We start from the raw sequence: 461373 nt of genomic DNA, 5'->3' as shown, positions 1-461373 counted from the left end.
ACGTGTACCTGGAGGATTTTCCGCACGGCGGCAACGAACGCACCATTCGCAAGACGGATGATTTCCGATCGGGTCCGCAGCCGGTCGTTCGCGATTTCATCAAGATTGATGCCCGGGTGGGAGGGGTTCCGTTGTGGCCCTGGATTTTCAATATCGCGGATGCGCTGCTTGTCGTCGGTGTGATCGTCCTGCTGCTCAATTTCTGGTTCGATCGCAAGGAGCCGCAATCGTCGGCCGTCGCCTGATCGCGGGTGAATCCGGGTTCCACGCTGCCGTGCGCCGTTTGTCGGGCAAATCCTCGGATCATGTACGATTTTCGTGCAGGGTGCGCAGATCACATTTGCTTGCGACGCGCGAATCGGATGGCTTGGCGCACCCATTCGAGGCAGGGCGTCGGCGTCGTGCCATAGTCGAGGAATTCGATGGCGTCGTGGCGTTGCCGCGTGGCGTCATACACGGATGCGACCAGGGAGGGGCTGTCGTTCCACGCAGGTGGGCAGGTGTGCATCTCCAGTCGTGCGGGTAAAGGCAGTCTATCGTTGGAGTGTTCTGGCGCCAGCACGAAACCATCGCAATGTTCGGCGAGCGCGTGCGGATTGGCAGCGGACATGATCGCGGGCGATGTCGTCCGTACGAAGAGCGGACGGCTTGCTCGCTTCCGGATTGATCGGAGAAGCGATGACACGATCTCTTCCCGGATGGCGGCGAATGCTCTGAGCCGGGGATTGCCCGATACGATCGCGGCGAAATCTGATTCAGGGCAGGGCATCAGAGAGGGAAGCGAGTCGAGAAGCGTCTTCAACTCGTTCGATATGGCGTCGGGATCGAGATTGGCGTCCATCGCCCGTTGGCGACAGGCAGAGCAGAAGCACCAGCCGATGAGTGCCGAAGTCGAGGCCTCATTCGGCAAGCCGATGATAGGGCGTTGGATTTGATAGAGTCCCGGGCCGAAGTCCGCGCCCGCCAGTTCGATCGAGTCAATTTGAAAGTTCGTGGTGAGGTCCTCGACCATGGCGGCGACGAACTCCCTTGCATCGGGATTGGCCGGACAGAGTCGAGCATCGTGTGGTCGGCCGAAAAGATCAACGCAGGCCGTTCCGGGATGTCGTGCCGCGAGCGTGGCATTCTCGAATGGGCCGACCCTGATGGCGACGGTCAGGTCGGTCTCAGCGGCCGCGGTGATGATCTTTTCCAACTCGTTGCGCGACTTGATAGCGGGGGCGGTATTGGGGCGGAGCCGGGTGCTTGTGTAGTGCCGGGCTGTCGGCTGAAACCAGGCGGCCGCACCATGGGAAACGATCTTCGACGAATCGGCGATTCGTGGTCTGAAGGCCATGCGTTCCGGCCCGACTGCGTCGACCACGAGCCCATTGACGCCGATTTCACCGTGCAGCCGGTCGATCGCGGCCTCGATTCCTTCGTCGAGCATGTCGGGAACGCTGCAATGGAAGAGGAATCGAGTCATGAGACGTGTCATCGCCCGCGCAATCTGGCAGCGGCGTTCGCCCGTGAACCGTCGCTGGACAAAGCCGCCGTGCACAGGCATGTGCAGTTTATACGTGTTCGTCCGGTCCGAGTGGCGGCAACGTGAGGACTTTGTAGTAGCAGTAGCTCGCCAGCGACACAACGAATGTGATCGAGACGAGCATGATGATCCAGCCGAGTGTCGTCATCGGTTGTTCCTCTCCATCTCAGCCGTGGGAAATCCGCCCGGAAGCGGGATGTTCGTTGGTTCGGGGCCCCGCGATTTCCAGTGCTTTCCGGCGAAGTAGATCATGATGAGTAAAGTGACGAAGCAGACTGCAATCATATATACCGACTTCAATTCCGTGCTGCCCGCGGTGAGGGTTTTGATCCGGCCCGGCAGATTCTGAGTGCACCAGCCGATGAAGATCACGAGCAGGTAGGTCGGCGATACATACTTGATGATGAAGTAGAAGATTCGAGGGATTCGGATGTGAGCGCCTTCGTGGGCCTCATTGAGACCCTTTTCCACGCCGTAAATCCAACCGAACATAATGACCTGAATCATGGCGAGCACGAAAATCGCCAGGGTGCCGACCCAGAAATCGATGGCGTCGACAGCAGCGAGTCCCTTGCTGTAGTAGATCACAAACAAACCGCCGGCGCCGGTGATCGCGCCGAGCACGATGATCGACTGTTTTCGAGACCACCTGAACGCCTCTTCGAGGAAAGCGGCGACCGGTTGCAACATCGAAAGTGAGCTGGTAATGGCTGCAAGGAACAGCATGAAGAACCAGAGGAAGCCGATTAGCCGGCCGAACGGCATATAGGCGAATACAACCGGCAAGGTGTGGAAGCCGAGCGAAAAGCTGGAGTTGATGCTGCCGGCGATTCCACTGGCACCCAGAAACACGAATGCGGCCGGAATGGTGATAAGTCCACCGAGGCAGACTTCGAAGAACTCGTTGGTTGAGGTGGCTGTCAGGCCGGACAGCACGACATCATCTTTTCGGTTGAGATAGCTTGCGTAGTTGACAATGACTCCGAAGCCGACCGAGAGGCTGAAAAATATCTGACCGGCGGCGGCGAGCCATGTGTTGAAGTCTTTGAGTTTTTCGAGATTGGGATTCCACATGAAGCCCAGGCCGCTGATCACGTTCTGATCCGGCCGGCTTTCGTCGGGGGTGCCGAGAGTCAGGACGCGAACAAGCACGACGATCGCGCACACGGCCATCGCAGGCATGGCATACTTGCAGAAAGACTCGATTCCCTTGGTCAAACCGCGGTAGATCAGGAAGAAATTCACGCAAAAGACAATGATCCAGAAAATCACGCTGATGTGGAGGCCGCCCTCCATCATCAGACCATCGGAGTCCTGGCCGACGAAGGACTTGAAGTAGGCTGAGAACTTTTCGGGATCTTTCCCGCAGGCGAGAAATTCCTGGGGCATCGTGAGGTACAAGTAGCAATACCCAAGGCACCAGCCTTCGACGTAGATGTAGTACATGTAAATGATGAGCGGAATGAGCAGGCCGAATGAGCCGAGATATTTGCTGATCGGGTTTCGCCAAATTACGCTGAAAACGCCGGGACATGAGTTGTAACCGGCCAGACCGCCACGACGCCCCATGCTCCATTCAACCCAGCAGATCGGAATGCCCAGCACAAGGAGGGCGACGAAGTACGGAATCATGAAGGCGCCGCCGCCATTCTGTGCGGCATTGCCGGGAAAGCGGAGAAAGTTACCCAGTCCCACCGCCGAACCGGCGACAGCGAGAACGACGCCGAGGCGCGAACCCCATTGTTCCTTTGCCAACGCGGTACTCCTTTGCACTCTATCAGACGGCGAGAAGGGCCCGGACAAACTCTGGTTCCGGTTGGGATGTAGAACGTAGCGAGGCCCGGCCGGAATTGCAAGGAACCGAGCGTGCGTAATATGGACGGGTGTTAATGAGGCGCGGTTGGAGCGGGGAGGATTCGCGGGTGGCGGCCCGTCAGTACTTCTCCGCGCCGGCGCCGGACTTTGCCGGTGCGGCGTCGCTTCCGGAGACGGTGAGTCCTTTCGCCGCTTGCACAATCGCCACGCCCGCGCTCGCGCCGATGCGTGACGCGCCTGCGGCGATCATTGCCTTGAGGTCTTCGAAATTGCGTATGCCGCCGGCCGCCTTGACGCTCATGCGAGTGCCGCGAACGACTTCGGCCATGAGGGCAACATCGCGTGCCGTTGCGCCGCCGGTTGCAAAGCCGGTGCTCGTTTTGACGAACTCAGCGCGCGCCCGTTTCGCTGCGAGACAGGCTCGCACTTTTTCGTTGTCGGTGAGTAGCGCACATTCGATGATGACCTTGCAGATGGCGCGACCGTCGATGCAAGCGTCGGTGACAGCCTTGATGTCCTGGAAGACCAGCTCATCGTCGCCGCTCTTGAGTGCGCCGATGTTGATGACCATGTCGATCTCTCGGGCTCCGTCGCGAATGGCCCGGCGGGTTTCGAGCGATTTGATGTCAGCGACGTGGGTTCCGAGCGGAAAGCCGATGACCGTGCAGACCTTGACGCTTGTTCCCTTGAGCAGACTGGCACACTGCTTCACATAGGTGGGATTCACGCAGACCGACGCAAAGCCATACTCAGCCGCTTCTCTGCAAAGCTGGTCGATCTGCTGGCGCGTGGCCTCGGGCTTGAGCAGCGTGTGATCGATGAATTTTGCGACTTCCTTATCGACACGGCCGCCGCCCAGGCCGTGACCGATGCGGGATGCGCCGTGGGCGATCAATTCTCGGACAGCCGCCGGGTCTTTGACGGCGCAGTGTTCGCAGCATGTTGGTCCGCAGCTCGCGCAGCGGCATGTGGCTCGAAGCGTGCCGCCCATAATCTGTACAATGCGCTCGGCGATGCGTTCGAAATCGGCATTGGAAAGTTCGGCAGGGAGTAGCGAATCGCCCGATGCTTTGTTCATTGTATTCTCGATTGGGGCGGCGCGTGGTTTGGCGTCCGCACGACCGGAGTCATGTTCGTGCTGCGTCTGCGCGGAATCCGCCGGATGGGCGGCGGCCTTTGAGGGGACGGGACGATCGCCGCCGAGCACGCGACGCTCGATCTCATCGATGATCGCGACCCGCTTGAGGTGGCGATCGACCGTGCAGTCTTTGGCCAGCCAGAGTTCGACAATCTGCTCTGCCAGGGAGGCGCCGATCAACCCCGCGCCGAGTGTCAGCACGTTGGCATTGTTGTGTTCGCGGCTGTTGGCGGCCGACGACAGATCATAACACATCGCCGCGCGCACACGGGGAAACTTGTTGGCGGTCATGCAGGATCCGATGCCGGCTCCATCGATGACGATGCCGCGCCATGCGGAGCCTTCCGATACGCGGGAGGCGACGGCTCCGGCGAATGTCGGGTAGTCGCAGGCGGCGGCGTCATATGTGCCGCAGTCGTCGATCACGTAGCCCCGATCGACAAGAAATCTCTTGAGCTTCTCCTTCAGCGGAAATCCGCCGTGATCGGCTCCGATGGCGATTCGTTTTTCAGCGGTCGATTGGGTCATTCACTGCGATGGTAACAGTTTTTGCAGGTCGGCGAGCCCGCTCCATTGGCGAAACTCTGTGGGTCATTCTACCGCAGGGTGGCGGACCGGCAAATTACGCCACCCGGCGTGTCCCGCGCGGGTCAGTGACCACATGCCTGGCCGCGGCTAGTTCGGGAATCGGCTCTTCAGGGTCGCATCGCTGCGTCGCCGGCCACTCATCCGAGTGACGCGACGCTGACATTTTTGGGCTGTCGGAGCTTCGGGTCGGCCAGCATCCGTTTCAGTATGCTCTCCAACTCGTTCACCGATTTGCAGTCGACGATGACCTCGCCGTTTCGGCGATGGTCGATGGCCTGCCCGGCCAGCTTTTTTGCCCAGCCGCCGGACTCCGACAGCGCGATCACGGGCCGATTGTACATCCAGGCATAGGCGATCTCGCTGAGTGTGCCGCAGGCGCCGCCGATGATCACGATGATGTCGCCGCTAATGGCGGTGATGACGTTGCGCGCCCAGCCCAGCCCTGTGGGAATGACGTAGTGGGCAAATCGATTGGCCTCATTCATGTCTGTGCCGGGTGTCACCGCGAGAACAAGTCCACCGGCTTCCGCGCAGCCTTTGGACGCGGCCTCCATAATGCCGCCGCGTCCGCCGGTGACAATTGCCGCGCCAAGCCTCGCGACGGCTGCACCGGCCTGTTCTGCAATCCGCAGCATGTGCTCGTCGGCCTCGCTGCTACCCATGATGGCGATCTGTGGTTTTCGGAGTGTGCCTTGTTGCATCATGTCGTTCCCCTCATCGCGGAGTTTATGGTTTGCTCGCGTTGTGCCTCAATCGGCCTTGATCGCTTGCGTCGACGTCGTTCAGCCGACGTCGGTGGATCCGTCTCGAAGAGGTTGGGCCGAACGGAACATCAGGGGGATGGTACCGGAATTGAATGTTGTCCGCGCGGTAGGGCCTGAGGTCCGGGCGATGTCGTGCATGCCGAGCACCGACGAATGACGGGAGATCGGGCCGATTGGCCGCGAAGCCTACCGGGCCTTCATGGGAGGACGCTTGGCCGCCGCGACCGCGATGGCGGGTTTACCCTTCGGACGATCAATGGGCGCCGACTTGCTCGCGATGGGGGTACCGTTGTCCTTGGTGGCCGGCCTGGCGTCGGACTTTGCCGGGGCGTCCTCGTCGGTTCGGACGGCATTCGTCTCGGAGCCGCCGTTTCCTCCGATGGCGTTGGGACCGAAGCCGGCCATATCAAGAATCTTGAGGCGGATTTCGTTGAAGAGATCGAGATTGTCCTCGAGGAATCGCTTTCCGTTTTCGCGGCCCTGTCCGATCTGAACGTTCCCGTACCGGAACCAGGCCCCCTGCTTTTCAATTACGTTGTACTTTACGCCGAGATCGAGCAGATCGCCTGACCGGCTGATTCCGCTATCGAACATGATGTCGAACTGGGCATCTCGGAAGGGTGGGGCGACCTTGTTCTTGACGACCTTGGCCCTGACTTGATTGCCGATGACGCTATCGCCCTCCTTGATTGACGCGATGCGCCGGACATCCAGGCGGATGGAGCTGTAGAATTTCAGGGCGCGACCGCCGGGCGTCGTCTCCGGATTACCGAACATCACGCCGATCTTCTCGCGAATCTGATTGATGAAGATGACAATGCATCGGCTTTTGGCGATGGCGGCTGTCAGCTTTCGCAAGGCCTGACTCATCAGGCGTGCCTGAGCGCCGACCTGGGCCTGGCCCATTTCGCCCTCCAATTCCGCCTTGGGAATCAGGGCGGCGACGGAATCCACGACGATGACATCCACGGCATTGGACCGGACGAGCATGTCGCAGATTTCAAGCGCCTGCTCACCGCCGTCCGGCTGTGAGACGAGGAGCGTCTCCGGATTGACACCATTGCGCTTCATCCATGCCGGGTCCAGCGCATGCTCCGCGTCGATGAAGGCGCAGACGCCGTCGGCCCGCTGGGCGGAGGCGATGACATTCAGCGCCAGTGTCGTCTTTCCGCTGGACTCAGGCCCGAAGCATTCGACCACGCGGCCTCGCGGAATGCCGAACCCGCCCAGTGCCAGATCGAGCGACAACGCCCCGGTGCTGATGGCATCTCTTGTGATGGCCACGTTGCCGTCCATCGCCATGATGGAACCTTTGCCGTAGGCCCGCTCAATCTGCTGAAGGGCGCGGTCGAGGGCCTGATGGCGCTTGTCGTCCACCTTGATCTTGTCCATCGGCGATGCGGCGGATGATGGGTTCGCGGGCTTGGCCATGATGATGATGCTCCTTCGATTTCAGGCTGATTCGAACGTTCAGCCTCGGTCCGCCCGAGCAGCGGCGCGAAATGACGTTCGGTGATTCTTCGGGTATCTTGCCAGTAAGATCGGACGGAGGCAAGTGGAAATTTTAGGAAATTGTTAGGAATTGCCGAGGGCGTCGAACCGGCCTGTTTTCGGCCGTGAATCGGCCTAGTCAGGCCGGCGCTTTGATCACGAAACACTGGCCGTTCCGAAGAGAGATCGGCTTTTCGGGCTTGTCGGCGAAAAATTCGTCCACCGCCTTCTTTGCCGCTTCGGTATAGGCCGGCGCGCCGTAGTCGTCACACAGCATGATGCCGCCCGGACTCATGCGCGGATAGAAAAACTCGAACGCATCGCGCGTCGACTGATACAGGTCCACGTCGATATGCGCCATCGCAAATGTCCGATCCTTCACCGCTTCCAGCGTCTGCGGAATGAAGCCCGGGTTGAACGTCACGAACGGATAATCGCGCAACAGGCCTTTCACATGGTCAAGGCTCGTGTCACCGAAGTCGCCTTTCCTGTGGCTGCTCGGATCGCTGTCGGCCGTCGTCGGCATGCCGGCGAACGTGTCGAACAAGTGCAGTTGCTTGCCATGGATGCCGCTTTCAACGAGCGTCCCCGCCGTCAGTGCCGCGGTCCCGCCGCGATATACACCGCATTCCGCGAAATCGCCGGGCAGACGCGCGCACGTCTGCGCGAAGCGATAAATCATGTAACAGCGGTCTTCCTTGACGCACGTATGATCCTTGATGCGGTTGTACTTCTCCTGAAACCACGGCTCGAACCAGGGCGAATACGTGAAGTATCCGTAAGGTGGGCACTCCGTATAGGTCTCGGCTTTCCCGCGACGCGAAATTTCATAGCCCAGCGATCGGGCACAACGCTGTAAAATGCTCTTCCACATGCAGGTCGATGGCTCCTGATGGACGCCAAGCCACTCACGGCCAAGCATCACCCCTCCGAAATCGGATCGTAACGGCCACAATTGGCGGTGTCCAGATTCAGCACCTCGCACGACCTGCGGCGACGAGGCGGCAGAACGCATTGTTCCTGACCTGCCGGGCTTGAGGCGAAGTGACACCAATCGTTGGCAACTGGCAGCGTGGATGATCAATCCTGGAATGTGGCCTGTCTTGCAGCGCATGCGACACGTTGCATGCCGAGTGCGAAATGCGACGGCGACCATGTCGATTTGGTGATTCCCGTGGCTGTAGGTGAGGCACGGTTTGAAGGGTACGAAGCTCGATGACATGACTGTGGTTCGAGTTCGGCTTCGATGCCGGTCACTGACTTGCCAGTGATAAGCAGATTTCAGGCGTTCTCAACCACATTGTCCCGTGTGAGTTGCGAATGTCGGGTTTGTATCTGATTGCACCCCGATGACAGTTGCGAGACTGTCACCTGAGGTTTCTTCGATCTCGTAAATTTGTTTTTTTCTCTTTTCTTTCTGAGGGGGGGGGGGGGGTAGAATTAACCTATGGGCGTGTAAAGCAGGCAGAGATCAATCCCAATGTGAAAGGAGGTAGCCGTGCGATTAGAACCACGAGCAGCCACTCTGCGGGAATTCATGAGTTCGCTGTTGATTTTCATTGTGGCAGTCGGACTGGTCATGGTGGATGTCTGTGGCGTGGCACGAGGTGAGTTGATTGCAGGTAAATGCGGCAAGACTGTCTATTGGGGATGCGATGCCACATTTATCTGCGTCGAATCGATTGGCTATGAGTGTGTGAAAGGGGGAGTGTCGGGTTGTAAAGAAGGGCATAATTTCCCGTTTAAACTGTGCATCTCCTACCCAACCACCTGCTTTCGGCAGAATATGATGTGCTATCGAGACTATTATGTCACCGATTTCTTCTGCGGGACATGTGAGGACTATTGCAACGAATATCAGGTGTATGTGCAGGGATGTTGGTGATGTCCAGGGTGCCGCCGCGCGGCATACCCCGCTTGAAGGAGAGAACCAATGTTAACGCGAACTCACACAAGCATAATAGTTGGTGTATCGCTGTGCGCTGTGGCACCGATCGCTATCGGACAAGAGGGCAATCGAATGGATGGCCCGAATGCTCAAAACCCCGAAGTCATGGCGATTGCGGCTGACGAACTTGAAGCCATTCTCGATCAGGCGACCGCAACGCAGAGTCAGTTCGATGCACTGAGTGCCGAATTCTCACTGACTTTCCACGAGAATCTCGAACGGTTCTCGATGGAATCGATTCAGTCCGTCCCGCACCTCGCCTACAACAACGGCCACATGACCGGCACGATGCGATGGTGGCGAGACGGACAGCGCGAGCGACTGGATGCCGCCTTCGACATTCCAGAGGAGTTGATGCGGCACGAATACGAGGACTTCGTCATCGTGAAGGACGCTGAAAGACAGATCGATTTCCTGTGTCGCACCCGTCAGGCCGCCATCTTACGTCCCGGCCTGCTTCGTTCGAAGAGTCCGGCAGATTGGCTCATCCCTGGTTCAAAGAAGGGCCTTGGGACATTCCGGGGAGATGATCGTTTTCAGATTCGGGGTTTCTGGGATGGAAATGATGGCGATTGCCTGATCAGGATTGCCGCAGACGGGATAAGTGTCATAAATATGACATTGTCAGCGGCGTTCGATTTTTCCATCACGAACTGGAGATCAGGCGATAATCGGGCAAGCGGGTCCATTTATTACGGAAGGGACGCTGCGGGTCGCGTCGTTCCGCGTCTGGCCGAAATCGAATTACGCGATAATAACGGCTCATTGATTCGGCGAAGCGAACTTCGAACCGAATCTTTCGTGTACGGCGTCCCGTCCCCCGAGGCAATGCAGTTTCAGTTTCCGCCGAATTCACTCGTCCTGGATAATCGAACGGAGTTGCACGGCGGACGTCAGATCGCCTTTGAAGCGGACTCCGCCGGTCAGTTGCATGAAGTGCCGGCTTATGCAATGTCCCAGCCCTCGACACCACCGCCAGGCCGACAGAAGCCGGGAATGGCCGCTACATATATCGGTGTCTTTATTGTCGCCGTGGTTCTTGGATTCCGCGCCTGTTCAGTATGGGTAGCGCAGCGTGGGCGACGGCGATGAGCCCGTCTCCGACATGGTCGATCGGCGCCAGTGCCGTGAAAACGGCATCAAGATACGCCTTGTTGGGCAAATTCTTCCCGGCCGCATTTCTCATCGGACAGTCCGCAGTGGCCCTCATTTTTGTTGTCGCGGGAACTCAGAAACTCTATTACGGCCCGGGTCAGATTATGGCGGCGTTTGGCGCGCTGGGGTGGGACGCGTCCCCGGTCGTTGCCTATTCAATCGCAATTTTTGAAGTCATTCTTGGCTGCTGGCTTGCAACTGGCAGGTTCCCGCGTGTGGCTTCCTGGTTCACGCTAATCTGCCTGATCCTGTTCTCTGCCATGCTGGTTCAACTCGGCCAATCAGTCGGATGGAGCGAGAAATGCGGGTGTATGGGCCCATTCTCCAGATTGACCATTCAGGAGTCGCTTGTTCGCAACGGAGCGCTCATCATATTGATAGTCGCTCTACTCATTAGCTACCGCCTTCACAGGCCCAGTTCGTGATCTCAACGCACACCGTAATCCAGCCCCGACCGCCCGCGATCCGGCGCTTACGCCAGAATTGCCTGAAACGCCCGCTGCCGGTAGAGATGTTCGAACAGGTTTCCCTCGTGAGGCTGATCCCAGCTCAACTGGTAGGTCGGAATTGGCCCGAGGTTCAGCCGGTCAATATGCGGTGTCGAACGCATGGCACGAAGAAATGCCGGGTCCCGCGAAATCACTGTCCCCACCAGCGTATCCCCGATCGCCTCGGGAATGACCTGAGCAGGGCATTCAACCACCGCTGCGAACGGGAAGAGAAACTCTTTGTTGGCGAGCGGATGTTTCCATGATGGTTCATCCTGGAGATCGACCGCGGCGCTTGACGATGCACCCGACGCCGGCGTCCCCGGCTCAATCCACACGATCGTCGGCAGCAGCCATGCAAGACGCCCCTTCTGAACGAGTCGCGGCCCGCCGCGTTTTGCGGCCGTCACGTCGATCGCGCCGTTCTTAAGCTGCGAATCAATGGAGAGCGAGATCATCTCCGCCATGCGCGGATTGGCGAATGCCGCAATTTCGGCGCGGGGGTCCTCGGCCGGCAGCGCTTCCGCCTTCGCCAGTCGATCGGAAAGTGCCTCGGCGATGACACGTCCATTTCTTGGCGTCCACACTCCCGACGCATTGATGCACGATCGACCGCCGTTCGCGGCGATCGACTGGGCCATGATGTCGATGTACTTCTCCCAGTCGTCCGCGGCATCGGGGCCGAGGATGATCTTGCTGTATCCGGGCCCGTGCAATTCGACGCGCGGGTCGTTTTCGTAGGGCCGGGTTGTGTCGCTGCCGCCGAAGAGCATTGAGCGTTCGCAACACCGCAGCAGTTCCGCCGCTCCGGCATGGTCCGTCGGGTAAAACCCGAAGGCGTCTTCAGGAATCCCCGCGGCGATGAATGCCTGGATGATCCGGTAAGGCGACCAGGGCTCCTCTCGGCCCGGCTTGAGGACGACGGGCGTTTTCAATGCAATCGCCGGAATCCAGAGTGAATGAACACCGGGAGAGTTGCTCGGCAGCACCGCCCCGAGACAGTTCGCAACCCGGAAGAAGCTGAGCGTATGGCCTGCGACCTGTCCGTGACCGGTGTCCAGAATCTCCAGCGGAAAGCCGCGCGTGAGCCCTTTCACGACTGTATCGATTTCCGCAAACATGCGATGAATCTTGCCCGCGTTGGAGCGGCAATAGCTGATCGGCATGCCAGTGGTGGCGGACAATTGCGTGATGTAGTCGTCGAACGATTGTTTTCCATCGCCCAGAGGCAGATCGGCGGTCATGAAAAGGTCGCCGGCGCGTCGGGTCATGTCCATCAATGCTGTGACGCTGAAGGCATCGAGCACGCCGTGGTCCATGCAGGCGATGTCCCGGCTGAGCATGCCGCTATTGGCCTGCGACACGCGGGCGACCGGCTCACCAGTGGCATGATGGACGATCTCGACAGAATCGACGGAGCTGTATGGTCTTCCGTTGCGTAGTATCGGAATGTGTAGCATGACGAGCGATTCAGTTTGGGTGATGCGGCACGGCGCGCCGCGCGCGATGTCCGGGCCGCCGGGCCTCATTATAGTCCGATGCCCGCGCGATCGCATGTCACGATGGCCCCGCGACGGGTGTTGATCCCGGCCGGGGCACGCGGCGGGTTACTCCACGGTCACGCTCTTGGCGAGGTTTCGCGGCTTGTCCACGTCGCACCCGCGCAGGACGGCGGCATGATAGGCCAGCAGTTGGAGCGGAATGATGCTGACGATCGGCTGGAGCGGTTCCGGCACCTCGGGGACGTAGAACACGTGTTCCGCCAGACCGGCGATTTCCGTGTCTCCCTCAGTCGCCACGGCAATGACGCGTCCTTTGCGGGCGCGGACTTCTTCGATGTTACTGACGACCTTGTCGTACTGGCTGTTCTTCGTGGCGATGAAAACGACGGGCATGTCCTTGGTGATCAGTGCGATGGGCCCGTGCTTCATTTCGGCGGCCGGCATGCCTTCGGCGTGAATGTAGGAGATTTCCTTCAGCTTCAAAGCGCCTTCGAGAGCCGTCGGGTAGTTGTAACCGCGTCCGAGGTAGAGCCAGTTTTCGGCATCCTTGTAGCGGTCGGCGACTTCCCGGATCTCATCGGACTGCGCCGTGATGGAACGCACTTTTTCGGGAATGGATGCGAGTGCTTCGAGATAGAACTGCAGCGCGTTTTGTGAAAGGTTGCGCCGTCGTCCGAGATACAGAGCCATCATCGTAAGGACAAGCACCTGGCCGATGTAGGCCTTGGTGCTTGCGACGCCGATTTCCGGGCCGACGTGCAGATAGACGCCGGCGTCGGTTTCGCGCGCGATGGTGGAACCGACGGCATTGACGATGCCGAGAACGGTGGCGCCTTTTTCCTTGGCCTCCCTGAGTGCCGCGAGTGTGTCAGCAGTTTCGCCGGACTGGCTCATTGCGATGAGCACGGTGCCCTGGTCGATGATCGGATTGCGATATCGGAATTCACTGGCATATTCGACTTCCGTCGGGATGCGGGCCAGGTCCTCGAAGAGGTACTCGCCCACGAGGCCGGCGTGCCAGGCCGTGCCACAACCGGTGATCACCACGCGCTGCGTGCGCACCAGCTCCCGCGCGAAGCTGGCGATGCCGCCCAGGTGAACTCGGCCTTCGGCCAGATTGACGCGGCCGCGCATGCAGTCCGCGATCGCGTCCGGCTGTTCGAGGATTTCCTTGAGCATGAAGTGCTCATGTCCGCCGAGCTCGATGTCCTCGAGCGTCATTTCCAGTTCCTGGACTTCCTTCGTGACCGGCAGGGCATCAAGCGTCGTGGTGCGGAATCCGTCTTCCCAGACGACGGCCATTTCTCCGTCGGAAAGGTAGATGACCTGGGTCGTGTGCTGAATGATGGCGGCGGCGTCGGACGCGACAACGTATTCGTTATCGCCCACGCCGATGATCAGCGGGCTGCCTTTTCGGGCGGCGATGATTTTGCCCGGTTCATCCGCGGCGATCACTGCAATGCCATATGTGCCGCGAACATCGCGCAACGCCGTGCGGACCGCGGTCTCGATGTCTCCGCTATAGAAATGCCCGATGAGTTGAACGAGCACCTCAGTATCGGTTTCGCTTCTGAATTCGACGCCGCGATGCTCAAGGTACGTGCGAAGTGACTGGTAGTTTTCGATGATGCCGTTGTGGACCAGCGCGATGCGACCAGTGGCGTCGAGGTGCGGGTGCGCATTGAGGTCGCTGGGTGAACCGTGGGTGGCCCAGCGGGTGTGCGCCATGCCGCAAACGCCTTTGAGTTCAGCGCCGACAAGCCTCTTTTCAAGGTTGGCAATGCGCCCGACGGCCTTTTCGACAACGATCTTTCCATTGCGCTGCATGGCGATGCCTGCGGAGTCATACCCGCGGTATTCGAGGCGCTTGATCCCCTCGATCAGAAGCGCCTGGGCTTCGCGAAAACCGGTGTATGCGACGATTCCGCACATAACGTTTGGCTCCTGAAGAAGTTGTCGCGCTTTGAGACTCCGGAAGCGCGGTGTATCCGCATTTCATCGGACGCCCAAAGCCGTCGATCGAGCATCGGCATCGAGGCCGGCCGCCAACCGAATCAAACCAGCAGGGATACAACCCCCTGACGAGGCAGCCCACGACATCGGATTCTCACCGCGAGCGCCGCGGAAGAGCGGATTCGGCAACGCCTGGACGTATATTATGCGCCGAATCGACTTGAAATGGTACGTCGACACCCCGGGTGACAGTTCGCCATGGGGATTACCGTTTTTTCGCCATTTCGGACGCTGCGAGATCGGAAATTGATGAGTAATCGCTAACCGCGCCGCAACGTGGCTGGAACTCCGTCGGGTTTGGCCGGTGGAATTGGCCACGGCCTCGCGTTGGCTCAGGCGGCGACATTCGGGGGCCCGACCGGATAGAATGGTCTGACGATGATAAAAAAGACGCGACAACCACGCCGATTTGCAGCCGGGCGTCTGATCTGGCTCACGGTGCTCATGGGTTTGCCGGCGTGCGATGGCCTTTCGTTTTTCGCGCCGCTTGTGTTGCCGGACAGTTACTCGCGCGTGAGCGGTGGCATTGCCGACGGGCGACCTTTCTTTGGAAAGACCTACGACGCCCTGAACATTGAACGTGGGGATTTTCTGCTCGCGACCTGCGGTTGCGGCGATTGGCGCGTGCTGATCCGGGATGACGACGGCCGAGAGCAGCAATTTGCCGTCAGTTTCTATGACACGGGCGAGTATGATCCGGCGGGCGAGGTTGTGCTTTTCGGTCGGGAAGAAGAAAAGCAACTCGCGGCGTTGGGGGCCGTGGAGCAATCGAACGGCACGGCGACCGGCTCGCTGGATTTGTCAATCTTCCGTCGGAGCTTTGCGGCCGACCGGCGTGAGACGCATACCAACGACATCGAAGCGTGCATTATCTGTCACATCGGGGAGGATCCGATTTACCCTCAACCGGAAGGCCACACGGTCTATCAGCCGGGTGTGACCAACTGCCTGGACTGTCATGAAGTGGTGATCAATTAGGTCTGCCGGACACCGAAATTCGAGATGGACTGCTACTGGCCGCTGGGCGCAGGGGGGGCGGCGACATTCGTCCCTGAGGTGATCGCCTTGAGCAATTCGACGGCCTCGCGACGATCCGTCTCGGTCGCGCCGGCGGCGTAGCCGGGCCAATCCTTCGCAATTTTGCGGGCCAGATCGATCAGTCGTGCCTCATCGTCCGGTGCCGGCCGCGATGCACCCTCGCGCGACAGCCGCGCCGCAATTTCCGGAAGCACACTGTCGCGGCCGAAGGCCAGAAGCCGCACTTCGGCATCGGCATCTGTCGAGAGTGTGTCGAGGAGGCGATTGACCGTGCCGCGTCGAGCCTCATCGGCGCCTGCACGAATTTCCGCGAGCCGTGCGGCCGCATCCGGCAGGGTCTGTTGCAGGGGTGACTCGGCCAGCCGAAGCAGGTCATACAGGCGGACAAATTCGGGGGCGGAGTCGGCCGCGTCGAGCCTCGCGCGGGCCTCGCGGAGAATGGCGTCGGCAAGCCGGGAGTGAAACGGTCCGTCGGCAGCGTCTTGCGCAAACTCACCGAATCGTGCCAAGGCATTGTCATCCTGACCCGCATGCAGCAGGGCTTCGATGAGGCGCACGTGCAGATCGACACGGACCGCCGCATCGAGATCCGCCGTCAGCGGCAGCGCTTCGGTCAGTGATTTGGCTTCGCCGGCGTAGTCGCGGATGCCCGACTGAGCCGATGCAAGTCGATCGAGGAGGGTTAGCCGCATCGCCGCGGGCAGCGGCTCGGTCCGGTCGTTCGCGTTCTTGATTGCGAGCAGAATCTCCGATCGCCGCCGCTGCGAGGCGATATCGTTCGGTCGATTGAACCGCTCGGCAAGGTCGAGTTGCTCGCGGATCGGCAGCCGGCGAAGAACGACAAGGTAGCTCTCCCACGCCTTCTCGCGGACCGCCGCGATTGGCTCCTGTGCCGCGTCGATGCAGTAACCGAGCGCGTCGAGATCCTCACGGCTGCGACCGCACCGCCCGAGGGACTGTACGACGGCCAGTCGCACTTCCGGGTCCTTGGCTGTCGCGATACTTCGAATCTGCTCTGCGCTGCCGGGATAGGAAGTGTATGCCGTGATCGCGGCACTACGCACTCGGGCCGACCGCGACTCATCCATCTGCGCGATGAAGATGGGGCGAAACTCCTCCGCGCCAATGCGGCCCATCGATTCGATGAATCGCTCAGCCATTTCGTCATCGCCCGGCGTGACGCGCTCAAATCGCTTCAGCAGTGTCTCAATGACGCTCCCAGCCGCTCCCCCAGCTGATCCGCCGCGCCGCGCGATCTGACCGAGTGCCGTCGCGGCTTCGGCAACGACCACTCGCGACGGATCATCCAGGCGGGCAATGAGCGCGGGAATCACCGCCGCGTCGTCAAGGCGACCCAGCGCCGTCACCTGGGCTGAACGCACGACCGGGTCCAGTTCGACGGCCAGCGCATTTGAAAGCCGCTCGCCGCTGGTGGGCGGACGAAGGTCGCCGACCAGTGCGGCCGCTCGACGGCGAATAACCGGACTGGTGTCGCCGACCATCTTGAGCACTTGCGACCTGATGTCGGAACTGATCTCGCGACGGTCGGTAATCAGGCCGTTGATAATGTCGAGACCCAGCCCGCGAACGGCGGCCGAGTCATCGCGAAGGAATCCGAGCAACTTCTGCGGTTGGGAGGCGTCCGGCGTCAGGGTGTATGTCTCGCGCAGCGCCGAAACCAGCCGTCCAAGCACCGCCTCACGATCCATTCGCATGCGCTGGATTTCATCGCGGCGACGCTGGTTCACATCGCGAAGCCAGTCAAGCGGTTTTTTCTCACGATGGGTGTCCCACCAGGTTCGGGCAGACACCGCGTCGATAAACCGCACCCCGGCCGCGTCGGACAAGGCATCGAGCGCGATGACGGGAACGAACTCGCCGGAGGCGGAGAGCAAGTCAATCAACGCTGCGACGGCCTGCAAGTCTTCCCCGAGCAAGCCCAGCGTGCGAATCGCCGCCTCGCGAGATTCGATCGGCTGCTTTTCATCACCGCCCAGAACCCGAAGCCGAGGAATCACAGCGCTTGAGTCGAATCGGCGAAGCGTCGGCGGGATCAATTGCGCAACTTCCGGCGGACTCCGCCCAAGCAAATTCAGAAGCGGATCGAGCAGTGCGGAGGGCGTCTGCTCCGTGTTGATAATCGCGCGGCAAACGGCCTGCTTCGCAAGCGTGTCATTCGGACCTTTCAACACATCGATCAATCGGCGTGCCGCTTCGTCGGAGGCGTTGCGAAGCAGGCTGCGCGCCCCCAGTTCACGCGCTTCCGGCGTGTTGTTGCCCGTGACCAGCAGAAGGAATTCGTCCAATTCCTGCGCCGAGGATTTGTTCGCACTTGCCGGCGTGCCTTCCGCGGGCTGAGTCGTTGGATTTGGCTGCGTGGTGGCTCCGAGATGTACGGCGATCGAACCGAGGGTCGAATCAAGCGTCGGCGATGGCGAGACCGTATCGGCAGTTTCCAAGTCCGCGAGGGATGGGGAGCCTGCCGTGGGTCCGGTATCCGTTTGCGGCGTCTCGGCGCGTACCACTGCACCGAGAAGGAGTAACGCGATCAGGAATGGTGCAGCGAAGCGCATGAAGAGAACACCGCACGCCGGTTGCCCGACAGGCAAGCCGTCCCCGCGCCGACCGACTTCGGCAGCCTGTCCGATCATTATCAAGTGGCGAGGAAACTCCTTCTATCATAGTAAACGGCCGTCGTCAATTCCGCAGAGAATCGGACGTGCGCACGGATTTGAATTCGGATTGTCCGACGTCATGTCGCCCGCATGCATCGGCGGATCGAGAGTTCCCGACGGTTGCTGAGCCAGGCGATCCGAGGCTGGATCCTGGCAGGATCGCGGACACTCCGCGGGAAGCGGATGCCGCGAACCCGGTGACGCGGCCGGCGTGGGCGTCAAATTACAGGCGGACGATCTCGCCGTAGGACTCCGGCCGGCGATCGCGGAAAAACTGCCATGTATTTCGCACGTCGCGGATCATGTCCAGATTCAGGTCTGCCACGACGATGTCATCGGAATCGCGCTTGCCTTCAGCGATAATCTGGCCTCGGGGGTCGCAGAAATAGCTTTGGCCGTAGAACTCGCCGATGCGCCACGGTTCCTCGATGCCGGGCCGGTTGATCGCTCCGACGAAGTACTGATTGGCGACGGCGTGGGCCGGCTGCTCCAGTTTCCACAGATATTCGCTGAGTCCCGCGACCGTGGCTGACGGGTTGAAGACGATCTCGGCGCCATTTAGACCCAGGCAGCGGGCCCCATCGGGAAAGTGGCGGTCGTAGCAGATGTAGACCCCAACCTTGCCGACAGCCGTGTCAAACACGGGATATCCGAGATTGCCCGGCCGGAAGAAGAACTTTTCCCAGAAGCCGGGGGCGACATGGGGGATGTGCATCTTGCGATATTTGCCGAGGTATGAGCCGTCCGCGTTGATGACGGCGGCGGCGTTGTAATAGACACCGGGCATGTCCTCTTCGTACATGGGCACGACCAGGACCATCTTGTGCTTGCGCGCCAGTTCGGACATCAGCTTGACGGTCGGGCCATCGGGAATTTTTTCCACGAGGCTGTACCACTTCGTATCCTGATCGCAGCAGAAATATGGGCCGTAGAAAAGCTCCTGCATGCAGACCACTTGCGCGCCTTTGGCGGCAGTCTGCTCGATGAGGGCGACATGCTTTTCGATCATGCTTTTCTTGATTTTCTCGATGGGTGTGGTCCCGGGTTCGGACAGCGTGGCCTGGATGAGGGCGCCTCGGACGATGCGTGGCATGATTGGCTCCTTCGAAAGCTGGATTGCACGCATTATTGAGCAGGAATCGGTATGTGGCCAGTGTCGTCGCGACGAGGTGACGCCGTCGATGGCGTTGGAGCCGAATCGAGCACTGCCTGCTCTTGCGCACGGCGTGTCAGGTTTCGCCTAATTCCACCGGGCGGGTTATGATTCACGAGAGTGATTAACGGAGAAAACCCATGCATACGACTGCCGGTTCCAGCATCGAAACGGTCCCGCTGTTTTTGAACAATCGACCAACGCCTTCGGCCTCCACGCGGTTCGGGCCGGTGTTCAATCCGTCCACGGGCGAGCAGATCGCTCAAACGCCGTTTTGCGAGCCGGATGAGGTCGACCGGGTGGTCCGCGCGGCACAGGATGCGTTTCCGGCATGGCGGGAAACGCCGGTGGTGGAGCGGGCGCGGGTTATGTTTCGGCTGGTTGCGCTCCTGGAGAAGAACGCCGAGCAGATTGCTCGGATTGTCTCGCTCGAACATGGCAAGACTCATGCGGAGTCGGTCGCCAGCATCCGGCGTGGCATCGAGATGGTGGAATTCGCCTGCGGCATCCCAACGCTGAGCATGGGCGACACGGTCCACAATCTCGCGCAGGATGTGGACTGCGAGACCTATTGGCATCCGCTCGGCGTGGTCGCGGGCATCACGCCCTTCAATTTCCCCTTCATGGTGCCACTGTGGATGGTGCCGGTCGCGCTGACCTGCGGCAACACGTTTGTGCTCAAGCCCAGCGAGAAAGTTCCGCTCTCGGCGATGAAGCTCGGCGAATTGCTATGCGAGGCTGGTTTGCCATCGGGCGTGTTCAACATCGTCCATGGCGACAAAGCCTGTGTCGATGCGCTGCTGACGCATCCGCTCATCAAGGCCGTGAGCTTTGTCGGTTCGACGCCGATTGCTCGTCATGTGTGGGAAGTCGGCACGAAACACGGAAAGCGCGTCCAGGCCAACGGCGGCGCGAAGAATCACATTATCGTCATGCCCGACGCCGATCTCGATCGGACAGTGGGAGCCCTTCAATCCAGCGCGTTTGGATGTTCGGGGCAACGCTGCATGGCGGGAAGTCATGCCGTGGCCGTCGGAAAAGTGGGGGATGCCCTGGTGTCGGCGCTGGCGGCGAGCGCGGACAGGATGAAGGTCGGTCCCACCGATCGCGACAGCGGGGCGGACATGGGGCCGGTGATTACGCGCGAGCATCTGAATAGCCTTATTTCGCATATCGACCAGGGCGCAAAGGAGGGCGCGAAGCTGGCGCGGGACGGACGCGGGCTGAAGGTGGCGGAGGCGCCGAGCGGGTTCTACCTTGGCCCCACCATATTGGATCATCTCACGCCCGAGATGCACGTCTCAAAGACCGAACTGTTTGGCCCTGTGCTGGGTGTCACAAGGGTGGCCTCGCTGAATGAGGCGATCGAACTGACGAACAGGAGCCCGTACGGCAACGGCGCGGTTCTCTACACGCGAAGCGGTCATGCCGCCCGCGAATTCAAGCATCGGGCTGGCGCGGGAATGATCGGTATCAATGTCGGCGTTCCCGCCCCGATGGCCATGTTTCCCTTCACCGGACATGATGCCAGCTTTTTTGGCGATCTGCATATGCAGGGTCGCGAAGGGATCATGTTCTACTCGCAGCAGAAGATGATCATGTCGCGCTGGTATGGCGACGGCGGCGCAAGCGCCGGAGGCGCCGGGGAGTTTGTCACCACGCGCGGCTGACCAGACCGCGGGGAGCGTCGCTTCGGCGGCGTCGGATTCATGAAGCCGCGTGAGCTCATCAATCTCGGATTCTCGGAGGGTCCGGCGATCGGGGAGATCGTCCGGGCCGCGGAGCGCGCGCTGGCCGGTGGGGTCGCCTCGGATGAAATTCTCGAGCGATTGAGATTGCTTCGGGAAGATCCTTCGGCGCTGTCGAACGACACTTACTTCGGGGTTGCCGCGGACATGATACTGCAGGACACCCGCCTCGAACGATACATCTTTCGTGAGGCCGGCCAGGCCCGATCGATGTTCGATATCTGGGGTGAGGAGCGGATCGACGCCGGCGCCATCGACCAGATGGTCAATGCGATGCGACTTCCTGTTGCGGTGGCCGGGGCGCTCATGCCGGACGCCCATGTCGGCTACGGCCTGCCGATCGGCGGTGTGCTCGCCACCGAGGGTGCGGTCATCCCCTATGCCGTCGGCGTGGATATCGCCTGTCGCATGATGCTCTCCGTGTTGCCGATCAATGCTTCGACGACGGAGCCTGACCCGATCAAGAAGCTCGAAAGCGAATTCGTCCGTGTCATCGAACGCAATACGCGATTCGGCGCAGGCGCGAAGTTCACCGGGCGTGATCGTCGCGAAGCGCCGGTTCTCGATGAAGACTGGAACATCACGGACATCACGAAAAAAATGAAGCCGACGGCATGCGAGCAGCTCGGCACCAGCGGCGGCGGCAATCATTTCGTCGATGTCGGCGAGCTTGAGTTTGCCGAGGACTACAAGGGCGTCCCGGCCGGCCGATATGTGGCGATTCTTACTCATTCAGGCTCGCGCGGGCCGGGTGCGCGAACCTGCGATTTCTATTCGCGGCTCGCTCAATCGCTCCACCCCCGGCTGCCGAAGGAATATCGGCACCTTGCCTGGCTGCTTCTCGACAGGCCCGAGGGTCTGGAATATTGGGCCGCGATGGAACTCATGGGGCGATTCGCATCAGCCAATCATCACTGCATCCACGAGACGATTCTTCGTGACATGAATATGTCACCTATTTTGCAGGTGGAGAATCACCATAATTTTGCGTGGAAGGAAGTGCACGGCGGCCGGGAAGTGATCGTACATCGCAAGGGAGCGACGCCCGCCGGCGCAGGGGTGCTGGGCGTGATTCCCGGTTCGATGGCGGCGCCCGGATTCCTGGTGGAGGGCATGGGGCGTCACAGCAGTCTCGACTCCGCTGCCCACGGTGCGGGGCGGCAGTTTTCGCGAAAGAAGGCCAAAGAGACTTTCAGTTGGGACCCCGTCCGGAAGCTGCTTGGCGAGCGGCGTGTCAGGCTCATGTCAGCGGGGCTGGACGAAGTGCCCGGTGCTTACAAGCCGATCGAGGATGTGATGGCCGCACAGCGAGATCTGGTACGGGTCGTCGCCCGATTCGAACCGCGCATCGTGAAAATGGCGGACGACGGATTCGCCGAGGATTGACGCCGCCGCATGGCGGCCCTCGAGCGAGCGCAATAGCATGCGTCGCCGGGCTGGCGCAGAATCAGCCGCTTTCTCAGGAATGGAAGTCACTTCTGGGACGCTTCGGCGACAGCCTCATGAAGGCTGACGAGTTCATCCAGCACGTCGTCCGCGACGGGGACGAATTGTCCGCCGGTTGCGTCTGAGATGCGGGCCAGCTCGGTATCAGCGGCCGCGTCGCCCAATGCGATGACATGCGTGACGGCGCCGGACTGCTCGGCCAACTGGGAGAGGAATTCGATTTCCTGCGTCGAAAGTTGCTTTGAAAGGACGAGGAAAATCTCGTTCGCATACCAGCTTTCCGTCACAGAAAAGGCTCGTGGGAGATCCGTCATGCCGGACGGAATTCGGCCGTGCAGAATCGCCGAAGCGCCGGCCAGATCAGTCGAGGGTTCGAACACCTCGTACAGACGAAGGCCATCGGGATTTTCGACCGCCTGGACGATTCCGAATCGAGTGCTTTCCGATCCGAGCGACTGATTGACGCCATTGGTGACCAGTGCCAGCCTGTCGGCATAGGGCGACATCGTCGCGTCCCAATCCACGACATAGCCGATAGTTCCGCCCTCGACCGGAATGCCGAAGTAGCTGTGCAGCGGGTCGGAGTTGCGAATCGCCAGTCTCGGATTGTCTGCCGCCCGGGGCGCCGGCCGATCCGAACCGTCGTTATCGACGGAGGTGTCATAAGTCAGAAGCGTCGCACGGGGCGGCCGTCCGTTTCCATCGCTAGAAACCGTCCAGACGACGAATCCCAGAATCGCGGCGGCGACCAACGAGAAAGACGCAATGATGCGGTATGCGGTGATGCGCCCGCCGAGCAGAGGCTGCCTGGATCCGGCGGGCTGAGCCGCGACGCCGGGCCGCCGAGTCGGAAGTGCTTCGACATAGTGGCCGGAGGAGTGCGACTCGATTGCAGTGAGTGTGTCGGCAAGGGACGCCGGCGAATCTGGGCGAGCGCCGCTTCGTGCCGGGGGGACCGCGGAGGCTCGCGGCACATCGACGATCTGACGGCAGTATTTGCAACGGCAGCGTGCGCCCTGGAAGGCCTCTTCCAGAACGAGCATTCGCCCGCAAGAACTGCATTTCAGATTCAGCGGCACTTGTACCGCTCCTTGAGCAACCAGAAGCCGCCTGGAAATCAAGCGGAAGAACCCACTCCTCGGGTCGCCCAAATTACTACGGTTCAGCCGATCAGACTGATCGCTGAAGACACCGGACAATTCGCCGGATTTCCGCCCAGAGCACACGCCGAGTTGTCCGTTACTGACTACTCCAAATATACAAGAATCTGGGGCGAATTGTCCAGTCTAAGGAATTTTGAATGCTAAGCAGGTTAATTGTGGTGCCCCCTGCTGACGGGCCGCCTTCTGGTGCCTGTGCGTATATGTTGGGTGCCCAACCCAGCGGCCTGTGATATATGATAGCATGAGCGGATTTGATCCCGGCCCGGCGTTTTGCCGCTTCAAGCGCGTCGTGCAGGGTACCAATGCCGTCCACCAGCCCCACTTCCAACGCCTGTTTTGCGAGATAAACCCTGCCGTCAGCGGCTTTTAGCACTTGTTCGCGGTCCATGTTCGGTCGTCCGGCGACTACCACATCCACGAATTGCGCGTAGAGTCCATCCACCATCGTCTGGAAGAGTTCCCGCTCCTCTTTGCGCATTTTTCGCAGGGGAGTGCCCGAATCCTTGTGTGGACCGGAGGTGATCGCATCCGCCGTGATTCCCAGTCTCCCGAGACCGTCGGACAGGTCCATCATCTGCATGATAACGCCGATCGAGCCGGTGATCGTCGAACGCTGGGCGATGATCTCGTCAGACGCGCAGGCCAGATAGTACGCTCCGCTCGCCGCGACATCCTGGAAGAACGCCACAACGGGCTTGCCGGTCTTCTGCTTGAACGCCTGAATTTCGCTGTAAAGGATGTCGCTAGCAGTGACTGTGCCGCCTGGGGAGTTGATTCGAAGCACGACAGCCTTCACGCGGGAGTCGTTTGCCGCCTTGTCCAGCTTCTCGACCGTGGCCGACACCATGTGTTCGCCTTCGGAGAACAAGCCCGGTTGGTGAGCGTTCATCAACAGGCCGCTGATGTCGATGATGGCAATTCGATCACTGACCCAGCCGGGATCCTTGTGGACAATCCGCTCTTTCAGCGATTGGTCGTTCGGCATCGAGGTGATTTTGAAGCTGCCGGTGGGCATGCATCCGGCGAAAACGATGACCACGAAGCCGGCGATCCCGCTTGCCACCAGGCGAGTTCTCACAAAGCGAAACATGAAATTCTCCTCCGTTCTCTGAGTTGAACTCCGTCGCGAAGCGTGCCAATCGAGGCAATTCACATCGTGCCCCGTTGTCTGAGCGCTTCATAGAAAAAGAGCGCGGCCGTCACTGACACGTTGAGACTGTCTGCCCGACCGCACATCGGCACACGAGCCCCGATCGCACGATCGCCCCATCGCTGCGTCAGTCCCCTCGCCTCGGAGCCGAGTACGACCGCTGTGGGGTGTCCATAGTCCAGTTCATGGTAACTGCGTGAGGCATGGGGTGTCGCGGCCACGATCTGAAGCCCTTGTTCCGCACACCAGTCGCGGGTCGAATCGAATGTGGCTTCGACGAGCCTCGTGCTGAAAATCGTTCCGGTGCTGGCCCGAATGGCGTTTGGACCGTACGGATCAGCAGCCGCCTCGGTGACGATTACCGCGCGGACCCCCGCACCGTCTGCGCTCCGCACGATCGCGCCGATGTTGCCGGGTTTCTCCAATCCCTCGATGACCGCGACCAGCGCGGAATTCCCCAGGTCGATTTGCTCAAGACTATGCGACGGCCTCCGGGCGACGACCACCAGGCCGTCTCCGCGCTCGCCATAGGCGATTTTTTCCAGTACACGATCGGAGATCGTGACGAGCCTTGCTCCGATCTCGCGGAGTCGGTGCAAAACGGCCTGTCCGGCGGGGGTCTGGAGTTTCGGCTGGTGGACGAAGGCTTCTTCGATCACGACGCCGGAGTCGATGGCGCGCTGAATTTCGCGGAGGCCGTCGATGAGAATCAGGCCGGTCTCGCGCCGGGTCCGCGCATCGCGCAGATCGGTCACTTCCTTGATGCGCGGGTTTCTCGTGCTGGTGATGGCGTCGGTCATTGCATCGATTGTCGCCGTGCGCGATCTCGGCGCGGGTGAATACTGACAATCCGTTCAAATCCGGTAGGCCTCATCCGTCGGCCGCAGCGGTCGATTGAACCAGAGCGGACGTCGCAGATTTCCCGGTCCGACCGGCCATCGCGTCTTATTCATCCATGCCTCGAATATCTGCATCGACTTTTTGGTGTCGACAACGACATCGCCGCATTGATCGCCCGGCCCGGCCCGCTCAATCCGCACGCGCTGATGCCAACAGTGCATGCCGCTGATCGGGTCGGGATGGACGGGGAAGGTCAGATTCTGCGGCACGCCGCCTTCGCGCCACCACAGCCGTTTGCTGTCGGGGTCCTTGCTTTCAAATGGAACGGGGCCTTCAAGGGTCCGCATCCGCCAAACCCCTTCGCCCGCCTCCTCGACTGCCACAGTATTGGCACTCCACCGGCTGTTCGGCGGGTCCACCCGTCGACGCCATCGCCCGAGATGGTGCGAACAGGCGATCACCCCCGGTCGAATCGCTTCGGTCACCCAGCAGCGATCGACGAAATGGCCGATGTCCGTGACGACGCGGACCAGGTCGCCGGTGGACAGGCCGAACTGCGCGGCATCGGAGGTGTGTATCCAGACCGGGTTGCGCTGCGAGATCTCGTTCAGCCATTTGGCGGCGCCGCTGCGTGTGTGAATCAGCGTCGGCAGGCGGAAGGTGTTAAGCAGAACAAACGCCTCCCGTGGCGGCGCGTTCGCGGCCTGGGGCGTTTCTTCAACATACACATGACTCGGGATGTAGCCGGGGAACGACTGGTCCGCCCAGCCCCATTCAGCCATCGTCGGGCTGAAAAACTCCAGCAGCCGCGAGGGTGTCGCGAATCCCTCGACGACTGTCGCCGTGAAGGCGTCGTCAACCGCCGGCACATCGCCGGCCTCTTCCGCCGTAACCGACCGGGACAGTTCGAACCTGCTCGCCCGGAAGGCCACCGGCGATTTCGGATTTTCCAGGGCGGAGATGGCGGAGGTCGCTCCTGCCGCGGCACGATTCTGCCGGTCTCGATGTGCCACGTCGAGGCAGACGCCGATCGCGTGGCCATTCCTGCTGACGACGCCCGACGCGGGATCGATCGTTGCGCCGGACAGTTCGTCATCGCTCAGGACGCGCTCGTGCCGTCTGTACGACTTCTTCTTCACCTCATACGCGCCGACCTTTCGCATGTAATCGAGCGGCGAGAGTCCCTGCTCCCGGGCTTTCTCCGTCAGTCCCGGAACGCGGTCGAAGATGTGTTCGTAGTATTCATCGACGCCGAGAATCTCGCCCGGACGCTTGAGACTCTCGAAGTACCTGCGAATGCCCAGCGATCCGTCCGGATCGATCGCCCAGGTCAGGGCGATCCAGAATTCGTCCTCTTCCCAGACCTTGCCGGGATTCGTTTCTCGCGTGTCGCGGATGACCCGGCCCTCGGATTGCGCGACCGCCCGCAGCACCGGCTGACGGAATGCAATCCATGTGGCACTGTGCGTTTCGTATGTGTTCAGATCGTGACGCTCGGGTCCGTGTCCCATCGGCAGCACATAATCGGCGTACAGCGCCGTTTCATTCCATGTCGGCGTCAGGGCGACATGGCAGCCGATCCTTGATTCATCCCGGAGGGCTTCGATCCAGACAAAGCCGTCGGGATAGGTCCAGACCGGATTGAAGACGCGCGTGAAGTAGGTGTCGATCCGTCCCCGTCCGCTCTTGAGAAAGTGCGGCAGCAAGAAGCTCATCTCGTAGTGCGCAAGCGGAAACTCCCGGGGCCAGTGCAGTTCGTTCCAGTGATTCTGCGGCGGCGGGACGTTGATCAGATTGGCCTTGTACTTGTTCCAGGCCGACGGAAGGCAGCCGCCTTCCGTGCCGACGCTCCCGGTCAGCACATGCAGGAGAAACAGGCAGCGCGAGACCTGCCAGCCGCCCTCGTGCGCGCTGGCCGCGCCGCGCCACGTGTGCGAACAGAATCGCGATCCGGCCTCGCCGATCTGTCGTGCGACGGTCACGATCCTGTCACGCGGCACGCCGCATTCCGCCTCGGCATATTCGGGCGTGAAGGACGCATAGCGTTTTCGAAGCGCGCGGATGAAGTCGTCGATTGCGTGCGGCGCCGCCGGTGCGTCGGCCGAGTCGCGGGAGCCGGGGCGGTTCGACATCGCCTGCATCGATTCGCGCCAGTTGGTCCAGCGCTCGATGAATCCGCGGTCGTACAGTCCCTCCTCGAGTATCACGCGGGCCATGGCGAGCAGCAGCGCCGCCTCGCTCCCCGGCCGCGTCGGCAGCCAGTACGTGGCCATCGACGCCGTGTTCGACAACCGGGGATCGACGACCGCCATCGTCGCGCCGCGCTTCAGTCCCTCGCTGATGCGCTGGGCGTGCGGGTTGAAATAGTGGCCGGACTCCAGGTGGGCGTTGAGCGCCAGGATGAACCGGGCGTGGGCATAATCGGGTGATGGCCGGTCATAGCCGGACCAGAGCGCATAGCCGAGCCGCGCGCCGGACGAGCAGATGTTCGTATGGCTGTTGTGTCCATCGACGCCCCAGGCGCGCAGCACGCGGTCGATGAAGCCTTCGGCGCCCGGCCGGCCGACGTGGTAGACGACCTCGTCGCGGCGGTCTTCCCGGATCGCGCGTCGAATGCGTCCGCCGATGTCGGCGAGCGCCTCGTCCCATCCGACCTCCCGCCACTGACCGCCGCCGCGCGGACCGACCCGCTTCATCGGCGTGAGAATGCGATCGGGGTCCGTGACCTGATTGATCGTTGCCGGACCCTTGGCACAGTTTTTTCCCCGGCTGCCGGGGTGGACGGGGTTGCCCTCGAACTTGCGGATCTCGCGGGTGTTCTTATCGACGTACGCCAGCAGTCCGCACGCCGACTCGCAGTTGAAGCAGGTGGTCGGCACGAGCTGATAGTGCCTGGCGACAGCGCGGCGCGGCCAGTGCCCCGGGTCGAATTCGACCACGTCGTTCCAGTCGGCCTGCGATGGATAGCGAGACAGCTTTCCGGTGGCGGTCACGGTGGATGTCGCGTCGGGTCCATCCAGGTCGGGCAGCAGGCCGATCCGGACGGCCAGCTTTTCGATCAGGCTGCGTGGCGGTTTGTAGGGCATGGCGGCTTGAGGCCTTGTGGGGCGCGGGGGCGCCGGGGTCCAGCGTTCATGTCGGGCGATGCCCGGCCGGGCGGAACGTCCGCGGGGGCGGGGCGGGCCCGGGCCGTGCCGCGACGCCGGCCAGTCCGCCGTCTCGATCCGGCATCGACCGAACCGCGGATCAGTGTACCCGAACGGCGGTCCTACGGAATATGGGCCGACATCGGTCGCGGGGAGGTCCTGGCGGCCGGCGCGAAGGCTGGCGGGCGGGGGGCGACAACGGGGCGTCCGTCCGGTCCGGCGCGGGGCGGGTCGGGTTGGCGGGCGGCATTCGCCGCGCGGGCCGCCGCGTGGCGCAGCGCGTCGGCCGGCGTCGTCGCCGGCGTCCGTCCGATCTGCACGGTGAGAATGGGGCTGGCCGCCCCCCGGCGATCGGCCCGCTGGCCCTGGACGGTGTACTCGACGCATTCGACGCCGGCGGGCAGGGTGTCATCGACAAACGTCTTTTTCCCGGCGATGCCGAGAATCGTGAATCCGGTTTCACCGGGCAGGCGGCGGCGGACGGCGTAGTTCGTGCCGCTGGTCCCCGCCGGGTTCGAGCATTTCCACGTGAGTGTCAGGCTGCCGGCACTGGCGTCGAGCGTGGCCGCGAGGCGCGCGGGCTGGGCCGGCGGCGGGGCGGGCGAGCGCTTCCGCGGCGGGGCGATCTGGGCGAGGTTGTAGACGTGCAGCGGATTTTTCGCCGCGCCGCCATGGGCGCGGATCAGTTGCACCGCCTCGGAGGCCTCGCGGGTTGCGGCGCGACAGGCGCCCTGCGCCTTGGCGGCGGCGGCAAGATAGGCCTGCCGCGCCTCCTCCAGCGCCCGTTCCGCATCGGCCAGCTTGACGACGGCGATGCCGAAGGCCGCGGCCCGGGCGGGCGTCAGGCCGATGTCACCGGCATGGGCCTCCCACACGGGGGCATGGGCCTGGGCCCAGAGCAGAAAGTCGGAACGTTTGCCGGTCGGAAAGGTGCTCATCGCTGAAAACGCCGAAACGCCGAAAAGTCGAAACGCCGAAACCAAACGCTTCGACGCTCGTGCGAGAATCCCTTCTCGCACATCCCGCCCCAGTGATCGGCCGCCGCAGGGCCCGACTTTCGCTACGGATGAACCGATTTCGCGAAATGATCAACTGATTTTGCGAATCAAGACATGCAATCCGCGCCGCGAAAGACCGTTTTGACGCCGGGATGAATCGGATCGCGCAAAAAAGGCACCCGCTCGACAAATCGATCCATCAAATTCCGGATTTGATGGATGCAATACCCGGCCGGAAGGACGGGAGGGAGGTTCCGAGAGACGGATGCGAAGGCTTGGGCAATCGATCCCAACGCTGGATGTAGGTGAACTATATCCGCACTTGATGACATTCTTGATACGGATCGCTATCGGGTAACCTGGTATTCCCCATATTAGTGGGACACGTTGTTTTTGTTCAGTACACCCCCTCCACCACCGCCTGCTGCATCCCCGAACAGGGCCGCACATTCGCACACCCGTCCCACGGGACCTTCGGGCACGGCGGCGTTCGCTGGCACGCGCCACGACACACGCGATGGATCTGCCGCTCTCGCCCCGCGTGGATCACCGGCCCGCCTTCGAGCGGCGCTTCTTCGGCGCGGCCGGTCGGGCGCGCCGGGCCTTGGCCGGCTTCCGCGCCTTGGCGGCGGGCCTGGACCGGTCCACCACGGGCGTGCCCGCCTTCTTCTGCCGCGACTGGACGTCGCGGACGATGGCCTCCAGGTCGTAATTGAACCGCCGCGCGTAGTCGTCGCGCATCCGCCGCACTTCCTCGACAATCGGGTCCCGCCACATGGTCAGACCTCCATCAGCTCCAACGGCGTGCAGATGACCGGCGGTCGAAAGCCGCGGGCCACGCACACGGATTCTATGCCCTGCCGCATGGATGCGTTGGCGATGTGCGTGCAATTCCACGTCAGCAGGTAAGTCATCTGGTGAACGGCCGCGATGGCGACATGGAGCGCGTCGGTCGCCGCGCGGGCCGGCATCTTCGCCCCGCGCAGGATGGCGCGGCCGAGAGTCAGGCACGGCTCGGTGACATCAAGGCGTCCGGGGCCCTCCAGCAACTCCAAACGTCTCCCGGCTGCCTGAACATCGCCCCCGGCTGCCTCATCCAGCACGATCTGCGACACAAACAGGTCGAACCGATGGCTTCGGTCCGTCCACCATTCGCGAGTGAGCGCCTGATTGGCCGCGACGACCAGATCGCGGCTGGGACGGGCCGACAAGTAGCTGGCGATTGTTGTTTCAAGATAAACGGATGGCTTCACGCGCTGAATTCTAATCGAATGCCAGGCTGGAATTAAGGGTCAGCAGTCGATTGTTGGTGGACGACGCCGGATCAGTACACCATCAGGCGACAGATGAGCGCATCCTCGTCTGTCGATTGTTGGTGGACGACGCCGGATCAGTACACCCCCTCCACCACCGCCTGCTGCATCCCCGAACAGGGCCGCACATTCGCACACCCGTCCCACGGGACCTTCGGGCACGGCGGCGTTCGCTGGCACGCGCCACGACACACGCGATGGATCTGCCGCTCTCGCCCCGCGTGGATCACCGGCCCGCCTTCGAGCGGCGCTTCTTCGGCGCGGCCGGCCTACGGCCGATTGCCGGGATTGCCGTTCGCACCGCCAGGATTTCCGGTGCCGCCCGCGCCGCCTTGACCCGGAGTGCCGCTGTGCGATCCACTGTTGCCGCCATTACCACCGGCGCCACCCGAACCGCTGCCGGAATTGCCTCCGATTCCACCAGCCCCACCATTCCCAATCGTTCCGCTGGCGTTCCCGCCAGTCCCGCCGGCACCACCGGTTCCTGAGCCCGAGGTGTTCCCTCCCCCTCCGCCGCTTCCGCCATCGCGCCCAGTCCCGCCATTTCCGCCAGCGCCACCGTTGCCACTCGATGCGGAACCTCCGTTGCCTCCATTCCCACCCGTGCTGCCGGTCCCACCACCGACTCCTCCGTTACCGCCAGCGCCTCCGTTTCCCGTGCCGGTACCCGAACCGCCATTCCCGCCTGCGCCACCATTGCCATGCGCGGCGCTCCCGCCGTTTCCACCGGCGCCACCCGAACCGTTCGGTGCGGCTCCAGCACCGCCATGGCCACCGTTTCCAGCGCTACCTTCTGTCGTGCCCCCGTTCCCGCCCGCGCCTCCATTGCCCCCGCCGCTTCCTCCGTTGCCCCCCTTGCCTCCATTTCCGCTTGTTTCGGCGTTTCCACCGTTGCCGCCGTTGCCGCCACCGCTTCCACCAGCACCGCCGGCGCCGCCGGCACCATTTCCAGCGCCGTTTCCTCCCGCACCGCCGTTACCGCCGTTGCTGCCACCGCTTCCGCCGCTTCCGCCCTTTCCGTTGGATCCGGCATCCCCTCCAGCCCCGCCATTTCCGCCATTGTTTCCGCCGCTTCCGCCAGTGCCGCCACTTCCGGATTCGCCGGCATTACCCCCATCACCGCCATTTCCGGTGCCCGAACCGTTTCCGCCATTTCCGCCACTTCCCGTCCCTGAACCATTTCCGCCGGGCCCACCGTTGCCGTTTCCGACGCCGTCGCCACCGGGTCCGCCGACTCCGTTGGGGCCAGTGCCGTTGCCGCCGGGACCGCCGTTTGGCTTGTACGGGTTGTCCGGATGATTGCCTGGATACCCAGGGTTGCCTCGTCCGGTGTTGGGATTGGTCCCGCCCCAGCCACCGCACGGTTCAGGCGGAATTGACTTCTGCATCAGCGCGATGTTCACGTTGTCGGGACTGCTCTTCACCGTCGCCTCAGGCGCGAGCTTCGATTTGTCGTGGGTGATGGCGATGTGAAGGGGACTGATGGACGGATCAAGATTCCAGAATGTCACGTGCGTGACATTATCGCAATCATCGTAGACGATCGCGCCAGTCCATTCGGGAGCGATGTACTTGAGCTGGCCCATCTCTGGTTCACGCGTGAATTGGACATCCTGGAGCGGCTCGCCATCGTATTTGAGTTCGATCGTGGTGATTTCGCCTTCGACTTTTTCCGCGATGTCAATCGTGTGGTCGCGTGTCCTGTGGCAGTCGACCCAGACCACTTCCGCGCGAGCTTGAAACCCGCAGAACAACGCGCCAAATAACGCGGCAAGGACGGCAGTTCTTGCTTTCATGTGATCTCTCCGTTGTCAATTGCCGCGAGCCCGATCCACGGCACCGATGCGCGGAAGTGTACAGTTTCCTTCTTTTTGAGTCGAGACTTCGCTTGTCTTTATGTTTTTCCCTTATTCTTAAAGGGCCTGCGGTGGCGAACCGTCCGCAGTGCGGGGCAGTGCCAAAGGTTGGACGAGTGCCGTAGCGTTGTCAGCCTTGACCGCTCACCTGCCCGCGAACACGCTTTAGGGTCAAAAGGCTGACATATCCTGCGCATTCCATGCCACTCTTCCGTACCCGCAACTTCAGCAGGTTCCGCGCCAGGTCGGCATCGTCTTCGGCGATCCAGCTTTTCATCTGATCGGCCGTGAACCGGCGCGGCGGCGGAAGGTCGCCCGGCACGCCCACCGCTACCTCAAGGGCGCGGCGCTGTTCAGTACACCCCCTCCACCACCGCCTGCTGCATCCCCGAATAGGGCCGCACGTTGGCGCAGCCGTCCCAGGGGTACTTCGGGCAGGGGGGCGTTCGCTTGCACTCGTCCCGCTCGAGGAAGCGGGGCATGAAGAACTCCTTCGTGAGTGTCGTCAGCCGGGCACGGCCCCACTCGCCGTAGCCGACGATCCGCGACTGGGTCTCGAAATCGACCACCTCCACGGCGGCCCGCGGCTGCGGCGGGTGGTAGATGATGTCGTAGTGGTCGGCGATGTCGAAGGGCTTGTGGGTGGCCAGGCCCATGAGCGTGTTGCCGTAGGTGGGGACGAAATCGATCTTGCCCTCGAGCAATTCCTCGCGGGCGAACCTGTGGAACTGGGGTGTCATGCTCGTGCCGCCGCAGAAGACGCCTCTAATGCCGGCCTTCACCAGCGAGATTTTCTCGCAGAGGGCCTCGAGCAGCTTGGGCGTCGTAAAGAGGCAGCGGACGTTTTCGTGGGCGCGGAGGATCGTCAACCCCTGCTCGACGACGTGGTCCTTGTATTCGTGCATGTCGCCCGGCCGGCCTCTTTTAATGAGCTTGACCACCCAGCGCGGGTCCATGTCGACGCAGAAGCAGATGCCGCCGCGATGCTGGGCGAGGTGCTCGACCGCGAGGCGCAACCGCCGCGGGCCGGACGGGCCGAGCATGAGCCAGTCGCTGCCCTTGGGGAAGCTGGCGTCGTCCAGCGTTTCGCTGAACATTTCGTAGTCGATGCGGAAGTCGTCCATGTTGATGCGGCTCTTGGGCACGCCGGTGGAGCCGCCGGTCTCGAAGACGTAGACCGGCTTGCCCGCCAGCCCCTTCGGCACCCAGCGGCGGACGGGGCCGCCACGCAGCCATTCGTCCTGGAAGTTGCCGAAGCGGTCGAGGTCTTCGTACGTTTGAATTTCTTTCCGCGGGTCGAAGCCGAGGGTCTTGGCGCGTTCGAGCCAGAAGGGGCAGCCGGTGGCGGGATCGAAGTGCCAGGCGACGATCTCTCGCGTGTGTGCGTCAAGACGGGATTTGGCGGCGGCGGCGCGGGCAGTCAGGTCGTTGTCGGACATGGTGGTTTCCTGATTCGTCCGGGGTCAGTGTGTCCTCGCCCGTCGCAATGCCCAAGGGCTTTCGTCCGGGCCGGATGCGGCGGGTCGGACGCGTCAGGATAAGGCAGAACATCGCGGGTCTCAACGCTCCGAGCGGCTGCGCGCTGAGGTTTCGTCCGTCGGCGCGAGGTACGGATACAGGTTCCGCCGGTTCGGGTCGCAGAGTCCGGCCGAATTGTAGGCTGCCGCGCGGTCGCGAATCTCGCACAGCAGCGACGAATCCCCGGCCGGCGTCGCTGCGTCACGATCGATGCATATCCGATGATGAAAGCCGGCAACCATGTCCTGAAAGGCGGCGTCTCCCGCCAGGAGGAAGCCGACGTCGTCCACGGGTTCCCCCCGGCGCAGGCGGGCTTCGCAGGTTGTCGCCGCGAGGAAATAGAGCATCGCGAAGGCGCTCAGCCGGCCCATGTCGCCGAAACAGCGGAAGCAGCCGTGCACCAGCCGGTCGATCGCACGGATTTCCTGGCGGATCATCCGATCATACGCGACGAGTCGCTCCGCGCGGTCGTCGCCGGGCGTGGTCCTCGTCACAATCTCTGCCAGGCGCATGACGCCCAGGAGCGTATGTGCATTGCCGGTTGAGAAGAAGGGGTCGACGAACCCCGCGGTCGCCGGCAACATCGCCCAGTCGTTCCCGGCCGCATGCGACCGGAAACGCTGAATGCGGCCGCTTCGTATCATCGGCGTGATGGGGCGTGCCCGGGCGAACTGCCGTTGAATGGAAGGAAACATCGCGACCAGCCCTCCGAATTCCTGTTCGGGCGGCGTGGCCGGGTTGCTCGGGAAGCGCGTCGTATCGAGGGAAAAACCGGCGCTCGTCACACCGTTGTCAAAGCGGATGATCCACATCCAGCCACCGTCGAAGACGTGGTGCAGGGTCGCCTCATCCGCCGAAAACGGATGCTCGTCCGCGCCGTGAGTCGCGTGGAGTTCGTTCCACCGTGCGATGTCGCGAAAGTGGGCATAGATTGTTCGTGAGTTCGTGCGAATCCCCCTGAGCGCGTCCGGCACATCAAGTGCCGTCGGTATGACGCCGCTGCCGGTCGCGTCGATGACGAAATCCGCATCAATCGTGTGGTGTGCGCCGGCCCGTTCGAAGCAAGCTTGCCAGGTTGCGTTGCGGCGTTTTCTGCCAGCGCGGTGCAGCGCAACAGGCTCGGCATCCTCGAAGCAGGCAACGCCGGCGCGGCACGCCTCGCCAAAGAGATACGCGTCGAACTCCGATCGAAGCCACTGGCAATCAGAGCGCTCGATGTCCGGATTCGACGCGACGAATAGTTCGTTGGCGTGGTCGGCCCGCCGCAAAAACGGACGGTTCGGAATATGATGAATATAGGCAAAGCCGCGCTTGGGGCCGCATGGAATGGTCGGGTGTGCTTGTCGCCAGTCGCCGTAACGGGCAAACGATTGCAACTGAGGAAGGCCCTGCTCGACTGCGATGCGTTCGATCAGCAGGTTCGCGATCGGCGTGGACGATTCACCGATTGCGAACCTCGGGTGGTGCGACCGATCGACCAGGGCGACGCGCATGCCGTGGCGCTGCATCATTTGCGCAATCATCGAGCCGCCGAAACCGGAGCCGATGACGAGCAATTCTGCGCGCATGTGACTCATGCTCGCGCCGCTCGGCCCTTCGCCTTGGTGCCCGCGCCGGATGGGCGGCACTGTGTCGCGTTCATCTGGGCGATTCGATCGATCCGCGCTGCATCTTCGGCCTCGACGATAAAGCGGTGAGCGTCCCACAGATCCGCAAAAACCCGGCCGCGTCCGAGCGACAGCCCGTATTCCACGGCGGTTTCCAGCGAAGCCAGCTGGGGCGGCGAGAACTGACCCATTCCCTGGAGGGCATCCAATGCCCCATTGCCCGGGCGCGTCGGAATCACCACGCAGCACTCGACGCCGATGGAGAAAGCCCAGTCGAGTGAGCGCATCGCCCAGTGCAGACCGTCGGCCTCGGATTGAAACGGGGCCCGCAGGAGGATGAACGCTCGCACGCCGATGCCGCGTGCCAAGAGAAATTCCGCCGCCTTCCGGTAATCATCGAGCGTCATTCGCTTGTTCAGCAACGGAAGTACGCCCAGGTCCACGGTCTCCAGGCCCATCGCGACCTCCAGCCGGCCGTCAATCAGGTCGGCAAACGCCGTGCACCGATCGTTGACCAGCCGCGGATGGCATTCAATAATGACAGTTCGATGGCACTTCACGAGTCGCGCGATGTCCGGGAGGTCCGTCGGCGGAACAGCCTGCGCATCGAAGAAGTTGCCGGCGTTGTAGAGCTTGACATGCGGGGCCGGGGCAAGCTCCGACAAGGCGTGGCGAATCTGCTCGATGACCATCCCCGGCCGGGACCGCGTCCTCGTGGTGTGCGTCCACAGGTCGCACATCAGGCAGCGGAACGGACACTCCTTGTTCGTGATGAAGATCGTCGCGACGTCTTCAAGCCGTCCATCGCGCTGATACTCGGGCTCGACCAGACATGCGTAGGCCCGCTGCGGGTCCACCGTCGCGCGTGGACCGCGCCGAGACAGAATCCACTCATCATCCATTCGCGGCAGCGCGCCGGCTGTTTCAGGCTTCATACATCGCATGATACCGCCGACGATAAGCGGCCTCCCGCAACACGAATCGGGCGTCAATGGTCTCTCGCGGCGCGACGCCATGCTGGAATCGCCGCTTCGGAAAGACGGGCATCTCCAGCCCCGTCACCGCGCGAATGCCTTCGGCCGTGATGCGGCCCTTCAGTTCGTACAGGCGCTCGTGCGACCAGTCAGTCAACTCGATGAATGGAATGCCCTCCGCGATTTCGATCAGGCGCGGAAGTGTGAACGGGCTGAATCCGACGAATCCCTGCGACACATGCACGGCAAAGTTTCGGACGTAGGCACGGCTCAGACCCCCGCTGTAGGTGTGCGAATGTTTGAACGATCCGACGCCCCAGCCCTCGTGATAGAGCAGGGGATTGTTCAGCACGCTGCGGATGGTCAATTCCGGATTTTCCTCGATGGGATAGTCTTTCAGATTCTCGTCGCCGCCGTCACCGTCAAAGAGATACCGCCAGTCCGGGTAGCGCTTGCGGATGCCGCGCGTCAGCGCCAGGAGCATCGTTGCCGCCTCGATGTCGAGCGGTTTGTAATCTTCGATGACACGCAGGGTTTCATTCGGGTCCAGTGCGTCGGCCGTGGTGTCGATCGGTTCGAGCAGGTAGCCCAGTTTCAGAGGTTCAAGAAACCGCCGCGCCTGGCGCAGGTCGTCGCCGTCACCATTGACACTGAGCGTGAATGCCTTCAGACGCCCCGGATGCGAGCCGGTCTCCAGCAAAGCGCAATAGGTCGTGAGCAGCACCGCACCGCTGTCGATGCCGCCGGAGAAGCATACACCGATCGGCGAATCCGCCGGCAACCTGCGGATATGCTTGATGATTTCGTCCTTGAGGGCCGTGATATATCGCTCGCCGATCCGCGATGGCTCGGCCGGCAGGGCGGCGCGCGCGGGATCGAAGAATCGCCGATGGACCGGGCTTGGATCGGGGCAGCCGACCAGCTCCAGCTCCGTGATGTAATGGGCCGGCACCATCCGCGTGTATGTGGGATGAAACTGATCCGATAGACCGTTCGCCAGGAGGTGAGCGTGGATTTCGTCGATCCGATGCGCGACGATGAGCACCGGCCCATCGTGATGCTTTGCGAGGAAGTAGCGCATCGGCACGCCCAGCGATCTCGCCATTCGTACCGTCCTTCCGACGATCGCGACCAGTGCGAAATGTCCGTCGATCGATCGCACACCCTCGGCGTCGCCGCGGGCGATGCGGGAACGCGCCTCGTCAATCGACAGATTGTGGATGCAACAATGATGTTGAGATGTCAGATCGACGACACGGTGTATATATTGCGATGATTGCATAGGTCGGCCTCAGTTCCGCATCCGGATCGGATAACCCGTGGAGTTTACCGGTTTCATTCGTGATTAGAAATACAGCGATCCATCCGTCGGCCGATCTGCGACGTGGTCCTTTCGTGGTTTTGGCCGCACGGCGGCGCGATGGGGGGAGGCGGCGTTCCTCGGAGTCGACGCTTCATCGAACTGGCTGGTTCAGGCGGGGCGATCGGCCGTCCGCTCATTATCTGAGTACTCGCCCGGACTGGCGGAGATGAACTGATTCTCGCTGACGCACCTGTGATTCGCGGAATTCGGTGCGATTCCGGATGAGCCCCGATTCGTTGCGTCGCAGGGCCGGGGCCGGTGATGTTAATGCGAGCCCATCAGATCAAGCAGCAGAAATGTCAGCGGAGCCAGCGCGATCTTTGCGAGTAGTGCCAATGGATAGACACTTGCGAATCCAACCGCGGGTGCATCGGTATCCGTCATGTCCGACGCGGCGGACAGACCGGGCGGGCTTGTCATGACAGCGCTGAGCCCGCCGCCCGCAAAGAGTGGATTCCATCGGAAGTATCTCCACATGAGCAGAAGCGCCGTCGTCGTGGTGACGAGAGTGATGATCGCTCCGGCCAGGAGCAGCTTCACGCCGGCTTCCCGAAGTACCGGCACAAGCTGCTGGCCGGCGGATGTGCCCGCTCCGGCGAGAAAGATCACCAATCCGAGTTCGCGGGCGAAATGCTTGGCGGCATTGGGTACATAGATGCGAAGCTTTCCGACGTGCCCCACATAGCCCATGATCAGCGCGACGATGAACGCGCCGCCGCCAATCCCAAGCCGAAAGCTCAAGCCGCCCGGCAGCGAAATCGGAATGAATCCGACGGCCGCACCCAGCGTGATGCCAGCAGCGAACGGTATCATGCTGGTCTCATCAAGGCGTCGCTCTTCCAGACCGACGACGGATGTCACCATCCTGACATCGGCCCGGCCTCCCACAAGCCTGAGCACATCACCAGGCTCCAGCGCCGTTTCGCCCCGAGGCGTAATCTCCACAACGCCGCGCCGAAGCCGCGTCGCAGTCACGCCATACTTTTCCCAGATGCGCAGCTCGCGCAGCCGTTTGCCGAAGACATCGGCCCGAGACACAACAACCAGTTCGCTGGCATAATCGGCTGCCCCGTCGGGCTTCGGCTCCGGTGTGATCGTTCCCAGAATCGCCTCCAGCTTGGCAAGTTCCTCCGGCGGGCCAACCGCCAGCACCACATCACCCATGTGCAGAATCGTGCCCGGACGAGCCGGCTGAACGTGACCTTCATGCTCGACGCGGCACAGCACGGCTCCGCTCAGGTGGAGCGCCTGCCATTCATCAATTGTGATTCCGGCGCAATTGGGATTTGTGATTCGAAAGGCACAGCGTTCGAGCGGCGTCACCCGAGCCGCCTGCTCCCGCTGAAACGCTTCGCCTGCCGCTTGGGCCGTCGTGCCCATGATGCGCGGGAGCAACTGCACGAAGATCACCACGGAGATGACGCTGAATGGATAGCCAATTGCGTAGCCCACTGCCGCGAAATCGGTGTTCGCCGGTTGAATTCGCCGCACCGCCTCAAGCACAGCGGCTAGGCCCGGCGTACAGGTCGTGCTTCCGGCGTAGAGACCGCCCGCAAGATGCGGGGCGATATTCAGCAGGCGTGCAAGTCCGATCGTGGTCAGTGCGCCGACGAGCGTCGCGCCGAGACCCACGACAAGGAATGACAGACCGTGCGACTTCAGCACGCGGAAAAAACGCGAACCTGACTGAAGTCCGACGGCATAGACGAACAGGACGAGGCCCAACTCCGTGAGTTCGTATGGCACGATGAACTGGAAATGCCCGGCGATCAGCGCCAGGAAGAATACGCCGGCCGAACTGAGCGACAGCCCGCGATACTTGAATGCTCCGATCGAAATGCCCGCAGCGATCAGGCCAAAGAGCAGGAAAAAGGGGGAGGAATGGAGTAACTGGACCACGATGATAGCGTCGGTCGTACGGCGTTCGCGGAAGCGCGAATTCGGTCAATCGCCGGCGCCTCCTGACACGAAATTCCGGCGCGGATCGTAATCCCGGGGAAGCCTTTGCGAAAGTCGGCGTCCGCGGGGCGGGGAATTTCTTCCGGTCCGTCAATTCCAGGTGCCAGACCTCGATTACCGGTTTCGGTCGCGATTTTCCACCCGATCACGCTCTCGTGGGGGCGGTCGATGGACAGGTAATTCGGACCCAGCCGCCTGTGGCTACGCCGCTCGGCCTTTTTTCTGATCGCTACATTTTTTTTGCAGTCCGCGCGGAGGGCTCGTTCGTGTCAGAGTTCGGACTCAGGCCTTCCTCGCAAAGGGAGAATCAAGATATGCTGCGTTTCATTATTGCCTCGGAATCTCGTGACGATCGTCGCAACCGGTCGCTCCTGTGTTCTGGCGGTGTTGCCGCCGCGCTTGCACTTTTTTGTGCCGTCGGCGTTGTCGCCGAGCAGAACACCGGATCCGGACCGCGCCCGCCGCTTGGTGGTGGGGGAGTGGTCATCGATCCCTTGCCTCCCGGGATTCCTTGCAATCCACCTCAGTTGCCGCCCGGCCCCATGCTGCCTTCGTACGCCCGCGGACAGATTCGTGAAACCTGCGGCGGAATCCTTCGGCCCGTCGCTGACAAGGCCGTCAAAGTCAAGCTGCTTGTGACGACGCAGGTCTTCTCATGCGATCCCAATTACAACCCGCCGGCAAGTTTTTTTGAGAGCGAAATCGCCACCGGCCAGACGGATTCCAATGGCGAGTTCGATATCGAGTTCTATACAGGCGTGGCGCCGAACAGCCCGCTGACGACAACCCAGGTGCGCATCGTCGTCATTGACGACAACGGCACCGTCCCAATCTGGCAGACCGCATTCTACGGCCAGAATCAGAATCAGGAGTATTTCGTCTATGAAGACGTGAACTACTGCGTCACCGAAGGCACTCGAATTCGCATCCTGAGTCCCAACGGTGGCGGCGTCCTGAATGCCGAACTCTATGTAAACGGAGTGCTCTATCCCGAGAGATCCAACGCGAACGGGTTCATCACGGTCAATCCGCCGCTTGCCGCCGGGTCCAAGCTTGTTGCTCGGGCACTGGTCCATGAAAGCGCGAGCGAACGCGACGGTCACAGCCGCGGCGGCACGCAAAACTGGAAATATCGTGCGTATATCACGAGCCTTCCGCTGATTCACGACGCCAACGGCGACAACCCGCGCTTTACTCCAACCCTTGTCACCGACCCCAACGGCGCTTATTCGCTTCAGTTGCAGCGCGACGCGGCGCACATCGGTCTGCACCTCGTGGCATCGGTCGAGTGGGACGCATCACCGAGCGAACTGAGCGGCCTCGCCAATGATCTTCGAGACGCTTCTGAATATCTGTACAACGCGACCGACGGTCAGATGCTCATTGAGCGCGTGGATATCTTCGATGACATGGCGCGCTGGGATGAGGCGGATTTCCGAATTTACGCCAATGCATCCCTCCGCGCCCATGTGGACTGGCCCGCCGACGGATTCTGGAGAAGCGACGATCTGTGCTGCTGGCGAAGCAGCCATATTCACATGTCGCGCAGCAACGACTCCCCGGTCTATGTACACGAGTTCGGACACTACGGCTTGCTCCTGAAGGATGAATACGAAGACGACAACGACACGCACTGCGCGCACGGTGTCGGTGGGGCGGATCCGAAATTCGCGAGCAACGGCGGAAAGGCATCCTGCATGATGTTCAATCAATGGAGCTATACGAAAATCTGTTCCATTCATCCGGACAATCCGCATCTCACCGGCACTCGACAGGGTAATCAGGACTGCTGGAGCGAGATCAAGGAGCACTTCACAGCGGAGGCCCCGGGACCGAATGGCGCACCGCGATGGCGAATCAGAACGCCGGTCGATCGCGGCGTCATCGTCGGGCGCCTTGCTGGAATTCCCGTTGACGACTGGCGGGCATTCGTCGGAATCGATGACGCCAATAATGTGCAACTATGTCAGCCGGTTCAGTTCAAGTGGTCCAGCCACAACGGGATGGCGCTCGGCGCGCGGGTATTCTCGAAAGACACCCGAGGCCGCATGATCGTTCAGGGATTCACCGATGCGACAGGCGTCATCAAGCCGTTTCAGAACAACGTGCGAACCGTTGCGGGAGTCCACATCGGTGATACGGTCGGTGCCCAGTGGACTGCGTATGTCGGCAACTCCTATCAGGTTCTTACAAAGAAAAGAAAATTCACACAGGATGATTGCACGAGTGCGCTTGTCGTACTGAAACCCGCTCCCGGACAGGTGCTGCCCTCGCAGCAGGTGCATCAACTCGTGGCTGAGGCGGCACCGTTTGATCTGGCGGTGCAGCTCGAGCCGATTGGTGTCGACGAAATCCTGGTTCGTGTTCGACCCGGCGCGGAACTGGCGTCCGCTCCGATTGTTCGGCTTTCCGTTGAGACCCAGTTAGCACCGCGAGACGTCCCAATGAGCCTCGAACCCGCGACCGGCGACTGGATCGGTCGAATGTCCGGATTTCCGGAGCAGTTCACCGTCATTGCCGAGGTAAGTGCCGTCAACGCGACCGGAGAGAGTGCCGAAGTCGTGACACAATCGACCATCGCCGGGGCCGCGCATGACGACGCGAGCGAGTTGGCGTCCGCCGACGGGCTCGTCGAGATCGAAGTGCAGGCCGGAGCATTCATGGAACCGACGCGAATCGCGATTGGAGGCTCCACCGCGCCGTTGCCGCATGACTTTCCCGGTCGCATGGTGGCTGGACCGATCGCCCTTTCAACAGACGGTGCGGTTTTGTCGGCTCCCGTCGTTCTGCGGTTCCTCCTTCCGTTCGACAGCCAGGAGTCCATGCTGAACGAGATCGATCCTCAGCTGCTTATTGTCCTGGCATTTGATGAGCAAACCGGCTTCTGGAATGAGATTGACTCGCGATTCCTGAACGGAAAACTCGCCGTGGAAACTCAGATTGCAAAACTCGGTGCGTTCGCGCTCATCGAGCGCGGTGCTGTCGGCCCCGCTGAAGTTCCGGTTGAGCAGGATGAATCCGGTGTCGACAGCGGCGAGGTGGATACGGCCGGAGGTCAAACCGTCGACAATGCCGATACGGAAACCGGTGGCGATCAATCAAGCGACAGTGCGGGTACGCCGGTTGATTTCGGCTCGGGCGCGTGCGGCGGCGGCGCGGCCATGGCCTCGTCGCTCATGCTTGCCATGATCGGCACGGGGCGTCGCATGCGGTCGAACCGGCGGCAGCGGCGCGTACGGCGTTGACTTGAAGTTTGACTTTGCAGGGGGCGAATGAACCGGCGTGCCGGAGCCTCCTGAGGCGGATAATCATCGACGGCTGCTTCTGATGAATCGGTTGAGTGTGTGCGAGTCATTCGCCGATTCATCAGGGCGCCGTCGGTGCGAGCTGCGTCACATCGACTCCGTGGTCCATGAAACCGGACGCGATCATCGAGCGGTAGTAGTCGGCTGAGGCCTTCGGTGTCAGTTGATTGATGTCGTCGCCGAGGCGGAACAGGCCGAAGTCGTAATCATATCCGAACAGCCATTCGAAGCTGTCCACCAGGGTCCAGTGGAAATAGCCGCGCACGTCGTAATTCGCTTCGAGGGTGCGGCGCACCGCCAGAAGATGCGTGTAGATGTAGTTCTGCCGCTTGCGGTCCGTGCGATCTGCCACGCCGTTCTCCGTGATGATGATCGGCTTGTGGTATCGACGGCTGAATTCCACGATCTGCACCTCAAGCCCCTCCGCATCGATCACCCAGCCGATGTCCGACACATTCTCGCCTTGGTTGTTCAGGATCGAGAGGAAGAACAGTGGCGACGCCACGGCGCGCTGATAGTAGTTGATTCCCACATAATCGACGGCTGACACGACTCCGTCCAGATGCGAGTAGTTGTGGTCAATACCCAGTTTGTACAGCGTTCCGAACGGGTCAAATGAGTCGCGCCGCCAGGCGGTGATCGACTGAATGCTCACAATCTTCGCATCAGACCGCGCGTCGCGGATGATTCCCGCCGCCTGCATGAAGACATCAATCAGCTTTTGATTAAGGCGGTCGTGATAGGGCCCGTCAAGCACCCGACCACCTTTGAAGAACCCGACCATCATGCCGAAGGCATAGGCATTCGGCTCGTTGATCGGTGCGTAGAGCTCAACATAGGGTGCCAACCGCTTCGTGATGACCTTGAGATAGGCGCCCCAGGCGTCGGCGGCGTGAGGATGCAGCCACCCGTGTTGGTCCGGATTGTTCACATCGCCGAGCCAGCTTGGAAACGTGAAATGCCAGAGACAGACCAGCGGCTCGATGCCCTCTTCCTTCAATCGCCGGACGATTCGGACATAGTGCTCAATGGCTGATTCATTGAATTCCCCCTGCGTCGGCTCAATGCGGGCCCACTCGATGCCGACGCGATAGTGCGTCACACCGAGATATTTCAGGGCGGCCAGGTCGCGCTCGAAATGGCTGAAGCTGCCGATACGGTCGTCTGGCTCTCGCACGAGGCCCAGAGTGCCAAATGCATCCCAGTCCGTAAGAAAGCTAAGTTCACCTGAAGGCAGTCGGCGGTCTTCTGTCTGAAAAGATGACGTCGATACACCCCACCAGAACGGCGGCGGATTCGCCGGCCGCGTCGCTGCGCCGACTTCCTCCGCGGGCAGCAGAACAAACGGCGCGGTCTGCTCCTCCGGCCCGCAGGCCGAAAAAAACAGGGGTATTATGAACAACGGCAAGTGAAATTGTCGTGACACGCAACACCCGTGAAATCGCGAGGCGGATCGGCCAGGATTCAAACGATTCAACCACCACTCGGCGATTTGCATTGTACAACTCGGCCGACGTTGCACAATCGGTTGAACGATGAATCAGGATGGAGTGAACCGGACCCGCGCGGTCGCAAACCACTGGATCGCCGCCGAATCAGGCGGGCTTTCGCCGCTCCGTCGTGGGATTCGCGATTGGATGTCCGGCGGCGCGCGAATTCATCTCGAACACATGCCGCCCGTCAGACACTCTACTTCACTGCCGCTTTTTCCTCGGATTTCTTTTCATCTTTGCCTTCGATGGCAAAGAGGGTGTTCCTGTTCGTGATGTAAAGCACGCCGTTGGCCGCGACGGGGGTCGTGTAAACGGAGTTGCCCATGTCGTTCGTCGCCAGGAGTTTCTTCTCTTTTCCGTGCTCAAAGACGAGCACCTCGCCGTCCTCCGTGCCGAGCATCACTTTGCCATCGACGTAATAGGGCGATCCCCAGATTGCCGAGAATGTGTCATGTCGCCAGTTCACTTTGCCCGTTTCGACATCCATGCAATAGAGAAATCCGCTCAGGTCCGCGGCATAGAGCAGGCCGTCGCGAATCGCACAGGTGCTGATGGAGCGGTTGAACTTGTCGTTGCCGATGTGCCAGATGCGACCGGACGTGGTGATGTCACCGCGCTTCGTGGCGTCGATCGAGTAGAAATGACCGATGCCCTCGCCGTGTTCCGGATCCTGACCCACGCAGAGATAGACCCTGTCATGGTGGATCACCGGTGTGGCGATGATTTCATTGGCTGTGCCGCGCCCGCCGAGTACATACTTTGCGTCTGGCGGATTCAAATGAAACTTCCACAGAAGCTCGCCAGACTTCGGCTCATAGGCATAGCAGGTGCCGTCGCCCCCGCCGAAAATGACCTGGGGTTTGCCCGCTACCATGCCATAGGCCGGGCTGGACCACTGACCGTGGAAGATTTTCTTGCCGACGTCATTCTTCTCCCAGACCAACTCACCGGTGTTCTTGTTGATCGCGAGAAAGTCCGGCGCATCGGGACTCGGGATATTAAGGTGGCCTTCGTCGACGCCGTTTGATGTGAGGACGAAAACAAGATCGCCGCCGATCACGGGAGATGCGGTCGCGAGGTTGTGCGGAAAAACGCCCAACTCCTCGATCATGTCATAGACCCAGATGAAGTCGGCGTCCTCTTTCTCGTTGTACTTTTCATCCTTGAACGGACCATCATTCTCACCATCGAGAAAGCCCTCGACATCCGCACAGATTACTTCGCAGCGATTGCTGACGTAATAGACGCGGTTGCCCTCAACCGCCGCGGTTGAGCAAATGCCCTGCTCAGGCCAGTCGTTGACGCGGCCAGCGGGCAGCTTGTCGTGCGTCGCCTGCCAGAGGAACTTGCCGGTCTTCTCATCGAAACAGAGCACGATTCCCTTGTCGCCTTTGATCTTGGGACGATATTCATGTTCATTGTTCGTGCCCACGAAGATGCGACCCCCGGCAACCACCGGATTGCCGTACGTCTGCGATCCGAGCGGAGCGGTCCACTTAATGTTGACGCCTTTCTTGGCATCCCATTTCGTGGGAATGCCCGTCTCGTCCGACACCATGTTGCGATCCGTCGAGCCGCCCCACATCGGCCAATCGCCTTTCTTCGGTTTCGTCGGTTCGCTGGCGAGTCCGGTTGGCGCTGCCAGAAGGATCGCCGCAATACAGAGCGAAAATACGATTGAACTCGCGGCCCACCGTGAAAGGTTGCGATGGCCCGCCGCGGCGCCGTCGGGCACGCGGACCTCGGCCGACACATTCAGGCTGATCTTGACATCGTCGTGCACGATCTTTTTCCTCCGTTCATCTATGCGCGGCGCGATCGTCGCGCGTTGGCAGTCGTTTTTTTTCATCCGCGAAATTCAGTTTCGCGTGACCTTGAGGTTGTCGAAAAACACTTCGGGACCGTTGCTCTTGTCCGTCGTGCCGTTGGAATACACAAACAAGCCGGGACAGCCCTCCAGGTTCGGACACTCGTCGTCGAAGCGAATCGTCCAGTCCTTCGGCTCGGCGTCTTCGCGCGGCCAGACCTTGCCCTGCACCGCCGATTTGCCGTTTGTCACATCGACGCGGAGCTTCATCCGATACCAGACATCGGGCTTGAACTCGAACGGAATGCGAAGGCGCTTTCCGTGGGTCGGTTCATCTCGCCAGCGAGAAAGCTCCAGTTCCTTCTGGGCGCCGAGCAGAATCAACTCGTAGCGGTCGTTGATAATGCCCATGTCCGGCTTGAACCGCTTTCGTGCCAACGAACCCAGAACGTCGGCCTCCACGGTGTAGCCCGCCTCCAGCGGCTGCCCGATGTATGCCCGCATTTTCCAGACCGGCGATGGCTTGCCTTTTTCCGCGAGCTTCTGAAGAACCTTGGATCCGTCCCGCTCGACGATCGATGTTTTGCCCATTGCACCGATCCAACCGGCCGGCGTCGAACCCAGCGCCAGCGTCTCGAAGTCTTCCTCGATCGGCAGCACTGGAGCGATTCGAACTCGCGCCGAGGCGGTCAGCCCGGCGACGTGGGCGTTGATCAGACCGGTTGAATATTGCACGCCCGTCGCGGCCGTAAAGGCGCCGCTCGGTGTCATCTCGCCCTGTATTCCCGCGATCGTCCATTCAACCTTCGTGGACGCGCCGTCAATTGCGGCGCCGTGGTCCGTGAAGAGCTTGACCATGAACTGAATGGTACCGCCCGGCCCGATGGTCACATCGCCGGGTTCGATGAGCACGGTCGCCGGTTTGGCATCTGCCCGGACGCTCATTTCTTGTGCCGGATCGGCGGCGGATACGCGCTGTACCTTCGCATCCTTTATCGCCAGGCAATAGCTGCCGTAGCGCGTCATGAAGTAAACTCGCCCATCCACGACGGCCGGCGAGCCATAGAGTTCGTCGATGGTGTGATTCGGGCCTTCGAAGGCCTGCTCGCTCAGTTTCTCGCAGTGGTCACCGGCGTCTTTCAGGATCCAGAACACGCCGTTCTGTTCGCCGACGTAGATCACCCCGTCCGCCGTGACCGTGGCAGAGCCCTTGCCAACGCGACCGAGTTTGAATTTCCAGAGCGGCTTGCCGGTCTCGGCATCGACGCAGTGCAGATTGGCGGAGTTGTCCACGATGTAAACTCGTCCATTCGCAAGGGCGGGTGACGCATACCCGGCATCGACGCCCTCGCTTCGCCACACTTCGCCCGTTGCGGTGATATCGCCGGTGCCCGTCGCGTCGATGCAGACGAGACGCCCCATGACCGTCGAGTCAATGTTCTCTTCGCTGTGCGACACGATAACATGATTGCCGCTCACCACCGGCGACGAATTCAGCCCCATCTTACTCAGCAGAAAACTCCAGATGATCTTCCCCGTGCGGCTCTCCAGTCCATAAACAGCGCCGTCGGCCGCCGGACAGATCAACTGTCGTCGCCCCGCGATTGTTGCGACGACCGGGCACGCGTAGGTCGTGTCCTTGCCGATGCCGGGAATCTCGCTCCACCACTTCACAGCCCCCGTATGCTTGTCAAACGCCACGTACCGATGCGCCGGTCGCGCGTGTCCGCCCCAGTTCGTATTCAAGAAACTGATGACGACGCGATCTTCGTCGACAACAGGCGTGTGCAGTCGGCCGCCGTATCCCGCGATACGGTTGAACTCCTCCGTCATGGAGTGTTTCCACAGCACCTTGCCGTCGCGGCTGAAGCAGATGAATTCACCGCCGGTTCCGTGGGCGTACACATTGCCCGTTTCCGCGTCGCCCGCCAGCGCCGTCCATCCGACGCGCTGCGCGACGATATCCGAGAAAAAGACGTTGAAATGAAAGTCCCAGATCGTCTTGCCCGTGCTGCCGTCGAGGCAGATCACGCGCTCCTGAAGGCAGTCGCCGTCTCCGACCGGAGCGATGAAAAACACACGGCCGCCCATCACCAGCGGTGTTGTTCGCCCCCCCTCGTTGCTTTTCCAGAGCAGGTTCTCTCCGCTCGGCGACCAGTTCTTCACAACGGCATTCTCGCGAACCAGCCCGCACTGATCCGGTCCGCGCCAGGAGGTCCAGTCCGCTCCGAGCGCGCTCGTTGAAATCGCCGCGACGACTGCCGCTCCGAATCCAGCAAGCCCGCGACGAAAACGCATGTTGTTCATCTTCTTTTCTCCCTTGTGTTCGGCGGCCGAATTCAAGTGGGTGGAACCGGCCTCCCGCGAATCCAGCGCTTCGATTTCATCTCAAATCGCGGCAGAGTGCCGGTAGGTACCATTGTGACGACGGGGCGAAAGTTCAATCGGTCGCGAATCGCCTCGGAGATCCGGCGAGCCAGAGCCGCCGGGGCGTCGCACGCGCCCGACGCTTCGATCTCAATCCGCAAATCCTGCTTTACCGCCAACTCGTCGACGCTGACTCGGTACTCCACGACGTCCCCGAATCGTCGAAGTATAGCCTCAATGGCAGTCGGAAATACATTGTTGCCGCGAACGGTGACCATGTCATCAATTCGCCCGAGGATGCCGCCGTTGAGGCGCACATACCAGCGTGTGCACGCGCAACGACCTCGTAACAAGCGGACTAGATCACCCGTGCGGTATCGAATCAGCGGCATGCCGAACCGCCCGAGGTTGGTCAGCACGAGTTCCCCTTCGTGGCCGTCGGGCACCGGCTCGGTCGTGCGCGGGTCAATTACTTCGGCGATGAACTCCGATTCGTTGATGTGCAGACCACCCGGACATTCAACGCATTCGAACGCGTAGGCGCCCATCTCCGTCATGCCGGCATGATCGAACACCCGCGCGCCCCACGCCGATTCAATCCGCTCGCGCGTCGCCGGGATGCTGCCGCCCGGCTCGCCTGCCACGAATAGCGACCGAATTGATGAACGGTCGAGTCGAATGCCCGCTTCAGCCGCGACCTCCGCCATGCGCAGCGCATACGTCGGCGTGCAGCACACAATTGTCGCTTCATTGTCGAGCATAAATCCAAGCCGCGCCTTCGTGGTCATGCCACCGGCCGGCAGGCAGAGATTGCCCAGTGCCGCGGCACTGTCAAAGGCCGCCCAGAATCCGATGAAAGGACCAAATGAAAACGGAAAGAAAAATCGATCCGTTGCGCGGACATCGCCTGCACGATAAATCACCGCCCAGAGCTTCATCCACCAGCCCCAGTCTTTGCCCCGGTCGAGCCACCGCATTGGCACTCCGCCGCTGCCGGATGTCTGGTGCATCCTCGAAAAATCGTCGATCGCGAAGGTCAGGTTTGTCCCATAGGGTGGATTCGACGCCTGATCCGCTTCAAGCTCCGCGCGCGTCGTGAACGGAAGTTGCTCAAGCGTCAGCTCATCGAGAAATGAATCGGGCCGGCTGATCGCCGATCCGAATTCCGCCTCCAGCTTCGCACGCTGAAATCGATTTGTCTGGATAACCGCTCGAATCAACCGGCGCAATTTCTCTCGTTGCGCCGATGCAATCTGTTCCGGCGTGCGCGTTTCCTCAGTCTGTTGGAAGAAAGGCATGGCTTGTCGATTCGCCGATCACCTTGCGCCGTATGCGCGGCTCCACCGTCGCCCACGATTGCGATCGCGCCGGTGACATTGCCAAGTGTAATCGCTCGGCCCGAATTGTTCATGTTCGGTCGCAATCAAACACACGCTAAACGAAGAGCCGCAGCCGCGCTCACGCGCTAAATCGACGAATCGACAGAAAATCGATCGGTTCGTTCGTGCCCCCGTTGATTGCCATGTCCGCAAGGGCCGATCCCACGATCGGCGCGAATTTGAACCCATGCCCTGAAAAGCCGCCCGCGATCAACACCTGCTCATGCCGCGGATGCCGGTCAATTATGAAATGATCATCAGGCGTGTTCGTGTATAGGCACACTTTTCCGTCTACCAGCGGCCCATTCGCGGCCGGAAGGTAACGCGAGGAGTAGCTCCGCACGTCCGCCACATCGGCCTGAGTGACAAGACGATTGACGGCATCCGGCGATGTCGTCTCGCCGGCGTGATGCCGCGCAACTTTGACGCCCTCACGCTCGCGCATCGGAATGCCGTAATAAGCCGATGTTCCGACAAAATGAATGAATGACGGCATTCGCGCGGCGGTGAACGGCGCTGCTTCATCCGGGAGGAACCAGAGCTGCACCTGCCGCTCCACCCGCAGTGGCAGGTTCAACTCGGCCGCAAGCTTCGGAAGCCAGGGACCTGCCGTAATCACCAGGCTGCCCGCGTGAAATTCCGACGATTCGGTTCGGACTGAAAGGCCGTGCTTGCGCGGTGACCAGCCGACGACCCGCTCACCGGTCCTCACAACGGCGCCATGACGTCGTGCCTGTTCAGCATGAGTCCGGATGCAACGTTCCGGCGAAACAAATCCGCCCTCCGGCTCGAAGATGCCGACATCACTTTCAGGCAGGCTGAAAACAGCCCATCGCCGTTGCAGTTCCTCGGCAGTGAGAAGCTCGTGCGGCAGGCCGTGCATTCGAACGCTTTCAAGCACGCCCTCAATCGCGACGTGTCCGCGCGGACCAATATTCAGGCATCCCACCAGGTGCAGTAGCGTCTCTCCCGACTTGCGCTCCAGCGCTCGCCAAAGTTCGTACGAGCGATGCAGCAGCGGCACATACCGAGGATCCTCAAAATATGCCTTCCGGATCACTCGGCTTCGGCCGTGGGAACTGCCGAATTCGTGACCGATGTCATATTGTTCAAGCACGAGGGTCTTCGCGCCGCGACGTGCAAGATGAAACGCCGAGGCGCTGCCCATCGCGCCGCAGCCGATTACAATCACGTCATAGGTTTCGCTCATCGACTCCTCGGCATTCCTTACATCAAGGAGCGCAGCACGCGCTCGGCTGCATCCGCAAGGCGTGGCGTCGTCTCCTCGATCGGGCCGCCGATCACCTCATAGTCGTCCAGCACCGACAAACATGACGCAACGCCGTCGCCCGTCGTTCCGACAACCGCCACGCACGGAACATTCGCGCAGTGGGCCATGCGCGCCACGGAACCGACGACCTTTCCCATCAGCGATTGCCGATCAAGGCGTCCCTCTCCGGTGATGACCAGGTCCGCCTCCACGATCTTCTCGCGCAGGCCGATTGCGTCCGCGATCAGATCTACACCCGGTACAATGTGGGCATTCAGCAACGCCAGCAGCGGAAGTGCCACGCCCCCGGCGGACCCCGTGCCCGGCTCGTCTCGCAACGGCCGGCCGCTCATCCGCTCCAGCACGCCGGCCCAATTCGAAAGACCCGCATCCAGCTTCGCGACGGCCGAATCGTCCGCACCCTTCTGCGGACCGAAAACGACGGCCGCGCCATTCGGACCGCAGGCCGGGTTCAGTACGTCGCAGGCAATCGTGAACTCAACCTGCTCCAGATGTTCCGGTGGTCGATCCCATGCGAGCCGATCGATTCGAATCAGATCACCGCCGCCGGCTGGCGACGCGATCGGGCGGCGGTCGATATCCAGTGGGATAATGCCCAGTGCCTGAAGCATGCCCGCGCCGCCGTCTACGGTCGCACTCCCACCGAGCGCCAGAATAATCTGCTCGATGCCCGTCTCCATTGCTACGCGAATTGCCTGTCCCACTCCAAACGTCGTCGCGCGCAGTGGATCGCGCGGACGAGTCGTTGCCATCGAATAGCCGGCAATCGATGCAATCTCAATGACTGCCGTCGTGGCGTCTCGAATGAGGCCGATCGGTGCATCAATCGTGTCACCCATGGCGCCTGAAACCCGAGCCCGACGCATTTGCCCCCCGAGCGCCTGAACGAGAATTTCCAGCGTTCCTTCTCCGCCGTCAGCCATCGGCGCCTCGATGATCGTTGCCGACGGCTGCGCGCGGCGGACGCCTTCCGCGATCGCCGATGCCGCGGCGGTCGCGCTGATCGATCCCTTGAAGCTGTCCGGGGCAATGACGACTTTGGGCATTCCGGAATCATAAACCGCAACAACCGCACGGGAAGGCCCGGAAGCACACAGGCAATCGTGTCCGATTCACCGCGCCTGCAATGCGGTCTCAAATCGAACGATCGCATCACCGCGAATTCGGAGAACCTGGAATGGAATGCGGTCGCCCGGGTTCACCTGTTTCATTAGATGAGCCATCGGTGCAAGCTCTGCAACTGAAATGCCGCCGAACTTCGTTATGATATCTCCCGGCTGCAATTGACCGCGTGTCGCTTCGTTACCGGGCCCGGCCGATGTCACCACAAGCCCGATCGGCCGTGATACCCCGATTCGCGCCAGGTCGTCCGCGTTCATTTCGCGAAGCCCGAGCGAGAAGAACTGCTTCAGGAGGCGCGAGGCGTCCTGCGGTTTCAATGCGGCCAGCGGAACCTCGATGGTTCGTCGCTTGCCGTCCTTCTTGACGATGTCCAGCTTGAGCATCTGGCCGACCGGCGTCCGCTCCAGCAGGCTGAACGCTTCGATGAAATCGCGTGTTTGCTGATTGTCGATCGCGACGACCACGTCGCCCGCCTGAACATCCGCCGCGGCTGCCGGCGTATCAGGGTCCACCCGGCCGATCCGAACCCCGATCGGATGGTCTGCCGATCCTCCCCGCGTGCCGGCGGCGTCAAAGTGAATGCCAAAAACAACCTGCCTCAGGCGCTCGATATCGAGCATCTCCGGCAGGAGTTCGCTCAGACGATCCACGGGAATCGCAAACCCGATGTTCTGCGCGTCGCCGCGAATTGCCGTGTTGATGCCGATCAACTCGCCAAGCACATTCAACAGCGGTCCGCCAGAGTTGCCGGGGTTGATCGAGGCATCGGTCTGAATCAGCCCCCTGTAGGTATGCTGATTCCCGAATTCCAGTGTTCGATCCAGCGCGCTGATGACGCCCGTCGTCACGGTATGTTGCAGTCCGAGCGGGTTACCGATCGCGATGACCGTCTCACCCGGCATGAGATCATCGCTCCGGCCCAGCCGCAGATGCGGCAGTGTTCGCCGGGCGTTCACCTTCAGAACCGCCAGGTCGTGTTCGCGATCGATGGCGACCTCCTGTGCGTCGAGAATGTTGCCGTCGGCGAAGGTAACTTTGCACTCCGCCGCGCGATCGACGACATGCGCGTTCGTAACGAGGTAGCCGTCCGCATGAATCAGGAATCCGGAGCCCACGCTCTGCGTCTTGTACTTGCGGGGCCCGCGCATTGGAAAATCGAAAATGTCATCGAATAACCCGCCCATGCCCAGCGGACTTTGAACCGTGACGATCTTGGTCGTTGAGAGGTTGACCACCGCGGGGCTGCATTCCCGAAACACGCGAACCGCCGGCGTGATTCTCGCGGCCGGATCGAATCCCGGCGAATCATCGCCTTTCGCGGCCATTCCGCGCGCTGCAAGAAGGATCATGATGCAGATTGCGCCAGATCGCGCACACAAGGGCCGTATCGGCCGGGTTCGACGATCAGACATCGAGCACCTCATAACGCTTCTCCGTGTACGTCGATCCGATGCTCATGCAGTTCAGGTTGCGCTTCTTCAGGCGTTTCTCCCGATGGATGTGTCCCGAAAAAACATGAGTCACTGTTGGATAGTTCAGGATCACCTCGCCGAAAATCTCCGCGCCGTGAAAGGCCGTGGCAAATTCCCAGTCCGGCAGCACACTGTGTGGTATCATCTCCGAAAATGGCAGATGGTGGATCGCCGCGACAACCTGACGCGACCGACCGCTTACCGCATCCAGATGAGAACGGAGCCGCTCCGCCAGCCTTTGTGTAAAGGCTGCGTCACTCATCGGCAGCTTCACGCGGACCCCGTCCATCCAGCGGGCTGTCACCTGCATCGCGCCCTCGCTCAGATCGTCCCGGCGTTCCAGGAGCGATTGGTGTTCCTCCAGCCGTGCGGCGGCGCCGGGACCTACCTTGCTTTGAAAAAAGCGAAGCGGAATCTTCATGATCGAAGGCCGAAACGAAAAATCGTACCAGCCCACGTTTCCAACAAATGCGACATCGTCGAGAACGATCGGCCGCTGATCCAGAAAATGAAACCCATTGCGTGAAAAAACCTCGCCCAGCTCGTTCTCATAGCGATGTAGTGATGATGCCGCGCCAACCGTCCACAATTCGTGGTTACCCGCGACCGCCAGCTTCGCGCCGCGAAAACCATCGAACAATGCCAGCGATTCGTCCAGCACGCGAAGATCGCTCGATGCGCAGTCGCCGACGATCAGCAGCACATCCCCGCCGCGCTCGACGATTTCCCGCGCGATGGCTCGTGTCGGCTCCCGGCTCCGGCCCACGTCATAATGAAGATCGGCGGTGACGATCACTCGCATGGTGGCATTCAGAAACAACCGCCGAGATTCCCACCCGTCGATTTTGCGTGAACGCGTTCAGCGCGTTGCATCGGGCGCGCTTTGGGATGATGATCTCGCGGGGACTCGAAAGCAATTCTAGTTGGCAGGATGGATGGAAACAACGACGGACGCTCCCGTCCTACAGGTCAATGATCTGCACAAACGCTACCACCTCGGTGAAGAGGTCATCGACGCCCTTGCCGGCGTCAGCCTCCATGCCGAACGCGGCAGTTTCATCGCCATCATGGGCGCCAGCGGCTCAGGAAAAACCACGCTCCTGCATCTCATCGGTGGGCTCGACCTGCCGGATCGCGGCTCAGTCGGCGTCGACGGCCGTCGGGTCAATGAGTTGACCGATTCTGAAAGGACGCTATTTCGCCGCCGCCGACTGGGGATCATCTTCCAGTCGTTCAACCTCATGCCGACGCTCACGGCGCTTGAAAACGTCATGCTACCCTTGCTTGTTGATGGTATCGCCGCGGACCACGCTGAAAAACGCGCCAGGGATCTGCTTGATCAGGTTCGTCTCGGGCATCGGCTCAGACATCGGCCGGCCTTGATGTCCGGCGGCGAACAGCAGCGCGTCGCCATCGCCAGAGCGCTCATGGTCGATCCGGTGCTGGTCCTCGCCGACGAGCCCACGGGAAATCTCGACCCCACCTCGTCGCTCGAAGTCTGGCGGCTCTTGCGCCATCTCGCCACCGAGAGGAATACCGCCGTGCTCATGGTCACTCACGAATCCGCAGCCGCGGCGCAGGCGGACGTCGTTCATTTCATCAAGGCTGGCAGATTCACCGGATCAGCCGAGCCGAAGGGATGTGCAGATGCGGCACTGGTTGCAGCTCGCTACGCGGAACTGGCGGACTAGAGCGGGTCGATCGGCCCTCGCCGTCACCGCAGTCGCGCTCGGTGTCGGCGTCGTGGTCTGGGTCACTTGCTGCTACGAGTCCGTCCGCCGGGGCGTCACCAGTGTGGTGCTCGACTGGATCGGACGCTCGCATGTCGTCGTCGAGTCCACCGCCGGCGTTTGGGGGCACTTCGATGCCGAAGTCGCCAACTGGGTACGCGACATCAACGGCATTTCACGCTCTACCACCCGCACGCGCGAATACCTCGAGATCGCCGCTCGCCTCTCACCGGATTCACCGGCCGCAAGCCGGCCCGGCACCACATTTGCTGGCGAACCCGCTACTCCTCCCGACGACGCGTTCATCCGCGTCGAGGTCACGGGCATCGAGCCGGCCGCCGAAATCGACTTTCGGAGATATGTCATGGCGTCGGGGCGGATGCTCGCTCCGTCGGATCACCAGGCAATCATGCTCGAAGTCATGCTCGCGCGACAGTTGGGCGTCAACGTCGGTGACGCGGTTTGTCTTCGCCACCCGAACAGCGATGCCGCTGTTCGCGCGTGGACCGTGGTTGGAATCGTCGAGCGCCGACGTGCCAGCTTGAATCAGGCGCTCATGGCGTGGATGCCCTTGTCGGATGTGCAGACGCTCAGCCAGATGGCCGGGCGAATCAAGTCCGTCGAGCTGATCGCCGCAGATCCGAACTACGACAGTATCCGAAAGATCGCCGACACCGTCCGAAAGACGATCGAAACGAATGTCGCTCGGATGGAGGCTGCCGGCGAATCGCCGCCTCGGCTGGAGGTGCGAACGACCGAAGCCCAACTCCGAAAACTTGGCGCGGCGCAGGGACTCCTGCAATTCATCATGATGCTGCTTGCCTGCGTCGTCATGCTGACGGCCTTCTTCATCATCATCGCAACCATGAGTATGGGGGTGACCGAGCGGATCGCCGAATTGGGGCTGCTGCGCTGCATCGGCGTGACGCGACGACAGCTCTGCACGCTCATTTTTGTGCAGGCCCTGCCCTTCGGTGCCTTTGGCGTCATACTTGGCGTGCCTCTGGGGTTGGGTCTGCAATGGCTCACCCTCCAGTTCGTTCCCGAATACCTCGGTCATTTCGCGATCAGTCAGACCGGAATCGCCTTGGCCGTTTGCGGTGGCTTCGCCACGACCCTCGTTGGAGCGGCGTTTCCAGCCGTGCGTGCCTTTGAAGTGTCACCGGTCGAGGCAGCCCGATCCCCGGCGGATCCTGAGTATCTCAGGTGGGTCTGGATTGCCGCCGGTCTTGCGATTGTTATGCTCGTGGCACACGAACTCCTGAACCGCTCGCTTGACACCGGATCAGCCGTATTCGATGCTCAGTCAGTCGGGAGCGTCCTCCTGCTCTACACCGGCGCCGCGCTCCTCATGCCACTTTTGGTGATCGTACTCGGAAAGTCCGCCGTATTCCTCGCCGGCCGGTGCCTCGGCCTGCGACACGAACTGCTCGGCGAGGAAGTGCAAAAGGCCCCATTCCGATCCGCCGCCATCTGCTGCGGCCTCATGGTGGGCCTGTCACTGATCGTCGGACTCGTCGTCTGGGGCAAATCCGTCAAACAGGGCTGGCAATTCCCCAGGGAGTTTCCCGATGCGCTTATCTACTTCTACGAGGGCCGGCCGCTCGACAAGGTGCGAGAACTTCGAAATCTCCCCGGCATCAAGGATTTCGCCGTCACCGACGATTTCGGCTACTCACTCCGGCCGCCCGGAAAACGCAGCCTCTTTGGCACGTTATCCGTCATGGAGAATCTTCAGCGATTTCTCGCCATCGACCCCGACGAGGCCTTCCGAATCATCCGTCTGACCTTCCTCGAAGGCGATCAGGACGATGCTCGGCTTAAACTCAAGCAGGGGGGGCACATCCTTGTCACCCGCGAGTTTGCCTCCGCGCACGGGAAGAAACTCGGCGACAAAGTGCGAATCTACGCAAACTCCAAACGCGCTGACTTCATCATCGCCGGTATCATTGCTTCCCCCGGTCTCGACATCGCGATCAGCTTCTTCAACGCGGAGTCTTATTTCCAGTCCTATTCGGTCGGCGCGATCGTCGGAACGCTGGAGGACGCCAAAATGTTCTTCGGCATCGCATTCGGAAAGCTTCTTCTCATCAATTTCGATTTCGAGGAAAAGGCCGAACCCCTCACCTCGCCCGATGCCGTTCCCGGATTCATCCCCGGCGCGAACAGCGCGCCCGATGGTCGGCCCACATTTGCGCTCACCGGCAATTCGCCTTTGCCCGGAACTGGGCCTGAAATCGATCTTGTCAACGAGATACTCAGGAAGATGAACTATCCGGTTCGAGCCTTTGTGACCGCACGCGAACTCAAAAAGCAGATCGACAGCAACATCGATCGGGTGACACTGCTCCTGTCGGCCGTTCCGTTCGTCGGTCTGCTGATCTCCGCGATCGGATTGGCGAATCTCATGGCTGCCAGCGTGACAAGCCGCGCCCGGGAATTCGCCGTGCTCCGCGCCATTGGGATCACGCGAAGTCAGTTGATTCGCATGGTCGTGGGGGAGTCACTCGTGCTCGCGATCATCGGCTCCGCGGCGGGACTTTCGCTCGGACTGATCCTCGGGCGAACGAGCAATCTGATGACCGAAATGCTCTCCGGTTTTCATCCCGAATTCGCCGTGCCCTGGGCGTTGGTGGCGGCCGGCGCCGCCTTGGCGACATTGCTTTGCGTCTTTGCCGCGCTCGGCCCCGCGCGCTACGCCGGAAGAACAAACATCGTCGCGGCACTGCAGGATTAACCCCGATCCAGGCGATCCGGTTCTCTCAATGGAACAAACCGGCTGCTCACACGAGCATCAACCCGGTCGGAGTCCGACACGAATCGTCCGCTCGCGAGCGTCCACGTCGATCAGGGTGAATCGATACCATCGGCCCGACCGCCCACGAAACAGCTTCGACTGCCCCTGACCCATTCCGCGAATTTTCTGAATTCGATCGTTGCCGTCGTCCAGATCGATATCGACCGATCGATCATCGTCCACATCACGCAGCCTCAGGAAAATGCCGTCCGCAATCCGCTGTCGTTCCGGATTCGAATCGCGCCGGCGGCTCAGCGTGTAAACCGCGACGAATTCGCCTGTCTCCGCCGACGATCCGCGCGGCCGCTCCGCCGCATCGCGCTGATCATCCCGCGCCGACGTACGCCGATCCTCATGCGACTGATCGCGTCTTCCTTGCCTGGCTCCTCGACGTTCCGGTTCGCTTCGACTGCGCTCGAATTTTCCACCCCCAGCCTCATCACTGTCCGGCACAGGCTCCTCCGGCGGCGTCGACTCGCGAACCGCCGGACTCTCAATCGCCGTTGCCGCTGCCACGCGAACCTGTCCGCTCCGTATCCAGGCCTGTCGCGCCGGCTCCACGTCGTTCGGATAGGTTTGTTCCAATTGCCGTACGAAATCTGCCAGACCTGGCTGGTCCGGCCGAATGTCCAGCGCTTTCATTCCGCGCCGCCATGCCTCGGCGTGATCGCCTTTCGATTCGGAGATTCGTGCTTGCGACTCCCAGTAGGTCGCGGCCGTCGGGGCAAGTCGCTGAATGGCTGATGCCGATCGCCTGTCACCCGGATCCTGTCGAAGCGCCTGACAATAGGCATCATAGGCAACGTGTGCCTCGCCGCGGTCTTCTGCGGCATTGGCCGCCCGGATCGTCCGATTGCCGGTGGTCGAGCAGTTCAACGAAAGAGGCAGAATCCAGCCGGCGCCGCACGCAACGACGATGCGCAGCGCCGCCCTGCGACGTCGCAGTAATCGCGTCGGACCTGTGCCGAGCAGGAGGCGGGAGATAGGCATGTTCAATCTTTCGTCGCCGAAGCGACCATCGGCCGGTCCAATGGGAAAGCATCCTTCGATTTCAGCCGCGGCGCGATCACCGATCGAATGAATTTCGAACTCGTCACGCGCGTGTGGCCGCCGTCCCAATCATACGCCAGATACGCCGGCTTCCAGGGAAGGTTGACCACCCGACGATACGCCTGATCGCTCCCCGGACGCTTCGTCCCGCGCGGCCGCCGGAATCCCACCGCACCGGCAGGCCTCCCTTCGCCGCCGTCCGCATTCACTGTCAACGTGCTGAGGATCGAGTCACGCCGGCTCACCGTGTTGTAAATGCATCCCGAAACCCGCTGCATGATTTTCGTCAGATCGCGCTGCGATGACGCCGATGATGACAAGAGTACGACATTCGATACTTTGACATCAGCCGGCAGTTGCTCAATCGCATTCAACACAACCGCCGTCCCTGCCGACAGCCCGATGAGATGAACGTCCGCTTCGGGATGTTCGCGCAGGTGCTTCTCGATTCTTCGCGTCAGCCCCATTGCGACAGCCGTGCTCCGCGCCGCAATCAGATGGTCCGTGCCCGGGCCCAGCAGCGTACTCCAGCCATACCGCTCAAACCGGCCCGGAAATTTTGCCTGTTTCAGCCCGGATTGAACCTTTCCGCTTCCCGCGTACCAACCGGCACCGTCGCAGTAATACACGATGCTGTTCGACGTGGACTCCGCCGTACAGCCGAACGAAGCGAAAAACGCCATCAACAGGACGATCGGCAGCGCGCGCGGCAGCCGCCGGTCACGAAGTCCGGTTGCCATTGCAGCGCACGACGTCCCGTCGCGTGCGGAGTCGTCAAACACCGCCAGGTTCGGGCACATCCCAGCCCTGATCCTTCTCTTTTTGTTGAATTTCCTCGAGTGAGAGGGCGCCGGGCAGAGCATCCTTCTTTTCCGTGATGTTCTTGCCCGACTTGAAGAGTTCGGCATTCTTCTTCGTCCACTCGGCGTACGGGGCAGGAACCTCGTCCTCGGTGTAGATCGCGTGGATCGGACACTCCGGGACGCACAAGCCGCAATCGATGCATGTATCCGGATCGATTACCAGCATCGCTGGATTCTCGGTCTCCCAGAAGCACTCCACCGGGCAAACGGTGGCGCAGTCTGTATAGCGACAATTCACACAACGTCCGGTGACGACGTGAGTCATGGCCTGATCCTCGTCAAAAGGTTCCTGTGCCGCCTCGCGAAATGGAATGACTGAGCGGTTTGCTCCCCATCTCCCGGGGCGGTCTGCGTTTTATGACACATGCCGCACATTCCGTCAACATGCCCCGGACACCTTTCCCTGCGACGAATCCAGCCGCCATTCCGACTCGCTCAAACGCCGACGGCGCCTTCGTTTTCCATTTTCACTCCGCTGACATAGTATTTCCCCTCGAACAGGCGGCGGAAGCGCCGCTGACCTTTCCTGCTGGAGCGACTGACCGCATGTCACAGATGCCCGACAATTTTCTCGCCATCCCCGCGCCGTACAGCGAGTACAAACGCGCGAAGTACGCCGTGCTCCCGATCCCCTACGACAGTACGGTCAGCTTCCAGGTCGGCACGCGAAACGGACCGAGGGCGATCATCACCTCCAGCCAGCAGGTCGAGCTGTTCGACGAAGAGTACGGACGCGAATTCCTCGATGCCGGAATCGCCACACTCGATCCGATCTTCCCGAACATGGCCGGCCCGGAGCAAATGCACGCCGACATCTATGATGTCGCCAGGAAAATCGTCCGCGACGGCAAAACCCTCATCAGCCTCGGCGGCGAACACTCCATCACCAGCGCGCTCGTTCGCGCCGTGGCATCAAAGCACCGCAAGCTCAGCGTGCTTCAGATCGACGCCCATGCTGATTTGCGCGATGAATACGAAGGCACCCGCTACAGCCATGCAGCCGTCATGCGGCGCGTCCTCGATTTGAAAATCCCGGTCATTCCCGTCGGTATCCGCAACTACAGCCTCGAAGAACATCGTTTCATGCAAAGCCACGACTTCAAGCCCATCTCCGCCCGGGAAACCCGAAACAATCCCGACTGGATCATGCAGGCCGTCGATTCGCTCAGCGAAAGTGTCTACGTCACCATCGACATCGACGGCTTTGATCCCGCCTACGCCCCCGGAACCGGAACACCCGAACCCGGAGGACTCGACTGGTTTCAGGTCAGCGACCTCCTCCGCGCAACGGCCATGGCCAGAAAAATTGTCGCCTGCGACGTTGTCGAGGTGCTGCCCCTGCCGGGAACCGCCCAGACCGAGTTTCTCGCGGCCAAGCTGATCTATAAGCTGATGGCACACATCGAGGGCAATCGCTGACGCCGCTGCGAGCCCGTCACCATTTCTTGAATACAAAGAATCCAGCGGCCGCGATGAGTACGAAACCCACGATGTAGTTCCACTTCATCTCTTCCTTCAGCACAATTACCGAAAAGCCGCAGAAAATGACCAGGGTGATGATCTCCTGAATCGTCTTCAGTTGCGCGGCGTCGAATTGGCCCGGCCCATCGCCGTGCCCCCAGCGATTCGCCGGGACCTGAAGGCAGTATTCAAAAAAAGCGATGCCCCAGCTGATCAAAATCACCTTAATCAGGCCGACATGCTTGAATTTCAGGTGGCCATACCATGCAAAAGTCATGAACAGATTCGACGCGACCAGTAGCAAGATAGACCGCATGCACAGGCCTCCTCCACCCAACCGCATCGACGCGACGCCGACGGACCTGGGACGCGGCGATTAGTTCGCCAAAACGCCCGAGCTTGGCTCCGCGGCAGGAGCTGAGTCTGATGTCTGCTCCTTCCCGGATCGAGGTTCGGTCTCTGCCTCGCTGGAACCCTTACTGGATTTCAGCTTCGAAATCGTCGCCGACATCAGTTTGTACTCTTGGGTCAGTTGTTCCAATTTCTCGCGCAACTCCGCCAATTGCTTATCCGGCTTTTGCTCGCCGCGGATGCGCTTCAGCGTCTCTTCGCCCATGCGACGCAGTCGGCGAGGACCGCCTTTCATCGCCTCTTCGATCGTCGCGGCCAGTCCCGCCGCGCGCGGACCCAGCGTGCCGCAGGCCGCGTAACCGGCTCGCCGCAATTCCATCGGCGTCGACTTGATCGCTTTCTCGACAAGGGACACGACCTCATCCACCGCGTGCTCATCCAGCACATCCCGCGATGCAAGTTGGGCCAGTGCCCGAATCGCCGCGGCCCGGCACGTCATCGGCTTTTCGGGCAGGGACCACGCTTTCAAAGCACCGAATGCGTCCGTGCCCCCGTTTGAACCCATCGCCTCCAGCGCTGCCGCGCGGATCACGTCACGGTCCGAGTCCCGATCCATCGCCACACGAATGATGGCTGCCGAGTCTCCGTCGTGTACCGCCGCATATCCGCGGATGGCAGCCGTCTCGACGCGGTAACTCGGATCGCCGCGTTCAACGAGCGCCGCCAGGGCCGCCGCGACTTTCTCGTCACCCGCGAATTGCCCCAGTGCTTCGACCACCGCGGCCCGAACGCGCGGATGGTCCGTCCCGATGTTCGCAAGAAGTGCGTCACGCGACGACTCACTGCCTTCTTTCCCAAGTCGCTCCGCGATGTCAGCCCGAACCGCCCAGAATGAATCCACCGAAAGCCGCCGAATGAGCAACTTCATGTTCGCACGCCCTCCGGCGTCCGCGAAATGCTCCACTGCGTCCAGTCGCGCCGATGGATTGGCATCCTCCAGTTGCGAAATCCAGATGTTCCGAGGCTGCTCGCGCGCCAGCGTCATCAACACGGCCTGCTCCGGGTCGATGCGAACCTGCTTCGGTTGCCGCTTCAGCGGAACATAAAACGTGGATTGCCGCTCGGTCACCTCGTGCGTCATGCGGTAGGGCGTCTCATCCCCACCGAAACCGAACTCAAACACCAGCGGAAAATGAAATGGATCCTCCTTCTGCGTCTGCTCCACCGTCAGTTTGGCCATCCGGTCCTGTTCCAGCCACCGATACGCGACCTTCACCTCCGGGCTGCCGGCTCGCCCCGTCCAGTCAAGGAAGAATCGCTCGAAACTGCGCCCGGTGACCTCTTCAATTGTCTTCCGCAGGTCCTCGGTGTCGACGGAGCGGTGCGAGAAACGCTCGACGTATGTCTTGATCACCTGCCAGAACAGCCCGTCTCCAAGGCGTCGTCGGATCATGTGGACGACCCACGCGCCTTTCGGATAGGCCCGTGAATCAAACTGTTCATCCGGACTGGTGTAACCTCGCCAGACCACCGGATGCTCGCGGCCTCCGTTGATCGCGCCGCGCGCCTTGTTCCGCATGTTGTAGGAGAATTCCTCTGGCCCGCTGTGATGCTCATCCCACAACGCCTCGAAATAGGATGCGAACCCTTCGTTCAGCCAGATGTGCGCCCAGTCTCGACAGGTCAGCAAATCGCCGAACCACTGGTGCGCGAGTTCGTGGGAGATCAGACCGTCCGGATCGTCGTCCAATATTCGCCGGTCGTCATAAAGGGCCCGTTCGCCAAGCGTCGTAGCGCTGGTGTTCTCCATGCCGCCGCCGAATCCATGACAGCAAACCTGATCGTATTTCGCCCAGGGGAATTTCACGCCGATCTGGTTGCTGAAAAACTCCAGCATCGCCGGCGTGTTACGGAACGATCGTTCGAGCTTCTCCTCGTGCTTCGGGTTCGCATGATACGCGACCGGGATATCGCGCCACGTGTCCGTCCGCGTCGCGAACTCGCCCGCAACCAGCGTAATCAGGTACGAGACATGCGGCTTCGTCTGCGACCAGTGAAAGGTGCGCGTGCCGTCGCTGTTCTCCGTGACGCGCTCCAGTTTTCCGTTGCTGATAACCTGGTAAGGCTCTGCGACTGTGCAAACAACTTCCGAGGTCTGCATCTCGTTCGGATGGTCAAAGCACGGAATCCAGTGCCGATTATCGATCGACTGTCCTTGCGACCAGACCAGGTAAGGCGTCTCCGGCTCTTCCTCCGACGGCGCAAAAAAGTGCAGACCCGACTTCGGATCATCCAGTGTATAGTCAATGAACAGGTCGAGTGACTCGCCGGCCTCCAGCGATCTCTTGAGTTCAACGGTGATCCGCTCGCCGTCGTTTTCAAATACGGCCGGCGCGGACGATTCCCCGCTGAAACGTGCTGCCACCGAGACATCATTGAAGCCGACGGCGTCCAGCGTGATTCGCTCCAGCGGCCGCAACGCATGTCCCTTGATGGTCGCACGTGACCGAACAAACTTTTGCGGAAGTTCCAAGTAGAGATCCAGCTTGATGTGCTCGATGTCGAACGGACGTTCCTTTGCGAATTTCAGTTGTTCGTCGCTCGTATCGGCAAATCCCGGCCGCGCGCCGATCAAGAGAGAGAGAGCCGTTGTGAGAATGAAAACGGTCGATCGCCCGCGAAGACCACGAGACGCAGCGCCCCTTGGCCGGCCGGCGCGGTTCGCTTCGCCTCGATTCACGGAAGCGCCGCAAGCCACGACGCGCAGATGATCCGCATCCAGGCGGATATCAGGTTCAGTTCGCATACCCTTCTCCAGTTTCACTCCGGGAATGAGGCCGCAGTCTCGACACCGGGGTCGTAACCGTTTATCCGGTTCGCGCTGCAAGCCCGATTTCCAACTCGACGCATCGCATCGCCGTGATGCAGTTCGAAATGTGCTCCTCAAGCGGCAGCTCCAGTAGCGCCGCGCCGTTTCGGATGTCTTCACGATTCACCGCCGCCGCGAATTGCGGCGTCTTCAGCTTCTTTTTCACCGACGACGGCTCCATCCCATCAAGCCTCGTCGGCCGAACCAGTGCGACCGCATAAATGAAGCCGCATAGCTCATCCACTGCGCTCAGCGCCTTCCGAATCGGCCGATCGAGCGGATACGAATCATGATTCCACTCCGCATGCGATAGGATCGCCCCGACAATCTCATCGTCCACGTTCATCTCGCGGAGAATCCGCGCGCCCTCTCGCGTGTGAGACGGTGGATCGGGCCATCGCTCATAATCGAAGTCGTGCAGCAGTCCGGTCACACCCCATTGCTCGACATCGCCGCCGAGCCGGCGCGCGTAGTGCCGCATGGCGGCCTCAACCGAAAGCATGTGCTGCCGAAGCGCAACGGATCCGACATACTCGCAGACTAGTTCCCATGCCGCCTCGCGTTTCAAGCTCGATTCTCCTCGCGCCTTTCGGACACCGCCGCCGAATTGGAATTCAACTCGGCCGGCTGCATCGCACTGGTGTCGTTCATTGAGGGTGTGTCATTCGCGTGGCACAATAACCCTCGTCGCGACGGGGCGGGCTCTGCGCCGCCGCTTCACCCCCGATTCGCCGACTTCGTGTTTTCTTGCGTTGATTCGATGCCTCCGCTCGGGAATCGCTTGGCGGCGTGGATCAAGTCCGCCGATTATAGCGTCGGGCGGCGGGATTCCCGTTTGTTGGTGTGGATTTTAACGTTCGGCGGCATAAACGGTTGCGTATTTTGCCGGCTTCGGCGTTGAACCTCTTCTCGTGCCTCACTAATTAGTTTAAAAAAATCGGCCAAGGCCGCTTGACACCTACAATCCTGACGGTACATTACGCTGCTCGCCTGTGAGGGATGGAAACATCGTTGCGGGCGGCTTCGGGTGGCCTGACGGCCGCTTGAAGAGTGTTCTTTGACAAGTGAACAGAGATCGCCACGGGAATGTGAGGCACCGGTCGAGTCTGCTATTCGACCGGTTGTCGATCCAGAAGTCGACCGATTCATTCGGTCGCAAATGGGTGAGTCGGCAGTCGTTATAGGCGGCCGACGCTCAAACATTCTCGTAGCAGACGAGCGTTTGAGCCAATAGGCGTGCTCGGCTTCGGCCGGGTCACGCTGTCAATTCGCAGGACATCTGTCTCGCTTCGGCGAGGCGGGTTCAACGAATAATAATTAAAGAGTTTGATCCTGGCTCAGAACGAACGCTGGAGGCGTGGTTAAGACATGCAAGTCGCACGGTACGTTGTAGCAATATGGCGTATAGTGGCGGACGGGTGAGTAATAAATAGCTAACGTACCTCGGTCTTGGGGATACCGCCGGGAGCAATCCCTTTGCGAAAGTGGTGTTAATACCCAATGACGTCCTCGGGAGGCATCTCCTGGGAATCAAAGGTGGGGACCTTCGGGCCTACCGGACTGAGAGCGGGCTATTTCCTATCAGCTAGTTGGTGAGGTAATGGCTCACCAAGGCTTTGACGGGTAGCCGGACTGAGAGGTTGTACGGCCACATCGGGACTGAGACACTGCCCGGACATCTACGGATGGCTGCAGTAACGAATATTCCGCAATGGGCGCAAGCCTGACGGAGCGACGCCTCGTGGAGGATGAATTCCCTCGGGATGTAAACTCCTTTTAGGTTTAGGAAAGCAAGGGTGGCTAATACCCATCTGCGTTGATCCAGACCAGAAAAAGCCTCGGCTAACTCTGTGCCAGCAGCCGCGGTAATACAGAGGAGGCAAGCGTTGTTCGGAATCACTGGGCTTAAAGCGCGTGTAGGCGGTCTGGCAAGTACTTTGTGAAATGCCTGGGCTTAACCTGGGAAATGCTTGGTATACTGTCGGACTTGAGGCGGATAGGGGTGCTTGGAACTCTAGGTGGAGCGGTGAAATGTGTAGATATCTAGGGGAACGCCAGAGGCGAAAGCGGAGCACTGGGTCCGGCCTGACGCTGAGACGCGAAAGCGTAGGGAGCAAACGGGATTAGATACCCCGGTAGTCTACGCCGTAAACGATGCGCACTAGACTTCTATACCTCTGACGGTCTGGGAGTCGAAAGAAAACCGATAAGTGCGCCGCCTGGGGAGTACGGCCGCAAGGCTAAAACTCAAAGGAATTGACGGGGGCTCACACAAGCGGTGGAGGATGTGGCTTAATTCGAAGCAACGCGAAGAACCTTACCCGGGTTTGACATGCTAGGATTAGCTCTATGAAAGTAGAGTAACGCGGCTTGCCGTGGAACTAGCACAGGTGCTGCATGGCTGTCGTCAGCTCGTGTCGTGAGATGTTAGGTTAAGTCCTTGAACGAGCGAAACCCTTATCGTTAGTTGCCAGCGGGTCATGCCGGGCACTTTAGCGAGACTGCCGGTGTTAAACCGGAGGAAGGTGGGGACGACGTCAAGTCATCATGGCCTTTATGTCCGGGGTTGCACACGTCCTACAATGGGATGGTACAGAGCGATGCAAGACCGCGAGGTGGAGCAAATCGCACAAAACATCCCTCAGTTCGGATTGCAGGCTGCAACTCGCCTGCATGAAGCTGGAATCGCTAGTAATCGCGCATCAGCAATGGCGCGGTGAATATGTTCCTGAGCCTTGTACACACCGCCCGTCAAGTCATGGAAGCTGGTAGTACCCGAAGTCCGCTTAGCTAACCGCAAGGAGGCGGCGGCCGACGGTAAGACCGGTGACTGGGACTAAGTCGTAACAAGGTAGCCGTAGGGGAACCTGCGGCTGGATCACCTCCTTTCTAGGGGATACCTAGACGAGCTTCCGCCGACACTCTTCGGAGTGACGGCCCCGGCTCGATTATGGTCAGCACAATCTCGAATCGTCGGCTTCGGCCGGCAGTTGGAGGTGCCGGAAACGGTCCTCCTGGCGATCTCTGTTTCTTGATATAGGAAAGCCCGTCGTGCGCGCTAGCGCTCGACGGGCTTTTTCTTTTTCCTTCCTCAGCGCATCCCCGCTCGCCACAGGGATCACGCCGCCAGAAAATCCTTCTGCAGTCGTTCCCGAAGTTTCGACAAGGCGCGATTCTGAATCTGCCTGACGCGCTCTTTTGTCACGCCGATCAGCATGCCGACTTCCTCCAGCGTTTGCGGCCCGTCCCCGGGCGCGCCTTCCACGCGGGCCAGTGCGAACCGGGCTTGAAGAACCTTTACCTCGACCTCGTTCAGCGAGGCCGAGTTGTCCGCGAGAATCCCGCGCAGTTCATCCAGGCATCCCGATTCGACGTTATCGTGCTGCTGCTCCGCGAAGTCGCTGCGCTCCAGCGTAGGATCGAATTCAACTGGAAATCGCCCGCGATATCGACCGATCTTCATCGCCACTCGGCTGAAGCTCTTCAGAATCGCCCGGCAACCATAGGTACTGAACTTGAAGCCCCGCCCGCAGTCGAATTTGTCCACGCTCCGCAGCAGTGCCATGTTCCCTTCGCTCACCAACTCTGCGTAATCGAGATTGCCTAGGCGCGTTCGCTTGGCCATCGCCAGCACCAGCGGCATGTTGGCCTTGACGATCTCGCCGCGGATGGCCTCGACCTTCGTCTGCCACCAGATGAGTTCCTGCGCGGCCTGTTCGCTCAATCGCTTGCCGGCAAACCGGCTGAGAATCTTGCCCATCCGAAATCGGGCATAGTTCAACTGAAGAAACAGCTTCTTCTCTTCTTTGGCAGTCAGCGTAATCGGGGCGGCCAGCGACGTGTCAAACGACGGGGCGGTCGGATCGACCGCGTTGCACCACGGTCGGGCCGAAACTTCGCCGGCAAACTCGTCACTAAAGAGCTCCTTGCCGGCGCCGGCCTTCTCAAAGCTCGGGTGATGGATGTACTCGAACGGCCGCGTGAGCAGCCGGTGAAGTCGCGCTCGAGCAGTCGCGTCGAGCGTCTTCTGCACCGATTCCACCGGCGCAAGGGCCGTCGGAATCCTCGGGTCAACACTACCCTCAACACGGGTCGCGCCACCTTCGTTCATCATGTCGCTAACTCCTTGCAGCCTCCAGGGGCCGCATGGCTTGGCAACAACTTATCAGGGCTGGGAGAGCAGACCGCGCGGCGCACGAAGCACCGAACACGCGATCAACCGCGTCCGTCCTGTTGCCGATGGACGATGAAGTCGAGTTTTCTACTTGGCCGACGAGGGGGCAGCCGCTCTGTTGCCCTTTGCCGACCGGCTGGACTCCCTTCCGGGAGCCGAGTGCGGGGGGGAGTGGGTCTTTTTCACTACTACCACGCTAAACATACCCCAGAAATTGGGGCAGGCAAATCCTAGATGAAAAAAACAATCGATGAAGAAGGGTTTTTGGGGATGATCATCCCGTAAACGCATTAATGGAAACAGGTTAGGGGTCAAGCGTTTCGTGTAGAATTTCTTCAGCGACAAAAACGCCCGATAGTGGATTTGGCCGTATCTGTGCCATATCACACCATTTTTCGGATGTTGCGCTCTATTCCCCGGATTACCCAGTCTGCCCGAGACCCTGACAATCAGTTTTTGCGACTCCCTCAGACTGCGGCACCGCTTTTTCGAGGATTCAGGTACCGGCTCAACAGCTCGCACGTCGATTCGGCGAAAATGGAGTCCTTGCCGAATCCCGGCACGCCGCCGGCGGCGACCGCCCGGGCCTGGGCCTCAGCGAAATTGCTGATCATCATCATCGGCGTGGCGGCCAGCGAAGGTTCGACCTTGGCTCGCCGCAGCAGCTCAATCCCCTCACTGCCGTCATCAAAAATCAGCCGGTTGAACATCACAAGGTCGTAGGAACGCTTGCGCAACTTCTCAATCGCCTCGTCGACAAACATCACGCGATCAATTTCCACGTCGAAGTGTTTCAAAAGCATCTTTCGTATCATGCCGTGGTCGGGGTCGCAGTTTCCGACATCCAGCACAGACGAGTTTGCATTTCCCATTTTCTGCTCCCCATCGTCCGCCGCCACTTCCGTGCGCGGTCGAATTGCCTCGATCTGTGGGTCGCGATAGAGTCCGCCGAGTCCGAGGTTTCGCCATTATAGCGATCTGCCCGATTCGCCGAGCGGTACATCCATGCGACTCTCAACACGCTCTCAACAACTGACGCCTTCCGCCACGCTCGCAGTCGCCAACAAGGCGGCTGAACTGCGCCGCGCCGGCAAGGACATCATCGGTTTTGGCGCGGGTGAGCCCGATTTTCCAACGCCGCAGCATATCAAGGACGCGTGCAAAATCGCCCTCGACGCCGGCCACACCACCTACGCGAAGCCGACGCACGGAATACCCGAGGCACGCGCGGCCGTGTGCCACAAGTTCAAGGTTGACAACGCCCTGTCCTACGACCCCGATCAGGTCATTGTGACCGTCGGCGGCAAGGAAGCGCTCTACCTCGCCTGCCTTGCACTGATCGAGCCCGGCGACGAGGTGATTCTGCCGGTGCCTTACTGGGTTTCGTTTCCGGAGCAGATCAAGCTCTGCGGCGGAAAAGTCGTCGCCTTGCGGGGTGACGAGTCAAACGACATGCGCCTCACACCCGACGCCATCGCGGCGGCGGTCACGCCCAGGACGCGGGTGCTGATTTTCAACAGCCCCTCCAATCCCGGCGGATTCGCCTATTCCCCCGAGGAGACGCGTGCGATCGCAAGCGCCCTTTCAGGACGCGACATCATCGTTTTCAGCGATGAAATGTACGACAAGCTGCGATTCGGCGATCGACGCGAGCATCTCAGCTTCGCGGCGATCAACGAAGAGTGGTATCAGAAGACGATCACTTTCAACGCGGCCAGCAAGACCCACAGCATGACCGGCTGGCGCGTTGGCTATGCCGCGGGGCCTCGGCCGATTATCAAGGCCATGTGCAATCTGCAGAGCCATACCACCAGCGGCACCCCGACATTCGTGCAGCGCGCCCTCGTCGAAGCACTGACCGGCGACCAGTCTCACGTGGAGACCATGCGGCAGGCCTTTGACGAACGGGGCCAGCACATGTGGCGACGGCTCAACGCGCTGCGCGGCGTCTCATGCGTGCGGCCCAGCGGCGCCTTCTACTGCTTTCCCAACGTCTCCGGCGCGTACGCCGCGCTCGGCGTCGCGAACTCGGGCGAGTTCTGCGATGCCATGCTCGACAAGGCCAATGTCGCGCTGGTGCCGGGCGACGCCTTCGGAAGCGAAATGCACGTCCGTCTGTCATTTGCAAACGGCATGGATCACATCAACAACGGCCTTGACCGACTCGAGGCGGTGCTCGGGACCAGGTGACACCGTCATCCGCGCCGCCCGACCGATCTCGTCCGGCGTCGAATCCCCTGCAGGCCGAATTCCTGGCGATGCTCGAATGCGAATGCTTGAATTTGGAGCCCGATCGCCTCGGACGGATTCCTGGTGAATTTCGACGAGCGTCCGGGAAATCGCCGATCCTGCCCGGTATGATCTGATAAATTCGACGTCGAAACGAACACCTGGGTTGAAAGTGAGGGCCGGAATGTCGACCGGATTCGATCAACATCGGGCGGCGCCATGTCGATCGTGCGCGTGGTACATCCGAATGCCTGCGAAGTTCGGTGTCTTCCTCGTTGTACTTTTTTTCGTGCTCTTTCCCGATCCGCGCCTGTTCATTCGCCAGATCGAGCGAGTCCGGAATCTTGAACAGATGGTCACGCCGGATGCGCCCGAATTGATGCCGCTCGAGGCGGCCGTGCGGGCGACTCTGTACGAGCGCCACGAATATGAAAGTGCATTAAAGAATGATAAGTCGACCGGCCAAACGCCGCGCACTTTCAGCCAGAAGTCCGTCCTGGCTGCTTTCGATGGAAAGATTCCTGCGGATTTTTCAAACGACGTGGTGCAGAACTCGACAGCCCGGCCGGTTCGGTTCCTGCACGACCTTTCGGCTTTCGCGCCCAGGGTGGTTCAGCAGGTGGTGGAAAACCTCGTATATCGCGAAGTGCGATATCAATGGGACTGGGAGGTCTGGGGAGTCGCGGACTACATGCCGACCGTTGCCGAAATGTTCGAGCAGGCGCGAAAGGCGCCGGACGGCGTGCTGCGGGAAGACTGTGATGGCCGTGCCGTCATGGCGGCATCCCTGATGCGCCGCCTGGGGTACAAGTCTGAACTGGTGACGGACCTGAAGCATGTATGGGTGATGACACCGCAGGGCGAGTTCATGGGGCCGGGCGGAAGAAAGGCGGTGAGATCGACTCCGGAAGGAAATCGGACCGATCTGGGAACAGCCTTGTTGAATATTCCCATCGCGATGAGTTTTGGCGTCATGGTGTTTCCGCTGTCGCGCGAGCTGATCCTGGTGGCAACGGCGCTGCTGTTGCTGCTTCACCGGCGGATGAGTTGGCGTGCCGCTGCGATCGGCGGATTGCTCCTGTTTCAGGGGCTGTTTTTCATGCGATTTCGTTACATTATTCCCAGTGAATCAGCTGAGGCGGAAAGCAGTCTCCCCTCGTGGATCGGGTTCGGCCATATACTGGGAGGGCTGATCTTTCTACTCCGCGCATCCTGCATCGCTCGCCGCCGGGCAACAGCGGCGCAATGAAAAGGCCCGACGCTCGATGCATCGGGCCGTGTAGCCTGTCCCAGCGGCTGTAAATAGACTTCTGTCTAAGTGTCAGCCTGCCGTCTCTTCGGCCTTCTGCGCCGGGGGCTTGTTTCGGCCGCGAAGCTCGTCCATTTCCTTCTTCGCTTCGGCCCACATCTTGTAGGCTTCCGGGCGATTTCCTCGGCGATACTCCTGGCCGGCGAGCTTTCGCTTTCGTTTGATGTCCTTGCTCTTTCTCATGAATTCGCTGCTCCTAATCAGGCCGATCGATGCATGGATTCGACCGCAATATGGGTGAATTTCCGATCAACGCGGCGGTTTCTCGCCGCCGCAAGATGCGAAAGTATAACGGAAATTGCGATGATGCGGCGTACCCGAAAGAGAAAGTTCCCGTCGAGTCGGCATGCAGTGGTGGGGCGGTCCGGCGGGCTCGCCTGTAATTCGTTACAGGCCCGAATGTTGCGAAATGCTAAAATCACGCAAAGATTCTTGAAAAATGGCTGTTGACACGGACCGGTGGCTTGCTAAATTACCTTGCTCTGACGAGTTGATCCAACGTCAGTCGTTTAGCGACTGGCGTGAGACATGCGGAGGTATCTGCTGACTCGAAGGATTGGCAATTCGGCGAGATTAACGGCATAGCCGCGAATCGGAGGCATTCGATCGAATCGAATAGCCACCGGCGGTTGCCGGTGGTTTTTTTGTCGCCGCGTCGGATGCGATTGGTCGCACGGCGGAGTCGATTGGCCGGCTGAGGATGAATCCGCTCGCCGTCGGAAACGACAGGTTGGCACGGCTGGCGAAATGGTCAGTGGTGCGGCGAGATTGGGCTCGTAGCTCAGTTGGTTAGAGCGCGTCGCTGATAACGACGAGGTCGTAGGTTCGACTCCTACCGGGCCCATTGGTGGCGATCAGGTCGCCGCGAGTGCTCGATGTCGAATTGGGGCGTACTGGCTCTGGCTGGCGCTCTCGTCGTCTTGTTGCTTATCAGGCTGCGGGGCGGTGGGTGAGGTCCCAGGTGTGGCGGCTGAGCGTGGCTCGGCTGAGATCACGGCAGGTAGGCTCGAAAGAGCTCGGGGCCGTAGCTCAATTGGGAGAGCACTAGCTTTGCAAGCTAGGGGTTGCCGGTTCGATCCCGGTCGGCTCCATCGGGAGTGGGTTGGCAGTAGTCGGTTGACAGCTTTGCGATGTGTAGAGCTGTCAACCGAATGCTGAGGACTCCGGTCCCGGGATTCTGCTGCTCTTTGACAACCGAATAGATGTGGGATGTGATTCAGATCACAAGAACCGATTAAATTGTTCAGTTTGCCGAGATCGGGTTGCGAGAAGTTTTCGTGACCCGTCGAAGTGAATTGAGCGCCGATAAACGGCGTTTGGTTGCGTTGAGAGTGTTGCCGTCCTGGTGTGGTTCAGCTACTGGCCGAAAGGTGAGGAGTTGTTCCGTGCTGGTGCCGGCAGTGATTCATCAATGTGATCAAGCTCGTAAGAGTGCATGGTGGATGCCTTGGCGTCCAGAGGCGATGAAAGACGTGACAGCCTGCGAAAAGCTCCGGGGAGCTGGCAAATAAGCGTTAATCCGGAGATCTCTGAATGGGGAAACCCCATGTCGCTTAACAGGCGGCATGACCGGCGTATGAATGTATAGTACGTCGGAGCTAACTCAGGGAACTGAAACATCTAAGTACCTGAAGGAAGAGAAATCAACCGAGACTCCGTCAGTAGCGGCGAGCGAACGCGGATCTAGCCCAAACCGGTCTTCGGGCCGGGGTTGCGGGCGCCTCGAGGAGTTACAAAAGCGCAATCAGCGGAACGGTCTGGAAAGGCCGGCGACACAGGGTGACAGCCCCGTACGCGACGATTGATGCTCTCCTTTGAGAGGCGTTCCAGAGTAGCACGAGTGCCGTGAAACCTCGTGTGAACCCGGGGGGCCCACCCTCCAAGGCTAAGTACTACTGGACGACCGATAGTGAACAAGTATGGCGACTGAAAGGTGAAAAGAACCGCAATAAGCGGAGCTAATAGAACCTGAAACCATGCATTTACAAGCAGTGGAAGACCTATGGCCTCTGGCCCAGGTCGACCGCGTACCTTTTGCATAATGGACCGGCGAGTTAGTCCTACGTGGCAAGGCTAAGCCGCTTGAGCGGTGGAGCCGTAGCGAAAGCGAGTCTGATAAGGGCGATAAGTCGCGTGGGCTAGACCCGAAACTGAGTGATCTACCCATGGGCAGAATGAAGCATCCGTAACAGGATGCGGAGGTTCGAAGCCGTGAACGTTGAAAAGTTCTGGCATGACCTGTGGGGAGGAGTAAAAGTCTAATCAAACTCAGAGATATCTGGTTCTCCCCGAAAATGCTCTAGGGCATGCCTCAGGCCATTGCGTCATGGGGGTAGAGCTACTGAATGGATCGCGGGGTCTACCCGACTACCGCCTCCAATCAAACTCCGAATACCATGTCGTGTACCCTGGGAGAAAGTCCACCGGTGATAACGTCTGTGGACAAAAGGGAAACAACCCGGACCGCCAGCTAAGGCCCCCAATGACATCTAAGTGCATAAGGAAGTTGGGTTTCCGAGACAGCGGGGATGTTGGCTTAGAAGCAGCCACCATTTAAAAAGTGCGTAATAGCTTACCCGTCGAGAAATCCGGCACCGATAATGAACGGGACTAAGATGTCAGCCGAAGCTGCGGCTGTATCGAGACGCGAGTCTTTATACGGGGTAGGGGAGCGCTGTTAGTGCAGACACAAGGCGTACCGCAAGGAGCGCTGTAGGGCCTAACAGGTGAGTATGCCGGTTTAAGTAACGAGAAAGAGGGTGAAAATCCCTCTCGCCGTAAGCCTAAGGTTTCCTGGGGAAGGGAGATCCACCCAGGGTTAGTCGGCCCCTAAGGCGAGGCCGAAAGGCGTAGCTGATGGACAGCAGGTTAATATTCCTGCACTCCGCGTGGAGATCTCATATTCGTGCGTTTCTTCAAGATACAGCCCATTACTAGATTAGGGCTCCCGAAAGGGCGAGGCCGATTTGTTGCTGAAGTGTGTGGAGAAGGAACCGAGAAAAGCGAGTATGTGCAATACGCGGAACCGTACTAAAACTGACACAGGTAGGCGAGGAGAGTATCCTCAGGCGCTCGAGAGAACGGTCCTTAAGGAACTAGGCAAATTAACCCCGTAACTCCGGGAAAAGGGGTCCCTCCATTTTAGCAATATCATGGAGGGCGCAGAGAATCGGGAGCGGCGACTGTTTATCAAAAACACAGGTCTCTGCTAACTCGCAAGAGGATGTATAGAGACTGACGCCTGCTCGGTGCGGGAATGTTAAGGAAGGCGGTCAAGGGGTTCGCCCCTGAAGCTGGCGACCGAAGCACCCGTAAACGGCGGCCCTAACTATGAGGGTCCTAAGGTAGCGAAATTCCTTGTCGGGTAAGTTCCGACGCGCATGAATGGCGAAACGACTGCTCCACTGTCTCGAGGACCGACTCGGTGAAATAGGACTTGTGGTGAAGATACCACATACCCGCGGCAAGACGGAAAGACCCCGTGAACCTTTACTGTATCCTGATATTGGAGCCGGTTAACACATGCGTAGGATAGGTGGGAGGCTTTGATCCGCCGGTTTCGGCCGGCGGGGAGCCGTCGTTGAAATACCACCCTTGTATTATTCGTCTCCTCACTCTGACCCGTGAATCCGGGCAGAGGACAGTGTTAGGTGGGCAGTTTGACTGGGGCGGTCTCCTCCTAAAAAGTACCGGAGGAGCACAAAGGTCGGCTCAGCACGGTTGGCAATCGTGCGCAGAGTGTAAGGGTATAAGCCGGCTTAACTGTGAGTTATACAAAACGAACAGATGCGAAAGCAGGTCCTAGTGATCCGGTAGTCCCGTGTGGAAGGGCTATCGCTCAACGGATAAAAGGTACTCCGGGGATAACAGGCTGATGACCACCGAGCGTCCATAGCGGCGTGGTCGTTTGGCACCTCGATGTCGGCCCATCGCATCCTGGGGCTGAAGGCGGTCCCAAGGGTTTGGCTGTTCGCCAATTAAAGCGGTACGCGAGCTGGGTTCAGACCGGCGTGAGCCAGGTCGGTCCCTATCTGCCGTGGGCGTACGAAACGTGACAGGAGACAACCTTAGTACGAGAGGATTGGGTTGTAGGCACCTCTAGTGCACCTGTTGTCCCGCTAGGGGCAGCGCAGGGTAGCCACGTGCCGAAAGGATAAACGCTGAATGCATCTAAGCGTGAAGCCCCCCTGAAGATAGCGTTTCGAGCTTCGCAAGAACGAGAGACCCCTTGTAGACGACAAGGTTGATAGGCCAGATGTGTAAGGTCCGTGAAGGCCTTAGCTGACTGGTACTAACGGTCGAATGCTTGATCGCATTGATGAATTGCTGATCAACACCCCGCGCTCGCCCATCCGGGCGGCGCGGTCAACAACGTCCAAACTTCGTTTGTCGGGTCGGTGACTTGCCGATTTGATCCTCCCACATCTATTCTTAATATTTTGCGCCTGCGAGGGCGATCTGGCTTTGCTGGTACCCACCATGGTGTGTGCCTCACCGCCCGAGGGCGGTGCCCAAGTAGTGTCACGCTCTCGCAGTCGCGTACAGGTTTGTTGCGGCGGGTCGAAGGATCCGTCGCAGCTGTGCCGGTGCCCATACTAGAGGGGTAACACCTGATCCCTTTCCGAACTCAGTAGTGAAGACCTCTGGGCCGATGGTAGTCCTAAAGGGCGAGAGTAGGTTAGTGCCGGCTTTTTCGAGGCCCGGCGATCGCGAGATTGCCGGGCCTCGCCTTTTTCTAGCGCCCTAACTTTCGTGAACTTCCGGCTCCAATTGTAGGCCTCGACTCCCTCCCCCCGAATCCGGAATTCAGCCGTCAGGCGTGCGCCATCTCCCGGTCATCTACGTTCTGTTCGCGGCGGTTGCCGTTACGCTGATTGTTGGTCCCACCGCTCGTATTCGATTGACCTTGGCCGACCTGGGCCCGGTTGCCTAGAGCGTTTTTGGGTCGGCCGTCGCGGTCCGCGCGTCTGCTGGCATAGGGTTTAAGGCTTGCGATCAGGCCTCGACAGACTTCGAACGCTTCCTCGTCGCTCAGATAGAAGAACTCCTCGAACAATTCCGAATCACCGCAGCCGGTGTTGGCGCTGTAGTCGCCGACGCTGAGCCTGAACAGCTTTCGCGGCGTGCGCTCGCCAAACGTTTCGTTGACCAGTGCTTCGAGCTGCTCGCGCGGATTCGGCGTGTTGCGATCGTTGTTCGCTGGCATGATGATTCTCCAGGTTGGGTGATTGAAATTGGGAGCGACCGGCCGCGCATGCGGTTGCGGTCATGATCCAGACCTCGCTAGCCGTGGACTTCGGATTAAGAGGTAAGATAGATTTCCCCGCGAAGCAAGCAGCGAGTGATAATCAGGCCGAAACGTCGGCAAAGCGGAGTGTCCTGAAATGATCTCCATGCGACATGAGCGATTGAGCCAGGCGATGGTCCAAGCCGGGCTGGATGCGTTGTTCATCAGCAATCCGAAGAATGTCCTCTATCTGTCAGGCTTTCATGCGACGATGCCGGGCGAAGTACAGTCCGTCGGCGATCCGGAAGCATTCGTGCTGGCCTATCGTGGCGAAATTCACCTGCTTTGCGATGGCCGATACATCGCCGGTGCGGGCGAACTGAACGGCATCACTCCGCATCGAATCGAATCGCCGACCACCCCGAAGATCATCGCGGACGAATTGCTGAGAATTCTCGGTCCCGCGACGAAGGTGCTGGGTTATGAGCCGGACGCATTGATTCATAGTGATGCCGTCGCCCTTCTGGCGTGCCTCGGGACGCTCGAGTGTCGACCGGCCGGCGACATCATGACGGGCCTGCGAATGATCAAGACGGCACAGGAAATCGCCGAACTTCGCCAGGCACAGGCAATCACAGGTGCCTGTTTCGAGCATGTTGCCGGGCGGATTCGCGTGGGGATGTCGGAACGCGACGTCGCGTTCGAAATTGATACCTATCTACGAAAGCACAGCGAGGGCAACAGCTTCAGTCCGATCGTGGCATTCGGCGAGACCAGCGCTCGACCGCATTATTCGCCGAATTCGAATCGCAAGCTGGAATCGGGTCACCTGGTGCTGCTCGATTTCGGCGCAGTGCACCACGGCTATTGCGGCGATTTGACGCGAATGTTGGTCATGGGCAAGGCCTCCTCCCGGCATCGCGAGGTATATGACCTTGTCTTAAAAGCACAATTGCGCTGCCTGGCTGGCATTAAGCCCGGCATGTCATGGCAGGACATTGATGCACTGTGTCGGGACTATTTCCGCGACCACGGCTGCGCGGATGCGTTCATGCACGGCACCGGACACGGCGTCGGGCTGGCAATTCATGAGCCGCCGCGCTTGAAACAGACGTTCCAGGAAAAGATCGCGCCGGGAATGGTTTTCACGATCGAGCCGGGTTTGTACTTCGTGGGCTGGGGCGGTGTGCGGATCGAGGATATGGTGGTTGCCACACAAACCGGAATCGAAAATCTGACCACGACATCCAAGGAACTGCTTGAAGTGGTTTGAAGTGGAGGGAGCAACTCGTTTCGCGTGTGCGAGCGGGTTGCAGGTGGTACTTTCAAGAATTTTCCGGAGACAGATCCGATGACGAGTTGTAATCGCGGAATCGGCCGAATTTGGAGTCGCCGAAGCCTGCTCTGCATTGTTTGGACGATATCGGTCGGCGCGGGCTGCGCGAACCAGGGCGGCGCCGGCATTCAGGTCGGGCGGATTGACTCCGCGGCGGAACTGAAAGCGAAGATGGACGCGGGAAATCTTCTGGTAATCCATGCGTTGAATGCCGAGCATTTCGCCAAGGGACACATCCCGGGCGCGAAGAACATCGACATTCAGGACATGACCGTGAGCAGCTTGCCGGCGGACAAGGCGCAGCCGATGGTGTTCTACTGCGGCAGCGTCCATTGTCCGGTCGGGCACGATGCAGCTCAGAAGGCGGCATCGTGGGGATATTCACATGTTTGGTACTACGCCGGAGGGATCGCGGATTGGCGCGCTTCCGGAATGCAGGTCGCGACCGGAACCGAGTGACGCGCAATGCGTCCTCGAAACTGACTCACCGCCGGGGGGGCGCTTTGCGCTCGGACTCGCGAAGAGATTGCCCCTCATCCATTCCGAGAATCCGATCGAGTCGGTTGCGGTTCTCCGGACTGGTCATGCACCAGATCACCCGCCCGATTGGCGAAAATGCGGCCAGAGGCCGCCCTTCATCATCAAGGGCATTGAGCACACCGGCATCCAGGGCAGTTCGGCCCGGGTTCTTTTCTCTCACTTCGCGGTAGGTGGCGATCGCGCTGAAAACGAAATCAGCGTAATCGTCCTCGCGGGATTTGAGGCATGAGAATGTCAGAATAGCGGCACTCTCGAAGCGATCGTCGCGATGGTAGGCCGCGCCGAAACAGCGGGCCGCTTCGCGCGTCTGGCCCGCCCGAAGTCGAACCGCCCCCAGCAGGTACCAGGCTGTTGCATTATTGGGTTCCGCCTCGACGATGGCTTTCAGCCGGTTCATCCGTTCGGGCGGCGGCGTTTCGCGCCATGCTGTCAGTGCATCGGTCGACTTGGATTGGGTTCGGATGGGCATCGACTTGCGAGTTTCTTATCGGGTTGACGCAAACAGATCAGACGACTGTGAAATTTATCAAATATCGGGCGTTGTAGGGCAACCGTTTCACGGCGTCAATTTTCTCGGCGTCGCGATGAACTCTGGATGCACGTGCAATTTCGCCCGATCACCCCGCGGGCGCTGTCAGAAATTCGTTCACGATTTCCGCGCTCAACTAAGCGGGCATTGCTATTCTGTCGATGAATTGTCGGATTAATCAGGCTCGGCTGAATTAGTCGAGCGGCCTTCGCAGGATGACGGCGGCTCCATGTCGTCGGACTGCGGACGTCGGCGTCCATCGACTCGATTGATGCCGGAAAGGTGGTTACCGGACAACTGCGATGAAGACTTTCGACGATTTAGGAACAGGCGAGAAGTCGGCGTTGGTAAGCGAACTTTCGAACGACGCCGACATGATCGAACTAGTTGAGTTTTTTATCGCCGAACTTCCCAAGAGGGTCGGCGCGATGTCCGAGGCGCTTGCGGCGCGCGATTGGGCGACGCTGGCCCGAGTCGCACATCAACTCAAGGGTGCGGCCGGCGGATACGGATTTCCCGCCATTACAGATGCGGCGGGAGCGCTCGAGGAATCGATCAAGGCGTCGGAGTCGATTGATCGGTTGGCAGGGCATCTGCGGCAGGTCGCTGATTTGTGTGAGCGGGCTCGGGCAAGGAATTGACGGGGTCAGGGGGCGAAGATGAGCGCGCCGTTGGAAAACAAGGACCGTCCTCGCGCGAAGAAGCTGCTGATCGTCGACGACGATCCGCTGCAGCTTGCGCTGATGACGAAATACCTGGGTGATACCGAGTTTCAGATTCTCACCGCGGCCGACGGCTCCGAAGCGCTTCGCATTGTCTTGAGCGAAGAGCCCCGAATCATTATCACCGATTGGTTCATGCCGGAAATGAACGGCCTCGATCTCTGTCGCGCGTTGCGCCAGCATGAAGGTGTTCGTTTTGCTTATATTGTGGTGACGACCAGTCAGGGGGGCGATGACAAGGTGGTCGAGGCGTTGAACTCGGGCGCCGACGATTTCGTTCGAAAGCCGATCAAGCCGACGGAACTGATCGCCAGGCTCAGAGCCGCCGATCGCATCGTCTCTGCGGAATCCGATCTGGCAAAACGCACGCGAGAGGTTCACCGGATCAACGCGGAGATGGCGCTGACCCATCAGAAGCTGAAGCACGCGAACGATCAGCTTCGGCGGATGGCGACGACGGATGAATTGACGGGGCTTCTGAATCGCCGAGAGGCCATCAGCCGGCTTGAGCAGCTCTGGGCGGCTTACGAACGTTACGATCAGGAGTTTGCCTGTATCACGCTGGATATCGATTTCTTCAAGCGATTCAACGACAGTCACGGCCACGCAGCGGGCGACCTGGTGCTGCGCGCGGTCGCACAGGTCCTGCGAAAGTGCTGCCGAAAGTCCGATCTGGTTTGTCGCGTCGGTGGCGAGGAATTTTTGATTCTCTGCCCGGGCGTCGGAGCCAAGGGCGCGATGGTCTGCGCTGAACACCTTCGCAAAGCGGTCGAATCAGCGGCCGTGGAATACGAAGGCACGCCTTTGATGGTCACGATCAGCATCGGCGTCTCCGCGGCGAGTCATCGATACGGCAGCCCCGATGAACTGATGAAGGCGGCCGACGGGGCGTTGTATCAATCGAAAGCTGCCGGAAGAAATCGCGTGACTCTCGCGCCGGACCCGGACGGTGTTTCGGTTCAGGCGGCGTCGCCCGAAACGGATGCAATGGCCCCGGTGCAAACGGCGCCGCAGACGCCTCTCGTCACCCCGAATGACACGCGAGGGGACGGCCGCAATCCGGATCCCCGGAAGGTCACTCCGGCCCTGACCAAGCCGGTTTAATCAGCAACGAAATAGCATCCTTCCGATGGCGGTTTGACTTGGCGCGGCCCTCGTCCGCGCGCATATTCAGCAGTGTGCTTCGCGACTACACATCCTGCCTGAAACGGATTGCACCGGCCGCAAATCGTGCGGAGTCGATGCAGACTTTCGTCGATGTCGTCTGGGATGAATTGCGCTCCACTCACATTTCGTGGATCGGTTTCTACCTGCCGGGCGATGCTCATTCCTTGGTGCTCGGTCCGCGCCGCGACAAGCCGGCCTGTTCGCCGATTGGTCTGCACGGCGCCTGCGGCCAGGCATTTCTCAATCGGCGGATCATGGTGGTCAAGGATGTCGCCGAACTGGGCGAGGGCTATATCGCCTGCGATCCGCGTGACCGCAGCGAAATCGTCATTCCGCTGTTTGAGGCCGATGGAAGCGTCTGGGGCGTGCTGGACGTTGACAGCCACGAGTTGTCCGCATTCTCCGAGGAGGACTCGGCCGGTTTCACCCAGTTGTTGTTGAAGGCTGGTCTGACGAGCGAAATCGAGTGATCTGCTAGCGGTCGTGCATGACGAGATAGCCCGCATCATGCCAGGCGCGATAGCCGCCGTCCATTGATTGCACTGCGGTATAGCCCATCTTCTTCAGATTGTCGGCCACGAGCGCCGATCGATATCCTCCGCCGCAATAAAGCACGATGGGCGCGCCCAGGTCCGGGATCGTCTGTTCGATATCTCGTTCGATCGTGCCCTTGCTGAGATGGATCGCGCCGGGAAGATGGCCCGCTTCGAATTCGTAAGCCTCTCTCACGTCAATGAGGTGAAAAATCTCTCTCGCATCAATTCGAGCCTTCACTGCGTCGATGTGGGTTTCGTCGATACGCGAGCGGGCTTCGTCGACAAGCTTCAGGAATAACGGAGCGTGTTTGCCCATGTTCAGATTCCCGGTGATCGGCGCAGAGCAAACGCGCTCGCGGACTGAATGAAGTCTGAATTGAAGAAGGGTGAACGACGGGATTCGAACCCGCGACCCCTAGGATCACAACCTAGTGCTCTAACCAACTGAGCTACGCTCACCATGATGTTTGCCGGCGCCGGCAAAACGGACTTGGCCGCTTCCGCATCCCCGGTTCGGGACGTCGCAGTTGCCAACGCACGCCGGATTGCAACCGAACGCCGAAGAAAAATCATTCTACGCGATGATTCGCGGACCTGCAAGCGCCGTGAATCGCGAAACAGATGGGAACTGTCTGTCAATGAATGAGTTACGGCGTCCCCTTTCCGGAACTTGTCGCGATAAGTTCTCCAGCGACCGCGACCTCTGGACGATGATTTATCCGGTCGAGTCGTCCGATCGTTCTGCGGTGCGGAGTCCGCGCCACGGAATGGGGGAGGTTGTCGGTTCATTCTGCTGAGTGGGAGTGAGCGTGCGAACTATCGCCGGGAGATTGAAGCATAGCTTGTCGGGTCTCCAGTTTCGGACGACCCTTCTGCTCACATTTGTGGTATTCGCCGCGGCCGGTGTGACCGCTGCGTCATCGCTCCGAGTTTCGACGCGCATCACCTTGGAACAGACCAAACGGCATGCTCGAGAGATCGCCAGGGCGCTGGCGACGACGACGCAGCGCCCGATCGCGGAAAATGATCGGGAGGATCTGCTCGAGATCGCGGCGAATTGCGTGAGCGGCGGTGAAGTGACCTACGTCATCTTTGCGGATGTCGCAGGAGAGATGTTGGCTGGATTTCAACGGGAGGCCGGTAACATCACGCGCTACCTCCTCGAAGACGTTAAGAAGGTGTCCGTCGAGCCGATTGACCACCCGCAACTGACGCAGGTGGATGGAAACGGGTCGCGAATCGACGTCGTGTATCCGGTCTATGGAAGCACGGATTCGGCTCGGCCCTCTGACGCCCGCCCGACGCTCGGCTATGTGCGAATCGGTGTGAGTCTCGACCACGCGGAGGCCCGCATCAGCGGACTCATCCGCGATACCGTCGGCTTGGCCATTGTGATCACGCTCCTGATGATTCCAATCGGTTACGAGGTTGTGCGAAGCCTCGTGTCGCCGCTTAACAAGATGAGAGACGCGGCCAGGGAACTGGCGGCCGGCCACCTCAATACGCGAGTCACGATTCGGCGCGACGATGAAATCGGCCATCTCGGATCGGCTTTCAACAGCATGGCCGACGCACTTGAGGAAACGCATGGCAACCTGATCCGGCTGAACTCCGAACTGGAAGAGCGAGTGAAGAAGCGCACCGCAGCGCTCGAACGTGCGAACCATCGATTCAAGGAACTGGCGGCGCTGGATTCGCTCACCGGCCTGTACAATCGGCGACACTTCAATGATCTGCTCAGCAAATTCTTCGCCGAATCGACGCGCTATCACACGGATCTGACCTGCGTGATGATCGATCTCGACAACTTCAAACGCGTCAACGATTCCCTCGGCCATCAACTCGGCGACGATCTGCTGAAGATGACCTCGCGGATCATCAAGCAATGCATCCGCGAATCCGATGTGGCCGTGCGCTACGGCGGAGACGAATTCATCGTGTTGATGCCGCAAACCGCGTCGGATGACGCAAGAACCTCCGCTGAGCGAATCATCGAAATGTTCCGCCGCGATCTGGTTCGGGAACTGCCCGAGGCCAGCATCGCATCGCTCAGCATCGGGCTGGCGAGTCGGGCATCGGATCAACCCGGAGAGCCCGAACAACTCGTGCAACTAGCCGATGAGGCGCTCTATCTCGCCAAGGCCGGCGGCAAGAACCGCATCACGGTGCTTCGCCCGGTTGTTAATTCCAAACGCTCAACCGTTTGACCCAACACGAGGTCGCAGAAGCGCCGATTTCGGCGGATCGGCAGACGATATCAGACGGCGTCGAATAATCCACACCGACGTCCGCTCCAACTGACTCTCGCCCGCCGACCTCTTCGTGTACACTGCCCAGTTTCGCTGCAAGCGCGTTTTCGCGATTGCGATCAATTGGGTGCATATTCAAATGGGTTGGCAGATCGTCGCGGTTTGTATGGGTTCATACCTGATCGGCGCTATACCGATCGGTTTATTGGTCGCGAAATCGCGCGGTGTTGACATCCGCCGGCATGGCAGCGGCAACTATGGCGCGACAAACGTCGGCCGTGTGCTCGGACGAAAATGGGGCATGCTGGTCCTGCTGCTCGATGCGATGAAAGGCGCGGCAACGTCGGTGTTCGCTGCCCCGTGCCTCGCGCTGTTTGGCGTGGAAATCTCGGAGGCCGTTCGCGATTGGCTCTGGCTCGGGACCGGCGTTTGTTGTGTCGTCGGGAACACCGCACCGATCTATCTACGCTTCAAAGGCGGCAAGGGTGTTGCGACGTCGCTCGGCGTCATTATCGGCATCTATCCCTACCTCACTTATTCGGCGCTCGTGGCGTTGATCGTCTGGATAGCCACCGTGCTGCTCACCCGCTACGTCTCGCTCGCGTCGATTCTGGCCGCGCTGGCGGTTCCGACGGCCCTCGCGGCGCTGTCGGGTCCGATGGAGTGGACCTTGTCGGACCATTATCCATTGCTGGGACTCACGCTCGTCGCAGCCGCAGTGGTGATTTTTCGGCATCGCAGCAATATCGGGCGTTTGCTCGCGGGCACGGAGTCGAAGGTCGGACAGTCCGGGTCGAATGCGATATCCCCGGGCGGAGCCGAACGGCCTTAGTTCCGACGACGACGCACGCTTCCCGATGATCCTGATCATCCGGTTCTCAGCGTCCCAAATTGGGGCGGCCCGGCCCGCACCGTTGGCGTGATTGCTTGAACCGCCGCATCCCCCGACGTAGACTGATCTGTACTCGATCCTCGCGCCGCAGCCGCCGCACAGCCTGCGCCGCGGCGGTACACGCTCGCGTAAGACCTCGCTGATTATGTCACCAAAGCCTGCCGGCCTGACAACGCCGTGGCTTCGCATTTTACACGATGCAGTGGAGCATGAAGAAAAGTGGTCCGAGCCGATTCGAGGCTCGTGACGGGGAGATTTGCCGTGAGAGTTCTGACAAACCGCTTCACGTCTGCCGTGTTCATGTTCACCGCCGCGACAGCCGCTTTTGCGCCGCTCTCCGGTTGCGATGGACTCGGCGGCAGTCCGATCATCCTGCCGCTGGGCAAGGTGACATCAGTTCAGCTCTTTGAGCAACCGAACTATACGGTCGCGCTGTCGGTCGAGACTGCGGTATTGAATCCCAATGCAGTCGCGCGCGTGAACTGGGTTTTCGGCGATGGCACCGGCTTCGTCGAGGGTCCGAGCGATCGCGCCACGATGACCCACCGCTACACCGCACCCGGAACCTATCCGGTGACGGCCTACATCTTCGGTGCGTCGGGTTTCGTCGATCAGATTGAAACCGACATCATCGTCGTCGACAACGACAACGGCAACGGCCCGGGCCCCAATCCCTCTCCGGAAGATCTTCCCGGAAACATCACAGCGCCGGTTCCGGTGAACAATGCCGATGGAGTGGCACTCGATGTCGAATTGCGGTGGAAGTCCGGAATTCTTACGGTCAGCCACGATGTGTATTTCGGAACGGACAAGGCGGCCGTTCAGGCGGCGAACAAGGCGGCGCCGGAGTTTCAGGGAAATCAACTCGCATCGAAGTTCCAGCCGCCCGCGACGCTGGATCCCGATACGTCGTATTTCTGGCGAATTGACGGCGTAAACGAACTGGGAACCACCACCGGAGATGTCCTGACGTTCAAGACTGCGCGGTCGCCTCAGAAGGCGCGAAATCCGTCACCCTCGAATGGCTCGAATTCGGCGCGCGTCAACGGCTCGCTGAAGTGGAGCGCCGGCAATCGCGCGACGAACCATGACGTTTACTTCGGCGATAATCAGACTGCCGTCGCTGGCGCGACAACCGACGACGACGTGTTCCAGGGAAATCAATCGGAAACCTCCTTCGACCCCGAGGATGAGTCTGCGGACGTACCCGGCGAATTGTTGCCCGACAAGGAGTATTTCTGGCGAATTGACGAAGTCGGCCCGGGCGGCACGACAAAAGGGGACGTCTGGAGCTTCCGCACGGCCGCCATGCCATTGAAGGTTTCCATGCCCGCGCCCATGGATGGTGAGACCGGCGTCGACATTCAGCAGGTCCTGACCTGGGTGGCGACGACGGACATCGAGGAATTCGAAGTCTACCTCGGAGTGGATGCGGTCGATGTGGCCGAGGCGGACCGAACCAGTCCGCTCTTCCGGACGAAGACCGGCATCACGACCTACGATCCTGATTCCCTGCTTGGTTCGATGACCTACTTCTGGCGCGTGGACTCCCTCGGCAAGGGCGGTCTGACCAAGGGTGATGTGTTCAGCTTCACGACCGCCGATCCACCCGGTTCCGTGGTGGGGGCTTTCTCGCCCTCCAACGGAGCGACAAATCAGGATATCAATCCGACGCTGTCCTGGAATGTGGGCGGCGGCGGACCGACGACGCTCTTCTCGATTTATCTCAGCACGACCGAAAGCGCGGTCGTGAATCGCAACGCCGGGGCGCTGCGGTCGACCCAGGACGTCGGCTTCACGACCCTCGGCATTGAGGAATCAAGCAGCCTTTCTCCGAACACACTCTACTTCTGGCGCGTCGTCGCGATCGGACCGGGCGGCCGGAACGACGGTCCGGTGCTGAGCTTCACGACCGGTACGAAGCCCGAGATCGCGGCCGGCCCGAATCCGGCCAATAACGCCAATGGTGTGGCACTCGACAAGACACTGTCGTGGTCCGTGGCCACGGGCGCGAATCGCTACGAAGTCTATTTCGGCACGGATCAAAGCGCCGTCTCGAATGCCGGCACCGACGATGCCGCGTTCCAGGGCCAGGTAAATTCGCCCGATTTCAATCCGGGACTGCTCGTCGGCAATACCCAGTATTTCTGGAGAATCGACGCTCGAGGACCCGGTGGCACGACCAAGGGTGTGGTCTGGCGTTTCAAGACCGCACCGGAAAAGGCCATGCTCCCCGCTCCGTTTGACAGCGCCGAGCAGATCGCGACTGATACGTCGCTGTCCTGGACTGCGGGTGATGGTGCCACCTCGCACGACGTGTATCTCGGGACCGATGCCGCGATGGTTGCGGCGGCAACAACGGCGTCCGCGGGCATCTTCCGGGTCAATCAGGCCGGAACAACCTTCACGCCCAACACGGAGTTGGCCGGCGCAACGACATACTTCTGGCGCGTCGATGAAGTCAACGCCGACGGCAAAACCAGGGGCGATGTCTGGATGTTCTCGACCATTGCCGGACAGGCGACCGACCCGTCGCCGGCCAATGGTGCCAGTGGAATAGCACTCACCCCGGCATTAGGCTGGACGGCCGATGCCGCCGCCGAATCGCACGACCTGTACTTCGGCGAATCATTCGCTTCGGTCAATGATGCGACGACCTCAAGCTCCGAATATCAGGGTAATTTCGCCCTCGGCGCGGCGCCGCCGTTCCAGCCGCCGATGGTGCTGAAGGGCCTGACATTCTACTTCTGGCGCGTGGACACGGTCACCAGTCAGGGCGTCCGCAAGGGCATGATCTGGCAGTTCCGCACCGGGCCGGGTCGTGCCACGTCGCCGACGCCGGCGAATTTCGCGACCGGCGTGTCGGTAAACACGACGATCTCGTGGACAGCCGGCGTCGGAGCCGTTTCGCACGATGTGTACTTCGGTACGAACATGTCCGATGTCGCGGACTCCGAAGTCGGCACGCTGCTGGGTGCGACAACACTTGTGAATGTTAACGTCACGGAGATCGACCCGGGCGCGCTCAGTCCGAACACCGTGTATTACTGGCGCGTGGATTCCGTCGCCTCCAACGGCACGACGCGAACAAAGGGGAATCTCTGGCGGTTCACCTCGATTGACATCCCGGCGCAGGCCGGCCCGCCGACTCCCTTCTCCGGTGCGACGAACGTCGCACTCAATGTCAGCCTCAACTGGGGCGAGGCCGCACGAGCCGAAAGCTACGATGTCTACTTTGGCACCGATCTGACGGCCGTGATGAATGCGACGACGGCATCCGCCGAGTATCAGGGAAATCGGACGGACCGCTCCTATCAGCCCGCGGGACTGGCGAATAACACGACGTACTACTGGCGGATAGATGCAATCAACTCCGCCGGCGTCCGAACCGGCTCGGTGTGGTCATTCACGACGGTGCCGTGATGATGCCGCGTCCGTCCGCGGCCAGAAGCTTCCGCACGCGCGCGGCCTGCTGCGCTCAGGCCTGATTCCGAAGCTCGGCGAGCTTGTGTTCGATGAGCTTGCCGACAAGCTTCGGGTCGGCCTTGCCCTGCGAGATCTTCATTACCTGTCCCCGCAGAAAGCCCGGAGCGGCTTTGGCCTTCCGCTCGTTGTCGCCGAGCGCGTCAGCCACGGCCTGCGGATGGGCGGCAAGCGCTTCATCCACCCATGCCAGGGTGGCGCTCGCGTCGCGTTCCTGAATCACACCCAACTCCTGGGCAACTTCTATCACAGGCCGATACCCGCCGGCGCGATCCTGGTAGATGCGCTCCGCCACCTGGGCGGCTGCTGTCGCGCTGATCGTGCCTTCCTCGACCAGTCGCGCCAGGTCGGCGGCGGTCTGGGCGGTGATGCCTAGCGAGGCGATCGTCTCTCCCACCGCTGCGGCGAGATTCTTCCAGATGCCGACGAACTGCTTGGTAACGATCCGGGGATCGACGCCCGAGCCGGCGGCCGCTTCATAAAGTGTCGCCGTCATGGCATCTGCCAGGACGATCTCACAATCCTTCTCCGACAGGCCGTACAGGTCCATGAATCGTTGCTGCCTGGCGACCGGCAGCTCGCCGATTGAACGGCTCAGCGTCTCGATGTCGGCGTCCTGCGTCGTGACCGGAATCAGATCGGGGTCCGGAAAATACCGGTAATCGTGCGATTCCTCCTTGCCGCGCTGAAATTCGGTGCGCTCTCGTTCGTCGTCCCAGCCGAAATTGAGCTTGCCCACCTTCTCAAGAGTGTAGTCGACATCAGACTGCCACGTGGTGACCTGCCGACGGATCTCGTAATCGATGGCGTGCCGAACCGAGCGAAAGCTGTTCAGGTTCTTGATCTCGCTGATCGGCGTGCGGTATTCGCGACCATCGTGATCAATAATCACGTTCACGTTCGGCTCAAACCGCATGTGGCCCTTCTGCATGTCGGCATCGCTGATCCCAAGAAACCGGACGAGTCGCTGCAATTCAACGCAGAACGTGTAGGCTTCCTCGGCGTTTTCGATGTCCGGCTGCGTGACGATTTCCAGCAGCGGCGTCCCAGCTCGGTTGAGATCAACGCGCGTGTGATCGAGCCCCTCGTGAATGTTTTTGCCCGCGTCTTCTTCGAGGTGAGCACGGAGAATGCCGACGCGCTTGAGCGAACCGTCCGCGAGCGGAATCTCGAAAAATCCGTCCGCGCAAAGGGGCAGATCATACTGGCTGATCTGATAGTTCTTCGGCATGTCGGGGTAATAGTAGCTCTTGCGATCCCATTTGCTGAATGGCGCGATGCGGCAGTTCAACGCGACACCCGCCCGGCGGGCCAGATCAACGGCGTGGCGGTTCATCACGGGAAGAGCGCCCGGCAAGCCGAGGCAGACCGGACACACCAGGCTGTTCGGTTCGGCGGCGAAACGGACTTCACACGGGCAGAACATCTTCGTGCGCGTGCGAAGCTGGACATGAATTTCAAGACCGATGATGGGGCGGATTTGCGTCGTCATTGCCGGGGATTATCGCGACCCGGCGCGGGTTTGTCGCGGGTTGCCGCGATCAGGCCGTCCCAGGTTGTGACTACGGCCGGTCAGCCGGTTACCCCCCGGGAATCTCGCGGCCGCTATGCAGGCTGAGGTAGAAAGATCGTGACGCTTGTGCCTTTACCCGGCTGGCTCTTGAGCAGCACCGTGCCGTGCATCGCGGCGACGGCATGCCGCACGATGGAAAGACCGAGACCCGTGCCGCGCTCGCCGGGCAGGCCGCGCTTCACGCCCGAACGCGCACGCTCAACTTGATAAAATCGTTCAAATACGCGATCCTGATCCTCCTTCGGAATGCCGCAACCGTCGTCGCGCACCTCGATCGACACCGAAGCGCCCAGCCGCGCGCAGCTCAGCCAGATGTGGCCGCCTTTCTCCGTGAACTTCACCGCATTGCCCACAAGATTGTCCAGGACGAGTTGCAGCAGACGGCCGTTGACAACGACATCGCGACAATTCTCCGGACACACCATGTCCCAGTGCAGCCCCTTCGATTTGACTGCGCTCAGAAAGCGGGTCTGAAGATCGGCGAGGAATTCGTCGAATTCAATGACCTCCGGATGAAACTCCGTCGCGGCCGATTCCAGCCGCGACAGATTCAGAAGGTCGTTGACCAGTTCTTCCAGTCGAAGCGTGTTTCGCGCGATCACTTGGATGAAGCTCGTTGCGGACGCTGGATCGTCGGCCAGGCTCATCTGCTCCAGTGTCTCAATCGACGCACGGATCGTGGAGAGCGGCGTGCGAAGTTCATGCGATGCATTCGCAACGAAGTCAGTCTTCATGCGTATCGTCTTCGTAAGCTCCGTGATGTCCGTCAGGACCACGAGCCGCCCGGAGATCTCTCCCACATCGTCACGATCTGTCGAGGGCAGGCCGATCTCAGAGCAGCGCGCCAGCAGATGAACCGGGCCTGCGGTTCGCTCAATTTGGAGCCGTAGTTCCTTGACATTCGGCTCGACGGTCGGACCGCGATCATGTCGGGCATCGGCCGCGTCCGAGCCGGCAATGTCGCGCACCTCGTTTGAGCCGACCAGAAACTCAACCAGTTCCGTCTGCGTAACGCATTCACCCACTGGCCGTCCGACCAGCAGGTCCGGATACAGCCGGCTGGTCGCATTCAGTTGTCCGCCCGCGACCGCTGTATCAACTCCCGGGGGCGGCGGGCTGCCAAGCAGCCGGCACGCTGCGTCATTCATGAGGACGATTCGCCCGTCGGGACCTGCGACAATGACGCCCTCGCTCAGGCTGCGGATGAGATTCTCCAGGTTCTTGCTCTGACGCTCGATGGTATTCACTTTTCGCGCGATTGACTCACGCATCCGGTTAAGCGATCGGGCAACCTGGGCAATCTCGTCATTGCCCGCGACATCGATCCGGGCTGAAAGATCCCCGCGCGAAAGTGTCCGGGCCGTCTCCGTGATGCGCTGCAATGGATTACTCCAGATATAGGCCAAACCCAGCGCCAGAAGGATCGCCGCGGCAAGGCCCACCGCGCCGGTCTGCCAGATCAGCCGTGTCATCGTCGCTGTCTGCGCGGTGATGCCGCGAACGGGCATCGAGACGCGAACCGTGCCCAGCGGAGATCCGTTCGGGCTCTCGACGCGCGCTGCAACATACTTCATGTCGTGTTTCACCGTGGCGGACCAGCGTTCGGACTCACCCTGGCCGCGCTCCAGAGCGCACACGATCTCCGGCCGCGTCCCATGAGACTCCATCAAATGGGGGTCGCCCTCCGTATCAGCGAGCACCCGGCCGTCCAGCGCGACAACGGTCACGCGAATCGCGGCGAGATTCAGTCTGTCGATCTGGCGAATCGCCGATTGCAGTTCTGAATGCCTCGCCGGTTCGAGGAGCGGAGCCAGTTCCGCCTTCAGGGCGGCCGCCTGCTCGAACAGCCGGTGTGTAAGGTTGGACCGGTAAGTGCTTTCAACTTCGCGAACGATGAGGGCGACCGATGCGCCGAGAACGCCGGCGATGAGCAAGGCGTTGCCGAGGAACAGCCTCCAGAAGAATCGACCGGGTAGCTTCAAGTTGGGGCTCGCTCAATGTATGTCAGGCGATAGTGTAGGAGTCAAAGCGCAAATCGTCGATTCCGCGATTTCGGCGCGGCATGGCCCGATTCGGTAATGTCGAATTCGAGATTCGTTCGATTGCGAAACCAGGCGCGCCGTTCGCTGTGGACCGTCCTCATTCCGCGGTCGGCGATCGGAAGCAATAGCCGACCCCGCGTACTGTCTGGATCCACCCGGCGTAGTCCGCTCGGGGGTTTGCCGCCGACAGTTTCTTGCGAAGGGATGTGATGTGTACGTCGATGGTCCGATCAAGGACGACCGCGCCCTGCCCCAGCACCCGGTCGATCAGGGTCCCACGATCCAGCACCCGGCCGCTCGCGCTCATCAACGCGGCAAGGAGGCGAAGTTCGGTCGCCGTGACGCCCAGCGACACTCCCTCCAGCTTCAGTTCGTGGCGGTTGCGGTCGAGCGAGAACGGGCCTCCGCGGAGAATCTCCGGGTCATTGCTCGGGATTTCACCGCGGCGCAGCATGGCCGCGACGCGCGCGGTCAGAACCTTCGGCGAAAAGGGCTTCGTGACATAATCGTCCGCGCCGAGTGCAAAACCCACGAGCTCGTCCGACTCCTCCGCCTTCGCCGTCACCATGATGATGGGAATCGAAGCCGTCGCGGGGTCGCGGCGAATCTCCTGCGCGACCTCGTCCCCGGATTTTGCCGGCAGCATCCGATCCAGCACGATCAGATCGGGTGGATCGCGCCGGATTTCGACGAGGGCGCTGTTGCCGTTATCGACCCGGCGCACGTCAAACCCTTCGCGCTCCAGATTAAAACAGACGGCCTTGGCCAGATCGTCCTCATCCTCGACGACCAGTATCGACTTTCGCAGCCTCGCATTGTTGGACATATATGCTTGCTCAACCATGACTGATTGTCGGGCGGTAATCATAATCTCTCTGCATCTTCCATTCAGTCGGAACGCCCCGGCTTCTTCTTGCCCGCCGACTTCGTGTGTCTGCCGGTTCGTTCAGCGATCCATGACTCAGCCACCTGGCTGAGCCGGGCGGCATCCGGGTTTCTTATCAATGACTCGTATGCCTCGCGCAGGAAAACGGCCGCGTCGGCTGACCGATTGTTCAGCACCGGCGCAGCGGCTCGCAGGCGCTCGCGAATCGCATCAATTCGGCCCGGGTCGTTGCCGATCGAATTCGCATGACCTCGACCCAGCAGCGTTCCCATCAGCCGAGCCATCTCTTCAATCTCCCGCGGCCTGTTCAAATCCTTGGCTGAGGGCTCCTTGGAATAGGGGCTCTTGGGTTTGACGAGACAAGGCACGCCGCCCATCACGACCGCGCCAACCCATTCCGAATGGTGACATTGAAGTGGCACGTGAGCGGCGGCGACCGCCTCCGCACGATTGGCGCCCGAGGCTGGCTTGACCAGTCCGACCCGTTCCGCGGCCGGTGCGGGCTCCTCTTTGAGTTGCAGGATCATCATGTCCGCGCCCGGACCGCCGTTCGCCTTCAGCAGGACGAGAAACTTCCGAACGCCCTGGCTGCCGCTGCTGTCCAGCCGCGTCCAACGCACCACATCCAGCACCGCCGAGTCGAGCTCGCGGGCATCCTTGATGCCAATTTGCCGACGTCGGGCTGCTGCTGACTCGCCGTCAAAAAATCCCCGAAGCGACGAAACAACGGCGGACCGCGCGTCGGAATCGACTGTCTCGTTGATGTCGGCGACTCGGCCCTTCTTAATGACTACGTCTCTAAACCGTGTACCATCGCTACGATCGACGAATCTCCCGAAGTACTCGGCGGCGTCGGTTTCTTCGGCCTTCGCGAGTAGCGCCCGGACGACCGGAAATTCAGACCGAAGCCGTTCGTCCGGCACATCGCCGCACAGCCCGCTCGCATAGCCGTCGCACAACTGCTCGCTGACTCTTTCCCACTTTTCATCGGAAAGCGTGATGCCGTTTTCGATTGCGGCGAATCGCAGCGAAACCGCCGCCCGCAAGAGATCAAACGCGAAATAACCGGCGCACGTCTCGTCGAGATCCACAAGCGAAAAACACAACTCGCCGGAATTGCCGCCGATTCGATAGGTGCCGATGTTCCCCGCGTGAATATCTCCGTGGAGTTGAACCACGCCGTCCCGGTCTGCTGCCCATTCAGTGCAATGTTCACGGCACCACGAATAAAATAGATCCGCGGTGCCCCGAAAGAAGTCGTTCGGTCCGCGGCGCAGACTGTTGATTCGGATCGGCAGGGCGTTCGGGATGTCCGTCGACAGATGTGAATTCATCCGCTGAAGCGTTCCGAGAACCTCATCGGCGTCGGCATGCTGCGAGACCGCAGCAAATGCCATCATTGCCGCGAGCAAGGCGACACGCAAGTTTAGGGCGTGGCGGGCGAGCCGGGTTGCGTCGCGATTTCGGAAAGTCATCGGTGGCATCTTACCGCCGCGGTCTGCCGCGAGTAATTCCGCTCACAATAAGTTTTCGTTAAACCCTGGCCGAACGAATGATCGACGGGCGAATATTCGCCAGGCCGGAGCCTGGTATGTGTCACCCGGCTTCCTTCACTTGCAGCTCCCGCGGAATTCCACAGCCCCGGCGATCTCGCGAACTCTCCCGCGATTCATGAAAACTTAATAATTCGATCATGTTCGTCACACAGCCCACGTCTAGTCTCCCCCCTCCAGTAGGCCGTGCTTGCTCGAAGGGGAAAGAATCGAGCCTTGCGGTGCCCGTGGCTGGCCGCAAGGTCGGCTGGGGCATGAGGCGTGATGGACTGTGCCCGGGCCAACTCGGGCACAACGCAGATCGTGTGATTCCATTGTCGAGGTGCGTATTGATGATGCCGAAGTCATCGCAGGTTTCCATGTTGCATCGCCGGGCCTTCACGTTGATCGAGCTTCTGGTCGTCATCGCGATCATCGCGATTCTCATCTCCATTCTGCTGCCCGCTCTCGGTGCCGCGAGGGAGCGCGGACGTGAGACGCAGTGCAAGGCGTTTCTCGCGCAGTTCGGCAGCGCTTTCCTCGGCTACTCGAACATGAATGACGAGTTTCTCTGCAGCGGATCGTTCGATCCGGAGGTCGCATCGGGCCGCGACGGCCCCGTCGATACCGTCGGATGGGTTGCCGACCTGGTCAATTCAAACAGCGGCTTCCCGGGTAAGATGCTGTGCCCGTCCAATCCCGCACGCTACAACCAGAAACTCGGTCCCAACGGAGGCACCTACGGTCCGGATCAGGCTCGCGATCTGATCGATCGAGGCTACAACACGAACTACACCCAGTCCTGGTACATGGGCCGCACAGAATATAACCCCGCCTCCGGCGGCGGCAGCCTGCGAAGCCTTGAGGTCACATTCGGCGCGCTGAGTCTCAGCAGCCTCAAGAATACGCAGTCCTCGCGAGTCCCCCTCATCAGCGACGGACGCACTGATCCAACGGATTACGTACTCGGTGAACGCGCCGTAAAGACCATGACGGACGGTCCCTTCGCCGGACCGTACGGCACCCAGAATTTCGTGGATTTCGGCCCGGCTCACGGAATGGGTTCCTTCAATCCGCTCAAACAGCACAATCGGATTCGCGCCAATGTCCTCTTTGCAGATGGTCATGTCGGCAGCTTTACGGACCGGGATCGCGATGGCGAATTCGGAATCCTGACCACGACCACGCCACACGGTCAAAAGGACCTGAATAACGAAGTATTCGACGGCGTCTTGAGCATCGGCCGCCGCTCAAACAGCCGGTTTGAGTTGCAGTGATTGATCGCGCGTGGGCGCGGTCTGTTCGCCGAGGGTGTCATTGATTTGGCATCATCGCTATAACTCGATGGGGGACCGGCCGGGTAATGGCGAATTCGCCGAATCACGAGAAAGCCGTCGCGTGCGGGGCAGCCCCCTGCGATTCGGCCTCACTCGTTGTCCCGGCTGATCAATCCGCGGATTCGGAGTCCGGATACCACGCGAAGACGGCCCCGCGGTGCGCGCCGTTTTACGGCTCCCCGCGTCCGGCCGTCCGCGCAGTGAACCGGCTAAACGATATCGAAGTGAAAACGCCGAGTGCAGGATTAATCAAAATCAGCAAATGAAGGGAGTGGATTGATGAAGAAGCGGTCAAGATGGTCGGTATTCGCCTTAGGTTGTACCATCATTGTGGCGGTCGGCATCACGATGCCGGCCGGCTTGTCAGCCCAGGTCGTGATTAACGAGGTGTTCGAAAACCCACCCGGTACTGACGCCGAATGGGAGTACATCGAACTCTACGGTCGGCCCGGAATGGACCTGACGGGTTACGCCATCGGCTTACTCAAGGGCGGACAGGATTTCAATCGCAACGGCGTGATTGATCCGGGAGATGTCGTCCCGGAGATCGACGAGGCATACTCCCTCGACGGGCTGACGCTCGGCTCCAACGGCTTCCTCGTGCTTTATAACGACACGCTCGGTTTCTCCAATCTCATTGACCTCAATCTCATTCCCCCCGCGACTACTGTCGTGAGTTTCACGGCCGCTCACATCCCCACAAGTCCGGACACGGCCGGCGGCCTCGACGACAGCGGGTCGTCCACCTATGTGCTTGTGCGCAAACGGACGCATCATTCCATCGACGAATTTGGCGCGAGCGTATATGGCCCCGGCTATGCTTTTCACAAGGACGTGCGACACGATGTCAACTTCGACGACCACGTCGATTTCGGCACCGAAGTCAATACGATCAACACCGGCGAACCCGCGGCAAACGTCGAACACTACCAGATGGTGGACGACTTCGCCTGGTCAAACCAGGCCGGAAAGGAATATGTCCGGGATCCGCAGTGGGAGATCAGCGACACGCCCGGGGTGAACCCCGACGCCATCAGCCGCTACCGATATTACATCGTAAACCCCTATCGCGGCTATCGATCCGTTGGAAACGCGCTTGCTCCCTTTGAGATCAAGCCGACAACCATCGCGGACGAGTCGTTTATCTACGGCGAAATCGCGAATGTCTTCCCCGGCCCGACTTTCCTGCAATACAGCTCGGCGATGGATCTCCTGACCGGTCATCCCCTCACGAAGGGACCGACCGATTCGACCGCCATCCGCTTCACCGGATTTTGCGATCCCGAGCCGGACGATTTCGCGAATCCAGGCTGTCTGCCGAATGCGAGCGGGGCCTACGAATTCACGGATATCAACATCGTCGGCTTCAAGCTGACGCCCGGAATCTTCAACGATCATCCGACGGACGCGAATCGAAAGCAATTCCGGTTCACTCGCGGAGATTTCAACTGTGACGGCGTTGTCAATCAGATCGATCGGCGACTGATTGAAGACCGCGTCGGCAATACACTCGACGACACCGAGCCGGACGTCTACGATCCCACGCCGGCCAGCCCGAACAGTGGCGATGAAGTATCCTACGACCGCTACCTCCGACAAGGCGTCGAATTTCAACTCACGGCAATGATGCGGGAAATGGACCTCACCGACGGTCCAGGAGGCACGAACGCCGCCGCGATCACCCAGGCGGACGTCGATGCGTTTCTGCTTGAGTGCCCGGCTTGCGGAAACGCCGAAACACCGCCCGCCGTTCGGATCACCGAGTACATGTACAGCGGCGCCGGTGGCGAATTTGTCGAATTCACCAATCTCTCGGGCGGCGCCGTCGATATGACCGGCTGGAGTTACTCCGACAGTGCGAACCTGCCGGGGCAGGTCGATTTGTCCGGGTTCGGCATTGTTCAGCCCGGCGAGTCCGTCATACTTGTCGAGTCCGATCGCGCGCAGTTTGCCATCGACTGGAACATCATCGGCTCAAAGATCATCGGCCGACTCGATGTGAACCTCAGCCGGAACGACGAGATCAATCTCTACAACGCAGCCGGCGTCTTGGTGGATCGACTCACCTTCGGCGACCAGAATTTCGCCGGCACGATTCGCACCCAGAATTTCTCCGGCTGGCCCTGCGACGTCGCCATCGGCGCGAACGCGATTGCGGATTGGCGATTGTCGCTCATTGGCGGCGATGCCCAGAACTCTCGATTCTCCGCGAAAGGCGATGTCGGCAGCCCGGGCTCATTCACGGTCAGCGATTGTTCCACGACCATTCCCAACGGTGCCTGCTGCACGGCCGGAATCTGTTCCTCCCTTCCGGGTGTGACACAGGCCTACTGCCAGGCGACGGGCGGTGTCTATCAGGGCGATGGCGTCAATTGCTCCACCGTGACCTGTCCCCAGCCCAGCAACGCCGTCGTGCGAATCACCGAATACATGTATTCCGGGCCCGGCGGGGAATTCATCGAAGTCACCAATCTGGACGACGGTCCCGTCGACCTCACCGGCTGGAGCTTTGACGACTCGGCCCGCCTTCAGGGCGCCTTCGATCTGAGCGCCATCGGCACGCTTGCGGTCGGCGAATCGGCCATCATCACCGAATCACCCGCCGCTGCATTTAGGACGCACTGGGGGCTTGCTCCCACCGTCAAGGTCCTCGGCGACCTCGGCCTCGACGGAGTTGGAAACAACCTCGGTCGCGAAGACGAGATCAATATATTCGACTCGTCGGGAACCCTGGTCGATCGGCTCACCTACGGCGATCAGACGTTCCCCGGCACGATTCGGACGCAGAACGCATCCGGTTGGCCATGCAGCTTCGCGCTCGGTCAGAACGACATCGCGAACTGGGTTCTTTCCACCGTCGGCGATGCCCAGAACTCGGTCAGCGCCGGTGGCGCGATCGGAAGTCCCGGCGTGTTCGTATCCGACGCCTGTGCAGGCAGTGATCCGGTTGGCGCGTGCTGTCGCATCACCGGAGAATGTGACGATGGTTTGACGCAGGAAGCATGCACCGCTACCAACGGCGCCTGGCAGGGCCCCGAAACCCAGTGCGCGACGACCGATTGCCCGTCGCCCTCCGATCAGCAGATTCGAATCACCGAGTGGATGTACAATCCGCTCTCCGGTTCCGGCGAATTCGTCGAGTTCACCAACATCGGAAATACTCCGATCGACATGACCGGCTGGAGCTACGACGACGACAGCCGCACGCCGGGAAGCGTTTCCCTCTCGGGTTTCGGAATTGTGGCGCCGGGTCAGTCGGTGATTCTGACCGAAGTCGCCCCCGCCACTTTCATCGCGAACTGGGGTTTGTCCGGCGTGACGGTCGTCGGACCCCACTCGAACAACCTCGGTCGCAACGACGAGATCAACCTTTATGATGCCGGCGGCCTTCTCGTCGATCGACTCACCTATGGCGATCAGAACTTCCCCGGCACCATCCGGACGGCCGGTATCAGCGGCTGGACCTGCCTCCAGAATCTCGGAGAAAACAACGTGTACGGATGGCAGTTGTCGCTCGTCGGAGATCAGCAAGGCTCCTACAACGCCGCCTCCGGCGATCGCGGTAATCCGGGTGTCTACGTCGGCGTGCCGTGCTCACTTTGCTCGACCTGCTTGGGCGACGCCGATCGGAACGGCTCGGTTGCCTTAGCGGACATCGCGGCTTTCGTCGATTGTGCGCTGGGCAATTCCCTGATCGACGACTGTCGCTGTGCCGACATGAATGAGGACGGCGAAATTGACGGGCGCGACATGCAGGCCTTCGCCGACGTGGTGGTCGGCAGCCCCGGAAACTGCCCGTAAGTTTGTGAAGACTGCGCGATCGGGGTGTCGAGCATCGACCTCGGCGCCCCGTTCGCCCTTTTTCGAACTTTTTTCTTCGGCGTGAATCGAGCGAGGCTCGTACGTTTAAGGAGGGCGAGCCGCATTCCGCCCGTTTCGGGCGAAACGGTGCAAACGCAACTGAACTCGAATCGGCAAAAGGCCGGTTGGGACGCTGATACCCACTCCACCCTGTAGGGCGGAGCGAATCGCCTGATTCGTTCCGCCCTCGTTATTTTTACCCCCGGTTCAATACAGAACTGGAACGTCGGCCGGCGTCGGGGACGCGATTCTCGGGCCGTCCGGGATTCCATTCGAGGCGAGCATCCACAAGCATCATCCCCTTTGAGCCGAATTACCCTATGATTGTGTTGAAACCCAGCGCGAAAGGAATGACCCATGAAGGTCACGATTATCGGCACAGGCTATGTTGGATTGGTCACCGGAACCTGTCTTGCCGATTGCGGCAACCATGTCTGCTGCCTTGATATCGATGAGAGCAAGGTCCTTTCCTTGCGGGCGGGCAAGTGCACCATCTACGAGCCGGGCCTCGAGGAATTGATCGTTCAGAACGCGCGAGCAGGACGGCTGACATTCACGACCGATGCCGATGAAGCCGTCAGGCATGCTCGGATCATCTTCATTTCCGTCGGTACCCCGCCGCGGGAGGATGGCAGTGCCGATCTCGGCGGCATCGAGGCCGCTGCTCGGGCCATCGCCGAGCGAATGACCGAAGGCAAGGTGGTGGTCATCAAGTCGACCGTGCCCGTCGGAACCGGCGATCGCATCGAGAAGATAATGCGGCAGTTGACGCGACACCCCGTGGACCTGGTCAGCAATCCCGAATTCCTGAAGGAAGGCGCGGCGGTCAGTGACTTTCGCGAGCCGGACCGCGTTGTGATCGGCGCGGGCAATCCGGAAGCCGCGGAACTCGTCCGACAGTTGTATCTGCCCTCCACGCCCAACAACACGCCGATTCTTCTGATGAGCCGTCGCGCGGCCGAGATGAGCAAGTATGCGGCGAACAGCTATCTCGCGATGCGAATCAGTTTCATCAACGAAATGGCGAACATCTGCGAACGAGCAGGCGTGGATATCGACGAAATGAGAAAGGGCATGGCCTCTGACCGGCGCATCGGGTCACACTTCCTCTACCCCGGCGTGGGCTATGGCGGAAGCTGCTTCCCCAAGGATGTGCAGGCCCTTGCCAACGTGGCGGAAAAGGTCGGACACGAGCCGGCCATTCTTAAGGCCGTCCACGAAACGAACGAGCGTCAGAAACGTGTGTTCGTCGATCGGGTGCTGGGCCAGTTCGATGGCTCCGTCACCGGGAGACGATTTGCGGTGTGGGGTGTCACATTTAAGGCACGAACCGATGACATACGAGAGGCGCCGGCCCTCTCCATCATCGACGGACTGCTGGAGGCCGGAGCAAAAATCTGCGCATACGATCCGCAGGGGCTGTTCAACCTGCGGGAGGCTTACGGAAAGCGGCTCGAGTACGCCGATGAGGCCTATGCGGCGCTCAACGCCTGCGATGCGTTGCTTGTGCTCACCGAATGGGACGAGTTCAGGAGTCCCGACTTCGACCGGATCCGAGCCGCCCTCAGCCGGCCGATCATCTTTGATGGCCGCAATCTCTACAACGCCAACTGGATGAAGCGCAATCGGTTCACCTACCATTCAGTCGGCCGCCCGCCCGTCTACTGCGAAACAGAGACCCCGGCGTCCACCTCACAGTTGGCCGACGTGCTGGGTTGATGGAGAATCATCGCCGGCGTGCCCGCGGAATTTCCGCATCACCGTGATCTGTACGCCGTCGCAAGCCAGGAGCTCGAGGCCGTGCCGCTTGGCGATCCATCGCATGGTGGCCGCCGAGTAGAACGACACGTGCGTCGGGTCGCGCGCGTACCACCAGTCACTGATCCCGTCGAATCCCGGGTGCAGTCGCGTCATCACGGCGAGTACGCCGCCCTCATTCAGAAGTCCGAGGAGGAAGGTGAGTGACTCGCCCGGTCGTGAAAAATGTTCGAACGACTCCGTCGAAACAATGAGATCGAAGGGTGCAACGATCGTGTCATCGATGCCGTAGACAGGATCGAAACCGACCGCGTCATAACCCGCGCGTCGCATCAGTTCGATCAGCACCCGATGCGGCCCGCAGCCGATGTCGATCGCTCTGGCGGGAGGCGGCGCGTATTCACGAACCCGCTCGACGAACGCATCAAACATGCGGACATATCCGGCGTTTGCCAGCGAATTCTCATGATTGGCATAGCGTTCACGCTGCGCGCCGGCGGACAGATGTTGCTCGGCGGCGACGGCGATCAGATCGCATTCACGGCAGTGGTGAAAGTCGCGTCCGTGGGATTGCGCCCGTGACGCCGAATCGGTGCCGCATAGAGGGCACTGATGTGGTAGTGCCGCCGATCCGGCATGTTGGCGGTCAGTGCTCATTGATGAATCGAATCGCCGTTTTCACCCCCCGGCAGGCTGGTGACGCGCTTTATAGGTCCTTGACTTGGGGTATATACCCCAAGCCGCCCGCCGCGACCGGGCGATGGCTATTTGATCGTCATTTTTGTGTATTTGATGCCATTCTGCGCCTAACTTCCATGGAATTCGAGTGTTAAGCAAACTACTATATTTTGTAATGTTTTGATTGACACCCACAACATATTGCGATATTCCTTCCATTTGCCCTCAAGGGCACATCGAAGAGTTACCGAAACAATTTCCGACGTCTTTCCGATTCGGAATGGGTTGAGTCCGGCGAAGTCGGGGCGATCCGTTCGGTTTCTCATCGACTTTGCTGGGTCCAATGGAGTGGGACGAAGCGAACTGCATGCCGTGGCTCCCCGGATTCGGCGACCGAAGCCGGGGCGGCAGTGATAACTGTTGGCTCAGGAGCTGCCTGAAGGTTTTTCAGCGCGGTTTCGGATTGAAGATTAATCATGGTGGCGAAGATGGTGACCATTTCGACGGATCGAGGAGTTGCGGGCGACACGGATGTCGCCGGGGCGAGCGGACGCGAATGCGCCGGCCTGACGGAAAACGCGGTTCGGGTTCTGCGCGCGCGCTATCTGGAGAAAGACGAAACCGGCGCCTGCACGGAAGGACCGGAAAGTCTTTTTGAACGCGTCGCGGAGACGATGGCGGCCGTGGAATCGAAGTATGGCGCGAATCAGGCATGTCGCAGCGAGTGGAAGACCCGCTTTCAGCGCCTGATGACCTCGCGCAGGTTCATGCCGAACAGTCCGACGTTGATGAACGCCGGACGGTCCATGGGCATGTTGAGTGCGTGCTTTGTTCTTCCAGTGCCGGATTCCATCGACGGGATTTTCGATTCGATCAAGCACACGGCACTGATTCAGAAGGCCGGCGGCGGCACGGGCTTCGCGTTTGACCAGCTTCGGCCGACGGGCGATTTCATCAAATCAAGCGGCGGGACGACGAGCGGACCGATCAGTTTCTGGCGGGCGTTCAGCGAGGCGACAAATGCCATTCAGCAGGGGGCGTTTCGCCGCGGCGCGAACATGGGCATGATGTACATTCATCACCCTGATATTCTCAAATTCCTGCACGCCAAACAGGACCTCAGCCAATTCACGAATTACAACATCTCCGTGAAGATAACGGACGAGTGGATGGAGGCATTTCTCCGCGACCCGAACAGTCCGCACCTCACGAGAAACCCTCGCAACGGCCAGGAATTCTACATCCCCCGTGACGTGGTGATTCGTGACTATGGTGTACGCGATTTGATCCGTGCGGAATCTTATGATGGCGTAACCCCGGTCTATTCAAGGCAGGACCTCTGGGACATCATCGTCAAACATGCGTGGCAGACCGGCGAGCCGGGCGTAGTTTTCATCGACCGGATCAACGAGTCCAACCCGACGCCCCATGTCGGACGCATCGAAGCGACCAATCCCTGCGGTGAGCAGCCGCTCCTGCCATACGAGGCGTGCAATCTCGGCAGCATCAATCTTGGCTTGTTCGTGAAGAACGAGTGTACTCCGGCGGCGGAGATTGACTGGGAAGCGCTTCGTGACACGGTGCATGAGAGCATTCGCTTCCTGGACAACGTCATCGATGCGAACAACTACCCGCTGGAACAGATTCACGACATCTGCACGGCCAATCGCAAGATCGGCCTCGGCATCATGGGTTTTGCCGACGCGCTGTACAAACTCGGTGTGGCATACAACTCAGACGAGGGCGTGGCGTGGGGCGAACGCCTGATGAAGTTTGTCAATGACGAAAGTCACAACTACTCCGAAAAGCTCGCCATTGAGCGGGGTAATTTTCCCAACTGGGCCAACAGCCACTGGGATACAAAGTACCATCGCCCGATGCGAAACAGTTGCTCGACGACCGTTGCTCCGACCGGCACGATCAGCATCATCGCCGATTGCAGCGGCGGCATTGAGCCGATGTTCAGCCTCGCCTTCTTCCGCAACGTTTTGAAAGGGCAGGACGAAGGCAAGGCTCCGATGATTGAAATCAACAAGACATTTGAGATTGTCGCGCGCGAGCGCGGCTTTTTCAGCGAGGGTCTGATGGATCGGATTGCCAAGGAAGGCACCCTCGCTCATATTGACGGCATCCCCGAAGACGTGAAGCGCGTGTTCGTTTGCGCTCACGATATTCAACCAGAGTGGCACGTCCGCATGCAGGCGGCGTTTCAGCGGCACTGCGATTCCTCGATCAGCAAAACCATCAACTTCGCTCACGATGCGACTTCGAACGACGTCGAAAAGATCTACCGCGATGCCTATGCACTGCGCTGCAAGGGTGTCACGGTCTATCGCGACGGCTGTCGTTCGAGCCAGCCGATGGCGCTCGCGAACTCCGAGGATAAGCACAAGTCCGCCGGACAGTCCGACCCTGCCGCAGCCGCACCCAGCGCGTGCTGCACGAGCAAGACGGCCCAGGCCGCGCCGATTGCATCGACGAATGTCGATTCAACGGCCGCTCGGGATGCCCGAGACGACCGCCCGCGAATCGAGACGGAAACGAACCTGTTTGGTGAACGAATCACGAAAGTGAAGAAACCCGCGTCGCTCGAGCCGAAGGAACTGCCGGCGATCACCAGCGGGATTCGAGTCCGCCAGCAGACACCCTTCGGCAACATGCACATCCAGATTACGGTCGATCCGCGGACTGAGCGGGAACTGGAAGTGTTTGCCCAGCTCGGCAAGGGCGGAGACATCGCCAACAGCGATCTGGAGGCCATTTGCCGGATGATCAGCCTCTGGTTGAGGGCCGGCGGCAGCCTGATCCACGTGGTGAAGCAGCTTTCGGGTATTGGAACCCACCTCCAGATTCCCACACGGGATGGGAAGATCATGTCGCTCGGCGACGGTCTGGCCCAGGCACTGAAGCGGTTCACCCGCGCGAAGGAACGCCACGGCCTGCGTGCCCTGCTTCTGGGCGAGATTGACCCCGCGGAGATTGAAAAGACGCCGGTCGATATTCACAGGGGCGGCAACGGCAACGGTTATTCGGATATCGAAGACGATGCCGATACGGACACCACGCTGAGCGTCAGCCGCCTGCTCGACCCCCCGGCACGGCTCGCGGCGCGTTCGGCGTATCGATTGAAATGCCCCGAGTGTGGCGGGGACCTTGATATGGGAGAGGGATGCACCAAGTGTCACGCATGCGGGTACGCCCAATGTTAAGCCGGGCTGGCCGCCAGAAAAACCCTGACGTTTTTTAATGGACGAACAGGGCCCTTGCCGATAGCGTTATTTGGTGTCATTAATTCGGAGGGCTGTCAGTCACTGACTTGAACAGCGAGGGAGCATGGGAAGCAGGCTTCTTTCCCCTCCGGAAAGCGTCGGGATCCCCTAGAGGGCCTCGACGCTTTCTTTTTTTGTGGCGCTCGATCGTGAGTCACTCATCCAACCGACCAGCGCATAAGCTCGAAACGTGAAGCGCGGCCCGAGTGCGTCCTTTCACCACTGGGCTTCTTCAAATGCGCCGGAGCGCGAGACCGGTTTGGCGGGTAGTGTCTTCAGTATGGCACCCGCAAGCACGAGATCGCTCTGCGTGGTGATCTTGATGTTCCGTGCGTCGCCATCGATCGCAGTGATCTCGAAATCCGCCGCTTTGACGACCTGCGCGTCGTCGGTCGGCGACTGTCCCGCGAGGATCGACTCCGCCGCGAGTTTCTGATACGCCTCGAAAATCACTTTCCGCCGAAAAACCTGCGGGGTCTGGGCGATGTAAAGCCCGTCGCGGGGAACCGTCTCTCCGATCAATCGTTGCTCGTCCACCCGCTTGATGGTGGACGTGATCGGCGTCACGGGGACGGCGGTGCCGTATCTGACTGCCGCCTCGAAGATCGCGTCGATCCACTGCTCCGCGAGGCATACGCGCACGGCGTCGTGAATCGCCACGAACTCAGCGTCCTCGAGGACGCGGGCGAGTCCATTGGCGACGGATTCATGCCGTTCGGCCCCGCCTTCGACGAGATGGATACCCATAAAGCCGAGATTCGCGCCGAACTGCGATTTCACCTTCTCGGTATCATCCTTCGAGACGACAAGAATCGTCTGGCAGACATCCTCGCGATTGCAGAAGAGTTGAAGCGCTTTGAGAAATACGGGCTGCTCGCCGATCCTGGCGAAGACCTTGTTTTCCTTGTCGCTGAACCGCTCCCCTTTTCCTGCGGCGACGACGATGACGCTGAACCTGGCCATGTTGATCACTCCGATGCCGTACAACCGGGGTACTCTCGAATCCGAGACGCGCACTTATTACAACTGCGTGGCGCACGCGCATCAAGCCGCTTTATCCCCCGTGCGTTCTCCCGGCTTTCGAGCTTAGAATGTCTGGTGCCAATGGAGAAATCGGAAAACAACCTTGTGGACTGGATCAGCGGTCGTTTCGGTCAGTCGACCGGTGGCGCGGATGACGCGGTGCTCATCGGTCTGGGCGATGACATGGCGATGATTCGTCCGCATGCCGACGCCCTGCTCGTCGCGGCGGACATGATCATGGACGGTGTGGACTTCGATGCGAGTCTTCATTCGCCGGAGCAGATCGGCCGCAAGGCGCTGGCGGTGAATCTTTCCGACTGCGCCGCGATGGCTGTACAGCCGCGCTTTGCGATCGTGAGTCTTGCGCTTCCGAATGAGTGGACGATGGAGCAGGCTCGACGGTTGTTCGAAGGAATGGACGAACTGGCCTTGCAGTATGGGGTCCGCCTCATCGGCGGCGATACAAACAGCTGGGATCGACCGCTGGTCGCGGATGTGACGATCATGGCTGAACCTTGGCCGGGTTTGAGGCCGGTTACGCGCAGGGGCGCGCGGCCGGGCGATCTGGTGTGTGTGACGGGATCTCTGGGCGGCAGCCTGTCGGGCCGGCATCTGGCGTTCGAGCCTCGCGTGAATGAGGCGAAATGGCTCGCGGAAGAGCTGGGCGACGGACTGCATGCGATGATGGACCTGAGCGACGGCCTGTCGATCGATGGGCGGCGGCTGTGTGAGTCCTCGGGCGTCGGAATGGAGATTCGCGAGGATGCGTTGGAGTCGGTTGCATCGGATGACGCGATCGTGGCATCGAGGAACGACGGCCGAAGCATCGTCGATCATGTGCTGAACGACGGCGAGGACTTTGAATTGCTTCATGTCGTCGATGTGCTTCGGTTCCATCAGGTGGCTCATCAGGAGAAACGCAATCCCCTGAATTCGTTGTCCATGTCCCATGGATTGAAGCTCGCGCCGGTTCGACCGATCGGGGTGGTCATCGAGGAGTCGGGACTTCATATGGTGAAGAAGGATGGATCGAAAGTGCGGATTACCAGCGGTGGGTGGCAGCATTTCACATGATGGCAAATGAACCGGTCGGACGATTTGATGCCCCGTTGATCGCTCGGATTGAGACATCGAGCGTGGACGAAACCATTGCGCTGGGCCGTCGACTGGGGGCGGTGCTCCGCGCCGGCGATGTCATCGCGCTGGTTGGCCGCCTCGGGGCCGGTAAGACACACTTCGCGAAAGGCCTCGCGCTCGGGCTTGGCGTCCGCGATCCGCGCGCGGTGAACAGTCCGACCTTCGTGCTGGTCAATGAGTACGAAGGTCGGTTGCCGATCCATCACATCGACGCGTATCGGCTGACCTCATCGGACGAGTTGGCGGCAATCGGCTTTGAAGAGATGCTGACGCAGGGGGCCATCGTCATCATCGAGTGGGCCGACCGCGTGGGGGACGCAATGCCGCGGCACGCGCTCTGGATTGAGTTCGATACGCCAGGTGAAACGGCGCGATCAATCTCGCTGCGCGCCGCCGAGTCGGAACTTGCAACCCGCCTTTTGTCGGCGGGCTTGACCGGCGCATCGGAGGAAGCGATAACGGACTCGCAGCGCGGAGCCTGAGGCATGGGAACCCGACCGCGCGGCCTGTTTCGGCGGCATTCAATCGAGGAGTGATGCAATCGCCACCAAGAAAAGAAAAGATGCGAATATCCGCCACGATGGTCGAGCATCCGATTCATTGCGGCCCGTGAAAATCACGCGGGGCTATACACATGCTCCGGCGGGCTCGGTTTTGATTGAATCGGGTCACACGCGCGTGCTCTGCACTGCCAGCATCGATAACGATCTGCCGCCATGGCGCAAGGAGTCGGGCCTTGGCTGGGTCACTGCGGAGTACGATATGCTGCCCGCGGCGACCAGCACGCGTCGCAAGCGCGATCGAGGCGGCAAAATCGACGGGCGATCGCAGGAGATTCAGCGGTTGATCGGCCGGTCGCTTCGGGCGGTTGTGGACATGGCGAAGCTCGGGCCGCGCGCTATTCTCATCGACTGCGACGTCATCCAGGCCGATGGCGGCACACGAACGGCGAGCATCACGGGCGCGTACGTCGCGCTGGTTGATGCGGTACGGACACTGAAAGCGCGCGGGCTGATCTCGGAAGATCCGATCATCGACAGCGTTTCGGCCGTGAGCGTGGGGCTGGTCGGCGGCAAGGTGCTGCTCGATCTGTGTTATGACGAAGACAAGGATGCCGAGGTCGATTTCAACATCGTGATGACCGGCGGGGGCCGATTTGTCGAAGTGCAGGGCGGCGCGGAGGCGGGGACATTCACGCGGGTCCAGATGAACCAGATACTGGCACTTGCCGAGAAGGGTCTGGCGGAACTTTTTGCGGCGCAGCGGCATTCGTTGGCGCAGAAGCGCCGTCCCGGCAGATAAATGGATCTGCGGAGGACGTCGCCGCCTTCGTGGTTGTCGCGGCGCGAAGAGGATCGAACGGTATCCGACAAACTCCGAACGCGGAAAGCACATGAAAAACTACCAGAGCGACAAGCGCGAGGCGCATCGAATCGTGGTGTGGGTATGCGGTTTGGTCCTGACCTGCGTCATGACAGGGTGCGATCCCGATTCCGGCGGTCGGTCATCCGGATCAAGCCGAACCGCGGAATCGGGCGGTACGAATCGAACGAGCGGCGGATCGCTTGCCGAACTGTTCGGCGGTGGATCGCGATCCTCCCGGGAAATCTGGACGATCGAATGCAATGCATTCGAGGGCAAGGGTCGGCGCGAGACGGCCGATCGACTTGCGACCATGTTGAAGAAGGTTGATCGAATCGACGCACGGCGCGTTTCGGTCGAACATGGCGAGCAGAGCAGCAAGATCTTCTATGGGGAATATCCGCTGCGGTATGTCGAAGCCAGGACCGACGGCAAGGAAAAGACGCGGGGAGATCTGGTCATTGAATTGAGCGATGAGATCAAGCGTGATCTGCGGTTCATTCGCGAACTTGCATTCGGCGAGCAGTATCCATTCTTCAGTGCACGTATGATTCCGAAGCCGGAGTCATTCGTCGGCAAGCCGGAATGGGATTTGAAGAACGCCAAGGGGGTCTATACGCTGAACGTCGGTGTCACATATCCGACAGCCACGTTGCATGATTACAAGCAGGCGGCCTATCTCTGGGTCGAAGACCTGCGCAAGCGTGGTTATGAGGCGTACTATTATTTCGCGACAGACAAGTCGCAGGCGTCGATCTGTGTGGGCACATTTGGCGAGGACGCCTTTGTCATTGATCCATCCGGCCGCCGCGGCTATTCGCCGAAAGTCAAATCGCTTCAGGCCAGAGAAGAGTTCAAGTACAACCTCGAAAATGGTCACCCGGTTTACAACCTCGTTCGCAATCCCGAGACGAATCGGCGTGAGAAGATTCCGAATTACTCGTTTCTCGCGCGAATTCCCCGGCCCGAACCCGCTCCGCGCCGGCAGTGAGGAGTGACTTCGTGCCGACCGACATGCCTTCCATCGTCATTTTGATCGCGACGGGTAATCCCGGCAAAGCCCGCGAGATTGAACAAGTGCTCGAGCATGGGACCGCTTTGACGGGAGCGGCGAGCGACCGATTCCGATGGAAAACACTTCGCGATGTGCCTCCGATCCCGGAGCCGCATGAGGATGGCGAGACCTTCGCCGAGAATGCCAAGCTGAAGGCACTGTACTATGCCCGCGCGACGGGAATGATCACGCTTGCCGATGATTCCGGACTTGAAGTGGACGCGCTGGGCGGCCGCCCCGGCGTGCGGTCCGCGCGCTTCGCCGAGGACGTACCCGAGTCTGCCCCGCGTGAAACACGCGATTCGGCAAACAATCGCAAACTGATCGCCTTGCTGGGTGGCGTGCCGGCTGAGCGCCGAACTGCGCGGTTCCGATGCGCCCTGGCACTTGCTACGGCCGACCGGGTGATCGCAAAGGCCGACGGCGTGGTGGAAGGTGTCATTATCGATACACCGCGCGGATTCAATGGGTTTGGATACGACCCGCATTTCTACATTCCATCGCTCGGCAGGACGACGGCCGAACTCGATTCGGAGCATAAGAACCGCATCAGTCATCGCGGCCGGGCGCTGCGTTCTCTCTGTGGAGTGCTCCCTGCCGCGCTGGGGTTGGCTGGGTAGGCCGCAATTCGCGCTGATACCGAGTACCTTGCGATGGCACCCCGTGATTTTGACTCGGACAACTGTATTTTAGACCCCATCAGAGGGTGTGAAATCAAAGTTTGTCAGGTGCTGCCGGCTGTTCAGCCGGGATTGAATATTTCGCAGGAGTGAAATGAGGCTCGGCGAGACATGGCGCAACCACTGTTCTGCCGTTGAGTTCAAGTTTTTACTGTCGTCCGCGATTTCCGAGGTGTGACACCATTGTGTCGTAGATCCTCGTTTTTTTTTGAAAATTCCCTTTTTTTGCCACTGCGTGGTTTGGGTGTATATTGGTTGAGTCGGGCAGCGATCGTGTCAGGCGGTCGACTGTAGGGAATCATGGGCGCGGAGGAGTTCAATGATGAACAGTTCGAAGTGGGTAGATATACCCATGGCACTGACAACTGTGCTTTCGGCGGCCTGGGTACTCAATCTCACTGGGATGTCGAACGCGTGCGATCGAATTCCTTGTAACGGTGAAACAGAGTGCCTCTGGAATCCTGTCCAGGAAATTCCATTTGAATGCCAATTTCCAATAGGCGGCTGGATGGCGTGTGAATGTGGAGTTGGAGATTCTTTACGATCTGAATATAAGCAGTCTTGTCGTCATGAGAATTCGTGTTTCACTCGATTGCGATGTGAGGCGGTTTGATGACAGCTATCTTGACAGCCGTGCTGATTCTGCCTTTTGAAGGAGAACCGGGCGAGTCGGTTCCCGAAGTGCTAGGTCGAGCGTTCAGCCGACGAACCGCCTTCGAAACCGCCTACATGAAGTATGACTCCGAACGGCTGGCCTTGGACACTCGAATCATGAAGAAGTCTCGCTTCGAGACAAGACTGGCTGGAGCTGACGCCTACTGGTATGACTCGGGAAACGATGAGGGCGTTCGGAATGTGCATTTTAATACCGGACAGGCCACTTTGGGCGTCCGGCACGCTTGTACTCCGATTCACATTATCCGATGTCGCGAGAAAGGCGACGAGTGGCGGCGATATGATGGTGACACGATCATTCACGTGGGCTTTGCCGATCGGTCGCCCGACAAGTATATACTCTCCGATCCCAGGACACTGGGCTTAACGACTCAGTCGCTTCAGGACGTTTCTCCATCCCAACTTCTTGAGAAGTTTCAGTCGACGCGAGGTCGCTGGTTGGTAAAGGAGTCGGCCGGTCTCGTCGAGGTGACGTTGAAGAAGGCCCCCTCGGCGAGAGTAGTTCTACTCGCAGTGAGATGGTTTGGTGGATCGATCCTGCGAAGGACGATGCGGTCGTGGAGGTTGTCCTGCGCGAGATCAAGAGTGACGGCCCCCTGCGCAACCTCAACGTTGTCAAGAACGACTATATGCGGGTCGACGGTCGCTGGTGGCTGAAGCGAAGCGAGAACACGTCGATCACGCATGGCGTTGTCGAGGTCCACACGTTTCATCATGCCGAGTTCGACCGCCCTGACCATCCGAAGTCACTGGGCGTGGAAACGTTCAATATGCCGCCGGGTGTGCAGGTGGCTGATTTTCGGCTGGCTGCTCAGGGAATTTACGGCATGGATGCGATGGGGCGTTACCTGGGCGGCGGCGTGATTGTGTCAGAGGCCGAGTGGCGCGAGCAGATAGCACCGGGTTTTGACATGGAGTCGCTGAGTCAGTTCAAGAACGCTGAACTTGCGGCTCATGGCCACGGTCAATATCCCCGCTGGTGGGGAGCATCGGATTCGACACTGGGTCTGGATCGTGTGGCGTCGGATCCGGATCAGTGGGAGGCCTATGTCCGCCGCTGGATTCTGCGCCATTCACATCAGGTCGTGGTCGATTTGAAGGCGGCGCTGCCGACCACCACGCTGACGGCCGCTCAGATCGAATCGGCGTGGGCGATTCTGAAGGACTGCCGCAAGCGTGCGGAGCCGGTGCTTCGTCGTAAGGCGAAAGCGGACTCGGCGCGCGCCGAGTCTGCCGCAAGCGCCATATCACAGCCATCGACCGCGCCAGCAGGAGATTTACGCCACGACGATGGCACCGCGTCGTCGGTGGATCGATCGGAAGACCGGTTCGATCGGGAACTTGGCAAGGTGTTCGAACTGCTCAAGAGCCGTCTGAACGGCCTACTGCAATCGAAACAGGTCCATCGCAAGGCGGCGGAGTAGCAGCAGCGGGGGCAGGCACCCCGCTCAGGGGGGGTTCGCTTTATTAAGTTTTTCGAATCGGCCGCGGAACATTTCACAATCCGCTCTTACTTGCAGTGGATGCGAAACTTATGATTGGCGGGCGTTTGTGATCCGTCGCAGCGATTCCGCGCAATATCCATTTAGACAACATCCGATCTTCCGCTATGATGAATTGCGGTGTTCTATTCGGCGAATGCCGGAATAGACGTCTGTCAATCGCCGATGTCGCAGGAGCCGCCAACATGTCCCCCACGGACGGACTCTTGAAGTTCATCACAAAACACCTCGAAAGATTGGACGACTCGCTGACGCGCGTCATGGCGACACGGGACATCGAAAGCGTTCACATTCTGCGGGTCTCGTCCCGCCGACTCAGCGAGCCGCTCGAGCTACTGGCCGGATTTTTCGGCCGGAAGCGATGCCTGCGGCTGCGTTCCGGACTGGGTGACATTCGCGATGCACTTCGACGCGTTCGAGATGTTGACGTGCTTCGACTTGCCATTGCGGGCGATCAATCCGGATTCGCGTCCGATCCGGAAGACCTTGCAAAGTTGCAGGGTGTTCTGGCGATCGAGCGAGAATCCGATCTGATTGCGGCACGGCATCAGATCGAGCGGGCGGATCCGTCGCGGGTGCTGCGTGTGATGGATGCCCTTTGCGAGAAGCTGCGCGGGCTGGAGTCGCGCCGCGATGAGAAAGATCTGCTCCGCGCCGCGCGTCGGCTCTGGCAGGAGAAGGCCAAGCGGCTGATTGATCGGCCGCCCACCCGTGAACACGGTCCGGGTCTTCACAAGACGCGAATCCGTCTCAAGGCGTTTCGATATTCAACCGAGCTGGTTTGCCGGCTCGATGGCCAGACGCGTGATGACTTGCTCAAGGCCAGTGCGTCAATGCAGGATCGGCTCGGGGCATGGAATGATCATTTTTGCGCCGCGCGAATGCTGGGTCAGATCGCTCAGGATGAGCAGACGCTTTCGGCCGGTCCGCTGTGGTGCGCATCAGTTCTTGAGTTCGCTGCCCGTCGAGCCCGAGCCATGACGGACGAACTCGGCGAGATTATGATCTCCTGGCCGCGACTTCGTCGCGCGATCGAAGCCGATGTGTTCGGCCGCCCCGACCGCAGCGGCAGTTCTGTGACCGCGAAGGGCAAGGTCGCCTCCTCGCTGGAGCGGGCAACGGAGGGAGATTTGCGAATGGCGGGCGGGCCGGCATGACCCGATCGCCGCTCTACCATATCGGATGAGCCGCGGCTCGCAGGCTGCACAGCAATCGTCGCGGGGCCTTTCGCGAACCTTCGCCATGTACGATCCGCCCCATTCCGGGAATCACGGGACTGGAAGCGTCTGTTTTCACGAACCACATATGGATGTACTACGCAGAATTATCGAAGCCGATGGAGATGCCGGTCTGGCATTCACGCCACTTGATAACCTGGTTCCGGACGATACTCCGTTGGCTGATGCCGCGAAGGCTCCAATGAAACTCGGCGCGATCGACGTCGGCACCAACAGTATCCACCTCGTCATGGCCGAAATTTCGCCGCAGGGAGACTTCCATGTTCTTGGCACGGACAAGGACATGGTGCAACTAGGTAAGGGGGGGTTTCAGGATCATATTCTCACCGACGATGCGATCAACAAGGGGATCGAAGCGCTTAAGCGGTTTCTGAAGATGGCCGAACTCAAGGGCGTCACAAAGATCAAGGCCGTCGCGACCAGCGCTGTTCGTGAAGCGCGCAACGGCGGCGAGTTCGTCGATCGGGCCGCGGCTGAGACGGGGCTTGACCTTCGCGTCATTACGAGCGAGGAAGAGGGACGACTGATTTACCTTGGGGTCCGCCACGCAGTTGACCTGGGCCGGGCGGAGAATCTGATCATCGATATCGGCGGCGGCAGCGTGGAATTCATTGTTGGCAGTGCCAACTGCGCGTCGCTGATCCACAGCGTGAAGCTGGGTGGTTCGCGCATGGCGGAGCTATTTATCCGATCGGATCCGCCGCGGTCGGCGGAGATCAAGGCGCTTCGCCGGCACATCCAGCGGCAGGTCGCGCCGCTCTACGATCATGTTCGAACATTTCCGGCACCGTTGCGTTGCATCGGCACGTCCGGCGCGATCAAGAGCCTGGCGGTGATTTGCGCCCACCTTCGCGGCGCGAGCTACGACGAAGAATCGACCCAGCTGTGCATCTCACACGAAGAGCTGAAGCCTTTGCTGGCGGTGCTCACCGGCACGACCCGTGCGGAACGGCTCGAAATACCCGGCATGGATGCGCGTCGGGTCGATGCCTGTCTGCCGGCGGCGACGCTTCTGCATCTCGTGATGAAGTCCCTCCGTATCCCGCGGATCGAATACTGCGACTTCGCGTTGCGCGAGGGGGTGATCGTCGATTACATCGGGAGCCATCGCCGGAAACTCCAGGCCCGGGCCACATGGCCGAACCCGCGCATGCGGAGCGTCGTCCAGCTTGCGGAGCGCTGCAACTACCGCCGCGAACATGCGGATCAGGTTGCCCGGCTGGCAGGGCAGCTCTTTGACCAGTTGCAGCCGCTTCATCAGATGGATGGCCGCTTCAAGGAGTTGCTTGTATATGCGGCGCTGCTGCATGATGTCGGATACATGATCAGTCAGCGCGGGCACCATAAGCATTCGTACTATCTCATCCGCAATGGCGAATTGAAGGGCTTCACGGACCAGGAAATCGAAATCATCGCGAACATTGCCCGATATCACCGAAAGGAGCGGCCGAAGAAGCCTCACTTCAGCTACCAGCAACTCGACCCGGTATTCCGGAAACCCGTTAGAAAACTGGCGGTCATCCTTCGCGTGGCCAACGCGCTTGATCGTACGCATTACTCGGTCATTCGCGATATCGATTGTCGCATCGGCGATGGCGTTGTCGTGATCGAGGCAGTGGCAACGCTCGATGCCGAACTCGAGCTATACACGACCCGTCGTCACGAGCGGCTTTTTTCGAGGGAATTCGGAGCGCGGCTGGAGGTGCGCATCGCCGGCCAGGTCGATGCCGGGCTGGAGCCGGTCCAGTCGGTGGATTCGGCGGCGGACGAGGACCACTAGCTTCCTGCTCGCGGATTCGTGGTTTCACCGCTATTATTTCCACATTATTGCGACAGCATCTTGTGCGCGGGGACTCACACCGGGTCGCCGAACAGACGATTAACAGGTCGGAATCGCAGTATGGACACCGGCATCGTTCCCATCGAATCTGAGAGCCTGGACGGCGATATCGGCGGCGGTCGTTACCTCAATCGCGAGCTGGGGTGGCTGAATTTCAACCGCCGCGTGCTGCAGCAGTCGGCCGATCGCGATGTGCCGCTGCTTGAGCGCGTGAAGTTCCTCCAGATATTCACGACCAATCTGGATGAGTTCTTCATGAAGCGCGTCGGCGGTCTGAAGCGGCAGGTCTCCGCCAATGTGAATACGCTGTCCTTCGACGGGATGACCCCCGCGCAACAGCTGTCCGCGATTCGGCAGGCGGTTTTGCCGATGTTGCAGTCACAGGCGGACTGTATCCAGAACGACATCAGGCCGGCACTCGAGCAACAGGGTGTGTTCCTGTTGAAATGGAACCAGCTCAATGACGCGGAGAAGGCCTACGCACGCGACTACTTCCGCAACAACGTCTTTCCCGTGCTGACGCCGATGGCCGTTGATCCGGGGCACCCGTTCCCATTTCTTTCGAATCTGTCGCTGTCTTTGGGCGTGAAGCTCTACCATCCGAGACAGGAGGAGCGGCTCTTTGCCCGGGTGAAGGTTCCGAACGTGCTGCCGAGCTGGCTTCGGCTCGAACTTCCTGAGAACACAAACGTTCACCGATTCATCAGCCTGGTCGAAGTAATTCGTCACAACCTGGGCTCGCTGTTCCCCGGGATGCAGGTACTCAGTGTCACGCCGTTTCGCGTGACGCGCAATGCCGATGTCGAGCGCGACGAAGAGGATGCCGAAGACCTGCTGGAACTTGTGGAGCAGGAATTGCGGGAGCGCCGCTTTGAACGAATCGTGCGGCTCGGCCACGATCCTAGCGCTGATCCGTGGACGCTCCAGTTTCTGATGCGTGAACTGGAACTTTCGGAGCAGGACGTATACGAACTGCCGGCGGGCCTGGAATTCACGGCTCTCGGGCCGATTTGTGAACTGGACCTGCCTGGAAACAAATATCCGCAGTGGACGCCGACCATTCCGCCGCGTCTATCGGACGAGATCGCTGATATTTTCAGCGTCGTCCGCAGTGTCGATCTCCTGGTTCATCATCCCTATGAGAGTTTCGGAGACAGTGTCGAGCGATTCATCCGAAGCGCCGCGGAGGATCCGCGCGTGCTCGCGCTGAAGATCACGCTATATCGCGTGGGCGACAGCCGGTCGCTGATGGACAGTCTGATTCATGCGGCCGAAGAGGGTAAACAGGTCGTTGTGCTTGTCGAACTGAAGGCTCGCTTCGACGAACAGCGAAACATCGCATGGGCTCATCAGTTGGAGCGTGCGGGCGTCCACGTCGTTTATGGCATCGTCGGGTACAAGACGCACACCAAGCTCGCGCTGGCGGTCCGGCAGGAGGGGGACAAGCTCCGCAGTTATGTCCACATCGGCACCGGAAACTACAACCTTCAAACGGCGAGGCTTTACACGGACATCGGTCTGATCACATGCCGTCCGCACATCACCGAGGAAGTGGTTGAGCTGTTTCACTATCTGACCGGCAGATCGCTGAAAGGCAACTACAAGCATATCCTGGTTGCGCCGGTTACCATGGCGACGCGATTCATCGAGATGATCGACCGCGAGATTGCAAATCTCAATTCCGGGTTGCCCTGCGGAATCATCGCCAAGATGAACCAACTGGAAGATCGTCGCGTGATTCGGGCGCTTTATCGCGCGTCGCAGGCGGGCGTGCCGATTCGCCTCATTGTGCGCGGCTTCTGCACACTGCGCCCCGGCGTGCCGGGTATGAGTGAAAACATCCAGGTCGTATCGATCATCGGGCGGTTTCTTGAACATTCGCGTATTTTCTACTTCCGATCGGGCGCGGAGCAGGAGATTGACGGTCGCTTCTTTATCGGGTCGGCCGATTGGATGTACCGCAATCTCAACCGGCGCGTCGAGATCGTCGTGCCGGTAGAGGAACTGGGATGCAGGCAACGCCTCTGGCAGACTCTGCAAGTTTGCCTTGATGATCAGGTTCTTGCGTGGGACATGATGTCCGATGGCTCGTACGTTCGCCGCACGCCGACCGATCCGGCTGTGCAAGTCGGATCGCATACCACGCTGATGAACATCGCACGCGATGCCGCGCTGGTGGACAATCAACGGGATTCCGGCGCATGACATTGCATGACGATTTGAGCGACGCCCAGGACCGGTCGGGATCGACAGCCGGATCTTCAGCACGATGAGCGAATTTCAGGATCTGTTTTCGAAGCAGGCCGCGCTCTATGCAAGGTTTCGACCGTCCTATCCGGGCGGGCTCATCGATTACCTCGCGGGGATTGCGACCCGCCGCGGGCTCGCGTGGGATGTCGGTACCGGCAATGGCCAGGCCGCTGTCGGGCTTGCGGGTCATTTTGATTCGGTCATTGCGACGGATGGCAGCTCGGAACAGATTGCCAACGCCTTGCCGAATCCGCGCGTCAAATATCATGTCGCGCTGGCCGAAGGCGCGGGCCCGCGCGAAGGACTGAGGGACCATTCGGTCGATCTCGTGACAATCGCCCAGGCTCTGCACTGGTTCGCGACAGAAGCATTTTTCGCCAACGTGCGACGTGCGTTGCATGAGGATGGCATTGTTGCCGCGTGGTGCTACGGGATTTCGCGCGTCGAATCCGCGATCGACGCGGTGGTTGGCCAATTGTACCACGAAATCGTCGGCCCCTTCTGGCCGCCGGACCGATGCTGGGTTGATGACGGCTATCGATCCATCCCGTTTCCGTTTCACGAGTCGCGTTTTCGAGATCGAGGAAACAAGGCCTCGAGCGGGGACGATTCTGCGGTGCCGACGTTTGCGTGTCGCGAATCATGGAATCTTGCGCAATACGTCGGATACTTGGGTTCGTGGTCGGCTGTTCAGCGGTTTGTCGATGCCCGGGGCTACAATCCGCTCGACGAGATCGAAGCCGATCTGCGTTCGGCGTGGGGAGAACCGGCGTCGCCTCGCATCGTGGAATGGCCGATCCACATGCGCGTGGGGGCGCTCTGACGAATCGATCTTATGCAGATACCGCTGGCTCGCGTGCCTGAACAGATTCAATGCCTCGCGTCGGAAGGCAAATCGCGATCGGTGAGCTGGTCGCTCGCCCAGATTGCCGATCACCTCGCCATGACCATTGAGTGGCAGTTGGATCGCCTTCCCGTTGGCAAGCTTCCTGATCGTCTTCCGCCCATGTGGCTGCGGCGCATCTTTCGCGTGATCTTTCTCGGATTAGGGCGATTGCCTCGAGGCGTCCCCGCGGTGAGTTCCATCGTGCCGCAATCGGATGTCGATCTTGAGGCTTCGCTTGACCGGCTTCGTTCGGCCATCGCGTCCATGTTCGTTAGCGATGGGCCTTACCGCACGCATCCGTTCTTCGGCAACATGACGAAGTCAGGCTGGGTTCGTTTTCACGAAGTCCATGCCGCACATCACCTGAAGCGTATCGTTTGAATAGTGAGTTCCCACGGATCAGCAGACGGGGCCGACGCCTGGCTTGGCCGCAAATGAGTCGATGGCGACGAGCGATCGCACGGTGGGTCGCGCGATCAGTTACTCTGCGGAGGCACCCTCCACGACCGCCGTTGAGCCTCGTCGGTCGCTGTTGTGATCGGGTGATCCCTTGGTGGCAAAACCCCACAGCGAGAGGAGTCCGAGCGAGAAAAGTCCGATTCCAAACACCGCGGCAGCCATGCCGACGCGCTTCTGTGCCCGCTCGCCGATCGTAATGCCCCAACTGATGCAGAATGTCCAAAGGCCGTTTGCGAAGTGGAAACTCGCCGCCGCGAGACCGATGACATAGAAGGTCATGACGACGGATGGCGGCATGTAGAGGCCCCAGGGATGCCAATCCATCAGGCCGTTGTAGGTGGTCTGGAAGTAATTTCCGGTGTGCAGGAAGTGCTTCTCGGCGAGGCCGATCCAGTGGGCGAACCGGAACTTCAGGAGGTGCACGATGAGAAACACGAATGCGACATAGCCGGAGACGCGCTGGAGGCTGTATCTCCGATTGGCCATGTACGGATACTGGGCGGAGTTGTAATTCGCCGTCATGGCGATGCGAATACCGTAGATGGCGTGGAAGGCCAGCGGCAGGAAGATTCCGAAAAACTCCAAGAAAAACAGAAAGGGCAGATCAGCGATGAACTGCACCGATTTGTTGAACTTGGCGCCGGGGTCTGCTTCGGTACCAAACGCGGCCATCGAGTTGGTCACGAGGTGCTCGATGAGGAATACACCGACCGGGACGATTCCGGACAGGGAGTGGAGCTTGCGAAGCAGAAAGTGATTCCGTTGTTCGAAGGTCTGTGACGGAGTGGGGGATGACGTGGCCAAGTGTGTTTCACCCTCGATCGTTCAGGGACGAATTTGCTGGTAATCCGAGGATTCTAGCGTAGAGACGGCGTGGCGTGGCGTCAATAACCCCGGCTAACACCGGCATCGGGCCGGTGCGAGCTCTCGCTGTTATTCGACGTTTTCAGCCGTTTTTGCCGGTGGCTGGTCCCTGAGTTTCATGATTTCGGCCATGACGTAGTCTGAAACCTCGCGGAACGCCTCCCGGTCCTTTTCGCGTCCCTTCCACGCCGAAAGATCGATCTGCCTGCCAAATCGAACGAAGGCGTTGTGCCGCCGGAAAAACGGGGCGACAACGCTGTCGCTATAGTGCAGGCCGCCGATGTAGGCGGGAATCACCGGTACACCACTGCGAAGTGCCAGCATTCCAACACCTTCCCTGGTAACGACCGGATCCGCCGGATTCTGGATTCGACCCTGCGGAAAAATCCCAAGGAGCTTGCCTTCCTGAAGATGTCGAAGCGCCGCCTTGACGGAGGCCGTATCGACGCCGCTGCGAGTGACCGGAACGCATTCAATGGCGCGAACCAGCTTGCTGAAGAATGGAATCTTCGCGTACTCCACGGCGATCATGAATCCGATGACGCGGTTGGGTGACCCGGAGGTCAGCACGAATGGGTCGAGCGTCGATGAATGGTTCGCGACCACGATCGCGCCACCGGTCGACGGAATCGTGCAAATCCCGTCGCGTTTGGCTCGGGGCCAGAACCAGCAGTAGAAGTCGTTCAGGTTCTTCCAAAACGTCAGCACGACGCCGAACCGGCCGCGCTTGAGTCGAATGATCGTGGTGATCAATCCAGCCAGGATCAGCGAGCCGGACGCGATGGCCGTGATCCATGCCAGATGCCTGTCGATGTTCGGCCATTCGGGCAGGCCGATGATTCCGGTTACGATGCATAGGCCGGACATGGTGCAGAGGTCGTGGACACCAAAAACGCGGCCGCGCATGGAATTCGGCACGATACGCTGTATCAGGGCATTGACGCTGACTTGAATTCCGGCGCCGAACACACCGATTAGAAACAGACCGACGCCGCATACCATGCGGCCCCAGCCCAGCCATGCCGACAACGTGAGCAGTCCACCGGAGAGGCCCGCGAGCTTCAGCGACCACGACATGGCGAGCTCGCTCCTGAGCGCGCCGCCAAACATCGTCAGGACGATTGAGCCGGCAAGCAGTCCGATTCCCAGAAGCCCCTGGTAGAACCCGAGGTCCCCGTAGCTCCCGCCGAAGACGTTCTTCACGATGGCCGGAATGAGGCTGCGAATGGTTGCGGCGGCGGTCCAGAGAATGGTGGAAATGAGAATCAGCTCCGCGACGCGACGGTGCCGGGTGATGTAGCGAAATCCCTTGGAAATCGCCTTGAAATCGTGCGACTCGCTCGACGGAATGTGCCGCGGCGGGCGGATGAAGAAAATGCACACCGCGCTCAGGAAGAACGTGACGCTGTTCAGTCGGAAGATCGTCAGCACGCCGGCCTCGGCGCCGTGATGGTGCTGAATAATCAGGCCGCCGATGTATGCCGCGAAGATCGTTCCGATCATGCCCAGGCCGGCGGTCATTGCATTGGCGCGGACAAGCTGATCCGAGCGGATGATCGTTGGCAGCATGGAAAGTCGCGCGGGGGAAAACATTGCCGCGAAAATTCCCATCAACACGAGCGGCATGACGGCCAAATGCAGCGCGAGGGGTTTGCTGCCGGCCGCGAATTCCGAGTCGAAGTACTTCAGCAACCAGAGCATTTCAACCATGATCGCCGCGCGAAGCAGATCGGCTGTCAACATGAGCGCCCGGCGCGGGAGGCGATCGGCCAGCCAGCCGAAGACCGGGCCGAACAGCACGAATGGCGACATAAACGTCAGCAGCATGAGCGCTTGAATGCGTATTGAGTCTTCGCGGTCCGGACTGAGTGCGTCCTGGAGCTTCAGCAGGCCCATTTCGGATAGGTGATCGCCAAGCGCTGAGATGCCGTAAGCCAGCCACAAGAGCACGAAATTGCGGTTTCGTATCAGCAGCGATGGGAACGACTGGTCGTCGTTGACCGCAGCCGGCTTGGAATGGTCGCTCATGCGTCTGTTGTCCTGGCGAAAAGCGAAGATCGCGAGAGCGGCTTCGCGCGGTCATTCGGCGGGCCGAGAATAGCATCGGGCCGCCGCCGCGACAACATCGTGTCTGGGCTGCGGGTCCAGAATGGCGGGCCTAGTGTGCGTGCTCATGCGACTGGCAATGGGGGCAGGTGAACGGCCGGCTCGTCTTCGTGCCGCTTTTTTTGCCAGGCAATGACGCGGGGGGATAACGGTAGTTGCAGCAGACGCAATCGACCGTCTTTTCCTGCTTCAGGATCCGGGCGGCCCAGCGCGCCAACTCTGCCGGGAGCACGCCGCGGCCTCTGCACATGGGGCACGTCTCGTAGAAGCTGCGGAGTATCACGTCGCGGATGAATGACGATTTGTCCGGCACCTTGCGCAGCACTTTCGCGAGATGACGATCCACGCGAAATGAGACGACTACGCCCTTGTCCTTGCCCATCTCTCATTCACCTCGGTTTGCAGTCTGTCGGCCGGCGGCGGCCTCTGGGGAGCGGTTGGTTCGGGGCTGTTTCCGCCCGCATGCATCCCCGCGATTTTGCCGCCTCCTGTCAAACGACACATCAACGATGTATAGTCTCGCGCAGGGCCGTCCGCAATCCAAACGATCAGGCCCGCTGTCTTCATTCAGGGAGGCGCCGGAATGCCGCCGGAATCCAGTCAGGACAGTGCGTCGGAAGTCAACCGGGATCAGCGAGTGGGTCATGCCATTGCGCTTCGGCGGAAACTGAATTTCTGGCGGCGGGCCTCGCTTCTGCTGTTCGGGCTGGCCTTGTTGGTGCTGCTGGTTGCGTGGCAGCGGGGTGAGACTTCGCGCATTGAATGTGCGGAGGCCCTGACCCGCTATGCTTCGATGGCGAAGGATCAGGGACTTGATACGCTCGCGCCTGAGCTGGTCGGCGTCATCTGGCGCGGGTTCGATGCCACAGAGTCGCGACGGTATCCGCAGCATTACCTGCTTTTTAACGCGAACTGGGCCAGGCCTTGCACGGATAAGCCGATCCCGCTGGCTGTTTGCGAATACTCGCACTCGACGCTGTTCAGAAATGGCCGGAACGTTCTCTATCGCACGAAAGACGGCCTGACGGTGAAATGGGTGTCAGAGTCCGAGGCGGCCGCGCTGGCGCTACTTGCGAATCGAGCCGATCCACGTCATTAAAACGCATGGTCAACTCGTGCGATCGTTTCGCATTGACGAAGCTGGAAAGACATGGCTCGGCGCGAGGCGGAATCCGCCGGGAGTCAACGGCTCTCGATCCAGCCGCCGCCGATGACCTCATCCCCCGCGTAGAACACCGCCGCCTGGCCCGGCGTCACCGCGGCCTGGGGTTCGTCGAATTCGATCCGTACAGCGCCCGGCTCCGCACACGGATGGATCACGGCCGGCGCGGCGACATGGTGGTATCGAATCTGAACATCGGCTCGTATCGGCGATTTCGGCGGCTCCATCAGCCAGTTGACACCGCTAACGCTCACAGTGGGTGACATGACGGCGTCACGTGATCCAACAAAAACCGTCTGGGTCGAGGCGTCCAGCCCTGTGACATAGATCGGCGAACCGGTCGCGACCCGCAATCCTCGCCGCTGGCCGATCGTGAAATTTGCGAGTCCATCATGCGTGCCGAGAAGGCGGCCGTCCACATGCCGAATTTCCCCCGGCACGAAGGCGGACCTCCGGCGTGATCGGACAAGTCGCGCGTAATCGCCGTCGGGGACAAAGCAGATGTCCTGCGATTCCGGTTTATCGTGCAGCGCGAGCCCGAAGCGGCGGGCGTGGTCGCGCACTTCCATCTTGGTCATTTCACCCAGCGGGAAGAGCGTCTGCCGAAGCGTCTCCGCTCCGATGCCGAACAGGACGTAGGACTGGTCCTTCTCTCGAAATGCGGCCCGCCGCAGCCGCGAGCGCGGACCGTCATGATCGATCCGCGCGTAATGACCCGTGGCAATCATTGATGCATCCACCACCCGGGCGTATTCCACGAGTTTGCCGAATTTGAGCCATTGATTGCATCGCACGCAGGGGTTCGGCGTGCGGGCGTTGGCATATTCCTCGACGAAATAGTCGACGAGCCGTCCGAAGTCCTTTTCGAAATTCAGTGCGTAGAATGGAATGCCCAGTCGGCCGGCGACGGCTCGGGCATCGGTTGCGTCAGCGGCGGAGCAGCAGCCCTTGGACTTTGCGTGACCGCCGGAATCGTCGCTCTGTCCACTGGCGATCGGAAGTGAGATGGTCCGGTCGTTGCCCGTTGCACAATTCGCCCCAACGGTCGCCGGGCTGCCTGCCACCTGATTTTCCGCGCCGAGGCGCATGAAAACACCGACGACATCGAAGCCTCGCTCGCGGAGCAGGCACGCGGCTACGCTGCTATCGACACCGCCGCTCATGGCGACGAGAATCCTTCGGCGTGATTCCATGGGTTTTAGTTTAGTTAGCGAGAAGTGGCGGGGCAATGCGAAGCGCGAATGGCCGCTGTTTTTCGGCCGCTCGTGAATGCAAACGCCCCGTTTTGTCGGAGCGGGGCGGTTCCGGTCCGAACATGCCATGCGGAGCAGGGTTCTCGGGGTGTGATGTCGAGCCAGGCGTTCATTGAATTCAGCGAATCCGAATCCGTGCAGGTGGGTCGCTTCACATCGGCCGGCGCATCGGTTCGATTTGATGAAGCATCCACGGCCCGGGTGGTCGATCGACTACGACAGGCGTCGCAGCGTTTGCGGGCGGCGTCGGTTATGCCCGGAGCCGCGATCGTGATGCCGACTCATCTGGCGATGCCGCGGGGCACTGCCGCGCCGCATCCATTTCCACCGCAGGCGACCCACGCGATCGAATGGGTGCGAACGGCGGCCGAAGCGGGCTTTCGAATGCTGATAGTTCGCGAGCCGCGACTGGATGCCGCGAGCGACGGGGGTCGGCGGATCGAGGACGAGCATGCGAATCTGCTGCGCGTATTGCAGGCGATTCGATTCGACGCCGAAATGCTTGGCTTGCGGATCGCGGTGTCAGTCGGCCATGAGATGCTGGGCACGCCCGCCATGGCGCGTGAGTTCATTGATGACTGCAACTCAGCGTGGGTTGGTGGCTGCGTGTGCCTGAATGATCCGTCCGTTACATCGCGCCCGACCGATTGGGTGAATTCCCTCGGACGCCGGCTTTTTGCAATCCGTATCGTCGGCGGCATAACCCCGGCCCAGCGCGACGCGCTTCGGACAATTCGCCGGCTTGTAGCGCCATCGGACGAATTTGTGATTTCTGTGCGGAGCGACGCGCTTCTCGACGACCTGAATGAGTGGATCTGATTCACCAGCGCCCCGCGAATGCCGGACGATGCTGACGTGGCGCGACTTCGGGCTTTTCGGCGGCAATTGCCGGAATGCGCTATTCGAGGCTGTCAAGCGTGGCTACAATTCCGCACCTGGCAGAGCGAAGGGCAGTTCGCCATCGACAAGATCGGCCGTTTCGGTGTCACGCTGGATTTCACATGGAGTGACTCATGAGCGTCAGCGAAGACGATCTGAAGTATCTCGACGAGAGCGACGAGAACGACACCGACTCGAGCAGCGACGCGGTCGGGGTGGACGAAGACAACGATGTGCAGCCCGACAGTCTTCCGCTCTCCGGAACGATCTCCACGTCGATGGATGAGTCCGCATCCGATCCGGCGAAGCGCCCGCGCATCCCCAGGCTGCTGCCGATTCTGCCGATTCGCGACACGGTCGTGTTTCCGGGAACGATTGTTCCGCTCACCGTTGGGCGCGAGAAATCGAAGCGGCTGGTCGCGGAGGTCAGTAAAGGAACGAAAATTCTCGGGGCGGTCGCGCAACAGCGCGGCGAGGTGGAGGATCCCGCGCTGGACGACCTGTATCGTGTCGGGACGGTCGTCGCGATCCTCAAACGCCTTGAACTGGCGGACGGCAGCCAGTCAATCATCGTCCATGGCCTGACGCGGTTCGGCATTGAGGACCTGGTACAGACTGAGCCGTATCTGATCGCAAAGGCCAATCCGCGGGACGATGTTCACGTTGAATCAACCCGAATCGAGGCGCTCGTCGAGACCGCTAAGCGGCTGGCCGAGCGCGTCATTGCCTTGACACCGGGTGTGCCGGAAGAGGCGTTGACGATTCTCAATAACATATCGAAGCCCGGCGCGCTCGCCGACTTCCTCGCAGCAAACCTGTCGCTCGGTCTGATCCAGAAACAGGAACTTCTCGAGACCTTTGATGTCAGCGATCGACTGGAGAAGATCAATACCGCGCTGGCGAGCCAGCTTCAGATTCTTGAGTTGTCGAACAAGATTCACAATCAGGTCAAATCCCAGATCGACAAATCGCAGAAAGAATATTATCTGCACGAGCAATTGCAGGCGATTCAGAAGGAACTGGGATATGTCGACGGGCGCGAGGCCGAGGTTCAGCGTATTCGGGAGGCGCTTGAGAATGCCAAGCTTCCCGAAGCGGTTCAGAAGGAGGCCACGCGGGAACTGGATCGCCTCGCGCGGATGAACCAGGCTTCGCCTGAATTCAGCGGCATCGTGGATTATCTGGAGTGGCTCAGCGAGTTGCCCTGGTCGGTCGCGACCGAGGACAATCTTGATCTTCCTCGCGCCGAGGGCATCCTGAACGAGGATCATTACGACCTCGATAAAGTCAAGAAGCGCATTCTCGAGTTTCTCGCCGTGCGAAAGCTGAATCCGACCGGTCGCGGTTCGATTCTCTGTTTTGCCGGTCCGCCTGGTGTCGGGAAGACGTCACTTGGTCAGTCGATTGCCCGCGCAATGGGGCGAAACTTCATCCGCATGTCCGTCGGTGGTGTTCGGGACGAAGCGGAGCTTCGCGGCCATCGGCGCACCTACATCGGCTCGATTCCCGGCCGAATCGTTCAGGAGATTCGCAAGGCGGGATCGAACAATCCAGTGTTCATGATCGACGAGGTTGACAAGATCGGCAGCGATGCGGCCCGTGGCGATCCTGCCAGCGCACTGCTCGAGGTGCTTGACCCCGCGCAGAACAACAGTTTCCAGGACCACTACCTGGGCGTTCCGTTCGATCTGTCGAACGTGATGTTCATCTGCACGGCGAACTACATGGAGATGGTGCCGCCCGCGCTGAAGGATCGCATGGAGGTCATCGAGATTGCGGGCTACACCAAGCTTGATAAGAGCTGGATTGCGAAGAAGTACCTCGTGCCGCGGCGCTTGAAGGACAGCGGCCTCAAGCCGGGTCAACTGAAGTTTGACGACGGCGCGCTGGAGTTGATCATCGACTCCTACACGACCGAGGCGGGTGTGCGCAATCTTGAGCGCGAGATCGGCTCCATCTGCCGCGCCGTGGCAGCGATGATCGCGCAGGACAAAAAACCGCCGACGAAGATCGGGCGGGCGGACGTGGAGAAATTTCTCGGTCCGACGAAATTCGAACACGAAATCGCCCTTCGAACAAGCACGCCCGGCGTCGTGACCGGCCTGGCGTGGACGCCGGTCGGCGGTGTGCTGCTTTTCGTCGAAGCCACGGCCATGGAAGGCCGCGGGAATCTCCAGTTGACCGGCCAGCTCGGTGAAGTCATGCGCGAGAGCGTTCACGCGGCGCTAAGCCTGCTGCGCACGAATGCCGCGAAATACGGCGTGGATCCGCACGCTTTGCTCAAGCAGGACATCCATGTGCACGTGCCTGCGGGAGCGATCCCGAAGGACGGTCCGTCTGCCGGTATTGCCATGTTCACGGCACTTGTTTCTTTACTGACGAGTCGGCCATGCCGAAGCGACGTCGCGATGACCGGCGAGGTGACGCTGCGCGGGCTTGTCCTGCCCATCGGCGGTCTGAAGGAGAAGGCGCTCGCGGCGCACTATGCAGGCATCAAAACGGTCATTATCCCGGACCGTAATTTGAAGGACCTCGTCGATATTCCCGCTGAGATTCGCGACCAGATTCAATTTGTCGCCGTGAAGAACGTCGACGACGTGCTTGCGGCCGCGCTTCGGGAATCGACACCGAAGCGGACCGCCGGCAAGCGTGAACGAAAGTCTGGCTCGAAGCGCACCGCGTCGAAACGGAAGAAGAAAGCCGCGGCCCGATAGCGATGGATTCGTGGATTGTTAGAGCTCCTGCGGCGATCGGCGGCCGTCGCGGATTGACCATGAACACCCAATGGCCCGAGTCAGCTTTACGCAGAACATTCAGAGGCATGTGAACTGTCCGCCTTGCGATGTGGAGGGGCGGACCGTCCGCGAAGTGCTCGATCGGGTGTTCATCGAAAACGAGCGTGCACGCGGCTATGTGCTTGACGAGCATGGCGATTTGCGCAGTCACATGGTCATCTTTGTGGATGGCAGAACTGTGAAGGATCGAAGATCGTTGAGCGATCCCGTCGGGCCGGATAGTGCGGTGTGCGTGATGCAGGCGCTGTCGGGCGGGTGACATCGGGTGCGATTCATGGCATCGGCAATCTGCTTGCCGTGCCGGTGGCGTGGGGAGATTCAACCGGAGCGAATCAGATGAGTGGTCGAATTCTTGTCGCAACCCGAAAAGGGCTCATGATTTACGAACGTGCCGCGGGCGGGGCATTTCAGATTTCGAAGACGGCGTTTCTCGGCGACAACGTTGTGTTCGCGATGGTCGATCCGCGGGACGGCGCGCTCTATGCCGCACTGAAACATGGCCACTTCGGCGGGAAAATGCACCGATCCGACGACCGTGGCGCGTCGTGGGAGGAAATCGGCGTCCCACAGTATCCCGAGCCACCCGGCGGCAAATCGCCGGATGTCTGTCCGGCTCGCCAAATAGAGATTCCCTGGAAGCTCGACCTGATCTGGGTGCTCGCGCCCGGCGGCATGGATCAGCCGAGACTGCTCTGGTGCGGCACGATTCCGGGCGGGCTATTCCGCTCGACCGACCGCGGAGCGACGTGGCAACTTGTGCAGTCGCTCTGGGAAAATCCCGCGAGAAAGCACTGGTTTGGCGGCGGCTACGATTTTCCCGGAATTCATTCGATCCTGGTCGATCCGAGAGACTCGCGCCGCGTCACGGTCGGCATCTCCTGCGGAGGCGTGTGGCAGACAACCGATGGCGGCGAGACGTGGGAGTGCCGCGCGACCGGCATGAGGGCGGCCTACATGCCGCCCGAACTGGCAAATGACCCCAACACGCAGGATCCTCACATTGTGGTCGGGTGTCCGGCCGCTCCGGATTACATGTGGACCCAGCATCACAATGGGATCTTTCGTTCGACTGACGGTGCCGCCTCGTGGCATGAAGTCTCGCCGGGCGTCAGCGGGTTTGGATTTGCCTGTGCGGTGCACCCGGCCCACGGGGATACGGCGTGGTTCGTGCCGGCCATGAGTGACGAAAAGCGAATTCCCGTCGATGGCAGGCTCGTTGTAACGCGGACTCGAGATGGCGGTCGAACCTTCGATGTGCTCTCAGCCGGCCTGCCGTCCGAACATGCGTACGACATCGTCTATCGCCACGCCCTGGACGTGGACGCTACCGGTAGGTGCCTAAGCTTTGGCACCACCACCGGCTCGCTTTTTGTCAGCGATGACGTGGGCGACCATTGGCGGATGCTGTCAGCCCATCTCGCGCCGGTTCACTCCGTGCGAATGGCGTGAATCGCGGTGCGCAGCCTGCGCCGGCTCGTCATTCGTTTCGCAAAATCCCCGAAGCCCGATACAATTCAGGCATGACGCCTTCTCGAAAAAAACGACTGACCGCCTACGCCAACTGCGCGGGTTGAGCCGGCAAGCTCCCGGTGGAGGCCATGGCGCACGTGCTGCGTCAGTTGCCGCGGTCCGCTCATCCTGACCTGCTTGTCGGGCATGAGCACTTCGATGATGCGGGCGTGTTCCGCATACGGGAGGATTACGCGCTCGTTCAGACCCTCGATTTCTTTCCGCCTCTGGTCGACGACCCGTTCACTTTTGGCCGGATTGCCGCGGCCAACGCGCTGTCCGATGTCTATGCAATGGGCGGCCTGCCGCTCACGGCCATGAACATCGTCTGCTTCCCCGACAAGGAACTGCCGCTTGAGATGCTGATGGAGATTCTGCGAGGCGGCGGCGAACGGTGCGCCGAGGCCGGCGCGGTCATTGTCGGTGGCCACAGCGTGCGCGATGCGGAAGTGAAATTCGGCATATCGGTGACAGGCTGGGTCGATCCCCGTTGCATCTTCACGAACGCCGGTGCCAGGCCGGGCGATGTGCTGATCCTCACCAAGCCGATCGGCAGCGGAACGTTGACCACCGCTCGAAAGGATGATCGCATTGCGGATGAGGATCTCGTCGAAGCCGTTTCCGTCATGATCGAATTGAATGCCGGAGCTCGCGATGCAATGGTCGAAATCGGAGCTCATGCGGCGACTGACATCACGGGCTTCGGCCTCGTGGGTCACGCATTTGAAATCGCCGAGGCTGGCAATGTCACCATCGAGATCGATGCCGGCAGCGTGCCACTCCTGCAGCGCGCCGCGGAGCTTGCCGAGGCCGGGGTGCTGACTCGCGCACACAAGGGAACGATTGCTCACCTCGCCGATCGACTTCGCATTGAGGACGTCGCGCCATGGCTGGCCAAGCTGCTTTGCGACGCACAGACCTCTGGCGGCCTGCTCATCGCCGTCCCGGAGGAAAAGGCCGACGCACTGGTGGAAGCTCTCCAGCGCCGTCGGACGCCGGTCGCGATGCCGATTGGTCGTGTGCTTTCTCGATCGGATGCGGCCGTTGTGCTGCGTGCCTAAGGACGGCACTTTCCGTTCCATTCGCGACCGATACAATCCCGCCCGATGCTTGGTCCTTACCTGGAACTGCCGCGAACCGTTCACATCCTCTGCCTCGGAACGCTCATCAATCGTGCCGGGTCGTTCCTGCTGATGTTTCTGACGATTTATGTCGGGGACCGGCTTGGATTCGGCCCGAGATTCGCCACCTTCTGCATCGGCGTTTTCGGATTCGGATCACTTTGCGGCGCGCTGTTTGGCGGGCAATTCGCCGATCAATTCGGCCGGAAGCGGGTGATGGTGTTCAGTCTGATCACCGGCTCACTGATCCTCGCCGCGTTTCCCCTGATCTCCAGTCGCGTCGTCATGGTCGTCGCGATTCTCATGTATGCCATGATCATGGACATGTACCGTCCTGCCACGTCCGCGATGATCAGTGATATCACACGTCCCGATCAGCGCGGACTGGCGTTCGGATTGCTTTATATCGCCATCAATCTCGGGTTTGCCTGCGGCGCGGCCATCGGTGGTACGCTCGCGAAGCACTCGTTTGTGCTCCTGTTTCTGGGCGACGCCGCAACGACGCTGACCTACGGCTTGATCATCCTGATTCTGATTCGCGAGAGCATGCCGAAGCGCGAGACGATCGCGGGGGGCGGCATCGCTCGCATAGCCGGATGCCCGGGCGAAGCTCAGGTGGGTTCCAGTGAAGGGAGTGCATCCGCCCCGGCGCCGCCGGTGTCGGATCCGACTGATATTCCCCGCGTCTCCGTGGCTGTCGCGGCTGCGCACATCGCGCGCGATTGGGCGTTCCTCGGATATTGTCTGGGCTCATTCATCGGCGCGGTGATCTTCATGCAAAGCATGTCAACCCTGCCGCTGCACCTGAAGTCGCTGGGATTCGGACCGGATGAGTACGGTTGGCTCGTTGGAATGAACGGCATCTTGATCGTCATCTTCCAGTTGCCGATGACCTCCCTTTTCTCACGGTTCGAGCGAATGAAGGTGATCGCCATCGGCGCGGTGATTCTCGGAATTGGCTTCGGACTGACGGCTTTCGCGAAAACAGGCATTCATTTCGCCGCTACCGTCGTGATCTGGACGGCAGCCGAACTCATGCAGGCCCCGTTCACGCAGGCAGTCATTGCCGATCTCGCGCCGGTGTCGATGCGGGCGCGATACATGGGTGTTTTCACGATGTCCTGGTCGGCCGCCATGATGTTCGGCGCCCCGGCGGGCGGCTACATGCTGGATAAGTTTGGCGGCCAAACGCTGTGGTTCTCTTGTTTTTACGCGTCAATCGTGGCGGCTGCGATTTTCGTACTGGTCATGCCGGGCATTCGCGCACCAAGACACATCGCAGAACCCGGAACCGCCCGAGTCTGAGCCGCGGGCGACGAGGCTTGCGCCGCTCGAACAATCCCCGCACTTGCCTTCTGCGAGACTTGCACCGACGATGGGACGCGCATGAACAGACCGCCAACATCCGACGCACGCGTCGAGCCGCCATCGAAGGCGGTTGCACCGTGGGTCATCATCCGATCGCCCACGCTTCACCCCTTTGTCTACAAGCGCATGGTGTTGCGCGCTTCGCCCGATGCCAGGCCCGGCGCGGTTGTTCAGGTCTATGCGAGGCTCGGCTCATTCTGCGGACGCGCAATTTACAATCCGAATTCCATGCTCGCGCTGCGCATGCTTACTTTCGACGAGACCCCCGTCGATGAGGCGTTCTGGCCTGCGCGGCTGCAACAGGCCGTCGCATTGCGCAGGGCCCTCGGTGTCGATGCCGCGAGCGATGCCTATCGACTGGTGCATGCCGAAGGCGACGGTCTCAGCGGCCTGATTGCGGAGCGATATGCGGATCATCTCGTGTTCGAATTTTTCTCGCTGGGCATGTATCAGCGGCGCGAGCTGATCGCGAAATGTCTCATCAAAGCGCTCGGTCCCCCCACGGTGCTTGATCGAGGAGGGGCGGTGAGCGACCAATGGACCGTCGTGATGCGCGCCGATGAGCGCATCGAGGAACTGGAGGGCTTTCGCGTTGACAGGTCGGAGCGTCAGTATGATGGCACCGTAACGATTCGCGAAAACGGCATGCGATTTCGCGTCGATGCCGCCGAAGGGCACAAAACAGGATTCTTCTGTGATCAGCGCGAAAACCGCCGGCGGCTGGCCGCGCTGTGCACCGATGCGGATGTCCTCGATCTGTGCTGCTACACGGGCGGATTCGGCATCGCCGCCAGGGTGCTCGGCGGCGCGCGGGAGGTCACCAGCGTCGACCTCGACGAAGCGGCCATTGCCGTCGCCAGGAAGAACGCGAATCTGAACCAGGCGAGGGTGAGCTTCACCCATGCCGACGCCTTTCACTACTTGCGTCAGATGATCGCCAACAAACGCCAGTACGATGTCGTCGTCTGCGATCCGCCGAAATTCGCGCGGCAGCGAGACGAAATTGACGACGCCCTGCGAAAGTACCACGACCTCAACGGTCTCGTTGCCCAGGTCGTTCGTCCCGGTGGAATCATGCTCACGTGCAGTTGCAGCGGGCTTGTCTCCGCCGAGCGATTTGGCGAGGCCGTCCACCACGGCGCTCGGAAATCAGGTCGCCGGCTGCAGCGATTCGATCAAACCGGCGCGGGGCCGGATCATCCCGTCATGATGAATTGCCCGGAGTCGGAATACCTCAAGGCCATGTGGTTCCGCGTGCTTTGACGGGAAATACCACGTCCGTGGAAAAAGTCCACCAGCCTGGGTGCCGCGGTCGTTGATTGCCCATTTGCCGGAGTGGTGGCGCCACGTCAGATGCATCACCGAAAAGCTCGTTCACGCCGCGCCGCCCGCATCGGCCCAGACGCTGTCGGTAATCTCATTGACGATGAATTTGCAGTCCGCTACACGACGATGGAACCACTGTCTGCAGCCATCGCGGCACCGGGGCGCACGCCGACGAATTCAAGCCGGCGATGGAAACACACGACCGGATTACGGAAGAAGCAAGACACGGTGTGTCCAGGACAGGCTGTTAAGCGAAGACCCGCTCAACCGCCCAATATGAACCAATCAGGCCGATGACCAGTGACGCAGGAATCACCACGCGACGACGATACCATGCCGCCTTTCGCCACCACCCGACGGCCGCGAAGGCAAGCCCGATGACCACGATCTGGCCAATCTCGACGCCGATGTTGAACCCTGCCAGTGCCGCGACCTGTGTGCCCTGTGGTATTCCCAGCTCCAGCAGCATGCTTGCAAAACCAAGCCCGTGAAGCAGGCCGAAGGCGAATACCACGAACGGCCGCCAGACATTCAGCTTGCTCGTGACGACATTCTCAAATGCAACAAAAGCGATCGAAAGCGCAATGAGCGGTTCAATAACGCGCGCGATCGTGGCATGGGACAACGTAACGACACCCAGCACGGCCAGAGAGAGCGTGATGCTGTGTGCGACAGTGAAGGCCGTCACCTGCCAGAGTAGCGCGCTCCATCGTGTGCTCAGCAGAAAAAGCCCGATCACGAAGGCGACATGGTCCAGACCCAACGGGAGGATATGCGCGAATCCGAGTTCCACGAACTGGCGGCCGACGGCGAGGAACCCCGGCCTCGTGGACGCCTCACCGTTCAGGTCCGCCGATTTTGAGAAGTCAAGCTCGAACGCATCGCTGCGCCCGCCTGCATCCATTCGCTTCACGACGGGGGCGGCTGATCCGCACCGTTGGAACAATATCACATTTCCGAAGGTCTTGGAGCAGGAAATCGAAAACGTCCGGGCACCTTCGGGAGCGCTTCCGAAAAGTCGGATCCGACGATTCGCGGCCACCGCTCCGTGAGGATTCTCGGCTGCCTTCGTTTCGTTCCGAATCAGCATCAGATCGTATTGGTCCGGCACGTCGTCGAAGCGCAGCTTGATTCGGCGGCGGATGAAGTCGTCCAACTCCGCCTCCCGGGCCGACCGTTCGGCATCGCTCTTCGCGAGGTAGGCCTCAAGGTCAGCCGGCAAGATGTGCTCCGGCCGAACGCCGGCAAGCCACGCATCCGCATCATAGAAAATGTCAATCTCATAGGTCCCGTCGGCGTGGAATTGTGCGTTGATGTGCGTCAGTTCAACGTCATGCGCCGACACGCGCGAAGCACTGGCCATGGTCAACATGAACACCAGCAAAGTGCGCGACATCATTCTATGATCAAACCATTGCTTCATGGTGGATCCGAATCCCGGCCAGTGCCTGAAAACCAGCTGTTGGTCGGTTGTCCCTCGCCGGCCGCGCCGCCGTCGAGGTACGCCCCGTCCGGCGATTGACGATAGCCAACCGACTGAGGTGTCAATGTATCGGCATGGCCGTCGCAGAAGGCAATCACGGCCTTGCCGAGATGCCGCGGGTCGACGCCGGTTCTCGGGCTGCCGGGATCTCCGCTGCCATGGTCGGATTCCGGGAGCAGCCGCGGCGGATCAAGCGTCCAGCCGTGGTTGCCCAGTTCGGCGAAATCCGTCCCATTGTTGTTGTGAGGCTTCCGCTGTTCGGTTGCGATTCCGGCGGCCGTGCCGAGACAATCCGCTGCCATCACCGTGCTTGCGAAACTTGAGATGCTCGATCGATTGACCGGGAAATTACGAAAGACGCCGCCGCTTTGCCGAGCGTTTCCGAGAAACTGATAGTTGTAGCCGTAGGCGTGATTTCGCGCGTCCATCCGATCGGGCGCGGTCGGGCACTGATAGACTGCGCTGTCATAATCCTGCCGATCATCATCGGGAATGGGCGGATTGAAGGCGAATATGCCGACGTACTTGCCCATTGTTGCCGCCCAGCGCGGACGGTATTTCTCCCCATTGCCGACGTCGTAATAGTTTGCCGGATTGGTAGTGCCGCCGGGGGCATTAAACATCCGGCCGGGCACGATGCTTTCGGAGTTGTCATCCGCATACATGTGCCACCCGAACGCGAGCGAACGCAGACGAGTCAGGCAAAGTGCGCTCCGGCCCTTCTCGCGCGAGGCGGAAAGAGCCGGCAACAGCAGGGCGAGTATCAAGGCGATGATTGAGATCACGATTAGCAGTTCGATGAGCGTGAAAGCTGGTGATGCGTTGTTCCGGCCCGTGCGGTGAGGTTGCGAGGCATACATGGGGACTCCTGAGGTGATTGAACGAATTCTATGCGCGATCGTCACGACAGCAAACAGCCTCGCGGTGCGCGCTGCACACCGCGAGGCTGCCTATTCGTAAGCCCTTTATGTGCCTGATTTATTCCCGGCGTGCGGCTTGATCAAAACCGGCGTGCCGAAGCCGGTTCGCACTCACTTGCGCGTATAGACGATTTCCATCATCTTCATCATCTTCCCGTCCTTGTCGGCCTCGTGCATCTCGAAGACATGCTTGTCCTTGCTGATGACGCGCCATTCCATGCGGTGCTTTTTGAGCTTGCCCGTCATGCAATCCGGAGATTCGCCCGAGAAAGTGAAGCTCTTTCCGGAGCTGTCGCATTCGCCCGTACTGCTGAAGACACTGGTGCTCATGTTATCCATCCAGAGCGAGGTGTACTGCTTGGCGAAGTTGTCATAACCGAAAATCGACAGGCCGTTGAAGGGTTGGCCGTCCCATTCGGATCGGTAATCCTCCTGGATGTACCGGCCGTCGAGGATCCACTTGAAAGTGGCGGTGCCTTCGGTCGTCGTCGGCTCGCCGGGACCCATCCAAAATTTGCCCGACGCATTCCACTCGCCGACAAAGGCGTCCATGTGGCGATGATGCGGGCCGGGCGTGCCGAGCTCCTGCATCTTCTTCATCATTTCCGCCATCTCAGGCGGCATCTGCGGCTGTTTCGGGTCGCCGGCCTTGGCGGCGGTGTCATCCGAAATGACGCGCGAGGTGACAAATGCCGAGACCCCGACGAGCACAATACAAAGAACGAACGTGCGCAACGCGACGCCCAACGACAGGTACTTGCGATTCAACATGGGAGAATCTCCTCTACGATTGAGAACAAGCTCATCACCGTACACTCGACGATGACCGTGCCGCAGACGCGCGGCCGGGCTTTGATGACATGAATCTGGCTGCATCGAACTTCCAATCGCGGCAGTTGGAGGCAGGGGCCGCGTCTCCCGGGTCAGGTTACCGAACAAAGATCCAAACAATAGCCGAACATATGAGAGAAATCAAGTGGTTTTCGGCAAGAAGTGTCTGAAATCTTCGGCGATTACGTAACTTCAGTTCCAAGAACGAGTTGACGGCGCTCTATTTTCCGGTTTTTCGTGACATCCGACACACCACTCGCATTGGTTTGTCGTTGCGCTCGCTCTCGAGTGTGACCACGAGTGTTTTGCGCCCTTCGGCCTGATAGGTGATCCGGGTGAATGTGAGGCTCTTGTCGCTCGTTTCGAAGGTGGCTTTCTTGTTTTCGATCTGCGTTAGTGCGTATTCCATCGGCGCTTTTTCGTCCGAGCTGAGGTATTGCCTGAAGTGGCGCAGAAACATCGTCGGCACGCCGTTTTTCTCCTCGATCAACATAAATTCATACACAGAGCGTGCTCGATCGGCGCCCATCCGCGATGTTCCGAGAATGACACCGTCTTTCGGTGCGTGCCAGTGTTCCTGGATCGGGCCGCCGAAAATCTCTCCGTGCCATCCCCCCGACATCCAGGCGAGATCATCGATCGTAGCGTCCGGGTTTTTCTCCTGATCCGCGGGATTCGGGCTTGTGATCTCGTCGGCCGCGCAAATTCGAGTCGGCAAAACCGGCTCGTCCGGAGAATGATGATCAAACGCCGCTCTTGTGTGGCCGACCGCAGCGGTCAGCGCGATGATCAGCAGTCCGCAAGAGATCATGAAAGGCAAAACACGGTTTGATCTTGAAATTCGCATCTTAGAACACCTGGTGGGTTGACGAGGTTTGGGTATCAAAATGTCCAAAACGCGGACACCAGCGAACATGGCCGCGGGAATGCTCCGGCTCCCCCCCGGCCGCATTAATTCCATGAACGGTCGTTGAACTTCCTGCGGCAAGAATAAGGTTAGAAGGGCCCATGACTTGCCCTCGAAGCGGAACGGCATGATACCCCTTCAATCGACTCGGAGCAATCAGCCTGCTGCCAGGCCTGTGTCCGGAAATGCCACATCGTTCGCTGCACGTTGCGACGCGTCGTCTTTCATCGCGGCGGAAGCCATCTCGCAGCCGGAAACACGGCGGATTGCCGATGCCTTGCAGGCCGAAATTGCGCGGTTGTCTGACTTTCGCCATTCGTTCGGGGTTTTGGGGTTGGACCCGATTGGGTCCGATCGGCCTGAAGTCGTTGAGAAACAACTACTCCGACGGGCTTCCCGGGCTGGCTGATATCTCAGCCAGAGGCGGTTTCTGCCGATGTATAAGTGATTTATTGAACGCCGCGCGGGATGAATTGCGCGCCGCTTCACTGCACCGAAAGGACCTCATGATACTCGCAGACGCTTCCTCACATGCCGCGACGCAGTCCGCCCACCACGTCCCGAGCATCGTGTGGGTGACTCCTTTTGCGATCCTGCTTTTGTGTATCGCCGTTTTTCCGCTTGTGAAGAAGCTGGAGCACTGGTGGCACCACAACAGCAGTAAGTTGATGGTGGCTGTTGCATTGGGATTGGTGACGCTCGCTTATTACTCGATGCGTGATTTCGGGTCGGCGGTGCATGATCCGTTCGCGGTGCAGGTGATGGAGAGCGCCGGCTTTCACATCGAGGAGCATGATGGCCACCACATCGCGGCGAGGGGCGCCGCGACGGCAGTGGGCGTACTGGCAAATGCGTTGATGGAGTACCTTCCATTCATTTCGCTGCTCTTCAGCCTGTACGTGATTTCAGGCGGCATTGCCATACGAGGCGATATTCCAGCGCATCCGTTGACGAATACGGCGTTTCTCACGATCGGCGGCGTTCTCGCCAGCGTGATCGGGACGACCGGGGCATCGATGCTTCTGATTCGGCCGATGCTGCGGACGAACAGCGAGCGCAGGCACGTCGTTCACACCGTCATTTTCTTCATCTTCATTGTGAGCAACATCGGCGGCACTCTGCTGCCGATCGGCGATCCTCCGTTGTTCCTTGGTTATCTGAAAGGCGTGCCGTTTCTGTGGACGCTCCATCTGTGGAAGGAGTGGGCGTTCATGATGGTCGTCCTGCTGATCGTCTATTACATCTGGGATACACTCGCCTATCGACATGAATCAAAGCCGAACATCAATCTGGACGAGGTTCGGGTCGAGCCGATTTCGATCGCGGGCAAATTGAATTTCGCTCTTCTGGGCGGTGTTGTCTTTGCGACCGGGACATTGTCGCCGGGCAAGCCGTTTCTTGGCATTGAAGGCGCGTGGGAGCCGTTCCCCTTCTGTCGCGAACTCGTGCAGGTCGCGCTGGTGCTCGTTTCATTGATGATCACATCGAAAGCGATTCGCAAGGAACTGAACTTCAACTACGCCGCGATTCTGGAGGTGGCGTGCCTCTTCATCGGCATCTTCATCTGCATGCAGGTCCCGATCGAGATTCTGAATGCGGAGGGGGCCAAGCTGGGCATCGATGCGCCGTGGAAGTTCTTCTGGGCCACGGGGCTGCTGAGCAGCGTTCTGGACAACGCGCCGACCTATGTGGTTTTCTTTGAAACTGCCAACGCACTGACACACACGCACGTCGACGGCGAGACGATCAGGCTGGTTACGGGGCAGATCATCCGAATGGATCATCTTGTCGCGATTTCGGTGGGCGCGGTGTTCATGGGCGCGAACACCTACATCGGGAACGGGCCGAACTTCATGGTCAAGTCGATCGCGGAGCACGAGGGTGTCAAGATGCCGAGCTTCTTCGGCTATATGGTGTTCAGTGGCATGGTTCTGATACCGCTGTTTGTGCTGCTGACCTTCCTGTTCATCGTCTGATGCTATTCATCCTGCGGGCCGTCGGAGGGGTTCACCGCAGGAGACTCTCTTTCGCGGGCTTCGCGTTCGGCGCGGGCGAGCTTGTAGTCCATCAGGAAGCGCACTCGTGCCATGACTTCCGCGGGAAGCATCTTTGCCAGCGTCCGTTTTGCATCGCGCAGGCTTGTGCGGCGCGTCAGATGGGACAGAACAAAATGTTCGTTCGGCATCCGGGACAGTAGACGAGCCACATCGCGGACGTGCATGTGGTATCCCGCCCGCGCGCGGGAGGCATGGTCCGGCTCGAAGAACGTGCACTCAATGATCAGCACCCTGGCGTCACGAACCAGCGGGTTGTCGACCCAGGCACCCTCGGCCGTGTCTCCGCAGTACGCCACGAGCGGAATTTCGACATTCTGCTGAATTTCGATGCCCTGTTTCTTCAATTCGACGAGTTGCGGTCCGGTGCGGTCCGTGAATTCGGGCTTGAGTTTGTGTCGCATCTCGATCACGGCGAAACCGAGTGATTGCACGCCGTGGTTGATTTCAAACGTGCGGACGATCAGTCCGCGTCGAATCTGGAATTCGTCGCCTGGCGCAAGTCCGACGATGCGCGTTGGCGTGACATGGCCTTCGATGCGCCCCCAGACCTGCATCAGGGCTTTGATCGGATCGACGAGGGATTTCGGGGCGAGCACACATCCCGGGGCGTTCCCAATGAAGTTGCGCTGGCTGAAGTAGTAAGCCAGTCCGGCGGCATGATCCATGTGGCCGTGGGAGAGCAGTACGTAATCAATCGGCAGTATTTCGGCTGGCGCTCTGCCGACGTCAAAGCAGACGTTGAGTTCAGGGCATGCGACCACGGTTTCTTCGCCGGCGACGCTGTACCCGAGAATTCGAATGTCCCCGACAAGATGTTCGACGAGTCTGGCGCTCACGATTCTCCCGAAGACATTTTAAGTCAGGATGTCTGGTGCGTGGATGAGTGCCGCGCGGTTGTCGGCGTAACAATTCACAGGTTGCTTCCCGCTTCGCCGACGGCGCGGGGTAGGGAGTGTACTGGAAAGCCGGGTTGTTCTATAGGGAAGCGCAGTTTTTTCCTTGACACGCTGATTTGGTAGTCGTAAGTTCCAGCCTATACAACATATTGGGGTTCAGCGATGGATCCCGCATGATGTGGCGTCGGAATGCGATGTCCGTATTGCAAAGAACAGGACGACAAAGTCATTGATTCGCGTGCTGCGGATGGCGGCGCGGTGATTCGGCGTCGGCGTGAGTGTCTCGGTTGTCACCGTCGCTTCACGACGTATGAGCGCATCGATACGACGAACAAGCTGCTGGTAGTCAAAAAGGATGGCGCGCGGCAGCCTTACGAACGAGAAAAACTGATCGGCAGCGTAACAAGGGCGTGCTGGAAACTCTCACTGAAGGCCGAACAGATCGAAACGCTGGTTGATGACGTAGAAGAGGAGGTATTTCGAAAATTCGATCGCGAAGTACCAAGCGAGTACCTGGGCAAGGCGATCTCGTCGCGACTAAGAAAATTGGACAAGATCGCTTATCTTCGGTTCGCAAGTCTGTATTATGAGTTCCAGGAAGTAGGCGAGTTCATCCAGGAAGCACAGGAGGTGCTCGAGGATGAAAGCGACGTAGCCGGCCAACAGTCCTTGTTTCAGGACGAACAGTGAGCGAATGCCATGGATGGCGAAATCAGCGTGTTGAAGCGTGATGGGTCGATCGAGAATTTTGTACTGGCGAAACTGAACTGCAGCATCGGGAACGGTTTTGTGTCGAGCGGAGAGCCGCACGAGCGAAACAGCCCGACGTCGCGTGGACTCGCCGAGGCGGTGCAGACCTATCTCCGCAAGAGCCGTCCGAATTCGGCGGTGCCATCGGATCATCTGGCGGAGCTGGTCGAGCTGGTGCTGGTTCAGACGGGTTACAGCGCCGCGGGTATGGCGATTCGGCATCACCATCAGTTGCGCGAGAAGATGCGTCGATGGGTGAAAGTCGCGTACGCCCGGCCGCGCGGTGTGGGTCTGACTCAGAAGCAATGGGACAAAGCCCGTATCGTTCAACTGCTGACTTCAAATTATGAACTTGATACGCCTGCGGCGCGGGTGATCGCCGGGCGAGTAGAGCAATTGGTATTTAACTGCGGCCTGAAGGTCGTGACTTCGGAATTCGTGGAGAGCCTCACGCAGTGCGAGTTGATGGCATGGGGCCTTCTGCCAAACGCACTGCTGGTGAAGCGTTCGACGCGTGCGAGCGATTCGATCCCGCTGCCGAACCCGATCGATCCGAAGTGAAGTGGCATATTGGCGCGGGTGGATGAGCGCCGACAGCGGAACCTTTCAGGGACGATCTGCGACGGAAGCAGGTTCCGCTGTCTGTATTGAGCTTGCTGCACAACCGAGTTCGGTAACCAGCGCCACGGCCCGAACAAAAGTTTTGCAGCAGGCTCTTTCTATTTTTACCATCAAGGCGCCGGATTGACGATGACCGATTCGGTGACTCGGCATTCGGTCGTCGCACTGGCAAAGCCCGAAACGCTCCCGACCCGGCGAATCTTCGTCAGTCGAATGGTCATGGGCTGGCCTTGCCCGAATCCGGTTGAGGCAAGTTGTCCTGACGTGATGCTCGCGTTTCCATCGTCTTCGGTGGGGCCGATCTGCAGCAGTAGTTCGTCACCAAACAAGCGCTGACTGATTTCGATTTCGACCTGTTGCTGCGCGTTCGCCGCGGTCCATTCGATCATGAAGCCCGAGAGTGATGCGTCTTCGTTCGCGTTGGGCGACGTGATCTCGAAAGCGTCCGGCTCCTCGATTGTGGTTTGATCGGTGCCACGACGCGGATCGGTGACGGCGATCGTGTAACTGTCGGCGGCATTGACGATTGCCGCGTAGTCGCCGCGCGTTCCCTCGAGAACCTCGCCGTTCACTCGTACGCGCTGGCCGTCCTCGAGACGGACGCCTGCGAATCCTCGGGTGATTTCAGCGTCAACCTTCGCCTGGGATTCGTTGGCGGACCGGGAGATGACGATGGTCGCATCCGCCTGGCTCAGCGGAGTACTGGTCACAGGATTGACATTTATTCGGCAGGTCTGCCCCGACGCACAGAGCAGACTGCACGCAAGAATCGAGAATTTCTTCAACATGGATGATTCTCCAGGAGCGAGGACGGTGGCTCGAGGAATCGAAATCAGTGATTCGCCGCAAGTCAGGTTGCCGTGATGACGAGCGTAAACTCGCGGGAGTTGCTGCTCGCCGGGTCGTCGTCGTCTGTTACGGTCAGCGTGAATTGAAAGGTGCCTGCCTGGGTCGGGACACCGGAAATGACGCCGCTTGCCAGATTAGCCGGTAGAGAAAGTCCGGGCGGCAGCACGCCGTCGGTGATCTCGAATCGATAAGGCGGCAGTCCGTCTGTGACGGAGATGTTTGTTTGATAGGGCGTATTGATCCTTCCGGGCATCAATGTCGCGTCGGTTGTGATCTGAACCGCACGCGGCTTGATGACGAGTTCATCGACATCACTGATGACCTGTGCGGGATCACCGCTGTCGGTGACGGTAACCTGGATGGTTCGGCCGATTTCGGGTTCGACCGGTGTGCCGCTGACCACGCCGGTATCGGCGTTTCCGGTGAGGCCGGCGGGTAGTCCGATGTACTCAAACTCATAAGGGGGTGTGCCGCCGGTTACGTCGACAATCGACGAGTAGGCTTCCCCCTGTCTGGCCACAGCGAGGTTCAGGTTTACCATCAGCTTGGGATGCACGGTCAGTTGGTAGGACTTTTCTCCGGAGCCGACGAAGAGGCGCAGCAGGCGAATCGTGAATTCGAAGGAGCCGGCGGTCGTTGGGCGGCCAGCGATCTTTCCGGTGTCTGCATCGAGCGACATGCCTGGGGGAAGCGTTCCTTCAACTGTCCACCGACCGCCATTGGAACCCTGGGCGGAGAGGACCTGGTTGTAAAGCGAATCAACGACGGCGTCGGGGAGGGCGGAAGGCAGAATCGTGAGCGCTTCGCCGTCGCAGGTCGCGCCGCCCGTCGCGAACAGAACGAGGGCCAAGAGCGAGAATTCGGGCCGTCTGGTCATGGGTATCACTCCGACATTCAGGCGAGGAGGTGGCTTGGCGGACGCTGCTGGAACGTTTCACTCGGGGCGAAAGCAGGGTAAATTCCCCGACTGTGGTCAAGCGGCTCTGCAAACGTATATAGGTGCGGCCCAAGGAGTTGTCAACGCGAATCAATCCCCTGGGCATTTTGCTGGAAGTTGATTCGGAATTGATTTGAACATTGGGGCAACATAAGCCATACTTTCCAAGTGTAAGTCGATGTCGGCCGACGGTCTTGGCGCATCTGCGTTATGGATCGTCAGGATTGTATTGCCGAAAATGACCGGAGGATGTAAATCCCGGCGGCACCCTGTGAAGCCGCCCAAAGTCCGCGGGTTCTTCCCACACCAGATACAGGCGCAGTAGTCCAGGCCGATATACTTCCCTCCAGGGCATTCGACCTCCTCTCGTCCTTCCTCAGGTTGGGCCATTCCCGCACATTCAAGGTTCGGCACGCGTGATGCGTGATTGCGCGTCGCCAAACGTAGAGGAGTCTCTCATGTCGTTCGACGATAAAACAATTGTTTGCGCGGACTGCGGTACCGAGTTCGTCCATTCCGCGGAAGACCAGGCGCGGTATGCCGAACGCGGCTTCACCAACGAGCCCAAGCGCTGTCGGGATTGCCGCGATAAGCGAAAGGCTTCTGGTGGCGGAGGTGGTGGCGGCGGCGGCCGGTCCTTCTCGCGAGGCGGCGGCGGTGGTGGCGGCGGCTATGGCGGTGGAGGCGGTCGGGGTGGCCGCGGCGGCTTCGGCGGCGGCGGTCCCAAGCAGATGTTTGATGCGGTGTGCGCCGCTTGCGGCCAGCAGACCACTGTTCCGTTCAAGCCCGCCCAGGGGCGCCCGGTCTATTGTCGGGATTGCTTCCAGTCGCATCGAAACGATTGAGCGGCGACAGAATCGGCTGGTGCGATGTCATGCGGTTGACGCCTGACGCCAGCCGGTGCTTGAAGAAGGAAATCGACGCAAGGCCCGGTCGCGCGTGTGATCGGGCCTTGTCTATTGCGCCGATGGGTCGCGCGGTGATGGCAACTCGCGCTCGGCGGCGACAAGATCGTCATAGGTTTCGCGGCGGCGTATCACGCGAAAGGTGTTTCCGCTCACGAGCACTTCGGGCGGACTCGGGCGCGAGTTGTAATGACCGGCCATGACAAAGCCGTACGCGCCGGCCGAAAACACAGCGAGCAGATCGCCGCGATTCATCGGTGGGAGCATGCGGTTCTTTGCGAGAAAATCGCCGCTTTCGCAGACAGGTCCGACCACATCCATCGGGCGAAGTCCGGACATGTGAATCGCCTCTCCGCGCTGTGTGGGGGTGAATTGCTCGCCGGGGTGAACCGGCCAGGCGAAATGATATGCCTCATACAGCGCGGGTCGGATCAGATCATTCATTCCGGCGTCGACGATGAGGAAATCGCGGTCGCCGGATTTTTTCAGGTATAGCGTTCGGGCAAGCAGGATGCCTGCATTGGCTGCGATTGAGCGGCCGGGTTCCAGAATGATCCGGAGGTTGCGTCCCCTCAGCAGCGGCAGGATGGCGTCGGCATAGGCGACTGCCGGCGGGGCTTCCTCCGAGCGGTAATGCGCGCCAAATCCACCTCCGATGTCCAGTGTATCGATCTCGAACTTTGCGGCGCGAAGTTCGTCGATGAGGGCGATGCCTTTCTGAATGGCCTGAACATACGGATCGACGCTGTTGACCGGCGAGCCGATATGCAGATGGATGCCGCAGAGCCGAACGCCCGACTGGCGGCCATAGGTATCGAAGACGCGTCTTGCACGTTCAAGATCGACTCCGAATTTCGATTCCTTTTTTCCGGTCGAGGTGTATCGGTGCGTCTTCGGATCGACATCGGGATTGACGCGAAGCGCGGCACGAACGGTCGCGCGGCGGCTCGTCGCAATGGCGATGAGGTTTTCCAGTTCGGCCTCCGATTCGACATTGAACCAGCCGATTTCTGCGTCGATGCCCTGGTTGATCTCCTCGTCCGTCTTTCCGACGCCGGCAAAAACGATTCTGGATGGATCGGCACCCGCTTCGATTGCGCGGCGCAGCTCGCCGCCTGAAACGACATCGAAGCCCGCGCCGGCTTCGCGAAGCAATCGACAGATGTGAAGATTCCCGCAGCTTTTGATCGAATAACAGATGATCGGGTCAACCGGTGCAAACGCCGACGCGACGGCGTTGTAATGGTGGAGAAACGTTGCGGTTGAATAAATGTAAGCGGGTGTGCCAATTTGCCCGGCGATTTGCGCGACAGGCACATCCTCGCAGTAGAGTTCGCCTGATTGGTAGCGGAAGTGGTCCATCGTTCGGTTCGCTGAATGTTCGTTGTTGGCGGCGCCGCCTCGTTTGTGATTCCGTATGCTGCCGGCGCGCGTCGTGTCGTCCGGCGATGTTCTTACTCGCCTCCGCGCTCTATTTCAACCCGGGCCGCGAGATGCCGTCGAAATCCGCTTGATTTCGAATGATTGACCGGCCGCATCCATCCGATTGCAATATGATCGGGGCGGGCGAGGTCAGTGACATGGAAGGGTCTCAATTCGAACAGCAACTTGGGGAAGTTCGTCGCGATCTGCTCAGGTTGTCGGCCGACCTTGCGCGATTGCAATCGCGGATCGAAGCGATCGAGCAGGCTCAATTGACGGCAACGTCCACGAACCGAGCTGCGGCGGATTACGGGTCGGCGACTGCGTCGGCAGGGGGCACGATCGAACCCCCGGGCGAAGTATTTCCGCACGAGACGAGGCCGGATCAATTCGAATCAGCGAGTTCGTTGACGGCAGAAGGAGCGTCTGTCCAGCCGCCGCCGGTGATTCGATCGCCGATTTCCGATCGAGGGATCGCTCCCTTGCCGCCAGTCGCCAAAGTTGCGGATGCGCTGGAAGTGAAGATCGGCGGCACCTGGTTGAATCGTGTCGGCGCCGTGGTGTTGCTATGCGGTATCGGATTCTTCATCAAGTACTCGTTCGAGCAGGGCTGGCTGGGCCCCGCCGCGCGAGTGGCCGCAGGGTCGATCACCGGCCTGGGTCTGATCGCGGCCGGCGAATACGCTTTGTGGCGATCGATGCGGAATTTCGCAGTCGGACTGCTGGCCGCCGGAATCGTTACGCTTTATTTTTCGACGTTCGCCGCGCAGTCTTTCTATCACCTGATTTCACCCACGGCCGGTTTTGCGCTTCATTGCGCCATCACCTTGGCATCGGCGGGCATCGCCGTTCACGCTCGGTCGCAAGCTGTCGCGATCATGGGTGTTGTCGGCGGATTCGTCACGCCGCTGGCGTTTTCGATCGACCGGAATGAACAGATCGGGCTGTTAACCTATTTGCTGGTGCTCGATGCTGGATTCCTTTGCGTCGGGATCCTGCGCCAGTGGATCTTGCTACGCTATATCTGCTGGCTGGGGACGGTCCTGCTGTTTTCGTGGTGGGGGATTCAGTACTACACGTTGGACGCCCTGCATGTCACGCTTCTGTTTCTCACGGCGTTTTACTTCCTTTTCATGTCCGAAACGTGGCTGAGTGCTTACCGGGGCGGCGCGCCGGAAGTTGGATCGCCGTTTTATCGTCGGATGCGAGCATTCGGGCACTCGCCGATTGTTCACCTCTGCAACGGCGCATACTTCACCGTGTTCTATCTTCTGGCTGAGCCGAGCTACTCCCGCTACATGGGGGGCCTTTGTCTCGCGCTGGCGGGCTTGAATTGGATGGCGGGATGGCGACTGGCCGGCGCGAATGAGGCCGCGAAGTCCGCCCGGCTTGCGCATTGGCTTGATGGTGCGTGGATTCTGGCGCTGTTTGCTCCCATTCAGTTTGACCATGAGTGGGTGGTGGCGGCGTGGGGAATGCAGGGCGTGATCACATTCGCGTTCTGCCGACGTTACCCGACTGCCTGGATTCGCGTAAAGGGATTCGCCGTTCTTGTTGCTGCCGCCGTGCATCTGATCGGCCTGGAGATGGTGAACGAATCGTTGCGGGCGGCATTTGTCACATTCGGTGACTGGTATCTTTCAAAGTCAATTGTTCTTTCGTATTTTCTTGTTGCCTGTGCCTTCGGATCGGGGGCCCTGTTACGACTGAATCGTCCGTCGAGCGACATGGATCGGCGAATGGCCGCATCGGTTGTCTTCGTCGGCTGTGTGATATTCTTCACGATCACCGCGTCACACTACGATCGGTATCTGGCGACGTGTCATTGGCTGGGGCTGGCGGCATTCTGGCTGGGAATCACCCAGCGCGATGTGACGCTGTCGGTTGTACCGGCTGCGATCGTGCTGACCAGTTGCCTTAAGTTCCTGTTTTTCGATCTCGCCGCGCCGTGGGACGACGGCTCGATCGTGAATTTGAGCGGAATCGTGCTGAATCGGGCGGTCATCACCGGCTTACTTGTGGCGCTGGCGACGCTGGTCTGCGGTCGGTTCCTTCGATGTGATGATTCGGCTTCTCCGGGTGGGGCGGCGTGTCGCAGATTGGTTTACGCGATGCCGCTTTTCTGCGCGTTGACGATACTCGCCAGCGGTTCATTCGAGATCGTGCGCATTTTTGAGCACGAAGACTGGGGTCGATCGTTTGCGGATCCTCGCCGCACGATGCACATGATTCTGTCGGTGTATTGGAGCCTCGGCGCGACGGCGATTCTGATCGTCGGATTTGTCAGCACGAATTCATCGCTCCGCTTCATGGCGATCACCTGCTTCGGACTGACGCTGCTGAAGGTCGTGCTGGTCGACCTTTCCTACCTGGAGATGGTTTTTCGAATCGTCTCGTTCGTCGTCCTGGGCGTCCTGTTACTCAGCGCATCGCTGTTGTACCAGCGAAGGTCGGCGAGGATGGGCGCACGTGGAGCCGAATCGGAGAGAACGGCCTGACGCAGGATGTCAGACGCGCGGCGTTTCGTCGTCGCGCTGGTCTGTCGTACGAGCGATCGGGATGGGGCCGGGCGGACCGCGATGGACGACGAGCGTTCCGGCAAGCACATCGCCCAGACGCTGACGATTGCGAGTCAGCATGATCATCGTCAGTAGGGTGATGAGCCAGCCGGTTTCTCCCATTGACACCATCAACATGCGGATGACGTTTCGAACGATGATCTGCCGTGCGCTCGCAGCGCCGCCGCTGAGGCTGATGACACGGCAGCCGAAGACTCGCTTGCCGAGTGTAGTGCCCGACGCCAGTTCCCAACCCAGACACCAGAGGCTGTAGACGAGCGTCACGACGAGGTACACTGGAATCGTGCTTCCGAGCGCTTCGGGGTTGTTCTGAAGATACTCGAGGATGAGCGATGGATCAGACGGCAATCCCAGCTCCTGTTGCAGCGATGCCATGACGAAGCTGCCCGCGAACATCGCCGGCATGAAATCAAAAAACGTCGCCGCGACGCGCTTCCAGACCGGAGCGATCGCCAGCCCCTGCGGCAGTACGGCGGGCTGCATCACCTGTTCGCGGCGCATCACCAGGATGGAAGTCATGAGGATGAGGACGACAAACGGGAAGATCATTGATCGCCATGTGGTGGTGGCGGTCCCTGTATCCACTTGCGAGGTCAGCGTCTCGAAGCGCAGCACGGGTGATCCTTCGGCATCCGCCCATGCGAACTGGATCTGGTCGAGATCGCCGACGCGGGCCACCGCGATCCGGCCCATCGCCAGGCCGACACCCGTGGTGAGCGCGTCAACCGTGAGATAGTCCGTTCCTTCGCGCGCGGTTCCGATGGCTGACCATTGGTCATTCGCGCCGAGGGTGTGGAGTTCCAGCTTGACGGACCTTACATCGGGACCGATGCCGGCAATGAAGATGGGGCCATTCGGCGTGCTGCCCGCCCACGCCTGGCGGAGGTCGGGATCACTGGTGACAGTTCTGGGAGCGGACCATTCACCGGCCGAGTGTTCGATGAATCGGACGACATTGTCCGGACCTCGCCAGAACAGAAAGACGCGGTCGGATCGGCCGGCAATCCAGAACTGAATGCGCTGGTCGGATTCGATGGGGACTGCAAGCCTGCGCCAGAATCCGCGCCGCAAGGTGAGCAGGGTGTAGGGCGTCTCGGGCGTTTCCGTATCGCCTTTGTAGGGAGCGAACCATTCAGGCAGCGCGTCCTCCCCGCCTGACGCCGACTTTGTTGCGGGCTGTTCCGCTGCCGGAGCATTTGACTCTCTCGTGATGGGGACAAGCGAGGCTGTCTTGACCACGGCGAGGGTGATCGGCTGTGAATCGTCCCCCGCCCATGCCAGGGGCGGATCATTGGCGACGGCTCGCCAGAGCGCTGCAATTTCCTCAGGTTTGCCTGGCGCGTAGCTGTATATGTTGAAATTCGACGCGAGCACCTTGGCACCATCCGAATCGGTACCCAAGGCGAGAATTTCGCCGTGAAAGGGTTGAAGAAAAATCGAGGAAGTCGGAATGCGATCCTGGGCGCCCGATTGGTTGCTGGTCCACCAGAACCGATATTCCCCCGAAGTATCCCCGGACTTGACGGTGTTTGACGCGACGACCCAGACCTGTTCCTTGCTTCCGGAAACCCACAGGCGGACGGGCTTCCATTCAGACTGCTGGGCTTGAGCCGTCCGGGTTTGTGTACCCGTCATCGTGACGGTCAGAAAAAGAGTAAGAAGCAGCCGACGGCGTAAGTTGGGATGATTAATCATTCTCAGTATCAGAGCGGATTCCCGCCTCGACGCCAAGCGCGATGAGCTGCCGGCGCCGAATTGATGGTTTCTTGAAAAACGAAGATCGCGATTCAGTTTCGGAGCCGGGCAGCCCGTTCCCGGCTTAATTGCAGGCGGCGTCAATTTGTACGATGTTCGAGCGAACGCGGGCCGGCAGTTGGTCGCCTTGCGGTCTGATGAACGCTGAGTTGGAGATTTCGCCGTCCGACTTGCCTGTGACGCCGTTCAGTTTGATCGTGAACTTTCCGCCTTCCTCAGGCCAGAAGATGCTGATGCCGCTCGGCACGACCGGGCCGCCGTTCCAAGTGGGTTTGTAGTCGTCCAGGTAAGCGGTCATCGTCTTGCGTCCACGGTGGTCGAGCGCGGCGATCAGGCGAACCTGATAGGGCGGTCTCCGATCGACGTAGTACTGCCGCGAGACATAAGAATCGCCGCCGACGGACGGCGACGTATAGTTAATAATGTCGTACTGTTTGCCCGCTTCGAGTGTCGGTCCCGACAAGTTGGGATCGCCGGTGGGCAGGCCGCCGATGCCCAGCGCTGCAACCATTTGCTCCGGGCGGAATGAGATGCGCTCCACGCAATCGCGACCGGAGTTACTGTGATGTCCCCACCACATCTGTTGTATCTCCGGCTCGATCCAGGCCCAATACTCTCCATCGTTTGAGCCGACCTGCATCACCGTGTTCCCGCCCAGCCCGTGGCGCATGCTCATGTTGAGCGAGCGCGGATGGCGGAACAGCAGGCTGCCGTCGAAGGAATAGACATGCTCCTTGCCTTTTCGATCGGCGATGCGCGCGGTGACTCGAACGGACTTGGACCACAGGGCCCGATCGAGTCGCGACGCATTTTCCTCGATGGTGCTGACGATTTCGCTGAGATTTCGCGAGGGCTTTTGTCTGCCGCTCTGGCGGACGGGGCCGCCCTCGGGAGGATTGCAAGCGGCTCCGAGAAAGAAAACCATGCCCAGGAGCAAGCCGGCGCATCCGCCGGCACGACCGAGAGTGCGATTGGATGTCGATGTTTGTCGAATGCTGCTCATATCAATGTCCCTTCCGGCGACGGTTCCATTTCCTGATCGCAGGAAAGTCGATCCGTCGCTTCATTGGAGGGCGAGTCATCAACGGGTGCAGTCGATTCTGATTCGATGGCCTCGACGGCGAACCCGTGAAGGATTGAGCCAAGCTCGGCGCTGACAGCTGCGATTTCATCTTCTCGAAGCACCGGATTATGGACCCGATGACTGGTTTTTTCGCGCACGAGCCGCATTTCCCAGATTTCCGTGTCGTTTTCGCGGATTGTGCGTTCGTACTTCAGCAATCTCTTGCGGAGGAGTATGAGTGCCAGCACGAATCGAAATCGTTGCTTTGTCGGGTGGGACGCGTCCGCCAATGCCTTGAAGAAGCTCACGAGCGCGCTGTCATCAACGAGCAGGCGTTTGGGTTGATCTCGCTTTGGCATGCGCGTCTTGTAATAGCACAACGCGCCATCGGGCGGTCCGGTCCACGCATCGAGTGAGTAGTCGCGGCGTTCAAGGCCTGATTCGGTTTCGACCACGACAGTGAAAAATTCCTGCTCTTCGACAAATGCCGCCTGGGTCACGCAGCATTTGCCGGTCGGTCGGGATATCTCGAAATCGCTCATAGATGGTGTTTCTTCGATCAGGGTTAGAGATCGGTCTGGCCTCGCGGAATTCTAGCGTCCCGTGGAGAATTTTCACCTCGACGGTGGCATGGCACCGGTTCGCTTGATCGCGGCGGTGTCCGGAGGCTCCGGCCGCTCGGCGCGACGAACGGCCGCTAGGGGGCCAGGCCCTTCATCTGCAGGATGGAGGGAATCTCGCCAAGTCTTGGGAAGGTGCCGGTTTGGTGTTTGCTGTATATCAGGTCGCCATTGACGACGACATCAAACACACCTTTTGATCCAACGATCGTTTCCGCTCGAAGATTCTCTTTTCCGAACTTCGCCTCCAATTCCGCTACCAGACCGGCAGCTTGCGGAGCGTAGTTTCACATGCCGCAATATGTAATCGTGATGTGAGTCATGTTTCCCTCCAGAATGGAAAAATCCGTTGGCATGAACGCGCGAAGCCCTTGTTGGATGGCGCGCGGGGGTTCGCGACCTGGCGGACCCACAGCTTGGCCACCTTCGCCGAGCGAGGACAATCAGTCGGACCCTTCAGGGCGGCCGGGGCGATCGTCGACGCGTTTCTGAGGTGTTGGCGGAGCGGTTGAACTGGCGAAGCCCTTGATCGAGGGCATGTCTTCGGGTTTTTCATGCGGATGGACCGCGAAGACTTCGACGCGCACCATATCCTCAAATGGAACCGTCACAACGAAGCTCCCCACCTTGTAGGCCTCGTCGGCGGCCATGCACTCAAACGTCAGCGTCTCAGTGGATTGATGCTGGACGATATCCTTGATCTCATAGGAAAATCCATCGCGCAGATAGACGATGGTGCGAGCTTCCAGCTCCTTGAAGAACTTCTTATAGCGGGAGTCCTTCTCGGCCTTTTCCGGCGGCAGATCAGGAAAATGATTGCTCGCGCAGCGACGCTTGGCCTCCTGGAGCCGATCCTGATAGGCGCCGAAGTTCCACCAATCGTAATTGAATACCATGTGCCTTCCTTGAACGCGGCGCGATCCGTCCGCTACGATTCGGGCTCAATTTAGGAAGTCGGGTAGTCCATGTCAAACGAACCTCCGAACTCGCCGGTTTTCCGTTCGAATCGGGTTAAGGCAATTGCGGCCGATTTGGGCTTCGATCGCTGCGGCGTGACGACCGCTTCCCCGATCGGTCGTGCAGATTTCCTTCGTGAATGGCTTTCCCGCGGCTATGCCGGGACGATGGGCTATCTTCATCGGCATGTCGAATCGCGGATTGATGTGCGTTCGTGGCTTCCCTGGGCGCGATCGATCATTGTCGTTGCTTTGAACTATCGTCAGGCGCCGCGCGAGAAACCCATAGACGAGCCGCGCGGCCGCGTGGCGATGTATGCCTGGGGCGAAGATTACCACGATGTCATTCGCGAGAAGCTGGATCGCATGGCGGGGCGGATTCAGGCGGAATTTTTCATCGACGCGCCGGATACGGCTGACTTGGCGATCGCGCCGCGGGTTCAGTCCTGCGTCGACACCTCGGCCATCCTCGAACGCGAGTTGGCGGCGGTGTCGGGCGTCGGCTGGATCGGCAAGAACACGTTGGTGATGCACGAATCGCTCGGGTCTTACTTCTTTCTGGGAGAGTTGATCACTGACCTTGAACTTGCTCCGGACTCGCCTGCGGTCGATCACTGCGGAACATGCACGCGCTGTCTGGAGGCCTGTCCGACTCAGGCCTTTGTCGCTCCGTACGTTATGGATGCGAGCCGATGCATCTCGTATCTGACGATCGAGCACCGGAGTGAGATTGATCCGACCCTCTCGACGAGAACAGGGGATTGGGTGTTCGGATGTGATGTCTGTCAGGACGTCTGCCCGCACAACCGGCATGCGCCTGAGAGTCACGAGCTGCGTTTTCGACCGCCGAGTCAGGAGGCCAGCGTCGATGCGGCGTTTCCCCGGTTATCGGATATCGATTCGTGGGATCGGGCGGCGTATGAGAGGGCGGTCGCGGGCCGAGCGACCGGGCGGGCGCGATTGGACATGTGGAAGCGAAATGCGTCGCTGATTCATAAGCAGCGCGATCCATCAGGATAAATCTGACTCGTTATCGGTCGGTCGCTTGGTGAGCGGGTGACGATCGAGAAGCCTGGTGCAACGCGAATTCAGATTATAACCTTATTGTTGGCAGTTGTTTGTGTGGTTGGAACCTGGATGCGTTCGCCGCTATACTCTTGCAACATTAAGACTTTCTTATCAGCATGCTGTCCACATACTTTGTTGAAATTGGTCAGCCGCTGCTGAATCGAGGGCGATAGAGCGTTGAATGACGGGCATGGGGATGCGGACATCCCCGCACGCAGCGGCAAGGCGGAATCCTTCCGCCCATGCGGCGGTTGCGTGAGAAGCCCCTGGCTTGGGACTCGCCGAAACCGGCGAGTATTAGAATGCTGAACTTCGGAAATGCCCGCGCCGGTCGGACAGCTGACAATCGTCGCAAGCTGGGCAACGGCGCCGGACGTTGGTCGATTCGCCTCCGTTCGGCACTTAGGTGGCCGTTGGCGGTTGCGATCGTATTCTGGCTCTGTGCCACGATCATCATGGTTGTCGGTGACGAGCCGCTGCCATATTCAGTCGGGAAGGTTCTGAAGCAACCGGTTCTGTCGCGTGTCTCGTTCGCGCGGGTGGATGAACTGGCGACCGAAAAGCTCCGGCTGGATTCTCAGCACGCCGTTCCGAATTACTTCCGATTCAACACGTCGCTGGTTGAAGCGATTCTGACTGAGTTTCGAGAGTTGCGAGCGGCGGTGAAAGCCGCCGAGAGCCTTGAATCTTTTCTTGCGCAGCATGCGGCGCGGTGGCCTTTGGATGCGGATTCTTTCGCCGAACTGAAAACGACGGCCGACACCTCGTCGGGTGATCCTTACAAACAGAATCTTGACCGCCTCACCAAGCTGCTGCTTGAAGAAAATCTGATTGAGCGGGACCGGGTGGACCGCGAGATCCGCAGCACGGCTGATTATGTGATACTGGGGGATGGATCGGGCAATTACCGTCAGGTCCCGACGACGAAGCTGACCTATGCAATCAATAAAGAGCAGGTGGATGCCACTTCGGAGCGGATCGCCGGTCGTGTGTTCTACGGCGTTCGCCGCGTGCAGCCGATTTTTCGATTGATTGTCGCTCGAACGATTTCGCCGGAAGGCCAGAGCCAGTTCACGCCGGCCTATGTGTTCGATGCGGCGCAGACTCGATTACGAATTGAAGAAGCAGGAAACGTCGAGCCGGTCAAGGTGGTGTACGCCGTCGGCGATCGCCTGCTCCGACCTGACAAGATCACCGAAGAATCGCTTTCGCTCTTGAAGGCCGAGCACGAGGAGTATCTGAAACAGCGCGGGAAGGACCCCATACTTCAGCGACAGTGGCGGAACAGGCGGCTGGGCCTGGCGGGAATAATCTTTCTGGTCACGGTTGGTCTCTCGGCATTCACGATTCGCACGCAGCCTCGAATCGCTGAAAAGCTGCCGCGCGCGGTCGGATTGGGCGCGCTTCTGCTCGGCGTGATGTTCGCCGAGCGGTTTATACTGATTCGCGTTGCGGATTCGCCGATCTGGTGCGTACTTCCCGTTGCAATGACCGCGGGCGTACTGGCCATCGCCTATTCGCAGCTTTTCGCATTGGGGGTTGCCGGGGCGCTGGCGCTGATCACGTCATTGATGCTGGGCACGCCGTACGGCATGATGGTTGTTCTGATCTCCGTCATCGTCGTGACGATACTGATGCTCCGCGAAATCCGTACCCGGATGAAGATGCTGGAAGTCGGCGCGGCGGCGTCCGTGTCCGCGTATCTGAGTACGTTTCTGGTGTATTTGAATGACGGCGAGGTGAACTTCTTCGGTGATCCGCTCTATGCCGCCATCGCCGCCATGGCCGGGCTGAGCATGGTGCAGGTTCTCTTGCCGCTGATTGAGCGGGCTTTCAAAGTGACGACGAGCCAGACGTTGCTGGAGTGGGCCGACACCAGCCGGCCGCTGCTGCGGCAGTTGATTGAGAAGGCGCCGGGGACGTGGCAGCACAGCCATTTGCTGGGCAGCATGGCGGAATCGGCCGCGGAGGAGATCGGCGCGAACGGGCTTCTGGTTCGGGTCGGTGCGTATTACCACGATATCGGGAAGACCTGCAAACCAAACTATTTCGTGGAGAATCAGGAGGCGCGGATCAACGCGCATCAGGGCCTTGCGCCGACGATGAGTCTGCTCGTGATTCTCGCGCATGTGAAGGACGGGATCGCGCTGGCCCGCGAGCATGGGCTGCCGCCCGTGTTGCACCCATTCATTGCGGAGCATCACGGCACCACGCTTGTCAAGTATTTCCATCACATGGCGACGCAGGAGGCGAAGGCGTCGGGCATCCGCGGCCGGGAGATCAGTGATACGGAGTTCCGCTATCCCGGTCCCAAGCCGCGATCGCGAGAGACTGCGATACTCATGCTCTGCGACGGAGTCGAAGGCGCTGTGCGGTCTTTGCAGGAACCGACGCCGGGCCGAATCGAGGCCGTGGTGCATGACATTGCCATGGCACGCCTGATGGATGGACAGTTTGACGACTGTGAGATCACCTTGAAGGAACTCGCCAAGGTCGAACAGAGCCTTGTTCGCAGCCTTCGCGCCATTCACCATGGGCGCATTGCCTATCCAAAACAGTCGGATTCCAACGACGCACCGCAGGTTCGCACCGCATGAGCGCCAGACGGCGAACTTCACCGGCCCGGGCCGGATCCACGCAGCCTCGCGAACCAGCCGATCTGATCGTGACCGTTATGAACGCGCCGAAGGGTCTGCTTGGCGATATTCGCGATGCGGCCGTTGCCACATTGACGTCTCAGCGATACGCGCGCGGCCGGGTTCACATTACGATTATCGGTGACGCCGAGATGAAACGGCAGCACTTTCGCTGGATGAATGACGGCACGACGACGGACGTGCTCACCTTCGATCTGCGCGACGAGCCGATCGGACGCCGCGTGGACGGCGAGATTCTCGTCTGTCTGCCGGAGGCGCGCCGAGCGGCGCGCGAACATGGCGGCGACTGGCGGGCCGAGCTGCTTCTTTATGTCGTGCATGGTTGTCTGCACCTGTGCGGTCATGACGACCATTCGGCGGCGGAGTACAAGCGAATGCACGCGGCGGAAGACCGGATTCTGGCAAAGCTTGGCTGGGGCGCCGTCTTCTCGTCGGGTGAGACCGGCCGGCGACCTTCGAAGCGCCGCGGCGGCCGGCGTGAGGGAGCGAAATGAACATCGCCGTGGTGGAACTGGATGCCCGCTGCGGCTCGCGCACCGCGATGCTCCAGGGCGCGTTGACGTCAATCGATATTGCGGCGGAACTGGATCCCGCACCGGATTTGATCGTGCTGCCGGCGTTTGCGGACCTCGATCGTGTGCGCGCGGGGAATTCGGAGCACATCGAGCGAATCATCGGCCAGACGTCCGCCGCCATCGGACAGCGCGGCCGTAGTTGGGGGGTTTTTGTTTCATTTGGAATGGCGGCGCGTGAAGGCGACCGGATAATCGCTGCAACGATCCTGCTGGATTCCGATGGTGACATGATTGCTGCACACCGAAGTGCGATCGACGCGGCTGCGACCGGTTTGAAGGACGTGCCCGCTTGCCAGATGACTGACACAATTTTCGGACGAATCGCATTGATGGGGGACGCCGGAATTGATCGATTGGCAGCGTGGGAGAACGCCGCCAGAGGTGGGGCCGGGCTTGTGATCGCGACATTCGGCGCGAAGGCCGTCATGAATCCGAAGCGAGCGGCGGCACTGGGCGTCACATTGAAGCGTCTGGGCATGCCCTTTGCGTGCGCCGGATTGGTGGAACATCCCGGCGGCAGTCGCGACGCGACCGAAATCGATCGTGCGTCGATGATCTTCGATGCGAGTGGAGAACCGATTGATCGACCGGTTCGTCATTCGTCTTCGGTTCGAACCGCGTCGATCCGTTTTCGAGTTGCTGAATCGGCGGCATCCCCGGATGTGGAATGAGAATCTGACTTGTTAATTGCCTTGCTGGCCATTTTGTTGACGGCGTTATCGATATTCTTCGGGACGGCGGTCGCGTCGGTTCGCGGTGCGTCGCGCACGAAGCTCTCGGATGTGATGGACTGCGCCGAAAGCGATAAGATCATTGATCGGTTCTTTCGGCTGCGCCGTCAATACACGCGATCAGTGCTGATTCTGCAGCAGGCCGTGCACGTGGCTTTCGCGATTTTGCTGGTGAATTCCACTTCGGACATCAACCCGCCGGCGGCGCGCTGGGTCATGGTGGCGGTGTCGGGCGCAGCCTGGATCCTCTGTTTCGGCGTCGGCGTGCCGGTCGGATGGGCGCACTACACCGGCGACAGATTCCTATGTGCGGTGATTCGGCCGCTCGACTTTCTACGGCGATTCATGCGGCCGATTCTATCCATGGTGAATGTTGTCGACGAGATCATTCGCCGGCTGTCTGGGGCGCCGAAGGATGCCGTGGATCGCAATCAGCAGATTGAACTGGAGATCATGGATGCCGTGACCCAGGGCGAAGTGAGCGGCATGATGAATCCGGCGGAGAAGGAGATCATCAAATCGGCGCTGTCGCTCGATGAGAAGTCAGTGGGCGAGGTCATGACGCCTCGGACGGACATCGTCGGGGTCGATGTCTCGGCCGGATTCGCGGAGGTTCGCGAGAAACTGCTGAGCGAGGGGCATTCCCGCATACCGGTCTACGAAGAGTCACTCGATCATGTAATCGGCATGCTCTATGCGAAGGATATGCTGCAGATTACGGACTCCCTTGCTTTTGAAATTCGCCGGACAATGCGAACGGTCATGTTCGTTCCGGAAACGAAGGACCTGTCCTCACTTCTCCGGGAGTTTCAGATCAATCGGGTGCATATTGCGATCGTGCTGGACGAATATGGCGGGACCGCCGGACTTGTGACGCTCGAGGACATCATGGAGGAATTGATCGGCGACATCGCCGACGAACACGAGGAACCGCCCTCGCCGCCGATTTCCCGAATCGACGAACGCACCGTCGATGTCGAAGCGCGGGTTCGCGTCGAGGACCTTAACGAATCGCTCGAAATCGAACTGCCCGTTGATGATTCGTATGACACGATTGCTGGTTATATTTTCAGTAAGCTGGGCCGGATTCCGGCCATCGGCGATGTGGCCGACGAGGGCGACGTGCGAATAGAAGTGCTTGCAGCGTGCGATCGAAGCATCGAAAAAGTCCGTGTCCACCTGCCCGAACCGTCGGCTGTCGGCGAATGACGTCGGAGCGGAATTCAGGACCTGCGAGAAAACGGGATTGAGCCTTCAGAAAGACATGGCGATTGTGTTGAGGCGGCTGGATTACAGCGAGACCTCGCAGGTCATCGCCGTCTTCACCCGTGAACACGGACAAGAGCGGCTCATCGCCAAGGGCATCAAGCGCGGCACCAGATCGCGCGTGGCCGTGGGTGTCGATCTGCTTGAGCTGGGCCAACTCGTTTACTCGTCCAATCCGAACAAGGCCGAGGTTCTCGGGGTTCTGACGGAATGGCGGCAGATTGATTCGTTTCCGCATCTTCGCGGCGATCTGGCACGGCTTTATGCAGCGCAGTATGCGGCTGAGGTGACTTCCCAACTAACGGAAGTCCACGACGCGCATTCGGTGCTTTTTGATGGGTTGGTCGAATTGATGAGGCGCTTCGCGGGCCATGATCCGCTTGCGTCACTCATCGAGTTCCTGCTCGTACTGCTTCGTGAGGTCGGACTTCGTCCACAATGGCTCCGTTGCACCAACTGCGGGCGAGAGGTCTTGGGCGATTCGATGATCTACTTCAGTTCGCGACAGGGCGGTGTCATCTGCCGCGATTGCGAACCGGCGATGGTCGAGAAGCGACGAATCGACGCCTTGTCGCTTCGACAACTTCTCGTGATTGAGGCGTCCGATGAGACCGGCGGCGGGCGTTCGCAACCGGTCGCTCGTGCTGATCTGATGCAGGCGTTTGATCTGCTGGATTATCACCTGCGTGAGATTATGTCCCGGCCGGCGAAATTGTCCGGTCCATTCCGCGCCGCTATCGGTATGAAGCCCCAGTGACTGTCCGATTATGTTGGGGCGCCGGAGCAAGGCCGCACGGCCCGCAGAAGGTCCGAAAAGCACAATACGCTCGTGAGCGCCGCGCCTCGGTCCGGAGTCCGACCGGGTCGGGCCGGATGCCCTTTTGGGGGCGAATTAAGACGCATGTCGCGCGGTTTGGGTCACTAAGTTCAATTAATAGAGGAAGATACTCATCGGCCTGCACAAGCTGTCCGATCTTTGAGGCAGGTTTTGGGGATGGCACTTTGGGCATGGAACTGAGGCAAGCGGTTCGTGCATTCGCACATCGATACATCCATCGCGTCGATTCTTTCTCATGCACTGTCAGTCGATGCGTCGCCGGTGGCGCTCGTCGTCGACGATGACGAGTCGATACGCGCGGTCTGCCGTCAGTTGCTCGAAGCGCAAGGATGGCTGGTTCATGAAGTATCTGACGGGCACGCCGCCGTCGATTGTTTTGAGGACTTCAAGCCTGACGTAGTGCTTGTTGACTTGAACATGCCGGGGCTCGACGGGCTTCAGACCACGAGCCGATTGCGTTCGACGCCCGCCAGCGAGGATGTTCCGATCATCATGCTGACGGGCGATGCCGACGCGCCGATCGTTCTGGAAGGGCTCGAAGCCGGCGCCGACGGGTATATCGAGAAGCCGATTCGCGAGAGAGAGTTTAATCTTCGGCTCCGATCACTGACACGGCTTCGTCGAGCGTGGAGGGCCATGCAGGAAGGCCGGGCTTTGTTGGGAGAACAAACCCGCTCGTTGAGCCTGCTGCTCGACTTCAGCATGGCGCTCTCACACAAGGAGGATCTGCACTCGATTCTCCAGAAGACAATCGAAGTCAGCGCGGAGATGACGACGTGTCAGCGGGTTTCGATCATGCTGCCGGATCAGAACGAGGAGCATCTTATCATCGCCGCTGCGATGGGAATCCCGGACCAGGTTGTTAAGAACGTACGGATGGAGATCGGTCGATCAATCGCCGGTCGAGTCTTTGCGTCGGGTCAGCCGGTGCTGATCAACAGTCAGCAGGACGCGGCGGCGACACTTGATCCGGGGGATGTACGGATCTTCGAAGGGCTGCCGATGTTGTCGACGCCGATGCGGGCATCTGAGAAGATCGTCGGAGTCTTGAATCTCACGGCCCGTATCGGTACTCGTCCGTTCGATGTCTCCGAACAGGGCTTCATTAATCTATTGACCAACTATGCGGCGACCGCGATACAGAGTAACCGCTCCCGCAAGGCGCGCGATGAGGCAAGAGATTCAATCGTCGTGGCGCTTGCGAAACTGGCGGAACATCGGGATGACGACACCGGGACGCATCTCGATCGCGTGACGCGCTATTGCATGCGCATCGCGAAGGAACTGAAGAACAGCCCGGTTCATGCCTCAATGATCGACGCCGAGTTCATGCACAATCTGGAGCGGGCGGCGCCGTTGCATGACATCGGCAAGGTCGCGATTCCCGACGCAATCCTGCTCAAACCCGGCAAACTCAACATGGAGGAAATCGCCGTCATGCGCACGCATACGCGCGTTGGCGCCGAGACGCTGCGATCTCTGCGGGAGCGGTCACCCGATTCCAGCTTTCTCAAGATGGCCGAGGAAATCGCGGAGAATCACCACGAATGGTTTAATGGCAGCGGCTATCCGAGCGGCAAGCGGGGTAATGAGATTCCGCTTGCGGCGCGCATCGTTTCGATTGCGGATGTGTATGACGCCCTCACAACCAAGCGCGTCTACAAGGACGCGATGTCTCACAGAAAAGCGCTGGAGATCATCGTCAGTGAGTCCGGCAGCCATTTCGACCCGGACCTCATCAAGGCTTTCCTGAAGGTAGAGGTTGAGTTCGAACTTCTCGCGAAAGAACTTGCCGACGCAACCGATTCCGACCCATTGCCGATCGAGCAGCAGCGGCTTCGGCAGTATCGTGAACGCGCGGGAATCTCCTCGATGCACGGTGGGGCCACGGTCGCACTCACTTCACCAGCTTGATGATGTCCTTGAATCGCGGGTGATCGCATCGCTCAATCCACTCGAAAATGATCGACTCGGTGCTTGTCACGGCCGCACCGGCTGATGCCATTCGATTGAGCGCGATCGTGGCATCACGCAGCCGTCGTGATCCGCACGCGTCGGCTGCGATAAAGGTTGCATAGTCCACGCGGAGCAGGTCCAGGGCGGTTTGCTGAATGCAGACGTGAGTCTCCATGCCCGCCAGAATCACATGTTCGCGACCAGACTGTTGAAGTGCCAGGCGAAACGTCTCGTCCCGCCAGCAACTGCATGTGTTCTTGATGATCGGATCCCGGCGGGCGCCCGCCGTTGCAAGGGTGGACCGCAGCCCGTCATCCGTTTCGCCGAGGCCGGCTGGATACTGCTCGGTGCATAGGATCGGTATCTCCAGAATGGCGGCGGCCCGAACCAACTTTTCGATTCGAGCGATGATCTCCTCGGGCGGATCGCTGTTGATGGCGGCGGTCATCTTCTTCTGCACGTCGATCACAACGAGGACGGAGGATGACGCTTCGATGGACCGTGCGTCGGACTGGAACATGTCGGCGGCTCCTTTGGGGTGCATTCCCGTAGTCGGGGGCTGGTCCTGCGGCCGTACTCTAGGGTCGGTATTCCCATGTGAAAAGTGCCGCCGGTGAGGCCGCGGCAGTGGCCGATCGGTCGGGCACGGCGAGGCTGGGCTGTTCCGGGTTGCCTTTTGGGGTTTGGAACCGGGCCGCTGGAAATTTTTGTAAAACCGGCGAATTTGATTTGACCTCTTTTGGGTGCGGGGAACAATGAGATAGGACTTTTGCCGGGCGTTCCGGGTCGAAATCGTGGATTTCGCGCCTCGAATACCTCTCCTGTGCGGCACTTGACGGTTTCCGCCCGTTGAGAATCGCAGCCGCAGCTCGGTTGTCCACCTCGCTTTTTCATGCGTGCGGGTGATTGCGCGCTGGCCGTGCCGGCGCGACAGCACCCGGTTTTTCGGCGTTGGCGAAGGATTGCGTCGGGCAGGGCCCGGTTCGCGCGGCCGATCCGTCCGTGTGCCGACTGTCTGTGCGATTGCCTCGCGTGTGGCGTGGAGAGTTCGATGATGCAGCCTGGGAATGGAAACGGCAGAAATCAAGGAACGAAGAGCAAGTCGACGCGGCTGAGCTACAAATTTCAACGACTTCGCGAACAGATTCGATCGGCCGTAGTGAACGGCCAATTTCACGATCGTCTTCCGGGCGAGCGTGAACTGGGGCGGATGTTCGAGGCCAATGCGAAGACAATAAACAAAGCGTTGTGCGATTTGACAAGCGAGGGCCTTCTTGTTCGACAGATTGGACGTGGGACATTTGTTGCACCACATCATGGTGGCGAGCGTGCCCGTCGACTGATGCGATTGACGTGTTTCATGCCCGAGCCGGGCGCGGAGACCTATTTGCAGAAGCGAATTTTTGACGCTGTCCAGAAAGACGCTGTGGTCGAGGGACATCGCATCGAGCGCGCTACCTACGATGAGACCGGGGCTGTGCAACTGCGCGATTGGACGACCGCCATGCGGCGATGCTCCGAGGGCATTCTCTGCATTCCGGGTTCGCCTCTGTCCGGTCAGTCGGGTCATATCAGCGAGGGTCTGATGCTGGAAGCGCATCGGCGGCGCGTGCAGATTGTCGTGCTGGGCGCGTGCGCCTCCGAATCGAAGCTCAACGCCGTGGTGCCTGATTTCGTCGATGCGGGATTCCGGCTCTGCGAGCATCTTTATCGTCTCGGCTGCGATACAGTCGTGGCTGTTCACGGGTTCTGCGGCCGGGAGGTCGAGGCGGTGATTAATGGCTGCCGGACCGCGGCAGGTCGCTACAGCGGAAGCTTCAAGACCTGTCCTCTCCGTTCGATGGAAGCCGGCGTCGCGACTGACATGTGCATCGACACCTGCTATAGCGAGGCGGCCGCCGCGCGGGATCGCGGCACGGTCGGGCCGACTGTCGGCATTGTGCTGATCGGATTGGAAGCTTTGCGGTTTGCTCGAGCCAATGAACGGCTGATGAAACGGTGGAGGTCGGGCGAAATCGCACTGACGACCGTGCTCGACCCGGGTGACACATTGGCGGCCGACATGGAAATGACCGCGTATGAAATCCCGACCGACCGCATCGCCGCATGGGGAATCAAGCTGATCGGCGAGGTGACATCGGGGCAGCGGCCGGTCGAGGTGTTGATTCCGGGGGTACTGAAGGTTCGCAATAGCATTTCGCCTGAGGCGCCCCATGCCGGATCGCCTCGTGCGACGGCGGCTAATGGCGGTGGCACGGGGATCGGGGAATCTCAATCACCGCGGGCGGGTGGAATCGAGGTGGCGATCTAGCGCTGGCGGTTCCACCAGATATCAGATTGAATTGATGCGAAGCCGGTTCATGATGGGGCTCATGAGCCGGCTTCCTTCATTTCGTCGCGCGGAGAAGGGGAGGTGGCACGACGTCATTTGGCGGACTGCTCCCGCGTCCGACAGACGGCGAAAGGGATCGGGCGTCGATCCTCGCCGATGGCGACATAGACCATTTCGGCGCTGGTCACGTGTTCGGTCTGGCAGGGCGGTTCGAATCGTTCAGCCTCGACGGTGACTCGTAAGCGAGCCGACGACGTGCCCATGTGAATTACCTCCGCGTAGAAGCTGAGCAGGTCGCCGACGTAGACCGGATGCTTGAATTCCACGCGGTCCATCGCAACCGTCACGATTCGCGAACAGCCGAGCTTTCGCGCTTCGATCGCGCCGGCCTGGTCGAGGTAGCTGAGTATCACGCCGCCGAAGATGGTGCCGTGGGCATTGGTGTCGCGCGGCATCATCATCACGCGAATGGCGGGATCACGCTTTGAGCCGGGTCGATCGGAATCCGAAGCCATCATCGGGCTTGCTCCTGGGTCGCTTTGAAGTATCGCGCGTGCGCAAGAAATGCGGCCGGCGCCGGTGGAAGTCTCGAGCATTCTAGTCCGGATACCGTGTTATTCCCATGTCCTGGAGAACTCGCAGATCGTGATCCAGCGGGTTACAATCTTTCGCGCTGTCTGAGAATCGATCGAGTGGCGATTCTCAAGACTCCTCAGTCTTCGGTAATTTGGCTTGAGCAGAGGTTGGTATGAAGTTTCCGAACTTTCGTCTCTACGACACCCAGGCAAAATTCGCGACGATGCTGGGCGTACTCGGGATTGTCGGGGCCTGCGGACTGGCTTTTCTGGTGTTCAAGGGATTCAAGGCCGACGAGATGACGATCTATTACAACGCGGACGCCGGACTTGGCAAGTGGCGGCCCTGGATGGTGCGGGCAGCGGCGGGAACGTGCATTCTGGTCGGCATACTCGCGGGAATTATGGGCTTCAACAGTCTGGGCCAGAAGCGGAATTCCAAACAGAATCTGTCATGGCTCGGTCTGCTTTCCGGGGCGATCTCGTTTTCGGCGGGAGCCGTGCTGCTATTCGCATGGAGTAAGCTCGCCGAAACCGTCATCACGGGCTGACCCGCCTGTGTTTCCATGCTTGGGATGCCGTCAGCATTCGGACATTCGCGGAAGGATCCATCGGCCGCCGCGTTAGAACCATTCATGGCTCAGATTATCAATCTCGTACTGCCCGGACTCGGGCTGGTCTTGTTGCGCAAGGAATGGCTGGGTGCGGCCGTCGCGATGCTGTTTGCGATTTGCGTAAACATCACCATTGCCGGATTTGTTATCGCTCCCGACGCAATTCCAGTTTGGCTTAGCGGGGTGGCCGGCGGGCTCGGATGTGTGGTCTGGGCGTTTTCTCAGGCCGCATGCCGCAAGCAATTGCGGTGTCTGCGAGAGCAGAGAGTGCGAATCGAAACGCTTCTGGCGGATGCGGCCGCCGCTCGTCAGCACGGCGATTCCGAAGCCGCGCGGACCGCGATGGAGGCGGCTCGGGCCATCGCTGCGGAAATTTCGGCGGAATTACCGAAGAACTGAATCAGCGCGAAGCGGCGCGCACCTGGTTAATCTGCCTGAGGACGGGGCTCAGCGAGAAGTTGCGGCCTGGGCACTCCGTCTTGTGAGTGACGCCGCCGTGCGTCACGATCCGCCCCTGCGGGATGTTGCATTGGCCTGAGAGAAAGGTGATCAATCGGGCCAGTGAGTCGATCTGCTTTGCCGTGGGACGGCTCGTCTGAAAATCGCCGATCAGGCAGATGCCGATGCCATGTTCGTTGTACTGATTGTCGGGCGTTTTGCAGTGCGCGCCGTGCATCTGTTTTTTCCAGCGATTCCCGACGTAAATCGCCCCATCGCCGTAGGCCACACCGTTGCCGATCACGAAGTGGTAACCGAGCTCGTCCCAGCCGCGCCCGCGCATGTGCCAGTCTCGCATTTTTTCAGGTGTGTCGCGATTGTTGGCGGAATGGTGGACGACGATGTACTTCCAGCGATTGACGATTCCGTTCTTCGGCATCCACGCGGCTTCGCCGGTCGCGGGGGGTGGCGGGGGTATGACATTCTTCGGCGGAGGCGGAGCCAGCGGTTCGACCCGTCCGGGCCTTGAGCCGGCATAGGGCGGAATCTGGGCGATCGTTGTTTCCGGAGTGGCGCAACCGGGCGCAGCGAAACCGGCGCAGCCCGCCAGACTGATCAATATATGGAAGCGTACGCTTTTTCCCGCGAGGTGCCGCACGACGCGCTCCTGTCGATAGCGGATTGATCTGACCCCGACACTGGATCGGTCGTCAGGGTAACATCGGCTCGCCTCATCCGGCAAGTGAGCATTTTCCTCGACACGGCTCAGCGATCCGCGATCCAGTTCTGTATGTAGTTTCGGCTGTCTGGAACACCAGCCGCATCCGAGAAGACTCGGATGGCCGTGGGAAAATCGCCGCCCGCCGCGGCCAGCGCGTCCGCGAAAATCCCAAGCCCAGATTGATATCGGACACCCGAAAGGATGGTTGCGTTGTTGACTGTGAGCGTTCGCAGACCTTCCCATCGTGTCGGATCGTTCAGTCGTGGTTCGAACTCCGTTGCATACTGAGCAGATGAGGCCGCAAAAACCTCTTCACGTCCCGCGATGATCGTCGCTCGGTCGTCGTTTCGGGTCGCGGCTGCATCGTAGTAGGCTTTTGCATCGTCATAGAGGCTGACGACGAAACCGTCGATGACGCTCTTGTCGGCAAACCGCAATGCTGCCGCGACCGCTTCGGCGGAATTTTCGCCGAACTGCGTGTCGAAGTATCGCTGGGCCGCGGCCCGCCCCACAAACGTCGCCAGTGATTCGTTGAAGTCCGCGTCCCCGGGTTTGTAAATGGTCGAATGCAGCATCTCGTGAAGGATCAGTTCCGCCAGCTCGATTTCGTCCTGCGCAAGATTTGACTGCCGCACCGGGTCTGGCAGGATACCCAGCGTCGAGAATCCGCCGGCCGCGCCGAGCTGCACATCGTAATCGAGGTCTTGCAGCCTTCTGGCTTCGGTTCTGGCCATTTCCAGATCGAAATAGCCTTTGTAAGGCGCGTTGCCGACGAATGGAAACGACCATTCGTATGCGGCCAGCCGGTCCTTCGCAGATGCTGTGATTACATACGCCGCGGGTGTGGTTCCGTTCGGATCAAAAACGGTATACGCGTCGGTTTCCGCCAATCCGATCACGTCAATGCCGAATCGGCGCACATTCTTAACCAGGACCAGCCGATCACGCTCGGTCTGCGTAAGGGAGGGATCACCGATCGCATCATTGATGGGTTGCAGCCTGGCCGCGGACTCGATCTGACCGAAGACGAGGTGTGCGTAGTAATCGACTTCGCAGCCCGTCGCCGCGGCAACGCAGACAGTCAGCGAAATGAGGTAGCCGATTCGAACGCGCGGGCGGTGGAGGTTTCGCATGAGTCCCAACTTGTACGACGTCGCGAGGCGGGCGGCAGACTGGGTCATTCTAGCCGATCGCCGGGCTTGCGGTGAATCAGCACGGATTTCGCGCGGCCGTTTCGATTGGAGACAACGCGACAGAACGCGCCTAACTGCGCCGCGAAATGCTCCAAAAGCGCGATGACAAGCGTCCATTGCTCGCCGATGATCCTCGCTCGGCCGAAGCGAAACACGATGAGCTTGGGCGATTCCGCATCGCAGCAGCGCCCCAGCAGGGCGATGAGCCCGGCCAGTTCCTCGGGGCTGACGGTGGGCCCGGCGGGCTGAATCCGGCAGCAGCCTTGTGGCCAGAAAGAAATACGCCAACGTGCAAGCAGGTACTCGGTTTCGCCGCTTGCTGTGAGGTCATCACAGGTCGACGGACCTGGCGGCCTGGCTGGTTGCCGATTGGGCATTTCGTATCACTCAAATAAGCGAGGAGATGCCGAGATTCTCGGTGGGAGGATTGAATCTCCGTGGGTGATTTGTCGCAATCATCATGCCCGCGCGACAGGCGAGCACGAGTCGGTCGGACGAGAGTCTGGCGTAACATAGCTGTCTGCCTAATTTTAGGTGAAAAAGGGGTGTTCCGCCGATCGTGGCATCCCATTCGTCTTGGCGCGTGAAGTGGGCAGTATCGCTCAGGTGTTAATTGCACAGGCGGGGTAGAGCAGGCCGAAGGCAGGCTGCGACCGGGGGGTGTATTCCAAGACGTTATTGCGCGGGTTGTGTCGCAGAAGCTTCGCCGGTCGTCTCTTCGGGTGGCGGCAACGGCTCGATTTTCAACTTGGCGCAGAGGTGCTCGTACATGTCTCTTGGCATGACCCCGCCCAGAACATGGGCCACCTCGGTCACCAGTTGCTCGAAGGCAGTCGGCGGCGGGATTAATCGCTTCGATGCGGCGTTCGCGCGATACCGGTCGAATATCTGGCGGGCGCGAGTCAGATAGCGAACGGCCTGCTCGTCTTCGTCATAGGCGTAGTTCTGCAGGCCGCGGTTAATCAGGTTCTGCACGCGGCGGATGGTGACGCGGTAGTCGCCCAGCTCCTTGTCGGGAATCATCTGCTGCGCGAGAAATGCATCATATCCGCCGGCATACATGGGATCGGGGAAGGAGTTGTTCAGGAACTTGAGCATCTCCCGCCCTTCAGCATCTTTGCCGGCTTCGTGATAGGCAAGGATTGACGCTCGCATGAACCCTACAAAGCCGGTACGGAAATTCTCTGAGACGACCTGATCCTCTCGCTCCATATCTTTATATTGCTCGGAGTCGTTGAGAAAGGCCTTGAAAAGCGACGGAATCACGCGGATATCCGGCTCCAGAAGCGGCACTTCGCCCTTGTCGGCGTTGGGACTCATGGTGAGCCGGCCGCGGTGGAACATTTTCTGGAGGCAGTAGAACTCGATTCGGTTCGTGTTCAACTTATGGATATCGAGCGCTTCGCGTTTGTCGACGCCCATTTCAAGGCCGAGGTTTGCCCAGTAAAGGGCATGGCTTTCGGCGAGACGGAAATCGAGTGTGACGCCGAATGCGTTCTGTAGTTCGATAATGCGCTGAGGATCAAGCTTGACTTCATTGCGCAGCAGGTAGCTTCGCCAGAACCGCTCCATCCTGGTCCTGGCTTCGGAATAGGCCGGGTCGTTCCATATTTTCAGAAACGCCTGCCGACGGTTTTCCTGTTCGTATTCCGGCACGTTGGATATCTGCAGCCGGTTGTCGCGGACGGTCTTGATCAGGCCGAGATAGACACGGGGAACCGAGCAATCGAAACCGAACGGCTTGATCGCATCGGCGAAGGCTTTGACTTCCGGTTCCTTGTACAGCTCGTCGTACTGTCTGGGGGCTTCGGCGAGCGACTTGTAATCGTAGTCCCGGTAAAAGTCGCCCTGAACCCGGCCGGGGATGACAAAGCCCGGCGGCGGATCGCCGAGGATGTCCTGCATCTGCTTGGCGAATTCGTTCTTGTAGTAGAAATGCCAGTCGTCCATGAAATCGCCGACTTTGTGGAAGAGAATCCACGCCAGTTCGCGATAGAGCATGGTGTTGTTTGGATTGAGTGGGATGCCCTTGTCGCGCAGTAGCTCGTATCCGTTGCGAACCCAGCGCCAACGCTCTTCAGGCGATTTGAGCGTGACGGAGATGTTGTAGGACATGTTCCACGCCTGGAATGCCCAGACCGCCCCGAACTTCGGCTGCAATTCGCAAATGCGCTGCGAGAGCTGCAAAGCGTCAAAGAATCGGCCCTCCTCCTTCAGCTTAGTCGCGCGGAGCCAGAGAATATCGACGTAGGGCGCGCGGCCAAACGCCATGAGCGGCGTCGCTACCATGGAGGAGCCCATCTCACTGGGCATGGGAGGCAGTACGAGATGATACTCCTTTCGCATGGAGTTGAGCGACTCCAGGCGGGTGGTCGCGACGAACCAGACCGCAAGACCCAGCAGGAAGGCCAGCCATCTTTTCGTTGAAGGGTGCATCTCGCGTTCTTAGCTCTCTGTATGACTCGTTCTGAATCTTGAACCCGCGGATTCCAGTTTCCGTATTCGGCGGAAACCGCTTGCACCGAGGCACTACACGACGATGGCAGCCAGTTCGCGCCGCCGGAAAATCAGCACGGCGATTAGCAGAGTCGCGCCGGTTTTCGATAGCAGGTAGCGCCAGGCATCCGACCACAGGTTGTGCCAGCCGATCGCACGACCGTCCATTAGGCTGTCCGTCACCGAAATGTCACCGATTGAAAGCAGCCAACCGATGGAGTTCACAGCAATGCGGCGAATCTGCACATCAACTCCGGCGTCTTCCGGCACATAGTCTTCAGTGATCGCCATTGATTCGCGAATAAAGCCCATCGATGCGGAGATCAGGAAGAGGCAGAGGACAAAAAGCGCGCCGACAGGAAAACTGAGAAATGTGGATGCGCACACACCGAAGGCCGTCAGGCATGCCAGCGGAATCAGGATGGCCGCACACGCCGCGGCCATGTTGGATTCGAAGCTGCCGATGACGTAAAGCACCTCGATGGCGTCCTTCATGACGTCGAAGACCACATCGACTCGGCGGGGGTCGATATTGGCAAACTCAAGGCGGATCGTGCCGTCGGGCTCGACTGCATCGACGGGGAATTCCATCTCCTGAACGGTTCGAGCCGGGACGGCATCAACATTTTCGTAGTAAGTCGACTTAAGCGGATTGCCGACGCCCCAGATGCAGAGCAGCGTATCCTCTTCGATCTTGAAACCCATCGTGGGATGATCGATGGCTTCGAGTGTCTGCGGGACGTGCATCTTGTAGCGCACGCTCATGATGAGCTTGCGATCCTCCGGTGGCGGCGGCCCTTTGAGCGACCACGCCCGCGTCCCGAGCGGACCAATCGTTGTGTAGCTGCTGTACATCTGGCGATCGAGCTCTTCGCGAATCTCACGATCGGACATGTGCGACGGCAAAGTGCCTTCTTCCGCCATCTGGGCCAATCGTTTTTCGACTTCGGCGCGAATCTGCTCTTCAGGAATTGTAGGCTTGATCGATGCGCGGGACGTCAGGACCTGGCGACGTAGCTCGTCAAATCGGCGAAGGTCGGCGCGAGTGCTCTCGGGCAATCGGATCAGCGTATCGACGAGCTTCTCCCTGGAGAGACCGGTCGCACTGGACATGGCCGCGATGATCGGGCTCTCCTCGCCCTGCTTGCCGACTCCGGTTACGTGATCGAGCGCAACGACGGCGGCTTCGGCCTGCTGGGGCGTGAACGACGCGAAGGTGACCAGTTCCTGTCGCAGATTGGATTTGAATTGTGACACGATGGCGATTGTTCCGACGTAAGCTGTCACGCCGACATAAACAAGGAGCACGATGTCCAAAAACATCACGCCGGAGAACTTGCCAATGAGAATCTGCCAGCGCGGTACGGGCTTCGACGCGATTCCGAATATCTGACGGTCGGCGATCTCCTTCGAGAGCGACCGGCATGCAAACAGGATCGACAGCAGCGAAAGCACAAACGAGCTGATGCCGATCGTGTAGGTCATGAACATCTGCACGCGGCCTTTAACCGTGCCGTCGCCTTCCGCGTTCAGATAGCACCATATGGGAATCGCGAGAATGACCAGCATGAAGCCGGATGCGATGCGGGTCCGCATGCCTTCGGCGATCGTGGTGCGAGCGATGGCGGTGATGATTTGTCGAGCGCCGGCCACCTGCCAGCCGCCCATTTCGCCGGCTTGCCGGCTGAATGCGACGCGGAGCACATAGATCAGCGTGGCCACGCCGATCAGTCCGCCGAAGCCGATCAAAATCAGGGAAAAGTTCTCGATGCTCACAATGCGTTCGCCGGGGTCAGAATGTCTGGATGCTATCGGGCACGCGCGCCTGTCGCCGCCTAATCCTCTTGCCCGCCGCCTTGAATCAGTCGGTTGATGACGTCCTTGTTCGGTTTCCGGGATGCGATCGGCGACTCAGTCGGCTCGGCCGCTTTCTGCGGCTCGGCGGGTTCATCGGATCGCCGGGTCAATCGATCCAGCACTTCGCCTTTCGGCGCGGTCCGGGCCGCGACCGCATCGGCGGCGATTGCCTGGTCACGATCGGCAGCGGGGCTGACGACCTGTCTGCCGGCGTCGATCAGCGATGCCACGAGTTCGACACCACCGCTCTTCTCGCCGGCGAGGAATTCCGAGACGCCGACCGTCGATTCCGCGCCGCTGGTCTGAAGCTGGTCGCGCTGGGCTCGGCCGACCACGCGCAGGAACAAATCCTCCAGGCGGTCCGTCGGCTGAGTCTCGGAGACGATTTCTCCGCCCGCGCGGGAGATTGCCTCTCGGATCTGCTTGATCGCCGACGGCTGGTTCTGAATGCCGCGTGCGGTGATCTGGGTTTCGTCCTTGTGCGTGAGCAGTTCGCCGATGGTGCCGAGTTCCATTCGCCTGCCGCCGTACATGATCGCGATGCGGTCGCACACATCTTCCACGTCGGCGAGCAGGTGGCTGCAGAGCAGCACGGTCTTGCCGCGCTCCCCTAGAATTCGGATCACGTCTTTGATTTGTCGCGTTCCGATGGGGTCGAGGCCGGTCGTCGGCTCGTCGAGGATGAGGAAATCAGGGTCGTTCACCAGAGCCTGGGCCAATCCGATGCGGCGAGCCATGCCCTTCGAATAGGTGCCGACGGGGCGACTCGCGGCGCGCTTGAGACCGATCATTTCAATCAATTGTTCGGTTCGCCGTCGGCGTTCGTGTCGATCGAGTTTGAACAGGCGACCGTAGTAGTCGAGCGTTTCCCGGGCGTTGAGAAATCGATAGAGGTATGACTCTTCCGGCATGAAGCCGACGCGCGATTTGATCGCCGTATCGGTCGGGACGCGACCAAAGACCCGGGCCGATCCGGAAGTGGGGTACAGCAGCCCCAGCAGCAGCTTGATGGTTGTGGACTTGCCTGACCCGTTAGGGCCAAGCAATCCAAAGATCTCACCGGGGTTGATCTCCAGATCGAGAGCGTCGACCGCTCGGACGCGGTCTCTCCCCCAGAAATCCTGGAAGGTTTTGGTCAGTGCGATGCACTCAACGACTTTCATGGCCGTCCATTCAGTTGGGATCGCGCGGCGCGTGCCGCCGATTTGCGACTGATGCCGAGCGCGGAACGTGGCCGTTTGGCCATCGACTAGCGCCGGCGAATTTCAGGCTGCGGGATGGTGCCGATATTTTCCCGGCGTTCCTTCTCTTTCTGTTTGGCGATCTGGTCGGGCGTTTGCAGCTTTCCGCCCGCTCGCGGAATCTGAAGGCGATATTGCAGGGCGTCCTCGGGAACGTACACCTTCACCACGTCCTTGCCCATCAATGCGCGGCCGCGCGATTCGTCCAACAGGCGGGACAGGAAGATCTGCGGATTGCGCCGATACTCAGGAAGCACCGCGAGAAGACGATTGTAATCACCGATGGCCTCCTGGATCACCTGGTCGCGTTCGATTTCGGCGTCCTTGACGATCGAGCGAATTTCCCCCGAGGCGGCTCGGAGATACGCTTCGGTTCGCTCCCGCTGCTTCTCCAGACTCTGGCGAAGCGACTCGGCTGTCTCGCCTGCGTCAGGCTTGCCGGACGCGGTGGATACTGTTCCGTCTTCGAGCGACGAGAGCCTTCGAATGAGTTCGTACTCCTGCTCGATGGAATCCGCCAGCTCCTGATAATCCGGCCCGACCATACTCACGAGCAATGTCTCGGCCTCGGATCGTGCCTTCGTAATTGCAACCACGCGATTGGTCTGCGCGCTGAAGACCTGATCGAAGACCTCTTGCGTCTGGCGAGGCGGCATGATGGCCTCAAGCGAGCCGGTTTTCGATTTCGGTGCGATTACACCGGTGTTCGGGTCGACAAAGATGCCCAGCGGCTTTCCGGCGTCGGCGAACTGCTTCAGGCGTTCGTTCAGTTTGGCGCCGACCGCCAGCAGAAACTCCTTCTGCAGATTGCCACGGATATCGAGCGCGCCGTATCGGGCGGCTGTCGCAATGACCGCGTCCCGTGCGAGATTGCGAAGAAGTGTGTACTCAGGGAAGCCTTCATACGGCTTGGATCGAAGATCGTAGTGCGGGCTTGGCGCCGGAAGCAGGTTCGAGACATAGTCCACGATGTTTTCGATCTTGTACTTGATCAGAATCGTCGCGTGGAGAATGTTGGCGTCGCCGGTGACGAGATAATCATCGCGCTCGGGCGACAGGTTGTTGAACCTCTGCTGGATTTTGCCGGTGGCTTCCTCTTCCGGCGAGAGTTTCAGCGTGAAGAAGAGCTCCAGCTCGCGCTCCTCGACCTTGACGGTCATCCACTGATCGATCGGAAAGGGCAGCGACCAATGCCATCCGGGCTTCCGGATCGCATCGCCTTCCACCGCGCCGACGATCTCGCCGAACCGCAAGACGAGACCCTGCTCGCCAGGCTTCACGCTGAAAAAGCCGCTGACAAAGTAGAGTACGATCAGGATGAACATGATCACCTTGAGGACGCGAAAACTCTTTCTCAAGGCGTTCGCCAGCTCGGCATTGGCCGGATCAAACTCATCCGGCGGGGGCGCGGCGATTTCGGAGCCGTGGAGGTGTACGTGTCGCGGATCGTCAGGAGACGTCTTCATCGGGTGCAAACTCCCTCGCTTAGTCCGCGTCGAGTTGGGACGCTCCCGGCGTCGTGACTGCGGCGGCCGGCACCGTCATGGCCTTAAGGACATCAAACGGCACGAACTTGTCCGCGTCGAGGACGAGGGTGATCTGGCCGGACTCGAATATCTGCTCGACCGTCTCCAGTTTCTTCAGAAACGCGGAGAGCTCGGGATTCTCGGAGAAGATTCGGTAGTATTTCGCGGCCTCGGCATCGCCCTGGCCCTTGAGGGTTTTGGCGTAGGCATCGGCCCTGGCGATGATCTTTTTAGAGACTTCTTCGGCCGAGACGCGGATTTCCGTCGCCTTGGCCTCGCCTTCCGCTGTGAGCTGCTTGATCGCCTTCTGCCGGTCTTCCTTCATGCGTGCGAAGACGTCCTTCGTGACGCTCTCCGGCAGCCCGAGCCGTTTGATGCCGACGCTGACAATGTCGATGCCGTAGTTCGTGCGGGCGGACTGCTTGATGCCGTCAAGGAATGCCTTCTCAATGGCATCGAACTGCATTTCTTTCGGATCGATGTTGACCAGTGCGCTGAGCGGGTGGGTGCGCAGCACCAACTGCACCTGGTTGGCGAGCAGGTCGCGGATCTTCGGACCGGCTGCATCCTCCGGACCGACCGCGGTGAGGAACTTTACCGCGTCCTCAATGCGCCATGTGGCGTAGGCTGTCAGGATGACGGTTTTCTGGTCTTCGGTGGCGGCCTGGCTGAATTCCGTTTCGAACGAGCGCATGCGCCTGTCGTAGCGGTTGACCCGATCAATCGGCCACGGCAACTTGAAATGAAGCCCGGGATCCTTCGGCTGATCGTCGATGATCTTGTGAAATCGTGTGATGACGACGGTCTCGGTGAATCGCACTTGATACGCGCACATCATGCTTGCGATCACCACCAGGATGATCATCGCCACGATGATCGTCGGAAGATTTCTGCTCATTTGCCTCACTGCCTCTATCAAGCCGACCGGCGGTCTTCAAAATCAGCGATATCGATGAATTCGCACGGGTTTGCCGGTCCCCGGCTGTCTTGGTGATTGAATGGCGCCACGCGTTCGCATCGCGGCCGTTTCATTCCTTGGCTTCGGACTTTTCAATATTCGCAAGCTCGGCGCCGAGGATATCCACGGCAGCGGGCGGCTTCAAATCTATCTCGTACAGCACCTTCGAAGGTTCCCGCATCGCAATGATGTACTTGCGGATGTCCTTCGTCGAAGTCGACATCATGCGCAGATAAGTCCAGAGCATGTAAGTTCGGGGCGCGGCGTTGAAGGCCGAAAGCTGCATGGCATAGCGTTCGCTGCCGGATCTTTCAGCAAAGAGCCGCCCGTACGAACCCGCTTCCGCCTTGGACGTGATCTTCCGCGCCTCTCCGCCGGCCACGGTTCGCAGCAGTGCCTCAACCTCGGCACGCCGCTGCGCCCGCGCCGCAACGTCAGCCTCGGGTGTTTGATCCTCTGCGATAATGGAGTCGTAGACACTCTCCCATTCGGTACCCGCGGTCATAATGCGCAGGCGCGTGGCATCGCCCTCGGATTGTTTAATTCTGGCGTCTTTCGTTTCGATCGCGCTGACGACATCCTGGTAGGCCTGTGCGACTTCCCCATCCCGCGGCGGATGAACCCCGCCGACGGCGACATACACGATTTCCACGCCGAGCCCCTGACCGTCGTACCCGGCCGTATCACATGCGGCTTGCAGGCGATCGCGAAGAACATCGGCCGCGGCGATTCCTCCTCGACCGAGCAGGTCATGAATATCCGACGATGCGGCGTATCGCGTCAACTCACGGTATGCGAGCGATTCGATGATGTTGTTCACGTCGGCGGACTGCATGTCGTAACGTATCACCTGGGCATCATCGTGGGCTTTGACACGCCATTGGACAGGCATGTTGACACTCAGGAGATTGACCGGCACCTTGGAATCGGCGGACGCGAGACGATCCGCCACAAGCAGTTTGTATTCCGATTTGAAGTGCTCCTTGGTCCACAGAATCGGAGCACGGTCCTCCATCACCGGGGACTTCAATCGTTCATCATCCACGTCTGTGTGCTCATAGCCGAGAACCATTCGCTGCACGCGCTCGACGGGAATGATCTTTGAGCTGTCGATCGGCCACGGCCAGGTGATGTGGAGTCCGGGCTTCGCAGTGACCGGACTGACCTGGCCGAAATGCGTCATGACCGCCTGATGACCCGGCGGCACGACAACGAAGCAGGTCAGGCCCAGAATGGTCGCCGCCTGAGCAAGCAACAGATACGGAACCTGTCGCCGCAACAGGCTATAAAACCAGGTCTCGCTGACTTTGAATCCGAACTGATAATCGATCGCCTTCGCGACGCTCTGTAGAATGCCGCCCGGTTCACTGAACATGCCGAGCAGGCGGCTGTCGTAGAACGGCCGATGATCCGCGCCTTCGACGCGCGGCCGATAGAAGTCGAGGACATAGTTGATAATCGTTTCAATCGACAGAGTGATAAGCAGCAGGCCGAGCGCGTAACTGAGCCAGTCGTCCGCATCCTTGATGCCCGAAATGACGCTGAGCAGCGCGATCGACACGCCAAGGCAGGACGCACTCGCACCGAACATGAAATTGCCGCCGGCCCGCAGCGCGCTCCATTGCGAAAGTCGGCTCATTCCCAGCGCATATCGCGAGATCATGAACGCGACGAACGCGAAACCGCCCGTGAAGAAGAGGATGACTTCCGCGTGAGGCACGCCGGCAGTCGAAGCGTTGTCCCGGATCGGAGGGAATTGCCAGCCCTGTGGAAAAATCGAAAAACCGGCGATGAAATGGAAGACCGCGATCAGAATGGCGATTACCGGGATCAGAAACCGCTGAATCGACCGAAGCCGGCGGCCCATGGCCAGCGATTCCATCTGCTCGAGGTCTTCCTCGTCGAAGATGGTCTGCGCGCCGCCCAGTTTTTCCTGGCGGAGACGCTCCAACTCTGCGACCTCCAGTTTCTCTTCCGCTAGCAAACGTTGCTGATGGAGCTGGACAAAACAAAGGCTCCAGATGCCCACAACACCGAGCATCTGAAATGACGCGGCCCAGAGCGACGCGCTCGTGCTGCTGCTCCAGATGGCCAGCCAGGCCAGGAGCAGGGCGAAAAGGAAGCTGACCGCCGCACCGAAAATGGCAACCCATTCGCCGCGACGATCAATTCCTGATACTGATTTCAATTTTCCCATGCTTTACTCTGGTATCTTCAAAGTTCGCACGACGATCGGCCGCGCCAATTCGTTCACATCTTGTTCGGAAGACCCGCCATTGTAGGACCTCGGCGTGCCCTGCCAAGTCCCAATGAGGGGGGGATTCGCCGCGGAGTCGTTTCGAAGGATGAACCTTGCGGAAAAACGTTCTCATCGCTCCGTGCGGGCCGGATTGTTGAAGCTGCTTTTCGTATCACGTGGCAGCACTCGTATCCGGGCGTTGGATCGCGGAATGGAAGCTCAGGGTCCGCATCCTGACTTGACCACTCTGCGGTTCACCGTAACATCCAACGGCGGATACCGCCGAAGGATCGGTAGAGTAAGAATCTGGCGACGTCGGCGACCCAATCTTACGCGGAGTCGTAAAAGCCTTATCGGTTTCGGTCGAGACTGTCAGAATCCCGGGCGATGGCGATTCGATGGGTCGCGCGGCAAATGTCGTCAGGTGGAATCGGCCGTAGTTGCCTTTGCTGCGCGTGGCATGCCGCCGCGCGGGTGACATCCGCAGAGCGATTGCCTCTGATTCACTGATTCGCGGCGGCATTCGCGATTCACACCGAACGGTCGATTCATGAACCAACTTTGGGCAATCACCAAGGGCACTTTTCTTCAATCGGTTCGACAGCCGGTCTTCGGCATCATTGTGCTCGTCATGCTGGGCGGCATCGCATTAGCGCCGACCATGACAGGCTGGACGCTTGACGACGATAACAAGATGCTGCGCGACATCATCTTGTCTACGCTCCTCCTGCAAGGATTGGTTCTGGCTTGTTTTGCCGCCTCCGGCGTCCTGGACGCCGAGATCGAGGATAAGACGGTTCTCACCGTCGCAGCGAAGCCGATTCAGCGTTCAACCTTCATTCTCGGCAAGTATTTCGGTCTGCTCGGCTCGCTGGCAGCCGCGCATTATCTGGCCTGCATCGCGTTTTTCATGTGCATGCGGCATGGCGTTCTGCAAACGGCCGCTGAAAAATCTGATGTAACCGTGCTGATTCTCGGACCCGGCGTGATGCTCGCGGTCATGGTCGCCGCCGGCGTGCTGAATTTCATATACGGCTGGCGGTTTTTGCCAACGGTCGTCAACCTGGCAATTCCCGCGCTCACCGTCGGCGCGGTAATACTGCTCGTCGTCGATCGCGATTTCAAGTTCGCGGTGTACGAAACGACGCAGGACATCGGGCCGCTCCCCGAGGTTGCCGGCAAGTCGGGAGTCCTGAAGGACATCGTTGAATTCCGGCCGGCCGACGCCGGACCGGCGCTCGCCGGGCACGAAGGCCAGCTGGTTCGTTCGAACTGGAAGGGTCCGATCAGCGATGAGGATCGTGCCTATCTGCTGAGCCTGGTCGACGATGTGCAGTGGCGCAAGAACGTGAACTACCTCGTGAAGAAAACGCGCGAGGTGCAGGGATTCGAACTGATCAAGGCCTCGGCGCTGATCTTCGGCGCGATCGGAATGATGGCGGCCGTCGCGTTGGCCGCGGCCACGCGATTACCGATCGTCCCCACGCTCCTGCTGAATTTCGCGGTCGTCATTCTGGGACTGATCTCAGATCAGTCGATCAGGCCCCTGGCCGAAACCGGCCGGCGGTGGGCTGCAATCGTCTATCGGATCATCCCGAATTTTCAGGTCTTCTGGATGGTGGACGCCCTTGAAGAAAGCCGCCTGATTCCTTTGAATTATGTGTTTGCCTCGCTCGGCTATTCCGCGTTGTTTTCGCTGGCTTTCGTGTTGCTGGCGATGTCGCTTTTTGAGACACGCGAACTGGGATAAGGTTTCGCAGATATCCGCGCCGCGGATCGCGGCGCATACACCCTGGGAATTCGCTAATGGCACACCAAGTCCTCGGCATTCGTCAGACCGAAGAACAGCATCACGCCCATCATCACCACCACGGGCACGATCACAGCCATTTTCATGATCATGCCCAGGAAGCTGCAACCGCGACGCGATCTGCAAACTTCTGGTTGTTTATCACGCTGCTTGGCGGCATTCTGATCATCACCAGTTACATCGTTCAGTTCTTCAGTCCGCTCGTCAGCACCGACGGCGTGATTGCCGACGCGTCTGTATGGAATCGTCTCAAATGGTTGTTCTGGGACCGGCAATACGCCCCGGCGATCCTCTGGGAATTTCACATGGACCTGGCGGCCGCGGTCGGTGCGATCCTGCTGGCGACGCGCATTTTGTGGCATGCCCTGCGCAATCTCTTTTCGGGTCACATGCACATGGACGAACTGGTGGCGCTCGCAATCGTCGCGGCGATCGCGACGAATGACTACCGCGCCGCAGGCGTCATCGGTTTTTTCCTCCTGCTGTCGGAATTGATCGAGACGCGAACCGCCATCGGCGCGCGGGCAAGTATCGAGGAGATCATCAAACTCACGCCGAAGACCGCTCGACTGATCGAGAATGGTGCCGAGCGGGAAGTGGACGCCGGTCAACTCAACAAGGGGCAGGTCGTCCGGGTTCGTCCCGGCGATAACATTCCCGCCGACGGCCGAGTTTTGCGCGGCGATTCGACCGTGAACCAGGCCAACATCACGGGTGAGTCGCTGCCCGTGGACAAGCGCGTCGGTGATCCCGTCTTCAGCGGAACGTCGAACCTCACGGGTGTCCTTGAAATCGAAGTGACCAAGGTCGGCGAGGAAACCACGCTGGGTCAGGTTCAGGATCTCATTCTCCAGGCCGAGCGCACCCGCATTCCGATCATGCGGCTGATCGATCAGTACGTCGTCTGGTACACGCCGATCGTGCTCATGCTCGCCGCACTCGTGCTGTTCTTCACCATGGACGACAACGGAATTCGCCGGGCCATCACCATGCTCGTGGCGAGTTGCCCGTGCGCGCTCATCATGGCGACGCCGACGGCGATGGTCGCCGGCCTGAGCTGCGCGGCACGGCTTGGAATCCTCATCAAGGATGTGTCCCACCTCGAAAGTGCTGGACGACTGACGGCCGTCATCTTCGACAAGACTGGCACACTCACGACCGGTGAACTCTCCGTCACAAGGCTGATTCCCGCCCCCGGCGCGGACGGCGCGGCCTTGTTGACGCTTGCCGCCTCTGCCGAACAGAACAGCAATCATCCGGCGGCCCGCGCGCTCATTAATGTCGCCCGCGAAGCCAACATCTCGTTCGAGCAGCCGTCAAAATTCCAGGAAGTTCCCGGCAAGGGCGTAATTGCGGAAGTCAATGGCGAGCGCGTTCTGGTCGGCCGTCAAACCTTTCTCGCCGAAAACGGGATCAACGTTTCCGCGATGAGCCATGCAATCGCGCAGACCGAAGGCATGAGTCAGCTCTTCGTCGCTCGCGGGAATGATGTACTCGGCATGGTCGGCCTGGAGGACAAAACCCGTTCCGCGGCGAGAGCGGCCGTCGAGTCGCTGCGGGATATCGGCATGCGCCGCGTGGCGATGCTGACCGGCGACCGAGCCGCTGTCGCAAAACGCGTTGCCGTCGAAATGGCGTGCACGGAATACAAGGCGGATTGTCTGCCGCAGGAAAAGCTCGATCTCGTCGAGCAGATGCGAAAGCAGGGCCATCGCGTGATGGTTGTCGGTGACGGCGTGAACGATGCGCCGGCATTGGCCGCCGGCGATCTCGGTCTGGCGATGGGGGCGGCCGGCAGCGACGTCGCGATCAAGTCTGCGTCAATCGCGCTGCTGAACAATGATCTCACGCGCATTCCGTTCCTTGTTCGCCTCTCGCGTGCGACACGCCGGGTCGTTGTTCAGAATCTGGTGTTCGGCGTGTTGTTCGTTGTCACAGTCATGGCACTCGGTGCGTTTGACATTATCCCGCCGACCGTTGCGGCTTTCCTCCACACGGCGAGCAGCTTCGTGGTCGTCTTCAATTCGGCTCGGCTGGTGCGATTCGGTGAGGAGGAGGCAACCCACGATCAGGCCGTCGCCAACGAACGCGCAGTGCGAATGGTGCCGTCCACGTCGGCCGTGTAGGTCAGACTGCATCCGCGAGTTCGGCGCAGACGGAAATCAGCGGCCGCAGCACCGTCCGCCACTCAAATCGTGCCGCGAATTCCTGGCCGCCGCGCCGCGGCGCCGCTAGCACGGCGCGACAGGCCTCGGCGATGCTTCGCGTCGAGTTCGGATTGCAATAGAATCCCAGTTCGCCGAAATACTCTCGAACAGGCGGTAAATCTCCGACCACGATCGGCACACCCATCGCAGCCGCCTCCATTGCCGCAAGACCGGGCGTTTCGATGTAGGACGGCTGCACGAGCGCTTTCGCTCCGCGCAAAATCGCGTGCATACGGGCATGGTCGACTGCGTTGTGCATGGTGACGTGCGCGCCGCTCGCGACTTGAACGGCCCGCAGATATCGATCGCTGCCGGGCGAGGGATTGCCGATGATCACCAGTCTCTCATCGCCCAATTCGCGAAATGCCCGGACGAGGTTGAGCTGGTTCTTTCGCGGGCCGATTGCGCCGGCGCAAACGAATGCGCCGCGGGCGTCGCCGGTTGATGCCCCGTCATCAGCCGATTCCGATTGACTCGATGATTCCGATTCGGGTGGATCGATGCCGTTCAGCACGACCACGAGCCGATCGTGCGGCAGGAAAGGGAATTGTTCGAGCAGATGCCGCTTCTCGGCTTGCGAATTCGGCAGAATAAATGCCGCGTCGCGCACGATTTGGGCCTGAAGCGTCGCGGCGTCGCCGCTGGTTGCTGCAACGCCTCGAATCCGGCCGCGTGCCGAATGAATGGCATTTCGCACCGAGACCGGGACGAACCGGCGCCAGTAATTCCGCGGAAATTCGTACGCACTCCACGGGACGGCCGACTCAAGATTCCAGTAAACCGACGAGAGGAGATATGGCTTGCGCTGTCGAACGGCGTTCACTGCCTGCGCGTGCGTCTCCAGCGGCCGCGTCAGATTGAACATGTGTACCAGATCATAAGCTCGCAGGTCCGGAGCTGATTCCAGAGAGATGTCAATACGGTGGCCCTGGTCGCGAAGAAAGGCCGCGGTGCGCTCCATTTGCACGGTGTCGCCGCCGGGATGTGTCAGCGAATCAGGCCGATTCTGCATCAGGATGGTGAGTGGTCGCGCCACCACGACAGTCTCGCGATTTCCGCGATGATTCGCCAGTCTGCCGGTCAGGCCCGGTTGCCCGCCAGAAATTTCTCCAGCGCGTCCGCGATTCGCTCCGATGCCCGGCCGTCTCCAAATGGATTGTGCGCCCGCGCCATGAGTTCATAAGACGCTGAATTGTCGAGTAGCTCAATCGCTTTCGATACGATGCGCTCGCGGTGAGGGCCCACCAGCGCGGCCGTTCCCACAGCGACACCTTCGGGCCGTTCAGTTTCGTCACGGAGTACCAGGACCGGTTTGCCGAGCGAGGGCGCTTCTTCCTGTACCCCGCCTGAGTCGGTGAGGATCAGATGCGCCGCCTTCATGGCCGCGACGAATTGAGGATAGTCAAGCGGCGGCACCAATTGTACGCCGGGCAGGCCGCCCAGCATCTCGTTTGTCATTTGCACGACGTTGGGATTCGGATGCACCGGATAGACCACTTCGACTGCTCGCAATTTCACGAGGTCGGCGATGGCGTGGCAGATTTCGCGAAGCGGTTCGCCGAAATTCTCCCTTCGATGCGCTGTGACCAGCAGCATTCGGCGGCCGCCCGACGGCTGAAACGTCTGAGGGAGGTCGGCCTTTGCGGCGGCCCACAACAACGCGTCGATGACCGTGTTGCCCGTGACGAAGATGGACTCCGGGCTGACGCCTTCGTGCAACAGATTCTCGCGGGTCTGTTCAGTCGGAGAAAAGTGCAGATCGCCCAGCCGGCTGACGATGACCCGATTGATCTCCTCAGGGAATGGATAATGCCGGTCATTCGTACGCAGGCCGGCTTCGACGTGGCCGAAGGGAATTCGACGGTAAAAGCACGCCAATGCCGTCGTCATGACGGTTGTTGTATCGCCCTGCGCGAGAACGATGTCGGGCTGCTCAATTGCAAGTGCCTGGTCGATCGCCGGAATGAGCCGACTGGTCAGCTCGGCCAGCGTCTGTCCGGGCTGCATGATATTTAGATCAACATCCGGCCGGATGTTGAAGAATCGGAAGACCTGATCCAGCAGGTCGCGATGCTGTGCCGTCGCAAGCACCCTCACGCGCGCGAAGTCCCGCTCCTGAAGGGTTCGGATCAACGGGGCGACCTTGATCGCTTCGGGTCGTGTGCCGGCCGTTATGAGAATGGTGGTTTTTCGGCTCATTTGATCGCGAATTCTACACGGCAATGCAGACGTACGGCATGATGATCAAAGCGACTGCTGTTGCCGGTTGTTGCGCCATTTTAGAGTCGTATCAAACCGGTTTCGATTGTGTTGCGTGATCCCTGTCGTGGGGCGATTCTGCTCAATCGGCGATTCTTGCGCCTTGAAACCGATGCGCCAGATTACGGACCGGCAGAAAGTGCGCGTCCCCGTTGGTGGTCGGGCTGGCGCGGTGGTCGGTGCGACATGGCTTCCAGCGGGTCGGAATTAGTCTTTCGAGCCACCGAATCCGAGTCGTGCCATCCAGCCAGTGGCCACGGGCGCGGCCTCTCGCCCGCAAAGTGTGTTAGCGATTTCGTTGATTGCCTTTCGAACGGGGTTGCTTTCGGATACCGGCTGCCCCAGGTCGCTCGCCACGGAAAGGGACTTGTAATGGTTCGGAATCACGCCAATTGACTTCTTGTGGACCTTTTGTTCGAGGGATTTCACATCGAGTGGTGAGATTCCCTTCGAAAAGCGGTTAATCGCGAATTCCATCTTCTCGGCCGGCACACCAAAGCGGGTCAGGCCGTCGTGCAGGCGGCCCGCATTCAGAATGCCGGTTACATTCAGTTGTGTCACGATCAGCAGTTTATGGCATGCTTCGATGGCCGCACCGGTTATCGCGTCGAGTTTGCGTGGAAGATCAATCACGACATACGGGAAAGTTGAACCGGCGGTGTTCAGAATATTTCGAACGAGCGTCTCGTCGATCGTGTGGGATTGCTCGATCTCTTCCGGCCTTGGCAGTACTGATATTCCGGATGGCAGGTCGAGCAGCGTTTCTTCGAGCGTGTGGCGATCGATCTCGCCGTGCTCGCGCAGGTCGGCAATGGTGTATCGTGGGCTGAGGTCCCATGCCTTTGCGACGGTGCCGAATTCGAGATCGAGATCAAGGAAGGCGAGTGTCGGGGAGAAGTCAGCGATCGACATGGCGAGGTAGCATGACACCGTGGTGGCGCCGGCGCCGCCCTGTGTTCCGATCACGGCGATGGTCTTGCCGACGGCCGGTCGCTCATCCGATTCCGCCAGGGCGCGCTTCAGCGCGGAGCGCAGGTCGTTTTCATCGAGCGGCTTGCAGGTGAGTTGACGGCAGCCTGCGCGTTGGGCCCGAATGATCCGGTTCACATCGTTGCTGCCCGTGACCCCGATGACGGCCAGGCCGGGCCTGATTTCCAGTGCTTCCACGACGATATCAAATGCATCCTGTGCATCGAGATCAATAATCAGCGCGGCGACGTGCTCCGCGCCGATGATGTTGCGCAACTCATCCCGGTTCTTCGAAGTCGCGACGATCTTGTAGTCCGTCAGCGTACGAAATACCGGGTCGTCGATCTGGTGGATGCAAAGCTTCTTCGCGCTCACGGCCGTTACCTCCGCAGGGTGCCGGATCGTTAACTCGGCAAGACTTCATACAAGGCTTCGGCGCACGGCCGAAGTGCAATACCGCATCACCGCTTCCAAGCCAGGCTATGCCTCGAATTGGGCGTCCGGTCTCTTACCTATCGTGTCCGAAGGGCGGAGGCTTTGGCTGATTTTGCCGGACCGTGCGGCGTCCTATAAGGATTTGCGTACCAGCTTGTCCGCAAAATTGTTTCGGACTGTCCCTTATGGGGCTTGGGTCCGGTTCCGATATAGCTGCGACGACCGTCGAGGGCTGTATGTGCGTTCCGGCGTAACCCTGGTGGATTGAAATGACTTCACGCAACTTGGATGTGGTTTTCGCGACACGAGGCGAATGGATGAAATTCGTCAGAGAGGCGAACGGCGCCACCGTGCGGGCCGCCCCGCACCGACAGGAAGAACGGAGCCCTTACCAGTTTGAAGCGGTCGTTCTGCTGGATGCCGAAGGCCAGACATCGCGGCGAAGGCTGGGCGTGGTCAATTTATCGAACAGCGGAATCATGCTGAAAGGCGAAACAGACATCGAGATCGGTACGCCGGTCTTGATTGAGCTCAATCCCGATGGCAAGCCGTTCCATGTCGTCGGCGAGGTCCGTCACTGCACGCAAACTCTGGGCGGTTACAAAATCGGAGTCAGGCTTAAGTTCGCCTGAAATGGATCCCCAAACGACAAGTGGGTCATTGCAATATGATATCTTACATCTCTCTCTTCAGTGTGTCGGTGCTAATGAATGCCAATTCGGCTCCGATCAGCGGATGGAGTGGCGTTGCGGTTGCGCGGGAGCTGGTCCTGGCATGCGAATGTGCCCGAACCGCCTGGATCGTGTCCGCAGCCGGGTTCGAACGCGGCCGGATCGGCCCGTACAATCCTGGCGACGGTGCGACGGGAGAACGGCCGGGCATCGGGTCTTCGATTGATACCGCAACTCAATCGGAATCAGACGACTTCGACTACGAAGGCTGGGCCATCGGTCCCGCTGCAACTCCGGCAGCCGCCGCTGATGAGCCGAACGATCGCGCCGACTCCGCTGAGACGCTCGACGATTTCGATGGTTGGGACATCGCGCCCATTTCAGAATGTCTCACAGGCGCGTTCGCGAAGCCGTCCGCCACGCCCCGAGCGGTCGACCATCGCGCGGCCGGTGCCGACTCGCAGATCAGCATGAACGCCTTGAATGCAACCCCGCAGCGATCGGGAATCAGCGTCATTCACACCGCTCCGGTGGTCTCGACTGTGCGATACGATCCAGTCCGATCCGACGACCCCGCAGACTTCGGCGATTCCGACTCCGAGTCGGACGATTTTGACTCAACCGAGGGATTTCAGGATTTTACGATGCCGGCGCCGCGCACCTCTGAGCCGCAGCCGATCATTCACCAATCCAAAGCGACGGGCGTCCAGGCGGCGACCGTGACAACGGCGGGCAGGCAGGACACGCCCTCAGCGGCTGCATCGGCCGGCGATGTCGGGCTGACGAGGACGTCGCAGTCGGGGATTTCCATAACCAACATGACACAGCGCGATCGGCCGACTGAGCTGGTGCGACTGTGCACGAACACGTCCGTCGAGCTTGATCTCAGCGGTCCGGTCGATGCGGTGAACATCGTCGATCCGAACATCGCGGATATCATTGTTCCGACGCCGACGCGCGTGATCGTCGTTGGCAAAACGAGCGGCACCACCCAGCTGGTGCTCACTCTTGGACAGGGAGCGGCGCAGCAGCATCGCGTGGTCCAGGTATATGTCGAGCCGAACGTTCTGGTTCTGACCGATCTGATCCGCTCGCTCGCACCTCGGGCTGATGTTCGCGTTGCTTCTCTGAATGGTCAACTCGTTCTTCAGGGAATCGTATCGGACCCGATCACGGCGCGTCAGATCGAGGAACTTGCCCGCGCCTACCAGGGTCGCGATGTGATAAACCATCTCTCGGTCTCCGGCACGCAGCAGACCCTCCTTCGGGTGGTCGTCGCGGAGATCAACAAGGAAGCGCTACGGAATCTCGGGTTCAATTGGGCGATTGGCGCATCGGACTGGTCGCGCGACTTCTTCTTCGCGAACAACGTGGGGAGTTTGAACCCGACCACATTCACTTCGAGCGGACTGGCCAATGTTCTGAACGGTCAGCAGCTCTACAGTGTCGGAGCAGTCGGCAACGGCACGAACACCAACGTGACGTTCGGATTTCCAAAGGCCGAGTTGCAGATCTTCATGAACGCACTCCGTACGAACGGCCTGGCAAGAACGCTGGCCGAGCCGAATCTTGTAGCCATCAGCGGTCAGACGGCGACGTTTCTCGCGGGCGGCGAAGTGCCGATTCCGGTCGCCCAGGGCGGTGCGGTCGCCGGTGCAATCACGATCGAGTACAAGGAATTCGGCGTGCGCCTGGCATTCACGCCAACCGTCGGCGCGGACCAGATCATTCGGCTTCATGTGATGACGGAGGTGAGTGATGCCGTACCGGGTTCACGCCAGATCGACACGATTCCCGTTTTCACGTTCCGCACGCGCCGCGTCGAATCGACCATTGAGTGCCCGAATGGCAAGACCTTTGCAATTGCCGGACTGCTGAACGAATCGGTGAACGCAATCGCCTCAAAGATTCCGGGACTGGGTGATGTGCCGGTCCTCGGTCAGCTATTCAGTTCAGTTGACTATCAACGCTCCAATACGGAACTGGTCGTGCTCGTGACGCCGCATCTTGTCGAAGCGCTCGAGCCGGGGCAGGTTCCGCCGGTTCCCGGCCAGTTGATGCAACATCCGGACGATTGGGAGCTCTTCGGACTGGGCATGCTTGAGGGCGCGGCTCCACCCAATCGACAGCAGAGCAGCAAACCGGACAGCAATCAATCAGAGAACTCGAGCGGCACAGTCGTGCATGCCGCGCCGAAGCGGTCGATTCATTCCCGGTTGCAGGGCAACTGGGGGATTGAGGAGCGTGAACCGGGCGCTTTGTCGGACTGAACGATCGATTCGGACTTGCCGGTCGATCTGCATGGTCGATCGAGCCAAGGCTGGTATTGCGCTCCGCGTGGACGAACCGGCCTGAATCAGACATTCCGGAGCACGTGAAGCCTTCAACGGCGATTGAAGGCTTCGCCCTCTGCGCGTGGGTGATGAAAATGACTGAAAAGGAATCATCATTGTTCGCAAACAATCAGACGAGTGTCGATCCATTCAGCATGCCTGACGCGACCAAGACGCAAGTCATCGGCGATCCCCCTTCAAAGCAGGCGGGCACGCCCTCCGTTGCGGTCGCACCCGCCTCCTGGGATTCGACCGCCGCGCACGAAGTCGATGGCGAAGCCGTCGGCCACTGCGATATCGAGTCGATGATCAAGGATTACCGAATCATTCGCACAGTGAGCGAGACGTCCACGAGCATCGTGTACAAAGCCGAGGACGCGCGAACCAAACGCCGCGTTGCGATCAAGGTGATCTACAATCGCGACATACCCGACTTCGATCGAATCAACCGCGCGCGCGTCGAGATTGATCGACTGCGCCATCTGGCCCATCCCGGATTGGCTGCGCTTCTGGATGCGGGAACGACACGCGAAGGCCACTGCTACATCGTGAGCGAATTCATCAAGGGCGTCACGCTCAACGAGTACCTGTCGATTCACAAGCTGTCACTCGACGATCGGCTCTCGATCTTCGCGCGAATCTGCGAGGCCGTTCACTACGCTCATCAGCGCTGCCTTCTGCACCGGGACCTGCGGCCGAGCAACATCCTGATTGACGGCAAGTGCAGCCCGAAGCTCGTCGGCTTTGGTGTCGCCGGCGTGACCGATGTGGACATCGTGCCGGTCCGTGAGGATTTCGCCAAACGCGAATTGCGTGAGTTCCTCGTATACAAAAGTCCCGAGCAGGTCTCGGGACGGCTTTTCGATCTCGATGTACGCAGCGATGTCTATACACTCGGCGTGATTCTGTATGAACTGCTGACGGACCGCCTGCCATACAGTTGTGATTCTCAGAATGCCGGGGAAATTGTTCAGGCGGTCAGCAATGAGATGCCGCCCAAGCCCAGCAGCATCAAGGCCAGCCTGCGCGGCGATCTGGAAGCCATCGTACTGAAAGCGATGGAAAAACAGCCGGTCGACCGCTATCAGAATGTGCTCGCATTGTTGCACGATCTGGAGAACTACTTCGACCGGCGTCCTGTCGGCGCTCGCCGCGCGGGGGCGATGTATGAGTTTCGGAAGCTGGCGACGCGATACAAGTCGCGCACCATCTCGGTCGTTATCATGACCCTGGCCGTACTGGCATTCGGTTTGCACATTCACATGACCACTCGACAGGCGGGCCACCGGCGCGTTGTCGAAGTTGAGCAGCAGCTGGGCACGCAACTTGCCCTCGAAAAAACCGCGCGAGACATTGCCGCCCGGGAACGCGAAGCCGCGGTGGCCGCACTCGCGACCGAGCGTGCGGAGCGCGAGGCCATCAATGCACGAATGCAAGAAGTACAGGCGCAACTGGCGGATTTTGATGCTCTGCGTGATCGACTCACCCGGCGGGCCGAGACGGCCGAAGCGCGAGCCGACGCGATGCAGTCGATCTCCCGCTTCTGGGCTGTGATGTTGTCGTCGCCGAAGAGCGGCGCGGTGAAATGGCCGGGACTGGGCGAGATGCTGGAGCAGGCCTCGTCCAGAATCGAGAGGGACTTTTCAGACAACCCGGCTGGTCGTGCCACACTCCTGAACGACCTGGGCAGCCTGATGACGGCAGCGGGCGATCCGACGAGAGCCGCCGCCTTTCTCAACGATGCACTGTCGATTCGCAGCGACACGCTCGGCGAAGCCAATGCAGACACCATTGAGTCGATGAATAATCTGGCCTCGGCATTGTTCGCCACCGGCGACACGTCGAGTGCGGAACCCGTCTGCCGACGGCTCTTGGCTGCCACCGAAAGCGCCTTCGGGGCGGATGACCCTCGAACACTGACTGCGGCGAACAATCTTGCGATGACGCTCTATCCTCAGAAGAAGCTTTCGGAGGCGGAGACGCTGCTTCAGCGGGCGCTCGCGGGTCGCCGAGAAGCCCTTGGCGCGGATGACCGCCGCACGGGTGCGACGGCGCATTCGCTCGGACTGGTTCTGTTCGACCAAGGCCGCTTCGATGCTTCCGCGGAGGCTTTCCGGGAAGCACTGAACTGCTTCGGCGAAAAACTGCCCAGGTCGCACGTGAAGGTCGTGGACACGCAGAGCCGTCTCGGCGCTTCGCTTGCGGCGTCCGGCCGGTTCGACGAGGCGGAACCGTACCTGATTGATTCCTTTGATGCCCTTCAAGCAAAGTTGGGACGATTGCATCCGGATGTGATTGCCGCGCGGCAACGCATCATTGAAATGTATCGGACATGGGGCAAGCCCGAGAAGGCGGCAGACTTCGAGCAGTAATCGGACGGCCCGGTTTCCGGTCGCGGCCGCGATGAGAGGGCGTTGTGAAAAAACAGCACCGATCCTTACCTAATTCCGGTTGAACGGACAACCGAATATTCTTTGCGTAGTGCGATTGTAATCACGTCGCGTCGATGATTATAAGTTGACAGGTTCTCACCCTGATCGGCGGCGCGTTGGTCGATAATGACCGCACGAATTGATTCGCGGGGGGCATTCCAGGGTCGCACGATTGCGGTGGAACCCTCGCCCGGCGTATTGAGGTTGCCCCGTGCCAGGCCAGTCCAATTTAGTCAAAACGGTTCGCCTCAATGAAGAAGAACTCAAAGCGGTTCTGGATCGCCTGGATGCGGCCGAGACACAGGCCGTCAAGCGCAAACGGCGAAGCGAACGATTCGATTATCGTGTCAAGAACTGTGTCGTGAACTTTCATTCCTCCGGCGCAGGCTCAGCGGCTTTCTATCTGGTCCCCACGCGAAATATCAGTGCCGGCGGAATGGCATTCCTTCACGGCGGCTTCGTGTATCCCGGCACGCATTGCGTGATCCAACTCATCAGCAAGTTCGGATCCTGGAAGAACGTTGAAGCCCGCGTGGCGCGGTGCGACTACGTCGTTGGCGCTGTCCACGAGATCGGCGTTGCGTTTTCCGGAGAGATCGATCCCGCCGAATTCTGTACCCAGGCCGTGAAGACGCGCGTGCTGTTGGCGGAGGATGATGCTTCCGTTGCAAAGATCGCGAAGCTGTTCCTCTCACAGCTCAAGGCCGAAGTCGATTATGTGGAGAACGGTGCGCTGGCCGTCGATCTGGCATCCCAGAACATCTACGACGCAATTCTCATGGACGTGGACATGCCGGTGCTCAGCGGACTGGACGCGGTTCGGAAGCTTCGCGAGCACGGATATTCCGGCGTCATCGTCGCTGTCACGTCGATGACGCAGCCCGAGGACCGCGATCGCTGCCTGAACGCGGGCTTCGATCGCTACATGCCGAAACCATTCGATCGAGATGGTATCGGAGAGCTGATTGAGTCGCTCAAGCAGGAACCCCTGGTCAGCGCCTTCGCGCAGGACCCCCTGATGATGGATGCCGTTCGCGAGTATGTTATGGAACTGCCGTCGCGAATTCGCATGATTGAGGACGCCGTGCGCGGTGGCGACAAGCGCGGTCTCGAAAAGCTCTGTCGGGGACTCAAGGGCGAAGCCGGTGTGTTCGGCTTTGACCCGATCTCGTCCGCCGCGGCACAGGTTGAGAAACTGCTGATAGAACGGGGGTCGGAATCAGATCTGAAGCGGCAAGTCGAATCGCTGATGAAGCTGTGCTACCTGGCGAGATCGACGCCCCGACGTCAGCAGGCGCAAGCGGCGCAACCGGCCAATTCCGATGCCGCCGCCGGTCCGGAGCCGGCCGATCCGAAGAGCCTTCCCGACCAGTAAGCGGCCATTTGCGTTTCCGCTCATTTTCGCGGTCTGATTCGTTATCCCCAGAGAATAAGCCCGGTGTCGAATTTGTGCGCGAGATCCGCATTTCTGGGCAATACGCGAACGGCGTAGCCGTGCTGTCCGCTGCGATGGCACGGGACCTGCCCTCTGAACAGGAAAGTGTCGTTCTCGTAGCGTTCCTCGATCTGCATGATCTCGCTGTGCCCCTCGACGAGCCGTCCGTATTCATCCACGCGTCCGTGATACAGCTCGACCGACACGTCTTCCGGCTTGATCGCCCCGAGCACGACCTTGGCCCGCACGTTGACCGTTGCGCCGACGGGAAGCTCCTTCTCGTCGTTGGCGGTCACCTCATCGATTCGAATGCTGTGCCATTTGCCGGCGAGGTTGCGTTTCCAATGGGAGAGCGACTTGGCTGCGGCGTAGCTGTCGTCCATCAGCTTGCGTTGTCGGCGCGCCGCTGGAGCGTACATCACCGTGGCGTATTCCTTGACCATCCGCGTCGTACTGAACATCGGGGTGATGGTTCGCATCGACGCCTTCATTCGATCGACCCAGCCCCGCGGCACTCCATCAGCCCCGCGGTTGTAGAACAATGGCACGATCTCTTTCTCAAGAAGCTCGTAGATGGCTTGCGACTCGATATGATCGCGATCTTCGGCGTCCTCGTAGATGTGCCCCTCGTCGATCGCCCAGCCGTTTTCACCGTCGTAGGCTTCCGGCCACCATCCGTCAAGGATCGACAGGTTGAGTCCGCCGTTGGGTGAGACTTTCATGCCGCTCGTACCAGACGCTTCGCGCGGCTTGATCGGATTGTTCAGCCACACATCGACACCCTGTACCAGCATTCGGGCGACCGAAATATCGTAGTTCTCGATGAATACGAAATGGGGCCGAAACTGTGGGGTTCGCAGGAAACGCATCAGCTCCTTGATGATTTCTTTCCCCTTGTCGTCACGGGGATGAGCCTTGCCGGAGATGACGAACTGCACCGGGCGATCGCGACTTTCAACGATTCGTGCCAGCCGCTCCGGATCCCGGAAGAGCAAGGCGCCCCGCTTGTAGGGTGCAAAGCGTCGCGCGAAGCCGATCGTCAGCGCTTCGGGGTCCAGAAGCTCGTCAGCGGACTGCACTTCCGATGGCGGCGCGCCGCGTTTACGGAGCTGTTCCTTTGCCTTGCGTCGTGCAAAAGACACCAGTGCGAATCGGCGCTGCTCGTGCGCACGCCACAATTCGATCGCGGGAATCTCCTGAATGCGCCGCCAGGCGTCCTGATCCTCCGGCGTGTGCATTCGCTGCGGTCCGACGTACTGATCGAGCAGATGGGAGATTTCCGGAGAGATCCACGTGTCGGTGTGGATTCCGTTTGTGATTGAAGTAATCGGCACCTCATTGCGCGGCGCGCCCGGCCATACGTTGTACCACATGTTGCGCGAGACATGGCCGTGAAGCGCGCTGACGCCGTTCGCCGAACCGGCCAGCCGAAGTGCCAGCACCGCCATGCAGAACAGCTCCTGCGGGTCGGCCGCGTTGATCTTGCCGAGCGCGACGAATTCATCCATCGAGAGCCGAAGCTCCTTCAGATAGGGAGTGAGATACTCATCGAGCAGCTTTCGGCTGAAATGGTCAATCCCGGCCGGAATGGGCGTGTGCGTTGTAAAGACGTGACTCGGCGCAACGGCCTCGCGCGCTTCGCCGAAATCCATGCCGCTTTTCTGCATGCAGAGGCCAATGCGCTCAATGGAGAGAAATGCAGCATGGCCTTCGTTCATGTGACAAACGTCCGGCACCACGCCGATGGCATCCAGCATTCGGATTCCGCCGATGCCCAGCAGCACCTCCTGGCGAATCCGCATCACGTCATTGCCGCCGTAAAGCCGCTGCGTGATTTCTCGATCCTCGGGTGCGTTCTCAACCAGGTCTGTATCGAGCAGATAGAGCGGCACGCGCCCGATCTGGGCCCGCCAGCAGTGCACGTGAACGTCGCGAGGCCCGATCGGAAGCTTGATGACGTGGGGCTGGCCATCGGGCCGTTTCATCTGCGTGATGGGCATCTGGAAGAAATCGAGTGAAGGATACTCCTCAAGCTGCCAGCCGTCGGTCGCGAGCCGCTGCTGGAAATAGCCCTGCCGGTACAGAAGCCCGACACCGACCAGCGGCACGCCCAGATCGCTCGCGCTCTTGAGGTGGTCGCCGGCAAGCACGCCCAGGCCGCCGGAATAGACCGGCAGGCTTTCGTGGATTCCAAACTCCATCGAAAAGTAGGCAATCGTGCTCTTGGAGAGGTCGGGATTCTTGTCGCTGAACCATCCGCGACGGGTCATATAGGTGTCGAAATTATTCAGTACGCGCTGCAATTCCGCCAGATAGGCCGAATCCGAGGAAGCCTGATCCAGACGTCTCTGCGAGACGTGCCCGAGAAACTGCACCGGATTGCCGCCGACTTCGTCCCAGAGATTCGGATCGAGTCGCCGAATCAACTCCCGGCAGTCAGGGTTCCAACTCCACCACATGTTGTAGGCCAGTTCGCGGAGGCGCAATAGCGTCTCCGGCAGGGCGGGCACCACCGTGAAGGTGCGGAGTCGGTACATTCCGGTTGATTCCATCATGATCGCTTCCTTGCCTGATGACGCCTTTGGAGCGGAACCGGCCGATCGCCGGTTTTCGCGCCGGCGGATTACTGATTTGACGAATACCACTCGATGGTTCGACGCAGTCCCTCAGCGAACGGAACGACCGGTCGATACCCGATGACTCTCTCGGCCAGGGAGATATCCGCCCACGAATGCTTGATATCGCCGGGCCGCGGCGGGACGTATTTCGGTGTCACGCTCCTGCCCAGCGCTTGATTGATGCGGGCGATGATGTCATTGACGGTCACATGCTCCCCGCAAGCGATATTGATTGACTCGCCGCGGGTCTCCTTTGCGTCGATCGCCATCAGGTTCGCTGAAACGACATTCTCGATGTATGTGAAGTCGCGCGTCTGTTCGCCGTCGCCATAAATAATCGGCGAATCACCCCGGAGGACGGACGTCACGAACGACGGAATAGCCGCGGCGTACTGGCTCCTGGGGTCCTGTCGCGGCCCGAAGACGTTGAAGTATCGCATCGAAAGCGTCTGAAGACCGTAGCAGCCGTAGAAGACCCGGCAGTAGTTTTCGCCGGCCAGCTTCTGCACCGCGTAGGGGCTCAACGGGCTCGACGGCATTGATTCCTCCTTCGGGAGCTTCTCACTCTCGCCGTAGGCCGAACTACTTGCAGCGTAGACGAACCGCCGTACCCCGGCCCCTCGGGCCGCCAGCAACAGTTGGAATGTTGCCTCGATATTTGCGCGGTGACTCGTGACCGGATCGGCGATCGACTTGGGCACCGAGGGTACCGCCGCCTGATGCAGCACGACGTCAACTCCACGACACGCCGATTGGCATACCGCCGGATCCGCCGCATCGCCGACAAGAAGTTCGGCAATTTCTGCGCGGTGTGCTTTGCCTTCCGGCGTGAAAATCGGCTCGCCGTGCGCATCACGCAGCGCGGCCAGATTCGACGTCTTACCGGTGCTGAAATTGTCCAGCACGCGAACCCGATGACCGCGACGAACAAGACCTTCGACAAGGTGCGAGCCGATAAAGCCGCCGCCGCCGGTGACAAGCACATTCATGAAAAACCATCTCCCGAAGTGACCGATTCCTGGCCGCCGCTCCCTACCGCAGTCAGGTTCGTGGAAACGGGGCGACGAATCAGTCGCTAAGGCCGTCGAAGACCGGTAGTATCGGTATCCATCATCGGTCCGACGAGCACTCGGGATCGATTCGAAGTCTCGCAAACCGGTTGGGTAATCCTACAGCAAAGCCGTACTGTGGCAATTCTCGCATCGGCCGATCCTGCCACGCAGGGCCGTGCTTGCCGCTTGCGCAGGGCGTTCCACTTCGATGGGGCGGCCGTTCAGATCACCCGGCAACCGACCCGAATTTTAGATCACCGGGTCTCGTCCTTCCGGGAGAGCAATTCCCGAAGGACGCCGCCGGCCCAACGCTGATCATCCGGATCGGAGCTTTCCCTCAGAATTTCGCGCAAAATCTGCTCGGCCTTCCGTGGCTGATAATATGGCGTCCCTTCGAACGGGCGGTACATGTAGAACTTGGCCAGCCACAAATTCGGGACATGTGGATTCGTGTTTCGAGAGATCCGAACCGCATCGAGCAGCGCTTGTTCCGCGTGCTTCAGATCGCCCATCGCTTCGAAACACCGGCTCATTTCGATGTAATTGTGGACGACCGAATCGCGTGTGGGCAGTTTGATCACTCGCGCATGAATTGCCAGTGCGCCCGCCGGGTCGCCCTCTTGGCGGCGCTCGATCGCCTCGAACGTCAGCCGCCTGGCCTGATACGACGTCACGGGAATGACCATCAGCGGTGCAATCGGCGCGATGTTCCACAGCATCCGCCAGGTCCACCGATTGCGACCGAGCAGCATGGCGTGAGTCGCCGCGACCGCATAGACCAGAACCCAGAGTATCGTGTACCGCGTTGCCGCGGCCGCGACGGCAGCCACACCGATCACCCAAGCTGCTTTGGCACCCTTTGGCGGACACCCCGGTTTTTTTGCGGCGACGACGAGCGCCGTGATGAGCAAAATCAGCCCATAGAACCATAACTCTGCAATCGCGGTATCGAGATATGCAAGGTGGTCGCTCCTGCCGGCACCGTAAAGGGCCGCGAGGATTTTTCGGGCCCCCATCGTATCGAGTGCCCAGTGACTCAGAATCGCCAATGCCATAGCCAGGTAGGAGCGCAAGTCGCGAATGCGCGTTGTTAACGCCATGATGCAAATCACGGCTGCGCACAGCGCGCACACGATCGGGAGCGAATTCGACACGAAATGCCTGTCGGCTTCATCACTGCGCACAAAGAGGGCGACCCACTCCACGAGATCCGGCAGGTAAGCCATCGCCACGACGAAACCGAACCAGACCGACCGCAATCGGCTTTCGCGCGCGGCAGGCAAGCCAATCTCGCCGATCGAAAGTCCCAGCAGCGCGTGTCCGATAGTCGCCATCGCATCCTCAGGTCCGCGTCATTGGGATTCGCCGGCATGGAAATTCATCCAATCTGATCGGCGAATTTTGCCCGCGGCTGTCGATCGTTTCGCGTTCCGTGGTGCCGTCCATCCGTAGGTGAAGTTGTCGAAACGGCTTGTGGCTTGGCGCTCGCATAACGGTCGATATTTATCCAGGAGCAGTGAGTGGATCGCTCCATTTTGGGCCGCGCGCCCCGCGGCATACCATCCCATGGACGGCTCTCCCGAGGAGTACGGATTGTGCCAACTGAAGCGAACGATCCCGGCGCTGCCATAGGCAGTCGCGAAATTGATGCGATCCAGACATTGGCGGCAAGCCGCAAGATCATCCTCGAGGAACTGGGCAAGGTCATTGTCGGTCAGCACGAGGTGATCGAGCAACTGCTGCTCTGCATGTTCGCACGGGGGCACTGCATCCTGGAGGGCGTTCCGGGTCTTGCGAAGACGCGGGCGATCAGCTCGCTGGCGGCCACTCTGAGTCTGAGCTTCAATCGAATTCAGTTCACGCCCGATCTCATGCCGAGCGACATCACGGGAACGGAGATCATCGAAGAGAACAAGGCGACGGGGACTCGCTCGCTCCGCTTCGTTCAGGGCCCCATCTTCGCCAATGTGATCCTGGCCGACGAAATCAACCGGACGCCCCCAAAGACGCAGGCTGCGTTGCTGGAGGCCATGCAGGAAGGCCAGGTCACGGCCGCCGGTTTCACGCACCGGCTTCAGCAGCCGTTCTTCGTGCTGGCGACTCAGAATCCGATCGAGCAGGAGGGCACCTATCCGCTGCCGGAGGCGCAACTGGATCGTTTCATGTTCAAGGTCCTTGTGGACTATCCCACCGAGGCGGAGGAGCTTCGCATCATTGAACTGACGACATCGGACACGAATGTGGAACTTCGGCGTATATTCTCCAGCGCGGACATTCTTGCGTTGCAATCGGTCGTGCGCCGCGTGCCCTGCGCCGACCACGTCATGAAATATGCCATGAGATTGGCACGTCTGTCTCGTCCGCAGGTCGATGCATCGCCGCGTTTCATCAAGGACTATGTCAGCTGGGGCGCCGGGCCGCGCGCGTCGCAGAATCTTGTGCTCGCCGGCAAGGCCCGCGCAATCCTGCAGGGTCGATATTCCGTGTCGACCGAGGACGTCCGGGCTGTCTCGCATCCGGTGCTGCGGCATCGCATCGTTACAAACTTCAACGCGGAAGTGGACAGCATCACGCCGGACCGGATTGTCGACATGCTGCTCGACGATGTACCCCGCGCTGAAACGCCGGAGTTGGACGCGATCGGTGCGGGGCGAGTACTTGGCTGAACGGGGGGATTCCATTTTTGATACGCTCAGCTGACCACAGCGCCTATCTCGATCCAACCGCGCTGGCTCGCGTCAAGGGACTTGATCTGCGCGCCCGCCTTGTGGTTCAGGGATTCATGAGCGGCATGCACCATTCGCCGATGCGGGGCATCGCGGTGGAGTTCGCCGAGTATCGAAAATACTGTCAAGGCGATGATCTGCGCACGCTCGACTGGAAAGTCTATGGTCGAACCGACAAGCACTATATCAAGCAGTTTGAGCAGGAGACGAATCTGCGCGTGCTGATCGTCGTGGATTGTTCGGAGTCGATGGGCTACCGCCACGAACAATCACCGATGTCAAAGCGCGAGTATGCCACGACGGCCGCCGCGGCCATCGCATACCTCGCCCTGCAGCAATCCGATTCGGTCGCGCTGGCGACATTCGACACTCGGCTGCGAAAGCTCACCCGGTCGTCAAATCATCCGGGGAAGTGGCGGCTGGTCGTGCGGGAACTGGAACTGGCGGATGGCTCAGGCCGGACGTCGATTCGCGGGGTACTGGACGAAATCGCCGAGCGCCTGCATCTGCACCATCTTATTATTCTGCTCAGCGATCTGCTGGGCGATCCGCAGGACGTCCTGCGCGGGCTGAAGCACCTCCGTCATCGGGGCCACGAGCCGATTGTTCTGCATGTCATGGATGACGCGGAGTTGACATTCCCTTTTGAGCAGGCCATGCGGTTCGACGGTCTGGAAGGCGCGGGGCCGATTCTCGCCGAGCCACGCCTGATGCGCGAGCGGTATATCGACGAGGTTCGGAAATTCATCCGGACGGTGCGGCAGGGATGCCACGCTCAGGAAGCCGATTACGAGCTACTCAATACGCGCGAGCGGATGAGCGTTGTGCTCAGCTCATATCTTGCGATGCGAAAAAAACGCGGACTTCGACGGCGTTGAATGCCGTTCTGCGCGTGGGCGCCTTGGATTGAGGTCAGACTGTGTGGTTTGTTCATCCGGGAATTCTGGCGGCGACCGCGGGGATCTCACTGATTCCCGTGGTGATTCATCTGATTAATCGCCGTCGGCATCGCCGCGCGCCGTGGGCCGCCACGCAGTTCCTCCTGCTGGCTCATCGACGAAGTCAGCGGCGGATTCGACTGGATCACTGGCTGCTGCTTGTTCTGCGTACGATCGCGCTCATCGTACTCGGTGTTACCATCGCGCGCCCCTACGTCTCATCCTCGGCATCCGCATTGTCCTCCGTTTCCAAGGCGGTGGATCATGCGATCATCCTGGACAACAGTCTTTCCATGCAGGCGCGACGTGAAGACGGCGCCACATCCTTCGAAGCCGCCAGGCGCGCGGTGAGGAGAATTCTGACCGATATCCAGCCTCAGGATCGCGTGACCCTCGCGACGGCGGCGATGCCCGCGCGGGGATTGACCGATCGCCCGACACGGGACACGTCGAGTGTGGCTGCGCTAGTCGAAGCCGCAACTGTGACGTATGAGCAACTCGATCTGTCCGGTGCAGCCGCACAGATTTTCGACGCGCTTTCGCGCGTGCCCGCGGCGCAGGGGGGCCGCATTTTGTACTTCGTCACCGATCTCGCGGGTGAATTGCCGGCCTCTTTGGATCAGGCGATCGGACGGCTCAAGGCGGATCGCGTTGTGATTGTGAACGTCGGGCCCGCCGGTCGCGAGAATGTGGCAGTGACAGATTTGCGATTCGATTGTCCGATTCCCGGAGGTAGTCTGCCGACGCCGATTCGCTATCGCGTGACGAATTACGGAGCCGGCGACGCGAAGAACATCCGTGCCCGCGTCTCGATCGACGGCCGCTCGGTGCATGAGTCCGTCGTGCCCAGTCTGGCTTCCGGCCAATTTGTGGATGAGCGGTATGAACTGACGTTCGGAAGCGCGGGTCCGCATCTCGTGACCGTCGAGCTTGTCCACAACGAGAAGGATGTGCTCTCTGCCGATGATGCGGTTCATCGCGTCGCGGATGTGCCTGAATCCGTGCGCGTGCTGTTGATCGAATCGAATCATTTCGCGGCTGCTTCTGAACAGGACCTCTTCTTTCTTCGCGTTGCACTCAAATCGCGCAACGTCGGGTCCGGCGACCGCGCTATTCTGGTTCGAACGGTATCGCCGGCCGAACTGGATTCGGAAATTCTTGGCGCCCATCACGTCATCGTCTGGGGCGGCTCTCCTCGATTGACCGTCCGGAGTGCGGCCCGTTTGAAAAAGTTCGTATTTGACGGCGGTGGATTGATTCTCGCGCTGGGCGCGGATTTTGATCGAGGTCTGGATCGGGCGATGTCGCATGGAGCGGCCGCATCGACGCCGGCGGAGCCGGACATCCGGGAAGCCGCAGAGTCACCCGGCTGGTCTGAGTTCCTGCCCGATTTTGAGATCGGCGCCCCTCTGCGCGTCGACGATCTCGAAGCCTGCAACATACATTTCGAAGCGCCTGATCCAGGACAGCAGGTGTTTTCGGATTTCATCGGTCGCGAGGGTGGTGGACTGACGCGGGCGGTGGTTCGATGCGTCTGGCCGTTGACGCGGGATTCCGCAGACACGCAGACGGGGGTGGGTGCGACCACGCGGGAGAGCGCGACAATCACCGGGACGTCGTCCGCGGAGGTGCTGCTTCGCTACTCGAACGGTCTCCCGGCGGTTATCAGCCGACGGATCGGCGCGGGACGTGTCGTGATCATGACAACGGGACTGACCATGTCGGAATCGTCGCTGCCGTCGCGACCCGATTTCGTGCCGTTCGTCCTCAATCTGGTCGCGCAAGCGATTGGCGACTCGAGCGAGCGGCTGAATATCGAGACGGGCGAACCGTTCATTCAATCGCTGAGCGGCGCGGTAGCAACGTCGATGAGCGTCACTCGTCCGGACGGCGCCCAAGTCGATGCGACGATCGGAGTGATTGGAAATTCGCTGGCGGCGGTGTGTTCGGATACGGCGCTTCCCGGTGCGTATCGATTGCGCAATGGAGGTCGTGAACACTGGTTCGCCGTGAATATCCGGAGCGGAGAAAGCGATCTTCGTATGGCCGATGACGATGCCGTGATGGCGGCATTCGGCCCGGGCGTCCTGATTGTTTCAGATCCGGCCGAAATCGTCAGTCGCAGCGACACAAACGCGCCGAGCGAACTGGCGGGTTATTCGGTGTATATGCTGGTCGTGTTCGTTCTTGCGGAGACGTTTGTCGCTACGGCGGCGGGTCCGAGAGCATGAAATCGGCGATTGAATGGCTTCTGGGACTGGAGCGAGTCCGCCTCGACGGCGACTCGGTGCTCTCATTGCGATTTGAATCACCGCCGGCTGCTTGGATCATGCTGATCGGCGCGGTCGTCGCGGCCGTACTCGTTTATCGCCTCTATCGCCGCCAGCGCGTGGCGTCTCGATGGCGCTGGGGACTGATGTTCCTGCGATTCAGCGTGATCATGACGGCTTTGTTCATGTTGAGCCGGCCGGTGATTGTCCTGCAGCGGAATGAAGTCGAGCGTTCGGTCGTTGCCGTGATGATCGATTCGTCGGGCAGCATGCTGACGACCGATGTGCCGCAGTCGCAATCGGCGAACGGTCCCGCGAAAGAGGATGTGCCAAACGGTGCCGGGCGGGAGTCCGCGAGTCGCTGGTCTGCCGCGGTGCAGAGCGTGTTTTCGTCGCAGGGCGGCCTGGCTTCGCGTCTGATTTCGCGTCACGACCTGGATGTGTGGACGTTCAACTCCGGTGCGACTCGCGTCGGACGGGCCAGGAATGCGAGCGAGCTGGACGAACTGGCCAGGCGGATTGACCAATCCGCAATCGTTCGGGGCGCCACGGATCTGGCATCATCCCTGCTCCAGGTCATGGACGCCGGTCGCAGCACACGACTTGCCGGCGTCGTTGTTCTCAGCGACGGTCGTCAGTCGGCTAATCAATCGGTCGAGTCAGCGCTTGCGGTGGCCGAGGCCCGCGGCGTGGGGATCTATACGATCGCCGCGGGTTCGAGCCGAGCGCGTCCTGATGTGGAGGTCTCGTCGGTGTGGGCAGTCTCGGACGTGTTTGTGCGCGACGCAGCCAGGGTGCAGTGTCAACTTGATCTGCGCGGTGTCGTGGAAGCGTTGCGTGTGATGCTGCAACTGCGAGACAAGGCGACCGGCCAGATCTTTGCGGAGCGCGCTGCGGATGTCGCCGGCGGCGCGATGACGTGGCGCGGCGAATTGCTTTACTCGGCCGATGCGCCGGGATTGCGAACGCTTACCGTGGCGGCGCTGCCTCTCGCGGGCGAAGAGAATGTGGAGAACAACGAGGCAGACCTGACGATCAAGGCCCACGATGCGACGGTGTCTGTCCTGTATGTCGAAGGCGATCCCCGCTTTGAGTATCGCTTCTTGAAGAATCTCCTGATTCGCGAGGCGACGCTCGACAGCTCGATCCTCCTGCTCAGCGCGACGGCCGGCTTTGCTCAGGAAGGGACTCGGCCGATCACTCGGTTTCCACAGAGCATCGATGAACTGGGACGCTACGACGTGGTGATTCTTGGCGACGTCGACCCGCATGGGGACTGGATCAGTCCGGTGCAGGAATCCATGCTGGTCGATTTCGTGTCGAATCAGGGGGGCGGACTCGCATTTATCGCTGGTGAACGCCACATGCCGCAGCAATTGCGACGATCGAAGCTGGAGCGGCTGTTGCCGGCCCGACTGTCGCCGACGTTTGATGGATCCTATGGGCGCGAGATGACGGAGCCTTTTCGACTTCGGCTGACAGCGGAGGGACGCGACAGCGCCATCTTCCGTCTGGCGGATGCCGACGTCTCCTTGCGTGATGCGCCGATGACGGCCGGTTGGTATTGGTATTCGACGGTGCGCGGCGCTGCACCGGGTGCCGTGGTTCTGGCAACGCATCCGTCGGCACAGGCGGAGAACGAATCGATGCCGCTGGTGGTATTGGGGCGGTTCGGCGCGGGGCGGACATTCTATCTCGGCAGCGATGATGCATGGCGTTGGCGGCAGTATGGCGGGGAAGCCTTTCATCAGCATTTCTGGCTGCAGGTAATCCGAACGCTGGCGCGTGGCAAACGATTCGGCGCTCAAGGAGGCTGGCGGATCGAAACAGACCGCCGTCGCTATGAACTGGGCAGCGAAGTCCAGGTCGAATTGCTCGCTGGCGACTCGCAGGAGGCGTCGCTCCCGGTCTATCCCCGCGTGGTGGTGACAGACGACACGGGCGCGCCGATCGAGCGCGTGGAACTGAGACGCGTTGAGGGAAGCGTCGATCGCGCGCGCGGGAGCTTCAATGCCATCCGTACCGGCACGCTAAAAGTCGAGGCGGAAGACTTCCGATCGGCTCTAAATCAGGAGGCGCCGTCCCGGCTGATCGTTGTACGCGCGGTCGATCGTGAAATGGACCGCCGGGAAGCGGACGACGAATTCCTGATGCGACTTGCCCACGCCGGCGGTGGGCGCACCGCACGGCTTGGTGATGATCTATCCGAAATGATCGATGCGATTCCGGATCGAAGCGTGCAGATACCGGCGGACATCGAGGAAGCCATCTGGGACACGAAGTTCATGCTCATCCTGTTCACGCTCCTGATCGGGGCCGAATGGGTGACGAGAAAGGCGATGGGCCTGGCCTGATTTGACCTTCGATCGGCCGATCACGCGATATGACCAATGATCACGGCGACATTCTGCGAGATCTGGCGGGCGTCAGGCGCCGGCTGCGGACACTGCTTGCGCTTGAATCGCTGGGCCGTATCGTCGTCGTTGTGATTCCGTCGGTTGCGCTGACGGCCGTGCTTGATTGGTGGGTGAATTTTCCGTGGTTGCTGCGGGCTGGCGCATTGGCCGGCGGTATCCTCTGGATGGCCCTCGCGGTTTGGCGGCGCGTGCTTCGCCCGTTGGTCGCGCCGATACCCCTGGATCAGATCGCACTACGCTGGAGCGCGATTACCGACGTTGAGCGTGACGAGATCGCCGGCGCGGTCGAATTCATGGACGGTCGGGGCAGCGGTTCAGCGGAGTTGTGGGAGCAATTGATCAGTGAGGCATCGTCGCATGGTCCGTGGCAGACGCGCAGGCGCGGACTCAACGCGAACCGTGCTACATGGTCGGTCGGCTCGGCACTCTTGCTGATGATTGCAACAATCAGCGTGAGCATCCTGCTTCCGGAATTGGCCGACGTGGGGCGATCCCGCGTCTTTACACCCTGGCTCGCGACGGAATGGCCGCGGCGCGTGCGTATCGCCCCTTTGACAGGTGACATGACCGCGGCGCTCGGTGAAAGCGCTACGCCGGCCATGTCCATCGAACGCGGCGACCACCCGTATCTGCGTGCCTTTATCGAATGGGGACCGGTCGGCGGTGAGCGACGGCGCAGCCCGATGCGCCGAGAATCCGACGGCTGCTTTCGATTCACGTTTGATAACGTCTGGTCGCCGATTGAATATGCCTTCGTCGCGGGAGACGACGACACGCGTGATCGGTTCTCGCGCATCGCCGTGGCGCGGCGGCCCGAAGCCGAAGAATCGCGGCTCATCGTGCAACCTCCGGACTACGTCGGTTCGGACGCGGCCGTCGTCCATGTGCTCGGAACCGAGCCGGTGACGACCGTGCGAGGTTCGCGGGCGACCATCGAGGTGTCGCCGCGCATGGCGGGTGACTCCTCCGCGCCGACCATTGGTGGCAGCGTGGTCTTCGACAGCGGAGACACGATTGAGCTGCACATCGCGGCGGACGACTCGTTGGCGGAAGTTGGCGAGGGAATTCAAAGGCCGATTCTTCGCGCGGCTTTTGTAGTCAAACGGGGAGGAGGTTTCCGGATTCGGTTAATCGATCGAGGGGGGCTTGAGTCTCAATCAGAAGTCGGTCACGAGCTTGTGGTGAAAGACGATGAACCACCGACTGTTGAGCTGCTGGAGCCGGCGGCGGATACCGAGATGACGCTCCACGGCGCGCTGAATGTCGTCGCGCGAGCGCGAGACGATCTGGGCTTGACCGCTCTGGTACTTAGTGCCGCTGTTGAGGAGAACAAATGGCTCACGATCTGCGACCTACTGGCCGAAGGCAAATCCGATTCTCCGGTCGCGGCAGAGGCTGTGGTCAGCGTGGCGCTTCCAGTCGCTGAACGCTCAATAGCATGGCGGCCTCGCACGATGGAACCGCCGTTGAAGGAAGGCGACATCGTGGTTCTCGCGGCCGCGGCGCAAGACGGATTCAAACGGGACGGTCTCAGCCACGACGTGCGTCGGTCTGCGTCGCGCAGGGTGCGAATCGTCTCGGAGGCTGATTTGGCGGAGTTGCTGCGTCAATCTGTCAATGTGTCCGCGACCCGGCTGCGCGGTTTGGCCCGCGACCTGCATGCGTCGATACGGGAATCAGTAGCCGTCGATGAAGGTCCGGCGGTTCGTCGCGCGATGTCTGATCGTGAGCGCGACCGGGCTGCGCAATTGTCACGGGAACTTCGACGCATTTCAGAAGCAGGCGCGGAGACAGCGACTCAGTTGCTGGATGTCGCGCGGCGTGCCGACCGAAACCGGGCAGCGCGTCTGGATGTTGCGGCTCAGGCGGAGCGCCTGGGCCGGTCCATCGCTCGGTTGTCGCGGGAGCAACTGCTCGACGCGGCGTCGACCGCGGAGCGTGCGTCGGAATCTCGACGTCCCGAAGAGCAGCATGCCGCCCTGGAAGAATCAATCGGGGCGCAGCGGCAGGCGCTGGCGGAATTCGCTGACTTCCTTGAAGCGCTGCAACGCTGGAGCGAATTTGCGGATGCCGGGCGAGTGATTCGCGATCTGCTCGATCGGCAGGAGGAACTCATCAGGCAGAGCGGTGCGCTGGCACGCGAGACCCTGTCCAATTCGATCGAAGAACTGAGCGCGGCCCAGCAGAACGCACTGGCCGATCTGGGTGCGTCACAATCACGGCTTCGTTCGGAGTCAGTCGCGGCCTTTCGCGGGTTGAATGAACTCGCAGCGACGTTGGCGACGTCGGATCCCGCGTCGGCAACGACCCTCATTCGCGCAGCGGCGATGGCGGCGGAGTCGGCGATTATTGAAAACATGGCTTCGGCATCGGCCGAGATCGAACGAAATCGACTCCGCGGCGCGCGGGAGAGCCAGGCTTCGGCGGCCGATGGACTGCGCCGGGTGCTGGCTTCGATGGAGCAGAGGATTGACCGAGAACTAGCAGACCTGTCGCGCGACGTATCCGACCTTGCCGGCGCGGTCGAAAAGCTGCTTCGCGCGCAGGAGGCGCTGATTGAGCAGGCGCATTCGCTGCCGGAACAGAGCGCGCAGCCGCTGGAATCTCCGCGCCTCGCCGATCGACAAAGGACTCTGGCACAAACTGCCGAGGGCGTGTCAGGCCGGGTCAACGGCGTCGACCACGAAGCGATGTCCGCGAAGTTTGCATTGCTCACGGCCGCCGCTCACATGGAGACAGCCGGCAAGGCGTTCGATCTGGGCGAGCTTCGAGCGGGGACACAGGAGCAGGAAAACGCCCGGTTCCAGCTCATGGATGCGCTGGAGTCGCTCCAAGCGATGCAGGAGCGAATTGAACGCGCGATGGCCGAGCGGGCCATGGATGCCATTCTTGTTGCACTGATTGAACTGCGTGAGTCCCAATCCGAACTGCATCGCGAAACTGGAACAGTGGCGGCGCGGACCGGTTCCTCCGAGCGACTCAGTCGCGTCGAGAGCATCAGGGTCAAGGCGCTGGCCTCGCGGCAGGCGGAATTGGCTGCTCCGCTTGAGCGCATCACGGAACGAATCACCGAGAGCATCGTCTTCCGCGCGGTGTGCGATCGGATTGGAGAGCACATCCGAATCGCGGCTCGGCAGCTGGCCTCCGGCGAGTCGCATGCGGCGATGACCGAGCAGTCCGCGGTGCTGTCACATCTCGATCGATTGATCGCCGTCATGGAGATTCGACCCGAAAAGCGGAATGATCGATTCGTCGAAGCGGAACAGGGCGGTGGCGGCGGGGGCGCCGGCGAACCAACGAGGAGCCGGCCGGTGCCGCCGCTGGCGGAGCTTCGCGTGTTGAAGCTGTTGCAGGTCGACCTGAAGGCTCGCACGCGGGCGCTGGCTGAAACCTTGCCGGAGCCGCTCAAACGAAGTGAGGAACAACTTCGAGAAATCCAGCGGATCGGCGACGAGCAGCGGTCCCTGTACGAACTGTCGTCGAGGATGGTGGATAGTGCGAAGGGAGATTGAATGATGCGACGCACGACCCGAGTCGGAAGCCTCATCATCGTGACCGGGTTGGCCGGAGCGACCGCATGGTTTCCGGCAGTCGGTGATGACACACCGGCAACGGTGACGACCCGGCCGGCGGCGTCGTCCGATGAGATGGTTGAGCCGGACGATCTGATTGACCCGGAACTCGTCGAGCAGTTGTCGGGTGGGGGGACGACAGCGCGTGATTCGGTGGAGTCCACGCTGGATCAGATGAAGTCCGCCGCGATTCGCCTGCGCGATCAATATGATGCCGGACCGATGACACAGAGGCTTCAGGAGCGCGCAATCGCAGGCATTGATCAGATGATCACCGCGGCCGAGCAATCGGCATCGTCCCCGAAGCAGGCTTCCAGACGCCGGTCGACGGCGAAGCCGCGGCGAGCGGAGCAGAAAGGCGAGCAGTCGCGCGAGAAATCCACCGACGGAGCGGCCAATCAGAAGGGCGGTGGCACCACGGAGAAAAGTGACGGTCGCGTCGAGAAGCAGGCGAAGGATGCCGAACGCGCTGATCTGGCGCGGCGCTGGGGGTTCCTGCCGGAACAGGATCGCGACGCGGTGCTGGAAGGGTTCGACGAAGATTTCATGCCCAGGTATCGCGATGAGATTCTGCGATATTACCGAAATTTATCCGTGGAAGCATCGCGTGAGTAGGCGTGCGCCTCTGTTTCGTTTGCGTTCGCGGTCGGGGCGCTGAATTGAAAGGGCTCTCAATGCGCCGAGTGATTCTCGCTGTCGCTGTCATGCTTCCGGTATTCGTATGGCCGCGGAGTGAAGCCGCCTCGCGCGTCGAGGAGGATGCGCCGCCCGCTTCCCAGCCGGCCGACGCGAATCGCGGAAAATCCCTGGGCGCCGGCGACTCGGAAACGACCACGACGATCGAACAACCCACGCCGGAACTCGAGTCCGCCGTCGCGCGGGGGCTCGAATGGCTCGAAAAGCAACAACTGCCGGATGGTTCATTCGGAGGGCAATCGCAGTATGGGCGACATGTCGGCATCACGTCACTGGGCGGGATTGCGTTTGTCGCGGAAGGAAGCCTGCCCGGCCGCGGTCGATATGCACGCGTCGTGGATCTTTGCTTGAAATTTGTGCTGGACTCCTGCTCGGAGCAGTCCGGCCTGATCACCGCGGAGACTTCATACGGTCCAATGTACGGCCACGGATTCGCGACGTTGTTCCTGGCGGAAGTGTACGGGACGTCCGCTCGTTCGGAACTTCGCGAGAAACTTCAGAAGGCCGTCGCGCTGATTGTTCGAACGCAGAACGAGCAGGGCGGATGGCGGTATCATCCGGTCCGAGCGGACGCGGACATCTCCGTCACGATCTGCCAGATCATGGCGCTTCGTGCGGCGCGCAATGCCGGAATCGCCGTACCAAAAAGCACCATCGACCGGGCCATCAAGTATGTTCAAGACAGCCAGGAATCGGACGGTGGTTTTCGGTACATGCTCGATTCGTCGGGGTCCATGTTCGCTCGATCGGCGGCCGGGGTGGCAGCGCTGCAATACGCGGGCGTGTACGATACAGCGCCGATTCAGCGAGGTATCGCGTACCTCGAACGCTTCACCCCGGGGTTGACGGAGGAGCAGACGCACTACTTCTACGGCCATTATTATGCGGCACAGGCGATGTTTCAGGCTGGCGGCTCGCACTGGGATCGCTGGTGGCCGGCAATTCGCGACGAACTGATTTCGAAACAACTGACGGACGGATCCTGGAGAGGACAGGCCGGCAGCGAATACGGTACGGCCATGGCGCTGATTATCTTGCAAATCCCCAAGCAGACTTTGCCGATCTTTCAGCGGTAGACCGCTGCGAGCAAAGTCACGATGAGCTCAGTTCTTCTTCTAACTCTGATGTTTAACCTCCTGGGGCCGGCTCAGTTGAATGACTCTGCCGACGTATCGTCGCGTGGCGTCGTCAATCCGCCCGCTGTCATCGTGACGACACTCGACGGCAGAGAGTTCGACGGCTCGCTGGTAAGCTGGTCGGCGAAGGGGGAACTTGAAATTCGCATCGCCGATCATTCTCGCGTCATTCTGCGCGCCGATGAACTCGACCTGGTGCAGATGGCTGGCGCTGAGCGGCGGAGTTCGGCGGCTGCGTGGGAGGTGCGGCTGGTCGACGGCAGCCGATTCGGCGCGATGATCGAGGGCGCGGACGACGAGCACATACTGTTTCAGATTGACGGGGTCGGCGGAATCCGGCAGCCGATCGATGCGATCCGATCGGTCATGCGCGCCGGCACGAATCCTGTCCCGACCGCTGCCGAAGAATTGAAGTTGGGTGCCGATTCCGCGATCGACCGGGTGCGGCTTCAAAACGGCGACAATGCGTACGGCATCCTGACGGCTGTTGATGCCGAAGGCGTGACATTCATCGGCGATGACGGCGAGTCGGAGGAACGCTTCGAGTGGGATGTCGTCATGGCATTGAACTGCGGATCCGATCGGTCTGGCATCGAGAGGAACGAGCGCGGCGGCTGGCTGGTCCGCATGGACCAGGGTGCGGAACTGGCGTGTGAATCAATTGATCTCGATGGCAAGTCGTTCAGGCTGAAACTGCGCGGCGGCGTTGAAGTGTTGGTCGAGGTCAATCGAATGTTGGCGATTGAGTCGGCGCGCCTTGATCGCGTTTGGTTGTCGCAGGTGAATCCTGTGTCATACGAAAGCATTCCCTTCTTCAATACCTCGTGGCCGCTGGGAATTGACCAGAATGCAATCGGCGGCACGTTGCAGCTCAGTGGACGGGAATATGCCCGGGGGCTGGGACTTCATTCGGCCTGTCGGGCCACATGGCGCGTTCCGGTCGGCTGTCGACGATTGACCGGCTGGGTTGGTATCGATGACTCGGCCGGTCCGAAGGCGAATGCTGATTTTGTCGTCCGCGCCGGGCAGCGGGTGATCGTCAAGGAGTCAGGTCTTCTTTACGGCGAGCGGCCCCGGCGGATCGACGTCGAGCTTGGCGATGACGTCGAAATCTCAATCGACGTGGGCTTTGGCCGGTTCGGCGACGTGCATGATCGCGTGAATTTCGTCAATTCATGCCTGAGGCCCTGATCGGTTCCGGCTGTCTAAACCCCGTGAACAGACCGAAGTCGCCACATCCTGATTGTGTCGTTCGTTCGATCGACCTAAGATTCCGTGCGTGACGGCTATTTTGTCCGAAAGCCCGTTGGCGAAAATTCGCCTCCTCTTGCTCGACGTCGATGGGGTGCTGACGACGGGCGAATTGCCATATCTTGATGCAGGAAATGAGCTTAAGGCATTTCATGTGCAGGACGGGACAGCGATCAAGCTTTGGAAGCGGTGCGGCGGTTTGGTTGGAATCGTCAGCGGGCGCGATACCCCGGCCGTCACGAAACGAGCGAAAGACCTCGGAATCGACGCCGTCTATCTGGGAGTGGCGGACAAGCTTCCGGCGTATGAGGCGATGCTGAGCCAATGCGCGGTGGAAGAAGACTCGGTCTGCGTCGTGGGCGACGACTGGATGGATCTCGGCCCGATGCGGCGTTGCGGCTATCCGGTGGCGGTGGCCAACGCACTGCCGATCGTGAAAAGGGCGGCTCGGTTTGTGACGCGGCGAAGCGGCGGCCGAGGAGCCCTTGCGGAGGTGGTTGAGCGGCTACTGCGTCTGAATGGGAAATGGATTGACGTGGTCGGAGAACACCTTTAGGCGGTCTGATTGAAACGTGGCGAAAGCGCCCGACCGATCACTGATAGAAGCAGGTTTGAATGCAAAAGAAGATTTTACTCGCGGCGACGCCCGTATTGATGGCGATCGGTGCGTATCTCCTCTTCTCCTCGAACGATCAACTGACGGAAACCACGTCGGACGGTCAGGGGATCGAGGCAGTTCGGGAATTCGTTTCTGTTCCGACGACCCAGGGCGCGCAATCCTTCGGAGACGTGCGCGTTCCGATCAGCCCCGGTGAGGAATCGCGATTCGTCGTACTGGATGAAGTGTCCGGTCGCCCGAAGTATGCGTTCGAGGCCCGGAAGTGGTTTCCGCAGAACGACTCGGAATATCACGTCGAGCAGATGCTCATCACGATCTTTATGCCGCGGGGCGAGATGACCTATATCTCCGCGGACCAGGCCGATGTCACCGTCGCCCAGAAAACCAAGAGCCACGTCGACGCGCAGCGCGGCGTGCTCCGAGGCAATGTGCGCGTCATTATCGATCGAACCACGACGGCATGGCGGCAGGAGAATCCGGACCGCGCTGAAATGAACCAGCATCCGGACGAGTTGATTCGCATTGAGATGGATTCGGCACGCTTCGATATGGACCGCGCCGAACTGTTGTCCGACAGCACCGTGGTGGTGGATGGGCGGGAGGCCCGCATCGAAGATGTCAGCGGCCTGACAGTCAAGTGGAATCAGACCGACAATCGCGTCGAACTTCTTCATCTGGAGCAGGGCGGCAGGATGACTCTGCGACGGGGGGCCAATCTTGTCGAGTTCGGCCTTCCGGGCGAGGAGCGAAAGCGCCGGCGCGGCGATGCCGAAGAGTCGAAATCCGTCTTGCTGAATGAGGAGTCCGAAGGCGCTGAAGGTGCCGCCGTTGCGGCGACCCACGGTCAGGCGGCGATCGGCGCAACGGGCGCGGCGAACACGGACGAACGTGTTCCGCTTGCTCGCGCGAATGAGCCGATCTCGGTCAAGGCCATGAGTGCCGATGAAGCGGCATCGGAGATCCGGCTGGAAGGCGCGCGGTTCATGGCTAACGTCGCGCAATCGATTTACGATGATGACGATTCAAGAGGCCTCCGCGAACCGGATGCACTGGCGGCGGATCTGGAGGCGATCAAATCCGAATCGCGGGGTGGCATGGCCGATCCGTTGGTGAAGGAGTCAGATGTTCGCAGGAATGTCAGTTCGGACTCCACAGGTTCTGTGCTGTCACCGAAGGGGGCAAAGCGAATCAACACATATCGCGTTGTGTTCAATCATCAGGTGGCGGTCGAGCAATTCCGCGCCGGCGTGGCCGTCGGGAGGATGGACGCGGAGCGACTGGAGGTCCATTTCGATCTTGGAGGGCAGCAGCGCGATCTAATGTCACCGGAACGGGGAGACGGTGCAATCAAGGCAAATCGCCCGGCTGGCGTCGAGCCTTCGTTTCAGCGCGATGCAATGGGGACGGCATCGATCAATTCGGGACCGGCCGGCGAGACGCCGGCGGTGGCGAGCCGCGAGGACGTGGCAGCCGCCCGCGCAGACGCGGCTGAGGCCGATGCGGGCGAAGATGTAATCGTGCTGACCTGGAACGGTCCCCTGGAATTGCGCCCGCTCTTTGTGCCGCCTGGGGAACAGAGCGGCAATCGATTCGATGCGATCGCCAGCGGTGAGCCGGTTGTTGTGACGAGCGAGCGTGGAAGCGCGGATTGCCTGCAGCTGGTCTATCGCGGAGAGCGAAAACAGATATGGCTGTTGGGTGCCAGTGAAGCGCCTGTCGTGATGTCGGTCGATGCGGATCGGCGCTTGTCCGGGACCGAGGTGTTCTTCGATCGGCGGCGCGGCCTGGGGCGTGTCGAGGGCGCCGGCTTCATGGTGGATCGGCAGACCGGCGCGTCGAAGTTGCCCCGGAAGGCCGGGGAGTCCGGCCCCGTGGCGCTGGTTTCGGTGAAAGAGGATGCGCCGGGGGATCGGTTGTCAAAGCCGGGCGAGCCGGTTGAGATTCGATGGTCGCGCGGGGTCGACCTGGAGTTGGGCGTGCGCTCTGTCGAGCGAGTCAACGAGCAGACGGGCCGATCGGAACTCCGGGATAAGGAGTTCCTGCGGCGGGCGTGGTTCCACGGCGACGTGCGCTTCAGCCGCGGCGACGAGCATCTCGAATCGGAGGAGGTGGCTGCAACTTTTGGTGCGACACCGGCGTCTTCGGACGGCGCGGATACGTCGGACGCGATCGAGCACCTCAATATGTCGGGCCAGGTTCGGCTCAGTCGCGGGGATGATCGAATCGAAGCCGAACGGCTGGATGTTCGGATGGCGCGAGGACCGGATGGTCGCAGCGCGCCCCGCGCGGTCGATGCGGTCGGCGAGGTGCTGGCGAAGCAGGGTGAACGCGAGATTCGAGCGAATGTCATGAAGGTGACGCTGAATCAGTTTGCCGACAAGACCGTCATGGCACCGGACGGCAAGACGCCGATCGTTGGCAAGGCTCGTCTGGGCATTGAGATGCTCGACGCCACCGGACGTGTCTCGGCCGTCGACCCGGCCCACAACATGCGGATTCGCGATGCGGAATCGCTCAAGGCGGCGATTCGCAACGGCGAGGAGATGGTCAGAGTATCGATCGTCAGCCCCTCGCCGGAGATCTTTGCAAAGGCGCGCTTCGGAGACATGGCGATTCACGGCCATCAGATCGAGATCGACGCGGACAAACAGAGTGTCGACGTTCCCGGTTCGGGAAAGGCCTGGATGGTCACATACGAGGATTTCGGCGGCCGTCGCCTGGCGAAACCGACGCCGGTGAAGACGACCTGGACCGGGCAGATGCAGCTTCGTCTAGCGAAGGACTACGGCGTCTTCGTGGACAACGTCCGGAGTTCGACCGACGAATTCACTTTGAACTGCGACAAACTGACCATTCGTCTTGCCAAGGCCCCGGCGAAGGAAAAGAAGCCGAAGGGGCGCAACTATCTTGATCAGCTTGCGTTTCTCGGCGAGATTCGGAATGACCGCGCCGAACTGGAATTCAAGGACAATATCACGGTCAAGCTGGATCAGAAGCGGCCGGTATACGTGGTGGCGGAGGGGCACGCGGAGGCAATCAGCAGCACGTTCGGGCCGCCGACTGCGGATTTTCCTCGTGGCCGTCTGATGAGCCGGGCTCGAATCGCCGGACGCCAGATCGTGGCGGACCTTCGGACAGAGCAGATGTCCGTCCCGTGCGAAGGCACTCTGCTGATCGAGGACTACCAATTCGAGGACGCATCCGGCAAGGTGCAGCGCCGACGATCGTCGCATGTCGCCAGTCCGATGATGAGTTCGGTGCGAAGCGACGGGCCGAGTCAGACGCTGATCGAATGGGGGAACGCAATGGACTTTTTTGTTGATCGCGCGCTGGTGTCCTTTGACAAGAACGTGCGCATGCTGCACCTGTCCGGGCAGCAGGTCGTGATGCGCGACGAACTGGCTGAGGCGTTCGATCTGAATGCAGCCGCGCTGCAGAAGCTTGGCGAAGGCCGGCGGGCGGAGTTGACCTGCGGCAATCTGCTGCTGGAATTTGCATCGGGCAAGGCTTCCCAGGCGTCGAGCGACCCGGCAGGTTCGTCTCAGTTCGTACGTGCCACGGAACTGGAACGAATGATCGCGCGGGATGCTGTTCACATGCAGGACGGCACCAAGAGCCTCATGGGTGAGTATCTCCAGTATCTGCGCGCAACCGGGGAAGTGCGGTTGGAGGGCGGTCCGGGCCTCGACGCGAGAATCATCGATCAGGCCGAGGGTGGGCGTTTCAACATGTGGCGCGGCCCGCTGCTGATCTGGAACCGGGTGACTAATGCAATTCAATCCCCGAGGTCGTCGGTCACGTCCAGCGGCCGATAGAATCGGAACGCGCTGAAAAATCCGCGTTTTGCCGGTCGAAGTGGTTTGACGCCGGTTCGAATAACCTCCACTGGAGAGCATCAATTCATGTCGGACTATCTGATCAAGCGTCGGGAGCGCGTGGCAAGTGCATTGAATCTGTCGGACGAAGTGCTGCTCGTCGGCGCGGGAGAACCGGTGCCGATTCCCGGCGGAGCGGACCAAACCTATCGGTTCCTTCCGCATTCGGAGTATCGATACCTTGCCGATCGCGCGACCCCCGGGGCGGTGGTCGCATTTGATGCGGCGGATGGCTGGGTCGATTTTCTTCCTCCCGTGACAGAGGCGGAGCGCGTCTGGGAGGGGCGTGAACCCTTTGAATGGGGCGCGGCGCGCCCGCTCGCCGAACTGGGCGGATGGCTCGCGGTTCGACGAGGGCGCCCGATCGTGAATCTTGGGTGTCATGTTCCAGGCATATTCGGTGACGTGTCCACGGCGGCGGCCGTGCGCGAACGTCTGACGCAGGCCCGCCGTCCGAAGGACGCAGTGGAGTTGGAGCGAATACGCCGGGCGGTCGCGGCGACTGCCGCCGGATTTCAGTTGGCGCGCAAGTCGATTCGACCAGGCGTTTCGGAACGACAGGTCCAGGTCGAGATGGAAGCTGAGTTCTTCCGGCAGGGCGCGGATCGCACCGGGTACGGCTCGATCGTTGGGACCGGCTCCAACGCGGCGGTCCTTCACTTTGAGCCGAGTCGGCGGAAGATCGCTCCGGGCGAATTGGTGTTGATCGACGCCGGTGCGGAAATCGAGGGCTATACCGCGGATGTCACTCGCACCTTCGGCGCCGAAGGGCTCCCGTCGGGATTCGCGGGGGATTTGTACGGTGTCGTATTGAAGGCACAGATCGAAGCGGTCTCGCGATGCCGGGCGGGGGCGGAGTATCGCGAAATCCATCTGGCGGCTGCCCGGGATATGGCCGCCGGCCTGGTGGAGATCGGTGTGCTTCGCGGGGATCCCGGTGAGTTGGTGGACCGCGATGTGCATGCGATGTTCTTCCCGCACGGGCTGGGCCACCTGGTGGGTCTTGGCGTGCGCGACGCGGGAGGATACCTGCCGGGTCGCCAGCGCAGTACCCGGTTTGGTCTGGCGTATCTTCGGATTGATCTGCCGCTGGAACCGGACTTCGTCGTGACGGTCGAACCGGGATTGTATTTCATTCCCGCAATTCTGAACGATCCGGAGCGACGACGGACCTTTGGCGATGCAGTGAACTGGCCGCTGGTGGACAAGCACATTCAGATCGGCGGCGTCCGGATCGAAGACAATGTTCTGGTGACGGATGGCGCACCGGAGGTCCTCACGCGCGGCATTGAGAAGTGAGCCAGGCGACGCGCAGTCGCATCAACGCATCAATCGACCGGCCATGATTCCACCGGATATCAGCGTGACACCGAGAATCGCCATGCCCTGCGCGGATTCCTTGATCAGTCCAATGACGCCGAATTGCCGAATGTAAAGCGCGATGAAGTCGGCACGAATGTTCCAGTCCGGCTTTGCCGGGTTCGACGGAGCGACCGCATCGTAGCAGATCGAGCCGACGGCGAAGTGAATCATCGCCAACAGCCCCAGGCCGACCAGCCAACGCCGATGCGCCGGGATTCCGTTCATTGCAATGAGCAGCGTCATCAGCGGAATCGCTTCCGCCAGCATGCGCGGTCCACCGAAGGCGAGTGCTCCGTTCCATGCCCACCACTTCGAGAAGAACAGCCATTGGAGAATGATCCCCGCGGCGAGCCACCGCGCGAGTTCGGTTCTCGGGATGGAGTCGGCAGCCGCAGAGTCGCTTTGCACCGGGGCTCTTCCGCGGATGAGGCGGACGGCCGCTTGCACCGCAAAGATCAACCACGGTGAATAGATCAGTAGTCCGCACGTCGGACTCACAATAAGGCCGGCGAGTCCGTTCGGCAGCGAGGCGGTGAATCCGGCGTCAGCTTCGTCACCGTAGCCGGTGCTGAAAGCGTTGCCGAATGCGGCATGCTGATACCAGAGCGTCAGGGCCGGAACCAGGGCGCTCGCCAACGCGACATGGGGCAGGTGTCGTCGCAGATCGCGCCGCGTCAGAAAAACGCCCAGCGGTGCGAGCGCGACGAAGAGAATGGCCGGGCGCGCTCCGATGGCGAGTCCGGCGATCATCCCGGCGGCGCAAGCTCCGCGGCGCGACAGCGTTGGCCGGGTCACGAACCAGAGGATTGCGCCGACGCAGACGATCGGCAAGGTTTGATTGGTGAGATTGGCCCCAAGCTGGTGCTGTATTGTGCTGCCGAGGACGGTGACGGCCGTCAGGCCGGCCGCCCATGATCCCGGCACGAATCGGCGTAGTGTTGCAGCAAACATAGCGGCGAAGATGCCGCAGGCGAAGACCGAAGCGACTCTTCCGATTCGAAGCAAGTCGGCTTCAGCGATCGAATCGGGGTGAAAAACGGCGTACGGCACGAAAAACGGAACAGCCATGACGCCGGTCCAGACCGGATATCGTGAGTAGATTCCGCTCGCCGACTGAACCGCCCAATAGCAGACCCGGTCCTTGTACCCCTCGATCAACGTGCGAAATTCTCCCAGTTCGAGATTGTGCTCCCGGAGAATGCTGATTGGGATGAGTACGTTAGGAATATTGTCATTGCTGATTGAGCGGACGTTGACTGCCGCCGAAGCCAATGTGACCACCACGCCGATCCAGAGAGCGAATCGTCGCGGCGAGGCGGCATTGTAACTATTGGTGAAATTAAGTATTTGCAACGAGCTACGCCCTCGTGGATTCTGTCAGATGCCTGTCTTATATCGGCGCTTCGAAACGGCCTGCATCGGCTGAATGCCCAAAAGTCTGATCGCTGAGTCGTAAAAATCCGACCGATGTTCGCCGCGACGGCACGAAAGAGGGAAGTTCGGCGCTGCGCCCGACCCCAATTGAGCGGAATCCTTCGAAAGTCAGGGTGAATCGCTGGTTAAGAAATCGGGCGAATAGGTTTTGGCGAGGCCGGCCCGCGACGATAAAATATGATATCCATTTGGGTTCCAGAATTCGCGATCCACGTCGGTCCTGTCGTTCGTCGGGCTCGGTCCGGCGGTCGTGATTCTGGTCGTTCGGCGGTCGTAGGCAGCCCGGCGCGGTTTGAAATTTGACGAGCGCCAGGGTTGTATCAGGGTCACGGAGTTTGCGCGACGGAAGTTGGAAGGAGATGTAATGCGAACGAACGGAAACAGGACACTGAGTGACTTTGTGCTCGTTGCGCTTTGTGCCTTGTTCGCGATGCCCGGTTTGGCGCGAGCCTGCCCGGACCGCGATGAACTGCTCGGCAAGATGGCATGCATGGATGATGGCGACGCCGGGGCCAAGAAAAAGGCCAAACCGAAGAAGTCGTCAAAAGACGACAAATCAGCCAAGAAGAAACATCCTCTTCGAGAGGACGGCAGTTCCCACATACGATGGGGCCAGCGCCGCACCGAGAGCGACGAAGCCTATGACAAGCGGTATGCCGCGCTTCTGAAGCGCATCAAGCAGGACAAGAAGGGCGACTTCACGGGCGGCTCCTTCACGAACGGCAAAGAGCAGGTCTATTTGTGGACCTACATGGGACACCCCTTCATCGTCCGGACGGATATTTCGAAGGAATTCACCGCAGACACCGCGATGTACATGGAGATGCTGCATCGCGACTATGGAAACGCCTACAAGAAGTTTCTCGGCGTGCCCGCGCAAATCAAGCAACCGATCGAGGTGATTGTGTTTGCGGACCGCGCGACCTATATGCGGAATGGCGGCGCGCCGGGCAGCGGCGGCATGTTCCAGCCGGCGGCGCACCTGATGCAGGACCGCCTTGATGCCTGGCCGGCAAGACACTTCCGGTTGTCGCAGTTCACGGACGGTGAAACCGATTTCGCCAAATGGGAGAAGGGCACGCTGAAGCACGAAGCCGCCCACATGGAACTTCAGATGCGGCTCGGGATGACACTGCTTCCGGGCTACAATATCGGATTTCCAGTGCGGGCTCCGAACTGGTGGAATGAAGGTCATGCATCGGTCTTCGAGTGGTGGGATTTTGACAAGGATGTGGATGAGAATCTTCTCGAAGTGCCCGACCGGGGACGGTACGCTCCGATCATCCGGCGGTTGTTCGGCACCGATGGGTGGAAGAACTTCGACTATGTGTGGAAGATCGACCCTGCATCGTGGCATCGAGACATGACGACGCCGCAAGGCTATCTGAACTACTGCCAATCCTGGTCTCTGGCGGCCTACATGATGTCGAGCGGGGTCGAAGGCCGCAATCACTTCCGCGCGATTTTTGACCTGTCGAAGCGTGTCGGCGTTGATCGTCAGACGACGTATCAAGGTGACACGATGTTGGCATGGCAGGATAAGTTCCCGATCGAGGAGCAGGAGAAGCTGGAGAAGCAGTGGATGAAATGGGTCGAGACCCATGTGAGCCGGGATAAGAAGGTTCCCGATGAAGAGTACTTCCTTCGACGCGGCGGATTCAATCCCAAGGTCCTCGACCGGCTGGAGCGTTTCAGCTCCGAAGAGGACTTCGAGGCCAATCGCAAGTGGGTCAAGGCCGAGGAGAAACGCCGCGCCAAGCTGAAACTCATTGAGAAGTGATCGGTCCCGCGCGTTTGCCGGCGTTCGTGTGAAAGATGCAAGCGTCGCGTTCGGAGGAGACTCCGGCGCGACGCTTTTCTTTTCGCAACTGGGTGGATCGGGTCTGCCGAAATGCTAACAGTGCAGCATGCAAGGCTCAGCGAATTCCGCCTTGTCCGAAATTGACGAGCACCCGGGTTCCGTCGATCGAATCGACCTTGATATTGGGATCGCCCGCGTCGATTGTCAGAGTGAGCCGGCTTCCGGACGGAAAGGTGAGGACATATTCGCCGGGTGTATCGACCGCGAACACGTAGCCGCCGCCCGAATTGGTCGCGCGGGCCAGGTTGTTCAACCGGACGGTGGCGTCGGGCCGGCCTTCGCCGAGGTTGTACTCGCCGTTGCGATTGAGATCGTCGTAGACGACCCCCAGGACAAAGGTCGGGCTGTTGGGTGACGCGGCGAATTCCTGTGTCTGCATCAGCGAGTCGGTATATTCGATCCCGTTTGAGGTGAAGCTGCCGCGGACGATCGATATGCCGACTTCACGTAGCGCCGGATGAAGCATCGTGATGCGATGTCCACGACCCTCGATCTCGCGATCGACGAACAGGTTCTCGTGCTGTTGTTCCGTGGTCTGATGCGGGTCGATTGTTCCCGTCGTTCCGTTCCACGCGAGATTTTCTCCCACCGTGGACCACGCATACCCAGCGGACGTGATTCGATCGCCCGGACCTTGGCCGAGGAGATTGCGATGCGCGAAGTAGTCCTGGTTCAGCATGTCTTCGCTGTGTGCGCGGGCCGCCACACGCAGCGTGCTGTTCAGAGCGACAGGCTGCTTCGGCGTGCTGTCGATCTGACCGGGGACACCCTCATCGACTGCGATTCCGTATCGCTCCGCTTCACGGCCGGGCATCAAACGGGCTCGGTTGATCCGTTCCAGCGCAAGCTGCTCATACTCGCTTGCGGCGGGTGAAGCATTGGAGGCAATTCCGTTGTCGCCTGGCGTCGTGCCGCTGATTCCGCCAGTTGGAATCGGATTGCCGATCGGCGTGGATGAGAGCGAGAAGCCGTCGCAGCCGATAATCGCGGCCAAGCCCGCCGCGAACAGGCAGTGAATCAGTCGCGGTGATCGACTTCGGGGCTTCCGCTTGGTTGAGTGGATTTGTGCCATCATGCTTAAGGGGTAGTCAAACGTCGAGTCAGTATAACCGATAACCAACTGGCCGTGGGACTCCAGCTTGTCGTCCGCCCGGTGTACACGCGAACTTCCCAAACCTGCCTCCATGTCCGAGGGTTCTGCGATCGGCGGGCCAACCTTCCATTCCCGAACAGGATGGTCGCAAGCCGGGCGGATTTAGAATCCTAATCTAACTTCTCCGGCTCGGGATGCGTATTTTATCGGAAGCCGGTCGCCGCTTCGGGGGATTCCGTGGAGAAGGGCAGGTTAACGATCGGTCCGGCATGATGCCGCAGAGCAGCAATGCGGGGTCTGGCGGCATGCCTCCGCGGAGTCTGGCAACCTCAGTATTTTAATGTTGCGTTCGTGTCCACTCTCGGCACAATGACTCTCCTCAGCGCAACGCATACCGCCAGGGTGTTTCAAATTCGGCTGCACCGGTTCACGAGTTCGTCGCGGCGCATCGGCGCGGGTTTGCGTTCGGGGTTCGGCCGGGTTTCAGGGCACTGCAATCAGACCGCGAAACGCAACGCGGAGCACCAGCCACACCGTGAGATGTAGAGTCTGTTGACGGATATTCAAGCTCGGAGCGGTCGTTCTACAACGACCGGTGGTTAAATTGCGTCAGGGGTCGACTGTCGATTCATACTAAGTGAAGTTGCTTAAAGAATGATCCAAATAAACGGCGAAAAATGCCCGAATTTCTGCTTTTAATTGGCTCAAACATTAAGGATTCTCACTTAGGTCGGAGGTGAGCGAATGGGTGAACTGACTCCGCGACTGAATCACCACAGCACGTTTCTTTGGATGAGGTGTGCCGCGATCGTGGCAATCGCGTGGCATTGCGACGTCGGCAGCGCCTTGGCGCAACCATCCCCGGTCGATCCTCCGCCGACGGGCGTCGGTTCGGTCTTCACTGATGACGGGAAGGTGATCCTTCGCGGTCAACAATTCGAGATCATGCCGGCCGAGCTGTTGCGGGCGCGCGGTATGGAGTACCCGAACATTCCCATTGGACAGAATGCGGCGTGGAAACTGGTCGGGGCGCTGAACCAGATGAAGGACTGTCCGGCCGAGCTGGATGAAGCTTTTGCGGGAGCGTCCGGGGGCGACTGGCCCGAGGGCGAGACGGGTGTTCGATTGAAGGCGTGGCTGGACGAAAACGCGCCGGCCATCGCGACTGCGCGCGACGCCGTCTTGTCGTCGCAATTTGACATGCCCATGTTTCGCGGCGATTCGGACATGATGTTGGCCGCGCTTCTGCCGACACTGGGGCACTCACGGCAACTGGCCCGGATCATGGCGGCTGACGCGACCTATCGGCTCGCAAATGGCGATGCGGAAGCCGCGCTCGACCGGTTCCTTACGATTCAGCGTTTGGGGAACCACATCGGCAATGGGAGGACGCTCATCGAGGGTTTGGTTGGTTTTGCCTGTGGCGGATTGGCCGAGACGGGCATGATGCGCGTGGTCGCCAGTGAACATGCCGACGCGCAGACACTGAAGGCCGCGCTGGAGGCGATGAACGAGTTGCAGGCGACACTTCCTCGCTTTGAACCCATGCTGCGGGCGGAGCAGAAATGGTCCACTGCGATTGTCGATGATCTGATCGACTACGGGGGCTGGGATGCGATGGCGACCAATGGCGGAAATTTTCCCACGGGTCAGGCCGAGCCCAGCGGCTGGAGCCGCTTGCGGGCGGCCGTTCAGCGAATTTATCTCCCGGATCGCGCGATCAAGCGGAACATGAACGAATTTTTCGACGCGATTGCGGAGTCGTCGCGATCGGAGGATGACACGCCGGGCGAGACGGTTGACGAGGAATTGCTGTTCAGGAAGCTGCCGGCCTGGGACAGGCTGACGCGCATGATGCTTCCGTCGCTTGCGCGCACTCACTTCCTCTCGCTTCGCGCCCATAGCAATTTTGCTCGTACGCGATTGTCGATTGCGGTGGAGGTCTATCGAAAGGAAAAAGGCGTCTATCCCTCATCGCTTTCACAACTCGTGCCGCGGTATCTTGCGGAGGTGCCTTACGATCCGATCACCGGATACGACTTCGACTACGCGCCGCCGACAAAGAGTGGGGAGCGACCTTCCGGCATAGGGCAGGTTGGTCGTGATGATGAGGCGCTGCTGATGAAGAAGCGTCGAACGCCGGTGATCCTCACGCCGCGAGCGTCGAAATGGCGACGGTATGTCATCTCATTCGCGAATCGGCACGAATTTTCTGATTCGCAGCGAGCCGCGGCAGAATCGATCCTGCGCGACATCGAGGCCCGCGCAGCAGCGTTTGAACACACACAGGGGCAGCGATTGCGCGACATCATCGAATCAGGTGATGAGGACGCTGCGAAAGCCGGCGTGGGCCCGTTGGACGAACTGTTCACCGAATTGAAAAGGCGACTTGAAACGCTGCCGACCGCCGGGCAGCGGGCCAATTCAAAGAGCCGATCGAGTTCAGAGCAGAGGTAGTGCCTGCATCCCGGCATGGCGGTGCCGGTGTTCGCGGTTCGGGCCGGGTTCGATGCACGTGAGGTCATAGCAATGATGATGAAATCGCGGATGCCTGTCACCGTCGCACTGATTGCCTTGTGTTCGGCGACGTTCGACGCGACGGCTCGCGCAGAAGACGATATCGAAAAGCTTCTGGAGACGATGCCGGCCGATGTCGGTGTGATCGTTCTTGTTGATCGGCCGTCCCAGACTCTACCGCCGAAACTGCTGGGACCGTTGGTTGGAGCGATCGCGCCGAATGAACTGGCGCAGAAGCAGGTTCTTGAAGCAATCAAGCGGATACCGGGCCCGTTTGTCATTGGCTGGGTGCCGCCGCGCGGATTCGAAATGTCCAAAGATTCGGGCATTCTCATTGCGATTGAGATGAACCGGCCGGACGAAAAGTTCGAGGATTGGTGCGAGGAAAGATTGTTGCCCGCCTGGCGGTCGATGCTGAGATCGTCCGCGACCTCGGCGTTGACAATGGAGCCGGGCGAGCGGTCGATTCGGATTTTTGACCGCAATCGTGACGAAATGGTGCTGGCTTTCGCGATGCGTGACCGGATCGCCTTCGGCGCGACCAAGGCGAACCGAGTATTGCGATGGCGGCGGGACGAATACCCGAAGAGTCGCTGGATTGACAAGCCGGGTTCACGGCGGCTCTGCAGATCGTTGTCGAAGGATCGCGGAATCCGAGTGATTGTGAATCCGCACGCGCTGCTGACCGCGGCGGAGGTCTTGAAGCCCGAGCCGAACAGTCTGGCGGAAATCGCCTTAAGCGTGCTCTCGCCGACGGACGTCGAATCCGTGTCACTGGAACTGACCTGGGAGAAACAGACCATTTCGCTTCGGGCGAACCTGGCAATGAAGGAGGGCTGTCGTGGGCTGCCGGCGTGGTTGATGCGGCCCGGATCGAAGTCGACGGCACTGGGTGCGCTGCCCGATGATTTTTGTGCGGTCGGCCGGTTCGGTTGGAGCAGTGCGTCGCGTGCGCTGGCCGGCGTTTATGAGCTGACTGACCTGTTCGACAAGACCATCGGGCAGGAGTATCTGGAAGACCTCGCGACATTCAAGGCGACCACCGGCGTCGACTGGGATGGCGAGTTTCTCGGCCAACTTGTGAATGAGCTGGTCTTCGGCGTTCGAGTTGATTTTACAAGGAAATCGCCGGTTGGATGGGCGGCGGTTTGTCCGCTCGGCAACTCCGCCGCCTTCAACCGTCAATTGGATCAACTCGTGACCCAATTTGAATTGCCGGTCCGTATCGTGGAGCGCGACGGATTGCGGATTCATGTGGGCGGCGCCGCGGCGCCGTTCGCGTTCGCGTCGGCGAAAAACCATTTTGTCCTGGCTGATTCACCGGAGACGCTCATGGACGTCGCCCAATGCGCTGCCGGTCGAAGCGCCGAACCGGCAAACAAGAGCATTCGTCAGCGCTATGCCGGCATCGAGGCATCGAATCACTTCGCATTAATGCTCGATCTGCAAATGCTCGTAAAGAAAGCGCCGTTTATTCCGTTCACGCTTGGACCCAGATTGGGGACGCTGATGTCGTCGGGCACGGCAAGTCTTGCCCTCTGGTCGCGGGATCGGATGGCGACATTGGAGTTGGTCTGGGACCTCGGCCGGCCGCGGGATCTGGAATCGAAGGAGAGCAAGGATGATGCGACTCCTTTGTTGATCGCGATGGTGGAAGCCGGCACTGAGGCGGTCATTCAATCTCGACAAGAAGCCCTGCGCATTCAAAGCATGTACAACCTGCGAGGGATCGGCCAGGCGATCCAGATTTGTGCGATGGATTCGAATGGCGAATTTCCAGCGAGCCTGGAGGATTTGCTGCGCCTGGCGCCGAATTCGATCACGCTGAGTTACTTCAGGAATCCGTACAACGAGGAAGGTCCCGAATCTTTTGACGAACTGACTGAGAAATCCTACATCATCTATCGCCCCGGACTAAGCACCAAGAGCCCCCCTGATGAAGTGCTGCTCGCCGAGCGTGCGATATTCAATGACAACAATGGTGCGTGTTTTGTGTTTGTCGACGGGCACGTCGAGTTTATTGCGGAACCGCGCGCAAGCGAGTTGATCGAATTGATGAAGTCGGGCGCGGAGAGCGTGAAACGGTAGGAAGACCGGCAGCAATCCGGTCCGGATTGACCCGATAACCCAGCGGGCTGGCGGAATCCGGCCAGGGATCCGCCTTCCCGAAATGATCCGGGGCCGTTCAGACGTTTGCATTCGGCGGGGCATTCGTTGAATCGGCGGGCATTGCGGATTACACTGAAAGAGGTTTCGGAACGGCCGCGTGAAGTTGTCGCGCGGCACTCAATCCTCCGATTCCGTTTTTCAAAGATCCAACCGGGGTATTCAAATGCTGAGAGTTTCGTCCGTTGCGGTGTGTCTGCTCCTCGTGATTGCTGCCGCCGCTTGCGATCGGGAGACGCCCCTGGGGGGCCAGCCCGATGTGAAAATGGGTGAACTGATGCCGGCGGGAACGCCGGAGTTTGATTCGAGCTATCTCGGCGCACAAACCGAAGTCAAGCTGCTCCCCGAACGGACGCTGTCCTACGACGCGCTGGAAACTTTCCGGGCCAAAAACATCGAGACCGCCAGGAAAAACCAGCCCAAACCAAAAAGTGCGAGATCAGGCGATAAGTCAGCCGGAGAACGAAATGCCAGTGGTGAGACACCGTCTTCGAAGGCGACTTCCGCGGCTCCGGCAGGAGGGTCAGCGGGGGGCGGCAAGCTCCTCAAGCTGGGCAGGAAGATTGCCGGTGGAATTTTTGGAGGCGGCGGGAAATCGGCCGACCGCCCCGTTAAGCAAGCGGAATCGAAGGAAGCCGGGAAGGATGCAGCCGGGCAATCGGATGAAGGCGATGCCGCGACGACCGGCGATGATGACGATTCCGACGATTCCGACGATTCAGACGATTCAGACGAGGATTCCGATTCAGACGACGAATCCACGTCCGAGGACGACACCGACGATGCGTCCGATGACGATGCAAATGACGAAGATTCCGACGAGGCCGAAGGCGACGAGCCCGGCGAAGATGACGATTCCGACGATTCCGACGATGAGTAGCGCGGCGTCGGTTTCCTGTCGCAATGATGGAGCGTCCTGACGGGGGCGGATCAGGGCCGGAGAAGCTTCCCAATCTCGGTGTGATCGGACCGATTTTGCCCAGTCGGAGTCTGCCCGCAGCCCTGTGGTTCGGTTTGCGGAGCATGAAAACACTTTGCAAGCCCGCAGGTTCGGCGGGACATTACTGAATCGTAGTCGAATGATTGATCAGGACCAGAGCGGGACCGTCTCGGAGGCCGCAGCGAATCGTGTTCGCGCGGAGGCTGAATTTTCTGCGCATTTCTTGCGAGCGCGCCGCGTGCTCTGGCTCATCGCGGCGGGCCTCATCGGCGATCGGACGCTGGCGGACGATGTAGTGCAGGACGCGGCGGTGATAGCATTTCAGAAGTACGATCAGTTCACTCCCGGCACCAGTTTCACTGCATGGATGGGTCAGGTTGTTCGCCATGTCGCCATGAATACAGCTCGACGCGAGAATCGAAGGAAAAGTGCGAGTCTCGATGGTGATACGGCGCTGACGGGTTCGGTGCTTCGATGCACCGATCCGGGTCGCGTTGAGCTGGGGCCCCGAGGCGAACTGCCAGTGGAGCATTCCTGGTTCGATGATCAGGTCAGCCGAGCGCTGGCCGACGTGGGCGAAGTCGCCCGCGCGTGCCTGCTGCTGCGGTCGATCGAGTCGATGGAATACTCGGAGATTTCCGCTGTGCTTTCGATCCCCGAAGGCACGGCGATGAGTCATGTCCATCGTGCGAGGCGCTTGATGCGCGAGCGACTGATGGCGAGCGGTTGGGATGTTGCAACAGGTCGGCGAGGCCACGCATGAACATTGACGGGCATGACAATCCGGCATCGCTGCTTGACGGATACGTCGACCACCAACTTTCGGAAGTCGATCGCGCCCGATTTGAACAGGCAATTGCCGCCGACGAATCGCTCCGCGCGGCCGTCGAATTGCAACGAAAGATCAACGGTTCCCTTCGCCGTCTTTATGCGCCGACTCCCGGCGATGCGCCATCGGAGCCGGTGGGCTCCACGGACGACACCGCGCTCGGCGCCATGAGAAGTTTCGGTGAGTCGTCTCGGGCCCGCCAGCCACGACGATTTACGCGCGGCGGCCTGGCGGCCGCTGTTGCTGCTTCGATCGTGGCGGCCCTCGCCCTTGGTTGGTACGGCTGGCATGCCTTTTTCAGGATGCCATCGTCGACGTTCCTGGCGGAAGGGCCCCGGCTGATCGATATGGCCGAGGCGTATCAGATCTGCGTTGCGAACAAGTTCAAGGCACAATGGCTCTGCAAGGACGATCGTGAGTTCGCCCAGACATTTTTCTGGAAATTCGGATCGGCACTCGCGATCGTGGCGCCACCTCCGAATGCGGAGTGGACAGGCGTGTCGTATGTGAAAGTCGCCGGCGCCCCCTCTTCGCAGTGCGTCGAGATTCTGGCGAAAGTGGATGGGCGCGGCGTCGTGGTATTTGTCGATCGCGACTTCGATCTGACCATCGCGCCGGCGCTGGCCGACGGTCTGTACATGCATCGTCGGCGGTTGCCGAACCTCTCACTCGTCGAGGTGTCGCCCTTCGAGCAGCCTGCGGTGCTCGACCTGATCCATGAGCGCGACATGCCGGAGGAATGGAAGCAGCCGCCGGCATATTTCAAGTCGAATGCCCCGGCCGGCGGTTGATTCGTGTTCCGACGCTATGCGTCAATGACGATCGCAGGCGTGGGGTGGTCGATTCGATGAACGCTGATCATTCCGCGGCGTGCGCGCTCCGCGAGTTCCGCGGCGTCGAGCGCGGCGAGAGCACTGATCTCGCATGCGACCGGAGGCATGGCATTGGCATCGTGTTCATCAATCAATCCGGCCTGCAACAGCCAGTTTTCGGCGCGGCGGCTCATGTCACGCCGCGCTGTCTCGATTGAGTCAACTCCCGTCTTGTTCTTGACCGGGCTGAATTCGTTCTCGCGCGAGGTTCTCAGCAGCGTGGCCGCGCGGGCCAGCGGCAGCGCATCAAAAACGAATGCCTCAATCTTGACACCGTTCGGCTCCAACGGTTCGACTCGGCCGCCAGTGGACGGATCGACAAAGGGGATCTTCTTTCGCGCAATATGCCAGGGCAATGCGAAGCTCGCACGGTCGGCGGTGAGTCGTTCGACAAACGATCGGGAGAGGATGTGAATCGCGATGTTCGCGGCATCGAATCGTCGGGAGCCATCCGGATTGCGTGAGCGCGCGACCGATTCCGGCATGTCGGAATACTCGATCACGATCTGCTTTCCGCCTGACGTGGCGAAGTTTCCGACTTTTTCCAGATCGTCAGCCTTGGGCACTATTTTGCTTGACATCTCCGCTCCGCCGGCGGCGTGCAATCCGATGAAGACCGGATCGAGGCAAAAGACCAGCGGATTATCGACCTGGAAATAGCTGATGTAATCAACGCCGCGTGCAGCCATGTCGGCCAGCACGCCTGACGTCGCCATCGCAAGTAGCGAGCCACCGTGACCGTCGGGAGAAAGCGCGACGCGGTTTCTCTGATCGAGCAGGATTTTCCCTTGCGAATCAAATGAGGGCATCACGCCCTGCTGAAAGAATCGGACGCGGTCCGGCGCGAGGCCGAAGAATTGATATCGGCGCAGAAACGCCTGCGTCTGGGCATCGTTTGCAGGGCTCGTCATGATGTACCACGGAACGGTGGTTCGATAGCGTCGTTCGGTCGCGAGAATCGACTCTGCGAAGAGTTGAAAGAGCGTTTTGCCGCGCACGGTCGACACCGGCAACGCGCCTTTGGGCCCGTCGAAGCCGAGCCGCGTACCCTGCCCGCCAGCCACGGTGAATGCCGCGACTCGGCCTTCTTCCAGAAGCTTCTCTCCCAGGCGAATGGTATCGCGTCCGACGGACTCGCGGGGAATGACTTCGGCCGGAGTGAGGTCGTCAGGAATCGCGGCATGCGCGTCGGGCTTCTGCGCAAGGGCGGCTACGCCGGGAAGTTGGGTCAGATTGATGCTCTTCAGGTCGTCGAGCAGGATGCGTCGCTCGTCTTCTGCAAGCTCGGTCCAGAATGTGAAAACATGGCCTTGCTCGACGGCGTCGAATGCAGACTTCAACAGGCGATACTCGGCAGCAAGGTCGGACATGGGCCGCTCCAGGGATCTGTCGGCGAACCTCCACGGAGCTTGAATGACGGCCTCCGGTCGGTTCGCTGGTGGAAATTATCAGACTGCCGGCCCGGGTTCAATCAGCAATGCTTCGGATTTGCCGGATGCGGCCTGGTCGGCCTGCTGTGACAAAAGCATGTATAAGGTGTGTATTTACAAGTTGTTACAGAGGTATTACCTGCTCTGAAATTGTGATCGGGCTGAAGGAGGCCATTTATCAGCCTGCCGAAGAGGGTAACGGGACATGCGCGGCGACTTCAGTCGATTCGCCATGTAGTCGATGAATGCCGGCGGATCAATGGACTTCCCGGGCTGCGGAAGCACCGGTTTTGGGGCTGGTTTGGCGAGAGAAACGCTGCGATGAATCAGCGGAATCGCTACGAATTAGTTGACCCGATAGCCCGAAGTCGATTAGAATTCAGTGAAAGAAATAAGGCGGTGAGTGTATCCCGTGCAGGTAAGGTTGGGAAGCTGAGTGGCTCGATTTCATACCCCGTAATCATTCATTCGGTTCGGTGCGCCGCCGATGTTCAAGCACATTGGGCGGTGCCGGAAGTAGATTCATCCTCAGCCTGCTCACCTCCTGAAACTGCGGATTTTTCGGTTGCTAAGCGTTGTGCGCCGTGACGCGCCCATGTCACAAGGCGACATCCGGCTCCGAAACTTACGCCCCGCCAGGACAGTATTGAAGCGGTTGGACATTAGCGGCAATGGACTCCCGATGGAGTCGATGCCAAGCAAAGGTTGACTCGAATAGCCTCGCGGCTGGTCAGCGGTTGTCGCTGGTCGGCGAGGGTAAGATTGTAAAGCCCGATCATTGCGGTGTGGTCGGGGCCTTGTACGAAAGGAATGCGGTGTAGCAGGGGATGCGGACCTAGACGACGCTCGAGCCGTCTAAGTCGTGCGGAAGCTCTTATTTGTAAGTGTACTTCAGAATACCCTGGCTCGCCGATGCCCGAAGTAGAAGGTCCATCGGAAACCGTTAAGGAGGTTTGGACCGTGAAAAGATCCAAAGCGTTTACTCTGATTGAGCTCCTGGTTGTGATCGCGATCATCGCGTTGTTGATCTCGATCCTTCTGCCGTCGCTGTCGCGAGCTCGCGAGCTCTCGAAGCGAACCGTCTGCGCCGCGAACCTGAAGGGTCTCGGCCAGTCGATGTACATCTATGCCCAGGACGATCCGGGCACCTTCCCGGCCATTGCTCAGGTCTGGAATGCCAACAACGGTGCGATGCAGAACTTCCTGCCCAACAACCGCATCAATGAGCCGTCCACGACCGGCACGCCGTCGGTTTCGGTTGACCTCTGGGCGCTGCTCCGAGCGAATAACTCGACTCCGAAGCAGTTCAACTGCCCCAGCACGACCGACATCCCGGATCCGGCTCAGGACACAACTGCCTACTTCGATTTCCTGAGCGAGAACCCGGCCTCGGGTGCGTCGCAGTACCTCAGCTACGGCTATCACTATCAGCACGACCCGAATCGCCGAATCGTCGGAACCAGCTCGGAGCCGACTTTCCCGATCATGGCGGACGGAAATCCGTACATCAAGGGCGGCATCACGGGCGTGGCTCCCCTCACTGACCGACGCGAAGCCGGTCGCGGTAACTCGAAGAACCACACCAACCGCGAAGGCGAGAACATCCTGTTCCAGGATAGCCACGTCAGCTTTGAGAAGGGTCCCGACGTTGGTCTGTCGGGTCGCATCAGCCCCGGTCTGACGGTCTCCCGCGGTCGCGACAACTGCTACACCTACGTTGCGGCGGGTGCCACTCAGCCGGTCGACGCCGGTACGGCCATTCCGACGGCGACGATTGCCAACCCGGGTAGCAACTCGGACGCGGTCATCGTCCCTTGACGCTCGTGAATTAGTCGATTCACGGATTGTCTGGCAAATTCACAACGGCGGTTTACGATTCGTAAGCCGCCGTTGTTCTTTTTTTACAATCCGATTGTTAAGAGCTCCATTGCGGCCCCGTTCATGCCCAGCGGGCGTATCAGGCTCACGCGATCTATGTACAATCGAGTCGAACCTTCGATACGAGATCGTCATGCCGAGAAGCCGCGCCGAACAACTGACGCCTTCGTTGATCGAGCCGGTGGAATCCCGGCGAATCCGTGTCGCATCCGTTGCGCTGTTGCGGCCGGTGGAGACGCCATACAGCTACGCGGTGCCGGACGAACTGGCTGGCAGGCTGCGGCCTGGCATGCGTGTGACGGCTCCATTCGGTCGCGGCGGAAAGCTGGCGCCGGGATTCTGCATCGAGGTCAGCGAATGCGAATGGGATTCGACGCTCAGGCCGATCGTCGGCATCGTCGATGACGAACCGATCATCGGGCCGGCGTTGCTCAAGCTGGGTGTCTGGCTGTCGCAGTACTATGCCTCGCCCGTCGGGCGAACACTCGATCTCATGGTGCCTTCGGCCGCTAAGCGGCACGCCGGAATGCGGCAAGTCGCTTACGTTCGACTCGCACGGGGCTTCATTCACTCGGATCTTTCACATGGCGAAGGCAATACCTCCGAAGCCGTAACCCGTGAGACAGGGAAGGCAAAGCGCTCCGCGAAAGCTGATGCGATCCTTCATCGTCTGGAGCAAGCACGACACACCGGCCGCGAGTTGGTTCAAGCCGATGAACTGCTCAGGTCTGTCGGCTGCACGATTTCTGTGCTGCGCACACTTGAAAAGCGCGGACAGGTAAGCATTGAATCGCGGCCGGAACATTCCGCGCTCGCCGCGCCGCGCGAGCTGCATCCGGAGCCGGGATTCGAGTTGAACGCCGACCAACGCGCGGCGATCGACCACATCTCCGCCGCGCTGGAAGCGGAAAAATTTGCCGTCGAAGTGCTTTATGGCGTGACCGGCAGCGGTAAGACGGAAGTCTATGTTGCCGCGATCCGCCGAGCGCTGGCGCTCGGTCGACAGGCGGTGATGCTGGTGCCGGAGATCGCGCTGACGACGCAGACGGTTCGGCGACTGGAGTGTCGATTCGACCGCGTGGCGACCATTCACAGCGGCATGACCTCCGTCGAGCGGTCGCGAACGTGGGCGGCTGTTGCGGCCGGGGAGTTCTCGGTGGTCATCGGGACGCGCAGCGCCGTCTTTGCGCCGTGTCCCAATCTCGGCCTGATGATCGTGGATGAGGAGGCCGAGCCGAGCTACAAGAGCCAGTCCGCGCCGCGCTATCACACTCGCGATGTGGCGGTGAAGCGATGCCATATCGAGGGCATACCGATCGTACTGGGATCGGCGACGCCATCGCTGGAGACCTGGCTGAACGTGGGGCGCCGGCCGCATTATCATCTTCTGCGCCTGCCGAATCGCGTGCGCGGTCTAGCGCTTCCGACGATGCACCTCGTGGACATGAATGAGGAACATCGCGTCCGTCCTGGCGTCCACATGCTTTCCCGCGTGATGGAAGAGAAGTTGAACGATACGTTGAATCGGAATGAACAGGCGGTGATTCTACTGAACCGTCGCGGCTATGCGAGTTTCCTGCATTGTGCAAAATGCCGAACGATTCTGACGTGTCCGCATTGCACGGTTCGTCTGGTCTTTCATGCCAGCACGTCGATGGCTCACTGCCACTACTGCGGCCGGACGCTTCGTGTGCCAGGAAGGTGTCAGAACCTCGGCTGCGATGGAACGATGGTGAAATTCGGATTGGGTACCGAGCGGGTCGAGGAGGAGATCGGCCGGCGTTTTCCCGCGGCGCGCGTGCGGCGGATCGATTCGGATATCATGCGAGGCGCGGCGGACTTCGCGGACCTTCTGGGTGCGTTTGAACGGCGGGAGTTTGATGTCATGGTCGGCACCCAGATGGTGGCGAAAGGGCTGGACTTTCCGTTTGTGTCGTTTGTCGGTGTGATCAGTGCTGATACGGCGCTGGCGCTGGATGACTTTCGCAGCGAAGAACGGACTTTCCAGCTAGTTCTGCAGGTGGCCGGTCGCAGTGGGCGCGGCGATACGGGCGGGACCGTGGTGGTGCAGACCTTTGCGGCTGATACGTCACCGATTCGACACGCCGTTGCCGGCGATTATGAGGGCTTTGCGCGGCACGAACTGGCGCTTCGCCGCGAGATGGATCTACCGCCATGGTCGCGGATGCTGAGAATCGTGCTCGCCGACGGACATGTTACGCGGGCGCGGTCGGCCGCAGAGACTTTGAGCCGAACGGCCCGGGAGCGATTTAAAATGCACGGCATTCCGGCAAGAGTCTTTGAGCCGCGTGAGTCGCCGATCACTCGAATTCGCGACCTTTACCGATTTGACGTTCTCGTGACCTTTCCGACAGCCGATGCGTTGATGCGTGCCAACGCAGTGATGAAGAGCGAGAAAATACTCCGTGCGCGCGCAAAGAGCGTCGTGGTCGATGTCGATCCAGTGTCATTGCAATGACGCGAAGACGCAACGGCGCCGGGGCATGTCATCCTCGAACACCCATTTGCGCCGCGATGATGTTTCGTTGGATGTCGTTGGTGCCGCTGAAGATGATAGTGCCGAGGGCGTCGTTCAGAAAGGTGTGAATGCCGTTCTCGGTGATGAATCCGTTGCCGGCGAAGGTGCGTATCAGGTCCAGGCTGCTTTGCACAAAGCTCTCGCTGATAAATAATTTGGCGACGGCCGCCTCAATCGGCGCGCGTTTGTTCGCGCTCTTCAACGATGTCACGTGGTACAGCAGCAATCGTGAGGCATCCAGCCGCACTTTCATATCCGCAATTCGATGGGCGACGGCCTGATACCCGGCGATGGCGCGACCGCCGACGTGGCGTTTGTTGGCATATTCAACGGCCAGTTCGAGTTCCTTCTTCATCGCCCCCAGGACGAAGCCGAAGATGCAGGCGCGTTCGCGTTCGATGGATCCCTGAAACACCATTGAGCCGGAGCCGGGCTTGCCGAGCACATTTTCGTCGGGCACCGAGACATTTTCGTAGATCACTTCGCTCAATCCGGAGCCGTGCAGGCCGGTGGCGGGGAGTGGACGCACGGTCATGCCGGGCGTTCCCGGCTCGACGAGAAAGCAGCTCAGGCGGTATCGCTCGGCGTCGTCCATTCGGGCATAAACCACATGCAGGTCGGCGCCGGCGCCGCACGTCGCGTACTTCTTCCTGCCATTGATGATCCATCGATCACCCACGCGCCGTGCGATCGTCTGCATGTTGCCGAGATCGCTTCCGCCTTCGGGTTCGGTGACACTATGGGCTGCGACCCATTCGCCGGTGGCGAGCTTCCGAAGATAGCGCGCCTTCTGTTCATCGGTGCCGGCTTTGTAGAGTGTTTCGACACTGCCGAATATGTGCGCGTTGATCGCGATCAGCAGGCCGTATCGCTTGCAACCGTAGCCGAGGCCTTCCATCATCGCGACCATCTCATCGAGATTCTGCCCGCGGCCGCCGAATTCCGTCGGAATGGTGATGCCCATCGCGCCGAAAGCGGCACACTTTTTCCAGCCGTCGCGGTCGAAGGTCGGATTGACCACTCCGCCAGCCAGTTCTTTCTGCGAGAAATCGATGGCAGCCTGGCGAATGGACTGCTGGGATTCGGACAGTTCGAAGTTCATGATTCTGGCTTCCCGAGGGGTCCTGTATCTGCGTTCATCGTCGCCGCCGCCGCGATCACGTCGTCAGGTCGTCCATGATAAACTCGGCGAAGCGGTTCGCCAGTTCGTCAGGCACCTTTTCTTCGATGTAAGTCATCGCGAGGCTCATTCTGCCGCGGAACTGGCCCACTTGCAGCACCATGCCGGGAGGGGAAATGGAGGCGTTCAGTGAATAGAGCCGATCCACTCGTCGACCGCAGAATGACTCCAGACCCGCAAGCACCGGACCGAGAAAGCCAAATCCAAGCGAGATGGGATCCTTCCGCATGCGATCGACCAGATGCCGGGCGAGGAGCTTTTCCATCGGAGCCATTAACGACATCATTTGTGCCGTGCCGATATCCACTCCCCGGCGAATCTGATCGCGCATGTAGGCATTGAGCGACCTGGTCAGTGCATCGCGGTCTTCCAGTTCGTCGGCCCTGGCACACATTCGGATGAATGACATATAGTTCCGAAACACGGGATGAATCTTCCCCGGTGCGCGAAGATTGAGCGGCACATCGGTCTGAAACCCCGTTCTGCGGCCGATGGGCTTGTCCGTAAATGCCCGTATCGCACGAAACACCGAGGCGAGCACCGCGGGCGACAGATTCGCAAAACCGCACAGACGCCGTACACGATCAATCGCCGCCCGTGTCCGAGCCTCATCCATTTCTCGAACGAGAATTCGAAGCGGCCCATGACACCATTGCGACACATCGCCCCGGGCAAGCACGCCGGATCGAATCGGCAGCTTGATCTGGCTGCGAACTACCTGCATCGCTGCTGAAAAACGCCTGCGCCGTCCGATGCGGCTGAGGTGCTCGGCGAGTTCGTCGTGCGCGCATGGCATCGCCGGAATCGTGGAGGCGGATTCTTCGGCGTGGAGCCGGCTGATCTCGCTCAGCGCGAACTCGGGGCCTTTGCCGTCCATCAGCACGTGGCTGAATCGTAGGAGCAGCACGTCGCGGCCGTCGGGAAGGTGCAGCAGGTGAAACTCAATCGGCGGATGACGGTCCGGATCGAGCGGCTCCGCGAAGAGGCGCTCGCCGGTCCGCCAGACGGTGGCCTGTTCGTCTGATGATTCGTCCAGCTCAGTAAATTTCACCGGTCCGGCATGTGCCGACCAGTATGGGATGCCGCGGCGATCCCGGGCCAGTCGCGATGTGATGACAGGGTATTGACGCTCCAGCGACGCCAGAGCGCTCCGGAATTTGCCGACATCGAGGCGCCCGTCCAGCCAGACATGGGTCTGACACTGAAAGCCCGGATGGCCCAGCCGGCGCATTCCCTCGTGCGCAACCAGCATCAGCCGGTCAGCCGCATTGAGCGGCTGAACGCACCCGGTGGTCTGCGCGGCGGTCATGGGCGATGATGGGTTCGTCATGCCGTTCAGCTCAATGGACCATTCTGCCGCGCCAGTCAGCCTGGCGAAGCGCTCAGTGCAGTTCCCATGACTCGCCCGGCTTCATCGCTTTGACTTCAACGCCGGCCGGTGAAAAGGCGGAGATATCGCCGGTGAGGAATCCGGAAAACGTGCCGTAGTGCATGGGGATGGCGATCTTCGGCTTGATCATTTCAGCCGCCAGTTTGCCAAGCTCCGGCCCCATCGTGAATCGGTCACCCACCGGAATCATCGCAACATCGGGCTTGTAAATCTCGCCGAGCAGCTTCATGTCCCCGAAAAGACCGGTGTCGCCGCAGTGATAGATCGTTCGGCCGCCGATGTGGATCATCACGCCCATCGGCTGTCCCATGTATCGGCCTCCATGCGAAGAGGAATGGAATGCCTGTGTGAACGCGACCCAGCCGAACGGTGATTTTATCTTTCCGCCGGCGTTGCCGGGCTGCCTTTGATTGTCGGGAATGCCTTGCTCGCCGAGGTATCCGCAGATTTCCCACGACGAATAAACAACCGCCCGGTTCGACTTGGCGAGTTCCAGCGTGTCACCGACGTGGTCTTCGTGCCCGTGAGTAACAACGATGTGTCCCGGATGAATATCGGAGGTCTTCAGCCTGGCGACCGGATTTCCGGTGATGAACGGGTCGATGGCGATCCGGTGTTCACCACTCTCGAGATAAAATGCCGAGTGACCGATGAAGGTAATTTTGATCGACATGACGGCCTCCTTTTGAGTATGCATCATAGTCGAATTTCCTCGGTTTGCAGAGCGGCGGCCGATTCAGCGGAAGTGAGCCCGGCATGCGAGAGCTTCCGGTCGATTCATGGAGATCAGTCCGCAGACTCTGCCAGTCGTACGATCTCGATCAGTGCATCAAGCCGCGCGATCAGCGTGGATGGGTCGTCGGCCCGAACGGTGACATGGCCGATCTTTCTCCCGGGCCGCGGGCGTTTGCCATAGAGGTGAACGCGGGCGTGCGGAATTTGCAGCATGGACTCCAGTGTCGGCAAGACGCCGATCAGATTCACCATGCCGACATGGCCGATTGCCGCCGTCGATCCGAGTGGCAGACCAAGAATCGCTCGCAAATGGTTCTCGAACTGGCTGGTTTCGGCGCCGTCGATCGTCCAATGGCCGGAGTTGTGAACGCGCGGTGCAAATTCGTTTCCCAGCAGCGAGCCTTCATGCTCGAATAGCTCCAATGCCAGCACACCGACATATTCAAGCCGATCAAGCAGGCGCGCGGCGTATGTCTCCGCGGCCTCCTGGAGAGGCTCTGTCCATCGCGGCTCGGGAGCGACCGCCGTCCGAAGAATGCCGTCACGCTGCCGGGTCTCGACGAGCGGATAGAACGCATGCGATCCGTCACGTGTCCGAACCGCGATGATCGCCACTTCGCGGTCAAACGGAACATATCGTTCAAGAATCATCGGGACGCCGCCAAGTGCCTCCCATGCGGCATCCATGTCGCTCTCAATGTTCAGGATGCGCTGGCCCTTGCCGTCATAACCCATCCGCCGCGTCTTCAGAACGGCGGGCAATCCAATCCGCTCGACGGCCGAGGCGAGGTCGCTCCGGGAATCCACCGGCTCGAATGCCGGTGTATCGATGTCCAGCGATTGGAAAAGGCGCTTCTCGAGCAAACGATCCTGTGCCGACTCGAGCGCCTGCGGCGGAGGAGACACCTGGACGCGTTCAGCCAGATAGCGTGCCGCCTCAATCGGTACGTTCTCGAACTCATAGGTGACGACGCTGCACGCGGCCGCGATCCGCTCCAGGTCGCCGCGATGCTCGAAGGAGCCGACGAGCACATCGGTCACGTTAACAGCCGGACACTCAGCCGACTCTTCCAGAACCAGCGTGCGGATGGCGAGGTTGTGTCCAGCTAGCGCAAGCATGCGCCCGAGCTGGCCGCCGCCCAGAATGCCGATTTTCATGGGCGACCTCGTGGGTCGGGATGATCGAGCACGGCCTGCGTCTGCTTCGCACGAAATGCGTCGAGTCGTGCGGCAAGTTCCGGTCGATCCTGTGCAAGGACAGCCACGGCGAAGAGTGCCGCGTTGGCCGCGCCTGCGGGGCCGATTGCGAACGTGGCAACCGGAATCCCCTTCGGCATCTGAACGATGGAGAGCAGTGAATCGATGCCGGAAAGAGTGTGTGACTGTACCGGGACACCCAGGATCGGGACCGCAGTTTTAGCCGCCAGCATTCCCGGCAGATGTGCCGAACCGCCCGCGCCGGCGATGATCACTTTCAGCCCGCGCTTGGCCGCGGTGCCTGCATATTCGAAGAGTAGATCTGGCGTGCGATGAGCCGAGACGACGCGAACCTCATGGTTCACGGCAAATTCAGTCAGTATCTCGGCCGCATGGCGCAGCGTATCCCAATCGCTCGAACTGCCCATCACGACGCCGACGTCCACGGTCTCTGACATGCCGTCGCCCCTGGTGGCCGATTGTTCATCTCCGAAATCCGCGCCCGGCATCGCGCGGAGCATGGCATTGTAGCGAATCCCCCGGCGTCGTCACTTCGACAGGATCGACAGCGCCGCCGCGCTCATCGTGCGCACGCCAGTGCGAATGCTCGGCTCCGGATCTGGCCGAAATGTGGATGAGTGGATCGATGGCAGCGCGGGGCCGTTGGGCTGTTGAGCCGCGGCAAATCGTGCATCGTCGATCACGCCAAGCCAGTAGATGAATCCCTTGACGCCTTTTGCATCCCGTGAGTATCGCGAAAAATCCTCGCCTCCCATCGAAGGGGGGCGGCGAATCACGTTGGGCGCTCCAAGGACGCGCTCGAAGACACCGACGATCTGATCGCTCAGTTCGGGATCATTGAAGACTGCGGGCGTGAAATCTTCATCGACCACTCGCACGTCCGGCGGCTTCGGACACGCTGCCGCCTTGCAGGTATCGATCGCGATTTGACGGATCGAGTCCAGCAGCTTCTTTCGGACCTCGTTCGTATACGACCGCACCGTGAGTTGCAGCGTCACGGTCTCGGGGATCACATTGTGCTTCGTGCCGCCATGAATCGATCCAACGGTTACAACGGCCGTATCGCGCGGGTCCAGTCGGCGGCTGACGATGGTTTGCAGTGCGAGCACGAGTTGCGACGCGGTGACGATGGGATCGACGGTCTGATGCGGGTACGCCCCGTGACCGCCCCGTCCGTGGATTGTGATGTCGACGGAATCTACGTTGGCCAGGGCCCATTCAGGAGAATAGCCGATCGTTCCGACCTTTAACTCATGCGAGACGTGCAGGGCCAGCGCGTAGTTTGGCGTGCCGAATCGTTGATAGAGACCATCCTCCAGCATCAGTCGGGCGCCTTGACCGATCTCCTCGGCGGGTTGGGCCACGAACATGATGGTGCCGGCCCAGAGGTCTTTCACCCCCGCCAGCGTCTGCGCCGTCGCGACAAGGACGGTCATATGCATGTCATGACCGCAGGCGTGCATGACGCCGACCTTGCTGCCGTCTGTCTCGGTGTGCAACACTTTGCTTGCATAGGGCAGGCCCGTCTCTTCGACGACCGGCAGGGCGTCCATGTCTCCGCGAATTAGCAGGACCGGGCCGGGCCCGTTCTCAAGCATGCCGACGACCCCGAAGCCGCCGACATGACGAGTGACTTTCAGGCCGATTCTCGCAAAGGCTTCGGCGATTCGCTCGGAGCTTTCCTTCTCGTGCAACGAAAGTTCGGGATTCGCATGGCAAACCTTGTAAAACTCGAACCATGCCGGAAGGTCTTTCGTGATGTGCGCGTCGATCGCTCGGATCGCATCGTCCGACGGAGCCCCTTCGGCACGAACGTCGGGAACGACCGCGAAGACGGCGACGGCTGCAATTAGACACCAATTGAAGAAACGTGCGGTGGGAATCATGGGCGTACTCCGGCGGCGGTCTGAGAACCTGCCTCGCGTTCGGACCATCTTGTTCTGTTTGGATCTTTGCCGCAACCGGAGCTGAACGATTTAGGAACCGGCGGCTGGATGAATAAAAACGGGCACAATCGCTCTAAGGCGGTTGTGCCCGAATGCCTCGGGTCGGTCGGTCAGGACCCCTTGGCGAGAGGAGAAGAAGAAAAGGAGGGCGACTCGGAGAGTCGTACTCCCGAATGGATGACGGACGATCAGGCCCGTGAGGCTACCGATTCGCCCAGTTTCTTTTGTTGAAAAATCCGGTCGGGTGCGAACCCGAGTCGACAGGTCGCTGAATTGCGGGGTAATAAGGTTTGACTGGCGCGGACTCAGCCGCACGCGTCTTCGGACTTGGCGGAGCTCATCGTGAATCTGCCGGCGCCGTGACGCTTGGCGCCCCGGGATTGTTCACGAATCGCTCCAGGATCGACATGATGCGCGCCGTTTCGTATGGATCGGTGCGCGTGCTGATCGCGTTGTTGTCCACGCCTCCGAAGTAATGCAGCAGCGGCATGCCAGCGGCCAGATCTTCCGGCCACCCATTGAAGATCATGCTGCGCTCGCGGAGGTACTGCCGATCAAGCGTCTGCATTCGCTGCTCTCGGACGGTGCCGGGATAAGAAGCGTAGAAGTTTGGAACCGGATGGACCAGTTCTGCCAGATCGTAGATGACCGTCTGATAGCTCTGTCCGTCCGTGCCCGTGTATGTCTGACCTTCGTGGATGACGCCGTCGCGCTGCGCGGCGCGCCGCGCGGCGCGCTCGGCCCAGTCGGCTGGATAGGCGATGTCCGCTCCAGGCGGCGGCGGAAACGCCGCGACTTGATTGTCGATCAGGTGGCGCGCTCGTTGACGAGCCAGCGACCGAGCCAGCTCCCGTTCGTAAGCATGAATGGCGAACTCGCCGTAAAGCGCTTCATCAATCGCGACGATCTCGCCCGATTCGGCAAATTCGCTCAAGGAATTCGAGCGGATAGACGACCTCGGCGCGGTCTCGAAATCCGTTTCGCTCGATTCTTCGCCAATCTCCGACAAGGTCAGGACGCGGGTTGAGTTCGAACGGCGGGCGACCACCGCGCTCGATTCCCCGGCGCGATCGGCCTTGGCGGCTTTGGCGGCCTTGCGGGCAATCGATTCCGTGATTTGGGATAGTTCGCGCCGATAGGGGGAGGTATCGATGTGGCGCGGAAGGCCATCCAGCGATGTCCGAGCGTTGTCGGTGCGATCGACCGCGAGTTCAAGATCGCCGGAGCGAACGGCTTGCCTGGCTTGAATAATCAGAAGTCGAACGCGGCGAAAAGTCTGATTGACCTCGTTTGCCTGCTCCTCTTCGATGAGTGCCAGCGCTTCCCGATCCTGCTCAGTCATGACGCCGGCCGCCCGTTTGGCCACGAGAAGACGCGCGTACATCGCCCGATTGTTCGGATCGAGCCGATAGGCGCCTTCATACAATCGAACGGCCCGTTCGAACTCACGAGCATCCAGCAGACGGTCTGCCTCAGCCGCCATCCGATCAGCCTCGGCCATAGGCTTCGCCGATGCCTTGTCCTGATGTTCGTTCTCTTCGACGGCCTGCTTCAGCAAGTCAGACGGACCTGCCGCCCGAGTTGATGATGCGGAAACAATCACGCAGAGCGCAATCATCCAGATAGCGACGCGGTTCATTTCGAATCTCCTCAATAATGCGAAGCAAGTCTGCATCGCGAAGCCGGCTGGCCTCGATATCGGCGGGGGTTTTCGGGTTCGGCGCCGTTTGGGCATTCCTCTGGCGTATTATTGGCCCACCACGACCGCTAATCAAGAAAAATCGGCCGTCGGATGCAGCGGAGGCAGCCGATGCAGAGGAATATCAGTTGGGCTTACAACTTCGATCGATCTGCGGGGCGGGGGCTTCAACGATTGAATCGACGAAGATTGCTCGATAGGATTCCGCTCCTGATGAATCGTTCACTCCACTGGCTCTGTGTGCTGATGTGCCTCGCGGGTTCGACCGGCTGCCGCACCGGCGCCGTCGCTGTCGAGCCGGAGGCGGGACCCGACTGGCAAATCGATGGGGCGGTCCCGGACGCCGTCATGTCACGGCTTCGCGCCGAAGGCTGGGACGAGCAGGTCGCCGATCGACTCGGACTGTGGGTTTCAGTCGAACGACAACGGCTGGTCGGAATTCAGAAGGGCAGAGTCCGCTGGAATCTTGTCTGCTCGACGGCTGAGAAGGGTGTCGGCAACAGGGAAGGCAGTTACCAGACGCCGACGGGGTGGCACTTCGTGGACGAGCGAATCGGCGCGGATCTGCCGAAGGGCGCGGTGCTGGTCAGCCGCAAATTCACCGGCGAAGTCTGGAAGGTCGGCGATGAGACCACCAAGGATCTGGTTCTGTCCCGGATTCTCTGGCTGCGCGGTCTCGAAGAAGGGAAAAATCGCGGTCCGGGCATCGATTCGCACGATCGATTCATCTACATACATGGCACGCCGGCTGAACATCGGCTGGGCCGCCCGGCCTCAATGGGCTGTGTGCGATTGTCAAACGAGGATGTAATCCGGTTGTTCGACGACGTGCCGACCGGCACGCGCGTCTATATCACCGAATGGTAGTCCGGACCAGGTGACGTGCTCTCGGCACAACTTGGCGCGTCAGCCTTTCGGCGCGGGTCCGTTCGCGTCATGCTTCTGCTGAAGCGTCGGCAGATTTTCCAGCCGGGCTTTCAACTCGCCGAACATTCCATCGATCGGGCGATTAAGTTCGCCAAGCTGCCTGTCGCGCGCCGACTTGTCGCTGATCTTCTCGACCGCATCGTATTGAGGAGCGCGGCTCATGCGATATTGGGTCGCCCGTGAGCGAAGGTGCGTCAGGACGCGCAGCCCGGCCTCATGCTGCTGGGGCGTGAAATTGTAATACTTCGAAACATCCATGAAGTACTGTTCCCACTTGTCGAGCGGCGGCGCGGGCGGAGTCGAGAGCGGCACGATTTTCTGCGTACCCCGATCGACTCGGATCGACGCCGGATCAACCGGCTGCGCTGTTTTTGCCGCCGTTTGGGCAGGCGGTGTCGGATTGGCCATCGGCGCGTTGGAATGGGGCGCAGCAGCAGCGGCAACGGCCGAGTCTGCGCCCGTGCTCGGCGCGCCGGCGATTCGCGGCATGGCTGTGGGTGCGGTCGGCGTGACGATTGTGGAGGTTTGCATCGAATTTACGGCGTCTTCGTTGACTCTTGAAGCGCCAATTACGACGGCTTCGTCCGGTCGCATGAAATGATTGCTGATAAGCGACGGCCGCGGTGCGGTCGTTTTGGAGCGGGAATAGGCGCCATTCCAGTTTCCAGATCCCCCGATCGGGGTCAATGTCTGGCTGCCGTCGGGATTGGTTTGCACGATCGCCTTGCCGTTTCGGCTGATGAAAACCTCGCCGGGACGATTCAGAGACCGATTTGCGGGCGCGAGCGCCGACAGTCGTGCGAGTCCCGGGCTCGCATTGCGAAGCATGGTTCCGGAGTTTGCGCCGTATTTTGCATAATCCTGAATCACGTTTCGGTTGGAGACGCTGAGCGATTCCTCGATCGGCTCGTTGGTTCCGGATTGATACTTCTGCATCGTCATTTTCGGGAGCGATCGAACGGGAATCGGCTCACTTTCAGATTGCGGTTTCTGTGGCATCTCAGGAATAGGCTTGCTCGATGTTCCGCTGCTGTTCTTGGATTCCTGGGATGCTGGCGCGGCCCCGGCGGATTCATCCGCGAGCAACCACCGGCCGCTGAAAGACAGGCCGATGACGAGCGTGAACAACGCAGTCTTGCGTGACATTGACATTCCGGGCCTCCGATTGCCGTAAATGCGCCATGTGATGCCGGGTTTTTGGCTTGAACGACCGAGAATCCGGGTTTCATGGCGGGCTGACTCGCGTACGTCTATTGTTGACGACCCCAGGTGGCTTTTCAAGCGGCGATAAGGTACCAGCAGTGCAACCAAGACCGTGGAACGCAGCCAATTGCACGTGTTCTCGCCGCGGCGAATTTGAGGTAGACTGGGGGCGATAACCGGTGATCTCGAACGCGTCCCGTCGAGGTGCGTAGAAGGCTGTGAAGCAGCGGGTTAATGGTATCCGGCTGATCCCCCGAAAGGTTCTCGAACCGTCGCTGTGACGGCTTTCTCGAGTCAAATACCGGCGGGATTGCCGCTCCGGTCGCTAAGTTCGCTATGCGAAACGACTTGAATTCCAGACATGGCGCCGCAGGCCGGCGAAGTTTGCCGGCGAAGTGCCTGGGGACCGCGCTACTATGGGTGATGGTCGTGACGGCCGGCTGCGATCGCACGCCGGATCGGCCCGTTCCCAAAGAGACCTCGCGAAACGTCATTCTGATTCTCATCGACACGTTGCGAGCCGACAAGCTTGGCTGCTATGGAAACAGCCTTGGGCTGACGCCGAATATTGATCGCCTGGCCGCAGGGGGCTTTCGGTTCGATCAAGCCTTTTCACATGCGCCTTGGACGCTGCCGGCAACGGCGTCGCTGTTGACGTCCGCGTATCCTCAGCAGCACGGAGCCGGTGTGAAGAAGGGCGGCCGCTCGCTCGAGTTCAACGGATTGGCCGAGGGGGTGCGCACGATCGCGCAGTGTTTTTACGACCAAGGTTATGACACGGCAGCGATTGCGAACGTTTTCTTTCTCGCGCCGCAGTATGGGCTTGATCGCGGTTTTTCGGTGTATGATTTTGTGGCGCCGGACCGGACACAACGCGTTCATCGTCGCGCGACGGAAGTGACGGACTGGGCGGTGAACTGGATAAAACAGCAACGCAAGTCGTCGAATCGCCCTTTCTTTCTGCTGGTGCACTACTTCGATCCGCATCTGGCGTACGATCCGCCGGAGCGTTTCCGCAGAAAATTCGCGATGCCCGAGGATTTGACGCCCGATCCGACGCTGTTCGGCAGCCGAGGCGACATGATCGATTTCCGCGAGGGACGTATCAAACCCGCCGATTTACCGATCAAACGGCTCGAAGCGCTCTATAACGGCGAGGTTGCGTACACCGACGAGCAGGTCGGCCGACTTGTTGACGAACTTGGCGGAATGGGGCTGGCCGAGAAGACGCTGCTGGTCGTGACGGCCGACCACGGTGAAGAGTTTTTCGATCACGGCGGGTTCGAGCACGGGCACTCTTTGTACGACGAGATGATCCGGGTGCCGCTGATATTCTGGGCGCCGGGCCTGATCCGTCCCGGTGAGGCGCGCAAGAGTGTGGGTCACGTGGATGTTGCGCCGACGCTATGTTCGCTGACCCGGATCGAACCGGAGGCGAAATTCGTCGGCAAGAGCCTCGAACGTCTCTTGTTTGGCGAGAACCGGCTGGACGAATCAGTCTTTTCGCAGGGAAACATGTGGGGTCCGGACCTGACGGCGATTCGCGTCAAAGGTCGCCACAAGTTTATCGAGCGTCCGCCGGGGCGCGAACTTTATGATATTGTTGAGGATCCGAAGGAAACGCGGAATCTGGTGCGGGAGTCGAAGTTCATCGCGCTCGCGGACGAATTGGAAAAGGTGCTGGCTTCGTTCAAGAAGCTGCTCGGCGAACGGCTCGGCACTTCGGTGAAGCTGTCAAAGGACGAGATCGACCGATTGCGCGGTGGCGGTTACTGGGTTGATATCGATGAAAGCGGGCCGTCGGACGATAACGATAGCGGCTTGACGGATCGCCCGGCGACGAGCGCGCCTTCGTCGGGAAGATGACACACGCATTGCATCGTGCGACTTCAAACGTCGGCGCATCACCGCGGAGGAGTCGCGGGGACCTTTTGTCGGACCGGCGGGAAGTGAATTGTCGACGATCGCTGACGTACAAGGTTTGATTCTGAAAGGGAGTCATGTTCCGAACCCGATCGCTTCGGATTGCCGTGCTGGCCGTGGTTGTCGTCTCCGGTTGCAGCGGAGAAAAGGACACGCGAGGCGAACGCGCACCATCGGTTTTTGTGATTGTCATTGACGCTGCATCGGCCGCCTACTTCGGCTGTTATGGCGATCCGGGCAAGACAAGCCCGAATATCGACGCCCTTGCCGCTGAATCCATTCTTTTTGAGAATGCCTACAGTCAAACGTCAACCACGGTCTCTTCGACTGCCAGCCTCATGACCGGTGTCCGCGCGACGACACACCGGATGACCGACCGCACGGTTCTTCCCACGGAGTTTGAGACGATGCCACAGGCGCTCGCGCGCCAAGGCATGAACTGCTTCGGGGTGATCGGCAATCCGTTCGCCGGCGCGCCTGCCACCGGCCTTGACCGCGGCTACAAAGAGGCTGTCCAGGTGTATGCGCTGGAAGCCCTTCAGAAGTCGCGACGAACAGAAGAGAGCAGTCACTTTATCGTTACGCTTCCAGACGATATTAACTCCGAGGTGGCGAAACTTCTGCCGAAGTTTCAGCCGACGGGTACGTTTGCCTACATTCACTTTCTCCAGCCGCACAAGCCTTACACACCGCCTGAATCGCATCTTCGGCTATACGAGGCCCAACTCACCGATTGGGACAAACTGCACGACCAATGGAATGAGTCCCATCGGACCGGCCGCGCGGACGAATCAACGATTCGCGGACTCGAAGCGAGGTATCGGGCAAACATTCATTATGTCGATGCGGCGGTCGGCGAATTGTTTGGAAAACTGAGGGAGGCGGGTCTATATGACGAATCGATGATCGTTTTCCTTTCCGATCACGGGGAGGCGTTTTTCAAACATCGCCGATTCGGGCACAACGCGACTGTTTACGATGACATGACTCGTATTCCGTTGATCATCAAGTTTCCGAAGAGCGCGGGCGTCAAGCCCGGACGAATCTCGAATCTTGTGGAAACGATCGATGTGCTTCCCACCATCTTTGAATTCCTGAAACTCTCGCCCCCTGACAAACATGAAGGCGACAGCCTCTGGGGACTGGCCACGGGGGATGTCAGGGAGCTTTCCGGCTCTGAGGTCATCGTCTGCACCGTGCAACGCTCACGGCATGCGATGCGCATTCGCGACCATAAGCTCGTTATCAGCAGCGACGGGAGGCAGGAGCTCTTTGATCTGCGAAAAGATCCGGACGAACAGGACAACCTTGCGCTCAAGGAGCCGGAAAACGCTCGAAGAATGCGGGAACTGCTTGAAAGCGTCGTCGACATTCGGGGTGGGACGGCCGCCGCGCGTTCCAACAAGCTCCGCGACGATCCGAAAATGAAGGCACTGATCGAGTCGCTGGGCTACACCGGCGGCTCCATCGACGAGGAATTTGAGATTGAATCGAACGGTCGTTCGGGGGCGTCCTCCACGACCCGGCCAGTCGCCACGACTCAGCCGGCTGCCTCCGGGCCGGATTGACCGGCCTCGAGCGCCGGCATTCGCTTTGACTCTCTCCCGATCGATCGCGATACTCTGCGGGGATAATTGATTTTTAAATGAGGCTATCGAGTGAGCGCGGCTGAAACCGGTCCTTCCGTTGTGCTACCCCAATCGGCGAATACCGAATCGTCCGGGTCGCGGACGGCGCGCTTGTTTGACTTCGGATTGCTTCAGGGCGTCGCCTTGAGCGGGCGGGATTATGTCTGCTTCGCTTTCGTCACGCTCATCGCATTGATTCCTCGCACCATCTACCTCATTTCGGTTTCCCGCAGTCCGCTCTTTGATCAGCCGATTCTCGATGGTGAAGCCCACGATCAATGGGCGCGCATGATCCTGGAGGGCGTCTCGGCCTTTCCCGGCTCGGCTTACTTCAAGGCGCCGCTGTATCCGTACTTCCTCGCGCTGATCCGGCTGGTCACCGGCGATCTTTACTGGGCACCGCGCATCGTTCAGATCGTGATGGGCTCATTGAGTTGCGGATTTGTCTATCTTGCAGGACGTGAGGCGTTCAATCGAACGGTCGGTCTGGTTGCCGGACTGGCCAGCGCGTTTTACTGGGTCATGATCTACTTTGATGCCGAACTGCTGCTCGAGCCGCTCAGCATCTTCCTGATGCTTGTCAGCCTGTGGATCATTCTTCGAGCCGCCAAGCGAGATTCACTGTGGCTATGGGCCGTCGCCGGATTGTTCATGGGGCTATCCGCGATCACCCGGCCCAACGTTCTGATTTTCATTCCCGTGATTGCGCTGTGGCTCGTCTGGGCCGGCTGGCCGAATGTGGTCCGTTCGATCTGGAAGTCGGCTGTTTGGTGCTTCGCGTGTGCGATTCCGATTCTGCCGGTAACGATTCGCAACTATGTCGTGGGACACGATTTTGTTCTCATCGCGTCGCAGGCCGGGCCGAATTTCTTCATCGGCAATAATCCAACATCCGATGGCTACTCGGCAACCCTTCCTGGCGCCCGGTCCTCCTGGCTTGGCGGCTTCATCGACTGGAGGTCCATGGCCGAGCAGCGGCTGGGCCGAAAGCTGAAGGCGTCGGAAGTCGATCAGTTTTTCTTTGATGAGGCGTTCCGTTTTTTTCGTGAGGATCCACAACGGGCCTGGGAACTGAATTTCCGCAAGCTTCAGTTGTTTTTCTACGAATGGGAGATTCCGAACGATTCGGATTTAACCTCGATGGCGGCGTTATACGCGCCATGGATGCTGCGGCTCCCCGTGACATCCGGTGCGATTCTGGCCTTCGGACTGATCGGCTTTGTGATAGCGCTCTGGGACTTCAAGCGGACGCTGCCGCTCACGAGCTTCGTCGTGCTTTATACGGCGAGCGTGGTGGCGTTTTTTGTGTGCTCGCGATTCCGGGTGCCGATGATGCCGGTGGCCATGGTGCTTGCGGCCTTGGTTCCGGTGAAGGCGTGCGAGTATTTGTACAAGCGGGATTTTCGCGGCATCATCGGGCTGGGCATCTTCAGCTATTTTGCATGGATCTGCATTCATCGAGGCATTCCGCAGGAGGTCCTCGACGTTCACGCCGCGAACACCCAGATACGCATCGGCCACCAACTCTCGATCAAGGGACTGCCCGGCGAGGCCGAACATTACGAGGCGGCCTTGAAGCTCGATTCGAACTGTGCCGAGGCCGAATCGGGGCTTGGCTACTATCATATGCGAAAGGGTGACGCGACGACGGCAGTCAGGCACTTCGAAAGAGCGCTGCGGCTCAACGGCGATCTGGACGTATACGAGCCGCTTGCGGGTCTTCAGGCCTCCCTCGGTCGCTGGGACGACGCGATTTCGACGGTTCAGCGAGGCGTGGATCGGCTGCCGGGGTTTCTCGATCTGAAGCGGAAGCTGGCCTTCATGCTTGCGACCTGCCCGATCGATCGCCTGCGAAATGGCTCGGAAGCGGTTCGACTGGCTGAAGAGGTGGCCAGCGTCGGACTTGAAATTCCGCAGACTTACGACACGCTCGCTGTCGCCTATGCCGAAGTGGGCCGGTTTGACGATGCGGTGCGTTCCGCGAAGAAAGCGCTGGATCTCGCTCGGAAATTCGTGAATCCGGAAGCGATCGAGCAGATCGGCGCGAGGCTGAAACTGTTCGAGGAGCGGAAAGCGTTTCGGCAATCGATCGGCGTTGGAAGTCCTTAGCGTAACAGCCCGATGATCGCCGCGCCGGCGATTATCCACGTGGAATTGATGCGATACTTCAGCAGGGCGAGGCCGGCAGCGGTCAGCAGCAGGCCGCCCAGCGGCGTCGTGATCGCGTGCCGACCCAGTTCAATGATGACGGCCGCCATCAATGCGAGTGACGCGACGTTGACACCATCGAGCAGCACGCCGATGAGGGGGGATCGACGCATTCGCGGAACAATCGGCCCGCTGATCGCCACGAACAGGAATGCCGGCAGGAAGATGCCCCCTGTCGCGGCCATCGCGCCGCTGTATCCGGCAATGATATAGCCGACGAAGGTCGCCGTGGTGAAGACCGGTCCCGGCGTGAGCTGCCCGACGGCAACGGCGTCAAGTAACTGAGTCTGGGTAAGCCAGTTTCGTTGATGGACGAATTCCGCCTCGACGAAGGCGAGCAGCACATAGCCGCTTCCGTAGAGAACGGCGCCGATCTTTGCGAAAATTCCGAAGAGCGACGCGACAATCGCCGGCGCGGCATTTGCCGATGCGGCTTCGACGCCGGCGGAAAGGCCGAATAGCGCGAACGGCTCGATTGCTTTCAGTGTATTGCGCCGCACGGTCGTTGCGCTCGCCGCATGCAGTCCGAGCGTGGCCACGGCCGCGGCGGCCAGTGTGGCGAGTTCGCTCAATCCGCACAAGTTGGCGGCGAGCGCGCCAGCACCCACGACGGCGAGCCGGGTGTTCTTCACAGCGGATCGACCAAGATTCCAAACGGCCTGAAGAACGATCGCGATGATGACCGGCTTCACGCAGTCGAGCATGCCTGCCAGCGCGGGAAGTGAGCCAAATTGCACATAAATCCGCGCCAGCGCGAGCACAATCACCACGGCTGGTATGATGAAGCACGCTCCGGCGACCAGTAGCCCCGCGAAGCCCGCGCGGCGATGACCGATATGAATGGCCATTTCCGTGGAATTCGGTCCTGGAATCAGTTGCGTCGCGCTGAGCAGATCGAGGAATTCCTCGTCGCTGAGCCATTTTCGGCGTCGAACGACTTCTTCCTGCATCATCGCGATATGGGCGGCTGGTCCGCCGAAGGCCGTCACGCCGAGTCGGGTGAAGAGCATCGCCAGCTCACGCAGGGGTCGAACGTTGGTCAAAGCTTGGATGCTCCTACGAACCCTGACGAGAGCGAGCCGAACCGCTGGGCTGTGCGGCGCGGTTTTCGTGATGATAGCACGCCAGGCCCGGAAACTAAATCAGTGGCGAAGCGGCCGCGATTCTGCAAGAATACATGGCTTCATTTCGATCGGAGTCGCCTGATGGCGGCTGGCCGAATTGACTCGACGTGAGGCGTTTGAATGGCGAATCAATCCGTATCCGTGTCCGATGCGAATGCGCCGCGCGGCGTGCCGGTCCGCTCAAACGGCGGGTCGATGTCTGCGTCGTCCGCGGCTTTCGGTCTCGTGATCGCGAATGCGACGGTGTTTACATCCAGTTTCTGCATCATGGTGATTGAGCTGGTTGCGGGCCGGCTGATCGCCCCGTACGTCGGTTCGTCGCTCTATACGTGGACGTCCATCATCGGCGTCGTCCTGGCGGGAATCGCGGGGGGAAATTATCTGGGCGGGCGCGTGGCGGATCGATATGCAAAGGACTCGCGAGGTGCGCGCCGGACATTGGCCGGATTGTTCGGATTGGCCGGGGTCGTGGCGCTCGGGATAGGCCTGTTTAACCGCATTGTCGGGAGCATGCCCTTTCTGGAAGGCATGGATTCGCTCAAGCTGCGAATAGCGCTGCACGTCGTTCTTGTATTCTTCATTCCCTGCGGAATGCTGGGGCTGATCAGCCCGGTGGTCGCGAAGTCGGCGCTCGATCTCGGTCGGCGTACGGGTCGTACGATGGGGAGTGTTTACGCGTGGGGCGTCGTCGGCAGCATTGTCGGCACGTTCATGACGGGTTTTTATTTCATTGCGGTAATGAACACCTCGACCATCATCCTTTCAGTCGGCTGTCTTCTGCTCGCGGTTGCCGCGATGTATGGCGCCGCATCGATGAGTCGAACCACCAAATGACGTTTCGTTCCACACAATGTGTGTCCCTCGTTCGCTGTCGCAAGACGGCCGTGATCCTTCTTGCCGTGGGCTTGTGGCTGTGTGCCGAAGAGCCGGCACACGCATATATCGGACCGGGAGCGGGCTTCGCGCTGGCGTCATCGCTCTTTGTCGTGTTCTGGACATTCCTGCTGGCGGTGCTGACGATTGTGCTGTGGCCGTTCAGGTGGGTGTTTCGTGCGATTCGCGGTCGAAAGGCGTTTGCTCGAAGCAAGATCAAGCGACTCGTGATTCTCGGTCTCGACGGCATGGAGCACACGCTGGCCGAGCGGTTCATGAATGAAGGGAAGATGCCCAACCTCAAACGGCTGGGCGAGCAGGGCGGCTTCCGACTTCTTGGGACGACGACGCCGCCGCTCTCGCCAGTGGCCTGGTCGAGCTTTCTGACGGGGGTGAACCCCGGGAAGCACAACATCTACGATTTTCTCAACACCGACCGGCGCAATTACACCCCGTTCCTTTCGTCGGTGGATATACACCCCCCCACGAAGACGCTCAAACTTGGCAAATACGTTATTCCGCTGAACAAGCCTTCCATTCGATTGATGCGCAAGGGCAAGCCCTTCTGGAACACGCTTGGCGAGCATGGAATCTTTACCTCAGTCATTCGCGTGCCGATCACATGGCCGCCGGAGAAATGCCGTGGCGTGGTGCTGTCCGCGATGTGCGTTCCCGATCTGCGAGGCACCCAGGGTTTGTTCTCTTTCTACAGCACCCGGTCCAACGGCGGCGAGCGCACGGGCGGCGAGCAGGTGACGGTAACGCGGGACGGCGACATGGTTCGGAGCGAGTTGATCGGCCCGGACAATTCGATGGTTGTCGATGGGGGGGCGATGAAGATTCCCTTCACGGTGGAGATCAAAGGCCGGGATCGTGCCGTCCTCGTAATCGACGGGGAGCGGCATGAACTGAAGGTCTATGAGTACACACCATGGGTCACGGTGAAGTTCAAGGCCGCGCCAGGCGTGACGGTCAACGGCATTTGCCGGTTCATGCTTGTGAGCACGGAGCCGGAGTTCGAACTCTATGTCATGCCGATCAATCTGGATCCGGAAAAGCCGGCGATGCCCATTTCCTATCCGACGGCCTACAGCACCTACCTGGCGAAGCGGTTTGGCCCGTTCGCGACGCTGGGGCTGGCCGAAGATACATGGGTGCTCAACGAAGGGTTGGTGGAGGACGGCGCGTTCCTGGATCAGTGCATCAGCATTGACGGCGAGCGCGAGAAGCAGTTTTTCGACGCGTTGGACAATACGAAGCGCGGTTTGTGCGTCTGCGTGTTTGACGGAACGGATCGCATACAGCACATGTTCTGGCGATACCTCGAGCGCGACCACCCCGCGCACCCGGCGAACCTCGATTCGGACTACAAGCCGAATCGGTTTGAGACGGCGATTGAGGACCTCTACATTCGCATGGATCAACTTGTCGGCGAGACCATGAAACGCGCGGGCGACGACGGAACCATGCTGATGGTCATTTCCGATCACGGCTTCAATTCGTTTCGGCGCGGCATCGATTTGAATGCCTGGTTGATTGCGAACGGGTACATGACGCTGAAGCCCGGCGCATCGCCCGGGTTCAAGTATCTGTCGCAGGTGGATTGGAGCCGGACACGCGCCTATGCACTGGGGCTTGCCGGTCTGTTCCTTAATCTCAAGGACCGCGAGGCGCAGGGCATTGTTGAATCGGGTGAGGACGCAGAGCGTTTGAAGGCCGAGATCATAGCGAAGCTGACCGGCCTGAAGGATCCGAAAACCGGAGAACCCGGCATTCGTCGTGTTTTTGACAAGGAAAAATGCTATCAGGGACCCTTCCGCGATTCCGCGCCGGATCTGGTCGTCGGCTACCATCGCGGCTATCGCGTCGATTGGGACACCGCCATCGGCAAGGTGACCGATGCCGTATTCCACGACAACACCAAGGCATGGAGTGGCGATCATTGCATTGATCCCGAGTTGATTCCGGGCGTCTTTTTCTGTAGCCACAAGATCGAAAGCGAGTCGCCGCGGCTTATGGACCTGGGGCCGACGGCGCTCGAACTCTTCGGCGTTGACGTGCCGAAGAACATGGATGGTCAACCGTTGAGAATCGTGACGGACCGTGGCGTTCATGCGGCGGCGTAGCCTCTACGGTTTTTCAGGCGGGCGCATTGACCTGCTGCTGATCGAATCGTGTCATGAATCGAACCTGCAAATTGAATCTGCTTTCGGCGCTGCTGGTCATCCTGGGTGCGGGCTCGCCCGGATGTGATCGGGAGTCATCCGGCCGGACTCCCGTGCCGCGTGCGAAAAACGCCGGGCACAAGCGGGTTCTTGTGCTCGGATGTGATGGGATGGATCCGCGGTTGGTGCGAAAGCTGATCGACGAAAATCGGATGCCGAATTTCGCGAAGCTCGAGCAGCAGGGCGGATTCAGACCCCTCGAAACGAGCATTCCACCGCAAAGTCCTGTCGCCTGGTCTAACTTCATCACGGGGGCGAACCCGGGTGTTCACGGGGTATACGACTTCATCCACCGTGATCTCGCGCCGGCCGATCCGCATCTCAACGTCACGCCCCGTACGTCCACCAGCATCGATGTGCCGCCGCCCGAGCCACTCTTCGAGTTTCAGGTCTCAAAGTACCAGTTCAATTCGTCGCATCTCAATCCATTCGCCGCCAGCCAGACCACAACGCTCACGCGATATGGCGTGCCTTTCTGGAACTACCTCGACGAACGCGGCATCCCCATTCAAATCTACAAGATTCCGGCGAATTATCCGCCGAGCGAATCAGAGCACGGCCACATGTGCTGTCTTGCGGGAATGGGCGTGCCTGATGCACTGGCCACACTCGGAACCTATCAGCACTTCTCAACTGAACCGCGGGCAGCCGTCGATCTGGGGGGCGGCCGGCGCGATCGCATCGTCAAGGACTTCAAGACCGGCACCTACATCGCGACGATCATCGGCCCGCCAAACGAATTTCTGCCGGCCAGTTCGCGCACGGGATTGCCTCCGAAGCTGGAGGTCGAATTGCGAATCTATCGCGACCCGGAAAATCCGAGCCTGAAAATCGCATGGATCAACGAAGGCGTTGCGGGCAACGAATCGCGCGAGCTTGTGCTGAATGAGGGCGATTGGAGCGATTGGCAGGAAATATACTTCCTCAAGACGCCCGTCGGTCCGAGTTTGCCGACGATGGTCCGTTTCTATGTTCAGCAAGTTCATCCCGAGATCAAGCTCTACGTTTCTCCGCTGAATTTCATCCCGACGAATTGCGCCGCCGTCATCAGCGAGCCGCCGAAATTCGTCAAGGAGATCGGCGAGGCAATCGGGCCGTTCTACACCCAGGGCTTTGCCGAAACGTTTCGGGCACGACACTTCAAGGACATTGACGACGAAGAATATCGCAAGCAGGCGGATATCGTTCTGGATGAAAGCATGAAAATGCTCGACTACGCCCTGGAGCGATATGTTGACGGCGTGCTCTTTTTCTATTTCAGCAGCACGGATCTCCAGTCGCACATTTTCTGGTGGGACTCGACCTACCCGCATCCCTTTCGATCCGAGGCCGATGCCCGGAAGTATCACGGCGTTGTGGAGCGCGTGTACGAGCGGATGGACGAAGCGCTGGGAAGGTGCATGGCATCGCTCGGAGATGACGCTGCGTACATCGTCATGTCAGATCATGGCTTCGGCAATTTTCGTCGCCAGTTCGGCCTGAATTCCTGGCTTCGCGAAAATGGCTATCTTGATTCCGATGGCAAGCCCGATCTTTTCTTCGGGAAGACCGACTGGTCGAAGACCCGGGCCTACGGGCTGGGGATCAACAGCCTGTACCTGAATCTCAAGGGACGAGAACGCATGGGCAGTGTCGAGCCGGGCGACCGCGATGCGCTGCTGGATGAGATTACTGCCAGGCTCTTGGCATACGAAGACCCTTCCTATCCGGACTCGCACCCGATTGCACGGGTTTACCGGCGCGATGAATTCTACAAGGGGCCCGAGGCGATCAACGCGCCCGACCTGATCATCGGATACAATCGTGACTATCGCAGCAGTTGGCAGACCGGTATGGGCGGATTTGATCGGACGGTCGTGTCGGACAATCGCGAGGCATGGAGCGCCGATCACTGCATTGCGCACGATTTCGTGCCGGGGATTGTCCTGTCGAATCGACGCATCGTGTCCGAGGCGCCGGCGCTGATCGACGTCGCACCGACCATCCTGGCCGAATTCGGCATTTCAACGCCGGCTTCCATGCAGGGGCGGAACATGTTCGCGCCGCTGTCGCCATGAGTTTCTCGCGGTTAATTCTTCGGGAGGGTTTGTTATCGTGTTCGGCGGAAACGTAAAAATTGACAAAGGTCTGCTGGAGCGCGTTCGGAAATATGCCGAGGCCGCCGGCTACAGCAGTCCCGACGAATTCATTACTCATGCAATCGAGAAAGAACTGGCCGAGCTCGACAAGGCCAAAGGCAGTGGCACCGAGACCGATCCGGCCGTACTCGATCGGCTGCGCGGGCTGGGATATATCGAGTAGTCGTCCGGGAGTCGCGTTTCGGGAATCGATCGGTACTTGTTCATGAATGCAGCGCTCGACATGATCACGCGCGGAATGAACGCACTGGGCGCAGCGGCGTTCGCACTGGTGTCCTTTTGTTCACCCGCCGTGGCGCTCGTGGTCATTTCCGCGTTGATCGGCTGGCTCATGCTGCTGATATGGGGCTGGACGTCCAACCAATCCGCCATCAAGGATGTTCGCAATCAGATCTCCGCGCATCTGCTGTCGACGCGTCTTTTCAAGGACAACCTCGCGGTGACGTTTCGGGCGCAGCGGATGATCATCTGGCATGCGCTGCGCCTCATGCTCCATTCGCTTCGTCCGATGGTCATCATGGCTGTTCCCTTCGTTCTGATCATGGCGCAGATCGGCCTTCGATATCAATTCCGTCCCTTCAAGCCCGGCGAGTTGATTCGGGTGACCGTTCAGCTCAAACCGGTCGCTTCGGCGGCGGACCCGATTACTCGCGAGGCGACCGCTTCGACAGTTGACTACGAAAAAAGGGATCGGATGCAGGCCGCGCTGATGGGTGTCGGTTCGCGACTGAAACTGCCCGCAGGCGTCGTTCACGATCCGCACGATCCTTGTCGCGCCGTGCCCCTCGGGACGGCCGACTGGCGGCTGCGCGCGGATTCGGTCGGTGAGAAAATCCTTGAATTCGGAGATGCGGTGAATGCGGTGCGGGTGCCTGTGGTGATCGGAGAGGAGTTTGGTCCGATCAGCAGTCTTCGCGGCGGACACTGGTTCGATCGCCTGCTTTACTCGGGCGAAATGTCCATCGCGGAATCGTCGCCGATCGAATCGATTCGAATCGCGTATCCTCCGCGATCGACGCCGATATTCGGCTACGACGTCCATTGGCTGGTCACGCTGTTCGTGTTGTCCATCGTTTTCGCCTTGATCATCAAGCCGTTTACCCGGGTGCAGATGTAAATTCGGACCGCTGCCGTCAGCGTGTTATGGCCTGATCCGGAAACGGGGAGCTTCTCGGACGTGGGCGGCTGGAGGCGTTTCTGGATAGGACGCCGGGGCTTGAAAACCACTTGGCGTCGCGGTACCATTTCAATGTGTAGGTGAGCTATTGAGCCTATTGCACGCCTCGCCTGTATCCCCACCTGCGACTTTGCCTACCTCGGGGTCTTGGAGGACATCTTAGATGAGTCGACGTAAAATCCGTATGTTCGTCCTTGCCGGCTATGTAGCCGCTGGCGCGTTCGTCACGCAGTTCCTCACGCTTTGCGCGTCCACCGGGACAGCCGGCTTATCCTCGAGCGGACTGTTGATTGACAATAACGGTTATTTCCTCGGTCTGCTGTATGTCTGCGGCACCGAGAATTACGCGATCCGTGCGGCCGATGGCGTCCTCGGACCGGTCATCAACCAGGATGACGATCTCATGTGGGGTTGCCCGGTTCGTGAAATTCCCGTTGGCGGTGGCGGCTGATAACCGAGCGGCACGGCACGTATTTCGCGCCGAAGGAGATCGCTTTGCGTTTGGATAGAATTACCTCGTAATTTGACGATATAAAAGATAGGAAGGCACCATCATGCGAAAGCACAAGAGCATTCGGCGAAAGTTGGTCGGTCTGGGCCTGTTGGCCGCCGGCAGCAGCCTGTTCGCCAACAATTGCATCAACTTTGCCGCGTCTTTGCCGATCTGCGGCGGCGTGTTGACGTTCTGCTCGCCGGCTGACCAGATCAATCTGCTCTGGCCCCTGCTTCAGACGCCCGACTTCAATGCTGACCCGAGCTGCACGATTCCGCTCGGCTGCGGCGATGGCGACCTCTTCGACGTTCCTCCGGGCTTCCCCGGAGGCGATGCTCCCGCGCAGCCATCTGATGGTCAGGGCGGCATCGGCGGCGGCGGTGGTGCCGGCGGCGGCGGTGGCGGTGGCGGTGGTGGTGTCGGCGGCGGCGGTATCTGATACGGCGGCTCGCTCGCTGCTGCCATGAGAGACGCTCGGCCGTCGGTTTACCCGAGGCCCGGCATCGGCTCACGGCAATTGAATCAAAAAACGATTGGAGGCCCGGCCATTCTCAGCCGGGCTTCTTTTTTGTCACGATCGGTTTGCGGGCCGATCATTCTCGCTGAGTGAGTGGGCCAATGCCGAATTGGCTTCGAATGCGATTGACCGCGGCAAGCACTTTGCCGTCGTCGCAGACGAACTTCGATAATTGGGAGGTCGTGACGCCGATCGATGCTGCCGCCATTTGTATTCTTCCGCCGTGGGCTGCGATTTCGTCGATGACGTGCGCGATAATTCGTGGTCGGTCCGGAGAACGCCTCGGAACCGCGATGCCGCCGGACGAACTGATCGCGCCCGCCACGACCGCATGGCGATCGGCGGCCGAGGATTCGACGCGAATCTCCAGGGCGATGGCCATCCTCAATCGCCGCAACGCCTTGGCCTTGTTCTCGTGTTGAGACCTGCTCTCTTCTGCAATGGCAAGCAGTCCGCTGGGCTTGTGCCGCAATCGAACCGCTGAACTGGTTTTGTTCCGTTTCTGGCCGCCGGGACCGCTGGCGCGATAGGTGTCAATCTGGCACTGGCGAAGCAGATTGTCGTCAGACTGCAGCAGCCAGTGGTCGCGTGATCCGTTCATTTGTTTGGGTTTCAGGCTGCCTTGTTGCGAAGTGTGCGAGGAGCCACACGGAATCGGCTGCGTCGGGATCTTAAATAACAAGACCCGCCGGCGCTGAGACTCAGCCACCGGCGGGTCAAGAACAATGAGGCTGCCTAGAGTGTTGCAGCCACGGTCGCTGCACTCTAGAGCAGCTTCTTACTCTCACTCGTCATGGATCACCTCCTTCGTGATGGGCGGCGACCTCGATCGCGGGGCATGAGTGAATGTCGCGCGTCGAGCCTTCACCCGTCCGACGGCCGTCACCGGCCGGACACAACGCCCGATGCACGGAGTGCATCGCTCGGTCCGGTCTGCACGCCGATCGCTGTCGCCTCGCCCATGTTTGAGGCGATGCGATCGGGCACTCGCCGGACATCTCTAGTCTAGTCAGAGCCGATTTTCAGAGTCAACAAAAAACCAGGGGCGCGAGAAATCGAAAGTCCGCATTGGTGGATGCCATCGGTGGAGTCCGGGAGCCGGTGGAAAATTCAGCATCCGTGATCGAAAAAGTCGCATGCTCAGCATCCGAAATCGCTCAAACCGGGACGGCTATCTTGCTCGGATCTCGGGAGGCAGTGACGGTCATAGGCCGCGCGACAATGGGCCAAATCTTGACTTTGGCGGCCGTTTCTGTTAAGAAATCGTTTTCCAGCGCGGCGGAATCTCGCAAATCTCCCAGCGAACCGCCGCACAAAGCCCGAGGGCGTGCCCAGAGGCCTGATCCGATTGTCTCATGCGAAGCGATGTTCGAGCGTTCACCCTGGGGTGGTTCGGCTGACGCAGCCATATTAAGACAATCGTATTTTTTCGGAGTGGAAAGCGGCGGATCAGGGCTGACGCTCGCCTCAGCGGTCGAACTTGCGCCTGGAGCGCGGACGATCAGCCGCACTGGGCTTTAGGAGTGGGGAGAGACCGGCGGCGGTTCAGGATCGCGTCAACGTCTTTGTACGTTCGTCATTCTCCTGGTCCGATCCGCCGGTCGCCATTTTTACGCGGGCGTGCGTCCAGAATGTCCGGGCGAAACGGCCGGGATCACATCAATAGAAACTGAACGGCTGTTGCGGCGCGGGCGAGTACATGCCGATGCGAGAGCGACCTTGTGCGTCCTTGTCGAGGTCCTTGTAGTCGCAGCGTTTCTCGATTGCGGTGGGATCGAACCATTGGAGCCGGGAGACGAGGCTTCGATCGCCCATGATCGTCTGGAACGCGACTTGGCGCTTCTCGGATTCGTAGTTGTCGCTGTTGACGCGGTTCGTCGAGAGCAATTCGATCACATACCACGTCTTGGTTTTGGGAATCGAGATCACCCGGGCCTTCGGTGGAGGTACGGACGCCGGCTGAGTGGATGCGGCGAGAACCGCACTGGTCTGCGGAACGTCCAGAATCGGCGGGGCCCAGTTGTCGGCGGCCATCTCAAAGCAGGCATCCACGAACTCGGGCGCCCGTCCGACGCCGACAACCTCGGAATACTCGATCATCGGACGGTTTTCGCGGGCGCGCGTTTCCCGTTCGGCGGGATCGGTGATTCGGCTCATGCGCGAGAACGGCGCGGGCTTCGATACGGCGCGAACGCCTCGTGTCACACGCAAGTCCTCGAAGTGCGTCAACGCAAGGTCGAGACCGATGCGCGAGGCGACGGCGCACAGTTCCTTCGCGATCGGCTCCACTCGGCCGAAGGCGCGCTGCAATCGAATGTCGCGTTCGACTTTGGGCATTACTTCGTCAATGACGAGCGGCGCCTGGGCGTCGCGGGTTTCGATGACCCGAAAGACGATGTAGTTGGCGGGCTCGCCGGGCTTGGGCACAAGCTGGTTTCCACGAATTTCGAATCCGGCAGAAGGGCCGGCGACCGTCATCGGGAGGATGGGCGTCTGGAATAACTGCATCCGCAGGTCAGATTCGCGGTTGGCCTCGGGCGTGAAGAATCCGGGCACTCGAAACGCGAGCTCCGACAAGGAGATGGGCGTGTCCTTATCGCCGGGCATTTCGGCGCCGCGCAGAACGAAGTCGTTGGCGATATCCTCTTCTGAGGAGAAATCGGTCTCGCTGTAGTCGACGTTCACGCCAAACTTTGCAGCCAGTTGAGCGCTCACGCTCCGGAGGAAAGCCGGGTCCTTGACCGATTCAGGAATCGGCTTGAATCCGGTCTTCTCGTCGTTCTTCAGATCTGCCCAGGGTTTCGCAAGTTCCTCGGTGAGGCGCGATGCGAATTGACGCGCAAGCCGTGCGGCCTTGTTTTTCTTCAATTCGCGGGAGATGGCGTCGCGGCTCTCGGTGTATGTTTGCGGCACCTGCTTGGGAACCTGCCGCATCTCGGGTTGCGACGCAGGTTGAGTCGCGGCCGGGTCGACCGGCGCCGGCTCATCAACCATGATGGTCTTCATGTACTTGTTCGGATTGGCCTTCCACTGATTTTTGATTTCTTCTTCGGTGACGCTGACCTGGGCTTCAATCTTTGAGACCGACGCGGCAACGTACTGAAGCCTCACGCGTTGCGGATGCTTGTATCCGAAACCGTCAGGGCTGTCGGCCGGCAGCACGTCCTTGTACTTTGCAAACTGCGCCGCCGCGTCCTCGGCGGAGACGGGCTCGTTGTTGTCGATGAACTGGTCGGCTTTGAGCGCCACGAAGCCGACGTTTATTTTGTCTTCGGTTGCCTGCACATAGTGCTTCACCTGTGGCTCGGACGGCATCGACGCCAGGCGAATGCGTTCGAAATACTCCCCGATCGCCATCTGTCGCGCAACGGCCGCCTGCATGGCCGAAAGCGAGACACGCAGTTGCTTGCGAATGTCGGCAAGCGTTCCGGCGTTGAATTGAACCAGCATGGATTCGCGTTGTTCGAGAACTCTGTTCACGTCCGCGGAGGAGATCGTGATGCCGGCCCGCTCCGCTTCTTTCGAGAGCATCAGCCAATGACGGACATCGATTTCATCGCCCCGGCCGTTTCTCCAATCGAACATCAGGCGCCCGAGGATTTCGGTATCGGCCTGTGCTGCATTGAGATCCTGCAAATTGAGGGTCTCGCCGTAGCAGCGCATGACCAGGATGTCGCTGGCTCGCTGCTGAAAGCAGGAAGTCAAAGCAGAACCGCCGACGAAGGAAAACATGGCGAACAGAACGAGGCCCACCATGATTTTCTTGCTGTGAACCCGTAGCGTCTTAATCATTCCGAAAGCTCCGACACCCGCAGATGCGGGGATGCAATTTCATGTGATCCGGGGCCGCCGTGGCCGTCTCCCAGGCGATCCCGGGGTGGAACCGGCTGCGTCCAAAACGAAAGCCCCGTAGATTAGCGGGAAGGCTCTCGCGTTGCAAAGGGCCTGATGGCAGGCGATATGGCGCCTAAGTGGCTTGTTGAACGTGCCTTGTGGTTCAGCGGGCCGTCTGGTTCTTTGCGGGTGGAGTTACCGGCGTCTTTGATGCGATGGGAACGGGCGATTTGATCATCTTCAGGTGCGATCCCAGCGGCAGAAACCGCCGGTCCGGTGATGCAAGGAGTGCCAGATTCATGGCACAGATGGTGGGCGAGTCGGGCTGTCGGGCTACAGAGCGATCAATGAGGCGACCGCGATCCGCCATGCCGGCAGGTGAGGGGAGGGAAGCATGTCGGGCCGACATAAGACTATTCTAAATAGGATGTTATGAGCATTGGGGCGAGTTCCGTCCGCTGGCCTCGAAACCATGTCGGAATCGTATCTTCGTGCCACGGAAGGACTTGCCGCAGGATTTGGCCTGTGAATCACCAAAAATAGTTGCTTGCGTCGCAGGAACTGTTTGCGGTAGGATGGGTTACGGCGTTTCGAGGGGGTTCGTAGAGATCGACGGAGCGGGACTTCTTCGCCGTGCAAGAAGGGCCGCCAGCCGTCAAGGTTGATAAAGAGCAGCGCTGCTCTCGCATCGTAGAAAGTCGCCTAGGGTTTTCATCATGCGAACCGTTACGAAGAAAGAACTTATCGATCGAATCGCCGATCGAACGAATAACAAGCGCGTCGTGGTGAAGCGGATTATTCAGAGCTTTCTAGACGACATCATCGAGGAACTCGGTGCGGGCAACCGCTTGGAGTTTCGTGACTTCGGTGTGTTTGAGAGCAAGGTTCGTGCGGCACGCGTCGCGCAGAATCCCAAGACCCTCGAGCGCGTTCATGTCCCCGAAAAGCGGACGGTTAAATTCAAGATTGGTCGCGTGATGAAGCAGCGCCTTCTGGGCGAAGAGGTCGTCCGCTCAGCGGACGATGATGACGACGACGCATCCGAATCCTGATTTCGCCGGTTCCCGCCCATCTGAATTTCCAAGCGTTTCATCCTTTAATTCGATGCATTTCGCGGTCGGCTTTTGGTCGATTTATCGCGATCCTGCGCCCAGTCCGTGGCGCGATACCTCAACTGGCCAAATTTGCCTGATGGGATTGATTTTCGTTGACAACATCGGGCCGACGGATTACAAACTAATTGAGATTGAGTCTCAATCAGCTCTCGATCGCGAAGGCTGAGACCAGTCGTGCCAGCGAGCGGAAGGATCGTAAGAGCTTATGCCTAAGTTGCTTGGCGACCTAAATCCGGGGCAGTCGGGTTTCGTTAGGGGCGTGGGTGGCGAGGCCGGCATTCGGCATCGTTTGCTCGAAATGGGCCTGACCCGCGGCACGCTGGTCAGCGTGGTTCGTGTCGCACCGCTGGGCGATCCGGTCGAATTGCAGTTGCGAGGCTACCGTCTGAGTGTTCGCAAATCCGAAGCTGCGACGGTCCATATCGAGGCAACGTAATGTCAGTTCGACCGGCCGATGTTTCGGCGGTGTCGGCAACCGTGCATCGTATCGCCATCGCTGGCAATCCGAACTCCGGCAAAACCTCTCTCTTCAATCAGCTTACCGGGCTGCGCTACATCGTGGCCAACTATCCGGGCGTAACCGTTGAGAAGCGCGAGGGCCGCCTCCTGGGAAGCGGGATCATCCTCGTTGACCTGCCGGGGATCTACAGTCTGTCCGCGCGTTCACCCGATGAAGCGATCTCGCGCGACGTGCTGCTCGGCCTGCTCAACGGCGAATCCCGCCCTGACGCGGTTCTCGTCGTGATCGATGCGTCGAATCTCGAACGCAATCTATATCTCGCGACGCAACTGATTGAATTCGGCATGCGGGTTGTTGTCGCCTGTAACCTGATGGATGAGGTTGAGGCGCGCGGCGAGCGCATCGATTGCGAGCTTCTCTCACGCGAACTGGGCGTGCCGGTGATTCCCACCGTCGCGCGTTCGGGGCGAGGGCTCGACGAATTGCGCCGTGCACTCATGGGCGGAAGCATCGTGCCACATTCAAGGCACTCACTCGAACTGCCTTTGGAAATCGACCGGTGCGTGGAGAAAATCGCGAGCGATCTGACGAGCTCGGGCGCGACGACGTGTTGCGTCTCACGCTCGGCGGCGCTTCTCTGGATGACGGATTATCTGTCGGGCGATGCGACCGGGCGCGCGGCATCCCGGCGTCTTGTCGCGCAGGTGCCGCCGGCGCTGGCCGAGGAGATGGCTCGGACGGCGGAAGAATTGAACGAGGCCGAATCGGATATTGCGGCTGCGATCATTGAGGCACGGTACCGGCATGTGTCACAGATCGTATCGCGCGTGCGGGTTCAACGCTCCGGCGGGGATGCGCTGCCGCGGAAGGCGAGCATCAGGGATCGCGTTGATTCGGTTGTGACGCATCGGATATACGGTTTCGGTGTTTTCGTGGTCGTCATGGGCTTGTTGTTCCTATCGATCTTTTCGTGGGCTGAGCCATTGATGGGCATGATCGAATCCGTGCAGGCCTTGTGCGTCTCGGCAGTGCGTGTGTGGGTGCCCGACGGTTTGCTGCAATCGTTGCTGGCGGATGGCATTATCAACGGCGTCGGCTCGGTGGTCGTCTTCTTCCCTCAGATCTGCATTCTGTTCCTGTTTCTCTCGATTCTTGAGGATTCCGGCTACATGGCACGGGCGGCGTTTCTGATGGATCGCCTGATGAGCCGCGTCGGTCTGCACGGCCGCAGTTTCATTCCGCTGCTTTCGAGCTATGCGTGCGCCATTCCCGGCATCATGGCGACGCGCACCATCGAAAATCGGCGTGATCGACTGACGACGATACTGATCGCTCCGCTGATGAGTTGCTCGGCTCGGTTACCGGTGTATCTCATTCTGATTGCGGCGGTGTATGGCGACCGGCTATGGCTCAAGACCGGTGTGATGCTTGGGCTTTACCTGCTTGGCACGGTGACAGCTTTGCTGATGGCGGTGGTTTTCAAAAAAACGCTGCTGCGAGGCCCACGCCCGACATTCATTATGGAACTGCCGCCATACCGTCTGCCGCAGGCACGTGTCATTGTTCGAACGATGTGGGACCGCAGCAAGCAGTTTCTCACCGGCGCGGGGACGACGATTGTTGCCGCCTGCATTGTGATCTGGGCGCTCGGCTATTTCCCCAGAATGGATGTTGCTGATCTGTCTCAGGAAGTTGTTGCGCAGCTTGCGGAACTCGATGGCGCACCGCTGGGGGTTGACGAGCGAGATCACATCCTGGCCGGGGCGCAATTGCGTCAAAGCTGGCTCGGGCGACTGGGCCACCTGATCGAGCCGACGATTGAGCCATTGGGGTACGATTGGCGAATCGGCATCGGAATTCTCTCGTCTTTTCTGGCGCGGGAGGTTTTCGTCGGAACGATGGGCATCACCTTTTCGATCGGCGCGACGGACGACGCGTCTGATATGCTCCGTGACAAACTGGCGGCAGCGACCCGCGCGGACGGGCGCCCACTTTTCACGCCGCGCGTGGCGACGGGTTTAATGGTGTTTTACGTTCTGGCATGCCAATGCGTAAGCACCCTGGCCGTGACGCGGAGAGAGACGGGTTCCTGGAAATGGCCGGCATTGATGTTCGGATACATGACGGTGCTGGCCTACAGCGCGGCGCTGGCGATCAATCAACTGGGCGCCGCGGTCGGATGGGCTTAGCGCCGTCGTTCCGACGCGCGGAGTTTTCATTGCGGCATTTCCGGCGGAGTCTCGAACGTGCGGTCCGTCAAATACGCCTTTCAACATCGGATTAGTCGTGTCATATCCAGCGAATCCTTCATATCATGGGTGCGTGAGCAAACGGGTCTGGCTGCGTTAGTCTTCTCGCGGGTGGGCTGTTCGGCTGCATGAGTGGGAGCCGGCGCGAATCTTCTGTTGAAGAGACATGGCGCAATCGGCGGTCGGAGTATTCGGAATGAGTAGTGCAGTATCCATCGCGGACGTGACCAAGACGTTCGGCGCGACGGTCGCGGTGAACCAGCTTTCGTTGATGGTTCCTCGCGGCGTGGTTTACGGGTTCATCGGGCCGAACGGTTCCGGCAAGTCCACGACGCTTCGCATGATCATGCGGATCTACCATCCCGACAGCGGTCGTATCGAGGTGCTGGGCGAAGACGCGACGAGCGGCGGCGCGGCGTCGGATCGGGTGGGCTATCTGCCCGAGGAGCGCGGACTGTATCGCAAGATGAAGGTCCATGATCTTCTGAAATTCTACGCGGAGCTGAAGGGCCGGCGCGTCAACAACGCTGAAATAGACGGATGGCTGAATCGAATCGATCTTCCCGGTGTGGGGCCCAAACCGGTTGAGTCGTTGTCGAAGGGCATGGCTCAAAAGGTTCAGTTCCTGACGACGATTCTTCACGAGCCGGAGCTGCTGATTCTGGATGAGCCGTTTTCGGGACTGGATCCGGTCAATATGGAAGTCGTCAAGGACGTGATCCTCGAGCAGCGACGCCGCGGTGCGACGATCATCTTCTCGACGCATGACATGGAAGTGGCCGAGAAGATGTGCGATTTCATCTTCATGATTTACAAGGGCCGCAAGGTGCTGGATGGAACGCTCTTGTCGATACAGGAGCGATTCGGGCGCGACACCGTGCGCGTGCGGTGCGAAGGCAACGGCGTGGATTTCGAGCAACTGCCCGGCGTGGAGCGTGTGAACAACTACGGCCAGCTACAGGAATTGCGCATGTCGCAGGGTTCTGATTCGCAAGCGGTGCTCGCCGCGCTGGTTGCTCGAACTCGGGTGAGCCATTTCGAGATCGCCACGCCGACGCTGCATGATATCTTCGTTCGAATCGCAGGCCCGGCGGCGGAACCGGAGCCCGATGGGGCGGCAAGAATCAAATTTCAGCCGGCAAGCAGCGGTGGAGTGTGACCATGCGAAAGACCTGGGCGGTCGCGATGCGCGAGTATCGCACCAACGTGCGGAGCAAGGGCTTCATCGTCGGCGTGATTCTCATGCCGGTGTTCATGTCGGGCAGTGTGCTCGTGCAGACGCTGGTGGCGAAGCGCGGCGATGCAAGCGTCAAGCGCGTGGCCGTGATTGATCGGACCGGAAGTCTGTTTGTCCCGCTGCACGATGCCGCCGAATGGCGCAACAAGCATGACATCTTCGATTCCGAAACCGGCAGGCAAATGGAACCGAGCTACGAGATGGTGGAGATTCCGCCGAACGAGGCGGATCGACAGGGGCAGTTGCTGGAACTCTCGGACCGGGTCCGGTCCGGAGAGTTGTTTGCGTTCGTGGAGATCAATCGTGGGATTCTTGATCCGAGGGAGGCTGCTGTCGCTCCCGCGGAGCCGGGAATGCCTTCTGAAACAACAGCTGCCTCCGCGGCCGGAAGTGCGACAGCGGCTTCGATACAGCCGCAGAGCGAGGGAGGCGCGATCCGCTATTACTCCAATCGGGAAACGTATCGCGAGTTGCCGGAGTGGTTGAGCGAGGTTATCGGGGATCGGGTCCGGGCGGCTCGTTTTGCTCGTTCGGGCATGGATTTGGAAACCGTGATGCGCGCGCTGGCGCCGGTCAGGCTGGATTCTTTCGGGTTGCTTTCACGTTCGCAAACCGGCGAGGTGAAGGGCGGCGAGGCCACCAGCGCCGCGGCGGGGTTCCTTGTGCCCTTTTTCGTCATGATGATGATGTGGATGCTGCTCATGATCGCCGTGCAGCCGCTGTTGCATGGCGTGCTCGAGGAAAAAATGCAGCGCATCAGCGAGGTGCTGCTTGGTTCGCTCCGGCCGTTCGATCTGATGATGGGCAAGCTCATCGGTCATGCCTTCGTCGCGTTGACGCTGCTGGGCATCTATGCCGCCGGCGGGATCGCCGTCGCAGCGTACTACGGCAAGATGGACATGGTCAGTCCGGTTCTGGTGGGCTGGTTCGTGTTCTTCCTTGCGTTGGCCATCTTCATGTACGGCTCGATGTTCCTGGCTGCCGGGGCATGCTGTAATGACGTGAAGGAGGCGCAGAGCCTGATTATGCCGGTCATGTTCCCGATGATCATTCCGATGTTCTTTCTCGTGCCGATTATCCGCGATCCGGGCGGCGGGATTGCCACGGCATTGTCACTGTTCCCACTTACGTCACCGATGATCATGACCATGCGTCAATCGATGGAGGTGCCGGTTCCGTTGTGGCAGGCGCCGGCTGCGCTGGCGGGGTGCGCGCTGGTTACCGTCATTTGCGTCTGGGCCGCGGGAAGGGTGTTCCGTGTGGGAATTCTGATGCAGGGTAAACCGCCGAAGATGGGACAAATCCTGAGCTGGGCGGTTCGGGGGTAGCAGGGATGCGAGCCGCCGTCCTTCTGGCGGAGCGCACGCAGCCGAATGCCGGCTATTTCTGCGCAGTCATCCTTCCACCGCCGACTCGGCGGATTCCGCGCATTGCAAGTGACATCGCCTCGGTATTGCTGCTCCACTGCATCGCCTGTGTACCGGTGATTCGCTTTGTGTTGTAAAGCTCCAGCAGATGTTGATCAAAGGTCTGCATGCCGGATTCGCCGCTCGCGAGATAATCGCTTAGTTCCGAAAGCCTGTTCTCGAGGAGGTACTTCTCGGTCACGGGCGAGCCTCGGAGAATCTCAACGGCCGGAATGCGCGGTCCGTCCTTTGACGTGACCAATCGCTGGGAGATGATCGCTTCGATCGATTTCGCGAGTTGTGACAGCAGCAGCCGGTGCTCGGCGGGGGGGAACATCGCAATGATGCGCTCGATGGTCTGCCATGTATTCGAGCTGTGAACGGTGGCGAACACCTGATGGCCGGTATCGGCGGCCTGCAAGGCGATTCGCAGCGTCTCGAGATCGCGAAGTTCGCCGATGACGATGACGTCAGGGTCCTGGCGCAGCGCCTGGCGAAGGCCCTGCTGGAACGACGGCGTGTCATGCCCCACTTCGAGCTGCGAAATGAGCGATCGGCGGTTTTGATAAATGAACTCAACAGGGTCTTCGATGGTGACGATTTTTTTGCTGCGTGCCGAGTTGATGAGGTCGATCATCGCGGCAAGTGTCGTGCTCTTTCCGCTGCCGGTTGTCCCGGTGATCAGCGTCATGCCGCGATCTTCAAGTGCGATTTCTTCCAGCACTTCCGGCAAATTCAGTGCGCTGAGCTGCGGCGGGGCGGCCGGAATGACGCGCATCACCAGCCCCGGGCGCCCCAGGTGGCTGTAGGCGCTGCAACGAAATCGCCCGATACCGTCGGCCTGAAATGAGAAATCGACGCCATCGGTCAGGTTCCGGTCGAGATTCATCACACGGTCGGCGGGCATCAGGTCGGCGATCACCTGTCGGGCCGTGTCTGACTGAAGTGCCGGGACGTCGAGCGCGCGCATTTGTCCCTGGATTCGGACGATGGGCGGCGACCCCGATTGCAAATGCACGTCGGATGCGCCGTTCGCGAGTGCGAAACGAAGAATGGCAGGCAGGTCCATAATGAGACTCCGAGCCGGCGGGTCGCTGGCGGTGCCGATTTCCAGGCTGAATGATAGCAGGTCAGTTGGGATTTCTCACGGATTTCGGATGGAGTGTGAATGCAGCGTCGGCATCGCCGCGCCGGTCGATTCGGATGGCTTATTCTTCCGCAATTCCGAGAACGGGTCGCCGGAGTTGTCGGTCAATCATCCCGACAAAGGCATTCATCAGGAGGACGGCCCAGTAGCACTCGCCGTCAAGCGAGCCATACAGACGCATGAATGCGGCGATCAACCCGATGCCCGCGGCGAAAATGATCTGGCCATGAACGCGCAGCGGCGAGGAGATCGGATCCACCGCGAGCAGGAATGCCGTCAACATGATCTGGCCGGCGGTCAGGTGGTGGAGAATATAGGCGAGCCCGACAGCCTGGTTCTGCTCAATCTCCAACACCGGAAACCAGCGAAAGCCGGCGGCGGTCTCGACGGGCAGTATGGAGAGGGCGAACGCGGCGCTTGCGACGAGCGTGACCGGAAGCTGCCACCTCAGAAAACCGCGATGCACGAGGTACATTCCAGCGACGATCAATCCGATGATGCAGGTTTCGCCGATTCCGCCCGGCACGACGCCGAACACCGTATCTCGCCAGGGCGGAAGTTGATCGCGAAGAATCGGCGTGAAGATCAAATCGCCGTCGGCAGGAAGCCTGGCGTGTGCGAATTTGCGGAGAATTTGCACGGGGCGCTCAAGTTCGTAGGCGTTGTGGATCGTGGATTCCTGCGACTCAAACCAGCCTTGATAGTGCACGACTCGCTCGGCATCGGAGATATCCCCGAAAAACAGGTGGGCTGGCGTAAGCACGGGTGAGTAGAGCAGCGTCCCTGCGAGGAAAAGGTATCCTGAAAAGACATATTGAGTGACAACCCGGCCGACCAGCGCCGGCATCAGCCGGCCCTGGAAGATGCCCTGACCTACCAATACGGCAACCACCGAGCCGAACAGGGCAACAGCCCACGGCGTCGTCGCCGGCAAGGTCAGTGCCAGGAGCATGCCAGTGAGTGCGGCCCGTTCTGATCGGCCTTGAAAAGGCGATCGCGAAAGCAGCCCCATCAGTGCATCGGTCGCGACCGCCGAGAACACGCACGCCAGAATGACCCGCGCGGCGGCCGCACCAAATAGCGTGACTCCGCATAGTCCGACGACGCCGGCCGCGAGCAACCAGGCCCGCACCACCTGCCGGTGAGTGTGTCCGCCAGACCGATGTGGCGGCGACCCCATCAGGCTCTGGGGTCCTCTGACCCATGGTTGATTGGTACTCACGCGGTCGTGTCCACCATTTCCGAAGGACGGGCAAATCGAGTTCGGGCTCGACGAATCGCTTGGGCCAGCGGCAGCTGAGACGGACAGACGTAGGTGCAAAGGCCGCAATCGATGCACGCCTTGAGATGCGACAGCTCAACATTCGTACAGGCGGCGGCGACGTCGAGTCGCATCAGGTCCGGAGGGACGATTCCGACCGGACAGTCATCCACGCACCAGCCACAGCGGATGCAATCGGTCGGTGTGACCAGTTCGCGCTCGAGAAACAACAGCAGCGCGTTGGATTCCCGGGTGATGACGGCTTGGGCATCCCCGAGGGGGATTCCTGTGAGCGGGCCGCCCATGACGGCTTGTTCGATCGGTCCACGAAGTCCGAGCCGATGCACCAGTCGCTCGATCGGTGTGCCGACGGGAATGCGATAGACGCCCGGTTGCTCGATGGCATCGCCTGAGACCGTGAGCACCGCATGGGTCACGGGGAGACCGCCCATGACTGCGTCGGCCGCGGCACGCACGGCAGCCAGCGGCAGGACGACGGCACGCTCGTCCAGCGGGCTCATGCCGGGTGGGATTTCGCGTTGGAGAATCGCCTTGACGAGCAGGTGGGGGTGACACTGCGGATACGGATCGGCCATTGCAACGATTTCAACCATCCGATCAGCCGCCTCAGACTTGAGGCGGTGGACGATTCGTCGATGGCGAAAGGGAACGGCGATGATCGCACGGAGAACGCCCAGAGCGTCGGCGAGTTCGCAGGTCGCGTCCACGATTCGGCCGGGCTGTTCGACGATCGTTCGAAGATCGGTCGCCACGAATGGCTCGGTTTCCATCGCGTTGACGATCAGATCCGTCACGCCCGTCGCGACGGCCTGTTGCAGGTACTGGTGCAACGGCATGCGCGGGAATTCGCACATCACACCGCGTTCGGCCAAATGGATGATCAGCGATTCATCCTCCCAGTCGGGATTCGGCGAGATGGCATCCGCGGTGCCGTCCGGCTCGATGACGGCGGCGGCGACCTGGCCGTCGAAGGGCGACCACGTTCGTGAGATTTCCGTGACGTGGCCTGCGACAGGCGCGTGTGCAGGCAAGGCGTCGGCAGTCAAGGCGCGTGAAATCGGTTCGCCGGCAATCACGCGCTGCCCGACGCGGACCGTCAATTCGACCGGCAGGTTTGCGGCGGCGGCAAGCGGCACGCGGAGCGGTCCATCCGGCGCGAGCGTCTGTATCGGCTGGCGGGCGATGATTGATTTCTGATCCGGGAGAAAGAGACCGCCGTCAAACGCCTGACGTGGCCCGATCAAGTTGGACAGCAATGACATGGATCAGGATTCTCCGCAGTCCCGTGGAAGCGGCCGCCGATAGGGATTATTCAGGCCGACATTAATCGTCACGTCCGGCCGGCTCATTCGTCCTCGCCGATATCTTCAGTCGCGCTGTCGCCTCCGCCGACGATGCCGAGCTTCGATTCGCCGCGCACGAATTCGAGCATGCGTTTTCCGACGCGGCCCGTGGCGACCGCGCTGAATTGTTCAATTGCCTTGCTCACCGGAAGGCCGGATCGAAACAGAATCTTGTACGCGGTGCGGGCTTCGTTGACGTCATCCTGCGAGAACCGTCCGGATCGCTTGAGGCCGATTGAGTTGTAGCCGCGTACCAGGCCGCCATCCCAGACTTTCATGTATGGCGGGATGTCTTTTGTGATTCGTGATCCGCCTCCGATCATGACATAATCACCGATGCGGGCGAACTGGTGCACCATCGAATAGGCGCTGATGATCGCGTTGTCGTACACGATGACGTGACCGGCCAGCGCACTGTTGTTATAGATCTTGACGCCGTTGCCGAGTTCGCAATTGTGACCAATGTGCGAATAGGCGAGCAGGAAGCAGTTCTCACCAACGATTGTCCAGGATTCAGGCTGCGTGCCGCGATGGATCGATGCGCTTTCGCGGATAATCGTCCCGGAGCCGATTCGACAATAGGAACGCTCACCCTTGAAATGAAAATCCTGCGGCAGGTGACCCACGACGGCGTTGGGATGCAACTCGCAACGTTCACCAATCTCGGTCCATCCCGACACATAGGTGTGGGGATAGAGCCGGGCCCCCGCGCCGATCTTCACCGAACCTTCGATTATGGCGTAGGGGCCGATCTCGGCCGTGGGGTCGATTTCCGCTTGCCGGTCGATAATTGCCGTCGGATGAATGGGCATCGAAGTTGCTTTCCTATACTGCTTTGTTGGCACGTTGGAGCCCCGATGGGCGGCAGGCGCGTCTAACGTGAGCAGGGCATTGTAGACGACTTATCGCGCGCGGCAATCGCTCGCCAACATACAGGTTTACAGAGAGTTAGAACCCCGTCGCACCCGCTGGTCATGAACGATGCGACAAAGCACCGGGGATTCGGGTCACCGGATCAGGCTCCGCGACACGGAGGGGATGATCGGGTATACACGGGGGCCTCATTCACATGGATGCCATCAAGCGGCCGTGCGTCCGTTCGGCAGAGTCTCATGACGGAGGGCATGCGATGCTCGGGCGAAATCCGATTCTCGTGGTCAAGCTTTGCTTATGTCTTGTGCCGGCAATTCCGGGAATGGCCTGGGGGCATGACTCGTGGTTGATTGCTGACAGCGAGCGGGTCATGCCGGGGACCTCGGTTCGCTTGTCGTTTCGAACGGGTGAAATTTTTCCGATCAGCGATGCGCCGACCCGGACGGATCGCATTGCGTCGTTTTCCATGTTGCGAGGCAAGCGTGTCTCGGCGATTGATCAGTATGACGTCGAAGACATGTCGCTCGTCGCGAACCCATTCCTGCCGACGCCCGGCTATGCCGTTATGGGGTGCGCGTTGAAGCCCAGGTTGATTACGCTTTCTGCCGGAAATTTTGACGCGTACCTTGCGGATGAGTCGGCTGACGACGCGATTCGGATTCGACAGCAGCGGGGGCGACCGGCATCGGATGTCATCGAGCAGTATACCAAGATGGCAAAGACGGTGATCGCGGCCGGCGAGCCGGAAGCGTCCGATGAGTCATATCTGCTTCCGATCGGACATCGCCTGGAGTTCGTGCCGCTCTCGAATCCGTTGGCCTGGCGTGTCGGCGGTCGTGCGGAATTCCGTGTGCTGCTTGACGGCCACGCATGGCCCGGCGTCAGCGTGTCGGCGGGACACGATGGCGTCAGCGCCCACGGCTATGCGGCTCGAACGAAGACAGATCATGCCGGCATCGTGTCATTGGAATTGCCGGTCGCGGGACTCTGGTTTGTCAAAGCGCATCTGATCCGCGAAGCCGACCCGTTGGCTGAACAATCGTGGGAGAGCTTCTGGGCCTCGTTCACGTTTCGCGTCGACGGCGGTTCGGCGGAGCCTGCGACGACGCCGACACGATCGCCAGATTTGATTCCTTCTACCGCCTCGGAGCCGAAGACATCAGGCGCGGCGCCGGGCGCAATTGCGGAAAGTGACATGGCCGCGGACATTCGATCAATCGTCGCGGTTCATGGTGAGATTGACCCGTGGGCCGCATTGGGATTTCGAATGGGACGGCGTGCATTGGCGGAGCTGGGATTGCCTCGTGGAAGCCCGCGCCTTCTCGCTGTGCATCGGACGCCATTTGAGCATCCATACACCTTCATTGCAGATGGCGTGCAGAGCGCGACCGGCGCCTCGATTGGCCGGCTGACGCTCCTCGTCGCAAAATGCGATCGTACTGCCATGCTCACGACATTCTTCGATCAGAGCACAGGCAAGGGAATTGCGATTCAGTTAACCGAAGCGGCATGGAAGGCGTGTGAATCAGGACATTCCAAGGCCGATCTTGAAAGGGCCGCGATTCTTGTGCTGAGTCAGCCGGAGGAGTTGCTTTTCAGGCAGACCGAGGCTGAGACCATGCCGACGCAGAATGACATACACCCGACACCAACAACCGGTCCATCGGTCGATTCATCGGGCTTGCGCCGGTTGGTTCTGCCGGATTCAGTCGCCGCGCGTGATTCAAACGCCGGTTCGCACGCTCTGACGCGCGTCGGGCTCGCTGCGTCGCTGGCGTTGGCCTGCCGCTAGGAAGCGGTCGGACCCGCCGAGGCGGGACGAGGGGTCAGCCTGGTGAAACGGCCGTCACCAGGATGTCGCGACCGGAGACATTTCGCGGTTGGCGGTCTTCTTTGCCGATAAGGCGAAGCTCTCGCCGCCAAGCAACTTCCCGGTGAACAGCACGCGGTGCAATGGAATTGACACTTCGACCCACACCTGTCGTTCCGTCGGGCCGAGTTCGTCGATGTTCGTGGCGATATCAAAGCCGCTCAAGCCGGCCTTTTCCATTTCCTCGGTGACGATCGATATGACATCGTCCGAGGTTGCTCCCGGCAGAGTTGCCGCACGGGCCGCCCGGTTGGTCGCAAGACCGATCGTCTGCTTGATCATGAAGGCATAGCCGGTTTCGATTGCCCCGCACATGAACAGCATCACCAGCGGCGCCACCACGGCCAGTTCCACCGCTGTCGCCGCGCGCCTCGCATGTCGAGTCTTCCTGTTTCGTCGCATCGTACACTCCCCCCAACCACCGGCCCGCGTCAGCAGATCGCGCCGGGCTGAGCGGATAAATCAGCAAGTTTGATGCCAAGGCGCTGGGCAAGGTCGCAGGCGCCGTATCGCCGCATGGCCCGTCGTATTCTCGGAGCCTCGAAATCGGGCGTTGCCCTGAAACCGCATCGGGCGTTGATTCTGCTGAATCACGTCGATTTTCTGCAACGCCACATTGGGTCCATAACCCTTGGGCACCGGCTTGCCGCGAGGAGCCGTGGTGCAGTCGCTGTGAGCGGTCCGGCTGATCGTGTATTCTTCACGGCCATGACGGATGTTCATCGAATCATCGAACGCATTACGCCCGAGCTGGTCGCGCTGCGCCGTGAGATTCACGCTCATCCGGAGTTGGCATTTGAGGAGTTCGAGACGTCGCGACGCGTCGAGGCCGTCTTGCGTCGGCTTCGAGGCTTGCACGTTCAGACCGGCCTGGCGAAGACCGGTGTCGTCGCGACGTTGAACCCGGACAAGCCGGGACCCTGCATCGCGCTGCGTGCCGAGCTGGACGCGCTTCCGATTGACGAAATGACCGGCGCGGCACACACCTCGAAAATACCGGGAAAGATGCACGCCTGCGGGCACGATGGCCACATGGCCTGCCTCGTCGGAGCCGCGATGGTTCTGTCGGAAATTGCGGATGAATTGCCCGGGAAAGTCAAATTCATCTTTCAGCCCGCCGAAGAAAGTGGGGGCGGCGGAGAAAAGCTCTGCGTGGCAGGCGTTCTGGACGCGCCACGTGTGGACGCCATCTTTGCCTTGCACGGCTGGCCGTATCTGGATCTCGGTTGCGTCGGAGTGTGTCACGGGCCGGCGATGGCGGCGACCAATCCGTGGCACGTGACCATTCACGGACAAGGCGCGCACGCCGCCTATCCGCATCGCGGTGTCGATCCGATTCTGGTTGCGGCACATGTCGTCACTGCCGTCCAGTCGATTGCATCGCGCCACGTGGATCCACTCGATGCCGTCGTCGTGACGGTCGCGACGATTCGAGCCGGCACAGCCGGAAATATTATCCCGGCGACCGCGGAATTGGGCGGAACAATTCGTACCCTCGATGCGGCGGTGCGGCAGAGCGCGGTGGAGCGATTCAAATCACTGGTTGAGCAGACTGCCGCCGCCTTCGGCGCCCGGGCATCGGTGGAGGTGCAATGGGGATATCCGGCGCTCGTGAACGACGAAGTCGCCTGCGCCCTCGTGTCAGAGGTGGCGAGCGAAGTCGTCGGCACGTCTCGCGTGGCCGACCGGATGCGTCCGAGCATGGGTGGCGAGGACTTTGCGTATTACGCGGAGCGCGTTCCGGCGGCGTTCTGGCGTCTGGGGGTTCGACGCGGCGATCCGGAAGGGCAGCCGACGCTGCATCAGGCAAACTACGATTTTGCGGATGAGGCGATCCCACTGGGTGTCCGAATGCACTGCGAAATTGCCCGACGTTTTTTGAAACAAGATGGGAGACTCCGCTCGTGAGACGACATATCGACCCCGCATGGGAAGTTTCGGTTCATGATGTGAAAGACCGGCTCGACGCCGGCCAATCGATGCTGCTTGTCGACGTGCGTCAGCCGGAGGAACACGAGCACTGTCGAATTGAAAAGTCACTGCTGTTTCCCCTGCCGCGCCTTCAAGCCGCCATCGAGGAGATTCGGCAATTGGCGCAGGGGCAGCCCGTTGTAACCTATTGCCACCACGGTCATCGAAGCGTGCAGGCGGCGGCAATATTGCGTGAAGCCGGCATCGGACGCGTGATGAGTATGGCCGGCGGGATCGATGCGTGGTCCACGGAGATCGATCCGAACGTGCCCCGCTATTGACGCACTGGGGCCAGTATTTGGAGCGTCTGACAGACCTTTTTCCAAAACTCCGAGAAAGCAAAGGGAATATTTTCATGCGGCCCATTTCACCCGAGGTGCTGATAGAGCAACTCAAGTGGCGATATGCGACCAAGCGGTTTGATTCTTCGAAGAAAATCTCCCCCGACGTCTGGAGCGCTCTGGAGCAATCGCTCGTGCTTACTCCTTCGTCCTTCGGTTTGCAGCCGTGGCGGTTTGTTGTCGTTACCAACCAGGCCATGAAGGAAAGCCTGGTGCCGCATTCATGGAACCAGACGCAGCCGGCGGAATGCTCGCATTACGTGGTGTTCGCCGCGCGTCATTCGCTGTCGGCGGAGCATGTGGATCATTACCTCGCGCGAATCGCGGAAGTTCGCGGCGTGGCCGTGGATTCGCTCGCGGGATTTCGCGGGATATTGATCGGCGCACTCGTTCCGCCGGCGCCCGGGTTTGAGATTCGCCAGTGGGCGGCGCTGCAGGCTTATATCGCCCTGGGAAATTTCATGACATCCGCCGCGATGCTTGGCGTGGACACATGTCCGATGGAGGGCATCGTGCCTGCGGAATATGATAACTTGCTGCAACTGCCGGCCGACGGATTCAGGACGGTCGTCGCCTGCGCCGCCGGCTACCGCACGTCAGATGACAAGTACGCGAAGCTGCCGAAGGTTCGATTTCCCGCCGAAGAGGTCGTGCGGCATGTCTAAGTGGGTCCGAGCGCGCGGTGCCCGGTCATCGCCGGGGTTCATTTCCCGGCGCGCGAGGGATGGGCGATGCGCATTCGGCGATTCGGCTTTTCGACCGCCGCATTAACCAGCTTCCCATCCGGAAATCGAACAACGACCGTCCAGTTTTCCGCGCGCTTGAAGTCGCCCAGTCCGAAATGCGCCGATGGCGCGTCTGTCGATTGGAAGCTGCCTCCGCCCGTGATCCACCGCCGCTGGGTGCCGGCCGATGAACGCAGTTCCACCATGCTCCCGTAGCCACGGTGGTTCCCTTTCGGTCCATCCGGTTCGACGATGAGCCAGTCTCGGGGCTTGGAGTCGTTTCGGAAGATGTAAACGGGGCCGTTCAGCGTGGTCATGACGATATCGATGTCGCCATCGCCGTCGATATCGCCGAATGCCGTCGCCCGGCCGTGGAACTTGCGGGCGAACATTTCGCCGCAGTCCGTGATGCGTTGAAAGCGCTTGCCGTTTCGCTCGAACATGAGCAGGTCCTGGGCCCATTCCGAATCGATTTTCTGCGTCGCCGCCTCGGGATAGACATGACCGCTGGCAATGAAAAGATCCTCGTCGCCGTCGTGATCGAAATCGAAGAACCCGCATCCCCAGGAGAGAAACGGACGGCTGATCAGGCCCAGCCCGAATTGTGCGGTTCGATCATCAAAGAAGCCATCACCCAGATTCAGGAACAACGTGTTGGTATCGCTCGAAAAGTTGGTCGTGAAGAGGTCGGGGTGCCCGTTGCCGTCCACGTCAGCCAGCCCGATGCCCATGGAAGCCTGGGTCGTTCCTTCGAGGTTCGCAAAGACGCCCGCGGGTATGGCGATATCCTCGAACTTTTTTTCGCCGAGATTCCGGAACAGGTAGTTTCCGCTTGAATCGTTGCCAACGAAGATATCGAGCCTGCCGTCCGAATCGAAATCGAATAATCGCACGCCCAGTCCGTAGCCGGGCGGCTCCTCGACGATGCCTGCCGCCTTGGTGATGTCGCGGAATTTACCGCCGCCGAGGTTCTCATACAGAATGTCGTCCTCGGCGATGAGTCCGGCGGGTCCCGCCATCACGGGAACGCCCTTGAAGGTTTTTTCGGTGCGGGCCGGCGGATTTTTCACATCAAACTCGAGATAGTTCGCGACATACAGATCCAGATCGCCGTCACCATCGATGTCGCCGAATCCGGCGCTGGCGCCCCAGCGATGATCGCGCGAAATTCCGGCTTCGGCCGACACATCGACGAACCGCGGACCCTCCTTGCGGAAGCACTCGTTGCGCAAGAGAACATCGGGACCGTAACATGTCACATAGATGTCATCCCATCCATCGCCGTCGAAGTCCCCGACAGCCGCGCCCATGGCCCATCGCGTCAGGCGAATGCCGAGTTTCTCTGTGACATCTTCGAATGTGCCGTCACCTCGATTGGCGAAAAGGCGGGATCCGGGCCCGTTTTCGGGATCCTTCATGGTCGCGCCGTTGGCGAAAAAGAGATCGAGATCGCCGTCGTTGTCAAAGTCGATGAAGGCGACTCCGCCGCCGTCGACTTCGAGTATCTCACTCGCGGGGAGCCTTCCGCATGTCATGACCCATTCGATGCCGCTCGCTTTCGTGACATCCGTGAACCGCATGTCCGAGGCCGGTGCAATGGCCGATGTGCCGAGGCATGTCGCCGCAATCGCGGCAACCGCGGCACCAGACGGCGTGCGGTTCGATCTACCTCGATGGGAGTGGCAGGACATTCAATCCCTCGTTTCAGGTGCGCCGCCCATCGGCTGCGATGTGGGGTGCATTCGCTCGCGAATTTCGTCATGCATTCGCCGGGCCTGCTCCGCCTTGCTCCGATTGCCAAGTCGCTCATAGACGCGCGACAATTTGTGATACGCCTCGTATGCATCCGGGCGGAGGCGGACGGCTGATTCGAGTTCGTCGCGCGCTTGAGTCAGTTCGTTTCGGCGAATATGGACATCAGCCGATCGCGCCCGGGCCTTGCCTTCGGTACGGGGATCTTTGCTCATTTTTGCAATCTCGATCGTGCGATTAAAGCGGCGCATCGCTTCGTCGAGGTTATCGTCATCATACTCGATCAGCCCGATCGCAAAGTGCGCGTCCGCATACTGGGGATTCACCTTCAGAAAAGCCTCGAACTGCGCTCGCGCCTCATCGGCGGCCCCAAGATAGTAAAGACACCAGCCGTAGAATGGGCGGGCGTTGTGATCGTTCGGATTCAGCGCCAGCGCTTTGGCAAAGAGCGGACGGGCCATGCCGTATCGCTGTTCTTCGTGATAGGTCATCGCAAGCATGAGCCATGCGCGCGACCATTCGGGATATGCCGCGACCAGCGGTTCAATCTTGCTCCGCGCTCGATCGAACTGCTTCTCGCGGATCAAGCGGAGCGCGTGCATCAGCTCGGCGTTCGGCATTGCGGATGCGGGCTGCGACGTCGGCGCGCGGGCCGGACCCGTGGTCGTGGCGGAAGTCTGGCCGGTCGTCCCGTCGAGGGCTTCGGCCATTTCGACCGCCGGTCCCGTGGCAATCAGCAGGAGCAGCGTTGCAGCAATTTTGACCAGTCGCATGGGATGGCCGAATTTTTCGAATGCGCGATCAGGGTTCCGGTGTTGCAAATCGCAGTAGTTCAAAGTTGATACCGTAGTAATACAGCATCCCCGTGATGTTGTTCGGCAAACCGTCGCGACCGGCCAGGCCGGACAATAAATGCGTCTTGCCGAAACCAAAGTTGGGCCGGACGGACTCGGCGTGGCCGTCGGCAAAGCCGATATTCGAGACGCCCTGCATGAATTTCGATGGTGCGCCTCCGCTCGGCTGAATGCCCCATCGTGGCGACATCGGTCCGTGCCGTGCGATGAGTTTGTCGCCACCGTCGGGACTGGGAACGATGCCGGCGCCGAAGTTGCCCTCTTTGTGCTGATTGTTCATGCCGTCCGGATGCTCTTCGACAAGAAGGGGCGCCCGCGACGGCGAAATCTGCTCGGACTTGAATTCGGGAATTGCTGGAATCTTTTCGGGGACACGAAGGCCCATGATGGAGACCATCGTGTAGCTGAATTTCCCATTTCCCGGCGACACCATCTGATTCGGCACATACGGTCCTGCCACATCCGAAGGGCAGAGGATGAGCTTTTCATTCTGATAGTATCTCCAGAACAGGCCGAATCTTGGAGCCGCGGCGAAGCCCTGCGGGTTTCCGGTCGACGGGTTCAAGGGGTCTCCGGCGTTGAATGCCCCAAACTGATCACCGATACCGAGCCAATCGAGGCCGTAGCGGTTCGAATTCCAGTTGCTGGCGGTGTAGTTATCGATGCAGGGGGCGAACATCCCGAAATCGTTCGAGTACATGGTGCCGGCTGTGGAAAGCTCCCGAAGCTGGGTCGAGCAGACGACGGCTCGCCCCCGTTCGCGCGCGGCACTGAGCGAAGGCAGCAGAATGCTGATCAGAAGCGCGATTATCGCGATGACAACAAGCAATTCGATCAGTGTGAATGCGATCTGTCGAGTCCGAACCATGGCAGATCCTGTTGATCGACGCTGGCTCGTGGACGCGCCGTTCTGATCCGATTTTCTGGCCATACGATGGGGTAATTCGAGCCCGCGGTCGGGCGGGACGGGAGTTCGACGGCCGTCTGAATTTATCTCAGAATCGCGGAAACCGCTATCGTTTGTCAATTCAAAACCCGGAAATTCCGTCGGGCTCGGCAGCTATTGCCGCTCCGGCCCGTGAAACCGAGCCGGTCGGCAAAATTTGGATTGGCCTGAAATGTATTATCGGCGGGGATGACTTTTCGCACGCGGCCCCGTTATACTCGAAGCTCAAGGGATGCCCCCAAGGCAGACCGGCGAGTCTGTGCTCGCGGCGGAGCGGCTCAATCCGCGAGTTCGGTTCAGTCAATCCCGTTGTGCTGAGAAAGATTGAGGGAGTGATAGGCATGGGACGAAACTGCACGTTTGCAGCGTGGATATTGATTTGTTGCGCGTCATCAACGGCCTGGGGACAGGGGTGGGTCAATTTTGTCGACGAGACCGCGACGCGCGCCGTCATCGCCGATCCCACGCTCTTTCAGACTGATCCCAACGAAAAGGACTACGCAAAGGGTGACTTCGACAATGACGGAGATATTGATCTCATCATTGTCCGCAAGCAGCCCTACACCACGCTCGGACGACGCCGAAACGTGCTCATGATGAACGAGGGCATTGCCGAAGGGCATGCAATCAACGGCGTGCTCGTTGATCGCACCGTCGAATTCGCAACCGATGCCACCGACGGCGGTCAGGGCTTCCTCGATCTGACCAATGACCGCGATGTCGCGGTGGGCGATTTCAATGGCGACGGATGGCTGGACTTCGTCACTGTCTCGACACTGGGCGATGGTCTTCCGAAGACCATCAGCCATCCGCGCATTTATATGAACAAAGGCGCCATTGCCGGTGTCTGGCAGGGTTTTCGATATGAGGAGGCTCGGTTTCCGCAACTTTTCACGATCCCCGGCGGCCTTGCAGTCGCGCCGCGCCTTTGCTCCGTGGCGGTCGGAGATGTGACGGGCGACGGGCGCCCTGACATCTACATTGGTGACTACGACAGCAGCGGCGTCGGCGGCGGTACGCCGGAAAATCCCGCAAACGACGTCAACGATCGCCTGCTGATTAACGACGGTAACGGATTCTTCGTTGACTCAAATCAAACTCGAATGAACAGCACCATGCTGCTCTCCGCGTTTGGTGTCGCGGCACATTTTGCCGACATGAACGGCGACGGCCTGTTGGACGTCGTCCGCGATACGGCCTTGAATGCGCCGCGCCATGTCTCGATTTCGTATAACAATCCGGCGAATGTCGGCTTTTTTCAGAATTACCAGGTTGTCGATCAGAATGCGCCCTATCACATCACGACGGGCGACCTGAATAATGACAACCGTCTCGACATCCTCGTGACCGACGACGGTGCGGACCACTACTGGCTCAATCAAGGCAACGGGCCGGATGGCCGGGCGACGTTTGTCGCGTTCGACGTACAGCGATTCACCGGCGTGGATGGAGAATTCGGCGGGAATCAGCGCCTCGCGGATCTGAATAACGACGGCTTTCTCGATGCGCTGATTGCCGACCAGGACGTGGACATCGAGGAGCAATGCAGTCGCCGATTGCACATCTACCGAAACCTTGGGAATGTGCCGAATGTCACGCTCCAGGAACAGGACAACGGCCGACCCTGGACTCACAACGGCACCTTCGAAATTGAAGTGTTCGATCTCAACGGCGACGGTTGGAACGATCTGATCGTCGGCCACTGCGCCGGCACAAACATCTGGATCAATGTTCCGCCGACGAATCTGACCTTCAGCTATCCCGACGGTCTTCCGGGCACGCTCGTGCCGGATGAGCCGACCAACTTCCGAGTCAGCGTGGCCGGCGTCGGCGCCACGCCGCAGGGAAATACCGGCCGTCAATATGTTTCGATTGACGGAGGGCCGTTTGTTGAGACGGCCATGACTCAGCTTCAGTCGAATGTCTATCTGGCGAATCTGCCGGCGGTACCCTGCACTTCGACCGCGAGGTTCTACTTCAGCGCGCGGACGACCACGAATCAGTTGATTACCGATCCGGGCAACGCACCGACGACGAGTTACTCCGCGCTGGCCTCGCTTGGCACGACGACGATTCTCGATGAGCGTTTTGAATCTCCCAATCCGTCGTGGACCGTCACGAATCATCCGAGCCTGACGGGCGGCGCGTGGGAGCGCGTCAATCCCAACGGCACGTTCTTCCCTGACGGCAGCCAGACTCCCGCTCAGCCTGAAAATGACGCCGGCCAGCCCGCTGATGAAACAATGTGCTACATCACCCAGCAGTACCCGGGTTCCGGTTCTTCCAGCAACAGCGACGTGGACGGCGGGCCGACGATTCTGACATCACCGACGTTTAACATCGAAGGCAGTGACGGGATTGTGTCCTATGCCCGATGGCTCTTCTGCAGCGATGCCGCGAATCCGGCACAGCGCGATCCGCTTGTGACCGAGATCAACAACGGCACATCGGGATGGGTCTTCGTTCATCAGACTTTCTCGACCGCGAATTTCTGGGAAGTCGTTTCTTTCCGCGTGAGCGACTATGTCACACCTTCCGCGACCGTACAGGTTCGATTCAGCGTGGCCGACCCCGGCACCTCGGTCACGGAAGCCGGCATTGATAACTTCAAGGTACTGCGGATTCTCTGTCCGGAGCCTTGCACGACCAACGAGCAGTGCGACGACGGATTATTCTGCAATGGTGAAGAAATCTGCGGTGGAGACGGCTTCTGCCAGCCCGGCGAAACGCCGTGCCCCGGCCAGGCGTGCGATGAAAATCAGGATATCTGCGTTCAGTGTGTATCCGACGCGGCCTGTTCAGACGGATTCTTCTGCAACGGCGTGGAGGTCTGCGTCAACGGCGTCTGCCAGGACGGCCCCGATCCGTGCAATGAACCGCTTGTATGCGATGAGCAGACAGACTCCTGCGTCGGCTGTACCAACGACGGCCAATGCGACGACGGCTCATTCTGCAATGGACCGGAGTTCTGCATCAATAACGCCTGCGTCGGCACCTCGCCTTTCATCGGCGTTCAGAACAACGGCTTTGATGGCGCAGCCGGCTGGACGACATTCACAACGCAGGGTGGCACCATCACGTTCCCCTCGGCGCTCAATGTGGTCGGACCGAATACGAGCCAGCTGGACAGTCTGGCCCATGCCTTCCAGGCGACCATCGACTTCAACGGACAGAACTTTGAGTTTGATCTTCTCCAGTACACCTCCGGCGATACCGAATCGTGGGATCGACCGTTCATCAGCATCGACGGCGTCAACTACGGCCTTAATCACGACGGCACACTCGGCAACGTGATTCCCGCCAACTTCGACAACGTCGCCACATACGGCACCATTCGAAATGCCCAGCCGGCGAATTCTCCGATTCATTTCAGCATCAATATTCAGTCGCTCGTCGGTCCAGGTCCGCATACGATCGGCTTCGGCGTTGCCAGTGTGGACGGCCTTGCCGGCGCGGGTACGGCTCGCTTCGATACGGTTCTGCCCGCTTATGCGGCGTTCGAAGCGTGTCCTGGCGAACTCTGCTCCAATGAGCTGGCTGCCTGTGTCACCTGTCTCAACGACCTGGCCTGCAGCGATGGCCAGTTCTGTAACGGCGTTGAACACTGCCTGAATGGCGAGTGCGTCGCCGGTGATCCCCCTTGTCCCGCGGAGTTGTGTGATGAGGTCAACGATACCTGCGCGACCCAGGTTCAGCCGTGGGTCGGTCAACCGGTTTCCAACCTGGGTGGCAGCGACATGCAGCGGTTCCTTCTGGGGCAGACCAAGTTCGATGCAAACCTGGATACGTCCCAGGGCCTTGGTCCCATTTTCAATCAATCCGCCTGCGGGGCCTGTCACAATCAGGGAGGTCTTGGCGGATCGGGCACCTCGACCGTGACGCGGTTCGGATTCGCTCACAAGGGCGGATTCGACGATCTGGCGGATTACGGCGGATCACTCCTCCAGGCGTCATTCCTTTCCGAGGCCTGCCGCGAGAACATTCCGGAGCAGGCGAATATCATCGCGTTGCGGCTCACCACTCCGAACTTCGGCATCGGATTGATCGAGGCGATTCCCGATGCCGACATCCTGGCACACGCGGACAATCCACCGCCCGGCGTTTCCGGACGCGCGCACATGGTGCCCGCGTTTGAGGATGGCGAAGGCGCTCCGCTGCGGGTCGGTCGTTTCGGATGGAAGGCTCAGGTGCCGACGGTCCTGACTTTTTCGGCGGATGCATCGTTGAACGAAATGGGGCTGACCAACCGGTTCCTCACCGAGGAGAACGATCCGAACGGCATATTCCCGCCGTCGATCGCGGAGTGCGACACGATTCCGGATCCGGAAGACGGCCCTGAAGGCGGAGTGCCGGGCGCGCCGCACTTTATTGATCGTGTCACGGACTTCCAGCGACTGCTGGCGGCTCCGCCACAGACGCCGAGATTCGGCATGAGCGGCGAGACGGTCTTCAACGCGATCGGCTGCAACAAGTGCCATGTCAGTTCGTTCACGACCGGCACGGTGGCGGAAGCGGCGTTGTCCGGAAAGATCATCAAGCCGTATTCCGATTTCCTCCTGCATGACATGGGCACGCTTGGCGATGGAATTCAGCAGGGTGACGCCGGTGTGACCGAAATGCGAACGTCACCCCTGTGGGGTCTGCGGCACAGAACCAAGTTCCTCCACGACGGCCGTGCCAGTGGCGGATCGTTCGCGCAGCGAGTCGTGCAGGCTATCGCAGAGCATGGCGGCGAGGGTGCTGCTTCCTCGGCGGCGTTTGATGCGCTCGCATCGGCGCAGAAGGACGCCCTGATTGCGTTCCTTGATTCACTGGGTCGGCGCGAATTCGATCACGACGGCAACAACCTCGTTGATGGCTTCGACCTCAATGTGTTCGCAGACTGCTACTCCGGCCCGGGCCACTTTTATTCGCCGGACGATGCGTGCGCGATTTCCGACTTTGATCAGGATGGCGATGTGGACGATGATGATTATGCCGTCTTCCTGACCGTCTACACCGGATCGATCGACGATTGCAACAACAACTCGGTGGTGGATGCGACGGACATCGTGGCTGGCACGAGCCGGGATTGCAACTTGAACGGCATTCCCGATGAGTGCGATCCTGATGCATCAAACATCGCGCTCTTCGTCTCCCAGGTGCTGCTTGATGTGCAGAATCCGATTTACGTCTGCATGTTCGACCAGGATGCGAGCGGCAGCCTTGATGGCGCGGACATCCAGCCATTCGTTGACGGCTTGATCAATCCGTAACTCGCTTCTTGATAATAGTTTGTGAATTCGTGGGCCGGCTCGCGTACTGCGGGCCGGTCTCATTTTTACCCATTACCAAGCTTACGAACTGCACGGCACAATTCCGGTGAAATGAACGTTTTTTCGTTCATAGTGGGCTACAATATTCTGGTCAATGTTCAGGAGTGATTCAGGGTGTGGCTAAGTCAGGAGGCGGTTCGATGATCGATCTCAGGAAAGTCGGCGGGGCGCTCAAGGCCATCGTGGCTGCGGCATGTGTCTCGGGGGTGTTCGGCTGCAATTTTGAGATGTTCTTCCCACCGCTGGACGTGGTGGAGCAGGTTGATTTGAGTCGTTTTGTCGGAACCTGGTATGAAGTCGCACGATATCCAAACGGCTTCGAAGAAGGCTGCGCCGGCGTAACGGCTGAGTACGCAATACGAGACAGTCAATCGATCACGGTGAAGAACACCTGCATTGAAGGCACGCTTGATGGTCCCACGCGAACCATCGAGGGCTATGCGACCATCGCCGACCCACAGACCAATTCAAAACTGAATGTGGTGTTCTTTCCTCCGTTCGGCGCGCCTTACTGGATCCTGGAATTGAGTCCCGACTACGAATGGGCGGTCATCGGTGAGCCGAGCCGATCGTTTTTCTGGATCCTCAGCCGAACGCCGACGCTCGACCAGGCCATTCTGGACGGCATCATTTCCCGGATGCCCGAAAAAGGGTATGACCCCTCGCGCCTGATCTACACGCCGCAGTAGGCTCTCCGGCGGGCGAGGCGGCGCCGTCAATTCGCGGAGCGGCGCCAAACTTTGTCCGGAATCGGCGCCGCGCTATAATGGCAGGCGCATGGACTCCCGGGATGACACCGCGACTGACATCTCCGTCGAGCGCGTCCGATCGGCTGTGGCGGGAGATGCCGACGCACTCTCCGCGCTGCTTCGGATTTGCGGTCCGCTGGTGGAGCGCACACTTCAAGTCGGCGACCCCTATCGCAGCCTGATCGATCCAGCCGACATCATGCAAGTGACCTACATGGAGGCATTTCTTCGCATCGGCTCGTTTGATGCGTTAAGGCCGCATTCGTTTGAAGCATGGCTTCGTCAGATTGCTCACAACAACCTCCGCGATGCGATTCGCGGAATCGAGCGTCAGAAGCAGCCGCCTCCCAGGAACCGCCTTCAACCGTCTGACTCCGATGAATCGCTCATCGGTCTCTACGACCAGTTCGCCCGGGGCAGTTCGGCGACACCGAGCCGCTCGGTGGGGCGACGGGAGCTCCGCGACTACGTGATTCGCATGATTGACGAATTGCCGGAGCGATATGGCCGCGTCGTCCGAATGTGTGATATCGAAGGCCGATCCGCCGTTGAGGTCGCGGCGGCGATGGGCAAGTCGCCCGGTGCAATTCACATGCTGCGGGCCAGGGCGCATGACCGACTTCGCGAGCGCATCGGTACGTCGTCGCCGTATTTCAGCGACAGGTCGTGATTCCCGTCATATGTATGTCGCATGAGAGGGTGAATGAATTCGGCCATGGCACCATGACTGACCGATCTGACAGCACGAATACCTCGATCAATCAGCACCTGGCGTGGATCCAGTCAGCGCGGTTGGAGGCGGCTGCCGCAATGGCGCGCGCGTCTTTGCCGGCTTGTGCCGAGGCTCGCGCGGTTCCATCGGATTCGGAAGCCAGGCTCGTTGAAATGCTCTCGGCCGACATGCCCGGATACGAATTTGGCGAAACGATCAGTCGCGGCGGCCAGGGCATCGTCATGCGCGCGGTCCAGAAGGCGACCGGTCGCGATGTGGCGATCAAGGTGCTCCGCACGGGCCATCTGGCGAGCGAGAATGAACGCGTCCGTTTCTTTCGCGAGGTTCGAATCCTGGCGCAGCTGCGACACCCGCACATTGTTACGGTCCATGACAGCGGCGTCGCGGCCGGCTTGCATTACTTCGTCATGGATTACATCCATGGTTGGCCGCTCGATGAATACGTTCGTGAACGGAAACTGTCGATTCGCGCCCGGCTTGAGCTTTTCGTTAAGATCTGCGACGCGGTTAACGTGGCGCACCTGCGCGGCATCATCCATCGCGATCTGAAGCCCGGCAATGTGCGTGTCGATGCCGCCGGCGAGCCTCACGTGCTCGACTTCGGACTCGCCAAGGTGGATGAACAGGATACGCTTGCGAACACGAAGGATGCTGCGATCACGGTCGCCGGGCAGTTTCTCGGGTCTCTGCCATGGGCGGCGCCGGAGCAATTCAGCGGACGGTCGGAAACGATCGACCTTCGCACCGATGTCTATTCGCTCGGGGTCATGTTTTATCAGTTGGTGACCGGGCTGTTTCCCTACGACGTGTCCGGCAAATTCAGTGACGCCGTACGAAACATCTGTAATGAGGAACCGCGCCGCCCCAGCCTGATTGCGACTCGGATCGATGACGACGTCGATCAGATGATTCTAAAGTGCCTCAGAAAAGAGCCGGATGGACGGTATGAAAACGCCGGCGCGCTCGCACGGGAAATTCGCCGGTATCTCAGCGGAGAGCCGATCGAAGCAAAGCGAGACAGCGGTTGGTATCTGATGCGAAAGGCGTTGCATCGCCATCGCGTCACCGCGACCGTCGTCGGCCTCACGCTGTTGCTGATCGTTACGACGACCATTAGCCTGGCGTTGTTGTATCATCGTGAACGTGCGATTACGGAACTGGAACGCTCGCTACGTGTTGAGGCTCAGGAAGCGCGGCAGCAGGCGATTGACGCTCGGCTCGAAGCCGAACGGCAGGGCAGAATCAAATCCGAAGTGAATCATTTTTTCAGCGGTGAGGTGCTCGCGGCGGCATCACCCGAGCGACTTGGTCCCTCCGCGACGATCGCCCAGGCAATGGACGCTGCGGCGGGGCTGATTGATGAGTCGTTCAGAGATGATCCGATCGTTGCCGGAGAGATTCATCTCGTACTGGGTGCGACCTACCTCGGGCAGGGGAATTACGACAAGGCCCAGCAGCACTACGCGGCTTCGCTCCGGCAATTCCGGGATCGACTCGGGGCCGATCACGAGGCGACGATCTCCGTTGGACTCGGCATGGCCCGACTTCACGAACAGGCCGGGCGATTTGAGCTCGCCGAAAGGGAATTTGTCGAGGGCCTTGCAGCACTCCGGCGGAGACTCGGCGAGAGTCATGTTGAGGTGCATGAGATCGAATGCAACCTCGGTTGGCTCTACGCGAGGCTGGGACGATGGGACGATTCTGAGGCGTTGTGTCGTCGGGCAACGGAGGGGCTTATGAAACTGGTCGGGTCCGATCATCCCGATACACTGAATTCGATGAATAATCTCGCGATGATCCTGATGGAGACAGGACGTGCCGACGAGGCCGAGCCCCTTCTGAAAAGCGGTTTGGAGGCGGCGCGGAGGGTTTTCGGTCCGGACAATCCGAGCACGCTGGTTTCAATGGGAAATCTGGCACAGCTTTACGCCAGACTCGACCGATTGGATGATGCCATTGCGATGTCATCCTCTTGTCTGGATGCGCGGCGCAAGGTCTACGGCGGTGAACACCCCAGCACGCTATTGATGCTCAACAATCTTGCCATGCTGCACGCTCGGAAAGGGGATGCCGACAAGGCGTCGGAATTCCTGGCCGAAGCATATGAAATCGCGAATCGATCATTGGAACAGGACCATCCCACGCGCGTCAGCATCACGAGCAACCTCGGTGCCCTGCGCGACCGGCAGGGGAGGCACGCCGAAGCCGAGCCCCTGCATCGAGAAGCATTGAACGCTGCGCGGGCCTACCTGCCTGAAGGACACGCCTATATCGGGCTTTATCATTCGCGCTTGGGTCAATGTCTGGCTTCGTTGGGGCGCGGCGATGAGGCCGCGGTGGAGCTCCGAGCGGGCCAGAAGATTCTGAGTGCATCGCCGGGAGAGGAGCGGAACGCCCGTGAAGCGCAGGCCGCGCTAGACCAACTGGAACAGTCGCGTGGAGTGACCACCGAATCCCCGCCTTCCGCGGAGTAGCGGCAATTGGCCGAGCGGCAAGGCGCTTGCTACTGGGCTTCGACCTTCGCTCCGGATGCCTTGATCTTCAGCTCAATCTTTTTTCCGTCGCGGATGACGGTCACGGGAACCTCGGAGCCGGGCTTGTAGCCGCGCAAGGCCTCCATGTACTCGTAGACGTTCGTGATTTTCTTGTCGCCGATCTTATAGATGCGGTCTCCATCCTTCATGCCGGCCTGTGCGGCCGGGCCGCCATCGATGACGCCTTCGATCTCATATCCCTCGCCTTCGCCCTCGCCGTAGGTCGGCATGATTCCAAGCCGAACCGGCGGCATGGTCTCGCGGGCTTCGTCACTCTGGGCCGCATCGCCGTGGCCGTGCGCGTTCGTCTCGGTTCGGGCGGCCGCCCGATCCTGGCGCGGCCGATCTCTGGGCGCGGAATCGCGCGCGTCCGATCGGCCTCTGTTCCCGATTCGGAGCCTGGTGCCGAGCGATCCGTTGGGCCATTTCAATTGCATTTCGATCGTGACGGCGCTTTCACGAGTGGACTCGGTTCGAATGACGTCAGGCATGGATGCGACCAGGGGTTCCATTACCTTCAAGGCTGATTCGTGGTCGGACACCTCGACATCCAGTGCGATCTCGCCCCGGCGCGTCTCAACGCGGAATGCCACGACCTTGTCGCTTCCGCCGGACTGTAGCTGCTTAACGACCGCCTCGATTCGGGCTGCCATTCCCTTGAGGTCCTCGAACGTGGAATCCGGGGCGTTCCGGGCATTGCCCCGTGACGGGCGCGGGAAGCGAACCTTCAGTTCCAGCTTCTCCTTGTCGCGGACGATGCCGAGCGTGGTTTCGTCACCCCACTGCAACTTCGAGACAGCGGCGACCGCGTCGTCAAACGAATGGATGTCCAGCTTGCCGATCCGCACGAGCCGATCGCCAGTCTTGACGCCGGCCAGCGCAGCGGGTGAACCGTCCTGGACTTCGTCAACCAGAATGCCTGACTCGTCGTCTTCGACCGGAATGATTCCCAGTCGCACGCCGCGCGGGGCGGAGTCTTCACGGTTCTCGGCTCGCGGTGCGTCGGATCGATCTTCACCGCGTTCGGGATTGCGGGGACCGCGTTCACCGCGGACGCGTGGATCGCGTTCTCTGCCTTCTCCCCGGGCGCGGGCCTGCGGCGGGTCGCTGCGGCTTTCGTCGTCGTCATCGCCTTGGCGCATGATTGAAGCCCGCCGGACGTCTTCGACGAACTTCGGCCTTTCCTGATTGGAATCGATATCATCGATGATGTCCGCCGCAAATCGGGCTATTCGAATGGCGCCGTCCGAATTGACCAACTGGGTGTCATCATCCGGCTTGTGATACTGCCGATGAATGCCGGTGAAGAAGAAAAGCACCGGGATCTTCTTGTTATAGAAGTTGGTATGATCCGACGGCCCGCGTCCGCCGCCGCCGTCGCGAATTTTCAGGGCGTACCTCTCCGCGTGGCGGGCGACAATCTCCTCGAAATCGCCGGTCCTCTGTCCGCCGACCTCCAGCCGATCGTCGCGGAGGCGACCCACCATGTCAAAATTCAGCATGGCAACGCACTTTGACAGGTCGACCGTCGGGTTCTTGGCGAAGTGACCAGAGCCGAGCAGTCCGAGTTCCTCACCGGTGAACAAGATGAGCAGAATCGATCGGTTCGGAGCCGCTCCCTGCGTGTAAACGCGGGCCATGGTCATGACGAGTGCCGTTCCGCTGGCATTGTCATCCGCGCCGTTGCTGATGTCACGCGTCGGGTCGAAGTTCAGATCCCCCTTGTTTCGGATGCCCAGATGATCGTAGTGCGCGCCGAGTACAATGATCTCGTCCGCCTGCGGTCCCTTGCCCGGAATCATGCCGACAACGTTGCGGACCGGCGATTCAATCGGCTCGATGGACACTTCACCGCGAATCGTGACGCCCTTCAATTCGGCTGACGCGGGGGCTCGCTTCTCCTCGATCGTTTTCTCAAGTTCCGCCGCGGGGGGCAGACCGCCCGCCTTGAGTAGTTCATCCGCCGCCGCTTCCGAAATGTGAATCATTGGGATGCCGTAGGAATTAGCGCCGAATCCTCCGGTTGACGCTTCAAAGGGGTAAAGCGTCCGATCTTCATCGCTCGGCCGATTCACGACGAGAATCGCGGCGGCTCCCCGTGCATTGGCGCGTGACGCCTTGGATCGGAAGGACTGATGCTCGCCGGCATCGAACTCCGCGAACTGCGGCGCGCGGCGCAGGACCATCACGATTTTGTCGGTGATGTCGACGCCTTCGTAATCGTTGTAATTCTGGTCATCATCGACAATGCCGTAACCTGCAAACACAACACTGCCTTTGAACGCGGCGGACGACGAAAACGGAAAGGGGCGAAAATCGGTGTTCAGTTCGAGCGGCTTGCGCGTTCGGCGTCCCTCTGTGCCGACTGACAACCGGGTCGAGTCGCCGATCCTGCGCTGGAGCGTCAGGCTGAAATTCTGGAAATAAGTGCCGTCGTCGCCGGCCGGGTTGACGCCGAGCCTGCTGAATTCGGCTGCGATGTACTCGGCGGCGCGATCGATCCCCGGTTGGCCGGTCCCGCGGCCTTCAAGTTCGTCGCTGGCCAGATAGGAGACATGATCGAGATACTGCTGCGCGTTGAACAAAGACTCGTCGCGTGAGTGGCGTTCGACCGCGATGGCAGCCCCGTGATTCGCAACGATCGAGACGATCGCGGCGAGCAGGATAATCAGTAAATGAGCACGAGAAACTTGGCGAAGCCGATGCATGAAGTTGCTCCAGTTTTTTGCAGACAGCGATTGGAAACAGAATCCCCCATTGGGTCAGAGCCCGAATCAGACTCCGTCCATTGCATTGGGATATTGTAGATAAACGCTCGAATCCAAACAAACTCACGTATGGCCGGGGAGAACCGCTCGAACAGCCCCGGCCAAGCCGGCGAGACGCCGGTCGGGTCGCGTCATAGAATGCCCGCCGAGTGCAGACTTGCACGCGACGGAAGGAGCCGCCGCTCAACATGCCAGGTAACCTGATCGCATCGCAGCCGGTGACGTCCGCCGTCGATTCCGGCGTGGCTGCCGCTCTGAATGACATTCGCCTGGAAATCGCCGGCGATCTGCGGGCCGATCAGCTCTCGCGGGCGATCTACGCCACCGATGCCAGTATTTACGAGATCGTTCCTGACGCCGTCGCCCTGCCTCGCACGGTGGACGAGGTTCGCAGCATCGTCCGCGTGTGCGATCGGCACTCGGTGCCCATCACGCCGCGCGGCGGGGGCACGGGCCTGGCGGGAGGCGCTGTGAACCGCGGTCTGATCCTGGACCTTTCCCGACACATGAACCGCATATTGGCGATTGACCCCGCGCGGCGGATCGCCCGGGTCGAGCCGGGCGTTGTGCTTGATGAACTAAATGCCCAACTCAGGCAGCACGGCCTGCTATTCGCTCCCGATGTGGCGACAAGCAGCCGGGCCACGATCGGCGGAATGATCGCCAATAATTCGTGCGGCGCACATTCGGTTTTGTATGGACGCACGGTCGATCATGTGATTGCGCTCGATGTCGTGCTTGCCGATGGAACGCTCGCAACCTGGGGCAAGCCGGAATGGGAAGACCGCGCCGCGTCTCGCGCCGGCCGCGATGCCGATCGACGCCTGCTGATCGAGCAGACAATCAAAGAGGTGTCCAGCGAATACGCCGATGAAATCTCAGCCAGATTCCCCAGGGTGTTGCGTCGTAACGGTGGCTATGCCCTGGATCGACTCCGCACGGCTGCCGAAGGTCGAGTCAATCCTGAAACAATCATCTGCGGCAGTGAGGGCACGCTGGGCGTTGTCGTGGGTGCGGTCCTGAATCTTGTGCCGCTCCCGAAGCATCGGGGCATCGTCGCGGCCCACTTCGCGGACCTCCTTGATGCCTTGTATGCCACACCATCGGCGCTGATGCACGGTCCCGCGGCCGTCGAGTTGCTTGACAAGCTGATACTGGATGCCGCCCGGGTCAATCCGGTGATGAGCCGGCGTCGATGGTTGATCGACGGTGACCCCGGCGCATTGCTGATTATCGAGCTGTATGACGACGATGCCGCGCGACTGGCATCGCGGCTGGAGGCTGTCGCGGCCGATCTGCGGTCCCGCGGCATGGGCTATGCGTGGCCGATACTGACCGATGCCGCGCGGCAGGATGAACTCTGGTTCATACGCAAGAGCGGACTGGGGCTGCTCATGTCGAAGCCGGGCGACCGGCAGACATACGATTTCGTCGAGGATACGGCGGTCGACCCGTCGCGATTGCGTGATTATATCGCGCGCTTTATGCAGGTGCTCGCGGACGAAGGCGTCCCCGAGGCCAGTTACTACGCCCACGCCAGCGTGGGATGCCTTCACGTTAAACCGATACTCAATCTCAAGTGTGCCGACGACATCGCCAGGATGCACCGAATTGCCGATCGGATCAGTTCGCTTGCGCTGGAATTCAACGGAACGATGACCGGCGAGCACGGTGACGGCATTCTGAGATCTGAATGGCTTCAGAAGATGTACGGACCGCGCATCATCGAAGCGTTCCGTCGAATCAAGTCCGCGTTCGATCCGAAGAGACTGCTCAACCCCGGCAAGATCGTGGATCCCTATCCGATGATAGGGCAGTTCCGCTACGGCCCGGACTATCGCGCGGCAACGGTCGAGACAGTGCTGGATTTCTCTGAATTCGGTGGCATGGCAGGCATGGCCGAAATGTGCAGCGGCGTCGGTCAGTGCCGTCAACGGCTGGTCGGCACAATGTGTCCGTCCTACATGGCGACGGGCGACGAACAACACACCACGCGCGCTAGAGCCAATGCACTGAGGTTGGCACTGTCGAACCGCCCGGTGCTCGGCGATCTGGACGATCCCGCGCTCGACGACGCAATGGACCTCTGCCTGAGCTGCAAGGCGTGCAAATCCGAGTGCCCCACGGGGGTGGACATGGCGAAGCTCAAGGCCGAATGGCTTCACCGCAGGAACCAGCGTGAGGGTCCTTCGTTGAGGAGCAGGCTGATCGCCCGAATCGGAGGCATCGCCCGGATCGGCAGCGTATTTCCATCGCTCACAAACGCGTTGTCGGGAAGCGACTTGACGCGGGCGTTACTCGAACGCTTTTTCGGGATTGATCGTCGCGTGCCGCCGCCACGATTTGCAGCGCGGACATTTAGGCAGTGGTTCGCCGGTCGCTCGAATCCGGTCAATCGCCCAGTGCCGGATCGAAGGCACTTCACGGAGTCTCCGGCCGATATCAATGCAGGCTCTCAATCAGTCATTTACTATGTTGATACATGGACCAACCATTTCACGCCGCAGGTCGGGATCGCCACGGTCACGGTTCTTGAAGCACTCGGATATCGCGTGTGGGTTCCACCGACCGTCTGCTGTGGCAGGCCTGCGATCAGCAAGGGCATGCTGGATATCGCCTCACAACAGGCGCTGAGCAATGTCGAATCACTGGCGCCGTTGGTGGCTCGCGGCGCCTCCATCGTTGTGACCGAGCCGAGCTGCTTGTCGGCCATGATCGATGAGTGGCCGCAGTTGGTGAGAACCGAGCAAGCCAGGGCGATTGCATCTTGCGCCCAATCGGCCGAGTCATTCGTCGTACGACACCTCCGGGCGAATCACGGCGCGGCGCCACGAAACTCGCCGTTGGCGATGCCGATTCGCCTCCACGGACACTGCCATCAGAAGGCGCTGGGTGGGACGGCTGATACCCTGGCACTGCTGCAACTCATTGCTGACGGCCGTGCCTCAGAGATCAACAGCGGCTGCTGCGGAATGGCCGGCTCCTTTGGACATGAGAAGGAGCACTACGACACGGCTCGTGCTGTCGGGGAGCAACGACTGTTTCCCGCGGTGCGCGATCGCGGCGACTCGACCGTTGCCGTAACCGGCTTCAGTTGTCGACATCAGATCGAACATCACACCGGCGTTCATGTTCGTCATGTCATGGAGCTGGCAGCCGACGCATTTGTTCGCTAGCTTGCGGTGTCGCGATTTCATACTCTGGATGGGTCCACACCCGTCAGCCCATGATCACTTGAGTCAACGAGGTTTCCTGTGCATTCGCGGGAAGTTCCTGCCCAATTCCGGACGTTTGGATTTGAGTCCTTCGGCTTAATTGGGTTATCATGGTGTACGGGGAGTTTAAGGTGGGTGGAACATCATGCGAATCATGCCAGTGACTTCGTTCTCGATCGGTCGGCTGCGTTTGCTCGTCCCTGTTCTCGCCGTATGGTGTCTGAATTCATCGGCCGCCATGGGGGCGGAGCGGGTCGAGCCGATTGTCGCGCCGTCCCCCGTGGCAGATTCGCTTCCAATGTTGCCGGATCGGGACGTCACCGGACCGGATGCACGACTTATCCGCATCTCGGTCGATGTATTCGAGCGGCAGCCTGCCGATCTACAAGATTGGCTTCACGACCGGCTTGACACCTGTGCGATCGATCGCGACGACGACGGCAGCCGACACGCCGTCCTGATTCTCTCCTCGGATGAAGTCGCGGCCTTGTCCTTGCGAGGTGTGCCGTTCGAAGACAGCGGTTCCGTCGCCGATCACATCCTTCAGTTCGCGCCGTGGAATACACTCGCGATCAAGCGAATCCCGTCGATCGAACCGCTACTTCCCGGCCCGGTCCCGCCGCAATCCGGTGCGGATGCGGTCAATCCGCGCGGCGTGCCGATTGACTGCCAGCAAATTGGCACCAGCCTGCAACCCTACGACGTTTTTCACAATCCCGGAGAGAGTCTCTGCTTCCTGCAGAATCTCGCCGCGGCCTATCCGGACTTCGTCCGCCTCGTCTCAATCGGCCTGTCTGTTGAAGGCCGCGACATCTGGGCACTGAAAATCACTGACAATCCGGACACGGTCGAACCGGATGAAGAGGTTGTATTGTTCAAGGGGGTTACGCACGCTCGCGAATGGGCCACCCACGAAACAATGCTCTATCTTGCCGAGTATCTGACGAGTCGATACGCGACCGATCCGCAGGTGCAGCACATTGTCGATCACACCGTCGTTTGGCTTGTACCCATCGCGAATCCTGATGGCTATTGGTACACATGGTATGGACCGGCGGAGCAGAACGCCCGCATGTGGCGCAAGAACCGCACCGTCAACGCGGGTTCAAGCTGCCGCGGTGTTGATATCAACCGCAACTATGCTCACAACTGGGGATATGACAACAGCGGTTCCAGCGGAAATCGGTGCGCAGAAACCTATCGCGGGCCGTCTGCGGCGTCCGAACCGGAGACACAGGCGATTCAGAACTTCGTCGCCGCCCACAAACCGACGATCAGCGTCAGCTACCACTCCTACAGCCAGCTTTGGCTCTTCTCATGGGGATACACATCGAGCGTGACGGCCGAGAGCTTTTCGTCGATGCGGGCGATCGGAAAAAAGCTGTCCGAATTGGTCTTCGGCGTTCATGGCAAGGTCTACGTCCCCGGACAGAGCAGCTACACCATTTACGCCACCAACGGCGACTACAACGAATACGCTTATGCCCGGCATGGCTCCCTTGCGTTCACGCCCGAAGTGCGGCCTAGAACAAGCGCCGAGGGCGGCTTTCTGCTGCCGGAAGATCAGATTCTTCAATGCGCCGAAGAGAATCTGGCGGCAGCCCTGTGGCTGCTGGACAATGCTGCCGGCGCGATCGAGGTGCGGAAGGCCGATTCGTCGCCGTTGTTTGATTATGTTCCTGAGGAAGGCGTGTTGTCCTTTTCCTTGCCGGCGACACCGACTCAGCAGCAGCCGGAGAATTCGATCGGCTTTTCGACGTCCTTCAACAACGCGCTCTTTACGCTGCTCAACGACGCCCTGCACAATCCACCGTCGTTCCAGTCCTATCCCGCGCACTTTGAAGCGTGTGGTAGCGGCAGTGGATACGAGTTGCGGGTGAAATCCAATGCAGCAGCCAGAAATTGGATCAACGCCCTGGAGTCCTATCGCGCGTTGCCCTACGTTTTTGAGGACGGAGCGGACGTCATGCTCTCGAATGTCGCCCCGGGGATCAATCTCATCGGCATACCCTCAAGCGTTCCGGTGCGGCTTGCCGACGTCAGGGTCGTCAAGCGGCGCATGCAGGCCGCCACGGCGGATTTCGGCGCAACCGAAGTTATCCTCGAGGAACGATCAGCCGCCGAAGATGCCGCGAATCCGGCACCGTGGATTGGCTGGCAGTGGGATTATGTCCACCCGGACGGATCAATCGAAACATCGCAGTTGTTCGGGCCGAATCCGTTTGTCCTCCCTTTCCGGTCCTATCGCGTTCAGGTCAATGTCCCGTCGTATCAGTTCGGCAGCACGCAGCCTTCGGGCGCGGTGTATTACCTGCGATTTCCGGGATCGTCCCTGGATTGCGACCGTAACGGCGTGCTGGACGCGCTCGATATCGACCAGGGTACCAGCGGCGACTGCAACGGCGATGGTATCCCGGACGTCTGCCAGACCGACTGCAACGGCAACGGCTTCGCGGATGAATGCGATCCGCTTGTATCCGATGTGGATTATTTCGTCGGGCAGCTCCTCGCCGAAGAGCCCGATCCTTCGAATCTCTGCATTCTCGACGCCAATGCCGACACGCTGCTCAACGGCGACGATATCGGCCCGTTCGTCTTTCGCCTGATAGGCAACTGACGCACCGGACCGGACGCGACGAACGCCGCGACTGTCGTTCGAGATCATGCTATCATTTTATTGGGTCTTCCGATCCCAACCGGTTCGATCATCAGTCCCGGTTGAGGCGGAACTGCGGAGGCTTCAACAATGGCCGCCGTCATATCATTGAAAAATCTGCTCGAAGAGAGCACCGTGGCTGCGGATCCCGCGCTAGTTCGCGTCGAATCCGAGGCCGCTGTTCGCTGCCTTGCCTGCGGCCACCGTTGCCTGATTAAGCCCGGACGAGCCGGCGTGTGCCGCGTGCGATTCAATCACGAGGGTGAGTTGCGCGTGCCTTCGGGTTATGTCGCCGGAATACAGATCGACCCGATCGAGAAGAAACCGTTCTATCACGCCTTCCCGGGGCGCGATGCGCTTTCCTTCGGAATGCTCGGTTGCGATTTCCATTGCGCGTATTGCCAGAATTGGGTCACTTCGCAAGCGCTCCGCGACGACGAGGCGATCAGCCGTCCGCAGGCGGTCACGGCCGAGGACGTTGTTCGGATGGCCGTCGATCACGGCGTGCGGGTCATGGTCTCCACCTATAACGAACCGCTCATCACCAGCGAATGGGCGGTCCGGATCTTTGAGCGCGCCAGATCACATGGCATCACCTGCGGCTACGTTTCCAACGGCAACGGCACGCCTGAAGTGCTCCGCTTCCTGCGACCGTTCGTCGATTTGTACAAGGTCGATCTCAAGAGTTTCGACGATCGCCATTATCGCGAACTCGGCGGCGTGCTCTCCAATGTCCTGGCGACGATTGAACAACTCGTCGCGATGAAATACTGGGTCGAGATCGTCACGCTGGTCATTCCCGGTTTCAATGATGGCGATGACGAACTTCGGTCGATCGCCGCGTTCCTTGCCGGTGTGTCGCGCGACATACCCTGGCATGTCACTGCGTTTCACCCGGACTACAGAATGACCGATCCTGGCCGAACCCCCGAGGCCACGCTCATCCGCGCGCACGAAATCGGCAGATCCGCGGGTTTGAGATATGTTTACGCTGGCAACGCCGCCGGCGCGGTCGGCAATCGTGAAAACACTTGTTGTCCGGCGTGCGGCTCAACCGTCATCGAACGCCGTGGATTTGACGTTCGGCGGAATCGAATGCGAACTCCGGGCTTATGTCCTGATTGCGGCACGCACATTGCTGGCGTTTTCGAGCCGAACGCACCGGTACGATCTGAGGGGTCGGGCATTCCGATGCCGGTCCGGAATTAGCAATCGCCATGGGCCGCTTGATGTAATAGCGCCGGCACCTGGAATGGAGGGTGACGCAGGCGGGCTGATTTCCGCGTAGGATGAGCGCACCAGGCCGCTGCCCGCACTCCCGGTCAGTGGCGAGTCGGCTGCTGTTCCCCTGTAACCAATGGAGCGTGTGATTGTGAAATGCCCGAAATGCGCATCAGAAATGGATTTGCAGCAGGTAGGCCGGATCACTATAGACCGCTGCACCGGTTGCCGGGGAGTCTGGCTCGACGCGAGGGAGGCCGAGCGGATCCGCGACGACACCGACGCGGTCGCCGGCATTGAGTCTGGCGCGAGTCAGTCGCCCGGCCGCGCTTCGAATGCCCATGCGTCGCTCGATGGCGTCGGGCCGATTCAGTGTCCGAGATGCGGCACTCGCATGATCCAACTCGTGGTTGAAAGCCGCTTACCGCTATACTTCGAGCATTGTGGTGGATGCAACGGCGTCTTCCTCGATCAGGGCGAGTTGCTGGCCATGACCGAAGTCGATCTCGAAGACTGGCTGCGGGCGACGATTCCCGGTGTCTTCCGCCTTCGCCTGCCGCCGGCCTGACTGGACGTGTTACGCCGCTGCGACCCTCGACCCGTGCCGATCATCAATCGGACTGTTCATCCGATTGAGGCTGGCTGGTGATCGGAGTCGGATCCTCGGGCAGCGTCGCCGGGTCTGTCGCGGGTTGCGATGTCGTCTCCATCTCGACCGGCATTTCCGGGTAATCCGGAAATGCAGCGCGAAGTTTCGTCCAGATTCCGCTTTCCGGCCGGCGGCGCTCCTGGTTCATCAGTGCCGTGAATGCCTGGTCGCGATCCGGCATCACCTCCACGAATTTCTTCGCCGCGGCAAATGCCGCCGCTTCATCACCGCGGTTCAGATAAAGCCCGAACAGCGCGTAGTGCGCAAGCGGAATGCCCGGGTTCAGATCCCGGGCGCGTTCGGCCCAGCGAATCGCCTGATCCGCGAATTGCGGCTTTGGAGCGAACTGACTCGATAGCGACACATACGCATCCGCAAGTGTGGGCCCATCCGCTCCGGTCGCGCCCCGCAGGAACTCCAACTGGGCCATCGCTTCCGCTTCCCGGCCCGCCGCGGTCAATACCAGCGCCCGCGTGACGCCCTTCTCCCGAGGCAGAGGCACATGAAGCGCGGCCTCGCCCGTCTCTTTCATGGGTCCATCCATGATCACATGGGCACGAACAAGGTTCCCCAGCAGTTCGTCAGTGCGCCCGGTCGGATCACCATGAAGAGCATAAATGACCGCTTCACGAATGACCGCCGAATGAGCCGCGAAAACAGACGGTCCCAGCGCGGCATAAGCTTCTTCCGCCTTCTTCGCGAGTTGCTCGGCCTCAGTCGCCGCGCCCATCCAGTCGCGCACCATGGCGGCCAGCCGGAACGTTTCAGGTGTCAGGCGGTCGCTCCAGCGCGCCGGCGGTGAACCCAAGTCCTGCATTCCGATCTGAAGCAGATCATCCAGCGCGGTGATCGCCACAGGCGCTCGCTCGAACAATTCGCGGGCCAGCAACTGCGAGGCTTCGTCCATCTCCCCGCGGCGCATCAGTCGCCGAAGCCAGAGCAGACGATCGTACGCCGACGCCTCCGGAACCTGCGACCAGACATGACGAACGAGCTGCGTATTGAACGGCTCGTCGTTCACCCAGCGAATCAACGCCTCGCGATAGGCCCGGATGCGGTCGTCCACCAGGTTGAGCTCGCCTCGAACTCGATGTGCCTGGGCGAGATGCCGTGCCAGATCAGCGGCATATCGCGAGAGATTAAGAAACCGCGGCGCGATCCGCCCGAGCTGCGCCTGACGAACCCACGCATCCATCGCCAGCGCGATATCCTGGTCCGTCGGCACTCCGCCTTTTGCCACGACGGCCGCGAACGCATCTGTCCGCGCACTGATGCCGAACATCATCGCGCTCAGCCGTTGCAGGGGGTCCAGCAGGTGCGCCGCCGCGAAGTCCGCCTTCGCGATCGCATCCACCGGCAATCCGGCCCGCAGATCCTGTTGCGCCTCCTGGCTGGCAAGATTCGCTCGCCAGTCCTGCACCGCAAAATAGCACAATGCCATGCTCGCGACCGCCGCTATCAGCCCGCCGCCTCGGAAGACTCCCGCGCCGAGCCGCAGGTCGCCCGGCAACGCGGGAACGCTCGCCATGCGTTCGTCCCGGATCAACGCCCACAAAATCGCCCACGTCGTGAGAAACAGGGGCGGAAAACCCGGATTACGCAGCGCCACGCTCGAGCACTCCTCCACCATCATTGCAAACAAGCCGGCGGCCAGTCCGACCGTGAGCAGCCGGTAAGGACGCTGTGTCGGATCGGCCGCTGACAGATCGCAGTAGCGGATGGCATAGCGAAGCGTCATGACCAGTGCGAGCAGAAAGGCTGTTGCGCCGATCAGCCCCAGATCCGCGAGCAGTTCGAGAAACTCGTTGTGCGCGTGCGAGAACCACCACCGATCCCCCATCGCCAGCGTCGAAGGCTCGTCGATCTGGTCCTCGCGGGCGAATTGCGGCGCGAGCATCGTGTAGCAGCCTTCGCCGTGACCGCCCACCGGCTTTTGCAGAAAGAGCGTGATCGCATAAGGCCATTCATGGTTCAGGCGAGTTCGAATGGAGTGCGCCCGCTCGCCCATTTCTCCGGCGACGCGCTTCTCCTGGATTCCCCACACGGCCGCAATCGCCAGCACCAGCCCAAGCAGTAGAACGGCCGATCGAGCGGTTCGCCGTGTGAGCATGAAGATCGCAAAGAGAATGCCGCCCCCCAGTCCCGCCCATGCCGACGAGCGCGATTGAGTCAGCAACAGTGCAACCAGTAGCGGCGGAATAAACAGAATCGCGATTGCGCCGATCGTGCGGTTGCGGCTCGCCCGGTCTGGACGACCGCCCATGAACGAATCCGCGCCAAGCCCCAGCGCCGCAAAAATGCCCGGCAGCAGACAGGCCCCGAACCACAGACTGTTTCCGATGGGATACTCCATACGTGCCGTTGGCAGTGTGAACGCCAATAGCCTGCTGAACCAGTCCGGCTCCACTCGAACCGTGTGATACCAGAGGCCGACAATCACCGTCAGGCCGACGGCGGTCAACAGCAGGGTGGTCAGTCGCCGCGCATGGATGGGAAGTAGAAGCGCCGCGATCGGCCACCACCAGGCCGCCTGCATCAGTCGAATGGCGGACTGCCCGAGGCTCACATCGCGCGCGTGCGAGAAGCTGGATGTCACCAAGCTGACACAGATCAGCACGCTCCACCAGAACATCGGGCTGCCCGTGCGCGCACGCCAGTCCCAGAAATCGTCCCGCGAAAGGCTCGGCCTCGCGCCGGAAGTCAGCAGGCGAAGCCCCCCGACGAGAGTCAGCATGGCCGCGCCCATGTAAAATGTCAGGCTTCGAATATCGACGATACGCGCCGTCGGGTAGCGTCCCGCCTCCGCCGAAGGCCCCACCAGCGCCAGTGCCGAGACAACGGTCTTCAGCCATGATCCCTTGTCTGCGCGGTGCGCCTCGGAAAATGTCCAGGGCGAGGTCAGAAGGCATGACGCGATCATCACCGGACCGGCAATCCACAGCAGCAGCAGGGAGGTTTTTCTCGCGCCGGAGCCGGCGGACGTCAGCCTGGGAGAGTCCAGTGAATGCACCCGGGAAGTGTCCTCGGCTGCGGCCGCCGCCGCAGAGTCCGATTGAAGTGCCGGTGCGATCGAATCGTTCGATTCATTCGAGGAATTGGATTGCATGCGATAAACCTTCACAGGCGACGATCTCGATCGCGCCTTTGCCGTTCATCTTTCCGATATCCGACGCCGCGCCCTTCGGCAGGAGGAACCGGTTGAAACCGACCCGGCCTGCCTCGGCCACGCGCTGACGCAGGTGGTGTACGGGCCGAAGCTCCGCGCCGAGCCCCAGCTCACCGCAGACGACTGTGCCGGACGGCAAGCGCCGATTGGTCATCGCTGAATACGTCGCCAGCGCAATCGCGAGATCAGCCGCCGGCTCATGTACACGCACGCCGCCGACCACGTTGACGAAGACGTCCTGGTCGCCAAGGACGCATTGGGCATGTTTCTCAATGACCGCCAGGAGCATGGACACACGCCCGGCATCCACGCCGGATGCCTTTCGCTTGGCACTTCCGAAGACGGATTGCGCGCAAAGTGCCTGCACCTCCACCAGGAGTGTTCGTGTGCCCTCGCAGGCCGCAAGAATAATCGATCCCGGGCGAGCAACTCGCTGCTCGCTCAGAAACAGCTTCGACGGATCGGGAATCGGATTCAGTCCGCCGTCCGTCATCTCGAAAATGCCCAGTTCGTCCGTCGAGCCGTACCGATTCTTGACGGCGCGGACCAGGCGATGCGAGTGAAAGCGGTCTCCTTCGAAGTACGCCACGCAGTCCACGAGATGCTCAAGAATTTTCGGCCCGGCGATCGAACCTTCCTTGGTCACGTGCCCCACGAGCATCAACGCAAATCCCATCTGCTTCGCCAGCCAGATCAGGCGAGCTGCCGCGTCGCGAAGCTGCGACGCCGAACCGGGAGATGACGTCAGATCGGGTCGGTAGACCATCTGGATCGAATCGATCACGACGATATCGGGCCGCTGTTCCTGAAGGATGTTGCAAATGATGTCGAGATTTGCCTGTGCCGCGACCAGCAGCGTCGATTCCACAAGCGATTCTGACTCGCCGGCCATTTCTCGATCTGCTTTGTCGCGATTGTGACTCGATTCCGAAGTGCGATGCCTCGTCGCAACCCCGGTCGTCCGACAAACTCGAAGTCGCTCGGCACGCAGGCGAGTTTGGCCGAGCGATTCTTCACTTGTCACATAGAGGACCGCTTTTCCGGTCGCAGATAGTGCATGACATACTTGTAAGAGCAGCGTTGATTTGCCGATTCCGGGGTCGCCGCCGATCAGGATCGCCGATCCCGGTACAATGCCTCCGCCGAGGACGCGGTCGAATTCTGACAGTCCGCTCGACCATCGCGTCGTGCGATCGGGTTCCACATCTTTCAGTGAAACAACGAGTTGCGCGTCTTCTGCCCTTGTAATGAGTGGCCGATGCTTGTCTGGTGCGACATCCCGGATCACGCGCTCCTCGAGGGCGTTCCACTCGCCACAGGCCGAACACTTGCCTGCCCAGCGCGACTGGGTTGCTCCGCACTGTCGGCAGACGAATTGTGAGTGCTGCTTGGCCACGATGGGGGACTCTAAGCTGCCTTTGCGCTCATCGCCATACGGAACCCCAGCCTCGAAGTCGATGCGGCACACGGGCGTGCGGCCCACGATTTACGACTTCGTGGGCCACGGCGGGTTGCCAGACTCCGTCTGGAGCGAGCTAACCGTTTGTCCCTAAAGATTTTCCGATTGATGCTGGAAGTGATGCCGCGATTGCGTTTAGAATAGGATATATAGGGTGGACGTGGATGATCCGCTGACCGAATCGTCGGTCACATCCAATTGACAATTGAGTTGTGTTTGTTTTTCATCGAGATGCCATGAAGCGCGTCGATCTTCAGTCGACGGCTGTGCTTCAGAGGGCGCGCTGTTTCGTATGTGCGTAGGTATGGAGCGGGCGACCGACCTTGATGTGCCGTAACGCTGGGGCGCGAAGGTCGCCTTAACTTTGGGGTGGATTCGATCCGCAGGCAACGTTTGCTGCGGTCGAAAGGGTGGACAACGGGATGGGTGGTAAGGGCGTTAAGATCGCCATCATTGTCGTGGCATTGCTGGCCGCCGGATCGATTCTCTATTTCTCCTCCGGAGAAGAAAAGATTCCCAAGGACGCTGGCTCGCAGATGATCACTGTCATCTGCGAATCCTGTGGCGAGCACTACGAAGACAGCCTCGAACACCTTGCAACCATCGAAGTCCGCTCAGCGCCGACCCCGCCGCCGGAAGGTGAGGGCGGCGGTCGAATTCGGCGCGCCGCGCGGGTGAGGATTTCATACACCTGCGAAAAATGCGGGCAGCCGACTGCAGTGCCGGCCCTGAAGTGCGACATTCATAACAAGTATTATCCGGCGGAAACGCGCGATGGTGAGCGCGGCAAATGCCCGGATTGCGGCTGACAGATTCGGACGATGCGACCCCCGCGGCGATTTGTGATTTCGCCGATTGGGTGGCGCGATCGAAGGTGCTTAAGAAAAGGGTGGATCTATGAAACCAGCAATCGTGTCCTTCATCGCTCGACGCGGCGCGGCCGTTCGGCGCGGCTTCACGTTGATCGAACTTCTCGTGGTCATCGCGATCATCGCTTTGCTGATCTCGATTTTGCTGCCGGCGCTGACCCGGGCAAAAGAGAGCGGCAACATGGCCTATTGTCTTAGTAATTTGAAGACGCTCGTTCAAACCGTCCCGCAGTACATCGACGATCAGGCCGGTGAACTGGCATTACCCTGGCACCTCGGTTTCAGCTACAACGGCGCATCCGCTCAATATGCCTCCGAATTCATCTACGGCGGCTTCCAGACCACGATCGATCACCCGATCTATCCCGGCGGCGACGTTTTTAGGTATCAGACCGAGTGGCGACCTTTCAACAAATACATCGCCCCGGGCATCAACGGCCGAACCACGATCAAGTCATACATCGATCCGGGTGATAAGTTCGAGGCCACGCCTCTGACCGGCTCCGGCCCGACGGCCAGCCCGCCGGCCTATTCGTCGTGGCAGCTCAACGGTACCAGCTATGCGCTGAGCTGGTACTGGGTCGAAGGTCCGCCCTGGAACGGCAGCGGCCAGTACTACAACATTCCCGCGCAGGGCACGCCAAACCCTGAATCGCAGGTGACCATGACCAAGGCGGGCAAACAATTACTCAAAGCTAAAGTCGGTGGGTCCGGCGCCCGCTTCGTGATCTTCTCTGAGTCGGCCTTTAACCGATGGGCCTACGACATGGTCGACCCGACCAGCGCCAGCTCGGTCAATCCAAAGGTCGCCGAAGGCTATCACGGCAAGCTCAACAAATTCTCCCTGGGCTACTTCGACGGCCATGCGGCATTCACCACTGTCGATCCGCGATATGCCAAGGGCACTGATTACTCAATCTGGGCAGATCCGGGAACCATTCCTCAATAAGTTTGTCAGGCGAATCGGTCGATTTCCGGTCCGACGCTCTACAATTGATTCACCCAGCGGCCCGCCGAGCATCGAATGCCTGGCGGGCTGTTTTTCTGCGCCGTCCATCCGATCGCCAACATTCCTCGATCGGACCTCCTACAGACCGGCCTCGTTCATCGCCTGGTACAGATCGATCTTCAGATCTTCGATGCTCTCCAGACCGACACTGAGCCGAACCAACCAGATTTTCTTACCGGTTGCCGGGTCTGTCGCCTGTACAGGGATTGCAAGGCTCTCATAGCCGCCCCAACTAACCGCGATGGAGAAGTATCGCAGCGCATTCACCACTGCAAAGGCGGCCTCGCGAGAATTCTGCTGGAATTCCACGCTCATCATTCCGGAGTGGCCTCGCATCTGTCGCCGGGCCAGCGTCGCCTGTGGGTGCGATTCCAATCCATCGTAATGAACGCGCAGGACCCGCATGTCGGATTCCAGGAAGCGGGCGATATGCATGGCATTCCGCTGGTGACGCTCCATGCGGAGCGGCAGCGTGCGAAGCCCTCGAAGCATCAGCCAGCTCGCGAACGGGTCGCATACGCCGCCCAGTAATTCGCCCTCCGCGCGGGTCAGCCGGGCGATACGCTCGCCGCTACCCGCGACGAAACCCGCCACGAGGTCGCTGTGCCCGCCGATGTACTTCGTCGCCGTGTGCACAACGAGGTCGATGCCGTGCACAATCGGATTCTGAAAAAACGGCGTCGCGTTGCTATTGTCGCAGACTGTGGCGATCGACCGTCCCTTCGCCAGCTCTGCCACCTGCGACAGGTCCTGCAATTCAAACAGAAGGCTCGACGGCGATTCCAGGTAGATCAGCTTCGTGTTCGGGCGAACCGCCGACTCAAACTCTTCGACTTCAGTGCCGCGCACATAGCTGGTTTCAATCCCGAATCCCGGCAAGTAGCCGCTTAGCAGTTTGCGCGTGGGACCGTACACGCTTTCGACTGTCACGATATGGTCACCGGCCTTCACGCACGACAGAATCGCCGCGGAAATGGCGGCCATGCCCGAGCCGAACGACCGCGCGGCCTCCGCTTTTTCCAGCGCGGCGATCTTCTTTTCAAGAATATCTGTCGTCGGGTTGCCGAGGCGTGTGTAATCGAATCGTGCGGAGCCGGGCATGTTGCGCTGTACGAACGATTCGGCGTCCGGATAGGCGAATGTCGAATTCTGAAAAAGCGGAGGCGCAACCGCGCCGTCGTACCGTTCGCGATTTTCGCCGAGATGCATGCAGATTGTTTCAAAGCCGGGTTGGTGGTCGCGGGACAAGCTCAGACTCCTCATGAAACGCCGGATTTATCAAATCCTTTGGCCATGTGGTCATCCTAACGCGGCCGCGGCCGCGCGTCGCGAGAGATTGCCCGGCGATGCTACAATGCAACCGCTGGTTTCTAACTTGTTTGAATCAGGGACGTCATGATTGTACTTATCGATAACTATGACTCATTCACCTACAACCTCGTTCAGCGGCTCGGCGAGATCGGGATGGATGACGGTGCGTTGCGTCACGAAATCGTGGTTTACAGGAACGACAAGGTCACGGTCGATCAGATCGCCGAAAAGAATCCCTCGCACCTGATTATCTCGCCGGGACCCTGCACCCCGCGCGAGGGCGGCATCAGCAACGACGCCATCAGGCACTTCCACGACAAAATCCCGGTCCTGGGCGTTTGTCTCGGGCATCAATGCATCGGGTTCACTTTCGGCGCGACCGTCGATCGCGCCGCAAGGATCATGCACGGCAAGACCAGCCAGATACACCACGACGGTCGTACGCTCTTCGATGGCATCTCAAACCCTTTTACCGCAACCCGCTATCATTCGCTCGTCATTGTGCGCGAGACCCTGCCGCCCGAGTTTGAGGTCTCCGCGTGGACCGACGATGATGTAATCATGGCGGTGCGTCATCGCGTCCACCCGCTGGAGGGCGTGCAGTTTCATCCGGAGAGTTTTCTGACCACGGAAGGCATGCGACTTCTCGCGAATTTTCTTCGCCGCTGACCGCGGGCCGGCCGTTCGCACGCCGGCGTCCGGTGCATGCGGGATGCTTCTGACCGTTTGCGGTGGGGCATGGTGCGCTCAATACTCCGATTCATTTCGAGACTCTTTCAATCACGCGACCAGCGCCGCGCGGAACTGCTGGCCAGGCCGTTTCCCGAAGAGTGGATGCCTCATATTCTGCGTGCTGTGCCTGAGTTCAGATTGTTCAGCGAGCCGGATCGATCGCGCCTCCGCGAATGTATCCGGATCTTCCTTTCCGAAAAGTCGTTCCTCGGATGTCGCGGGCTTGACATCACGGACCAGATCCGCGTCATTGTCGCGGCCGGGGCCTGCCGACTCCTGCTCGGACTGCCGGGCCTGGATGTGTTTCCGAGGCTCCGGGAGATCATCATCTACCCCCACGATTTCAAGGAAACGATCGAAGCGATCGGACCGGATGGAACCCGATATGCCATCGAGCGTGTCCGGGCTGGAGAGGCGTGGCGGCGAGGTCCGGTCGTGCTGGCCTGGAACAGCGTCGGCCACTCGTTTCAGGGGCTGCGCGATGGATACAACGTCGTCATTCATGAGTTTGCACATGTCATCGACATGCAGAACGGCGAGGCCGACGGCATTCCCCCGCTGCCGACGCGCGAGTGGGCCCAGCGCTGGGAGAAGGTTTTTATGCGGGAGTATCGCACGTTTGTTACGAAGGAGCGTCAGGGCGAAATGACGTTTCTTGACCCGTACGCCGCAACCGACCAGGCCGAATTCTTCGCCGTTGCCACGGAGTTTTTCTATGAGCGGCCCGAGGAGATGGCGGTCATGCACCGGGAGCTTTTCAGCTTGTTCGTCGATTTCTTCGGACGTGATCCGCGCCAATGGCGACGGCCGGCGCCGACCCGATGGTTTCGTCGCATTCGGCAATGAGACTCAACGCTCTGTTTCTTGAGAGTTCCTGAGTAGTTCCACGATCTTGCGCATTCCGCGCGAAAGCCCGAGCCGGGCGGATTGCTTCAAGGTCATCCACCGCCGGCGCGACGTGTCCTGCGTTCTGAGCGTGTTCGAAGTCGTACAGACATGCCCCACAAAACGTATGGTTCGGTGAGTCAATTGATGTGTGAAGTCGCAGAATGGACGTGCGGCCGTGCGAAAGATCGCCCGGGCTGAATCGCCATCCAGTTGCTCGGATGCCAAACGTGTGACGCTGTCGGCGACAGCCTCGTCATTCGCATCATTCCGTTGTGTTGGCAACTCCCAGAGGCCGCCCCAAAGGCCCGATTCCGGCCGCTTGACGAACAGCCAACGTTGTCCGGACCGAATCGCCGCCACTGCGTGTGTCTCCCGGACGACCGCCGATTTGCGCGCCTTGATGGGGAGTTGCGCGACGTTGCCGGCCTTGTACGCCGCGCACAATCGCACGAGCGGACACACGTCGCAACGAGCGGCTTGTTTCGGCAGGCAGACTGTTGCGCCCAGTTCCATCAAGGCCTGATTGAAATCACCCGGATTCTTTGGCGCCACCAGCCTTCCCGCGGTCTCCCACAACCGCCGCCGTCCGTCCGTGGATTGGATGTCGACGAATAAACCGAACAGACGCGAGAGCACACGGGAGACGTTCCCGTCCACGACCGGACTGCACTCCCCGAACGCGATCGACGCGACAGCCCCGGCCGTGTACGCACCAACTCCCGGAAGGCGCTGAAGCGCCTCGGCTGTTCGCGGGAATGAACCGCCGAACTCATTCACCACGGCGTTGGCTGCCCGATGAAGGTTCCTCGCGCGGGCGTAGTATCCCAGACCTGCCCATAGCTCAAGCACATCATCCAGAGGAGCAGCCGCCAGGTGACGGACGGTAGGATAACGATTCAGAAAGCGTCGATAGTATGGAATGACCGTCGCAACCTGGGTCTGCTGTAACATCGTTTCGCTCAGCCAGATGGCGTAGGGATCGCCGCATTCCCGCCAGGGGAGTTGCCGCTTTTCAACGCCGTACCACAAAAGCAGCCGTGACCGGACGGCACGAACAGCCGATGGCGATATCACGACGACTCGCTGAGCGGCCGCGAGCCCGTTCTTTGACAACTTCTTTTGCGTCGAGCCGGGCTTTTTGCGACTTGGCATGACTTCGATTGTAGACATTCAGGCGATCGCAAACAGGGCGAAGGTCCTGTCGAACTGCGAATACCGTGTTTCTTGCGGCATTTCAGCCGGGACGATACGATTTCGCTCCAGCTTGATGCTGGCTCATGCCGATTCACGCTGGTTTGTCGATGAAGCTCGGCATCCTGAGATGATTGTTTTACCCGACGGCGTCCTCGCGCATGAATTTAGGGAGCATGCCATGTGGCAGAAGCGTATGGTTCGGTGGCAAAAGAGGTTGCTCGTGTTGGGGGCGGCGCTGCCGCTCTTTCAGGCAACGGGAACTTGCGACCCATTCGGATTGAATAGCACGATCTTCACCTCACTGACGCGAACCACCTTCGGCATCTTCGTGAGTACGGTCCAGTCGACGCTTCTTCAGTTTTTCCCGTCGTCGGACATTCTCGCGATTTTGTTCGGGGCCAATCGTAACCCGTTTTTCTGATCCCTTGTGAATTTCCGACGCGCCCATCCGCTCGGCGAGATGAGCTCGTCATCATCCGAGTAGAACCGTAGATCGCGAATCCGCGACATCTGCGTGATGAACAGAAACGAGATTGCCATGAAGAATAAAACCGCTCGACGTTTCAAGGTTGCGCGTCGGATCGCCATCGTCCTGGCGGCCGCTCCGCTCTTCCAGTTTCAACAGTGTCAGACGTTCAACAACAGGCTTGGCGCAAACTTCGCCAACGCGCTTCCCAGCGCGGTCTATAGCGTGCTGTTGAACATTGCATTGCTGCCGATCCAACTGATTCTGAGCGGCGGCAATACAACGACCGGCTGAACCGGAATCTGAGCCGGTTAATCGCTTGGTGATGGGGCAACCGATTGGGCTGCTGGGTATGGGCTTGTGCCGCTCCGGTTGACGCGCGCTGTTCCGACCGTCGCTCTTCGGCATCCATGAAATTAGCATCCGAGGCGATCATGGACGAATTCATGCAGGCCGCCATTGATGAAGCCCGCCAGGGGTTGTCCGAGGGCGGGATTCCGATCGGATCGGTCCTCGTGATCGATGGTCGAATCGTGGGGCGCGGCCACAATCGCCGGATTCAGAAGGACAGCGCGATACTTCACGCCGAGATGGACGCACTGGAAAACGCAGGCCGCCTTTCGGCGAAGCACTACCGTCGCGCGACGCTTTACTCGACACTTTCTCCTTGCGATATGTGCAGCGGAACCGCGCTGTTGTACCGTATTCCGCGCGTGGTGATCGGCGAGAATGTCACGTTTCGGGGGCCGGAAGCATACGTCCGCAGCCGGGGAGTCGAGTTGACCATCCTGAACGACCCGACCTGCGTCCAGCTCATGCGCGATTTCATCGCGGCCCGCCCCGAGCTGTGGAACGAGGACATCGGCGAGTAGCGGATCGACTCGTCCGATATAGCCTTCCCAATGCGGCTCATTCGAGTCGGTTCTTCGTTGACACCCCCATTCCGCGTCCTTAGAGTTGCGGACTTATCGGAAGTTCGCGACACGTTGAAGGCATGTGAATTCCCCGTGCAACGCGAATCTGATTTAAATTAAACGATTTACCTGGCGTTCAAATTACGATCCAGGCGCGACACGTCGTCGCCAGCCGGTTCGAGATGGACCCAGGCAGGCAGATCTCGCACGTCGGTGCAGGAGTGAGGCTCGAATGGCCACCAAGTTCGTGTATTTCTTCGGGAACGGTAAAGCAGAAGGCCGCGGAGATCAGAAGCAGCTGTTGGGGGGCAAGGGCGCGGGCCTCGCTGAAATGACTCACATCGGACTTCCTGTTCCCGGCGGTTTTACGATCACCACCGAGGCATGCAGACTCTTTTACGAGAATAAGAAGAAGTGGGCGAACGGACTGGAGAAGGAAGTTCGCGCAAATCTGGCGAAGCTCGAGAAGGCGTGCAAGAAAAAGCTGGGCGATCCGAAGAATCCGCTGCTCGTCTCGGTTCGTTCCGGAGCGGCGGTATCAATGCCGGGAATGATGGAGACGGTGCTGAACCTCGGCTTGAACGATCGTTCGGTCGAAGGCCTCTCGCAATGCACCGGTAACCCGCGCTTCGCGTGGGATTCCTACCGCCGATTCATTCAGATGTACTCAACGGTCGTGGTCGGTCTGTCCAAGGAGACGCTGGAGGAAAAGCTCGCCCACATGAAGCATGAAGTCGGCGTTTCAACCGATGCCGAACTCAGCGAAGCCAATCTTCGCGACCTCTGCGGGCAGTTCAAGTCTTTCTTTCATGAGCAGGCAGGTAAGCCCTTCCCGCAGGATCCGTGGGATCAACTCGTCGGCGCAATCAATGCCGTCTTCAATTCGTGGATGGCTGACAAGGCGGTGACATATCGCCGCGTCGAGAAGATCAGCGGCCTGCCTGGAACGGCCGTTAATGTCTGCCAGATGGTTTTCGGCAACATGGGCGAAGACAGCGGCACCGGCGTCTGTTTCACACGCGATCCCAGTACGGGAAAGAACGAGTTTTACGGCGACCTTCTCATGAATGCCCAGGGTGAGGACGTCGTCGCGGGCATTCGCACGCCGCTGCATCTGGCTGATCTGGCCAAGACCCATTCCGAGGTGTATGAGCAGTTGTGCGGCGTCCGCACGATGCTCGAAGCCCATTACAAGGACATGCAGGACCTTGAGTTCACCGTCGAGCGCGGCAGGCTCTACATGCTCCAATGTCGAAGCGGCAAGCGCTCGCCCGCCGCCGCTTTCCGGATTGCCGTCGAGCAGGCGACGCAGCCCTTGCTCACAAAGCCCGAGGCCGCCCGCCTTCTCAAGAAGAAATATCTCCCGAAGCGATATGCGGACATCGCCCTGAAGCCCGTCCTGTCGAAGGCCGAAGCGATCAACCGTATCAAGGCCGCCGACATCGAGCGACTGTTCTACCCGATCATCGACCCGAACTACAACGCGGCCGAGTTGGATTCCCGTCGGCTCGGATCGGGGATCAACGCTGTGCCCGGCGCGGCCGCCGGCCAGATTGTGTTCACCGCGCATCAGGCGGAGCAGTGGCACGCTGACGGCCGAAAAGTCATTCTCGTCCGCAAGGAAACCAGCCCGGAAGACGTCGGTGGCATGCACGCGGCCGTCGGCATTCTTACGGCCACGGGCGGCAAGACGTCGCATGCCGCGGTTGTGGCACGCGGTTGGGGCAAGTGCTGCATCGTCGGCATGGGCGATCTGCGGATTGACGAGGCCAATCACAGTCTGACGATCGGCTCGCGAACCCTGTCCGAAGGCGATTTCCTGACGCTCGACGGGTCCGAAGGCATCGTCTACGAAGGCGAACTGCCGCTCGTCACGCCGACGCTCCCGGCCGAATATCACACGCTGCTCAAGTGGTGCGACGAGGTGCGGCGCCTTCGCGTTCGGACCAACGCCGACACGCCTTACGACGCCGAGAATGCGGTAAGAATGGGCGCCGAAGGAATTGGTCTCTGCCGCACGGAGCACATGTTCTTTGACACCGAGGAACGTCGTCTCGCCATTCAGCAGATGATCGTCGCTGACACGCGCGATGATCGCGAGGCCGCGCTGACCCGGTTGCTGCCCTTCCAACGCCAGGATTTCATCGGCATCTTCGAGGCGATGGACGGCCGGCCCGTCACGATACGACTCGTAGATCCGCCGCTGCACGAGTTCGTCCCGCACACGGAAGACAAGCAGCGAGAGCTGGCGGCTCAGATCGGCGTGGAGTATGAGAAAATTCGCGACCGCGTCGAGCAGTTGCACGAATCCAATCCGATGCTCGGCCATCGCGGCTGCCGACTCTGTATCACCTATCCGGAAATACTCGAAATGCAGGTCCGCGCGATCATCGAAGCCGCCGTTGAAGTTCGTCGCCGCGGAAAAAAAGTCTCTCCGGAAATCATGATTCCGCTCTCGATTGATTCGAAGGAGCTCGGCATCTTGACGGACCGCGCCCGAGCCGTCGCCGATGAAATCATCGGGACATCCGGCGTGAAGCTGCCGTATCTGGTCGGCACGATGATCGAAACACCCCGCGCCGCCATCACGGCCGGGAAAGTCGCTGAGGTCGCGGAGTTCTTCAGCTTCGGAACCAACGACCTTACGCAGACCGTCATGGCTTTGTCGCGCGACGATGCCGGTCGGTTCCTGCCCGACTATGTCGATCAGAGCAAGACAGGCATCTTCAAGGAAGACCCGTTCCAGACTCTCGATCTCGACGGCGTCGGTTGGCTGGTTCAGCACGCCATCGCCCAGGGCCGAACGACCAAGTCCGATCTCAAGATCGGCATTTGTGGCGAACATGGCGGCGATCCCGCTTCGGTCAAGTTCTGCCACGCAGCCGGGATGGACTATGTCAGTTGCTCTCCCTATCGCGTGCCGATCGCTCGGCTGGCGGCGGCCCAGGCCACCATCGCAGACGGTTCAGCCCCCGGCGGCGCCAAAGGCGGTCGTGCCAAGGGAAAGAAGACCTCCGCGAAATCTGCGAAACGATCGGCTGCGCCGGTCAACGGGGGCGCGAAGCCGAAGCCAAAGCCAAAGTCGATGTCCACAGCGGCGCTGAAGGGCAACGGCAGGACATCGTCAAAGTCGAAGCCCGCGCGATCCATGGCAAAATCGCGACGATAAGCGTCGATCCCTGGTGGGGCGAATTGAACAGCGGCGGATCGGGTCGGCCGGCGCTAGTCGGCCTGTTCAGCGGGTGCGACGCCGACCAAGGTACCCAATAGTCCCATGACGTCTTTTTCAATCAGGATGCCGATCGCGCCGAGCGCCGCATACTCGATCGGCAGCGGCCGCGCCATCGGCGCAAGCGTGACGTAGGCTCCGATCGAGCGAGCGGCATGTAGCAGTTCATCGGGCGGCCCGGCATAGATATAGGCCGAACTGGCGACCAGCGCCACGACGATCAGCAGCATCACGCGGGTCTGCATCTGGAAGAGCATGTTCGCGATCAGTGATCCGAGCAGAAACGCCGCCGCGACCCCGAAATAAAGCTGTCCCTTCTCTATGGGATACTGAGTCCCTCCCACCAGGTAGGACAACAGCACCCATGAAATCGACGCAGTCAGGATGAGTGTCCCGGCCCCGTTGCGAATTTCGGCGCCAGGATCGGCCTGCGGCGACAGTGGGGTCGGCATCGCGACTGGCTTGAACCAGCTATCCACCCATCGTCCGACGACCAGACCCACGCCGATCAGCGCCAGCCAAAGCCAGGTTTCGGCGATGAGTGCGAAAGTCGGGTAGGCAGACTCAGCCCCGGGGCCGGTTGACAGCGTCGTGAGACGATAGAGGACCAGTTTGTCCATTTGTCCGGCGCGAGCCGCAAGCGTCGCCAGCCCCACCGCAACGGCCAACGGACCCCGCTCCGCCGAATCCGCGCCGCATATCGCAACCGCCAATCCGCTCACCACGGCCGCCAGCGCCAGGAGTTCTGCCATGGTGACGACACCCTGATCAATCAGGATGAGCGCGACCGCGCTGCCCGGATCCGGTGGACTGGCGACCCACCAGCCGAAATACCAGAAAATCAGTGCGGACACCGCCATGGCCGCGATAAGGCGAATCCGCCGAATCAGTATTTGCCCGCTCGACGGAAAGGTCGGACTGGCCGGACCGGGATTCATGGCCGTGGATGGAACGTTGACCGGAATCATGCGTGAACCTTCTCGGGCTCGGCGGCCTTGTACGAAGTGAGCAGCGTCTGAAGGCGAATTTTCTTCGCAGGATCGAGCGGACACATCGGCAACCGGAATTCCTCAGCCACCAACCCGCGCAGCGCCAGCGCCGTCTTGATTGGAATCGGATTGATATCAAGCGAGAGCAACTCGCTGGCGATTGGGAACAGACGCTGGTGCCACTCTCTCGCCCCGCGCAGGTCGGCGTTGCTCGCGGCATTGACCATGCTCGACATCTCGCGCGGCATGAGATTGCCCAGCACGCTGACCACGCCGACCGCGCCAATGCTCATCAGCGGCACGGTCAGCGTATCGTCGCCGGCGAGAATCGCGATTCCGCTCGCGGCTGCCAGACGGCTTGCTCCATCCACATTGCCCGTTGCATGCTTCACGGCCTGGATATTCGGATGATGCGCGTGTAGCCGTGCAATCGTCTCGACGGAGATCTCAACACCGGTGCGGCCGGGAATGTTGTACAGCATGATCGGCGCGTCCACGCGCGACGCCACCGCCGAAAAATGCTCATACAGGCCGGTCTGATTCGGCTTGTTGTAGTAGGGCGATACGAGCATCAGCCCGCAGGCGCCCGCCTCCATCGCGCTCTTCGACAATTTCAATGTCTTCTGCGTCGAATTGGTGCCCGTCCCCGCGATCACCGGCACCCGGCCTCTCGACCGTTTCACGACGGCTGCGACGATCGACTGATGCTCTTCGTCGTCGAGCGTCGGCGATTCGCCGGTGGTTCCGCACGGCACCAGCCCGTGGACGCCGCCGTCGATCACATGATCGACCAACTCGTCCAGCGCGCGAAAGTCGATGCGCCCCTCTCGAAAGGGCGTGACGATGGCAACAAGACAGCCTCGAAACATAGTCACTCCTTTGACCCGAATCGAACCAGCAGGTCATTCATCTCGCGGACGGCGTTCCGAAGTCCGACAAAAAACGCGCGGGCCATGATGCTGTGTCCGATGTTGAACTCGGTGAATCCCGGGATGGCGGCGACCCGTCCGACATTGCGGTAGGTCAGCCCGTGGCCTCCGTGCACCTCAAGGCCGCATTGTGTCGCAACTTGAACGCCCGCGCGAAGTCGATCCAGCGCGGCATCCCGTTCGGCCGGGCCGGACGCCGCGTGGGCATAGCCGCCTGTCCACAGCTCGACCACTTCAAAGCCAAGATCGGCGGCCTTTCGGATGTGATCGCCCATCGGTTCGATGAACGCGCTGCAAACGATTCCAGACTCGCGAAGGCGTTTGACGGCTCGGCCGACTCGCTCGGCGTGGCGAATGACATCCAGTCCGCCCTCCGTGGTGACCTCTTCGCGGCGCTCGGGAACGAGACAGCATTGGTCAGGTCGATTCCGGATGGCGATATCGACGATCTCGTCCGCGATCGACATTTCCATGTTGAGCTTCACGTTGACCACGCCGCGGAGCAGCGGCACATCGCGATCGATGATATGCCGTCGGTCCTCACGCAGGTGGAAAGTGATGCAAGCCGCGCCACCCAGTTGCGCTTCGACGGCCGCCCAGACCGGATCCGGCTCATCGGTCTTGCGAGCCTGGCGAACCGTCGCGACATGATCGATATTGACGCCGAGCGTGGGCATGGGGTTCCTGAATGAAAAATGACGCTCGTCGCACGACCCATGCGACTTGCGAAGCACCCTCGAACGAGATTATAGAAGAGGCTGTGGCGGGGTGAAAGTGCGGAGGATGATGCACTCATTACAACAATACCTCGAAATACCGGTCGGCCGCGAGCGAATCGCCGCGGCGCTGCACGTGCCGAACGCGAATCGCCTGACCGCTGCGTCGCCCGTCGTCGTGTATGCGCACGGACTGACCGGAACTCGGCTCGGTTCGTCCTGCCGCTCAGTGGCGCTGGCACGGCGGCTCGTCGAAATGAATATCGCCTGCCTTCGATTTGACTTCCGCGGCTGCGGCGAGAGCGAAGGTCGGTTTCAGGATGTGACGCCCGCAAAACTGGTGGACGATCTTCAGGCTGCCGTTCGAGCGCTCGACCATGCCGCCGGATGCGATCCAACCCGCATCGCAATCGTGGCAAGCAGCTACGGGGCCTACACCACGGCGCTGTCCATCGAGTCCTTGTCCGCCGTTCGCGCGTTGGTCTTCTGGGCGCCGGTCGCGTTTCCGCGCCGCCTGGTCGAACGCGACATGACGCCGGCGGCATGGGAGTTCATCAACGCCAACGGCTGGGTCGAACATTTCGGACATCGTATGGGGCGCGGATTCATCGAGGGCATTCCGGAGCACGATGCGCCCGCCAGATTGGCCGCCTCGCCGCGACCGTTGCTTGTGATGCACGGCGCGGGCGATCGGCATGTCCCGGTCGATCACGGTCGCGCATATGTTGAAAAGATGAGGCCGGCGGATGGCAACGCGCGGATCGTGGAATTGGACACCGAGGACCACGGCATGAGATCCGTCGGAATGAACGAGCGGCTGATCGAAGAGTCGGCCGCATGGTGTCGCCGATTCCTCCATCCCGAGACGACGCCCTGCTGAGCATGCCGTCAGTCGCGAACCGGGATCAACTCGCGCGGCGCGCCGATATCGACGACATGCACGCGGCCAGTCCACCTCGCGGCATCCTCTTTTTCGAAGCCGCGCTTTGGCGCGACAAAGGTGATCGTATGATCGGCCCTTACCGTCGCATTGGATGGACGCCCCGTGTCGCAATCCAGTCCGGAAGGAACGTCCACTGCAACACGAATTATTGAGTCGGGTGCCGCGTTAATGGCATTCACCGCCGCATCGAGCGGGGATCGCACGTCGCCGGCGAAGCCGGTTCCCAGAACGGCGTCCACGATCAGGTCGGCGGAATGCAGGAGATGCGATTCGGCGTGAATCGCCGGGATCGAATTGAACAAGTGCATTGGAAGCCACATCTTCCGGGCGATCGTCGCGTTGATCAGCGCATCTCCCGTAAGGTCTTCAATCGACGCGGTCAAATACAGTTGCACCGAGTCACCGCGATTATGAAGGTGGCGGGCGATCACATATCCGTCGCCGCCGTTGTTGCCTCGCCCGCATACGATTGCAACGCAGGGCGGGCGGCTACGCCTCGCCGACAATTCCGGAGCCGGAGAAGCATCCCTGACGGATTGTTGGGTCAGTATCGCGTGGATCAGGTCCGCCGCGCCGCGGCCGGCGTTTTCCATCAGGACAACGCCGGGTATGCCGTATTCCGTGATTGCACGGCGATCGATCTCACGCACTTGTTCACGTGACAGCATCATGATTGAGATTCGGTTGAAGCGGGCAAACCGACCGCGATCGGCCGTTTTCTCGACAATGCCCGGTTGCCAAGCTGACCGCAGGCGGCCATGAGGTCGCGGCCGCGCGTGATCCGGCGCTTGCAGAATTGACCGGCTTCGCGAAGCGCGGACAGGAAGCAGCCGATGGAATCCTCCGATGGCGCAGGCCACGGCGACTCGCGGCGCGGATTGTAGGGGATGACGTTCACGCAGCATTTCACCGATCTCAGGTAATCGGCAAGTTCGCGGGCATGGGCGGGCGAGTCGTTCAGGCCGGGGATCAGTACATACTCGATCATGATGAACATATTGCGCCGCAGCGGATAGGCCGTCAGCGCATCTCGCAGGGCTGCCATGTTGTCGGCACGGTTGACCGGCATGATCCGCGATCTGATTTCGTCATTGGGCGCGTTGAGCGACACTGCCAGCTGGAGGTACTGCCAGCCCATTGACGCCAGCCGCCGAATGCCGTCGATTCGTCCGACCGTGCTGATCGTTATTTGACGCTTGCTGAGGGAAAGGCCCGCCGGGTCCGTGAGCACCCGTACGGCCTGGACGACCGCGTCGAAATTGTCGAACGGTTCGCCCATGCCCATGAAGACGATCTTTTTGATTTCGACGCCGAATTCGCGGCGGGCGGCCAGAACCTGGCCGACAATCTCGCTCGCGCTCAGATTGCGAAGCAGGCCCAGTTGCGCCGTTTCGCAGAAGCTGCAACCCATGCGGCACCCAACCTGCGACGACACACAAAGCGAGTACCACGAGCGATCGCCTTGTCCCATCGGGATGATGACGCTTTCCGTTTCCAGACCGTGGTCGTGCGACTGGATGAATTTGATCAGTTCCCCGTCGCGTTCATGGCGGATCACCGGAGCGACCCGCGCGATGAAAGGGGGGTGGTTGTCGCCGGTCGTCAAGGTTCGACGATATCTCGGGCGGAGCGCCGCCTCACCGGGACCAGCCGGCGGCTTTGCTTCCTCAAAGGTAAGGCCGAGAATGTCGATCGGCTCCGAAGTCATACCGAACATTGTAAGGCATTCGAGCCGCGCGGTGGGCGTTCGGACGCGGGGTGATTCGCAGGCTCCAAGTTGAAGGAAAGGCCGTTCGTGAGGAGAGGTGGGGGCAAATCCGTCTCGATTTGGGGGTGCGCCGTTATCGGTCCGACCGTAACTCCTTCAATTTCAAAGTATCGCGATTCGGGGGCATTCACTCTGGATGGTTCGTGCGTACAATGGATTAGCGCAGGCTGGCGTTCTCCCCCGTTCGCTCTGAGCGGTGCGCTGGGCAAGCTTATGGGATTGAGAATCAGGCGGTGGTGTCCGACCACGATAGGACTGTCGGCGAGGCATCGGCTCGCACTGTCAACGGGTCGGGGGCGTTGAACAGGATTCTAAGTATGCGGCGATATGCCAGAGCTTCGATCGTGTGCATGGCCGTTCTGATCGTCGGAACGTTCGGCGGCATGACCTGTCCGTTTCCTGCGTCGAACGGCGACGGGCTGATCCCCGGCGATTCGGTGTTGCTGGTCATCAAAAACCAGTCCGGATTCCAGGTGACGGCCAAAGCGGCTTTCTACTTTTCCGAACGGGACATACGGCGGACGACGCGATTATTGCCGTCCGGCGGAGCCGGTGCCGTTGTATCGCTTCTGCGAACCACGGCGCAGCGAATCGAAGTCGTCGCCACAATCGCTGATTCTTCGGACAGTTCGTCGAGCAGTGACTCGCCCTTTACCCGTCCGGGATTTCGATTGCTCAGTCGTGTGCTGGTACTCGGCGTTGACTTCGAGTCCGGACAGATCATCGAGATCATCATTGCGCCGCCGCCCACCGATTGCGACGCCAACGGTGTGGATGACACCATCCAAATAGGGAACGCCGCATCGACTGATTGCGATGAAAACGGCATTTTGGACGCTTGTGAGACCGATACCGACGATGATGGCGTCATCGATGCCTGCGACAACTGCCCGGATGTGCCGAATCTGGATCAGACCGATTCAGATCACGACGGTGTCGGCGATGCCTGCGCGCCCATCGGCGCCTGCTGCTTCTCGGATGGCGACTGCCAGTCGCTGATTTCTCCTGCATGCACCAGCGCTGGAGGCACGTACAAGGGCAACGGCACGAATTGCGTCTCGGCTGCATGTCCGCAGCCGACCGGCGCGTGTCAGATCACATCAACGGACTGCCAGGTCACCACCCGGGCGCAGTGCAGCACACTGAACGGCAGCTACCTGGGAGATGGCGTGTCATGCACCGCGGAACCGCCGGTGCTGACGGGAGCGTGCTGTTTTGTTGACGGTTCCTGCTCAGCGCTGTCTTCGGCGGATTGTTCCACATTCGGTGGTGAATATCGCGGCGATCAGACGTCGTGTGCGACCGCAAATTGTCCGCAGCCCCCTGTTCGGGGAGCCTGTTGTTTCGGTAAGAACTCCTGCGATTACGTCACCCAGCCGGAGTGCGATTCGTTCAAGGGACGATACCTTGGCGACGGCGTGACCTGCGAAGGCGATCCTTGCGGCGAGAGGTACGGAGCGTGCTGCTTTGAGTACTCCTGCTCGTACCTCACGGAGCCTGATTGCATCGAGGAAGGCGGCAGCTTCCTTGGGGACGATACAACGTGCGATGACAACGCATGCAATCTTCCGACGGGGGCCTGCTGTTTCCGCGAGGGCGGCTGCACAGTCACATCGCTGATTGATTGCGTTTTCTATCAGGACGGCGATTACAAAGGAAACGAATCGTCCTGCGAATCCGTGAAATGCGATTTCAGAGAAGGCGCGTGCTGTTTCTCGGGCGAGTTCTGCCTTGAGTCCGTTGACGATATCTGCGAACTCTTCGGCGGCACCTATCTGGGCGATGGGGTGCCATGCGGCAAGGGCTTCTGCGATCTGACGCCGGGCGTGTGTTGCGTCCCCTCGCGCGGAACCGTTTCGGGTTGCGAGGAAATTCCGGCATACGAGTGCATCTACTACAACGACGGCTTATTCCTCGGCCCCGGAACACGTTGCGGCATCGACAATTGCGGCGAACCCAGCGGCGCGTGCTGTCTGAGCGGCTACGCGTGCGACTACCTGACCTACAGCGACTGCATCGCGCTGCAGGGAGAGTGGCGCGGCGATGGCGTTTTTTGCTCCGAGGGATTGTGTGAGCCGCCGACGGGCGCGTGCTGCTTCGACGATGGCGATTGCTCTGTTCTGACCGAGTCGATGTGCAACGGCTACAAGGGACACTACAAGGGCGACGGCATTGACTGCGCGTCCGCGGAATGCCCGCTGCCGACCGGCGCGTGCTGCCTTTATGACGGCTCGTGCATCGAAGTGACCTATGACGAATGCTGGACGGCGGAAGGAAACTACGACGGTGACGGCAGCTTGTGCAAGTTTGCCGAATGCCCGCTGCCGACCGGCGCGTGCTGCAAGCGAGATGGCACCTGCGCAACGATCACACAACCGGAATGCAGTGCATTCCTCGGAGAGTACCGCGGTGACGGCAGTCAGTGCGAATTTGCGGACTGTCCGCCGCCGCAAACGGGCGCATGCTGTGTCGGTCAGAACAACTGCCAGATCCTGACGGCTGATCAGTGCGGACAGCTCAAAGGCTCCTACCTTGGCGATGGTTCGGCCTGCGAGGACGGCGGGTGCATCGATCCTTATCGAGGCGCCTGCTGCCTGGGACAGTACGAGTGCATCTTTTCGACGGAGCAGAACTGCTACAGCAGCGAAGGCTACTACGTCGGTGGCGGATCGACATGCACGACCCAGCCATGCACCCCGGCGGTCGGTGACTGATAATCTCGATGAACTCCGGCACAGCGGCGATAGCCTGCGGCGCGCCACCCATAATCCTATCTTCCTTCGGCGCCGAATGTTGAATTCGTTCCACTGTTTCTGATTATCCAAAGCGCCCGACCCGAACATATCTTATGATTTGGCCGGCTTACCCAGACGCCGACGACCAGTCGGCGCGACTCTTGATGACAACTGAATTCGGAGCCGGCGAGGGGCGGAAACCGGCGACCGGCGGCGCGCACCTGGCATTCATGAAGTCCGGGGCGGGTCGGAAATTCACTTATTCCGCTCGGCGAGGAGTCGTGATTGATGATTGCCGCAGACCGAATCCTGCGCTTCGGCATGTGGATCGGCGTGTCTGTCATCGGCTTGGGCTGCATCCAACCGGAGGAGCCGACATCGATGAACATGCCGCCATCCGGCGACTGGCAGCGTCAAAGCGAGCTGTCGGAGTACTTTGCGTATCACAACGATCAAGGCATGATTGCTGATTGCAGCCTGTCCGATATCCATTTTGTCCCGCACTCCGTTCAATTATCCGGGACAGGCGAAGTGAGATTGGCGCGATATGCCGAGTTGTTGTCTGAAGAAGGAGGGACGCTGAATTATCAGACGGCACTTTGTAACGAAGAACTGATTGAAGCCCGGCTCGCCGTCGCCCGAAGTTATCTGGCGAAGGCCTGTCAGACGGGCAAAGAGATCAATGTCGTTCTCGGCCTACCCGGAGGTCGAGGTATGTCGGCATCGGAATCGACCGGCGGTCAGGCTGTCGCCAAGCAGCCGGAGCCTCGCGGCACGGCCTATAAGCTGAGTGGAGCCGGCGGATCCGTCTCACCGAACGGGGGATGATACCCATGAATTCAATGAACTCACAACGCGGCCACACATCGGTTGCCGCGTCACGGATGCTTCGCGCAATGATGACCGACCGATTCGCATATCGACTTGGTCTCATCGCGCTCGCCGGTGCGATGACCGTCACCGGCACCGGATGTTCGGCGGGTGATTCGAACGGCGAGCCTTCCGTCCGAATCGCCGCATCCACGCACATGGCGTCGGCCGACATGCTTGAACGACAGAACAACCTGCCCGCGGCATTGAAGCAGTATGAGGAGGTGCTCGCGAACGATCCGCAGATGACCAGCGCCTACCACGGGCTGGGTCGTGTGCATTTCCTGCTGGGTCGATTCAACGATGCTGCCAACGCGCTGGTACGGGGAATCAACGTGAAAGGTGATATCCCGTCGATGCATAACAATCTCGGATTCGTCTATTTGCAGGACCGCAACTTCGCCGCGGCCGAATCGAGCTTCCGCAAGTCGCTTGAGCTGTCGCCCTCGTTCAAGCGGGCCAGGATGAATCTCGGCGTGACGCTGGCGCGACAGGGCCGCGTGACGGAGGCGGTCGAGCAGTTCGCGATGGTCGTCCCCCGCGAGGATGCGCTGTTCAATGTCGCGGTCGTCCGGGTGGAGGAGAAGGACTTCGAGTCAGCCGCCAAGGTGCTTCGCGAGGCGCTGATGTACAACCCTGACTATCAGCCTGCTTACGATCATGTGGACCGGATTGAGCGAATTGCTCGAACGGAGTCGGCTGCGAAGGTGGCGTTGTCGCGCCTGGCGGCTCGAAATGCCGTTGCGGCGTTCGGGGAACCTGTTGCATCGGCGTCAGACTCTCGACGACCGACGTGCGCAGTGGCCGATGCCGCCGCGGTGGATGAATTGTCGGAGCCGACCGAGATCGCATCGTCGTCGGCGACGGGCGCTGACATCGGTGAACAAACGGCGAGATCCAACGCGGATGCTCATACCCATGACGATCAGGCGGAACAGGTTGCGGGTATGCGGGAATTGTCCGTCGCGGATGGTGACGATGGAACCACTTCCTTGGCGTGCGATGAGTTTGTCGGACCGCCGGCCATCCGTGTCGTTGATGTGACTGTCGCGCCATCCATTGACGGCGGAATCAGTTCCACGAAGTCCGAATCGTCCGGTTCGATCAAACCGCATCAGTCGACCTCGGTGGACGCGCTTTCGGCGGTCCGAGCGGAGTCTCGACGGGAACGCCCAGTCGTGACGCCAACCTACACGGCCGGTCGCGCCGCAAACGCGTCTGATGACGAATAAGACGCCGAAGTTCTGACTTGCGGCATCGTGTCCCCTGGATGTGGGGCAAAAAGCCAATTTCGGCGAATTCGGATTGAAGCACCCGGACGCCTGCGATTTAATGGATTGCAGGCGTTCGTGTCATTTTACCCAGCTCGCGCCGCAGTCGCGGAGGCAATGATGGTCCCGCTACCGCCTTATGTACTCAAAGCCCTGCTCATTTTTTTCGCCGGCGGCGTTGGATCGGTCTGTCGCTATTGGATTGCCGGTGCTGTGCAGCGATCCACGAGCGCGATTTTTCCATTCGGCACGCTGGTAGTGAATGTGGCGGGCTGTTTTCTCATTGGCTTTCTGGTTGCGGCATTATCCGGTCGATGGATGATCCGTGAGGAATTTCGCGTGATGGTGCTGGTTGGATTCCTCGGCGGATTCACGACGTTCTCGGCATTCGCCTACGAAACCTTTTCCCTGGTGAATGCCGGAAGCTGGACACGCGCCGGGTTGAACATCGCATTGAGCGTTGTATCGGGATTCGCGGCGGTGTGGATCGGCTACCGACTTGCCGAGCGATGGATCGGAGTGTGACATCATGAAAATCCCTGAAGAAGGCTGCCTGTTGCGGGTGTTCATTGGCGAGAGCGATCAATGGCAGGGGCGCCCGCTGTACGAGGCGATTGTTCTTCGGGCACGCGAACTGCATCTTGCCGGCGCGACGGTCTTGCGCGGACCGATGGGATTCGGCGCCAACAGCCGGCTGCATACGGCAAAGATTCTGCGCTTGTCCGAGGACCTGCCGATCGTGATCGAGATCGTGGATGCTCGGGAGAAAATTGACGCTTTTCTCCCGAATATCGACGAGATGGTGACGGAGGGGCTGGTGACGCTGGAGCGAGTCGAGGTGTATCGCTACCGGGCGTCCCGGGCGCAGTGAGATTCGCTGCCCGGCCACGTCACATGGATTCCGCGGCCGCTTCCCATTTTGCATTGAGCTCGGTGAGTTCCTCGCGCAGCGCGTCGTATTCGAGGTGAAGCGCCTTTAGTCTGGCCGTATCCTTCATCATGGCGGGGTCGCCGAAAAGTTCCTCGATCTGCTTGATCCGGGACTCTCTTGCGATGATCTGCTCCTCGATTTCCTCGATTCGCTGTGCGGCGTATTTTGATTTGCTCTTTTTCGACTTGTTGGCGCCGGAGCGTCGTTCGGCCTCTTCCCGTGCCCGGCGAGCGTCTTCTTTCTTTCGTTCCGATTCGATGCGCCGTGCCTCTTCACGCTGCTCGACGATGGATGCGTAATCGGTCCAGTTGCCGTCGATGATCTCGTGCTCGGTTCGGGCGTTGAGGACGAGTAGCCGCGTCGCGACGCGATCAAGGAAATAACGATCGTGACTGACCATGAGAATGCTGCCGTTGTAGTCGAGCAGGGCGTCTTCGAGGGCTTCGCGTGCCTGGATATCGAGGTGGTTGGTCGGCTCGTCCAGCACAAGGACCTGCGGGTTTCGCCAGACGAGGCGGGCAAGCAGCACGCGTGACTGCTCTCCGCCCGAGAGGTTTCCAACGCGTTTGAAGACATCGTCCCGGCGAAAGAGAAAGAGAGCGAGGAAGCTGCGGGCTTCGGCTTCGCTGGCCTCGGGCCGGGCCCGGCGGACGGTTTCGATCACACTGAGTTCCGGATCGAGATCCCGATGCTCCTGGTCGTAGTAGCCGACGGAGAGGTTCTCAAAGAGGCGGACTCGTCCGGAGTCGGGCGCGGCCTGTCCGAGAAGCATCCTGAGGAGTGTCGTCTTCCCGACACCGTTGGGGCCGATGATGCCGACTTTTTCTCCGACGGTCATTTCGAAATTGAGATCGCGAATGAGCTGTATCTCGCCGAAACCCTTGCAGGCTCTCTCGACACGGACGACCATGTCGCCGCCCTTGTGCTGCTCGGCGAACCGGAGCTTCATCTTCGCATTGCGTTGTTCCGGTTTGTCGAGGATTTGGCCGCGTTCCTCCATGTTGGCGAGCAGCTTCTGGCGGGCGCGGGCCTGCTTGGCGGAGTCCTTCGCGTAGCGCACGCGATCGATGTACTCTTTCTGGTGGGCGATCCACTCCTGCTGTTTTTCATATTCGCGCGCTGCATTGAGCAGTCGAATGCGTTTTGCTTCGGCATAGTTTGTGTAGTTGGTTGGATAGACAGTGACCTGCCTTGCCTCGATTTCGACAATCTTCGAGACGACGCGATCGAGCAGGTATCGATCGTGCGAGATGATGACCGCGCCGCCGGGGTAGTTGGCCAGGTATTTTTCGAGCCAGCGCGTGGCGTCGATGTCGAGATGATTGGTGGGCTCGTCCAGCAGAAGCATGTCCGCGCCGGCCAGCAGCATGCGCGCGAGGGATGCGCGGCATTTCTGGCCGCCTGAGAGCGCGCCGATCAACTGGTAATATTCCTCCGGTGCGAAGCCGAGACCGCCAAGGACTTCTCGAATGCGAATTTCGTAGCCGTAGCCGCCGTTCGCTTCAAACTCGGCATGGAGCCGATCGTAGCGGTCGAGTAGGGCGGATTCTTCGGGGCTGCCGTGGGCTTCGGCGAGTTGCCTGGAGAGCGATTGCAACTCGCTCTCGCGATTTCGCTGCTCGGCGACGGCCTCAGCGACGACATCAATCAGCCGGGCGTCGGGTGGAAGGTCCGGCTCCTGCGGGAGATATCCGACGGTCAGGCCGCGTGTGCGCGTGACGCTGCCGATGTCGGGCTGTTCCTGCCCGACGATGAGCTTGAACAGTGTGGTCTTGCCGGAGCCGTTGACGCCGACGAGGCCGATTTTTCCGCCTTTGTAGAGTGCCAGATTAATGTCATCGAGGACGGTCTGTCCCGCGAAACTCTTGACGACATTCTGGAGTGTGATGGCGGACATCGGGATCGATTGCGATTCGCTCTTTACGGGTCTTTTTACGCATGTCGGCGGAAGGTTCGAGACGCCCGATCGCCGACGCGTATTTTAGCGGAGCCGCGCGGATCGCCCAAGCGCGGGCGGGCCGACAGAGCGTAAATGATCAGACGGCGGTCATGGGCGGGTGGGATTTCGCGGCACGGCCGCCTGAATGCGCGTCTGTGCCTGGTGCGTTGGGCGACATGATGCGGGCCGCTTCCGGCTGGATTCTCGGAGCGAACAGGACGAATCCCGCGATGAGCAGGCCCGCAGCCATGAGGAGGAAAACCGTGCGGAGCGTCGGATCGAGAAACAGGTCGATCAGTCCGCGCTCCTGGGCCCATTGCTCGGCGCGGCGCACGCGTTCAGGCCATGCGGCGGGTATTTTCAGCGCGCTTTGGAAGACGGCTTGATCGGCCTTCTCGCTCGGCATGATGGCAAAATCGGGCGGCAGGACGGGAATGGTTTCTTCGTCGGGGTTATTGTAGCGAAGGTCGAGTACGGCGAGCCGCTCGTTGATCGTTGCGTCGGATTTGAAGGCTTCGACCAGCGCGTCCTGGCGTGCGAGTTCCGCGTCCAACTCCTGGTTGACGCGCACGAGGAGCGCTTCTTGCGCGAGCAGTTCACAATGGTCCTTGATTAGCGGCAGAAGGATGATCGGCGCGAAGAGGACAAAGGCGCCGATCGAGAACAGGACGAACATCAGCCGATGTCCGAGCGGGCTGGTCGGTGCCTGGTGGGTCGTGAGCTTCGGGTGTTCGAACTGTTCAGTCCGCAAGTTGCCGCTCCGCGTCCGCCATGTGCCGGCTGAGGCGAGTTACCGGTTCCACAGCGTTCCGCCGTACCGCGCTTCGTCGCCGAGATGCTCCTCAATGCGAAGAAGCTGATTGTATTTTGCGAGTCGATCCGTTCGCGAGAGACTGCCGGTCTTGATCTGGCCGGCGTTCGTTGCGACGGCGATGTCTGCGATCGTCGTGTCCTCGGTCTCGCCGCTGCGATGACTGATGACGGCGGTCCAGCCGCTTCGCATGGCGGTGTGAACCGCATCAAGTGTTTCGGTCATCGTGCCGATCTGATTCACCTTGACGAGAATGCTGTTGGCGGATTTTTCCCTGATGCCGCGCCGGAGGCGTTCGGTATTGGTCACAAAAATATCATCGCCGACGAGCTGAATCCGATCGCCCAGCTTCGCCGTGAGCCTGGCCCAACCGGCCCAGTCGTCCTCGGCCAGCGCGTCCTCGATGCTCCGAATCGGCCATTGACGGCACTTTTCCGCCCAGTATTCAATCAATTCGTCCGCGGCGACAACTTTGTTCGGATTGCTTTTGTAGAACTTGTATCGATCCTTGGCGCCGGCTTCGGCGGCCATCTCCGATGTGGCAGGATCGAGTGCAAACCAGACCTGCTCACCGAGTTTGTACCCGGCTTTCTCGACGGCCGTGGCGATGACTTCGAAGGCTTCGTCATTGGACTTCAGATTCGGTGCATAGCCGCCTTCGTCTCCGACATTCGTGTTGTAGCCCTTTTCATGGAGCACTTTTTTCAGAGATTGAAAGATCTCGGCGCCCCAACGGAGTGCTTCTCGAAAATTCGGAGCCGCCCAGGGCTGAATCATGAACTCCTGGAAGTCCACGGTGCTGTCAGCGTGCTTTCCACCGTTGAGAATGTTCATCATCGGCACGGGGAGGGTGTTTGCGTGGCAACCGCCGATGTAGCGAAAAAGCGGCAGACCGACCGCCTCGGAGGCGGCGCGGGTGGTGGCCATTGAGACTGCGAGAATGGCATTGGCGCCGAGCTTGCCTTTGTTGGGTGTGCCGTCCAGGGCGATCAGTGCGGCGTCGATCTCTTCCTGATCGGTGGCATCCATGCCGATCACGCATTCGGCGATGGCTTTGTTTACATTGTCAACGGCTTTGAGGACGCCCTTTCCGCCGTAGCGCTTTTTGTCGCCGTCACGTAGTTCGACGGCTTCGTGTTCGCCGGTGGATGCGCCGCTGGGGACGATGGCTTCTCCGACGGAGCCGTCTTCCAGAACGACGATTGCCTCGATGGTTGGGTTTCCCCGTGAGTCGAGAACTTCGCGACCCTGGACATGGACGATTTCAGTGCTCATTTCCGCTGCTTCCGTGAATGAAAGAGGTTATGGAATTATCGACCGACCAATGGACTGTAGAACAAGGTGGCCGTACTGACAAGCGATCGCGCAATTCCTGCGCGGTCAGCGGTCGCGTGTTTTTTCACACGAGGCGCCGAACGACACGGGTATCGTCCGGGGTCATCATTTCGTATTCGATGTTCCGCCAGACGAAACGGCGCGAAATCGCGGACATGAGCAGCAATTGCAGGTGCAATGAGCCGGCAATCGTGAGGGTTCCAAGGACGTCCCACCAGAAATCGGCGCGGGTCAGCCGTTCACGGAGCACCAGTTTCATGCTGATCTGCCGCATGAAGGCGCGCGCGACGCCGAGCAAGGCCAGCGAGATTGCGGCAGCAAAGGCGATCCAGCCGATCGTCGTTGACGAGGTCCAGCCGGCCATCGCGGCGATGGCCACGGCGAGACAGGCGGCGCCGCCGACGACGAATATGACAACAAATGACAGGGCCCAGCGCCAGTGATGGGGTGTTCCGACGCGCACGATGATGAGCTGTCGTCGGGCGAATGCGATGAAATTGCCGAGCGTGGTGGCATCACTGCTGGTGACCAGCGCCTGCGGGACGAAGTGGATCAGCAGGCCGGCGGCCCGTATCGCTCGGGTCATCTGCAGATCGTCAGAGAGGGCCGTGTCCCAGTATTGCGGCATTCCGATCGAGTAGAAGCGTTCCCGGCGGATGGCGGTGGATCCGCCCCAGCAGAATGCGCGGCGCTCGTCGTGAAGTGAGACGGTGGTGGCTGCGTTCCAGAGACAGCGCATTCCGGATGCCATGCCGCCGGCAGCACTGTACCAGCGATAGCCCGTGGCTGCACCGACGCGGTCGTTCTGCAGCGGGGCGACAAGAAAGCCGAGCCAGTCAACGTCCGGCTCCGCATCCGAATCGACGAATACGATCACGTCGCGTTCTGCGCCGACGCATTCCATCGCTGCGAGCAGATTGTGTATTTTCTGGGATCGTCTGGATGCGAGGCCCGCGACGATGAGCTTGTACGGGCGGTCCCAGTTCGCGGTCCAGTTTTTCACGGCCGCGTAGGCCGGATCCGATTCCGACTCAAAAGCGAAGAGCAACTCATAATCGCGGTAGTGCTGGCGCGCGAGCAGCTCGACGGTGTGGTGCAGTTTCTCGTCCACTCCTTTACATGGCATGATGATCGTCGCGGGCGGCTGATACCTGAAGTCGCCGTTGGCGTCGAAGAGGCTGCGTGCATCGTCGATTGCATCCCGGAAGTAACGGTGAAAACGAACGCCCTCGACGATGGAGATGGCACCCTGGGCGACGGCGATCAGCCAGAGGATTAATACGATGAGATAGACGGCGATTTCAAGGTTCATGAGGGTCTGGCAACTCGAGTGCCGGGTACCGCGTGCGGTGCGGCCATACGTGCTGGCCCGCGGTGAACCGGGGGTTACTATATCCGGCAGTTGCCGCGAAGTCACCGCCGCAGGAAGCTCGGCCGCGGGCGAGCAATGGACCAGGCGCCTTTGTGATAGAGGATTCTCCATGAAAAAGAAGGCCATCGTGCTGGGATGCGGATTGGTGGGTTCAGCGATGGCCCGCGATCTCGCTGCTGACGCGAACTTCGACACCACGGTTGCCGATGTCAGCGAAATCAACCTGTCGCGCGTCGGTGGCGTGGCCAACCTGCGCACGGTCCGCGCCGATTTGAGCGGCGTGGAGAATCTCCGCCGAATCCTTGAGCCGTTCGATATCGTCATCGGCGCAATGCCCAGTACGCTCGGGTTTCAGACGCTGCGCACCGCGATCGAGTGTGGCAAACCGCTGTGCGACATTTCCTTCATGATCGAAGACCCGACAGAACTGGACGCGCTGGCAAAAGAGCGCGGCGTGACGGTCATCTTTGACTGTGGTGTGGCTCCCGGCCTGGCCAATATGGTGATCGGTCACTGCGCGAGTCAGCTCAATGAAACGCACGACGTGGCGTACTATGTCGGCGGACTGCCTCGAACGCGGAGCTGGCCTTATGAGTACAAGGCGCCGTTCGCGCCGTCGGATGTGATCGAGGAATACACGCGGCCCGCCCGGATGGTTGAGGACGGGCGCGTCGTCGTGAAACCGGCGCTGTCGGAACCCGAGCTCATGGATTTTCCGCGAATCGGAACACTTGAGGCCTTCAATACCGACGGGTTGCGGACGCTGCTGCACACCGTGAAAGCGCGGAACATGAAGGAAAAAACGCTGCGTTACCCGGGGCATTGCGAATTGATGCGCGTTTTTCGTGAAACGGGGTTCTTCCGCAAGGATGAGATCGATGTGCGCGGCCGTGCGGTGCGACCGCTGGACGTCATGTCAAAACTGCTGTTCGAGAAATGGCGGCTCGAGCCGCGCGAGGAGGAGTTCACGATTCTGCGCGTTCTGGTGAGCGGCCCGAGCGACGGTCGACACGCGCGGTATCAGTACGATTTGTTCGATGAGTACGACGCGCAGACCGGAATTCACTCGATGGCCCGTACCACGGGATTTCCGAATACGATCATGGCACGCATGATCATGCAAGGAGAGTTTTCCAAGGCCGGCGTCTTCCCGCCGGAGAAGATCGGCGCTGAGCCGGGCATGCTCGACCGCATGATTCGCGAACTGGAGGCCAAGGGGGTGCGCATCGCCGGTCGCGTCGAGTCTTCGGCGGTGGGACCGGTCCGGCCTGGGCATTGATTGGCAATATGGTCGTTTCGGGGGTGGCGTGGTGGTCGCCCGGCCTATTCCGGACGGCGCGGCGCTGGGTACAGAACCTTGGCGGAGCGGTATGCCCTGTGCGCCTCCGTTGGGCATCAGAGCACGGGCGTGCCGGTAAGCTCAATGTCGCGGATGCCGCCCTGATCGTCTTCGAGTGTGTAGGTGACGACGCCATCGCGCATCACACGCGGGCCGAAAAGGAGTGACTTGCCTTCCAGCGTGTCGACGCTCACCCCGTTCACGGCGCGAACGATGTCGCCGATCCGGACGCCCGCCGCTTCGGCATCAGACCCGGCCGAGACTTTTGCGATGCGATAGGTGTTGTCGCTCTTGACCGATAGCTCCACGCCGAAGGTCATTAGCGGCGCGGCGAAGTACCCATCGGTATCAGAGCCTTTCCTGAATTCGATCCAACCGGCCTTCGGGGAGACATTGACCTCCTCGTGGTTCGCGAAGAATCGCCATCCGATGAGGCCGACATCGGCGGCTGGTAGGGTTACGGTCTGCACGTTCTGGTAAGTCTGCTCAGCCAGGCCGATGAGCGGTGCACGGAATCGTGTGGCCGCGCAGCTGCCGCCAGCGGCAAACAGTCCGGCCTTGATGTTGGGCAACTCGTCGATATTCCAGCCTGTGTTGGCGAGAACATTTTCGCCGATCGCCAGTTCGATGCCTCCGCCGGTGTCCATGAGTGTTTCGACTGGCTCGGCGCTGGTGTCGGCGTACTTGAGCCGAGTAGAAATTCCGCCAATCTTGGGTGCCCCTTGCAGCAGAAGAAAAAGAGGCGGTAGCGGGCCGAGCAGGTTGAGTTCGGCTGGTTCGCCGGGGCGCTGGAGCGAATGGGCAGGGAAGAGCGTGAGACGTCTGCCATACTGGTCGATTCTCCAATCGACTTGGGCCAGCAGCGAGCCGTTCATGATGCAATCCACTCGAACGGCGTCGAAGGTGTTGAAATTCTCCTCTTCCAGGACGACGAATGCGGCATTTTCGACGACCACGCCGCCAATTTCCATCCGCGCCGCGGTATAGAGTTTTGCGCTAAGCGAGGCGTCGGCGCCGACCGAACCGCACACGCCGACCCCGTCCAGTTCCTCCGCGGCGTAGGGGTTGTCTCCGGCCGGCGTCAGTCCGAATTCTTCAATGGCCGACGGCGGAACGAGACTGAACAAGACAGTTCCGGTATCAAGCAGGATATTTGCCGGCTTGCCGTTGATGGCGCCTTCAACGCCGAGAAAGAGATCTGACTTGATGGGCAGCGACACGCCCTGATCCGGCGGGGGCTTCGTGAGGATGTCGTAGAACGGGCCGCAGGCGGCAGCCGCTTGAATGATGAAACATGTGATGGCCGTCGTGATATATCGGGTCGGTTTCATGGATTTGTCGACGCAAACAGAGGGTTCACCAGGAATCGTCAATGCGAATGGCAGAGTATATGCTTGAACAAAGCGGCCGGCATCGCGGCGTGGAAATTGGAGAGTCTTCCGCAGAGAGGGGGGTGATCGGCGGATCACTCGTCCGATTCGTGGACCCAATCTCTCCGACCGAGAGATTCCAGCAGCGATTCCGCCGACTGCTGGAGGATTGGGTGAATCCAATCCGGGGCGATGTCGGCGAATGGCTGCATCACGAACGCCCTTTCGTGCATCATCGGGTGGGGGAGCGTCAATTCAGGCTCGGAGGCAATGACATCCCCGTAGGCGAGCAGATCCAGATCGATCGTGCGCGGGCCCCAGTGGACGTCTCGCGTTCGGCCAAGCAGCGCTTCGATTCGCTGACAGACCGCGAGAAGTCGCTCCGGGCTCAATGAAGTGCGGATACGGGCAACACCATTGATGAATGCAGGCTGCGATTCGGGACCGCCCTCCGCCGGCGTTTCGTAGAGCGGAGAAACGGCCACGATTTCAATTTCCCGTGTGCTCTCGAGCGCTCCGAGCGCGGACGCGATATTCTTCTTTCGTCGCCCAAGATTGGCGCCAAGGCCGATGAAGGCGTCCTGCACCGGGGCGGCATTGTCCTTGCTATCGGGCTTTCTGCTGGAATTCACCACTTCAACTCCGCGAGTCGGCCGGTGGCCTCTCGAATTCGATCGACTTCGACCGTCAATGCAAATCGGACGAAACCCTCGCCGTGCTTTCCGAAGCCAACGCCGGGAATGGCGACGACGGCGGCTTCGTCAAGAATCTTGGTTGCACACCGCATGGAATCCTCGTGTCCTCGGGGGCACCTTGCCCAGACATAGAACGTGGCACGCGGCTGATCGACCTCGAATCCGATCTCGCGGAGGTGGGGGACCAGTGCGTCGCGCCGCGCGCGGTACATTTCGCGAATGCGGACGATCTCCGGCCGGTTCACGCCGTGGAGTGCCGTGATTGCGGCATCCTGTACCGCCGTGAACACACCGGAATCGACGTTGCCTTTGATCTTTGCCAGCGCCTCCAGGACGCCGGGATGACCGACCGCGAAACCGATGCGCCATCCGGTCATATTGAAGGTCTTGGACAGGGAGTGCATTTCAATGGCGACATCCTTTGCTCCGGGAACTTCCAGGATCGAGTGCGGCCGATCACGATCGTCAAAATAGGTTTCGGTGTAGGCGGCATCGGCACAGATGACGAAATTGTGCCTGCGCGCCAGGGCAACGGTTCGTTCCAGGAATTCCAGGTCGCAGATGGCGCCGGTGGGATTGTTGGGGTAATTGATGAACATCAGCCGCGTTCTGGCGAACACCTCAGTGGGGATGGCTTCAAGATCGGGGAGGAAGCCGCGGTCCGCGCGAAGCGGCAGGTCGTAGGGTACGCCGCCTGCGAAGATCGTGCCGCTCTCATAGACCGGATATCCGGGCGAGGGCACGAGCGCGACGTCGCCGGGATTCAGTACCGCCAGCGGCAGATGGCCGATGCCCTCTTTCGTGCCGATGAGGGCGAGCACTTCCGTCGCCGGATCGACGCTGACGCCGAAGCGGTTCTTCATGAATGCGGTTGCGGCGGCTCGAAATTCGGCCGAGCCGCTGCCGAGAGGATACTGGTGGTGCGCCGGTATGCGAATGGCCGTCGCCATGCTATCGACAATGAAATCCGGCGTGGGGCAATCGGGATCGCCGACGCCGAAGCTGATCACGTCCTTGCCTGCTTCGATGGCAGCGCGTTTCTTCCGGTCGATTTCAATGAAGAGATAGGGCGGAAGCTGGTCAAGTCGAACAGCGCGTTTGAAGGACATGGGGCGAACTCCGTTTCGGCGGGGTGCGGCCGTGATTCTGCCACATCGCGTGACTGGGATGCTGCGAGCCGCGCCGCATTATCGCCGAGTGACCGGCCGCGTCAAAGCGGGACGGCGACTTTGTCGTGAGCCATTCGAACAACAAGGTCGCGGTTCGGCGCATCGGTTGAGCGGCGATCGCTCAGGACGGGATCTGGAAGGAACCTGGTGACATTCTTGGTTTTTTGCGCAATGGCCGGCGCGTTTCTCGGCTTACCTTGAAGGTGGGACCGGGCAGTATGGGCCTTAACGAGACGTTCCCACGAAAATCTTAAATGAGGAAATGGCCATGAAACTGAGAATCCTTGATCGTCCTTTCGGAATTTCGAGGCCTTTACTGGCGGGTGCCGTCCTGCTGCTGGCAAGCTCGACCCAGACGTTCGCGACGAATCTGTCGATCGAAGAGACGACCATCTCGTTCGATCCCAACGCGAGTACGTGGTATGTGACATCGCGTGTGTGCAATAACGAGAATGGTGGTCACTCCGGCTCGCTGCTTTATGAATTGCGCTTGACGCAGGGCAACTCGTATTACTCGATCGGGTCAAGGAGCGTGTCAGATACAATTAACGGCGGATACTGCCTCACATTTACTGGCATGGCCATCAGCGTCAGTACGAATGTGCCGAACGGGATCTATGAGATACAACTCGTGGTGGGCGAGTACAGCGGCGGCAACTACATCGCCAGGGATAACGCGACCTATGACCGCACGTTCATTCGAGGCGGCGGTGGCGGAGGCGGAGGCGGAGGCGGAGGCGGTGGCGGAGGTCAAGGTGACATCTGCACTCAGAACGGCTGGTATGGCGATGGTGAATGCGACACATTCTGCCCGTTGGCCGACCCGGACTGTTATGACGGAGTCGGCGGGTTGCCGGCTGCTGGATTTTGCGGAACAGGATTCGCCGTGAGCAACGCGTGCGCGATGGTGGGGGCGTTCGGCATTTCGGCGTTGACACGTCGTCGCCGCCGCCATATCCGGCGCTGACCTGCCACGTCGGCCGTTTGGCCCGAAATTGAACGAATACGAACTTGACTGGAGCGACTCCAGCCTTAATCGGTCCGGCCGGCTCACGGTTTGCGTGGGCCGACCGTTTTTTTTCGTTCGGAAGGCGGATTCCTTTCGGTTGCGAGGGGTTTGGCATTTCCGGCTGACGGGCCGCGGCGCGTCGGTTAAACTATTCGGGTACACGTTGGCAGTGCCCGTCACCCTTGGCATGGATGCGAGTTCGAGCAATGGAATGTATCGCCATCATCAATCAGAAAGGCGGCGTCGGTAAGACTTCGACCGCGGTCAATCTTGGTGCCGGGCTGGCTCAGCGCGGCAAACGCATGTTGCTGATTGATCTTGATCCTCAGGGCCATCTCACCACGCATTTCGGCCTCGACGGCGAAACCGACGGTCGCGGCATTTATGATGTTCTCACCAAGGACCTGCCGCTCGATGAAGCCATTCATCCGTACTCGCCGACGATTTCAATCGTGCCGGCCAATGTCGATTTGGCCGCGGCTGAAGTCGAACTCGTGTCGGTTGTCGGTCGCGAGGTGATACTGCGCGATCTGCTCGTCGCGAAGGAACGGCCGTTTGATATCGTGATGATCGACTGCCCACCGTCGCTCGGCGTGCTGTCGTTGAACGCCCTGAGTGCGGCCACGCGCGTGCTGATACCCGTTCAGCCACATTTCCTGGCATTGCAAGGCGCGGGCAAACTGTTCGAGACGATCTCGCTGGTGAATCAACGCTTGAATCGCACGTTGAGTGTCGCGGGAATGGTGATGTGCCTGTATGACGCCGGCACGCGGCTTTCGGCGGAGGTCGTGGACGATCTGTCCGCATTTCTGGATCAATCGCGCGGTTCACCCGTGCCGTGGCGTGATGCGCGGATCTTTTCGACGGTGATTCGCCGAAACGTGAAACTGGCGGAATGCCCGAGTTACGGCCAGTCTATTTTCGAGTATGCCGCCCGAAGCAACGGAGCGATGGACTATCTCGCACTCGCCGATGAACTTCTCTCACTTTTGGAAGGGCGGTTGCCCGCGCCGGCTCCGGCGAAGGCGGCCGGGAGCGAGGCCTCGAATGCCGACAGCCCTGGCGAGTCCGATGACGAGGCTGCGGCAGCGGTTGCAGGGTCGAGTCATTGTGATGACACTGACTCCGTTCCGCAGTCGGCGTCGATGCATGTTGCCGGCACGGTCGAGATCGCGCCGGCGAACGGCAAGCCATCCGCGCAGCATAAGGAATCCCGCAGAAACAAGGCCGCTCCTGCATCTGGAGTCGGTGTGGGACCGGAATCAGATGGCGATGCAGCGTCCAAGTCAGTCGGAGCAGGTGAAGTGAATTCCGAACTGGTCGCGAATCGGCTCGCTCCGGTTCGCATTCCACCCGGCGGAGAAAAGCGAGCCGCTGCGACGGACGCTAATCATTCGGCGTGCGGCGGTTCGATCGCCTCGGCGGCGGTGACGGCCGCTGTCGCCTCGTCGAACTGAGCCACATGGGCTTCGCACCGCGCTTAATTCGGACCGCCATCTGGCTCGCCTGTTTTGTCGCCGCCTTTGTGGTGACGCATCTGCCGCCTTCGAAACTCCCGAGCGCCGGCTGGCTGAACGACAAGGTTGAGCACCTGATCGGCTACGCGATGCTCGCGATGGCCACATGCTGGCGATTCGGCAAATCCGATCGAAGTCGAATTGCGATCATGGCGGCCGTTCTTGTGGGGCTGGCGGCTTATGCAGCCGTGGATGAACTGACGCAGCCTTGGGTCGGGCGTTCGTGCGAATGGGGCGACTGGCTGGCTGATCTGGGGGGAGCGGCAATCGGTTTGCTGCTTGGACTGGCGACGGGCCTCCTGCGACGCTTGTCGCCAAAATCCCGGGGGTAGCGGATGTTGCCGATGAGACAACCCCTGTTCCTCCGTGGAGCGCCGGCCGGGGCGCGGGTGCGGTGGCGAGCCGCGATATTCTGTATCGGGATCAGCGTCTGGATCATCGGATGCGATGAGCAATCAGGCCGAAGCGGCGAATCGTCCCAACGGTCGCTGCGCGTCTTTATCGTCGGTGAATCCGAAGCCGAGCCCTCCTGGCCCGTTCTGAAGGCACTTGCGGGACAATTCCATGAGAACAGCCGGCGCGTCGAATTCATCGCGGTCGCCCCGAAATCTTCCTCTCCGCAGGAACAGCAGGCGCTGCTGGATTCGCTGCCGAGGCGCGGCGCGAGCGTGGCGTGTCTGATCCCAACCGATCCGCCGTCTGTGCGAGCCAGTGTCAATCGACTGGCGACCGGCGGTTGCCGCGTTGTGACGATCGCCCGTGATGTGCCGGAGTCCGGTCGCTCGGTCTATTGCGGGCCGTCGGAAACCGAAATCGGCAGGAAGGCGGCGGAAGCATGTGCGGTCGCGTTGTCCGGCCGTCCTCAGACGGTCATGACATTGACATCGACGGAATCGAACACCGCCTATCGCGTTCGTAGTCACTCTTTTCGCGAAGAAATTCCGTTGTATGGACCGATCGAGATCGTCAAGGAAGTGGAGTGCGGCGGAAACATTTTCGATGCGGTGGAGATTGTCCGCCGAGATGCGCGGAGCTATCCGCGAATCGGATGCTGGGTTCTCTTTGATGACTGGCCGCTCCGGGCGACGTCGGCGAAGGAGCGATTGCTGCCGCTGGGTTGCCGGATGGTATTGTGCAATGGAAATCCGAAATACATGGACCGCGTGAGCAGCGGCGAGATTCAGGCCATCGTGACGTTCGATTTCTATGAGTGCGTGTTCAACGCATTGCAGGCGGCATCGGGGCTCGCGGAGGAACCGACACGGCAGCGGCCTGCCTTTGTGATGGTCGATTCCGTAACAGTGACGATCAGCGAAATGGAATGGTATCGGCGCTGCTGGGAGAGCTGGCGGCATGGCCAGCCGTCACCACCGCAATCGCCGTGGGAATGATCGACTACTCGGAAAGGCTTATCGCGAACCGAGGAAGAAGGTCCCGAAGGTCCGAAGCAGGATGATAAGATCGAGTTCGATTGAGGTATGCTTGATGTAGTAGAGATCGAGTTGCAGCTTGCGACGGGCGTCGGCGATTGTCGCACCATATCCCAGATTGATCTGTGCCCAGCCGGTGAGGCCCGGCTTGATGAGATGCCGCTGATCATAGAACGGAATCAGCGCTGACAGCGGCGTGACAAATTCCGGTCGCTCCGGTCGCGGCCCGACGACCGACATATCGCCGCGGAGAATGTTCCAGAGCTGCGGCAGTTCGTCAATCCGCAGAGCCCGCAGCCAGCGTCCAAGCGATGTCACGCGCGGGTCATTGGATTGCGCCCATTTCGATCCGGCCGATTCCGCGTCGCTTCGCATCGTTCGGAATTTGTAGAGCGTGAAGACCCTTCCGCCTTGGCCGACGCGGGTTTGCGAGTAGAACGCAGGCCCGCGATCTGAAAGGCGAATCGCAAGCGCAATGAGCGGAAAAAGCGGTGCCGCCACGATGAGGCCGAGGCCGGCGACAATCAGGTCGAAGACGCGCTTGCCGACGGCGTGCTCCTGCCGCTGGCCTTTGAGATCGGCGGCCAGGAACCACGTCGGGCTGATGTGCGAGACAGGCACTTCCTGGTACATCGATTCATAGAATGTCGTTTCGTCGGTGACGCGGCAGCCGAGCCTCAGACACTCGAGCGCCGCGCGAACATCCGAGGGCACTTGCATCGCGCCGTCGGCGACGACGACTTCGGTCACATCGTGTCGGCGGCAGATTGCTTCCACGCTCGAGGTACTACCCACGAGCGGAATGTCGCTCTCGCCGATGTCGTCGCGGGTACGACCTTCTGCCGCGACGACTCCCACCAACCGATACCCCGGTACCGAGCCTCGACGGACCGAACGCACGATTTTGCCCGTGAGCGGGCCCTGCCCGATGACGAGCAATCCGCGGCGCACGTCGCGAACGGTGTGGTGGGCCAGAAGGCGAATGAGCGAAGCGGTGAAAAGGAAGATCACGATGCCACAGGCCGCGGCTCGGCGGCTCAGCGGGGAATACATGAATAGGTGCATGACGAGCCAGGTTGTCGCCATGGCGATGGAAACCGTGAGAAGGCACCGCGCGACAATACGCGATCGCGACCAGAGCGTGGCCGGCTCGTAAAGCCCGAACATGCTGCCCGAAAGGACCACGGCCGTGGCGAGGATGGCGCTGGCAAACCAGAGATGATAGCTGCCGAGCGATTCAGTGATCGGTCGCCACCAGACGAACAAATCGTGGCCCAGCAGGGTTCCGCTGCAGACGATGAGAATGTCAAAGACCATCCAGACAGCACGAGGAAGGTGAAGGAGGAATCCGCCGAAGATCGAATGCCGGACATGGGGCGCCTCGGGCTTGGTCGCGGTGGCGAGAGGTCGCACGACCTCGGCCAGTGTCTGCGGCGATGCGGCTTCAAACGTAAGAAGCGAATTTGTCGTGATTCCGGACATTCCACACCTTCCAGGACGGACGTATCTTGGTATCGGTCGTGTCGATATTAGACGTGAGTTCGCAAATGTGACCGAAACGACGCGCATGAATTGCATCAATCCGCTTTCACGACCTCTCGCGTCGTGAAGAGGCCGCGCAAATTGTGCAGGTGTCAACGCCCGGCCAGGCCTGGATTGGAACGCCGGTGAACTTCATTCCCGTGCCTCATCCTCCGATAAATGCTGAGACGACGAAGGACCGATGCCGGGATTTCCGGCCCCCGTTCTCGTGCAGAGGAGCAGCAAGGTGAATGCAGTTGCAGCAAATAACCGGATAATAGGAATCGGGAGACAGCGCCGCAGTAACCGCAGTGTACCGTTGCTGATTATTCTGTTCCTCGTCGCCAGCGGCGCCGGCTGCTCTCGGAATGAGACTGCGCCGAAGTACCAGGTTCAGTCCGGCGATCAGGTGGTGCCCGTGCTGGCGGATGATCTGGGCATTTCCACGGAACTGTTCACCCGCGCCGGCGCGCATTCACTGCTGGCTGAAGTGAGCCAGGGTCAACTCCCCTCCGGCATCTGCGTCGTCCGCATCGAAGCACGGCTTGGTGCAGATGGTCATCGAACGCTGGCGGTGCTGCCATTGCCGTCGCAGCACGCGATCTACTGGAATCAATTGTTTGATGAGCTTCCGGCGATTCGCGAGGTCGTTTTTCTTGGCAAGCCTGGATTGGATCCGCGAGGATGCACGCGCGGTGACATCCTGCGCGTCGCCTTGGCGCGAGACTGCGGTCTGTGCCTGATTTATGCTCGCGAGGAGGAATCCGATGCGGACGCGGAGTATGTCGGCGTGATCTGGAACACCCGCACACAGGCGGCGGTTGCGACGATCCGAACCCCGGTGATCCTGCCGCCCGAGGTGGTGGATCGGCTCAAGGAGGATGCAACGTGCGATCGGGCTATCACCGAGGCTGACTTTCGGAGCGAGCAGGAGTTCCGCCGATTCGTGCGCGATGTGGTCTGGGACATTGCCCGCAATGATGTCGCAGACGCGGCACGCGAGATCAGTCCGTGGAAAGACTACGTTCCCGCCTATCCGCCGCTCTTCGATCGATATCGCGTTCCCGGATTGGAGCGCCCCGAGCCATACAATTCGCCCGGCCTCAAGCCCAAGGACCAGACTCGCCGCACCTCGGACGAGGTTGATTCGAATGCCCCGGCCGGCGGAGAGCCGGCAGTCGCCCGCAATGACGAAGACGGCGACTAACGACCGCCACGCTGCACGAATGGTTCGATTGCGGTCCGCCAGCCTATTCAGCCGCCGCCGAGACGACGCATCGGTGCTTGCCTGAAGGCAATTGCGGAATCTCGTCCACGACCCGCAGTTCGATTCTCGGCCCTTCCCCGATTCGGTTTCGAAGGTGGCGTGTCACCAGGGCGCGCCGCGCTTCGTCGAGTGAATCGTCCGCGATGATCTGCACTGCGAGATCGAGATTTTCGCGCTGTTCCACTCGGAAGTGCCGTATCGCCGGCACGTCTCGCAGGGCATAGATGACTGACAGGGCGTGTGCGTAGCCGCCGTCCGCCGTCCGGAGCATGTCGGTGCGGCGCCCCTCAATTCGCTCAAGGGACTCCAGCTCGCGGCCGCAGGGACAAGCTCCCGATGCCCGTCGTGCGAAATCGCCCGTGCGATAGCGGATGAACGGCATGCCGAGCGCATCAAGGTGGGTGATCGTGACTTCCCCCGATTGTCCGTCAGACACCGGATTCAGATCGTCGCCGAGCAATTCGACAATCAGGCTCTCCATCGTGACATGATACCGGCCGGCCCGGCATTGATGCGCAATGAAGCCCGCCTCGCGCGATCCGTAGCCGTCCGCCACGGGCACCTGGGCGGCCGCCTCGATCGCCGCGCGGTCCTCCGGCAACAGGAGTTCACCGGTGACAAAGACGGCCTTGAGCGAGGGGGTCTGAAGGCGCCAGCCGGCGTCGCATGCATGTCGCGCCAGCCGGGCCAGGCTGCTCGGATAGCCGAACAGGTGAACCGGATCGAATCGCCGGATGCGCCGCAGGTAGTCCGTCATGCCGTCGAGTGTCATACGAAAGGCATCCAGCAGCAACTGATTCGTCAGCCGATCGCGCACGCGTTTGAGTCGGTCCTGGGCGGCCAGTTCGACCGGCGCGCCCCACAGATAGGCCTCGCGCTCGCCCAGATCGATGCCGAACCAGCGGCGCGATCTGGCCCGTGCCGCCTGATCGGCGGCTTGCCGGTCTCGATCAATCCAGAATTGCAGCGGATCGCCTGAAGAGCCGCCCGTGCAGTAGGGCGCAAGGCGGCGACGCCGGGGCGATTCCAGCAGGCGCTGCGCGTGTCGGCGGATATCGTTTTTGGTCAGCGTGGGAAGCCGAGTGAGATCGTGGAGCGTCGCATTCTGTGGTTGAACGCCGGCGGCATGGATCGCGTCGCGATAGTACGGACAGTTTCTGGCGGCGTGGGTCAGAAGGGCGCGCAGCTTTTCAACCTGGATCGTTCGCAATCGGTCGATCGGAAGCCGCTGCGATGCCTCCAGTTCCCTGAGATAGCGCAACGTGCGACGGCCGAGCAATAGCTCGTGCGCGGGCAGCAGCAGCTTTCTCACCAGCAGGGGGCTCACAATGAATCCTCGCCCGTCGGTCCACACGAGTCTCCCATCGGAAGAAGCACGACTCGACTTTGTGACAACCTGCCTCGCTCTGGTGGCTTCGGACGGTTGCTCGCGGTGGTCGCGGGATGCGTCATCGCCGTGCCTGAATGGATGCGCGTCCATGCATCGAGCATGAGCAGCTTCCACATGAGTGGTCCCAGATTCGCTGCGCCGGCCATGTGTCGTTTCCATACGGAGCGAATCGCGCCGGGCGCGATCCACTGGTGGACGGCCGAATTCGAATCGAGCAGCTTCGACTCGACTCGATCGCGAAGCGGTCCGCGGATCCAAGCGTCAAGCGGCACATCGAATCCCGCCTTCGGACGACATGCGATTGACGAACCGAGTTCGCGGGTAACGGCGCGCCGCAGAAGCGCCTTGCCGACTCGCCCGCGAATTCGCATCGCCGGTGGGATCCGCCAGGCGAATTCGACAAAGCGATAATCCAGCATCGGCGATCGGACTTCGAGACCGTGCGCCATGCTGGCGCGATCCACCTTGGTCAGTATGCCGTCTGCGAGGCCCAGCTTGATGTCAATATACTGGCATTTAGCGAGATGGCTGTCCGCGTCGCAGCGGCGGGCGAGCAGCCGAAGCCGATCAAACGGATCATGATCGCGAATGGACGCGGCGGCGTCCCGGTTGAGCAATGCGCGGGCCGCCTGCGGCGAGAGCCCCGCAATGGACTCGCCGTGCGCCGAGATGCCGTCGGTCGCAAGATTCCGCAAGGTCGCCCCGGCTCGGAGGAAGCGTGGCAATCGCGATGACCTGGGATATACGGCGGAGAGTGTGCCGAATATCGCGCGTCGCAGCGCGCCGGGAATGCGACGCCGAATCGCTTCCTCGTACAGGTCATAGCGGTATCTGCGATAGCCTGCCAGGACCTCATCGCCGCCATCACCGGACAGCGCGACCGTGACGTGCCGGCGCGCGGCCTGCGAAAGAAGAAACATCGGAATCGCCGATGGGTCCGCGAAGGGTTCATCAAAATGCCATGCGAGCCGGTCGATCATTCCCGCGGCGTCGGCTTGCACGAGATGATCGAAGTGACGCGTGCCGATCTGCTCAGCCGAGTCGCGGGCGGCCCGGCGTTCGTCGAATCCAGCTTCTTCGAATCCGCTGGTGACGGTGACGATGCGATCACGAGACAACTGTCCCATCGCGCCGGCCACCGCGCCGGAGTCGATGCCGCCGCTGAGCAGCGCGCCGACGGGTACATCAGCCACGAGACGGCTGCGCGTCGCACGCTTTAATTCGTCCCACAATCCGCAGGCGATGTCATCGGCGTCGCCGGCATGCGGTGAACCTGCATGCAAATCCCAGTAGGATGATATGGCCGCCCGGCCGTTCTCGAGCACGAGCATCGAAGCAGGGGGCAGCTTACGGATGTTGGAGAGAATCGTCCGTGGCGAGGGGACAAAGTCAAAAACGAGATAGTCATACAGCGCGGCCATGTCGATGCTGCGATCAATTTCCGGCAGCGCCAGTAAGGACTTGAGCTCCGATGCGAAACCGATGAGATCGCCTACGACCGCGTAGTAAAGCGGTTTGACGCCCAGCCGATCGCGTCCGAGCAACAGCTTGCGACGCTGTGCGTCCCAGATCGCGAACGCAAACATCCCGTTCAGATGTTCGACGCAGCGTTCGCCGAACTCCTCGTAAAGATGAACGATGCACTCGGAATCGCCGGTCGTGCGGAACGTGTGGCCGCGCTGGATAAGGGACTCCCGCAGTTCGAGGAAGTTGTAAAACTCTCCGTTGACGACGGTATGAATGGTTCCGTCTTCATTCGGGATCGGTTGACGCCCGGTTTCGATGTCGATGATTGAGAGTCGCCGATGAGCGAGCAGGGCGCGGTCGTCGACGTACTCACCGCTGCCGTCGGGGCCGCGATGTTCGAGACGACGGGACATCTCGCGCAGAATCATCCGATGGCTGGGGTCGAGGGGCGTTTGAGAGACGATGCCTGCGATTCCGCACATTGGCTTATTCCCGCGCGCGGAGCGACCGATCCGGGCCGCTTCCGTTACGCTAATATCGGCAGCCGCGGACCGGCCCAGGGGCACGATCAGATTGGAATCGTACTCTCGATTGCCGAAATCAGGTGGAATTCGGTGTTCGCGGGGCGGAATCGCGCAGATATTGCGTTTGAATGGTAAGGCCCCTTGGCGGAGGGTACGATATAATCATCTGGCGTGCGGCCGTATGCCACGGAGAACGAACATGCTCGCGCAGTCTCAGGTTCTGGCGTTTTTGAATTCAATCGGCGTACCGGAGATGATTGTCATCGGCGTGATCGCGCTGCTGATCTTCGGTCGGCGATTGCCGGAAGTGGGCCGATCGCTGGGCAAGAGCTTCGTCGAATTCAAGAAGGGGCTTAAGGACACGAGCGACGACATTGAACAGATCAAGGATGATGCGTCTCGCTCGATTCGCGAGGACAAGTCGGCCGATCGACCGGTGCACTTCAACGATCCGAATAAGTCATCCTCCGATTCGAAGACCGCCCACTGACTCAGTGCGGCGTTCTTCAACTCTTGCCCAGGTCATCACCCGCAAGCAACTCAATCAATAGTCCGATGGTCTGTTCGACGTTTGCCGGGGTCGCATGGCCCGGAATGTCGAGCGGCTTGATGAAAGCGAAGCCGATCGCGGCGTGGATCAACTGCCAGGCCAGGCCGACGGGGGAGACATCCCGCCGAACCTGATGCGTGCGCTGGGCGCGCTTCAGCACATGGGCGAGGAATCGCGCGTACTGTTCGTAGTGATCGCATAGCGCGGCATGGATGCGCGGGTCGTTGATTTCAGTTTGAGCCATGAAGATGACGCGATAGAGCTGCCGTGTACGGGCGTCCGTGGTTGCGGGGTTCAGCCGAAACAGTACGCGCAACTGGTCCATCGGCGATTTCAGTGGGGCGATCGCGTGGCGCCAGCTCCGAATCACCTCCCGCCCCACTTCATGGATCAGCATTACGAAGAGGTCCTGCTTGCTCTTGAAGTGCTGGTACAGCACCGGCTCGGATACATGCGCCGCTCTGGCGAGTATCGCCGTCGTTGCCCCTTTGTACCCGTAGCTGGCGAAACACTGGATGGCGGCCTCAAGAAGTTGCTTGCGCCGATCGTCGGCCTTCATGCGCGGAGATCGCGATTTGCGGACGGATCGAGCCTTCTCTTCTCCGCTGTGATGTGGCTTCGCTCGATCCATGTACGCGGATTCAGCTCGTTCGAGGTTTTGAAAGTCAATTCACCCGTCAGTCCGGATCAGGTACTCGATTCCAGCCCAGTTCCCGATCGCGCTGTTCGGCGCTTCGAATGCGATCGCCGGAGCCTCTGTCTCGCTCGGCTCCGCGCGTGTCGATTCGATCGGCGTGTGCCGGGATTTCAGTGGTTTCGGATTCGGCTCGGTCCACGTCAACTTCACCGCCTCCGCGCAACGGGTCCGGCATATTTTGCGACGCGCGCGTGGGTTGAAAGTCGTCGGATCGACGGTCCGCGAAGTGCCCGACCAGTCTGGAGTCGTTTCCAAGGACGATCGGCGCCAGATAGCGGCGGACGAACAATCTGGAGGTCGAATCCACGTGGCCGCCGCGATAATCGGACAGCGCGAATTCTGGGCGATATCGAATATTTGCAAGCTTCTGATAAAGCTGACGGGTCTCCGATGTGGCGGTGGCGGGCACATAGAAGCCCTCGAGACCGGCAATGCCATCTTCGCTGTCTGAGCGATCGACCGTGCCGGTGTACCAAACGACGTTGCGAAGAATTCCGTCGGTCGGTGAATACACGATATAAAGCCGATTCTGCACCCGCCGAAGCGCGCGGGTCAGATCGTACCGGCTCGACATGCTGCATCCAAGAAACAGCACGTTGGACACCTTCGCGCTCTCGGGAAGCGCCTCCAGGGCGAATGTTGTAATGCCTGTGCCCGCTGAGAGCGCGATGATGTTAATCTTCGCACCCGGGTGCATCCGCCGATCCTGTCGTATCCGATCCGCCAGTTCGATGCCTTTTGCTCGATTGCGGCTGATGTTGAGCTGATCGCCGGAATGCAACCAGCTCTGCCATGTAAAGACGCGGACGTCCCCTTCATAACCCCCATCGCGAAGACCGCCCGGCACATCAAACGATCCGACATGGCCCATCGGTCCGGCGCCGCCGACATAGTAGGTGATGCCTCGCCGTGGATTTCCCGACGGTTGCCAACTCGTGATTTCGCCGAATATTCGGCCTGCGCAACCCGACCCGGTTGAAATCAGGCACGTTAGAAGCAGAAGGGCGAAGATTCGTCGCATAATTTGCCGCATCCGGGTGTCGCGGATGTTCGGCATCGCGACAACCGAGGCCTGAGCCTCGCGGCGCGACGCGCATCGATTACCGCGAACGCTTCTGCGCACGGCGGACACTCCCCTCACGCGACTCGCGTGTATTATAGTTTCGCGGGCAGTGGTGTCGACGAACGAACTTGGATACGCATGGTGCGTCCCGATTGGCGGAAATGTGCCGCATCGATTGGTGACGTCACGGCTTGGGCCTTGCCGGCTTGTTTTGCCGACAGGAGGGCGTGATCCGCACAGGCGAGTAGCTCTCCCGGCGTCTTGGCCCTGTTGCCGAAGATGCTCGCAACGCCAGCGGTCAGTGTCGGCAGCAGCGTTTTGTCAAACATGGCCCGAAGTCGCTGTGCGAACAAGGACAGAATGCGATTGGCCAGCCGGGCGGCGGAATCGGCCGATGCACCGGGCAGGATGACGATGAATTCATCGCCGCCGTAGCGGATTGCGCAATCATCTGACCGGACGCACTGCCGGAGCAGCTCGCCGGTAAAGCGAAGCACGTCATCGCCGGCACCGTGTCCGATCGTGTCATTGACCTGTTTGAAGTTGTCGAGATCAAACATGATGACGCTGAGGTCGCGGTTCGCGTTGAACTGGGCGTCAAAAATCGGCGGAAATTGCTCTTCGAGGTAGCGCCGGTTGTTAACGCCGGTCAATGCGTCCTGCCACGCCTCCTTTCGCACGCGATTCAGGTCCGAAATGATCCGTTTTGTTTCGCGGGCAACTTGCGAATCGACGCGTCGTTCGGTGATCTGGGTCATTCGCCGCCAAAGCCGACAGTGCATTTGAGCGGCCGAAATGCTCTCGTTGAGCGACAACAACTCCGCCAGACTGCCTCGCGCGGCCAAAGAATCGACTGGCGCTTCCGGCTCGGATTCGGTCGGTTCGGCACACGGGTCGAATTCGGCGCTTGTACGGGCAAGCGTGGTCAGCGGATCGACCAACCGGCGATTCAATCGAGCGTCCACCACGAACAACCCAGCGATCATGATGCACGCCAATGGCAGATGAAACTGCCACAGGTCCGCTTTTGCATCGATGCCGCGCAAGTCCACGCGGGCGATGACCGCCAGAGTGAGCGGATTTGATGCGCTAGCGCTATGAAGCTTCGTCGTGACGATCGCATAGATGCCGTCGGCAGGTTCCTTCAGCTGGGCGGTGTCGATCATTTCAGCGAGGGCGCCGCCGTCAGGTACCTCGCGGCTCGACGATCGGGCGAGAACGCTTTCGAAGGCGGACGTTTTCTCAGCATGTGCCAGGACCTTGCCCGTCGAATCCATTACGCGAGCGACGAATACCTGTCGTTTCGAGAGGGATCGTGAGCAAAGAGATTGCAGATTGTGAAGATCCGGATCCACCGCCCGACCGAATTCGTCAATCACGTCCCGTGCGATTCGTTCGGCGTCCTGTGCGAACAGTTCTCTCGTCGCTGCACTGCGACGGAACTCGTGCGCCGCCATCGCCGCGCAGACGAGTGCCAAGGCGAAGGCAATCATTGTGAAGCGGATGAACTTGCGCGTTGCGACGGGCTTGTTGCTTTGAAAGGGCATATGTTCCTCGGCCCGCCATGGCATCGATGCCCGCGCGCACCTTGATGATCGCCCGCGCGACGCCGCTACCTCAACATTTCCTTTATCGCGGCGCGTACAGCGTCTTGACCGCAACGTCGGCGAACTGTTCCTGTTGGAGTTAAGGATACGATTGCCGGAGGCCGGTTCGCAAAAACGCGATTGCGCGGAAATGAAACCGCCGGTTGGATTCTCGGCCAATCCTTTTCCGGGGGGGGGGGGGATGCGTGTTTTTCCGTACACTGTGTCAGCTTTCAGGCACTTCGGTCGATATTCGATTGCAAATTTAGGGCGAATACCCTTTTGCAGGGGTATGGGCCGGCCTGTAACATCTATTCCAGATGAGCACCTGTTTCAGAGCATGTGCTTCTCGGGCCGAGGTTCATTGAGTACAGGGTCCTGAAACAGCTTCAATAAGCCTATTCCCCCCTCCGGAAAGCGCCGGGCGGCTCCCAAAGGTCCCCGGCGTTTCTCCTTTTTCACATCCCGGCATTCGAATCGATCGTGGACCGACCTATTCGATGACCATGAAGCCTGGCGTCGGATTATGAGACGTGCGCTCCAGGCGGCAGCGATGAATACCGAAGACATCCATTACCGCTCGCGTTTCACCCGGAAATTCGCGGCAGTTCAACTCGTCAAATGCGATAATGCCGCCGCGTGGAACGCGCTCCCGAATCAGCTCGAGGCAGGCCCGCGTCGGGTCATACAGGTCAAAGTCGAAGTAGGCCAAGGCCACGATCGTCTCCGGGTGTCGCTCAAGATAAACCGGAAGTGTCTTTGTTGCGTCACCCTCAACCAACTCGAATTTGCGGATGTGAGGCAGCGGGCTTTCCGACTCATGATACTGAAGCAGGGAATGAAGATATTCCTTGTAATCCGCCGTGACGCCGAATCCGCCGATTCGGACCTGTTCCGATCGACCGTCCTCTTCAGCGACGGCCGGGAAACCGGCGAACGTGTCGAATCCGATGATCTTCCGATTGAAGTTGTAGGGTTCGTAGATTCCCCTGAACGATGAGAACAGCGCGAGGTTCTGTCCCCATCGCACACCGAACTCCATGATGACACCATGTACGGGCACGATGCGCCGAAACAGGTCGTGAATGTAGAGCATGCGGGACATCGACTGCCGGTTGATAAACAGTCCCAGATTGACCAGCAACTCCTGCTCCGGAATCGGGCACGCGCGGAACTGCTCAATAAAAGCCCGGCGCCTCTCGATCTCCTGCGCGGAAGAATAGGCGGGATGCTGGGTGTCGTGATCGTTCATGGCTGTACTCCCATGGCGGTCTCGTGGACCGGACTGAATGTAATTCGGATCCCGCGTGTTTGCATCCGGAAATCCCCGGGCATTCCCACTACAATGGCACCTCATTGCGGCATTGGATCCGATCGGCCGTCGAATTTGTCGAGAAGTCTGTCCGAAACGACGGAAGCCGCCGGTTCAGCGAAATCTCGTGATACGGAGTGGCCCAGCATGAATCATCGCAAGCTGTTCGCAATTCAGTCCATGGCTCTGATCGCCGCCGCGGCGACAACCAACGTTCGCGCGGATGATTGGCCGCAGTGGCGCGGGCCGGCGCGTGACGGAATCTGGCGGGAAACGGGCATCGTCGAGACGTTCGCCAAGTCGAAGACGGATCCCAAATGGTCCGTCCCCATTGCCGGCGGATACAGCGGTCCCACGGTTGCCGAAGGTCGCGTGTATGTGATGGATCGGCTCGTCGATCCGAGGCAGGTTGAACGCGTACATTGCTTCGACATTCGCGATGGCCGAAAAATCTGGTCACATGAGTATGAGGCCGTGTACAAAGTGGACTACGACGCCGGTCCGCGGGCCAACGTGACGATTGACGGCGGTCGGGCCTTTTCAATCGGGGCGATGGGTCACTTCCATTGTCTTGATGCGAGGACCGGCGAAGTGCTGTGGAAGAAAGACCTCAATGCGGAATACAAAATTCGCATGCCCGTGTGGGGTATATCCGGAGCGCCGCTGATCGAAGGCAATCGGGTCATCGTGCAGATCGGCGGCGAAGGCGAATCGTGCCTGGTCGCGTTCAACAAGGTGAATGGGGAGGAACTCTGGCGTTCTCTTGATGACACCGCATCGTACTCCGCGCCGGTCATCTTCGAACGCGAAGGCAACCGTATTCTCGTGTGCTACACCGCGAGTTATGTAGTGGGTGCGGATCCAGCAACCGGAAGGCTTGAATGGAATATTCCGTTTCCGGCCAAGCGCGTGGTCATCGGCATCGCCACACCCGTCCTGGAGGGTGACTACCTCTTCTTAACGAATTTCTTCGATGGCTCACTCATGCTCAGGCTCTCAAAGGATGGAAAAAGCGCGACGGAACTTTGGCGCCGCGGTGGAAAGGACGAACAACACACCGACGCTCTCCACGCCATCATCTCCACGCCTTGGCTCGCAGGTGATTACATCTACGGCGTCGATAGCTATGGTGAGCTACGCTGCCTTGATGCAAAGACCGGCGATCGGATCTGGGAGAGCGACAAGGCCGTCAGGCACGAGCGCTGGTCCACCATCCATTTCGTCTGGAACGAGCCGCAACAGCGCATGTGGATGTTCAATGAAGAAGGCGATTTGATCATCGCCCGGCTGACTCCCAAAGGCTATGAAGAAATCAGCCGGACCCACATCCTCAAACCGACGCGCGATCAACTCCCCTCGCGCCGCGGCGGCGTGTGCTGGTCCCATCCGGCCTTCGCTGACCGCAGCGTCTTCGCACGGAGCGACAAGGAACTGGTGTGCGTTGATCTGGCGAAGTGAGCGAACCGGGAACAGGCCGGCGGCAACCGAGTCTCTCTCATTTTGACATGCCGGAAGCCGGGGCGATATTTCGATTCAAGAGCGTGAACCCATCGCACCGCCGGGCCATGAAACCGCGAGGAATCATGAACGGATGGCGAGATCACCGGACAAAGAACGGAACGCGCCCGAGAGGATTCGAACCTCCGACCTGCGGTTTAGGAAACCGCTGCTCTATCCTGCTGAGCTACGGGCGCTATTGGGTCGATCAGCAAGGGGTTGTCCTAACTGTTCAACGCAAATCCCGATTCTAAAGGTGTCGGGGGCTGCACGCCAACGCCGTCATGGGTTTCGTCCGACGCCGTGATCCGGTTTGCTGGTGTCACCGTGGTTCAACCTGTCCACAACGCACGGACCCGCTCCCGTCGAAATCGGCGATATTTCAGTCGTCAGTTTTGGTCGTGAATCGGTCCTCCGCCCACTGCTGTTGCGAGTGCCTTCCCAGTGTGCCGACTCTACGTACTTCGTTGCGACACACCGCGATTTGCGACCCTGATGTCACTTCGAGATGATCGGGGAGTATCCGCCTGTTACCGGTTTTTCGATCACCAATGGCGATAATGTTCCGTCCTGATACGATGGGTTCAGTTGCCGAATCGGCAGCGGGCGAAAACCATGGCGACGGGTGAACATCGCTCCAAGTTCGTCTCATTGCATCCCAGGCCGGTGGGCCTTCCCAGCGAATTCCCCAGGCCGACGTATTCGATCCATGTCTCACCGCTGCTGATCGAAGTGTCTGCGCTGTCGGTCGATGCGGCCTATCAACGGCTGAAGACCAGTTCCGACGGGCTGACAAACGACGAGGCGGAGCACCGGCTTTCCGAATGTGGCCTGAATGTCGTCGAGGGCGACGGTCGAAAAAGCTCGTGGGTCCTCTTGTGGCACGCGGTATTCAATCCGCTCGTCATCCTGTTGTTAATGCTGGCGATCATCTCCTTCGCGACGGGTGATGCGTCCGCCGGTGTGGTGATGTCGCTGATGATTGCGCTGGGTGTCAGCCTTCGCATCATCCAGGAAGCAAAGGCGGACTACGCGGCGGCAAAGTTGAAAAGCATGCTCTCGGCGACCGCCGCCGTGATTCGTCAGGGCCGGAGCGAGGAGCGCGCTGTTTCGCACATCGCGCCGGGCGACCTCATTCGCTTGGCCGCCGGCGACATGATTCCCGCGGATGTACGCATTCTTTCGGCCAAGGACCTGTTTGTGATTCAGGGGGCATTGACGGGCGAATCCATCCCGATCGAAAAGTTTGATGCGGACAAGGGCGGCGCGGGCAGATCGCCTCTTGAGTTGGACAATATCGCATTTCTTGGTACGAGCGTTCACAGCGGTTCAGCGCTGGCCGTTGTCGTGGCGACGGGACGGCAGACCTATCTGGGCAGTATGGCCGCGTCGTTTGACACGACCCCGGCTCCGACGGCCTTTGATCGGGGCGTCTCGCGATTCACCTGGTTGATGCTTCGACTGGTCTTCGTGATGGTACCGCTGGTCTTTGTCATCAACGGACTGACCAAGGGAAACTGGCGCGAGGCCTTTTTTTTCTCGCTGGCGGTGGCGGTCGGACTCACGCCTGAGATGCTGCCGATGATCGTGAGTGTGTGCCTGTCCAAGGGTGCGCAGGCGATGTCGAGGAAGAAGGTCATCGTCAAGCGCATCAATGCAATTCAGAATATCGGCGCGATCGACATTCTATGTACGGACAAAACGGGCACGCTCACGATGGATCGTGTGATCCTGGAGCGGCATTGTGACGCGGCCCTCGAGGAGAATGACGAGGTCCTGGCACTTGCTTATATGAACAGCCATTTTCAGACGGGCCTGAGGAATGTGCTGGATCGGGCCGTACTTGCGCATGAGGAGACACACGCCCACGCCCGGATTCCGGATCATGCCAAGGTCGATGAGATCCCGTTCGACTTCGAACGCCGCATGATGTCCGTGGTGATCCGAACGCCTGAAGGGAAGGATCGAATCATCGGCAAGGGCGCGCCGGAGGCGATTTTTCCGCGATGTCGCTATTTCGAACTCGATGGAGAGACGAACCCGCTGAACGATCTGCTGCTCGACGACCTCAAGGAGGAGTATGAACGACTCTCGGCCGACGGCTTTCGCGTGTTGGCCATCGCCTACCGGGATCGGGATCCAAAGCCGGACGGGGAGGCGTACGGTAAGGACGATGAATCAGATATGGTTCTTAAAGGCTACGTCGCCTTTCTGGATCCGCCCAAGGAATCTGCGGCCGCGGCGATAAGGGCTTTGCAGAATCATGGCGTCGCAATCAAGGTCGTGACGGGGGACAACGAGCTCGTCGCGAGGAAAATCTGCCACGAAGTTGGAATCCCGACCGAACATGCGCTTGTGGGCGGTCAGGTCGAGGAAATGACCGACGAGCAGCTCGCGGTTGCAGCCGAAAGCACCACGCTCTTCGCGCGGGTTTCTCCCGCGCACAAGAAGCGGATCATTCAGGCGCTTCAGGCCGGAAATCATACAGTGGGCTTCCTGGGCGACGGCATCAACGACGCGCCGGCATTGCGATCGGCCGACGTCGGGGTGAGCGTCGATGCGGCGGTGGATATTGCCAGGGAATCCGCAGACATGATCCTGCTGGAGAAGAGTCTGCTGGTGCTGGACGAGGGCGTGCTCGAAGGCAGAAGGGTGTTCGCCAATATTCTGAAGTACATCGGGATGGGCGCGAGCAGCAACTTCGGCAACATGTTCAGCGTGTTGGGGGCCAGCCTTTTCGTACCGTATCTCCCGATGACTCCGATTCAGATTCTCACGAACAACCTGCTCTACGATCTGTCTCAGACCGCCATTCCGACCGACGAAGTGGATGCCGAACAAATCGCCAGGCCTCGTCCGTGGGATATCGGGTCGATCTGGCGTTTCATCGTTCTGATTGGCCCATGCTCATCGATTTTTGACTATTTGACATTTTTCATGATGTTGAATGTGTTCCATTGCTGGGCGCTCGACAGGGCTTCGGTTTTTCAAACCGGCTGGTTCGTCGAGAGCCTGCTCACGCAGACGCTCATTATTTATGTAATTCGCACCCGAAAGATTCCATTTCTCCAGAGCCGCGCCTCCTGGCCGCTGATGGTCACGACTACCTGCATCATGGCTGTCGGACTGGCCATTCCATTCTCGGTGATCGGCCCCCATCTCGGATTCACACACCTGCCGCCGCTCTACTGGCTGTTGCTGAGCGGGATCACAGTGGGCTATCTGCTCCTCACGCAGAGCGTGAAGACGTGGCTGGTGCGGCGTCAGTGGATTTAGTCACGTGTTTCAAGGCGGCGGGCCTGTGCGACGGGAATGACGGCCGCCGGACGCTCGGATCAACTCCGGTCGTAGTCGATCAGTGCTTTCGGTGGGAATGCCACGCGCAAGGCATTCAGCACCGCGAAGACATCGATGATTTCCTGTGCGATCGCGCCGGCCACGGGAGGTAAGTAGCCCGCTGCGGCGAGAATCATGCCGAGGACACTCAACGCCATGCCGCCGAGTGCGCTTTGCAGTGCAATGCTTCTCATACGACGACTGATGTGCAGGAGTTCGTCGATCTTCTCGAGGGAGCTATCCATTACAACCGCGCCGGCGGCTTCGACCGTCACGTCGCTGTCGCTGCCGAATGCGATGCCGACGGTGGCGGCCATCAGGGCGGGGGCGTCGTTGATCCCGTCACCGACGAAGAGCGTATGGGCCAGTGCCGTCTCCTTTCGAACGATCTCCAGCTTCTCCTCTGGAGACCGGCTGAAGTGAATGTCTCTGATTCCGACCTGTTCCGCGAGGTATCTTGCCTCGGATTCGCGGTCGCCGGTGATGAGCAGGACGCGATTGATCTTGTGCCGGGTTCCCAGATGCCGAACAAACAACGCGCCCTCGGCGCGCGGTGTGTCGCGGAATCGGTAAGTCGCTGCGTATTGGCCGTCAATGAGCATGACGCATTCGAGGCCACCGACGATGTCAGGAAGGCGCGACGACAGTTCGGGCTGTTCAGCGAGCAGTTGATTGCGATGGGTGATGCGGACCACCTTGCCTCCGACCCTGCCCCACAACCCTTTGCCCGCGCGTTCGTGGATTTCACTCGCTTCGTGGGTCACGATTCCGGCCTGCTCGGCGGCTGCCAGAATGGCTCCCGAGAGCGGATGCTTGGAATATCGCTCGATGCTCGCCGCCCATGCAAGAACCTCCCCGGGATGAAATGCCGAGTCAATCACCTGCTCGGTCAGCTTCGGCTTGCCATAGGTAAGCGTCCCCGTTTTATCAAACATTACGGTGCGGCAGGTATCGATTCTCTCCAGAACGATCGGATCGCGAATCACGATTGCCCGCTTCGCGGCGAGCGAAATTGAACCGATGATCGTGACGGGAATGGCGATCAGAAGCGGGCATGGCGTGGCGATGACCATGACCGCCAGAAATCGGATGCTCTGCCCGCTCAGTGCCCAGGCAATCAATCCGATCGCGATCGCAATCGGCGTGTAGTAGGCGCCGAGCTGGTCACCCAATCGGCGTAGCCGCGGCCGCTGCTGCGCGGAAATCTCCATGACCTGCATGATCTTCGCGTAGCGCGAGTCGACCGCGAGCTTGTCGGCACGGATGGTCAGCGCGGATTCGCCGTTGATCGCGCCGGAGAGCACGGTTGATCCGGGCGTCTTGGACATCATATAAGGTTCGCCCGTGAGGTAGGACTCGTCCATTACGCCGTGGCCTTCGACGACGGTGCCGTCAATGGGGCACACTTCGTGGGGGAATATGATCAGCAGATCGCCGACGCGGATCTGTTCGATCGCGACATCCTCGAAATGATCGTCGGTCTTGCGATGAGCCCTCGCCGGCATGCGATTGGACAGTGCTTCAAGCACGTCCGACGCGCTGCGAACGGCGTAACCCTCCAATGCCTCACCACCCGAAAGCATGAGAACGACCAGCGCGCCGGCCAGATACTCACCCAGCACGATTGAAGTGACGATGGAGATGCCCGCGAGCAGATCCGAGCCGAACTCGAATCTCAGCAGACGCACGGTGAGCTCAATCACGAGCGGGCCGCCACCCAGCAGCAAAGCGGCGAGCAGGGGGATTTCGCACGTGGATCGGGGAGCCTGAACGGCAAACCGAAGGATGAGATGGCCCACGATGGCGGCCACCGTAAACAGTGCAATCAGCGTGTGGAGCCTTCGCTCAGATATTGGCAATTTTGAACTGTCGGGCACGCTTATGTTCCCACTAAACTATTCTCATTTTCGCCGATCTTGCGCAGCATGGCGATGCGACAACTGCCGCCGGCCGTGACGCCGCTCGCGATTTGCCTCGAAAGGCGGACAATTCCAAGGTCAGGCCGCCGGCAACGAACAACGTGAGGATGCCGGCGCGTCATCTGTCACCGGCGGCTGTAAGTTGAATGGAGGTCGAGAGTCCATATCGTGCCATTCATTGAATCGTTGATTGAAACCTACGGGTACACGGCGCTCCTGATCGGCACCTTTCTGGAGGGAGAGACCGTGTTGGTCGCCGCGGGTTTTGCGGCGCACCGCGGATACCTCGCGCTTCCCTGGGTTTTCCTTGTCGCGTTCGTGGGCTCAACCGCCGGCGACCAGTTCTGGTTCTATGTCGGGCGCTGGCGGGGGCGGGCATACATCACCTCCCGGCCGCGCTGGGCAGTTCGTGCCGAACAATTGCAGGCCAGGTTGACGCGTTTTGAGATTCCAATCGTGCTGGGCTTCCGTTTCATGTACGGACTTCGGACGGTCACCCCGTTGGTACTCGGAGCGAGCGGATACAATCCAGCCCGGTTCGCACTTCTGAATGTGGCTGGCGCCGCCGCGTGGTCCGTATTGGTCGGTACGGCTGGTTATGTATTCGGCAATGCGTTCGAACTCCTGATCGGAGACGCCAAGCGATACGAAATGTGGATGCTATGCGTCGTTCTTGTTGTCGGTGCGTTGTTCTGGGTCTATCGCGCGATCAGCGGTCGAAAGCGGCCGACTGCGGATTCAGAAAAACACACCCCCGGATCGCTGCCTCCGTGAAATCGAAAGTCCAGCAATTGTCATGCCGCGCCAGTGCAGACGCGAACTTCGCGTCAGGATCCGCCGGTTTTCTCACGCGAATCGTCCGACGCTTTTGGACTGTTTGAGCCGGTCAGCCCGACGGAGTCCGTGACACGCTTGGATGCATCTTTAAGTTTGGCAAACAATCGCCGAGCCCAGACAAACTCAGTTCCGAGAATCGCGAGCCCCGCCGGGATGACCACCACAGCCGGACCGGGCAGGACAATCATGGCAATCCCGATAAGCACGACCGTCGCGCCCAGCAGGAAGATGAGCGCGCGCCGAATTTGTTTCCTGGTTGCGTCGGCCACGACGGCCGCCTGCTGGATGATCGGCGCGGTGGCCTGGTGCGACGCAAGCATCGATGCAACGACACCGACGAAGAGTGTCGCGACGATTACACCCAAGGAGAACGGGATCGGGATCGGATGGTGATGGGCAAGGAGCATCTTCACGCCGACAAAGGCAAGGATGAACACGAGGCTCGCCTTAAGGTATTTGAATTTGTCCATGATGCCGGATAACGCGAAATACAATGAGCGCAACCCCAGAATCGCGAAGACGTTCGATGTAAATACAATGAACGGGTCGTTAGTGACCGCAAAAATCGCCGGAATGGAGTCTACTGCGAACAGGAGATCGGTGCTCTCGACGACCAGCAACACAAGGAACAATGGCGTGATCGCTCGCTTCCCGTCGATGTGCGTGAAAAACCTGTGGCCTTCATAACCCGGGCTGATCGGAAACAACCTTCGCGCCAGGCGAACGAGGGGGTTCTTCTCCGGCTCCACCTGTTCATCGCCGACAAGAAGCATCTTTACGGCGGTCAGTATCAGAATGCCGCCAAAGACGTAGTTGATCCAAGCGAACGACTGCACCAGCGCCGTGCCCAGCCCGATCATCAAACCGCGCAAGACCAATGCACCCAGAATTCCCCAGAAAAGCACGCGGTGCTGATGGATCGCCGGCACCTTGAAGAAACTGAAGATCACGGCAATGACGAAGATGTTGTCGAGACTCAGCGATTTCTCGACAAGATAGCCGGTGAAGAACTCCAGCGCCGCATCCTTCCCCGATTCGACCGTGCCGTCCAGCGAGCTGATACCCAGCCAGTCCTGCTCGTACATTTCGTAGATCAGCACATTGAATGCAAGGGAGAGGACCACCCACAAGGCTGTCCAGATCAAGGCTTCATTCGTGGAGATCACATGGGCGGTCTTGTTGAAGACGCCCAGATCGAGGGCCAGGAAGCCGATGATCAACACGATGAACGCGATCCAGATCCAGATGGTCATGCCGTCTCCGTATTGCGCCGGCCGGAATCGTTACAATAGCGGGGTTTATGCAAAAGAAGCCTGTCGCTGCGTTGACCCAGCAACACTGGATCAGTGGCCGATCGGTCGGATTGAAATTCCAATCGCAAAGGCTGTTCGGCGTCAAGTGCGTCGATCGCCGCTAATGCCGCGGCTTCAGGAGCAGCGCTGTCGCGCGCGTTACAAGCCGGACCGGCGCGAATCGCGGCGCAATAGCGCCCAACCGATTCAACCACCCCGGAATCACAAGTGAGCGTCGACCCGCTACGGCGCGGTACGCCGCTTCGGCAACCCTTTCCGGGGTCATGCCGGTCTTCAGAAACGCCTGTTTTTGACCTTCCAGCCCGCCGCGGTCAAAAAACTCGGTTGCGACCGGCCCAGGACAAATGCATGTAACACTCACTCCGCGATTCTTCAGTTCGTACCAAAGCGCCATCGAAAAGTTCATGACAAATGCCTTCGACGCGCCGTATGCCGCAAAGTACGGCGTCGGCTGAAAGGCCGCGGTGCTGGCAATATTGACGACGTGTCCATTGCCGCATGCGAGCATGTCCGGCAGTACGCGGTGTGTCAATTCGACCAGCGACGTCAAATTGAGCGTCAGCATGGCTTTGACGGCAGGCAGCGATTGCGATGCGAATTCACCGTACTCGCCAACGCCGGCATTGTTCACCAGAACATCAATCTTCGCGCCTTGCTGCTCCAGCTGGGCGGCGATTCGTTCGCACGCCCCGTCTGAAGTCAGGTCCTCAATGATCGGCGAAAGTGCCATGGCCGACGAACCGAGTTCATCGGCCAGCGCTTCCAATCGCTCACGGCGGCGCGCGACCAAAATCAGTCGCGATCCATTCCGCGCAAACCGCCGGGCCAGTGCGCGGCCAATGCCGCTCGACGCGCCAGTGATCAGGATCGTTCTTGAGTTCATGTCGGTTTCCTCCGACGGATGTTCGGTCTGGATGACCGATCCTTGAAAAGGGTGGGGGGTAAGCCACCATCGACCGCGAACCGGCCGCCAAATGGCCGAAACCTTCGAGAACACGTTCCGGGACACCGCATCAAACGGCCTGTTCGAATCGCATTGTCCGGCTTCTGAACGCCGATTAGAATACCTGCAATGTCGGCATCCGATACAACCGATTCCCGGTCCTGTGAGGCATTTGATCGGGCCGCCCGTCGATCCGATTCGCTCCGACGATGGGCTGCCGCGACGGTGCTTGCGGGGACCGCGCTGGTTGGCGTCGATTTTGCACGATCTGCTTTCGGGGGATTCGGCTCGTCCGACCGATTGATCGTGGTCACGCGCGCCCTGGGGCAGTCGAATGCCGGTGGTTTGGACTCCGCAACGGGCCTCGGATGGACTGCAGCCGTCCTCGCGCTGATTCTCATCTGCGGGCGATCCCTGGGGCGACTGACACGCCACGCCGTCCGATTTGTGGTGGCAGACCCGGCCCGGCAGACTCGACCTTGGCTCACGCTGAGTCGGCGCATCGCCATTTCACATCGCGCGGGCGGGCTTTACGGCCCCTGAACCGCATTTCAAGTTCTCTCAACGCGCGTTGCCGGCTGACCGCTGCGCGCGAATTATCCACTCTCTTCCGAACTGAATCGGGTCGTATCGCTCCAAATCGTCAAGCTCACTTAGCACGCAGGGTTTCATCATGGCCGTTCTCGAAGCAATCGGTACCGTCTTTCGCAAGGTGTTTGGCTCGCGCAACGAACGAATCGTGAAACGATTCGGCATGATCGCGGAGCGGATCAGCTCACTCGAACCCGAAATGCGCGGAGATTACGACGCGCGTTTCGCTGCGGCCAGTTCGGGAATTGCCGCGGACTTGCCGCCTGAAGAGCGAGAAGCCGCGTTGCAGCGCATCCGGGTGGAACTGAGCGAAGACTTGCGGAAGCGAACCGATGAGCTCCGAGGTCGACTGGCGTCCGGCGAATCACCCGACGTCCTGCTGCCTGAAGCCTTCGCCGTGCTGCGCGAGGCATCAAGGCGGGCACGAAACCACCGGCATTTCGACTGCCAGCTCATCGGCGGCCAGGTGCTATACAGCGGAACCATCGCCGAAATGAAGACCGGCGAAGGCAAGACCATCGTCTGCCATCTCGCGGCCTATCTAAAGGCACTTGAAAACAAGCACGTTCACATCGTGACGGTGAACGACTACCTCGTGAAGCGCGACGCCGAGTTCGCGATGCCGATCTTCGAGCTTGTCGGCATGTCCGTCGGATACATCCAATCACAGGTCGATCCCGGCGGACGCGAAGGAATTCGCGCCAAGGCCTACGCATGCAACATCACTTATGGCACGAACAACGAGTTCGGCTTCGACTACCTCCGCGATAACATGAAAACCAGCATCGAGGATCAGGTGCAGGGACCCCTCGATTTTGCGATCGTAGACGAAGTGGACTCCATCCTCATCGACGAGGCCCGCACACCCCTGATCATCAGCGGCCCGGCCGAGGATGACGTCACCCGATACCGGACGGCCGATGCCGTGTCCCGTGTGCTCATCTCCAGACAACAGGCCGCTCAACAGGAGACGCTCCGGCGGATCAAGGATTGGGGTGACAACCCGCCGCGCGAATTCGCGGATCATCCGAAGTTCCCCGGGACGGTTTCGCGGTTCAAGACGGATCCCACGTGGATCACTGAGGAAGAAGCCGAGGCGATCGGCCATAAGCTTTACTATGTGGTCGCAAAGGAGCGCAAGAGCGTTTCAATCACGCATGACGGCATCACCGTCGCACAGGAGCAACTCGGCGTCGGCTCGCTCTACGTCGGCGACAACATGGAGTGGCCGCATCTCATCGAAAACTCCGTCCGCGGCCATGTCGTCTACGAGCGCGACGTGGATTATGTCGTGAAGGACGGCGAGATCATCATCGTCGATCCCTTTACGGGTCGCCTCATGCATGGCCGGCAATGGTCGGACGGTCTGCACCAGGCGATCGAGGCGAAGGAGGGCGTTCGTGTCAAGGAGGAGACGCAGACTCTGGCGACGATCACGCTGCAGAATTTCTTCAAGTTGTACGCCAGTCGCGCCGGCATGACGGGAACCGCCATGACCGAGGCTGATGAGTTCATGAAGATCTACGCGCTGGATGTCGTGTCCATTCCCACCAACCGCCCTGTAAATCGAATTGATCACCACGACCGCATCTACAAAACCGTCGACGACAAGTACAACGCGATCGTCGAGGAAATCCATGACATACACACAAGAGGCCGCACCAGTGATCCGTTCGTGCTCGAACCGGTTCTGAAAAACCTGAAGCCCATTCTCCAGCGGCAAGGCCGCCCGGTCGACAAGATTGAGTCCGCGCTGGCCGAATTCAAGGGTGGAGACGGCACCGGCGAGCACATGGCCGCGGCCTATGATGAGGCCGTCGGCGATCTTTCACGTGGCCGGCCGGTGCTTGTTGGTACGATCTCGATTGAGAATTCCGAGAAGCTCTCGAACCTGCTGACGCGCAAGTACGGCATCGAGCACGAGGTGCTCAATGCGAAGCACCACGAACGCGAAGCCGATATCGTCGCAAAGGCCGGCGAAACCATCGAGAAGGTGCGCAATCGAGACCGGCAGGTCGTCGGAAACGTCACCATCGCAACGAACATGGCGGGACGCGGTACCGACATCAAGTTGCAGAAAGGCGTCGTTTACGAGAAGTGCATCGGTGATCTCGGTCCGCCCGAAAATTCCAACGGCCGTTCGCACGGTTGGCACGAAAAGGGCGTCATCGGCACCAAGTGCTGCATCAGTTGCCCTGATTACGACCCGCGAACCAACTGCGCCCATTGCTGGAAGCCCAAACTCGATCCGCGCTTCCCCGAACTGGGCCGCAAGGTCTGTGCGCTCAATGTGCCGTGCGGACTGCACATCATCGGTACCGAGCGGCACGAATCCCGACGAATTGATAATCAGTTGCGCGGGCGATCCGGACGTCAGGGCGATCCGGGTTCCAGCCGTTTCTTCCTCTCGCTGGGCGATGACCTGCTTCGCCTGTTCATGGGCGACTGGATGCTCAAGATGCTGGAACGAATGGGCTTCGAGGAAGGCATGGCCATCGAAGCCAAGAGCATCAACAAGGGAATCGAACGAGCCCAGAAGAAAGTCGAGGAAAAGAACTTCGGTATTCGAAAGCACCTGCTCGAATACGACGAAGTCATGGACCATCAGCGAAAAATCTTCTACGGCCAGCGGCAGGAGATTCTGGCGGCAGGCAAGCCCGGCCGTTCAGGGCGGCTGGTCGAGGTCATCTGGCGGATGATCGAATCCACGGTTACCAACGCCGCAGGTCGGTTCCTCGACAAGCAGTACAGCGCCAAATGCGTGAGCGAGTGGGCGAAGTCTGAATTGGAATGCTCCATCGAGCCGAAGCATCTCGACATGGAGGACGTGGAAACCTCCAAACGCCTCATTCGCGACAACGCGATGGAGGAAGCCCGGAACGCCATCGCCATGACTGTCAGCGAATACATGGATGCCGAAGTCGATCCGGAACAGTGGGACATCCGCGGCCTCGCTCGTTGGGGTGAAACGCGGTTCGGTTCGAAGCTCTCACAGAATCACCTGAAGCAGATGTCGGTCGACGAAGTTCGACAGTCCTTTCTCGAATCGGCGGAAGCCAGGTTCAGTGCGGTCGATCTGGCGCCGATCGAACGCTTCTTCGATTCCGCTTACGGAAAGAAGACGCTGCTCGCGTGGGCACAGCAGAAGTTCGGCGTTGAAATCAGGATCGAAGGCTTCGAGAACATGTCGGATGACGAACTCATTGCCCAGCTGCGCGAGGGTATTCGCAAGGCCTATCGCGAACGCGAGGCCCGTTATCCCGTTGAGTGGATTCTCGGCCGGACGATTCTCAACGAGCGGACCGACAGCGCCTACGCCGCCGATGCACTCGCTCAGTGGGCGAATTTCAAGTTTGGCATGAGCTGGACCGTGGACGATGTCCGCAAGCGCGCCCCCAACGAACTGGCGGATGAACTGTTCCGGCTGAACGCTGAGTATTCATCCGGCGGCCGCCTCGAGAAGGAAATTGACGCCAACCTGTCGCGAGCGGGTTCGTCCTCCAACGGCCAATTGGAGTCGTGGGCAAAGGAACGCTTCGGCCCCGCCTTCGACGACGAAACCTTCAAACGCGCCGAAAACGTGCGCGATGCCCTCCTGATCTTCGGTCGCGACCTGATTCGGCGCGAGCTGACCGTGCTGGAGCGCTATGTGCTCCTCCAGATCTACGATCAGGCTTGGAAGGAGCACATGCACGCGATTGACCTGCTCAAGGAGTCCATCGGACTTCGCGGCTATGCCGAGCAGGACCCGCGAATCGCCTACAAGCGTGAGGGCTTCGAGATGTTCAAGGAAATGCAGACTGCCATTGAGGACAAGGTCACCGGCATCATTTTCCGTGCCCGCCTCATGGACGATTCCGAGGTCCAGAGCCGCTATAAAATCGCCGCCACCCGACACGCCGAAGCCACGAATCAGGGCTTCAGCGGCCAGGTCGAACGCGACCGCAACGCCGCCATGCAGGCCCAGAACCAGGAGACGAAGGTCGAACAGATTCGTCGCGAGCAGCCGAAGGTCGGCCGAAACGAACCCTGCCCTTGCGGTAGCGGCAGGAAATACAAGCAGTGCCACGGCAAAACCGCCTAGTCCTCCGGCTGGACCCTCGGCGGACGACATCGATCCACCGTCCGGTTCGCACCGGGGCGATTGGTCCATATCGCACGGGATCAAGCCAATCGGCCCCGTTCGGCGGTTACTTTGTATTTCCCCGCCGTGGCGCGGTATCATGACGGGTCATGGACGCTTTGATCCGATCGATCGGGCATGCGGGGGGGGGACGTCGCACGCGAAAGTCATCGCGCTCTCACGTCCTTTGCGCCGGTTTCACCTTAATCGAGTTGCTTGTAGCGCTCGCGGTCATCTCATTGCTGCTTGCAATCTTGCTCCCCGCCCTCAGCGCCGGACGTCAGGCTGCGCAGGATTTGATGTGTAAGACCAATCTTCGCAATGTCTCCCTGAGCTTCATGCTCTTCGCCGATGGATCAAACGGGAATCTCGGCGACAGCACGTCGCTGGGCGGCCAGCGCTTCTTCATTGAGGACTTTCAGGAATCGATCTATCAGATCGACGAGTTCTGGTCCGGCGATCCCGAAGAGATTGAGAGTCAGCCGCTCGACGGCATTGCAACCAGCATGATGTGTCCCAGCCTCGCCTCCGCGAGACTGGATCGACGAGCGGGTTTCCCATGCAGTGCGGGCGCAGTGGGCCCACAGAAGAACGTCAGCGTCGGATTCAACATGCGCCTTCACCGCCGTACTCAGACGATCGACGGCGTAAACTATCTGCGTCTCGCCCAATTGACACCCGCGATCCTGCAATTCCCTGATGTGCCGCTGCTGTTCGATGTGGACGGCAAGGCCGCCGTTGAGTCCGGAACGATTCCATATTATTCCGCTCCGCCGCTGCTCGATGACTCCTGCGCGGATGCTTATGAAGACGGTGCGCACTGGTTCCCCTCGCTGCGCCACCGCAATCGTATCAATGTGGCATTCATTGGCGGTCATGTGCTCTCGTCGCCTGAACCCGTCAGGGAACCCTGGTGGAAATGGGGCTATCAGCCACCCGGTTCCTGACGAGTGTTTCGACCGATTCTTCACAGACAATCTGGAGTATCAATCGATGCTGCTATACCTGGTGCGGCACGCCATTGCCGTGGAGCGCGGCGACTCGACTTATTCGGATGGCGAACGCCCGTTGACCGAAAAAGGTGCTCGACGAATGTGCCGGGTCGTTCGCGGACTCGCCCGACTGGGCGTGCATCTCGACGCAATCTGGACCAGTCCCCTCGTCCGAGCGATCCAAACCGCCGAAATACTCGCGACACTTCCGCGTTTCACGGGCAAGATGACCGTCGACAAGGCACTTGCACCCGGAGGTGATGCCGATGCATTGATCTCCGACGTCGGCCACAGTGGAAATGTCGGCGCGTTGGCACTTGTCGGACATGAACCGGATCTCAGCGAGCTATGCGGGCGGCTCATCACCGGCCGGTCGGAGTCCGTCGTCGCCCTTCGGAAGGGTGCGGTAGCGTGCGTGGAAATTGTGGAATTCGAGCCTGCCGTGCGCGGCGTATTGCAATGGCTCATGCAGCCCGGCGCGCTGCGCCGAATCTGATCTTCAGCACGGGATCAGCAGTCACGCGCGCGAATCCAGCCAGATATTGATCGGGCCGTCGTTCACCGCCTCGACAGCCATCGTCTGCTGGAATCGGCCGGTTTCCACGCGAACACCCAGGCTCCGGACCTTTTCGCAAACGCGCTCATAGAGCTCGTTCGCCTTCGCGGGAGGCGCTGCGTCAACGAACGCCGGTCGTCGGCCCTTTCGGCAATCGGCATAAAGCGAGAAATTGCTCACGAGCAGCACCGCGCCGCCGATATCCGCGACATCAATGTTCATTTTTCCGTCGCGGTCTTCGAAGACACGCAGGAAGCGAATCTTCCCCGCAATGAACTCCGCGTCCGCATCGACATCATCCTGACCGACGCCGACATACACCAGAAGCCCTCGTTCGATCTGCCCGGTGAGTTCGCCTGCCACCGTCACCCTGGCCTTGCTCACCCGCTGAACGATCGCACGCATCATCACGTCTCCACTCGGCCGGGAAGATCGGCCACTTCGGCGTCCAGTCGCCGCGCCGCCGCAAGCATGTTTTTCGCTCGGTCGCGAACGATATCACGGAGCGGCTGAGGCGAAAGCACCTCCACCTGATCGCCATAGCTCAGGACCCATGCCGAAATCTCACGCAGTCCGTCAACCTCCGCCTCGAAAATCAAGCTGCCGTCAGGATGCTTCCTGGTCGATTGCGTGGAGTGCCATAGCACTTCTTCGACGCTCGCGGCGACCTCCCTCGTGAATTTCAATCGAACCGAATAGAGACGGCCCTCGGGGATCATGCGCCATGCCTTCCCGAAGTATTTCTTCAGCGAGAAATCCGCATCCGGCTTGAACCGGTCCTCCGTCATGGAAACCTCGACGATGCGATCCACCTTGAACGTGCGGATTTCGCCGTGGAGGTGGCTGTGAGCGATGAGATACCAGCCCCGCGTCATGAAAACCAGCCGCAACGGATCACATAGAAATACAACCTCGCGATCGTCGTGGGTCGAATCATAACGCATCCGAATTCGTCTTCGGTCAGCCAGCGCGCGCTGCAGTTTCTCAAACAGGCCCGATACGGCGTCGGCCCACGACGATGCGGGCCACTGGATCGACAGGCCGGACAGCCACGCGCCGCAATGCTCCAGCACCGCAGCCGGAAGCGTGCTCTCGATTTTTAGTGCCGCATCCACGGCATATTGGTACGCCGGATGAACCTGACGGGCAATAAAGACGCGCGTGACCAGCAGCAACGCCAGTGATTCCTCAAGGGTCAGTCGGACCGGCGGCATGAACTGGCCTTCCGGTATCTTGTAAGCGCCTTCGTTGTGGTCGAAGCGATACGGGACGCCCACCATCTCCAGTAGCTTCAGGTCCCGAAACAGGGTGCGACGCGAGACGCTCAACTCCGCAGCCATGCCGTCCGCGTCGTACAGCCGGCCCGACTGCATCAGGGTAATGATCTTCAGAAGTCGAAATACGCGACCGCTTTTCATGCCACCTCCGCGATCGGCCGATGCACCCTCTCCAGTATGAACGGTTCTCCCCTGCGGCCGAGTCTCGAATAAGATGCTACGAGCGTGGCACGATTATTACAAGCGATACGCGCCGCTGCCGGCCGCCAGCAGCAGCACCCCGCCCAGCACCAGAAAGGCGCGTCGATGCTCACGGCTGCCCGCGATGAAGTACAGCAGCGCCAGCACGGCCAATGTCGTTGGGCTCACCCAGGCTTCCGGAAGCGAAGCTCCCGGGAGAATGTCAATGAGTGATTTAAGGGGGAGAAACAGAAGCGCCAGAAACCACAACGGCGGCGCGAAGGTCTTCCAGCTTGTCTTCGGCAGCGCTTCGGCAGCCAGCAGCGTCGCGACCGACAACGCCGCCAATACCACCGGTCGATATTGAATCAACCAGCCGCGGCCCTCTCCCGCATCCATTCGCAGAAAAATAAACAGCACGCCGCCCACCGCCATCGCCACCGAGAATGTGGCCCATGCCACCGAGTTTCTCCTCCGTGCCGATGCTGCGAACTGCCACCCCAGGAGTCCGATCGCAAGCGGACCGAACACCATTCGGTACACGCCGTCATCTGTGTGCGAGCCGAGCGCACGGGTGTTCCACAGGGTCATCTGATACGCGACCAGCAGGGAGATCGCCGCAAGAAAGAACGACGTACGCCGCGCATACGGAATCATGCGGCCGGTCGTGGTCCATGGAATTCCATCGAGCAGCTGCTGATCCCAGACCCGCGAAAGCCAGGCCCAAAGCCAGATCATGATCGACAGTGCAAAGAGTATGGCATTAAACAGGATCGGCATCCGGTCGGCGTATGTGCGGTACTCGTTTGTCGGCAAGAGCAGTGATGCGGCCGCGCAAGCCACCGTGACAATTGCCAGCGAGACCAGCCCCATTCCCAGTCCGGCCGTGTTCGCGCTCCATCGCCGATACGTCATGTACAGGCAGGCAACCCCGGTGCTCATCGCCGCGGTCGCACTGACCATGGGCATTGTCCAGCCCCGACCTCCTGCACGGACAATCTGGTAAACGCCCAGAATCAGTACCCCCGCCGCAATGAGCGCCTCCAATTGGACATAGCCCGGCCAGCGGGAATAGGGCGTCAACAACTCGTCAAGCCGGTCCGGCCACGCCTGCCTCCGTTTCCGCCGATACAGCAAGTCCTGAGTCACCGCGGCGACACCAATCACCATCGCAAGTCCCACCTGAAGTTGAAAAGTCCATGTCCACCAGCCCGGTTGCATCGGCAGTCGAAGGTGAACAGGAATCTCATCCGTCAGGGAGGCTGTCGGGATCATCAGGCTGGTCCAGCATACGAACAGCGCCGACAGCGCAAGCAACACCGTCGGCTGCTGCGGGCTCCACCGGTCCAGTCGCCAGATTGCGACGGTCACGATCAATCCGCCAATGGCGGTGAGTCCGGTCGCGGACAGCGCGCTGAACGAAAGATTCGGTGAAACAACCCGAGGCCATCCGGCCTGGAGCAGCATTGAAGCGAGTCCGGCGACCGTTGCGGTGCCGGTAAGCAGCGCCCATGCCATGATCGCCGAGAAACCGTCTGAATTCGCAATGGGCTCACCGACCTTTTCCGTCGATGCACGTCTTGTCGCGGCGCGACGCCCCACGACGCCCAGAAGGAGCCACAGGGGCGTCACGAAGGATCCGCACAAGATGATGCGCAGAAGGGGGTCCTGAATTCCCCAGTCATTGTCGTACACAACGATGCCCAGCGCGACGCTGGCGCCGAAAGACAGAAGCGTTCCCCAGAGTCCGTTCGGCAATCGTCGGTTCAAGAGTACTGCGACAACTGCGATCGCCAGGCCGGCCAGCGCGACAGCGCCCGCGATGCCGGTCGGCATGCGAAACGAAAGCGTCGAAATCGATGTGTCGGCTGCGATAGCCGCGGAGGGCAGGTTCATCGTGGCGGGAGTCTAACAGCGGACGGCATGAGAATGAAGCCAGCCGCGATCTCGCTGGGGGGGGGGGATCGCGGTCGAGATCGGCTCCGAATTCGCTTGGGCGGATGAGCCGGGCCCGTTCATCACGGCGCTTCGGAAATAACGATGTTGTTATACTCCAGGAGCGTGCCCTTGGCGCGCTCCACATCGACGAGGGCGATATTGTAATTCACGGCGGATTGCAGAAGCGCGCGGCGGCTTTGCGCCAGTTGTGTCTGCGCGTTGAGAATCGTGTCCAGTTGCGGCGGGCTCTTGTTCTCCTGGCGTTCCTGCAAGGATCGAAGATTCTCCGACGCGGCAATCACCCCCTGATAGCTCGGATCGAGCTGCTCAAAATTCGTCTCGATGTTTCGCATCGCAACGCGGCAGTCTGTGATGACCGAATCGATCGCCTGCTTGTATCGCAGCACCGCCTGCGACTGTTGAAGAGACGCCACGCGAATGCCTGCCCGCTCCCCGCGCTCGCCGAAAAACCAGAGAAACTCAATGCCGACGAAGTGATCCGAGAAATTGTTCCCCGTCATCTGATCAAACGCCTCGTCGCTGTTGGCGCCCAGACCGTTCATCGTCATGCGATAAACCACGTCCAGTTGGGGCAACGCCTGGTTCTTCGCGACTCCGAGTCCGATGCGGGCGGTGTCCACGGAGTGGCGCGCCTGTACGACCTCCGGACGCCGTTCGATCGCGGTCTCGATCGTCGCAAATCGATCTCGGACGATCTCCTGGATGGTCGGGCCATCGACCGGAATGATCTCGTACTCGGCCGACAGGGGGAGTGAACTGTCGTTCATCAGATTTAGTAGTTGGTCCTCGGCATTTCTCACGCGGTTCTTCACGTCGATATAGGCGAACTCCTGCTGCTTGACGTTGGCATCGCTTCGATAGAGCAGGGTCTTGTACGCGTCGAAGTCCTTTCGCGCGTCGATCATGTCGTACGTCTTGCGGGCCTGGGCCAGAAGTTCGGCGCTGATGACCACGTCGCGCCGTGCGGCGACAAGCTGCCAGTAGGCCTGCTCGGTGTTATTGAGGACCTCGATGACGCGCTGCCGGAACAGCTCTTCATTGATCTTCCGTTCGTTTTTACGGATGTTGATCTGTGCCCGGTTGAAGTCGATGCCGAAGTTCTTCAGCACAGGCTGCCGAAGTTCAACCGTGAAATTCTGTGTCCACGAAGGGTTGATCGTCTGGAACTGAAATCCCGGATTATCCACGCGAATCATCGCCTGGGTCAGGGTCATCGTCGCGCCCGTCGCCAGCAGCTTGCGAATGCCTCCCGCGACCTGTGTCGTGTCGGTTTGCGACGCGAGCAACTGCGACGGCGTCGGACGGTCCGTGTTGTTTCGATTGATGTTCGCAAAAAATGCCGCGTCGAAGGCTGCTTCGGACTGAACGATTTGGGCCGTGCTGATCGCCGGAGCATAGCCATCGACCTTGATTTGATAATTGTTCAGGAGCGCGCGCCGCAGCGCGTCGGCCAGCGTGAGCCGAAATTGCTTCTCAGGTCGCGAGATTTCAGCGACCAGACGCTTTGTTTTCTCATAGACGTCCTCGTACTCCGATCGGATCGATTCCTGACCGAAGCGCGTCAGCCGGAGCCGATTATCGAGGACTTCCGCCGCCACGCTCGGATCGGGAATATGCAGCCACATGGCCGCGTCGATTCCGGGAGATGTCGGCGCAACCGGTCCCGTCAGTTCGGACGGCATCGGTGACTCGATCGTCGGAAGCTCAGGAATCGATTGAGAATCCCTGTCTGCGCTTGCACTCGTCGCCATCGGGATTGCGTTCGACGGGCGAATCTCCTCGACGGTCGTCTGACCGAGCTGGCAAGCAAGTCCGAATGCTGCAAGCGATCCGTTCAAAATCCAGAATTGAGTGCGGCGAGAGAGTCTCATCGGCATGTAGTGACGTCCGGTTGCAACTGTATTGAGCGCAAAGAGTTAATGTCGTCGCGTCATCTTTTTCACATGCCGCGCCGCCATCTGCCGCCTTCAACGCGTGATGAAAGCCGCGACATTGTAAAAGCGAGCCTGCCTGTGTCAAACGTGGGCAATGCTGGAGCAGAACCCCTCCCGATTGAAATCGGCAGTTCTTGATAACCACTGGAGGCGGAATGGGTTGCACCGAGCCTCCCGAATCGGTTCATCGCGGCCGGCCTAACGCCTCCGCATTCGATCAACGACTGCCACACGTACTGGCACTCCGCTTTCCTGTCGCCCTTTACCGAATCGTGGCGCCGGAACATCCTGAAAAAATTACAGGATGTTCGCGCAGGAAAAGCCACGATTCTCGGTAGACAGGGTAGGTAGGCATTGGCGGCGTCACACATCCGCCGAATGGCGGTTTTCAGCATTCGAGAGAGGGCCGTGAGAATTGAGGATCGTGGTTCGGCCGAGGGCGGTCATCGGGGCCGCCCTCGGAAGAGCGCCGTTCCCGCCGAACGGCGTCGTGAGATCGACCCCGTGGCTGCCGGGCGGCAGGGTTGCCCTTGGCGAAAAATCTCAAAGCCTTGCGAGAGTGGACTTTATCGCACTGGCAATGGGAAGTGGTGAATCATGATCGTGGTTTGGTGGCCGATCATCTGATTTGACTGGTTTTTTGCGGGCAATTTGACGGAAAACTTTGGGACTTGGCCAGGATTTTTTGCACCCGTTCGCCCGAAAAATCGCATATGTCTAAGAAAGAAGAGTTTCCGACGATCGGGCTGGAGAGTTCGGAAAGATTGCTTCATTGAGCTTGTGGGGTCTGGACCATGAGAGTTCTTCGGGCGCGGAGAGTGAATCATGGCGTTTCCAATACCTGACGACGGCGAGGGCGGTCGTTGTCCCTTGTGTGGGGCGAAGCTGCCGCACGTCATCGGGGCTGCAGGTTGCCCGCGTACGGATCAATTGGTTCCGGGCCTGCCGCCGCTGCAGGATCCGGAGCCGCAGAATGCAAAAGAATCGAATCCGTCCGAGCTGGATGATGCTGGCGATGCAGATTCGTTGCAGTAAATCGTCAGCGAAGCCAAGAAATCGCAGAGCAGGCCTGTAAGCCGAATTCTGTCCCGCCGAATCGCGCACGATCCGGCGGTGACGGTCATTTCTCTTGGCCGATCGGTTGCCCGTCGGCTCCAGCACCCTACCCGCGACTCAAGCGAAACGGGCCGCTTCGCCCGGTCCGCGCCGCGCCGAAGCGCCGCGAGAACCGGTTCGCCGCATACATGGGCTTGCTGGCGGTGGGGTTTACCCTGCCGCGACCGTCACCGGCCGCGCGGTGCGCTCTTACCGCACCATTTCACCCTTACCTGTGATAGCGTCACGTGGGCGCCATCCATCGGCGGTGTCATTTCTGTGGCACTTTCCCTGGCGTTGCCGCCGGCGGCCGTTAGCCGTCACCGCGCCCTGTCCAGTTCGGACTTTCCTCCCGATGCGATGAAGCATCAAGCGACCGTCCGGCCTGCTCTGCGAACCTTATTCTAGCGGGGAAGAGGGCGTTCGTCGCTCGGCCGCCCCCGATCCGTCATCACGCCACGGGCCTCGCGGATCCGCCTTGCGATTTCGTGTAAACTCGCTTCGCAGTTGAAACAGTTCGTCCCTCCATACCGGTCGTTTCATCCCGGCCGGATGCACCCTGGCCAGACGGGTCAGCGCGACAAACTCGTCGTCTTGCAGCAGTTTTCTGGACACAATCCGGCGAAATCTTGCCTCGGTATGCGTAATTCGGCCCACCGAACACGACAGCGCGCCGGCCAACTCGCGGAGGGACGCGCGGGCGGAAGGCTCCGGCACCATCCAACGCTCCGCGAGACACCGGCGCACCAGTCGAAGGGTCTTCGCGCGAGATCGGGATCCGCGGCACAACTCCGCCACGCTCCACTGGACGGCCTCATGCAATCGTTCCCGAACCAGATCGCCGACGGTTGCGATCGGCACATCGTGCGACCGGGCGTCCTTCGCGGCCGCGGCGGCCGCCCCCGCTTCGTCGGGATATGCCACAGTCGTGTCATTGTACTGCACGACCACCGGGCGGACCACTTCTTCCGGCCGGCAGTCGCTGGCGCAGTAAGTCAATGTATTCGCCCGGTTTCGTTCTCGCCGCTGGGAGATAAAGGGCATTCGAATCGGATGACACTGTTCGTGCGCGTACCGGCTGATCGCGAAATGAATGCGCGACATGGCAAATGACGCGAACGCGCCGTGACGGTCCGCTTCATGCGATCGAACGGCCTCCACCAGCGCAAGGCAGCCTTCCTGAAACAGTTCAGCCGGGTCGCGGCAGTCGCGGTCTCGCCGCGCAAGTCCGGAATGCCGGCGAATCGTAAGCCGGACAAGGGGCAAATGCCGCTCGACAATCGCCCGCTGCCGCCTGCTCAAGCCCTCCAGCGGCGCGGTGCGCGAAGGCGCATGGATCATGTGCTTCCCTCCGAAGTCGCGGACCCGACCAATGGGCCACGCCGCCCGGCGCATTCGCTGCGTCGATAAGCCTAACATATACCGAACTCAAAGGGAAGTCAAGGCGCGGTGACCACGTTGCGTCACTGCGATTCAGACGCGATGGCGGATTCGACCGCGTCGATGGTCAGAATCGACCTTCTCACAGCATCGTCACCCGCTTCGAGCCGAACCGCTGTGTCCGAATCGAACGGACCGACAGCCGTCCGCGTCAACGTTTCACAAACCGCGCCGCAGCCCAGCGCCGTTCCCAGGTCGCGGGCGATTGCCCGGATGTAAGTTCCGCGACCGCAGTCAATTTCGATCACACAGCGCGGCCATGCGTATGAAACCAGCTCCAACCGGTCAATCCGCACCGGCCGGGCCGCAAGTTCGAGCGGCCGGCCTTTTCTGGCGCGCTCGTAGCTCTGCACGCCGCCGACGCGGACCGCGCTGAAGGTGGGCGGAACCTGAGCAACCGTTCCGATCAAGGTGAGCAGAAATTCGCGAATCGCGCGCTCGTCCGGCGCCACCGCATGGGGCACCGGCTCGAAAGGGCGTTCGGGGTCGAAGGTCTCGTTGGTCACGCCCAGCCGCAATGTTGTCCGATAACGCTTCCGCAAAGACATGAGTCGTTCGACCAGTTTTGTAGCACGGCCGACACATCCCAGCAGCACGCCGTCGGCGAAAGGGTCGAGCGTGCCGGCATGACCGACCTTTCGTACGCCGAAAATGCGCCGCAAACGATAAACGTAGTGTGCAGAACTCCGGCCGATCGGTTTGTAAAGATTGACCAAGCCGTCGGTTGGAATTGCGAGAATTGTTTTCGGCTGCATCGAAAGTCTCTCGCGTCGTGCTATACTGACCTTGACGAGTCGGATCGAAGCCGACTCGCCTTGCGGCCGCGTTGGCGCAGGGCATCGCTTAAACGGAGCGCTGAGCAACTCTTGGACTGGGTCCGCGCCCCGGTGTGCCACCCGTGGACGACGGAGCACAAATCATATAGTCGGTCAGGATGGTCGGACATTATTTCCCAGGCAACCTTTGAAAGAAGACCCGCGCGAGGCTACATGCCGCTCGATGTCAGGCAACTGCACAACCATGTCATTATCGCCGGCTTCGGTGTCGGCGGGCGCTTCATCGCCGAGTACCTTCGCGAAAAGAAGACGCCGTTTGTCGTCGTCGAGTTGAACCCGGTCACCTGCGATTCGCAGCGTGCGATCGGCATTCACGTCATCGAAGGCAGTATCGCCGACGATCAGGTGCTACGCAGCGCTGGAGTCGAAACGGCGGCCGTCCTGGCGCTGGCCATTCCCGACGAGGATGCCGCGTTGAAGGCGACGGAGCGCGCGAACGCGATCCGACCGGAGATTCACATTATCGCGAGCACGCGTTATACGTCCACGGGACTGGAAGCACTTCAGCGCGGCGCCGACGAGGTCATCGTGGCGGAGCAAGCTGTCGCTCAGGAATTCTATCGCCGAATCGACCGGTTCATCTCGCGAACCGCTCCGCGCTCCAGAATATCACCCGCTGGCCGGGGTTGATTGGTCCGTTGCGGGATTGGTGATCGGTTTGTCTGGATCCATGTCCTGAGATATCCGCCGGATTTGATCGAAAAAAAACTTTGGCTTGTTCGATCGGCATCGGCTTGTGAGAATCACGGCATGATGCGACGGGGATCTGGCGGGAATGCGGAATACATGGAAATGGCGTGCGAACTGGCCCGGCTTGGCGCGCGGACCGCTTCCGGGCTGCTGGGGCGGGTTTCGGTCACCCGGAAGGACGACGACACGCCCGTGACCGAGGCGGATCATCTCGTACAGGCGGCGATGCTGGATGTAATCGCCGCGCAATTTCCGGGACATGCGGTTCTTGTCGAGGAAACCGTGGCTGACCCGGTTCGGCATACGGCGATTGCGGCGTCGGAATTCTGCTGGGTCATCGACCCCATCGACGGGACGCGGAATTTCGCTCGCGGCATTCCGATGTATGCCACATCAGTGGCACTTATGCATCGTGGCGAGCCGCTGGTCGCCGCGATTTTCGACGCATCAACCGGACGTCTTTATTCAGCTTTGCGCGGTGGCGGGGCATTTCGCGAGGGCGACCCGCTGCGGATTGAGGATCGCGCGTACTCATCGGATTCCGTTTTATTCATCTCGTCATTCCGTCGAAGAACGCCGCCACCGGTCATCGCGAGATGGATGCAAACTTATCTGTTTCGGAATCTGGGCTCGATCTGCATTCATTTCGCCTGGCTGGCGGCCGGTTTTTCCGATGGAGCGTATGCGCCGGAATGCAAACTGTGGGACCTTGCGGCCGGGGCGCTGCTGGTCAGTGAGGCCGGCGGGCGCCTGAGCGATCCTGCCGGTGGTCCGCTCTGGCCGATGGATGTCGCGCGGTATGGCGGCGAAGATCTGCCGATGGTCGCGGGCACGCCGACGATGCACGCCGAACTGGTGCGTTCGCTGAGCGAAGCGTCTCTGGACACGGAATCGGAATGACCCGGTCGCACAGGCCCGTGGCCGGCTCACACGCGGAACAACGCAGCCTTGCTGTATTCCCCGCCCAGGACCTTCGCTGCGTCGGCCTTGAGCCAGTCTGACAACACCGCAGTGTAGATCGAACGAAAATCCACCTGCCACTTCAAGTCGCCGGCGTCCAGGTCGGCAGGCTCGAGACTGGGATGTTCGCCATGCAAGCCGGGTCGTACCGATGAACCCACGATGAATAGCGGGGCGGCTGCGCCGTGGTCCGTTCCCTGCGAGCCATTCTCCGCGACGCGCCGGCCAAACTCGGAAAACGTCATGATCGTGACACGATCGAGCAGGCCATCGGCCTTGAGGCTCAGCGTGAAATCCTTCAGCGCCTCGCCCAACTGGGTTATGAGTGTCTGGTGTCTTCCGGCCTGTTGCGCGTGCGTGTCGAAGCCTCCCATAGAGACATAGTAGACCCTGGCGTCCAGTCCCGCGGCGATCATGCGCTTGACCATTTCAAGTTTCTGGCCGAGTTCCCCGCCACGTCCACGATTCTGGAATCGAAAGCGGAAGCCCTGGTTTCGACTGTTGGCGCCGTCGATGCCGGTGGCACGCTGAATCTCCTCAGCGGATGCGCGGGCATCCATGGCCATTCGTTCGAGGTAGGCCAGCGCGCCGGCTTGATCGAGCGGCGCCTCGGTCTTTCTGGTGTTTTTTCGCTTCGATTGGTTGAGCTTGTTGAATGCCGCCATGCCACGACCGTGCGCCGCCGGGCCGCGCCATGACAGTTCTTCCGGGCTATTGAAGCTCACGGGTGAGAATCGGGCCCCCTGCATCGCAAGCGGTGATTCCTGCGTCAGCGCGATGCCTGATTTCGGATCGGGCCGCGCACTGCCTTTGCATTCGCAATCGAAGTAGCGCCCCAGCCAGCCGTTATGAATTCGCTCTTCGGGATCGGCGGTGGACCAGATGTCCGTCGAAACGAAGTGCGATCGATTCGGGTTCGGATAGCCGACGCCCTGAACGACAGCGAGAAGGCCATCGTCGTACAGGCTCTTGAGGCCTTCAGCGGATTTCGGAAATGCGAGGTCCGCGTTGATTGACAGCGCGTCGTCCTTCCTGATGGCGAGCGACGGGCGCGATTGATAGTAGCGATCGTTGCCGATCGGCACGACGGTGTTCAGGCCGTCATTGCCGCCGGCCAGTTGGACGACGACGAGAATTCGGGAAGCGTCATTCCGGGTTTTGCGCTTCGGCCCGGGTGAATCCGATGGCCCGGACAAGGCCAGGGCGGTCCGGTCGAGAAACAGGGGGACCGTCGCGGCGGCGGACAAAAGGGACGCGCCGCGTCGGAGCATTTCGCGCCGGCTGAAGAAAAGTTCGTCAGACATGGTTCATTGCCTTTCGGATTCGATTCATGACAGTGGTCTCATCGCACAGGTCGACATGCCGGGTTGTCCTACTCCAACTGGTACTCCGGCATGCTTACGATCATGTGCACAAGGCCTCGAATCAGTTCGACGTTCTGGGCCGCTTCGGGATTTTTTGTAATGTATGACGGGCGGATGGCATCGATGAGCACCTGCTTGCGATCGCGCGGCAACGGACGCTGCAGCAGCCGATCAACATAGTGATCGACGATGCGCTCGGGGTTTGTCAGCTTGAATTTTCTGATCGCAGGCAATGGATCATAGGCCGGCTGGAGGCGGGGCCCCTCGTCATCGTCCGCGGAATTGCCTTCGCGGCCGGTGGTCGCACGGCGGGCTTCGATCATTCGCATCCGCTGCCGGCGTGCCCGGTCGTTGTCATTTCCGACGATCACGCCGCCAAGGACGTTGTAGCGATTAAAGAGAGTGCTGGCGGTGATCCACGCCTCCTGACCGTCCCAGCCCTTGACGTTCGGCGGCTGCATGAGCGACTGTCCCATGAGGCGAAGGCCGATGTTCAGTGTGGCGGTATCCATCGCGGGGATTTCCAGCGACCTCATGCAACCGACGAGCAGTTCGGTGGGGCTTTTGATCTGAGTGAACATCGCCCGCTTCGAATAGAACGCGTCGCTCTTGAACATGGCCCGCAGCATGGGCTTGAATTCGTACTGATTCTCTCGAAGGATCTTTGCCAGGGCGTCGATGATGTCGTCCTCGGGATCATCGTATGCAAAGAACCGCCACATCTTTCGGGCGATGAACTTCGCGGTCGCGGGCTGTTCGAGAATGATATCGATGATGTCGGCCGGTTCGTGTGCGCCGGTGCGGCCGAGGAAAGTTTTTTCGCCGTCGTCGTGCAGGCGCGGTCGGAAGACGACCTGGCCAGTTCGGGGGTCGATTGTATAGCCGGTGAAGGCCCGCGCGGCCTCCTTGATGTCCTGCTCCGTGTAGTTGCCGGTACCCATGGTGAAGAGTTCCAGCAATTCGCGGGCGTAGTTTTCGTTGGGCATTCCCTTTCGGTTCTGCTGGGTATTGAGGTAGAGCACCATCGCGGGGTCTTCGGTGATATCGAGAAGCAGTGTGCGGAAGTTGCCCGATGCATGGTGACGCAGAAGGCGATTCTGCTTGAGCATGGCGTGAGCCGATTTCACTTCGCGATAGCCGCTGGTGAGATGCCCATGCCAGAACAGCGTCAGCTTTTCCTCAAGGGGACGCGGTGACGACACCATCATATCCACCCACCAGCCGACGACGTTTTCAAACAGGACGCGGTCGTCCCGGCGGCGCTCCGCGAACGTCTTCTTCCGCTCTTCTTCGGACATGGACATGACATCGCGCGGCCGGCGCGGCTCGTATTCGCTGACGTCCGGTTCCGGCAACTCGGCATCGATTTCGCGGTAATTAACGAGATATTCGACGGCACGCTCGCGTCCGAGCTGCTTAAGGTAGAGCACCTGTTCAGGCGTCCCGCCGAAGCCGGCGCGGCGGAGCAGATGCGACGCGTGCTTTCGCTCCCAGACACGGGAGGCCTTGAGCGGATCGCTTGTGCGGGTTGAAGCGGTTGGACGTTCCGGCCTGGATTCGTCGGGCGGCTCCGTCGCCACCGCGCTCAGTACGAGCGTCAGTTGAAAGAGGGCGATGAGAGAAATGTGCATTGGATTCGCCTCCGGAATTTACGTCAGGATCGATCGGCGATCTGACCCACTTTGCGTCGACGGAAGGGTTCGACGAATGTTTACTGGTTATTCTAATGCAATTCGCCTGCCTTGATTGAGAATCTGCACCGGCGATGGCATCGCCGTTCTCAGCCGACGGCGTGTCTCGTGAAGCTTAACGCAAGCGGGCGGAGGCTATTGCCGGTTTAGAATCGGGTGTGGCGTTTATTCCTGCCGTCGGGAAATAGCGGAGAATGCTTCAATCAGGCGGGGATGCTGCCGGAGGAGCCGAGCAAATCGGCTCTCGCGGCGGCCGCCCTTCGCCCGCATCACGTCAATGAGGGACCGTTTTTCGGACGCCGTCCACCGATCCAGATCGCCGATCATCGCGACGAGCGGCGACCAATTCGAGAACGCGAATGTCTCATTGGCCGACCAGCTTTTCGACGGTTTAACGCCAAGCACCCTGCGAAGGTGGCTGAGGGACCAATCGGTCGCGACGGTCGTGTCTCCTGAGAATCGCCGGCCGATCCGCGTCGTGACCGCGATCCCCAGTTCGGCAAGGTCGAAATCGCCGAGGGGGGCGGGGACTTCGTCCGTGTTGAGCAGGCCCGATGCGGCCGGAGCGGATTGTTCAGCCAGATCGAGCCGGACTCGATCTCGGGCGAGGCGACGCAGCGTCGCGGGCGGCGATCGGTATCCGGTTTGCTCGCGCACTCGCCGGGCTTCGTCGTCGGCCAGTTGGCGGACGCGGGCGGAGACGGGGCGGAAGCCCAGTCGATAGTAAAACCAGAAGGCGCCGCTGCGTATCGCTTCTTCGTTACCCGCGCCGAACTGGTAGGGGTCCACGAGAAATCGGCGGATTCTGAACATTGTGCGATAGACACGCATGATTTGAGCGAATAGCAACGCTGATTCGCCACCGCGGAACTCGTCGAAGATATTGACGCCGATCTCGCAGCGATGGCCCAGCACCCAGCCGCCACCGTAGGCGCACGGAACACGATTCCTTGCGGCGACGTAACCGAAGTAGCTTTCGACCGGCAGTCGGCGTTGGGGTGTCATGCCGAATACCGCAACATCAATGCCATTTTCGAGGCGGTGGAGGGTCACATCGTGCGGATCAGCGTAGGTCAGCGGATCGGTCTCGCGCCGTCGGGACGAAAGGGCTGCCCTGCACGCGTCGAGCAGCGGCGTTGCCTCGCCGACCGGTAGCGGTCGAGCCGGACTGAGCGGGCACAGGATGATTTCCCGGGCGTTGACGCTTCGGACGGGGGCTCGCTTTTGAAAGTGGATCGGGCGAGACGGGAATCTCGCTCCGGTGCGCGACATGGGCAGCGAGGCATGACGCCAAGTCAGTTCGAGGTCGAGCGATTCGAATTCTCGATCCACCAGCGCCGGTGGCGCGCGCAACGCATCGAATCTTCCGAGCAGCCACCGCAGCGAGGAACAGTCGGAATCGGTCCCGCCGCGGGCCGCGTCGAGCCAGCCGCGCGTGTCAAGCCGCTTGCAGAGGATTCCGTCGGCCTCGGCCGGCGCCGCGAGCAACTGCAGAAAAGCCTCGAGCCGTTCCATGGCCTCGGCGTTCTTCATATCGATATCGACATCATTGCCGCAGCGGTCGCACAGCCAGCGTGCCAGGTCCATTGAGAAGGCATGCGTGGTCAGCGTTCCGACCATCCCGGTGTCATTCAATTTGCGCCGCGCTGTGGGAGACAGATCGTCGATCTGAGCGCCGATGCGGGCCAACTCCGCTTCGATGTGATTCAGCATGGCGCGATCGTCTGGATGGGCGGCCATGAAGAGCAGCACGTCGTGGTAGGCCGCCAGGGCCTGTGGATCGGCCGATTTCACTCCGGCTGCGTGTTGAATCAACTCGCGACGACGGGCTCGCCCTGCGGCATCAAATCGGGTGCGAACGCTGTTCAGTTCACTGGCAATCGCATCGGTCGGCATGAACAGGAATGCTAGCGGCAGTCGAAGAAATTGCCGAGACCGTGCCCTGTCAGTCGCGCAAAGACACGCCGGAAGGAGATATGGCTGTGGGGGCTGGGTGGCGCAGGTACGGCCGTGTCGGCACTGACTGAAGCGGAGGACCCATATTTCCTGACTGCCGATTTCGGGGGCTGATGTTAGAATCCTCGCTTTCGCATTCGCGAGGAGCGATCGCTTGGCCGTTCTGGAACTTCGAAGTCTCTGCAAATCGTATGACGGGCTGAAGGCCGTCGACGGCATCAGTCTTGAGATTGAGGCGGGCGAGATATTCGGCCTGCTCGGGCCGAATGGCGCCGGCAAGTCGACGACGATCGACATGATCGCAACGATTCTGCAGCCGGATGAGGGCGAGATCATTCTGTTGGGCGGCATTGCTTCCCGTCACAGGGAGTACAAGTACCGAATCGGGTATGTCCCGCAGGAGATCGCACTGAATGAGCAATTGACCGCCCTTGAGAATCTTGCGTTCGTCGGCAGGCTGTATGGCCTGTCGGGCGGAGAGCTTTCCCGGCGGGTCATTGAGACGGTGGAGGCCGTTGGCCTGGGTGATCGGAGCGACGAACCCGTCGCAGGTTTCTCGGGGGGCATGAAGCGGAGGCTTAATATCGCGTGCGCGCTGGTTCACAAGCCGGCAGTGGTGTTGATGGACGAGCCGACGGTCGGCGTCGACCCGCATGCGAGGGCTTACATTTTTGATATCGTGGAGAGACTGGCGGAAGAGGGGCGAGCCGTTCTCTACACCACACACTACATGGAAGAGGCCCAACGGCTTTGCCGCCGAACGGCCATTATTGACCGCGGCAAGATCATCGCGGTGGGTTCGCCGGCTGAACTGATCTCCCACGCCAAGGCCAGACGCGAGGTGGTGATGGAGGTGGAGTCCCTGTCGGCCGATGTCGCGAAGCGCCTGTCTGATCGGCTGGGGCCTGTCTCGTGGAATGGTCATGATGCGGTTGTTCGGTTGACGCTGGTGGATGGCCGATTTGGATTGATCGACATCGTGCATGCGGCGAATGATCTGGGCCTGCGGGTTAAAAACATCGGCGTGAAGGAACCGAACCTGGAAACGGTTTTTCTTGAGCTGACGGGACACGCCCTGAGAGACTAGCGGAGTGATGGCGGATCCGGCCGCCCGGGCCGATGGCCGAGACGGCAATGCAAAGCATGAAGATCATTTATCTACTCAGTTCAACACAGCTTCGCGTGCTGCTGCGCAGTCGCGCGACGGCGATTTTCATGTTGATTCCCGGCATCACGCTTTACACGATTTTCACGTCGATTTTCTCCGACGCGGCGGGCCGGCCGTTTCGCGTGGCAGTGATTGATCTCGACCAGTCAGCGGCCAGTACGCGGCTGATCGAGATGCTGCGGGCGAATAGCGTGAAGGTGATATTGAACGAAGGTGAAGACGAGAGTCGCCCGCTTTTGACTGAAACGACGGCGCGGAATGCGATCCTTCACGAGGGTTTGTTCCGCGTCGCGCTGGTGATTCCGCGGGATTATCACGAATCGCCGACGATCCTTGATGGCGCGAATCATCATGGCGTCGATCTGATTTTTGACGAATCGCAGCCGATGGAGGCCGAGATCGTCGCGGGAATGGTGCAAATGGCGGCCGGTCGGGCATTGTTTGAGCGGCTGGGCGGCGCGATGGGACTGGGCGGCATGGACCGCAGCGACGATGCGGGGGGCGGATCGAAGCCGAAGCGGTTGATCGCGGTTCACCCCATCGGCGTTGTGAAGAGTAGCATGCCCAATGCCGCGAAGAATTCATTCCTTGCGGCGATCGTTCCGATGTTCATTCTCTTCGGTGCGGCGGGTGCGGCGCGGGGGATGCTGGAGTCGTTGCGCCGTGGCGAGATTCGTCGCCTGCTTGCCTCGCCCGCCCGGCCTTATCAGATCGTTTCGGGCCAGCTTCTGACCTGCCTGGTCGTTTCAATGGCCCAATGCTATGCGATGTATCTCTACGCATGGCTGGTCTTTGGCGTCGCAATCTGGGACGTGACGGCCGGTCTGTTCGCGATCACGCTCGCAACGTGTTTTTCCGCGACCGCGCTGGGAATGTTGATGGCGTCGGTCTGTCGAACGGGAGAGCAGCTCGACGCGCTGGGGTCGATCGTGATTCTGGCGATGAGCGCGATCGGCGGTAGCATGGTGCCGCGATTCGTCATGCCGCTCTTCATGCAGAAGCTGGGCCTTCTGACGATCAATGGGTGGGCCTATGACGGAATCATGGCACTTATTCGCGGCGAAGGCTTTCAGGGCATTGCCCTGCCGCTGGCAGTCCTGTTCGGCATTTCAAGCGGATTCATGCTACTGGCGTCGATGGTCCTCAATCGCCGCCTCGCAGCGAAGCCGGGGGTCTGATTGCGCTGCGCGCAACCGATCCCTCGTGCCGAGTGACCGGCGACTTCGACCCCGGCCGACAAGCATCCATCGCCGGTACCTTATGCGCGGGCCGCCGCCGGGGCGGAAAATTCCGTCTTCCAGATGCGCATGATTTCTTCCGCGCCTTTCAGTCCGTAGGTTCGTGGTCGCGGTGGGATCAGGGATGTGTCGACGGGTTCGTCGGTCAATCGGGGACCCTCGGCAGTGTGCGATGCGATCGTGGTCTTGAGCCACTTTTCGTTCCGCTGCCTGAAAACTTCGCACCAGCGGCGTGCCTGGGTGGTCAGATCTTCTTTGGAATTGGGATCGAGTCCGGCGATTTCGAATTCCGGTTTGTAGTGCGCGCCGCGGCATTCGTCGCGGCGCATCGCGCCCATCGCGATCACCTTCGCCAGGACGAGCATGTCTCCCAGCGCCCGGGTGAAAGAGAGATTCTGGTTGGTCCAGCGACCCGAATCAGCGAGTGGCGCCCGCTGATACCGTTCGGTCAACTCGTCGATCCTGCTGATCGTCTGTCTGATCTTTTCGTTGTGGCGAACAACCGTACAGTTCGCAGTCATCGTGTTGCCCAGTTCATCATGCAACCGGTATGCATTCTCCTTGCCGTCGCGGGCGATCAACTGGTCCATCTGGTCCTGGTGCTTTCGGACTGCGCGATCGAAGAGACCGGCCGGCAGGTCGGCGGAGGACTGTTTCAGTGATTTGAGGTAATTCTGCAGCGACGGGCCCAGGATCAGCCCCGCGAAGATGCACGACAGGAGCGAATTGGCTCCGAGCCGGTTCGCTCCATGATACTGATAGTCCGCCTCTCCGATTGCGTAGAGGCCGGGTATGTTGGTTGATTGATTCCGCGGAGAACCGATGACGAGCCCGCCGGTCTGATTGTTCTTCTCGTAGTCAACCCAGATTCCGCCCATGGAATAGTGAACCGCCGGGAAGATCTTCATCGGCGTGGTGCGCGGGTTTCCGCCGCCGAACTTCTCGTAGATGGCGAGGATGCCCTCGAGCTTATGGTGGGTTGATGCTGGCAGCATCGTGAGGTCGAGATATACGCAGAACTGTCCTTTCTCGACACTGAGGCCGTGGTTGGCGCAGACATCGAAGATCTCGCGTGTGGCGATGTCGCGCGGCACGAGGTTGCCGTAGGTCGGGTATCGCTCTTCGAGGAAGTAATACCGCTCATTTTCGGGGATCGAATTCGGGTCGCGCGGGTCCTGAGGGGTGCGCGGTACCCAGACGCGGCCGCCTTCTCCGCGGGCGCTCTCGCTCATCAGTCTAAGCTTGTCGGCGCCGGGGATCGCCGTGGGGTGAACCTGGATGAATTCACCGTTGGCGTACTTGGCGCCTTCGCGATAGACGCGGGCGTTGGCTCCACCAGTGCAGATCATCGACATCGTGCTCTTGCCGAAGATCAGTCCGCAGCCGCCCGTCGCCATTACGACGGCGTCCGCACGCAGCGCCTTGATCTCCATGGAGAACATGTCCTGAACGACACAGCCGCGACAAACTCCGTTGTCGTCGACAATGCTGCCCAGAAACTCGTGAAACTCGTACAGGTTGATGAGGCCTTCGGCCTCCCAGCGCCGGCACTGCTCATCGAGTGCGTAGAGCAGTTGCTGGCCGGTTGTCGCCCCGGCGAATGCCGTTCGCTTGAAGAGCGTGCCGCCGAATCGCCGTCGGTCCAGATGGCCCTCCGACGTTCGGTTGAACGGCACGCCGAGTCGGTCAAGAAGATCGATGACTTTCGGGCCCCAGTCCGCCATTTCCTTGACCGGCGGCTGATTGTTCAGAAAGTCTCCGCCATAGACGGTATCGTCCAGGTGGAGTTGCTCGCTGTCTCCCTGTGAGCGGGTCGTGGCGTTTACGCTGTTGATACCGCCCTGAGCGCACACGCTATGGGACCGCTTGACGGGTACCATGCTGACGAGGTCGACGCCGATTCCGAGTTCGGCCAGTTTCATCGCGCCGGCCAGTCCAGCCAGCCCGCCACCGATCATCGCGACACGTTGGTTTGCCATTACTGAGAGGTTCCTTGAGGGCCTAAGTCCTTACGCTGGCCGGATTCTACGGTGAATCTTGGTAGTGCGGCAACCGGTCGGCCGCCGCGCAACGTCTTCTCATATGTCAGGAGCGGTTCCGACGGCCACCAAGGGTGGAAAGTCATTCGAACACTGTGGTAGAATCCACTATTGCGCCTTTGTTCTGAGATTGTCAGTCACAAACCCGCTCTCCACATCCGGCATCTGTCGGCGGCGTGATTGACCATGTCAATTGCCCACGGGAATGGAGTGTTTTCACATGTCTGCCCAATCCGGCTCGCCGCTCCGCACACCTGCGAAAAAGAAGAAATACCTCCCCGCAGTCGGTCCGAGGTTGAAGCTGCTGTTGACAGGTATCTTTGCTCTGGTTGCGCTGATCGGCGTCAACTCGGTCTATCTCGGCAGCGTGACCCTGGTCGAGTGGGCTACGGGGGTCACCTACCAGGACTACTTCTATCAGTTCATGTTCCTTGGGCATCTCATACTCGGATTTCTCATCGTGCTGCCGGTTGTGATTTTCGGGATTGCCCATATCTACAACGCCCACAATCGACCGAATCGGCGCGCGGTCCGCGCAGGCTATGCACTTTTTGCCGTCACTCTGCTCCTGCTGGGTTCGGGTATTGTCCTGACGCGAATCGAAAACCTGATCGATGTTCGCAATCCGACCATTCGGTCAACCGCCTACTGGCTGCATGTGATCTCGCCGCTCATTGTCGTCTGGCTGTTTATCCTGCACCGGCTGGCGGGTCGCAAGATCAAGTGGAAAGTCGGCATCAGCTGGGCGGGAGTCGCCGGCGGCTTCGCGATGGTCATGCTCTTTCTCCACGCACAGGATCCGCGAAAATGGAACGAGGTCGGACCAAAAACCGGCACGGAGTACTTCCTGCCGGCGCTCTCCAGAACCGCAACCGGCAAATTCATCCCGAAGGAGGCCATGACCAATGATCAATACTGCCTCCAGTGCCATGCAGACATCCACAAGACCTGGACGGCGAGCGTCCATCGCCTCAGTTCTTTCAACAATCCGGCATACCTATTCTCCGTTTTGAACACGCGAAAGGCCATGTTCGCTCGCGACGGAAACGTCAAAGGTTCCCGTTTCTGCGCAACGTGTCACGACCCCGTGCCGTTTTTCAGCGGCGAATTCGACAAACCGCATTTCGACGATCCGAATTACGACCTCGCCAACGACCCGTCGGCGCAGGCCGGCATCACCTGCACGGTGTGCCATGCCATCACGAACATCAACAGCCCGCGCGGAAACGGCGACTACACAATCGAAGAACCGCTGCACTACCCGTTTGCGTTCAGCGACAATTCCGTCCTGCAGTGGGTCAATCGGCAACTCGTGCGGGCCAAGCCGGAATTCCACAAGAAGACCTTCCTCAAGCCGCTCCACAAGTCGCCGGAGTTCTGCGGCTCGTGTCATAAGGTGCACCTGCCGCCTGAGTTGAACGCCTACAAGTGGTTGCGCGGGCAGAATCACTATGACGCCTATCACCTCAGCGGCGTATCCGGGCACGGCATCGTCAGCTTCTATTACCCGCCCAAGGCCGTGGACAATTGCAACGAATGTCACATGCCCACCATGGCATCGGCGGATTTCGGCGCGAAGGACTTTGATCGCGACGGCGTTATGAAGGTGCACGATCATCAGTTTCCCTCGGCCAACACAGCCATTCCCTACCTCACCGGCATGGAACCGTGGGTCAACGAAAAGCACCGGAAGTTCAACGAAGGTGTGATGCGCGTGGACATCTTCGGCGTGAAGGAGGGCGGCACGATCGACGGCGAATTGTACGCCCCGCTGCGCCCGCAGGTGCCGACTTTGAAGCGCGGCCAGTCCTATCTGATCGAAACCATCATCCGCACCGTCAAGATGGGCCACATTTTTACCCAGGGAACGGCGGACTCCAACGAAGTCTGGCTTGATATCACCGTGAAGAGCGGGGATGTTGTCATCGGGCGAAGTGGCGGCATGGCGGCTGACGGAGAGGTGGATCCGTGGTCGCACTTCGTGAATGCGTTTGTGATAGACCGCAACGGATATCGCATCGACCGTCGCAACGCCGAGGATATCTTCCTGCCGCTCTACAGCCATCAGATTCCGCCGGGTGCGGCCGATGTGGTGCACTACCTGCTGAAAGTGCCGGAGGACGTCAGTGCTCCGGTCGCGGTTGACGTGAAGCTTCAGTACCGCAAGTTCGATACGCTCTATACGAAGCAGTTTCAGGGCAGGAAGTTTGTCCGGAACGACTTGCCGATCCTCACCCTCGCGGCGGACACGATGATCTTCCCGGTCGAGGGCGTCATGACCCAAATCGAGAACCCGCCATCGAAGATCGAGCCTTGGCAGCGATGGAATGACTACGGCATTGCGCTCTTTCGGAAGGGCGAAGTGGGGTCCAACAAGGGTGAACTACGTCAGGCCGAAAGTGCGTTCGCGCAGGTCGGGATGCTTGGGCGGCCGGATGGCGCCTTGAATCGGGCCCGTGTATACATCAAGGAAGGCCGGCTGGATGACGCCGTCGTCGCGCTGCGAGAGGCCGCCGCTCATCAGCCTCCGGCGCCGCCGTGGTCGGTCGAGTGGTTCACCGGGCTTGTGAACAAACAGAACGGCCACCTGGATGATGCGATCGCGAACTTCCGAAACGTCGTCGAGATGAAGGACACCGAGGAATGTCGAAAGCGGGGTTTTGATTTCTCGCAGGACTACACGGTTCTCAACGAGTATGCGCAAACGCTTTTTGAACGAGGTTTGCAGGAGCGTGGCCCGGCCCGGCGCGAGGCAAAACTCGCTTTCCTTAACGAGGCTCGCTCACTCTTTCAAAAGTCGCTGACGTTCGACCCGGAAAACATGACGGCCCATTACAACCTGGGATTGATCTACGCGGATCTCGGAGACGCCGAAAAGGCGCGCCACCATCGGGCCGAGCACGCACGCTACAAGACGGACGATAATGCCATGGACCGCGCCATCGCCGCCGCGAGAATCCGATACCCGGCTGCCAATCACGCCGCCGAAGCCATCGTCCTGTACGATTTGCAGCGGGTGGGCGCATACGAACTGCCGGCAGCGTGGCCCGAGGGTGACGTCGTCGGCGCGGCGATTCATCGTGAAGATCGACGCAGCCCGGACGAGGCCTCCCGGGTGAAGAACGGAACAAATGGGGTCCAGCCGGAAACCAAGGGAGCCGATCGTGACAGTCGATGATATGAAGACGGATTCCTCAGGGGCCGCGCTGTCGAACAATTCCGCCCAACCCGTCGATCAGGAAGAGTGGGTTCCCGAGGATGATGCGATCATCGGAAGGGCGTTTCGCTGGTCGCTGGTGGTTTTCATCGCCATCGGCGCGGCAGTCGGGCTGACCGTCTGGCAAATCCGAAGACAACCGCCGCCGGCCGCGACCAAGGAAAACGTCTTTGTCGCTCCGCAGCGCGTGGTGAAGGCGTCCGAAGCGCCGCGAGTCATCTTTACGGATATCACACAGACCGCCGGAATTGACTTCATTCGGGAGAATGGCGCGGCCGGTGACAAGCTTCTGCCTGAAACGATGGGCGGTGGAGCGGCATTCTTCGATTATGACGGCGACGGCGATCAGGACATCCTGCTGGTTAACGGGACACAGTGGCCGTGGGCGGATTCCGCGGACAAGCCGGCGACCACCAGTGGGCTCTATCGAAACGATGGCACCGGGCACTTCGAGAATGTCACGACCGGCTCGGGTCTGGACGCGGCGATGATGGGGATGGGCGTCGCTGTCGGTGATTACGACAACGATGGTGATCCCGACGTTTTTGTCACGTGTGTTGGTGGAAATCGGCTTTTCCGAAACGACGGCGGCAGGTTCATTGACATTACCTCCACGGCGGGTGTTGGCGGCCCGGCGGACGGTTGGAGCGTCGCCGCCGGGTTCTTCGATTCGGATAACGATGGCGATCTGGACCTGTGGGTAAGTCACTATGTGAAGTGGAATCGCGAGATCGATTTTGCAGTGGACTATCGCCTGACGGGCATTGGACGTGCCTACGGCGTGCCGATGAACTTCGAGGGCGCGCATTCCTATCTGTATGCGAATAATGGCGACGGAACGTTTGTTGACCGATCCGAGGCGGGGGGGCTTCAGATTACGAATCGGGCGACGGGCGTGCCGGTCGGCAAGGCGCTTGGGCTCTGTTTCGTCGACCTGGATCACGATGGTTTGATGGATGTCATCGTCGCGAATGACACCGTTCAGAATTTCGTATTCCGCAATCTGGGCGGAAATCGATTCCAGGAAATCGGCGCGGAGACGGGGCTGGCTTTCGACGCGATGGGAAATTCTACCGGTGCGATGGGTATCGACGCGGCAGATGTCCGGTGCGACAACAAGCTGGCGGTCGGAATCGGGAATTTTGCCAATGAGATGACCTCTTTTTATGTCGCGGGCGAGGATCCGCTGGCGTTTACCGACATGGCGGTGGCTGAGGGCGTCGGCGGACCGACACGTGCGGCGTTGTCATTCGGATTGTTCTTCTTTGATTACGATCTGGACGGTCGCCTGGATCTGCTGCAATGCAACGGTCATCTTGAAGAAGAGATCAATAAGGTCCAGCCCAGCCAGCACTACGAGCAACCCGCGCAGCTTTTCTGGAACGCCGGGCCGGAGGCCAAGGCTTGTTTCTCTGAGATTCCAGGCGATTCGATGGGAGATCTGGCCAGGCCGATCGTCGGCCGAGGGGCCGTATACGCCGATATTGACGGCGACGGCGATTTGGACGTGCTGCTGACGCAGGCCCGCGGTCGGCCGTTGCTGGTTCGCAATGATCAGGCCTTGGGGCATCATTGGCTCCGGGTCAAGTTGATTGGCGAGCGGTCAAACCGCGACGCGGTGGGAGCCGTCATTGAATTGGAAGCGGGCGGGTTTGTTCAGAGACGGCAGATCGGCCCGACGCGCAGCTATGCCTCGCAGGTGGAGTTGCCGGCGACTTTCGGGCTGGGTGGGACCAGGCGGATCGATCGGCTGACGGTTCAGTGGCCGGGTGGCGACCGGGAGACATTTGGAACCGGGCTGACTGGTGATGAGATCGCGGTGGATCAGTTGATCGTCATTCGCCAGGGACATGGCGTCACCCAGTCCAAGGGCAAGCTGGCTGCGTCCCACCTCGAAGGCAAGTCCGGGTGGGGCCGGGCATCGTCCGCTGTCGCGGATCGATAGACTCGAAGCTTCGACGACGAAGCGCCCCGGCAAGCAGCGGATGGCTATCGGAAATTTGAGATGATTCGATCGCAATTTTCTTGACTTTCTTAAAACGTGATATACTTTTCTCTCGATGAGAGGATGAAGGTGAAGCGGCTGCGTGAATAATCAGTGCGGTGTTTCCGTGCGTATTCGGATCAACGCGGCTTGGGCTCGCCTATACTCCTGATGGAACATGATCGAACAACTCACCGGCTCCGATTCGGAGCCTCCCGGTCCGGGCGGACGCACGCTTTCCTTGCAGGTTCTCGATCCGCAGATTGATTCCCTCGACAACTTCGATCCTCCGCTGACTCGTCGTCGTCACGAGAAGGACGACTACGCGCCCACTCGACCGGCGCGCAAGCGATCGCGCCGGTCGGACTTCGTCGTGGGCGAACAGGCTGCGGAGTTTCGCCGCCGGGTATTCCCGGCCGCGACCGATGCCGAGTGGAACGACTGGCGGTGGCAACTCCGCATGCGAATCCGCGATCTGAAATCGCTTGGTCGGGTCGTCCGGCTTTCCTTTGACGAAAGCCAATCGATGCAGCGAATTGGCGGGCACCTGCCCGTTGGAATCACGCCGTACTATGCATCGCTCATCGACCCTTCCAATCCCCTCGATCCCACCCGAAAACAGATGATTCCCGTCACGGACGAATTCGTGACATCCCCCGGAGAGGCTGACGATCCGCTCGCCGAGGATGGCCATATGCCCGTCCCCGGTCTGGTGCACCGCTATCCGGACCGCGTTTTGTTCCTGGTGACGAACTTCTGCGCGACCTACTGCCGATACTGCACGCGCGCCCGAATGGTCGGTCAGACCGGCGAATACCATTTCAATCAGGCTCAGCATCAGGCTGCCATCGACTACATCGCGGCAAATCCGCAAATTCGAGATGTTCTGCTGTCAGGCGGCGACCCGCTCAGCATGAACGACGAGCGGCTCGAGTGGCTGCTGTCCCGATTGCGCGCCATTCCTCACCTGGAGTTTATTCGTATCGGCACCAAGGTTCCCGCGGTGCTGCCGCAGCGCATCACGCCCGCGCTGGTGAAGATGCTCCGAAAGTTTCACCCAATCTGGATGAGCATTCACTTCATGCACCCGGTTGAAGTCACGCCGGAAGTCGCACAGGCGTGCGGTCGATTGGCCGATGCCGGCATTCCCCTCGGCAGCCAGACCGTTCTGAGCGCAGGCGTGAATGACGATGTCGAAACAATGAAGTCGCTCGTGCATCGATTGCTGAAGATTCGCGTTCGGCCATATTACCTTTATCAGTGCGATCCGATCAGCGGCAGCAAGCACTTCCGCACGCCGGTTGAAAAGGGATTGGAGATCATCGAAGGGCTCCGCGGGCATACAACCGGATATGCCGTGCCGACTTTCGTGATCGATGCGCCGGGCGGCGGCGGCAAGATTCCGCTGGTGCCGGATTACCTGATCGGACGCGACGGCGATGACGTGGTGCTGCGAAACTACGAAGGCAAGCAATATCGCTACCACGATCCGGTGTGTGATCCGCGGGCGTGATGCCGGTCTTTTCTGTCGCACGAAGGTGGCCACGCCATGAACATGAACAAGGGAATGCGGATCGGTCTGACCTACGATCTGCGGTCGGACTATCTCGCAGAGGGTTTCACCGAACTGGAAACGGCTGAGTTCGACCGGCCCGACACGATCATTGCGATCGAGTCCGCGCTGCGAGGACTGAGGTTCGAGACGGACCGGATCGGCCATTTTCGCCAACTGGTGCAGCGGGTTGCCGCGGGAGATCGCTGGGATCTTGTCTTTAATATCGCGGAAGGGCTTCATGGCATCGGGCGCGAGTCGCAGGTGCCGGCGCTTCTCGATGCCTATGAGATTCCGTACACCTTCTCCGATCCGCTCGTTAACGCGCTGACGCTGCACAAGGCGCTGGCCAAACGCGTCGTCCGCGATGCCGGGATTCCCACCGCCGATTTCTTCGTGGTTGAGCGAATGGAGGATGTCGCCACTGCGGCACTGCCGTTCCCGGTGTTTGCCAAGCCGATTGCCGAGGGAACCGCAAAGGGCATCGACGGACGCTCCAAGATCCGATCGCGGGAGGAACTAGATGCGGCTTGCGCGAGGCTGCTGGCAGCGTATCGGCAGCCGGTCCTCGTGGAGACATTCCTGCCGGGCCGTGAATTCACTGTCGGCATCGTCGGAACCGGACCGGCCGCCCGGGTGATCGGCACGATGGAAATAGAGCTGCTGGCCAGTGCCGATCCGGAGATCTACACCTACACCAACAAGGAGCACTGCGAAGAACGGGTGCGGTATCATCGCGCAAGTGATTCCCTGGCACGGCGTGCAGAGTCGGTCTCCTTGGCCGCCTATCGCGTGCTGGGCTGTCGTGACGCCGGTCGCGTGGATGTCCGCGCCGATGCGCAAGGCGAGATTCGATTCCTCGAAATCAACCCGCTCGCCGGGCTTCACCCCGAACATTCCGATCTACCGATCATCTGCACGCTGCATGGCATCCCTTTTCAGGAACTCATTCGGCAGATCGTCGAATCAGCGGCAGCCCGATCGTCTGCGGCGGGGATTCGACAACTCGTCGCGCAGGCCTGATGTCGACAGCCGCAAAAGCCGTTAGGCGGTGCGTTGCTCGCGGATGATAAAACATGCGGATTCTCTTTCTGCACGACGACATCCCAACCGATGCGCCCCCCGACGCAGTCGATGCCGTGGTGCAGGCCGAATTCATCGGCAAGGTTCTGTCGCAATGCGGCATCGAATCGTCACGCATGGCGTTTACAGCCGATCTGTCCGCCATGCGAAAGCGTATCGCCGCGGCGGCGCCCGATCTGGTGTTCAATCTGGTTGAATCGGTTGGAGGCGCGGGCCGCCTGATCCATCTGGCGCCCGCGCTGCTGGACGCGATGGCGGTGCCCTACACCGGCGCGGGGACGGAAGCCATGTTTCTGACCTCGAACAAACTGCTGGCCAAACGCTGGCTCGCGCGCGGCAACATGCCGACACCGGCATGGGCCGAGATCAATCGTGGACGGCTCATGGCACATGGCGGCGCGGTGTTCCCGGCGAAGTATCTCGTCAAGTCCGTGTGGGAGGAGGCGTCCATCGGCATCGATGACTCGTCGGTCATACTTGCCGCGGCGGCCGAAACGCTGGAGTCCGAGATCAAAATTCGTCGCCAACAATTGGGCGGCGACGCCTTCGCCGAGGTCTACGTGGATGGCCGGGAATTCAATCTCTCATTGCTGACAGAGGGGCTCGGCGGATGCGAAGTGCTGCCGCCGGCCGAAATCAAGTTTGTCGGTTACCCGGCGGACAAGCCGCGAATCGTCACCTATGCGGCGAAGTGGGATGAAAGCGCGTTTGAGTATGTCAATACAACCAGAACGTTCGACTTTGCCACGGCGGATCGACCACTGTTGGACACGCTTTCCGACCTTGCCCGCCGATGCTGGACGGTGTTCGGACTTCGCGGTTATGCCCGCGTCGATTTTCGTGTTGATGCGGCGGGATGTCCATTCATTCTGGAGGTAAATGCCAATCCGTGCCTGGCGCCCGACGCGGGCTTCATGGCGGCCGCGGCGAACGCAGGGTTGAGCAATCAGGCCGTCGTGACGAGAATCGTCGAAGACGCCCGCTGATTCATTGCGAATGTTGCGGCCGCGACCAGTCAGAAGGCGGGGGGCGGGATCAACGCGCGTTCATACTTCAGCGGACTGAAGGCCGCCGCGTTCGCCTCCGCGCCGGCTGCAACGATGACGGGATCGAACCGTGCGAACGACCGGAATCACGCCGCCCGCCATGAAGGAAACTCCAGATGATCGACCGACAAATGCAACTGACATTTCGTACGCATGTCGAACCGCCGGACAGGGAACATGTCCGGCGAATGGTTTCGTCGTCCGGGTTCTTTCGCCCTGATGAAGTGCCGGTTGCGGTTGAACTGGTGACAGAGACGCTCGAAAAAGAGGATGCGTCGGGCTATTCGTTCATTTTCGCCGAAGCAGACGGCGAGCCGGTGGGCTACGCGTGCTTTGGTCTCATTCCCTGCACACTGACCAGCTACGATCTGTACTGGATTGTTGTTGACGATGCGTGTCGCGGCCGAGGCATCGGCATCGAGCTGATGCGGCGGGTGGAGGCGTCGGTCGCGAAGCAGGGCGGAAAACGAATCTACATCGAAACATCAACGCGGGATCTCTATACGCCGACACGGCGGTTCTACGAAAAGTGCGGCTACGAGATTGTCGCAACGCTGCCGGACTTTTATGCGGACAATGACGGGAAACATATCTTTCATCGGTCGCTCGGAAGGATTCACCCGGCCTGACGACGGCCCGGCTCCGCTGTCGGCCCGTGATCATCATCCTGAACGCACGAAGCGAAGTGGAGTCGCCGGTCGTGCGTGCGTGGCGTTTGTTGCCAAATCCGAGTTCATGCCACCGCCACGTTCGACTTGCGTTCGTCATCAAACCGGACGCTGACGCGTTTGGAGACGCCGGCCTCCTGCATCGTCACGTCATACATCATGTCGGCAATCGGCGAGAAGACCATGACCGCCATCGCGCTGCTGATGGCGAGTTGGTGAGGTGACATGTCCTCGTCTCTTGCGGATCCGTGACGCTTGAGACTCATGAATTCAAAAAATAGCGAAAAACTTGGACATTTTCTTGCTTTTTTAGTGTGTGGGGGGGGGATATATTCCCCATATCGGGTTCACGTGATTTACAGAATGTTCGGGTCAGTGTCACTCGGGTGCGCAACCGGGTTAAGCAGGTAACTGGATGGAAAATGAGGAGATTTGGATCAGAATAAGATCATGGAGGAATGAATGTGGGACAACTGAATGGCAAAGTGAAGGCGCACTGCTTCGCAGTCATGGTTGGTTTGTTCATCTTCCCGGGCTGGTGTGTGAGCGGTTGCTCGGGAACAGGGGGTAGTGGAAACGCAACACTCATGCGAACGAAGAAATTCCAGGTGGTCGCGATCAAAGTTTCGGTGACAGGCGGCGGAACCGTGCCGATCAATATCTCTGCGACCGGCGTAAAGGCGACAGTGCTGGACGGAGGCCCTAAGATTACCAAAGGAACGATAACGGTATTCGTGGATCGAGATGGGAACGGGAAGCCCGATCCGACTGAAATCGTTCACGAGCGGGAAGTAGAGGATCCGGATGGAACTTCCGAGCTTGATATTGGAGAAATCAACGTAGAAGTAGGTGGTCATGAGAGCCCGGTGAAAGGGCAGGTCATAATTAAACTCCAGAACGGAACCACGTACCGAGACTCGACGAGGCTCTATTGAATCCTAATATGGAGAAATAACCATGAATCGAAATGTGTTAGCTCTAGTTGCGGTTTTTCTGGTAAGTGGGAGCTTTCTCTCGATCGCACTCTCGGATGGCCCCGCTGGCGCATCCAAGCCGGCAGACTTGTCATCGAGCCTCCTCTCGCCAGCCGAAATGCGCTGGTGGGCGGAGGACGTTGGAATCGAAGTGCGCGCCAAGTGGGATTCAATGGCGAGCACACTGCAAGTCGACGTTGTGACGCACATTCCGGTCGACTACCAAACTGCGTTCGCGCCGCACCAGTTTCCGAAGATACCGAAGTCCGCGGCTGTTCGCGTGGACAACGACGTTTACACGCTCCATTCCACCGAGGATGGAACATTGACGGGAGTTGTTCCACTGCGACAAGTTGGCTCTGGTACTCAGATTGGAGTGATTGTTTCTGATGAAATCGAAGAGGTCCTGAGCGGAACACTCACACCCCTTTAAATCCTCGTTCGTTTGGTGGATCCAGTTTGCCGTGCTGTTGAGACGTGAAACAACAGCACGGCACTTTTTTTCCATTTCATTGTGGCAGGAGTACAGCGGACTCTTCTATGCCACCGCCGCGTTCGTCTTGCGTTCGTCATCAAACCGAACGCTGACGCGTTTGGAGACGCCGGCTTCCTGCATCGTCACGCCGTACATCACGTCTGCGATCGCCATGGTGCGTTTGGAGTGCGTGATGACGATGAACTGCGAGAGTTCGACAAACTCTTTCACGACATTGCTGAACCGGATGTTATTCGCCTCGTCGAGCGCCGCATCGACTTCGTCCAGCAGCACGAAGGGTGACGGCCGGCTCCGGAACACCGCCATCAGCAGCGCGATAGCGGTCATCGTTTTCTCACCGCCCGATAGCTGACTGATGTTTCTCGGCTCTTTGCCCGGCGGCCGTGCGGTGATCTCGATGCCGCACTCGAGGACGTCGTTGGGATCGAGCAGCACGACCTCGGCTTTGCCGCCGCCGAAGAGCTTCTTGAACAGCTTGGTGAAGTGCTCGGACACGGCGTTGAAGGTCTCGACAAATCGCTGCTGCGACTCCTCGTTCAGGCGTTCGATGAGCGACCCGAGCTGTCGTTCGCTCAACCGAAGGTCCTCAAGCTGCTTGACGAGAAATTCGAGTCGCTGTTCGAGTTCTTCCTGCTCCCGGATGGCGTCGAGATTCACGTTGCCGAGGCGTTCGATCTTCTGGCGCAGGTCGCTCATCTCGGCCTCGATCGCGGGCCAGTCCTCTGTCTGATCGGGCACATAGGACTCATACTGCGCCGCCAGATCGACCGACAATTCCTCGGCGATGCGGGATGTCAGGTCTTCAATGCGTACACGAATCTCCTGAAGTTTGATCTCCCGCTCGTGCAGGTCGGATTCGACCGCTTCCAGTTCGCCGCGAAGCCGCCGTGCGTCACGGGCAAGCTGTTCACAGGCTTCGCGCAGGTTGTCGCGCTCCTGACGCAACGTCATGCTGCGATGGACCAGCGTCGTGTTTTCTTCGGAAAGCTGGTCAAGCGTGGCTCGGGCTTCGTCGATCTGGCGTTGTGATTGCTCGATCCGCTCCTGCGCTTCGATGACGTCGCTCTCGGCTCGGCGTCGGTCAGCATCGAGCTGAATCGCCGCTGCCTCGAATTCCCGAATCGACTCGGCGACGGCGCTGCGCCGCTGTGACAACTCGCCGACACGAACGCGTGCGGACGTCATGCGCTCGGAGATGGCCTGCCGCCGGACGAGCAACTCATCAATTTCGCCCTGAAGGCGGCCGGAGAGCTGTTCGGCATCGTAGTAACGCTGTTCGACGATCGTCAGCGCCTGTCGGGCTTCGGTCTCCCGGGCGTCAATCTCGCCCAGTCGGCGGTCAAGCACCGCAATCTCAGAAGCGACGAGCGGGCCTTCCTGCGCCAGCCGGCGCATTGTGTTCTCAAGGTTATTCAAAGTGGCCTGCACCTCGACACGCTCGGTGTTCGCTTCGTACAAGGCGGTGCGCAGGTCCGACTGCATCTGTTCGAGGTGGCTGACCTCGGAATCGCGGGTCTGCAATTCGCCGGACATCGTGGCGATGCGATTGGCAACTTCAGCCAGTTCGCGAGTCAGCTCACGAAGCTCGCTTCGCCGGCTGATTAGCCCGGTATCGCTGGCCAGTGAACCGATGCTGACACGGCCGTCGCACTCAAGTACAACGCCGTCCGGCGTCACGAACCGCGCGCCGGAGTCGAGCCGCGCCATGGCGGCGGCTGCATTGAGATCGCGGACGACATAAGTACGACCAAGCAGGTGCCGTGCCAGGTGTTGACAATCTTCTGGCACCCGTACCCAGTCAAGAATTCTGGCGACAAATCCATCCTGGGCCGACAGGTCCGGCCCGCCAATGTGCGGCGGGATCGAATCAAGGCAGAACGATTGAATGCGGCCCGACAATTCGCCGAACGAATCCAGATCAGAAAGCAGGGCGATTCGGTTCGTCGCGACCAGGTAGGTTTCCAGCGAACCGAGAACGGCCTCCACGAGTCGCGCATGGGCGACATCGGTCTCGAAGATTTCTCCGACCGCGCCGCGGACATAGGCGAATGCCGCCCCGGTGCTGTCGGTGTCGCGACGCTCGAGAATCTCCCGGGCGCCTGCGAGAAGGCCCTCGTGCTTGCGATCCATCTCTTCGAGCAATTGGCGGCGACTATCAAGTCCGCTGCGATGTTCCTTCGCGGCCGCGATCTGCTCGTGCAATGCCGCCCGCTGCTGGGCCGCTTCGGCGATTCGAGAGCGTGTGTGATCGAGGCTCGTTGTTTTTTCCGCGATGACCGCGTCGATCTGGGAACGGCGATCGATGCGTTCCCGTTGTGCGGTCTCGGCTGCATCGATGGCGGCGGCGATCTCCTGTGCGCGGGTGTCGAGCTTCGATTTCTGAACATGGATCGACTCTCGCTGAATGCCGTGTCCCTGGAGTTCGTTATTGAGCTGACTCGTCCGCCGAGCCATTTCAAAAATGCTCTCCTTCGCTTCCTCGATTGCGACTTTTCGTTCGTTCAGCTCGTGGGCGCAGGCGGTGTCTTCGCTCTGGCATTGACGCTGGTCATCAGCGACTGCGGCCAGTTCGTTTTCAATCCCCTCGGCCGCTTCGCGCTGAGCGGAGATTTTCGAGTTCAACGCCGCAACCTGCTCGTCGAACTGCGACAGACGCTCGCGCGATCGGTCAAGCAGGCCTTGCTGATCGACGATCCGTCGTTCACTCGCGGCGATTCGCTCCTGCATGGCCGTCATCCGGGACTGAACCTCATGAAGCCGGGATTCGACTTCCTGCGTTTCGCGTTCCAGGTCGACAATGCGCACATTCGTCTCGCTCGTCCGGGCTTCATTCGATGACAGCTCGGTGCGAAGGGCCGTGACGCGGTCGTGGAGTTCGTTCGCGACGCGCGTCAGTTCATCCAACGCGATGCGCAGCCGGTGGTATTCGCTGAGGGCATGTCGGCTTCGAAGTTCGCGCAGCCGGGACATGTACGATTCATAGTTTCGCGCCTTGCCCGCCGCGAGCTTGACGCTTCTGAGTCGTTTTTCAATTTCCTCGACCACGTCCTGAACGCGCTGGAGGTTCTGATTCACTCGCTCGAGCCGGCGGAATGCCTCCTTCTTCTGGTGCTTGTATTTGTTGATGCCCGCCGCTTCCTCAAAAATTGCTCGGCGTTCCTGCGGATTGGCCTGAAGCATCAGATCGACGCGGCCCTGCTCGATGACGCTGTATGCGTCCACGCCGATGCCCGTGTCGAGAAACAGTTCGCGGATGTCTTTCAGGCGGGCCGGCGCTTTGTTGATGAGGTATTCGCTCTCGCCGCTGCGATAGAGCCGGCGCGAGATGACCACGTCGGTCTGATCGGCGGGAAGGGTCCCGTCGGAGTTGTCAAACGTCAGATCGACCTGGGCCAGACCGCTGGATTTGCGCGTTCCGGATCCATTGAAAATGACGTCGAGCATGTTCTTGCCGCGAAGACTCTTGGCGGACTGTTCGCCCAGCACCCACTTGATGGCGTCGACGACGTTGCTCTTGCCACAGCCGTTGGGTCCGACGATGCAGGTGATGCCCTTGTCGAACTCGAATTCGGTCTTGTCAGCAAAGCTTTTGAAGCCCGTCGCGGTGAGTTTTTTTAGAATCATTCGTTGTCGAGCGCCTCCTGCGCGTGCGAATTACGCCGGGAACGGCCTCCTTGCCGTCCGCCCCCTCAGGTTGACATCGGCCAAAATTGCCTGTTCGCCCGATGGACACCTAATTCTGTGCAGTATAAACGTTTACAGCGAATGATGGAAGCAAGAAGTCTGCGGAAGCTGCGCAGAAGCGATGAAAACCCACAAAATCGCGATGTGAATGTCCGAATATCGGATCCAAAATTGTTACGATTCTGCAATTCATTGAGCAAGCGCTTACGATTGGATAGACTGTGTGTCTTAATCATCGTGGCACGCCGAATTAAGTCCCGCCTGGTTGACGCGAGGAGCGCAAATGTTGATTCCCGGTCCGAAAATGGGGTGTTTGGTGCGGAGAATTTCAGCGGTTGTCATGTTGATAATGGCTCTGGCTGTTTGTGATACGGCGTTTGCGCAGGCTGGCGGCGGCCGTGGCCGCGCCGGCAGGCCGGGCGCCGGGCCGAAAGAGGGGCCGAAGCAGCCGACGAAGCCGACAGAAAAGCCCATCGAAACGCCGGGAATGCAGACCGGAACGATCGTGAGCTACAAGCCCGCGACGGAAGCTGAAGCGGAAAAGGGAATTGCCGGCTATCTGACAGTCCGCCCGTTTGAGAAAAAGGCAAAGCTGGTGAAATTGACGGTCTTCAAGGAGAACGAAGAAGGCCAGCCGAGTGTTTCCGTGAAGGTGGGAGACCACAAATTTGAAGTCGAGGATTACTCCCAGTTGTTCTGGAAGGGCCTTTACTGCACGGCCGGCTGGGGTTTCAAGGATGAAAGCGCGAAAGTCAAGGTGAAGGAATTGCGCACGCTGGAATTCACTCAGCTTGAAGTGAGCGGCAAAATTCTGAGCGTCGAGGATGATACCGTTACCATTCGCGCCGTGCCCAAGAACGGTCAAAACTGGCCACACCTGGCGGCGTTGGAGGATGATAGCAAAGCTTCCACCAAGGCAACCGCTCCGCCGAAGCCCAAGCCGGTTCGACAACTCAAGATCAAGCTCAAGCTTGTTGAGGATGTAAGCAAGCTGCTGGACGCGGAAGCTGAAGAAGCGAGTCTCAGTGGGTTCGAGGTCGGGCAGAAGATCGAAGCATCAATCGTTTTCAGCACGAAGGTGGGCATGGTGATCAAACTTTCGCCGCCGGGCGTCGATGGCACCGCGGCCGGCCCGCCGCCACCCAAGCCGGAAGACGATGGTCGCGGTAGGCGTGATAACGGCGGAGGCGGTCCGCGCGGCCGTGGGCCGAGAGGCGGCTGAGGCGCGATCGGACCGAATTTGCGTTCGCTTTCCCGGTGGGATCCGGCTCACGCAGGCGATTCTTGCGCGGTCAGATGATTATTCGAATAAACGCAGCTGATGATTCGCGCGGGTGAGGGGTGCGAAGGCCCGGGCGGGAAGGTTCCTCGCCATCCATTCCTCTACGTTGCCGCAGTGAAATCGTCAGATGCGGCCCCCTTGCAAATTGTTCCATTCCGGGCAACCATGCCGAATCTGGGTCCGGTGGTCGCATGCACTGAAGCGTGTGGCCCGGTCAGTCGGCCTTTGTGCAACATGAGCATGTTCGCCGCTTGCAAGTCGTTGCGATATCGGCTTTTGACTGCCGCCGATTCCACTGCTGTCGCAGGTGGGTGATGGCTCGTCGTGTGCGCGCGCCGGCGAGGCCTTTTTGGCGCCGACTTGTTCGGAGGAATGCAGGCTTTTGCTGGCTTCGAGTGGTCATGTCGCAGCCTTTTGGCGCCTTCGTCAACGCACGTGGCCGGGTGTCGTTGGGTTGATTTTTGCAATTCTCGCAGCGCCCTCGGTGACATGGGCTCAGCTGGGGCTGAACCAGCCGGCTCCACGCTCAGATCTTGGCAGCGCGTTTCTGGAGCGGCAGCGCGCACTGGAGCGAGAGAATCAGCGTCGATTGCAGGAATCGCTGCCGGCAGCGCAAAAGTTCCGCGTGGACTACGGCGGCTGGTTCAACACTTACTTCTACATGTTCGATGACGGAATCGAGAGCAGCCGCACGCTTCGGCAGTATGAGGGCCGGCTGTGGCTGTCTTTCAGCGCCGACGAGGGCATTCATGAAGGTTACGCTCGCATGCGGGCCACCTACAACGACTGGAATCACGGCGACAATTTTTTTCCGAATCACGACGATCTGGACGGCCCGAACCTGGAGCGTGGCTGGTATGTGTTCGATGTCGCCAAGGCGCTTCGGCGGGATGAGCGTTTCGATCTTCCGGTTGAGCTGAAGTTCAAGATTGGTCGCGACCTTGTCTATGCGGGCACCGGTTTTGCGATCGATCTTCCGCTGGATCATGTGATGATCCAGGGTGAAGTTCTGCATTTCGAAACGACCTACATTGCGGGGCGCACCCCGGCGAGTACTGAGAATATTGATCGCAGCCGACCGGTGGCCGACCACAGCAACCGGGTTTTCCACATCATCGAGACGCGATACAAGGGCTGGAGTCAGCACGAGCCATTTGTCTATGTGGCCTGGCAGGACGACCACACGTCCGAGGATCCACCGGACCTGCTTCAGCAATACCGGTACGACTCCCGGTACATCGGGTGGGGTTCGACGGGCGAGTTGATCGAGAACCTCCGCTACAGTTCGGAATGGGTCCTGGAGCGCGGCAAGAGCTATAACGACCAGCGCTTCATGAAGCGATCGGAGATCAAGGCATGGGGTTTTGATCAGCGTCTGGACTACTACTTCCGACACAGAATGAAGCCGGTGATCTCCGCTCAATGGATGTTCGCCAGCGGCGACGCCGACCGGCTCGGCAGTCCGACGAACGCCAAGGGCGGGAACCGCGGCGATCACGTTGACAACAGCTTCGTGGGTTTCGGGTTTCGTGACACGGGATTGGCACTGGCTCCGCGTCTGTCGAACATTCATGTGTGGCGCGCGGGCGGTTCGTTTCGGCCGTTCCCGGAATCGCGGTTCACGCGCGATCTGGAACTGGGCAATGACTTCTACGTCTTTTACAAGCACCATGCCGATGCGGCGATCAGCGATACACTGGCCGACGTTCAGAGCGGCTATCTCGGCTGGGAGATGGACTACTACGCGAACTGGCGCCTCACCAACGACCTCGCGTGGACGGTTCGATTCGGTTCGTTCTTTCCCGGTCGATCGTTTTCGGATCAGACCACGCGGACCTTTTTGCTGACAGGTATCACATGGTCGTTCTAACACATCAGACCGGACATTGGGCAAAATTGCCCGGCATTCCGTACCCCAATCGGGTAAATCGGGGTGTACCGAAAGTCCGTTTCGGGCTGGTCCTGCTTTTTCTGATTGGTTGGGTCGCGTCGCTCTGGGGCTGTGCCGGTCCGCGTCCCAGCCAGCCGGAGATCGATGGGGCGTCGCTTCCTGATGCAATTTTTCCGGCGTATCTCGCGGAAGTGGAACTTGTTACGGTCGATGAAGCGTATCGCGCCATGCTGATTCTGGCTGACGGCGAGGATACATCCGAAAATTTTGAACAGCGTCGACAGAAGCTGGAATCCCGGGGAATCGCCAAAGCGGAATGGGGCTTGCAACCAGAAAACGTGATCGACGCCGGTTCGGCGGCCTATATGGTCTGCCGGATCTGCAACATCGATGGCGGCGTAAACATGCGATTGTTCGGCCGCGCGGGACTGGGTGACCGGCGATACGCCCTGCGGGAGCTGGTTTACCGCGAGATGCTGGACGATGCGGTGGACTATCAGTACATGACCGGCGGGGCGTTCTTTGCATTGTTTCGCAATGCGGACGTCCTAATGGAGGAGAAGGGTCTGTATGAGAAATCGGGCGTGGACCTGAGCGACGAGACAGACCGTGACTCCCGGGGCAACCTGATCGTGCCGCCCGTGCATCGTCCGACGACACAACCGGGTTCGTGATTCTGATCTTCGGTCGCAAGCTGGAGACGGCCGGATCGGGTCAATCCAACCGCAACGCTCACACGACGATTCACGCTGGTCGGGGCATATAATCAATGATGCCTCGCCCACCTGACGCCGGCCGCTTTGGTGTCGAGGAGGATGTCAGATGAAATTGAGAATGAACATGTCCAGAGTGCTTGTCGGGGGACTGGCCATTATCCTTGGCGCGCCGCTCGGGCTATCAGCGCAGGACTTGAATTCACCGTCCAATGCGGCGGCATCAGGCGCGACATCCACTACCGCAACCGCACCGGCCGCCACGAGTTCCCAGCCGCAGCCGGGCGAGGAATCGCTGGTTTATGAAGTCGTCGAGATCGCTGGCAAGCCGCTCGTCGGTCCGATCGGGACGAACATCCTGAAGGACTACGCCCAGTGGCGTCCGATTCAAGTCGGGGAGGCGCTCGGCCGTGGACAGCAGATTCATGCGCCGGCGCGAGCGAAGGTGAAGATGGTCGCGCGGCCAGCGGATCCACCGACGGTGATTCTGGTTGAACCCGGGTCGATGGTGGCGATTGAGGACCTTGCGATTCGCAATGGGGCAGCGGTCTCCCGTCTTGGCCTAGGATATGGTGCCGTACGCGCGGGAGTTGCGGAAGGGCAGGTTCGCAGTGACATGGAGATTGCATCTCCGCAGGCTGTGTTGAGCAAGCGCGGCACGGATATTTTCCGTCTCGAATATGTGAACGGCCGATTCCGTATGTCGCTATCGGATCAGGGTCGCGGCATGTTGCAGGCGGTTCAGCTTCGCTACAGCAACCGAGGCGACGTGATCGGCATGAAGTCACGACTCGTCACGCCGGGCCAGCAGGTTACACAGCGCATGGCGCAGGCGATTGACAGCATGACGTTCGATCGCGATATCAATATCAACGATGTGTTCGGACTTGTCGGGAACGATCGGTTGTTCACGATGCTGAACGATCGTGGTTTTGGATTCCTCCTGCCGTTCAACGGCACGGCCGCAGAGATATTCGGCGGGCCGACGGTGACGGGTCAGGACGGGCGCAAGAACCTTTTCGGCACGAATCCGTTCAGTCTGCCGTCGCAGGGGGTCCGATCGATTCGTGACGGTGATTTTGGCATTGGCCAGGCGGGGCTGCCTGATCTGTTCGGCTCGCTTCGCGCGCGGCAGCGGATGGAAGCGAAGAAGGCGGTCGGCGACACGATTCGGACCATGCTGAAACAGAGTTCGCGCGATCGCTCATCGTGGGGTCGGCAGCGGCGCTGACGGTTTGCTAGCCGTTGAGCAACTCGCCAATGGTGCTCCGCAGCAGGCTTTCTCCGCCGAAGGTCATGCCGAGGGAACGAATCCTGCCTGTATCGATCTGATTCTTCGGTCCGGCATTGGCGCCGCCGATTTCGGATCTGCTTCCGGACAACTCGCGGGCGATTTCGGCAACGTGTCTTTCCGAGACGTACATGTCGCAGCAGTTGAACGCCTGTCCCTGTACGGCCTGAGGATCGGCTGAGAGGAGCAGTTCCGTCGCGCGTGCCACGTCCGCGGCATGCACCTCTTTTCCGCCTGCATCGCTGTTGAAGGGCCGGCCACTCTTGACTGTTTGTATGATGTCATACCAGCGGCTTCTCTTGGGCGGATGCGCCATTCCGTAGATTCCGGAAGGGCGCAGCGCGCAAATGGGCCATTGGTCGCCGAATCCGAAGCTGTGGACGAACTGCTCGAGGGCTGCCTTGTGCGCGCCGTAATGGTTTCGGGCCCTGGTGGGATGATTTTCGTCGAGCTTCCGGTCGGACAGGATGACTTCGTGTACGGCGCAGGTGGAAATGAAAATGAACCGTGGAACGTTGTATTCGCGAGCCGCCTGAAAAAGTGACAAGGTGCCGAGCAGATTCACGCGGACAAATTCGTCGAATGCCTGCTGCCCTGCGGCCCGGAAGCCGAGTCCGGCAGGTCGAAACAGAGCGCAGTGTATCACCGCGTCCGTTTTGCAGCAGAAATCACCGAATGCCCTGGGAGCTTCGAGCGAGCCGATGACCCAGTCGATGGACTTTTCGGCCTCGCCGAAGCCGGTGAGGTCCGAATCGGGCCGATGCCAGCAGCGGAGGCGGTGGCCGGCCTTGGCGAGGCGTCTGGTGATATAGCGTCCGAGGAAGCCGGTTGCGCCGGTCAGAGCGATGTTCATGATTTGGTTTCTCCGTACTGGGTCGGGGATTTCCCGGTCGGATGATAGCATGAAACGCGGCGACCCGCGGATCGAGGAATGCAGGCGGACGGCGTTGGTCAGGGAAAGGACCTGCTGATTAAGCGACCGACGGGGGCAGGACGAAATCGGTCGATTGTGCTATATTACGGGGCTCTGCCGAGCGCGCCGCGGACGGACCGCGGCGGTCCATGAGACCCTGCGTGCGCGGATTGCGAACGCAGTCAGCGTTTGGCAGAAGTAGAGGAACCAGCAGCGTTCATGAATATTCGCAATGTCGCCATCATCGCCCACGTCGATCACGGAAAGACTTCACTCGTCGATTGCATGCTTCGCCAATCGGGGATGTTCCGGGAGAACATCACGTCGCAGCATCTCATCATGGACTCCAACCCGCAGGAGCGCGAGCGAGGCATCACCATTTTCGCCAAGAACTGCTCGATTGTCTGGAAAGACGTCAAGATCAATCTGATCGACACGCCCGGCCACGCCGACTTCGGGGGCGAGGTTGAGCGCGTCCTGAAGATGGCGGACAGTTGTCTGCTGCTTGTCGATGCCTTCGAGGGGCCGATGCCTCAGACCCGCTATGTGCTTCAGAAGGCGTTCGGCTATCACCTGCGGCCGATCGTGGTCATCAACAAGGTCGATCGACCTGATGCGCGGGCGCATGAAGTTCTCGATGAAGTATTCGAGCTGTTCATGGAACTGGGCGCCGACGACAAGACGCTGGATTTTCCGGTGATTTATTCCAGTGCGAAGGAAGGATTCGCTCGCCGTGAACTGGCGGACGCGAACACCGGCGTGGCGCCGCTGTTGGATCTGATCCTGGAATCGGTCCCGCCGCCGAGCGGCAGCGACGCATCGCCGCTGCAGATGCTGGTGACGTCTCTTGACTACAGCGATTATGTCGGTCGCATCGGCGTTGGACGGATCTTCGAGGGCACGATCTGCGAGTCTCAGCGTGTGACGGTGATCTCTCGGGACGGACATCGGCGGGATGAATCGATCGACGGGCTGTTCACATTTGACGGTCTGCGTCAGAAGAAGGTTAAGGAAGCCACGGCGGGGGACATCGTCGCGATCACGGGTATCGCGGAGATCGGAATCGGGGATACCGTGGCCTGTCCGGAGAACCCGATGCCGATGCCGATCATCGCGGTGGACGAGCCGACGTTGACGATGGAATTCAGCATTAATACATCGCCGTTTGTGGGCCGCGAGGGGAAGTTCCTGACGACGCGCCATATTCGCGATCGACTGATGAAGGAACTGCGATCGAACGTGGCACTGCGAGTTGAGGATATGCCATCGAAGGACACGTTTCGTGTATCGGGGCGCGGTTTATTGCATCTGGGCGTTCTGATCGAGACGATGCGACGGGAAGGCTACGAACTCATGGTGGGTAAGCCGAAGGTGATCTTCCGGGAGATCGGCGGAAAGAAATGCGAGCCCATCGAGTATCTTGTGGTTGATTGTCCGTCGTCGAGTTCCGGGTCCGTGATCGAGCTGGTGGGCAGTCGGCGCGGCGAAATGGTGAAGATGGACTCCCGGGATAACATGACGCACATGGAATTCAAGATTCCCGCTCGAGGATTGATCGGCCTACGGACCCGCATGTTGAATGCGACGCGCGGTGAGGCCGTGATGCATCATACTTTCTACGAATACGAACATTTTCGCGGATCGATTCCGGGCCGGAACAACGGTGCGATGGTTTCAATTGAGACGGGGCGCGTGACGGCTTATGCGGTGTTGAACCTTGTGGATCGGGGGATGATGTTCGTGAAACCCGGCGACGAGGTGTACAAGGGCCAGGTCGTCGGCGAGCACTGCAAGGACGATGACATCGAGGTCAATGTCGCGCGGGAGAAGAAGCTGACGAACATGCGGGCCGCCGGCGCCGACAAGACGGTCGTTCTGAAGCCGCATCGCGAATTGTCGCTGGAGGCGATGCTTGAGTACATCGAGGATGACGAGTGGGTGGAGGTGACGCCCGAGAATTGCCGGATGCGGAAGCGATTTCTTGATCCGAATGAGCGCAAGCGAGCGGAACGAACGGCGATGAAGGCAGAAGCCTGATTTTCCTCAAGCTCGTGGAACGCGGGATTTGATGGGAAAGACAATCCGAGCGTCCGCGGTGTGCAGGGACCGGCCATCCGCTTCGTGTGATCGCCGATTCATGCGAGGAAGGCATGTAGCTCCATGAACGTCAGTGATGTCATGACGGCCGCTCGGCGATCGGATCGGGCGTGGTATGAGCAGGTGTGCGAATCGGAATCGCTTGATTTTGGCGTCGCGTACATGACGCCGCGTTTTCCGAGATTCTCCGACGGCAATCAACTTCGTGACGCATGGATTGCGGACGCTCGGCCTGACGAGGTGTATGACCGGTGCGAGTCGTTCTTCGGTGCCCGCGGGCTGACGTGCGGTGTCTGGACGCCGGCATCGGGCCAGGACATCGGCCCAGTGTCGGAACTGCTGACGGCTCGCGGCTGGCGGCGGCGCGACGTGCTTGCGATGGGACTTCCGGGCCGTGATGCGCATTCCGCGCCGGCATCGATCACTGATTCGACGATTCGCGTCTTGCCCGCTCGTGCGATGCGCCGCGCCTATCGTTCGCTGCTTGAGGCGTCTGCAATGGAGCTGGAGGCGGCCGGGCGATCGGAAGCGGTCGAGGCGGCAGTCGAGACCGGCATTGAGCGCCTGGATGATTCGAATTATGACGCCACCATCGCTCAGGTGGACGGGATTGCGGCGGGGCGAATTGCCTACCTGGAAGTGGGAGATATCGCTCGACTCGTGGATCTTGATGTTGCTGCGGCGTTTCGGGGGGGCGAGGTGGGCGATGTGCTGGTCGCGCACTTCCTGCAGACGGCTCGGCGACTTTCGCCGCGGTGCATTGTGGCGTGCGTGGAGGCGGGCGATCTGGCCGGGCGCGAGTTGCTCGAGCGGCATGGGTTTGTTCCGGCAGGGGAGCTGCCTCGCTTTGTCAGAAGCGGCGTTGTTTAAGCGATTTATGTCAGTGTGAATTCGCCCGTCGGCGACCGGTGTGATTCGAGCCGCGGCCGGACAGCGCCGGCGTGTGGGCGCGAGGCAGATCCGCTGTGCTTTTGTCGTCGTAACCTTTCCTGCCGACTCCGTTTATGCCGATTTCAAGGGCATGAACACAAATCGGATTCCCAGTGGGGCGCAGACTGCTCTGATCGGATTGGCTGTCTGCCTGGCAGGCAATGCCGCGCGGATCGAAGGCGCGACGATCGGCGTCCTTCGCCTGTCGGACGCCCGGCAATATCCCAACCTGAGCCTGCTTGATCCTGCAATGAGCGCGGCGCGGAATGCGCTGGTCGCGGACGGTCATCTCGTGACGCAGGTCAATGCCATTGATGCGGCATCCCTTGGCGGCATTCGCATTCTCTGGCTGCCACTGCTGGAGACGGACGCTGTTTACACTGCGGCGGAGCGCGATGCACTCCGCGCGTTTTTTGACGGAGGCGGGCGCATTCTGTGGGTTGGCGACGCCGGCATCTATAACAGCGGCGACGATTCGTTTCTGTCGGCATTCGGCATCAGCAAGCTCGACGGCACTTATTCCACAACCGGACCGGTGTTTACGGGCGGCGGGCATGCACTTGCAAATGGTCCGTTCGGGTCCGTTGGTCTCGTTGCAGCGACGAATGCGACCTTCGGACTGATGAATCTTCAGGGGGCGAATGTTCCGGCGACTGCGCTGTACACCGAGGCTGCGGGACCCGGCGCTTTTGCCGCAGTGCTGGATGCGTCGAGCGGTGGCGGCCGCGCGGGTCTGGTTTGCGATTCGTCGATATTTGCGGATCTGTTCGATGATGGAGCGGGACATCGCACGTTTCTGCGGAACCTCGTCGCGTGGCTCGGGTCGGACTCGAATTACACCCCGAAGGGAATGAGCGTATCGGTCGGACCTTTGACGGACGGCTGCGCGGCGTGTGTCGGGATTTCCGTTGAATATTCCGAAGTGACGACGACCGGGCTGACGAGCGTCACATCGATCGGGACGGGCGCGCGATGCGGATTTGATCTGGCGCCGTTTGGAGGACTTGCCCTCAGATATGCCGGCTTCGGTTTTCAGCTTGCGTCGACTGCGGTGATTCCCGCGGGAAGTGCCGCGACGTTGACAGTCAGCTACTCGGATGCCGCACTGCATGAGGGCGGATTTCGAGATGATTCGGGGCTTGAGCTTTTCTGGTTCAATACGGCGACCGGTACGGCGTCTGCGATCACGACGCATCGCGATCCGATTGCCAAGACGGTGTCAGGGAGCACGGCAAGCCTGCCGAGCGGGGGCGGCGCGTTCCTGCTGGGGCGAATCATTCCGGCGACGGACTGCAACGGAAACGGCACTCCCGATGTCTGCGAGATCGAGTCGGCAAGCCTCGCGCCCGGCGGGCCTTATTACTGCGTTTCCGGTTGCGACGCGGATTGCAATGAGAATGGCATGCCCGACGCCTGCGATGTGCGGACGCGACATGTTGTAACGTCGTCGGCTCAGGGGCCGATCGGCGCCGGCGCGCCTGGAAGCTTTCTTTTGGCCAGACTGCCCGCGGCGGTCGGGTCCGTGACCCTTGAAGTGACTGCCCGGGGGGACTTCAGCGCCGAATCAGAATATCTCGATGTTCGACTGAATGGAACGTGGATCGGCCGGGTGTTTGAGAACGGCGGACTGGACTGTCCTGCGGCGCCGGTCACGGCGAGCATAAGTGTCACAAGTGCGGCATTCAATGCGTCACTTGGCGCGGCGGGCGGATCAGCCACGATTCTCCTGACGGCATCGTCGGCCGTGGACGCCAATTTGTGCGATCCGCCGTCGTCGGCACAGATTCGTCTTGATTATGAGGCTGAAAGCGGCGTGACGGACTGCAACAGCAACGGCATTCCGGATGAGTGCGAATCGGCAGCGGACTGTGACGGCAATGGCGTTCGGGACCTGTGCGACATTGCGGCCGGCGTCGCGACAGACTGCAACGGCAACGGCGTGCCGGACAGCTGCGACATCGCGTCCGAGACCAGCGCGGACTGCAATGCGAATGAGATTCCCGATGACTGCGAGGGGCCAATTGCGTTAACGATGCAGCGTGTGCCGGAGGGCGGCGGGGCGGTGCATCCAAGCGCCGGAGGGCAGTACACCGTTTGTGAACCGGTATCCATCACGGCCTCGGCTGCATCGGGTTTCTGCTTCGCCGGCTGGACGGTGGACACGGGCGCGCAGCCGATCGATCCGGCGGCGACGGCGACGGCCGTTATCGCTGATTTTCCGAAGACCGTGACCGCCTCGTTCACGCGGATCATCTCGGGCGAGCCGGAGGACGTCGCGGCCTGCCTCGGTGACGAAGTGCGGTTCACCGTGCTGCCGGATGAATCGCTCGATTTGGGGAGCGCCACATTTCAATGGAGACGGAACGGAGTCGCTTTGGATGGCGCCGCATTCGTTGGCGCGGCGACTCACGAACTGCTTATTCCGTCAGTCGAGTCGGGCCATGTGGGTTTCTTTGACTGCGTCGTGACACTTCCCTGCGGATCCGCGGTGAGCCGGGCGGCTGTGCTCTCGATTCGCGGCGATACGTCGATCGTGACGGATCCGAGCCCGCAAAGGGCCGCATGCATCGGCGAAACCGTGACGCTTTTCGTGGAAGCGGCGGGCGTCGATAACGGGTATCAGTGGCAGTATGCGTCTGATCAGGAGTTCGCCGATCTGACGGACTCGGCCGATACGGGAGTTGGCGGCGCGCAGACTGCCATACTGACGCTGGCCGGCGTTCAGCCGATCCGGTCGGGCCGATATCGGTGCGTGGTGTCGGGCGCCTGCGGGGCCGGCGCGACGAGTGGTGAAACTCATCTGACAGTGCGTGTTCCCGCGGCGATCGTGAATCAGACGACGGACGAGACACTTTGTGAGGGCCAGACCTTTACAGGCGGCGTCACTGCAACAGGCAGTGATCTGCTTTATGAATGGTGGTTCAACGGGAACGGCACATGGCGCGCGCTGCTTCCGACCGAGGCGGGGGTATCGGGTGTCAGTACGCCGACATTAACGATCGCCAATGTGTCGGCCTCTCACGCCGGCGCGTATCGATGTCTCGTCACGGGAGGCTGCGGAATGACGGCGCAGTCCTCATCGATTCAACTGGCGGTCCGGCCGGCGACGCGCGTGTTTGACGGTCCGAGCCAGGTTACGGCGTGCCCCGGTCAGGGGGTGTCCTTGACGGCCACGGCCACCGGCGTCGGGTTGATGTTTCAATGGCAGTTTGACGGCGGCTCCGGATTCGCGGACATCGACCCCCAAAGCGGGTTGCCGGGTGTCAATGGTGAGACGCTGACCATACCCCAAGCGGCGTCCGTTCACGCAGGCGCCTATCGCTGCGTGGTGACCGGCGAGTGCGGCGCGGCTCTGGCGACCAGCCCGACCTTGCTGCATGTTCCGGGGTGGACGACGAATGACAATTTCGATCTGCCGTCAGACGCATCGGCCTGCCCCGGCGGCATGGCGGTGTTTGAAGCGGTCGCAAGCGGGTCGAATCTCAGCTATCAATGGCAGGCCCATACGGGCGCGGCGTTCCAGAGTCTTCAGAATGGTCCGAATGTGAGCGGCGCGCAATCATCGATCCTGGTTCTCACCGGCGTATCGGCACAGCAGGCCGGGCGGTATCACTGCGTCATCATCGGCCAATGTGGCCAGCCCCTGACGACGCGCGAGGCGCACCTTACTCTCACGAGCAACGCATGCGACTGCAATGCCAACGGCGTGGACGACGGAATTGATATTGCGAATGGCGTGAGCGCGGACTGCAACTCAAACGGCGTTCCGGATGAGTGCGAAATTCCAGCGGGTTCCGGCGCGCCGGGCGGACCCTTCCATTGTACCGTCGGCTGCACTTCCGACTGCAACGGGAACGGATTGCCGGATTCGTGTGACATCGCGGCGGGAATGAGCGCCGATTGCAATGCGAATGGCATTCCGGATGAATGCGAGACCGATGGTGGCGGCATGCCGGACTGTAACCAGAATGGCATCCCCGATGTGTGTGACATCGCCAATGGAACCAGCGAAGACTGCAATCGCAATGGCATTCCTGATGAGTGCGATCCGCCCTATATGGTGAGCGCCGGACCGGCGATGCAGGTTTGCGCCGGGCAGGCGACCGTTCAACTCGGCGGGGCGATTGTCGCCAGCGGCTCGACACCGCCTTACACCTACCAATGGCAGATTGTGTCGGGCCCCGGCGGCGCGTCGCTGATTTCGCCGACCGCGATGCGGCCGACGTTTCAGGCTTCGCAAACGGGAGTCTATGAAGTTCGGGTGACTGTGCGCGACTCGACCCAGCCGCCCTGCGTCAAGAGCGATACCACGATCGTGACGGTGTACGGCATGTCGGTCGATGCGGGACCGGATCGGTCGATCGGTTTCGGCGGATCGACAGCGCCTTTGACGCCGAGCGTGGGTGGGGCGGTTGGCACGGTGACATATCAATGGCAGGTAGAGCCCGGCGCGCCAAGCCTTTCGCCGGCGCAGTTCACGGGCGGCGGCGCGACGGCGTCATCGCCGACATTTACGCCGGCGCTGCCGGGACGGTATGTGCTGCGCGTGACTGCGATGGACTCGAACACGACGGCGGCCTGTTCGGTTTCGGATACGGTCACCGTTGATTCGGTGCTGATGACCCTCGGTGTGCCCGCTGACTTCTCGATGTGTGTGGCCGGCGTGTCCGCGCCGCTGGCGGTGTCCATCACGTCGCCGGGCGTGCCGCCTTATTCATACGCATGGCAGGTCGAATCCGGCAGTCCGAACGTGTCGCAGAGCCAGTTCGGCGGGGATGGTCCCTTGTCGTCTCGTCCGACATTCACTCCCGCGTCGGCGGGCGAGTATTCGCTTCGCGTGACAGTACGCGACTCCAGCACGCCGGTGTCCGAGGTCAGCCGGGTCATCCGGGTGTCGGCCGGTGCGATGAATCTGGCACTGCCGGCGGAGGTGACGACTTGCATTGGTTCCGGGGGCGTCAGGCTGCCGCGTCCGACGCTTGTCGGCGGGAATGCGCCCGTTTACTACAACTGGACGGTCGAATCGGATTCCCCCGGAACGATGACCGCCCGGTTCGCTGATGAGAACGCCTTCGATCCGTCGTGGCTGTTCATCCCCGAAGAGGCGGGGTCATACACGCTTCGACTGACCGCGACGGATTCGGCATCGCCCGCGTGTTCGACATCCGGCGTTCTGGCCGTGCGGGCTACGAAATTGAGCGTCGACGCCGGCGGTGATTTTGTCACCCCGGCATTTTCTCCATCGAAGCCACTGGGTCCGGCGTCCGCGACATCGGGTGGGGCGGCGATCCGCTACGAATGGCGCGTGCTGGCCGGTCCGTCGCTCGATGCCAGCCAGTTTAGTGACCCGACCCTGGCACACCCGGTATTCACGCCGGGAGACGTCGGCAGTTACGCGCTGCAGGTGACGGGAACGGATCCGGTTGGCGGATGCGCATCAAGTGACGTGGTCGCGATTGAGGCGATTGCGGCATCGCGTGCGATGCAGGTCAACATGGATGGACGCGTTTTCATGTCTCTGCGAATCGCGGAAGCCCACGAGGCCGCGGAGGTGCGTGTGGCGGGAGCGGCGCCTGGAGAGGGATTTGCCGGCAGTCTGAGGGATGCCGGCGGATCGGCCGATCGCTCGGGACTTCTGAGCGATGCATCGATCGATCGGCGGCTGACAATCGATTCCACGTCCAGGCGCGGGGACTTTGTGATGGTTGTGGGGATGCTCTTTGATCTGAAGGAACTCGCATCCGCGGATGCAATCGTTCGGGTTCATCAGTGGGACGGCGGCGCCGGGAAATGGCGACCGGCGGTGGATGGCGCGCCGGAGGCGGGTCCTTATCCACCCCGTCCGATGGCGGGGGATGTCGGTCGAGGCGGAGTCCAGTCCGTGTTGTCGCTCGGTGCGGACGTTCGCATGGCGTGGGTGGTGGTTGACCGTGCGGGAGAGTTTGCAATCGGCGTTTCGGAGGCGACGGCGGAACCCTTCCCGCCGGGCGGGCCGGCCGGTTCCCCAGCCCCTGGGCTGAATCCGGGTGGCGGGCTGAGTTTCGCGCCAGTGTGCGGCGGTGGGACGATGGCAGCATCCGGTATGCTGCTTCCGCTGATGTTGCTGAGTCGGGTTCGCTTTCGGCGACGCTGCTAAGTGCGGCTTAAAGGATGGATCTCGCAATGCGAGCCCGCGCTGACTATGCTATGCAAGTCATGCCTGATTCGCTTTTCAATGACAGTGCATCGATCTCGGCAGCGGAGCAAGCGGCTGAGCAAGAACTGCTCGAACGGCTTCGCGCCAACGACGCCGGCGCCTTCGAATCCATGATTCGACTGCATGGCGGACGCATGCTGGCTGTGGCGCGACGGCTGTTGAACAACGAGGATGATGCACGAGATGCGGTGCAGGAGGCCCTCGTTTCGGCTTTTCGGTCGATCGGTGGATTTGCCGGGGCCTCGCGTCTGTCCACCTGGCTGCATCGCATCGCTGTGAACTCGTCATTGATGAAACTGCGCACCCGGCGGCGACAGGGTGAGGTGTCGATTGAATCTCTCCTGCCGGCTTATCAGGACGATGGACACCGATCGGCGCCGGTTGCGGAATGGACTCAGACGGCGGAGGATGTCGCTCGTAGCCGTGAGACTCGGGCGATCGTGCGTGACTGCATATCCAAATTGCCGGAAAACTACCGTATCGTTTTGATGCTCCGGGACATCGAAGAATTGTCAACGCGCGAGGCCGCGGAAATGCTGGGAATTGAAGAGAGCGCTCTCAAGGTGCGACTGCATCGGGCGCGTCTGGCGTTGCGTACGCTTCTGGATGAGCGCTTTCGAGGAAACGAGGCATGATGTCGTGTCGAGAAATGACTGAGTTCCTCTCGGACTATCTGTCCGGCGAACTCGATGCGCCGACTCGCCGTCGCTTCGAGGAGCACATTTCGCAATGCCCGCCTTGCGTCGTGTACCTGAAGACCTACGAGGAGTCGGTTCGCATGGGCCGCGCGGCGATGACCGAGCCGTGCGATGAGATTCCACCTGAGATGGTGCGGGCGATTCTGTCCGCGATGAAACCGAAGGACTGAACGGACACAGAGCGCATTGCGGGCATCGCCGGCGTGATGTTGGTGATGCAGACGGGTTCTCTGAGCATGCGCTGACCGTGTCGAATTGAAGCGGCTGTCTGACTACTCTCGCGGAATGAGTGATTAGCGCGGATGGGTGGGTCGTGGTCGGACCGACCCTGCGCCATCGAGCTGTTTCGGGATGACTGATCAGGACTTGCTCCGCCTCCTGCCGTGATCGGGTTCGGAATCGCATCAGCGGACACGAAGTGGATTCCCGGTACTTCGGGTGTTCCGAACAGAGTTCTCCGTTCGTTTAACCGATTTGTCCCAAGCGAGCGAAGCTCTCGATGCGATTGCTCCCGCGCATCCGGCGACTGGGGATCACACTTAATGCCTTCCTCGGCCCGGAAGGCTCCTTTGATTTGAAGTGTGGATTTTTCGAATCGCCCGATCATGCCTATTTCTTGTGGGCCGTTCGCAATCGTGATAAGCTGAGTTATTGATCAGGTTCGAATTGGGGATTGTTGCATTCGGCTTCGCTCCGGAAGGGTGCGAAAGCAGGTCCGCAGACTGCCGGACACGGGATGCGCGGTCGGTTGGGACGCTCCGGCATTGATGTAAGAAAAGCAGGACACAGCATGAAATTCTGCCAGTTTTACCACTCAGAATCCGAACGTGCGGCGGACTTGCGGCAGCGCGTGCCCGTGCATGCCCGGCTGGGTGTGCTGATCGGCGATCGGATTGTCGATGTGACGGATCGGGCGCGAAAACACCACGATATCCACGATCCGCAGTTTGCCGGGGTTCTCACGGCTGCTGTCGCCGGGCTGCCGGAGTGGGCGGCATTCCGCAAAGACATCGCCATGATGAACGCCGAGGGCGGGGTCGATCCGGCGGCGGTGTTCTTTGGTCCTTGCGTACTCCGCCCGTCGCAGTATCTGGACTTTTATGCCTTCGAACAGCACGTCATGACGATGCGCAAGCAGCGGGGGCTGGATTTCATTGTGCCCGAGTGGTACGAGATTCCGGCTTATTACAATTCCAACGCGACAAGCTTTATCGGCCACGGCATGACTGCTTACTTCCCGCATGGCGAAGAGCGAATGGACTTCGAATGTGAGATGGCGTGCGTCATCGGCCGATCGATTCGCAATGCGACGATCGAGTCGGCTCGTGACGCAATTGTGGGTTACACGATTCTCAACGACCTGTCCGCGCGGGGAAGGCAGACCAAGGCGATGCCGATCAACATGGGGCCTGCGCCAGGCAAGGACTTTGCCAGCGCGCTGGGGCCTTACCTGGTGACGAAGGACGAGATCAAGGACCTCGACGCAGTCGGCATGCGTGCGTACGTGAATGGCGAGCAATGGACCGACGGCCGATACGGCACTGTGAAGCACCGCTTCGAGTCGATGGTTGCGTTCGCCAGCGCGTCGAGGACGCTGTTCCCCGGCGATATTCTAGGGAGCGGCACGGTAGGGGGCGGCTGCGGCGCGGAACTGAAGAAGTTCCTCAGGCCGGGCGACGTCGTACGCATGGAGTTTGACGGTCTGGGCGCGTTGGACAATCGCGTGGAGATTGACTCTGGCGCGGGCGAAGTCGCGCGTTGAGCTGAAATGGATCCTCTCATGGACGTGGCGCATGTGGCGATGAACGGGCACGGGCGGAGAGGTTTGTACCTGGAACGCTCGCTTTTCGCTGCCTTGCTGCTGTGCCTTGCCGCGGACAAAACAACCGCGGACGTGCTGAACATGCCGCCTGGTCTGACGAGCGTGGAATTCGTGCATGTCGGTCACGCGGGTAATCCGAGCAGGCTCTCCGGGGCCGGCGCGGGGGGCTCCGGTTCGGACGCGGTGGTCGGCGGCGTGGATTACGAATTCCGAATGGGTACATTTGAAGTGACGGCCGCGCAGTACACCGAGTTTCTGAACGCGGTCGCGTCCACGAGTGCATACGGTCTCTACGTCGAAAACATGGGGAGCCTCGGAGGAAGCAGATCTCCGCGAATCATCCGAAGTGGCGTTCCGGGGAGCTTTTCCTATTCGGTCGCGCCAGATTATGCGAATCGGCCCGTCGTCTTCGTTTCGTGGTTGAATGCGGCACGATTCGCCAACTGGCTCACGAATGGTCAGCCTTCCGGACTTCCGAGCGCAGAGACGACCGAGGATGGGTCCTATGACCTGACCGGTGTCAACGGCATCGATGGTTTCGCCATCGCCATGGCCGTAACGCGGCGCCCGGGTGCGAAATTCGTGATTCCGTCTGAGGACGAGTGGTACAAAGCGGCATATCACGCGAACAACGGCGTTACGGGTGATTTCTGGGATTATCCGACGCGGTCGAACACGATGCCTGGCAACGGACTGTTCAGTCCCGACACAGGCAACAGCGCGAACTACTTTAACGGAGCATCGGGTGGATTTACTCTTGGTAGCCCGTACTACCGTTCCGAAGTGGGCGAATTCGAGAACTCGGGCAGTGCGTACGGCACATTCGACCAGGGGGGTAATGTGGCCGAATGGAACGAATCGGTTTATCAGCATCCGCAGGTCGGCCCACTTAGGGGAATTCGCGGCGGGTCATATTGGTCCGATGGTCCCATCATGCAGGCGGCGTGGCGAAATGGATTGGGCCCTGGGAATACGCTTGACACGGTCGGGTTTCGCATGGCATGGGTACCGGAGCCTGGGGCGATCGCGCTGTTGGTTGTCGCGGGCGCGCTGCTGCACTTTCGAACGTCCCGGCGGCGTTGACTCGATCGCGGTGCCATCGAGTCAATCCGGGAAAAACCACCATGAGTTTGTTCCCGCGATGCGATCGGCATTGGGGGATGCCGTCCTCACTTCGGAATCAAGCCGGCTGATTCGGATCCGCTTTCGAACGGGTCGACAGCAATAACACTGCATGTTTTGCGCGTCCGGCATTTATGTATTGCGGGATCGTCTCAACCCCTGCCAATTTATGCCTTCGGCTTTCCATGCCTTTCGAGTTCGGCGTCAGCAGTGCTCAGGATTCTCGACCTCGGCTGAACGTCAGTTGGCAGCAGGGCGTAAGTTCCTTACCATCGCTCGAACGACGGGATGTGGCCCCGGGGGTATCAGGGCAGGCCGCGGAATGAAAAGTCGTGTCACGGAGCTGGTTCTTGAGTCCGCGGATTCGCATGTTGCTCTTTACGCTGCTCGCACCGCTGTCGGTGCCGGCTTATGTGCTCTTCCTCGCGGGTTCCAACCTCGTCGGCGCCGCCTACTACATCGTCGTCGAAGCGACTGTCGCCAGAATTCTTGGCCGGCCGATCACCGTTTCGCCGTGGCTTGCGTTGGTCCTGTCACCCGTGGTGCTCGCGCTGGCGCCCGTAGCCGCGGCGGGCCATTTTTTGCTCGCGCTGGTGCGTGGGGCCAGTCGCTGCCTTGGCGCGATCGGTAATTGGCAGTCAGGGCTGACTTCACGCGTTCCATCGATGGCTTTCGGACTCGTGTGGGTGCTTGTCGCATTCTGGTCGTCGATGGCGTGCCTCAATGCGGCGATGTCGATGGCCTGGATCGGCCAAGGCATCTCGAACGAAACGCGGCGACAATTCGTCGATGCCATTCGCAGGGGCCTCACGCTCGGCGAGTTGCCCGAATCGATGCAGGAGCGTCGACGCCTGATCATTTCAGAAATCGATGCAAATCGTGAGGCGTTGAGCGGTGACTGGGATTATTTCGTCTCGGCCATGCGCGACGATGAGGTTTCTTTCCATCGGCTGCCCTCACAGACCTTGATGCGAAAGGTCGCCGGCCTTCCGTGGTATTTCGTACCGAAGGAGCTTTCGACAGATGGTCTGGATCACAGCGTGCTCATGCTGGGTCCGCTGCTGCTGGTGTGGATGCTGCTGATTCGCTGGCCGGGAATGCACGCCGTCGCGAAGTTTCGGTGGTTTCCGATCGGAATGTATCTGATCCGCGTGGTCGGGGCGTTTGTTGCGATTTATGGGCTTGCCGCGTGGGTTCCGCTTGCTGTCGGCAATTCACTCTGGAAAAACGTTCCCGAATTGACCGGTGTGTCGTGGCTGGCCAGCCCGCTTGCGTGGCTTGGGTACGACCACTTCGAATGGGCGCAGCCGGAGTGGTATCTGTTCAACGCGGGCGTGTGGCTCGTGATTCTCGGTATTGTGGCGTTCATCTGGTGGACGGCGTGGCGCATCAGTCCATTTCTCGGATGGCCGCGATACTACGTTGCGTTTCTGGCGTCGAGACTGCTGCAGCGCAAGCGCATCGCGTTTTTCTCTGTGGGTGCGGTGACGCTCTGCGTTGCGATGATGATCATCGTCATCAGCGTCATGGGCGGATTCGTTGACAGCATCCGCGACCGCGCGGACGGACTTCTGGGCGACCTCGTGATGGACGGCGGGCTACAGGGATTTCCGTATTACGCGGAGTTCATCGAAGAAGCCAAGAAGCTGCGGGATCCGAAGTCCGGCGAGTTGATCGTCGAAGAAGCGACGCCGCTCATCATCTCATACGGAATTCTTCAGTTTCCTGCGACGAAATTCACCAAGGCCGTTCAGATTCTCGGCATTCGCCTTCCTGAGTTTGTCAAGGTCAACGATTTCGGCAAAGACCTTTTTTATAACAACCGTTATGGCGATACGCGGCTGGACATTGAGCAGGGGCAGCCGATGTGGGGGTTTGACGAACAGCGCCGCGTTGCGCTGCCGGGTGATATGGATCGCTGGTATCGCGAGAAGTGGTTGCCTTCGCTTTCGCCGGAAAAGCGAGCGGAAGAGCAACTGCTTTACCCTCGCGATGGAGGCCGGCTGATCGGACCGGGTGTGTTCGATGTGTCATCGAGTGAGAATCTGAAACCCGGGTACGAAGGCTCGCCTTATCCGGGTGCAATCATTGGTCGAGATATTCTGTTCAAGCGGTTTCCATCCGGCGATTACGAGCGTCTGTCAAATTATCCAAGGGGGGAGCCGTGTCTGCTGACGGTCATTCCGATGACGCGTGGCGGCCAGATCGTTCAGCAGGCGCCGCCTCAGCCGGCATTTCGATATGTGGACGATTCGAAGACGGGAATTCACGACATAGACTCCAAAAATGTATACGTGGATTTCGACCGCCTACAGGCTTTATTGAAGATGGGCCCCCAGGAGCGGGAGGAGGGCGGCTTCACCAGTCCGCGATGCACCCAGGTTCAAGTCAAGCTAAAGGAACAGTTTGCCAAGCCTCGATCGGAACTGCTGGAGAAGAAGCGGCAGGTCGCACAGTGTTGGACGCGTGTCACCGCGAACACACCGATGGACCCGTTCGAAGCGCGCATGGTTCGCAATACGGGTATCTCGACATGGGAGGAAATGCAGGCAAGCTTCATCGCAGCGATCGAGAAAGAAAAGTTTCTGGTGCTGATCATGTTTGGTGTGATCAGCATCGTTGCCGTGCTGCTGATACTCTGCATCTTCTACATGATCGTTCAGGAAAAAACGCGCGACGTCGGCATCATCAAGAGCGTCGGCGCGAGCACGGAGGGCGTGGTGGCGGTCTTCCTGGTGTATGGCGCTGCCATCGGGCTCGTGGGTGCAATACTCGGATCACTGTTGGGCACGACGTTTGTTGAAAATATCAACGAGGTTCAGGACTGGCTCGCGAGGATTAATCCGGCCTGGCGCGTATGGAGTCCTGAGACTTACTCATTTGACAAGATTCCGAGCCACTGGAAATGGGATGAGGTGCTGGCCATCAGTGCATTGGCGATCGGCGCGTCGGTGCTTGGCGCGGCCTTCCCCGCGATGCGGGCAGGGCGCACGTGGCCCGTGGAAGCGCTGCGATACGAGTAGAGATTTGATTCGAGGCCGACACGTGTTGCATCGGTTCTCAGGGGGGTGTCTGGATGGTGAAATATGCTTCGCGCTGAGGGCATTCACAAAACCTACATCCTCGGCAGATCGCTCCTGCCGGTGCTTCGCGGTGTATCGGTTGAGATACAGCGTGGCGAGTTCGTCTCCATCACCGGCGCGAGCGGTGGCGGCAAGAGCACGCTGCTTCATGTGATGAGCGGCCTGGACGTGCCGCAGCGTGGGCAGGTGTATTTCGAAGGTGTCGAATTGTTCGAGCCGGAAGGCGCTCGACGAATACCCGAAGGGCGCGAGGGCACGTTTGTCGAGGCGGCTCTATCCGTCGGTGGCGCTTCGGTTGCTCCGGCACGTCGGCAGGGAGAACGGAGAGCCGGATCCACAGGAGGATCAGGCCTGAAATCCATTTCCGGTGCGTCAGACTATCGCATGATCGAGAGCCGGCGAAACCGGATGCGAAACGAATCGTTTGGGTTCGTTTTTCAGTTCTATCACCTGCTTCCGGAATTCGACGTGCTCGAAAATGTCTTGCTGCCCGCAATGGTCGGCCGTTCGGCGGGCCAATGGCTCGGTGGTCGCGCTTCGCTGGGGCAGCGTGCGAAGGATCTTCTGGCGCGTGTCGGACTGAGCGATCGGATGCGTCATCGCCCGAATGAACTGTCAGGCGGCGAGCGGCAGCGCGTTGCGATTGCGCGGGCGCTTGTGAATCAGCCGGCGATGCTCTTTGCCGACGAACCGACTGGCAATCTTGACAGCCGCACGGGGCGAGATATCTTTAACCTGCTGAAAGAGTTAAATCGAGCCGGCCAGACGATCGTCATGGTCACGCACGACCGGGAACTGGCGACCGAGGCGGATCGCACGGTCCACCTCGTTGACGGTCGGCTCGAATCGTGAATTTCGCGTTGGTCCGCGAATCTGTCGCGGTGAGTCACTCCGGCGCGAACCCCGTTTGCTTCAGAAGCGATACGGAAAGAGCGGCCGGGCCGCGTATGGCGGGAAAGTTATTTATCCGCGCTGCGGCACTTGTCGAAAGCCGCGGCCATGCCTGACAATGGGCTACAGCCACCAGAAGAGGAGATCAAGCCATGGCGACAAATGAATATTTGCCGGACCCGAACTTGAAGATCTGGCTCGATGGCAAGCTTGTGCCGACAGCCGAGGCGAACATCAACGTGTTCAGCCACGGTCTGCTCTATGGTGACGGCGTGTTTGAGGGCATTCGCGTTTACAACGGACGCATCTTTGAGTGCACCGCGCACATGGATCGTTTCATGGATTGCCTCAAGGCCATTCGCCTTGAGATTCCGTACACGCGCCAGCAGATCATCGACGCGATGCTCGAGACCATCAAGGTGAACAACGCGACCGACGGATATATCCGGCTTGTGGCCGCGCGCGGCGTCGGCACACTTGGGATTCACCCGCTGCGCGTGGGGCCCGCCAATGTGTTCATCATCGTTGGGAAGATTCAGATGTTCGATCCCGCGATGTACGAAGTCGGCATGAAGATTGTGACTGCCTCCACGATTCGCAACCACCCCAATGCGCTGTCTCCCCGCATCAAGAGCTTGAATTACCTGAACAACATCATGGCGAAGTTTGAAGCGATCGACGCCAATGTGCTCGAGGCCGTCATGTTGAATCATGAGGGCTACGTCGCCGAATGCACGGGCGACAATCTGTTCATCGTGAAGCGCGGGGTTGTTCGGACGCCCGCGGCTCACTGCGGACTTCTGGAAGGCGTCACCCGGCGGCTGATTCTGCACTTCGCCAAGAAGCGCGGGCTGTGTACGGATGAGACGACGCTGACGAGGCAGGACCTCTACTACGCGGACGAGATGTTCATCACCGGCACGGGTGCCGAAGTGTGCCCCGTCACCGAAATCGATAAGCGCCCGGTCGGCGACGGGAAGCCGGGTCCAATCACGAAGCAGCTCATCGCCGATTTCCGTGAACATACACGGTCCAAAGATGAGATCTTTTCGGGTGGGGTGCGTTGACGTGGTGGCCGTCGGCGTCGCCAGGGTTCCCGTGCAGTTTTTCAGTCAACCGCCGGGCCGGTTCCATGCAGTGCGATCGCCAACGCCGGATGGCCTCGGCATGGGCTGAGGCATCGCGCGGAGGTCGTTGGACAGGCACATCCGGACAAGATCCGCGAGTGAGTTCGCCTCCATTTTGTCCATCACGCGGGCACGATGAACCTCAACAGTCTTCGGACTCAGGCCCAGTCTTGCAGCGATCGCCTTGTTTGCGAGTCCCGCCGCGACAAGCCACATCACGTCATTCTCACGGGGTGACAGCCGGTGCATTCGTTCCCGGATGACGCTCCGCGTTCGCTCGGCGTCAATGAAAGCACGCGACGACTCGAGCGAGGACTCAATTCGTTCGAGAAGTAATTTGTCATCAAACGGCTTCTCAATGAAATCGATCGCGCCATGGCGCATCGCCCGGACCGCGATGGGGACGTCCCCGTGTCCGCTGATAAAGACGATGGGTAGGCAGATTCCCTCAGAATTCAGGCGCTCCTGCAATTCAATACCGCTGAGTCCGGGCATTCGCACGTCGAGCACCAGGCACGACGGACGATCGGGTTGATAGGCCTCAAGGAATGCCTGTCCGCTTCCGAATGCGGCGAACGGCAACGACACGGACTCGAGTAGCCAGCAGATCGACGATCGAACGGCCGGATCATCATCGACAACGTATACGATGGCGTCGGAACGGCTCACGGCAGCTTCGGAGTCAGCGGACGGCGTCATTTTGAGGAGTCCGGATTCTTTGAATGTCGGGATACTGTCGCTCAGGGGTTACCTGTTTTGTTGCGCATCGGCGAGTGCAATTTGCCTGATGCCCTTATATTACCTGAATCGAGGCCTTCCCATAAGAAAATTATAGCGGGCTATTCGGACCGGCCTCTCGTAAGTCATCCATGCGGGTTCAATTGCCAAAATGGCGGGGCGGACGCTGGAAATGTGGGTCAACAACGGAGGGCAACCAGATGGTTCGCACACGGCGCGTGAAGGACCGGCGACGGCTCAGGTTTGAGACGGTCGACGATTGCATCGCGGAAATCGATCGAATCGTCGTTGCCGATTCGCGTGGCACACTTCGAAAACTTGGGAATTGGTCACCAGGGCAGGCGTTCGGCCATCTGGCATCCTGGATCGAGTACGGCTGGACAGGTTATCCGCCAATGAGGAAGCCGCCGATTGTGGTCAGGTGGCTGGTACCAATCGTTGCGCGGCGCTTTGCCCGGCGTGGATTGCCGGTCGGAGTTCACATTCCTGGCGTGAAGGGTGGGACATACGGCATGGAGGAGCTGGAGACGTCGGTTGGGGCGGAACGACTTAAGATGGCCCTTGTTCGTCTGAAGGCTGGAGAAGAGGCGAGGTATCAAAGCGTTGTCATCGGTCCGTTGACGATGGACGAGCGCATTCAACTCAACCTGCGACACGCCGAATTGCATCTGAGCTTTCTCGTTCCATCCTGAGGAATACTCGGGCTGGGAAATCTTTCGCCAGGCCGATGGCGGGAGCGGCCGCGCGTTGAGCGGGAACGGGTCGAGGTGATGACTCGTCAATCTTGAAAGGAAAGGCACATGGAACAACCGCAGGAAGAATCCACCGCTGGCCGAATTTCGGTGTTATTCGGATCGGTGATTGAGCACCTGATCGGCCTTGCGCGAACGGATTCGCGATTGGCCGAACTGCTCGATGAACTGGGCCGGGGGCTTATTCATGTCGCGGCTGCGGCTCGGTCGGCAACATCGCAAGTCGAGAGCGAGGGGCGCTCCGGCGCGGATGACAACAGAACGGCTGTGCGCGCGGAGGCGCCTGCGTGGGACATCGGCGACGAGTCGGACGATTGGTCGTCTCGAGCCGAGCGTAATTCAGCGCTGGCGGAATTGCCGCCGATCACGTTCGGGTCCGCGACGAATCTGGCCGCCGCGACGCCTCGCCAGGACACCCGATCGCCGGGAGCCGGCGAAGTTCTGCCTGATCTGAATCTGATCGAGAAGCGTTGCCGTATAAAGGCTCAGGGTTGCCGTTGGCAGGTGAAGCGCACGCGGCTGCTCGGGCAGGGCGCGAATTTTCAGACTGAAATACTGCCGCTTGACGATGAGATTATCCAGCGTGCAAGAGAAGTGCCTGATTGCTATCTGTGGATGTGCAACCCGAATGCGGCGATGCCCGAAGACCCTGCGCATTACGATGATCTTGCTGACTGCTTCGACCTGGTGGGCGATGCGGCGGCGCTGTTGCGGATGGTTGAGAACGGTTCCGACGAAAGCGAGGGTGATCTTGAGAAGGCGATGGATCTCGCCGCGGAAGCGCAGTCCATGCTGCGTGGGATGCTTCAGGAATCAATTTTCCAACGCGATTCGGACCAGTTGAAAATGTTCAACTGGCTTCGCCTTAAGGCATGGAAAGCACGGATACTGATCAATCGATACATGCGGCTGGATGATACTGCGGACCCGACTTCGTTGAACGATTTGAGGGAACGTTTGCGCACAGCTGACGAGGAACTGACCCGGCGCCGCGAGCGGCAAAAGTCGCGACGCGAGGACTTCAACAAGATTCGATATCACCTCAAGCAGGTCGAGCAACGCAGCGATCAAGACCACGATAACGACTGGAAGACAATCTCCGAAACAGTCGATCGCATGGTGAACGATGGATTAGCTGCAAGCAGTGTCGAACTTCGCGATCTGCTCCTGCCATTTGTCGACACCATGCCGGACGCGGTCGCCGAGCATCCGGCCATGCAGCGCGTGCTGACGGAGATCGACCGATACATCGCTTCGCGGCGACCAAGCGGGGAGGTGGTCCAGCGCGAACCACCGACGGAAGCGATCATGCGCGTGGCAAGCCTTCTATCCGGCAAATCGATCCTGCTGATCGGAGGTGAGATGCGGCCTCACTCCAAACAGGCGATCGAAACGGCGTTTGGACTGCGGGAGCTGATCTGGATGAAGACGCGGGAGCACAATACGCGCGTTGACTTCGATCCCGACGTGTCGCGGCCGGATGTCGCCGTGGTCATTCTGGCGATCCGTTGGTCGCGGCATAGTTATGCCGATGTTGAAATCTCATGCAAGAAATACGAAAAGCCCCTGGTCCGGCTGCCCGCGGGTTACAATCCAAGGCAGGTGGCTGAATCGATTCTGGAACAGTGCAGTAATCGCCTCGAATCGGATTGATGCGACAGGCTAAAAGGCATGGGACTTGCTGGGAATGCGTTTCTGCCAGTCGCGGTCGGCCGGATGAATTCAGTACGGTCGGGGCCGCGCCGTTTGTGCGCGGCATCGCGCGAGCGAGGGAACTGTTCATCGGAGTGCGAAGCGGTGTATCCCTGCAATCAAACCACGGAAAACGAACCATGAAAACCATCATCGAGCCGTTCCGGATCAAGTCGGTCGAGCCGATTCGTATGACCACGCGGGAAAAGCGCGAGCGGATTCTGCGAGAAGCCGCGTTCAATCTGTTTCTGGTGCGGGCCGAGGATGTCATCATCGATTTGTTGACTGACAGCGGCACGGGAGCGATGTCGTCCGAGCAGTGGGCTGGGATCATGCGAGGTGACGAATCGTATGCCGGCGCTTCGAGCTTCTATCGATTTCAGGATCGCATCAGTGAACTGACCGGATTTCAGCATGTGCTGCCCACGCACCAGGGCCGCGCGAGCGAGCGCATTCTATTTGAATTGGTCGGCGGCCCCGGCAAGATTGTGCCGAACAACGCGCATTTCGACACGACACGCGCGAATGTCGAGCATTCCGGCGCAAGAGCGATCGACTTGCCGATTCCGGAGGCGGCCGACCCATCGAATCGGCACCCTTTCAAGGGCAACATGAACATCGAGGCGCTTGAGAAGCTGATCGGCGAAGTTGGTGTAGAGAATATCCCGATCGTGATGGTGACCATCACGAACAACAGCGGCGGGGGGCAGCCCGTCAGCATGGAGAACCTGCGCGCCGTCCGCGCGGTTTGCGATCGGCATAAACTGCCGCTCTTCCTTGATGCCTGCCGCTTTGCGGAAAATGCCTACCTCATCAAGCGACGCGAGCCGGCGATGGCTGATCGATCGATCCTGGAAATCGTTCGAGAGACCTTCGAACTGGCCGACGGTGCAACGATCAGTGCCAAAAAGGATGGTCTTGTGAACATCGGCGGTCTCTTGTTGCTGCGTGACGAGGCGCTGCTGTACAAGGCGAGCAACCTGTTGATTCTCACGGAAGGCTTCATCACGTACGGCGGGCTGGCGGGGCGCGATCTGGAGGCCATGGCGCAGGGATTCGAGGAGGTCGTCCATGAAGACTATCTCGCATATCGAATCCGTAGCGTGGAGTACCTGGGTGAGAAACTCATGGCGGCCGGCATTCCGATCATGCAGCCTCCGGGCGGTCACGCAATCTACATCGATGCGGCCGAGTTGTGTCCGCACATTCCCGCGTCGCAGTTTCCGGGTCAGGCTGTGGTTTGCGGATTATACCGCATCGGGGGCATCCGATCCGTGGAGATCGGATCGGTCATGTTCGGGGCCGCGACGCCCGGCGGTTCGGCCATATCATCTGCAAACGCGAAGCCACGTCTTGAACTGGTTCGATTGGCGATGCCGCGGCGGGTATATACTCAGAGCCACATCGACTACGTGATCGAGGCTGCCGCGGAGTTGGCATCGCGCCGAAATGAACTGCGTGGACTGCGAATGATCCATGAGCCGCCGGTGCTTCGCCACTTTACGGCCCGATTCGACGAGATTTGATTCGCCGGGCACGCGGCTCCGCGGGATCGTGGAGATGAACTGCGTGCGGCGCACGGATCCGTCGGCTCGTCATGCATCACACCGAAATCGCCTAGTTGAACTCGAGCAGAACCTGCCGTGCGGATTTCGCCAGTGCGATGACAGCCGGGTGATCGATTTTTCGCTTCATCGTGATGGCAAAAAACTGTTCGCGAATGGCCTCGATGCGGCCGATCACACCGACTTCATACTGCTTGCAGATTTCGCGTTCGATGGCGGTGGGGCCCGCGAAGCAACCGAGTCCCTGCTGGCCGAAGACCTTGGTTAGTGCGCTGTCTTCGAACTCGCCGGCGATGATCGGGCGGATTCGACTGGTTTCGAACCAGCGATCGAGCGCGCGGCGGAGGCTGTTGTTGGGCGTGGGCAGCAGCCAGGGTGCTCCGTCGAGGGACGTTGGAAACGAACGGCGCAGCTTTCGCGCCAGGCCTTTGGCTGCAAAGACCGTCACGCCGCATTCGCCGAGAAGGTGATTGAATCCCTTGATGCTGATGCTTGTGGGAATCGGCGCGTCGGAAATTACGATGTCGAGTTCGTGGAGTGTGAGCTGCGCCAGCAGATGGTCGAGCTTTCCTTCGTAGCATATCAGACGAATCGCATCGACGGACAGCGCCGGCACTAGAAGCCGATGGGCGATCAGCTTGGGGACGACATCGACAATTCCCACCTGTAATCGAAGTGGCGCGCCGATCGGGCGGCCGCGCACCGTGTCCATCATTTCCTTTCCGATCGTGAAGATATCGTCGGCATACTGGAAGACGATTCGCCCGATCTCGGTGAGTTGCAGACGACGGCCGATCCGCTCGAACAACTCGACGCCGAGCGAACGTTCAAGCGTGTGAATCTGGGTGGAAAGGGTGGGTTGTGCGAGGTGAAGCTGTTTGGCCGCGGCCGCGAGCGAGCCTTCTTTGGCAACCGTCCAGAAATACAGCAGGTGATGATAATTGAGCCAGTCCATGTCTGAACAATAGTTCCAAAAATCCAATGTTTCAACTTCAAAGTTTCTATTTGTCCTATCAAATGCCGGATTCTAAAGTAACGCCATGAAAGCGGTTGGCGCCTGGTGAGGTCATCGTCATGCAACTGCGGATCACCGGCATGAGCGGGAATGTGCCCGCAGCTACGCGCGAATTCGTGAAGCGCCGCGTCGCATTCGCGATTGCGCGGTTCGAAAATCGCATCGCTCGCGTCTCGGTCCGCCTCGACGATTCCAGTGGTCCCCGAATGGGACTCGACAAGCGATGTCGGATTCGCGCATGGCTTCAACCTTCGGGGCAGATCGTTGCCGAGGTGTTCGACAGCAAGGTTGACTCGGCGGTCGCCCGAGCGGCCGATCGACTGGAGCGCGGATTGCGCAGGGAACTGGAGCACCGACACCGCGACTGATTCCGGTCTGTTCGAAGATTGATCCCAGAGGTGTTTTGAAATGAGTTCAGTGGTGACAGCGACTGCGACTACATCCGATTCGCACGCGCATGCATCCGTCGGGCCGATTCGAAGGCTGCTTGTGCTTTTCGCATCAGATCGCGGCGACATCGTTCTCGTCATCGTGTTTTCGATAGCCGTCGGCATCCTCATGCTGGCGACGCCGGTGACGGTTCAGGCGCTCGTCAATTTCGTTTCATTTGGCGGACTACTTCAGCCGCTCGTGGTGCTCGGCATTCTTCTTTTCGGGTTTCTGGCGCTGGCCGGCGCGATTCGCACGATCCAGGCCTACGTCATCGAAATCCTTCAAAGGCGTCTGTTTGTTCGAGTCGTCGCGGATCTGGCGGACCGTCTTCCGAGGGTGACGGCCGAGTGTTACGACCGGCAAAACGGTCCGGAACTGGTCAATCGTTTTTTTGACGTCGTCACGGTGCAGAAAGTGGCGGCGATGCTCCTTCTTGATGGAGCGACCGTGCTGCTTCAGGCGTTTGTCGGATTGCTGGTGCTCGCCTTTTACCATCCGTTTCTGCTCGCATTTGACGTGGTTCTTGTGCTTTCGATCGGATTCGTGGTGTTTGTGCTCGGGCGCGGTGCGATCCGTACATCGATTCAGGAATCTCGGGCGAAGTATGCCGTCGCCGCAGCGCTCGAGGAGCTGGCGCGTTATCCGCTTGTTTTCAAACTCGCCGGCGCCGCGGATTTTGCGAGGAGGCGGGCCGACGCATTGGCGGTGCACTATGTTCAGACCCGCAGCAGTCATTTTTCAGTCGTATTGCGGCAGACTATCGGCTTCACGACGTTGCAGGTGATTGCGGCCACGGCGTTGCTTTCCATTGGCGGCGGTCTCGTACTCGAGGGCCAACTCACCCTCGGCCAACTGGTCGCGGCTGAACTGATCGTGACCAGCATCCTGGCGACTTTTTCCAAGCTCGGCAAGCAGCTTGAAAACGTGTATGACCTGCTGGCGGCGGTCGACAAGCTCGGACACCTGATGGACCTTCCGCTGGAGCGTGCCGATGGGATGGCAGAACAGAGCCGTACGGACGCACCGGGGTTGAGGATCATCGGCGCGTCCTTTGCCTTCGAGGAGCAGAAGCCGGTCTTCACTAATTTCAATCTTGACGTGGGGCCAAGCGATAGAATCTGCGTTGTCGGCCGTCATGGATCCGGTAAGAGCGTCCTGGCGGATCTGCTGTTCGGCCTTCGCCGTCCGACGAAGGGTCGAATCGAGCTCAACGGCTTTGACGTGCGCGAACTCAGTCTGAAGATCCTGCGCGAGCATGTGGCGCTCGTGCGGGATGTTGAGACCATCGAGGGAACCGTTGAAGACAATGTACGCATGGGCAGAGAGGGTGTGACGGCGGAGGACATCCGCGATGCTCTGAACGAAGTCGGACTGCTTGATGAAATTCGGGCACTGCCCGACGGCCTGCTGACGCTGCTGACATCCACCGGCAAGCCGCTTTCGTCCGGGCAGACGAAGCGGCTGATGGTTGCGCGTGCGATGGTCGGACGGCCCAAGGTGCTGATCCTCGACGATGTATTGGATGATCTCGATCCGGATGCGCGGGATAGCGTTCTGGCGGCAGTGGTTCGGCCTGAACGAAAATGGGCGGTCATCATTCTGGGACGCCATGATTTCACCAGTCTTGGCGTGGAACGTGTCGTTTTTCTCGACAAGGCAAATCCGCCTTCTGTCCAAGGTCAACTTGCCGGCAGTCCCGGCTGATCGGAGCGAGACAGCAGAAACCATGCATCAGACAGACAGCCACATTCCGCTTCAGACCGGCTCAGCCTCCTTTTCCGCTCTGGAAATCGTTGGCAGGCCGCATTGGGTTGGAGTCGCCGCGCGCGTCGGCGTTGTTGTGTTTCTTGCGCTGCCCGTGGCGCTGCTCTTCGTGCCGTGGCAGCAGAATTTCAAGGGTGTGGGGCGCGTGATCGCCTTTGCACCGCTGGAGCGTCCACAGCCGATCGACGCTCCGATTGCGGGCCGTGTGGTGAAATGGTGGGTGCAGGAGGGATCATCCGTATCCGCCGGAGATCCGCTTGTTGAAATATCGGATATCGATCCGAACCTGATCGATCGACTGAATCAGCAGCGCAGCGCGCTGCAAGGTAAATATGAAGCAAGCATGGACAAATCGATTGCGTATGAACAGCAGGTCGCCAATCTCGAAACGACGCGGGATCTGGCGGTGGCAGCTGCTTCGTTCCGGCTCGACATGGCTCGAGAAAAAGTGAAGTCGGCCACTGCGTCGCTCGATGCGGCGAAAGCCTCGTTGAAGGCGGCCGATGCGCAGTTGATCCGCAATCGGAACCTGCTGGCCGACGGACTGGTTTCTCAAAGAGAGTTCGAAGTTGCCGAGCGCGATTTCGAGATGGCGCGTACTTCGGTGGACAGCGCGGCGGCGTCGCTGAAGGCGTCGATCAATGAAGAGCAGGCTGTTGAAGCCGAACTCAACCGGGTTCGTGCGGAATCGAATTCGAAGATCGACTCCGCCCGCGCGACTTACAACGAGGCTCGGGGGCAGGTTCAGGAGGCACTCGCCAGTCTGGCGAAGTTGGAAGTGGATTTATCCCGCCAGCAGTCGCAGTATGTGACCGCTCCGAGAGACGGCATCGTGTTTCGCGTGGTGGGCGGCCAGACCGGTGAATTCGTAAAAGCGGGTGATTCACTGCTGATGCTGGTTCCCAGTTCGGTGGATCGGTCGGTGGAGCTTTGGATTGACGGGAACGACGCACCGCTGGTGAGCGAAGGTGCGCCGGTGCGACTCCAGTTCGAAGGATGGCCGGCCGTGCAGTTTGTGGGTTGGCCGTCGGTCGCGGTGGGCACATTCGGCGGACGTGTGGCGCTCATTGATTCGACGGATAACGGTCAGGGCATGTTCAGAGTGCTCGTGACGCCCGATCCGTCAGAGCCTGAGTGGCCGGATGTGCGGTACCTGCGTCAGGGCGTGCGAGCCAAAGGCTGGGTTCTCCTCAATCGGGTGACTCTGGGCTATGAAATCTGGCGGCAGTGGAACGGCTTTCCTCCGGTGCTGACACCGGCGCAGCCCGCTCCTGGTTCCGCCAAGGGCGGGTCGGGCAAATGAGCTTCGGGCGTATTGCAAATTGCGGCAACCGGCCGGGGCGTGTTGCGCATGGATCCAATGCCGTGCCCATTGCACCCTTGCCGCATTGCATACTCGGCGCTGTTCTGCTTGCAGCCGGCGGCTGTTCGATGTGGCGGGGTGATCTTGACCCTGATTTTGCGAAGCGAGTCGATGAACGAATCCATCGCATCTCAACGACGAATCTCGAAAGCCAGTCAAACGGTCGTGCGAAGACTGTCGAAGAGGGTCTCGCGGCGATCAAGGCTGGCATGACGACCGCAGCGCCGACCAGCGCGCCGGCATCGATCGATCTGTCGATTGACCAGGCTCGTCAATTTGTGCTTGAGAACAATCTTGATCTGCGCATCTACACGCTGGAGCCGGAGATCGCCAGAACGCGGATCAGCGAAGAGGAGGCCAGGTTTGATGCGACCTTCCAGGTTGGCGCGTCCTACAAGAAGAAGAATCTGCCGCAAAGGGATGGCGATATCTTCAGCCTGGACGAGAAGAGCTCGGCGCTCAGCAAGGCAATCAAATCCTTCGAGTCGGGCCTGCTGGATGGCGGGAAATCCTCAAAAGGAAAGTCCAGTCTCGATGGGACGTTCGTGACCCTCAACGATATCGAGCAGCAGAAGGAGGAGATCGGCCTGAGTGCCGGACTGCTGGTTCCGCTGCCGACCGGGGCTCAGTTTCGCATCGGTCAATCCTTCGACAAGGTGAACAAGCTTTCGCCGTTTGCATCTGAACAAGGCACGTCGTCGACCGGATTCTCCTTGAGCCAGCCGCTGCTGAGAAATGCCGGCACCGATGCGAATCTGGCATCGATTCGGATCGCGCGATTGAACACCAGGGCGACCCGCGCCAATACAAAGCTGTATGCCATTCGTCTGTTGGCGGCGGCGGAGAAGGCGTATTGGATGCTATATGGTGCACGCTGCCAGTTGGAAATCCGGCAGCGGTTGAATGAGCTTGCGAACAAGAACCTCGAGATTGTCAGGAAGCGCTCGGAGCAGGGACTGGTTGCATCGATCGAGGTCACTCGCGCGGAAGTCGGTGTCGCGATGCAACTGGAATCGCTTATCGTTGCGGAGACAAACGAGCGCATGAAGGAGCGCGAACTCAAGCGCATTCTCAACATGGACGGGATCGGATTGGACTCGCCGACTCGCCTGCTGACAGACACCCCGCCGCGGCTCCTGCAATATCAACTGGAGCCAGGGTCGCTGATCGCCAGCGCTCTGAACAATCGAATGGAAATGCTGGAGCTGGAATTGGCGCTTGCAGCAGACAGTATTCGGATCGACTTCGCGAAGAACCAGACGCTGCCCATGATTTCGCTGGATTTTGAGTATGGCATCATCGATCGGGCCGGTTCGTTCGGGACCGCCTGGCAGGGCGCGTGGGACTTCGACAACACCCAGTTCGGAATTGGAATCAAGGGCGAGATTCCCGTCACGAACCAGCTGCGCGAAGCTCAATTGCGACGCGCGGTCCTGACACGCACGCAGCGGCTTGCGACGCGTGCCGCCCGTGATCTGGCCATTCGACAGGAAGTGTATGATGCGCTGGATATGGTCAATCAGAGTTGGCAGCGTATTCTGGCCGCCAGGCAAAGTGCGATCGTGTCGGGCATCAACTATGAGGCAGAGTTGAATCAGTTTGACGAAGGCTTTCGGACGATGCGCGAGGTATTCGAAGCGCTGGCCCAGTTAGGCGATGCGCAGTCTCGCGAAGTCAGCGCGATCGTCGCCTATCAGATCACGCTCGTTGATCTTGCTTTCGCAACCGGGACGCTCATGGGCTATGCCAAGGTGGATTTTGGCGACACGCTCTTTGATTGAAAGAAATCGCCCGAATGGCAGAATCGGGCGGCGGAAATCGGGTGCTGACCGTTCTGGCCGACGGCTGCCGCGCGAACGCCGAACGGCAGGAGCGATTGCCCAGCAGGATCTGTCGGAGAAACGTCATGATGGTCATCACCGGCACTCAGTAGCACCGTCGCCGGCGATGGCAGGACACCGCCACCGCCTCCTCGATCCACCGCGCTTCCAATCCACACAAACCGAACGTAGCTGCAATCAACCGCTTGAGCTTCCGGGCTCCGCCCAACATACTGCCCATCGCAGACCTCCTGTTGCAATCGGTGCCATCTGAATAACACCCTTAAATCCGGAGGTCCCGCTATGCGCCAGTCTTTGTAAGCTCGCTCAGAAAAATGACTTATGTCTACATGGCATTCGATCGTACTCGACCCACCATTCTCATTCAGCTGAGAGCGCGTCGACTTCGCCGCAATCAGACTGTAGTCTTGACTGTCGGAATCGGTCGACCGCGGGTCGTCACGAGAGTGAAGGACATCGAAGCGGTGGATCGAGCACGTCCCGTTCTGCAGTGGTGGATATATGAAGGACACGGCGCGTTCGGGATGCGGAGACCGCGTACCCGGAGGAGACACCATGGCGAAATCGAAGATCACGACAAAAAAAACTGCGAAAGCTCCAGCCGCGCGCATGAGCCTCCAGGAGACGATGAAGGCATTGGAAAAGTTCGGCTCCGCCCAGACACGGAAAACTTATGCCCGACACGGCGCACTAGAGCCGATGTTCGGTGTCAGCTTTGCGACCCTGAAGACGCTCTATAAGCGGATAGGCGTTGATCAGAAGTTGGCGGAGGCGCTTTGGAGCACGGGAAACTTCGACGCGCGCAACCTCGCAGTGAAGATTGCCGACCCCGCGACCATATCTTCGCGGGAACTCGACCGCTGGGCCGCATCGCCAACCGCCCCCATGTGCGGGGCTTATGTCGGACACCTCACTGCGGAGAGTCCGCACGGCCGCGCCAAAGTGGAAAAATGGCTTGCTGCCTCGGACGAGGTCACGCGATCTACCGCGTGGTGCCTGGTCGCTGCGCTGGCGATGCTTGATGAGTCAATCGCGGACTCGTGGTTCGTACAGCGGCTCGCCGAGATTGAGAAGGACATTCATTTCGCGCCGAACGCGCATCGCTATCACATGAATCAGGCGCTCATTTCCATAGGTGGCCGTAACGCTTCCCTTCGCAAGTCGGCTTTGGCCGCCGCAAAACGAATCGGTAAGGTCGACATCGATCATGGGGACACCGACTGCAAGACGGCCGACGCCGTGGAATACATCGAGAAGACCTGGGCGCGTGCGAAATCCAGGGGTTTCGAAAATCCTGCCGCCCATGGACGTTCGATGGAGTCGATGCGGACGCGGTGTTAGAGCGAGAGGTCAGCTGAATTAAACGTCATCCTTCACGGCGATGCTGAACACACCTCACAGACAGGTGGCACCGGTCTTTGCCGTTTGCGGCGCGCCGCTTAATGCGGCCAGCGCCAGGCGAAGATGGCCCCGGTGATGCAACCGAAGACGATGCCATCGATGATGCTCGCGACGATCGTTCGCCTGTAGGCGCCGAACCAGATGGCGTTGGGAATGTGAGAGAACGAGTACGCGAGGATGCCGGCGGTGCCGACAACATGGAAGACTCTTGCAAAGTCGGCGGGCTTGGGAAGTGTGACAGAGGCGAGGTAGGCGATGAGCGTGCTCACGACGAGATAGACGACAAACGTTCCGAACATCTTGCCCCCCATGCCGAGCGGCGGCCGCCAGATGCTGAGGTGGCCGACCGGGCCCTCCTCGAGTGCCTTGCACACGTTCGGTGACTTCATCGCGTCGCGACCGCGGAAATCGGGGAAGACGTAGTTGCCGGGCGGGATGCCGCGCTTGCGGAGGTCATCCATGAAGGCGTCTTCGTCGGGCAGGGCGATGAAATCCTTCTTGTGATGGGGCAGGGCCATCCAGACGATGGCGGCGACGATCCAGACGGCCGCGGCGGAGATGAGGATCGGGAGCCAGAGAGAGATGAGGTCCATGGGGTTCCTCCTTTGTCGGGCAGTGTATTCTCGGTTTGCGGGCCGATCGAGCCCGTCGGCCAACCGGAGGGTGAGCCAGCGCGCGAAGGCCCGGTCGTCCGAGGCGAAGCTGATGAAGACGTGGCCGCGTAGTCTGTTCGTCCGCGAGTTAGTCTCTCCAATCAGCCATTCGTACCGTGCGGGGGGGCTTGGCCGTCACATCACACGCTGCCGGCAGCGTAAAGGGGATGTCGGGGCCCGGCAGGGTTCCGAGCGCCGGCCTTTCGACGAGTCCTTCAGCAATCGGCGCGAACCAGCGCCAGCTTGCCGTGAGACCGTGAGAGAAGGCGGGGTGACAGGACGCCAGTTGAGTTCTTCATGGCAGAAATGCGGGCCTGCACCTAGCAGCCGCTACGATCGGCGCGAACCTCCAACGCAGTTTCGCCCTGCGGGCGCGCTCAGCGTTCGCGTCGCTATGGAAACGCGTTGCGGATGGTAGCGCACAGGACGACCGCCAGCGCGCCGCGACAGCGCTCCGGAAACAAAACGACCGCCCCGTAGGACACGGCCGCGGGCAAACCCACTCGGGGTGACTGGACACCAGTCGAACTTTTCGTAGCCGGAATCCGCGTTTTTGACCCCGCAAAGCGGGCTTGGTTCGACCAAGCGGGCGGACGGCGGATCGAATAGGTTGCTATTATGCCCGCTCCGAAGCCGATCCGACAACCGACTCGTCCGCATCGTTCAGCTAGACGGTTCGGATTGCATGGTGTAGTGTGAAGCCATGAACGGATGGGGAGCAACGGATTGCCGCCTGCCAAGATCAACGCCGACAAACCGCACCTGTGGAAGGCCGACATCGCCGCGTTGGTCGACCAGTTTAACCGCTGGTTCATGAAGTTCGCCCCCGAAGCCTTCCGTTCAACCCGCGTCAAGACGACGGAGCATGTCAAGGCCGCTCTGCTGGCGACGAACGACCTCAGCAACCTAAATCCCAAGACCCTGAAGGCCAATCCGGGCGCGCTGCCGACTCTCCGCATGTGCACGGCACCACCGCTTGCAGTGGATCGGCTCATCGGGAACATGGAAGATGGAAAACTCGCCAAGCGCATGAAGGACGAGATTCTCCTACAACGCCTTGGCTCGGTCTGCCGCGTGTTGACGGAATTGCTCGACCGGGACATTTTCCCGTGGCTTGGCACTGGGAAGGGTCCGTCCGAACACGAACGGGATCGGGCCTCTACAATTGTGGCCGACCGGCTGTGCAGCGCGGTGGCGAATCCCATCGTCCGCAACGCGCAGGAGCAACGGCAGCTTGCGATGATCGGCGATTTCCTCGATGCCCGTGGCTATCGGAAACAGGCGCACGCAACGAGCAAGACATTGAACGAAATGCAGGCTGGAACCTACGCTTTCCGCATGAACGTGCCGGTTGGGAAGGCGTTGAAGGTCAATATCCCCATTGACGTTGTGATTCAGTCCAAGAAGCCGAAGCGGGGCGGGCTTCCGATCCTCATCGAAGCGAAATCGGCTGGCGATTTCACCAATACGAACAAGCGCCGCAAAGAAGAAGCGACGAAGGTGCATCAGTTGCAGGCTACGTATGGCACTGGCGTGACATACGTGCTCTTTCTCTGCGGTTATTTCGGAAGTGATTATTTGGGCTACGAGGCCGCCGAAGGCATAGACTGGGTGTGGGAACACCGAATCGACGATCTTGCCAAGCTTGGGCTATAGGCAGCACGATGATGACCACAGAACACGCGATTGAAGCCCGCCGCCAAGCTGTCCAAGCTGAACTCGATGCAGGGCGGACGGCGGCCGAGCGCAATCGTCTCGGTCAATTCGCAACGCCGCAGCCTCTCGCGTTGGAGATTGCAACATATATGGAAGCCGCTTCTGGATCGAAGCTGAAGCGGATACGATTCGCCGATCCTTCCATCGGGACCGGGAGTTTCTTCTCGGCGGCGATGTCGGTATTCGGGCGGGCGCGAATTCAAAGCGCAGTTGGCGTCGAAATCGATTCTGCATTTTGCGGAGCGGCGCGCGAACTCTGGGGCGCTGAGGGTCTTGAGATTGTCCGTGGGGACTTTACGCAACTCCTTGAGAATGGCTTACGGCCACCTTCTCCGAACCTGATCCTGGCGAATCTACCCTATGTTCGGCATCATCATCTTGATCGCACAGAAAAGGAACGACTCCAGTCTTTGACACGCAAGCTTGTGGGGATCGATGTTAACGGCCTTGCGGGCCTGTACGTGTATTTTCTGCTGTTGGCGACGGCCTGGCTGGAGGAAGATGGATATGCCGCGTGGCTGATTCCTTCTGAATTCATGGATGTCAATTACGGTGTTGCCGTAAAGAGATTTCTGACTGAGCGTGTGACGCTCAATCGAATTCACCGGTTCAATCCAGACAATGTGCAATTCGGCGACGCTCTCGTGTCGTCCGCCATAGTCGTCTTCCGGAAGTCAATGCCGCCGGATGGGCATCGCGTTGCATTCAGTTTCGGCGGGACGCTTCGCGAACCCGAAGCAAAAGCCTCGGTCGCGCTTGAAGAATTGCGGGAGGCGCGAAAATGGACCATCTATCCAAGTCATGCGACCAATAACGGCTACGATTCGATCAGGGACGATGGGCCGACGCTCGGCGATTTCTTTCGCATTCGGCGCGGAATTGCGACGGGAAGCAATAAGTTCTTTATTCTGGAACGGGGAGAGGCACACCGTCGCCAGCTTCCGAATCTGTATTTGCGCCCGATCCTTCCAAGCCCGAGGCAACTGAAAGCGACCGTCATCGACGGCGACGAAAACGGCTATCCCGTTCTCGATCAGCAACTCTGTCTTATTGATTGCGACTTGCCAGAGCCAGTGCTGTCTGAGCGTTACCCCTCGCTGTGGAATTACCTCTTGGATGCTGAGAAATTAGGAATCAGGGAAGGATATCTCGTCGGCAAGCGGACGCCTTGGTATCGCCAAGAACAACGAGAACCAGCTCCTTTTCTTTGCACCTACATGGGACGCGGTTCCGATGAGAAGCGACCATTTCGCTTTATCTGGAACCGGTCGCGCGCTATCGGAACGAACCTATATCTCATGGTCTATCCTCATCGGGGCCTCGCCACGTTGTTGAAACATTATCCCTCCCGCTTGGGGGACGTGTACGACATTCTTGGACAAGTTACAGGGCACCAATTTCGCGGAGAGGGCCGCGTTTATGGCGGTGGCCTGCACAAGATCGAGCCAAGCGAACTCGGCCGTATTTCAGCATCGACGTTTGTCGAGCGGTGGCCGGAGTTGATAGATGGTTGCCATCAATCTGAGACAGCAAGTCTCTTTGGTTAATCATCCAATTGCGTCAGGAACGGTCGCGGGCTTCATCACTTGCCGGACTTCGACGACGCCTCCCAAGAGCGGCGTGAACTGGTAAATCTTGTCCGCGAACCGCTCGAAAACAGCCAAGTCATGATGGCTTATCATGATTACCTGGAATCCCAACGCCCGCCCTGCTTCTTGCACGATCTTGACGAGCTTTGGCACCAAATCCGGGCGAAGCCAACAATCTTGCTCGTCGAGCACGAGAAAACGTCGGTGTTTCGCCGGGTCAAGCGTTGTGAGAGCAAACATTCGGAGGCCGACACTTAAGATGTTGGCCACTGATCCTCCCTGTCCGCGGTACACGTCCTCGCGATTACCCTCGTTGTCGATCCAGAACTCGACGGTTGCGGAACCTCGCTTGAATTCTGCGTCGGCGCGGAGGCGAATCGGCTGGTCAAGAATCTCCTGAAGGGCAATAGACGTTTTTGCCTCGACGATACCGAGCAATTCCTTGAACAGTCTCTGGCTCAGCAATTCGAGTGCGTCCGTTACTTTCTCTGCAACCGCCAGATAGGTAGCGATCTCCTGTGACCGACGGTCGGTCTCATTAGCTTGGCCCTGGCGTTCTTGACGAAGGCCGATGAGCCGCTCAACCCTCCGGCGTGCGCTCGTGGGTGATGTCAGCGGCGAATGGGAAGGCACTTCAATCGGGCCCGCGTCGGCCGACGCGGCGACCGACCGCCGCGCCGGATAGCAGCGCGCAGCGGTGTCCATCAATCAGGCCCGCGTCGGCCGACGCGGCGGCGCGAACGGGCCGGCGCCCTGTTTAATTTCGTGTGTCCATCAATCAGGCCCGCGTCGGCCGACGCGGCGGTCCCGTCTGGCGGAAGTCCGACGCTTCAGGACGGTGTCCATCAATCAGGCCCGCGTCGGCCGACGCGGCTGCCGCCCTCGCAAACCACTCAAACTCCAGCACTTAGAGACGTGCTGGCGAACGAAATCAGTTTTTGTGTCTGCTGAAGGCACTGTCGTCCCTTACGGTCGGTCATAACACGCTGAACCGACAGCCGTTGCGGTGCCGCGAGCGTACCCTGTACCCCTACGCACCACCGTCGCTCTCGCGGGGCTGCGGCGACGGGCCGCGTCAACCGACTTGTCAAAGAGCCTCGCTCGGCTGACGTAAATCAGAAAGCGCCAACGCGAGCTTGATTGATGCCGAGTGCCAAGCCGCATCGAAGGGGAAGACACGTTCTCGGAGTTTTCCTGCCCCATGGGCATTGCCTTGATGATAACAAGCGGCGTAGGCGTCAACAACCTGATGGAACTGGGGCGAGTCCGTTGGCGGCTCGGAGAAGATCGATGACGCGGGACCGGACAATGTTCCAATAAGCGGTTGTTTCATACCATCGGCCGTCGGCTGCTGACATTCGTTTGGCCGCGGAGTCCTGCCAGATATTCATGATTTTCTTCTGTGATGCAGCCGTATTGGCATCTTTCAACGAGTTCTTTGCTTTCTTGTGATGCTCCACTGCGGCCTTGAGGGGCGATTGATCCGCGCCCCTTTTCCTTGCTGCCATTTTCGCAGCGTCCAAATCTCGCTTCGCCGTATCTACGGCCTCTTGAGCTTTCTTGACGGTTTCGTCATCAGCCACCGCGAGAGGCGGCGCGTCTGCGCTGTAATAGCCGTCCTTCGGCGCTACCTTCCAGCCATCGAGGCAGGCAGCGCCTGTGCAACTCCTCGAAGCAGGCACCCGCCAACCATCTTCCATACATGCAGGAACGTACCACCACCTGCCGATGAAATCCGGGTCGAACAAGGCGCGCAGGCCGATGTTGGCTGCCGCGTTCAGGTCGGCTTGAGAGGCGCGCTTCATGTCACACAGCGGGCAAGGTTGATGGCCTTCGCCGCCGCAGGGCCACGGCGGCGCGGCGACGAAAATGTCACCGCCTTTACGCGGCACGCGAACCGTTTTGGGCAGCGGCTTTTTCGGTCCTTTGAGTTTGGCGAGGTACTCGGCGAGATCGGTGATGAAACGAGATTCGGCATCACCCCTTTTCTCTTTGTGATTGCCGTCGTCGGTCTTCTTCTTGGCAGCGTTGAGCGATTTCTTCCACCAATACGCTTTTGGCTCACCTGTTTCTAAATCAACGGGTACGTCCACACAGCGCGCGCCGGGGAGTGCGGTACGGCTGCACTGGCGGCTGGTGTAGTTGGGCATTACTTCGCGTAGATGCAGGCCGTGGAGTTGGCAGGCCTCTTCGAGATACTTGCGGACCTTTCCGGCGGACCAACTCATGAGCGCCTTGTTCTCACGACGAGGCTGGGTTTCAACGAAGCGGTAATTGCGGAGATTCTCGATAACGACTGCGTGGCAGGGCGAATATTTCGCGTTCGGCTCCTCGACCCAAACGCGCTTCATCCGCGGCTTGCCATTTTCGTCGAGTAGAGTATTTCCCTTGTGATCACGGCGCTCGACCTGCTTCCAATGTCCGCCGAGGCCAAGGGCGGAGGCCGCGATCCGGCTGGCGAGTTGCTTCACGCGCTGCTCGCGCATCCGTTCCATCGCGACGAGGATGCCCTGGGCGACGCCGATGTTGCTCTCACCCTTCTCCGGCGCTCCACGTGGATTGTCGTGCGTAGAACGCATGGCGAACGCCTTGTGCAACTGGTAGAGCGACCGCATGGTGGCGATGCGCGTGAGCGAGAGGCCGCCGACGTTGCGGCTCCACAACCTGGAGTTCTCGCCCGGCAGACGCCGGCCCATGATCCAGTCCGTGAGAGCCCGAAGGCGGGCGTGCCAGCCCGTTGCCGCGGCAGTCTTTTTCGCCTCTGACGGCCCCCTCTGGCCCTTTTCCACTTTCGGTACCAGCGCGTGCGCGCCGTCAGACACCTTCCATCGTTCGACCCATTTCGCGCTGAATGCCTGCCGCAATGCAGGATTGTCTCGAAGCGTTTCTGCGACAGGGGCGAGCAGAGATCGGATGGCCTCGCGATCGGCCTTGCGCTCGGCGCGATCCGCATCCTCTTCCGCCTGTTCAGTTCGCCGTTTCAGCGGCCCGTCTTGCAGTTGCTCCCAGAGTTCCTTCCATCGCTTGGCCTTGGCCTCATGGCTGGCCGCCTTCTTCTTGTCCTTCTGATCTTCGGTGCTTAGCGGCGGTGGCGTGAACGAAGCCTGCTTGAGAAGCGGCAGGATGCCGGCGTGCTCGTCATTCCACCACGCGAGCGCATCATCATTCCGCCACTTCGTGGAGACCGCCAGATCGTGCCAAAGCACAAGCATGTCCTGCAGATGCTGTGTGTGCCTTTCCGCTCGCTCGCGTGCCTTCTTCTCCGCGTCCTTTGCCGGTTCGCTGTCGTTGTCTTGGCTCTTGTTGAACCAGTATTTCCGATCTCCCGGAAGAGGCTTGTACTCGCTCGTCAGGCCGAAGGCGATCTTCGCGGCATCGCCGTGGTTGTACAGCGCGAGACGGGTATTGCGGACCGTCTCCGACATGAGTTCATCCACGCGCAGCGACGGTCGGCGCATGCCGCCCGACGGCCCGCCGTTGAGAACCGCCCGGCTCGCAGGTTGTGGAACCCAACCGAGCGCGCGCAGCGCGGCGATCCGCAACGGCTGCCGCTCTCCCGTCGACTCGTCGCCCTTGAGTCCCCATCCGTTCTGGACAAGCCGATCGATCAGCGGCGTTGCCAGCCCCATGTCGCGTTCGATCTGGTGGACGAGCCACAGTTCCGCGTTCGACGCCTCCCGCGCCGGTTTCTCCTCGCCCTGGAGCTTGATGAGGAACTGGCGATCGAGCCGCGCCCACGGGGCGGGGTGCGGTGTCGTCGTCGGCGTGCCGGTCTTCGGGTCGCGCAGGAAGTCCTCGCCGACGCGGCGGTAAATGGTCGTCTCGATGACAGGCTTGTCTTTGTTGCGGCCGTTCTTGGCGATCTTGTCCGTCGGCTCGTGGATATGAACGAACAGGCCTTCCGCCGAGCCGTCCACTTTCCATCCTTTGGCCTTGGTGTCGGCGATGACCTTCCGGATGTCGAACGTCGCGGCGTCCGGTGTCTCCCACACCGCGCACGCCGCGGCGTAGCGGTGGCCGAGGTCCACCGAGAGCACCCGCAGGCCGGGGAGGCGGGAGAGGATGAGCTTGGCGTGGCCTTCGCGTTTCTGCTTCTTGTTCAGTTCGGAGTGTGGGCTTGCTTTCCAGCCGAGTTTTGGGTGGATGCTGCGGCCGGGTCCATCGGACGCCGCGAGCGATGGAGCAAACGTGACGAACCATCGAGCCTGCCGAAGGGCCTTGCCATCATCCCGCCATGTACGTTGCTCTTCATCCCAGTGCCTCTCAAGGCGTTCCAGCGTGTCGCGGTCGAGCTGCAAGCGAGCATTCCAGCCTTTGGCGTCCTTGGTGAAGGGGTGCGCGGGACGATAGCGGATGGGGTCCCTGTTTGCATCTAGCAACGGCAGCTTTGCCGCGGCAACGCTCAGACGATCGGCGCGAGTGATCGGAACTTCAACGTGCTCGCGAACGCCGCCAAGGTCTTGGGAGAGTCGCTTGCTGCGCCACCGCATCGGTACCGGCTTCGCCTGCCGCACAGCAAAGTCGGGGAGCAGCATCCACAGGCGACGCGAGCCATCGGCGTCACCACCAGGCTCCGGGCTCTGCGGCCTGCTGTCCGGTTTCCACGCGTACCACACCTTGGGCTTCGACGAGCCGCCGAACTCGCACCACGTCGGATGATGAAATGGATCGGGGTGGCAGAAGCGGGGGATCTTGAAACGCCGCTGGTCGTGCTGGGCTTGCCGCAGTTTGATCCACTGCTTGAGGAGTTCCGGGCCTTGCTCATGTTGCCAGATGACTGCCGCGGCAGGGTCTTCGGACAGATCGGCATAGAACCGGGCATCGCCGAACTTCTCGACTTTGGACTGGACCGAAGCGGTTGCCTTCTCCCGCTCGTCGGCGGTTTCAGTTCCTCGCCATGCTTTGAAAACCGCGTCGCACTCGCCGATCATCCGCCGGGTGATCTGAAAATCGGACAACGCTTCCGATTCTTCGCCCCGCTTCTCTTCGTATGCGGCAAACCACTTCCGCGCCGCCTCGGTGGGATCAAGCCCTTCTAGCGCCTTCTTCGCCGCGTCTTCCTTGACGGCGGCCTTGTGCCGCTCGGCCTCGTTGCGTTTCGTCCATGTCTGCGTTTGACTGATCCGGCGCGCGGCCAGGGCAAACATCAAGTAACGAAACTCGGGCGCTCCCTTGATAGTCCCTACTCGTGCCGCGCGCTCAAAGCTATCCTGGATGCCCTTGGCCCACTCAGGCTTGAACACTCGCAAATCTTCAGCGGTTGCTCGTTTGGCGCATGCGTTTAGTATCCCGTTGACGAGTCCAAGAATGCTAGGCGATTCGCCTGTTGTAATCGCCACTTCCTTCAGCTTCTTCTGAACGCGATTGCCAGCCTTTTCATGCTGAGGTGTGGTTGCACCGCCTTCGTCATTCGACTTTGGCCAGAGTCCGGCGGCTACCAAGAGCTTCCGGTAAGGCACCGCAATCTTGTTCTTCTTGTTGTCCGGGCTTGCTTCACGTGGAAGCAGATCAGCATTTTTCCGATCCCAGCCGCGGAGCGTTCGCCACTCTCGGAGTTGGTCCGAGAGTGGACGCGCAGGATCGCAGCGTCGTGGCATCTCGCCAAGCGAGAGATTGGTCCGGTCAAGGAACACGCAGACCTGATTTGCCGTGGCAAATGGCGACAAGAACTCATGGAGCATCGCGGCAAAGCGAATCTTCTCTCCTTCTCGCTTGATCTTCGGACCTGGATCGCCACCGAAGAGGTCGCAATAGACTCCGCGAGAAGCGTTGCTTGGCTCGACTGCCTCTTCGGTTTCAGACTTGGACTTCTTTGCATCCTCGTCCTCAGAATCATCCTCGCCCGACGGGTCCGTCTCTGCCTGCTCGGCTTCCTGTTTGACAGCCTCCTCCTCAGGGAGCGTCAGCGACGCGAAGCCGTCGCCGCACATCGCGAACAAGATGCGGCGGGCCTGCTCGGGCATCTCCGCGCCGGACTCGCCGACGCTCTGCTGCCACTCCGCGAACGCCGCAGCGCGGTTGACGATGACAGCATCAGGGCGGATGCGCGCGGTCAGTGCCAGTACGCAGTCGTCGCTCCACTCGGCGATCTCGGTCTCATCGCGGACACCTTTGTGTGTCGAGAGGATTTCCAGAAGCAGCCGCTGCGCCAACTCCCTCAGCAGCGACTGGCCGGACTTGAGTTCCCCAATCTTGTCCGGGTGACCTCGCTCGCAACTGGGCTGAGGAAAACCGCCGCACGCTTCGCAAACCCGTTCGCGGACGCGATGCGGGTGGTTTTCCGCGCCGCGCGCGCTCTCGACGGATAGCCATCCCAGCGAGAGCATCCGCCGCGCTCCGCGCTGTAATAGGCGGCGACGCTCCGCGTCCGGTTCGTCTGCGCAGTCGGCAAGCGACGCGGCAAGCCCGCCGCGAAGATTCAGGTAGAACTCGCCATACTCACGAGCCCCGCGGCAGACGGCGTGATGGGTCTGGAAGAGCCGGTTCCAGAGCGGCAGCCAGTCGCTCGCGTCCGACGGGGACAACAGCCCGAGGGTGTATGACCGGGTTGTCGTCTTTGGTTTCTTGGCCATGTAATCATGATATCAAAAACCCGCTAGATCACGACCATGCCACTATCTTGTTCAGGCAGCGATTGGCCAAGGACGATGGCCGATTCGCGGGCGGCTTCTTCGTTGCTGCCCAGGTCCACGATCAGGATTTGATCTTCTCGGAGGTTCACGACCTCGCGGAGGGCGTTCTCCATGCGGACGCGGTCGATGTCTTTGAGCGTGCAATAGAAAACCGAATACTGCCATGCCTCGCCGTAGGCTTTCATCGTCTTGTGCGTTCGGCGAAGCCGCTTTGGCTCGCGTATGTCGTAGCAGACGAGATAGCATCGTCGCATGTCGATATCTCCGAACAGCTCATCAACGCTACCGCGTCGTCAGGAACGAAAGCGACGGCATCTCGCCGAGCATCCATGCCGCGATCAGTCGGGCATGAAGCATCAACATGCGGCGGTACGAAAGCCGGTACTCGAATACGGGATGTGACACTTCGGTATCCATGCGTCGCCCGTAAGCAGAAAAGAACGCCTTGCGACCGGCGTCCGTTAGGGCGCAGCCGGACGCTGCGTTCATGAAATGACCTTCGGTTAGCTCTCCACGGTTGAAGGCGGAAACCGCGACCGAGTCGGCCACGATAGGACGGAACGGCTCAAGGAGGTCAAGGGCAAGGGCTGGTCTACCCGGCCGCGTCGAGTGCAATGCCCCCAGCGTCGGCTCAAGACTGGCCAAACGACATGCCGCCGCGCATTCATTCGTGAGCATGGAGTATGCAAACGACAATACAGCATTGATCGGATCAGGCGGTGGACGGCGTTGCCGCCCGTTTACGTCGAACCGGTTGGCGATTTCAACGAGACCCTGCTTGAACATTCCCGCAAAGTGCCGGAAGTAGATTGCGGCAGCATTGCCTTCGTGACCGCGAAGTTCATCAATCGTCAGTGCTCGTTGCGCCGCGGTCAGCGCCTCCTGCAAATCGGAAGCGACCCGTGCGGACAAACCAACGTGATTGCGCATGAGAAGGGTTCGTTGATTCGAGATTTTTGCAATGGTAACAGCACGGGCTAGTTCGAGCGCCTTTTCTGGCCGGTCCAACGCGCGGACCTGTGCCGCGCGCACGGCGGCGCTTGTCGGCCCGAGCGGGTCCATGATGGCCGCAAGTCTTCCTGCTGATGAGAGAAACGCGACGGGAACTTCCTGCTCGGCGAAAACGGTGAGCGCTTGCGTCGAAAGTTGGACTCCGCCGAGCACCGCGAGCGATTCGACATTCGCAAGCGGGAACTCGCGCACGACTTCGCCGTCTTTGTCCGTGACGCGAACCGATTGTCCACGAACGCCGACTCGCACGCCTTCGCGTTGAAGCACGACGTGGATGCCATCATCACGCGGCGGCCAAAGTCGTCGTGGTGTGATTTGTTCATCGATTGGCTGGCCTTCGACAGTCAATGCGGTCAATTTCTGATGGTTGATTTCGTCAGGCAGGCAAATCGGTTGGAGCGAGCATCGCGGACAGCGCGGATCGTTGACGAGAGGCGGCGGTCGTTGGCCTTCGGCGGTTCGCTTCGCAGATTCGAGTTCGGCGAGCGCATTCTCCCGCAGCTTATCATCGACCGGCACTCGCAGCCGCAGTTTTTCTGCGGCGTAATAGAGAAAGGCTTCGGGAACCGAATACCCAGCCTCCTCAAGCAATAAGACCTGTAGCCCAAGTTGGATGCGGTCCGCCGGCCACGGCTCGGGACCTGGCAACAAGCGCGGTTCCTCCAGCATATCATCAACCGGTTCGCTCTGGCCGTGGCCGTTGCGGCGTGCGCGACCCTTCCGATATTCGACCGGAACGGCTCTTGCACCTTCTATCTCCGTAAGATCAAGCGTGCCTGTCAGACCGAGTTTTTCGCTGGTAAGCGCGAGACTTCGCACTGCTCGTGGGCGGTCGGGGTCGTTTTCTGTCTCCTCCAGTTTTTCTGTCTTGTTGCGCCCGTTGCTCCGCTTGGCCTCGGACTTGCGCGGCGATGGTGGCGCTTCGCTCGGAGAATCGACACGGCGATGCACGCCTGCGCCTTGCTCAGTGTCGGCGCTGGGTAGAAAGACGCCCTCGACCGTCATGTAATAGAACAGTCGCGGACAGTATGCGTGTTCGGCAATGCCACGGCAGGGCCACATCGGCAGACCTCCAGCGCTTCATCGGTCTGCAGAAGGCTGGGGGTTATCGAACATGGCGCGGAAACGCGACGGAGCCGCTCGCTACGTCCGCTTCGATTTTCCGAGAGGTCCGGAAATTGACGGATCGTGGCCAGTGCGCTCGCACGTAGGATGATACGAACTTGACGCCGCTATGCATCTTCGCGATGGTAGCTTGTTTGGAAACCAGAACGGCGGCGGTGGAGAATTTGATTGAGATAATTCCGTCGAATCAGGGTCAGTGCTTGTCCGCTTGCGAGAACTGACCGTACGGCGACGGTGGTACTGGATTGGCGGGTGGAATAGCACGGTCATCCTGGGAAAGGATGCCTGTTCCCGTCGCGACAGCAACCACTTGCGGACGCTTCGTCATCCAAGCCTTGTCCGACGGGTCATTGTACTGCTTGCAATGGCTAACCAATGCTGCGCGGATCGCTGCCTTGTCGAGTCCGAGTTGTGACGCCCGCTCAAGTGCCCACGTCGTCGCCTGGACTGACGGATGATCGGCCGAGCCGATGAACTCCAACAGCTTGGCGGGCGGATTCTGAACCTCGATCTGCCGTAGGTAGAAGTCGAGGACGCCTTGCGAGAATCCGGCGGGCTCTTTCTGCCGTTGAGTGTTGATCGCATCAACAATGGTCGCGTCGCCAAGATGTGCAAGCACCGACGCCGCCGCGAAATTGAATTGGTGCTTCGCGTGCTTCGTAATCAGCCCGCGAAGAACATCACGGCTAGTGGCGTCGGCCAGCAACATTACCGCGTTGTCTGGAAGCGGTTGATACTTCGGAGCTGCTTCGATGATATCGATCAGGTGTCTTCGCCGGTCGGATTCGCTCGCTGTTGCGGCGGCAATGGCTGTCACTGCCTTATCATACACCCAACCGAACTCCCAGCGAGTAACGTCCGCAATCGCCCAATCCCGAAGTGAGGCGAGCAACGCTGCCGGCTCCGAAGTGGCACGCGGCAACGCGTCAAGAAAGATCCCAAGCAAAGAGGAACCAGCATAGTATTCAGGCTTGGCAATGCTATCGGTTCCCGGGCTTGGAATTCCCTTGGCGATGCCTGCCATAGCGGCCGAAAGTGTGGCGAACTGTTTTTCGTCGGCAAGGCTGATTGCGACGCGCAGCGCTTCGGCGCGCACAGGTGACGCCAGTTCCTCCGCTTTGACGCATCCGAGCAAACTGTTGAATGCCTCGGCGTCGCCAGACTTTGCCTGTTTCCCGACGACGCCGATTGCCTCGACATATACGGCGGACAGGCGGTTGTCCGCCTTCGGGCTGTGTAGCGTTTTCAGAGCGTCGCCGAGTGTCGGCGAATCAGCGAAGGCGCTGGCATTCAAAAGGATGCAAGGGAATATCAGAAGAACATCAAAACGCACCGTACACGTCACGGTTAACCTGACCCTTCAATTACGAACCATTGACGCATCTATCCGATAAAATCTTGCTCTGAGCGTCTGCGGCAGCGTAGCCCAAGTCGGAGACGGACCCTCATGTGTCATCAACTCCCGAAAACCCTTGGCATCATTGACCACAGGAATCTTTGACGCGTCATCAGCGGTGAACACACCGCATTCTTCGCATGCCATGAGAAGGTCGAGATTGGACTTGAGCGCGTCCTGCTTGTTCTCGGCTTCGATAGCTGTCAGCACTGCGGATCGGATTTCGGTTCGCGGTATTCCATGCCGAGTGGCTTGACGAATAACCCACGCGCGATCAATTGTCTTCTCGCCCGTTTTCAGGTATGCGACCAGCTTGGCTGGCGGCTTTTGAAGCTGAATCTTCTCGGCAAGCGTCTTCAAGAATCGAGCTCGCGGATCATCCTCTTTCAATGTCTTGACGGTGCGATCTATCCACTCGGCGAACGCCTGATCACCGAGAGTCGCCAAGGACTCCATCGCCGGATGCAGTCGCTCGGCTTTCCATGCGTCAGTGATTTCATGAAGAAGCGCCTTCCGGCCTTCCAGGTCCGCAACATAGACAATCAGAACGCAGGCTTCATTGACGACCGTGTCATTCGCGGCGGTTCGGATCACGCGCAGAAGATAATCCTGCATCAGCGCATCGTCCTTAGCGAGATGAACAATAGCCCGAAGGGCGATGACCCCTACTGAGGGGTCACCTCCGTCGCGTGAAGCGATAGCCTGCAATCCGTCGAGCACGGCAATGCTATCCGTGCCCGACTTCACGCGGTCCAAGCTTGAATTAATGCTGGCTAGGTCCGCCTTTGGGTCCGGACGCTCGTCGCCAAGCGCAGTTTGAGGTTGGGACATGGTCGCCGCTGCAAGAAGAAGAGCGAGACAGACTCGGAACCGTGGATGGATTGTTTCGGTTGTCATGGCGGTGGGCGCCCCTGATTTAGGTTGAGTATCTGCTGTTGCACAGCGGTTGGCACCTGTGCCGGTCTCTTTCCATTATAGACGCCCTGGCAGGGGCCAGAGAGAAGAATGTCGCCTCCGATACAGAGGTTTTGCGGGCATGGGTTTGCAGGAGTTGGGGCCGGGTGGGCGGCGTCCCCCAACCGTTGCAACCAGTGACAGACAGCTTCATGAAGAACCGTCTTGCGATCCCGAATCTGGTTCGGATCGGTCGGGTTCGTGCAGCTCGTCAGGGCAAGATCATTGATAAAGACAAAATCCGGAATGCCCATCTGGTTCGGTGGTATCGTCGCCCCTGCCAAGAGTTGATTCTGATTGTCAACCACGTTGCCAGTGAAATAAATGTTTATCGTGCAAGTATCGTTGATGTAGTTGTCACCATTGACGAGTCCGCCGCCACCGCCAGGGCCTTGATTCACGATATTCGCGATGAACCAGTTCAGGTTGATCTGCCGGGGATTGTTATTCGGCACTCCTGTCAGGCTGCACTGAGAAAAACACGGCTGGAACGGCGGAGGTAGAACGTCCATGCAATCGGATTCCAACGCCTCGATGTTTTGGTCCCAGTTGAATTTCAATCCTGGCGCGGCGTTGTTTCCGAATTGGACGAGTTCGAGCACAAGCTGCAAGACTTGATCGCGCGTAAGCCGAGTCCCGCCGGTACTGGCCGGAGGATTATTAAGATCTGCACCCGTCTCAACCAGCATTGCGACGCGAAGATTGATCTGGATTGGCCCCGGCGGCTTCTTAGTCGGCTTGGGCGGCTGGTCTTTGCATCCTGTGACGAGTGCCAGCGTGAAGGCGAACAGCAACGTGCGATTCAGCGCGCGGCATCTGGTCATGGCGTTGCCTCCACCGCGATGGCGGTCCCGTCTTCTTCCGCGACAATAACGATTTGATCCGGAAACTCCATCGGATCAATCGTGCCCTCGACAAACACGAAGGGTCGTGAGAAATCGGACTGATAGGTGATATGCTGCGGATCGCCGTCGCTCGCATTCTTGGTCAACACGACATCGGAAACCCGATCAACCTCATTGCCGCTCGCGTCCAGCGTAACGATGTCTACCGTTATGGTAGCAGGCGATTCCGCAAGCGTGGTCGCATTCTCCGCGATCCTGAATACACAGATCGTGTGAAAGAAATAGGCGGCGCTCAGGTTTTCCGGGGTCGTTCCTTCCGCGGGAATTTCATAAATCGGCAACTCGTTGAGCGCCGAATTCGCTAGCGATGGCGGGTCAGGGAGGAATCCGGCTGAATCCTCCGGATAAACGAGACCAAACCAATCTACCGCGGAACTGGGCACCTGAAAATTGAAGGGCTTAGCGACCTCAAGCCCTTGCAGATTGATCGTGAGTGTTCCCAACAGGGTCCCGGGAGATACGCCGCCAACGGGTACGGGCGGCGGACTGGTTCCATCGCCCACGATGACGGTGGCACTGGACGATGACGATTCTCGAAACTCCGAGGTTGAATATTGAACTGTAAATGAAGTTGAGGTTGGACCAACAACTGGGTCGTAAACACCGGTCCAGGATGCTGTCGTCGCCGTGTCGAAGACAAGCGGTGAAATCGCAGGGTTTATGGTTAGGGTTACCGCCGTGCCAAGTGGCCCCATGATTGGACTCGCCGCCAGATTAACAACCGTTATCTCGACGGTTCCCGCGAGTACGAAGGTGCCGTTCATGTCCTCGTCGGTGAGAATATCGACCGGCGTATCGCAAAGGGCGGCGCTCGCCGAAAGCCCTTGCGCGAACAGTGTCACGGTGCTGGTAGCGCTAATGCCGGAGAGCAACGCCGTGACGAATAGCGACGTGTCGTTGGAATTGAGGATGCCGTTCTCGTCGAAATCCGCCTGGGCGATCAGGATGGGATTCGTGTTGTTACCCAACATCACATCGACGAATATCTGCATATCGCCGCCGTCCACCGTGCCGTCAAGGTTCATGTCGCCATGCTCGATGGCAGCCGGAGGCGATTGAAAGGTCGTGTTGGGCGGCGCGGGCTGCGTCGCACCCGCGTCGAAGAACAATGCGAGCCGCGACGTGTCATACGTCAGTCGATAATCGACGCTGCCTGGCACGTTGAATTCGATCAGTTTCAAGTTGCCGTCAACGACAACGATGGTCCCGGCGTCGTTCGGAGGACAGGCAAATAGACAGGAAGCGATGGCGAGAAGTGCCGCAAGATTCATCGTGTCCTCCTTTCGATGGTTGTTCAATCGGAGGCAGGTCGATTGATCTGCTGGACAAAGCGTATCCACCTACGCCTCCGACGGCGAGCCCTCCGCAGAAGAATTCACGGCATCTTCACAACCGCGCCGCTCGCTTATAATCCCGCGTGCCGACCCGGACGCCGGGCGGCGACAATCTAAACTGACGCGTGAGCGTCAAGACGCTGCTCTGAGCTTCCCCACTGTTAGTGGACACCCAGC

General features: G+C 60.2%; 335 protein-coding genes, 4 tRNA genes, 3 rRNA genes, 1 other RNA gene, 4 pseudogenes and 1 CRISPR repeat array (1 of these 348 only partly in view). Of the genes and pseudogenes, 187 read left to right on the top strand and 160 right to left on the bottom strand.

The window, feature by feature from the left end; translation table 11 throughout:
• Positions 1-245: the 3' portion of a signal peptidase II gene (locus KF841_04925; GenBank protein ID MBX3394687.1), read on the top strand. The gene continues 481 nt to the left of window position 1, outside the view; only the last 245 of its 726 coding nucleotides appear in the window; its start codon lies off the left edge, out of view; it ends in the stop codon at positions 243-245.
• Between the two features lie 89 nt (positions 246-334).
• On the opposite strand, the gene KF841_04920 is transcribed toward KF841_04925, so the two are convergent.
• The 6 genes from KF841_04920 to KF841_04895 form a co-directional block, all read right to left on the bottom strand.
• The gene (locus KF841_04920; GenBank protein MBX3394686.1) at positions 335-1465 is read right to left on the bottom strand and encodes a hypothetical protein; all 1131 of its coding nucleotides are present in this window, start codon (positions 1463-1465) and stop codon (positions 335-337) included.
• 204 nt (positions 1466-1669) lie between these two features.
• Entirely contained in the window at positions 1670-3280 is a 1611-nt protein-coding gene (locus KF841_04915) for a sodium-dependent transporter (protein MBX3394685.1), read from the bottom strand.
• 178 nt (positions 3281-3458) lie between these two features.
• Positions 3459-5006, bottom strand: coding sequence for a deoxyribose-phosphate aldolase (deoC, locus tag KF841_04910; GenBank protein MBX3394684.1), 1548 nt, complete (start codon positions 5004-5006; stop codon positions 3459-3461).
• A 197-nt stretch (positions 5007-5203) separates the two neighbouring features.
• The gene (locus KF841_04905; GenBank protein MBX3394683.1) at positions 5204-5770 is read right to left on the bottom strand and encodes a TIGR00725 family protein; all 567 of its coding nucleotides are present in this window, start codon (positions 5768-5770) and stop codon (positions 5204-5206) included.
• Positions 5771-6016: 246 nt separating this feature from the next.
• Positions 6017-7207, bottom strand: a complete 1191-nt coding sequence (gene recA, locus KF841_04900; GenBank protein MBX3394682.1) for a recombinase RecA — start codon at positions 7205-7207, stop codon at positions 6017-6019.
• 253 nt (positions 7208-7460) lie between these two features.
• Positions 7461-8243 carry a class I SAM-dependent methyltransferase gene (locus KF841_04895; protein ID MBX3394681.1) on the bottom strand — a complete coding sequence of 261 codons (783 nt, stop codon included), beginning with the start codon at positions 8241-8243 and terminating at the stop codon, positions 7461-7463.
• Between the two features lie 576 nt (positions 8244-8819).
• Here KF841_04895 and KF841_04890 point away from each other — a divergent pair.
• From KF841_04890 to KF841_04880, 3 genes are all read left to right on the top strand, one after another.
• A complete protein-coding gene (locus KF841_04890; GenBank protein ID MBX3394680.1) occupies positions 8820-9206 on the top strand; it encodes a hypothetical protein in 387 nt (128 codons plus the stop codon).
• A 135-nt stretch (positions 9207-9341) separates the two neighbouring features.
• A complete protein-coding gene (locus tag KF841_04885; protein MBX3394679.1) occupies positions 9342-10361 on the top strand; it encodes a hypothetical protein in 1020 nt (339 codons plus the stop codon).
• The gene (locus KF841_04880) at positions 10358-10849 is read left to right on the top strand and encodes a DoxX family protein (GenBank protein MBX3394678.1); all 492 of its coding nucleotides are present in this window, start codon (positions 10358-10360) and stop codon (positions 10847-10849) included. Before KF841_04885 ends, KF841_04880 begins: the two co-directional genes overlap by 4 nt.
• A 47-nt stretch (positions 10850-10896) precedes the next feature.
• Here KF841_04880 and KF841_04875 read toward each other — a convergent pair whose 3' ends face one another.
• On the bottom strand, positions 10897-12372 hold the full coding sequence (locus tag KF841_04875) for an aldehyde dehydrogenase (protein MBX3394677.1): 1476 nt from the start codon (positions 12370-12372) through the stop codon (positions 10897-10899).
• Positions 12373-12519: 147 nt separating this feature from the next.
• Positions 12520-14346: a glutamine--fructose-6-phosphate transaminase (isomerizing) gene (gene glmS, locus KF841_04870; GenBank protein MBX3394676.1), complete on the bottom strand. Its 1827-nt coding sequence runs from the start codon at positions 14344-14346 to the stop codon at positions 12520-12522.
• 459 nt (positions 14347-14805) lie between these two features.
• Here glmS and KF841_04865 point away from each other — a divergent pair, with 459 nt between their 5' ends.
• Positions 14806-15405 carry a hypothetical protein gene (locus tag KF841_04865; GenBank protein ID MBX3394675.1) on the top strand — a complete coding sequence of 200 codons (600 nt, stop codon included), beginning with the start codon at positions 14806-14808 and terminating at the stop codon, positions 15403-15405.
• Positions 15406-15437: 32 nt separating this feature from the next.
• On the opposite strand, the gene KF841_04860 is transcribed toward KF841_04865, so the two are convergent.
• Positions 15438-18038, bottom strand: a complete 2601-nt coding sequence (locus tag KF841_04860; protein MBX3394674.1) for a HEAT repeat domain-containing protein — start codon at positions 18036-18038, stop codon at positions 15438-15440.
• Positions 18039-18363: 325 nt separating this feature from the next.
• Positions 18364-19233: an acyltransferase gene (locus tag KF841_04855; protein MBX3394673.1), complete on the bottom strand. Its 870-nt coding sequence runs from the start codon at positions 19231-19233 to the stop codon at positions 18364-18366.
• Between the two features lie 200 nt (positions 19234-19433).
• Here KF841_04855 and KF841_04850 point away from each other — a divergent pair, with 200 nt between their 5' ends.
• Positions 19434-20963 (top strand): CoA-acylating methylmalonate-semialdehyde dehydrogenase, encoded by a 1530-nt coding sequence (locus KF841_04850; protein MBX3394672.1) that lies wholly within the window; start codon positions 19434-19436, stop codon positions 20961-20963.
• A 39-nt stretch (positions 20964-21002) separates the two neighbouring features.
• Positions 21003-22427 carry an RtcB family protein gene (locus tag KF841_04845; protein ID MBX3394671.1) on the top strand — a complete coding sequence of 475 codons (1425 nt, stop codon included), beginning with the start codon at positions 21003-21005 and terminating at the stop codon, positions 22425-22427.
• Positions 22428-22513: 86 nt separating this feature from the next.
• Here KF841_04845 and KF841_04840 read toward each other — a convergent pair whose 3' ends face one another.
• The 9 genes and pseudogenes from KF841_04840 to KF841_04800 form a co-directional block, all read right to left on the bottom strand.
• The gene (locus KF841_04840) at positions 22514-23566 is read right to left on the bottom strand and encodes a hypothetical protein (GenBank protein MBX3394670.1); all 1053 of its coding nucleotides are present in this window, start codon (positions 23564-23566) and stop codon (positions 22514-22516) included.
• Positions 23567-23726: 160 nt separating this feature from the next.
• On the bottom strand, positions 23727-24740 hold the full coding sequence (gene sppA / locus KF841_04835) for a signal peptide peptidase SppA (GenBank protein ID MBX3394669.1): 1014 nt from the start codon (positions 24738-24740) through the stop codon (positions 23727-23729).
• 59 nt (positions 24741-24799) lie between these two features.
• Positions 24800-25600 carry an RNA methyltransferase gene (locus KF841_04830; GenBank protein ID MBX3394668.1) on the bottom strand — a complete coding sequence of 267 codons (801 nt, stop codon included), beginning with the start codon at positions 25598-25600 and terminating at the stop codon, positions 24800-24802.
• 54 nt (positions 25601-25654) lie between these two features.
• On the bottom strand, positions 25655-26422 hold the full coding sequence (locus tag KF841_04825) for a hypothetical protein (GenBank protein MBX3394667.1): 768 nt from the start codon (positions 26420-26422) through the stop codon (positions 25655-25657).
• 240 nt (positions 26423-26662) lie between these two features.
• A pseudogene (locus KF841_04820) lies at positions 26663-28726 on the bottom strand (molybdopterin-dependent oxidoreductase).
• A gap of 182 nt (positions 28727-28908) precedes the next feature.
• Positions 28909-29724 carry a hypothetical protein gene (locus KF841_04815; protein ID MBX3394666.1) on the bottom strand — a complete coding sequence of 272 codons (816 nt, stop codon included), beginning with the start codon at positions 29722-29724 and terminating at the stop codon, positions 28909-28911.
• A gap of 606 nt (positions 29725-30330) precedes the next feature.
• Entirely contained in the window at positions 30331-30561 is a 231-nt protein-coding gene (locus KF841_04810; GenBank protein MBX3394665.1) for a hypothetical protein, read from the bottom strand.
• Between the two features lie 2 nt (positions 30562-30563).
• The gene (locus tag KF841_04805; GenBank protein MBX3394664.1) at positions 30564-31037 is read right to left on the bottom strand and encodes a type II toxin-antitoxin system VapC family toxin; all 474 of its coding nucleotides are present in this window, start codon (positions 31035-31037) and stop codon (positions 30564-30566) included.
• A gap of 286 nt (positions 31038-31323) precedes the next feature.
• Positions 31324-32319: a hypothetical protein gene (locus KF841_04800; protein MBX3394663.1), complete on the bottom strand. Its 996-nt coding sequence runs from the start codon at positions 32317-32319 to the stop codon at positions 31324-31326.
• 232 nt (positions 32320-32551) lie between these two features.
• Here KF841_04800 and KF841_04795 point away from each other — a divergent pair, with 232 nt between their 5' ends.
• On the top strand, positions 32552-32863 hold the full coding sequence (locus KF841_04795; GenBank protein MBX3394662.1) for a hypothetical protein: 312 nt from the start codon (positions 32552-32554) through the stop codon (positions 32861-32863).
• Between the two features lie 443 nt (positions 32864-33306).
• Here the strand turns inward: KF841_04795 and KF841_04790 are convergent, their stop codons facing one another.
• The 5 genes from KF841_04790 to KF841_04770 form a co-directional block, all read right to left on the bottom strand.
• Positions 33307-34392 carry a hypothetical protein gene (locus KF841_04790; GenBank protein MBX3394661.1) on the bottom strand — a complete coding sequence of 362 codons (1086 nt, stop codon included), beginning with the start codon at positions 34390-34392 and terminating at the stop codon, positions 33307-33309.
• Positions 34393-34512: 120 nt separating this feature from the next.
• The gene (locus KF841_04785; GenBank protein MBX3394660.1) at positions 34513-36048 is read right to left on the bottom strand and encodes a tryptophan 7-halogenase; all 1536 of its coding nucleotides are present in this window, start codon (positions 36046-36048) and stop codon (positions 34513-34515) included.
• The gene (locus KF841_04780; protein MBX3394659.1) at positions 36045-36935 is read right to left on the bottom strand and encodes a radical SAM protein; all 891 of its coding nucleotides are present in this window, start codon (positions 36933-36935) and stop codon (positions 36045-36047) included. Before KF841_04780 ends, KF841_04785 begins: the two co-directional genes overlap by 4 nt.
• A 67-nt stretch (positions 36936-37002) precedes the next feature.
• The gene (locus tag KF841_04775) at positions 37003-38334 is read right to left on the bottom strand and encodes an asparagine synthetase B family protein (protein ID MBX3394658.1); all 1332 of its coding nucleotides are present in this window, start codon (positions 38332-38334) and stop codon (positions 37003-37005) included.
• Positions 38335-38679: 345 nt separating this feature from the next.
• Positions 38680-40314 carry a hypothetical protein gene (locus KF841_04770; GenBank protein MBX3394657.1) on the bottom strand — a complete coding sequence of 545 codons (1635 nt, stop codon included), beginning with the start codon at positions 40312-40314 and terminating at the stop codon, positions 38680-38682.
• Positions 40315-40688: 374 nt separating this feature from the next.
• Here KF841_04770 and KF841_04765 point away from each other — a divergent pair, with 374 nt between their 5' ends.
• Positions 40689-43619: a hypothetical protein gene (locus tag KF841_04765; protein MBX3394656.1), complete on the top strand. Its 2931-nt coding sequence runs from the start codon at positions 40689-40691 to the stop codon at positions 43617-43619.
• Positions 43620-43740: 121 nt separating this feature from the next.
• Here the strand turns inward: KF841_04765 and KF841_04760 are convergent, their stop codons facing one another.
• From KF841_04760 to KF841_04725, 8 genes are all read right to left on the bottom strand, one after another.
• Positions 43741-45087, bottom strand: coding sequence for a glycoside hydrolase family 1 protein (locus tag KF841_04760; GenBank protein ID MBX3394655.1), 1347 nt, complete (start codon positions 45085-45087; stop codon positions 43741-43743).
• 281 nt (positions 45088-45368) lie between these two features.
• On the bottom strand, positions 45369-47021 hold the full coding sequence (locus KF841_04755) for a PQQ-binding-like beta-propeller repeat protein (protein MBX3394654.1): 1653 nt from the start codon (positions 47019-47021) through the stop codon (positions 45369-45371).
• A gap of 9 nt (positions 47022-47030) precedes the next feature.
• A complete protein-coding gene (locus KF841_04750) occupies positions 47031-49286 on the bottom strand; it encodes a PQQ-binding-like beta-propeller repeat protein (GenBank protein ID MBX3394653.1) in 2256 nt (751 codons plus the stop codon).
• 32 nt (positions 49287-49318) lie between these two features.
• On the bottom strand, positions 49319-50644 hold the full coding sequence (locus KF841_04745; GenBank protein MBX3394652.1) for an AMP-binding protein: 1326 nt from the start codon (positions 50642-50644) through the stop codon (positions 49319-49321).
• A 160-nt stretch (positions 50645-50804) separates the two neighbouring features.
• A complete protein-coding gene (gene solA, locus KF841_04740; protein MBX3394651.1) occupies positions 50805-51935 on the bottom strand; it encodes an N-methyl-L-tryptophan oxidase in 1131 nt (376 codons plus the stop codon).
• 17 nt (positions 51936-51952) lie between these two features.
• Positions 51953-53062 carry a glycerate kinase gene (locus KF841_04735; GenBank protein ID MBX3394650.1) on the bottom strand — a complete coding sequence of 370 codons (1110 nt, stop codon included), beginning with the start codon at positions 53060-53062 and terminating at the stop codon, positions 51953-51955.
• A 66-nt stretch (positions 53063-53128) separates the two neighbouring features.
• Positions 53129-54550, bottom strand: coding sequence for a trypsin-like peptidase domain-containing protein (locus KF841_04730; protein ID MBX3394649.1), 1422 nt, complete (start codon positions 54548-54550; stop codon positions 53129-53131).
• Complete coding sequence (locus tag KF841_04725; GenBank protein MBX3394648.1) at positions 54543-55412, bottom strand: metallophosphoesterase; 870 nt, start codon at positions 55410-55412, stop codon at positions 54543-54545. The genes KF841_04730 and KF841_04725 overlap by 8 nt, the downstream gene beginning before the upstream one ends.
• Before the next feature lie 133 nt (positions 55413-55545).
• Here KF841_04725 and KF841_04720 point away from each other — a divergent pair, with 133 nt between their 5' ends.
• The gene (locus KF841_04720; protein ID MBX3394647.1) at positions 55546-56301 is read left to right on the top strand and encodes an ABC transporter ATP-binding protein; all 756 of its coding nucleotides are present in this window, start codon (positions 55546-55548) and stop codon (positions 56299-56301) included.
• Positions 56258-59077 (top strand): ABC transporter permease, encoded by a 2820-nt coding sequence (locus tag KF841_04715; GenBank protein ID MBX3394646.1) that lies wholly within the window; start codon positions 56258-56260, stop codon positions 59075-59077. The genes KF841_04720 and KF841_04715 overlap by 44 nt, the downstream gene beginning before the upstream one ends.
• Positions 59078-59134: 57 nt before the next feature.
• Here the strand turns inward: KF841_04715 and KF841_04710 are convergent, their stop codons facing one another.
• Genes KF841_04710 through KF841_04700 form a run of 3 tightly spaced genes read right to left on the bottom strand, consistent with a single transcriptional unit; the run spans position 59135 to position 61315 of the window.
• On the bottom strand, positions 59135-60127 hold the full coding sequence (locus KF841_04710; protein MBX3394645.1) for a hypothetical protein: 993 nt from the start codon (positions 60125-60127) through the stop codon (positions 59135-59137).
• Positions 60128-60129: 2 nt separating this feature from the next.
• Positions 60130-60987: a hypothetical protein gene (locus tag KF841_04705; protein MBX3394644.1), complete on the bottom strand. Its 858-nt coding sequence runs from the start codon at positions 60985-60987 to the stop codon at positions 60130-60132.
• Positions 60962-61315, bottom strand: coding sequence for a ferredoxin family protein (locus tag KF841_04700; protein MBX3394643.1), 354 nt, complete (start codon positions 61313-61315; stop codon positions 60962-60964). Before KF841_04700 ends, KF841_04705 begins: the two co-directional genes overlap by 26 nt.
• A 281-nt stretch (positions 61316-61596) precedes the next feature.
• Here KF841_04700 and speB point away from each other — a divergent pair, with 281 nt between their 5' ends.
• A complete protein-coding gene (gene speB, locus KF841_04695) occupies positions 61597-62469 on the top strand; it encodes an agmatinase (GenBank protein MBX3394642.1) in 873 nt (290 codons plus the stop codon).
• A gap of 16 nt (positions 62470-62485) precedes the next feature.
• On the opposite strand, the gene KF841_04690 is transcribed toward speB, so the two are convergent.
• The 3 genes from KF841_04690 to KF841_04680 form a co-directional block, all read right to left on the bottom strand.
• Positions 62486-62827 carry a DMT family protein gene (locus KF841_04690; GenBank protein ID MBX3394641.1) on the bottom strand — a complete coding sequence of 114 codons (342 nt, stop codon included), beginning with the start codon at positions 62825-62827 and terminating at the stop codon, positions 62486-62488.
• Between the two features lie 60 nt (positions 62828-62887).
• Positions 62888-65668, bottom strand: a complete 2781-nt coding sequence (locus KF841_04685; GenBank protein ID MBX3394640.1) for a HEAT repeat domain-containing protein — start codon at positions 65666-65668, stop codon at positions 62888-62890.
• 61 nt (positions 65669-65729) lie between these two features.
• Positions 65730-66233, bottom strand: a complete 504-nt coding sequence (locus KF841_04680) for an HDIG domain-containing protein (protein ID MBX3394639.1) — start codon at positions 66231-66233, stop codon at positions 65730-65732.
• An 812-nt stretch (positions 66234-67045) separates the two neighbouring features.
• On the opposite strand from KF841_04680, the gene KF841_04675 reads away from it, so the two are divergent.
• A 16S ribosomal RNA gene (locus tag KF841_04675) occupies positions 67046-68620 on the top strand.
• Positions 68621-68849: 229 nt separating this feature from the next.
• On the opposite strand, the gene KF841_04670 is transcribed toward KF841_04675, so the two are convergent.
• Together KF841_04670 and KF841_04665 are read right to left on the bottom strand one after the other, a co-directional pair.
• Positions 68850-69845 (bottom strand): sigma-70 family RNA polymerase sigma factor, encoded by a 996-nt coding sequence (locus KF841_04670; GenBank protein ID MBX3394638.1) that lies wholly within the window; start codon positions 69843-69845, stop codon positions 68850-68852.
• 527 nt (positions 69846-70372) lie between these two features.
• The gene (locus KF841_04665) at positions 70373-70777 is read right to left on the bottom strand and encodes a response regulator (protein ID MBX3394637.1); all 405 of its coding nucleotides are present in this window, start codon (positions 70775-70777) and stop codon (positions 70373-70375) included.
• Between the two features lie 133 nt (positions 70778-70910).
• Here KF841_04665 and KF841_04660 point away from each other — a divergent pair, with 133 nt between their 5' ends.
• Positions 70911-72095 (top strand): pyridoxal phosphate-dependent aminotransferase, encoded by a 1185-nt coding sequence (locus KF841_04660; GenBank protein MBX3394636.1) that lies wholly within the window; start codon positions 70911-70913, stop codon positions 72093-72095.
• Between the two features lie 286 nt (positions 72096-72381).
• Positions 72382-73383, top strand: coding sequence for a hypothetical protein (locus KF841_04655; protein MBX3394635.1), 1002 nt, complete (start codon positions 72382-72384; stop codon positions 73381-73383).
• Positions 73384-73455: 72 nt separating this feature from the next.
• Here the strand turns inward: KF841_04655 and KF841_04650 are convergent, their stop codons facing one another.
• A complete protein-coding gene (locus KF841_04650) occupies positions 73456-73626 on the bottom strand; it encodes a hypothetical protein (protein MBX3394634.1) in 171 nt (56 codons plus the stop codon).
• Between the two features lie 587 nt (positions 73627-74213).
• Between KF841_04650 and KF841_04645 the strand changes: the two genes are divergently transcribed.
• The 4 genes from KF841_04645 (at position 74214) to rrf (ending at position 78133) form a co-directional block, all read left to right on the top strand.
• Positions 74214-74287, top strand: a tRNA-Ile gene (locus KF841_04645).
• A gap of 174 nt (positions 74288-74461) precedes the next feature.
• A tRNA-Ala gene (locus tag KF841_04640) sits at positions 74462-74534 on the top strand.
• 324 nt (positions 74535-74858) lie between these two features.
• Positions 74859-77757 (top strand): 23S ribosomal RNA (locus tag KF841_04635).
• A gap of 268 nt (positions 77758-78025) precedes the next feature.
• Positions 78026-78133: ribosomal RNA gene (gene rrf, locus KF841_04630) — 5S ribosomal RNA — on the top strand.
• 123 nt (positions 78134-78256) lie between these two features.
• Here rrf and KF841_04625 read toward each other — a convergent pair.
• Complete coding sequence (locus tag KF841_04625) at positions 78257-78649, bottom strand: hypothetical protein (protein MBX3394633.1); 393 nt, start codon at positions 78647-78649, stop codon at positions 78257-78259.
• Between the two features lie 178 nt (positions 78650-78827).
• Between KF841_04625 and KF841_04620 the strand changes: the two genes are divergently transcribed.
• Both KF841_04620 and KF841_04615 read left to right on the top strand, forming a co-directional pair.
• Positions 78828-79943: an aminopeptidase P family protein gene (locus KF841_04620; protein MBX3394632.1), complete on the top strand. Its 1116-nt coding sequence runs from the start codon at positions 78828-78830 to the stop codon at positions 79941-79943.
• 78 nt (positions 79944-80021) lie between these two features.
• Positions 80022-80465: a rhodanese-like domain-containing protein gene (locus KF841_04615; GenBank protein MBX3394631.1), complete on the top strand. Its 444-nt coding sequence runs from the start codon at positions 80022-80024 to the stop codon at positions 80463-80465.
• A gap of 25 nt (positions 80466-80490) precedes the next feature.
• Here the strand turns inward: KF841_04615 and KF841_04610 are convergent, their stop codons facing one another.
• A complete protein-coding gene (locus tag KF841_04610) occupies positions 80491-81015 on the bottom strand; it encodes a hypothetical protein (GenBank protein ID MBX3394630.1) in 525 nt (174 codons plus the stop codon).
• 362 nt (positions 81016-81377) lie between these two features.
• Here KF841_04610 and KF841_04605 point away from each other — a divergent pair, with 362 nt between their 5' ends.
• From KF841_04605 to KF841_04595, 3 genes are read left to right on the top strand one after another with little or no spacing between them, the layout of a single operon-like run.
• Positions 81378-81716 carry an Hpt domain-containing protein gene (locus KF841_04605; GenBank protein MBX3394629.1) on the top strand — a complete coding sequence of 113 codons (339 nt, stop codon included), beginning with the start codon at positions 81378-81380 and terminating at the stop codon, positions 81714-81716.
• Positions 81717-81734: 18 nt separating this feature from the next.
• On the top strand, positions 81735-82901 hold the full coding sequence (locus KF841_04600) for a diguanylate cyclase (protein ID MBX3394628.1): 1167 nt from the start codon (positions 81735-81737) through the stop codon (positions 82899-82901).
• 38 nt (positions 82902-82939) lie between these two features.
• The gene (locus KF841_04595) at positions 82940-83434 is read left to right on the top strand and encodes a GAF domain-containing protein (GenBank protein ID MBX3394627.1); all 495 of its coding nucleotides are present in this window, start codon (positions 82940-82942) and stop codon (positions 83432-83434) included.
• A 4-nt stretch (positions 83435-83438) separates the two neighbouring features.
• Here the strand turns inward: KF841_04595 and KF841_04590 are convergent, their stop codons facing one another.
• Positions 83439-83816 (bottom strand): sulfurtransferase, encoded by a 378-nt coding sequence (locus KF841_04590; protein ID MBX3394626.1) that lies wholly within the window; start codon positions 83814-83816, stop codon positions 83439-83441.
• A gap of 69 nt (positions 83817-83885) precedes the next feature.
• Positions 83886-83959: transfer RNA gene (locus KF841_04585), tRNA-His, on the bottom strand.
• Between the two features lie 350 nt (positions 83960-84309).
• On the opposite strand from KF841_04585, the gene KF841_04580 reads away from it, so the two are divergent.
• The 3 genes from KF841_04580 (at position 84310) to KF841_04570 (ending at position 90064) form a co-directional block, all read left to right on the top strand.
• Positions 84310-85707 carry a diguanylate cyclase gene (locus KF841_04580; protein ID MBX3394625.1) on the top strand — a complete coding sequence of 466 codons (1398 nt, stop codon included), beginning with the start codon at positions 84310-84312 and terminating at the stop codon, positions 85705-85707.
• A 208-nt stretch (positions 85708-85915) separates the two neighbouring features.
• Entirely contained in the window at positions 85916-86581 is a 666-nt protein-coding gene (gene plsY, locus KF841_04575) for a glycerol-3-phosphate 1-O-acyltransferase PlsY (protein MBX3394624.1), read from the top strand.
• Between the two features lie 321 nt (positions 86582-86902).
• Positions 86903-90064 carry a PKD domain-containing protein gene (locus tag KF841_04570; protein ID MBX3394623.1) on the top strand — a complete coding sequence of 1054 codons (3162 nt, stop codon included), beginning with the start codon at positions 86903-86905 and terminating at the stop codon, positions 90062-90064.
• A gap of 55 nt (positions 90065-90119) precedes the next feature.
• On the opposite strand, the gene gatB is transcribed toward KF841_04570, so the two are convergent.
• From gatB to KF841_04550, 4 genes are all read right to left on the bottom strand, one after another.
• A complete protein-coding gene (gene gatB / locus KF841_04565) occupies positions 90120-91616 on the bottom strand; it encodes an Asp-tRNA(Asn)/Glu-tRNA(Gln) amidotransferase subunit GatB (protein ID MBX3394622.1) in 1497 nt (498 codons plus the stop codon).
• 113 nt (positions 91617-91729) lie between these two features.
• Positions 91730-93679, bottom strand: a complete 1950-nt coding sequence (locus KF841_04560; protein MBX3394621.1) for a HAMP domain-containing protein — start codon at positions 93677-93679, stop codon at positions 91730-91732.
• Positions 93680-93836: 157 nt separating this feature from the next.
• Entirely contained in the window at positions 93837-94565 is a 729-nt protein-coding gene (locus KF841_04555) for a response regulator transcription factor (GenBank protein ID MBX3394620.1), read from the bottom strand.
• A gap of 62 nt (positions 94566-94627) precedes the next feature.
• Positions 94628-96100: a DUF2252 family protein gene (locus tag KF841_04550; protein MBX3394619.1), complete on the bottom strand. Its 1473-nt coding sequence runs from the start codon at positions 96098-96100 to the stop codon at positions 94628-94630.
• Between the two features lie 410 nt (positions 96101-96510).
• On the opposite strand from KF841_04550, the gene KF841_04545 reads away from it, so the two are divergent.
• The 5 genes and pseudogenes from KF841_04545 (at position 96511) to KF841_04525 (ending at position 103074) form a co-directional block, all read left to right on the top strand.
• Positions 96511-97434 (top strand): prepilin-type N-terminal cleavage/methylation domain-containing protein, encoded by a 924-nt coding sequence (locus tag KF841_04545; protein ID MBX3394618.1) that lies wholly within the window; start codon positions 96511-96513, stop codon positions 97432-97434.
• Positions 97435-97773: 339 nt separating this feature from the next.
• Positions 97774-99726, top strand: a pseudogene (locus tag KF841_04540) (lamin tail domain-containing protein).
• A 198-nt stretch (positions 99727-99924) separates the two neighbouring features.
• Positions 99925-100407 (top strand): annotated as a pseudogene (locus tag KF841_04535) (lamin tail domain-containing protein).
• Between the two features lie 189 nt (positions 100408-100596).
• On the top strand, positions 100597-101295 hold the full coding sequence (locus KF841_04530) for a lamin tail domain-containing protein (GenBank protein MBX3394617.1): 699 nt from the start codon (positions 100597-100599) through the stop codon (positions 101293-101295).
• Positions 101296-101712: 417 nt separating this feature from the next.
• Entirely contained in the window at positions 101713-103074 is a 1362-nt protein-coding gene (locus KF841_04525; protein ID MBX3394616.1) for a UDP-glucose/GDP-mannose dehydrogenase family protein, read from the top strand.
• Here KF841_04525 and KF841_04520 read toward each other — a convergent pair.
• Complete coding sequence (locus KF841_04520; GenBank protein MBX3394615.1) at positions 103048-103770, bottom strand: class I SAM-dependent methyltransferase; 723 nt, start codon at positions 103768-103770, stop codon at positions 103048-103050. The two genes, KF841_04525 and KF841_04520, sit on opposite strands and share 27 nt — an antisense overlap.
• Positions 103771-104267: 497 nt before the next feature.
• Between KF841_04520 and KF841_04515 the strand changes: the two genes are divergently transcribed.
• The gene (locus tag KF841_04515; protein ID MBX3394614.1) at positions 104268-107000 is read left to right on the top strand and encodes a vitamin B12-dependent ribonucleotide reductase; all 2733 of its coding nucleotides are present in this window, start codon (positions 104268-104270) and stop codon (positions 106998-107000) included.
• Between the two features lie 276 nt (positions 107001-107276).
• On the opposite strand, the gene ispD is transcribed toward KF841_04515, so the two are convergent.
• Positions 107277-108023, bottom strand: coding sequence for a 2-C-methyl-D-erythritol 4-phosphate cytidylyltransferase (gene ispD / locus KF841_04510; GenBank protein MBX3394613.1), 747 nt, complete (start codon positions 108021-108023; stop codon positions 107277-107279).
• A gap of 141 nt (positions 108024-108164) precedes the next feature.
• Between ispD and thiL the strand changes: the two genes are divergently transcribed.
• The 11 genes from thiL (at position 108165) to KF841_04455 (ending at position 121088) form a co-directional block, all read left to right on the top strand.
• A complete protein-coding gene (thiL, locus tag KF841_04505; protein ID MBX3394612.1) occupies positions 108165-109157 on the top strand; it encodes a thiamine-phosphate kinase in 993 nt (330 codons plus the stop codon).
• Complete coding sequence (tsaE, locus tag KF841_04500; protein ID MBX3394611.1) at positions 109157-109702, top strand: tRNA (adenosine(37)-N6)-threonylcarbamoyltransferase complex ATPase subunit type 1 TsaE; 546 nt, start codon at positions 109157-109159, stop codon at positions 109700-109702. The genes thiL and tsaE overlap by 1 nt, the downstream gene beginning before the upstream one ends.
• Positions 109703-109790: 88 nt before the next feature.
• Positions 109791-110522 (top strand): ribonuclease PH, encoded by a 732-nt coding sequence (gene rph, locus KF841_04495; protein MBX3394610.1) that lies wholly within the window; start codon positions 109791-109793, stop codon positions 110520-110522.
• A gap of 91 nt (positions 110523-110613) precedes the next feature.
• Positions 110614-111573, top strand: a complete 960-nt coding sequence (locus KF841_04490; GenBank protein MBX3394609.1) for a hypothetical protein — start codon at positions 110614-110616, stop codon at positions 111571-111573.
• A 23-nt stretch (positions 111574-111596) separates the two neighbouring features.
• Positions 111597-112256, top strand: coding sequence for an RdgB/HAM1 family non-canonical purine NTP pyrophosphatase (gene rdgB / locus KF841_04485; GenBank protein ID MBX3394608.1), 660 nt, complete (start codon positions 111597-111599; stop codon positions 112254-112256).
• Between the two features lie 1253 nt (positions 112257-113509).
• Positions 113510-114415 carry a hypothetical protein gene (locus KF841_04480; GenBank protein ID MBX3394607.1) on the top strand — a complete coding sequence of 302 codons (906 nt, stop codon included), beginning with the start codon at positions 113510-113512 and terminating at the stop codon, positions 114413-114415.
• Positions 114416-114678: 263 nt separating this feature from the next.
• Positions 114679-115650 carry a CHAD domain-containing protein gene (locus tag KF841_04475; GenBank protein MBX3394606.1) on the top strand — a complete coding sequence of 324 codons (972 nt, stop codon included), beginning with the start codon at positions 114679-114681 and terminating at the stop codon, positions 115648-115650.
• Between the two features lie 148 nt (positions 115651-115798).
• On the top strand, positions 115799-117511 hold the full coding sequence (locus KF841_04470) for a Ppx/GppA family phosphatase (GenBank protein MBX3394605.1): 1713 nt from the start codon (positions 115799-115801) through the stop codon (positions 117509-117511).
• Positions 117512-117631: 120 nt separating this feature from the next.
• Positions 117632-119776, top strand: a complete 2145-nt coding sequence (ppk1, locus tag KF841_04465; protein MBX3394604.1) for a polyphosphate kinase 1 — start codon at positions 117632-117634, stop codon at positions 119774-119776.
• A gap of 64 nt (positions 119777-119840) precedes the next feature.
• Positions 119841-120644: a class I SAM-dependent methyltransferase gene (locus KF841_04460; protein ID MBX3394603.1), complete on the top strand. Its 804-nt coding sequence runs from the start codon at positions 119841-119843 to the stop codon at positions 120642-120644.
• A gap of 12 nt (positions 120645-120656) precedes the next feature.
• Positions 120657-121088, top strand: a complete 432-nt coding sequence (locus KF841_04455) for a DUF1569 domain-containing protein (protein MBX3394602.1) — start codon at positions 120657-120659, stop codon at positions 121086-121088.
• Between the two features lie 99 nt (positions 121089-121187).
• On the opposite strand, the gene KF841_04450 is transcribed toward KF841_04455, so the two are convergent.
• The 3 genes from KF841_04450 to KF841_04440 form a co-directional block, all read right to left on the bottom strand.
• Entirely contained in the window at positions 121188-121970 is a 783-nt protein-coding gene (locus KF841_04450) for a succinate dehydrogenase (protein MBX3394601.1), read from the bottom strand.
• A gap of 129 nt (positions 121971-122099) precedes the next feature.
• The gene (locus KF841_04445; protein MBX3394600.1) at positions 122100-124058 is read right to left on the bottom strand and encodes an MFS transporter; all 1959 of its coding nucleotides are present in this window, start codon (positions 124056-124058) and stop codon (positions 122100-122102) included.
• 130 nt (positions 124059-124188) lie between these two features.
• On the bottom strand, positions 124189-124518 hold the full coding sequence (locus KF841_04440) for a hypothetical protein (GenBank protein ID MBX3394599.1): 330 nt from the start codon (positions 124516-124518) through the stop codon (positions 124189-124191).
• Positions 124519-124719: 201 nt separating this feature from the next.
• Between KF841_04440 and KF841_04435 the strand changes: the two genes are divergently transcribed.
• Positions 124720-125235, top strand: coding sequence for a hypothetical protein (locus KF841_04435; protein MBX3394598.1), 516 nt, complete (start codon positions 124720-124722; stop codon positions 125233-125235).
• A gap of 83 nt (positions 125236-125318) precedes the next feature.
• Here the strand turns inward: KF841_04435 and mnmA are convergent, their stop codons facing one another.
• The gene (gene mnmA, locus KF841_04430; protein ID MBX3394597.1) at positions 125319-126491 is read right to left on the bottom strand and encodes a tRNA 2-thiouridine(34) synthase MnmA; all 1173 of its coding nucleotides are present in this window, start codon (positions 126489-126491) and stop codon (positions 125319-125321) included.
• A gap of 153 nt (positions 126492-126644) precedes the next feature.
• Here mnmA and KF841_04425 point away from each other — a divergent pair, with 153 nt between their 5' ends.
• From KF841_04425 to KF841_04395, 7 genes are all read left to right on the top strand, one after another.
• On the top strand, positions 126645-127370 hold the full coding sequence (locus KF841_04425; GenBank protein MBX3394596.1) for a hypothetical protein: 726 nt from the start codon (positions 126645-126647) through the stop codon (positions 127368-127370).
• A gap of 338 nt (positions 127371-127708) precedes the next feature.
• Positions 127709-130144 (top strand): endopeptidase La, encoded by a 2436-nt coding sequence (gene lon, locus KF841_04420; GenBank protein ID MBX3394595.1) that lies wholly within the window; start codon positions 127709-127711, stop codon positions 130142-130144.
• Positions 130145-130214: 70 nt separating this feature from the next.
• Complete coding sequence (locus tag KF841_04415; protein ID MBX3394594.1) at positions 130215-130484, top strand: MoaD/ThiS family protein; 270 nt, start codon at positions 130215-130217, stop codon at positions 130482-130484.
• 77 nt (positions 130485-130561) lie between these two features.
• On the top strand, positions 130562-131674 hold the full coding sequence (locus KF841_04410; protein ID MBX3394593.1) for an exo-alpha-sialidase: 1113 nt from the start codon (positions 130562-130564) through the stop codon (positions 131672-131674).
• Positions 131675-131823: 149 nt separating this feature from the next.
• Positions 131824-132795 carry a selenide, water dikinase SelD gene (gene selD, locus KF841_04405; protein ID MBX3394592.1) on the top strand — a complete coding sequence of 324 codons (972 nt, stop codon included), beginning with the start codon at positions 131824-131826 and terminating at the stop codon, positions 132793-132795.
• A gap of 45 nt (positions 132796-132840) precedes the next feature.
• Entirely contained in the window at positions 132841-134160 is a 1320-nt protein-coding gene (locus tag KF841_04400) for an MFS transporter (GenBank protein MBX3394591.1), read from the top strand.
• Between the two features lie 81 nt (positions 134161-134241).
• Positions 134242-135486 (top strand): class I SAM-dependent rRNA methyltransferase, encoded by a 1245-nt coding sequence (locus tag KF841_04395; protein MBX3394590.1) that lies wholly within the window; start codon positions 134242-134244, stop codon positions 135484-135486.
• Positions 135487-135796: 310 nt separating this feature from the next.
• Here KF841_04395 and KF841_04390 read toward each other — a convergent pair whose 3' ends face one another.
• The 4 genes from KF841_04390 to KF841_04375 form a co-directional block, all read right to left on the bottom strand.
• Positions 135797-136912 carry a HupE/UreJ family protein gene (locus KF841_04390; GenBank protein ID MBX3394589.1) on the bottom strand — a complete coding sequence of 372 codons (1116 nt, stop codon included), beginning with the start codon at positions 136910-136912 and terminating at the stop codon, positions 135797-135799.
• A gap of 56 nt (positions 136913-136968) precedes the next feature.
• The gene (locus tag KF841_04385; GenBank protein MBX3394588.1) at positions 136969-137892 is read right to left on the bottom strand and encodes a prepilin-type N-terminal cleavage/methylation domain-containing protein; all 924 of its coding nucleotides are present in this window, start codon (positions 137890-137892) and stop codon (positions 136969-136971) included.
• A 171-nt stretch (positions 137893-138063) separates the two neighbouring features.
• Positions 138064-138723, bottom strand: coding sequence for a DUF1579 domain-containing protein (locus KF841_04380; GenBank protein ID MBX3394587.1), 660 nt, complete (start codon positions 138721-138723; stop codon positions 138064-138066).
• A gap of 280 nt (positions 138724-139003) precedes the next feature.
• Positions 139004-139630: a hypothetical protein gene (locus tag KF841_04375; GenBank protein MBX3394586.1), complete on the bottom strand. Its 627-nt coding sequence runs from the start codon at positions 139628-139630 to the stop codon at positions 139004-139006.
• Positions 139631-140163: 533 nt separating this feature from the next.
• Here KF841_04375 and KF841_04370 point away from each other — a divergent pair.
• Positions 140164-141666 carry a sodium:proton antiporter gene (locus tag KF841_04370; GenBank protein ID MBX3394585.1) on the top strand — a complete coding sequence of 501 codons (1503 nt, stop codon included), beginning with the start codon at positions 140164-140166 and terminating at the stop codon, positions 141664-141666.
• Between the two features lie 2 nt (positions 141667-141668).
• Here KF841_04370 and KF841_04365 read toward each other — a convergent pair whose 3' ends face one another.
• Positions 141669-142583, bottom strand: a complete 915-nt coding sequence (locus tag KF841_04365) for an MBL fold metallo-hydrolase (protein MBX3394584.1) — start codon at positions 142581-142583, stop codon at positions 141669-141671.
• Positions 142584-142832: 249 nt separating this feature from the next.
• On the opposite strand from KF841_04365, the gene nrdR reads away from it, so the two are divergent.
• Together nrdR and KF841_04355 are read left to right on the top strand one after the other, a co-directional pair.
• Entirely contained in the window at positions 142833-143333 is a 501-nt protein-coding gene (gene nrdR / locus KF841_04360; GenBank protein ID MBX3394583.1) for a transcriptional regulator NrdR, read from the top strand.
• 9 nt (positions 143334-143342) lie between these two features.
• On the top strand, positions 143343-143954 hold the full coding sequence (locus tag KF841_04355) for a hypothetical protein (protein MBX3394582.1): 612 nt from the start codon (positions 143343-143345) through the stop codon (positions 143952-143954).
• 170 nt (positions 143955-144124) lie between these two features.
• Here KF841_04355 and KF841_04350 read toward each other — a convergent pair whose 3' ends face one another.
• Positions 144125-144802, bottom strand: coding sequence for a hypothetical protein (locus KF841_04350; protein ID MBX3394581.1), 678 nt, complete (start codon positions 144800-144802; stop codon positions 144125-144127).
• Between the two features lie 62 nt (positions 144803-144864).
• Positions 144865-145740, bottom strand: coding sequence for a putative Ig domain-containing protein (locus tag KF841_04345; GenBank protein ID MBX3394580.1), 876 nt, complete (start codon positions 145738-145740; stop codon positions 144865-144867).
• 518 nt (positions 145741-146258) lie between these two features.
• Here KF841_04345 and KF841_04340 point away from each other — a divergent pair.
• Complete coding sequence (locus tag KF841_04340; protein MBX3394579.1) at positions 146259-146645, top strand: zinc-ribbon domain containing protein; 387 nt, start codon at positions 146259-146261, stop codon at positions 146643-146645.
• A 111-nt stretch (positions 146646-146756) separates the two neighbouring features.
• Here KF841_04340 and lysA read toward each other — a convergent pair whose 3' ends face one another.
• Positions 146757-148067: a diaminopimelate decarboxylase gene (lysA, locus tag KF841_04335; protein ID MBX3394578.1), complete on the bottom strand. Its 1311-nt coding sequence runs from the start codon at positions 148065-148067 to the stop codon at positions 146757-146759.
• Between the two features lie 218 nt (positions 148068-148285).
• Between lysA and KF841_04330 the strand changes: the two genes are divergently transcribed.
• Positions 148286-150625, top strand: coding sequence for a DUF2339 domain-containing protein (locus KF841_04330; GenBank protein ID MBX3394577.1), 2340 nt, complete (start codon positions 148286-148288; stop codon positions 150623-150625).
• 9 nt (positions 150626-150634) lie between these two features.
• On the opposite strand, the gene KF841_04325 is transcribed toward KF841_04330, so the two are convergent.
• The 5 genes from KF841_04325 to KF841_04305 form a co-directional block, all read right to left on the bottom strand.
• Positions 150635-152401 carry an RDD family protein gene (locus KF841_04325; GenBank protein ID MBX3394576.1) on the bottom strand — a complete coding sequence of 589 codons (1767 nt, stop codon included), beginning with the start codon at positions 152399-152401 and terminating at the stop codon, positions 150635-150637.
• Between the two features lie 124 nt (positions 152402-152525).
• Entirely contained in the window at positions 152526-153464 is a 939-nt protein-coding gene (locus KF841_04320; protein ID MBX3394575.1) for a hypothetical protein, read from the bottom strand.
• Positions 153461-154066, bottom strand: a complete 606-nt coding sequence (locus KF841_04315) for a hypothetical protein (GenBank protein MBX3394574.1) — start codon at positions 154064-154066, stop codon at positions 153461-153463. The genes KF841_04320 and KF841_04315 overlap by 4 nt, the downstream gene beginning before the upstream one ends.
• A gap of 155 nt (positions 154067-154221) precedes the next feature.
• A complete protein-coding gene (locus KF841_04310) occupies positions 154222-154395 on the bottom strand; it encodes an Rdx family protein (GenBank protein ID MBX3394573.1) in 174 nt (57 codons plus the stop codon).
• A gap of 192 nt (positions 154396-154587) precedes the next feature.
• A complete protein-coding gene (locus KF841_04305) occupies positions 154588-155040 on the bottom strand; it encodes a hypothetical protein (protein MBX3394572.1) in 453 nt (150 codons plus the stop codon).
• A gap of 69 nt (positions 155041-155109) precedes the next feature.
• Here KF841_04305 and queG point away from each other — a divergent pair, with 69 nt between their 5' ends.
• From queG to KF841_04270, 7 genes are all read left to right on the top strand, one after another.
• A complete protein-coding gene (queG, locus tag KF841_04300; protein ID MBX3394571.1) occupies positions 155110-156120 on the top strand; it encodes a tRNA epoxyqueuosine(34) reductase QueG in 1011 nt (336 codons plus the stop codon).
• A gap of 350 nt (positions 156121-156470) precedes the next feature.
• Positions 156471-158765 carry an HDIG domain-containing protein gene (locus KF841_04295; protein ID MBX3394570.1) on the top strand — a complete coding sequence of 765 codons (2295 nt, stop codon included), beginning with the start codon at positions 156471-156473 and terminating at the stop codon, positions 158763-158765.
• A complete protein-coding gene (gene ybeY, locus KF841_04290; protein MBX3394569.1) occupies positions 158762-159319 on the top strand; it encodes an rRNA maturation RNase YbeY in 558 nt (185 codons plus the stop codon). Before KF841_04295 ends, ybeY begins: the two co-directional genes overlap by 4 nt.
• The gene (locus tag KF841_04285; protein ID MBX3394568.1) at positions 159316-160071 is read left to right on the top strand and encodes a hypothetical protein; all 756 of its coding nucleotides are present in this window, start codon (positions 159316-159318) and stop codon (positions 160069-160071) included. Before ybeY ends, KF841_04285 begins: the two co-directional genes overlap by 4 nt.
• A gap of 9 nt (positions 160072-160080) precedes the next feature.
• Positions 160081-161340, top strand: coding sequence for an HlyC/CorC family transporter (locus tag KF841_04280; GenBank protein MBX3394567.1), 1260 nt, complete (start codon positions 160081-160083; stop codon positions 161338-161340).
• 37 nt (positions 161341-161377) lie between these two features.
• The gene (gene recO / locus KF841_04275; protein MBX3394566.1) at positions 161378-162154 is read left to right on the top strand and encodes a DNA repair protein RecO; all 777 of its coding nucleotides are present in this window, start codon (positions 161378-161380) and stop codon (positions 162152-162154) included.
• Positions 162155-162427: 273 nt separating this feature from the next.
• Positions 162428-164149 (top strand): response regulator, encoded by a 1722-nt coding sequence (locus KF841_04270; GenBank protein ID MBX3394565.1) that lies wholly within the window; start codon positions 162428-162430, stop codon positions 164147-164149.
• Here KF841_04270 and KF841_04265 read toward each other — a convergent pair.
• Positions 164133-164711 (bottom strand): isochorismatase family protein, encoded by a 579-nt coding sequence (locus KF841_04265; GenBank protein MBX3394564.1) that lies wholly within the window; start codon positions 164709-164711, stop codon positions 164133-164135. The genes KF841_04270 and KF841_04265 overlap by 17 nt on opposite strands.
• A 531-nt stretch (positions 164712-165242) precedes the next feature.
• Here KF841_04265 and KF841_04260 point away from each other — a divergent pair.
• On the top strand, positions 165243-166502 hold the full coding sequence (locus tag KF841_04260; GenBank protein MBX3394563.1) for a GntR family transcriptional regulator: 1260 nt from the start codon (positions 165243-165245) through the stop codon (positions 166500-166502).
• Positions 166503-166615: 113 nt separating this feature from the next.
• Here KF841_04260 and KF841_04255 read toward each other — a convergent pair whose 3' ends face one another.
• Complete coding sequence (locus KF841_04255; GenBank protein ID MBX3394562.1) at positions 166616-167038, bottom strand: acyl-CoA thioesterase; 423 nt, start codon at positions 167036-167038, stop codon at positions 166616-166618.
• A 233-nt stretch (positions 167039-167271) separates the two neighbouring features.
• Here KF841_04255 and KF841_04250 point away from each other — a divergent pair, with 233 nt between their 5' ends.
• Positions 167272-167649, top strand: coding sequence for a hypothetical protein (locus tag KF841_04250; GenBank protein ID MBX3394561.1), 378 nt, complete (start codon positions 167272-167274; stop codon positions 167647-167649).
• Between the two features lie 84 nt (positions 167650-167733).
• Positions 167734-168111, top strand: coding sequence for a hypothetical protein (locus tag KF841_04245; GenBank protein MBX3394560.1), 378 nt, complete (start codon positions 167734-167736; stop codon positions 168109-168111).
• A 1-nt stretch (position 168112) separates the two neighbouring features.
• Here KF841_04245 and KF841_04240 read toward each other — a convergent pair whose 3' ends face one another.
• The 9 genes from KF841_04240 to KF841_04200 form a co-directional block, all read right to left on the bottom strand.
• The gene (locus KF841_04240) at positions 168113-168808 is read right to left on the bottom strand and encodes an N-acetylmuramoyl-L-alanine amidase (GenBank protein MBX3394559.1); all 696 of its coding nucleotides are present in this window, start codon (positions 168806-168808) and stop codon (positions 168113-168115) included.
• A gap of 107 nt (positions 168809-168915) precedes the next feature.
• Positions 168916-170052 carry an aminopeptidase gene (locus KF841_04235; protein MBX3394558.1) on the bottom strand — a complete coding sequence of 379 codons (1137 nt, stop codon included), beginning with the start codon at positions 170050-170052 and terminating at the stop codon, positions 168916-168918.
• Positions 170049-170441, bottom strand: a complete 393-nt coding sequence (locus KF841_04230; GenBank protein MBX3394557.1) for a hypothetical protein — start codon at positions 170439-170441, stop codon at positions 170049-170051. Before KF841_04230 ends, KF841_04235 begins: the two co-directional genes overlap by 4 nt.
• Before the next feature lie 298 nt (positions 170442-170739).
• A complete protein-coding gene (locus tag KF841_04225) occupies positions 170740-172500 on the bottom strand; it encodes a hypothetical protein (GenBank protein MBX3394556.1) in 1761 nt (586 codons plus the stop codon).
• Between the two features lie 93 nt (positions 172501-172593).
• The gene (locus tag KF841_04220) at positions 172594-174336 is read right to left on the bottom strand and encodes an ABC transporter permease subunit (protein ID MBX3394555.1); all 1743 of its coding nucleotides are present in this window, start codon (positions 174334-174336) and stop codon (positions 172594-172596) included.
• Between the two features lie 59 nt (positions 174337-174395).
• Positions 174396-175580: an ABC transporter ATP-binding protein gene (locus KF841_04215; protein MBX3394554.1), complete on the bottom strand. Its 1185-nt coding sequence runs from the start codon at positions 175578-175580 to the stop codon at positions 174396-174398.
• Positions 175581-175666: 86 nt separating this feature from the next.
• Complete coding sequence (locus KF841_04210; protein MBX3394553.1) at positions 175667-177124, bottom strand: hypothetical protein; 1458 nt, start codon at positions 177122-177124, stop codon at positions 175667-175669.
• 19 nt (positions 177125-177143) lie between these two features.
• The gene (locus KF841_04205; protein ID MBX3394552.1) at positions 177144-178082 is read right to left on the bottom strand and encodes a protease modulator HflC; all 939 of its coding nucleotides are present in this window, start codon (positions 178080-178082) and stop codon (positions 177144-177146) included.
• A gap of 130 nt (positions 178083-178212) precedes the next feature.
• Positions 178213-180339 (bottom strand): hypothetical protein, encoded by a 2127-nt coding sequence (locus KF841_04200; protein ID MBX3394551.1) that lies wholly within the window; start codon positions 180337-180339, stop codon positions 178213-178215.
• Between the two features lie 592 nt (positions 180340-180931).
• Between KF841_04200 and KF841_04195 the strand changes: the two genes are divergently transcribed.
• Together KF841_04195 and KF841_04190 are read left to right on the top strand one after the other, a co-directional pair.
• On the top strand, positions 180932-182131 hold the full coding sequence (locus tag KF841_04195; protein ID MBX3394550.1) for an ABC transporter permease: 1200 nt from the start codon (positions 180932-180934) through the stop codon (positions 182129-182131).
• A 56-nt stretch (positions 182132-182187) separates the two neighbouring features.
• Positions 182188-184317: a cation-translocating P-type ATPase gene (locus tag KF841_04190; protein MBX3394549.1), complete on the top strand. Its 2130-nt coding sequence runs from the start codon at positions 182188-182190 to the stop codon at positions 184315-184317.
• 1 nt (position 184318) lies between these two features.
• Here the strand turns inward: KF841_04190 and KF841_04185 are convergent, their stop codons facing one another.
• The 3 genes from KF841_04185 to KF841_04175 form a co-directional block, all read right to left on the bottom strand.
• Entirely contained in the window at positions 184319-185434 is a 1116-nt protein-coding gene (locus KF841_04185; protein ID MBX3394548.1) for a glycosyltransferase family 4 protein, read from the bottom strand.
• 44 nt (positions 185435-185478) lie between these two features.
• A complete protein-coding gene (gene wecB, locus KF841_04180) occupies positions 185479-186597 on the bottom strand; it encodes a UDP-N-acetylglucosamine 2-epimerase (non-hydrolyzing) (GenBank protein MBX3394547.1) in 1119 nt (372 codons plus the stop codon).
• Between the two features lie 267 nt (positions 186598-186864).
• A complete protein-coding gene (locus KF841_04175; GenBank protein ID MBX3394546.1) occupies positions 186865-188001 on the bottom strand; it encodes an AAA family ATPase in 1137 nt (378 codons plus the stop codon).
• A 377-nt stretch (positions 188002-188378) separates the two neighbouring features.
• On the opposite strand from KF841_04175, the gene KF841_04170 reads away from it, so the two are divergent.
• The 4 genes from KF841_04170 (at position 188379) to KF841_04155 (ending at position 194872) form a co-directional block, all read left to right on the top strand.
• Entirely contained in the window at positions 188379-188693 is a 315-nt protein-coding gene (locus KF841_04170) for a PilZ domain-containing protein (protein ID MBX3394545.1), read from the top strand.
• A 74-nt stretch (positions 188694-188767) separates the two neighbouring features.
• Positions 188768-191002 (top strand): type II and III secretion system protein family protein, encoded by a 2235-nt coding sequence (locus tag KF841_04165; protein MBX3394544.1) that lies wholly within the window; start codon positions 188768-188770, stop codon positions 191000-191002.
• A gap of 104 nt (positions 191003-191106) precedes the next feature.
• Positions 191107-193437: a serine/threonine protein kinase gene (locus tag KF841_04160; GenBank protein MBX3394543.1), complete on the top strand. Its 2331-nt coding sequence runs from the start codon at positions 191107-191109 to the stop codon at positions 193435-193437.
• 271 nt (positions 193438-193708) lie between these two features.
• Positions 193709-194872 (top strand): response regulator, encoded by a 1164-nt coding sequence (locus tag KF841_04155; GenBank protein ID MBX3394542.1) that lies wholly within the window; start codon positions 193709-193711, stop codon positions 194870-194872.
• A 41-nt stretch (positions 194873-194913) separates the two neighbouring features.
• Here KF841_04155 and glgP read toward each other — a convergent pair whose 3' ends face one another.
• The 3 genes from glgP to KF841_04140 all read right to left on the bottom strand — a co-directional run bounded on the left by glgP (position 194914) and on the right by KF841_04140 (position 199936).
• Positions 194914-197487, bottom strand: a complete 2574-nt coding sequence (gene glgP / locus KF841_04150) for an alpha-glucan family phosphorylase (GenBank protein MBX3394541.1) — start codon at positions 197485-197487, stop codon at positions 194914-194916.
• 68 nt (positions 197488-197555) lie between these two features.
• Positions 197556-198539, bottom strand: a complete 984-nt coding sequence (locus KF841_04145) for an SDR family oxidoreductase (protein MBX3394540.1) — start codon at positions 198537-198539, stop codon at positions 197556-197558.
• Between the two features lie 317 nt (positions 198540-198856).
• A complete protein-coding gene (locus tag KF841_04140) occupies positions 198857-199936 on the bottom strand; it encodes a hypothetical protein (protein MBX3394539.1) in 1080 nt (359 codons plus the stop codon).
• Positions 199937-200230: 294 nt separating this feature from the next.
• Between KF841_04140 and KF841_04135 the strand changes: the two genes are divergently transcribed.
• The 11 genes from KF841_04135 (at position 200231) to KF841_04085 (ending at position 219401) form a co-directional block, all read left to right on the top strand.
• Positions 200231-201268 (top strand): MoxR family ATPase, encoded by a 1038-nt coding sequence (locus KF841_04135; GenBank protein MBX3394538.1) that lies wholly within the window; start codon positions 200231-200233, stop codon positions 201266-201268.
• Positions 201269-201285: 17 nt separating this feature from the next.
• Positions 201286-202206 carry a DUF58 domain-containing protein gene (locus KF841_04130; protein MBX3394537.1) on the top strand — a complete coding sequence of 307 codons (921 nt, stop codon included), beginning with the start codon at positions 201286-201288 and terminating at the stop codon, positions 202204-202206.
• Positions 202207-202247: 41 nt separating this feature from the next.
• Positions 202248-204497, top strand: a complete 2250-nt coding sequence (locus KF841_04125) for a BatA domain-containing protein (protein MBX3394536.1) — start codon at positions 202248-202250, stop codon at positions 204495-204497.
• Positions 204494-206890: a hypothetical protein gene (locus tag KF841_04120; protein ID MBX3394535.1), complete on the top strand. Its 2397-nt coding sequence runs from the start codon at positions 204494-204496 to the stop codon at positions 206888-206890. Before KF841_04125 ends, KF841_04120 begins: the two co-directional genes overlap by 4 nt.
• Positions 206891-206919: 29 nt before the next feature.
• A complete protein-coding gene (locus KF841_04115) occupies positions 206920-210465 on the top strand; it encodes a hypothetical protein (GenBank protein ID MBX3394534.1) in 3546 nt (1181 codons plus the stop codon).
• Positions 210466-211140, top strand: a complete 675-nt coding sequence (locus tag KF841_04110; GenBank protein ID MBX3394533.1) for a hypothetical protein — start codon at positions 210466-210468, stop codon at positions 211138-211140.
• Between the two features lie 89 nt (positions 211141-211229).
• The gene (locus KF841_04105) at positions 211230-212297 is read left to right on the top strand and encodes a terpene cyclase/mutase family protein (protein MBX3394532.1); all 1068 of its coding nucleotides are present in this window, start codon (positions 211230-211232) and stop codon (positions 212295-212297) included.
• Positions 212298-212318: 21 nt separating this feature from the next.
• The gene (locus KF841_04100; GenBank protein ID MBX3394531.1) at positions 212319-213548 is read left to right on the top strand and encodes an NPCBM/NEW2 domain-containing protein; all 1230 of its coding nucleotides are present in this window, start codon (positions 212319-212321) and stop codon (positions 213546-213548) included.
• Positions 213549-213663: 115 nt separating this feature from the next.
• Positions 213664-214164, top strand: a complete 501-nt coding sequence (locus KF841_04095) for an HAD hydrolase family protein (GenBank protein ID MBX3394530.1) — start codon at positions 213664-213666, stop codon at positions 214162-214164.
• 59 nt (positions 214165-214223) lie between these two features.
• On the top strand, positions 214224-218042 hold the full coding sequence (locus KF841_04090; protein MBX3394529.1) for a hypothetical protein: 3819 nt from the start codon (positions 214224-214226) through the stop codon (positions 218040-218042).
• 87 nt (positions 218043-218129) lie between these two features.
• Positions 218130-219401: an aminopeptidase P family protein gene (locus KF841_04085; GenBank protein MBX3394528.1), complete on the top strand. Its 1272-nt coding sequence runs from the start codon at positions 218130-218132 to the stop codon at positions 219399-219401.
• A 21-nt stretch (positions 219402-219422) separates the two neighbouring features.
• Here KF841_04085 and KF841_04080 read toward each other — a convergent pair whose 3' ends face one another.
• Positions 219423-220817, bottom strand: a complete 1395-nt coding sequence (locus KF841_04080) for a hypothetical protein (protein ID MBX3394527.1) — start codon at positions 220815-220817, stop codon at positions 219423-219425.
• A gap of 445 nt (positions 220818-221262) precedes the next feature.
• On the opposite strand from KF841_04080, the gene KF841_04075 reads away from it, so the two are divergent.
• On the top strand, positions 221263-222678 hold the full coding sequence (locus tag KF841_04075; GenBank protein ID MBX3394526.1) for a hypothetical protein: 1416 nt from the start codon (positions 221263-221265) through the stop codon (positions 222676-222678).
• Between the two features lie 136 nt (positions 222679-222814).
• Here KF841_04075 and KF841_04070 read toward each other — a convergent pair whose 3' ends face one another.
• Positions 222815-223933: a hypothetical protein gene (locus KF841_04070; protein MBX3394525.1), complete on the bottom strand. Its 1119-nt coding sequence runs from the start codon at positions 223931-223933 to the stop codon at positions 222815-222817.
• Positions 223934-224596: 663 nt separating this feature from the next.
• Here KF841_04070 and KF841_04065 point away from each other — a divergent pair.
• The 5 genes from KF841_04065 (at position 224597) to KF841_04045 (ending at position 231095) form a co-directional block, all read left to right on the top strand.
• Entirely contained in the window at positions 224597-226309 is a 1713-nt protein-coding gene (locus KF841_04065) for a hypothetical protein (protein MBX3394524.1), read from the top strand.
• 72 nt (positions 226310-226381) lie between these two features.
• On the top strand, positions 226382-228457 hold the full coding sequence (locus tag KF841_04060) for a hypothetical protein (protein MBX3394523.1): 2076 nt from the start codon (positions 226382-226384) through the stop codon (positions 228455-228457).
• 244 nt (positions 228458-228701) lie between these two features.
• Positions 228702-229415: a hypothetical protein gene (locus tag KF841_04055; GenBank protein MBX3394522.1), complete on the top strand. Its 714-nt coding sequence runs from the start codon at positions 228702-228704 to the stop codon at positions 229413-229415.
• A 199-nt stretch (positions 229416-229614) separates the two neighbouring features.
• The gene (locus KF841_04050; protein ID MBX3394521.1) at positions 229615-230238 is read left to right on the top strand and encodes an RNA polymerase sigma factor; all 624 of its coding nucleotides are present in this window, start codon (positions 229615-229617) and stop codon (positions 230236-230238) included.
• Positions 230235-231095, top strand: a complete 861-nt coding sequence (locus KF841_04045; GenBank protein ID MBX3394520.1) for a hypothetical protein — start codon at positions 230235-230237, stop codon at positions 231093-231095. The genes KF841_04050 and KF841_04045 overlap by 4 nt, the downstream gene beginning before the upstream one ends.
• 14 nt (positions 231096-231109) lie before the next feature.
• Here KF841_04045 and KF841_04040 read toward each other — a convergent pair whose 3' ends face one another.
• Complete coding sequence (locus KF841_04040) at positions 231110-232546, bottom strand: UDPGP type 1 family protein (GenBank protein MBX3394519.1); 1437 nt, start codon at positions 232544-232546, stop codon at positions 231110-231112.
• 972 nt (positions 232547-233518) lie between these two features.
• On the opposite strand from KF841_04040, the gene KF841_04035 reads away from it, so the two are divergent.
• Positions 233519-234424 carry a prepilin-type N-terminal cleavage/methylation domain-containing protein gene (locus KF841_04035; protein MBX3394518.1) on the top strand — a complete coding sequence of 302 codons (906 nt, stop codon included), beginning with the start codon at positions 233519-233521 and terminating at the stop codon, positions 234422-234424.
• Between the two features lie 193 nt (positions 234425-234617).
• Positions 234618-236963, top strand: coding sequence for a primosomal protein N' (gene priA / locus KF841_04030; GenBank protein ID MBX3394517.1), 2346 nt, complete (start codon positions 234618-234620; stop codon positions 236961-236963).
• A gap of 28 nt (positions 236964-236991) precedes the next feature.
• Here the strand turns inward: priA and KF841_04025 are convergent, their stop codons facing one another.
• The 7 genes from KF841_04025 to KF841_03995 form a co-directional block, all read right to left on the bottom strand.
• Positions 236992-238125: an acyl-CoA/acyl-ACP dehydrogenase gene (locus tag KF841_04025; protein ID MBX3394516.1), complete on the bottom strand. Its 1134-nt coding sequence runs from the start codon at positions 238123-238125 to the stop codon at positions 236992-236994.
• A gap of 55 nt (positions 238126-238180) precedes the next feature.
• Positions 238181-239533: a hypothetical protein gene (locus tag KF841_04020; GenBank protein MBX3394515.1), complete on the bottom strand. Its 1353-nt coding sequence runs from the start codon at positions 239531-239533 to the stop codon at positions 238181-238183.
• 52 nt (positions 239534-239585) lie between these two features.
• On the bottom strand, positions 239586-240266 hold the full coding sequence (locus KF841_04015; GenBank protein MBX3394514.1) for a metal-dependent hydrolase: 681 nt from the start codon (positions 240264-240266) through the stop codon (positions 239586-239588).
• A gap of 113 nt (positions 240267-240379) precedes the next feature.
• Entirely contained in the window at positions 240380-241486 is a 1107-nt protein-coding gene (locus tag KF841_04010; GenBank protein ID MBX3394513.1) for a 5-(carboxyamino)imidazole ribonucleotide synthase, read from the bottom strand.
• A complete protein-coding gene (gene purE, locus KF841_04005; protein ID MBX3394512.1) occupies positions 241483-241983 on the bottom strand; it encodes a 5-(carboxyamino)imidazole ribonucleotide mutase in 501 nt (166 codons plus the stop codon). The genes KF841_04010 and purE overlap by 4 nt, the downstream gene beginning before the upstream one ends.
• Before the next feature lie 90 nt (positions 241984-242073).
• Positions 242074-243432: an amidohydrolase gene (locus KF841_04000; protein ID MBX3394511.1), complete on the bottom strand. Its 1359-nt coding sequence runs from the start codon at positions 243430-243432 to the stop codon at positions 242074-242076.
• A 397-nt stretch (positions 243433-243829) separates the two neighbouring features.
• Positions 243830-245131 carry a hypothetical protein gene (locus tag KF841_03995; protein ID MBX3394510.1) on the bottom strand — a complete coding sequence of 434 codons (1302 nt, stop codon included), beginning with the start codon at positions 245129-245131 and terminating at the stop codon, positions 243830-243832.
• A 408-nt stretch (positions 245132-245539) separates the two neighbouring features.
• Here KF841_03995 and KF841_03990 point away from each other — a divergent pair, with 408 nt between their 5' ends.
• Entirely contained in the window at positions 245540-246058 is a 519-nt protein-coding gene (locus tag KF841_03990; protein ID MBX3394509.1) for a L,D-transpeptidase, read from the top strand.
• Positions 246059-246097: 39 nt separating this feature from the next.
• Here KF841_03990 and KF841_03985 read toward each other — a convergent pair whose 3' ends face one another.
• On the bottom strand, positions 246098-247264 hold the full coding sequence (locus tag KF841_03985) for a hypothetical protein (protein ID MBX3394508.1): 1167 nt from the start codon (positions 247262-247264) through the stop codon (positions 246098-246100).
• A gap of 393 nt (positions 247265-247657) precedes the next feature.
• Between KF841_03985 and KF841_03980 the strand changes: the two genes are divergently transcribed.
• The 3 genes from KF841_03980 (at position 247658) to KF841_03970 (ending at position 252981) form a co-directional block, all read left to right on the top strand.
• Positions 247658-249187, top strand: coding sequence for a sulfatase (locus KF841_03980; GenBank protein ID MBX3394507.1), 1530 nt, complete (start codon positions 247658-247660; stop codon positions 249185-249187).
• A gap of 134 nt (positions 249188-249321) precedes the next feature.
• Complete coding sequence (locus tag KF841_03975) at positions 249322-250812, top strand: sulfatase-like hydrolase/transferase (GenBank protein ID MBX3394506.1); 1491 nt, start codon at positions 249322-249324, stop codon at positions 250810-250812.
• A gap of 90 nt (positions 250813-250902) precedes the next feature.
• Positions 250903-252981: a glycosyltransferase family 39 protein gene (locus KF841_03970; protein MBX3394505.1), complete on the top strand. Its 2079-nt coding sequence runs from the start codon at positions 250903-250905 to the stop codon at positions 252979-252981.
• Here KF841_03970 and chrA read toward each other — a convergent pair.
• The gene (gene chrA / locus KF841_03965; GenBank protein ID MBX3394504.1) at positions 252978-254090 is read right to left on the bottom strand and encodes a chromate efflux transporter; all 1113 of its coding nucleotides are present in this window, start codon (positions 254088-254090) and stop codon (positions 252978-252980) included. The genes KF841_03970 and chrA overlap by 4 nt on opposite strands.
• 234 nt (positions 254091-254324) lie before the next feature.
• On the opposite strand from chrA, the gene KF841_03960 reads away from it, so the two are divergent.
• The 7 genes and pseudogenes from KF841_03960 to KF841_03930 all read left to right on the top strand — a co-directional run bounded on the left by KF841_03960 (position 254325) and on the right by KF841_03930 (position 261549).
• A complete protein-coding gene (locus KF841_03960; GenBank protein ID MBX3394503.1) occupies positions 254325-255038 on the top strand; it encodes a fused MFS/spermidine synthase in 714 nt (237 codons plus the stop codon).
• Complete coding sequence (locus KF841_03955) at positions 255035-257203, top strand: alkaline phosphatase family protein (protein MBX3394502.1); 2169 nt, start codon at positions 255035-255037, stop codon at positions 257201-257203. The genes KF841_03960 and KF841_03955 overlap by 4 nt, the downstream gene beginning before the upstream one ends.
• Positions 257204-257256: 53 nt before the next feature.
• Positions 257257-259359 (top strand): alkaline phosphatase family protein, encoded by a 2103-nt coding sequence (locus KF841_03950; protein ID MBX3394501.1) that lies wholly within the window; start codon positions 257257-257259, stop codon positions 259357-259359.
• A 37-nt stretch (positions 259360-259396) separates the two neighbouring features.
• Positions 259397-259603: a hypothetical protein gene (locus KF841_03945; GenBank protein ID MBX3394500.1), complete on the top strand. Its 207-nt coding sequence runs from the start codon at positions 259397-259399 to the stop codon at positions 259601-259603.
• 42 nt (positions 259604-259645) lie between these two features.
• Positions 259646-260557 (top strand): hypothetical protein, encoded by a 912-nt coding sequence (locus tag KF841_03940; protein ID MBX3394499.1) that lies wholly within the window; start codon positions 259646-259648, stop codon positions 260555-260557.
• A 223-nt stretch (positions 260558-260780) separates the two neighbouring features.
• The gene (locus tag KF841_03935; protein MBX3394498.1) at positions 260781-261068 is read left to right on the top strand and encodes a hypothetical protein; all 288 of its coding nucleotides are present in this window, start codon (positions 260781-260783) and stop codon (positions 261066-261068) included.
• A gap of 406 nt (positions 261069-261474) precedes the next feature.
• Positions 261475-261549: pseudogene (locus tag KF841_03930) on the top strand (dicarboxylate/amino acid:cation symporter).
• Positions 261550-261703: 154 nt separating this feature from the next.
• On the opposite strand, the gene KF841_03925 reads toward KF841_03930, so the two are convergent.
• Both KF841_03925 and KF841_03920 read right to left on the bottom strand, forming a co-directional pair.
• On the bottom strand, positions 261704-262228 hold the full coding sequence (locus tag KF841_03925) for a peptide chain release factor-like protein (GenBank protein MBX3394497.1): 525 nt from the start codon (positions 262226-262228) through the stop codon (positions 261704-261706).
• A 1058-nt stretch (positions 262229-263286) separates the two neighbouring features.
• Positions 263287-265419: a hypothetical protein gene (locus tag KF841_03920; protein ID MBX3394496.1), complete on the bottom strand. Its 2133-nt coding sequence runs from the start codon at positions 265417-265419 to the stop codon at positions 263287-263289.
• 758 nt (positions 265420-266177) lie between these two features.
• Between KF841_03920 and KF841_03915 the strand changes: the two genes are divergently transcribed.
• The 6 genes from KF841_03915 to KF841_03890 all read left to right on the top strand — a co-directional run bounded on the left by KF841_03915 (position 266178) and on the right by KF841_03890 (position 271850).
• A complete protein-coding gene (locus KF841_03915; GenBank protein MBX3394495.1) occupies positions 266178-266513 on the top strand; it encodes an integration host factor subunit beta in 336 nt (111 codons plus the stop codon).
• The gene (locus KF841_03910) at positions 266485-266742 is read left to right on the top strand and encodes a hypothetical protein (protein MBX3394494.1); all 258 of its coding nucleotides are present in this window, start codon (positions 266485-266487) and stop codon (positions 266740-266742) included. The genes KF841_03915 and KF841_03910 overlap by 29 nt, the downstream gene beginning before the upstream one ends.
• A 39-nt stretch (positions 266743-266781) precedes the next feature.
• Entirely contained in the window at positions 266782-267012 is a 231-nt protein-coding gene (locus KF841_03905) for a ferrous iron transport protein A (GenBank protein MBX3394493.1), read from the top strand.
• On the top strand, positions 267012-269225 hold the full coding sequence (feoB, locus tag KF841_03900; GenBank protein MBX3394492.1) for a ferrous iron transport protein B: 2214 nt from the start codon (positions 267012-267014) through the stop codon (positions 269223-269225). The genes KF841_03905 and feoB overlap by 1 nt, the downstream gene beginning before the upstream one ends.
• 256 nt (positions 269226-269481) lie before the next feature.
• Entirely contained in the window at positions 269482-270444 is a 963-nt protein-coding gene (locus KF841_03895; GenBank protein MBX3394491.1) for an ATP-binding cassette domain-containing protein, read from the top strand.
• A gap of 2 nt (positions 270445-270446) precedes the next feature.
• Entirely contained in the window at positions 270447-271850 is a 1404-nt protein-coding gene (locus tag KF841_03890) for an ABC transporter permease (protein ID MBX3394490.1), read from the top strand.
• Between the two features lie 52 nt (positions 271851-271902).
• Here the strand turns inward: KF841_03890 and KF841_03885 are convergent, their stop codons facing one another.
• The 4 genes from KF841_03885 to lpxA form a co-directional block, all read right to left on the bottom strand.
• The gene (locus KF841_03885) at positions 271903-272997 is read right to left on the bottom strand and encodes a PilT/PilU family type 4a pilus ATPase (protein ID MBX3394489.1); all 1095 of its coding nucleotides are present in this window, start codon (positions 272995-272997) and stop codon (positions 271903-271905) included.
• Positions 272998-273136: 139 nt separating this feature from the next.
• Positions 273137-274255 (bottom strand): RnfABCDGE type electron transport complex subunit D, encoded by a 1119-nt coding sequence (locus KF841_03880; protein MBX3394488.1) that lies wholly within the window; start codon positions 274253-274255, stop codon positions 273137-273139.
• Between the two features lie 38 nt (positions 274256-274293).
• On the bottom strand, positions 274294-275619 hold the full coding sequence (locus KF841_03875; GenBank protein ID MBX3394487.1) for an RnfABCDGE type electron transport complex subunit C: 1326 nt from the start codon (positions 275617-275619) through the stop codon (positions 274294-274296).
• An 83-nt stretch (positions 275620-275702) separates the two neighbouring features.
• Complete coding sequence (gene lpxA, locus KF841_03870; protein MBX3394486.1) at positions 275703-276512, bottom strand: acyl-ACP--UDP-N-acetylglucosamine O-acyltransferase; 810 nt, start codon at positions 276510-276512, stop codon at positions 275703-275705.
• A 317-nt stretch (positions 276513-276829) separates the two neighbouring features.
• Between lpxA and KF841_03865 the strand changes: the two genes are divergently transcribed.
• Positions 276830-278365, top strand: coding sequence for a DUF4198 domain-containing protein (locus tag KF841_03865; GenBank protein ID MBX3394485.1), 1536 nt, complete (start codon positions 276830-276832; stop codon positions 278363-278365).
• Between the two features lie 54 nt (positions 278366-278419).
• Here KF841_03865 and KF841_03860 read toward each other — a convergent pair whose 3' ends face one another.
• On the bottom strand, positions 278420-278845 hold the full coding sequence (locus tag KF841_03860; GenBank protein ID MBX3394484.1) for a pilus assembly protein: 426 nt from the start codon (positions 278843-278845) through the stop codon (positions 278420-278422).
• 270 nt (positions 278846-279115) lie between these two features.
• On the opposite strand from KF841_03860, the gene KF841_03855 reads away from it, so the two are divergent.
• From KF841_03855 to KF841_03845, 3 genes are all read left to right on the top strand, one after another.
• Complete coding sequence (locus KF841_03855; GenBank protein MBX3394483.1) at positions 279116-280351, top strand: amidohydrolase; 1236 nt, start codon at positions 279116-279118, stop codon at positions 280349-280351.
• A 71-nt stretch (positions 280352-280422) separates the two neighbouring features.
• Complete coding sequence (locus KF841_03850) at positions 280423-280695, top strand: rhodanese-like domain-containing protein (GenBank protein ID MBX3394482.1); 273 nt, start codon at positions 280423-280425, stop codon at positions 280693-280695.
• Positions 280696-280769: 74 nt separating this feature from the next.
• Entirely contained in the window at positions 280770-281420 is a 651-nt protein-coding gene (locus tag KF841_03845) for an NAD(P)H-dependent oxidoreductase (GenBank protein ID MBX3394481.1), read from the top strand.
• A gap of 38 nt (positions 281421-281458) precedes the next feature.
• On the opposite strand, the gene KF841_03840 is transcribed toward KF841_03845, so the two are convergent.
• From KF841_03840 to KF841_03830, 3 genes are read right to left on the bottom strand one after another with little or no spacing between them, the layout of a single operon-like run.
• Positions 281459-283171, bottom strand: a complete 1713-nt coding sequence (locus KF841_03840; protein ID MBX3394480.1) for a CRTAC1 family protein — start codon at positions 283169-283171, stop codon at positions 281459-281461.
• Entirely contained in the window at positions 283172-284005 is an 834-nt protein-coding gene (locus KF841_03835; GenBank protein MBX3394479.1) for a tetratricopeptide repeat protein, read from the bottom strand.
• A 28-nt stretch (positions 284006-284033) separates the two neighbouring features.
• Positions 284034-284954, bottom strand: a complete 921-nt coding sequence (locus KF841_03830; protein MBX3394478.1) for a prepilin-type N-terminal cleavage/methylation domain-containing protein — start codon at positions 284952-284954, stop codon at positions 284034-284036.
• Between the two features lie 419 nt (positions 284955-285373).
• Between KF841_03830 and KF841_03825 the strand changes: the two genes are divergently transcribed.
• The 4 genes from KF841_03825 (at position 285374) to KF841_03810 (ending at position 294303) form a co-directional block, all read left to right on the top strand.
• The gene (locus tag KF841_03825) at positions 285374-290287 is read left to right on the top strand and encodes a VCBS repeat-containing protein (protein ID MBX3394477.1); all 4914 of its coding nucleotides are present in this window, start codon (positions 285374-285376) and stop codon (positions 290285-290287) included.
• Positions 290288-290487: 200 nt separating this feature from the next.
• Positions 290488-291036, top strand: a complete 549-nt coding sequence (locus KF841_03820; GenBank protein ID MBX3394476.1) for a lipocalin family protein — start codon at positions 290488-290490, stop codon at positions 291034-291036.
• A gap of 88 nt (positions 291037-291124) precedes the next feature.
• Entirely contained in the window at positions 291125-291766 is a 642-nt protein-coding gene (locus tag KF841_03815) for a sigma-70 family RNA polymerase sigma factor (GenBank protein ID MBX3394475.1), read from the top strand.
• Between the two features lie 53 nt (positions 291767-291819).
• Entirely contained in the window at positions 291820-294303 is a 2484-nt protein-coding gene (locus tag KF841_03810) for a serine/threonine protein kinase (GenBank protein MBX3394474.1), read from the top strand.
• Between the two features lie 29 nt (positions 294304-294332).
• Here the strand turns inward: KF841_03810 and KF841_03805 are convergent, their stop codons facing one another.
• A complete protein-coding gene (locus tag KF841_03805; protein ID MBX3394473.1) occupies positions 294333-297071 on the bottom strand; it encodes a M28 family peptidase in 2739 nt (912 codons plus the stop codon).
• Positions 297072-297319: 248 nt separating this feature from the next.
• Here KF841_03805 and KF841_03800 point away from each other — a divergent pair, with 248 nt between their 5' ends.
• The 4 genes from KF841_03800 to KF841_03785 all read left to right on the top strand — a co-directional run bounded on the left by KF841_03800 (position 297320) and on the right by KF841_03785 (position 304791).
• A complete protein-coding gene (locus KF841_03800; protein ID MBX3394472.1) occupies positions 297320-300307 on the top strand; it encodes an FAD-binding protein in 2988 nt (995 codons plus the stop codon).
• Positions 300308-300491: 184 nt separating this feature from the next.
• Positions 300492-302963 carry a zinc carboxypeptidase gene (locus KF841_03795; GenBank protein MBX3394471.1) on the top strand — a complete coding sequence of 824 codons (2472 nt, stop codon included), beginning with the start codon at positions 300492-300494 and terminating at the stop codon, positions 302961-302963.
• Positions 302964-303092: 129 nt separating this feature from the next.
• Entirely contained in the window at positions 303093-304211 is a 1119-nt protein-coding gene (gene amrS, locus KF841_03790; protein ID MBX3394470.1) for an AmmeMemoRadiSam system radical SAM enzyme, read from the top strand.
• A 163-nt stretch (positions 304212-304374) separates the two neighbouring features.
• A complete protein-coding gene (locus KF841_03785; GenBank protein MBX3394469.1) occupies positions 304375-304791 on the top strand; it encodes a zf-TFIIB domain-containing protein in 417 nt (138 codons plus the stop codon).
• 43 nt (positions 304792-304834) lie between these two features.
• Here KF841_03785 and KF841_03780 read toward each other — a convergent pair whose 3' ends face one another.
• Together KF841_03780 and radA are read right to left on the bottom strand one after the other, a co-directional pair.
• Complete coding sequence (locus tag KF841_03780) at positions 304835-307978, bottom strand: O-antigen ligase family protein (GenBank protein ID MBX3394468.1); 3144 nt, start codon at positions 307976-307978, stop codon at positions 304835-304837.
• Complete coding sequence (gene radA / locus KF841_03775; protein MBX3394467.1) at positions 307956-309521, bottom strand: DNA repair protein RadA; 1566 nt, start codon at positions 309519-309521, stop codon at positions 307956-307958. The genes KF841_03780 and radA overlap by 23 nt, the downstream gene beginning before the upstream one ends.
• Positions 309522-309919: 398 nt before the next feature.
• Between radA and KF841_03770 the strand changes: the two genes are divergently transcribed.
• Both KF841_03770 and KF841_03765 read left to right on the top strand, forming a co-directional pair.
• Positions 309920-310306, top strand: coding sequence for a hypothetical protein (locus KF841_03770; GenBank protein ID MBX3394466.1), 387 nt, complete (start codon positions 309920-309922; stop codon positions 310304-310306).
• Between the two features lie 88 nt (positions 310307-310394).
• Positions 310395-311315 (top strand): prepilin-type N-terminal cleavage/methylation domain-containing protein, encoded by a 921-nt coding sequence (locus KF841_03765; GenBank protein ID MBX3394465.1) that lies wholly within the window; start codon positions 310395-310397, stop codon positions 311313-311315.
• 138 nt (positions 311316-311453) lie between these two features.
• Here the strand turns inward: KF841_03765 and KF841_03760 are convergent, their stop codons facing one another.
• Positions 311454-312623, bottom strand: a complete 1170-nt coding sequence (locus KF841_03760; protein ID MBX3394464.1) for a PLP-dependent transferase — start codon at positions 312621-312623, stop codon at positions 311454-311456.
• A gap of 147 nt (positions 312624-312770) precedes the next feature.
• On the opposite strand from KF841_03760, the gene KF841_03755 reads away from it, so the two are divergent.
• Both KF841_03755 and KF841_03750 read left to right on the top strand, forming a co-directional pair.
• Complete coding sequence (locus KF841_03755) at positions 312771-313355, top strand: aminodeoxychorismate/anthranilate synthase component II (protein ID MBX3394463.1); 585 nt, start codon at positions 312771-312773, stop codon at positions 313353-313355.
• Positions 313356-313391: 36 nt separating this feature from the next.
• Positions 313392-314264 (top strand): zinc-dependent peptidase, encoded by an 873-nt coding sequence (locus KF841_03750; GenBank protein ID MBX3394462.1) that lies wholly within the window; start codon positions 313392-313394, stop codon positions 314262-314264.
• Positions 314265-314267: 3 nt separating this feature from the next.
• Here the strand turns inward: KF841_03750 and mutY are convergent, their stop codons facing one another.
• Positions 314268-315458: an A/G-specific adenine glycosylase gene (gene mutY, locus KF841_03745; GenBank protein MBX3394461.1), complete on the bottom strand. Its 1191-nt coding sequence runs from the start codon at positions 315456-315458 to the stop codon at positions 314268-314270.
• 220 nt (positions 315459-315678) lie between these two features.
• On the opposite strand from mutY, the gene KF841_03740 reads away from it, so the two are divergent.
• The 4 genes from KF841_03740 (at position 315679) to KF841_03725 (ending at position 320049) form a co-directional block, all read left to right on the top strand.
• Positions 315679-315921: a hypothetical protein gene (locus KF841_03740; protein ID MBX3394460.1), complete on the top strand. Its 243-nt coding sequence runs from the start codon at positions 315679-315681 to the stop codon at positions 315919-315921.
• Between the two features lie 117 nt (positions 315922-316038).
• Entirely contained in the window at positions 316039-316260 is a 222-nt protein-coding gene (locus KF841_03735; protein MBX3394459.1) for a hypothetical protein, read from the top strand.
• 140 nt (positions 316261-316400) lie between these two features.
• Positions 316401-316838: a nucleoside deaminase gene (locus KF841_03730; protein MBX3394458.1), complete on the top strand. Its 438-nt coding sequence runs from the start codon at positions 316401-316403 to the stop codon at positions 316836-316838.
• Positions 316839-317112: 274 nt separating this feature from the next.
• Entirely contained in the window at positions 317113-320049 is a 2937-nt protein-coding gene (locus KF841_03725) for a pyruvate, phosphate dikinase (protein MBX3394457.1), read from the top strand.
• Between the two features lie 53 nt (positions 320050-320102).
• On the opposite strand, the gene KF841_03720 is transcribed toward KF841_03725, so the two are convergent.
• The 3 genes from KF841_03720 to KF841_03710 are packed head-to-tail and all read right to left on the bottom strand — an operon-like array spanning position 320103 to position 322704.
• The gene (locus tag KF841_03720; GenBank protein MBX3394456.1) at positions 320103-321077 is read right to left on the bottom strand and encodes a hypothetical protein; all 975 of its coding nucleotides are present in this window, start codon (positions 321075-321077) and stop codon (positions 320103-320105) included.
• Positions 321074-321967: a 4-hydroxy-tetrahydrodipicolinate synthase gene (dapA, locus tag KF841_03715; protein MBX3394455.1), complete on the bottom strand. Its 894-nt coding sequence runs from the start codon at positions 321965-321967 to the stop codon at positions 321074-321076. Before dapA ends, KF841_03720 begins: the two co-directional genes overlap by 4 nt.
• Positions 321968-321969: 2 nt before the next feature.
• Complete coding sequence (locus KF841_03710; protein ID MBX3394454.1) at positions 321970-322704, bottom strand: pyridoxine 5'-phosphate synthase; 735 nt, start codon at positions 322702-322704, stop codon at positions 321970-321972.
• Between the two features lie 106 nt (positions 322705-322810).
• On the opposite strand from KF841_03710, the gene KF841_03705 reads away from it, so the two are divergent.
• On the top strand, positions 322811-323623 hold the full coding sequence (locus KF841_03705; protein ID MBX3394453.1) for an alpha/beta fold hydrolase: 813 nt from the start codon (positions 322811-322813) through the stop codon (positions 323621-323623).
• Positions 323624-323631: 8 nt separating this feature from the next.
• On the opposite strand, the gene KF841_03700 is transcribed toward KF841_03705, so the two are convergent.
• Together KF841_03700 and KF841_03695 are read right to left on the bottom strand one after the other, a co-directional pair.
• On the bottom strand, positions 323632-324357 hold the full coding sequence (locus KF841_03700; GenBank protein MBX3394452.1) for an NAD(P)H-hydrate epimerase: 726 nt from the start codon (positions 324355-324357) through the stop codon (positions 323632-323634).
• Positions 324354-325403, bottom strand: a complete 1050-nt coding sequence (locus KF841_03695) for a 23S rRNA (adenine(2503)-C(2))-methyltransferase RlmN (GenBank protein MBX3394451.1) — start codon at positions 325401-325403, stop codon at positions 324354-324356. Before KF841_03695 ends, KF841_03700 begins: the two co-directional genes overlap by 4 nt.
• A gap of 368 nt (positions 325404-325771) precedes the next feature.
• On the opposite strand from KF841_03695, the gene KF841_03690 reads away from it, so the two are divergent.
• The 5 genes from KF841_03690 to KF841_03670 all read left to right on the top strand — a co-directional run bounded on the left by KF841_03690 (position 325772) and on the right by KF841_03670 (position 331201).
• On the top strand, positions 325772-328168 hold the full coding sequence (locus tag KF841_03690) for a thrombospondin type 3 repeat-containing protein (GenBank protein MBX3394450.1): 2397 nt from the start codon (positions 325772-325774) through the stop codon (positions 328166-328168).
• Between the two features lie 309 nt (positions 328169-328477).
• Complete coding sequence (locus tag KF841_03685) at positions 328478-329017, top strand: hypothetical protein (protein MBX3394449.1); 540 nt, start codon at positions 328478-328480, stop codon at positions 329015-329017.
• 68 nt (positions 329018-329085) lie between these two features.
• Positions 329086-330291 carry a tetratricopeptide repeat protein gene (locus KF841_03680; protein ID MBX3394448.1) on the top strand — a complete coding sequence of 402 codons (1206 nt, stop codon included), beginning with the start codon at positions 329086-329088 and terminating at the stop codon, positions 330289-330291.
• A gap of 117 nt (positions 330292-330408) precedes the next feature.
• Entirely contained in the window at positions 330409-330855 is a 447-nt protein-coding gene (crcB, locus tag KF841_03675) for a fluoride efflux transporter CrcB (protein MBX3394447.1), read from the top strand.
• 4 nt (positions 330856-330859) lie between these two features.
• Positions 330860-331201: a DUF190 domain-containing protein gene (locus tag KF841_03670; GenBank protein MBX3394446.1), complete on the top strand. Its 342-nt coding sequence runs from the start codon at positions 330860-330862 to the stop codon at positions 331199-331201.
• Positions 331202-331220: 19 nt separating this feature from the next.
• Here the strand turns inward: KF841_03670 and KF841_03665 are convergent, their stop codons facing one another.
• The 4 genes from KF841_03665 to KF841_03650 form a co-directional block, all read right to left on the bottom strand.
• A complete protein-coding gene (locus KF841_03665; GenBank protein ID MBX3394445.1) occupies positions 331221-333158 on the bottom strand; it encodes an ABC-F family ATP-binding cassette domain-containing protein in 1938 nt (645 codons plus the stop codon).
• Between the two features lie 139 nt (positions 333159-333297).
• Entirely contained in the window at positions 333298-333951 is a 654-nt protein-coding gene (locus tag KF841_03660) for a hypothetical protein (protein ID MBX3394444.1), read from the bottom strand.
• A 39-nt stretch (positions 333952-333990) separates the two neighbouring features.
• Positions 333991-335286 carry a phosphopyruvate hydratase gene (gene eno, locus KF841_03655; GenBank protein MBX3394443.1) on the bottom strand — a complete coding sequence of 432 codons (1296 nt, stop codon included), beginning with the start codon at positions 335284-335286 and terminating at the stop codon, positions 333991-333993.
• Positions 335287-335410: 124 nt separating this feature from the next.
• Complete coding sequence (locus KF841_03650) at positions 335411-336658, bottom strand: glycosyltransferase (protein MBX3394442.1); 1248 nt, start codon at positions 336656-336658, stop codon at positions 335411-335413.
• Positions 336659-336827: 169 nt separating this feature from the next.
• Here KF841_03650 and KF841_03645 point away from each other — a divergent pair, with 169 nt between their 5' ends.
• Entirely contained in the window at positions 336828-337997 is a 1170-nt protein-coding gene (locus KF841_03645; protein ID MBX3394441.1) for a saccharopine dehydrogenase NADP-binding domain-containing protein, read from the top strand.
• Between the two features lie 116 nt (positions 337998-338113).
• Here the strand turns inward: KF841_03645 and KF841_03640 are convergent, their stop codons facing one another.
• The 3 genes from KF841_03640 to KF841_03630 all read right to left on the bottom strand — a co-directional run bounded on the left by KF841_03640 (position 338114) and on the right by KF841_03630 (position 341231).
• On the bottom strand, positions 338114-339388 hold the full coding sequence (locus tag KF841_03640; protein MBX3394440.1) for an aspartyl protease family protein: 1275 nt from the start codon (positions 339386-339388) through the stop codon (positions 338114-338116).
• Between the two features lie 134 nt (positions 339389-339522).
• Positions 339523-340014 carry a 2-amino-4-hydroxy-6-hydroxymethyldihydropteridine diphosphokinase gene (gene folK, locus KF841_03635; GenBank protein ID MBX3394439.1) on the bottom strand — a complete coding sequence of 164 codons (492 nt, stop codon included), beginning with the start codon at positions 340012-340014 and terminating at the stop codon, positions 339523-339525.
• 41 nt (positions 340015-340055) lie between these two features.
• On the bottom strand, positions 340056-341231 hold the full coding sequence (locus tag KF841_03630; GenBank protein ID MBX3394438.1) for an LL-diaminopimelate aminotransferase: 1176 nt from the start codon (positions 341229-341231) through the stop codon (positions 340056-340058).
• Between the two features lie 328 nt (positions 341232-341559).
• Between KF841_03630 and KF841_03625 the strand changes: the two genes are divergently transcribed.
• The 4 genes from KF841_03625 to KF841_03610 all read left to right on the top strand — a co-directional run bounded on the left by KF841_03625 (position 341560) and on the right by KF841_03610 (position 345208).
• On the top strand, positions 341560-342258 hold the full coding sequence (locus tag KF841_03625) for a hypothetical protein (protein MBX3394437.1): 699 nt from the start codon (positions 341560-341562) through the stop codon (positions 342256-342258).
• Between the two features lie 248 nt (positions 342259-342506).
• Entirely contained in the window at positions 342507-343757 is a 1251-nt protein-coding gene (locus KF841_03620) for a ParA family protein (GenBank protein MBX3394436.1), read from the top strand.
• Between the two features lie 5 nt (positions 343758-343762).
• Complete coding sequence (locus KF841_03615) at positions 343763-344149, top strand: VanZ family protein (protein ID MBX3394435.1); 387 nt, start codon at positions 343763-343765, stop codon at positions 344147-344149.
• 12 nt (positions 344150-344161) lie between these two features.
• Positions 344162-345208 carry a substrate-binding domain-containing protein gene (locus KF841_03610; GenBank protein ID MBX3394434.1) on the top strand — a complete coding sequence of 349 codons (1047 nt, stop codon included), beginning with the start codon at positions 344162-344164 and terminating at the stop codon, positions 345206-345208.
• 18 nt (positions 345209-345226) lie between these two features.
• Here the strand turns inward: KF841_03610 and KF841_03605 are convergent, their stop codons facing one another.
• Positions 345227-346729 (bottom strand): sugar transferase, encoded by a 1503-nt coding sequence (locus KF841_03605; GenBank protein MBX3394433.1) that lies wholly within the window; start codon positions 346727-346729, stop codon positions 345227-345229.
• 358 nt (positions 346730-347087) lie between these two features.
• On the opposite strand from KF841_03605, the gene KF841_03600 reads away from it, so the two are divergent.
• Positions 347088-347975, top strand: a complete 888-nt coding sequence (locus tag KF841_03600) for a hypothetical protein (GenBank protein ID MBX3394432.1) — start codon at positions 347088-347090, stop codon at positions 347973-347975.
• A gap of 43 nt (positions 347976-348018) precedes the next feature.
• Here the strand turns inward: KF841_03600 and KF841_03595 are convergent, their stop codons facing one another.
• Positions 348019-349362 (bottom strand): phenylacetate--CoA ligase family protein, encoded by a 1344-nt coding sequence (locus KF841_03595; protein ID MBX3394431.1) that lies wholly within the window; start codon positions 349360-349362, stop codon positions 348019-348021.
• Entirely contained in the window at positions 349359-351374 is a 2016-nt protein-coding gene (asnB, locus tag KF841_03590) for an asparagine synthase (glutamine-hydrolyzing) (GenBank protein MBX3394430.1), read from the bottom strand. The genes KF841_03595 and asnB overlap by 4 nt, the downstream gene beginning before the upstream one ends.
• Positions 351375-351615: 241 nt before the next feature.
• Between asnB and KF841_03585 the strand changes: the two genes are divergently transcribed.
• Positions 351616-351906: a twin-arginine translocase TatA/TatE family subunit gene (locus KF841_03585; protein ID MBX3394429.1), complete on the top strand. Its 291-nt coding sequence runs from the start codon at positions 351616-351618 to the stop codon at positions 351904-351906.
• 16 nt (positions 351907-351922) lie between these two features.
• Here KF841_03585 and KF841_03580 read toward each other — a convergent pair whose 3' ends face one another.
• The 4 genes from KF841_03580 to KF841_03565 all read right to left on the bottom strand — a co-directional run bounded on the left by KF841_03580 (position 351923) and on the right by KF841_03565 (position 356564).
• The gene (locus tag KF841_03580) at positions 351923-352597 is read right to left on the bottom strand and encodes a TetR/AcrR family transcriptional regulator (protein ID MBX3394428.1); all 675 of its coding nucleotides are present in this window, start codon (positions 352595-352597) and stop codon (positions 351923-351925) included.
• 46 nt (positions 352598-352643) lie between these two features.
• Positions 352644-353684, bottom strand: coding sequence for a hypothetical protein (locus KF841_03575; protein ID MBX3394427.1), 1041 nt, complete (start codon positions 353682-353684; stop codon positions 352644-352646).
• A 134-nt stretch (positions 353685-353818) separates the two neighbouring features.
• Positions 353819-355273, bottom strand: a complete 1455-nt coding sequence (locus tag KF841_03570; GenBank protein MBX3394426.1) for a GGDEF domain-containing protein — start codon at positions 355271-355273, stop codon at positions 353819-353821.
• 532 nt (positions 355274-355805) lie between these two features.
• On the bottom strand, positions 355806-356564 hold the full coding sequence (locus tag KF841_03565; protein ID MBX3394425.1) for a crotonobetainyl-CoA--carnitine CoA-transferase: 759 nt from the start codon (positions 356562-356564) through the stop codon (positions 355806-355808).
• Positions 356565-356804: 240 nt separating this feature from the next.
• On the opposite strand from KF841_03565, the gene KF841_03560 reads away from it, so the two are divergent.
• Positions 356805-358082 carry a PQQ-like beta-propeller repeat protein gene (locus KF841_03560; GenBank protein MBX3394424.1) on the top strand — a complete coding sequence of 426 codons (1278 nt, stop codon included), beginning with the start codon at positions 356805-356807 and terminating at the stop codon, positions 358080-358082.
• Between the two features lie 162 nt (positions 358083-358244).
• On the opposite strand, the gene KF841_03555 is transcribed toward KF841_03560, so the two are convergent.
• Positions 358245-358318 (bottom strand) — tRNA-Arg (locus KF841_03555).
• A gap of 418 nt (positions 358319-358736) precedes the next feature.
• On the opposite strand from KF841_03555, the gene mgtA reads away from it, so the two are divergent.
• A complete protein-coding gene (gene mgtA / locus KF841_03550; protein ID MBX3394423.1) occupies positions 358737-361397 on the top strand; it encodes a magnesium-translocating P-type ATPase in 2661 nt (886 codons plus the stop codon).
• A gap of 59 nt (positions 361398-361456) precedes the next feature.
• On the opposite strand, the gene KF841_03545 is transcribed toward mgtA, so the two are convergent.
• Positions 361457-363340, bottom strand: coding sequence for a heavy metal translocating P-type ATPase (locus KF841_03545; GenBank protein MBX3394422.1), 1884 nt, complete (start codon positions 363338-363340; stop codon positions 361457-361459).
• 201 nt (positions 363341-363541) lie between these two features.
• On the opposite strand from KF841_03545, the gene KF841_03540 reads away from it, so the two are divergent.
• Positions 363542-364150 carry a DedA family protein gene (locus KF841_03540; protein ID MBX3394421.1) on the top strand — a complete coding sequence of 203 codons (609 nt, stop codon included), beginning with the start codon at positions 363542-363544 and terminating at the stop codon, positions 364148-364150.
• 53 nt (positions 364151-364203) lie between these two features.
• On the opposite strand, the gene KF841_03535 is transcribed toward KF841_03540, so the two are convergent.
• The gene (locus tag KF841_03535; GenBank protein ID MBX3394420.1) at positions 364204-365466 is read right to left on the bottom strand and encodes a TerC/Alx family metal homeostasis membrane protein; all 1263 of its coding nucleotides are present in this window, start codon (positions 365464-365466) and stop codon (positions 364204-364206) included.
• A 160-nt stretch (positions 365467-365626) separates the two neighbouring features.
• On the bottom strand, positions 365627-366409 hold the full coding sequence (locus KF841_03530; GenBank protein ID MBX3394419.1) for an SDR family oxidoreductase: 783 nt from the start codon (positions 366407-366409) through the stop codon (positions 365627-365629).
• Positions 366410-366598: 189 nt separating this feature from the next.
• Here KF841_03530 and KF841_03525 point away from each other — a divergent pair, with 189 nt between their 5' ends.
• The 4 genes from KF841_03525 to sixA all read left to right on the top strand — a co-directional run bounded on the left by KF841_03525 (position 366599) and on the right by sixA (position 372671).
• Positions 366599-367012: a hypothetical protein gene (locus KF841_03525; GenBank protein ID MBX3394418.1), complete on the top strand. Its 414-nt coding sequence runs from the start codon at positions 366599-366601 to the stop codon at positions 367010-367012.
• 130 nt (positions 367013-367142) lie between these two features.
• Positions 367143-371144 (top strand): SEC-C domain-containing protein, encoded by a 4002-nt coding sequence (locus KF841_03520; protein ID MBX3394417.1) that lies wholly within the window; start codon positions 367143-367145, stop codon positions 371142-371144.
• A 149-nt stretch (positions 371145-371293) separates the two neighbouring features.
• On the top strand, positions 371294-372130 hold the full coding sequence (locus KF841_03515) for a prepilin-type N-terminal cleavage/methylation domain-containing protein (protein MBX3394416.1): 837 nt from the start codon (positions 371294-371296) through the stop codon (positions 372128-372130).
• A 46-nt stretch (positions 372131-372176) separates the two neighbouring features.
• Entirely contained in the window at positions 372177-372671 is a 495-nt protein-coding gene (gene sixA, locus KF841_03510; GenBank protein ID MBX3394415.1) for a phosphohistidine phosphatase SixA, read from the top strand.
• A 21-nt stretch (positions 372672-372692) separates the two neighbouring features.
• Here the strand turns inward: sixA and dtd are convergent, their stop codons facing one another.
• From dtd to KF841_03490, 4 genes are all read right to left on the bottom strand, one after another.
• Entirely contained in the window at positions 372693-373136 is a 444-nt protein-coding gene (dtd, locus tag KF841_03505; GenBank protein ID MBX3394414.1) for a D-tyrosyl-tRNA(Tyr) deacylase, read from the bottom strand.
• Positions 373137-373138: 2 nt separating this feature from the next.
• Entirely contained in the window at positions 373139-374149 is a 1011-nt protein-coding gene (locus KF841_03500; protein ID MBX3394413.1) for a WYL domain-containing transcriptional regulator, read from the bottom strand.
• 96 nt (positions 374150-374245) lie between these two features.
• Positions 374246-376084 carry a hypothetical protein gene (locus KF841_03495; protein ID MBX3394412.1) on the bottom strand — a complete coding sequence of 613 codons (1839 nt, stop codon included), beginning with the start codon at positions 376082-376084 and terminating at the stop codon, positions 374246-374248.
• A 122-nt stretch (positions 376085-376206) separates the two neighbouring features.
• Complete coding sequence (locus KF841_03490; GenBank protein ID MBX3394411.1) at positions 376207-378024, bottom strand: TolC family protein; 1818 nt, start codon at positions 378022-378024, stop codon at positions 376207-376209.
• An 882-nt stretch (positions 378025-378906) separates the two neighbouring features.
• On the opposite strand from KF841_03490, the gene KF841_03485 reads away from it, so the two are divergent.
• On the top strand, positions 378907-379116 hold the full coding sequence (locus KF841_03485) for a hypothetical protein (protein MBX3394410.1): 210 nt from the start codon (positions 378907-378909) through the stop codon (positions 379114-379116).
• Positions 379117-379137: 21 nt separating this feature from the next.
• Here KF841_03485 and rnpB read toward each other — a convergent pair.
• From rnpB to truB, 3 genes are all read right to left on the bottom strand, one after another.
• Positions 379138-379568: RNase P RNA component class A (rnpB, locus tag KF841_03480), an RNA gene on the bottom strand.
• 7 nt (positions 379569-379575) lie between these two features.
• Positions 379576-380517 carry a hypothetical protein gene (locus KF841_03475; GenBank protein MBX3394409.1) on the bottom strand — a complete coding sequence of 314 codons (942 nt, stop codon included), beginning with the start codon at positions 380515-380517 and terminating at the stop codon, positions 379576-379578.
• 122 nt (positions 380518-380639) lie between these two features.
• The gene (gene truB / locus KF841_03470; protein MBX3394408.1) at positions 380640-381371 is read right to left on the bottom strand and encodes a tRNA pseudouridine(55) synthase TruB; all 732 of its coding nucleotides are present in this window, start codon (positions 381369-381371) and stop codon (positions 380640-380642) included.
• A 234-nt stretch (positions 381372-381605) separates the two neighbouring features.
• Between truB and KF841_03465 the strand changes: the two genes are divergently transcribed.
• Complete coding sequence (locus KF841_03465) at positions 381606-382082, top strand: NAD-binding protein (GenBank protein ID MBX3394407.1); 477 nt, start codon at positions 381606-381608, stop codon at positions 382080-382082.
• Between the two features lie 120 nt (positions 382083-382202).
• Positions 382203-383042, top strand: coding sequence for an inositol monophosphatase (locus KF841_03460; protein MBX3394406.1), 840 nt, complete (start codon positions 382203-382205; stop codon positions 383040-383042).
• A gap of 26 nt (positions 383043-383068) precedes the next feature.
• Here KF841_03460 and KF841_03455 read toward each other — a convergent pair whose 3' ends face one another.
• From KF841_03455 to KF841_03445, 3 genes are all read right to left on the bottom strand, one after another.
• Positions 383069-384406: a DUF1501 domain-containing protein gene (locus tag KF841_03455; GenBank protein ID MBX3394405.1), complete on the bottom strand. Its 1338-nt coding sequence runs from the start codon at positions 384404-384406 to the stop codon at positions 383069-383071.
• Positions 384407-384474: 68 nt separating this feature from the next.
• Positions 384475-386097 (bottom strand): DUF1800 domain-containing protein, encoded by a 1623-nt coding sequence (locus tag KF841_03450; GenBank protein MBX3394404.1) that lies wholly within the window; start codon positions 386095-386097, stop codon positions 384475-384477.
• Positions 386098-386322: 225 nt separating this feature from the next.
• A complete protein-coding gene (locus KF841_03445) occupies positions 386323-388053 on the bottom strand; it encodes a hypothetical protein (protein ID MBX3394403.1) in 1731 nt (576 codons plus the stop codon).
• 214 nt (positions 388054-388267) lie between these two features.
• On the opposite strand from KF841_03445, the gene KF841_03440 reads away from it, so the two are divergent.
• The gene (locus tag KF841_03440; protein MBX3394402.1) at positions 388268-389200 is read left to right on the top strand and encodes an ABC transporter ATP-binding protein; all 933 of its coding nucleotides are present in this window, start codon (positions 388268-388270) and stop codon (positions 389198-389200) included.
• A gap of 47 nt (positions 389201-389247) precedes the next feature.
• The gene (locus tag KF841_03435) at positions 389248-390459 is read left to right on the top strand and encodes an ABC transporter permease (protein ID MBX3394401.1); all 1212 of its coding nucleotides are present in this window, start codon (positions 389248-389250) and stop codon (positions 390457-390459) included.
• 80 nt (positions 390460-390539) lie between these two features.
• On the opposite strand, the gene sdhA is transcribed toward KF841_03435, so the two are convergent.
• Positions 390540-392498 (bottom strand): succinate dehydrogenase flavoprotein subunit, encoded by a 1959-nt coding sequence (sdhA, locus tag KF841_03430; protein ID MBX3394400.1) that lies wholly within the window; start codon positions 392496-392498, stop codon positions 390540-390542.
• A 280-nt stretch (positions 392499-392778) separates the two neighbouring features.
• On the opposite strand from sdhA, the gene KF841_03425 reads away from it, so the two are divergent.
• From KF841_03425 to KF841_03400, 6 genes are all read left to right on the top strand, one after another.
• Entirely contained in the window at positions 392779-395736 is a 2958-nt protein-coding gene (locus tag KF841_03425; GenBank protein MBX3394399.1) for a tetratricopeptide repeat protein, read from the top strand.
• Between the two features lies 1 nt (position 395737).
• Entirely contained in the window at positions 395738-397720 is a 1983-nt protein-coding gene (locus tag KF841_03420; GenBank protein MBX3394398.1) for a CRTAC1 family protein, read from the top strand.
• 217 nt (positions 397721-397937) lie between these two features.
• The gene (locus KF841_03415; GenBank protein MBX3394397.1) at positions 397938-399272 is read left to right on the top strand and encodes a KamA family radical SAM protein; all 1335 of its coding nucleotides are present in this window, start codon (positions 397938-397940) and stop codon (positions 399270-399272) included.
• 54 nt (positions 399273-399326) lie between these two features.
• A complete protein-coding gene (locus KF841_03410; protein ID MBX3394396.1) occupies positions 399327-400334 on the top strand; it encodes a D-alanine--D-alanine ligase in 1008 nt (335 codons plus the stop codon).
• A 53-nt stretch (positions 400335-400387) separates the two neighbouring features.
• On the top strand, positions 400388-401380 hold the full coding sequence (locus KF841_03405) for a D-alanine--D-alanine ligase (protein ID MBX3394395.1): 993 nt from the start codon (positions 400388-400390) through the stop codon (positions 401378-401380).
• A 191-nt stretch (positions 401381-401571) separates the two neighbouring features.
• Positions 401572-402069 (top strand): GNAT family N-acetyltransferase, encoded by a 498-nt coding sequence (locus tag KF841_03400; GenBank protein ID MBX3394394.1) that lies wholly within the window; start codon positions 401572-401574, stop codon positions 402067-402069.
• 104 nt (positions 402070-402173) lie between these two features.
• Here KF841_03400 and KF841_03395 read toward each other — a convergent pair whose 3' ends face one another.
• Positions 402174-402335, bottom strand: a complete 162-nt coding sequence (locus tag KF841_03395) for a hypothetical protein (GenBank protein ID MBX3394393.1) — start codon at positions 402333-402335, stop codon at positions 402174-402176.
• 360 nt (positions 402336-402695) lie between these two features.
• Here KF841_03395 and KF841_03390 point away from each other — a divergent pair, with 360 nt between their 5' ends.
• Entirely contained in the window at positions 402696-403043 is a 348-nt protein-coding gene (locus KF841_03390) for a hypothetical protein (protein MBX3394392.1), read from the top strand.
• Positions 403044-403065: 22 nt separating this feature from the next.
• Entirely contained in the window at positions 403066-403515 is a 450-nt protein-coding gene (locus KF841_03385) for a hypothetical protein (protein MBX3394391.1), read from the top strand.
• A 105-nt stretch (positions 403516-403620) separates the two neighbouring features.
• Here the strand turns inward: KF841_03385 and smc are convergent, their stop codons facing one another.
• Positions 403621-407202 (bottom strand): chromosome segregation protein SMC, encoded by a 3582-nt coding sequence (smc, locus tag KF841_03380; GenBank protein ID MBX3394390.1) that lies wholly within the window; start codon positions 407200-407202, stop codon positions 403621-403623.
• A 400-nt stretch (positions 407203-407602) separates the two neighbouring features.
• Here smc and KF841_03375 point away from each other — a divergent pair, with 400 nt between their 5' ends.
• From KF841_03375 to KF841_03360, 4 genes are all read left to right on the top strand, one after another.
• Positions 407603-408484: a hypothetical protein gene (locus KF841_03375; protein MBX3394389.1), complete on the top strand. Its 882-nt coding sequence runs from the start codon at positions 407603-407605 to the stop codon at positions 408482-408484.
• Positions 408485-409028: 544 nt separating this feature from the next.
• Entirely contained in the window at positions 409029-410414 is a 1386-nt protein-coding gene (locus KF841_03370) for an alginate export family protein (GenBank protein ID MBX3394388.1), read from the top strand.
• Complete coding sequence (locus KF841_03365) at positions 410402-411109, top strand: hypothetical protein (protein MBX3394387.1); 708 nt, start codon at positions 410402-410404, stop codon at positions 411107-411109. Before KF841_03370 ends, KF841_03365 begins: the two co-directional genes overlap by 13 nt.
• A gap of 148 nt (positions 411110-411257) precedes the next feature.
• Positions 411258-412379, top strand: a complete 1122-nt coding sequence (locus KF841_03360) for a hypothetical protein (protein ID MBX3394386.1) — start codon at positions 411258-411260, stop codon at positions 412377-412379.
• 7 nt (positions 412380-412386) lie between these two features.
• Here KF841_03360 and KF841_03355 read toward each other — a convergent pair whose 3' ends face one another.
• The gene (locus KF841_03355; GenBank protein ID MBX3394385.1) at positions 412387-413292 is read right to left on the bottom strand and encodes an NAD(P)-dependent oxidoreductase; all 906 of its coding nucleotides are present in this window, start codon (positions 413290-413292) and stop codon (positions 412387-412389) included.
• 279 nt (positions 413293-413571) lie between these two features.
• Here KF841_03355 and typA point away from each other — a divergent pair, with 279 nt between their 5' ends.
• From typA to ilvE, 10 genes are all read left to right on the top strand, one after another.
• Positions 413572-415389, top strand: a complete 1818-nt coding sequence (gene typA, locus KF841_03350; GenBank protein ID MBX3394384.1) for a translational GTPase TypA — start codon at positions 413572-413574, stop codon at positions 415387-415389.
• Positions 415390-415512: 123 nt separating this feature from the next.
• Entirely contained in the window at positions 415513-416319 is an 807-nt protein-coding gene (locus KF841_03345) for a GNAT family N-acetyltransferase (protein ID MBX3394383.1), read from the top strand.
• Between the two features lie 151 nt (positions 416320-416470).
• Positions 416471-422515 (top strand): hypothetical protein, encoded by a 6045-nt coding sequence (locus KF841_03340; protein MBX3394382.1) that lies wholly within the window; start codon positions 416471-416473, stop codon positions 422513-422515.
• A 59-nt stretch (positions 422516-422574) separates the two neighbouring features.
• Entirely contained in the window at positions 422575-423210 is a 636-nt protein-coding gene (locus KF841_03335; GenBank protein ID MBX3394381.1) for a sigma-70 family RNA polymerase sigma factor, read from the top strand.
• Positions 423207-423443 carry a zf-HC2 domain-containing protein gene (locus tag KF841_03330; protein ID MBX3394380.1) on the top strand — a complete coding sequence of 79 codons (237 nt, stop codon included), beginning with the start codon at positions 423207-423209 and terminating at the stop codon, positions 423441-423443. The genes KF841_03335 and KF841_03330 overlap by 4 nt, the downstream gene beginning before the upstream one ends.
• A 620-nt stretch (positions 423444-424063) precedes the next feature.
• Positions 424064-425035, top strand: a complete 972-nt coding sequence (locus KF841_03325; protein ID MBX3394379.1) for a fumarylacetoacetate hydrolase family protein — start codon at positions 424064-424066, stop codon at positions 425033-425035.
• An 18-nt stretch (positions 425036-425053) separates the two neighbouring features.
• Positions 425054-426178, top strand: a complete 1125-nt coding sequence (locus tag KF841_03320; protein MBX3394378.1) for an SUMF1/EgtB/PvdO family nonheme iron enzyme — start codon at positions 425054-425056, stop codon at positions 426176-426178.
• Between the two features lie 389 nt (positions 426179-426567).
• Positions 426568-429240: an ABC transporter permease gene (locus KF841_03315; protein MBX3394377.1), complete on the top strand. Its 2673-nt coding sequence runs from the start codon at positions 426568-426570 to the stop codon at positions 429238-429240.
• 63 nt (positions 429241-429303) lie between these two features.
• Complete coding sequence (locus KF841_03310; protein ID MBX3394376.1) at positions 429304-430152, top strand: ABC transporter ATP-binding protein; 849 nt, start codon at positions 429304-429306, stop codon at positions 430150-430152.
• Positions 430153-430343: 191 nt separating this feature from the next.
• A complete protein-coding gene (gene ilvE, locus KF841_03305; protein MBX3394375.1) occupies positions 430344-431258 on the top strand; it encodes a branched-chain-amino-acid transaminase in 915 nt (304 codons plus the stop codon).
• A gap of 45 nt (positions 431259-431303) precedes the next feature.
• Here ilvE and KF841_03300 read toward each other — a convergent pair whose 3' ends face one another.
• Positions 431304-432017, bottom strand: coding sequence for a response regulator transcription factor (locus KF841_03300; GenBank protein ID MBX3394374.1), 714 nt, complete (start codon positions 432015-432017; stop codon positions 431304-431306).
• Positions 432018-432256: 239 nt separating this feature from the next.
• Here KF841_03300 and KF841_03295 point away from each other — a divergent pair, with 239 nt between their 5' ends.
• The 3 genes from KF841_03295 to KF841_03285 all read left to right on the top strand — a co-directional run bounded on the left by KF841_03295 (position 432257) and on the right by KF841_03285 (position 436026).
• Entirely contained in the window at positions 432257-432748 is a 492-nt protein-coding gene (locus KF841_03295; protein MBX3394373.1) for a DUF1569 domain-containing protein, read from the top strand.
• Positions 432749-432856: 108 nt separating this feature from the next.
• On the top strand, positions 432857-434461 hold the full coding sequence (locus KF841_03290) for a hypothetical protein (GenBank protein ID MBX3394372.1): 1605 nt from the start codon (positions 432857-432859) through the stop codon (positions 434459-434461).
• Between the two features lie 179 nt (positions 434462-434640).
• Positions 434641-436026, top strand: coding sequence for a tryptophanase (locus KF841_03285; GenBank protein MBX3394371.1), 1386 nt, complete (start codon positions 434641-434643; stop codon positions 436024-436026).
• Positions 436027-436117: 91 nt separating this feature from the next.
• On the opposite strand, the gene nhaR is transcribed toward KF841_03285, so the two are convergent.
• Entirely contained in the window at positions 436118-437020 is a 903-nt protein-coding gene (gene nhaR / locus KF841_03280; protein MBX3394370.1) for a transcriptional activator NhaR, read from the bottom strand.
• A 119-nt stretch (positions 437021-437139) separates the two neighbouring features.
• Between nhaR and KF841_03275 the strand changes: the two genes are divergently transcribed.
• The 6 genes from KF841_03275 (at position 437140) to KF841_03250 (ending at position 443821) form a co-directional block, all read left to right on the top strand.
• Complete coding sequence (locus tag KF841_03275) at positions 437140-437448, top strand: HPF/RaiA family ribosome-associated protein (protein MBX3394369.1); 309 nt, start codon at positions 437140-437142, stop codon at positions 437446-437448.
• Between the two features lie 40 nt (positions 437449-437488).
• The gene (locus KF841_03270) at positions 437489-439216 is read left to right on the top strand and encodes an ABC transporter ATP-binding protein (protein MBX3394368.1); all 1728 of its coding nucleotides are present in this window, start codon (positions 437489-437491) and stop codon (positions 439214-439216) included.
• Between the two features lie 22 nt (positions 439217-439238).
• Positions 439239-440579 carry an HlyD family efflux transporter periplasmic adaptor subunit gene (locus KF841_03265; GenBank protein MBX3394367.1) on the top strand — a complete coding sequence of 447 codons (1341 nt, stop codon included), beginning with the start codon at positions 439239-439241 and terminating at the stop codon, positions 440577-440579.
• A gap of 62 nt (positions 440580-440641) precedes the next feature.
• Positions 440642-442420 (top strand): TolC family protein, encoded by a 1779-nt coding sequence (locus KF841_03260; GenBank protein MBX3394366.1) that lies wholly within the window; start codon positions 440642-440644, stop codon positions 442418-442420.
• Positions 442421-442434: 14 nt separating this feature from the next.
• Positions 442435-442572, top strand: coding sequence for a hypothetical protein (locus KF841_03255; protein MBX3394365.1), 138 nt, complete (start codon positions 442435-442437; stop codon positions 442570-442572).
• Positions 442573-443035: 463 nt separating this feature from the next.
• Complete coding sequence (locus KF841_03250; protein ID MBX3394364.1) at positions 443036-443821, top strand: DNA alkylation repair protein; 786 nt, start codon at positions 443036-443038, stop codon at positions 443819-443821.
• Between the two features lie 98 nt (positions 443822-443919).
• Here the strand turns inward: KF841_03250 and KF841_03245 are convergent, their stop codons facing one another.
• Complete coding sequence (locus tag KF841_03245) at positions 443920-444474, bottom strand: hypothetical protein (GenBank protein ID MBX3394363.1); 555 nt, start codon at positions 444472-444474, stop codon at positions 443920-443922.
• Between the two features lie 771 nt (positions 444475-445245).
• On the opposite strand from KF841_03245, the gene KF841_03240 reads away from it, so the two are divergent.
• A complete protein-coding gene (locus KF841_03240; protein ID MBX3394362.1) occupies positions 445246-446190 on the top strand; it encodes a XamI family restriction endonuclease in 945 nt (314 codons plus the stop codon).
• Positions 446191-446198: 8 nt separating this feature from the next.
• The gene (locus KF841_03235; protein ID MBX3394361.1) at positions 446199-447797 is read left to right on the top strand and encodes an N-6 DNA methylase; all 1599 of its coding nucleotides are present in this window, start codon (positions 446199-446201) and stop codon (positions 447795-447797) included.
• Here KF841_03235 and KF841_03230 read toward each other — a convergent pair whose 3' ends face one another.
• From KF841_03230 to KF841_03195, 8 genes are all read right to left on the bottom strand, one after another.
• Entirely contained in the window at positions 447798-448454 is a 657-nt protein-coding gene (locus KF841_03230; GenBank protein ID MBX3394360.1) for a DNA repair protein, read from the bottom strand.
• A 12-nt stretch (positions 448455-448466) separates the two neighbouring features.
• Positions 448467-448717: a CRISPR direct-repeat array (repeat unit 36 nt; unit sequence GTGTCCATCAATCAGGCCCGCGTCGGCCGACGCGGC).
• Positions 448718-449077: 360 nt separating this feature from the next.
• A complete protein-coding gene (gene cas12b, locus KF841_03225; protein ID MBX3394359.1) occupies positions 449078-454411 on the bottom strand; it encodes a type V CRISPR-associated protein Cas12b in 5334 nt (1777 codons plus the stop codon).
• Between the two features lie 23 nt (positions 454412-454434).
• Positions 454435-454725, bottom strand: a complete 291-nt coding sequence (gene cas2 / locus KF841_03220) for a CRISPR-associated endonuclease Cas2 (GenBank protein ID MBX3394358.1) — start codon at positions 454723-454725, stop codon at positions 454435-454437.
• 28 nt (positions 454726-454753) lie between these two features.
• A complete protein-coding gene (gene cas1 / locus KF841_03215; GenBank protein ID MBX3394357.1) occupies positions 454754-456544 on the bottom strand; it encodes a CRISPR-associated endonuclease Cas1 in 1791 nt (596 codons plus the stop codon).
• Between the two features lie 256 nt (positions 456545-456800).
• Positions 456801-457940, bottom strand: coding sequence for a hypothetical protein (locus KF841_03210; protein MBX3394356.1), 1140 nt, complete (start codon positions 457938-457940; stop codon positions 456801-456803).
• Between the two features lie 27 nt (positions 457941-457967).
• Entirely contained in the window at positions 457968-458834 is an 867-nt protein-coding gene (locus KF841_03205) for a hypothetical protein (GenBank protein ID MBX3394355.1), read from the bottom strand.
• 62 nt (positions 458835-458896) lie between these two features.
• Positions 458897-459781 (bottom strand): hypothetical protein, encoded by an 885-nt coding sequence (locus KF841_03200; protein ID MBX3394354.1) that lies wholly within the window; start codon positions 459779-459781, stop codon positions 458897-458899.
• Positions 459778-461133, bottom strand: coding sequence for a hypothetical protein (locus tag KF841_03195; GenBank protein ID MBX3394353.1), 1356 nt, complete (start codon positions 461131-461133; stop codon positions 459778-459780). The genes KF841_03200 and KF841_03195 overlap by 4 nt, the downstream gene beginning before the upstream one ends.
• Between the last annotated feature and the right edge of the window lie 240 nt (positions 461134-461373).

The sequence above is a fragment of the Phycisphaerae bacterium genome (assembly GCA_019636475.1).
Classification (GTDB): domain Bacteria; phylum Planctomycetota; class Phycisphaerae; order UBA1845; family UTPLA1; genus JADJRI01.
This window is presented reverse-complemented; position numbering and strand designations above follow the sequence as displayed.

Coding starts and splice junctions, on each gene's coding strand:
- KF841_04115 (MBX3394534.1), top strand. CDS start 206,920: ATGACCAATGATCACGGCGACATTCTGCGAGATCTGGCGGGCGTCAGG.
- KF841_04745 (MBX3394652.1), bottom strand. CDS start 50,644: ATGCCTTTCTTCCAACAGACTGAGGAAACGCGCACGCCGGAACAGATT.
- KF841_03425 (MBX3394399.1), top strand. CDS start 392,779: ATGTCTGCCCAATCCGGCTCGCCGCTCCGCACACCTGCGAAAAAGAAG.
- KF841_03515 (MBX3394416.1), top strand. CDS start 371,294: ATGGACGCTTTGATCCGATCGATCGGGCATGCGGGGGGGGGACGTCGC.
- KF841_04330 (MBX3394577.1), top strand. CDS start 148,286: ATGGAAGGGTCTCAATTCGAACAGCAACTTGGGGAAGTTCGTCGCGAT.
- KF841_04730 (MBX3394649.1), bottom strand. CDS start 54,550: ATGTCTGATCGTCGAACCCGGCCGATACGGCCCTTGTGTGCGCGATCT.
- KF841_03250 (MBX3394364.1), top strand. CDS start 443,036: ATGGCGAAATCGAAGATCACGACAAAAAAAACTGCGAAAGCTCCAGCC.
- KF841_03910 (MBX3394494.1), top strand. CDS start 266,485: ATGATGACGACGACGCATCCGAATCCTGATTTCGCCGGTTCCCGCCCA.
- KF841_04285 (MBX3394568.1), top strand. CDS start 159,316: ATGAACATCGCCGTGGTGGAACTGGATGCCCGCTGCGGCTCGCGCACC.
- KF841_04190 (MBX3394549.1), top strand. CDS start 182,188: ATGGCACACCAAGTCCTCGGCATTCGTCAGACCGAAGAACAGCATCAC.
- KF841_04200 (MBX3394551.1), bottom strand. CDS start 180,339: ATGGGAAAATTGAAATCAGTATCAGGAATTGATCGTCGCGGCGAATGG.
- KF841_03770 (MBX3394466.1), top strand. CDS start 309,920: ATGGGTGGTAAGGGCGTTAAGATCGCCATCATTGTCGTGGCATTGCTG.
- KF841_04435 (MBX3394598.1), top strand. CDS start 124,720: ATGCCGCCGGAATCCAGTCAGGACAGTGCGTCGGAAGTCAACCGGGAT.
- KF841_04355 (MBX3394582.1), top strand. CDS start 143,343: ATGGATGGCGAAATCAGCGTGTTGAAGCGTGATGGGTCGATCGAGAAT.
- KF841_04415 (MBX3394594.1), top strand. CDS start 130,215: ATGGCCCGAGTCAGCTTTACGCAGAACATTCAGAGGCATGTGAACTGT.
- glmS (MBX3394676.1), bottom strand. CDS start 14,346: ATGTGCGGAATCGTCGCATACACCGGTTTTCGCGAAGCCCAGGCGCTT.
- wecB (MBX3394547.1), bottom strand. CDS start 186,597: ATGAGCCGAAAAACCACCATTCTCATAACGGCCGGCACACGACCCGAA.
- priA (MBX3394517.1), top strand. CDS start 234,618: ATGCCGAGAAGCCGCGCCGAACAACTGACGCCTTCGTTGATCGAGCCG.
- KF841_03645 (MBX3394441.1), top strand. CDS start 336,828: ATGAAAAAGAAGGCCATCGTGCTGGGATGCGGATTGGTGGGTTCAGCG.
- KF841_04530 (MBX3394617.1), top strand. CDS start 100,597: ATGTACAATCCGCTCTCCGGTTCCGGCGAATTCGTCGAGTTCACCAAC.
- KF841_04245 (MBX3394560.1), top strand. CDS start 167,734: ATGGCTCAGATTATCAATCTCGTACTGCCCGGACTCGGGCTGGTCTTG.
- KF841_03300 (MBX3394374.1), bottom strand. CDS start 432,017: ATGACGCCGTCCGCTGACTCCGAAGCTGCCGTGAGCCGTTCCGACGCC.
- KF841_03940 (MBX3394499.1), top strand. CDS start 259,646: ATGAATGCAGCGCTCGACATGATCACGCGCGGAATGAACGCACTGGGC.
- ilvE (MBX3394375.1), top strand. CDS start 430,344: ATGGCGACAAATGAATATTTGCCGGACCCGAACTTGAAGATCTGGCTC.
- KF841_03405 (MBX3394395.1), top strand. CDS start 400,388: ATGCGGATTCTCTTTCTGCACGACGACATCCCAACCGATGCGCCCCCC.
- KF841_03630 (MBX3394438.1), bottom strand. CDS start 341,231: ATGTCCTTCAAACGCGCTGTTCGACTTGACCAGCTTCCGCCCTATCTC.
- KF841_03820 (MBX3394476.1), top strand. CDS start 290,488: ATGATCGATCTCAGGAAAGTCGGCGGGGCGCTCAAGGCCATCGTGGCT.
- KF841_04105 (MBX3394532.1), top strand. CDS start 211,230: ATGCTTCCGGTATTCGTATGGCCGCGGAGTGAAGCCGCCTCGCGCGTC.
- KF841_03665 (MBX3394445.1), bottom strand. CDS start 333,158: ATGTCCGCCATCACACTCCAGAATGTCGTCAAGAGTTTCGCGGGACAG.
- purE (MBX3394512.1), bottom strand. CDS start 241,983: ATGTCAGAGACCGTGGACGTCGGCGTCGTGATGGGCAGTTCGAGCGAT.
- KF841_04880 (MBX3394678.1), top strand. CDS start 10,358: ATGAGCCCGTCTCCGACATGGTCGATCGGCGCCAGTGCCGTGAAAACG.
- KF841_04225 (MBX3394556.1), bottom strand. CDS start 172,500: ATGCACCCTTCAACGAAAAGATGGCTGGCCTTCCTGCTGGGTCTTGCG.
- KF841_03755 (MBX3394463.1), top strand. CDS start 312,771: ATGATTGTACTTATCGATAACTATGACTCATTCACCTACAACCTCGTT.
- KF841_04390 (MBX3394589.1), bottom strand. CDS start 136,912: ATGGCCAGTGCTTCGCGCGTGTCGGCGCATGACGTTGAACTGACGCAC.
- KF841_04785 (MBX3394660.1), bottom strand. CDS start 36,048: ATGAGTCACATGCGCGCAGAATTGCTCGTCATCGGCTCCGGTTTCGGC.
- KF841_04110 (MBX3394533.1), top strand. CDS start 210,466: ATGATGCGACGCACGACCCGAGTCGGAAGCCTCATCATCGTGACCGGG.
- KF841_04680 (MBX3394639.1), bottom strand. CDS start 66,233: ATGCTTTCGGTTGAGGCCGCCATGCGGCACTACGCGCGCCGGCTCGGC.
- KF841_03420 (MBX3394398.1), top strand. CDS start 395,738: ATGAAGACGGATTCCTCAGGGGCCGCGCTGTCGAACAATTCCGCCCAA.
- KF841_04210 (MBX3394553.1), bottom strand. CDS start 177,124: ATGAAGACGTCTCCTGACGATCCGCGACACGTACACCTCCACGGCTCC.
- KF841_03255 (MBX3394365.1), top strand. CDS start 442,435: ATGGCAGAATCGGGCGGCGGAAATCGGGTGCTGACCGTTCTGGCCGAC.
- sppA (MBX3394669.1), bottom strand. CDS start 24,740: ATGTTTCGCTTTGTGAGAACTCGCCTGGTGGCAAGCGGGATCGCCGGC.
- KF841_03205 (MBX3394355.1), bottom strand. CDS start 458,834: ATGTCCCAACCTCAAACTGCGCTTGGCGACGAGCGTCCGGACCCAAAG.
- KF841_03195 (MBX3394353.1), bottom strand. CDS start 461,133: ATGAATCTTGCGGCACTTCTCGCCATCGCTTCCTGTCTATTTGCCTGT.
- KF841_03845 (MBX3394481.1), top strand. CDS start 280,770: ATGCGGCCCATTTCACCCGAGGTGCTGATAGAGCAACTCAAGTGGCGA.
- KF841_04775 (MBX3394658.1), bottom strand. CDS start 38,334: ATGCAATCATCGCAATATATACACCGTGTCGTCGATCTGACATCTCAA.
- KF841_04230 (MBX3394557.1), bottom strand. CDS start 170,441: ATGCCCAATCGGCAACCAGCCAGGCCGCCAGGTCCGTCGACCTGTGAT.
- KF841_03725 (MBX3394457.1), top strand. CDS start 317,113: ATGGCCACCAAGTTCGTGTATTTCTTCGGGAACGGTAAAGCAGAAGGC.
- KF841_04075 (MBX3394526.1), top strand. CDS start 221,263: ATGCGAACGAACGGAAACAGGACACTGAGTGACTTTGTGCTCGTTGCG.
- KF841_03395 (MBX3394393.1), bottom strand. CDS start 402,335: ATGTCACCTCACCAACTCGCCATCAGCAGCGCGATGGCGGTCATGGTC.
- KF841_04865 (MBX3394675.1), top strand. CDS start 14,806: ATGATAAAAAAGACGCGACAACCACGCCGATTTGCAGCCGGGCGTCTG.
- KF841_03860 (MBX3394484.1), bottom strand. CDS start 278,845: ATGCGACGAAACAGGAAGACTCGACATGCGAGGCGCGCGGCGACAGCG.
- KF841_04725 (MBX3394648.1), bottom strand. CDS start 55,412: ATGCGAGTGATCGTCACCGCCGATCTTCATTATGACGTGGGCCGGAGC.
- KF841_04120 (MBX3394535.1), top strand. CDS start 204,494: ATGAAATCGGCGATTGAATGGCTTCTGGGACTGGAGCGAGTCCGCCTC.
- KF841_03490 (MBX3394411.1), bottom strand. CDS start 378,024: ATGCCGATGAGACTCTCTCGCCGCACTCAATTCTGGATTTTGAACGGA.
- KF841_04145 (MBX3394540.1), bottom strand. CDS start 198,539: ATGAATGTGCTTGTCACCGGCGGCGGCGGCTTTATCGGCTCGCACCTT.
- KF841_03810 (MBX3394474.1), top strand. CDS start 291,820: ATGACTGACCGATCTGACAGCACGAATACCTCGATCAATCAGCACCTG.
- KF841_04610 (MBX3394630.1), bottom strand. CDS start 81,015: ATGCCCATCCGAACCCAATCCAAGTCGACCGATGCACTGACAGCATGG.
- KF841_04480 (MBX3394607.1), top strand. CDS start 113,510: ATGGTTTGGTGGATCGATCCTGCGAAGGACGATGCGGTCGTGGAGGTT.
- KF841_04395 (MBX3394590.1), top strand. CDS start 134,242: ATGAACAGACCGCCAACATCCGACGCACGCGTCGAGCCGCCATCGAAG.
- KF841_03365 (MBX3394387.1), top strand. CDS start 410,402: ATGGTCGTTCTAACACATCAGACCGGACATTGGGCAAAATTGCCCGGC.
- KF841_04705 (MBX3394644.1), bottom strand. CDS start 60,987: ATGTGCCCGAACCTGGCGGTGTTTGACGACTCCGCACGCGACGGGACG.
- KF841_03525 (MBX3394418.1), top strand. CDS start 366,599: ATGTCGGCATCCGATACAACCGATTCCCGGTCCTGTGAGGCATTTGAT.
- KF841_04605 (MBX3394629.1), top strand. CDS start 81,378: ATGAAGACTTTCGACGATTTAGGAACAGGCGAGAAGTCGGCGTTGGTA.
- KF841_03955 (MBX3394502.1), top strand. CDS start 255,035: ATGACGTTTCGTTCCACACAATGTGTGTCCCTCGTTCGCTGTCGCAAG.
- KF841_04400 (MBX3394591.1), top strand. CDS start 132,841: ATGCTTGGTCCTTACCTGGAACTGCCGCGAACCGTTCACATCCTCTGC.
- KF841_03650 (MBX3394442.1), bottom strand. CDS start 336,658: ATGAACCTTGAAATCGCCGTCTATCTCATCGTATTAATCCTCTGGCTG.
- KF841_03625 (MBX3394437.1), top strand. CDS start 341,560: ATGAAACTGAGAATCCTTGATCGTCCTTTCGGAATTTCGAGGCCTTTA.
- KF841_04655 (MBX3394635.1), top strand. CDS start 72,382: ATGCCTGCGAAGTTCGGTGTCTTCCTCGTTGTACTTTTTTTCGTGCTC.
- KF841_04205 (MBX3394552.1), bottom strand. CDS start 178,082: ATGAGCAGAAATCTTCCGACGATCATCGTGGCGATGATCATCCTGGTG.
- KF841_04720 (MBX3394647.1), top strand. CDS start 55,546: ATGGAAACAACGACGGACGCTCCCGTCCTACAGGTCAATGATCTGCAC.
- KF841_03275 (MBX3394369.1), top strand. CDS start 437,140: ATGCAACTGCGGATCACCGGCATGAGCGGGAATGTGCCCGCAGCTACG.
- KF841_03985 (MBX3394508.1), bottom strand. CDS start 247,264: ATGTCACGCAAGACTGCGTTGTTCACGCTCGTCATCGGCCTGTCTTTC.
- KF841_04520 (MBX3394615.1), bottom strand. CDS start 103,770: ATGAGCACTGACCGCCAACATGCCGGATCGGCGGCACTACCACATCAG.
- KF841_04025 (MBX3394516.1), bottom strand. CDS start 238,125: ATGAACTTCGAACTGTCCGAATCCCAGCAGTCCATTCGCCAGGCTGCC.
- KF841_04445 (MBX3394600.1), bottom strand. CDS start 124,058: ATGAGCGACCATTCCAAGCCGGCTGCGGTCAACGACGACCAGTCGTTC.
- KF841_04755 (MBX3394654.1), bottom strand. CDS start 47,021: ATGAAAAAAAACGACTGCCAACGCGCGACGATCGCGCCGCGCATAGAT.
- KF841_04515 (MBX3394614.1), top strand. CDS start 104,268: ATGGTGGCGAAGATGGTGACCATTTCGACGGATCGAGGAGTTGCGGGC.
- KF841_03240 (MBX3394362.1), top strand. CDS start 445,246: ATGGGGAGCAACGGATTGCCGCCTGCCAAGATCAACGCCGACAAACCG.
- KF841_04100 (MBX3394531.1), top strand. CDS start 212,319: ATGAGCTCAGTTCTTCTTCTAACTCTGATGTTTAACCTCCTGGGGCCG.
- KF841_04350 (MBX3394581.1), bottom strand. CDS start 144,802: ATGTTGAAGAAATTCTCGATTCTTGCGTGCAGTCTGCTCTGTGCGTCG.
- KF841_04715 (MBX3394646.1), top strand. CDS start 56,258: ATGCGGCACTGGTTGCAGCTCGCTACGCGGAACTGGCGGACTAGAGCG.
- KF841_03565 (MBX3394425.1), bottom strand. CDS start 356,564: ATGAACGATCACGACACCCAGCATCCCGCCTATTCTTCCGCGCAGGAG.
- KF841_04425 (MBX3394596.1), top strand. CDS start 126,645: ATGTCGAGCCAGGCGTTCATTGAATTCAGCGAATCCGAATCCGTGCAG.
- KF841_04815 (MBX3394666.1), bottom strand. CDS start 29,724: ATGAGCACCTTTCCGACCGGCAAACGTTCCGACTTTCTGCTCTGGGCC.
- KF841_03905 (MBX3394493.1), top strand. CDS start 266,782: ATGCCTAAGTTGCTTGGCGACCTAAATCCGGGGCAGTCGGGTTTCGTT.
- KF841_04550 (MBX3394619.1), bottom strand. CDS start 96,100: ATGACTTTCCGAAATCGCGACGCAACCCGGCTCGCCCGCCACGCCCTA.
- KF841_04035 (MBX3394518.1), top strand. CDS start 233,519: ATGCCCGAAGTAGAAGGTCCATCGGAAACCGTTAAGGAGGTTTGGACC.
- KF841_04750 (MBX3394653.1), bottom strand. CDS start 49,286: ATGAACAACATGCGTTTTCGTCGCGGGCTTGCTGGATTCGGAGCGGCA.
- KF841_04375 (MBX3394586.1), bottom strand. CDS start 139,630: ATGCGAATTTCAAGATCAAACCGTGTTTTGCCTTTCATGATCTCTTGC.
- KF841_04140 (MBX3394539.1), bottom strand. CDS start 199,936: ATGGCGACTATCGGACACGCGCTGCTGGGACTTTCGATCGGCGAGATT.
- KF841_03270 (MBX3394368.1), top strand. CDS start 437,489: ATGAGTTCAGTGGTGACAGCGACTGCGACTACATCCGATTCGCACGCG.
- ppk1 (MBX3394604.1), top strand. CDS start 117,632: ATGGACACCGGCATCGTTCCCATCGAATCTGAGAGCCTGGACGGCGAT.
- KF841_04920 (MBX3394686.1), bottom strand. CDS start 1,465: ATGACTCGATTCCTCTTCCATTGCAGCGTTCCCGACATGCTCGACGAA.
- asnB (MBX3394430.1), bottom strand. CDS start 351,374: ATGTGCGGAATCGCAGGCATCGTCTCTCAAACGCCCCTCGACCCCAGC.
- plsY (MBX3394624.1), top strand. CDS start 85,916: ATGGGTTCATACCTGATCGGCGCTATACCGATCGGTTTATTGGTCGCG.
- KF841_03415 (MBX3394397.1), top strand. CDS start 397,938: ATGATCGAACAACTCACCGGCTCCGATTCGGAGCCTCCCGGTCCGGGC.
- cas12b (MBX3394359.1), bottom strand. CDS start 454,411: ATGGCCAAGAAACCAAAGACGACAACCCGGTCATACACCCTCGGGCTG.
- KF841_03765 (MBX3394465.1), top strand. CDS start 310,395: ATGAAACCAGCAATCGTGTCCTTCATCGCTCGACGCGGCGCGGCCGTT.
- KF841_03995 (MBX3394510.1), bottom strand. CDS start 245,131: ATGAACCGCGTCGCTATCTGGATGATTGCGCTCTGCGTGATTGTTTCC.
- KF841_04685 (MBX3394640.1), bottom strand. CDS start 65,668: ATGCGAACTGAACCTGATATCCGCCTGGATGCGGATCATCTGCGCGTC.
- KF841_04195 (MBX3394550.1), top strand. CDS start 180,932: ATGAACCAACTTTGGGCAATCACCAAGGGCACTTTTCTTCAATCGGTT.
- ybeY (MBX3394569.1), top strand. CDS start 158,762: ATGAGCGCCAGACGGCGAACTTCACCGGCCCGGGCCGGATCCACGCAG.
- cas1 (MBX3394357.1), bottom strand. CDS start 456,544: ATGTGGCCCTGCCGTGGCATTGCCGAACACGCATACTGTCCGCGACTG.
- KF841_04085 (MBX3394528.1), top strand. CDS start 218,130: ATGTCGGACTATCTGATCAAGCGTCGGGAGCGCGTGGCAAGTGCATTG.
- KF841_04050 (MBX3394521.1), top strand. CDS start 229,615: ATGATTGATCAGGACCAGAGCGGGACCGTCTCGGAGGCCGCAGCGAAT.
- KF841_04340 (MBX3394579.1), top strand. CDS start 146,259: ATGTCGTTCGACGATAAAACAATTGTTTGCGCGGACTGCGGTACCGAG.
- KF841_04735 (MBX3394650.1), bottom strand. CDS start 53,062: ATGCCCAAAGTCGTCATTGCCCCGGACAGCTTCAAGGGATCGATCAGC.
- rdgB (MBX3394608.1), top strand. CDS start 111,597: ATGCCTTCCATCGTCATTTTGATCGCGACGGGTAATCCCGGCAAAGCC.
- KF841_03295 (MBX3394373.1), top strand. CDS start 432,257: ATGGTTCGCACACGGCGCGTGAAGGACCGGCGACGGCTCAGGTTTGAG.
- KF841_03700 (MBX3394452.1), bottom strand. CDS start 324,357: ATGATGCTGTCACGTGAACAAGTGCGTGAGATCGATCGCCGTGCAATC.
- KF841_04055 (MBX3394522.1), top strand. CDS start 228,702: ATGCTGAGAGTTTCGTCCGTTGCGGTGTGTCTGCTCCTCGTGATTGCT.
- KF841_04650 (MBX3394634.1), bottom strand. CDS start 73,626: ATGAGAAAGAGCAAGGACATCAAACGAAAGCGAAAGCTCGCCGGCCAG.
- KF841_03950 (MBX3394501.1), top strand. CDS start 257,257: ATGAATCGAACCTGCAAATTGAATCTGCTTTCGGCGCTGCTGGTCATC.
- KF841_03895 (MBX3394491.1), top strand. CDS start 269,482: ATGAGTAGTGCAGTATCCATCGCGGACGTGACCAAGACGTTCGGCGCG.
- mgtA (MBX3394423.1), top strand. CDS start 358,737: ATGGCGACGGGTGAACATCGCTCCAAGTTCGTCTCATTGCATCCCAGG.
- KF841_03750 (MBX3394462.1), top strand. CDS start 313,392: ATGCGGGATGCTTCTGACCGTTTGCGGTGGGGCATGGTGCGCTCAATA.
- sdhA (MBX3394400.1), bottom strand. CDS start 392,498: ATGGCAAACCAACGTGTCGCGATGATCGGTGGCGGGCTGGCTGGACTG.
- KF841_04710 (MBX3394645.1), bottom strand. CDS start 60,127: ATGCCTATCTCCCGCCTCCTGCTCGGCACAGGTCCGACGCGATTACTG.
- mnmA (MBX3394597.1), bottom strand. CDS start 126,491: ATGGAATCACGCCGAAGGATTCTCGTCGCCATGAGCGGCGGTGTCGAT.
- KF841_04855 (MBX3394673.1), bottom strand. CDS start 19,233: ATGCCACGCATCGTCCGAGGCGCCCTCATCCAGGCCACGCTGTCCGAA.
- KF841_04810 (MBX3394665.1), bottom strand. CDS start 30,561: ATGTGGCGGGACCCGATTGTCGAGGAAGTGCGGCGGATGCGCGACGAC.
- speB (MBX3394642.1), top strand. CDS start 61,597: ATGTCACAGATGCCCGACAATTTTCTCGCCATCCCCGCGCCGTACAGC.
- nrdR (MBX3394583.1), top strand. CDS start 142,833: ATGCGATGTCCGTATTGCAAAGAACAGGACGACAAAGTCATTGATTCG.
- KF841_03920 (MBX3394496.1), bottom strand. CDS start 265,419: ATGATTAAGACGCTACGGGTTCACAGCAAGAAAATCATGGTGGGCCTC.
- KF841_04015 (MBX3394514.1), bottom strand. CDS start 240,266: ATGTCGATCAAAATTACCTTCATCGGTCACTCGGCATTTTATCTCGAG.
- KF841_03815 (MBX3394475.1), top strand. CDS start 291,125: ATGGACTCCCGGGATGACACCGCGACTGACATCTCCGTCGAGCGCGTC.
- KF841_03520 (MBX3394417.1), top strand. CDS start 367,143: ATGGCCGTTCTCGAAGCAATCGGTACCGTCTTTCGCAAGGTGTTTGGC.
- amrS (MBX3394470.1), top strand. CDS start 303,093: ATGGCCGCCGTCATATCATTGAAAAATCTGCTCGAAGAGAGCACCGTG.
- KF841_03235 (MBX3394361.1), top strand. CDS start 446,199: ATGATGACCACAGAACACGCGATTGAAGCCCGCCGCCAAGCTGTCCAA.
- KF841_04700 (MBX3394643.1), bottom strand. CDS start 61,315: ATGACTCACGTCGTCACCGGACGTTGTGTGAATTGTCGCTATACAGAC.
- lon (MBX3394595.1), top strand. CDS start 127,709: ATGGATGAGTCCGCATCCGATCCGGCGAAGCGCCCGCGCATCCCCAGG.
- lysA (MBX3394578.1), bottom strand. CDS start 148,067: ATGGACCACTTCCGCTACCAATCAGGCGAACTCTACTGCGAGGATGTG.
- KF841_04165 (MBX3394544.1), top strand. CDS start 188,768: ATGAATGCCAATTCGGCTCCGATCAGCGGATGGAGTGGCGTTGCGGTT.
- KF841_03375 (MBX3394389.1), top strand. CDS start 407,603: ATGTTGATAATGGCTCTGGCTGTTTGTGATACGGCGTTTGCGCAGGCT.
- KF841_04615 (MBX3394631.1), top strand. CDS start 80,022: ATGACGAGTTGTAATCGCGGAATCGGCCGAATTTGGAGTCGCCGAAGC.
- KF841_03885 (MBX3394489.1), bottom strand. CDS start 272,997: ATGGACCTGCCTGCCATTCTTCGTTTCGCACTCGCGAACGGCGCATCC.
- KF841_04250 (MBX3394561.1), top strand. CDS start 167,272: ATGAAGTTTCCGAACTTTCGTCTCTACGACACCCAGGCAAAATTCGCG.
- KF841_03840 (MBX3394480.1), bottom strand. CDS start 283,171: ATGTCCTGCCACTCCCATCGAGGTAGATCGAACCGCACGCCGTCTGGT.
- KF841_04690 (MBX3394641.1), bottom strand. CDS start 62,827: ATGCGGTCTATCTTGCTACTGGTCGCGTCGAATCTGTTCATGACTTTT.
- KF841_03495 (MBX3394412.1), bottom strand. CDS start 376,084: ATGAACCTGCCCTCCGCGGCTATCGCAGCCGACACATCGATTTCGACG.
- KF841_04590 (MBX3394626.1), bottom strand. CDS start 83,816: ATGGGCAAACACGCTCCGTTATTCCTGAAGCTTGTCGACGAAGCCCGC.
- KF841_04380 (MBX3394587.1), bottom strand. CDS start 138,723: ATGTTGAATCGCAAGTACCTGTCGTTGGGCGTCGCGTTGCGCACGTTC.
- KF841_04455 (MBX3394602.1), top strand. CDS start 120,657: ATGCAGATACCGCTGGCTCGCGTGCCTGAACAGATTCAATGCCTCGCG.
- truB (MBX3394408.1), bottom strand. CDS start 381,371: ATGCAGCCGAAAACAATTCTCGCAATTCCAACCGACGGCTTGGTCAAT.
- KF841_03285 (MBX3394371.1), top strand. CDS start 434,641: ATGAAAACCATCATCGAGCCGTTCCGGATCAAGTCGGTCGAGCCGATT.
- KF841_03460 (MBX3394406.1), top strand. CDS start 382,203: ATGATGCGACGGGGATCTGGCGGGAATGCGGAATACATGGAAATGGCG.
- KF841_04410 (MBX3394593.1), top strand. CDS start 130,562: ATGAGTGGTCGAATTCTTGTCGCAACCCGAAAAGGGCTCATGATTTAC.
- KF841_04345 (MBX3394580.1), bottom strand. CDS start 145,740: ATGACCAGACGGCCCGAATTCTCGCTCTTGGCCCTCGTTCTGTTCGCG.
- KF841_04555 (MBX3394620.1), bottom strand. CDS start 94,565: ATGTCCAACAATGCGAGGCTGCGAAAGTCGATACTGGTCGTCGAGGAT.
- KF841_03360 (MBX3394386.1), top strand. CDS start 411,258: ATGAAATTGAGAATGAACATGTCCAGAGTGCTTGTCGGGGGACTGGCC.
- KF841_04525 (MBX3394616.1), top strand. CDS start 101,713: ATGAAGGTCACGATTATCGGCACAGGCTATGTTGGATTGGTCACCGGA.
- KF841_03400 (MBX3394394.1), top strand. CDS start 401,572: ATGCAACTGACATTTCGTACGCATGTCGAACCGCCGGACAGGGAACAT.
- KF841_04830 (MBX3394668.1), bottom strand. CDS start 25,600: ATGACCGACGCCATCACCAGCACGAGAAACCCGCGCATCAAGGAAGTG.
- KF841_04670 (MBX3394638.1), bottom strand. CDS start 69,845: ATGATGAACGAAGGTGGCGCGACCCGTGTTGAGGGTAGTGTTGACCCG.
- thiL (MBX3394612.1), top strand. CDS start 108,165: ATGGAGAAATCGGAAAACAACCTTGTGGACTGGATCAGCGGTCGTTTC.
- mutY (MBX3394461.1), bottom strand. CDS start 315,458: ATGCCAAGTCGCAAAAAGCCCGGCTCGACGCAAAAGAAGTTGTCAAAG.
- KF841_04475 (MBX3394606.1), top strand. CDS start 114,679: ATGTCCCCCACGGACGGACTCTTGAAGTTCATCACAAAACACCTCGAA.
- KF841_03805 (MBX3394473.1), bottom strand. CDS start 297,071: ATGCATCGGCTTCGCCAAGTTTCTCGTGCTCATTTACTGATTATCCTG.
- KF841_03640 (MBX3394440.1), bottom strand. CDS start 339,388: ATGAAACCGACCCGATATATCACGACGGCCATCACATGTTTCATCATT.
- KF841_04040 (MBX3394519.1), bottom strand. CDS start 232,546: ATGTCCGACCTTGCTGCCGAGTATCGCCTGTTGAAGTCTGCATTCGAC.
- KF841_04620 (MBX3394632.1), top strand. CDS start 78,828: ATGATCTCCATGCGACATGAGCGATTGAGCCAGGCGATGGTCCAAGCC.
- tsaE (MBX3394611.1), top strand. CDS start 109,157: ATGGCAAATGAACCGGTCGGACGATTTGATGCCCCGTTGATCGCTCGG.
- KF841_04905 (MBX3394683.1), bottom strand. CDS start 5,770: ATGATGCAACAAGGCACACTCCGAAAACCACAGATCGCCATCATGGGT.
- feoB (MBX3394492.1), top strand. CDS start 267,012: ATGTCAGTTCGACCGGCCGATGTTTCGGCGGTGTCGGCAACCGTGCAT.
- KF841_03475 (MBX3394409.1), bottom strand. CDS start 380,517: ATGATCCATGCGCCTTCGCGCACCGCGCCGCTGGAGGGCTTGAGCAGG.
- KF841_03800 (MBX3394472.1), top strand. CDS start 297,320: ATGCCAGGTAACCTGATCGCATCGCAGCCGGTGACGTCCGCCGTCGAT.
- glgP (MBX3394541.1), bottom strand. CDS start 197,487: ATGATGGAATCAACCGGAATGTACCGACTCCGCACCTTCACGGTGGTG.
- KF841_03605 (MBX3394433.1), bottom strand. CDS start 346,729: ATGTCCGGAATCACGACAAATTCGCTTCTTACGTTTGAAGCCGCATCG.
- KF841_03445 (MBX3394403.1), bottom strand. CDS start 388,053: ATGCCGACCGATGCGATTGCCAGTGAACTGAACAGCGTTCGCACCCGA.
- KF841_04460 (MBX3394603.1), top strand. CDS start 119,841: ATGAGCGAATTTCAGGATCTGTTTTCGAAGCAGGCCGCGCTCTATGCA.
- deoC (MBX3394684.1), bottom strand. CDS start 5,006: ATGACCCAATCGACCGCTGAAAAACGAATCGCCATCGGAGCCGATCAC.
- KF841_04325 (MBX3394576.1), bottom strand. CDS start 152,401: ATGATTAATCATCCCAACTTACGCCGTCGGCTGCTTCTTACTCTTTTT.
- KF841_03925 (MBX3394497.1), bottom strand. CDS start 262,228: ATGAACGGATCACGCGACCACTGGCTGCTGCAGTCTGACGACAATCTG.
- KF841_04320 (MBX3394575.1), bottom strand. CDS start 153,464: ATGAGCAGCATTCGACAAACATCGACATCCAATCGCACTCTCGGTCGT.
- KF841_03730 (MBX3394458.1), top strand. CDS start 316,401: ATGGACGAATTCATGCAGGCCGCCATTGATGAAGCCCGCCAGGGGTTG.
- KF841_03355 (MBX3394385.1), bottom strand. CDS start 413,292: ATGAACATCGCTCTGACCGGCGCAACCGGCTTCCTCGGACGCTATATC.
- selD (MBX3394592.1), top strand. CDS start 131,824: ATGGCGCACGTGCTGCGTCAGTTGCCGCGGTCCGCTCATCCTGACCTG.
- KF841_04875 (MBX3394677.1), bottom strand. CDS start 12,372: ATGCTACACATTCCGATACTACGCAACGGAAGACCATACAGCTCCGTC.
- chrA (MBX3394504.1), bottom strand. CDS start 254,090: ATGCTCTTCACCCGACTCGGCGTGACGGCCTTCGGCGGACCAGCCGCC.
- KF841_03720 (MBX3394456.1), bottom strand. CDS start 321,077: ATGATTCCGGTCAACGTTCCATCCACGGCCATGAATCCCGGTCCGGCC.
- sixA (MBX3394415.1), top strand. CDS start 372,177: ATGCTGCTATACCTGGTGCGGCACGCCATTGCCGTGGAGCGCGGCGAC.
- KF841_03865 (MBX3394485.1), top strand. CDS start 276,830: ATGCTCGGGCGAAATCCGATTCTCGTGGTCAAGCTTTGCTTATGTCTT.
- KF841_03465 (MBX3394407.1), top strand. CDS start 381,606: ATGCCGCTCGATGTCAGGCAACTGCACAACCATGTCATTATCGCCGGC.
- KF841_03680 (MBX3394448.1), top strand. CDS start 329,086: ATGATGACCGACCGATTCGCATATCGACTTGGTCTCATCGCGCTCGCC.
- KF841_03990 (MBX3394509.1), top strand. CDS start 245,540: ATGTCACGGCTTCGCGCCGAAGGCTGGGACGAGCAGGTCGCCGATCGA.
- KF841_03410 (MBX3394396.1), top strand. CDS start 399,327: ATGCGGATCGGTCTGACCTACGATCTGCGGTCGGACTATCTCGCAGAG.
- KF841_04265 (MBX3394564.1), bottom strand. CDS start 164,711: ATGTTCCAGTCCGACGCACGGTCCATCGAAGCGTCATCCTCCGTCCTC.
- KF841_04600 (MBX3394628.1), top strand. CDS start 81,735: ATGAGCGCGCCGTTGGAAAACAAGGACCGTCCTCGCGCGAAGAAGCTG.
- KF841_03740 (MBX3394460.1), top strand. CDS start 315,679: ATGTGGCAGAAGCGTATGGTTCGGTGGCAAAAGAGGTTGCTCGTGTTG.
- KF841_04045 (MBX3394520.1), top strand. CDS start 230,235: ATGAACATTGACGGGCATGACAATCCGGCATCGCTGCTTGACGGATAC.
- KF841_03690 (MBX3394450.1), top strand. CDS start 325,772: ATGCGGCGATATGCCAGAGCTTCGATCGTGTGCATGGCCGTTCTGATC.
- KF841_03265 (MBX3394367.1), top strand. CDS start 439,239: ATGCATCAGACAGACAGCCACATTCCGCTTCAGACCGGCTCAGCCTCC.
- KF841_04825 (MBX3394667.1), bottom strand. CDS start 26,422: ATGGCTGAATGGGGCTGGGCGGACCAGTCGTTCCCCGGCTACATCCCG.
- KF841_03455 (MBX3394405.1), bottom strand. CDS start 384,406: ATGTCTGACGAACTTTTCTTCAGCCGGCGCGAAATGCTCCGACGCGGC.
- KF841_03435 (MBX3394401.1), top strand. CDS start 389,248: ATGCAAAGCATGAAGATCATTTATCTACTCAGTTCAACACAGCTTCGC.
- KF841_03850 (MBX3394482.1), top strand. CDS start 280,423: ATGCTGCTTGTCGACGTGCGTCAGCCGGAGGAACACGAGCACTGTCGA.
- KF841_04010 (MBX3394513.1), bottom strand. CDS start 241,486: ATGAAAATCGGCATTCTGGGCGGCGGCCAGCTCGGGCGCATGCTTGCG.
- KF841_03500 (MBX3394413.1), bottom strand. CDS start 374,149: ATGAAAAGCGGTCGCGTATTTCGACTTCTGAAGATCATTACCCTGATG.
- KF841_04470 (MBX3394605.1), top strand. CDS start 115,799: ATGGATGTACTACGCAGAATTATCGAAGCCGATGGAGATGCCGGTCTG.
- KF841_04440 (MBX3394599.1), bottom strand. CDS start 124,518: ATGGGCAAGGACAAGGGCGTAGTCGTCTCATTTCGCGTGGATCGTCAT.
- KF841_03685 (MBX3394449.1), top strand. CDS start 328,478: ATGATTGCCGCAGACCGAATCCTGCGCTTCGGCATGTGGATCGGCGTG.
- KF841_04790 (MBX3394661.1), bottom strand. CDS start 34,392: ATGTCCGACAACGACCTGACTGCCCGCGCCGCCGCCGCCAAATCCCGT.
- KF841_03670 (MBX3394446.1), top strand. CDS start 330,860: ATGAAAATCCCTGAAGAAGGCTGCCTGTTGCGGGTGTTCATTGGCGAG.
- KF841_04490 (MBX3394609.1), top strand. CDS start 110,614: ATGAAAAACTACCAGAGCGACAAGCGCGAGGCGCATCGAATCGTGGTG.
- KF841_04215 (MBX3394554.1), bottom strand. CDS start 175,580: ATGAAAGTCGTTGAGTGCATCGCACTGACCAAAACCTTCCAGGATTTC.
- KF841_04065 (MBX3394524.1), top strand. CDS start 224,597: ATGGGTGAACTGACTCCGCGACTGAATCACCACAGCACGTTTCTTTGG.
- KF841_03695 (MBX3394451.1), bottom strand. CDS start 325,403: ATGTTCGGTATGACTTCGGAGCCGATCGACATTCTCGGCCTTACCTTT.
- KF841_03340 (MBX3394382.1), top strand. CDS start 416,471: ATGAACACAAATCGGATTCCCAGTGGGGCGCAGACTGCTCTGATCGGA.
- KF841_03560 (MBX3394424.1), top strand. CDS start 356,805: ATGGCTCTGATCGCCGCCGCGGCGACAACCAACGTTCGCGCGGATGAT.
- nhaR (MBX3394370.1), bottom strand. CDS start 437,020: ATGGACTGGCTCAATTATCATCACCTGCTGTATTTCTGGACGGTTGCC.
- queG (MBX3394571.1), top strand. CDS start 155,110: ATGTCAAACGAACCTCCGAACTCGCCGGTTTTCCGTTCGAATCGGGTT.
- KF841_04895 (MBX3394681.1), bottom strand. CDS start 8,243: ATGCTTGGCCGTGAGTGGCTTGGCGTCCATCAGGAGCCATCGACCTGC.
- cas2 (MBX3394358.1), bottom strand. CDS start 454,725: ATGCGACGATGCTATCTCGTCTGCTACGACATACGCGAGCCAAAGCGG.
- KF841_03735 (MBX3394459.1), top strand. CDS start 316,039: ATGAAGAATAAAACCGCTCGACGTTTCAAGGTTGCGCGTCGGATCGCC.
- KF841_04385 (MBX3394588.1), bottom strand. CDS start 137,892: ATGTATGCCTCGCAACCTCACCGCACGGGCCGGAACAACGCATCACCA.
- KF841_04305 (MBX3394572.1), bottom strand. CDS start 155,040: ATGGTATTCAATTACGATTGGTGGAACTTCGGCGCCTATCAGGATCGG.
- KF841_03580 (MBX3394428.1), bottom strand. CDS start 352,597: ATGGATCGAGCGAAGCCACATCACAGCGGAGAAGAGAAGGCTCGATCC.
- KF841_03450 (MBX3394404.1), bottom strand. CDS start 386,097: ATGCACATTTCTCTCATCGCCCTCTTTCAACTGACGCTCGTACTGAGC.
- KF841_04235 (MBX3394558.1), bottom strand. CDS start 170,052: ATGACCCAGTCTGCCGCCCGCCTCGCGACGTCGTACAAGTTGGGACTC.
- KF841_03875 (MBX3394487.1), bottom strand. CDS start 275,619: ATGTCATTGCTGTCCAACTTGATCGGGCCACGTCAGGCGTTTGACGGC.
- KF841_03485 (MBX3394410.1), top strand. CDS start 378,907: ATGGCGTTTCCAATACCTGACGACGGCGAGGGCGGTCGTTGTCCCTTG.
- KF841_03345 (MBX3394383.1), top strand. CDS start 415,513: ATGAACGTCAGTGATGTCATGACGGCCGCTCGGCGATCGGATCGGGCG.
- KF841_03310 (MBX3394376.1), top strand. CDS start 429,304: ATGCTTCGCGCTGAGGGCATTCACAAAACCTACATCCTCGGCAGATCG.
- KF841_04545 (MBX3394618.1), top strand. CDS start 96,511: ATGATGCCGAAGTCATCGCAGGTTTCCATGTTGCATCGCCGGGCCTTC.
- KF841_04850 (MBX3394672.1), top strand. CDS start 19,434: ATGCATACGACTGCCGGTTCCAGCATCGAAACGGTCCCGCTGTTTTTG.
- KF841_04020 (MBX3394515.1), bottom strand. CDS start 239,533: ATGACGAACCCATCATCGCCCATGACCGCCGCGCAGACCACCGGGTGC.
- KF841_03825 (MBX3394477.1), top strand. CDS start 285,374: ATGGGACGAAACTGCACGTTTGCAGCGTGGATATTGATTTGTTGCGCG.
- KF841_03290 (MBX3394372.1), top strand. CDS start 432,857: ATGGAACAACCGCAGGAAGAATCCACCGCTGGCCGAATTTCGGTGTTA.
- KF841_04660 (MBX3394636.1), top strand. CDS start 70,911: ATGCGACTCTCAACACGCTCTCAACAACTGACGCCTTCCGCCACGCTC.
- KF841_04260 (MBX3394563.1), top strand. CDS start 165,243: ATGATGCAGCCTGGGAATGGAAACGGCAGAAATCAAGGAACGAAGAGC.
- lpxA (MBX3394486.1), bottom strand. CDS start 276,512: ATGCCCATTCATCCGACGGCAATTATCGACCGGCAAGCGGAAATCGAC.
- KF841_03830 (MBX3394478.1), bottom strand. CDS start 284,954: ATGGTTCGGACTCGACAGATCGCATTCACACTGATCGAATTGCTTGTT.
- KF841_04060 (MBX3394523.1), top strand. CDS start 226,382: ATGATGATGAAATCGCGGATGCCTGTCACCGTCGCACTGATTGCCTTG.
- smc (MBX3394390.1), bottom strand. CDS start 407,202: ATGATTCTAAAAAAACTCACCGCGACGGGCTTCAAAAGCTTTGCTGAC.
- KF841_03530 (MBX3394419.1), bottom strand. CDS start 366,409: ATGAACTCAAGAACGATCCTGATCACTGGCGCGTCGAGCGGCATTGGC.
- KF841_03610 (MBX3394434.1), top strand. CDS start 344,162: ATGAGACAACCCCTGTTCCTCCGTGGAGCGCCGGCCGGGGCGCGGGTG.
- KF841_04765 (MBX3394656.1), top strand. CDS start 40,689: ATGCTGCGTTTCATTATTGCCTCGGAATCTCGTGACGATCGTCGCAAC.
- eno (MBX3394443.1), bottom strand. CDS start 335,286: ATGAGCACTGAAATCGTCCATGTCCAGGGTCGCGAAGTTCTCGACTCA.
- KF841_03915 (MBX3394495.1), top strand. CDS start 266,178: ATGCGAACCGTTACGAAGAAAGAACTTATCGATCGAATCGCCGATCGA.
- KF841_03890 (MBX3394490.1), top strand. CDS start 270,447: ATGCGAAAGACCTGGGCGGTCGCGATGCGCGAGTATCGCACCAACGTG.
- KF841_04315 (MBX3394574.1), bottom strand. CDS start 154,066: ATGAGCGATTTCGAGATATCCCGACCGACCGGCAAATGCTGCGTGACC.
- solA (MBX3394651.1), bottom strand. CDS start 51,935: ATGAGCGAAACCTATGACGTGATTGTAATCGGCTGCGGCGCGATGGGC.
- KF841_03880 (MBX3394488.1), bottom strand. CDS start 274,255: ATGGGGTCGCCGCCACATCGGTCTGGCGGACACACTCACCGGCAGGTG.
- KF841_03615 (MBX3394435.1), top strand. CDS start 343,763: ATGGGCTTCGCACCGCGCTTAATTCGGACCGCCATCTGGCTCGCCTGT.
- KF841_04665 (MBX3394637.1), bottom strand. CDS start 70,777: ATGGGAAATGCAAACTCGTCTGTGCTGGATGTCGGAAACTGCGACCCC.
- KF841_04860 (MBX3394674.1), bottom strand. CDS start 18,038: ATGCGCTTCGCTGCACCATTCCTGATCGCGTTACTCCTTCTCGGTGCA.
- KF841_03960 (MBX3394503.1), top strand. CDS start 254,325: ATGGCGAATCAATCCGTATCCGTGTCCGATGCGAATGCGCCGCGCGGC.
- KF841_04625 (MBX3394633.1), bottom strand. CDS start 78,649: ATGCCAGCGAACAACGATCGCAACACGCCGAATCCGCGCGAGCAGCTC.
- KF841_04255 (MBX3394562.1), bottom strand. CDS start 167,038: ATGGCTTCGGATTCCGATCGACCCGGCTCAAAGCGTGATCCCGCCATT.
- KF841_03795 (MBX3394471.1), top strand. CDS start 300,492: ATGCGAATCATGCCAGTGACTTCGTTCTCGATCGGTCGGCTGCGTTTG.
- KF841_03780 (MBX3394468.1), bottom strand. CDS start 307,978: ATGCAATCCAATTCCTCGAATGAATCGAACGATTCGATCGCACCGGCA.
- KF841_03575 (MBX3394427.1), bottom strand. CDS start 353,684: ATGCGACGAATCTTCGCCCTTCTGCTTCTAACGTGCCTGATTTCAACC.
- KF841_04885 (MBX3394679.1), top strand. CDS start 9,342: ATGGATGGCCCGAATGCTCAAAACCCCGAAGTCATGGCGATTGCGGCT.
- KF841_03975 (MBX3394506.1), top strand. CDS start 249,322: ATGTTCCGAACCCGATCGCTTCGGATTGCCGTGCTGGCCGTGGTTGTC.
- KF841_04000 (MBX3394511.1), bottom strand. CDS start 243,432: ATGATTCCCACCGCACGTTTCTTCAATTGGTGTCTAATTGCAGCCGTC.
- KF841_04090 (MBX3394529.1), top strand. CDS start 214,224: ATGCAAAAGAAGATTTTACTCGCGGCGACGCCCGTATTGATGGCGATC.
- typA (MBX3394384.1), top strand. CDS start 413,572: ATGAATATTCGCAATGTCGCCATCATCGCCCACGTCGATCACGGAAAG.
- KF841_03620 (MBX3394436.1), top strand. CDS start 342,507: ATGGAATGTATCGCCATCATCAATCAGAAAGGCGGCGTCGGTAAGACT.
- KF841_03325 (MBX3394379.1), top strand. CDS start 424,064: ATGAAATTCTGCCAGTTTTACCACTCAGAATCCGAACGTGCGGCGGAC.
- KF841_03200 (MBX3394354.1), bottom strand. CDS start 459,781: ATGACCAGATGCCGCGCGCTGAATCGCACGTTGCTGTTCGCCTTCACG.
- gatB (MBX3394622.1), bottom strand. CDS start 91,616: ATGACGACGCAAATCCGCCCCATCATCGGTCTTGAAATTCATGTCCAG.
- KF841_04845 (MBX3394671.1), top strand. CDS start 21,003: ATGAAGCCGCGTGAGCTCATCAATCTCGGATTCTCGGAGGGTCCGGCG.
- KF841_03535 (MBX3394420.1), bottom strand. CDS start 365,466: ATGACCATCTGGATCTGGATCGCGTTCATCGTGTTGATCATCGGCTTC.
- KF841_04295 (MBX3394570.1), top strand. CDS start 156,471: ATGCTGAACTTCGGAAATGCCCGCGCCGGTCGGACAGCTGACAATCGT.
- KF841_03385 (MBX3394391.1), top strand. CDS start 403,066: ATGAATCGAAATGTGTTAGCTCTAGTTGCGGTTTTTCTGGTAAGTGGG.
- KF841_04170 (MBX3394545.1), top strand. CDS start 188,379: ATGAAATTCGTCAGAGAGGCGAACGGCGCCACCGTGCGGGCCGCCCCG.
- KF841_03320 (MBX3394378.1), top strand. CDS start 425,054: ATGGACGTGGCGCATGTGGCGATGAACGGGCACGGGCGGAGAGGTTTG.
- KF841_03390 (MBX3394392.1), top strand. CDS start 402,696: ATGCGAACGAAGAAATTCCAGGTGGTCGCGATCAAAGTTTCGGTGACA.
- dtd (MBX3394414.1), bottom strand. CDS start 373,136: ATGCGTGCGATCGTTCAGCGGGTGAGCAAGGCCAGGGTGACGGTGGCA.
- KF841_03245 (MBX3394363.1), bottom strand. CDS start 444,474: ATGGACCTCATCTCTCTCTGGCTCCCGATCCTCATCTCCGCCGCGGCC.
- KF841_03705 (MBX3394453.1), top strand. CDS start 322,811: ATGATGCACTCATTACAACAATACCTCGAAATACCGGTCGGCCGCGAG.
- KF841_03335 (MBX3394381.1), top strand. CDS start 422,575: ATGCCTGATTCGCTTTTCAATGACAGTGCATCGATCTCGGCAGCGGAG.
- KF841_03585 (MBX3394429.1), top strand. CDS start 351,616: ATGCTCGCGCAGTCTCAGGTTCTGGCGTTTTTGAATTCAATCGGCGTA.
- KF841_03935 (MBX3394498.1), top strand. CDS start 260,781: ATGAGTCGACGTAAAATCCGTATGTTCGTCCTTGCCGGCTATGTAGCC.
- KF841_03980 (MBX3394507.1), top strand. CDS start 247,658: ATGCGAAACGACTTGAATTCCAGACATGGCGCCGCAGGCCGGCGAAGT.
- ispD (MBX3394613.1), bottom strand. CDS start 108,023: ATGGCCAGGTTCAGCGTCATCGTCGTCGCCGCAGGAAAAGGGGAGCGG.
- KF841_03835 (MBX3394479.1), bottom strand. CDS start 284,005: ATGCGACTGGTCAAAATTGCTGCAACGCTGCTCCTGCTGATTGCCACG.
- dapA (MBX3394455.1), bottom strand. CDS start 321,967: ATGTTTCGAGGCTGTCTTGTTGCCATCGTCACGCCCTTTCGAGAGGGG.
- KF841_03570 (MBX3394426.1), bottom strand. CDS start 355,273: ATGCCCTTTCAAAGCAACAAGCCCGTCGCAACGCGCAAGTTCATCCGC.
- KF841_03710 (MBX3394454.1), bottom strand. CDS start 322,704: ATGCCCACGCTCGGCGTCAATATCGATCATGTCGCGACGGTTCGCCAG.
- KF841_03330 (MBX3394380.1), top strand. CDS start 423,207: ATGATGTCGTGTCGAGAAATGACTGAGTTCCTCTCGGACTATCTGTCC.